Origin of the sequence: Klebsiella sp. 141153 (assembly GCF_032601995.1) — a bacterium.
Classification (GTDB): Bacteria; Pseudomonadota; Gammaproteobacteria; order Enterobacterales; family Enterobacteriaceae; genus Klebsiella; species Klebsiella aerogenes.
This window is the reverse complement of record NZ_JAQIRJ010000003.1, coordinates 57,672-519,044: the sequence shown is the minus strand read 5'-3', so window position 1 is coordinate 519,044 and position 461,373 is coordinate 57,672. Positions and strand designations below refer to the sequence as shown.

Below are 461,373 nucleotides of genomic sequence, written 5' to 3'. Positions count from 1 at the left end.
CGGTACACAAAGTGACGATTATCCCGCGCGGCCGTGCGCTGGGTGTGACCTTCTTCCTGCCGGAAGGCGATGCTATCAGCGCCAGCCGTCAGAAACTGGAAAGTCAGATCTCCACCCTGTACGGCGGTCGTCTGGCGGAAGAAATTATCTACGGTGCTGAACATGTTTCTACCGGCGCGTCCAACGATATTAAAGTTGCGACTAACCTGGCGCGTAACATGGTTACCCAGTGGGGCTTCTCTGACAAACTCGGTCCGCTGCTGTATGCCGAAGAAGAGGGCGAAGTGTTCCTCGGCCGTAGCGTCGCGAAAGCGAAGCATATGTCTGATGAAACCGCGCGTATCATCGACCAGGAAGTGAAATCGCTGATTGAGCGTAACTATGGTCGTGCTCGCCAGTTGCTGAACGACAACATGGATATTCTGCACGCGATGAAAGATGCGCTCATGAAATATGAGACCATCGATGCGCCGCAGATTGACGACCTGATGGCTCGTCGCGATGTTCGTCCGCCGGCGGGTTGGGAAGAACCGGGTTCTTCTAATAACTCTGGCAACAATGGCACCCCGACGGCGCCGCGTCCGGTTGATGAACCGCGTACGCCGAATCCGGGTAATACCATGTCGGAACAGCTGGGCGACAAATAAGTCTCCACGCTTTGCCAAAGCGCTCTGACTAATAAGGGCCGCAGCCTAATCCGCTGCGGCCCTTTTGTTTTATGTGCCGGTCTTCAGCGCTCCTCTTTCGGAACATAACTATAGCGATGGCATGCTATCGTCCATCGCGTAAAATGTTTTCGGGATGGAGGCGGCTGCAACACGCGCGGATGCATCGTCTGTCTGATAATATTCATTTTTTGAATATTTAAACGCCGGCGCTTCATTATTCCTTTTGAGGAATTGAATGATGTCACCGTCAGAATCTCTAAGATGGTACGGGCCGAATCCTGTCCGAACGACAACTGTACAAACCATAGCGGAAAGAAAACATGCAATTACACGCCCAGGGGTCAACGCTCGATCTCTCCCATCCGCATGTGATGGGGATCCTTAACGTTACGCCGGATTCCTTCTCCGATGGCGGCAGCCACAATTCACTGATTGAAGCGGTTAAGCATGCCAACCTGATGATTAACGCCGGGGCGACTATTATTGATATCGGCGGTGAATCAACCCGACCTGGCGCGGCGGAAGTCAGCGTCGAGGAAGAGCTGGCGCGGGTGATCCCGGTAGTTGAGGCAATTGCACAGCGTTTTGAAGTCTGGATCTCGGTTGATACCTCGAAAGCCGAGGTCATCCGCGAATCCGCGCGCGCTGGCGCGCATATCATTAACGATATCCGTTCATTAACCGAGCCTGGCGCCCTGCAGGCCGCCGCGCAAACCGGGCTACCGGTGTGCCTGATGCATATGCAGGGGCAGCCGAAAACGATGCAGGAAGCGCCGAAGTACGAAGATGTTTTTGCCGATGTTGACCGTTTTTTTGCTGAACACATTGTGCGCTGCGAACAGGCGGGGATCGCAAAAGAAAAATTGTTGCTCGACCCGGGATTCGGATTCGGTAAAAATCTTTCCCATAACTATGAACTGCTTGCCCGACTAGGGGAGTTCCATCATTTTGGCCTCCCGCTGCTGGTTGGGATGTCGCGTAAGTCGATGGTGGGTCAGCTGTTGAACGTAGGGCCGTCGGAACGGCTGAGCGGCAGCTTGTCCTGCGCAGTCATTGCTGCAATGCAGGGCGCGCAGATAATTCGCGTCCATGATGTCAAAGAAACGGTAGAAGCGCTGCGCGTGGTGGAAGCCACCCTGGCCGCTAAGGAAAATAAACGTTATGAGTAACCGCAAATATTTTGGCACCGATGGTATTCGTGGCCGCGTTGGCGACGCACCTATTACGCCTGAGTTCGTGCTGAAACTGGGTTGGGCGGCCGGCAAAGTGCTGGCGCGCCATGGTTCACGTAAAATCATTATCGGCAAAGACACGCGAATTTCCGGCTATATGCTGGAATCCGCGCTGGAAGCTGGCCTGGCGGCTGCGGGTTTGTCCGCCTCGTTTACCGGCCCTATGCCGACGCCGGCAATCGCTTATCTGACCCGCGCCTTCCGCGCTGAAGCGGGAATCGTCATCTCTGCCTCTCATAACCCTTTCTACGACAACGGTATTAAATTCTTCTCCATCGAAGGCACTAAGCTTCCAGATGACGTCGAAGAAGCGATTGAAGCAGAGATGGAAAAAGAGCTGACCTGCGTTGATTCCGCTGAGCTTGGGAAAGCCAGCCGTATTGTCGATGCCGCCGGCCGCTATATTGAGTTCTGCAAAGGCACTTTCCCGAATGAGCTGAGCCTCGGTTCGCTGAAGGTAGTGGTGGATTGCGCCCACGGCGCGACTTACCACATTGCGCCGAATGTATTCCGTGAACTGGGCGCACAGGTTATCGCGATGGGCTGTGAGCCTGATGGGCTAAATATTAACGAAGAGGTCGGCGCAACCGACGTCCGCGCGCTGCAGGCACGCGTGCTGGCGGAAAAAGCCGATCTGGGTATTGCTTACGACGGCGATGGCGATCGCGTCATCATGGTTGATCATGAAGGTAATAAAGTCGATGGCGATCAGATCCTCTATATTATCGCCCGTGAAGGTCTGCGTCAGGGCCAGCTGCGCGGTGGCGCAGTCGGCACGCTGATGAGCAACATGGGTCTTGAGCTGGCGCTGAAGCAACTTGGCATTCCGTTTACCCGTGCGAAAGTGGGTGACCGCTACGTGCTGGAAAAACTCCAGGAAAAAGGCTGGCGTATCGGCGCGGAAAACTCCGGACACGTGATTCTGCTGGACAAAACCACCACCGGCGATGGCATTGTCGCCAGCCTGCAGGTAGTGGCGGCGATGGTGCGTAATCATATGAGCCTGCACGATCTGTGCAGCGGTATGAAAATGTTCCCGCAGATTCTGGTCAACGTACGCTTTACCGAAGGCAGCGGCAACCCGCTGGAACATGACAGCGTAAAAGCGGTCACTGCCGAAGTAGAGGCTGCGCTGGGGAACCGTGGACGCGTGCTGCTGCGTAAATCCGGCACAGAGCCGCTGATTCGCGTGATGGTTGAAGGCGAGCATGAAGCGCAGGTGAAGGAATTTGCCCACCGTATCGCCGATGCGGTCAAAAGCGTATAACTATCGCGTCTAAGTGATTAAAAAGGCGGCTGTTGCTGCCTTTTTAAGCATATAAAAACGCTTTTTGCTGTTTTTTTCCGCAGTTGATACAATACGCCAAAATTGCCCTTGCGAAGGTTATTCGCTTTGGTTAGTATTCACACCCGCTTCAGTGGGAAATATTAAAACGTCCCGCTTTATTGGTGAAGCACTTGGTATGCGGCGAATCCGCAAGGAACAGGTTGATTATGTACGAAGCTCTTTTAGTAATTTTCCTTATTGTAGCGATTGCCCTTGTTGGCCTGATCATGCTGCAGCAAGGTAAAGGCGCTGACATGGGAGCCTCCTTCGGAGCAGGCGCTTCTGGCACGTTGTTTGGTTCTAGCGGTTCTGGTAACTTCATGACCCGTATGACCGGCATCCTGGCCGCGCTGTTCTTCATCATCAGTCTGGCGCTGGGTAATATCAACAGCAACAAGACCAATAAAGGAAGTGAGTGGGATAATCTGAGTGCGCCGAAATCTGAGCAGACTCAGCCAACCGCACCGGCTCAGCCGGCCAGCGATATCCCGCACTAAGTATTCTGTACCGAGGTGGTGGAATTGGTAGACACGCTACCTTGAGGTGGTAGTGCCCTAACGGGCTTGTGGGTTCGAGTCCCATCCTCGGTACCAATATTCCAGAGAAAAGACGCTGAAAAGCGTCTTTTTTTGTTTTTGTCCCTCTCTATTCGTTGTTTATTTATAAACAACACTCCGCTGGTTTTGATCCCCGTGAAATCGCTAAAGTCGCCCTCATCAATTTTGACGAGGTTCAGTGACGCCATGCGTACTTTAAAAGTAGTTATCATTGCCGGTATGTTGGGCCTGGCCGGATGCAGCAGCAATTCTTCGCCAGAAACAGTAGACACGTTGAATACCCTGCAGGTGCCGGTTATTAATAATTCCGTGCCTGCGCCGGAATCATCAACGGTCGTTAACTGTTTTCAGGATAACAACCTGCTCATCAGCAAGTTAAGCCAGTCGCTTAAAAGCAACTATTTACAGGATGTGGATAAACGGGATGTCTTTGATAAGCATAGCGAGGCGTTTCAGGTCTACGGTGCGTTAACCAAACTTGAGCAAATGGCTTCGATGAACGACGTCTACCGTAAAGAGAACAATATTGCGGGCTTGCAGGAAATTAATAAGCTGCTGAAAACCATACCATCTGTCGCATAAAAAAAGGGATTGCCGACAGGCAATCCCTTTTGCCGCGCTTAGAAACGGAAATTGAAACCCGCATAGGCGCCATCCGCCAGGACGTTATCGCGGTGGTCATGTTTACCCGCCATATCGATATAGCGATAGCCCGCTTCGATGCTCATGGATTTGATGATATTCACGCGTAAGCCGGCATTGGCTTCAAGGTATTCATCAACGCCGCTGGACATTGAATCCGGGGAATAATAAGCCTCACCGAACAAGGTAAAGAAATCGCCAAGCGGTAGTTGAGCGCCGCCGCCGAGGGCAATCGCATAGCCTTCATCGCCATCGTTCGGATTCAGGTATACCGCTTTACCACCGGCCGTCAGCAGGAACGGACCGAGGTCAAAGTTATAGCCCATGCCCAATCCCACCGTATCGCCATCGTTATCGCTATGCGCCCAGTTCCCGTTAAAGGTCATTCCGGGAGCCTGTGGATTAAAGCTGGCTGATAAGTTGGTGAATTCTGAACCGGCCTCACCGTGAAGACTAACGGAAGCGAAGGCGGCGCTGCTGGCGCTCAGGGCGGCGATAAGCAGGATGGATTTCAATCTGAACATGCTCATTATTCGTATTCCTTCGGGTAAAAAAATGCCCGATACGAGCGCTCGGGCAAAATTAACGGGTTTCTGGTTTAATAGTTATGTGCAGAATAAAAGCATTTATCGCCCACCGTTACCGTTTATATGTTTATTTTTAAATAATGGTCGTGAGGCGATAAGTGGGACTGCAGTGCGTTAAAACTTCTCAGGCAGGGAGGTGATACTCTGTAAATAACCACCGCGGGCAAACTCGATATAGCCACCTTTTTTCAATGCGGAAAGCACATTCAGAATGCTGCTGCGCGACAAATGCGTGCGGTCCTGAATATATTCCAGCATGGATACCCGCGAACGGGTCTCTTCAGGAAGCAACAACATTTCCATTAAGTGATTGCGAATGACCGAATAAGTCCGCTGTTGTAATACTAAATCGTCGCGATACACCAAATAAGAGGTGTGGTAAGCCAGTAGCCGGGTGACCTCTTCCCACATGTCATGCTCACTGAAAAGTTGCATGGCTTTGTCGCTGTCAATCCGCAGGATCTCCGTATCGACTTCCGCGCGAAGGCCGTGGCTACGGCTGGGCTGCAGCATCTCGGCTACGCCAAAAAGGTGTGGTTCATAGACGGTGACCATGAGTAATCTGTCCGATGAGCGAAAAATGGATAACTCACCTTTCTTAAACAGATAGAGCTGGATTTTGCCTTTATATTCCCAGCTAAGCCTTTTCCTTGCGACCATATTTATTGGCGTGGCATGCGGTTCCAGCATTGCCATCAGACGGTTGATCGCGTCTTGCGGCCGAACGGGAGGTTTAATATTCATTGCGATCCTCTCGGTATAAGAGTACAGGTATTCGATAAATTATAGATGGTGATTATTAAAAATAGTGATGCCATAAACTATAACGATAAAGTAGGGTTGTCATTTAGGATTTATTGCGGAAATAAAAAAGCCGGCGGGTTAGCGCCGGCTGGAGAGTTTGGCTTCTCGGTTTATTTATCGCGATTTTCCAGGTTTTCAACCTGTGGCAGACCGGTGGCGGAAGACGCGCTGAGTAGCCCGGATTGGGCATAGCCGAATAGCTTCTCACGAGTATCGGTAATGTCCAGGTTACGCATGGTCAGCTGGCCGATACGATCTTCAGCGGTAAACATGGAATCGCCTTTTTCCATGGTCAGACGCTCTGCTTTATAGGTCAGGTTGTCTGACACGGTATTCAGGATCGAGTAGTCGTTGCCGCGACGCAGTTCAAGGGTGACTTCGCCAGTGATCTGGCTGGCTACCCAACGCTGCAGCGAATCGCGCAGCATCAGCGCCTGGGAATCGAACCAGCGTCCCTGATACAGCAGACGACCCAACTGGCGGCCATGAGCATGATATTGCTCGATAGTATCTTCGTTATGGATACCGGTCAGCAGGCGCTCGTAGGCGATATGCAATAGCGCCATCCCCGGAGCTTCATAGATGCCGCGGCTTTTCGCTTCAATGATGCGGTTTTCAATCTGATCGCTCATGCCCAGACCGTGGCGACCACCGATGCGGTTAGCTTCCAGCATCAGTTCGACGTCATCGCTGAACGTTTTACCATTCAGCGCAACCGGGTGGCCCTGTTCAAAACGCACGGTCACTTCTTCAGCGGCGATTTTTACGCTTTCATCCCAGAACTTCACACCCATGATCGGGTTGACGATTTTCACGCTGGAATTGAGAAATTCGAGATCTTTCGCTTCGTGCGTCGCACCCAGCATGTTGGAGTCGGTGGAATAGGCTTTTTCGACAGACATTTTGTAGTCGAAGCCGCAGGCTATCATAAACTCGGACATTTCATGACGACCGCCCAGTTCATCAATGAAGTCGCTATCCAGCCACGGTTTGTAAATCTGCAGTTCCGCATTGGTCAGCAGACCGTAGCGATAAAAGCGCTCGATATCGTTGCCTTTATAGGTGCTACCGTCGCCCCAGATGTTGACGCCATCTTCTTTCATCGCGGCAACCAGCATGGTGCCGGTCACGGCGCGGCCCAGCGGCGTGGTATTGAAATAAGTTAAGCCGCCGGTGGTGTTATGGAATGCGCCGCACTGAATCGCCGCTATACCTTCCGCCACCAGTTGTTTGCGGCAATCAATCAGACGAGCGCCTTCAGCGCCATACTCTTTCGCACGACGCGGAATGGCTTCGTAGTCGTCTTCGTCAGGCTGGCCCAGATTCGCGGTATATGCATAAGGAACCGCGCCTTTTTTACGCATCCACAGCAGGGCGGCGCTGGTATCCAGTCCACCAGAGAAAGCAATACCAATACGTTGACCAACCGGGAGATGCTTAAGAATCGTCGTCATAAAATAAAACCCTGCTAGATAGACTGTGGTGAGTTCGACTCAACAACAAATTTGCATTTTTATGCACTAATTGTGAGTTTTCATTTAATCATCTTTTGCTGGCGACAGGAAGAGCCTGATGGTGATTTTGCTAAAAAAGCCTGAAATGCCAGCATAAACGGCAAGCGGGTGGTGTAAAATGGATGTTGACAAAATATATGATTTATCGATACAATTCACCACGATTTTATGTCCCGTCCTCGGTACCAAATCCCAGCAGTATTTGCGTCTTTTGCTCAGAAAGAGTAAAATATGTCACGTTTCAGGCGCGGGGTGGAGCAGCCTGGTAGCTCGTCGGGCTCATAACCCGAAGGTCGTCGGTTCAAATCCGGCCCCCGCAACCACTTTCCCATTAAGTACTTTTTCAAATATACTGTGAGGACTAGGTCCTTCGTAGCCGGATTTGAAAGAATTCTTCTGGAAGGTGTTCCAGATCGCAATTGCGGTCTCAGGGTTCAGTTATCTAAAGCCCCGATTTATCGGGGTTTTTTGTTATCTGACTTCAGAATAACTGGGCTATACGCCCTTTTTTTATGTCTTGGGGGTGGGTTTGTCCACATTAGAGCAAAAATTAACAGAGATGCTCACTGCGCCAGTTGAAGCGCTTGGCTTTGAGCTGGTCGGCATCGAATTTATTCGCGGTCGCACATCCACACTGCGCATCTATATTGATAGTGAAGATGGCATCAATGTTGATGATTGTGCTGATGTGAGCCACCAGGTCAGTGCTGTCATGGATGTCGAAGATCCGATCACCGTCGCTTACAACCTGGAAGTCTCTTCGCCTGGTCTCGACCGTCCGATGTTTACTGCTGAACACTATCAACGCTTCACCGGTGAAGAAGTTTCGCTGGTGCTGCGCATGGCGGTACAGAACCGTCGTAAATGGCAGGGCATTATCAAAGCGGTAGACGGTGAGATGATCACGGTAACCGTCGAAGGCAAAGATGAAGTGTTCGCGCTGAGTAACATCCAGAAGGCGAACCTGGTTCCCCACTTTTAACAGTCTGGATTGAGGTGAAAGGCCCCGATGAACAAAGAAATTTTGGCTGTTGTTGAAGCCGTTTCCAACGAAAAAGCGCTGCCGCGCGAGAAGATTTTCGAAGCGTTGGAAAGCGCTCTGGCAACGGCGACCAAGAAAAAATACGAACAAGAGATCGACGTTCGCGTAGAAATCGACCGTAAAAGCGGCGATTTCGACACCTTCCGTCGCTGGCTGGTGGTTGAAGAGGTGACTCAACCTACCCGCGAGATCACGCTGGAAGCTGCGCGTTACGAAGATGAAAGCATGAACGTCGGCGACTACGTTGAAGATCAGATTGAATCTGTCACCTTCGACCGTATCACTACGCAGACCGCTAAACAGGTTATCGTACAGAAAGTACGTGAAGCTGAGCGCGCGATGGTTGTCGATCAGTTCCGCGAGCACGAAGGTGAGATCATCACCGGCGTGGTGAAAAAAGTGAACCGCGACAACATCACTCTGGATCTGGGCAGCAATGCTGAAGCCGTGATCCTGCGTGAAGATATGCTGCCGCGTGAAAACTTCCGTCCGGGCGACCGTATTCGCGGCGTGCTGTACGCCGTTCGTCCGGAAGCACGCGGCGCGCAGCTGTTCGTGACTCGCTCCAAACCAGAGATGCTGGTCGAACTGTTCCGCATTGAAGTGCCGGAAATTGGCGAAGAAGTGCTGGAAATCAAAGCCGCAGCCCGCGATCCGGGTTCTCGTGCGAAAATCGCCGTGAAAACCAATGACAAGCGTATCGACCCGGTTGGCGCTTGTGTCGGTATGCGCGGCGCGCGCGTTCAGGCGGTTTCTACCGAGCTTGGCGGCGAGCGCATCGATATCGTCCTGTGGGATGATAACCCGGCGCAGTTCGTGATTAACGCTATGGCGCCGGCTGACGTCGCGTCCATCGTGGTGGATGAAGATAAACACACCATGGACATCGCGGTAGAAGCAGGCAACCTGGCGCAGGCGATCGGCCGTAACGGTCAGAACGTCCGCTTGGCATCGCAGCTCAGCGGCTGGGAACTCAACGTCATGACCGTTGATGACCTGCAGGCTAAGCACCAGGCTGAAGCCCATGCCGCTATCGATACCTTCACCAAATATCTCGATATTGATGAAGATTTCGCAACCGTACTGGTTGAAGAGGGCTTCTCCTCGCTGGAAGAACTGGCCTATGTGCCGATGAAAGAACTGCTGGAAATCGACGGCCTTGACGAAGCGACCGTTGAAGCACTTCGTGAGCGTGCGAAAAACGCACTGACTACACTGGCGCTGGCTCAGGAAGAAAGCCTGGGAGACAACAAACCTGCCGACGATTTACTGAATCTGGAAGGTTTGGACCGTGCTCTGGCGTTTAAGCTGGCTGCCCGTGGTGTTTGTACGCTGGAAGATCTCGCCGAACAGGGCGTTGATGACCTGGCTGATATCGAAGGTATGACCGACGAGAAAGCTGGTGAACTCATCATGGCTGCTCGCAACATTTGTTGGTTCGGCGACGAAGCGTAATAAACTGTAGCAGGAAGGAACAGCATGACAGATGTGACTATTAAAGCGCTGGCCTCAGAAATTCAGACCTCTGTGGATCGCCTGATACAGCAATTTGCTGATGCAGGCATTCGCAAATCGGCTGATGATTCTGTGACCGCGCAAGAGAAGCAAACCTTGTTAACGCACCTGAACCGTGAACACGGCTCGGCGCCTGACAAGCTGACGTTGCAGCGTAAAACGCGCAGCACGTTAAATATTCCAGGTACCGGTGGAAAGAGTAAATCGGTACAAATCGAAGTCCGCAAGAAACGCACCTTTGTGAAACGCGATCCGCAAGAGGCTGAACGCCTGGCCGCGGAAGAGCAGGCGCAGCGTGAAGCGGAAGAGCAGGCCCGTCGTGAAGCTGAAGAAGCAGCTAAACGCGAGGCGCAATTAAAAGCTGAACGTGAGGCCGCAGAACAAGCTAAACGTGAAGTCGCTGATAAAGCGAAACGTGAAGCCGCGGAAAAAGACAAAGTGAGCAATCAACATACCGACGAAATGACCAAGACCGCCCAGGCTGAAAAGATCCGCCGTGAGAACGAAGCAGCGGAGCTGAAGCGCAAATCGGAAGAAGAAGCACGCCGCAAACTTGAAGAAGAAGCGCGCCGTGTAGCGGAAGAAGCACGCCGTATGGCTGAAGAAAATGAAAAAAACTGGAGTGAAACTCCGGAAACCCCAGAAGAAACGACCGACTACCACGTAACCACCTCTCAGCATGCGCGTCAGGCTGAAGATGATAACGATCGTGAAGTTGAAGGCGGTCGCGGCCGTGGCCGTAACAGCAAAGCTGCGCGTCCGGCGAAGAAAGGCAACAAACACGCTGAATCCAAAGCTGACCGTGAAGAAGCCCGTGCGGCCGTTCGCGGCGGTAAAGGCGGCAAACATCGTAAAGGTTCTTCTCTGCAGCAGGGCTTCCAGAAGCCGGCTCAGGCCGTTAACCGTGATGTTGTGATCGGCGAAACCATCACCGTTGGCGAGCTGGCCAACAAGATGGCGGTCAAAGGCTCTCAGGTCATCAAAGCGATGATGAAACTGGGCGCGATGGCGACCATCAACCAGGTCATCGACCAGGAAACCGCACAGCTGGTTGCCGAAGAGATGGGCCACAAAGTTATCCTGCGTCGTGAAAACGAGCTGGAAGAAGCAGTAATGAGCGACCGTGACACCGGCGCTGCGGCTGAACCGCGCGCACCGGTAGTGACCATCATGGGTCACGTTGACCACGGTAAAACCTCTCTGCTGGACTACATTCGTTCTACTAAGGTTGCCTCCGGCGAAGCGGGTGGTATTACCCAGCACATCGGCGCGTACCACGTAGAAACCGACAACGGCATGATCACCTTCCTGGATACCCCGGGCCACGCCGCGTTTACCTCTATGCGTGCTCGTGGCGCGCAGGCGACGGATATCGTGGTTCTGGTGGTGGCGGCAGACGACGGCGTGATGCCGCAGACTGTGGAAGCTATCCAGCACGCCAAAGCGGCGCAGGTGCCGGTAGTGGTTGCAGTGAACAAGATCGATAAGCCGGAAGCGGATATGGATCGCGTGAAGAACGAACTCTCCCAGTACGGCGTGATGCCGGAAGAGTGGGGCGGTGAAGCGCAGTTCATCCCAGTATCAGCGAAAGTCGGTACCGGTATCGACGACCTGCTGAACGCAATCCTGCTGCAGGCTGAAGTTCTCGAACTGAAAGCGGTACGTAACGGTATGGCGAGCGGCGCGGTCATCGAATCCTTCCTGGATAAAGGTCGCGGTCCGGTAGCTACCGTTCTGGTTCGCGAAGGTACTCTGCATAAGGGCGATATCGTACTGTGTGGCTTTGAATATGGCCGCGTACGTGCGATGCGTGACGAACTGGGTCGCGAAGTGCTGGAAGCGGGTCCGTCCATTCCGGTGGAAATCCTCGGTCTGTCCGGCGTTCCGGCGGCGGGTGATGAAGTTACCGTTGTTCGTGACGAGAAAAAAGCGCGTGAAGTTGCGCTGTATCGTCAGGGTAAATTCCGTGAAGTTAAACTGGCTCGCCAGCAGAAATCTAAACTGGAAAACATGTTCGCTAACATGACCGAAGGCGAAGTTCACGAAGTGAACATCGTGCTGAAAGCGGACGTGCAGGGCTCTGTCGAAGCGATTTCCGATTCCTTACTGAAACTGTCTACCGACGAAGTTAAAGTGAAGATCATCGGTTCCGGCGTAGGTGGTATCACCGAAACCGACGCGACCCTGGCTGCCGCTTCCAACGCGATTCTGGTTGGCTTCAACGTTCGTGCCGATGCTTCCGCACGTAAAGTTATCGAGTCAGAAAGCCTGGATCTGCGTTACTACTCCGTCATCTATAACCTGATCGACGAAGTGAAAGCAGCGATGAGCGGCATGCTGTCTCCGGAACTGAAACAGCAGATCATCGGTCTGGCTGAAGTGCGTGATGTCTTCAAATCGCCGAAATTCGGCGCCATCGCGGGCTGTATGGTTACCGAAGGTACGATTAAACGTCACAACCCAATCCGCGTCCTGCGCGACAACGTGGTTATCTATGAAGGCGAGCTGGAATCCCTGCGCCGCTTCAAAGATGACGTTAACGAAGTCCGTAACGGCATGGAATGTGGTATCGGCGTGAAGAACTACAACGACGTTCGCGTTGGCGATATGATCGAAGTGTTCGAAATCATCGAAATCCAGCGTAGCATCGATTAATCGTCAGATAGCTATGCGAAGGCCGGGTAAGCGAAGCGCCACCCGGCAATAATTTTAAAAAGGGGCTTTTGGCCCCTTTTTTGTCTTTATTCTGGAGAATTTATTATGGCGAAAGAATTTGGTCGCCCGCAGCGCGTGGCCCAGGAGATGCAAAAAGAAATTGCCATCATCCTGCAGCGTGAAATCAAAGACCCGCGTCTGGGCATGATGACCACCGTTTCCGGCGTGGAAATGTCCCGTGACCTGGCCTATGCCAAAGTGTATGTCACCTTCCTCAACGACAAAGATGAAGCCGCGGTGAAAGCGGGCATCAAAGCGCTGCAGGAAGCCTCTGGCTTTATCCGCTCTCTGCTGGGCAAAGCGATGCGCCTGCGCATCGTGCCGGAACTGACTTTCTTCTACGACAACTCGCTGGTCGAAGGGATGCGCATGTCCAACCTGGTTACCAGCGTGGTGAAACACGACGATGAGCGTCGTGTTAACCCGGACGACAGCAAGGAGGACTAATGAGTCGTCCTCGTCGTCGCGGCCGCGACGTGCACGGCGTATTGCTGCTGGATAAGCCTCAGGGCGCCTCCAGCAACGATGTGCTGCAGAAAGTAAAACGTATTTATAACGCCAACCGCGCTGGGCATACCGGCGCGCTGGATCCGCTGGCGACCGGTATGCTGCCGGTTTGCCTTGGCGAAGCGACTAAGTTTTCCCAGTATCTGCTGGACTCCGATAAGCGTTATCGCGTGATCGCCAAACTTGGCCAGCGTACGGATACCTCCGACGCCGATGGTCAGGTGGTGGAAGAACGCCCGCTAACCTTTAGCGAAGAACAACTGGCGGCGGCGCTGGATAGCTTCCGCGGCGAGACTCAGCAGGTGCCGTCGATGTACTCGGCGCTGAAGTATCAGGGTAAAAAACTGTACGAATACGCTCGTCAGGGCATTGAGGTTCCGCGTGAAGCCCGGCCGATTACGGTCTATGAGCTGCTGTTTATTCGCCATGAAGGCGATGAACTGGAGCTTGAGATCCACTGCTCGAAAGGCACCTACATCCGTACGATTATCGATGATTTGGGTGAGAAACTTGGCTGCGGCGCGCACGTGATTTTCCTGCGTCGCCTGGCGGTGAGCAAATACCCGGTCGAGCGGATGGTGACCCTGGAGCAGCTGCAGGCGCTGGTCGAACAGGCGGCGGCGCAGGATATTCCTGCCGCGCAACTGCTTGATCCGCTGCTGATGCCGATGGACAGCCCGGCTTCGGATTACCCGCTGGTTCATATTCCAGAAACTTCCGCGGTCTACTTTAAGAACGGTAATCCGGTTCGTCAGTCAGGCGCGCCGCTTAACGGGCTGGTGCGGGTGATGGAAAGCGAGTCCGGCAAGTTCCTCGGCATGGGCGAAATCGACGATGAAGGCCGCGTCGCGCCCCGTCGTCTGGTGGTGGAATACCCGCAGTGAGCGCTTTTGTTGCGATAAAAGCCTGCTACGAGTAGAATATCGCCGCTTAACGTCCGCTAAAGTGTTTTAACATTTTCGGGCGTTGCATCAGGGGTTGCTGAATTAGAGATCGGCACCCTTTCTTTACTTATAATTTTGGAGTTTGAAAATGTCTCTAAGCGTTGAAGCTAAAGCACAAATCGTTTCTGAGTTCGGTCGTGGCGCAAACGACAGCGGTTCTACTGAAGTTCAGGTTGCACTGCTGACTGCACAGATCAACCACCTGCAGGGTCACTTTGCAGAGCACAAAAAAGATCACCACAGCCGTCGTGGTCTGCTGCGCATGGTTTCTCAGCGTCGTAAACTGCTCGACTACCTGAAACGTAAAGATGTTGCACGTTACTCCGCGCTGATCGAGCGTCTGGGTCTGCGTCGCTAATTCTGCGAGTTTCAGAAAAAGGGGCCTCACGGCCCCTTTTTTCGACCGGGCGGCAGCAATTCATTAAAAACTCATGTATTGTTGCTATTAATGATCTTCATGCAGAGGTTCGCGCGGCTAATGAGAGGCTTCATCCGCAGGGGCGGGTAAAGGTTGTCATTAGTCGCGAGGATGCAGAGGATCGGGTCATCAGGCGCGATATCGTGGATATGGCGTCATTTTTAGATAAAAGGATAGAATTTTGCTTAATCCGATCGTTCGTAAATTCCAGTACGGCCAGCACACCGTAACCCTGGAAACCGGCATGATGGCGCGCCAGGCAACGGCCGCTGTGATGGTTAGCATGGATGACACCGCGGTATTCGTTACCGTTGTGGGTCAGAAAAAAGCGAAACCGGGCCAGGACTTCTTCCCGCTGACTGTTAACTACCAGGAGCGTACTTACGCTGCCGGTAAAATCCCGGGTGGCTTCTTCCGTCGTGAAGGCCGTCCAAGCGAAGGCGAAACCCTGATCGCGCGTCTGATTGACCGCCCGGTTCGTCCGCTGTTCCCGGAAGGCTTCGTTAACGAAGTTCAGGTTATCGCGACCGTTGTTTCCGTTAACCCGCAGGTTAACCCGGATATCGTCGCGATGATCGGCGCATCCGCAGCGCTGTCTCTGTCCGGTATTCCGTTCAATGGCCCAATCGGCGCCGCTCGCGTGGGTTACATCAACGACCAGTACGTACTGAACCCAACCCAGGAAGAGCTGAAATCCAGCAAACTGGATCTGGTGGTTGCCGGTACCGAAGCGGCCGTACTGATGGTTGAATCCGAAGCTGAACTGCTGAGCGAAGACCAGATGCTGGGCGCGGTGGTCTTTGGCCACGAGCAGCAGCAGGTTGTAATTCAGAACATCAACGACCTGGTGAAAGAAGCCGGTAAACCACGTTGGGACTGGCAGCCGGAAGCGGTCAACGAAGCGCTGAACGCGCGCGTTGCTGCGCTGGCTGAATCCCGCCTGAGCGATGCTTACCGTATCACCGACAAACAAGAGCGTTACGCTCAGGTTGACGTGATCAAATCTGAAACCATCGCTACGCTGGTTGCTGAAGATGAAACCCTGGACGCCAACGAACTGGGTGAAATCCTGCACGCCATCGAGAAAAACGTTGTTCGTAGCCGCGTACTGGCAGGCGAGCCGCGTATCGATGGCCGCGAAAAAGACATGATCCGTGGTCTGGACGTTCGTACCGGCGTACTGCCGCGTACTCACGGTTCCGCACTGTTTACCCGCGGCGAAACTCAGGCGCTGGTTACCGCGACTCTGGGTACCGCACGCGACGCGCAGAACATCGACGAACTGATGGGCGAGCGCACGGACTCCTTCCTGTTCCACTACAACTTCCCTCCGTACTCCGTAGGCGAAACTGGCATGGTGGGTTCTCCGAAGCGTCGTGAAATCGGTCACGGTCGTCTGGCTAAGCGCGGCGTTCTGGCCGTAATGCCGACAATCGACGAATTCCCGTACACCGTTCGCGTGGTATCTGAGATCACCGAATCCAACGGTTCTTCTTCCATGGCTTCCGTCTGTGGCGCATCTCTGGCGCTGATGGACGCTGGCGTGCCGGTGAAAGCCGCCGTTGCGGGTATCGCAATGGGTCTGGTGAAAGAAGGCGACAACTTCGTCGTACTGTCCGACATTCTGGGTGACGAAGACCACCTTGGCGATATGGACTTCAAAGTTGCGGGTTCTCGCGACGGTATCTCTGCGCTGCAGATGGATATCAAAATTGAAGGTATCACCAAAGAAATCATGCAGGTTGCTCTGAACCAGGCTAAAGGTGCGCGTCTGCACATCCTGGGCGTGATGGAACAGGCGATTAACGCGCCGCGCGGCGACATCTCCGAATTCGCACCGCGTATCCACACCATCAAGATCAACCCGGACAAGATCAAAGACGTTATCGGTAAAGGCGGTTCTGTTATCCGTGCTCTGACCGAAGAAACCGGCACCACCATCGAAATCGAAGATGACGGTACCGTGAAGATCGCAGCGACCGACGGCGACAAAGCGCAGCATGCTATCCGCCGTATCGAAGAGATCACCGCTGAGATCGAAGTTGGCCGTATCTACAATGGTAAAGTGACCCGCATCGTTGACTTTGGCGCATTCGTTGCCATCGGCGGCGGTAAAGAAGGTCTGGTTCACATCTCTCAGATCGCTGACAAGCGCGTTGAGAAAGTGACTGATTACCTGCAGATGGGTCAGGAAGTACCGGTTAAGGTTCTGGAAGTTGACCGTCAGGGCCGCGTACGTCTGAGCATTAAAGAAGCAACTGAGCAGACTCAGCCAGCTAACGCGCCGGAAGCTCCGGCCGCAGAGCAGGGCGAGTAAGGTTGCCGATTGCCCTCCGCTTCGGCGGAGGGTCTATTCCGGGCAGGATGCCTTTTTGCAGCCGGGGAACTGGACGTTCATCCAATCGTTGTCTTCGGGAGTGGGAAATGAAGCCTTTTCTGCGCTGGTGTTTCGTGGCGACAGCTCTCACGCTGGCAGGATGCAGCAACTCTGCCTGGCGTAAGGACGCCGTCCTCGCGGTACCATTGCAACCGACTTTGCAGCAAGAAGTGATTCTGGCGCGCATGGAACAAATTCTTGCCAGTCGGGCTTTAACCGATGACGAACGCGCACAGCTTTTATATGAGCGCGGAGTGTTGTATGATAGTCTCGGTCTGAGGGCATTAGCGCGAAATGATTTTTCACAAGCGCTGGCAATCCGACCCGATATGCCTGAAGTATTCAATTACTTAGGCATTTATTTAACGCAGGCAGGCAATTTTGATGCTGCCTATGAAGCGTTTGATTCTGTACTTGAGCTTGATCCAACTTACAACTACGCGCACTTAAACCGCGGCATCGCTCTGTATTACGGTGGCCGTGCTAAGTTAGCGCAAGATGATCTGCTGGCGTTTTATCAAGACGATCCCAATGATCCTTTCCGCAGTCTGTGGTTATACCTCGCCGAGCGTAAGCTTGATGAGAAGCAGGCGCTTGAAGCACTGAAACAGCGCTTCAACAAGTCGGATAAAGAGCAATGGGGATGGAACATTGTCGAGTTCTACCTTGGCGACATTAGCGAAAAAGAGCTGATGACCCGTCTGAAGGCAGACGCAACGGATAACACCTCGCTCGCTGAGCATCTCAGTGAAACCAACTTCTATTTAGGTAAGTACTACCTAAGTCTGGGGGACAAGGACAGCGCTACGGCACTGTTCAAACTGGCGGTCGCTAACAACGTTCATAACTACGTTGAGCACCGATACGCATTGTTGGAATTATCGCTCTTGGGCCAGGAGCAAGATGACCTGGCAGAATCGGACCAGCAATAGCTGACGAACACACATCAGCCCATTTTTTGATTGCCATCACCTTCGCGGGTGAGGGCGTTGTTGTTCGTTAATACACCTACTTTGAGCCGGTTCACACTTTTCAATGAAAATTACTCTAAATTTTCACGATGAGTTATGTAGACTGGCCGCCATTAATTTTGAGGCACACGTACTACATGGCTGAATTCGAAACCACTTTTGCAGATCTGGGCCTGAAGGCTCCTATCCTTGAAGCGCTTAACGATCTGGGTTACGAAAAACCATCTCCGATCCAGGCTGAGTGCATTCCGCATCTGCTGGACGGCCGCGACGTTCTGGGTATGGCCCAGACCGGTAGCGGTAAGACCGCAGCGTTCTCTTTACCGCTGCTGAACAACATCGATCCTGAGCTGAGAGCACCACAGATTCTGGTGCTGGCGCCGACCCGCGAACTGGCGGTACAGGTTGCAGAAGCAATGACGGAATTCTCTAAACATATGCGCGGCGTAAACGTGGTTGCCCTGTACGGCGGCCAGCGTTATGACGTGCAGCTGCGCGCCCTGCGTCAGGGGCCGCAGATCGTTGTCGGTACCCCGGGTCGTCTGCTGGACCACCTGAAGCGCGGTACGCTGGATCTCTCTAAACTGAGCGGCCTGGTACTGGACGAAGCAGATGAAATGCTGCGCATGGGCTTTATCGAAGACGTAGAAACCATTATGGCGCAGATCCCGGAAGGTCATCAGACCGCTCTGTTCTCCGCCACTATGCCGGAAGCGATTCGTCGCATTACCCGCCGCTTCATGAAAGAGCCGCAGGAAGTGCGCATTCAGTCCAGCGTCACCACGCGCCCGGACATCAGCCAGAGCTACTGGACTGCTTACGGCATGCGTAAAAACGAAGCGCTGGTGCGTTTCCTGGAAGCGGAAGACTTTGATGCGGCGATTATCTTCGTGCGTACCAAAAACGCGACCCTGGAAGTGGCAGAAGCGCTGGAGCGTAGCGGTTATAACAGCGCCGCGCTTAACGGCGATATGAACCAGGCGCTGCGTGAGCAGACCCTGGAGCGCCTGAAAGACGGTCGTCTGGACATCCTGATCGCCACCGACGTTGCGGCCCGCGGCCTGGACGTTGAGCGCATCAGCCTGGTTGTTAACTATGACATCCCGATGGATTCCGAATCTTACGTTCACCGTATCGGTCGTACCGGTCGTGCGGGTCGTGCGGGTCGCGCGCTGCTGTTCGTTGAGAACCGTGAGCGTCGCCTGCTGCGTAACATCGAACGTACGATGAAGCTGACGATCCCTGAAGTAGAACTGCCGAACGCAGAACTGCTGGGCAAACGTCGCCTGGAGAAATTCGCCGCTAAAGTTCAGCAGCAGCTGGAAAGCAGCGATCTGGACCAGTACCGTGCGCTGCTGGCGAAAATCCAGCCGACCGCGGAAGGCGAAGAGCTGGACGTAGAAACGCTGGCCGCTGCGCTGCTGAAAATGGCCCAGGGCGAACGTTCTCTGATCGTTCCGCCGGATGCGCCGATGCGTCCGCGTCGTGAATTCCGCGATCGTGATGACCGTTTCGAACGCCGTGGCGACCGTAATGACCGCGGTCCGCGTGGCGATCGTGAAGATCGTCCGAAGCGTGAGCGCCGTGACGTGGGTGAGATGGAACTGTACCGCATTGAAGTGGGCCGTGATGACGGCGTTGAAGTTCGTCATATCGTTGGCGCGATCGCTAACGAAGGCGACATCAGCAGCCGTTACATCGGTAACATCAAGCTGTTCGGTTCTCACTCCACCATCGAACTGCCGAAAGGTATGCCGGGCGAAGTGCTGCAGCACTTTACTCGTACCCGCATCCTGAACAAGCCGATGAACATGCAGCTGCTGGGCGATGCGCAGCCGCGCACCGAACGTCGTGGCGGCGGCGAGCGTCGTGAAGGCGGTCGTGGCTTCGGCGGCGAGCGTCGTGAAGGCGGTCGTAGCTTCGGTGGCGAACGTCGTGAAGGCGGTCGTGGTGAAGGTCGTCGTTTCAGCGGCGAACGTCGTGAAGGCGGCCGCGCGCCGCGTCGTGACGATGCTTCCGCGCCGCGCCGTGATGATTCCGCGGGTCGTCGTCGTTTCGGTGGCGATGCGTAATAAGCGCAATCCGCTAGCGTAAAGTAAATAATACAGCCCCGATCGTCATGATTGGGGCTTTTTTTATTTCTTTTGTACTCGTGTACTGGTACAGTGCGTCATGCTCAACGTGAGCGAAGTATTTTCGACTGGAGATTTCGGCAAATGGCGACACTAACCACTACGGCCACCCGACCGTCTTTATTTGGCGGCGTGGTGATTATCGGCGGCACAATTATTGGCGCGGGCATGTTCTCGCTGCCGGTGGTTATGTCCGGCGCGTGGTTCTTCTGGTCGCTGGCGGCGCTGGTTTTTACCTGGTTCTGCATGCTGCACTCCGGTTTGATGATTCTGGAAGCCAACCTTAACTACCGGATTGGCTCCAGCTTCGACACCATTACCAAAGACCTGCTCGGCAAAGGCTGGAACCTGGTAAACGGCGTGTCGATCGCCTTTGTGCTGTATATCCTGACCTACGCCTATATTTCGGCGAGCGGTTCGATCCTGCACCACACCTTCAGTGAAATGTCGCTGAACGTACCCGCGCGCGCTGCGGGCTTCGGCTTCGCGCTGCTGGTGGCCTTTATCGTTTGGATGAGCACGAAAGCGGTAAGCCGCATGACGGCTATCGTACTGGGCGCTAAGGTGATTACCTTCTTTCTGACCTTCGGCAGCCTGCTGGGGCACGTCGAGCCGACGACGCTGTTTAACGTCGTGGAGAAGAATGCCTCCTATGCGCCATATCTGCTGATGACGCTGCCGTTCTGTCTGGCCTCGTTTGGCTATCACGGTAACGTGCCGAGCCTGATGAAATATTATGGTAAGGATCCGCGTACCATTACCCGCTGTCTGATTTACGGTACGCTGCTGGCGCTGGGTCTGTATGTGGTCTGGCTGCTGGTGACGATGGGTAATATCCCTCGTCCGCAGTTTATCGGTATCGCCCAGAAGGGCGGCAACATTGATGTGCTGGTGCAGGCGCTGAGCGGCGTGCTGAATAGCCGCGGTCTGGATCTGCTGCTGGTGGTGTTCTCCAACTTTGCCGTCGCCAGTTCCTTCCTCGGCGTGACGCTGGGGCTGTTCGATTATCTCGCGGATCTGTTTGGCTTTGACGATAGCGCGATGGGACGCTTTAAAACCGCGCTGTTGACCTTTATCCCGCCGATGATCGGCGGGCTGGTGAAACCAGATGGCTTCCTTTACGCCATCGGCTATGCCGGTCTGGCGGCGACGGTATGGGCGGCGATTGTGCCGGCGCTGCTGGCCCGCGCTTCGCGTAAACGCTTCGGTAGCCCGCAGTTCCGCGTTTGGGGCGGAAAACCGATGATTACGCTGATCCTGCTGTTCGGGCTCGGCAACGCGGTGGTGCATTTCCTGTCGAGCTTTAATCTGCTGCCGGTTTATCAATAACCGCATCGCCCGGTGGCGTGACGCGCACCGGGCTTACCGCGTCACTAACCTAACAACTCCTCTTTCACCTGCATCGCTAAATCAAAGGAATGCAGGCGCGCCTGGTGGTCGAAGATCTGGCCGTTAACCATGATTTCGTCCGCTTCCGTTTCGCGAAGAATCGACGCTAACCCGTGGCGAACTTTGGTTTTATCGCCAACCAGCGACATGCTTAATGCCTGCTGCACACCATACTGCTCGGACGCTGACCACAGCTGATGCATATTTTCCACCGGCGGCGGCAACTGCCCGGTTTCGCCGCGGCGCAGCTTAACGAAGGCCTGCTGCATCGAAGTAAAGAGGAACTCCGCGTCGCGATTGCTATCGGCGGCGATAATATTGATGCATACCATCGCGTACGGTTTTTCGAGCCGCGCCGAAGGTTTGAAATTGCTGCGATACAGATGCAGCGCCTGGAATAACATGTCCGGCGCGAAGTGAGAGGCGAAAGCAAACGGCAGACCAAGCTGCGCCGCCAGCTGCGCGCTGTACAGGCTTGAGCCCAGTAGCCACACCGGAATTCGTTCGCCATAGCCGGGAACCGGGCGCACCTGCGGATGAGCATCGCGGGCGTCAAACCAGTCCACCAGCTCCGCCACATCGCGCGGGAAATTATCGACATCGCCGCTCATATGGCGACGCAGCGCGCGCATGGTCGGCTGATCGCTGCCCGGCGCGCGGCCAAGGCCGAGATCGATACGTCCGGGATACAGCGTATTCAGGGTGCCGAACTGTTCGGCGATCACCAGCGGCGAATGGTTTGGCAACATCACGCCTCCGGAGCCCAGATGCAGGGTGGTGGTATTGGCGGCAAGATAGCCAATCAACACCGAAGTCGCCGCGCTGGCAATGCCCACCATATTATGGTGCTCAGCCAGCCAGTAACGGTGGTAGCCGCGGGATTCCGCCAGCCGGGCGAGAGCGAGAGAGTGGGAAAAGGCTTCTTTAGCCGAAGATCCCTGCGGGATCGGCGCCAGATCGAGCACCGAGAACGGAATGGTTTTATCAGTCATAAAGGCTCACTTTTCTAGCTGCTAATCATTTAATACTGCATTAAAGAATAGTGAATGGTGTTAACAAAGTGAGCTTTATAAAGCGAGAAGCGGAAAGAAGATGCTTTTGATGGGGCTACGTGTATCGGGCCTACAGTAGATACGGTTATGGATTTGCCACTTTCTCCGCTATGGAAAAGTATCTCATGTTACTTTAGAGCATATTGCGCTCCGGCTCTTTCTCCAGCGTTATATCTCTCATGACGCAGGGAGCGCACAGGGGGCGGCCAGTCGCCGCCGCCCCCTGTACCCCCGGGCTCTGGCCGCCAAAATCGCCACTCCGTGGTTCCTTCGACTTATCCCTACAGGCTTCGGGTCGGGCCGAGGCAGCGTCCTTGCAAATCACGGCCCTCAGCCCGCATCCATGCGGGCTGCCCCGGCCTTCCGGGAACGTCTCAGCGATTTTGAGGCCACCAACACCGGTAGTTTCAGCCGGAAAAGTGGATAAATTAACGACCGGCCACGCGGATTGTAGGCCGGATAAGGCATTTATGCCGCCATCCGGCAGATGTATCAGACCTGCAGCTCCAGCCCGGCCAGCTGTTTCCAGTAGCCGTTGCAATCGCTGTTGGCGGTGAGATCCAGCGGCGCAGCGCCATTTTCGTTGGCGCGGAAGGCGTCGAGCATGGCGAAGGTCTCGCTGCCCATCGGCGACAGGCGCACCATATCCACCAGACCGTGCATCGAGGTTAACTCGTTGCCAAGGTTATAGACGTAGCCGCTCATCGTCTGAATGCCGTTAAGCACAAACACCTGCTGGTTCTCCTGCGACAGCATGCTGCGCCCGGTTGGGTACTTGATGCAGCAGGTTTCGCATTCGTCTTTTGGCCGGTCTTCCGAGCGGGCGGTAAAGCAGCGCGCGGAATAAGCCAGCGGCAGATGGCCGTAGCTCAGCACTTCGACTTCAAACTGGTTGCGAATGCCTAGTTCTTCGCACTGGGTCAGCAAATTAGCCAGCCAGTCGCGGGAAAGCTCCACTGGCATGCACCAGCGCGTCATGCCCTGCTTCAGCAGGAGGCGCAAAGTGACGGCGTTGTAGCAGTTCAGCGCATGACCGGCGACGAAGGGCAGCTTGCGTTCGGCGCAGAGGTTGACCACGCCGAGGTCACTGGCTTCAATCAGGAATTCGCCGTTCTCGACATAGCGCTTCAGCTCGCCCAGTTCGGAGGAGGCCTGCACCAGCGCGAGGGTGGAGAGCACCACCTGCTTGCCGCTACCGGCCAGCGCTTTCGCCATTTCGATCCAATCGCCGACTTTAGTGGCGCGGCGCTTGCTGCACACCGCCTCGCCCAGATAAATGGTGTCAGCGCTACTGTTTGCCGCCTGCTGGTAAAAATCTTCCAGCGTCTCTTTTGGCCAGTAGTACAGCACCGGCCCTAATGAATATTTCATGTTTCTCACTGCCATTTACGGTGATAGGCGCCAAGGGTGGTTTGCGTTCCTTCGGACATCGAACCAAGGGTTTCCATCCATGCGGATTGCGGCACGAAATTCTGCGGATCGGCTTTACAGCGGTCGATCGCCTGACGCCAGACTTTCGCTACCTGGGTGACGTATGCCGGGCTGCGCTGACGGCCTTCGATTTTTACCGAGGCGATATTGGCGGCCATCAGTTCTGGCAACAGCTCCAGGGTATTGAGGCTGGTGGGTTCTTCCAGCGCGTGGTAGCGCTCGCCGTCGACCAGGTAGCGGCCTTTGCACAGCGTCGGATAACCGGCATTCTCGCCATCCTGATAGCGATCGATCAGCACTTCGTTAAGGCGTGACTCCAGCCCCTGCGGCGTTTGCTGCCAGCGGACGAAGCGCGCGGGCGAACAGGCGCCGACGGTATTTGGCGATTCGCCGGTGAGATACGACGAGAGATAGCAGCGGCCTTCCGCCATGATGCATAAGCTACCGAAGGCGAAGACTTCCAGCGGTACCGGCGTGGCGCGGGCTAACTGTTTCACCTGGTGAATGGATAACACCCGCGGCAGTACGACGCGGGCAACGTCAAAGTTGCGGTGATAAAAACGCACCGCCTCTTCGTTAGTGGCGGACGCCTGCACTGAAACGTGACGTTCAATGTGCGGATAGCGTTCCGCGGCGTACTCCAGCATGGCGATATCGGCGAGGATAAGCGCGTCGGCGCCCAATTGCGCGGCCATATCCACAGCACGCTGCCAGCGGGCATAACCGTCGGGATGGGCGAAGGTGTTAATCGCGATATGTAGCTTACGGCGATGCTGGTGCACAAAGCTGACGGCTTCCTGCAATTTCTTTTCGGTGAAATTAAGGCCGGCAAAGTGGCGGGCATTGGTGTCATCTTTCAGCCCGATATACACGGCATCGGCGCCGTTTTCGATGGCCGCCTTAAGTGCCGGGAGGTTACCGGCGGGGCAGAGCAGCTCCATAATTTTTCCTGAAAAACGCGGCCGGTCAGGGACGCAAAATGGTTAACGAGCTGGGATTTTAGTTAACCTTCTGGTGACAATTTTTGATTTGAGGCAGTTAAAAGCGTATTGGTGGGCTCAATAGCTGGCGACCATCATCGCGATTTTGTTGATTTACGCCGCTATGTCGTTTATTTGATATGGCACAATAGCGAAACTATTGCATGCATGGAGTGAAGCTTGTGTTGGATGAACTGCGTTCCCGGCTGGTCCGTTTTGGCCCGTCTTTAATGAGCGTGCCGGTTAAGCTGGCGCCTTTTGCCCTCAAGCGCCAGGTGCTGGAACAAGTATTGAGCTGGCAATTTCGCCAGGCGCTGGCGGATGGAGAACTGGAGTTTCTCGAAGGTCGCTGGTTAAGTATTAATGTGCGCGATATTGGCCTGCTGTGGTATACCTCGGTAGTCGACGGTCGCCTGGTGGTCAGCCAGCAGGCTGACGCCGACGTCAGCTTTAGCGCCGATGCCAGCGATCTGCTGATGATTGCCGCGCGTAAACAGGATCCGGATACGCTATTCTTCCAGCGTCGTCTGGTGATTGAAGGTGATACTGAGCTGGGTCTATACGTGAAGAACCTGATGGATGCCATCGAGCTGGAGCAGATGCCGAAAGCACTGCGGGTCATGCTGCTGCAGATGGCGGATTTTGTCGAAGCAGGCCTGAAGAGCCCGCAGAAACCTGAACAGACATCGGTAGGTGAGGCATGCTGATTCGAGTGGAAATTGGGATTGATGCGCCGGGTATCGACGCGCTGCTGCGCCGTACGTTCGGCAGCGACGCGGAAGCGAAGCTGGTGCACGATCTGCGTGAAGATGGTTTGATCACGCTGGGCTTAGTCGCCACTGACGATGAAGGCCAGGTGGTGGGCTACGTTGCCTTTAGCCCGGTCACCGTCGAAGGCGAAGAGCTGCAGTGGGTAGGTCTGGCGCCATTGGCGGTAGATGAAAGCTATCGCGGCCAGGGTATTGGCCGACAGCTGGTCTACGAAGGGCTGGATTCATTAAATGAATTTGGCTACGCCGCGGTGGTTACGCTGGGCGAACCGGCGCTGTATGGCCGTTTAGGCTTTGAACCCGCCGCCGCGTTCGATTTACGCTGCCGCTGGCCGGACACCGCGGAAGCCTTCCAGGTGCACCGTCTGGCGGATGACGCGCTGCAGGGCGTACACGGTCTGGTCGAGTACAGCGATCATTTCAATCGCTTCTGAGCCCCTCCAGCAGGGTCTCGAACGAACCATCCCCGGCAACGAGGCGCTCTTTCTGGCGCTTCGTTAGCTGCTTGATGCGATACTCCAGCCGCAGAGCGAGTGAGTGGTCACCAACTTTCTGACTAAACGCCAGCGCCAGTTCGCCTTTGCCGCGCAGCGCTTTCGCTCCTTTGCCTTCCTGATGCTGAAGAAAGCGGCGCGGAACATCGGTGGTAATGCCGGTATACAGGCGGTTATCAGCGGTTCGAATAAGATAGAGAAACCAGCACACGGTAATAACGTCAGTCTGTTAGGGTGTGTGCACCATAGCATAATGGAGAATAAAGATGGATACGCTTGCCGCGATTAGCCGCTGGCTGGGTAAACAACACGTCATCACCTGGTGCGTCGCACGTGATGACGAGCTGTGGTGCGCCAATGCGTTTTACGTTTACGATCCGGATAACGTCGTTTTTTATCTGCTGAGCGACGAAAAAACCCGTCACGGCCAGATGACCGGCGAACGCGCGAAGGTCGCCGGGACGGTCAACGGCCAGCCAAAGACCGTTGCCTTAATCCGCGGCGTGCAGTTTAAGGGGGAGATCCGCCGCCTTCACGGTGACGAAGAGGCTGAGATGCGAAAACGCTACGTTAAACGCTTTCCGGTCGCCCGCATGTTGTCGGCGCCGGTGTGGGAGATCCGTCCCGACGAGCTTAAATTTACCGACAACACGCTGGGTTTTGGCAAAAAGCTATATTGGCTGCGCGACTCAAGCTCCGAGCAGGCGTAGCGCCTCGCGATTGAACGCCGGAAGATCGTCCGGGGTTCTGCTGGTGACTAACTGATCGTTATCAAGCACCACTTCCTGATCGTAAAACTCACCGCCGGCGTTTTTCACGTCGACCACGATGGGTTTAACCGCCGTGAGCTTACGCCCGCGAATGACGTCTGCGCTGATGAGTAACTGCGGGCCGTGACAAATGGCAAAGACCGGTTTACCGCTATTCACGAAGTCGCGAGTAAAAGTGACGAAGCGCTCATCACCCCGCAACTGGTCCGGTGAATAGCCGCCAGGCAGCAACAGGGCGTCAAACTGCGCCGGCGTCACGTCATCAATCGCTTTGTCGATCGCCACTTCAGCCTCGCCTTGCTTCCCTTTTACCGTTTTTCCTGCCTGTTTCTCAATTGTCACGACCTGATGCCCGGCAAGTTTAAAAGCCTCGGCAGGTGAGGTGAATTCAGAATCTTCGAAGTCGTCGGTGATTAGTACGGCAATCTTTTTACTCATTCTTCCTCCGATCTTTTGGCAGTGAATGAGGCATTTCCATGATGATGGTGGATACTTACCTCGTAAGCTATTAAGCCTGGAACATGTGGGGCAAAGTGCAAGGCAGACAATTCTGCAAAGGAGATTTGATGAGTCAGGTATTATTAACCGGCGCGACTGGCTTAGTTGGTGGGCACTTACTTCGGCTGCTACAGAGTGAGCCGCGTATTAGCGCGATTGCTGCGCCAACGCGCCGTCCGCTTGCTCCGGCGGAGGGGATATTCAATCCACACGATCCGCAGTTGACCGATGCACTGGCGCAGGTGGTTGATCCTGTCGATATCGTATTCTGCTGCCTGGGCACCACGCGACGGGAAGCGGGGAGTAAAGAAGCGTTTGTGCATGCTGACTATACGCTGGTGGTGGATACGGCGCTGGTCGGGAAGCGCCTCGGGGCGCAACATATGCTGGTGGTCAGCGCGATGGGCGCCAATTCGCATTCGCCCTTCTTCTATAACCGCGTGAAAGGAGAAATGGAAGAGGCGCTGATTGCGCAGGAGTGGCCGCGGCTGACTATTGCCCGTCCTTCGATGTTGCTGGGCGATCGGGAGCATAAACGCGCCAATGAAACGCTCTTTGCACCGCTATTTCGTTTTCTGCCTGGAGACTGGAAAGCCATTCAGGCCCGCGATGTGGCGACGGCTCTGCTGGCCGAGGCGCTGGCGCCGAGCCATGAAGGCGTCCAGATCCTGACCTCGTCTCAGCTACGGGAACGCGCCGCCAGGCAGGCGGATTAATCATTTTCAAATTTGGACGGCAGGCGTAGTATTCACCTCCTTATTTATTATCTCTTCTCCTTGGGGAATGCTATGGCTGGTCAGTCTTCATCTCAGGCGGCATCACCATTTCAATGGTGGAAACCCGCGCTGTTCTTTCTCGTCGTTATCGTTGGCCTGTGGTACGTCAAATGGCAGCCGTATTACGGTAAAGCCTTTACGGCCGCGGAAACCCACAGTATCGGTAAATCTATTCTCGCCCAGGCTGATGTAAACCCGCTGCAGGCGGCATGGGATTACGCGATGGTTTACTTCCTCGCGGTCTGGAAAGCGGCGGCGCTCGGCGTGCTGCTCGGTTCGCTTATTCAGGTGCTGATCCCCCGCGACTGGCTGCTGCGCACGCTTGGGCAATCTCGTTTTCAGGGCACGCTGCTGGGAGCGATTTTTTCGCTACCGGGGATGATGTGTACCTGCTGCGCCGCGCCGGTTGCCGCCGGAATGCGTAAACAGCAGGTGTCGATGGGCGGGGCGCTGGCGTTCTGGATGGGCAACCCGCTGCTGAACCCGGCGACGCTGGTTTTTATGGGTTTCGTGCTTGGCTGGCAGTTTGCTCTGATCCGGCTGGTAGCCGGGCTGGCGACGGTGCTGGTGGTGGCGACGCTGGTGCAAAAATGGGTAAAAGAGGCGGCGACGCAGCCGGTAGCGGCGGAAGACGTTAGCCAACTGAAGAATGATGAGGGCAGTTTTATCAACCGCTGGCTGCGCGCGCTGTGGTCGCTGTTCTGGAGTACGATCCCGGTTTACATCCTCGCGGTGCTGGTACTGGGCGCGGCGCGGGTCTGGTTGTTCCCGCACGCCGAGGGCGCGGTCGATAACACGCTGTTCTGGGTGATCGCAATGGCGATAGCCGGTTGTCTGTTCGTTATCCCGACGGCGGCGGAAATCCCGATTGTGCAGACGATGATGCTGGCTGGAATGGGCACCGCGCCGGCGCTGGCGCTGCTGATTACCTTGCCTGCGGTGAGCGTACCGTCGCTGGTTATGTTGCGTAAGGCGTTTCCGGCTAAAGCGCTGTGGCTAACCGGCGGGCTGGTGGCGTTGTGCGGGGCGATCGTCGGCGCGCTGGCGCTGGTGTAATTTATCCGGCGCGGGGCGCCGGATTTTGTGCCGGGTGGCGGCTGCGCCTTACCCGGCCTACGGTCCGTGCGGCCTGCCTTTAATTTATACTGCCGGTGTTGGTGGCCTCAAAATCCCGGTGGCGCGGGGCTACAGCATAATGCTATTTGGTAGCCCGGCTTAGCGAAGCGCCAGCCGGGTTAGATAACGTTTATTTAAGATAGGTAAAGGCGGTGGTGACGCGGCTCACGCCGCTTACCCGGCTGGCGATATCTGCCGCCGCGCGGCCTTCACGGTCGGTGACCAGGCCCATCAGGAACACTTCGCTATTTTCGGTCGTCACTTTCACGTTGGAAGACTTCACCTGATCGCTGCCCAGCAGTTGGGAACGAACTTTGGTGGTGATCCAGGTATCCGACGACGCGGTACCTAAGCCAATCGGCTGGCCTTGACGCACTTCATTGAAGACTTCGGTAGTCCCTTCAACTCCCATCGCGATTTGTTTGGCGCGAGAGGAGAGATCGGCGGTCGGCGACTGACCGGTCAGCAGGACCTTACCCTGATAAGCGGTGACGTTAATACGCGCTTCTTTCTTAATCTGTTCATCTTTCCCTAAGGCGCTGTTAACGCGTAGCTCCAGGGTGCTGTCATCAACCTGCGTACCCACCGTACGCGGGTCCGTTGCCGCTTTGGTGCCGACGGCTGCCGTACCGACTACCGCTGCGGCGACGCAGCCCTGTAGCAGTAGCGCAGAAAGCAGGATGGCGAGGGGCGAGAGAGCCTTCATGTGTTCTCCTTATTCGTCCTGGTGTGGAAAAAGCGTGTTATCAATCAAATCGCACAGACAATTGACGGTAAGCATGTGCATTTCCTGGATCCGCGCGCTGCGGTGCGAAGGAATGCGGATTTCAACGTCCTGCTGACCTAACAGGCCAGCCAGCTCGCCGCCGTCGTAACCGGTTAACGCCACGATAGTCATATCGCGGGTGACCGCCGCTTCCACGGCTTTCACGATATCCCGACTATTGCCTCGCGTAGAAATCGCCAACAGTACGTCGCCGGCGTGACCCAGCGCGCGCACCTGTTTAGCGTAGATTTCATCATGCAGGCGATCGTTGGCGATTGCGGTTAAGACCACATTATCGGTATTTAGTGCAATGGCGGGTAAACCAGGGCGCTCTGTTTCGAAACGATTGATCATGCTGGCAGCAAAATGCTGTGCGTTGGCGGCGGAGGTGCCATTACCACAACAGAGGATTTTGTTGCCGTTAAGCAGCGACTGAACGAGCGTCATAGCCGCGCGCGAGATGGCGTCCGGGAGCGCTTCCGCGGCGGCGATTTGGGTTTGAATGCTTTCGGTAAAGCAGGCTTTAATTCTGTCGAGCACGGGATCCCTTAAATCTGATAATACGCTATTCGCCAAAGGCGTTTTTCAGCCATTGGATGTCGTTGCCGGTGAAGGCTACCACATCGAAACGGCAATCCACAGTATCAAAACTCCCATTCTGCCGGGAGAGCCACAGACGAGCAGCCTTGAGAAGACGTTGTTGCTTTTGCGGCGTGACGCTGGCGGCGGCATCGCCGTAGCTGGCGCTGCGCCGGTAGCGCACTTCGACGAACACGATAACCGCGCCGTCGCGCATAATAAGATCGATCTCGCCGCCGCGCTCGCGGGCGTTGGCGGCGATAAAACGCAGTCCATGCCGTTCTAACCACCGACGCGCCTGGCTTTCCCAGGCGTCGCCGGTCTGTTTGCTTAGTTGGCTGCGACGATTTGTCCCTGCTGGTACTTGAGCCATGATAACTTCCTGTTGATCACGCAGTCCGGCGTGGCCGTCAGATCGCCCGTATTGCCGTTCAGCTCGTAACCTGGGCTCTGGCGCATTTGCGCGAAATGATTCGCCAGCGACCAGGCGTCGGCGCCCATCGCATACAGACGCGCCAGCGAGTAGTCGTTACGCACGGCGGAGAGCGCCTGCTGCATCAGCGCCGGGTTACTGCCAGCCAGCATCGGGATTTCGCTATATTGCAGGCCTTCCATCTCCAGACGGAAATCCGGGCCGGAGGTGCCCTGGGCGCTGCGGGAGCTGGCGTACAGGGTGACGTTGCTCTGGCTGCCGTTGCGCATGGCGATCAGCGGCTTGATATAGCCAATTTGTTCCGGGGTAGCGACGATATAGGCGGCATCGATGCTGCCGCCGCTGCTGACCGGAACGTCGCCTGGGCTGCCGAGCGAGCTATCCACAGATGACGGCAGCGTCGATACCGGGCTGCCGGTCAGCGAGATGCCGCCGCCGTTGACGCCGGATTTCAGCTCCGCTGTCGATCCCAGACGTTGCTGCAGCACCGTACCGCCGCCCAGTTTCAGCCACTCGTCGGCGAACGCGCTGACCACGCGGTCGCCAAGCGCGCCGCGCGGCACCAGTAGTAACGGCGTTTGCTTGCCCTGATCGTGAATATGACGCGCCGCGTCGCGGGCTTCATCTTCCGGGGAGAGCGCGAAGTAGCACAGATTCGGACGGTTCTCGACTTTGCCCGGCTGATTAAGGGCGAGCACGTTCAGCGAGGTGTTGCTTTTCATCACCTCTTCGACGTTTTCTTTCAGCAGCGGGCCGACCACGAGGGTGGCGCCGTCCTGCTGTACCTGCGCCAGCAGCTGGCTCATCGGCTGGCTGGTGGTATCGTAAATCTTCAGTTCAGCGGCAGGATTGGCGGTGGTCGCCACCGCGGGCTGCGGCTGCGCGGCTGGCGCGCTCACCGGTTGTGCTACCGGTTGTGCTGCCGGCGTTGCGGTAACTGGGGCGGATAGCGGAGCGGCTGCTGGTTTTGCGGCAGGCGCGGCCTGCGTCTCCGCTGTCGCCTGCACCGGCGCGGCCTGGCTGCCGGTGGCGGTGAGATCGCCGACTTCCGCCTGCGAAGGGCTCACCACATCGTTATTGCCGGCAACATTCGCCGCCTGGGCGACCTGCGCCGGCACTGCGCTGCCCTGGACCGCTGGGGCGCCATTCTTCGCCGCTTCAAAACCCTGCTGGATAGTGCGGCCGAAAATCGCCGCCTGGCCGTTCAGAGGCAGCAGCAGGGCGATTTTATTGGTCGAGGCCGGTTTATAGTTTTGCATATTCACCAGCGCAGTGGGCAGCATCTGCGCCCCCGGGTTCTGCGGATAACGGATTTGCCAGTCTTTGACGCCCGCTTTCAGCATTGCCGGATCGTTGCGGTTGTCGAACCACATCCGCTGCAGATCGAGCCAGCCCTGCAGCACGTTTTCGTCGGCATTGATTACCAGCGCGTTGGCCTGCTGTGGGGTCATCGCCGTTAGCGCTTTCCATGTGGCGTCGATGTTTTGTTGTTTTTGCTTCGTCTGGTTTAGCAGGGGCTGCTGGGCAATCAGCGCACGCAGCAATGCCAGAGACGGCTGTCCCTGGCTGGCGTCAATTTGCGCCTGCCAGTAGCGCGGCTGCTGATTTTTCTCAAAACTGAGAGGATCGAGTTTGCTCAGCAATGCCTTCGCGCCCTGGTAATCGCCTTGCGCCAGTTTGACTTCCACCGCCAGCAGCGACTGTTCGCGGGCCTGCGTGCTGTTCAGGTTCGACGGCAGTTGGTTGTACAGGTCGATAGCCTGCTGCTTCTTACCTTCCTGCAGCAGTGCACGAATGGCGAGTAATTGCCAGTTGGTCTTGCTATCATTCGTGCTTTGCTGCATCTGCTGTAGGTAGAAACTGGAGTTGGCCTGCGACGTACCCTGCATAAACGCCGTGCTTTGATCCTGCGTGTGGGTGCCGCAGCCAGCAAAAAGAAGAGTAGCCAGCAATACGGGCAGACAGCGCGCGGGCTTAGAACGAAGAAATGTTGACGGTACCATATGTATCCAGTGATATTTTTTTGGCTCAATGCTCAATATTAAATCGGCAATACGGACGAGACAATGAAACAACACGAATCAGCGGATAATTCTCAGGGGCAACTGTACATTGTGCCCACTCCGATAGGGAATCTGTCTGATATCACGCAGCGCGCACTGGAAGTGTTGCAAGCTGTTGATTTAATTGCTGCGGAGGATACCCGCCATACCGGTTTGCTGCTGCAGCATTTTGCGATTAACGCCCGTTTATTTGCCCTTCACGACCATAACGAGCAGCAAAAGGCCGAAACACTTTTAGCGAAATTAAAAGAGGGGCAAAACATCGCGCTGGTGTCCGATGCCGGCACGCCGCTGATTAACGATCCCGGCTACCATCTGGTGCGTACCTGCCGTGAAGCCAATATTCGCGTCGTGCCGCTACCGGGCCCTTGTGCAGCGATTGCCGCTCTGAGCGCCGCCGGTTTGCCGTCCGATCGTTTCTGCTATGAAGGTTTCCTGCCGGCGAAATCGAAAGGCCGCCGCGATACCCTGAAGGCGCTGGAAGAAGAGCCGCGCACTATTATCTTTTATGAGTCAACGCACCGTCTGGTGGAGAGCCTGGAGGATATCTGCGCGGTTCTGGGCGAATCCCGTTACGTAGTGTTGGCACGCGAGCTGACCAAAACCTGGGAGTCTATCCACGGCGCGCCGATTGGCGAGCTGGTGGCGTGGGTGAAGGAAGACGAAAATCGCCGCAAAGGCGAGATGGTGCTGATCGTCGAAGGTTTTAAGGCCCAGGAAGAGGCGCTGCCGGCAGCCGCGCTGCGGACTCTGGCGCTGCTACAGGCGGAACTGCCGTTGAAGAAAGCCGCCGCGCTGGCCGCGGAAATTCACGGCGTGAAGAAGAACGCTCTGTATAAATACGCGCTGGAGCAGCAGGGATAACCACTGCGCCCGGGGTTAACCGGGCGCGGCTGACTATTTTACCGGCGTCGCTTCGAAAACCAGCGTTTGTAAGGGTTGTAGCGTAACAATAACCGCTTGCTGGTAATCAGCTGGGAAGGTCGTGTTACTACCGTAAACGCTTTTTAACGTAAACCGCGATGTCTCTCCCTGCGGTATCTCGAACGCTTTTGCGAGATCCAGGAAATACTGTTGCGGTTTATCTGATGGGTTACGTAGGCCTAATATCGCCTTATCTTTCTTCCATGAAGCCCAGCCGTAAACTTCCAGCGCGGTAGGATCGCCGCCGACCCAATGGGTATCCACCAGCACATCCGCATTTGCCCTCGACCATTTTGCCGCCTGCGCCAGGGTATCCCACTTCGCTTTGTTAAGCATCGATGGTGTGATGTATAGCTCCTGTAATTGCGTACCCGTCGCGAAATAGCTCCAGACCTGATCGGCGAAATCGCCATCGGTTTGCGGTTTTTCCAGCCCGTAATAGGCATTTTCAGCACTGACAATACCATGATACATCAGTGAGTTAAGCGGGAAGAGCGGTCCTTTACGCACAATTGAGCGATAAGTCTCGGCATCCCGATAGGTCATCCATTGCTGTACTGGCGTTCCAGGGCCATAAAGATTGATATCGTCTCCCTGGCGCCAGATAGCGTCAGCATAAAAGAGCCAGGAAGGACTGGCGTTGGTCCCGGTGGTTAAATTAATAAATTGATTAGGATTGGCGCTGCGCATGTTATGCAATAAAGCGATAGATGCATCAAAATCGGAAGCAAACTGACTACCCGCAATATGCGAATTTGCGTTGCCCATACCATCAAGCTTAAAAGAGGTAATATGCTCGTCTTTAATCAGCTTAATAATTTGTTGATTGAAGTTGTTGAAATAGTGCGGTCCGGATAGCGCGAATTTGCCATCGACCGTTTCAAAGCCATACTCTTTGGCGTGGGAGACGCGAATATCTCTGGGCTTGTTATAACCTCCCCAAGGGGAAAGCCACAGCCCTACAGAACTATGCATGCTGGCCGCTTTTTCTCGTACTTTGCTGAATCCCTGGCTGAAGGCGGGGCCAAAGAGCCATCTGCCGGTACGATCGTCCCAACCGTCATCCAGAAGAAAGGCATCTAATGTGACGCCGCGACCGGAAATAAACTCTTTATTCCATTCATCCATCCGGCTTAGCACATCCTGTTCGCTATAGGTGGTAAAGAAACCAATATCCATCCAGCTGTTATAGTGTAGATAGGGTTTATAGGGGCGTGGACGCACGGCATCAATAAAGATATTCACGCTGCGACGAAGTTGATTGGTTTCCGGAAAAGTGCCGAAGTAGGTCGTATAGCTGAGTGGTGCGGCGGGGTCGATGGCTGTTTTTAATTCTACATTCAGATTCGTGGTCGCCTCATATGCCCAGGTATTTACGATAGGTTTATCGGGCAATATAAAAAAGGTATCAGCCACAATCGGTGAACTATTGATTGCGCCATCGACATACGGTGCTTGCGATTGTTTTTTAGTCGGGAAAAAAGTTATTTTTGCCACGTCTCGCGATTGACCTACCGCCGCGATGGTGTAATCAATACTCGCGTAGTTTCCCTTTATCAGGTTCATCTTTACCGTGACGTTAAAATCGGGGCGGGTATAATCGATAATAATAGAGTCGCTATTTTTCTCGACATTCTTTACTTTAAAATCAGCGGTGTGGATGATGGTTTCATCTGGTAGCGTGAGAAAAAACAGTTCTTGCGGTGAAAGTTGATGGGCCGATTTTTCATCTTTTACCATTGTTGCTGAGTTCGCATCGTTAAATGAAAGCGCCATCGATGCGTTATTTAATGTGTATTCAGCGGCCGCCGCGCTTTGCGAAACCAGTAGGGCCAGTAACGAAACAGTGAGCACTTTTTTCATTAGAAAGATCCTTGCTGTCGTTATATCAGAGGTTAATAACGTTAGCCCTCTCGGGCTAACGTTTTGTCATTGTATGGTGTTCAAGCTTCTGCGGCCTGTAATAGTCGGTTAGCGGAACCGCACACGCTAATTTTACTTTTTACAACTTCTTTCATCGCATCCATGCCGACACGCATGTAATAACGTGGGTCGTTACCTTGCGGATTGTCAGCAAACCATTTTTTCACCGCGGCGGCGAAGGCGATTTTGAGTTCTGTGGCGACATTGACCTTGCAAATTCCCAACGTGATAGCACGACGGACGTAGTCATCCGGTACATCGCTTGCGCCATGCAGCACCAGAGGGATATCGACCACTTCCCTGATTTCCGCCAGCCGTTGGAAATCAATCTTAGGCGTTTTTTGATATAGCCCATGAGCGGTACCGATCGCCACGGCGAGACTGTCGATACCGGTCAATTCGACAAAGCGTTTAGCCTCTTGCGGGTCGGTGAGAAAGGCGCTTTCCGCGTCAACGTTAAGATCGTCCTCCATTCCGCCAAGCCGTCCCAATTCCGCCTCGACGCTACAATCCAGCGCGTGGCAAAAATCGACGACTGATTTCACCAGCTTCACATTCTCATCAAACGGAAAATGGCTGCCATCAATCATTGCGCTGCGGACCCCGGCATTGACCTTACGACGAATATCCGCCAGCGACTCATGATGGTCGAGATGTAGCGCAATTGGCATCGCGTAGGTGGCGGAGTAGGCGTGGCAGAGCGCGTAAATTTCCTCCAGCGCGATATGCTTAAAGGTTCCCGGCGTGCCGGCAAGGATCACCGGCGATCGCATTTCACTGCATGCTTCCAGGATCGCCTGGATCGTCTCGGCGTTATGAATGTTAAATGCAGGAACCGCATAACCTTTAGTCTGGGCATCCTGCAGAAGATATTTGGTGGAAATAATGCTCATGGCGCGCTCCTTTTAAGCCTGCCAGGGATGAATAACGACACCTTGTACGACGCGGTTAACGGTACCGCTGGCGGAAGGCGTATCCGGGGTGTTGCCCACGGCGAGAGATTGGTTAAGCGCGAAAATCTGGGCGTACATCAGGAAGCTGAATGCCAGTTCGACATCGTTGAAGTGTCGTGATGGCGGGAGAATGATATGCGGGCCTGCTTCAATAACAGGATCGGAACCTGCGGCGATGGCTACTATCCGCATAGCCTGGCGATCGCGACGCAACTCAGCGAGAAGATCCAGATCGTACTGGCGGGTATAGTGATGGTTGGAGACAAACATCACCACCAGCGTTTCGTTATTCACCAGTGACTTAGGCCCGTGACGGAAGCCGGTAGGCGAGTCATAAAACGCGGCCAGCTTACCTGCCGTGAGCTCAAGCACTTTCAGGGCGGATTCGCGCGCGGCGCCCTGCAACCCGCCGCTACCGAGGTAAACGATCCGTTTCCACGCTCCGTTGCCGAAAACCCCAGCGTTAATATCGCTCAACGAGTTAAGAATCGTCTGGCAGCAGTCAGCGACATCGCTGAATGTCTGGCTATTAATGAGGTTGGGTGCGAACACTGCAAGGCAACTGGCCATCATCGTGGTAATACTACTGGTCATCGCAAAGCCGCGATCGTGGGTTTCTGGCGGCATCAACAGCGGCAGAGCATTGTCGCTATCCAGCGCGGTTTGATACAGGCTGCCTGCTTCGTTGCAGGTAATGGGTAGGTGATAACACTCTGTAACAAACTGGTTCGCTAGTTCCACTGCGGCCACGCTCTCCGGGCTATTGCCTGAACGGGCAAACGAAACCAGCAGTAGTGGATGTGCGGGATCCAGATAATCCATCGGGTTGGTTACAAGGTCGGTGGTTGGAACGGCGCTAAAGTTTTTACCACTATGGCGGGACAGCCAGGGCGCGATTATCTCGCCGATAAATGCAGAAGTGCCGGCGCCGGTCAGGACGATACGGAGATCGTTTTTTCGTAGCAACGGCGTGAGAAAACCATCAATCTCCGATCGCAAACAATCGATATTCTTTAAAGATTGTATCCAACTGCCTGGTTGCTGGCGGATCTCTTCTTCGGTCCAGGTACCAGTGGTTGATGGCGCGGGGGTATATCTTTCTGACATAACGCAATCCTTATGGTGATGATTTCCGCTTTCGGTGTGGGCTAATGCAGTTCTTTCGTTTCGTTTCACTTTGACTTGCTTTTAATGTATTAAAATTTACATGAAAGAAATCGAAAGCTCAATAATATGATTGACAATAAAACGAAAATAGCCGCGTTCTGGGATTATTTTTTACATAACAAATTGAAATAATATGGTTTTTATTTGAACCGATTGCGAATCCAAAAAGAAAGGAAAAGAAAGGTCTGCAGGCAGGCTGCAGACCTGAGGAGAGAAGTGGGCTTAAAGCGAAAACGTTTCACCGCGGATCCAGATATTTTCCAGTCGCAGTTCGTTATCTACTGCAATGATGTCGGCCATTTTTCCCGGTTGTAACGATCCTAATTGTCGATCCAGCCCTAATAGCCGCGCCGGGTGAAGAGAAGCCATATGAATAGCCTGTTCAGCCGTCATACCGGGTAATGAACTGACGGCACGCACGGCGGAATCGAGTGAAAGGGTACTTCCCGCCAGACTTCCATTTAGCGTACGGACGATACCATCACGCATTTCTACTGTTTCGCCACATAGGGTGTAATTGCCGTCAGGCATACCCGCCGCCTGCATCGCGTCGGTTATCAGTATGATGCGATCTCCGGCGCAACGGCAACATAGCTGCATTGCCGCGGGATGTACGTGATGGCCGTCGGCAATGAGTTCAAGCCAGGCGCGGTTATCGGTTAATCCTGCGCCGACCATTCCTGGTTCGCGATGATGCAATCCACTCATACCGTTGTAGCAATGTACCAGGCCATCCGCGCCGGCATCAAAGGCGGCACAGGTTTGTTGCCAGGTTGCCGCGCTATGGCCCAACATGACCCGCACGCCTTGCCGTTTAAGATGACGGATTGCCTGTAGCGCCCCCTCTTTTTCCGGGGCAAGGGCGACGACGCGTAGCGTCTCGCGAGAAACCGCAATCAACCGATCGAATTCGGCAAGATCCAGTTCCCTGAACCACTGTTCCGGATGGGCGCCTTTGTGCGGCGGCGTAAAGTAAGGGCCTTCAAGATAGCTGCCAAGAATTTGCGCCCCTGGACCGCCTGCGTGAACGCGCCGCGCAATACGTTCCAGCGCCGCATGGATTGCCGCTAACGGCGCGGTGACGGTGGTCGGCAACCAGCTGGCGACCCCCTCACGCGCTTTGTGTTTCGCCAGCAGATCTAACGTATCCGGCGCGTCATCCATGACATCTACGCCTGCGCCGCCGTGGACATGAATATCGATATAAGCAGGACACAGCAGCTCGGCATCGCGAGTGAGGACACCCGCGGGAATCGGCTCCAGCGCCACGATAACGTCATTTTCAATCCGTAGCTGATGGTCATCAAGCCATCCTTGCTCTGTGAGTAAGCGCCTGGCGCGCAGTATGCGGCTCATATGCCTTCCTCAACAGCATGATCTTCCCGACAGCGTCCCAGTTCGTCGACCAGACACGTTAACCCGCGGTGACCGCATTCCAGCGCCTGAAGACGAAATGCTTCGCTGGTTAATCCTTCGCGTTCCAGCACCATCTCCAACAATAGCTGCAGGTTAGTGCCGGTAATCACTTCCCGGCCGCGTTTTTGCATCGCCAGCGTGGAGGCGATGCGAAACGGCGTGCCGCCGAGTAAGTCAGTCAGAAAAACAATGTCTTCTTCACCGTCCAGTTCATTGACCGCCTGTTCCAGCTGTGCGGTTAGCAGGGCGGTGGTGGATGATTCAGGGAAATCTATCGCAATGAATTGCGACTGTTCGCCCAGAATCTGTTTCATTGCCTTTTCCATCCCGCTGGCAAACCCGCCATGGCCGGTCAAAATGATTCCTAACATCGAAAACCTCTTAGCGTTACAGGAAGTGACAGAATTTACCTACGATACCCAGCGCGACCGTGATGCCGATAAGACGGAGAGGGCTCCAGCCGCGGCGTACCAGCCAGTACATCGCCAGGGTATAAACCAGCGGTAAAAAGGCGGGCATCAGCTTATCGATGACATCGGTTTGCAGTTTAACCACGGCGTCGCCGGCAGTGATTTCAAGCGTGGTGCTTAGACGAACATAGGTCGCTACCAGCGCGCCAATCACCGTCATCCCGACGATGGAAGCGGCATGACCGACTTTTTTGGTATTGGCTTTGATGAGCGGGATCGCCGCTACCCCCATCCGGTAAGCGTAATGCGCCAGGCCGAAACGCAGGCCGAGATGGACCACATTAAACAGGACGATAAAAACGACGGCCCCGAGAATCGAACCCTGAAGCGCCAGGCTGGCGCCAATGCCGCCGCAAATCGGCAGTAACGTTAGCCAGAACATGGCATCGCCGATACCGCCGAGCGGCGCGCCAACGGCGATTTTGGTGTTCTGGATGCTGTTAACATCCTGCTTCGAGCGCTCCATCGCCAGGATGATGCCGATGACAAAGGTCACGAGGAAAGGATGAGTGTTAAAAAACCCCATATGTCCTTTCATCGCCCGCGCCAGATCGCGCGGATTGGTGTGGATTTTCTTCAATGCCGGCAGCAGTCCATATAACCAGCCGGAAGCTTGCATACGTTCATAGTTAAATGATGCCTGTAAAAGCATCGAGCGCCAGGCCACCCGGTTAATGTCTTTTCGCGTCAGGTCGGCCCCAATGCTTTGATCTTCATAAACGTTTTCGTTGACGCCTGTGAGTAACGTTGTTTCACTTTCTGCCACATTGGGCAGCGTATGTTGATTAGATGCCATCTTCGAATTCCTCTTTAGGCGCCGCAGATTGAGTCGGTTCGGGAGATTTACGTAGCAGGTCGATAAGCGCCATAGCCAGCGCGGCGGCGGCAATGGCTAGCACGGGGAGCTTGAGCCAGGCCGCAGCAACGAACCCGATGATGAAATAGGGGATGTAGACATTTTTCATCATGATTTTGAGCAGTACGGCAAAACCGATTGCTGGCATGATGCCGCCCGCGACGCCCAAACCATCGATCAAGCGCTCAGGGAGTACATCGATCGCGGTTTTGGCGTGCTCTGCGCCAAAGTAGATGGGCAGAAAGGCACAGAGAAAATAAAAAGCGCCTAACGCCAGCAACGCCAGGTAATTCACGCGCTCAATGCCGCGGGTATCGGCATTTGCCGCCATGCGATCGCAGCGCGACATAACACCGGACATTACCGAGAAAAGGAATGTTATCCCCATCTGAACCGCGACGGCGAAGGGAACCGCAACGCCGACGGCGACATCGGGTTTAACGCCGGTGGTAATGGCAAAGGTGGTACCGACGATGGTCCCAATAATCACGTTTGGAGGTTGCGCGCCGGCCAGCGGCGCCAGCCCCATCCACACCAGCTCCAGCGTGCCGCCGGTTAATATACCGGTATGAAGATCGCCGAGGATCAGACCCACCAGAGGGCCAAGCACCACCGGACGATGCATATGGGTTAATCCGTTGAACATATCCAGGCCGGCGATAAAGGCAAGGATACCCAATGCAATGGCTTGAAAAAGCGAAATTTCCATGGCGAGCCCCTTAGAGCAGTTTATAAAGATCCATTGCCGGTTCTGTCGGAACTCCTTGAATGAAGCACTCAACGCCGGCGGATTTCAGACCGTTAAAGGCAGCAATATCATTGCCGTCGACAGAGACGGTTTTGGCAATTTGTCGTTTCCCGTCGGCGTAGTGCATATTGCCGACGTTGATGCGCGATACCGGCACCCCGCCGGAAACCAGCGTCAGAAAATCGGCGGGCGATTTACATACCAGCAATATTTTTTGCCGATCGGCGGCGCGATGAATGTTGTCGATGACTTTCTGCAGCGACCAGAAGCGCACGGCAATTCCCTCTGCCAATACCATTTCCATTAAATTCTGTTGCACAGGGTCTTCAGCCACCTCGTCATTGGCAACCAGAACCAGATTCGCGCCTGCAAACCCGACCCACTGCACGCCAACCTGGCCGTGGATTAAGCGTTCATCAATACGACTTAAAACAATATTTGGCATCGCCGTTTCCTCTTCGTTGTTATCCGTTATGAGATGTCATGCCCTGACAGGCGTCATGGTATTGCTGCAATATGTCCTGGACGTGGCTAATGATGAGTTCATGCGGCGTAGCGCTGAGCGCCCCCTCGCGAACTTTTACATACTGTAAAGGCAGATACTGGCTAATGAGCGGAAGCGGAATGGCCTCATCGGCCAGATTGCGCACCAGATGCGCTAAAGCGGTGTCTATCTGGCTGTCCGGCCAGTAGTAGCGAACGCGATCGGAATAGCTGTAGCCGCGTGCTAACCGCTGCGCGTGGCCATCGCCGTGGTAGTGGCTTTGCCAGTATTCCGGGCGATCGAGCATGACGTTTTCCAGTACCTGGCGTAGCCCTGAACAGGCTTTTGCCGGCACGATTTCTTCTTCAATCGCTGCTAAAGCGAACAGCGCTTCACGTAACGCGAAAGTCAACGCCGGGCCGACTTTCAAAATCGCAAAATGATCGACCACCAGTTGGCGTAGCGCATGCGGCGTCTGATAATCCGTGGAATGCGCCTCGAAGAGCAGCGTGGCGTAATCCTCTACCATTGCGCTAAGAGGTTTTGAGTTTTTTGATTTATAATCAATAACTTGTGTGTGATCGAATTCAACGCCAGGCTGTACTACGAGTGCAATAATTCGCGGCCAGAGATCTTCAAGCCCTTGTCTGGCAAAGGCTCTTTTGTGTGCGTCGAGAGTCGCTCGTGCGGCATTGGGGGTCGTGACCTGCAATGTGTTTAACGTTTCATGCGCGCCGCCCGGAACCGGAACCTCAGTGCCTATCACGTAGACAAGATCGGAGTCGCCTCCCCGGGCAATGCAGCTTTCTTCCGCGATTTTCGCCAACCTTGCGGCGCGTTCAGCAACGATGTCATCGGTTAAGGGAATAGGATCGTCTTTACAGGACATGCTGCAATCGAGGTGGATTTTTTTAAATCCGGCGGTGACATAGCTTTTGATCAGGTCGTCGGCATGGGCCATGGCTTGTGCTGCCGGTAGATGTTGCCAGCGGTTTGGCCCCAGGTGATCGCCGCCGAGGATGAGATCGTCGCGGGGGAAACCCAGTGAATCGGCAAGATGATAGATAAAGCCGCAGAAATCGGCGGGGGTCATACCGGTATAACCGCCAAACTGATCAACCTGATTGGAAGTCGCTTCAACGAGCAGCGGCGTGTGGTTTGCCTGAGCAAACCGAATGGCGGATTGCAGCACCAGCGGATGCGCGGAGCACACCGCGTAGATCCCGTTAGCCTCACCCTGTTTGTGTCGCACCACCAATTGTGTAAGATGTTTCACTTTCCTCTCCGGGTCAGATGTTGACGATTTTAATCTTTCGTTTTGTTTCGCTTTATAGTGCTTCAGCGTGCTTTAAAAATAAAACGAAAGATAATAGTTTTCCGATCTGTTTCACAAAAGAAACATAATGAAAGCTTTCAGCGCGGTGAGAACCTCTGTTTCCTGACCCGATAGCGCTTGCATTCTGCTAAAAGAAAGGCGTTAATAGTCAAAACGAAATGAAACGAAAGATTCAACCAAGGATATAGTTATGAACAGCAGCGAGTCATCTGCCGAAAAGCGCATTTCCGGGACAAGTGAAAGGCGTGAGCAGATCATCCAGCGGTTGCGACAGCAGGGAAGCGTTCAGGTTAATGACCTGGCGGAGGCGTATGGTGTATCGACGGTCACAATACGCAACGATCTGGCGTTTCTGGAAAAGCAGGGTATTGCGGTGCGAGCTTATGGCGGTGCGCTGATTTGCGATAGCCATACACCTGGCATCGAACCGTCAGTGGAAGACAAAAGCGCGCTGAATACAGCCATCAAACGCCAAATCGCCAGCGCCGCCGTTGAAATGATAAAACCGGGGCACCGTATTATTCTCGACTCGGGCACGACTACCTGTGAAATCGCTCGTCAGCTAAGACAACATCAGGATGTCATCGCGATGACCAATGGAATAAATGTCGCCAACGCGTTGTTAGAAGCAGAAGGGGTGGAGTTACTGATGACGGGAGGGCATCTACGCCGTCAGTCGCAGTCTTTTTATGGCGATCAGGCTGAGCAATCCCTGCAGAATTACCACTTTGATATGCTTTTTCTGGGGGTGGATGCGATGGATCTGGAGCGCGGGATCAGCACCCATAATGAGGACGAAGCCCGCCTGAACCGTAAAATGTGCGAGGTCGCAGAGCGCATTATCGTTGTGACAGATTCCAGTAAATTCAATCGCTCCAGTTTGCATAAGATTATCGATACGCAGCGTATTGATACCATTATTGTCGATGATGCGATCCCGCAAGAGAGTCTCGAGGGGCTACGTAAGGGTGGGATTGAAGTTATCCTGGTCAAATCATAACTCTCTTCCCAGCCGGGATATTCTGTATAACCCGGCTGGTGATACGCGCTCTGTTCGGGATCACGTCACCGGCGCCGGGTTAAATACCGCCAGCTGGTTATGCAGACCCCATTGATCGGAGAAGGTTTTCTTACGCCCGCTGGCGACGTCAAGAATGAACTCAAACAGCTTCTGCCCGACTTCCTCAATCGTCTCCTCGCCGGTCGCGATGGTACCGGCATTGATATCCATTAAGTCGTACCAGCGGTTGGCAAGCTCGGTACGGGTCGCCATTTTAATCACCGGCACCGCCATCAGGCCGTAAGGGGTGCCGCGCCCGGTGGTGAACACCTGAACGGTAATGCCGGAAGCCACCTGTTGAGTGCCGCAGACAAAATCGCTGGCCGGCGTCGCGGCATAGATAAGCCCGCGTTTCGTCGGGCGCTGACCCGGAGAAAGGACTTCGACGATGGCGCTTTTGCCAGATTTGGCAATCGAACCCAGCGCTTTTTCCACCACGTTCGCCAGACCGCCTTTCTTATTACCCGGCGACGGATTGGCGCTGCGGTCGGTTTTTCCCAACTCCAGATAGTTATCGTACCAGGCCATCTCTTCCAGCAGTCGTTTGCCAACTTCTTCGTTGATAGCGCGCGGGGTTAACAGATGGATAGCATCACGCACTTCGGTGACTTCCGAGAACATCACCGTCGCGCCGCAGCGCACCAGCAGGTCGGACGCATAACCCACCGCCGGGTTGGCGGTCACGCCGGAGAAGGCGTCACTGCCGCCGCACTGCATACCGACCACTAATTCCGAAGCCGGGCAGGTCTCACGTTGGCGGGCGTTCAGCTTCGCCAGGTGGCGCTCGGCAACCTGCAGGATATCATCGACCATCGATTTAAAACCGACATGCTGTTCATCCTGCAAACGCACCACGCTGGCGTTATCTACGGCGATCGGCTGCACGTCTTCGGTGCCATGCAGCAGACGTTCCGGCTGCAGCTTTTCACAGCCAAGGCCAATCACCATTACCTCGCCGCCAAAGTTAGGGTTCAGCGCGATATTGTGGATGGTACGAATCGGCACGATGGCCGCCGGGGCGTTAATCGCCACGCCGCAGCCGTAGAGGTGGTTTAATCCCACTACGCCGTCGACGTTGGGATATTTGGGCAGCAGGTCGCGTTCAATGATCTTGACCACATAATCCACCACGCCGGCGACGCAGTGCACGCTGGTGCTGATCCCCAGCAAATTTTTGGTGCCCACGCTGCCGTCGGCATTACGATAGCCTTCAAAGGTGTATCCTTCCAGCGGCGGCAGCGGCGCGGGGACTTTAGTCGCCAGCGGTAAGGTATTGAGAGGCGGCGCGGTTGGCAGTTCGACCAGCGACTCATCAATCCAGCTTCCCTTTGGGATATCGCGAACGGCGAAGCCAATCACTTCGCCGTAGCGGATGATTTCACCATGGGCAGGGATATCGACAAGGGCGACTTTATGGCCTTGCGGGATATGTTCAACGAGGGTCAGGCCATCCGGAAAACGCGTTCCGGCGGTTAAACCGCGATCGTTAACAATAATCGCCACATTATCGGTAGGGTGTACTTTTATATAAAAAGCCGTCGGTGACTGTTGTCGAATTTCAATGTCAGCCATTGTCCAGTGATCTCCAAACCGGTGCTAATAATAAAATAATTCGTTAATTAAATTACTGCTTAACAAAATGATGAAATAAAGAATGTCAGGAGTTATAGCGTTAGGTTGTGATCTACGTCACTCCTTGCCGCGACGACCGTTGCACATAGATGGGTAATCCTGAGAAGTGTGGATTAGCGCCCACGTTCTCTGGCATTTGCATAACGAAAATGATTATTGAGGCGTTTATATTGTGATTGTGCATAGTGTCTGGCAACGGTGGGATGATTATACTGAGCCATGTTTTGCGGTGTTCGATATGCGAATAAATAGCTCGCTTAAAAAATAATAAAGGACATTCGGTGTCAGAAAAATATCTAAATGATCCTGGATAAGAGAAAATAGGTAGCGGTTCGCTTTTTAATTCTGCTGTTTATATTTGTGATTGACGATATTAAACGGATTGAATGACAGCAGTAAGCAATGATTAACCCAAGGTAAAAATCATGGATAACGCAATTTTCCCGAACAAATTCAAAGCCGCGTTGGCGGCCCACCAGGTACAAATCGGCTGCTGGTGCGCCCTGGCGAATCCGATTAGCACCGAGGTATTAGGGCTTGCTGGTTTCGATTGGCTGGTGCTCGACGCGGAGCATGCGCCCAATGATGTGACCACGCTTATCCCGCAATTAATGGCGCTGAAGGGCAGCCACAGCGCGCCGGTCGTGCGCGTGCCGACCAACGAACCGATTATCATCAAGCGTATGCTGGACATCGGTTTCTACAACTTCCTGGTGCCGTTTGTCGAAACCGCTGAACAGGCGGCTCAGGCGGTGGCATCAACCCGCTATCCGCCGCAAGGGATCCGCGGTGTTTCGGTTTCACATCGCGGCAATATGTTCGGCACCGTAGCGGACTACTTCACTCAGTCTAATAACAACATCGCCATTCTGGTGCAGATTGAGAGTCAAACCGGAGTGGACAACGTCGACGCGATCGCTGCGACCGATGGCGTTGATGGCCTGTTCGTCGGTCCGAGCGATCTTGCCGCGGCGTTGGGCCATCTGGGCAATGCCGCCCATCCTGAGGTTCAGCGTGCTATCCAGCATATTTTCTCCAGCGCCAGGAAACACGGTAAGCCGAGCGGCATTCTTGCACCGGTAGAAGCCGATGCGCGTCGCTATCTGGAGTGGGGCGCGACCTTCGTCGCCGTCGGTAGCGATTTAGGCGTCTTCCGTTCAGCAACCCAGAAACTTGCTGATTCTTTTAAATAATAATCACCAGGATTAAGAGAGAAGATTATGACTATCAAAGTGGGTTTTATTGGTCTTGGCATCATGGGCAAGCCGATGAGCAAAAATTTGCTGAAGGCGGGTTATTCGCTGGTGGTATCCGACCGTAACCCTGAAGCCATTGCTGATGTGATTGCCGCGGGCGCAGAAACCGCGAGCACAGCGAAATCCATTGCTGAGCAGTGCGATGTAATTATCACCATGCTGCCAAACTCTCCGCACGTGAAAGACGTTGCGTTGGGGGAAAACGGCATTATCGAAGGTGCGAAACCGGGCACCGTGGTAATCGATATGAGCTCTATCGCGCCGCTGGCGAGCCGTGAAATTAGCGAAGCGTTGAAGGCCAAAGGCATCGATATGCTGGATGCGCCGGTAAGCGGCGGCGAACCTAAAGCGATCGATGGTACCCTGTCGGTGATGGTTGGCGGTGACAAGGCGATTTTCGATAAATACTACGACCTGATGAAAGCGATGGCGGGATCCGTGGTTCATACCGGCGATATTGGCGCAGGTAACGTCACCAAATTGGCCAACCAGGTGATTGTGGCGCTGAACATCGCGGCCATGTCGGAAGCGTTAACTCTGGCCACCAAAGCCGGCGTTAACCCGGACCTGGTGTATCAGGCGATTCGCGGCGGCCTGGCGGGCAGCACCGTGCTTGATGCTAAAGCGCCGATGGTTATGGATCGCAACTTCAAGCCGGGTTTCCGCATCGATCTGCATATCAAAGATCTGGCCAATGCGCTGGATACATCTCACGGCGTCGGCGCCCAGCTACCGCTGACGGCGGCGGTAATGGAGATGATGCAGGCGCTGCGCGCGGATGGTCTGGGTACCGCGGACCATAGCGCTCTGGCGTGTTACTACGAAAAACTGGCGAAAGTGGAAGTGACTCGCTAACAAGATGGGCGTGTGCCTGCGCCCTGTTATGTTTACTTTTCGCAGCGCCGTCAGGCTACATCACCATGAACATTTTTTCGTCCCTGGCTCTGATAAACAAAGCCTTTCTGCCGGCGAGGGGAGGGTGAAAGCCATGATTGCCGCGACGCTTGCGAGCGGAATGCGCTGTGCGGGGTGACAAAGGCGCGCGAACCCTCTATACTTCGCGCCGAAGCTGACCAGACAGTCGCCGCTTCGTCGTCGTCCTCTTAGGGGGAGACGGGCGGAGGGGAGGAAAGTCCGGGCTCCATAGGGCAAGGTGCCAGGTAACGCCTGGGGGGTGTCACAGCCCACGACCAGTGCAACAGAGAGCAAACCGCCGATGGCCCGCGCAAGCGGGATCAGGTAAGGGTGAAAGGGTGCGGTAAGAGCGCACCGCGCGGCTGGTAACAGTCCGCGGCACGGTAAACTCCACCCGGAGCAAGGCCAAATAGGGGTTCATAAGGTACGGCCCGTACTGAACCCGGGTAGGCTGCTTGAGCCAGTGAGCGATTGCTGGCCTAGATGAATGACTGTCCACGACAGAACCCGGCTTATCGGTCAGTTTCACCTCTTTACGTAAAAACCCCGCTTCGGCGGGGTTTTTGCTATCCGGAGGGTGGAACAAAGATGAATGACTGTCCATTTTTAAACAGCTTTCTGGCTGCATTGCAGGCCGCGCGCATTGATACTGTCACGCTTCGAAATTGTATCTTCTATCCATTAATCTCAATCCCTCATTTGCAGCGGTCTTCATTCAGCTTAATGGATAGCAGGTTTTACGTGTTATCCAGACAGGAGCGGTTGTCGTGAAAAATGTAGTTTTATTCCCCCAAATTAAAGCGGCGCTCGCCTGGCTTGTCGGCCATGGCGATACAATTATGCAGTTTGCGTGGAATATCGCGGCAGCGCTGATCATTTTGTTTGTTGGTAAGCTGATTTCGAAACTACTCGGCAAAACTCTCGAGAAAATTCTGCTGCGACGCAACGTAGATGCGACAATCGTCCACTTCTTCGCCGCGTTGGTGCGCTATATCACCATGGCTTTTGCGATTATCGCCGCGTTAGGCCGGGTAGGGATTGAAACCTCATCCATTATCGCCGTCCTTGGCGCGGCAGGTCTGGCCATTGGCCTGGCGCTGCAGGGCTCGCTGTCAAATTTTGCCGCAGGCGTATTGCTGGTGACGTTACGTCCCTTCCGCGCGGGTAACTTTGTGCAGGTGGGGGCGGTAGCCGGGCTGGTACAATCGGTACATGTTTTTTCTACGACGTTGCTGACTGTAGATAATAAAGAAGTCATTATCCCGAACGGTAAAATTATAGCCGATAGCATCGTTAACTATTCCCGCCATCCCTATCGCCGCATCGATCTCACGCTTGGGGTAGCATGTCATAGCCAGATATCGCACGTTAAACAGGTGATCCAGACGCTCATCGATGATGAAAAGCGCATCGATCACTCTCGCGGTACCACGGTTCGCCTGATCGAGTTGGCTCCCGGCTCGCTTAATTTTACCATTCGCGTATGGGTGAAAAATGCGGAGTATTGGGATACCTATTTTGATTTTCTGGAAAATATCAAAAATGCGCTCGATGAAAATAACATTATGCTAGCCGCGCCGCGCATGGATATTAATTTAACATCACCGGACTTAGCGCGCATTCAATAATCAATGTGAATTTTATTTTTTTATGAAATTCATTTGGTGAATATATTATCTGAATGTTTACACTGGTGAACATGCTTTTTTACACATCGTCATTATTGTTCAGGGAATAATAGGGCGTCTTATCACTACGTACTTATTCAGGATAACAAAATGAACAAACTTTCTCGGATGGTATTAATGACGACTGCAGCCGCAGGATTCTCCATGGCGGCACAGGCCGCTGAGGTTGCCGCCGCGCCGGCGCCGGCTCAGGATCCTATCGTTCAGCATTTAAAATTGAGCCAGGATCAGGTCGCTAAAATTAAGAGCCTGCATCAGGAAATGGAAAAGAACGTCCAACAGGTTTCGCAGAAAGATATTAAAGATGGCGTGTTATTTGACGTGATCGATTCCGGGAAATGGAATGAAAAAGCGGTGAAAGATCAGCTTGCGGCTTTCAGCAAGGTTGAGCAGCAGGTGCGCTATTATCGTGTGAAGTACTATTTCGGTGTTAATCAGGTACTGACGCCGGAACAGCGTACTCAGGTGAAAAAAGATCTCTCTCAGGCGCTGAGCGAGTAATAAAGTCGGCCCCGTTATGGGGCCGATTTCTTCAGGCGGCGTTATCTTCGTCCTGCAACCGCGTTTGCGCATCTTCCACGATGGCTTCCAGTTCACTCAGCATCTCTTCATAGCCAAAGCTGATTGGGCTCATGGCTTCCGGAGTAACTGGCAGGTCTAACGGTTTCGCTTTTTTGCTCTTCTTCTTGCTCACTCACAAACTCCCGGCTTCCTTGTTACACCGGTAAATCTATCAGCAAAGCGCGCAGCGGCGTATCGGCGACGAGGGTAATGTTAGCTTCGTCACGAATAAAAGCGCCATCGCCGCAGGTTAATGCCTGTTTCTCTTCCTTTTTTGCCACGGCATGTACCGTACCGTGAATCGACTGCAGATAGGCGCGCGGGCCGTGCAGTTGAACGTTGATCTCTTCGCCCTTCGCCAGTTGCAGGTGATGGATCCACACCTGCTGGCGCAGCTGTAAGCTGTCGCCGCTGCCGTCCGGAGAGGCTAATAGCTGAATCGGCGAATCGCCAACCGTCATTTTCTGTACCAGCGGGTTTTCGCGCTCAGGGCAGGCATCCAGCCACAGCTGCATGCGCGTCAATGACTGCTCTTTACTGAGATTATGCTCGCTGTAGCTGACCCCCGGTTGAGTGGAGAGCAGCAGAGCTTCGCCAGCCTTTGCCTGTACATGGTTGCCGTCGCTATCGCGGTATTCCGCTTCACCTTCCAGAATCAGATTCAGGATATCGACCTTTGGGTAGGTACGCGGCTGAAATGACGCGCCTGGCACCAGCACTTCTTGATTGAGTACGCGCAGCGAGGCGTAACCCAGCAATTTAGGGTCGAAGTAGTGGCCAAAGGAAAAGGTGTAGCGGGCCTGCAGCCAGCCGAAGTCTGCTTGACCGCATTGTTTGGCTGTTCGGGTTGTAATCATTTTCTTGACCTCTCTTTACACTAAATCAATGGTAAAGGTATGGACGCTGTATTGTTAGCCAGATATTCTGCCCGGTATGTTCAAAATTCCTGAATGAGAGCGAAATGGCGAAAGAGAGAGCATTAACGCTGGAAGCGTTACGCGTAATGGATGCGATAGACCGACGCGGGAGCTTTGCCGCTGCGGCTGACGAGCTGGGTCGCGTGCCTTCGGCCCTAAGCTACACCATGCAAAAACTGGAAGAAGAACTGGATGTGGTGCTGTTTGACCGTTCCGGCCATCGCACAAAATTTACGAACGTTGGCCGCATGCTGCTGGAACGCGGGCGCGTGCTGCTGGAAGCGGCGGACAAGCTGACCACCGACGCCGAAGCGCTGTCGCGCGGCTGGGAAACTCACCTGACCATTGTTACCGAAGCCTTGGTTCCGACCACCGATCTGTTTCCGCTGATTGAGAAGCTGGCGACCAAATCTAATACCCAGCTGTCGATTATTACCGAAGTGCTGGCCGGCGCCTGGGAAAGGCTGGAGCAGGGGCGTGCTGATATTGTCGTCGCGCCGGATATGCATTTTCGTTCATCGTCAGAAATTAACTCGCGTAAGCTCTATTCGGTGTTAAGCGTTTACGTTGCCGCGCCGGATCACCCGATTCATCAGGAGCCAGAACCGCTTTCCGAGGTGACTCGAGTGAAATATCGCGGCGTCGCGGTGGCGGATACCGCGCGCGAGCGTCCGGTACTGACGGTGCAACTGCTGGATAAGCAGCCGCGCCTAACCGTCAGCACTATTGAAGATAAACGCCAGGCGCTGCTGGCGGGACTTGGCGTGGCGACCATGCCGTATCCGTTGGTTGAGAAAGATATTGCTGAAGGGCGCCTGCGGGTTGTGAGTCCTGAATACACCAACGAAATTGATATTATTATGGCCTGGCGCCGCGACAGCATGGGCGAAGCCAAATCCTGGTGTCTTCGGGAGATCCCGAAACTGTTTGCCGGCAGATAACGGGAAGATGCGCTCCTCGGCCCGAGGAGCGCGTAAATCAGTAGGAGTAGGGTTTTGGATTTGGCCCAAAGCGATTATTGCCGGGCGTGCCGTTCTGGCAATTGAAAATCAAAATCACCAGCCAGCCGATGACCGGGATCAGCAGCAGCAGTAGCCACCACGCCGAGCGATCGGTGTCATGCAGGCGACGAAACTGCACCGCCCACCAGGGTAAAAAAACCAGCACGCCGTAAATGGTCGTCAGGATGCCTTCACCCCCTGCACGTTGCCAGCCGAGCATCTTATCGATGATGCTGAGCACTGCGGTGAGAATGATGTTGACCAGAATAAACATCCAGTACTCTTTGCGCCGGGCGCGACCGCCAAAGCCAATATAGTTTCGTAATACTTTTAGATACCAGTCCATTTTCTCACGCCTTAGTTAATCATTAATCACTTGTTTTCAAAGCGATCAAAATAATCATAGGCATGAATATCAAACTGGTAAATATCCGTAATCTGAATAAAAGGCGCCCGTAGGCGCCTTATCGATCAGCGGGAAAAGCGATCCCGCCCGTGCGGCTCGTTGAGATCCTGCTGCGGACCAACGGAGATGATCCCCGTCGGGTTGATGGTTTTGTGGCTGCGATAATAGTGATTGCGGATATGCGGGAAATTCACCGTTTCCGCAATCCCCGGCATCTGGTAGATATCGCGCAGGAAACCGTACAGGTTGAGATAGTCGCTGATGCGGCGCTTATCGCATTTAAAGTGGGTGACATACACCGGGTCAAAACGAACCAGCGTTGTCCACAGGCGGATATCCGCTTCCGTTAACTGGTTTCCGGTCAGATAGCGGTGCTGACCGAGGATCTGCTCAAGGCGTTCGAGCGAGGTAAACAGCGCGTCGACGGCTTCATCATAGGCCTGCTGGCTGGTGGCGAAACCGGCTTTATACACCCCGTTGTTAACGTTGTCGTAGATCCAGCTATTCAGATCGTCGATTTTGTCCCGCAACGCCGGCGGATAATAGTCGCCTGCGCGCGCGCCCAGGCCATCAAACGCGGTATTGAACATGCGGATAATTTCAGCCGACTCATTGCTGACGATGGTCTGTTGTTTTTTATCCCACAGCACCGGAACGGTCACCCGGCCGGTGTAATGCGGATCGGCCTGCAGATAAAGTTGATAGAGGAACTGATGATGATAGAGCTGGTCGCCGGTAGCATCCGGGAAATCGGCGGCGAAGGTCCAGCCGTTTTCCAGCATCAGCGGATGAACAACCGAGACGGATATAAAGGGCTCTAATCCTTTCAGCTTGCGCAAAATCAGGGTGCGATGCGCCCACGGGCAGGCCAGTGAAACGTACAGGTGATAGCGGTCTTTCTCTGCGGCGAAGCCGCCTTCGCCCGCGGGACCCGGCGCGCCATCGGCGGTGAGCCAGTTGCGGAAGGCTGAAACGGAACGCTTGAACCGTCCTCCGGTGGATTTGGTGTCATACCAGGTATCTTGCCAGACGCCGTCGACTAATTGTCCCATTACTTCCTCCTTCAGATAGCAAAAGCGAGGAGATAGCCCCTCGCTTTTTTAGATTTTTACTTAGTATAGTGCGCTTACCACTTTTTATTCAGCACGCGGTCGATGCTGAATGCGCCCGGACCCGTCACGGCCAGCAGCAGATAACCACCAGCGATGGTCAGGTTTTTCATGAACATCAGCGAGTTCACGCCTTCAGCAAAGTTGCTGTGGAACAGGAACGCGGTCAGCAGGGTGAAGCCTGCGGTGAACAGCGCGGTAGTGCGAGTCAGGAAACCGAACAGAATCGCCAGACCGCCGCCAAACTCAAGCAGAATAGTCAGCGGCAGCAGCGCTCCCGGAACACCCATCGCTTCCATATACTGCTGCGTACCTGCATACCCGGTGATTTTTCCCCAACCAGCGGTAATGAACAGAATCGGCATCAGAATACGCGCTACCAGAACACCAACATCTTCTAATTTTTTCATTTCTTACTCCAGAAAACCCAAAGGGCGGCGATTTCGTTTTTTAGTGCAATCCTGCGTGGTTACGCGGGCTTGCTGTCGATGGAGAGGATATTAGCGAGCTTGAGAGGGGATTGTTAGCAAGGAAAACTGTAGTTCTTTTTCAAACTTTCTGAGCAATTGGTGCGATCGGCGAAAATATTTTCCGAGGCGCCTCGCAGCGTGCGTGGCTATTGATTGTTTTATCACCAGAGGCATCTTATCCTTGCCCGTTCCGGCCATTTGACCAGCCCTGGCAGATTTTTTCGTCAACTGGCGCAGGGAATGCCTGAACATAAGGAGCAACTGATGACATTAGCAGAATGGTTTGAAGAGCGGGGGCGCACAAAGGGAAGAAAACAGGGGCGTGAAGAAGGTAGAGAAGAAGGCGAACGTCAGGCGACGCGTAAAATAGCCCTCGCGATGCTTCATAACGGCGTTGATAGCGCGCTGGTCAGTAAAACCACCGGTAAGCGAGCAAGAGCTCAGCGCGCTGGCGCACTGAGCGCGTAATTAACGCGATGCTGACTGGCGCAGGATCCCTTTGACCATCCGCCAGGTGCTCCAGATGCCGAGGCCGCGTTTGCCCCAGCGGATTAAAAAGCGCGGATGGCGCACCGACCAGATAGCCATTACCCCGCTGCCGACCATCGCCCATGAACGCAGATGTTTCAGCGTTTGCCAGCCGCGATCGATAGGTGAGGTGGCTTCCAGCCAGTGACGATGGCTGGCGGCCAAATCCAGCCGCTGTTGCTGGATTTGGCGTAGCAGCAGCGCTTTTCGCTGGTCGCGTTCCTGTTGGCCGCTCATCGACGATCGTCCTCAAGCAGCGCGCGATCGTTCGCCAGCTCGTCGCGGGTATGGCGTAAAAACGTTGAACGGCGAGCTTTCCTGAGGGTCCAGATTCCCCCTATCAGCGAGGCGAGCAGCAGGACGCTGGTGGTCGCGATCATCACATGCAGGCGGTACTGTGGATCGACGGCCCAGATGATCAGCACCAGCAGGCTCATCAGCCCAAAAGCGGCGAATAACAGCGTTAGCCCGAGCATCAGCAACAGCTGGAAGAGGTTCGCTTTCTCCTCTTCCAGCTCCACGACGACCAGGCGCAAGCGCGTTTCCACCATTTCGACCAGCAGCGTGATAATCCGCTGGCCGATGCCGAATACGCTCTGTCCCGGGCCCTGCGTGTGTTGAGAGTTTGCCATAATTAACGGCGCGACAGCAGTACGCCGACAACCAGCCCGACGGCTGCGCCAATGCCCACTCCGGTCCATGGATTTTCGCGAACGTACTCATCGGCGCGAGCGGCGGTTTCACGCGTCTGCTTGACGATGGCATCGCTGGTGTCGCTGAGACGCACACGGCTGTCTTTCAGTACGCTTTCCGCTTTGCTACGCAGTTTGCCGAGCTCTTCTTTCGATTTGTCGGTGGAGGAGTTCAGAACTTCTTCCAGCGTGTCAGCCAGATTTTTCAGCTCAGCGCGTAGATCTTCTGCAACGTTATCTTTAGCCATCTTGTTCTCCTGTAGCGTTTACCAATTAATAATCGCGTGACTCAAGCGCTTTCAGTTCCTGCTGCGCTTCATCCAGTTTACGTTCCCGTTTGCTAATTTTGTCCGCATCGCCTTTCTGCTTCGCCTCGCTCAGATCGCGCTGACGTTCGGCAACTTCGGCCTTCTGTTTGGCGATTTTCTGCTGATGTTCAGCCCTGACCTTGCTGTCGCTGCAGTTAGCGCGAACTTCCTGCAGCGCTTTGTTCAGGCCGTCAATGCGATGCTGATTATGGTGTTTTTCGGCATAGCTGATCTCCCGTTGGATACTTTGTTCTTTTTCCTGACAAGGAGAGGCTGCGAAGGCGCTGGCGCTAAGTGAGGTCAGAGCCAGTAATAGTGCGATGCGGTAATTCATGGATTCTACCTTCCATTGTGTGAGGGTATATCGGCGATACACCCAATCCAGTCAACAATACGAGCCAGGCGGTTCCCGCAGTTTTAATAATAGACACGAAAGCGGGACTTCACCAAACCGTGCGAAAAGATTCGGAATTTTTGACGCGTTATCCAAAACGGCGCGGAGCATCGCGCAGGCGGGATAACCAGGCGGTGGCCGAATTTTCTTCATCCACCAGAGCAATAATATAACCGTGAGGCAGAGCTCGGCCCAATACTTCTTTTGCCGCGGCGCCCTGAGCGTTGGAGTCGAATTTGATCAGCAGGCCGTCTTTTTGCGGCGTGATGCTCTTAAAACGGATGCCGTTGGCGTCAAGATGATGCCAGACGGAAAAACCGTCCGGCATGGCGACGCCCTGGCTGACGGGACGGATGGCCAGAGTGGATTCATGCTGACTGACGGTCAGCCACAGCCAGACGATGGCGCAAAGCAGCAGTGAGCCGCCCAGCATCCACCGCATCTGGCGCCAGGAAGGACGTTTGATGACCATGCTTAGCTCCGACTACTGTGTTTTTTCTTCCACAGTACAACCAGGGAGCCGATCAGACCAAAGACCAGCAGCGCAACCGGTAGCAGCATCAGACATGACATCAGCTGATCTTCATACTTCAGGAACACCGGTGTTTTACCCAGCAGATAGCCGAGAGAGGTAAGAATCAGCACCCACAGCAGGCCGCTCATCCAGTTAAAGAACTGGAAACGCGCGTTATTCAGACCGGAGATACCGGCAATTGTTGGCAGCAGCGTACGTACGAAGGCGATAAAGCGGCCAATCAGCAGCGCTGACAACCCGTGCTTGTGGAACAGGTGATGGGCTCGCTGGTGATAATGCGAGGGTAAATGCGAGAGCCAGTTTTGCACGATCCGCGTATTGCCCAGCCATCGGCCCTGGATATAGCTTACCCAGCAACCAAGGCTCGCCGCCGCCGTCAGCAGCAGTAAGGTTTCCGGGAAGCCCATCGCCCCTTTGGCGATCAAAACGCCGACCAGCACCAGCAGGCTGTCGCCTGGTAAAAACGCCGCCGGCAGTAAACCGTTCTCAAGGAACAAAATCATAAATAAGACAAAATAGAGCATGCCAATCATGGAGGGATTAGCGAGGGTTTCGTAATCCTGGGCCCATAAGGCATTCAGTAATTGGGTTAGTAGTTCCATTCACGATTCCTGGTACATCGGTTAACGGTACGTCTGAACGCGGTGTATTCATTAGCCATCGGGTATAGCGACTAAATTATTATGAGAGTATGGCCGCTGTTAATACGTTCTGATCGAATCCTTGATTAAACAGTAAGTAAACACTTACCTGCAGAACGGTAAAATGCATCTAATTGTAACAAACTAGCTGACTTCACGTCATAGAAATTGCAGTTTGTTGCTGATTGATTTTGCGGGTTGCAGGGGCGAGTAGCGAGAGGATTTACACAGGCTGACACTATATATGCTTTGCTTACCCTGTCGGGTCTGCGGGCAGAAAAAGAGGTTCTGCCCGTGAAAGGGATAATACGTTATTTTGCCCCGTTCGCCGCGGTATCGAGATGAACCACCGGATTTTCGGCAAACAGATAGCGATCGGCATTGAATTCAAAGTCATCGCTGGTTTCGTTAAACAGCATCAGCTTGGTATTTTCCAGATGCTGCCACATTGCCAGCTTCGCCGCGTGAGGGTCTTTACGAATGAGCGCTTTGAGGATTTGGTCATGATCGTCGCACCAGTTGTCGACGGTGCGCAGGTCGATATGATCGTGTAGTTTTTTCCAGTATGGGTTATGCACACGCTGGGTCCACATCTTCTCAACGATGGCGGCAAGGGCGGTATTCTGGGTGGCCAGCGCGACCTGGACATGGAACTGCAGGTCCCATTCGGAATCGCGGAAACACTTCTCGTTGCGGGCTTTCTCCTGAATTTCCATTAGCTTCATGATGTCCTGTTTGGTCACCTGAGTCGCGGCGAATTCAGCGATATTGCTCTCAATTAACTGACGGGCCTGGAGTAATTCAAACGGACCATAGTTGGCGAACTCCAGCGATTCATCCACCACCTGTTGGTATTTCGGGTGGTTGGAAATAACGTGGATGCCGGAGCCTTTGCGGACTTCAACATAGCCTTCGACTTCCAGCATGATGATGGCTTCGCGAACCACGGTGCGGCTGACGCTTTTTTCATCGGCGATAAAGCGCTCTGCGGGCAGCTTATCCCCTACAAGGTAGACGCCTTGTTCGATACGCGTCTTTAGCTCAGCGGCAAGCTGCTGATAGAGACGGCGCGGTTCACTGATTTCCATATTCGCTCCCGGAAGATGGCGACAATATTCGATTTGTTATACCACTTTTACGCGCTTTCCACCACTGGAAGGCATAAAAAAAGCCGCCTCAAAAAGGCGGCTTAGTCAGTGCAAAATCATCTGGCAGTCTAGCTTTGCGTCACCGGTTTCGTGGTATTGAGCGGCGTCGAGTCATCGTCGGCCGATTTGTTTTTCAGTACCGTCCAGATAACCAGCGCGCCGAGTAAGTCGAAGACCGCCAGCACCGCGAACAGCGGGCTGAAGCCGATGGTATCCGCCAGCGCGCCGACGACCAGCGCGAACATGGTGCTGGCCAGCCACGCCGCCATCCCGGTCAGGCCGTTGGCGGTGGCCACTTCGTTACGACCAAAGACGTCGGAAGAGAGAGTGATCAGCGCGCCGGACAAGGCCTGGTGAGCAAAACCGCCGACGCACAGCAGCGCAATCGCCACATACGGACTGGTGAACAGGCCAATCATGCCAGGACCAATCATCAGCAGGGCGCCCATCGTCACGACCATTTTACGTGAGACAATAAGATTCACGCCAAACCAGCGCTGGAACAGCGGCGGCAGGTAGCCGCCGACGATGCAGCCGAGGTCGGCGAACAGCATCGGCATCCAGGCGAACATAGCGATCTCTTTCAGGTTAAAGCCGTAAACTTTAAACATGAACAGCGGGATCCAGGCGTTGAAGGTACCCCAGGCTGGTTCTGCGAGGAAGCGCGGCAGCGCAATACCCCAGAACTGACGGTTACGCAGGATCTGCCACGGCGACATTTTCTTCGCGTTATTGGTCTGATGCTGAGATTCCTGGCCGCCGATGATGTAGTCACGTTCTTCATCGGTGAGTTTTTTCTGATCGCGCGGGTGTTTGTAGAAAATCAGCCAGGCCATCGCCCAGGCGAAGCTCAGAACCCCGGAAATAATAAATGCCATCTGCCAGCTATGCATGACAATCGCCCATACCACCAGCGGCGGAGCAATCATCGCGCCGATAGAAGAGCCGACGTTGAAGTAGCCGACAGCGATGGAACGCTCTTTCGCCGGGAACCATTCGGAGCTGGCTTTCAGACCGGCAGGGATCATCGCCGCTTCCGCTGCGCCGACCGCGCCGCGGGCCAGCGCCAGGCCGCCCCAGCTACCTGCCAGCGCCGTTGAACCGCAGAACACCGCCCAGGCGATAGCAAAGAAGGCGTAGCCAATTTTGGTGCCGAGCACATCAAGCACATAGCCGGCAACCGGCTGCATAACGGTATATGCAGCGGAGTAGGCGGCGATGATATAAGAATATTGTTGGGTTGAAATGTGCAACTCTTCCATCAGCGTCGGCGCAGCCGCCGCTACGGTGTTACGAGTCAGGTAACCCAGCACGGTGCCCAGCGTCACCAGTGCGATCATATACCAACGTAACCCTTTAATTTTACGCATGTAAAACCTCATCGTTGTTGTCTCTCCGCAGCGTCTGCGGCCATCTTTCATCCCGCCAGGGGAGGAGGATGGGGAAACGGAGGGTTCAGGACGTGAACTGAACCTTGCCATCAGTGGTTAAAGTGAAACCGGCATCCCTACCGTTTAATCCGATGTCATTCACATCGGTAATGCATTCCGTCGGTTTATATGTTGCGACGGCAGAAAGATAACTTGTCATACAACTTTAAAAGTTGAGTACTGTCACAAAAGTGGGAAAGTTTGTAGGGACATTAATCGCGTCAATTAAAGCCAGGGCTGGCGCGGCTTGCAGCGATGTTTACTCCTTTGGTGGTGCTTTTTTTGTCGACGTTTATTGATCTAACTCACGAAAAATACTTCGGCCTGTAGAAATTGGTGTGATAACTTTGTCAGCATTAGAGTCAATCATCTGATGGGCTCCTTGATGGGGCGAAGAGGACACGACAATGACACCGTTTATGACCGAAGATTTTCTGCTTGATACCGAGTTTGCCCGCCGTCTGTACCACGATTACGCCAAAGATCAGCCGATTTTCGACTACCACTGCCACCTTCCGCCGCAGCAGGTTGCCGAAAATTACCGTTTTAAAAATCTGTATGACATCTGGCTGAAAGGCGACCATTACAAATGGCGCGCGATGCGCACCAACGGCGTGGCGGAGCGCTTGTGTACCGGCGATGCTTCCGATCGCGAGAAATTTGACGCCTGGGCGGCGACCGTACCTCATACCATCGGTAACCCGCTATATCACTGGACGCATTTAGAGCTGCGCCGTCCTTTTGGTATTACAGGTAAGTTGTTGTCGCCAGCCACGGCGGATGAAATCTGGGACCAGTGTAATGAGTTGCTGGCTCAGGAATCCTTCTCAGCCCGTGGAATTATGAAGCAGATGAATGTGAAGATGGTGGGGACGACCGACGATCCGATAGATTCACTGGAGCATCATGCGACGGTCGCCAAAGACAGTACCTTTGATATCAAAGTGTTGCCGAGCTGGCGTCCGGATAAAGCGTTCAACATCGAGCAGGCCACTTTTAACGATTATATGAACAAGCTTGGCGAAGTCTCCGATACCGAGATTCGCCGCTTCGCCGACCTGCAAAGCGCGCTGACTAAGCGTCTGGATCACTTTGCCGCTCACGGCTGTAAAGTTTCCGACCACGCGCTGGACGTGGTGCTGTTCGCTGAAGCTAGCGATAACGAACTGGATAGCATTCTCGCGCGCCGCCTGGCGGGCGAAACGCTCAGCGAGCATGAAGTCGCGCAGTTCAAAACGGCGGTGCTGGTATTCCTCGGCGCGGAATACGCGCGCCGCGGCTGGGTACAGCAGTACCACATCGGCGCGCTGCGTAATAACAACCTGCGTCAGTTCAAACTGTTAGGGCCGGATGTGGGGTTCGATTCCATCAACGACCGTCCGATGGCCGAAGAACTGTCAAAGCTGCTGAGCAAACAGAACGAAGAAAACCTGCTGCCGAAAACTATTCTGTACTGCCTGAACCCACGCGATAACGAAGTGCTGGGCACCATGATCGGTAACTTCCAGGGCGAAGGCATGCCAGGCAAGATGCAGTTCGGTTCCGGCTGGTGGTTCAACGATCAGAAAGACGGCATGGAACGTCAGATGACCCAGCTGGCGCAGCTTGGCCTGCTGAGCCGTTTTGTCGGCATGCTGACCGACAGCCGCAGCTTCCTCTCCTACACTCGCCACGAGTACTTCCGCCGTATTCTCTGCCAGATGATCGGCCGCTGGGTGGCTGCTGGCGAAGCGCCTGCGGATATCGCTCTGCTGGGCGAGATGGTGAAAAACATCTGCTTTAACAATGCGCGTGATTACTTCGCCATTGAATTGAACTAAGGCCTGAGGTCGGTTGATATGCAATACATTAAAATCCATTCGCAGGATAACGTCGCGGTGGCGCTGGCGGATATGGCGTCAGGCAGCGTGGTGACGATAGATAACGATACCGTCACCCTCAGCCAGGATGTTGTCCGCGGTCATAAGTTCGCGCTGCGGGCCATTGCGAAAGGTGAAAACGTCATTAAGTACGGGTTGCCGATTGGTCATGCGCTGGCGGATATCGCGCCGGGCGAGCATGTTCATGCGCATAATACGCGTACCAATCTGAGCGATCTCGACGCGTATCGCTATCAACCTGACCTGGTTGAACAACCGGCGCAGCCTGCGGATCGCGACGTTGAGATTTATCGTCGCGCCAGCGGTGAAGTCGGCGTGCGTAACGAGTTGTGGATCCTGCCGACCGTGGGCTGCGTCAACGGTATCGCCCGGCAGATCCAGAACCGTTTCCTGAAAGAGACCAACGACGCGGAGGGCACCGACGGCGTCTTCCTTTTCAGCCACACCTACGGCTGCTCGCAGTTGGGAGATGACCACATCAACACCCGTACCATGCTGCAAAACATGGTCCGTCACCCGAATGCCGGGGCGGTGCTGGTGATTGGCCTCGGATGCGAGAACAACCAGGTGGATGCCTTCCGTGAAACGCTGGGGGATTTTGACCCGGAACGCGTACACTTCATGATTTGCCAGCATCAGGAAGATGAAGTGGAAGCAGGAATTGAGCATCTTCACCAGCTCTATGAAGTGATGCGCCATGATAAACGCGAAGCGGGTAAACTGAGCGAACTGAAGTTTGGCCTTGAGTGCGGCGGCTCGGACGGCCTGTCCGGCATTACCGCTAACCCAATGCTGGGGCGTTTTTCTGACTACCTGATTGCGAACGGCGGCACCACGGTGTTGACCGAAGTGCCGGAAATGTTCGGCGCCGAGCAGCTGCTGATGAGCCACTGTCGCGACGAAGAGACCTTCGGCAAACTGGTCACTATGGTCAATGATTTTAAACAGTATTTTATCGCCCACGACCAGCCTATCTACGAGAACCCGTCGCCGGGTAACAAAGCGGGCGGTATCACGACGCTGGAAGATAAGTCGCTTGGCTGCACGCAGAAAGCCGGTTCCAGCCAGGTGGTGGACGTTCTGCGCTACGGTGAACGGTTGAAAGTCCACGGGTTGAATTTGTTGAGCGCGCCGGGTAACGATGCGGTGGCGACCAGCGCGCTGGCGGGCGCCGGCTGCCATATGGTGCTGTTCAGTACCGGTCGCGGCACCCCTTATGGCGGTTTCGTACCGACGGTAAAAATCGCTACCAACAGCGAGCTGGCGGCGAAGAAAAAGCACTGGATTGATTTCGATGCCGGGCAGTTGATTCACGGGAAAGCGATGCCGCAGGTGCTGGAGGAGTTTGTCGATCTGATCGTCGATATCGCCAACGGCAAGCAGACCTGCAACGAACGCAATGATTTCCGCGAACTGGCAATCTTTAAAAGCGGCGTCACGCTGTAACGACAGTGGCTACCGCTGTGTTTGAAAGGTCGGATAAGCGCAGCGCCATCCGACAAAATAACGGCGCCGCCATTGAACGCTCCCCGGTCGCGCTTACGCTTACCGGGGCTACCAACGAATACCGGACCGTAGGTCGGATAAGCGTAGCGCCATCCGACAAAATAACGGCGCGGCCATTGAACTCTCCCCGGTTGCGCTTACGCTTACCGGGGCTACCAACGAATACCGGTCCGTAGGTCGGATAAGCGTAGCGCCATCCGACAAACTAACGGCGCGGCCATTGAACGCTCCCCGGTCGCGCTTACGCTGACCGGGGCTACCAACAGAATAGGTCCGTAGGCCTGATAAGCGTAGCGCCATCAGGCAATATTTAACTACGCAGGGCGTTCTTCGCCAGCTGTTCGTCTTCAGCCATACAGGCCGCGGCGGTGAACAGCGCATCGGTGGACGAGTTGAGCGCCGTTTCGCAGGAGTCCTGCAGCACGCCGATAATAAAGCCGACGGCGACAACCTGCATGGCGACATCGTTCGGAATACCGAACATATTACAGGCCAGCGGGATCAGCAGCAGCGAACCACCCGCCACTCCGGAAGCGCCGCAGGCGCACAGCGAGGCCACTACGCTCAGCAGCAGCGCCGTCGGCAGATCCACCGGAATATTCAACGTATGCACCGCCGCCAGCGTCAGCACGGTGATAGTAATCGCCGCGCCTGCCATATTGATGGTCGCCCCCAGCGGAATAGATACCGAATAGGTATCGCGATCCAGATTCAGCTTCTCGCACAGCGCCATATTCACCGGAATGTTGGCGGCGGAGCTGCGGGTAAAGAAGGCGTAGACGCCGCTTTCACGCAGGCAGGTCAGCACCAGCGGATACGGGTTACGGCGGATTTTCCAGAATACCAGCAGCGGGTTAATCACCAGCGCCACCAGCAGCATGCAGCCGACCAGCACCAGCAGCAGCTGGGCGTAGCCCCACAGGGTATCGAAACCGGTCGTCGCCAGCGTCGAGGAGACCAGGCCAAAAATACCCAGCGGCGCAAAGCGGATCACCAGCTTGACGATAAAGGTCACCGCGTGCGAGACGTCGTTAATCAGGTTTTTGGTGCTGTCGTTACCGTGGCGCAGCGCGAAGCCCAGTCCCACCGCCCACACCAGAATCCCGATATAGTTGGCGTTCAGCAGCGCGTCGATAGGGTTCGCCACCATGCTCATCAGCAGTCCGCGCAGCACCTCTACAATCCCCGACGGCGGGGTGATGCTGTCCGCCGCGCTGGTCAGATGCAGCGTAGAAGGGAAAACAAAACTAAACAGCACCGCGGTGAGTGCCGCGCTGAAGGTGCCCAGCAGATAAAGAAACAGAATCGGGCGGATACTGGTTTTTTGTCCGTGCTGATGGTTTGCGATCGACGCCATCACCAGCATTAATACCAGCACCGGCGCGACGGCTTTCAGCGCGCCGACGAACAGCGTTCCCAGCAATCCCACGGCGATGGCCGCCGGTTTTGAGACCAGCGCCAGTACCACGCCAAGTACCAGTCCCAACAGGATTTGTTTCACCAGACTGCCCTGCGCCAGGCGCTGCAGCAGCCCCGACGGGCGGGTTTGTGTTGTCATAAATCATTCCTTCCAGTGATGTAGCAGTCCATCCCGGCGACGTATTATTTGTTACGTTTATGTCCGGATGTAAATGAATGTTTGCATGGTCGAGTATACGGAAAGAACGCGAGGGAGGAAGCGTATTCTACTGTTTCTTGCACGCCGATCTTGTTTTTTAACTATATATTAACGTTTTTGTGACATGCATAGAGATTATGCGCGGGAAACCTAAAGCCGTGCGGCGTATCCCGGCCAGATACGCGATATCTGGCCGGGGGGAGGGGGTTTATTGCAGCTGTTTCTTCTTATCGTTCTGTCTGTTCACCCAGGCGTTAATCAGCAGCGTCGCCGCCAGAATACCGCCCACCACGCCGAGGGAAACGGCGATCGGAATGTGGTAGAAATCGACGATCAGCATCTTGATACCGATAAACACCAGGATCACCGACAGACCATATTTCAGCATCGAGAAGCGTTCCGCCACGCCTGCCAGCAGGAAGTACATTGCACGCAGGCCGAGAATCGCAAACAGGTTAGAGGTCAGCACGATAAACGGGTCGGTGGTCACCGCGAAAATCGCCGGGATGCTATCAACGGCGAAAATCACGTCGCTCAGCTCAACCAGGATCAGCACCAGCAGCAGCGGCGTGGCGAACAGTACGCCATTTTTACGGGTGAAGAAGCGCTCGCTCTCGATTTTATCCGTCATGCGCAGATGGCTGCGGATCCAGCGCACCAGCGGCTTATCGCCGATCCCGGAATCATCTTCTTTCGCCAGCGCCATTTTCACCCCGGTAAACAGCAGGAAGGCGCCGAACACGTACAGTAGCCATTCGAACTGCGAAATCAGCCAGCTGCCGGTGAAAATCATAATGGTACGCAGAACAATCGCCCCGAGGACGCCATACACCAGTACCCGGCGCTGTAGCGCAGGCGGCACGGCAAAGTAGCTAAAGAGCATTAACCAGACGAAGACGTTATCGACCGCCAGTGATTTTTCGATCAGATAACCGGTGAGGAAGGCTAACGCCTGCGGATCGGCGACGGCGCGGCCCTGCGTTTGCACCAAATACCACCAGAAAGCGGCGTTAAACAGCAGGGAGAGGGTGACCCACAGGATGGACCAACCGGCGGCCTGCTTCATGGTCATGGTATGCGCACCGCGCCTTCCCTGAAGCAGTAAATCGATCGCCAGCATGATGACCACGACTACAGCGAATCCGCCCCATAACAACGGCGTGCCGACACTATTCATTGCGTTATTCCTTACATAAAAACAAAACGGCTGTCGTCGGAAGACGGCAGCCGCTGCGCTTTTATGCATAGACCTCGCCTTCCGGCAAGGTCTCACTTACAACAAGAGCGGACATGGATCCTTGATCTTGTTGCCCGGCGACCGGATGCGGTTTTGCACGCATCGTAATGACGATCGACCGGCCAGGAAGTTACTCCCCTTTGCACGTAACAAAGTATTACAAGTTATAAAGGGCGTCAATGGAGGTCGAGGGCCCATTTACACTCCTTTACGCCACAGGCTGAGTATCCGCCGGGAAGATCACGCCGGTTTGGCGACGGATTTCGCTAAGCAGTTTTGCCGTAATGCGGCTGACTTCAAGCCCTGGATGAGCGACGTCGTTGGTTTCCACCAGCCGCGCGAACGCTTCCGCTTCATACAGCATAGTATTGATGTGCTGAGGCTGGGTGAGATCCTGCGCTTTGCCGCCGCGTGGAATAAAGGCTACCTTCTGGCATTCGGAGATTTTCTCAATCACCAGCGCGCCTTCTTCGCCCTGGATTTCGCTGGGGATAGTGGAGTCGCTGACCTTCGAGTGGTGCAGGGTGACATCGAAATCGCCGTAGCTCAGCACCACCGTGCCCTGGCCATCAACGCCGCTCGCCAGCAGGCTGGCGCTGGCATGGACCGCTTGCGGTTCGCCCCACAGCGCGACCGCCGAGGCGAGGCAGTAAAAACCGATATCCATAATCGAGCCATTGGAAAAGGCCGGGTTGAAAGTATTCGGGTTTTCGCCGTCGAGATAGCGCTGGTAGCGCGATGAGTACTGACAGTAGTTGATGAAGGCTTTGCGCAGTTTGCCCACTTTATCGAGCGCTTCGCGCAGCAGCAGGAAGTTTGGCAGGCTGGCGGTTTTGAAGGCTTCAAACAGCACCACGTTGTTTTCTTTAGCCACGGCAATCGCCGCTTCAACCTCTTGCAGGTTCGATGCCAGCGGCTTTTCGCAAATCACGTGTTTTTTATGGCTCAGGAACAGGCGGGTTTGCGGGAAGTGTAGCGAGTTCGGGCTGGCAATATAGACCGCGTCAACGTCAGGGCTCTGCGCCAGTTCATCGAGCGAGGTAAACAGATGCTCGACCGGGTAGTCATTAGCGAAAGCTTGCGCCTGTTCAAGGCTGCGGGAATAAATCGCGGTGAGTTTAAATTTACCGGTTTCATGGGCGGCATCGACAAACTGCTTAGTAATCCAGTTTGTGCCAACAACTGCGAAACGTATCATAAACGTTGACGAACTCCGTTAAAGGGGACCTTTCGTCACTCTAGCACGCCATGATGACAAAACGAGTGCGCTATCACGCAGAACGGTTTAACGAAAGGTGCGTCAGCCACAGGCGGGTATCAAACTCTAACTGGTGATACTGCGGCTCCATATGACAGCACAGCTGATAGAAGGCTTTGTTGTGATCCTTCTCTTTTAAATGCGCCAGTTCATGAACCACGATCATACGCAGAAACGCTTCCGGCGCGTCGCGAAACACCGTCGCTACGCGAATTTCCGCTTTAGCTTTCAGTTTGCCGCCCTGAACGCGGGAAATGGCGGTATGCAGGCCAAGCGCATTCTTCAGAACGTGGATCTTACTGTCGTACATCACCTTATTGATCGGCGCCGCCCCGCGCAGATAGCGGGCCTTCAGATCCTGGGTGAATTGATATAATGCCTTATCGCTGTTGACATCATGCCCCTGCGGATAGCGCTTTTGCAGCACCTCGCCGAGGCGACCTTGCTCGATTAAGGTCGTCACCTGCGACAGCAGCGATTCGGGGTAGCCCTGAAGGTAAGGTAGCGTGTTCATGGTGAAAAAAGTTTACTTCTCCGGAGAATTGAGCGATAACACGCGCGAATTTTAGCATTTCGGAGGGGCGATGAGCCAGGTAGAGTTAAACGGTGAGTTATTCACATTAGAGCGGTTCCCACCTAACGCTGAAGAAGAAGCGCTTCAGGCATGGGAAGCGGCGGATGAATATCTGCTGCAACAGGTGAATGACGTCGACGGCCTGACGCTCATCTTCAACGACGGCTTCGGCGCGCTCTCCTGCGCGCTGGCGGAGCGCAACCCGGTCAGCATCAACGACTCCTTTATTTCCGAGCTGGCGACCCGCCACAACCTGCGGATGAACGGTATCGATGAAGAGAGCGTGCGCTTTCAGGATAGCCTGAGCCCGCTGCCGGCCGCGCCGGCGCTGGTGCTGATTAAGGTGCCAAAACAGCTGGCCCTGCTGGAACAGCAGCTGCGCGCGCTGCGCGAAGTGGTGACGCCGGAAACCCGAATTATCGCCGCGGCGAAAGCCCGTGACGTACACAACTCGACGCTGGCGCTGTTTGAAAAAATCCTCGGTACCACCACCACCTCGCTGGCGTGGAAAAAAGCGCGTCTGATCCACTGCGTTTTCACCGCCCCTAAGCTTGCCGATGCGCCGCAAACCTACAGCTGGAAGCTGGACGGCACGCCGTGGATCATCCATAACCACGCCAACGTTTTTGCCCGCAGCGGACTGGATATCGGCGCGCGTTTCTTCCTGCAGCATTTACCGTCTGATTTAGAAGGCGAGATCGCCGATCTTGGCTGCGGCAATGGGGTGATTGGCCTGCAGGCGCTGGCGCAAAACCCAAACGCCAGCGTGATGTTCACCGATGAGTCGCACATGGCGGTGGCTTCCAGCCGTTTGAACGTCGAGCGCAACCTGCCGGACGATATCGAACGCTGTGAATTCATGGTCAACAATTCGCTTTCCGGCATAGAGCCCGACCGCTTTACGGCGATTCTGTGTAATCCGCCGTTCCATCAGCAGCACGCCATTACCGACCATATTGCCTGGCAGATGTTTAACGATGCCCGCCGCAGCCTGAAATACGGCGGCGAGCTATACGTCGTCGGCAACCGCCACCTCGATTACTTCCGTAAACTGAAGCGCGCTTTTGGTAATTGCACGACGATTGCGACGAACAATAAGTTTGTCATTTTGAAAGCAACGAAGGTGCGTAAACAGCGCTGATTCTTGTCGCTGTTTCCCCCGGCTTGCGGCTGTCGCCTTAGCCGGGCTACCGACTGTCGCCTTAGCCGGGCTACCTTTCGGGATTATCGTGGTAGCCCGGGGAAGGCGCATCGCGCCGCCCCCGGGACACGGCTAAATCGCCAGCGCCAGTTTTGTGCCCTGGGCAATCGCCCGGCGCGCATCCAGCTCCGCCGCTACGTCGCAACCGCCGATGAGATGCACCGTTTTCCCCGCCGCGCGCAACGGATCCGCCAGCTCGCGGCGCGGTTCCTGACCGGCGCAGATAATTACCTGATCGACCGCCAACAGCTGGCGCTCGCCGCCGATAGTGACGTGTAATCCTTCATCATCGATCTTTTCATAACTCACCGCCGGGATCATTTTCACGCCGCGCGCCAGCAGCGTCGCGCGGTGGATCCAACCGGTGGTTTTGCCGAGCCCTTCGCCCGGTTTGCTGGCTTTGCGCTGCAGCATCACAATCTGTCGCGGGCTTTTACTCAACTGCGGGCCTTCAGGACTCAGCCCTCCCGCCGATTGCAGGCTGGTATCGATACCCCATTCGCGGCAGAACTCGCCGATATCCTGGCTGGTGGCCACGCCCGACTGGCTTAAATACATCGCGGTATCGAAGCCGATGCCGCCGCAGCCGATAATCGCCACCTTCGCGCCAACCGGCGCTTTATCGCGCAAGACATCCAGATAGCTCAGCACCTTGGGATGATCGATCCCGGCGATCGCCGGCAGGCGCGGGGCGATACCGGTGGCGAGGATCGTCTCATCGAACGTTAGCAGATCGTCTGCCGTGACGCGGGTATTCAGGCGTAGATCGACACCATGAAGATCGAGCATGGTGCGGTAGTAACGCAGCGTCTCGTGAAACTCCTCTTTGCCGGGGATCTGTTTGGCGATATTAAACTGGCCGCCGATCTCCGGGAGCGCATCGAACAGCGTGACCTGATGGCCGCGGGCGGCGGCGTTAACGGAGAAGGCCAGACCGGCAGGCCCGGCGCCGACTACCGCCAGCCGTTTAGGCGCGTTGGCAGGCAGGACCGGCATCAGGGTTTCATGGCAGGCGCGCGGGTTGACCAGACAGGAGGTGACTTTGCCGACGAAGATCCGATCGAGACACGCCTGGTTGCAACCGATGCAGGTGTTGATCTGATCGGCACGATCGTTCTGCGCTTTCGACATAAATTCGGCGTCGGCGAGGAACGGGCGGGCCATCGATACCATATCGGCATCGCCGCGGGCGAGAATATCCTCCGCGACCTGCGGATCGTTGATGCGGTTGGTGGTAATCAGCGGGATCGACACCGCGCCTTTCAGCTTGCGGGTGACCCAGCTGAAAGCCCCTCGCGGTACCGGCGTGGCGATGGTCGGAATGCGCGCTTCGTGCCAGCCGATGCCGGTATTAATGATTGTCGCCCCTGCCGCTTCGATGGCTTGGGCCAGTTCGGTGACCTCCGCCAGCGTGCTGCCGTCGTTGACCAGATCGAGCATCGACAGACGGTAGATGATAATGAAATCGTGACCGGCGCGCTGGCGCACCGCCTTAACCACTTCAATGGAGAAACGCATGCGCCTGGCATAATCGCCGCCCCACTGGTCGTCGCGCTGGTTGGTGCGCGCGGCGAGAAATTCGTTAATCAGATAGCCTTCAGAGCCCATCACTTCGACGCCGTCATAGCCCGCTTCGCGCGCCAGCTGGGCGCAGTGGGCAAAATCATCGATAAGCGTAAGAATCTCATCGTGGCTCAGTTCATGGGGCGTAAAACGGTTGATCGGCGCCTGTAGCGCCGAGGGGGCGACCAGCGCGGGCTGATAGCTGTAGCGCCCGGTGTGCAGGATCTGCAGGGCGATTTTGCCGCCTTCCTGGTGTACCGCGTCGGTAATATGGCGATGGTGCGCCAGATGGCTGGCATCATTGAGTACCGCGCCGCCGGCCATGGTGACGCCAGAGGGCGCCGGGGCGATGCCGCCGGTGACGATCAGCGCCACGCCGTGGCGGGCGCGCTCGGCGTAAAAGGCCGCCAGCCGCTGCGCGCCATCCGGCAGCTCTTCCAGCCCGGTGTGCATTGAGCCCATCAACACGCGGTTTTTGAGCGTTGTGAAGCCCAGCTCAAGCGGGGCGAAAAGCGACGGATAGCGGCTCATAGTGGCTTCCAATGTAAAATTATTGTTATGTGGTCGGATGAGTTACTAATTTAGCCGTCGCGGAGAAAAAGGGAAAAGGGGAGTGCGGTGATTGTGATGGGATTCAAAGAACGGAACACGTTGTCCCTCACCCCGACCCTCTCCCAAAGGGAGAGGGAGAAAGGCGGACCGGCACCGGTATTCAAGGCCTGCGCCGAACGGTTCCCTCTCCCAAAGGGCGAGGGGGAAAGGCGGATCGGCATCGGTATTCAAGGCTAGTGCCGAACGGTTCCCTCTCCCAAAGGGCGAGGGGGAAAGGCGGACCGGCACCGGTATTCAACGCTAGTGCCGAACGGTTCCCTCTCCCAAAGGGAGAGGGAGAAAGGCGGACCGGCACCGATATTCAACGCTAGTGCCGAACGGTGCCCTCACCCAAAGGGCGAGGGGGAAAGGCGGACCGGCACCGGTATTCAAGGCTAGTGCCGAACGGTTCCCTCACCCAAAGAGCGAGGGGGAAAGGCGGATCGGCATCGGTATTCAAGGCCTGCGCCGAACGGTTCCCTCTCCCAAAGGGCGAGGGGGAAAGGCGGATCGGCATCGGTATTCAAGGCCTGCGCCGAACGGTTCCCTCACCCAAAGGGCAAGGGGAAAGGCGGACCGGCACCGGTATTCAAGGCCTGCGCCGAACGGTTCCCTCTCCCACCGGGAGAGGGTTAGGGTGAGGGGACTACGCGCTGGCGGCGCTCCAGACCCGGCGCTTGCCACATCGACGTTGTCAGCCCGCTATCCACCAGACCCAACTGATCGGCGTACACCGTTTGCCACTTGCTCATCATCTCCTGATACAGCTCGCGATGCTGCGGATTAGGGGTGAACTCGCGATGCCAGCTCACTAACCGCTCTCCGGTACTGGCCATATCGCCATACAGTCCGGCGCCGGTTCCGGCGGCGATGGCGCAGCCCAGAGCGGTGGCTTCGCGGACCACCGGCACCCGCACCGGCAGGCCGGTGACGTCGCTGAGGATCTGGCTCCACAGCGCGCCTTTAGAGCCGCCGCCGGCAAACACCAGGCTCTCGAATGTCACGCCGGAGAACTGCGAAATCTGCGCCAGGTTGCAGGCGGAGACAATCGCCGCGTTCTCCTCCAGCGCGCGGAACAGGGTCGCTTTGTTGCACTTCTCCGGATCGATGGAGAGGTTAATAAACGACGGCGCGGCGTGGTACCACTGCTTAAAGTGCATAGCGTCGGAAAAAATAGGCATCACGCCGTGGGATCCGGCGGGCACGCGGCTGGCCATCTCCTCCAGCAGCGAATAGGCATCAACGCCGAGCCGCTCGGCAATCAGTTTTTCTTCAGCGCAGAAGGCGTCGCGGAACCAGCGCATGGTCAGCCCGGTAAAGAAGCTGATCGATTCCGCCTGCGCCATGCCGGGAATGACATGAGGATTAACGCGAATATTCATCTGCGGATCGGTACGCACCTGCGGCAGGTTGACCACCTGCTGCCAGAAGGTGCCGCCGAGTACTGCGGTTTGCCCGGCACGCACCACCCCAAGGCCCAGGCAGCCGAGCTGGACGTCGCCGCCGCCCATCACCACCGGTGTCCCGGCGCGGAGGCCGCTCTGCTGCGCCGCCGCTTCGGTGATGGCGCCCAGCAGGGTACCGGTCTCTTTGACCGGCGACAGCATATCGGCGCGCAGTCCGGCCATATCCAGCAGCGCCGGACGCCAGTCGCGGCTAAACAGATCGAGCATGCCGGTGGTGCCGGCGTTTGACGGGTCAACCGCCAGCTCGCCGGAAAGCTTCGCCGCCAGCCAGTCGCTAATCATGGTGATGGTTGCCGCTTTGCGGTAGATATCGGGGCGGTGGTGCGCCAGCCACAGCAGGCGCGGCATGGCGCTTAGCGCCAGGGTTTGTCCCGAGACCTCGTACACCTCGGATTCAAAACGATAGTCGTGGATCTCCTTAAGCTCCGCCACTTCGCGGCTGGCGCGGGCATCAACGTTGGCGCAGGCCCAGATGGCCTCGCCGTCGCGGTCATAGAGGACGATCCCTTCGCGCATCGAACAGCAGGCGACGGACTGAATATCGGCGGCAGAGAGCCGGGCGGCGTCGAGCGCCTGGCGAATGCACTGGCAGGCCAGCTGCCAGTTGGTGGTAAGGTCGAACTCCATCGAGCCGGGGACGTTATCAACGCTCAGGTGTTTCCATTCGGCCTGGCCTACCGCCAGCTGGCGGCCATTAAGATCGAAAATGACCGCCCGAATGCTGCCGGTCCCGGCATCTAACGCTAACAGGTAACTCATGACATGCGCCTCGCTGTTGTCGCGCGGCGCCAGGCCGTCAGGAGGCCAGTGCGAGCACCGCGCGTGCTGTTGTCTCTTCCGTTACCAGGCCATTAATGCGCTTGCCAATCAGAGCGGCATGAATCGCCTGCGCTTTTTGTTCTCCCCCGGCGACGCCGACGATGGTGGGCAGCTGCGCCAGCTCATCAAGGGTTACGCCGAGGAGTTCCCGATGGATCTCCAGTCCTTCTACCGGCCGGCCGTCGGCCTGCAGGAAATAACCTAAAATGTCGCCGACCGCGCCTTTGCGCGCGTACATCAGCTGTTCGCCCTCGCTGATATAGCCGGAGCGTAAAATGGTGGCGTCGCGCCGCTGATCGATGGCGCCAATGCCAACCACCGCCGCGTCCGCCGCCATCGCCGCCAGCATCACGTCGCGCACGCTCGACTCGCGGCGCAGGATCTCGGCGACCTCCGCCGAAGAGACCCGCAGCGGCGCCGGAATAATGCTGACGCTGCAGGCGGCATCAAGCTGGCCGATGCCGGTCATATAAGGGCCGACGCCGCCGGAGAGGGTCACCAGCCGCACCTGCTGCGAGCCAATAAATCCGCTGAGATGCTGCAGGCAGCTCATGGTGGCTTCGCCGAACCCGACCGCCAGTAGTTGACCCGGTTGCAGAATGCCCATCAGCGACTGCGCCGCGCCGATCCCCAGCCGGGTATTCATCGGCGGGGTATTGAGCGCCGGCAGCACGCGGGCAAGCTTGAGGCCAAAACGCTGCTGGAGTTCGCTTTCCAGCGCCAGGCAGCCCTCATAGCGCGAGTTGATCTGCACGCGGATCACTCCGGACTGGCGGCCTTTCTCCAGCAGGCGGGAAATTTTCAGCCGTGGCAGCCCCAAACGCTCGCCGATGTCATTTTGCGTCAGGCCGTCGTGGTAGTAACACCACGCCACCCGCGCCACCAGCTCTTCCTCGGCTAACGCCAGCCCGGCGTAGCGGTTCTCTTCCGTAATGCGTTTTTCGCTCATAAATTGAACTCTTATAAAAATTTAGATCATATGTTCGCTATTGCGCGGTCGGAAAGTGTGAGCCGACTGGCAAAACGGATCTTTCATCGCTGGCGCATTTATTCCTGACGATCTAAAGCACTAAAGTGTGATCTTCGCACGGTTGTAAATATAGTTCACCGTCTACGCTTTTGAACATTATTAAATTTAAAAATCATTTGTTCAATTGGGGCGTGATGATGAAGCCACTGTTTGAAGCTCGTCAGATTTGCAAACAGTTCTCCGGCGTTGCGGTGCTGAAGGGCATCGATTTCACGCTATGCGCGGGCCAGGTGCATGCGCTGATGGGCGGCAACGGCGCGGGTAAATCAACGCTGATGAAGATCATCGCTGGCGTTGAAACGCCGGACAGCGGTGAACTGACGCTCGGCGACCGCGCGTTTGCGCGTCTCAATCCGGCGCTGGCGCACCAGCTGGGCATCTATCTGGTGCCGCAGGAGCCGATGCTGTTTCCCAACCTCAGCGTGCGCGAGAACATTCTCTTCCGCCTGCCGAAGCGGGCGGATACCGCCGCGCGGTTGCAGGACAAACTGCAGCAGTTGAACTGCCAGATCAACCTCGACGCCAGCGCCAGCACGCTCGAGGTAGCCGATCAACAGATGGTCGAGATCCTGCGCGGGCTGATGCGCGAGGCCAGGATCCTGATCCTGGATGAACCCACCGCCTCTTTAACGCCGGGTGAAACCGAGAGACTGTTTAGCCAGATCCGCGCGTTACAGGCGCTGGACGTTGGGATCGTCTTTATCTCACACAAATTGCCCGAAATCCGCCAGCTTGCCAGCCATATTTCGGTGATGCGCGATGGCGCGGTGGTGCTGAGCGGCGAGACCGCGGCTTATCGCGATGAGCAACTGATTAACGCTATGACGCCGGCCAGCCGCGACCATGCGCTGAGCGACACGCAAAAGCTGTGGCTGGCGCTACCGGGCAACCGGCGTACTCAACCGCAGGACTTTCCCGTGCTACGGGTGGAGGATCTCACCGGAGAAGGTTTTATCGATCTCAATCTGGAGATCCGCGCCGGAGAGATCGTCGGTCTGGCCGGGCTGGTAGGATCCGGGCGCACCGAATTTGCCGAAACCCTATACGGCCTGCGTCCACCGCGCGCCGGGCGGATCTGGCTGGAGAACCGCGAGATTAGCCGCGACAGCACCCGCGCCAGGCTAGCCAGCGGGCTGGTCTATCTGCCGGAAGACCGCCAGGTCTCGGGGCTGTTTCTCGATGCGCCGGTGCGCTGGAACACGGTGATGTTCAATCAGCCGTCGTGGTGGCAGCAGGGGAAACGGGAGGCGGCGGTGGTTGAGCGCTATCACCGTGCGCTGGGGATCAAGCTGGCCGATGGCGATCAGCCGGTGCGCACTCTCTCTGGCGGTAACCAGCAGAAGGTACTGCTGGCGCGCTGTCTGGAAGCCAATCCGTTACTGCTGATTGTCGATGAGCCGACGCGCGGCGTGGATGTCTCCGCCCGCGCCGATATCTATCAACTGCTAAAAAGCGTTGCCGCGCAAAACGTGGCGGTGTTGATGATCTCCAGCGATCTGGATGAGTTCGTTGGCCTGGCCGACCGGGTGCTGGTGATGCATCAGGGCCGCTACAGTGGCGAATTGGCGCGGCAGGCGGTGACCGTCGATCGCATGATGACCCTGGCCTTCGGAGGGCAGGCATGAAAACGTTACTGAAGAATCGCGAACTGAGCGCCTTCTTTGCCATCGTGGCGCTCTTTGTTGTGCTGGTGGCGCTCAATCCAGCCTATTTCAGCCTGCAGACCCTGGCGATGATTTTCGCCAGCTCGCAGATCCTCTGCCTGCTGGCATTAGGCGCGACGCTGGTGATGCTGACCCGCAATATTGATGTGTCGGTAGGCTCGACCGTTGGGCTGTGCGCCATCGCCGTCGGCGTGGCGCTGAACAACGGTTACGGGCTGGCGACGGCTATCGCCTTCGCGTTGGCGATTGGCGCGCTGGCCGGGGCTTTTAACGGCCTGCTGGTCGTGGGACTGCGCATTCCGGCGATTGTCGCGACGCTCGGTACGCTGGGGTTGTATCGCGGAGTGATGCTGCTGTGGACCGGCGGGAAATGGATCGAGGGCTTGCCCGACAGCCTGAAATCGCTCTCGGAGCCCGCGTTTATTGGCGTGTCGCCGCTGGGCTGGCTGGTGCTGGCGCTGCTGCTGGCGGGCGGCTGGCTGCTGTCGCGCACCGCCTTTGGTCGTGATTTTTACGCCGTTGGCGATAATCTCGCCGCCGCGCGTCAGCTGGGCGTGGCGGTCAACCGCACGCGGATGCTGGCCTTTACCCTCAACGGCATGCTGGCGGCCTGCGCCGGGATCGTCTTCGCCGCGCAAATTGGTTTTGTGCCTAATCAGACCGGCAGCGGGCTGGAGATGAAAGCCATCGCCGCCTGCGTACTGGGCGGGATCTCGTTGCTCGGCGGTACCGGTACGCTGCTCGGCGCGTTTCTCGGCGCCTTTTTCCTCACCCAAATCGACACCGTGCTGGTGCTGTTCCGCCTTCCCGCCTGGTGGAATGACTTTATCGCCGGCCTGGTGCTGCTCGGCGTGCTGGTGCTCGATGGCCGCCTGCGCCAGGCGCTGGCCCGCCATCAGCGGGCGCTAAAGTACAGCCGTTTCCAGCCCGGTAATAAAGGGGGCAAACAGGTTGTCCGCTTTCCCGAACGCAAAAGCAAAGAGGTGGCTTAAATGAAGCTGAAGCTTAACTGGGAAAGCGCGCTGCTGGCGTTGCTGATCGCGGAAATCCTGCTATTCGGCGCGTTGAATCCGCGCATGCTGGATCTCAATATGCTGCTCTTTAGCACCAGCGACTTTATCTGCATCGGCATCGTCGCGCTGCCGCTGACGCTGGTGATCATCAGCGGCGGGATCGATATTTCGCTGGGCTCGACCATCGGCCTGTGCGCTATCGCCCTTGGCGTAATGACCCAGGCGGGCTGGCCGCTGTGGCTGGCGGTATCGCTGACGTTGCTATTGGGGCTGCTGTGCGGGTTATTTAACGCCGCGCTGATTCACTACACCGGCATCAGCCCGCTGGTGATCACCCTCGGGACGCTGTATCTGTACAGTGGCGGCGCGCTGCTGCTTTCCGGGATGGCCGGCGCGACCGGTTACGAGGGGATTGGCGGTTTTCCCGATAGCTTCACCGCCTTCGCCAATTTAACCCTCGCAGGACTGCCGCTGCCGCTGGTGCTGTTCGCGATTATCACCTTTTTCTTCTGGCTGCTGGCCCATCGCGGGCGCTTTGGCCGCCACCTCTTTTTACTCGGGCAAAACCCGCGCGCCGCGCGCTATGCCGCGCTGTCGGTGAACGGCATCCCGTACGTGCTGTATGGCCTGGTTGGCGTCGCATCGGCGGTCGCAGCGCTGGTGATGGTCTCCTATTTCGGCTCGGCGCGTTCGGATTTAGGTCGCGACCTGCTGATGCCGGCGCTGACCGCGGCGGTGCTTGGCGGGGCCAATATTTACGGCGGCTCGGGATCGATACTGGGTACCGCGCTGGCGGCGTTGCTGGTGGGGTATCTGCAACAGGGTTTACAGATGGTCGGCATCCCCAACCAGGTGTCGAGCGCGCTGTCAGGGGCGCTGTTGGTTGTGGTGGTGATGGGGCGTTCGCTGAGCCTGCACCGTGAATGGGTGCGCGCAACCTGGCGGCGTCTTTTCTCGCATAAAACAATCGGAGCATAAAATGAAATTAAAACTGATCGTGCTGGCGCTGACGATGAGCGTGGTTACCGCGCAGGCGGCGGACCGCATCGCCTTTATTCCGAAGCTGGTTGGCGTCGGCTTCTTTACCAGCGGCGGCAACGGCGCGAAAGAGGCGGGGAAAGCGCTGGGCGTTGATGTCACCTATGACGGCCCGACCGAGCCCAGCGTCTCCGGGCAGGTGCAGCTTATCAACAACTTCGTCAACCAGGGCTACAACGCGATTATCGTCTCCGCCGTCTCGCCGGACGGCCTGTGCCCGGCGCTGAAGCGGGCGATGCAGCGCGGGGTGAAAGTCCTGACCTGGGATTCCGATACCAAACCGGAGTGCCGCAGCATCTATATCAACCAGGGCACGCCGCAGCAGCTCGGCGGCCTGCTGGTGGCGATGGCGGAAAAGCAGCTCAGCAAACCTGCCGCCAAAGTGGCGTTTTTCTACTCCAGCCCGACGGTGACCGACCAGAACCAGTGGGTGAAGGAAGCCAAAGCCAAAATCGAAAAAGAGCATCCGCAGTGGCAAATCGTCACCACCCAGTTTGGCTATAACGATGCCACCAAATCGCTGCAAACCGCCGAGGGGATCTTAAAAGCCTATCCGGATCTCGACGCCATTATCGCGCCGGATGCCAATGCGCTGCCGGCGGCGGCGCAGGCGGCGGAGAACCTCAAGCGTCAGGGCGTGGCGATTGTCGGCTTTAGTACTCCGAACGTGATGCGCCCGTACGTTGAGCGCGGCACGGTGAAAGCGTTCGGCCTGTGGGATGTGGTTCAGCAGGGCAAAATTGCGGTTAACGTCGCCGATCGATTGCTGAAAAAGGGCGATCTTAACGTAGGCGATAGCGTTGAGGTGAAAGATATCGGCTCGCTGAAGGTCGAACCGAATAGCGTGCAGGGCTACCAGTATGAAGCGAAGGGCAACGGTATCGTGCTGCTGCCGGAGCGCGTGGTGTTCAGCAAAGAGAATATCAACAACTACGACTTCTGACGGAGGATGAGATGGCTGATTTAGACGACATCAAAGAGGGTAAGGACTTCGGTATCGACCGCCCGCAGCAGAACACGCTGTATACCCTGAAAGGCTGCGGCTCGCTGGATTGGGGCATGCAGTCGCGGCTGGCGCGCATCTTTAATCCGCACAGCAACCGCACGGTGATGCTGGCCTTCGATCACGGCTACTTCCAGGGGCCAACGACCGGGCTTGAGCGTATCGACCTGTCGATTGCGCCGCTGTTTGCCGACACCGATGTGCTGATGTGCACCCGCGGCGTACTGCGCAGCCAGGTACCGGCGGCCACCAATAAGCCGGTGGTGCTGCGCGCCTCCGGCGGTAATTCGATTTTGAGCGAACTCTCTAACGAATGCGTGGCGGTGGCGATGGAAGACGCGCTGCGTCTCAACGTTTGCGCGGTGGCGGCGCAGGTCTATATCGGCAGCGAATACGAACATCAGTCGATCAATAACATCATCAAACTGGTGGATGCCGGCAATCGCTACGGTATGCCGGTACTGGCGGTTACCGGCGTCGGCAAAGAGATGGCCCGCGATGCGCGCTACTTCTCGCTGGCCAGCCGGATTGCCGCCGAAATGGGGGCGCAGTTTGTGAAGACCTATTTCGTTGAGGAAGGCTTTGAAAAAGTGACCGCCAGCTGTCCGGTGCCGATCGTCATCGCCGGCGGTAAAAAACTGCCGGAGCATGAGGCGCTGGAGATGTGCTGGCGGGCAATCGACCAGGGGGCGTCCGGGGTGGATATGGGGCGCAATATCTTCCAGTCCAGCGCCCCGCGCGCGATGCTGAAGGCGGTGAAAAAGGTGGTGCATGAGAATCTGAACGCGCGCGAAGCGTATCAGTTCTGGCAGGAAGAAAAACAGGGAGAGCTGAAATGAACGTAACGCTGGTGGAGATCAATATTAAACCCGAGCGGGTGGATGAGTTTCTCGAGGTGTTTCGCGCCAACCACGAAGGCGCGCTGCGGGAACCGGGCAACCTGCGCTTTGATGTCCTGCAGGATCCAGAGGTGAAAACCCGCTTTTTTATCTACGAAGCCTATAAAGACGATGAGGCGGTGCTGGCGCATAAGAAGACGCCGCACTATTTAGCCTGCGTCGAAAAGCTGGAGGAGATGATGTCGCAGCCGCGGCAGAAGCGCAGCTTTATCGGCCTATTGCCGGCGGTGTGAGACGAGCCCTCACCCCGACCCTCTCCCGAGGGGAGAGGGAGAAAAGCGGGCCGGAGCAGTGAATAAAAACGGCATCGAACGGTTCCCTCTCTCCAGTGGGAGAGGGAGAAAAGCGGGCCGGGGCAGTGAATAAAAACGGCATCGGACGGTTCCCTCTCCCCTGTGGGGAGAGGGTTAGGGTGAGGGGAATTACGGCTTACGGAAAAACTCGTTATACAACATATATAAATGCGCCGCGCTCCACGAGAAGTTGGGCGCCCCCTGCTGGGCGCCGGTCAGCGGATTGTAGTTCTCCTGAATAGGGCCATCGGCGGTTAAGCCTTTGGCGTGCTGGAAGAAGGCGTCCGCCAGCTTCAGCGCCTCATCGCGATGACCGTAGCGCTCCATTCCCTTCAGGCCGAACCAGAACTGATCCACCCACACTCGTCCGCGCCAGTAAATATCGGCGCCAAAGGCCGGGTTGGTCAGCGCGGCGGTACCCAGCGGCACAAAGGTGTTGAACTCTTTCGGGTCGAGCATCACCGAAACCACATCGTCAGCATGTTGCTGCGTCGCCGCGCCGTTAAACAGCGGCGACCAGCCTTCCGGCCCTTTGCCGCGCTCGACGATCGGTTTACCGGCGCAGCCGTTGGCCAGCGGTTGTTCCTCGATACGAATGTCGTAATAGAAGCGGGTCTGCGGGTCGAACATGCAGGTATTGATATAATCCGCCAGCTTCGCCGCCAGCGCCTGATAGCGCTTTGCCTCTTCCGCTTTGCCAAGAATGGTCGCCATCTGCGCCAGATAGTGGTTATCGCTGTACATATAGCTGGCCTGATCGACCGACTCCTGAAGCAGCGAATATCCCAGCAGGTTGCCGTTGCGGTCGCGGTTTTCGGCGAATTTCACCGTCCAGTCGCTGCGTTTGCCGCCGTTGGCGACGTATTTATCCAGCTGTTCTTTATCGATAAAACCAAATACCGCCGCATCGTCGCGCCCGGATTCCCACGATGCCGCTACCTGCGCCGGGATTTCGAGGTTGTCGTAATCGCCTTTGGCCGTCACCTGCTCGTAGGCGCTAAGGCCGGAAAGCGTCTGCTCGGTTTGCCCTTTTTTCACCGTGAACAGCATGGCGCCGTCGGCGGTGTTGTGCGCCTTATCGCGGGTCGCGCCATATTCCGGCACGCCGTTACCGTTATGGTCGCGGTTGCGTAGCCACCAGTCGTGATAGGCCACCAGCTTCGGATACATCTCTTCCAGCCATGCTTTATCTTTGGTGACGTTATACACCTCCATCACCGACCAGGCCGCGAGGCTTGGCTTGGTGTTGCGTTCGTTCCAGTTGCTGCCGTCGCCGCCGCGCTCGGGGCTCAGGTTCCAGGCAATCAGATCGGGCACAAATCCGGCATCCTGCGGGCGCACCTTATCATTGGCTTTAATCTGCCAGGAGAAGACGGCGCGGATATTCTCTTTGGCGATATCCGGGTTGAAGTGGGCCATGGCGTAGGCCTGTTTCCAGGTATCCCACGGCCAGGTCTGGTTGCCGGAGAACCAGCGGCCGGTCACGGATGGGGTGACGGTGTGGTAATGCACCGCGCCGCCCGGCGCGCGCCAGTTGCCGTTGAGCGTCTCAATGGCTTTCACCGCCACGCGGGTCTGTTCAGCGGTAGCGTCTGGATTGCTGAGCCCTTTTTGCAGATAGCCGTCCCAGCGCTGTTCGGAGGCGGTGAGATAGTAAGCCGGGCGCGCCAGAATATCGCGGATCTGCGCTTTTTCCCGTCGCGCTTGCTCCGCGGTGAGCAGGTGCGAATAAGTGGTGTAGAGGGTGGTGGAGCCGCGGATCTCCGCGCTGCTGGTGAAGCGGTGACCGTCGATACGGGTCTCGGTTGCCAGCGAACGGTGGATCTGATACTGCGATTCGCCGGAAGTCATCAGGTCAGAGGCGGCGCGAACCTTGCCAAAGCTGACCGTCAGGCCGTCGGGCGTGGCGCTCAGACGGCGCTGATAGTCCGGGAAAGCTTGATCAATGGTTTTGCCCGACAGCGCTTTACCCTCTTTGGCGGCCAGTTTTTCCAGCAGTTCGCCATCCCACACCAGCTTCAGTGGAGTGTTGCTGGTGATTTTGGTCTCCACTAGCGAGGTATGGGCGCTGGCGAAGCGCAGCGTCATCTCCACCTTCACGCCGGGCGCGGTCAGCGTTTGTTTCAGCGCGCCGGGCAGGCTCCAGGCCTGCAGGGTGAAATCGACCTTTTTGCCGTTCTGATACACCGTCAGGCGATCGAAGTTGGTGGCCATAAAGTTGATGTACTCTTCGGTCAGCAGCGCCGGGCCGGGGAAACCGCCCATGGTCGCCGGGCCGTCGGGCAGCAGGTGGCCGTGCCACGCCCCGAGGTCGAAAAAGGGGTTGAAGCGCTGGTGGTCATCGGCGTCGAAATCCTGCATATACTGCGGCGCGCCGCTACGATCGATGACGTTTTTAAACGCCTGCGCGGTGACGGCGTGGGCGGAAAAACTCAGCATCAGCGCGCAGGCCAGCGGCGTCAGCGTAGTGGTGAGGTTCATGGTATCTCGGCTCCTTGTTACCAGTAGAAGTATTGCATCAGGAAAATTTTGTCGCTCGGGTCGCCGCTGGCGTTGCTGGTATAGAAACGGCTGTCGGCGGCGGTGGCGAAACGCCCGCCGCCGTATTCGTACCAGATGCCAAATTGCATAAACGCGGTGGTTTCATCAGCGGCGTGGTCCGGGTGGTGTTTGGCGTAGCTGTATGCGGTGGAGAAGTAGAGCCCGCTTAATGCTTCATACATGGCGCTGGCCATAAAGCCGGTTTCACTGCCGGGAACATCCAGCCCTTTGGCGCGGCCGGTATGGTGCCAGGCGCGGAAGGCCAGATTGGGCGACAGAACGCCGGTCAGGAATAGCTGTCCGGTGCCGTCGGTCACTTCAAGGCCGTTCATCCAGGTGACATCTTTGACGATGTCGTACTGCACGTAGCCGTTGACCATTGCCGGATAGGTGTACTTATCGTCATAGCGATCATATTTGCCGAAGTGCAGCCAGGCCTTGCTTTCATCGTGATGACCGGCCGGCGTGGCGGTGACGCTATAGCGGAAATCGCCGCTGCGGTTTTGTACCTTCAGCGCGTACATGATGTCGCGGGTATTGGGGATCACATAACCCAGATCGGGGGTAAAGTCGCCCCACCACTGCAGGTCGTCCAGCGACGAGTCCTGGCGCAGGCTGAGCATGATCTCGGTGTTGTTATCGGTTTTATAGCCGCCATAGAGGCGGTTAAGGCCGCCTTCCACGCCGCCCCAGCTGTGGCCGGGCGTCCAGGCATTGCCCTGGCTATCGGCCTGTACCGTCCAGGCTTCGCCGTAAATCAGCCCGAACCAGTGGCCGTTTTTGACCTCCAGCCCGCCCTCGATATAGGTGCCATCGCTGTATTTATGTTTGTCCTCGCCTTCTAAATCCATGTATCCGCCAACCCCCAATTCGCCGTAAAAGCGATAGGAGGTGGTGGTTAATTCCGGCGTTTTGGTATCGTCGTGCTCGGCCGGATGGACAGTCTCAGCGGCCGCCGCAGGGGCGCAAAAAGCCAGGGCAACGAGTGCCCCGTATAAGTAAGTGTGAGTTTTCATTTTTTTAAGGTATTTAAGAGGTATGGGAAGCCGGAGCCGCTTCTATTTGTTGTTGTTCCTGGGTTAATCCTTTGACGTATCTGCTGTATTTCCACCACGCGAAGCCAAGGAAAATCACGATCCCGCCAACGTTGTAGAAAATAATGGTCAGGATGTTGCCGCCGGTTGGGAAGGTTGAGGCGACGAAGCCGATGGCGAAAATCACAATCAGCATGGATACCACCACGATGCCGGTGGTACGCGAGCCCATGCGGAAATCGCGCGGCAGATGGTCGAGTTTGCGGCGCAGGTTGAGGTAGGCCAGCATGATGAACAGCGGCGGCAGCATGGAAGCGGCGGCGGTCATGTTGATGATGGTGTTCATCAGATCCTGCACGGTGTTGGATCCCAGCGTCGGGATAATCATCAGCGGAATGACGATCAGATACTGGATCCAGGCCGCGCGCGCCGGGACGCCGTTCTCATTGAGCTCGACGGTTTTTTTACCAAAGATGCCGGAGGGAATTTCCGAGAAGAAAATTTTTACCGGGGTGGCGGTCCACATCAGCAGCGAGCCAAACATCGCGGTAAACGAAACGAGGCCGACGAAGCGGTTCATCAGCATTTCCGGCAGGCCAAAGTAAGCCGCCAGGCCGTGGAACACCTGCACCGATCCGCCGGTAAACTTCAGCTCTTTACTGCTGACGAAGACGTTGATCAGCACGGAGGAGATCGAGTAAAGCACGCCGATGAAGATCCCGGCGAGGATGATCACTTTGACGAAGGATTTCGAGCCGCCTTTCACATCGTTGACGTATACCGCCACCGATTCCGCGCCGCCCGCCGCCATAAAGATCCACGTGGTAATACCAAGGAACGCCCAGTTGAAGTTAGGGATCATCGCCTCGACGGTGATCGGATCCGCTGGCTGCACGCCGCCTACCAGCGCGGTACCGGCCAGCAAAATATAGGAGAGCGTTAGCAGCAGCATCAGCGATGAGGTGACGGAGGTGATAGGCCCCAGCATTTTCGCGCCGTTGGTGGAGATCCAGGTGGAGAAAGCGAACAGCGCCATGCTCAACACGGTAGTGGCGAACGGCGTCAGAATGTATTCGTAGCCGAGGAAGGCGTAAGAGGCATAGGCGATCACGCGCGGCAGCAGCGAGGTGAAGAAAAACAGATTTACGAACCAGTAGGTATAGGCGGTGATAAACGCCCAACGGCCGCCGAGCGAACTCTTCACCCAGGCGTAAACCCCGGCCTCGGAGTTTTTATTCAGTGACACGAACTCGGCGATAATCAGGCAAAACGGAATGAAGTAGAACAGGGTGGCGAGGAAGAACATCGGCGCCGACGCCAGCCCCAGTTCGATATTGTTGTTGATGACGTTATTGAAACTGTAAACGGCGGCAAAGGTCAGCGATAGCAGGCCGAACTTGCCGATGGTATTACGTTTAGTATCAGACATAACACATCTCCACACATTGTCCTTCAGAGGGTCGCTGAAGGGGGTTGTGTTGTTTGTAGGGTAGAGGTAGTTAAGAATTAATGTCGATTTTAGTAAAAGTTTTAGTAAATAGAAGTAAGGAAACCGAATAGCTTTAACTCGATCACGAAAAAGGTTGAGTAATACGTAATCAGGTGAGGGATAAAAAAATCCCGCCAGCCGACGAGGGGCTGACGGGACGACAGGAACGTTACTTACCGGCGGCGGCAGCGTTAACCGGCGCCGCGGCGCGCAGACGTTGCTGCTTTTTTTCAAAGCGGGTGATCCACCACCACGCCAGGCCGGAGAAGACCGCGGTCATAAAGACGTTGATAAAGAAAGCGTTAACCAGATCGACACCCGGCGGGAAAGCCGAAGCAGTCATGCTGATGACGAAAATAACCATCAACATGGTGACCACGCTCATGCCCACTTTCCTTGAGCCCATACGGAAATCGCGCGGCGTGTCATCGTGTTTCCAGCGGAAGACGAAGTAGGCGGCCATGATGAACAGCGGCGGCAGCATGGCGGTGCCGGCGGTGAGATTAATGGCGGTGTTCATCATCTGCTGCACGCTGGCGGAGCCGAAGCCGTTAACAATCAACATCAGGAAAACGAACAGGAACTGCCACCAGGCGGCGCGTACCGGCACGCCGTGGGCGTTCAACTCGGTGGTTTTCTGGCCGTAGATACCTTTCGGGATTTCCGAGAAGTGGATTTTGACCGGCGCGGCGGTCCACATCATCATGCTGCCGAAGATGGCGATAAACAGAATGATGCCGACGAAGCGGCCCATCAGCGCTTCAGAAATGTGGAAGTAGGCGCCGAGACCGGTAAAGATTTCCACCATTCCGCCGGCGTAGGTCAGGTTTTCACGGGCGACAAAGACGTTAACCAGCAGCGAACCTAAGGCATACATACCGCCAATCAGCACCCCGGCGGTGATGATGACTTTAATAAAGGATTTCTGCCCGCCCTTAGTGTCGTTGAGGTAGGCGGCAACGGTTTCCGCGCCGCCCGCGGCCTGGAAAATCCAGCACATGATACCGAGCGTCGCCCAGTTGATGGTCGGCTCCATCGCCGCCAGGGTAATCGGCTGCGCCGGGACGTGACCGGAACCCAGCGCGGTCAGCGCGCCGACGACGTAAATCGCGAACAAAGCGAACACGCCGTAGGCCACACATTCGGAAATTTTACCCAGCCAGGTCGCCCCTTTGGTGGATATATGGGTGGCCATGGCGAACAGCACGATGGAGATAAGCGAGGTCACCATCGGCGAGAAGGGGATCGCGTACCCGGTGATCGCGTATGAGGCGTAGGCCACTACGTTCGGCAACAGCGAGAGGAAAAAGAACAGGTTCACAAACCAGTAGAGGAAGGAACCAAGATAGGCGGCGCGGGTACCCAGCGGCTGCTTCAGCCACGCGTACATCCCAGATTCAGAGTGTTTGTTGGCCGAGACAAATTCGGCGATGATAAACACGAACGGGATAAAGTAAACGATAGTGGCGAATAAGAAGATAGGCGCGGAACTGAGACCTAACTCGATGTTATTATTGACGATATTTCGCACGTTAAAGACGGCGGTAAAGGCCATCGATAGCAGCGCGAACTTGCCGATTTTGGCACGTACAGACTCGGACATACGTCCTCCAATCATTCATCTACCCGCCTTAGCGGGCTGGAACCGAAAGGCCAACGGGTGTACCCGTTGACCTCCCTTGTCGCTTAACGCGGGTTTACTTATTGAGGAAGTATCCGTCTTCAACCGTGACTCGCAGCACCACTTTTTTTACCGGCGCATCGCAGATAAAGCGGTAGGCTTCGTCGATATCGCAAATCACCATCTGCCCTTCGTGAACCTTCACCGTTTCACCGATCCCTTTCAGGTATTCGCGATCGGTTTCGTCGCGGTAGCAGGCGACGGTTTGCAGATTTTCTTTGGCGGCAAACTCGATTTTCTGCTGCCCCTGCAGGTAATAGTGCACCTCAAAGTAGCGGCGGTTGCCGACAAATAGCGCATCGGTCGTACTATCGGTTTCCACCCGATAGGAGAGCGAATCGCCAATGGAATGCGCCACGCCCGGGCGGATGTTGTCGATGTTATTGATGGCTTCCACGCAGCGCTGCCATTTGCGGCCGCTATGATAAACCTGCTTAAACTGTTCTAAATTATCGAGAATTCTCATTATTCAGCCTCGCTGTGTGCAACGGGGGAAAAGAAACCGGCGCCGAAGCTATGGTTCGCCAGTACCTGCGAGGTGCCGCATCCGCCCTCCAGCGGCAGCAGCGTAAAGCCATAGTTGAAGGTGTTGAGCCAGACGCGCCAGCTATCCAGCACTTCGCTGCCCCAGGAGTTGGAGCCGAGGCCGAGCAGTTGCGCATCGATATTCAGGGTGATGTCATCGCTGCGCTGCAGTTCGTTGCAGTGCTGGGCGGCGTGCAGGTTTTCTGCCGTAAAGTGCCACGCGCTGACGTTGAGCGGATTGCGCGGAACGACCAGCAGACCGCTGCCGTGGCGGTCGCTGAACGATGCCCAGCGCACGTGCTGACGATTAGCGTTGTTCTGCGGGAATGGATAATTGACGAACATATCGTCGACGGTGGTATGCCAGATATCAATGATGTTGCTTTGCTGGCTGTCGGCGTAGTTCTCGCCCGGCCCGCGGCCATAGTAGTTCACCTGGTCGAACTCACCGTTAATGCCCAGCATAAAGCCGATGCACGGGACAATGTGTGGATAGTCGCCGTAGCGCTCGCCGGCCAACTCAACGTTGATGTGGCCCTGCGGGGTAATCTGCCAGCGATAGGTACAGCGCATACCGAAGTCGAACACCGGCGGCGCAATCACGCTACGGGTGGTGATCACCACCGTTTCGCCCTCTATTTCAGCGCTGAATTCGCGCAGATGCTCCTGCATTATCTGCAGGTGGGCCGGCTGCCACAGTCCTTCGTATTCCTGTTTATGGTTATCAATCATGGGCTTGAAGAAATTGATCTTCGGTTCGCGGGTTACCTGGTCGACGCCGTTGACCTGCCATTCGCTCAGTTTGCCGCTGACCTTGCTGAACACCACGCGGAAGTTATGGCCGCAGATGGTGTAGCTGAGGCGTTCATCGACAATCTGCAGCGGCGTGGCGCTGGCGTTTAACAGCGGCGTTCGCGCGGCGGTTCGCGCTTTAAGCGGGAACTGATAGACGGCGATATCGTGATTGGCTTCGCTATACGGGGTGCGCGAATCTTTGGTCACCATGATGTTGACGAAAGCTTCACGTTCGTCGAGCTGCGGGAGGGCGATTTGCAGGTCGCGGCCGCTGTTCGGCGCCAGGTCTTTCACTTTCAGCAACTGACTGGAGAGCGTTTCGCCTTCGGCGCGCACTTCAACGCGCAGGGTGTAGTCATCGAGAGTGGAGAACCACAGTTTGTTTTCCACCCGCAGTTCGCCGCGGCAGATATCCCGCGCCTGCACTTTTACCGGCGCGATGACCTGTTTGTATTCGCGCAGGCCCGGCCCCGGCGTCTGGTCGGAGAAAATCAGGCCATCAAGACAGAAGTTGTAGTTGTTCGGGTAGTCACCATAATCGCCGCCGAATTTGTACCACACCGCGCCGTTTTCGTCGCTGGCCTGAATACCGTGGTCGCACCATTCCCACACGTAGTGGCCCTGGATACAGTCGTGCTGGTAAAAAACGTTCTGATATTCAGTTAGTCCGCCGGGACCGTTGCCCATCGCATGGGCGTATTCGCAAATAATGCGTGGTTTTTCATGTGGGTGCTCGCCGAATTCGTTCATCAGCGGTACGCGGGTATACATCGTGGAGATGATATCCACCACCTCGGCGTCGCGATCCTCTTCGTAGTGCACCAGCCGGGTATCATCCAGCGCTTTGGTGGCGTGGTACATGGCGCGGATGTTGCAGCCATAACCGGATTCGTTACCCAGCGACCAGATGACGATCGACGGATGGTTTTTCTGCGCGTGCACGTGGCGCACGATGCGCTCAACGTAGATGTGTTCCCAGGCCGGGTCGTCGGTGATGGCGCTGAGGTTGCCGACGTTGGCGAAACCGTGGGACTCCACGTCGGTTTCCGCCATCACGAACAGTCCGTAGATATCGCACATTTCATAGAAACGCGGGTCGTTCGGGTAGTGGGCGGTGCGCACCGAGTTGATGTTGTGCTGCTTCATCAGCAGCAGATCTTTTTCCACGCGATCCATGCCGACCGCGCGGCCTTTCAGATGATCGTTATCGTGGCGGTTTACGCCGTGCAGCATCACGTAGCGGTTATTGATATAGAACAGGCCGTCGCGCACTTTGATATCGCGGAAACCGACGCGCTGCGGGATGATTTCCAGCACCTCGCCGGCGGCGTTCTTTAACGTCAGCACCAGATGATAAAGATACGGGCTTTCCGCCGACCACTGCTGCGGCGCGCTCACATCAATCGTGAAGCCAGTGTTCAGCTGCTGGCTGACCTGCAGTTGACCGACGTTGCCCGAATAAAGCGCCTTTTCGCCGTCGAACAGGGTATATTCCAGCGTCGCCGCCGCCGTCTGCGGAGCCAGGTTTTCCAGCGTCAGCTGGCAGGAGAGGGTCGCGTCGATGTAGTCATCGTTAAAATCGGTGCGCACGGTGAAATCCTGCACGTGCAGCGGATTTTTCCCCACCAGATAGACGTCGCGGAAAATGCCCGCCGACCACCACATGTCCTGATCTTCAATATAGGTGGAGTCCGCCCACTGCATCACGCGCACGCACAGCAGGTTGTCGCCGGTTTTCACCGCCGCGCTGATATCGAACTCGGCGGTCAGGCGGCTGCCTTTGCTAAAGCCGATGTACTGGCCGTTAACGTAGACTTCGAAATAGGTTTCGACGCCATCGAATTTAATGATGGTTTGTTTGCCCTGCCAGCCGTCGCCGAGGGTGAACAGGCGCTGGTAGGCGCCGGTCGGGTTATCGGTCGGGACATAGGGCACGTCGATGGGGAAGGGGAAACCTTCGTCGGTGTACTGCAGCTGACCGTAGCCTTCCATCTGCCACATACCCGGTACGGTAATTGGCCCCCACTCGTTCTGATAGCATGAGGTAAAGCTCTCCGGTACCAGCAGCGGGTTGGTGAAGAAGCGGAAGTTCCACTGCCCGCTGAGGGACAGGAAGCGGCTGCTGGTTTCGCGGGCGAAGGTCCGCGCCTGGGCCAGTGAGTCGTAAGAGAAGAAATACGCCCGCGGCGGCAGCCTGTTTTCATGAGTGAGTTGAAGGTTTTCCCAGCGATTCATATCGCCTCCCTGAACGGCTTAATAAGATAAAACTCATTTTAGTAAAACTTTTACTAAATAAAATCGTCAGGGATGATTTACTTTAACTTGATCACAAAATGAGCCGCTTTATGCCGGGTGGCGGCTTTGCCTTACCCGGCCTACAGAATGGCGTTCCGGCCAGGACCGGTAACCCGGCCAGGCGAAGCGCCGCCGGGGAACTGGATGGGGGATGAAGCCGCTTTATGCCGGGTGGCGGCTGCGCCTTATCCGGCCTACAGAATGGCGTTCCGGCCAGGACCGGTAGCCCGGCTAAGCGAAGCGCCGCCGGGGAACTGGATGGGGGATGAAGCCGCTTTGTGCCGGGTGGCGGCTGCGCCTTACCCGGCCTACAGAATGGCGTTCCGGCCAGGACCGGTAGCCCGGCCAGGCGAAGTGCCGCCGGGGAACTGGATGGGGGATGAAGCCACTTTATGCCGGGTGGCGGCTGCGCCTTACCCGGCCTACAGAATGGCGTTCCGGCCAGGACCGGTAGCCCGGGCAGGCGAAGCGCCGCCGGGGAACTGGATGGGGGATTAAGCCGCTTTGTGCCGGGTGGCGGCTTTGCCTTACCCGGCCTACAGAATAGCGTTGCGGCCAGGACCGGTAGCCCGGCTAAACGGAGCGCCGCCGGGGAACTGGATGGGGATTAAGCCGCTTTATGCCGGGTGGCGGCTGCGCCTTACCCGGCCTACAGAATGGCGTTCTGGCCAGGACAGGTAGCCCGGCCAGGCGAAGCGCCGCCGGGGAACTGGATGGGGGATGAAGCCGCTTTGTGCCGGGTGGCGGCTGCGCCTAACCCGGCCTACAGAATGGCGTTCTGGCCAGGACCGGTAGCCCGGCTAAGCGAAGCGCCGCCGGGATGGGGTTGGATTAACGGGTGGTGCCGCGCAGCTTCAACACGCTGGGAACAAAAACGTTAAGCGGCAGGGCGCGGCCATCGCGGGCCTTCTCGATCAGCAGGTTCACCCCCTGACTACCCATCATTTCGGAGTGGATCCGCACCGTCGACAGCGGCGGGAAGGTAAAGCGCGCGGTGGGGATATCATTGACGCTAATCAGCGAAATATCTTCCGGGATCGCCAGCCCGCGTTCGTGAATGGCGCGCAGCACGCCAATGGCGATGGAGTCCGAGGCGACAAACAGCGCCCGCGGAAATTCCGCTTGCGCCAGCATCTGCTTCGCCAGCTCATAACCGGACGAGCTGGAAAAACCGCCGCGCCAGATATCATCGGCTGAAACCACGCCCTTCAACTGGCCGTACTCCACAAACGCCACTTCGCGAATATCGGCCTTGCCGGGCTGGTCCTGGCCGCCGATAAATCCAATACGCGACGCGCCCTGCTGGATAAAGAAGTCGACCACCTCTTTAGCGATACGTACCAGGTCGATATCCACCGCATCGTACGGGCTGCCGGCTTCGTGGAAATCAATAAAGCAGATATTGTCGGTCAGCGCGCTGGCGGTTTCGCGCAGCTCGCGCGTCGGCTGGCCGATAATCAATACGCCGGTGACCTTTTTCAGCTCGGGCAGGGTGTTATTGAGATAGCAGTTGGTGAGCTCGATGGCGAGCTTTTCGCACTGGGTTTCAATACCGTGGCGAATGGCGAGATAGTAAGGGTCGTTAATTTCCAGCTCTTGCTGGTAGCTGTACAGCGCCAGGATATGATGGTGGCCGACGGGTAGGACCTGCGTTTTACGCGCGCTGCTGCTTTTATATTCAAGCTTCTCCGCAATCTCGAGAATGCGATGCTTGGTCTCTTCTTTCACGTTCAGGGTGGGATCGTCGTTTAACACCCGGGAAACCGTCGCCAGCGAAACACCCGCTTCGGTCGCAATGTCTTTTAGCGTTGCCATCTTTTTCCTTTATCGGACGTTGCCCATGTTTGCTCATCCATTGTAAAGCAAGCGTCGCGTCCTGCACCTTATTTCAGTAAAAAACGCCTGCGCGCGAGGGCTGTTTTCCCCGGCGATAGCGTGACAGAAGTAGCATTATTCTCAGCATTATGCAGACGAACGGCAAAAACTTGCTATCTTTTAGTAAAAATTTACTGGAGGTGAGAGATGGATACCGTAGCTTACGCTGATTTTGCCAAACTGGAGATGCGCGTCGGCAAGATTGTCGAGGTGAAGCGCCATGACAATGCCGACAAACTGTACATTGCGCGGATTGATGTCGGCGACCGCACGCTGCAGACGGTCACCAGCCTGGTGCCCTACTACAGCGAAGAAGAGCTGCTGGGGAAAACGGTGGTGGTGCTGTGTAATCTGGCGAAAGCCAAAATGCGTGGTGAAACTTCTGAGTGCATGCTGTTATGCGCGGAAACCGAGGATGAAAGCGAAAGCGTGCTGTTGACGCCGGAGCGCGTCATGCCGGCAGGCGTGCGGGTGGTATAACGCGAAAATACCCTCTCCCAGCGGGAGAGGGTCGGGTGTGAATTATGTCTCTTCGACCGAAACGCGCAGTGCCGCCAGCGCCTTGCGCGCCGCCTTCAGCACCTGTTCGCACTGTTCGAGGGTGAGCGTCAGCGGCGGTTCAACGCGGATCGTCTTGGCGTTGTTTAACGTCCCGGCGACCAGCACCCGCTGTCTGAACATCTCGCTGGCAAAGTTATAGCCAATCTCGTTATCGACAAACTCAATGGCCATCAGCATGCCTTTCCCACGGACTTCATTCACCAGATCCGGATATTCGCGCGCCAGTTGACGGAAGCCGTCCAGCAACAGATCGCCTTTTTGCTCCGCCTGCGCCGGCAGGTTCTGCGAGAGCAAGACGTTGATCGTCGCCAGCGCCGCCGCGCAGGCCAGCGGGTTGCCGCCGAAGGTGGTGGTGTGCAGGAATGGGTTATCGAACAGCACCGAGAAGACCTCTTCCGTCGCTACCGTCGCGCCGATCGGCATTACGCCGCCACCGAGCGCTTTAGCCAGACACAGAATATCCGGCTGCACGTTTTCATGCTCGCAGGCGAACATCTTGCCGGTGCGGCCCATGCCGGTCTGTACTTCGTCGAGGATCAGCAACGCGCCAAACTCGTCGCACAGTTTACGGACCGCCGGTAAGTAACCCGCCGGCGGCAGGATCACGCCGCCTTCGCCCTGGATAGGCTCAAGGATCACCGCCGCGACGTCATCACCGGTTTTCTTGCATTCGCTCAGAATGGAACGCATGGCGTTAATATCGCCGAACGGCACGTGACGGAAGCCCGGCAGCAGCGGCATAAACGGTTTGCGGAAGGTCGATTTCGCGGTGGCCGACAGCGCGCCGAGCGATTTACCGTGAAATGCGCCGCTGGTGGCGACGAAGGTAAACTTGCCGCGCGGAGACTGATAGGCTTTTGCCAGCTTCAGCGCCGCTTCCACCGATTCCGTGCCGCTATTGCAGAAGAAACTGTATTTGAGCTTGCCGGGCGTTAAGGCCGCCAGCGTTTTCGCCAGCATGGCCCGCAGCGGGTCCAGTAGCTCCTGGCTGTGAAGCGGTTGTTTCGCGAGTTGATTTTCGACGGCGGATACCACAACTGGATTACGGTGCCCTACATTGAAGATGCCAAACCCACCAAGGCAGTCGATAAACTCCTGTCCCTGGGTGTCGACAAGCGTATTTAACCCTCCCGCTTGCCACTCTACGGCTCCGTAATCCCCGCCGGCTGTGACCGATTTTCTATACTCCAGAAACCCCGGGTTCACATGTTCTTTAAAGTATTCTCTCACCTCCTGGTTCAGTGCTTTCATTTCGTCATGGGAGAGCGATTGCTTCTCGATGAGATTCAGTGCGTGCGCGCTGCAGGCCAGAGCCGATGCGCTGGAAGGTAACCTGTTCAAAATGTGCTCCTGGGGGGGGCGTATCACATGATACTGAATTAAGTATTGCAGGGATTACGCCAGCCTGGCAGCGACGATGAAAATCGGGATAAACGCAAAGTTAAGGCGCAAATGTGCAAAATTTAATCTCATAACTTAATTATTGGCACGTTTTATTCCTGAGGCTGCAAGATAAACTGCCGTTGGGGTGTGAAGCGGTATGAATTGGGGTGGTGCAGGCTGCCGCGTGATGGAGCAGCCTGGGAACTATTGTGGTGCGAGAGGTTAATCGAGCTGGGAGATTTCCATCGCCGCGCGGTCAATCACGCCGATGATCTGTTTCAATTGAGCGTCGCTGATGCTCTGCTGGTTGACCTTCAGGTCCAGCACCGCTTTAAAGTTTTCCAGCGCGCGTTTCATCTGCGGATTTTTGCGCAATTCGCAGCCGACCATGCGTTCCTGCAGGCGCGTCTGAATTTGGCTTAACAGCTCGCCGCTTTCGGCGCGCAGGCGGCGTCCCTCTTCAGTGATAGCGATTTTTTTACGCCCATTCTCCTCTTCTACGCTAATCAATCCCTGATCCTGCAGCAGGTCGAGCGTCGGATAGATAACGCCGGGGCTGGGGCTGTAATTGCCCTGCGTCAGCGCCTCAATCTCTTTAATCAGCTCATAGCCGTGGCTGGCGTTGCGCGAAAGGATATCGAGGATCACCAGGCGCAATTCGCCGTGGCCAAAGAAACGCTGGCGGCGTCCACCGCCGCGACGGCCCTGTTCGCCGTGGCCCTCTTCGTGATGATGTCGCATCGATGTCTCCTGTATTTTTGATATATCTAATTTATATCTAAAAAATAATAAATGACAATGGTTTATTTTTAATTTATTGATAATAAATAATTTATTTTTGCTTTTGGCTTTATTGTGTCTTTCTCTCGCTTTATATCAAAAAAAACTTGCCATTTTCACTAATGGCAATCATTATCATTTGCACTGAGTTTAGATATATCTATTTACCCTTCAACAAGGCGACGACGGATGACCACAATTAAACAAGCAAAATATCCGCAGCGCGTGCGTAACGAACTACGTTTTCGCGAATTAACCGTGCTGCGCGTTGAGCGTATCGGCCAGGCGTTCCAGCGGATTGTGCTGGGCGGCGAGGCGCTGGATGGCTTTGTTTCCCAAGGTTTTGACGACCACACTAAACTGTTTTTCCCGCAGGCGGGCAGCGTATTTACGCCGCCGGAAGTGACCGACGAAGGCATTAACTGGGGCGAGGGCGTGCGCCCGGCGACCCGCGACTACACGCCGCTGTACGATGCCGAACGCCACGAGCTGGCTTACGATTTTTATATCCACGATGGCGGTATTGCCAGCCGCTGGGCGCTGGAAGCCAACGTCGGCGATAAGCTGGTGATCGGCGGGCCGCGCGGTTCGCTGGTGGTGCCGGAAGATTACGCCTGGCAGCTTTATGTCTGTGACGAGTCGGGAATGCCGGCGCTGCGCCGCCGCCTGCTGGGATTGCGCCAGCTGCCGGTGACGCCGCAGGTGACGGCCATCGTCTCTATTGCGGATGCTTCGTATAAAGATTATCTGGCGGATCTCGACGGCTTTAATATCGAATGGGTGGTAGGCCACAACCCGGCGTTCGTCGCCGAGCGCCTGGCGCAGGTTAAGGTGCCGTCAGAAGATTATTTCATCTGGCTGACCGGTGAAGGCGCGGTGGTGAAATCGCTGCTGGCGCGCTTTGAGGATCCGAGTATCGATCAGCAGCTGGTGCGTTCACAGGCGTACTGGCATAGCAAATAATAGATAGAGCGGTAAACCCGGATGGCGGCGCGTTGCGCCTTATCCGGGCTTTTATTCGGCGGTGTTACGTCGCTCCGGTAAGCGCAGCGCCACCGGGGGAGGCTTAGCGCTCAGCCAGCGCCTTAAACACCATCGCTACCGCGTGGGCGCCGGGGTCCATATTGCCGAGCAGGCTCTCGCTGTTGAGATAGGAGGCGCGTCCGGCGCCGGCTTTGCTCGACTGGCAGGTGCGATCCGCGCCGGCCTGCGCCGCGGCAAAAGCGGCCTGCAGATTATCCGGTTCGGCCAACAGCGCCGCCAGCGCCGGCTGTAGAGCATCAATCATCGTCCGGTCGCCCTCATCGGCGCCGCCGTAAAATTTCATCTGCCCCAGACCGGCATTCAGCGCTTCCGCCATGCTGGCGCCTTGCTCCAGCTTCTGCCCGGCGGCGGTGAAGAAAATCGACATCAAGACGCCGCTGGAGCCGCCCATTACCACCGTCAGGCGTTCGCCAATCAGCGCGAACAGCGTGGGTAAATCATTGAGCGGCAGTTGCTGGCGTTGCAGCAGAGCGGCAATCTCGCGCGCGCCGGCGGCGAAAGTGGAGCCGGTATCGCCGTCGCCCACTTTGGCGTCCAGCGCGTTGAGATGGGCTTCGAGGCCGGAGAGGGTGCTGGTCACCTGCGCCACGTAATCGCCCACCTGCGGGTTGGCCGATGGCGTAAAGGCGACGCGTGCGCTGGCGAGCGCGGACGGCATGATATTAACGGCCCGCGGCTGCACCGGCTTCTGCCAACTGGCGGTTTCGACATCCGACAGCAGCGCCTTTTCAATGCTCTCTTCCAACACGATAGTGGTCAGCGAGAAGCCTTTCATATCCAGCGCCGTTACCAGCGAAGCGGGGCCAATCAACCAGTCAACGCGCGTAAGGAGTGGGGTGTTGGCCAGTTCGCGGGTCAGGATCGCCATCTCGGCCACCGACACGCCGCCGAGATTATTGAGCATCACCGCCAGGCGGCCGGTTTCAGGTAGGGCGGCGGTCAGCTTCTCTACCATAATCTGCATGATTTCCGCGCTGTTATGGGTCGCGATCGTCGAAGCTCCCGGCTCGCCGTGGATGCCCATCCCCAGCTCGGCGTGGCCAGGCTGATGGCGCGGCGCGCTTTCCGCTTCCTGCGGCAGGTGACAGCTGGCCAGCGCCACCCCGATGCTGGCGGTGTGGTTGGCGGCGTATTGCGCTTCGCGCAGGACGGTGGCGAGGTTGAAGCCGCGCTCGGCGAAATAGCCCGCCACTTTATGCACCAGAATGGTCCCGGCGATACCGCGCGGCTGTTTGTTATCCGGCAGCGAAATATCGTCGCCGACGATCAGCATCTCCACGTTGTAGCCAAGACGGCGCGCTTTCTCCGCCGCGAGGCCGAAGTTAAGCCGATCGCCGGTGTAGTTTTTAACGATCAGCAGACAGCCCGCCTCGCCGGTCACCGCCTGAATCGCGGTGAGTACCGCATCGACGCTCGGCGAGGCGAACAGATCGCCGCAGACCGCGGCGGTCAGCATGCCTTTACCAATAAAGCCGACGTGCGCCGGTTCATGGCCGGAGCCGCCGCCGGAAATCACCGCCACGTTGTTTTTATTCAGATCGCGGCGCACCACCACGCGGATCGCCGGGTCGCTCTCCAGCCTGGCGAGGTTGTTCCACGGGCTGGCAATAATGGTTCCCTCGATCACGTCGTTAACGAGGCTGGCGCGCTGGTTAAAAAAGAATTGAGACATAGTGGTTCCTGAACAGTAAGCGAAAACTCACCCTCCGGAGGCGGGCCTCCGGAGTGGTAACGGTCAAAGTGGATTTAGCGACGAATAAGACGTTGCTGAAGCATATCGAGCGTGATGGCTTCGCCAGGCTGAATATCATTCAGCGCGTTGCCCTGCTGGCATAGCCAGGCGATCCCCGCCGCGCGGGCGATAATCGCGCCGTGGGCCTGTTCGCTGCCGTCGCGCAGGCACAGGCCGGTGACCTTGCTGGCATCCAGTTGGAGTACGGTCGAGGGATAAATATTGTCGGCGATAATAATCGTCGGCTCACTGGCGAATGGCAGCGTCTCCTTAATACCCTGCAGATGGCGTAGCGTGCGCTGCAGAATATCTTCGATATCGATATAGCGCGCCTGCAGGTAGGCGTCATCCAGCTGGCGATACTGTTGGCTGAGCTCCATCAGCACCTGATGCCACGCCCATTCCGCCGAGCACTGTTCGGTGAGCAGACGATCGTTGGCGGCATCAAACAGATCTTCATCGTCGAGTAAAGTGTGATGACCGGCGAAGATCGCCGCGATATCGGCGTTAAATTTGTTTTCCGCCAGCTCGGTGAGCGCATTGAGATCGGCCAGCGTCTGGTCGATCGCCTGGCGCAGGCGCTGCTGCTCGCGGGCGATGTCGGCGGCGGCGGGGAGCGCCGGTTGGATCGGCGCCAGCGGATAAAGCAGCGCCGCGCCTTCAACACGCGCAGGTATGGCGGGTTCCGCAGTCGGCTGCGCCTCCGGCGACTCGCCGAAGTTATCGGCGGCTAGCGCCTGAAACGCCGCCAGCGCCGCATCGGCGTCCGGACCGCGGGCCAGCAGGCGCAGCTTATCGTGGCGGCGCACCTGCAGCAGAGCGATTTGATTCAGACTGTCCGGGGTAACGCATTTGCCGTTTTTCTCCAGCACCAGGTCGGCGTTAAAACCCGCCAGCGCGGCGACCAGCTTCGATGCCGGACGCACGTGCAGGCCGTTGTGATTGTTAATAATGACTGAAACCGATTTAGCGTCGCCGTCGTCAGCAAGCGTTGGGGCGGCGGCGTCAGGCGTGTGCGAGGGTAAACCCAGCTGAACCCGCTTGGCTTCCAGGGCGTTCATGGCATCGGCGATAACCTTGTCGATCCCGGCGCCGGAGGCGGCGCTGACGGTGGCCGCCAGCGTCCCTTCGACCAGCGGCGCGGCGCACAGCCGCACCTTTGCCGCAATCGCCGGATCGAGCAGATCGAGGGCGGTTTCGGCGCTGAGCAGGGCGCTGCCGATATCCATCATCACCAGTACATGGTCGGTATCGGCGACGGATTCAATCGCCTCCATGACTTTAATCGGATCGGTGCCGATCGGGCAGTCGGGATCGTCGATCCCGGCGGCGATCGCCAGCTTACAGCCATCGTTCATTAACATCTGCCGGGCCAGTTCTCCGACACCTTCGCCCAGCCGGGCGCTATGAGAAACAATAACCAGGTTTACCATCGCGATTTCCTTACTCTTTGGCGGCGGCAGCCAGCATCTGAACCATAAACAGCACCGAGGTCGCGCCGGGATCCTGATGCCCGATACTGCGCTCGCCGAGATAGCTGGCGCGGCCTTTACGCGCCTGCATGGTGATGGTGGCGTGGGCGGCGCGCTCGGCCACTTCGCAGGCGGCATCCAGCGCGGCGGGGATAGACAAATGCTGCTCGCTGGAATGACGCAGGGATTCCACTACCGGCAGCCAGACGTCGCACATCGTCTTATCGCCCGGCTCCGCTTTACCGCGGTTGACGACGCCGTCCGCGCCTTCGCGGATCATCTGATAAAGCTCGTCGAGGGTCAGGCTCTGATGCGCCTGGGTGACCTGGGCGGCGCGGATAAAGAAGGTGCCGAACAGCGGGCCGCTGGCGCCGCCGACGTTGGAAAGCAGCGTCATCCCGGTATTCTTGAGAATAAAACCGATGTCTTTATCGGCGATCGACGGCAGCTTTTCGACGACTTTGCTGAAGCCGCGATGCATATTGAGGCCGTGGTCGGCGTCGCCGATCTCTTTATCAAGGCCGGTGAGAAAATCGCTCTGTTTGGTGAAAATGTCGCCGCAGCGGTACAGCCAGTCGACGATTTGCGTTCTGTTCAGTGACATGTCGTGCTCCTTATTTTCCCCAGTTCAGCGCCGGGGTATGGACCGGGGCGTCCCATAACGCCAGCGTGTCATCATCCGCTTTCAGCAGGGTGATGGAGAAACCTGCCATATCCAGCGAGGTGCAGTAGCTGCCGATGAGGTTGCGTTCAATCACAATGCCGGAGGCTTCGCAGCGCTGGGCAAGGCGGTTGTAAACGCCATACAGTTCGGAAAGCGGCGTGGCGCCGAGGTTATTGACCAGCGCGATAACCCGATCGCCGTTTTGCAGCGCGGTTTTGCTCTGTTTCACTTCCTGCCACGCCCCCTTGACGTTATCCCACTGGCGCAGCGTGCGGCTGTATGCGCCGTTTTCCAGCAGGGTATCGAACATCTCATCGACGGTTTGGTCGAGCGAGCTGAAGCGGCGGCGGTCGATACCCGGCTCGCCATGGATGCCGACGCCGAACTCCATCTCATCATCTTTCAGGGTAAAGGAGGGCTGTCCGGCGGCCGGTACGGTGCAGGCGCCCAGCGCGATGCCAATCGAGTGGCCAAGGTTATTTAAACGGCGGCCCAGTTCGGCGCAGGCTTCCAGCGAGTCGCCGCGTTCGGCGGCGGCGCCGACCAGTTTTTCAATCAGCACGGTATTGGCGACGCCGCGGCGTCCGGCGGTGTAGAGGCTATCTTTTACCGCCACGTCGTCATCCACCACGACGGTGGTGACCTTAACGCCGCTTTCGTGCAGCAGCTCGGTGGCGGTCTCAAAATTCAGGATGTCGCCGGTATAGTTTTTGATAATCAGCAGGACGCCTTCGCCGCCGTCAATCTGCATCGCGCATTCGAACATTTTGTCCGGCGTCGGCGAGGTGAAAATTTCCCCCGGGCAGGCGCCGGAGAGCATGCCCTGGCCGATGTAGCCGCAGTGCATCGGTTCGTGTCCGCTGCCGCCGCCGGAGAGCAGCGCCACTTTGCCGGCGACCGGCGCATCGGCGCGGGTGACATAGACCGGGTCCTGGTGCAGCGTCAGTTCAGGATGCGCTTTCGCCAGGCCGACGAGTTGTTCGCTGAGTACATCTTCCACACGGTTAATCAGTTTTTTCATTGTTTATGCTCCGTAGGGTAGGGGAGGTCGCCTGTCTATAAGGGTAGCCCGGCGATGTAATGATTCTGGCTGAGCGGGCGCAAAATAAAACGCTGTCAAAATGAGTTCCATAACGGAACGTAGAAAATGATTTTTGTTCCTTTATGGAACGTTATTCGCCGATAAACAGGAAAATTGCGAGCCAGCGCTAATAATGTGGCCGTTTTTTTCTGCTATCAGAGATGAGGCTATGATGATTTTTTTCGCCATTGTGCCGCATTGAGGCGATTTTCTGCGTTAAAGAGGAGGGACGATAGCGGCTTTTTTGCCAAAATGAGCCGATCGCGATCGCAATCCCATCGCTTTCTCAGTCATGTCGTTTCAATGTGAAACGCATTATTTTTTTATCTGTTTCAGAACAGAACAAAAAAGGGAAAAATTTTTTTCGCTTTTGCTCGCCCTACAGTGGATGCATCGCTCCGGCAGCGTGGCTGTAGGCGCCATTGATACCAGGCGCCGCGGCATGACGGCCAGGGCTCACGTGTCAACATATGCACTTATTTGAGGGTGAAAGGAATGCTAAAAGTTATTCAATCTCCAGCCAAATATCTCCAGGGACCTGATGCCGCCATGCTGTTCGGCGAATACGCTAAAAACCTGGCCGACAGCTTTTTTGTTATCGCCGATGACTTCGTGATGAAGCTGGCGGGCGACAAAGTATTGAACGGCCTGCATAGCCACAATATTAGCTGCCATGCGGAACGGTTTAACGGCGAGTGCAGCCATGCGGAAATCAACCGCCTGATCGCTATTCTTAAGCAGCACGGCTGCCGCGGCGTGGTGGGTATCGGCGGCGGGAAAACCCTCGATACCGCTAAGGCTATCGGCTATTACCAGAAGCTGCCGGTGGTGGTGATCCCGACAATTGCCTCAACCGATGCGCCGACCAGCGCGCTGTCGGTTATCTACACCGAGGCGGGCGAATTTGAAGAGTATCTGATCTACCCGAAAAACCCGGATATGGTGGTGATGGACACGGCGATTATCGCCAAAGCGCCGGTACGCTTGCTGGTGGCCGGGATGGGCGATGCGCTCTCCACCTGGTTTGAAGCCAAGGCCTGCTTCGATGCGCGAGCCACCAGCATGGCGGGCGGGCAGTCCACGGCGGCGGCCTTGAGCCTGGCGCGCCTGTGCTATGATACGCTGCTGGCGGAAGGCGAAAAAGCACGCCTGGCGGCTCAGGCTGGAGTGGTGACCGATGCGCTGGAGCGCATTGTCGAAGCCAACACCTATCTGAGCGGTATTGGCTTTGAGAGCAGCGGCCTGGCCGGCGCGCACGCGATTCACAACGGTTTCACCATTCTTGAAGAGTGCCACCATCTGTATCACGGCGAAAAAGTCGCTTTCGGCACCCTGGCGCAGCTGGTGCTGCAAAACAGCCCGCTGGAAGAGATCGAAACCGTGATGGGCTTCTGTGAAAAAGTCGGCCTGCCGATCACCCTTGCGCAGATGGGCGTGAAAGAGGGTATTGAAAGCAAAATCCACGCGGTCGCGAAAGCCACCTGCGCAGAAGGCGAAACCATCCACAATATGCCGTTCCCGGTCACCGCGGATAGCGTCTACGCCGCCATCCTTACCGCGGACCTGCTTGGGCAGCAGTGGCTGGCGCGTTAATTCGTTTTCGCCTGACCGAGACGCCGCAGCATAATGCGGCATGAACTTTCCCCTCCGGCAGCCGCTGCCGGAGGGTTTTGTCGTTTTAACTGTGTTAACTACAGCGGAAAAGGGATATGACAGCTCAGACTCAGGGCGCGGAAAATGAAGTTTCAGCCGTTATCAGCCAGTCGTGGCATCGCTGCAGCAAATTTATGCAGCGGGAAACCTGGCAGGCGCCGCATCAGGCGCAGGGGCTGACCTTTGAATCGATCTGCCGTCGCAAAACCGCGCTGCTGACCATCGGTCAGGCGGCGCTGGAAGATGCGTGGGAGTTTATGGCCAACCGCCCCTGCGCACTGTTCATCCTTGATGAGTCGGCCTGCATTCTGAGCCGCTGTGGTAACCCGCAGACACTGGAACAGCTGGCGGAACTGGGATTTCGCGACGGCAGCTACTGCGCGGAGAGCATTATCGGCACCTGCGCGCTGTCGCTGGCTTCGATGCTTGGACAGCCGGTCAACACCGCGGGCGACGAGCACTTTAAGCAGGCTCTGCGGCGCTGGTCGTTCAGTTCGACGCCGGTGTTCGATAACCATGGCCGCCTGTTTGGATCGATTTCGCTATGCTGTCTGCGCGAAGAGTGGGCTCCGGCGGATCTGTCGCTGACCTTGGCCATCGCCCGCGAAGTGGGTAACTCGCTGCTTACCGACAGCCTGCTGGCGGAATCTAACCGTCACCTTAATCAAATGTATGGCCTGCTGGAAAGTATGGACGACGGGGTGATGGCGTGGAACGAGCAGGGAGTGCTGCAGTTTCTCAACGTGCAGGCGGCCACGCTGCTGCATCTCGATACCCAGGCCAGCCAGGGGCGAAATATCAACGAACTGCTGACCCTGCCGGCGTTGCTGCGCCGCGCGATTAAACAGGCCCGCGGCCTTAATCATGTGGAAGTGACCTTCGAGAGCCAGCATCAGTTTATCGACGCGGTGATCACCCTGAAGCCTATCGTGGAGGAGCAGGGCAATAGCTTCATTTTACTGCTCCACCCGGTGGAGCAGATGCGTCAATTAATGACCAGCCAATTAGGCAAAGTGAGTCATACCTTCGAACAGATGTCGGCGGATGACCCGGAAACCCGCAGGCTGATCCACTTTGGCCGCCAGGCGGCGCGCGGCGCTTTCCCGGTGCTGCTGTGCGGCGAGGAAGGGGTGGGTAAAGAATTACTGAGCCAGGCTATCCATAACGAAAGCGAGCGGGCGCCGGGCCCGTATATTTCGGTTAACTGCCAGCTGTACGCCGACAGCGTACTGGGACAGGATTTTATGGGCAGCGCGCCAACCGACGATGAAAATGGCCGCCTCAGCCGACTCGAACTGGCTAACGGCGGCACGCTGTTCCTGGAAAAAATAGAGTATCTGGCCCCCGAACTGCAGTCGGCGCTGCTGCAGGTGATAAAACAGGGCGTGCTGACGCGTCTTGATGCCCGACGGCTGATTCCGGTAGATGTGAAAGTGATCGCCACCACCACCGTCGACCTCGCCAACCTGGTGGAGCAGAACCGCTTTAGCCGCCAGCTGTACTATGCGCTGCATTCGTTTGAGATAGTCATTCCGCCGCTGCGGGCGCGGCGCGGCAGCATTCCTTCGCTGGTGCATAGCCGTCTGCGTCGGCTGGAGAAACGCTTTTCATCGCGGCTGAAGGTCGATGACGACGCGCTGGCCCAACTGACCGCCTACCCGTGGCCGGGCAATGATTTTGAGCTTAATAGCATTATTGAGAATATCGCGATGAGCAGCGATAACGGGCATATCCGCTTAAGCAATCTCCCCGAACATCTCTTCTCTACCCGGCCTGGTAGCGAAACGGCCTCATCGCTACTGCCGTCGAGCCTGTCTTTCCGCGCCATCGAGAAAGAGGCGATTATCCAGGCGGCGCGAGTGACCAACGGCCGGGTACAGGAGATGTCGCAGTTGCTGAATATTGGCCGTACCACGCTGTGGCGCAAGATGAAGCAGTACGATATCGACGCCGGGCAGTTTAAGCGCCGGGGGCAGGATAAGGGTTAAGCCAGCGGCGTTAATATTTTTCCGGCAGCTCGTTGACAATATCGACGAGCTCGCCGTTTTTCATCGTGATATAGCCGCCATTTTTCAGATCGGAAAGTACCTGAAACAGATAGCTACGCGACATTTTCGTGCGTCGCAGGATAAAGTTTGCCAGGCTCGGGTCGTGTAATACGCCCTCATTTTTCTGCTTGAGATAGCGATAAATCATGGAGCGAATGACAAAATAGCGGGTGCCAATAGCTCTTTCGTCATGCGCATCGAGCAAAAACGCCAGCGTGATGGCCATCATGTTCATCAGGAAGGTGAATTTATCGGGCTGAGTAAAATGTTTCTCAAAGTATTCGAGATTACAGCTGAACACTTTGACATTTTTTTTGGCGGTATAGTGCAACTGAATGCCCGGACCATAATTCTCGACAATACCAAAAAACATCCCTTTGATGCCTTTGCCGATCTGAAACAACTTTTTCGGTTGGGTTTTCGCTTTTCCAGAGGTGAGAATAAAGTTGTGCTCCTGCATCTCAACGGCAATGACGCCTTCAAGAACAATAATAATCTCGCCTGTACTCAGGGTGAAAGGCGTATCATCAGCAATTTGGCGTATATTATTGCTGTGAGTTAACGAGTCTATCGCCTTTATATTCTTTGAAATCATCTTATTATATTCATCGATGATGTGGGAATAGGGCGTTTGAATACGACTCATTTTCTCTCCGGACTTAACTCTACCGCTTTATTACTCTTTGCTATTTTGCAGTGGCGATACTTTATATTTTAACGGCGCGGAATTACGCCTGATACAAAATATCTAAATTTAAAAGCTAGCGCCAGATAGCAAGCATCACTTTTGCAGTCCGTTAACGGACTGATCTATCGCTCTTTTTAAAACACTCACTTAGACTGTTTTAGTGGGGTAGTTGGGCTTCTTTTTTTAGTAACTAAGAATCCACTTAAATATTGAATGATAATATTGCTTTTGCCGCGGTTTTATTTAGTGAAACGGTGATGGTGATTGGCTTTGCATAAATGAAAAAATAAAATTGTACGTGTGGATTTTTATTGCTTTCTCTACTTCACTTAAGCGGAATCGCCTCAGTAGCGACAAGGTTTTCGCTGATGTCGCTCATCTCATGTTGAGACTTATCTAATCTGACAACGCCTGCCTGACATTAGCCAAATCGTAAGTGAAATCAGGCGCATTCTGAGCAATGAGGTTTGAAGATGAATAAAAAATATAAGGGTATCGGCGTGCTGGCATTTGCCGCCGGCTCGCTCTTACCCGGCGCGACGGTCAATGCCGCCGATCAAAATGCGGTCGCTCCCAGCGATGGGGCGGCAAAGAAGCCCAATATTATCCTGATCGTCTCTGACGATACCGGCTATGGCGACCTCGGCGTCTACGGCGGCGGCGAAGGCCGCGGTATGCCGACGCCAAACCTCGACAAAATGGCCGATGAGGGGATGATCTTTTTCGACTTCTATGGCCAGCCAAGCAGTACGCCGGGCCGCGCGGCGATGCAGACCGGGCGCATTCCCAACCGTAGCGGTATGACCACCGTGGCCTTCCAGGGGCAGGGCGGCGGTTTACCGAAAGAAGAGTGGACGCTGGCCTCGGTGCTGAAAACCGGCGGCTATAAAACCTTCTTCACCGGTAAATGGCACCTCGGTGAAGCCGATTACGCGTTACCTAACGCGCAGGGCTACGACGAAATGAAATACGTCGGCCTCTACCACCTGAACGCCTATACCTATGCCGATCCGACCTGGTTCCCGGATATGGATCCGCAACTGCGTGAAATGTTTGCTCGCGTCACCCGCGGCGCGCTCTCCGGCAAGGCAGGCGAAGCGCCGAAGGAAGAGTTCAAAATCAACGGCCAGTATGTGAATACCCCGGTCGTTGATGGCAAAGAGGGCGTGGTCGGCATCCCATTCTTCGACCGCTACGTCGAGAAGGCTTCGCTGGACTATCTTGAAGCAAACGCAAAATCTTCCGAACCCTTCTTCATGAGCATCAATTTTATGAAGAACCACCAGCCGAACATGCCGGATCCGGATTACGTCGGCAAGTCGATGTCGAAGAGCAAATACGCCGACTCGATGGTGGAAATGGATGCCCGCGTAGGCCATATCATGGATAAGCTGCGTGAGTTGGGGATCGATAAAAACACCCTTGTGGTATGGACCACCGATAACGGCGCCTGGCAGGACGTTTATCCGGATGCCGGCTATACGCCATTCCGCGGTACCAAAGGCACTGACCGCGAGGGCGGCAGCCGCGTTCCGGCTATTGCCTGGTGGCCAGGCAAGATTAAAGAGCACAGTCGTAACCACGATATCGTTGGCGGCCTCGATCTGATGGCGACCTTTGCTTCAGTGGCCGGGATTAAGTTACCGACCAAAGACCGCGCTGGGCAGCCGATTATCTTCGATAGCTACGATATTTCGCCGGTACTGTTCGGCACGGGCAAAGATCCGCGTACTTCCTGGTTCTACTTCACCGAAAACGAGTTGACCCCGGGGGCGGCGCGCGTCGGCCACTATAAGGCGGTGTTTAACCTGCGCGGCGATAACGGCGCGAAAACCGGCGGCCTGGCGGTGGATTCCAACCTCGGCTGGAAAGGGCCGGAGTCGTATGTCGCGACGGTACCGCAGATTTTCGACCTCTGGCAGGATCCGCAGGAACGCTACGATATCTTTATGAACAACTATACCGAGCATACCTGGACGCTGGTGACCTTCAACGAAGCCATCACTAAGTTGATGAAAACCTACGTCGAGTATCCGCCGCGTAAGCCACAGAGCGAAGCCTACAGTGGGCCGATTACCCTGTCGCAGTACCAACGCTTTAGCAATATTCGTGAACAGTTAAAACAAGAAGGGTTCCAGTTGGCGATGCCGACCGGCAACTAAAATGACGTTGGCCCGGGCGAAATGTCCGGGCCTTTTGCTGTTGTGAGCATTCTCCGAAATGGGTTCTGGTCGATGAAAAAAAGCACCACCATTCCATTAACGCCTTTGCAGAACCAGGGGCGCTATCTGCCCGCCTATAAACGTCGCTATCACATGATGGCGAAGCCTAGCGGCTCCACCTGCAACCTGGACTGTCAATACTGTTTTTATCTGCATAAAGAGCAGCTTCTGCATCAGCCGCACGACAAAGGAATGAGCGATGAGGTACTGGAGAATTTCATTCGTCAGTACATTCAAAGCCAGGATGGCGAAGAGATTATTTTCTCCTGGCAGGGCGGCGAGCCAACCCTGATGGGGCTGGAGTTTTTCGAAAAGGTCGTTGCGCTGCAAAAGAAATATCAGCCGAAACACCAGCGCATTGAGAACGATCTGCAGACCAATGGCGTGCTGATTAACGATAAGTGGGCCGCCTTTCTTAAGCAGCACAATTTTCTGGTCGGCGTGTCTATCGATGGCCCGCGTGAGATCCACGATCGCTTTCGCGTGACGCGCAGCGGCAAACCGACCTTCGACAAGGTCATGGAAGGGATCGCGGCGCTGAAGCGTCACGGCGTGCCTTTTAACGCCCTTGCGGTCGTCAACCGGGTCAATGCCCGTTTCCCGCGCGAGGTATATCGTTTTCTTACCCGCGAACTGGGCGCTACCTATATCCAGTTCACGCCCTGCGTAGAGGCCGCCGAGTTTAAAACTACCGCGCCGCAATTCTGGCGCGAAGAGACGATCCCCATCACCGGCAGCCGCCGGGCGAAACCGGGGGATCTGGATTCGATCGTCACCGACTGGTCGGTGGATCCCGACGATTGGGGACATTTTCTGACCGAAGCTTTTGATGAATGGGTGACCTGTGATCTGGGCCGCGTGCAGGTCAATTTGTTTGAAACCGCCGTGGTGCAAACCATGGGACTCCCATCCCAGTTATGCATTACCGCGCCGTTTTGCGGTAAGGCGCTGGCGATTGAGAAAAACGGCGACGTCTACTCCTGCGATCACTACGTCTATCCGGAATATAAGCTTGGCAATATTAAGGCGCACAAGCTGGCGCATATGGTCTTTTCCGAGCGGCAGAAAGTGTTTGGGATGGGCAAGAAAGAGACGCTGCCGGCCTACTGCAAAAGCTGTCCGCATCTGAATTTATGCTGGGGCGAATGCCCGAAAAACCGCATCGTGCGCGCCCCGGACGGCGAAGAAGGACTCAATTATTTATGTCCTGGCTTTCGCCATTTTTACGCGACGGTTAAACCGACGCTTGAGAAAATTGCCGCCATGCTGAATTAGGTCTGGCTTTCGGCGGTGGAATAAGAAGGATAAACAATGAAAAAAACAGTATTGCTCAGCATGCTGCTATTGAGCTTCACCAGCGCGGCAGCCACCGATATGCTGCCGGCATGGAAAGATACCCCTGCTAAACAGGCAATTGAGCAATGGGTGCAGGGGGCGACGCGTGAAGGCGGAGCGGACTTTATTCCGTTAGATAAGCGCTACGTGGTTTTTGATAATGACGGCACCCTGTGGCCGGAAGCGCCGCTGACTTTCCAACTGCAGTTCGCAGTGGATGAAGTGAAAAGACTGGCGCCGGAACATCCGCAATGGCAAAAAGATCCGCTGGTGGCGGCGGTACTGAACAACGATTTGAAAACAGTAGCGGCGGGCGGTGAAAAAGGGCTACTCAAGTTGCTGGCGTTAACCCATAGCGGCATGACCACCGAAGAGTTTAGTCAGCGAGTCAGCGCATGGTTTGACAGCCATCAGGATAAACGTACTGGTTGTCGCTATGACCAGTTGGGATATCAGCCGATGCGCCAACTGCTGGACTATCTGCGCGCCAATGGCTTTAAAACGTGGATCGTTTCCGGCGGCGGAATTGACTTCATGCGCGTGGTGTCGGAGAAAATGTACGGTATTCCGCCGGAGCAGGTTATCGGTTCGTTCGCGCTCAGCGAGTTTAGCCTGACGGATAATGGTACCGAGCTGCGCAAAACGATGAAAGGCGCATTCAATGATGACGCCGCGGCCAAACCGGTGGCGATCCACCTGTTTATGGGCCAGCGCCCGGTTGCGGCTTTTGGTAACAGCGACGGCGATTTGGCGATGCTGCAATACACCGCAGCCAACCCGAACTATAAAACCTTTGAGCTGCTGGTCCACCATACCGATGCGGCGCGAGAGTATGCCTACGACAGCCATCCTTCCGCCAGCGGCAAGCTGGTGAAAGGATTGACCGAGGCGAAACAAAAGGGTTGGACAGTCGTCGATATGCAGCAGGACTGGAAGACGGTATACGACCCGGCGCAGTGTAAGGCGAAATAAAAAACGCCCCATGTTGGTCCGGGCAATGGCGGTGAGTTCGGATCCGTATTTTTGCCGGATGGCGGCTGCGCCTTATCCGGCCTACGGTCCGTGTGCCTGGCTGAAACTGTCGGTGTTGATCGCCTCAAAATCCCCGGTGGCGCTACCGCTTACCGGGGCTACAGTACTGTGCGGTCTGGTAGCCCGGATAAGGCGCAACGCGCCGCCTCCGGGAAAATCCCTGGTGGCGACGGGCCGCCCTCTGTGCGCTCCCTGCGCCACGGATAATTGTCTAAGGGGCCAGCGGCGGCAACGGCTGCGGCTGCCAAAATCGCCGCCAGCGCCGGTTGATGCCGAGAAGCGTTCGATAACTCCAGCGGCGGCCAAACCATCCGCCTCCGACCGCCGCGGCGGCAATGAATACCCACATCAGACTTTGCCAGGAGACCATTCCCGTTGTTCCGCGCAGCGCTTGCTCCGCGCCGCCCTGTCGCGCCGCGGCGACGTTCAACGTTTCTCCCGCCAGCTTCGCCGTTCGCCATTGATGATTAACGGTATCCCACCAGCGCAGGCTAATCGGCGGTAGTACCAGCGTACCGCTATGACTGGGTAAATAGCGCAGTCGTTCCACCCGGTGGGCGCCGATGACATCGCCGCGCTCGCTTTTTAATGCCTCACTGACCGGCGCCAGACGCTGGCTCTCGCTACCGCTAATGGCGTACAGCAGCGGTGGAATTTGCCCCGGTAGCGCATCCCGCGCCTCGACGGTCACGATACGGTCAACGACATCACCGACCCGCAGCGTGGCGTCTTTTCCTGCGTGATACTGTTGAATTTGCTGGTTGAGCGTCAACTGGCTGGCCGGTAAAAAATGGTCTGCCTGAGTGGTATTGGCAGGCCAATTAACCGGGCGTTCCAGTGCCGGAAGATGCACCGTGACCGGCGCCTGATTGGCGGATGACGCGGTGATATCGAGCGCCGGCAGGCGCAGCACGCCCTGCTGCCAGGCGCTGACCTGACGTTCAAGGCGAATGCCGCTCCAGACGATCCCGTTCTTTTTGCGCGTCACCAGCTGTGAAGGCAACGCGGTAGGCAGGAGTTCGCCGTTTTTGACCGCAAACTCGGGCCACTGCGGCGGCGGGTTAAACCAGCTATCCGTCCACCAGGTGACGGCCACCCGAACCGGCTGGCCGGGGACGATCTGCGTCGGCGCTTCCAGTTCACGGGTGATGTCCATCGCCGCATGCGCCGGCAGGGTGGCGGCCAGCAGAAAAAGTAGCGCTTTGTTCATGGCGTGGTATCTCCCGAGCCGTTGCGATACAGGCTTTTCAGTAGCCCCGTTGGCGAAACATCCAGTGCATCAAACCATTGATTAACCTGCGGACTCTCCCCGGCGATGGCGCCGATTTGCTGCTGATCGATGCCCTGGTTTTTCTGCAGGTCGTGGACCAGCTTATCCGGGCCGTCGTCCATCGCATCGCCCTGCGCCTGTTGGCGCTCGCGCTCTTGTTGGCGAATGCCCATCACAATCTGCGAGATTTTATCGCGATTTTGCAGCGCCATGGGCCAGTCAGGATGTAGGTAGAGGGCGCGATCGTAGCTGTCGAGCGCCTGCTGCCACTGCTTTTGCTGAGCATAGCTGTTGCCCAGCCACAGCAAGGTTTCCGCGGTTGGCGGCGCGGCGCGAAACGCGCCGGTGGCGGCAGGAAAGTTGCCCGCCCGATACCAGGCGATACCTTGCCATAAAGGGTCGTGATAATGCCCGGCGGCAGCGGCGTAGTCGCCGCGGTTGAAGGCGTGCTGCCCCTGGATATCCGGGCGAACCCAGGCATCGAGCCAGGCGGCATCGCTGTGCGGCGACCACAGCAGCGCGGGAAATAGTAGCGCTACCATCAGTAACTGGCGTCGCCAGAACAGCAGCAGGAACAGCATCGGCACGATCAGCAGGTAGCCGCTGTTTTTCCAGTGCAGATCCTGGCGGGCGTTATTTTGCTGAGTCACCGATTGTTGAATGTGGCTGGCGATGACGCGCAGATCGTCGCCATCATCGCTGACCAATGTCACCGGGATCCCGGCGTCGCGCAGCTGGCGGAAACGATCGACGTTTAGTCGGGTATCGATGCCGAGGCTGGCGTACTTATCCGGCAGCGTTCCACCCGCGGCGGTGCCGGGGACCCAAATTTGCAGCGGTAGATGTTGCCCTTTCAGCCAGGCGACATCGGCAGGCGATAGGGTATCGGCAACGAGGATCAGGCTACGCGGGCTGTCTTTGGCTGTGGGCAGGTTTTTTAACGCCAGTGCGACGGCCTGCGGCAGGGCGGAACCGCTACCTTCCGGCAGCAAAGAGGGCGACTGGGCGTTGAGAAATAGCTGATAAAACTGCGGATCCTGGGTTAACGGCGTGGTGAGAAAGGCCTGGCTACTGTAGACCACCAGACCGAAATGCGACCCGGGCTGCTGTTGCATCAGCGCGGCGATTTTATGCTGCATGCGCTGATGACGCGAGGGGGGAAGATCCTGGGCATACATCGCCAGATCCTGCTGCAGGATCACCATCACGTTGCTCTGCGGGGTGAGCGCCGCCGGGAGTTCGCGCTGCCAGCTTGGGCCCGCCAGTGCGATGACACCGAGGGCCAGTAGCCACGGCAGCAGCCGGGTTAACCTGCGACGGCGCTGAATAATCAACGCGCGAAAAGGTTTATCCATTAGCGTTGACCAGGCGCAGGCGCCGTAGCCTGGAAGCCAGGCCACCAGCACACACAACAGCAGCGCGGTTAAGCGCCACGGATAGAGGAAGTGAAAATCGCTCATGCCATTTTCTCCCTGAGGACACGCCCGCAGGCGGCCAGCAGTAACAGTAACAGCGCAGAGGCGAGCGGCCATGGATAGAGCGCCTGATGCCATGACCAACCGAGGCTTTTAACCTGCGCCGGGGTGAGGGCGTCGATTTGTTGCCAGACGCTATCCAGCGCGCTGCCGGAATGCGCGGCGGTCCAGCTCTGGCCGCCGGTGGTTTTCGCGATGCGCTGCAGTAGCGGCAAATCGACTTTGTCTTTGCTGGTATCGCTGAGGTCGCCGAAGGCGATGGTATGAACCTGGACATGGTGGTCGGCGGCAAGCTTTGCCGCCAGTTCAGGCGACAGCTGCGAAGCGGTATCGTTGCCGTCGGTGAGTAAAATCGCCAGCTTATCGGCCTGCTTATCAGGGCCATTATCCAGTACCTTAACCGCCACGCCCAGCGCGTCGCCGATAGCGGTTTGCTGGCCAATCATGCCCGGCGCCAGTTGATTAATGCGCGTTTGCAGCGCCTGTTTATCTTCGCTTATCGGCGCGAATGGCCAGGCTTTGCTGGCGAAGATTACCATGCCGATGCGGTCGGATTGCCGGGCGGCGACAAACTTGCGCACCGATTGCTGTACCGCCTGCAGGCGCGTATTACCGCCCTGGATGTCATTTTTGGCCATTGAACCGGAGACATCGAGGATCAGCACGATGTCGCGCATCGGCCTGCTGATGTACTGCGGCGGCGTCAGGTATTCCGGCCGCGCCAGCGCGCAGACCAGCAGCGACCAGATAAGCCAGAACAGCACGGCGCTGGCCCCGCCACCGCGTTTCGGCCGGGTATCGAGCTGTAACGCGTCAATTAGCGAGGGTAAAAACGGTACCCGCACGCGCTCGTCGGTGGAAGTTGCCGGGAGCGGGAGAAAACGAGTGAGCAGCGGCAGCGCCAGCAGTAGCGCGGCCCAGGGCCAGGCGAAATCAATGTGGGCGAGCCATTCAGACATGTGGAAGCTCCTTTAGCCACTGCGCTAACTGAGCGCGAAGCCGCGCCGTCTGCTGGTCGTTCAGGGCGTTGTCTGCCCGGCAGTAACGGGAGATGAGCTGGTCGCGCAGGTCGGTATCCAGCGTCAAAGACGCCAGCACGGCTTCCGGCGCCAGCGTTTGGCTAACCGTGCGACGTGGCTGGTGGACCAGTTGTACGCGTTTAATCAACTGCATCCAGCTATCGGCGGTATGCTGATGATTGAGCGCCAGCAGCGCTTCCCGCCGCCAGCGATTGCGACGCCAGCGGGCGTAGCGGATAAGCAGGAGCAGCGCTGCCAGGCTTGCGGCAATCGCAAGCAGAATCAGCCAGCCGATTGGTAGCGGAAACCCACTGGGGGCGGAGGGGAGCGCGGGCGTTAGTAGATCCGGCACCGCATAACCTTTCTCAAACATTTAAAGCCCTTTTTGTAACTGACGCAGCAGGTCCTGAGTTACCGTCAGATGATTAACCCGAATACCTAACTGGTTGAGTTGCTGCTGCTGACGCGCCAGCCGACCGATGATGTGTTGGCGAATATCGGCGCTGAGCGCAGAGGTGAGAGTGACGCTGGCGCTGCGCCCGCCGTAGCAGGCGGCCAGCGTGCCGGAGCGCGGCAGGCGAAGATGAAGGTCGTCGAACAGCACAAATGCGCTGACTTCGCAGCGTCGGCGCAGATGCGCCAGCATGGCCTGCGCTGGGGCGTCGAGGTCATGAAAATCGCTCAGGATCGCGACCCAGGCGCCGCGTGGAATCGCGCTGACGGCGCGCTGCAACGCCTGCGCCAGCGTCTGCGCGCGCTGAGGCTCATGAGGATATTGTTGGGCCAACAGCTGATTATAATGCGTCAGATTATCCAGCAGCTCGGGTAGCGCGCGCCGTGGGGCGCTACATGGTTGCAGCGCCAGCGTGGTATCGTTAAACACCAGGCTGCCGAGGCGATCGCCATCATGATGGCTGCGCCAGGCCAGCAGCGCGGCGGTTTTTGCCGCCGCCGCTGATTTCGTTTGTCCGCGGGTGGCGAAGTACATATCTAATCGTTGGTCGACCAGCAAAAAGACCGGGCGTTCTCGCTCTTCATTGTACTGGCGCACCCACGGCGTACGTAGACGGGCGGTTGTCTGCCAGTCGATCATTCGAACATCGTCGCCGGGTTGATAACGACGCAGGCTATCGAAGTTGAGCCCACGGCCCTGCTGGCGGGAGGCGCGTTCGCCGGACAGCGCACCTGGCGGGATCTGCCCGGGCGGGTTTGCAATCAACCGCGACTGTGGCGCGAGGTCGAGCAGAATCTGGCGATTAACGCAGAGATCGCTCATTAGATCACCACGGCGTTCAGCAGCATGGTAATCACATCGTCGGCGCTGCAACCATCGGCGCTGGCCTGATAGCTCAGCATCAACCGGTGGCGCATCACCGCTGGCGCGATAAAACGCACGTCTTCCGGACGAACCGCGTCACGTCCCGCGAGCCAGGCCTGCGCGCGGGCGCAGCGCTCCAGCGCTAAGGTACCACGCGGGCTCAGGCCGTAGGCCAGATAGCTGGCTAACTGCTCGCTGATGCGCTGCGGCTGGCGGGTGGCGTTGACCAGTTCGACTATCCAGGTTTCGATAATCGGCGCGACGTGGATTGCGCTTATTTCCTGCCAGCAGGAGGCGATCTCCTGTTGGCTGAATTGCAGAGATTCCACTTCCGGCGCAGGGGCGGTTTTTGTCGCCGCGCTGTATTTCGCCTGCTGCTCGGTGCGAACCAGTTGCATCACCTGCTGTTCATGCTCTTTCGACGGATAGTCGACCTGCACTTTCATCAGAAAACGGTCAAGCTGGGCTTCCGGCAGCGGCCAGGTTCCTTCCTGGTCGACGGGGTTCTGCGTCGCCAGCACCATAAAGACACCCGGCAGCGGCCAGCTTTTGCCCGCTACGGTGACGTGGCGCTCTTCCATCGCTTCCAGCAGCGCTGATTGTACGCGGGCCGAAGCGCGGTTGATTTCGTCCGCCAGAATCACGTTACCGAATACCGGCCCCGGGCGAAAACGAAATTGTTCTTCTTCGCGGCCGGCGTTTTGCTGATAAATTTCGCTGCCGGTGATATCCGAGGGCAGTAGATCCGGAGTGAATTGGATACGGCGGAATTCACCGGCAATATGCCGCGCCAGCTCGCGGACGGCGCGGGTCTTCGCCAGCCCCGGCAGTCCTTCCAACAGGATATGCCCATCGCAGAGCAGGGCGATGAGCAGCATTCGAACGACGTTTTCCTGACCGAGCACCTGCGTGTTCATGCGCTGCTCCAGCTGTAGCATTTTTTCGCGAAGGCTCATCGATTGACTCCTTTAAAATCGCGTTTCACCAGGGTAACAATGCCCGCCAGAATCGGCTCGGCATAGTTGAAAAAGGCCTTAATGCCCGGGCAGAGATAGTTCAAGCCGGCTTCGCCGTCGGCGGTGAGCACCAGACGGTTTTTCGGGCATTCGCCGTGGCAGAGCTTCAGGTAAGGGCACTGCTTGCACTGCTGCGGTAGCGTGTCGCATTTACCCATACCGAAAGCCTGCTGACGTTCGGAGAAAGCCATCCGCGCCAGGCTGTTATCGGCAATATTGCCGATTTGATATTCGGGATAGACGTAGTGATCGCAGGAGAAAACATCGCCGTTTTTCTCGACCGCGAGGCCTTTGCCGCAAAATTCCGCGGTGGTGCAAATTTGCGCCGGCATGCCCATCATTTGGGCCACGGCGGTTTCGAACAGATTGACCTGTACGCGGCCAAGATCGTTGTTCACCCACTCTTCGAAAGTCGCGATCAGGAAGCGTCCCCACTCGTCCGGGTCGACCGACCAGTCGGTGACGATAGCGTCTAAATCGCCGGGGCGCGCGCGGCGGCTGCCGACGGTGGGGATGCTGTCATCACGCCAGAAATGAGGCGCGGTCTGGGTAAAGTCCACCGGTTCGACGCAGGGGTTAAATTGCACGTAGGTCGCCCCCAGTTCGCGGGTAACAAAGCGGTAAACCTCTAATGGGAAACGGGCGTTGGTACGGTTGACGGTGACCAGCGCATTGAATGGTACGCCGTGGCGTTTCAGGGCGTCGACGCCGGCCATCACTTTATCAAATGTCGGTTTGCCGCTACGGGTGATGCGATAGCGGTCGTGCAACTCTCGCGGGCCGTCGATCGACAGGCCAACAAGGAAATGATTTGCTTTGAGGAATTCAGCCCAGGCATCGTTAATCAGGATACCGTTGGTTTGCAGATCGTTTTCGATCCGCTGGCCGGGCTTTTTATACTGCTGTTGGAATTTCAGCACTTTGTGGAAAAACTCCAGTCCCATCAGGGTCGGTTCGCCGCCCTGCCAGGAGAAGACCACCTGTTCGCCATCCTGTCCATCGATGTACTGGCGGATAAAGTTTTCCAGCGTTTCATCGCTCATGTAGCTGCGCTTTTCCTGCTGGAGTAAGTGTTCTTTGTGCAGGTAAAAGCAGTAGCTACAATCGAGATTACAGGCGGAGCCGCTGGGTTTCGCCATCACATGAAAGCGACGTTGGTAGGCGGGGCCGTTACCCGCGTACTTTTCTGCCGAAGGTAATGCGTTAACAGGCACGGTGGTGCTGTGTTTCATAAATAACTCCCGGATTAGTCAGGTCGAGGGTAAGGCGAGGAGAAAAACAGGGCGGCGAACCGCCCTGGGAGATGGATTACCGTTACTTGCCGGTTTTCGCGCTCTGGTCAAGCATTGCGCTGACATCGGAGACGGTAAAGGAACCCGGCTTCTGACGCGGCGGGAATTCTTTAAACGTCGCCAGCATATCTTTTGCCGACTTCTGCGCGCCGCCCAGCAGGAACAGACGATCGTAGAACCAGGTGTCGTAGCCCATGCCGTCGGAACCTTTCTCCAGCGGATCGACTTTCAGATCGAAGATCAGCGGAGTGCGCAGTTTGGTGAACGGATAGCGCCACAGATCGAGGCCGGTGTGCTCCTGGATCATAAAGTGGATCTTCCAGCGGCCCTGACGCATCGCCAGCAGATCGCCGTCATCGCTCCAGTAGAAGAATTCGTTACGCTGGTCTTTCCCTTTGCCCTGCAGGAAGTCGAGCTGGTTATAGCCATCAAGGTGAACCTTGTAGGTAATTGACGGCGTTTTATAACCTTTCAGCATTTCCTGTTTAATGTTGCTGTCGCCGGCAGCGGCAACCAGCGTCGGGAACCAGTCGTAACTGGCGAACATATCGTTCACCACGGTGCCTGGTTTGATGTGGCCCGGCCATTTGATCATCGCCGGAACGCGGAAGCCGCCTTCCCAGCCGGTGTTTTTCTCCCCGCGGAACGGGGTTTCGCCTGCGTCTGGCCAGGTGGCGGTCATCGGACCGTTGTCGGTGGTGTAGATAACGATGGTGTTATCTTCGATACCAAGATCTTTAATTTTCTGCAGCACCTGGCCGACGATTTTATCGTGCTCAACCATGCCGTCGGCATAGGTTCCTAACCCGGTGACGCCGACGCTATCGTCTTTGAGGTGGGTTTTGTTGTGCATACGGGTGGTGTTGAACCAGGTAAAGAATGGTTTACCGGCTTTCACCTGACGCGCCATAAAGTCGTTGTTGGCGGCCAGCGTCTCTTCATCTACGGTGCCCATACGCTTCACGGTCAGCGGACCGGTATCTTCGATCTTGCCGTCAGCGGTGCTCTTGATCACGCCGCGCGGGCCAAACTGTTTACGGAAGTTCGGATCTTTCGGGTAATCCGGGTTTTCCGGCTCTTCTTCGGCATTCAGATGATAGAGGTTGCCGAGGAATTCATCGAAACCGTGCGCGGTCGGCAGGAATTCATCACGGTCGCCCAGGTGGTTTTTACCGAACTGCCCAGTCGCGTAACCCAACTGCTTGAGGACGTTGGCGATGGTCGGATCTTCTTTCTGCAGACCCTGCGGCGCTCCCGGCATACCGACTTTACTCATCCCGGTACGGAATGGCATCTGGCCGGTAATGAAGGCGGAACGACCTGCGGTGGAGCTCTGCTCGGCGTAGTAGGAGGTAAACTTCGCGCCCTGCGCGGCGATGCTGTCAATGTTTGGCGTCTGGTAGCCCATCAAACCCTGATTGTAGGTGCTCAGGTTCAGGTAGCCGATATCATCGCCAAAGATAACTACGATGTTAGGCTTTTTAGCATCCTGCTTCGGCGCTGCCGCGTCGGCTGCGTGAGCAACGGTCACTGCGCCGGAAGCTAATGTCAGCATACTGGCTAACATTGTTCTCTTAAAGGGAATGTTTTTAAACATAGCTCGCTATCCTTTTATTTTTCCGGATTTTTAAATGATCTGGAAAAATAGGTTGTTAACGAAGCGTCTAATTTATTTTTAAATTAGCAAGGATGTTTTCGGTTAAAAATAAATTAGACGCTTCAATGGGCGAAACCGTGTTACGGTTCTCGTCGGTGTTGGCATTTTATTTAGACGTATCGGTCGATACGAGAGTGGAGTCTCTAAACGGACTGAAATAAATGGCAGGATGAACTAAAAATGCTATCTTTAATTGACAGGGTTAACTTTGCCAGATTATTTTTATGCATATTTAAATAAATAGGTATTAATGGGGCAACATGAAAACGACTTATTCCGATGTTATTGATCAATATAACCATGTTGTCGCCAGCGATCTTGAGTTGATTCAACCGTTGATCTCGGCAAATCAGCCACGAATCATCAAAGATAACGGTGTGTTTAAAATAGAACCCGGCGAAGTGGTTATTGTTGTTGAAGGCATAATTGCGATAGAAGTGGAATACAATGCGGGTTTTGGTTCCGCGAGTAAACGCGGCGCGCGGAGTAAAACGCTGGACATGCTACAGATCGGTAAAGGAATCCGCGGTATGATTTTCGGGCTTATTGAAAGCTATGGTCCGGCGCTATCGCTAAAATATACGGCGAAGAAAAATGTCAAAATTGTGACTTGCAGTAAAGAAGCGTTTGAACACTATTTTATTCAGCGTGAGCGCTTTGTTTATCTGATGGAAGTCATGGCCTTTCAGTTATCGCTGATTATTGATGCGCATCACGAAAAGAATTTACCTTCACGCTACGATACGATTAAATCGATGATTTATCGTTACAAAAAACAGCAGGATGCGGGAGTATTGCATGATGAAAGCCTGGCAAGCTTTATTCTAAAAAGAACCAAGATGTCGCGCAGCTACCTTTTTAAAATTCTTGCTGAGCTAAAAGAGGGGGGATATATCAAAATGGAGAACGGTGAACTGGTCGATATTGTGCACGAGCTGCCGGAGAAATTTTAAACTGCTGTTGTTGCGCTAAGGTCATTTCAGACGCGCGGAGGTCAGCTAACAGAACCAGGGATTACTTTACTCTTCATTACGCTTGCCCGCAGGGGGGCGATATGTTTCGCCGAAGCCAGTTATCGTGCGGGATCTTGCCCGTCGTGTTTCTTCTACCGCGATGAGAATGCGGTGATAGTTGCCCTGCACTGGCAGTTTATGGGTTTGATTTTGTCTGTGCATGGCACTAAAATTCAGTCAATTATTCTGTTATAAATTCATACTACTAGTGAAATAAACCATTGTTTTTTCGTTTTAAGGGATACGATTTTGCTGAGAAGGGAGGCTTCTTTGTGTTCAATGGTGCAGCGCACTCTGACGTAAACAATTTCGTTAATATAGAAAAGGGGAGGCGCGGTAGAAAGAGTCAACCGTTTATCTCTTTCTCCAAAAACGGGGGGCATGTCAGGATCGCGGCTTTCATCGCTCGTCACGGTGAACATGTTGATATTCAAATAGATTATTCCACAATAACCATCCGGGTTAAGAAGGTTGAGCACCACGGCGTGCGTATTAACGTCGGCGGCGTCTTTACCCGTAAGGTGCTGGTGAAACAGTTTCTGTTTGGCGAGAAGAAGACTATCCGCGTTGATCTCACCAAACAGGACGATGGCTGGTTTTATGGCGACTTGCCGGTAGAGTTTACGGCCAATTGCGCATAGTGCGTTATTGCCTGAATTAGCCATTATTCAGCTATGTCGATATGGAGATAGCTGAAGATGGCTTTTTTATATCAATGGGATATAAATACGAGTCATTATAGTTTCGTATTAAAAATTTATTTTTAAGTAAATAAGTGCCATTAAACTCTATTAAATAATAGTTATTTCCAATGATATCTTTGCAATAATTAAGGGAAAATAGAGACGCAAAAAAGGAAACGATAATTAATGGAAAATTTACTCAGACACTGTGAACAGGTTGCTGCTGGCCCCTATAGCCGCGACGCCCGCGCGCTGGCGCATGAAGTGATCGATACCATCTCGGCGGGCGTCCCGCCGGAGCAGCTGATTCTCCCGTGGATGTCCGTTAAAGAGGGGCTGCCCGACGCCAATAGCGGGCGCTACGTGTGCGCATATACGCCAGCACAATCTCAGGACCGCCGCTATCAGCTGGTCTCCGCCGCCATGTTCCGCGCCGTTTGTCGGGACGCCACCCACTGGTTTTATATGTGGGAAGCGCTGTGAGTGGGGAAGATAGGATGCTGTTCTACTGGCTATTTTTTAACAATAATGTTGTCGTAAAAATAAAGAGTATGGAGTCAGTATCGGGGCATGGCAAATGGATGTTTTATGCCGCCTAAGGTGTCCCTGAGCGAACACCTAAGGCGAGTATTATTAATTAACAGCGTCCTGCGGCTTTTGATAATGCATCACATGTTTTACTAGTAGAACTTGCTACACCGCCAGCGCAAATAGCATCAGAAACCATACTGCTTCCCCCTATTGATATCAGTCCATAAAGTTTTGGTTCTGCAGCTTTAGTGACATAACAACGGTGTGCTTTCTTACCTATTGTCGCCACAAAATTGGTTTTAACGCCATTTTGCTGAACATCTGAAATTGTCACGTCAGAAGCATTGACATTTAATGTAAACGCTGCGGCATCTCGCATTTCGTTTTCTGTCGCGATCGGTGGTTTTGATACGCATCCGATTAATAAAATGGCGGGAAGTATGCATGTCGTTAATTTAAAAATTTCCATTTTGTTATCCATTATATAATTATGCGAAATGTATATATAGATTACAGGTTGATACATTTCTTTGATTTTGGACATCATTTTATATGTGCAATGAGAGTTGTGTTAATGCCAATGGGTTAATGATAATTTGGAAAAAGAAATTTGAGGTTAGTATTCATTTTGGTGATGTTGTAGATGTTTGATTGAAGGGCTTTATTTAATTAAACTATTGAGTTTGTGAATACTTTTGTTTTTAAAAATTAACTCCTTCCATTTTTTCATCAAAATAATCATTTATGTCTGTTATATTTATGGCGTAAGGTAAGATAGTTATTAATACATTTAAATAGCAATCTCCCTTTACGCATTCGCCATTTATTCGGGCTCGCCGAATTTAGTGAGACAGCGATGCCGGTGACCGGATAGTGCGACTGACGATCACAAATCCGCGATTCTTAATCGATGCCGGGTAAAAAATGGCTTATCGTGCCGTGGTGCGCGAAGCCGTTTGGGCAGCGTCAATGGCTACACTGAATACTGCATATTATTCGCCAGTCGCGGCGGTTTTCATTTTTACGCCGAGTGGCGCGCGGTGTCATAAAGGATGAGAGATGAGTAAATCAGATAATCAGACAGAGCGCGATGCAGGATATCGCCGCGTGCGGCTGGAGGATATCGCTACCCGTTGTCGTACCTCGCTCAGTACCGTGTCGCGGGCGCTATCGGGCGAAAAAGGGGTCAGCCACGAACTGCGCACGCGTATTCAGGAAGTGGCGCGGGCCATGCGATATACGCCGGCTCAGGAGCTGGGCGGCGCGCGAATTGTGCTGGCTATTTCACAAGTGGCGATGCTGGATTACAACCGCTATCAGTTTAGCTGGTACGTCCTGCAAGGGCTAAAAGAGCGAGCGAAGGTGCTGGGCGTTGATCTCATTACTCATCAGCTCAGCGATAATGACAATGGCGCCCTGCAGGCGCTGCTGGAAGAAGCGGACGTAGGCGGCGTGCTGGCGCTGACGGTGGACGACAGCGGTTTTCTGAATACGGTGGCGAACCTGAAAAAACCGGCGGTGTTGGTGAATACTGACGATCCGTTAATGCGCTTGTCCAGCGTGCTGCCCTGTAACCGTTCGGCCACGCGCATGGCCTGTGAATATTTGCTCGAGCGCGGCCACCGCGACATTCTTTTTTTAACCCACCCAGGCAGGCGAACCATTGAACAGCGTGAAGATGGTTGGCGGGAAGCGATGCGCGCTCGCCAGCTGTTGTGCGACGATTCGCGGATCCTGACGGTAACCGACTGGCTGCCGGAGCTGGCGGAGCAGGCGGTGATTGCGCGTTTCCGTGATACTCCGCGCGAGTGTACGGCGATACTGTGCGCCAATGATTCGCTGGCGATCGGTGCGATCAACGGCGTGCGGGCCTTAGGACTGCGCGTGCCGGAAGATATCTCGGTAGTCGGTATGAATAACCTGCCGCAGGCGGAGTTTGCCACACCGCCGTTGACTACCGTTCACCTTCCGGTACACGAAATCGGCACGCTGGCGCTGGAGCTACTGCAGGATATGATTGCGGGTAGTGTCGAAATTCCAAGACGGGTTGAGCTGGCGTGCGCCATCGTCGAACGTCAATCGGTGGCCCGTATCGCCTGATACGCGCCACCGGTAAAGAGAGCGGGTTAGTCGAATTTAGCCCGCTCCATCTTCGGCACTAACAGCAGATACATAATCGCCCATGCCAGCAGATAAGCCACAGAGCTGATGGCGAACAGCGCCCAATAGTTACCAGAGGTTTCAAGTACGGCGCCAATCACCGTAGAGAAGATCACGCTGCCGATCATCCCGAAGGTACTGCCAATCCCCACGACCGAACCGACGGCTGCGCTCGGGAACAGATCGGATACCGAGGTCAGAATGTTGGCAGACCACCCCTGGTGCGCCGCCGCAGCTAACCCGACCAGCGCGACGGCGGCCCACAGATTTTCGACCTGGGTGGCGGCGAAAATCGGCAGGACCAGGCAGGCGCAGATCAGCATCGTGAGTTTACGTGCGCTGGCGGTGCTAAATCCTTTACTCATCAATTTGCCGGGTAACCAGCCTGCGCCGAGGCTGCCGACGATGGCGAAGAGATAAATAACGATCAGCGGCAGTCCCAGACCTTCCATGTTGATACCGCGGGATTCGTTGAGCCATTTTGGCAGCCAGAAGAGGAAGAACCACCAGATTGGGTCGGTCAACATTTTGCCTAACGCCACGGCCCACAGTTGGCGATAGCCCAGCAGATGCGTCCATTTAATGGCCGAAACGCTGACGGCTTCTTCTTTATCCTGAGCAATCCACGCCTGCTCTTCGGCGCTGGCCTTCGCTTTCACCGGACCAAAGGCAATGAACCAGGGAATCAGCCACAGTAAGCCAATGGCGCCGAGAATTAAAAAAGCGCCGTGCCAGCCGTAATGCACTGCGATAAGCGGGATCAGCGCAGGCGAGATAACTACGCCGATATTGACCGCGACGCCAAGAATGCCGGTCGCCAGCGTGCGTTCCTTTTTAGGATGCCACTCGGCAATCACCTTCATCGCCGCCGGGAAGTTAGCGGACTCGCCTAGCCCAAGCAGGACGCGAACCAGCGCAAACCCCGCCACCGAACCGACGACCGCATGCGCCATCGCCGCGACGCTCCAGACGACCATCGCCGCCGCATAGCTGATTTTGGTTCCCAGTTTGTCGATAATTCGCCCGCATACCAGCGTGCCGACGCCATACGCGACGGTAAACGCATTGACCAGCCAGCTATATTCCATTTGCGTCCAGCCGATATCTTTTTGCAGCATCGGTGCCAGCAAGCCGAGGATCTGGCGATCCATATAGTTAACCGTCGTGGCAAACACCAGCATGGAGCAGATGACCCAGCGATAGTTGCTTTTCGGTTTAGCCATTTCGCGAGCGGGATTGTGCAGCGTATTCGGATTAACATCATCAGCGGCCTGCCCGGAGGGCACAGCCTGTTTGTCGATTTGCGTATCCATTATTATTTTCCTTGCCCGGTCTCTGCCGGGCGTTGGTTACAGAGGAAGTTCACGGCTGCTGCCCACGACGCTCCACTGCTGTGGGTCCAGCGTGCGGTTCTCGGCGCTCACTCGTCCATCGGCCAGGAAGCGCACCGTTCCGTACTGCGGATCGTTCACTTCAATACTGCCGTCGTCGTGCTGCATCATGGTCAGGTCGCTGAAACATGCGCTGAAGGTCTCGAGGGAGCTATCGACTCGATCGTTGATGCGAACCAGCCAGCGGGTTTGTTGCCCGTTAAGGCGTATTTCACAGCCGCGGGTTGGCCCCGTATTCACCGTTTCAAACGGCTGATTACCCACCAGCAGCGCCATACCGTCACCGCTGCGTACCGCCGCGCGCTGGCCGCTAATAACGACCTCATCAAACTGGCTTTGCGGCAGCCAGGCGTGAGTAAAGTCAGGCTGATCGGCGTGCAGATTGAAAGTCAGCACCGCCAGTCCGCGATATTGCTGCACGCGCGGCAGCGTGCCGCAGCCGCCCCAGTAGGAGGGGCGACCGAACCCGCCGTGCAGGGTCTCGCCTGGATGGTTGATCCAGATCTGCGCTTCGGGTTGGTTGCCAAGACGTAAATGGAACGGCGTCTCCTGATAGCCCCACTCTCCCCAGCGATAGCCGGCGATGGACCCCATCGCCGCATGGCGGTTTTTGTAGTGATAGAGTTTGGCGATCCGGTTAGCGCCCTGGGCAAAACACCACTCGATGGCGCTCTCTTTTTGCCAGGCGGCAACTTCTGCTAGTTCCGCCGGAAGGGTGAGCAGGCCATCACGCAGTAGCAGGGCTAATTGCGGCAGCGTATGGAAACGACAGCCATAGTTACCTTTGCCCCACAGCAGACGCGAAATCGCCGCCAGTTCCAGAGAGCGGCCGGCGCGTAGGGTGTGTTCGTAAGAACGTCCCTGCGAGGCGGTCAGAAAACCCTGGTGGGCGGAGCGGGCAATCTGCGCCAGCAAGCGCGTGATTGCCGCGATGGCGCGCTGGCTTATTTGCGCGTCGCCGGACAGCGCCGCCAGCGCGGTGAGACCTTTTAAATCAATGGGGAAGTAGGGCGCGGAGTTCCATTCGGCCATTTCACACTGCTCGAAATGGTCCAGCCAACTGATGACCCGCGCTTTACCCGCTACCGCCTGCTCGCGCCCGCTGCGCCCGGAACGGGTGAAAGTCGCGTCCGGGAAGAGATTGCCCGCCAGCAGCGCCGCAGTGTGGAACAACAGGGCATGGTTCTCAGAGAAGTACCACTGTACATCGTTGCCGGGTTCGTCCATCCAGTAGCGAAAACGCAGTATGGCGTCATCGATGCGCCCGCGAACCGCAGGATCGATCTTGTCGCCCCATACCGTCCGGCACCACAGCAACGGCACAAGGGTAAAGTCGGCGCAATCGTGACAGTCGAGCACCGACGCCAGGACCCCATCCAGCATCTGCTGGGTTTGCTCATCGTTCAGGCCGCAGGCCAGGCGCGCCAGCGCTTTGACGCTGCTGTATTCACCTTCATGAGCGACCACCTCCAGCGCTTCCGCGATCCGCGCTTCCAGCGTTGTCGGGATTGCCGTCTGGCGGTCGGCGTGGCAGATTTCGACGCCCAGCGTGCGGCTTATCTTGAACCCTTCACGCTGCAGCGTAATGTGGAAATTGCGGAAGTCTGCCGGGATAGCTTCGCTTTCGGCAATGGCGACCAGCGACTCGCCGGCGGAGAGTCGGCTATCGAGCGTGACCGGTTCATCCAGCGAGATAAAATCCCCCAGCACGTTGACGTGCAGGCAGTAGTCCGTCGACGCGGGTTGAGGAAATACGAGCCGAATGGTGCCGCGGTTATATACCGGATGCTCGAAGGAAACGCCGTCCAGTAACTGCTCCATCTCTTTGACCTGTGCGTCGGTCAGCGGCGTTGCCAGCGTAATACGCAGCGGCTCGCCGTCAAGGTAGTCGAGTTGGAAAAAGAAGCGAATATCGCGTTCGGCTAAGTCATCAAACCACAGCTCCAGCTCGTTTTTCCCCGCCTGTAGCGACAGGCTGAATTCACGCTGGTTTTCGAGGTTACGCTGATAATCAGCCATCCAGAGTACTTCTTCGCCGTTAAGCTTCAGCAGCGCGCCGCCGCAGGTGGCGAGGCGAAAACGATACTCGCCCGCCTGTGGGCAATCGAGCAGCGTTCTGGCCCAGGCGCCGACGCGGGTTGGGCGAAACCAAAAGCCGGAGAGATCGACCCTGTCGGAAGCAAAAGGGAACCACCAGCGAGAGTAGTTTGTGCTGGCGAAAGGCTGCGGTTTTTTTTCAGCAAAGTGCTGGCGAAAATCGTCGCGGCACGGGTAGGTATGAGGAATGAAGTTTTTATGTTTACTTAAAAAGAAAAACGGATCCATTTCGCCAGCCATCGGCGTGTCCGCTGTGTCATAGCGTAAACTGGTAATATCGGATAGCTGCCAGTAGCGCACGGCATTACCCGCCGTTAAATTAAAATTACTATATTCGATAGCCATTATTATTTTCTCCAAAAGAGAAGGGCGGTATTTTATTTTTTATCAGCGAGGCGCACACCTTCGCTCAGGCATAATATTGCTAATGCCTGTCCATAGCCGGTAGGTTGTAATGGAATATCTTTATAAAATTGCAGGGTGCGCCCCATTCGCGTGCCATAAGAAACATTGTGTACCGTTCCTGCGGCATCAATATTATCCTGAACAATCTCCAGCGCTTTCATACCCGCCTGTAGCCATCGTTCATCGCCAATGCCAATACGCGCGCCTTTTAATAAGCCATAGCCAAAACCGGCAGTCGCGGAAATTTCGATGTAAGAGTCAGGATGGTCGAGCAGGGTGTGCCAGGCGCCATTAGCGGTCTGCAGGTCGATTAAGGTATTAACCTGCTTTTTCAGGCACTCTATCAGGTACTCCCGAACGCCCGCGCCTACGTCGGCTAGTTCCAGTAATTCGAGTATACCGACGGTAATCCACGCATTACCGCGCGCCCAGCGGGCTTTAGCGAAGTTGCTGTTCTCGACAAAGCTCCAGCCGTGGTACCACAGCCCGGTTTGCGGATCGTTGAGATAGCGCGCATGCAGCAGGAACTGCCGAACGGCTTCATCTACCAGCTCCTGGCGCCCGGAAACCGTACCGTAGTGCGCGAGGAACAGTACTACCATGAACAGCGTATCGTCCCAGATCTCCATGTCGTTAATGCCGTCGGAAACTACATGCTGGAAGCCTTGTTCCGGCGTACGCGGCAGTTCCGTCATCACGCGATTTGCCCAGTTATCCAGCACCTGCTGGTAGTGCGGCTGCCGGTTATGGGACCAGAAAAGCGAGAGGGGAAGCATCGGCGCGGTGGTATTGACGTTGAGGCCTGGGAGACCTTTTTCGATATTTCCCTGAAACCACTGGTCAATAATTTGATATAGCTCATCAGACTTCGTGTTTTCCCATAAACGTACCAAACCAAATAGCCCTACGCCCTGCGGCCATTCCCAACTGGAAAATGAAATATAATCCCCGGCGCTACCGTCAAGATTGGGTTCATTAAACCGTCCGTTATCTTTTAATTCAGTAAATCCGCGCAGCAGTAAATCAATATTTTTATTCAGTGAACGCTTTTCCATTTTTTATTCTCATTCTCGCTCTAAGGATGATTTGGCTATAAGAATTAAATCACTACGCATTTCGTATGCGCAATACGAAAAAATTTTGCGTTTATATTTTGTGAGCCTTGCCGATATTTTATTGCCCTGCGCGGGCGTCGTTTTTTGCGAAAAAGGGACAGGAACTGTTGATAAAACAAGAGGTTGTTGGAACGCTGTTTCATTTTTGATTTTGGAAGCGCTAAAATTTTTTGCGTAAACAGCAAAATGGCTGGAGACTATCGAACCATCATTACTGATTCCAGAAAAAAGCCACTCTGTGGAGTGGCTTAATTGCATGATTTTGTTACTTATATTTTCTTATCAGTCCACACGGCGAGGCCTGTTTTATTAAAGTTTGAGGGTCACCTGGTTTCCGATAACCCATGCATCTTTAATCTCCTCTATTCCTCCCGGATGGGCGAGTAGCTGGAGATTAGGCCGCAAGGTCAGCCATGGCGTAACGTGAAAGCTATAATGCAGCTCTGCGGCATACTCGCTTCTGCGGACCGGGACATACAAGGGATCAGCATAATCATCGATCCCTCGCATCTGGTTCTGGAGCTGCGCTCGACGAGCGACTTTGGCGTTGGCATGCATTTTACTTACGCCGAAGCTGATAAAGTCCTGCGGGCGGCTGGCGAAAGGGCCCTTATAAATGATGCCGGCCTGGATCTGATAGTCCATTGTCGCCGTATTTTTATCATTTATGGCCAGATGCCCGAAAATGTTGAGGCCATTTTGTCGCTGGCTGCCCGAGTGGGTCAGCTGCTGGCTGACATAGAGATAACCTCCGTAACGGCCGCCGTGTCGCCGGGCAGCTTGCCGCGTGAGGACATAGGGATCGCCATTGTCGTCATCCAGTACATCATTGGCGTCCGCTGTGTTGTACCAGCCGCCGATTTTCCAGGTGTCCGGCAGGAATGTGGCGCCTGGAGTGGGCCTATGCCCTAGTTCAAGAATGTACATGTACCCCAAATGCCCGGTGCCATCGAGCTCGAAACTGCCGTGGCGGGTAGCGTAGTTAGGGTTGTATTGAAATCCGCCAGCCTGGATATAAAGCGCCGAACTAAGAGCGTATTTAATGCGGCCACCCCACTGGCCTATGGGAGTGTTATACCAGACGCCGCTACCGTGCCCGGCTAACGAACCGCACAACGACAGGTTTTGAAAAAAACAGCCGCTATTATCAAAGTCCTCTCCTGGCGGCATGAGACCGACCTTGAGATCCCACTTTTTATCCTGCCAGGTTTTTTTGAACCAGAACTGCGTCGCGTGCCATGTTTGTCCCCGACCGTAGTTACTCTGAACACCCGAGCCGATTACCGGAGCACGCGGATCCTGGAGACGATCCTGAGTCAAATCTCTCCCGTTACGATCGTTTAGCGACGCTTTAAATTCTCCGTCGTGAATGCCGAAAATCTTCTCCAGATCCATATCGATGCCGAGAATATACTGATCGCTGTAGCGCAGGGTTTTATCGCGATCGTAGCCGCCGGAAATATTCGTGGCGGTCATCGAACTATATTCCAGCGTAAAGTCATAACCACGATGGCGCAGATCCGTGCGCACGCCGCCCCACTCTCCGGTCATGTTTTTTGCTGTGGGAGAAAAAAACGTATCGTTGGCCAACGCCAGGAAAGGGTGTAGTAAAGCCAGCAGCATCGTGCCGCTTTGAATCAGTTTGTTCATATTTTTCACCGCCTGTTGATGATCCAGGTCTAGGAGTTTTCCCGATAAGACGCAGTTGAATCAGCCTGGTGCGTCGTTTTATTGCCAGAGGCGGCCCCGCATCTCCCGGAGCCACGGAGCGTTTATGGAGACAGCTCTTCTAACGATTTCCCTTTGGTTTCAATGGCAAAGAGCCAGGTAATTAAGCCGCCAATCAGAGCAATGACCGCGAAAGTGATGAACACAAAACGGATCCCGAAGCCTCCGACGATAAAACCCACCATCAGTGGGCCAATGGATGACCCTGCGCGCAGCCATGCGCTGGAATATGCGGTGCCAATGGCGCGTAGTCGGGTGGGATATAGTTCTGCCGCGTATAGATAAAGCGAGAAAGCGATGGTTTGCAGAATGGCGTAGGTCAGGCTTCCCAGAATCAGAATTTCCACGGCGGATTTGGCGCCGAGAATCGAAAGCGTAATCAGCGGAACGATGGCCAGTAAAAAAGCCCATGTGTACCAGCGCTTACGCCCGACACGGTCGATCAGCAGGGCGCAAATCACTGAAGCCACGACGCCGCAGGAAGAGGTGATCCAACCGTAGGCCAGACTGGTATCGAGAGAGAGGTTAAACCAGGTTTTATAAAGGGTTGGAAACCAGGTGATCATGCCGTTGTTGACGCTATAAACCGTCAGCCACAGTCCCCACAGCATAAAGGTTCGGGATTTATAGATCCCGCCAAATAGGGCTTTTACGCCTTCCGGAGCCGCTTTTTGCACCGTAGGGGCTTTCATTTCCGGCTCGGGTAATGTCATCCCGCGCCTGATGACCTCTGATTCCAGCGTAGATACGATATTATCCGCTTCCTTTAGTCTACCTTTTGCGGCCAACCAGCGGGGTGATTCCGGCATTAACCAGCGCAGAGGGACGGTCAATGCGGAAGGGACTAAGCCAATTAAAAACATGACTTTCCATCCATAGATGGGCACCAGAAAATACCCCACTAACCCGGCAAACATCATGCCGATGGGGAAAATCACCTCATACAACAAAAAGAACCGCCCCCGCCTTTTTGCCCCGACAAATTCATTGATATAGGCGCTGGCAACGGGAACCTCCGCGCCGATTCCCACTCCCTGTAAAAAGCGAATAATCAGAATTGACCAACCGTTCCATGCAAAAAGACAGGCCGCATCCATCAGTACAAACAGAATGATGGTGATACGTAATACGCCGATACGACCTATTTTTTCCGCCAGCGAGCCAAAAAATAGCGCGCCGCATAGTTGGCCCACATAACTGGCCGCAATAATAAGACCGACAAACGTCGGCGTTAAACCCCACTCCTGGGTAAGCTGCGGGAGCGCAAAAGCGATAGCGATAATGGTATAGGCATCGAAAAAGGTCGATAAGCCGACGATAACGCGGATAGCCTTCAGCCGTCGGGTGATAGGGAGGCGTTCCAGCCTTGCCAGCAGCGCGTCTGGTGTTGACGTCGTTCCGCTGGCAACGGCGTAATCTGAAGCAATGGCCTGAGTTGACATAGTATTACCCTGTTAAACGTTGTCTGGGGCATACACGTAAGGTTCTGAATAACCACAGGGCAACGAACCCTTATTCATAGACGTGCTGCATATAATGCTGTCTTGATTAGTTTGTGGTAACGTTACTGCAATCGATTTCACGCTCAGCTAATCCTTTGCTGGATTTGGCGCTAAGTCAATTACGCTCGTTGTATAAATGTCGAACAGTTCACAATCTAAATAAACTAACGCGCAAAAAAGCGAAGTGACGAATACAGGTTAAAACGAATAAGAAATGTGAATTAACGGCCCGTCGAATGAACCCGGCAAAGTTAAGTACCATTCCTTTTGTCCGGGCGAGGTTTGACGTAAGATCCTTTCACCCCACGGTTTGCACGATGGTATCCCATGCACGGGCAACACGGATTTTTACCCGCATTGATGAGTTGGAGCAGCAGATGGATCAAGAAAGTGAACTGAACGATTTGCCGGAAAAAAAACTGGTGACAATGCGGGACGTTGCTCGCGCTGCGGGCGTGAGCGTCTCGACCGTTTCGCGCGTACTCGATGAAAGATTACCCACCTCGCGCAGCGCCTCGGCAGATAAAATTCGCCAGGTGGCCCGAGAGCTGGGCTACCGTCGGGACTATGTTGCTTCCAGCCTGCGCCGTGGCGATACCGGAACGCTTGGCGTCCTGGTTCCGAGGCTGACCGATGCCGTCACGGCGATGCTTTTCGAAGAGATAGCCAGGGCTGCGGCGAGGAGAGGGTATTTCGCGATCGTGGCGACCTGCGGAGATAGCAAGGAGCAGGAGAGGAACGCCGTTGAATCGCTGCTGGATCGTCGTGTGGATGGGTTGATTATGTCAACCTGCCGGCTGGACGATCCTTTGCCGCAAGCCCTGCGTGAACGGGATGTGCCCCATGTTCTGGCGCTGCGCACCGATGGGTTTAGTCCTTCATCGGTCGGGGACGATGAGCTTGGCGGCTATCTGGCAACCCGACACCTGATAGATTTAGGCCACCGTGATATTGGCCTGATCGGCGGTCCCGATTTTGCCTCCAATGCGCTTAACCGGCGTAAGGGCTTTGAGCGGGCAATGCAGGAGGCCGGGCTCAGGATCGAAGCGGAATGGTGCTGCCATTCTGATTTTAATATCGCCTCTGGAGAGCAGCAGGGAATGAAAATTCTCAGCCAGCCTCATCGCCCGAGCGCGCTGTTTGCCGTCAATGACGAGTTGGCGATTGGCGTGCTCGCGGCCGCGCATCAGCTAGGACTGGTGATTGGCGGGGATCTGTCTCTGGTGGGATACAATGATATTCCTCTGGTGAGTAGGCTGCCCGTAGCCCTGACTTCGGTTAGAACGCCACTGGAGCATATCGCCAGTAATGCGGTAGATATGTTATTGAATCCAGAGGTAAATAATAATATGCGGATTACCACGCCTTCCCTTATTCCTCGTAAGTCTACCTCGTCCCCACGTCACTAATCCGTCGGCGATCCTCCTGGCTTTCCTGGTGAAAGCGGGGAGGAATGAATTTTGTATAACGGATCTCATCGCGGATGCGGAATGCTGTTTAGTTTGTGATCTGCGTTGCATTTTTAACCAATTCGGCGTTGACGGTTTTATTTTTGCGGTTCAATGTCAACTACGTGAAAACGATTGCAGAAACGATTTCATATCCGTTTCAAACGATTGCTAACCTGCAAATATACGCTTACTCATCAAGGGGATACTTATGATTAACATCGATCTCAGAGGTTTGACTCCGGCTCCGGTTACACCCTTCACTCGCGAGGGGCGCGTAGATTATGATGCCATCCAGCGCCTCGGTAGCTGGCTGGGCAGCATTGACGGCGTAAAAGGTCTGGTGGTTCTGGGGCACGCAGGGGAAGGGACTTTTCTAACTCAGGAAGAGCAGGCGAATGTGATCCGCGCATTTGTGAAGTCTGTAGATGGCAAGCTTCCAATTATTGCTGGTATCACCGGAGAAGGGACGGAAGTCGCTGCGCTGGAGGCCAGGCGTGCTGTTGCCGCCGGCGCATCCGCTGGTTTGCTGTATCCTTCTCACGGCTGGTTGCGTTTTGGCTATCAGGATGGCGCGCCTCAGGATCGTTACCGCGTGGTTTATGAAGAAAGCGGCCTGCCGCTGATTCTTTTCCAGTATCCGGATGTCACTAAAGCCACTTACAATCTGCAAACGTTATTGGATATTTCCGCACAGCCTGGCGTATTCGCCATGAAGAATGGCGTGCGTAATATGCGCCGCTGGGATACTGAAATTCCGGTTATTCGCCGCGAGCGTCCGGATCTGCAAATTTTAAGCTGCCACGATGAATATCTGCTGCACACCGCGTTTGATGTCGATGGCTTCCTGGTTGGCTACGGTAATATCGCGCCTGAACCATTAATTGAAATGATTAAGGCGGGTAAAGCGGGTGATTATGTGAAAGCGCGTGAGCTGCACGATCGACTGCTGCCGGTGACCAAAAGCGTATACCACCGCGGTTCTCATATGGAAGGTACCGTGGCGCTGAAACATGCGTTAGTCGCGCGTGGGATCCTTGAGCATGCCACCGTCCGCTCCCCGCTTTTGCCGCTCGAAAAAGGGGCTGAAAAAGAGATCCACGACGCCATGCGCGCTGCTGAGCTGGGCCTCGTTCGTTAATTTATGCTGAGTCTGTTGTTAATCCGCAATGCAGAAAGATCTCTTGCTGTATTGCGGATATCGGCGCGTTCAGCGCGAGCTCTCCGGGAGATGTCATCCTGATCGACACACCCGGCTACCAGAACTAGCAGGTCATTTCAGTATGTAAAGGGTTAATGCCGGACAGGGAGCCGTGGAGGCAAATTATGGTATTAGTTCAGTTTCTGGTCGTGCTGTTGTTTCTTTATATCGGCATGCGGGTTGGCGGTATCGGCGTAGGTTTTGCCGGCGGCGCTGGCGTGATTGTCCTCAGCGCGCTCGGCGCCACGCCGGGGGATATGCCGATGCTGGTTATCGTGTTTATCATGGTGGTGATTGTGGCGATTGCGGCCATGCAGGAGGCCGGCGGTATCGAATATCTGGTTGACCTCACCGAGCGCCTGCTGCGCCGCTATCCGCGATTGTTAGTCATCACCGCTCCGCTTTCCACCTGGCTATTAACCATGATGGCCAGCACCGGACAGGTCTCTTTTGCCTGTATGCCGGTGATTGTCGGCGTGGCGAAAGAGAACAATATAAAACCTACCCGGGCGCTCGCTCTCTCCGTCAGCGCCTCTTTGCTTGGCATTGTGGCATCGCCCATTTCCGCGGCGGTGATTTTCTTCTCGGGGATTCTGGAAAAGAGCCATTCTGGCTGGGGCTATATTGAGCTTATTGCGGTATCCATCCCTTCCACCTTTCTTGCGTTACTGGTCACCTCCGTGTTTTACCTGTGCTGGGACAGAATTCGCCGGCAGGATAGGCTCTATGACAATCCGGTGCAGGTGAAGGTTCGGACTGAGCGGGAGATCCCGCCTTATGCCGCTCGTTCGGTGCTGATCTTTATCGTCGGGCTGGTGGTGGTGCTGTGCTATGCGATTGTCACCAGCCCCAAATTAGGGCTGATTATCGATCCGGTCATGAGCAGCGGGCAGGCGCGGGTAGGGGTGATGTTGGGCGTTGCGCTGCTGATTCTGGTGAGTTGCCGGGTTAACGTACAAAAGGTCCCGTCCGGCTCGGTATTTAAAACCGGGATGACCTCCTGTATCTGTATACTCGGCGTCGCCTGGCTGGGGTCAACCTTTATGGACAGCAATCAGCAGTGGTTGCAAAGTACGCTCTCGTCACACTTCCTGGAGTCACCCATTATGCTGGCCATTATTATTATGGCGGCGTCATGTTTCCTGTATTCTCAGGCGGCTTCAACAAAAATTTTATTTCCCGCCGCGCTGAGTATGGGCGTTGCCCCCGGTATTCTGGTGGCCTGCTTCCCGGCTACCGCTTCGCTTTTTATTTTACCGAACTATCCGACGTTACTGGCGGCGGTGGAACTGGATGTTACCGGCTCGACTAAACTGGGGCGGCATATTATCGATCATCCTTTTCTGCTGCCTGGCCTGGCATCGGTGCTGCTTTCTATTCTTTTCGCAGCCGGGCTGGCTTTTTTGATTCAGTGAATGATATGAGCAGTGGCAAAGTGATACAGGCAGACGACTGAGCAAAAAGGATGTCGGGTTTATGGCGCTGGCTTACGTAGTAGCCTCAGAAGGGCATCGCCAGCAATGTATATCCAGAATCACGCTTTGCATAATGTTAACTACCGTGCTGATTGCCCGGCAGAAAAATATAGCCATTTGTACATAGCTCACATTTGAACAATTAAATGGATAAACCTTTTGATATTTAAGCAAAATATAGTCCATATTAAAGCCTTGTACCGAACGTGGATATTTTAAGGATAAGAATATGTCAGCAGTAATTGATAAAGCACTGGATTTTATTAATGGCATGAACACGTCATCTTCAGCACCGCACACCATGGATGAAAGTACGGCTAAAGGCATTTTCAAGTATCTTAATGAGTTAGGCGCTCCGGCCAGCGCGGCTGATGTGTATGCCCGGGGCACTCAAGAGGGCTGGGATCCCGAATTTACTAAAACGTTAGCTGGATGGGCGGAACGAATTGAGTCCGGCGAGCGTATAGTTATTAAGAATCCTGAGTACTTTTCTTCATACATGCGCGAGGAGCTGCGGGCTCTGGTATAAGCTGAACTCAGCTCAACCGTGAGCGGATTGGTTCGCTATATTGCAAGCTTCTAACCCAGCGCGTTTGTACTCCGCAGTACTTGCCTGCCGTATTCTGTAGGTATCCTGGAAAAGACTAAGGGCTTACGAGTAATCGTAAGCCCTTGATATTTGGTGGCCCCTGTTGGGTTTGAACCAACGACCAAGCGATTATGAGTCCCAATATGATGCTAGAAAAATCAGTAAGTTAATGTTTTTTGAAGCTTTAAGTAAGACGTATAGTGATGAAAAGTGGCAGATAGCGTTGCGCTCTGCTGCCACTTTGCTGCCAATCATCAGCTAGAATGAACCGCTCATCCTAGAGTGCTTTAATAAGTAAGCTGAACGTAATTATATAATATCGGAAGTTATGCGCTCTTAATTAAATAAGAATTGCTTAATTCAATTATATCTCTTATTTTAACGTCAATATATTTTAGGAAGATGATGATCTCTTGCGACTCAAGGTTCTTTTGGTTTGTAGTTATACTCATTGGCGTAGCATGAAGTAGTTTGCTTGTGAATGAATAGATGAAGTCATATTCATCTTCCATATTGACTGATTTTGCCATTTCGAACCAATTCCATTTTTTAGGTATTAGGCTTTTTATCTGAGGTGGAATTGATGAATTGAATTCTAGTTGGTTTTGCTGTAATTCAGAAATGTTTTTTGTGATTGAAGTTAATTGATTTCTCTCAACTAAACTAGCCTGAAAACCATATCCATTATGTTTGGCTTGTTCTGCGTGAATGGAAAAGTATCTTGCTGCATTAGAGTCAATTGTATTTTGTACCTTTGTGCTTAATGAACTTGCTGCTTCAAGCATCTCTTTTTCATCAGTGATAGATGAAAGTGCTATTATCTCTTTATCTAATAGTTGCTTTTCTTCTTTTTCGGTTTTTTTTAGGAAGGTAATTTCTCTTTCCATCTGATTTTTGAATCTTTCCCAATATTGTATGTTGCCTTTAATTAGCTGATCATAATAAACAAGCCCGTAGCGAGAGTCTTGCATAAAAAGATTTAGCCAGATGCTAAGTTCTAATATATATCTGGTTGTTGAGACTAAACTGAGAGTCTCTATTACAATGAAGTTGTTCTCAGTAATCAGCCTCAGCTTAATCAAACTATCCCCATAGACAGAGTTGCACCAATCATCACAGTTTGATTTATCAAAGCTGGCTATTTTTGATTGTGTTCTAAAAGGAATTGCCGTGCTCTCAAGGTTTTGACGATGTTCTCTTATATTGTGAACTAATTTATCAATTTCGCTTACGTTCATGAATCATCCTTTTGGTTTGTTGTTATCGCGTTTACGTATAATTATCATGACAAGATGTCGTTAAGATATATGTCATCATGATTACAGACGTTCAAGTGGGTTTAGTAACTTAGCTTCAGCCAAATGGTCAGGAGCAAAGTGTGCATACCGCATCGTAACTTTGATATCCGTATGCCCTAATATCCGCTGAAGCACGAGAATATTACCCCCGTTCATCATGAAATGAGATGCGAAGGTGTGTCGCAAGACGTGTGTTAACTGTCCAGCAGGTGTCTCGATGCCTGCACGTTGAATAGCCTTTCTAAATGCGGAGTAACAAGGTTTAAAGAGCAATTGCGCTTTCCTGCTTGATGGCAGTTCAGCCTGCAACTTTTCAGTTATCGGCACCGCTCGGTTTTTCTTGCCTTTAGTTTTTACATAGATGATCTGGCCTTCTCGGATTTGGTTTCCCTTCAACCCTTCCGCTTCACTCCACCGTGCTTCAGTTGCTAGGCAGATTTTTACAATGGTAGTTAGGTCTTTGGAGCGGCTGTTCTCGCATTCAGAGAGGAGGGTTCTTATTTCCTCAATGGTGAGATATGCCATCTCCAATTCACTGATTTTAAACTCTCGAACATTCTCTAGCGGATTGGGTGCAGTCCATTCATCCAATCGGCGCAGCTCATTAAACATCGCCCGGAAGTAAGCCAATTCTAAATTCACCGTACGTGGTGTTACCGCCTTAACTCGACTTGAACGAGTGATTTTGCCACTTAGCCGCTGCTCACGGTATGACGCGAAAATCTTCGCGTTGAATTCGGTAGCAAGTGGATTTCCCATTGCCTCACAGGCGAAAGCCATAGTGGTTCGTCGCTTTTGGCCATCCGCCAACGTGATGCCATGCGTGTTAAACCATAATTCAACCAGCTCAATTACACGACGTTTATCTGTTTTCTCTCCCAGCCACGGTTTGGCGTGAGCCTGATCTCTCACAAATTTCTCATAAGACTGTGCTTCGCCTTTGGTGGCAAATTGACGGCGTATTCTTTTGCCGTCACGGCCACTAGGGAAAATCTGTACCTGCCACTTTCCGTTTGGTAACTTGCTTATCGCCATAATATTACTTAAAAATCCAGATCTTCTGTTATAAATTCCAAATCAGGAGATTCTTTTTCAAAGAAAGTAAGTTTGTTTTTATTTTTAAAAACGTGACACAGTTTTCCTGATGGGTCTTTATCCATCCCTACATAATCACCTAGAAATTCCCCCGCTTTGAAGTATGAGTTTTTATAGTATGCATCTCGCTTATAAGTATTGATTTGATACAAGAAAGACTCCCCCGTTTTTGTTGGGCCATCCATCAGTTTTATTATTTTTTGTGGTGAGAGTTGTTTATCTGATAGACTATTAAAACGACTGTTTAAATCGTTGATTGCATCTAAGATAAGTGTGTCAGTTGAACTTAAAATTGTCTTTTCACCAACTTGTGCTGGTTGTATTTTCAGTAGTTGAACAATTGAATTTACATCACTTTCATCAGCAGCCGAAGTAGATCTTAACGCCTTTTCGATTGATGATATGTTATTAAATGCATTATCGATTCTAAGACTAATGTCATATTCACAATATCTAAAGGCCTGAACATCAAAAGGGCTTATAGTTTTGTCATCTTTAATTAAAACTGTTTTCTTATTGAAAGCCTGCCTTAGCCCAAGTTCATACATAACGTTAGGGTTTCTTCCGCTTAAATCACAGATGGCAATATCACATTCAACAATTCTTCTCAAAATATCAAGTACGATTAAATTTGAACTACTAACCTCATCAGCCCTAATGGGAGAGAACCCTGCTTTTTCACAGGCAGGTTTGATGATATGGCTATAGACTCTATCAAAGTGGCGTGTCTCATAACCATTCATATCCGCGATTGGCATTATTACGAAACATGTCTTAAGAGATTCTGGACTCGTGTTTTCAGCAACAACTGAGGCGGATATCACTTCATTTCTTTCAACGTTACTGTCCATTCTAGATTCCTTTATAAAAACTCAGTCTTGGCAACAACCTTTCCAAGAACTTTAATATCATCTGCTTTGCATTCAAATGATGCTTTGCCATTCTCTACACGAATGCGTCCGCCGGGAAAACGGTACAACTCTTTAACGCTAATGAGCTTATCAATCTCGATAAGCCACAGCCCATCAGTGATCTCAGCGGTAGTCATATCTACTAGGTAGTTTTGCTTCTCGAAATGTACTAACAGAGGTGCTTTTACATCACTTGGTAAGAGCTGAGCGTCATAGTCAACCCAATCCGATGATGAAAACTTTCCATTTGTGATTTTTTTTAGTTCGATTTTGGTTGGTGTTTCATCTTGCTTTGTGATGTTCGAATCACCGCGACCATACGTCAGCCACTCTAATGAAGTGCCTGTTTCCATCGAACAAATCAGAATCCAATCAGCAGGAAAATTCCCACGCATTATGCGGTTAGCCATCGTGCTCTGTGACACATCTAAATGGCGGCACAGCGCTTGTCGGGATGAAAAGCCATATGCTTGAACGATACGTTCAATGGGTTCTTTTCCACCCTCTGGTAAAGCTGGTGCTTTACGATTCGTAAAATTTTTCGCTGACCTTTCCAATTTGTGATCCTAATATTCACTTGTCGTATCAAGATGTGTTTAATAGTGATAAATAGAGTTGGCTAGAACTCAACAGAGGATAGTGCATCATGACCCGTAAACTTTCAATGCGTCCATCAATCAATCTCGTAATTTCTGAACCGTACATCACTGTCGAAGAGTTTTGCCGCCGTACGGGTTATAAAGAAGGCACTGTTCGCCAGATGTACCGTGAAAATCGGTTACCGGCGTAATTGCCAGTTGGCTGCATACCCGCGAACCTAAGAAAAGAGAAACAACGAAAGTTAAGCGCCGTCGGAAGACAACCACCACACCTAAAGAGGCGGAATCAAAACAGGGTGATTATCTGGTGGGAACGGATGAAAACGTGCTGGTACTAAATCGCAACTATGCAAACCGCAGTAATGCTGAGCGTGCGGCAAAAATGCAGTGGGAGCGTTTGCAGTGTGGTGTTGCGTCATTCTCCCTGCAGCTTGCAGAGGACCGGGCAGATCTCTATACAGAAATGCCAGTAAAGGTGAGCGGTTTTAAGCAGCCTATCGACGGGGCCGAATGGACCATTACAACTTTGACGCATACGGTCAGCCCGGATAATGGCTTTACTACCAGTCTGGAGCTTGAAGTAAAAATTGATGATTTAGAAATGGAATAATTTTGTTCACAAAATGGATGGTTTGTATATCATTATGTGATTGCGAGAAATCGGTGGGGAGAGACAGATATGATGAATTGTCCGAAATGCGGACATGCTGCACATACTCGTAGTAGCTTTCGGGTGTCTGATAACACTAAAGAACGCTACTGCCAGTGCCAGAACATTAATTGTGGCAGCACATTTGTCACCCATGAAACCGTCGTGCGCTACATTGTTACTCCTGGACTTGTGGATCATGCACCGCCACACCCATTAAATAGTGGTCAGGGACACATGAATTTTTAACAAACTAACCCGCTTCGGCGGGTTTTTTGTTGATAGTAGCTGAAATCCTGCTGCCATTTTGCTGCCAATGGATATTCAAGCAACAAAAAAGCCACTCTTTCGAGTGGCTTAATTATATGATTTTAAAGCTAAAATTTGGTGGCCCCTGTTGGGTTTGAACCAACGACCAAGCGATTATGAGTCGCCTGCTCTAACCACTGAGCTAAGGGGCCGTGGCGAGGGATTATAATGTAACTGCACGCTGCAATCCAGCGTAAAGCGCGCGCCTGCTGTTTTTATAAACAATGCATTTTCAATCCTTTATAATCAGCTTTTTAGTCATTCAGCCGGAGAAATTATGATTAGCGATATCCTGGCGCCGGGGCTGCGGGTGGTCTTTTGCGGCATCAATCCGGGGAAGTCCTCCGCGCATACGGGGTTTCATTTTGCCCATCCCGGCAATCGATTCTGGAAGGTTATTCACCAGGCGGGGTTCACCGAGCGGCAGCTGAAGCCGGAAGAGGAGCAGCATCTGTTGGATACCGGCTGCGGTATCACCATGCTGGTTGAGCGGCCGACGGTACAGGCCAGCGAAGTCGCTCTGCTGGAGCTGCGTAATGGCGCGCAGGAGCTAATAAGCAAAATTCAGGACTATCAGCCGCAGGCGCTGGCGGTGCTCGGCAAGCAGGCCTTTGAGCAGGCGTTCAGGGTGCGTGGCGCGAAGTGGGGACGCCAGGAAGCGACCATCGGTGAAACCGAAATCTGGGTGCTGCCCAATCCCAGCGGTTTAAACCGGGCGTCGCTGGACAAGCTGGTTGAAGCCTATCGCGAACTGGATGAGGCGCTGGCGGGGCGAGGGCGGTGATGGCGCCCGAATCGCAGGCATAAAAAAAGCTCCCCGCGGGGAGCTTTTTACTCTCTTTGCAGCGCGACGATTAATCGTCGAGGAAGCTACGCAGCACTTCAGAGCGGCTTGGGTGGCGCAGTTTACGCAGCGCCTTCGCTTCGATCTGACGAATACGTTCGCGGGTAACGTCGAACTGTTTACCCACTTCTTCCAGCGTGTGGTCGGTGTTCATGTCGATACCGAAACGCATACGCAGCACTTTCGCTTCACGAGCGGTGAGGCCCGCCAGCACGTCATGCGTTGCCGCACGCAGGCTCTCGGTGGTCGCAGAATCCAGCGGCAGCTCGAGGGTGGTATCCTCGATGAAGTCACCCAGATGCGAATCTTCATCGTCGCCGATCGGCGTTTCCATGGAGATTGGTTCTTTGGCGATTTTCAGCACCTTACGGATTTTGTCTTCCGGCATCAGCATGCGCTCAGCCAGTTCTTCCGGCGTCGGCTCGCGACCCATTTCCTGCAGCATCTGGCGGGAGATACGGTTGAGCTTGTTGATAGTCTCAATCATATGCACCGGAATACGGATGGTGCGCGCCTGATCCGCGATGGAACGGGTGATCGCCTGACGGATCCACCAGGTGGCGTAGGTGGAGAACTTGTAACCACGACGGTATTCAAACTTATCTACCGCTTTCATCAGGCCGATGTTGCCTTCCTGAATCAGGTCGAGGAACTGCAGACCGCGGTTGGTGTATTTCTTGGCGATAGAAATAACCAGACGTAAGTTCGCTTCAACCATCTCTTTCTTCGCACGACGGGCTTTCGCTTCGCCGATGGACATGCGACGGTTGATATCTTTAACCTGCTCGATGGTCAGGCCGGTTTCTTCTTCAATCTGCTGCAGTTTCTGCAGGCCGCGCTGAACGTCTTCTTTAACGTCATGCAGCTTCTCGGACCACGGCTTGTTCATCGCCACGGCGGCGTTGAACCAGGTTTCGCTGGTTTCGTTGCCGGTGAACAGGGTGATGAAGTTTTTCTTCGGCATTTTGCACTGTTCAACGCACAGCTTCATGATGATACGTTCTTGAGTACGAACGCGATCCATCATGCTGCGCATGCTGTTGACCAGGTAATCGAACTGTTTCGGCACCAGGCGGAACTGTTTGAAAACCTCGGACAGCTTGAGGATCTCTTCCTGCGCGGCGGCGTGGCTGCGGCCTTTCGCTTTGATGGTGTCGCGAGTCAGCTCGTATTGGGTGCGCAGCTCGGCGAATTTCTCGCGGGCCAGCTCCGGATCGATGCTGTTATCGTCATCGCTGTTGTCGTCGTCGTCATCTTCTTCTTCATCTTCGTCGTCGTCCATCTCTTCCTGAGACAGCTCTGAACCGACGTGAGTGGCGGTCGGCGCCATATCTTCTTCAGCGTTCGGATCGACGAAGCCGGTGATCAGGTCAGACAGGCGAGCTTCTTCAGCTTCAACGCGGTCGTACTGCTCCAGCAGATAGGTGATGGCTTCCGGATATTCCGCAACGGAGCACTGGACCTGGTTGATCCCGTCTTCGATGCGTTTAGCGATGTCAATTTCGCCTTCGCGGGTCAGCAGTTCAACGGTACCCATTTCGCGCATGTACATGCGCACCGGGTCGGTCGTACGGCCAATTTCAGATTCAACGCTCGACAGCACCTGGGCTGCCGCTTCTTCTGCGTCTTCATCGGTATTATTGGAGGTTTCAGCAAGCAGCAGATCATCGGCATCCGGTGCTTCTTCCATCACCTGAATACCCATGTCGTTGATCATTTGGATGATGTCTTCGATCTGATCGGAGTCGACGATATCTTCCGGCAGATGGTCATTGACCTCGGCATAGGTCAGATAGCCTTGCTCCTTACCACGTTGGACAAGAAGCTTCAGCTGTGACTGCGGGTTTTGCTCCATAAGACGGTATCCACACTTAATTCGTTTGATTGGTGCAGGCAGACGAACTGCCAACATTTAAAGCGAGGGCGTACTTATATTATTGCCGCTGCGCCTCAGCGCGGCTGTCGGGGGCTTCCCGATCGATATTCGGCACTTAAGCCGTTAAATTCATTTTTTGGCCAGTTCCTGGCTGATAGTCCAGAGTTCCCGGCGCTCCTCACTGCTTAAACCATGTGTGCGATCGCGAGCTATCAACTCTTCTTGTCGCAGTTCCAGCAGTGAGTCAAACATATGGTTGAGCGAGTCGGTGAAGGTTTGTTCAGCGATATCCTTATCTGCTATATCGTCCCACATCGACAGTTTTTCAAGGGTTGCCGCTTCATTTGTCCCGCGATACTGCTCTAAAAGTTGCCCGGTGGTCAGACCTGGCTGCGCCAGACACGTATTGACCAGTTCGCTGAATAAACCAAGCCCTGGCATCTTCTGCTGATCCAGACCGGCTAAGGGCGGAACCAGCGGCGCCAGATCGGGGTTCTGCACCAGTAACCCTATAAGTATACGCATGGTCGTGCGTTTTAGCTGCGGCGCCGGGCGCGGAGCGCTATTTTCCGCCTGTTTCGGCATTAAACGTTCAAGCTGGGCGTCATCCAGAATGCCCAGTTTGTTGCCCAGCTCCTGACGCAAATAGATGCGCAGCGTTTCGCCCGGCACCTGGGTAATCAGCGGCAGCGCCAGCGTGCTCAGCTGCGCGCGCCCATCCGGGGTGCTCAGGTCGACCTGCGGCATCAGACTATTGAATAAAAACGTGGAGAGCGGCTGTGCCTGCTCCATCCGCGCTTCAAACGCCTCTTTGCCCTCTTTACGCACCAGCGTATCCGGGTCTTCGCCGTCAGGTAAAAACATAAAACGCAGCTGGCGGCCATCGGTCATATACGGCAGCGCCGTTTCCAGCGCTCGCCATGCCGCGTCGCGGCCAGCCCGGTCGCCGTCGTAACAGCAGATGACCTGATTGGTCGCCCGGAACAACAGCTGAATGTGGTCGGCGGTCGTCGAGGTGCCCAGCGAGGCCACGGCATAATTAATGCCGTACTGCGCCAGCGCAACGACGTCCATATAGCCTTCGACCACCAGCAGACGCTGAGGTTCGGCGTTATCCTGCTGGGCTTCATACAGGCCGTACAGCTGGCGGCCTTTATGGAAAATATCGGTCTCCGGGGAGTTCAGGTATTTTGGCAGCGCATCGCCCAGCACGCGCCCGCCAAAACCAATCACCCGGCCTCGCTTATCGCGAATCGGGAACATCACCCGTTCGCGGAAGCGGTCGTAACTGCGCCCCTGATCGTTGGTGACCAGCATGCCCGCATCAATAAGCGACTGGCGGTTTTCCTGATTGCCGCCAAAACGTTTTAAAACGTTATCCCAGCCAGGGGGAGCGAAGCCTATTGCGAAGCGGGTAATCACCTCGCTGCTTAAGCCGCGTTTTGCCAGATACTGGCGCGCGGGTTCGGCGGCGGGTTGGTTCAGAGACTGTTGGTAAAACGTGTTCAGACCGTCCAGCAGTTGATAAAGATTCTGCCGCTGATGCCGTTCTATCTGGCTCGGTCCATTACCTGCTTCATAGGGCACTTCAAGGTTGTGCATGGCGGCCAGCTCTTCGACGGTTTCGACGAACTCGAGCTTGTCGTAGTTCATCAGGAAGTCGATGGCGTTGCCGTGCGCACCGCAGCCGAAGCAATGGTAAAACTGCTTTTCACCGTTGACGGTGAAGGAGGGGGTTTTTTCGTTATGGAATGGACAACACGCGTGATAATTCTTGCCCTGCTTTTTCAGCTTCACCCGAGCATCGATCAGATCGATGATGTCGGTGCGCGCCAGCAGGTCATTGATAAATACGCGTGGGATTCGTCCAGCCATATGCCCCGTAATCTATACACTGCATCCTGCAAACGGCCTCGATATGTCGCCTGAAGACAGTTTGAACGATCTCGTGTATCTGCTAATGCATAAACGAAAATAAGCCGCGCATTCCTTTCGGAAGCACGGCCTTACAACTACAACTCGGTCTGAATTGAGAGCTTCGCTCTCAACAGATTAGTACAGACGAGTGCGGCGTGCGTTTTCGCGAGCCAGTTTCTTCGCGTGACGTTTCACTGCAGAAGCTTTAGCGCGCTTACGTTCGGTAGTCGGTTTTTCATAGAACTCACGACGACGAACTTCCGCCAGAACACCTGCTTTTTCGCAGGAACGCTTGAAGCGACGCAGAGCTACGTCGAACGGCTCGTTTTCACGTACTTTAATTACCGGCATGTGCCTCTCACCTTTGATTAATTCGGTTTGCCGCTGGCCGCAATGCCAGCTTATTTCAAAATGGTGCGGAATTTTACTGCAACTACTGCTGCTTTGTAAAGCACCGGCGCCTTTTTTGAAAGGGGACTTTTATAAGGGTGAGGAGTATACACGAAGAGAACACCAGGGGTGAGCAAAGTTTTACATCGCCGGTCATTGGTCCTACACTGCGCGGTATTGAAACGAGGTAAAACAACTCATGCGTGTACTGGGAATTGAAACATCCTGCGATGAAACCGGCATCGCTATTTACGACGATAAACAAGGTCTGTTAGCCAACCAGCTGTATAGTCAGGTGAAATTACATGCTGACTACGGCGGCGTGGTGCCTGAACTGGCGTCGCGCGACCACGTGCGTAAAACCGTTCCGCTGATCCAGGCGGCGCTCAAAGAAGCGGGCCTGACGGCGAAAGATATTGATGCCGTTGCTTATACGGCAGGCCCTGGCCTGGTGGGCGCGCTGCTGGTCGGCGCGACCGTTGGCCGCTCGCTGGCGTTCGCCTGGAACGTGCCGGCGATCCCGGTACACCATATGGAAGGGCACCTGCTGGCGCCGATGCTGGAAGATAATCCGCCGGCGTTCCCGTTCGTCGCTCTGCTGGTTTCCGGCGGTCACACCCAGCTGATTAGCGTCACCGGCATTGGTCAGTATGAACTGCTGGGCGAGTCAATCGACGATGCCGCTGGCGAAGCCTTTGATAAGACAGCGAAACTGTTGGGGCTGGATTATCCCGGCGGGCCGATGCTATCGAAAATGGCGTCTCAGGGCACCGAAGGCCGCTTCGTCTTCCCGCGGCCGATGACCGATCGTCCGGGGCTCGATTTCAGCTTCTCCGGCCTGAAAACCTTCGCCGCCAATACCATTCGTAACAACGGCGACGATGAGCAAACCCGTGCCGATATCGCCCGCGCATTTGAAGACGCGGTTGTCGATACGCTGATGATTAAATGCCGCCGCGCGCTGGAGCAAACCGGCTTTAAGCGTCTGGTGATGGCGGGGGGCGTAAGCGCTAACCGTACGCTGCGCGCGAAGCTGGCGGAAATGATGAGCAAACGCGGCGGCGAAGTGTTTTATGCCCGTCCTGAGTTCTGTACCGATAACGGCGCGATGATCGCTTACGCCGGGATGGTCCGCCTGCAGGGCGGCGCCAATGCCGGACTCGGCGTTACCGTGCGGCCGCGCTGGCCGTTGGCGGAACTGCCGGCCGCCTGATAACCACAAAGAAGGAAAAACCACGCTTTTTCCTTCTTTGTCAGCAGTCTGAAGCCGCCCATCGAGGCGGCTTTTTTACGCGTGGATTAAGGCTGCTGATAATCCTCGGCGTCGATGTCGTAGCCCGACGGCTCCCAGCGTATCGCCAGCAGCGACAACAGCCCAATCAGCGGCGCCGCGGCGATGATCCAGAAAACGCGGGTATCCAGCGCGGCGACCAGCAGCGGGAAGAGGAATAAAGAAAGCGTCGAGCTGCCGCGCATAAGCGTCTGGTTGAGTCCGACGCCAACGCCGCGCAGCGATGTCGGATAGCTTAACGAGGCGAAGGTCATAGTGTGCGCGCCGGGGCCGAATCCCTGGCCGAAAAGGAACAGCGCCAGCATCGCCACGGCAGCGACGCCTTCGCCTGCGCCATCAGGGCGGCCAATCAGCGCCAGGCCGAGCAGCGCCGTCAACTGGCTGCCATAACCCGCCAGCGACATCCGCCAGGCCCCGAAGCGCGGTACCAGCCGTACCGCCAGCATTCCTCCCACGAAAGCGAACAGCAAATTCAGCGCCAGCGAAATCAAAATCGTCGTCAGCATCGACTGTACGAAGAAGCTGGAGATGATCACCGGCAGACCAAACGCGACGGCGTTATAGGCAAACGAGGAAACCACCGACAGCAGAGTGGCGAGCGTCGTGCGGCGCAGGTAGACGCCGCGGAACAGGCGCAGATAGTTACTCCATTGGGCGCTACGGACTTTGGGCGCCGGTTTTTCCAGCGCGTCCTGGGCAACGTGTGCATTGATGTTGTAAGCCTGGCGTAGGATGGAGGCCGCTTCACGCAGGTTACCCTGGTTGGCGGCCCACACCGGCGATTCGCTCATGTAGCGGCTGCGGATAGCGATAATCACCAGCGCCGGGATCGCGCCGAAGCCAAGGATGATTCTCCATAGCCAGTCGCTGTGGCTTTCTGGCAAAACGGCATAAAAAAAGAGTACCAGCAGATAGGAAATGCTAATTGCCGCGTACCACGTCGGGCACCACATCGCCACGCTGGCCGCTTTGTTGCCGGGGCCTTTGAGCCTCGCGAATTCGCTGAGGAACGCCATCGCCACCGGCAGGTCGATCCCGACGCCGAGACCCATCACGAAGCGCGCGCCGGTAAGAACGTATTCATTCGGCGCCAGCGCGCAGGCGATTGCCGCTACCACGAAGAACAGCATATCCGCCATAAACACGCGATAGCGGCCAATTTTGTCCGTCAAGTAACCGCCGAGCAACGCGCCAACGATAGCGCCGAAGGTGATGGCTGAGGCGACCATCCCGGTACCGGCAGGCGTCAGGTTGAATTCCCGGGTGATATCTTTCAGCCCGAAGGCCAGTGAGCCGAGATCGTAGGCATCAAGAAAAATACCGCCGAGGGCGATACCCATGACGATACGCGCGTTATTGCGCCCGCTGCTGCCTTCATTAATGAGGCGCGAGACGTCCGCCGCGCTGCCGATCCATTTTACTTCCCCGCCGGGCGACGCAGAGCTTGCCGCGGGCGTCGCGTTAATTACATCAGTCATGGTGTTGTGCTTTTTTCTCTTATAAAGAGCTTCAGAGTAAACAGCGACGCGGGGACGAAAAAATCACTTTTGGTTATAACTCATAACTAAGTCATTGTAGTGAAAGGATTATCTTTGGTTTTCTCTTTTGCCGCTATGATTGGCTAAAAAAGTGGGAAATAGAATGTGTTTGTGGGGGCAAAGAAGCCCGGCACAGGCGGCCGGGCGCGGAGATTATTTCTGCTCTGGCGTTTTTTTCTTCTTTTTGAATCGTGACCAGATTTTCGTTTCCTGACGGCGCCACAGGCGCTGGATGTTGTCGTGATGGCGCAGCAGGATCAGGCAGGAGAGCATCGAGACCGGAAAGGTGTACTGCGGCTTGAACCACCAGACGTAGAAAGGGGCTACCAGCGCGCTGACGATAGCGCCCAGCGATGAATACCCGCTGAGCAGAATAGTTAGCAGCCAGGTGCCGGCCATCACGCCGGTGAGATCCCAGCCGATGGGAGCGATAGCGCCAAATGCGGTTGCCACGCCTTTGCCGCCGCGGAAATTAAAGAACACCGGCCAGATATGGCCTACGCAGGCGGCGATCGCCACCAGCCCGAGCCAGAACGGCGTCAGACCGAGAGCCCAGGCGCCCCATACCGGCAGCATCCCTTTCAGGACATCAAAAATTAATACCGTTACGGCTGCTCCCTTGCCGCCAATTCGGAGTACGTTCGTCGCCCCTGGGTTGCCGGAACCGCTATCGCGAGGGTCGGGCAAACCAGCAAGACGGCATACCAGAATGGCGCTGGAAATTGAGCCGCAGAGGTAGGCGAGGATAACCAGTCCAGGCGCGATTGCACTCATCAGCTGTTCCATTTTGAAAACGTCGTTAGGACCCCACCCATTTTCGTGTTAACAGCTTGTTGGCTTTCTTTGCGCGATAGGTTACATAGTGATGCTGCTATGTTCCCGAAATCTTGCTGCGTCGCCGCTGTCAGGGCACGTGAATTCTTTAGGGGATGTCTTTGCATCTGTGGATAATACGCATAATTCGCCGGAAGTGGTATCCGGTTTAGCCAAAAAGCAGGCAGGTCGTGATGGATATTGTATTTATAGAGCAACTTTCGGTAATCACCACTATCGGTGTTTACGACTGGGAACAGACCATCGAACAGAAGTTAGTGTTCGATATCGAAATGGCGTGGGATAACCGCAAAGCGGCAGCCAGCGACGATGTCAGCGATTGTCTGAGCTATGCTGATATCAGCGAACTGGTTATTAAACACGTCGAGGGCGGGCGTTTTGCGCTGGTCGAAAGGGTGGCCGAAGAGATAGCCGAGCTGCTGCTGCAAAAATTCAATTCTCCGTGGGTGCGGATTAAAGTCAGCAAGCCTGGCGCGGTGGCCCGTGCGGCCAACGTCGGCGTAATCATTGAACGTGGCAGTAATCTGAAACAAAACGTTTCTCGTCATAATGTTTAAACAAATTTGTTTTATACCGGTCTTAGTGCCTGGATTTTAATTTTACTTTTTATTTTAAGGGTTTATTGAATGGGCGATTTACACTCGCTGCTGATAGCGGCAATTTTGGGTGTGGTTGAAGGGTTGACGGAGTTTTTACCGGTTTCCAGTACGGGACATATGATTATCGTTGGCCATCTCCTTGGTTTTGAAGGGGATACCGCCAATACTTTTGAAGTCGTGATTCAACTGGGTTCTATACTCGCCGTCGTCGTGGTGTTCTGGCGTCGACTGTTTGGCCTGATCGGCATTCATTTTGGCCGTCCTCTGCAGCATGAGGGCGTAAGCCAGGGGCGCTTGTCGCTGATTCATATCCTGTTAGGCATGATCCCGGCGGTGGCGCTGGGGCTGGTGTTTCATGACCTGATTAAATCGCTGTTTAACCCGGTTAACGTGATGTACGCGCTGATTGTCGGCGGCTTCCTGCTGATCGCGGCGGAGCTATTCAAACCGAAAGAGCCGCGCGCGTTGGGTCTTGACGACATGACCTATGGTCAGGCGTTTGCCATCGGTTGCTTCCAGTGTCTGGCGCTGTGGCCTGGCTTCTCACGCTCCGGGGCGACTATTTCCGGCGGCATGCTGATGGGCGTTAGCCGCTATGCGGCATCCGAGTTCTCATTCCTGCTGGCGGTACCGATGATGATGGGCGCCACCGTGCTGGACGTTTACAAGAGCATCGGCTTTCTCAACTCCAGCGATATCCCGATGTTTGCCGTCGGTTTTATCATGGCGTTCATCGTGGCGCTGATCGCGATTAAAACCTTCCTGCAGCTGATTAAACGTATTTCGTTTATCCCATTTGCAATCTACCGCTTTATCGTCGCGGCAGCCGTCTACGTGGTCTTCTTCTAAGGCCCTGGCCCTCAGCCTTGCGGCTGGGGGCACCGTTGTTCTTTCCACCGCGTCACGGCAATAATTCTGCGCCGCGTCAGCTCTTCGCGAATCTCCGGTCCTTTGAAACCTTCCGCTACCACTTCTTTAGTGGAAACCGACTGCGCCACTTCCCAGGCTTCAAGCAGCAGGCGCCCCTGCGGATAATCGCAGGATTCAAAACCGGTGCGTCCGCGCACGTCTGCCTCGCTGGTGAGGGCGATTTGCTGCACGCGCTGCGGCTTGCGCCAGGCATCGATGCTATCAAACAGCTTCACGATAGTTTTTGGCTGCAGGATCGGCAGGGTGTGGATCAGATCGTGGAATTCGGCGACCAGTCTGGCCAGATCGCGGATATCGTTCGGTACCCGCAGGCGCTGGCAAATCTGTTCCACCAGCTTCACCCCCGCCGGGCCGTGGCCGTGGTGGCGCGGCCAGAACTCTTTGGGCGTTAAGCCTTTGCCAAGATCGTGGCACAGGGTGGCGAAGCGGACGTCGATGGCCGGCGATAGCATCGCCGCCATGGTGAGCGTCATCAGGGTGTGAACACCGGTATCGATTTCCGGATGCCATTTGGCGGGCGCGGGGACGCCATACAGGGCGTCGATTTCCGGGAACAGCACCTTCAGCGCGTGGCAGTCGCGCAGGGTCTGGAAAAAGACCTGTGGATTACGCGTGCCAAGCGCGTTTTCCGTCTCTTTCCATACCCGCTCCGCCGTCAGATGCGCCAGTTCGCCGGCGTCGGCCATCGTACGCATCAGCGCCATGGTTTCATCGGCAATGCGAAAACCGAGATGGGCATAGCGCGCGGCAAAACGCGCGACGCGCAGTACGCGTAGCGGATCTTCGCTAAAAGCCGGGGAGACGTGGCGCAGCAGGCGCTGACGCAAATCGGCCAGGCCGCCGTAGGGGTCGTAAATCTGACCGTCAGAGTCCTGAGCCAGCGCGTTGATGGTGAGATCGCGGCGCAGTAGATCTTGCTCAAGGGTGACGTCAGCGGCGGCATAACAGGTGAAACCGGTATAGCCGGAGCCGGATTTACGTTCGGTACGCGCGAGCGCATACTCTTCACGGCTTTGCGGGTGAAGGAACACGGGAAAATCGCGGCCTACCTGCTGGTAGCCCGCGTCGAGCAACTGCTGGGGCGTGGCGCCAACCACCACCCAGTCTCTGTCTTTGACCGGTAGTCCTAATAACGCATCTCGTACTGCACCACCGACCAAATAAATCTTCACGCCTCTTTCTCCCGCATCGACTTTTCGCAAGATGATACGTAAGTCTGGCAGAGAAGACGAATTAGTTCATCCACCGGTCTTTACGTTTGCGGCTCGGTACCAGATGCGGCAGCACCAGACCAAGGATCAGACCGACGCCAAGCACGCCGCCGCCGTACATAAACCACTGCATGATAATGGTGCGCTGTTTATCATCAAGCTGCAGATTCGCCGCGTTCACCTTCTTCTGAGCGACAACCAGCTCGTTTTTCAGCTTTTGGTTCTCTTCTTTCAGGGCGTTGATCGCGCCATCGCTACCGGCGACTTTTTTCTGCATGTCGGCGGTACGCTGATTCCAGGTGGCGTCAATGTTGTTCAGCTTGTCGGTCAGGGTTTTGACCTGATTTTCTAGATCCGGCACGCGAATGCGCAGGCTGGGCTCGTTGCTCAGCTCTTTCAGCGGGATCCAGGCGGTACGGCCGTTGCTATCGCGTACCTGTGCGTAATTCGTGCTGTCGTTGGTTTGCAGAACGTCGACGGCCTCGCCGGCGTTAATGGTGCCGACCAGACGATAGTTATCGCCAGGACCGCTGCGAACCCAGGTGCTCAGCTCATCGGAAACGTAGCGCTTTTCTTCTGCGTGAACCGCCGTAGCGGCGCTAAGCGCTAGCAATGTAAAGGTAATAAGGCGTAATTTTGGCATCAGGTCATCGTTTGGTCATAAAAAGTTGAACGATAGTAGTGGCATCGCCAGAGCGACGCAAAGTTTTCCGCCACAATCGGAATCATCCAAATGCAGCTGGCAAATGCGCATTGCATGGCGATTCGCCGCAAAATACTATTTACTGACAAAAAATATCGTCATTAGTTCGCCGCATTTTCCCGGCGACGCTTATCAGGTGGAAGAATTCAGCCATGGCTCAAGAAATCGAACTGAAGTTTATCGTTGCCCTCGACGGCGTTGAGGCGCTGCGCCAGCATCTCAATTCGCTGGATGCGCAGCACACGCCGGCAGGCCAACTGCTGAATATTTACTACGAAACCGCCGATAACTGGCTGCGCCGGCACGACATGGGGCTGCGGATCCGCGGCGATCGGGAGCGCTATGAAATGACGCTGAAAATTGCCGGTCGGGTGGTGGGCGGCCTGCATCAGCGTCCGGAATACAATATCCCGCTGGAAAAAGCAGAGCTGGCGCTGGATAAACTGCCGGCTGAAATCTGGCCGCAGGGGCAGTTGCCGGCAGAACTGGCGCAAAATGTGCAGCCGCTGTTCAGCACTGATTTCCTCCGTGAAAAATGGGTGGTGAAAGAGGGCGACAGTCAGATTGAGATAGCCCTCGACCTTGGCGACGTCAAAGCCGGTGAGCATCAGGAAGCCATTTGCGAACTGGAGCTTGAGCTGTTGAGCGGCGATACCGCGGACATTCTGGCGCTGGCGCATCGTTTACTGGCAACCGGCGTGCTGCGCCAGGGCAGCCTGAGCAAAGCGGCGCGCGGCTATCAGCTGGCGCAGGGCAACGAAGCGCGCCCGGTTAAACCGTTAACGGTCGTGCGCGTGGCGGCGAAAGCCAGCGTCGAGCAGGGGCTGGAAGCGGCGCTGGAAAGCGCGCTGGCGCACTGGCTCTATCATGATGAAGTCTGGAACCGGGGCAACGCGGCCGCTAAAGGTGAAATCCAGCGGGCGATGGCCCGCGTGCGCCATGCGCTGGTGCTGTTTGGCGGCATTGTGCCGCGAAAAGCCACCGTGCAGTTACGTGAATTGCTCACTGAGGCCGAAGCGGCGCTGGACGGAGCGGAAAAAGCCGAAGCGGCGTTGTTCAACCGCGCCACGGTTGGCGCCAAACTGCTGCTGACCGAGTGGCTGGTTACCCGCGGTTGGCGTTCGTTCCTCAACGACGCGGGGCAAAAGAAAATCGCCGGTTCGTTCAAACGCTTTGCCGATATCCAGCTGTCGCGAGCGGCGGCGGAGCTGAAAAGCAACTTCCAGCAGACGCAGGACGACTATAGCGATCGGCTCACGCGTCTGGCGCGCGAGATCGACACCGTTCAATTGCTATCCAGCGCCTATGCCGAGGTCGCCGAGAGCTGGCTGGAAAACTGGCAAGAGGTGCGCCGCGCTATCGAGAACAATGACCGCAGCGTCATCGAATATTTCCGTCGTCAGGCGCTGGCCGCGGAACCATTCTGGCTGCATAGTGGAAAACGATAATTTCAGGCCAGGGAGACCCCTATAATGGCGCTTTCTTCGCAGTTACAGCAGCACTGGCAGACGGTTGTAAACCGGCTTCCGGCAGATTTTCCCCTGCAAACGTTAAGTTCGCAGGCGCAGTCGGTGATGACATTCAGCGAGTTCGTTGAACAGAGTCTGGTCGCTCAGCCGCAGTGGCTGGCTGAACTGGAAAGCGCGCCGCCGCAGGCCGACGAATGGCGCCATTACGACGACTGGCTGGCGGAACAGTTACAAGAGGTGACTGACGAGGCCGCGCTGATGCGCGAGCTACGCCAGTTCCGCCGCCGGATAATGGTGCGTATCGCCTGGGCGCAGGCGCTGCTGCTGGTGAGCGAAGAGAGCAGTTTGCAGCAGCTCAGCGCCCTGGCGGAGACTTTAATCGTCGCCGCCCGCGACTGGCTGTACGCCGCCTGCTGCCGGGAGTGGGGGACGCCGTGCAATGCGCAGGGCGAAGCGCAGCCGCTATTGATTCTGGGCATGGGGAAACTGGGCGGCGGCGAACTTAACTTCTCTTCCGATATCGATCTCATTTTCGCCTGGCCGGAACACGGCGCCACCCAGGGCGGACGCCGCGAGCTGGATAACGGTCAGTTCTTTACCCGTCTGGGCCAGCGGTTAATCAAAGTACTCGATCAGCCGACGCAGGATGGTTTCGTCTATCGCGTGGATATGCGTCTGCGTCCGTTTGGCGACAGCGGCCCGCTGGTGTTGAGCTTTGCGGCGCTGGAAGACTATTACCAGGAGCAGGGGCGCGACTGGGAGCGCTACGCGATGGTGAAAGCGAGGATCATGGGCGATAACGACGGCGTGTACGCCAACGAACTGCGCGCCATGCTGCGCCCGTTCGTCTTCCGCCGCTACATCGATTTCAGCGTCATTCAGTCCCAGCGTAACATGAAAGGGATGATCGCCCGTGAAGTGCGCCGCCGCGGCCTGACAGACAATATCAAGCTTGGCGCGGGCGGCATTCGCGAAATAGAGTTTATCGTTCAGGTTTTCCAGCTGATCCGTGGCGGTCGCGAACCGGCCTTGCAGCAGCGTGCGCTGTTGCCGACGCTGGCGGCGATTGACGAGCTGCATTTGTTGCCGGAAGGCGATGCCGCCCAGCTGCGTGAAGCCTACCTGTTCCTGCGTCGTCTCGAAAACCTGCTGCAGAGCATTAACGACGAGCAAACCCAAACCCTGCCGCAGGATGAACTCAACCGCGCGCGTCTGGCGTGGGGGATGCGCGTCGCCGACTGGCAGACGCTCAGCGCACAGCTGGAAGAGCAGATGCGCCGCGTGCGTCGCGTCTTTAACGAACTGATTGGCGATGATGAAGCGCAATCGCCGGATGAACAGCTGGAAGAGTACTGGCGCGAACTGTGGCAGGACGCGCTGGAAGAAGACGACACAACGCCGGCGCTGGCGCACCTCGACGACAACGACCGGCGCAGCGTGCTGGCGCTGATCGCCGATTTTCGCAAAGAGCTCGACCGGCGCACCATCGGCCCGCGCGGGCGGCAGGTGCTCGACCAGCTGATGCCGCATTTGCTTAGCGAGGTCTGCTCACGGGCGGATGCGCCGCTACCGCTGGCGCGGATCACCCCGCTGCTGACCGGTATCGTCACCCGTACCACCTATCTGGAGCTGCTCAGCGAATTCCCCGGCGCGCTAAAACACCTGATTAGCCTGTGCGCCGCTTCGCCGATGGTCGCCAGCCAGCTGGCGCGCCACCCGCTGCTGCTGGACGAACTGCTGGATCCGAACACGCTTTATCAACCGACGGCGACCGATGCGTACCGCGACGAGCTGCGCCAGTATTTGCTGCGCGTGCCGGAAGAAGACGAAGAACAGCAGCTGGAAGCGCTACGCCAGTTTAAACAGGCGCAATTGCTGCACATCGCCGCCGCCGATATTGCCGGTACGCTACCGGTGATGAAAGTGAGCGATCACTTAACCTGGCTGGCGGAGGCGATGATCGACGCGGTGGTACAGCAGGCGTGGCTACAGATGGTCGCCCGCTACGGCCAGCCGACTCATCTGCGCGACCGTCAGGGACGCGGTTTTGCGGTAGTGGGTTACGGTAAACTTGGCGGTTGGGAGCTGGGTTATAGTTCCGATCTCGATCTGGTCTTCCTCCACGACTGTCCGATGGAGGTGATGACCGACGGCGAGCGGGAAATCGATGGTCGCCAGTTTTATCTGCGCCTTGCACAGCGGATCATGCATCTTTTCAGCACCCGCACCTCGTCGGGCATCTTGTATGAAGTGGACGCTCGCTTACGTCCATCCGGCGCGGCGGGCATGCTGGTGACTACCGCCGACGCCTTCGCCGATTATCAGCGCAATGAAGCCTGGACCTGGGAGCATCAGGCGCTGGTTCGCGCCCGGGTGGTGTATGGCGACCCGGCGCTGCAGGCGCGCTTCGATGCGATCCGCCGCGATATCCTGACCACTCCGCGTGAAGGCGCGACGCTGCAAACCGAAGTACGTGAGATGCGGGAAAAGATGCGCGCCCATCTCGGCAATAAGCAGCGCGATCGCTTTGATATCAAAGCCGATGCCGGCGGTATCACCGATATTGAATTTATTACCCAATATCTGGTGCTGCGCTATGCGCATGAAAAGCCAAAGCTGACGCGCTGGTCCGATAATGTGCGTATTCTGGAACTGCTGGCGCAGAACGACATCATGGATGAAGAAGAGGCGCGGGCGCTTACCCATGCTTACACCACGCTACGCGATGCGTTGCACCACCTGGCGCTGCAGGAGCAGCCGGGCAACGTTGCGCTGGATGCTTTCGACGGCGAACGCCAGCAGGTGAGCGCCAGCTGGCAGAAGTGGTTGATGGCTTAACTAACAAAGCGGGTGTGCTATTATCGCGCGCAAAGTTTGCATCTCGCAGGAGAGAGTAATGAAAGTAACGCTGCCAGAGTTTGAACGTGCAGGAGTGTTGGTGGTAGGCGATGTGATGCTGGACCGCTACTGGTATGGCCCTACCAGCCGTATTTCCCCGGAAGCCCCGGTGCCGGTGGTGAAGGTGGAAAATATCGAAGAACGTCCTGGCGGCGCGGCTAACGTGGCGATGAACATTGCTTCGCTCGGCGCGACTTCTCGTCTGGTCGGCCTGACCGGTATCGACGATGCCGCACGCGCGCTGAGCAAAGCGTTGGCTGACGTAAAAGTGAAATGTGATTTCGTGTCGGTACCGACGCATCCGACCATCACCAAGCTGCGCGTACTGTCGCGCAACCAGCAGCTGATCCGCCTCGATTTTGAAGAGGGCTTCTCCGGGGTCGATCCGCAGCCGATGCATGAACGTATTCAGCAGGCGCTGGGTTCGATCGGCGCGCTGGTGCTGTCTGACTACGCGAAAGGCGCGCTGGCCAGCGTGCAGACCATGATCAAGCTGGCGCGGGATGCCGGCGTGCCGGTGCTGATTGACCCGAAAGGCACCGATTTTGAACGCTACCGCGGGGCGACGCTGCTGACGCCGAACCTGTCTGAATTCGAAGCCGTCGCCGGAAAGTGTAAGGATGAAGCGGAAATCGTCGAACGCGGGATGAAAATCATCGCTGACTTCGAGCTTTCCGCACTGCTGGTGACGCGCTCCGAGCAGGGAATGACGCTGCTGCAGCCGGGTCGTCCGCCGCTGCATATGCCGACCCAGGCGCAGGAAGTGTATGACGTCACCGGCGCAGGCGATACGGTTATTGGCGTGCTGGCGGCGACGCTGGCGGCGGGCAACACGCTGGAAGAGGCCTGCTATTTCGCTAACGCCGCGGCCGGTGTCGTGGTTGGCAAGCTGGGGACGTCCACCGTTTCGCCAATCGAGCTGGAAAACGCGGTGCGCGGGCGTGCTGATACCGGTTTTGGCGTGATGAACGAAGAAGAGCTGAAACAGGCGGTTGCCGCGGCGCGTAAGCGCGGCGAAAAAGTGGTGATGACCAACGGCGTCTTCGATATTCTGCACGCGGGTCACGTCTCGTATCTGGCTAATGCGCGCAAGCTGGGCGATCGTCTGATCGTCGCCGTCAACAGCGATGCCTCAACCAAACGTCTGAAAGGCGAAACCCGCCCGGTGAACCCGCTGGAACAGCGGATGATCGTGCTGGGCGCGCTGGAAGCTGTCGACTGGGTGGTGTCGTTTGAAGAAGATACTCCGCAGCGGCTGATTGCCGGGATCCTGCCGGATCTGCTGGTGAAAGGCGGCGATTATAAGCCGGAGCAGATCGCCGGCAGCGAAGAGGTATGGGCCAACGGCGGCGAAGTGCTGGTGCTCAACTTTGAAGATGGCTGCTCGACTACCAATATTATCAAGAAAATACAGAAATATAGCGATAAGTAATCAATACGCTTTACCGCTCTGAACGGGGTGGTCTACAACGGCCTGCGGGGATACCTTCGCGGGCCGTTTTTATTTAATCATGCGGAAAATGATTTAGCGCAATAAATAACCCGGTTAAGCGCATTTTTCGTACAAAGTGCGTTAAGGTAAGCGTAAATACTGAAGTTAGTAAAAGGCATATGACCAATCAGAACACCAACGGCTGAAGGAGTATGCGGATGAACCATAACGATATGTATTCTATGAAGAACTTCGATTTTCTGGCACGTAGTTTCGCCAGGATGCACGCGCAAGGCCATTCAGTCGATCTTCAGGCTATTGTCGGCAATATGGATGAGGAACATCGTGAATGGTTTTGCCAACGCTATGAGCTTTATTGTCGCCAGGTGAATAGCGCGGTCGAGTTAGAGCACTAAAGCAAAATGAAAACGGGCCATCAGGCCCGTCAGACTGCTGACAAGGAAGGAAAAAGCGTGGTTTTTCCTTCCTTGCGGTTATCAGCCGAAAATCAATAAATTGATTTTCCATATTTTTTACCTGGTGCAATCTGTAAGCGCAAAGGTTGTATGAGCTTTGCCATCAATCTCAAACGGGCCATCAGGCCCGTTTTTTTATTGCTGTTCTTCGCTCTTCGGCGTGGCTGAGCGGCTTTCCAGATCGCTAATACGCTGCTCCAGTAAAGCCAGCTTTTCGCGGGTGCGCAGTAAAACCTGAGTTTGCACGTCGAACTCTTCGCGGCTAACCAGATCCAGGCGAGTTAACTGCGATTGCAGCACCTGGCGGATTTTCTTTTCTACGTCATCTCCAAGATCGCGAAGGCCTTTCGGCATCGATTCATGGACCTGGCGGGCGATTTGTTCAATTTTTTTCGGGTCAATCATGGTGGATTCCTGCACTGATCTAGTTACCGTTCATTGTAGTGCGAACGGGAGCGCCTATAAACCACAAATGTAAGATGTATAGCGAGTAGCCATTGATGAAGATAGTTAATGGCGTTATAGTTATCTCGCTTATTCTCAGGGCGGGGCGAAATTCCCCACCGGCGGTAAATCAACCTACGCGTTGAAAGCCCGCGAGCGCTTCCTGTGAAAACGGGAAGGTCAGCAGATCCGGTGTAATTCCGGGGCCGACGGTTAAAGTCCGGATGGGAGAGAGTAACGGCTCAGTCGGATTACGATCCGCTTGCGTTGACTTTTGCCGCTAAACCGGCACTCCTAAGACTGCCCTGATTCTGGTAACCATAATTTTAATGAGGTTTTTTTACCATGAATCAGACGCTCCTTTCTTCTTTTGGTACCGCTTTTGAACGTGTGGAACACGCTTTAGACGCACTGCGCGAAGGCCGCGGTGTGATGGTGCTTGATGATGAAGACCGTGAAAACGAAGGCGATATGATTTTCGCCGCCGAAACCATGACCGTTGAGCAAATGGCGCTGACCATTCGTCACGGCAGCGGTATTGTCTGCCTGTGCCTGACCGAAGATCGCCGCAAGCAGCTTGACCTGCCAATGATGGTTGAGAACAACACCAGCGCCTACGGCACCGGCTTTACCGTCACCATTGAAGCGGCAGAAGGCGTGACCACCGGCGTATCCGCCGCTGACCGCATCACGACCGTGCGCGCCGCCATTGCCGATGGCGCGAAACCCTCCGATCTCAATCGTCCGGGCCACGTCTTCCCGCTGCGCGCGCAGCCTGGCGGCGTAATGACCCGCGGCGGTCACACAGAAGCGACCATTGACCTGGTGACCCTTGCGGGCTTCAAACCGGCAGGCGTGCTCTGTGAACTGACTAACGACGATGGCACTATGGCGCGCGCGCCGGAGTGCATCAAGTTCGCTCAGCAGCACAACATGGCCGTGGTTACCATTGAAGATCTGGTGGCTTACCGCCGCGAGCACGATCGCAAAGCCAGCTAAGATGCCGCTGTTCTGATGACAAGCCCACTTTACGGTGGGCTTTGTTGTTTCTGGGCCGAGCCAATAGGTTTTCTCCGCAGGTAAAAAGGGAGAGAGTTTTCACATTCAAATTTTCTGATGATGATCATCACGCTTATCTGAGTTTATCTGCGGTTAAAAACGCGTAATGTGAAGGAATCAAATACTCCCTACTGAAGGATACCATCATGTCCCGTACCCGTATGCCAGCGTTGTTTTTAGGCCATGGTAGCCCGATGAACGTGCTGGAAGATAATATCTATACCCGCGCCTGGCGCCATCTCGGTGAAACACTGCCGCGCCCGAAAGCTATCGTGGTTATCTCCGCGCACTGGTTTACCCGCGGCACGGGCGTGACGGCGATGGAAGCGCCGAAAACCATTCATGACTTCGGCGGTTTTCCGCAAGCTTTGTACGATACGCACTACCCGGCGCCGGGATCGCCGGAGCTGGCGCAGCATCTGGTTGAGCTACTGGCGCCGGTGCCCGTCGCCCTCGATAAAGAGGCGTGGGGGTTTGACCACGGTTCGTGGGGGGTGCTGATCAAAATGTATCCTGATGCCGATATTCCCATGGTTCAGTTAAGTATCGATAGCACAAAGCCCGCGGCGTGGCATCTGGAGATGGGGCGTAAGCTGGCGTCGCTGCGTGATGAAGGTATTATGCTGGTGGCGAGCGGCAACGTGGTGCATAACCTGCGTACCGCGCGCTGGCATGGCGAAAGTACGCCGTATCCGTGGGCCGAGTCGTTCAACGACTATGTGAAAGCGAATTTAACCTGGAAAGGGCCGGTCGACGAGCATCCGCTGGTGAACTACCTGAGCCATGAAGGCGGATCGCTCTCTAACCCGACGGCTGAGCACTTCCTGCCGCTGCTCTATATTCTGGGGGCGTGGGATGGCGAAGAGCCGATAACAATCCCGGTCGAAGGGATGGAGATGGGATCGCTGAGTATGCTATCGGTGGTAGTGGGCGCCGCGTAACGGCAGCTATCGCACATGAAAAAACCCCGGCCACGCAGGTTGCCGGGGTTTTGCCGTTATTCGACGAAAATGTGCGGATAGAAACGCGAAAGATCCTGGGTGATCAGCGCCCGATCTTCACGAATGCCGATCCCGGCAGGCTGGTCGTTAATAAGCCAGCTGCCAATCAGCGTATAGCTATCGCCAAATTTCGGCAGCGAATAAAACTCCTGCACGATGGTGCCTTCTTCCCCATATGGGCCTTCCACTGCTTCCACCACTTTGCCATTTTCAACGATTGACACGTTAGCGCCTTCGCGGGAGAAAATCGGCTTAATGACGTACTTCTCAAGCTGCGGATGGTTATCTTCGCTAAAGTAAGCCGCCAACAGGTTAGGGTGGTTGGGGAACATTTCCCACAGCATCGGCAGCAGCGCCTTGTTGGAGATAATGCTCTTCCACGCTGGCTCCAGCCAGCGTACGCCGGCGTCTTCCAGCTTGGTGGAGAACATCTCGCGCAGCATAAATTCCCACGGATAAAGCTTGAACAGATTGCCGATGACCTGATCCTGCAAATCGGTGAACTGGCCTTTCTCGCCAAGACCGATATCTTCGATATACAGGAACTCGGTGGCGACGCCCGCTTCTGCCGCGCAGTCCTGCAGGTACTGCACGGTGCCGCGGTCTTCAACGGTATCGCGGCAGCAGGCCATATGCAGCAGCTGGAAGCCAAACTGTTCACGCAGCTCGCCGAAGCGTTCAATCAGTTTTTCCTGCAGGCTGTTGAACTGATCGCTGTCGGCAGGCAGATTACCGGCGTTAAGCTGATCTTCCAGCCAGATCCACTGAAAGAACGCTGCTTCATATAGTGAGGTTGGCGTATCCGCGTTGTTCTCCAGCAGCTTCGGCTCGCCCACGCCATCCCAGGCCAGATCCAGACGCGAGTAAAGCGACGGCTGGTTGGTTTTCCACGACTGACGCACAAAGCCCCAGGTGTGTTTAGGGATGCGGAATTTGGTCATCAGCTCGTCGCTGGCGATCACTTTCTCAACGACCTGCAGGCACATTTGATGCAGCTCGGCGGTGACCGCTTCGAGCTTTTCAACCTGCGCCAGCGTCAGCTTGTAGTAGGCCTCTTCACTCCAGTACGGCTCGCCGTACATGGTGTGAAAATTGAAGCCATACTCGGTCGCTTTCTCGCGCCAGTCCGGGCGCTCGGTAATGCTGATTCTTTCCATGCCGCTTAACCGCCCATCGAGCGTGAAGAGGAGCTGGAGCCCGCGGCGCTACGCTGCATCGTCGATTGCTTAGCAACAGATTCGCCAAAACCGCCGCGGGTGACGGTTGTGGTGGTTGCCGGTTTCGGCGCCATCGCGGTTTTCGGTACGTTCATGGTACGGCCCGGTTGCGCCGCGCCATAGCTCTTACCGCTGGCATCGGTGTACTGGCCGTAGGCCGGGCTGGCCGGGTTTTTCGAGCTAAACAGCGGCTGCTGCGCGGCCATGCCGCCGCCCATCAGGCGGCCCATCATGTAACCGGCCATCAGCGGCATCCAGAAGCTGCCGCTGCTTTGCGCCTGCGCCTGGTTTTCCGGGGCGACGCCCGCCTGAGCCGGCGCCTGCTGGCATTGGCCTTCGCCGAACTCGGCGACGCAGTCTTCGCGGGTGGCGTATTTCGGCGCGGTGCGCGCGGCTTCTTTCACCGCGTTGTTGTAGGCGGTGGTGCACTCTGCGGCTTTGCTTGGGTTAGCCGCGGAGCAGTCATCGGCGTTCTGATACAGAGAAACCGTCTCGTCAGTTTTTTCGCAACCGGCGAGCATAAAGACGGCGGTGACGGCAAAGGCGACCGGCGTCAGGTGGCGAGCGCTCCAGCTTTTGCGGAACGACGCATGATTAATATTTTTTGTCCGTTTCATATTTGTCTTCCAGGACCCAGTGGTAGTGCGTTTGTCAACGCTCAGGATAGAGTATGAGTGGTGGAAATTGAAGCGAAAGAGGGGAAAAGCGGGGGTCTTTACGTTGTCTTACGTTTTACGCCCGCCTGACCCGAAGGCCAGACGAGGCGTAATCGCATTCAACGATTAGTGACTAAACGGATTGGAACCGCTGGTCTTCGTCGTACGGGCGGCAGCCGGCTGTGCGGAGGCGGTGTTCGCATAACCGTCAGCGGCTGCGTCCTGCTGCGGGTTTTCCGGCGCGACGCTGTCTGGTGAAGTCGGGATCGCTTTACCCAGCGTGTTGTTCAGCGCAATCAGATCCTGCTCGTTTAGCGTGCCGAGAGCGGACTTGATGTTCAGCTCGTTGATCAGGTAGTTATAACGGGCGTTGGAGAGCTGCTGCTTGGCGTTGTACAGCGTGGTGGTCGCATCCAACACGTCAACGATGGTACGTGTACCCACCGAATAACCCGCTTCCATCGCATCCAGGGAGCTCTGCGCAGAGACCACCGCCTGTTTGTAAGCGTTGATGCTGCTGATGGAGGCATTCACGTTGTTAAACGACGAACGCACGGTCTGCACCACGCTGCGGTGCGCGCTTTCCAGCTGCTCGCTGGCGCCGACGAAGTTGTACTGCGCCTGTTTCACCTGCGAGTTAACCATCCCGCCCTGATACAGCGGCAGGGAGAAGCTCAGGCCGACTTTGTTTTGCCCGACATCGGCGTCCTGGGTAATGTTTTTGGAACCGCTGTAACGGTTATTAGAGACACCGGTAGAAGCATTCAAATCAAGGGTAGGCAAATGACCATCCTGCGCCTGGCGAATCTGCTCACGAGCCAGATCCTGGTTCAGACGCGCCTGCAGCAGCGACAGGTTACGGTTTTCCGCTTCCTTCAGCAGCGCGTTCACCGCCTGCGGCTTGTTGGTTTTGAAACCGTTAACGTTCAGCGACGCCAGCTCCGGATAGTAGTTGCCGGTGACCTGACGCAGCTCTTCCACGGCGTTGTCGAGGTCGTTACGCGCGGTCACTTCATTTGCCAGCACGGCGTCGTATTGTGAACGGGCGTTCTGCACGTCGGTGATGGCAACCAGGCCCACGTTAAAGCGCTGGGTGGTTTGGTCCAACTGGCGGTAGATGGCCTGTTTCTGCGCTTCGGTATAGGAGAGCGTATCGATTGCGGCCAGAACTTTAAAGTAAGCCGTCGCGGTATTCAGGATCAGCGTTTGCTGGTCGGTTTGATAGGTGACATCCTGAATGCCCGCCGCTTTTTCCTGCAGGGTCAGCGCGCGCCATTTCGACATATCGAACAGGGTTTGCGTTAACTGCAGTGAACCGCTGGTGACGTTGGAGTTCTGGTTTTTGTAATCACGGAACCCGCTGGTATAGGTATAATCCGCGCCCAGACCGAGTTGCGGCAGTAATGGGCTACGCGCTTCGTTGATTTTTTCGAATGCAGCATCGCGATCGGCTGCCGATTTACGCAGATCAGGGTTGCTAATACGCGCCTGCTGATAAACCTGCAACAGGTTCTCTGCCTGGCTCATGGCGCTGAAGCCAGTCAGGCCCAGGCCGATAAGGATGGGAAAAAGTTTCTTCATTTGCATTCCTTGTTGTGAAGCATTTAGCGCTACTCAAATTCTAAAAATAATCGCTGATTGTATCGACTCTGTCGCCGTAAAAAGTTGGCGTTACGTGCCATAGGGCGGTAATTTGCACCAATCTAACATACAGGCTGTAAAACGGTAGCCAAACGGCCTATAAATCCCTACTTTCGGATGAGCAGGACACAGACAATGAGCAAACCCAATCAGCAGGGAATTACCTTCTCTAAAAACGATGTAGAAATTATTGCACGCGAAACGCTTTATCGCGGTTTTTTTTCACTCGATTTGTATCGTTTTCGCCATCGCCTGTTTAACGGCGGGATGAGCGGCGAGGTGACCCGCGAAATTTTTGAGCGCGGGCACGCCGCGGTCTTGCTACCCTTTGACCCGGTACGTGATGAAGTTGTGCTGGTCGAGCAGATCCGCATTGCCGCCTATGATACCAGCGAGAGCCCGTGGCTGCTGGAAATGGTCGCCGGGATGATAGAAGAAGGCGAAACGGTAGAGGATGTCGCCCGCCGCGAAGCGCTGGAAGAGGCCGGGCTTGAAGTTGGGCGTACCAAACCAATATTAAGCTATCTGGCAAGCCCAGGCGGCACCAGCGAACGATTATCGATCCTGGTGGGCGAAGTTGATGCATCGACGGCAAAAGGCATTCACGGCCTGGCCGAAGAAAACGAGGATATTCGGGTGCATGTGGTGAGCCGGGAACAGGCTTACCAGTGGGTAGAAGAGGGGAAAATCGACAACGCGGCTTCTGTCATCGCCCTGCAATGGCTGCAGCTGCATTATCATAGCTTACGAAACGAGTGGAAATAATATGAAGCGTTATACACCTGACTTCCCGGAAATGATGCGCCTGTGCGAAACCAATTTCGCCCAGCTGCGCCGCCTGTTGCCTCGCACTGAGGCGGTCGGCGATATGGCGAACTATCAGGTGGGTGCGGCGCAATACCGATTAACGGTGGTCGAATCGACCCGCTACACTACATTGGTGACAATAGAACAGACCCAGCCTGCGGTGAGTTACTGGAGCCTGCCGTCAATGACGGTGCGCCTGTACCACGACGCGATGGTGGCTGAAGTGTGTTCAAGTCAGCAGATTTTTCGCTTCAAAGCGAGATATGATTATCCTAATAAAAAGTTGCATCAACGCGACGAAAAGCATCAAATTAATCAGTTTCTGGCCGACTGGCTGCGTTACTGTTTAGCACATGGAGCGATGGCGATTCCGGTTTGTTAGCGTCGTGAAACCTAAGGACACCATTTGGAAAGCCTGTTAAACCTACCTCTGGCTGGTGAGGCCAGAGTCAGGATATTACAAATTACTGATACTCACCTGTTTGCTGAAAAACATGAAACGCTGTTGGGTATCAATACCTGGGAAAGTTATCAGGCTGTATTGGATGCGATACATGCCTCACAGCGTGAATGCGACCTGATTGTAGCAACAGGCGATCTGGCGCAAGACCACTCCGCCGCGGCCTATCAGCATTTCGCTGAAGGCATCGCGAGCTTTGCCGCACCCTGCGTCTGGCTGCCGGGAAACCATGATTTCCAACCGGCGATGTACAGCACGCTGCACGATGCCGGCATCTCCCCCGCCAAACGCGTCCTGTTGGGCGACCATTGGCAAATCCTGCTGCTCGACAGCCAGGTCTTCGGGGTGCCCCACGGCGAGCTGAGCGATTTCCAACTGGAGTGGCTTGAGCATCAATTGAATGCTGAACCTGAGCGCTACACGCTGCTGTTACTCCATCATCATCCGCTGCCGGCGGGTTGCAGCTGGCTCGATCAGCATAGCCTGCGCAATGCCGGGGCGTTAGACCAAATCCTGAGCAACTATCCGCGGGTTAAGCACCTGCTATGCGGCCATATTCACCAGGAGCTGGATCTCGACTGGAACGGGCGGCGGATGATGGCGACGCCATCGACCTGCGTGCAGTTTAAGCCGCACTGCGCTAATTTCACCCTCGATACCGTCTCTCCAGGCTGGCGCTGGCTGGAGCTGCATCCCGATGGCGCGTTGACGACTGAAGTCTGTCGTCTCAGCGGCGCCGAGTTTCACCCGGATATCGCTTCAGAAGGATACTGATGTCTACTCTTCTTTATCTGCACGGATTTAACAGCTCGCCGCGCTCGGCAAAAGCGACGGCGCTGAAAACGTGGCTGGCGCAGCACCACCCGGAAATTAACATGGTGGTGCCGGAACTGCCTGCTTTCCCGGCGCAGGCGGCAGAGATGCTGGAAGCTATCGTGCTGGAGCACGGCGGCGAGCCGTTAGGCGTGGTGGGGTCGTCGCTGGGTGGCTACTACGCCACCTGGCTGTCGCAATGTTTTATGCTGCCGGCGGTGGTGGTTAACCCGGCGGTGCGGCCATTTGAACTGCTGAACAATTTTCTTGGCCCCAATGAGAATCCGTACACCGGGCAGCAATATGTGCTAGAGTCTCGCCATATTTACGATCTTAAAGTCATGCATATCGACCCGCTGGAAGCGCCTGACCTCATCTGGTTATTGCAGCAAACGGGCGATGAAGTGCTTGATTACCGCCAGGCTGTTGACTACTTCGCCTCCTGCCGTCAAACGGTCGAGGAGGGCGGTAATCACGCATTTGTTGGCTTTGAAGATCATTTCACCCAGATTATCGATTTTCTGGGCCTGCGCTAAGCGGTTCAGAACGACCTACGAATACACACCATGACGCAATCTTCATATAACGCTGATGCCATTGAGGTACTCACCGGGCTTGAGCCGGTTCGCCGCCGCCCGGGAATGTACACCGACACAACCCGTCCTAACCATCTTGGTCAGGAAGTTATTGATAACAGTGTGGATGAAGCACTGGCCGGTCACGCCAAACGCGTGGAGGTCATCCTTCATGCCGATCAATCGTTGGAAGTCATTGACGACGGACGCGGGATGCCGGTTGATATCCACCCGGAAGAAGGGGTTCCGGCGGTTGAGCTGATCCTTTGTCGGCTGCACGCGGGCGGTAAGTTTTCCAACAAAAACTACCAGTTCTCCGGCGGCCTCCATGGGGTAGGGATCTCGGTCGTCAACGCCTTGTCTAAACGCGTGGAAGTCAACGTGCGCCGCGACGGCCAGGTCTACAGCATCGCCTTTGAGAACGGGGAAAAAGTTGAAGACCTGCGCGTCACCGGCACCTGCGGTAAACGCAACACCGGGACCAGCGTCCATTTCTGGCCGGATGAAAGCTTCTTCGATAGCCCGCGTTTCTCCGTCTCGCGGCTAACTCACCTGCTAAAAGCGAAAGCGGTGCTGTGCCCGGGCGTGGAAATTGTTTTCCGCGACCAGGTGAACAACAGCGAACAGCGCTGGTGCTATGCGGACGGCCTTAATGATTATTTGTGCGAGGCGGTCAACGGCCTGCCGCTGCTGCCGGAAAAACCGTTTGTCGGTAACTTCTCCGGCGAAACGGAAGCGGTGGATTGGGCGCTGCTGTGGCTGCCGGAAGGCGGCGAACTGCTGACCGAAAGCTACGTCAACCTGATCCCGACCATGCAGGGCGGTACCCACGTTAACGGTCTGCGTCAGGGTCTGCTCGACGCGATGCGCGAGTTCTGCGAATACCGCAATATCCTGCCGCGCGGCGTGAAGCTGTCGGCGGAAGATATCTGGGATCGCTGCGCGTACGTACTGTCGGTGAAGATGCAGGATCCGCAGTTCGCCGGGCAGACGAAAGAACGTCTGTCGTCGCGTCAGTGCGCGGCATTCGTCTCCGGGGTGGTTAAAGACGCCTTCAGCCTGTGGCTGAATCAGAACGTACAGGCGGCGGAGCTGCTGGCGGAAATGGCCATTTCCAGCGCCCAGCGCCGCCTGCGCGCCGCCAAGAAAGTAGTGCGCAAAAAGCTCACCAGCGGCCCGGCGCTGCCGGGTAAGCTGGCGGACTGCACCGCGCAGGACCTGAACCGCACCGAACTGTTCCTCGTCGAAGGGGACTCGGCGGGCGGTTCGGCGAAACAGGCGCGCGACCGTGAATATCAGGCGATCATGCCGCTTAAAGGCAAGATCCTGAATACCTGGGAAGTTTCTTCCGATGAAGTTCTTGCTTCGCAAGAGGTGCACGACATTTCGGTGGCGATTGGTATCGACCCGGATAGCGATGATTTAAGCCAGCTGCGTTACGGTAAAATCTGTATTCTCGCCGATGCCGACTCGGATGGTCTGCACATTGCTACCCTGCTGTGCGCGCTGTTCGTGAAGCATTTCCGTACCCTGGTGAAAGAGGGGCACGTGTACGTCGCGCTGCCGCCGCTGTATCGTATCGACCTGGGTAAAGAGGTTTACTACGCGCTGACGGAAGAAGAAAAAGCCGGCGTGCTGGAGCAGTTGAAGCGTAAGAAAGGCAAGCCGAACGTACAGCGCTTTAAAGGGCTGGGCGAGATGAACCCGATGCAGCTACGTGAAACCACGCTCGACCCGAATACCCGCCGCCTGGTGCAGCTCATCATCACCGATGAAGACGAGCAACAAACGACCGCGGTGATGGATATGCTGTTGGCCAAGAAGCGTTCGGAAGACCGCCGCAACTGGCTGCAGGAAAAAGGCGATATGGCGGATCTCGAAGCCTGAGCCGACGTCAGCCGCCAGATACGAAAAAGGGAGCCCCAGGCTCCCTTTTTTGCTTTTGCCGGGCTTATACGCCAGCCTGCAAAATGCGGATGCTGGTTTCCAGCACGTCGCCTTTTACCGCTTCGGCGTAAGCCTTCATGTGCGGCGTTTGCAGATGCGCTTCGAGATGCGCGACGCTTTCCCACTGCTCGACCATGACGATCGAATCCGGGGCGGAGGTCTGGAAACTCACGCCGGCGGCGTGGTCAACCAGCGGCGCGTAGCCGTGGCAACCCTCTTCCTGCAGTACCACAGGGACAATTTTAGCGAACTGATCCAGTACCGCCTGACGGTGGTGCTGGCCCGGACGGGTACGAATTTCGGCAATCACTGTTAACATGGTTAACTCAACTCCTTCTGTGTGTAAACTCGCCATACTTCAAGGTTAGTGACTTGAATAACAGCGAGTGTAGACATCTAGTTAACCAAAAATCTCGGCCAGATGCTTGCGATATTCTGCGATGACGTGTGGAACGTCAGGCATTTTAATCACGTCGTTGGCGATAAAGGTCGGCATCGCGCTCATGCCAAGGAACTGATTGGCTTTGTGGAACGGCAGGTAAACGCCATCAACGCCGACGCCGTGGAAGAACTGATCTTTATCGGTGAAAGCTTCCATCGGCGCGTTCCAGGTCAACGACAGCATATACTGTTTGCCCTGAATCAACCCGCCGGAGCCATATTTTTTGCTGTCATCGGAGCGGGTACGGCCATCGCTGGCGTACAGAGAACCATGGCCTTCGGTGAAGACGTCATCCATGTACTTTTTCACGGTCCACGGCGCGCCCATCCACCAGCCCGGCATCTGCCAGATAACCACATCGGCCCACAGGAAATTCTGCACTTCTTCTTTTACATCGTACTCGCTTTCCGCGCGGACGATTTTAACATCATGCCCGACGTCGCGCAGATAACCATCCGCGACCTCGGTCAGGGTGTCGTTTAATTGGCCATTAGAGTGAGCGAATTTTTTCGCCCCGTTGATAATCAGGATGTTGCTCATTTTTTGCCCTCAATCTATTAAATTTGTCGGCAATTTTACCCCGCGAAGCGGGGCAGTAAAATGAGCAAAATGTGCAAAGTCTTTTGCATTTTTGGCAATAATGAGGCTACCAGTAAACGCGTGCCTCGAAGCCGCCGTCCGGCGCGTTAGCAAAATCAACCCGCATACCGTGCAGCGAGGCGATGCGGCGAACGATCGATAAGCCTAATCCGCTGCCGGGGGCGTCCTGGCCCGGCGGGCGATAAAAACGCTCGCCAATGCGCGCCAGGGCTTGCGGACTAATGCCTGGACCATTGTCGCGAACCCGGAACTCGCGGGCGGAAAGCGTGATATCCACCCGGCTACCGCGCGGGCTATAGCGCACGGCATTATCCAGCAGATTGCGTACCAGCAGGCTGAGCAGCAGCGGCTGGCCGGTACGGACGATATTGCTGGCATTCAGATGCAGGCGTAGCTCAATGGCGGACTGCTGGGCGTGGTGATACATCTCCATCACCGCCGACTGCAGCAGGTCGTCGATGGCGACCGGCTGCACGTCATCCAGTTGGGCAAGGGAATCCAGACGCGACAGCGTAAGTAATTGATCGACCAGCCGAGTGGCGCGGTCGATGCCCTGATGTAATTGCGCCAACGCTTTATCCCGGCCTTCGGGATCGTCCATCGAAAGCTGGGCGACTTCGGTTTGCACCTTCAGCGCGGCCAGCGGGCTGCGCAACTCGTGGGCGGCATCAGAGGTAAAACGGCGCTCGCGCAGCATGGTTTCGTGGGTACGGCTGAATAGCTGATTCAGGGCATCGACCAGCGGGCGAACTTCCGAAGGGATTTTGTCGTCCGACAGACGTTCCGCCGAGTCCGGCGCGCGCTGGCGCAGGGTTCGAGCCAGTTTCTTCAACGGCGCCAGCTCGCGGCTTAATAGCACAATGAGTAACAGGAACATCAGCGGCAGCGCGACCAGCCACGGCGTGAGCTGCGAGGTGACGATATCCACCGCCATCTCCCGGCGATAATCCCACTCCTGACCGACGGCGATACGATGTCGGCCATCGGCGGTGGTCAACCACAAGAAGCGCCATTCGTCGTCATCGCCGCGCAGATAGCCGTCACTGAAGCCTTCGCGTTGCGATCCCCATTGAATATCTTCGCCGTTTTCACCATCGTTGAGCACCATTTTCCCGTCGCGGGTGAAGATAGCGAAGGCCAGCGCGTCATCATCAAGATGGCCGTGTTTTACTTTTTTCTTTTCGCGGATTTGCGTCGGTCGCGCCTGTAGCTCATCGACATTCATCGCGCTCAGGCGGCGGGCGAAGAGCAGTTGTTGGGTATCAAACAGCTTATCCAGCTTTTCGCTGGTCTGCTGCCAGGCGATCACGCAGGCGATCCCCCAGGCGGCGCTGGTCAACAGGACAAACAGCAGCGTCAATCGCAGGCGCAGGCTTAAACGGGCGAGTCGTTTCATGCGTCACCCAGGGTATAGCCGATGCCGTGCACGGTGCGGATAAAACCGCTGCCGAGTTTGCGGCGCAGATGATGAACGTGTACTTCCACGGCGTTGCTGGAGACCTCGTCGTCCCAGTTATAGAGCTTTTCCTCGATAAGCTTACGCGGCAATACGCGCCCGGCGTTGCGCATAAGCAGTTCCAGCAGGGCGAACTCCTTCGGCTTCAGCGCCAGGCTTTCGCCGTCGAGGCTGGCGGTTAAGCGGTTTGGATCGAGGCTCACCTTGCCGTGGCGTAGCTCGCTGCTGCTCTGGCCGTGAGCGCGGCGGATCAGCGCTTCGAGACGCGCCGCCACCTCAATCAGGGCGAAGGGTTTACACAGATAGTCATCGGCGCCGAGCTGTAGCCCTTCAACCCGCTGGCTCAGCGCGTCGCGGGCGGTGAGGATCAGCACGGGTTCATTACGGCCTTTATCGCGCCATTCGCGCAGAATATCGAGGCCGTCAATGCCGGGGAGGGTAAGGTCAAGTATCGCGGCGTCGTAAGGGGCGCTATATAAGGCATTTTTACCCTCCTGGCCTGCGGTGAACCAGTCGATGCTGAAGCCCATTTTGCTCAGCCCGGCTTTGATGCCGTCGCCGATCAGTTTGTCATCTTCTACCAATAATATGCGCATGTTTCCCTCCGCCGATCCCGTTTCTTTGCGCAGTAAACCGCGTTGAAGCAGGGGATGTACAGCATTAAAATTTCTTTTTTCCGCTTAAGAAGTCGTTAAGTTTTGTCAGGCGTAATAGGAGCCATACCAACACAAAAGGGAGAATATAAGATGAAAAAAATTGCTGCGATGACCGCGATTATTGCTTTGGTTTCCATGCCGGTACTGGCCGCCGGGCAGGGTGGCTTCACCGGGCCGTCGACTACCACCACCACGCAGGCCGGCGGCTTCACCGGGCCGAGCGGCGCGGTGACCACCGTGGCGAACGCCAAGTCGCTGCGTGATGACACCTTGGTGACCCTACGCGGTAAAATCGTCGAGCGCATCTCTGATGACCTGTATAAATTCCAGGATGCCTCCGGCGTGGTGAACGTCGATATCGACCACAAGCGCTGGAACGGCGTGACCGTCGGCCCGCAGGATACGGTAGAAATTCAGGGTGAAGTCGATAAAGACTGGAACTCGGTCGAGATCGACGTGAAGCAGATCCGTAAAATCACGCCATAACGCCCGCGCCAGAATGCGCAAGATCGGTCAGGAATCGCTATCCTCGCTCTGGCAGAGTGTGTCGCGTGGAGGAGACGATGAACGATATTAAGGCCAGCCCGGCGTACGTCGGGCGTTTTCAGCGAGTCTGTTTGTACATTGAGAACCATCTTGATGAGCCGCTAACGCTGGAGGCGCTGAGCGCGATTGCGTATAGCTCGCCTTACCATTTTCACCGGCAATTTAGCGCGTATACCGGCGTTCCGCTGTACCGGTATATTCAGTGGTTACGCCTGCGGCGCGCCTGTTGGCGCCTGGCCTTCAACCCGCAGGATAAAATCATCGATATTGCCTTTGATGCCGGATTTCAAAATTCGGAGTCGTTCAGTCGCGCCTTCCGTACCGCGTTTGATCAAAGCCCGACTCAGTTCCGTCAGCGACCGGATTGGGGCGAGTGGCATCGGCGCGTACCGAAACATACGCTACAGGAGCAAACTTCGATGGACGTCAACATTATTCAATTTCCAGCCACAAGGATCGCTGTATTGCAACATCGCGGGAGCCCGGACCTGGTCAACGCCACCGCCGCGCGTTTTATCGCATGGCGCAAAACGAGCGGGCTGTCGCCAGTCGCCACCAGCGAAACCTGGGGCATTGCCTGGGACGATCCGCAAACAACGCCAGGCGACGCGTTTCGTTTTGATATCTGCGGCACCGTTGAGCGACCGATTCGCGAAAACGCGTTTGGCGTGATTAACGGCGAGATCCCGGCAGGCCGTTGCGCAGTGGCCCGCCATCACGGTTCGCTGGACACGCTGGCGCAAAGCGTCTGGTTTCTCTATCGCGACTGGCTGCCCGCCTCCGGGGAGACGCTAAGGGATTTTCCGGTGTACTTCCGCTACCTCAATTTTGTGCATGAAGTTGGCGAGCATGAACTCCGCACCGATATTTATTTGCCGCTAGCCTGATTGATATCCTCATCCTCTTTAACCGATCTCACTTCCTGTGACTCAGGGCGTGAGATCGGGTATTATCGCGGGTAGTTTTGCCGCCGCAATGGCCGCGTCCCAGATTGAGGATCCACGATTAATGAGCGATATGGCAGAGCGCCTCGCGCTACATGAATTCACGGAAAATGCCTACCTGAACTACTCCATGTACGTCATCATGGACAGGGCATTGCCGTTTATTGGCGATGGCTTAAAGCCGGTTCAGCGCCGCATTGTCTATGCAATGTCCGAGCTGGGCCTGAACGCCAGCGCCAAGTTCAAAAAATCCGCCCGCACCGTCGGCGACGTACTGGGTAAATACCACCCGCACGGCGACAGCGCCTGCTATGAAGCGATGGTGCTGATGGCGCAACCTTTCTCTTACCGCTATCCGCTGGTGGACGGGCAGGGGAACTGGGGGGCGCCGGACGATCCGAAATCCTTCGCGGCGATGCGTTACACCGAATCCCGTCTGTCGAAATACGCCGAGCTGCTGCTCAGCGAGCTCGGCCAGGGCACCGTCGATTGGGTACCGAACTTTGACGGTACGCTGCAGGAGCCGAAAATGCTGCCTGCGCGTCTGCCGAACATTCTGCTGAACGGCACCACCGGCATCGCCGTTGGTATGGCGACCGATATCCCGCCGCACAACCTGCGTGAAGTGGCGCAGGCGGCGATTACGCTGCTGGAAAAACCGAAAACCACCCTCGATGAGCTGCTGGATATCGTGCAGGGGCCGGACTACCCGACCGAAGCGGAAATCATTACCCCGCGCGCGGAAATTCGCAAAATCTACCAGAACGGCCGCGGTTCGGTGCGCATGCGCGCCGTGTGGGCGAAAGAAGACGGCGCGGTGGTGATTAGCGCGCTGCCGCATCAGGTGTCCGGCGCGCGCGTGCTGGAGCAGATCGCCGCGCAGATGCGTAACAAAAAGCTGCCGATGGTTGATGACCTGCGTGATGAGTCGGATCATGAAAACCCGACCCGTCTGGTGATCGTGCCGCGTTCCAACCGCGTGGATATGGAGCAGGTGATGAACCACCTGTTCGCCACCACCGATCTGGAAAAGAGCTACCGCATCAACCTCAACATGATCGGCCTGGACAACCGTCCGGCGGTGAAAAACCTGCTTGAAATCCTGACGGAGTGGTTGACCTTCCGTCGTGATACCGTGCGTAACCGCCTGAACTACCGTCTGGAAAAAGTCCTCAAGCGCCTGCACATTCTCGAAGGTTTGCTGGTCGCGTTCCTCAACATTGATGAAGTGATTGAGATAATCCGCCACGAAGATGAACCAAAGCCGGCGCTGATTGCCCGCTTCGGCATCAGCGAAACCCAGGCGGAAGCGATTCTGGAATTAAAACTGCGTCATCTCGCCAGGCTGGAAGAGATGAAGATCCGCGGCGAGCAGAGCGAGCTGGAAAAAGAGCGCGCTCAGCTGCAGGCGATTCTGGCGTCTGAGCGCAAGATGAATAACCTGCTGAAGAAAGAGCTGCAGGCCGATGCCGATACCTTCGGCGACGATCGCCGTTCGCCGCTGCGCGAGCGCGAAGAAGCGAGGGCGATGAGCGAGCACGATATGCTGCCGTCCGAGCCGGTCACTATCGTTCTGTCGCAGATGGGCTGGGTGCGTAGCGCCAAAGGTCACGATATCGATGCGCAGGGGCTGAGCTACAAAGCCGGCGATGGCTGGAAAGCGTCGGTGAAAGGCAAGAGCAACCAGCCGGTGGTATTCATTGATACCACCGGGCGCAGCTATGCCATTGACCCGATTACGCTGCCTTCCGCCCGCGGCCAGGGCGAACCGGTCACCGGTAAAGTGACGCTGCCGCCGGGCGCGAGCGTAGAACATATGCTGATGGAGGCAGACGATCAGAAGCTGCTGATGGCTTCCGATGCCGGCTACGGTTTCGTCTGTACCTTCAACGACCTGGTGGCGCGCAACCGCGCCGGTAAAGCGCTGATTACGCTGCCGGAGAACGCGCATGTCATGCCGCCGCTGGTCATTGAAGACGATGCCGATATGCTGTTGGCGATCACCAACGCCGGGCGCATGCTGATGTTCCCGGTGAGCGACCTGCCGCAGCTGTCGAAAGGCAAAGGCAACAAGATTATCAACATTCCATCTGCGGAAGCTGCCTCCGGCCAGGATGGTCTGGCGCATCTGTTTGTCCTGCCGCCGCAGAGCACGCTGACTATCCACGTCGGCAAGCGTAAGATCAAACTGCGTCCGGAAGAGCTGCAAAAAGTCACCGGCGAGCGCGGTCGTCGCGGTTCGCTGATGCGCGGCCTGCAAAAAATCGACCGCGTGGAGATCGACTCCCCGCGCCGCGCCTCGGCTGGCGACAGCGAAGAGTAAGACCCGCATCCTTCACCTGGCTGGAGGATGCGAAAATTTGCCGCAAAATCGTTGTTTATTCAGGCATTGCGATTAACATGTCCTCCAGGGGCGGAGATTTTCCGCCCCGCGTTGAGAGGGCTGCGGTGTCCTGAACCTGTTATTCTACAGGGATAACGCTAAGCGGTTTGGGTTTCAGAGGAAGCTATGTTATTTATTTTTCGACTAATTTTTGTTGTCATTTATTGCATCGTGGTGTGCATATTTGGCAGTCTTTACTGCTTGTTCAGCCCGCGCAACCCTAAGCACGTCGCGACGTTTGGTCATCTGTTTGGCCGTCTGTCCCCTGTATTCGGCCTGAAAGTCGAGCTGCGTAAGCCTGCGGACGCGGAAAGCTACGGCAATGCGATCTACATCGCTAACCACCAGAACAACTATGATATGGTGACAGCGTCGAACATCGTGCAGCCGCCGACGGTTACCGTGGGTAAAAAAAGCCTGTTGTGGATCCCGTTCTTTGGCCAGCTTTACTGGCTGACGGGCAACCTGCTGATTGATCGCAATAACCGAACCAAAGCGCACGGCACTATTGCTGAAGTGGTGAATGCGTTTAAAAAGCGTAAAATTTCGTTCTGGATGTTCCCGGAAGGAACCCGCAGCCGCGGCCGCGGTCTGCTGCCCTTTAAAACCGGCGCGTTCCACGCGGCCATCGCCGCTGGCGTGCCGATTATTCCAGTATGCGTGTCGAATACATCGAACAAAATTAAACTCAATCGCTGGAACAACGGTCTGGTGATTGTCGAGATGCTGCCGCCGGTCGATACCAGCCAGTTTGGTAAAGATAACGTGCGCGCGCTGGCGACACACTGCCGCGAGCTGATGTCCGCTAAAATCGCCGAGCTGGATAAAGAAGTGGCCGAGCGCGAAGCGGCTGGAAAGAAATAATACAGGAAACGCCGCGAACGCGAGCGTATTGCTGGCGGGAAACGAATTCCCTTTTTGCATTGTCAGTATTTCATGGAGTTAATATGTCACTCAGTCGGCGTCAGTTTATTAAGGCTTCAGGTGTAGCGCTGTGCGCGGGCGCCGCGCCGCTGAAGGCTCATGCCGCCGGCCAGCAGCCGGCGCTCCCCATACCGCCTCTGCTGGAATCCCGTCGCGGTCAGCCGCTGTTTCTGACCCTGCAACGTTCCCACTGGTCATTCACCCAGGGCACGCGCGCGCCGGTATGGGGCATCAATGGCCGCTACCTCGGGCCGACCATTCGCGTCTGGAATGGCGATGACGTCAAACTTATCTACAGTAACCGCCTGACCGAAAACGTCGCCATGACGATTCGCGGCCTGCAGGTGCCGGGGCCGCTGATTGGCGGCGCGGCGCGCATGATGTCGCCGAATGCGGATTGGGCGCCGGTGCTGCCGATCCGCCAGGGCGCGGCCACGCTGTGGTATCAGGCGAATACCCCGAACCGGATGGCGAAACAGGTTTACAACGGTCTGGCGGGAATGTGGCTGGTGGAAGACGAGGTCAGCAAAAACCTGCCGATCCCAAACCACTACGGCGTTGATGACTTCCCGGTGATTATTCAGGATAAGCGGCTGGATAACTTCGGCACCCCGGAATATAGCGAACCGGGCAGCGGCGGCTTCGTTGGCGATACCCTGTTGGTCAACGGCGCGCAGGGGCCGTATGTCGAAGTCTCTCGCGGCTGGGTACGACTGCGTTTGATGAATGCGTCTAACTCGCGCCGCTATCAGTTGCAGATGAGCGATGGTCGTCTGCTGCACGTTATCTCAGGCGATCAGGGCTTCCTGCCGGCGCCGGTCTCACTTAAGCAATTGTCGCTGGCCCCCGGCGAGCGGCGAGAAATTCTGGTGGATATGACCAACGGCGATGAAGTGTCGATTACCTGCGGCGAAGCGGCGAGCATCGTCGACCGTATCCGCGGTTTCTTCGAGCCGTCGAGCATTTTGATCTCCACGCTGGTGCTGACGCTGCGTCCGACCGGCCTGCTGCCGCTGGTTACCGATAGCCTGCCGGTGCGGCTGCTGCCGACCGAGCTGCTCTCCGGCACGCCGCTGCGCAGCCGCGATATTACGCTCGGCGACGACCCCGGCATCAATGGCCAACTGTGGGATCCGCAGCGTATTGATATCACCGCCCAGCAGGGAACGTGGGAGCGCTGGACCGTTCGCGCCGACCGCCCGCAGTCGTTCCATATTGAAGGCGTGATGTTCCAGATCCGTAACGTTAATGGAACGATGCCGTTCCCGGAAGACCGAGGCTGGAAAGATACCGTATGGATCGACGGGCAGGTAGAACTGCTGGTGTATTACAATCAGCCTTCCTGGCCGCACTTCCCGTTCCAGTACCTGAGCCAGACGCTGGAACTCGCCGACCGCGGCTCGATTGGCCAGATTCTGGTGAATCCGGCGCCGTAATATCCGCAACCCTGGCCGCAACACGGTCAGGGTTTGAGAAAATCCTCCTTCATTTCCACTATCATTCCGGCTTATAATCCACGCCCTTTTGGTTATTTTTTTATCATTTTCCCCGGAAGCAATATGAGCGCAATATCCCTGATCCAGCCGGATCGTGACCTATTTTCCTGGCCGCAATACTGGGCTGCCTGTTTTGGCCCTGCGCCATTTTTACCAATGTCGCGTGAAGAGATGGATCAACTTGGCTGGGATAGCTGCGACATTATTCTGGTGACCGGCGACGCCTACGTCGACCATCCAAGCTTCGGCATGGCTATCTGCGGCCGTATGCTGGAAGCGCAGGGCTTCCGCGTAGGGATCATCTCCCAGCCGGACTGGAACAGCAAAGAAGACTTCATGCGCCTGGGTAAGCCGAATCTGTTCTTCGGCGTGACCGCGGGCAATATGGACTCAATGATCAACCGCTATACCGCCGACCGTAAGTTGCGCCATGACGACGCCTATACCGCCGGCAACGTCGCGGGTAAGCGCCCGGACCGCGCGACGCTGGTTTATACCCAGCGCTGTAAAGAGGCATGGAAAGACGTGCCGGTGATCCTCGGCGGTATTGAGGCCAGCCTGCGCCGTACCGCGCACTACGATTATTGGTCCGATACCGTGCGCCGCTCGGTGCTGGTGGATTCGAAAGCCGATATGCTGATGTTCGGCAACGGCGAGCGCCCGCTGGTTGAAGTGGCGCATCGTCTGGCGATGGGCGAGGACATCGGCGATATTCGCGATGTGCGTAATACCGCGATCATGGTAAAAGAGGCGCTGCCGGGCTGGAGCGGCGTTGACTCCACGCGCCTGGATACGCCGGGCAAAATCGACCCGATTCCGCATCCGTACGGTGAAGACCTGCCGTGCGCAGACAACAAACCGGTGGCGCCGAAAAAAGCCGAGGCCAAAGCCGTTGTCGTGCAGCCGCCGCGGCCAAAACCGTGGGAAAAAACCTACGTGTTGCTGCCTTCCTTTGAGAAGGTCAAAGGCGACAAAGTGCTGTACGCTCACGCGTCGCGCATTCTGCACCATGAAACCAACCCAGGCTGCGCCCGCGCGCTGATGCAAAAGCACGGCGAGCGTTATATCTGGGTTAACCCGCCGGCGATCCCGCTGTCGACTGAAGAGATGGACAGCGTCTTTGCGCTGCCGTACAAGCGTGTGCCGCATCCTTCTTATGGCGATGCGCGTATCCCGGCCTACGAGATGATTCGCTTCTCCATTAACATCATGCGCGGTTGTTTCGGCGGCTGTTCTTTCTGCTCGATCACCGAACACGAAGGGCGCATCATCCAGAGCCGCTCTGAGGATTCGATCATTAATGAAATCGAAGCGATTCGCGACACGGTTCCCGGCTTTACCGGCATTATTTCCGATCTTGGCGGCCCAACCGCCAATATGTATATGCTGCGCTGTAAATCGCCGCGCGCCGAGCAGACCTGCCGTCGTCTGTCGTGCGTCTATCCGGATATCTGCCCGCACATGGACACCAACCATGAGCCGACGATCAATCTGTACCGTCGCGCCCGCGACCTGAAAGGCATCAAGAAAATCCTTATCGCATCGGGTGTGCGTTACGACATCGCCGTAGAGGATCCGCGCTATATCAAAGAACTGGCGACCCACCACGTCGGCGGCTACCTGAAGATCGCTCCGGAGCATACCGAAGAGGGGCCGCTGTCGAAGATGATGAAGCCGGGCATGGGCAGCTACGACCGCTTTAAAGAGCTGTTTGATACCTATTCGAAGCAGGCGGGTAAAGAACAGTACCTTATCCCGTACTTTATTTCCGCCCACCCCGGGACGCGCGATGAAGATATGGTGAACCTGGCGCTGTGGCTGAAGCGTCATCGCTTCCGTCTCGACCAGGTACAGAACTTCTATCCGTCGCCGTTGGCGAACTCAACCACCATGTATTACACCGGCAAGAACCCGCTGGGTAAAATCGGCTATAAGAGCGAGGACGTGGTGGTGCCGAAGGGCGATAAACAGCGCCGTCTGCATAAAGCGCTGCTGCGCTATCACGATCCGGCAAACTGGCCGCTGATCCGTCAGGCGCTGGAGGCGATGGGTAAAAAGCATCTGATTGGTTCACGCCGTGACTGCCTGGTACCGGCGCCGACGCTGGACGAGATGCGTGAAGCGCGTCGCCAGAACCGTCATACCCGCCCGGCGCTGACGAAGCATACGCCGGTTGCGCATCAGCGCCAGACGCCGGCCGCTCCGGGGGCGAAAAAGCGTATTAAGCCGAAGACAGCGTCCCGCTAAGACGCTTCCCCGGCGGTTGCGATCGCCGGGGGAAAACCTGTCATATAAGGAGAGAGAACGATAATGACGCCGGTAATCCTGTCGCGACAGCAGCTGGAAATGTTGTGGGAGATAGATCGCAGTGAAATTATCGACACCCTTTATAAGCTCGATAATGGCCGGCTTCAGGCGTACCCGCAATATTATGATGTGCGAGGTTGGGATCCTCACGATCGCCAGATTTATACGCCTATTCACGAGGCCTGCTACGATCGCGGCGGTATTTTTTTCGCCTTTTTCGAGCAGGATAAAATCATTGCCGCGGCGGCGATTGATACCTTGCCACGGGGTAAAAATGGCGATCTACGCCAACTGCTATTCTTTTATGTGGGCGCGGCGCAGCGCGGCCAGGGATGGGGACGGCGTCTGTTTGATTATGCGCTGCAACAGCTTCCTGCCCTTGACGCATCCGGCCTGTATATTTCGTCCATCCCTAACAAAAGTACCGTTGATTTTTATCTTTCCCAGGGCTGTCGTTTAATTGATGAGCCCGACCCGGAGCTATTTGCGCTGGAGCCTGAGGATATCCATTTAATTTGCGAAAGCCTTTAGCGCCGCGCGGCGCTAAAGGCAAAAGTGAAGGGGATTACCCGCCGAACTGATCCGGGTCGGGGCCGAGACGTTTCCCCTGGTCCAGCTTAGCGATTTCACTGAGCTCGTCTTTATCAAGGCGGAAGTCCCAGACGTCAAAGTTTTCCGCAATACGCGATGGCGTGACGGATTTCGGGATCACCACCAGTCCGCTGTCGAGATGCCAGCGAATGACGATTTGCGCCGGCGTTTTGCCATATTTATCCGCCAGATGGTGAATAATCTTTTGATCGAAAACTCCCTTGCCGCCCTGCGCTAATGGGCTCCAGGATTCGGTCTGGATTTTGTGCGTGGCGTTCCAGGCGTGCAGCTGGCGCTGCTGCATTAACGGGTGCAGCTCAATCTGGTTGATCACCGGAGCGACGCCGGTTTCATCGATCAGCTTTTGCAGATGCGGCACCTGGAAATTACACACCCCGATGCTTTTTGCCAGCCCCTGCTGCTGCAGTTCGATCAGCGCTTGCCAGGCTTCGACGTAATGGCCTATCGCTGGCACCGGCCAGTGGATTAAATAGAGATCCACATAGTCCAGTTTCAGCTTGCTGAGGCTCTCTTTTAGCGCTTCATGCGGCCGTTTTTGATCGTCATTCCACAGTTTGGTGGTGATGAAGAGCTCATCGCGATTGACGCCCGCGCTGCTTAACGCGTTGCCGACGCCAGCCTCATTTTGGTACGCGGCGGCGGTGTCAAAAGAACGATAACCGACTTCCAGCGCCTTATGAATGGCGGAGACGACTTCCTCGTTGCCTGCTTTCCACACGCCGAGACCCAGCTGCGGCATCAGGTTGCCGTCGTGTAGTTTAATAACGGTTGGATGTGTCATGCCTTCCTCCTGTTAATGAACTCAGCGTGAAAAATCCGCCGAGGGGTAGCATTAAGTCTGGACGAAATAGCTAAAAACGGTAGTAAAAACACCTCTCCCGGACGTTTGTTTAACGTAAGGAGAGGTGAATCAGGCGGGAATAACTTAGCGGGCAGCCTCGTAAATACGGCGGCTGACGTCCAGAGTGATATCCTGATTTTCGCCAAGCTTAGTCATGCCGTGTTCTTCCAGTTTCGCCAGCAGCGCCGGGATGGAGCTACCGTCAAGACCGTAATCGGAAAGGCGAGTCGGCACGCCCATCTGCTCGAAGAAACGACGGGTTGCGGCGATAGCGGCATCGATACGTTGTTCTTCGGAACCTTCGGTAATATTCCACACGCGCTCGGCGTACTGCAGCAGCTTAGCGCGCTTGGTATCGCGTTTCTCATTCCACAGCGCCGGCAGCACGATAGCCAGCGTCTGAGCGTGATCCAGGCCGTGCATCGCCGTCAGTTCATGGCCGAGCATGTGGGTCGCCCAGTCCTGAGGGACGCCTGCGCCGATGAGACCGTTCAATGCCTGCGTCGCCGCCCACATAATGTTGGCGCGCACGTCGTAGTTCTCCGGCTCCTGCAGCGCTTTCGGGCCATCTTCCACCAGCGTCAGCAGAATGCCTTCGGCGAAACGGTCCTGAATTTTGCCGTTTACCGGATAGGTCACGTACTGCTCAACGGTATGGACGAAAGCGTCAACGACGCCGTTAGCGACCTGGCGCGGCGGCAGGGTGTAGGTGTAAACCGGATCGAGGATTGCGAAGACCGGCTGAACGTGTTCGGACATAAACGCGCGTTTATCGCCGGTGGTTTTACGCGAGATAACCGCGCCTTTGTTTGATTCGGAACCGGTCGCCGGCAGGGTCAATACCGAGCCCATCGGAATGGCGCGAGTAATCTTGCTGCCGTAGGTTTCCAGAATTTCCCACGGATCGATATTCGCGTCATAGTGCGCGGCCGCGGCGATAAACTTGGTGCCATCAAGCACCGAACCGCCGCCAACCGCCAGCAGGAAGGTCACTTTCTCTTCGCGGGCGAGTTTTACCGCGTTCATCAGCGTTTCGTAAGACGGGTTTGGCTCAATCCCGCCGAATTCCAGCACGTCAAAGCCAGCCAGCGCGCTCAGTACCTGATCCAGTACGCCGGTTTTCTTCACGCTACCGCCGCCGTAAGTCACCAGCACGCGAGCGCCGGCTGGGATTTGTTCGCGCAGGTCGGCGATGGCGCCTTTGCCGAACAGAATGCGGGTTGGGGTATGTAAATTGAAGTTATTCATGGCTGGTGCCCTCATAAAGATGAAACTCCCGGCAGAAAGGACGACTCTCTGCCCGATGGCGGCTATTGTGTTCCTGCGCCCGTTTCCTCTCAATGCACATTCCTGCCATTGTCTTGCCCATTTCTCCATTTGGCTGGAGAAAAGGAAGGAAACTACGCACAATAAGGACGTAGAAAAATCGTCGGAGAAGCAGCGAAAATGAACCGTGCCGAGATATGCCAGCTATTAACAGACAAGGTTAACAAACTGAAAGATAAGCAAGAAATGCTAAGTGATCTGCTGCCGGATATCCGTCTGCTGTACGGGACACAGCCGGGCACCCGTACGCCGGTGATGTACCAGCCGGGGATCGTTTTTCTCTTTTCCGGCCATAAAATTGGCTATATCAATGAACGAACCTTCCGTTATGACACCAACGAATACTTACTGTTAACCGTCCCGCTACCGTTCGAATGCGAAACCTTCGCGACTCCGGAAGTGCCGCTGGCGGGAATGCGGTTGAATGTCGATATTTTGCAGTTGCAGGAGCTGCTGATGGATATCGGCGAAGATGAGCTTTTTCAGCCGTCGGTCGCTTCCAGCGGGATCAACTCGGCGGTGCTATCAGAAGAGATCCTCTGTGCGGCGGAACGCCTGTTAGACGTGATGGAGCGACCGCTGGACGCGCGCATTCTCGGCAAACAGATTATCCGCGAGATCCTTTATCACGTCCTGATTGGCCCCTGCGGCGGGGCGCTGCTGGCGCTGGTGAGCCGGCAGACGCACTTTAGCCTGATTAGCCGCGTCCTGAAGCGCATTGAAAGCCAGTACACCGAAAACCTCAGCGTCGACCAGCTGGCGGCGGAAGCGAATATGAGCGTCTCGGCGTTTCACCATAACTTTAAATCGGTTACCAGCACCTCGCCGCTGCAGTATTTGAAGACCTATCGCCTGCATAAGGCCAGAATGCTGATGATTCATGACGGCATGAAAGCCAGCGCGGCGGCGATGCGCGTCGGCTATGAAAGCGCCTCGCAGTTTAGCCGTGAGTTTAAACGCTATTTTGGTATTACACCGGGTGAAGATGCCGCGCGTATTCGCACGATGCAGGGGATATGATAAGGATGCGGCGCCTGTAGCCCCGGTAAGCGCCAGCGCTACCGGGGATTTTGAGACCATCCGGCGCGAGTGAATCAGGCGCTGCAGTATTTCTTCTTGATAACGACGATAACCGTACCAACGAGGCCGGTTACCAGCAGGGCGATCGGTAAAATCATCAGGCAGGTCATGACCTGGTCTTCGTGGTTTTTCACGAATGGGATCATGCTCAGCGCATAGCCGAGACCGGTGACGACGCCAACCCACAGCAGACCGCTGAGCCAGTTAAAGAACTGGAAACGACGATTCGGCAGGCCGGAAATACCCGCCATGGTTGGCAGCAGGGTGCGGACAAACGCCAGAAAACGTCCGGCCAGCAGCGCCAGCAGGCCGTGTTTATCAAACATGTTAGTAGCGCGCTGGTGATATTTGTGCGGCAGATGCGACAGCCAGCCTTTAACCACAGTGGTATTACCCAGCCAGCGCCCCTGTAAATAGCTCAGCCAGCAGCCGAGGCTGGCGGCGGCGGTCAGAATGGCGAGAGTGGGGACAAAATCCATGACGCCTTTAGCGATTAACGCGCCGGCGAGCAGCAACAGGCTATCGCCCGGTAAAAATGAAGCCGGCAGCAGCCCGTTTTCCAGAAACAGGGTCGCGAACATGACCAGATATACAAAACCCACAACGTGAGGGTTTGCCAATGCGGCAAAATCATGTTGCCACAGCGCGGCGACAATCTCTTGAATGACAACCATGGACTTTCCTAAGTGGTACCGTTTTTCGACTAGTGTACTCCTGAAGCGGCCCGAGCACCTTGATCCCGGGCGCAACAAAAGCGGCCGCTTTTCTGAAAGCGTCCGCTTTTGTTGCCACTTCCTGTCACTTTACACGATACGCGCGAAACCTGCCGCTAAATCCGCCAGCAGATCGTCAACATTTTCTAAACCTATGTGCAGTCGAATAAGAGTGCCGCTGAAATCCACTTCCGCCCCGGGGCGGATGGCCGCGATATGTTCCGGCTGGTTGGCGAGGATCAGTGATTCGAACCCGCCCCACGAGTAGGCCATGCTGAACAGGCTGAAGTTGTCCAGATAGGCTGACAGTTCGGCGTCGGTCAGACGTTTATTAAGGACGAAAGAGAACAGACCGCTGCTGCCACTGAAGTCGCGCTTCCAGAACTCGTGGCCCTTGCTGCCCGGCAGCGCCGGATGATTGACTCGCGCCACCTGAGGGTGCTGCGCCAGCCATTCGGCGACGCGTAGACTGCTTTCATGATGCTGACGCAGGCGGACGCCAAGCGTACGCAAGCCGCGGCTGGTCATGTAGGCGGTGTCGGCATCGACCATCTGGCCCATCAGATAGGCATTTTCACATAATTGCTCCCAGCAGCGGGCGTTGGCCACCGCGGTGCCGATCATCCCGTCGGAGTGGCCAATTAAATATTTCGTTGCCGCCTGAATAGAGATATCGATACCAAAATCGAGCGCTTTAAACAGTACCCCTGCCGCCCAGGTGTTATCGATCATGATAATGGCTTCCGGCGCGACGCGGCGCACGGCGGCGACGATGGCCGGCACATCATGCACTTCCATGGTGATCGAACCGGGGGATTCAAGAAACACGACTTTAGTATTGGGTTGAATCAGGTTGGCGATATCCGCGCCGATGAGCGGATCGAACCAGCCGGTCGTCACCCCGAGCTTCGCAAGGATCTTCGTGCAGAAGTCCTGGCTGGGTTCATAGGCGGTGTTGGTCATTAACACGTGGTCGCCCTGTTCGACGAAGGCCAGAATCGTGTTGGCGACCGCGGCCGCGCCGCAGGGGAAGAGGGCGCAGCCAGCGCCGCCTTCCAGTTCGCACATGGCTTCCTGCAGCGAAAAGTGGGTCAGCGTGCCGCGGCGGCCATAAAACAGCTCGCCTTTGGCGCGGTTACGGGTGGCGTGTTTTTTAGCCTCGACGGTATCAAACACCAGCGATGAGGCGCGTTGGATAACGCTATTCACCGAACCCTGAGTATATTTTTTGCGGCGCCCGGCGTTGACCAGCGCGGTATCAAGATGTTTATCAGCCATGTTATAGAAACCTGTTTTTATACGTCTGGACGTCTAAACTACCATGAATACCGGTTTGTGTACCGGGCCGGAAACGATACAGGCAAAAATTTTCCCGAAACCGGCGTCAGCCGCTTTTTTACTGCGTAAGCGCAAAGAAAATAAACGTGATTTGCTGCACAGTGTAAATACTAATGAGAACCACTATCAATTCGATGTCGTTTTGATATTATTATGCTCAGTTTTTGTGATTGACGTCCTGGAGAAACAGTGTGGGTAATAATTTGATGCAGGCGGATCTCTCCGTTTGGGGTATGTATCATCACGCCGATATTGTCGTTAAGGTTGTGATGATTGGCTTGATTCTGGCTTCGGTAGTCACCTGGGCTATCTTCTTCGGCAAGGGCGCCGAAATGTTGTCCAGCAAGCGTCGCCTCAAGCGTGAGCAGCAGCAGCTCAGCGAAGCGCGTTCTCTCGATCAGGCTAACACTATCGCGAATGGATTCCATGCCAAAAGCCTGACCACTCAGCTGATTAACGAAGCCAATAATGAGCTGGAACTGTCGGCAGGCGTGGATGACAACGAAGGCATTAAAGAACGTACCGGTTTCCGCCTTGAGCGCCGCGTGGCGCAGGTTGGCCGCTATATGGGCCGCGGCAACGGTTATCTGGCGACTATCGGCGCCATCTCTCCGTTCGTCGGCCTGTTCGGTACCGTCTGGGGCATCATGAACAGCTTTATCGGTATCGCGCAAACGCAGACCACTAACCTCGCGGTTGTCGCGCCGGGTATCGCTGAAGCGCTGCTGGCAACGGCGATTGGTCTGTTTGCCGCGATTCCGGCGGTGGTTATCTACAACGTTTTCGCCCGCATGATTGCCAGCTACAAAGCCTCCCTCGGCGATGTGGCCGCGCAGATTATGCTGCTGCAAAGCCGTGACCTTGACCTGAACGCCAGTGGTTCTCAGCCGCTGCGTCCGGCGCAGAAATTACGGGTAGGTTGATCCGCTATGGCGATGCATTTTAATGAAAACCTCGATGATAACGGCGAAATGCACGACATTAACGTGACGCCGTTTATCGACGTCATGTTGGTGCTGTTGATTATCTTCATGGTGGCGGCGCCGCTGGCCACCGTGGACGTCAAAGTCAATCTGCCTGCCTCATCCAGTCAGCCGCAGCCGCGTCCGGAAAAACCGATTTACCTGTCGGTGAAAGCCGACAAATCGATGTTCCTCGGCAACGATCCGGTGACCGAAGAGAGCGTGATTGCCTCGCTGGACGCGCTGACTCAGGGTAAGAAAGACACCACCGTGTTCTTCCGCGCCGACAAAACCGTCGACTACGAGACGATGATGAAAGTGATGGATACGCTGCATCAGGCCGGTTACCTGAAAATTGGTCTGGTGGGCGAAGAGACCGTCAAAGCGAAGTAATTTCCCCCAGGATATCTCCCGAAAGGCCAACACTGCGTTGGCCTTTTTTATTTCCCCGCCGCCTGCACACCGTTTTGATATGGACCAGCTGCGATATAATGGCCGCCATTTTTACAAACTGACAGGACCTTATGGAACGCTTTCTGGAAAACGCTATTTATGCTTCGCGCTGGCTGCTGGCGCCGGTTTATTTCGGCCTCTCGCTGGGGCTTATCGCGCTATCGATAAAATTTTTTCAGGAGATATTCCACATCCTGCCGCATATCTTCAGCGTCGGCGAGTCGGATCTCATTCTGACGCTGCTTTCGCTGGTCGATATGACGCTGGTGGGCGGGCTGCTGGTGATGGTGATGTTTTCTGGTTATGAAAACTTCGTCTCGACGCTGGATATTAACGAAGGTAAAGAGAAGCTCAACTGGCTTGGCAAAATGGATGCGACATCGCTGAAAAACAAGGTGGCGGCGTCGATTGTGGCTATCTCTTCCATTCATCTGCTGCGGGTGTTTATGGATGCGAAGAACGTGCCGGATAACAAGCTGATGTGGTACGTCATTATCCATCTCACATTTGTGCTGTCAGCCTTTGTGATGGGCTATCTCGATCGCCTGACCAAGGTAAAACACTGATGTGACAACTTACCCGGCAGCTCCGCGCCGCCGGGTAAGGGCATCACGCCTGGCGCTTGTCTTCGGTCTGCGTGTCGAAATCGCGGGCGTCGTGGCGCTCGTGCAACTGCTCGTCGAGCGGGCCATTGGTGCGGTTAACCATCCGTCCGCGCTTCACCGCCGGGCGATTGCCCACATCCTGCGCCCAGCGCAGCACGTTAACGTAACTGCCGGCATCGAGGAATTCCGCGGCGTTATAGACGTTGCCCAGCACCACGTTGCCGTACCACGGCCAGATCGCCATATCGGCGATGGTGTACTCTTCCCCCGCCACAAAGCGGCCGCGCGCCAGCTGCTTATCCAGCACGTCGAGCTGACGTTTCGCTTCCATGGTAAAGCGGTCGATGGCGTACTCGATTTTCACCGGCGCATAGTTATAGAAGTGGCCAAAGCCGCCGCCGAGGAACGGCGCTGCGCCCTGTAGCCAGAACAGCCAGTTCAGCGTTTCGGTGCGCCCGGCCGGGTCTTTCGGCAGGAAGAAACCAAATTTTTCCGCCAGATAGAGCAGGATGCTGCCGGATTCAAATACCCGGGTCGGCGGAGTCGTGGAGTGGTCGCTCAGCGCCGGGATCTTCGAGTTTGGGTTCACTTCGACAAAGCCGCTGGAGAACTGATCGCCTTCGCCGATACGAATCAGCCAGGCGTCATACTCAGCGCCAGCCACGCCCAGCGCCAGCAGCTCTTCCAGCATGATAGTCACTTTCTGCCCGTTCGGCGTGCCCAGCGAATAGAGCTGCAGCGGGTGATTGCCAACGGGCAGCACTTTTTCATGCGTCGCGCCGGAAACCGGACGGTTGATATTGGCGAACGCGCCGCCGTTATTCTGTTTCCATTCCCATACTTTCGGTGGTTGGTATTGATTGTCGGACATACTGACCTGCCTCTTTAGTAAGGTGTACAAAAAAGTCTAGCAGCTAATCTCAGGCCATAATCCGCGCGGCCCACACGCTGACGTCATCGCCGCTGCCGAGATCGGGCTGCACCAGGCCGTTGACCATAAACGTCGGCGACACATGGATGCCGTTCTGGCGGGCGTATTTACTGTGCCATTTGATTTCGTTTTGCAGCTCAGGGCGGGCAAATGCCGCCGCCAGCGACACGTGGCTATAGCGCTCAAGGCGCTCGATAATTTGCTGCGGAGTGGTATTCATATTCGGCCCGCTGCAGTGGTCGGTGAATTCAAACTCTTCACGATGATCGGCGACCGCCTGCAGGACTTTGTGCGCCTGCTCTCTGCCGTGCGGCAGGGTGGAGGCGGCCAGCACGCAGCGCACGATTACCCCGGAAAACAGATGCCACGGCTGGGACTGCAGGCGAATCTTAATCGTGACGTTCTCGGCGCCGACTTCATCCAGCAATTCATCGAGTTTGTTGAAGGCGCGAACGGAAAACGGACAGGTTGGTTCGAGGAATACTTCAAAAGTCCGTGGGCCATGTCCCCAGACCAGCGGCTGGGCATTGAGATGCGAAGGTGCGCTCATTGTCGACTCCTGATGTAGTGATGTTTTTTTGTTATGTGTTGGCTAACAATATCACTTTTGCCAATGGACGCCGGGTTATTTTCTATAAGGGCACGTTTAGCGAATCGAATGAGTGGTATCATCATTTCACCTCTGTCTGGTAAGTGCCTGCGGCAGGATAAGAAGAGGGAGTTTTGTTCCGCCAACTGCCCGGGCTGCATTAATTTGAGGTCAGGCTAAATGAGTAAAGGATCGACCAGTATTGACGCCCCTTTCGGCACGCTTTTAGGCTACGCGCCGGGCGGCGTGGCAATTTATTCTTCGAATTACAGTAGCTTAAATCCACAAGATTATCCGGATGACGCCGCTTTCCGCAGCTATATCGGCAATGAGTATATGGGGCATAAATGGCAGTGCGTGGAGTTCGCGCGGCGCTTTTTATTCCTCACCTACGGCTTTGTCTTTACCGATGTCGGTATGGCTTACGAAATCTTCTCGCTGCGCTTTCTGCGCGAAGTGGTCAATGACAACATTCTTCCCCTGCAGGCCTTCGCCAACGGCTCGCGCCGTCCGCCGATCGCCGGCTCGCTGCTGATCTGGCAGAAGGGCGGCGAGTTTAAACATACCGGACACGTGGCGGTGATTACGCAACTGGTAGGGAATAAGGTCCGTATCGCCGAGCAGAACGTCATCCACGCGCCGCTGCCGCAGGGCCAGCAGTGGACCCGCGAGCTAACGCTGGAAGTGAAAGACGGCGTCTACACCATCAAAGATACCTTTGCCGATACCGAAATTTTAGGCTGGATGATCCAGACCGCCGATACCGAGCACAGCCTGCCGCAGCCGGTGCTGCCGGGCGAGGAGATGAAAATCAGCGGCGCGCGGCTGCCGAATAAAGGCCAGTTCCGCGGTAACTGGCTCAATGAGAAAGACGCGCTGCAAAAGGCCTATGTTGAAGCCAACGGTCATTTCATCAATCAGGATCCCTACCAGTACTTCACCATCAGCGAGAGCGCCGAACAGGAGCTGATTAAAGCGACCAATGAACTGCATCTGATGTATCTGCACGCCACTGATAAGGTGATGAAGGATGACAACCTGCTGGCGCTGTTCGATATTCCGAAAATTCTCTGGCCTCGTCTGCGCCTCTCGTGGCAGCGCCGCCGTCATCATATGATTACCGGGCGCATGGATTTCTGCATGGATGAGCGCGGGCTGAAGGTGTACGAATACAACGCCGACTCTGCCTCTTGCCATACGGAAGGCGGATTGATTCTCGAACAGTGGCTGAAACAGGGCTATCGCGGTACCGGCCATAATCCGGCGGAAAATCTGCTTGAGGAGCTGGCGGGGGCGTGGAAGCACAGCCGCGCGCGGCCGTTCGTGCATATCATGCAGGATAAGGATCTCGAAGAGAACTACCATGCCCAGTTTATTCAGCGTTCGCTAACCGAGGCGGGCTTTGAGAGCAAAATTCTCTTTGGCCTTGATGAACTGCGCTGGGATGCTGCCGGGCAGCTTATCGACGGCGATGGCCGCTTGGTTAACTGCGTGTGGAAGACCTGGGCGTGGGAAACCGCCATCGAGCAGGTGCGCGAAGTCAGCGCCGATGAGTATGCGGCAGTGCCGATTCGTACCGGTCATCCGCAAAATGAGGTGCGCCTGATTGACGTCCTGCTGCGCCCTGAAGTATTGGTATTCGAACCGCTGTGGACGGTTATCCCCGGCAACAAGGCGATTCTGCCGGTGCTGTGGTCGCTGTTCCCGCATCATCGCTATCTGCTGGATACCGATTTTGTGGTCAATGACGAGCTGGCGAAAACCGGCTATGCGGTCAAACCGATCTCCGGGCGCTGCGGTAATAACATCGATCTGATAAGCCCGCACGATGAGGTATTGGATCAGACCAGCGGGCAATTTGTCGATCGCAAAAATATTTACCAGCAGCTGTGGTGTCTGCCGAAGGTTGACGGCAAGTACATTCAGGTGTGCACCTTCACGGTGGGCGGTAACTATGGCGGTACCTGCCTGCGCGGCGATGATTCGCTGGTGGTGAAAAAAGAGAGCGATATTGAGCCATTAGTCGTGCTGAAAGACGACGAGTAACGGCCGCAAACCGGGCAGCGGCTAGTATCGCTGCCCGGCACCTGCAAAGCTACAACGAACAACTAACACAACAACAAGATAGAAAAGGAAAAGCATATGCACGATCGGCGCCTCGCCGCCCGCGCGGGTGAACTTAAGCCCTCCGCCGTCCGCGAACTTCTCAAACACAGTAAACTGCCTGGCGTCATTTCGCTTGGCGGCGGTATTCCGGCTCCGGAACTGTTTGATACCGAAGGTCTCAACCTCGCGGTGCAAAAGGTGATGAGTGAACGTTTTAATGATGCGTTCCAGTACGGCCTTACCGAAGGATATCCGCCGCTGCGCCAGGCGGTGAGCGAAATCTGCCAGTCACGCGGCGTGGCCTGCTCGGCAAGCCAGGTGTATATCACCTCCGGTTCGCAGCAATCGCTGGATATCGTCGCCCGCACGCTGCTCGATCCGGGCGATGCGGTCGTCGTTGAACGTCCGACCTACCTTGCCGCGCTGCAGGTATTCCAGCTGGCGCAGGCGAATATCCTGAGCGTTGATACCGACGATAACGGCATGCTGGTTGAACAACTGGCCGATCTGCTGGAAACCACTAAGGTTAAAGCGGTCTATCTGGTGCCGACATTTGGCAACCCCGGCGGTAAAACCCTCAGCGACGATCGCCGCCAGCGGCTGGTGGCGCTAGCGAAGCAACATGATTTTGTGATCATCGAAGACGATCCCTACGGCGAAATCAGCTTCACCGATAAAGTGCGTCGTCCGCTGTATCAACATGCGATCGAACAAGGCTGTGAAGAACGGGTGGTGTACACCTCCACGTTCTCCAAGATCCTTGCGCCGGGAATGCGTATCGGCTGGATCGTGATGCCGGAGTGGCTGGCGCATCAGGCGGTGATCGTGAAGCAGGCGGCGGATCTGCATACTAATATGCTCTCTCAGGTTATCACTGCTGAGTATCTGGAAATGAATCGCCTGAACGATCAGATCGCTCTGATCCGCGAAGACTACCGCAAGAAGTGCGTGGCGCTGGCTGATGCGCTGGAAAGTCGTCTTGGCGAGCATCTTGAGTTTAGCCGCCCGGAAGGGGGAATGTTCCTGTGGGCCCGTTTCCGCTATCCGTTCGATACCATGGCGTGGCTGGAGAAGACGCTGGAAAACGGCGTGGTTTACGTACCTGGTGAAGCGTTCTACAACGATAATCCGGATACCCGCACGCTGCGTCTTTCCTACTCGACGGTTTCTGAAGCCGGTCTGCTGACCGCCGTCGAACGTCTGGCGAAATCGCTGTAATCTTTTGTCTCCGCACCGATGACCGGTGCGGAGAGCTTTAAATCGGGGGAGGGTTTACTCCTGCTCGGCGATGCGATCGTCAAGCCAGATGAGCATCAGGGAAGAGAGAAAAGCGACAGCAATAGTGCCAATAAACAACAACATAAAGATTTCCTCAGGGGTTTTATTATTTTTCTAATGTAACCGGTGAGTGGCTATTTTTGTTTGCAATGGTGATTTTGGTGTCATGCTGCGCTGTTGCAAGGGTGAAAAAATCATCAGCGTCAACATCGAAATTCAGTACTATTTCCCGGTACTTTCTGGCGTTAACTAATTCTTTAGCTTCTTTCATACTACTGGCGATAATAGTAGGCATCAGTTTCATCTCAGTTTGAAAACTAGCAGCAAAATAAAAGCTTGTTCGTATCAGATCAACATTTTTTTGCCGACGCTCTAAAAGCGCATCTCATGACGGTCTGCTGATACCCGGAATCCTGCTAAGTGGAATGCAGGTAAAAACGGAGGCCGAAGGCCTCCGCTAAAAGATAATCAAAAGCAGTAAGTAATTGACTTATAGCAGGCCAATCTCTTTAGCGGTGCGGTCAACGGCGCGCTTGGTTTTTTCAACCAGTTCATCGAGTTCGTTATGCCCGGCAATCAGCGCCGGCGCCATGATCATGCGCCCCAGCGTCGAGCGGATGATCACGCCTTCTTCAAAGCCGATGGTGCGACAGCGCCAGGCCAGTTCGTTCTCGTTGGCAAAACGTTTGCGGGTCACTTTATCTTCGGCAAACTGCAGGGCGGCCACCAGTCCGGCGCCCTGTACCTCGCCAATGAGTGGATGGTTTTCAAACACCTCGCGCAGCGTTTTTTGCAGATAGGGGCCGCTATCGGTGCGAACCCGGGTGACATGATTCTCATCGCGTAAGGCTTTCAGGTTGGCAATCGCCACCGCGGCCGCCACCGGGTGGCCGGAATAGGTCAGGCCGTGTGGGAAAACGCCGCCTTTTTCTACCAGCACGTCGGCCATGCGCTTGCTCAGTACCAGCCCGCCCATCGGTACGTAACCGGAGGTTAGCCCCTTGGCAATCGACAGCGTATCCGGTTCAAAGCCGAAGTACTGATGCGCAAACCACTCGCCGGTACGGCCAAAGCCGCCAATCACCTCATCGGCGCACAGCAGCACGTCATATTGCCGGCAGATACGCTGGATCTCCGGCCAGTAGCTTTCCGGCGGGAAGATCATGCCGCCCGCCCCCTGGAACGGTTCGGCGATAAAGCCGGCGACGTTTTCCGCGCCCAGTTCCAGGATCTTCTCTTCCAGTTGGCGGGCGCAGCGCAGGCCGAACTCCTGCGGCGTCAGGTCGCCGCCGTGCATAAACCAGTAGGGTTCATCGATATGAGCCACGTCCGGGATCACCCCGCCCATTTCATGCATGAACTTCATGCCGCCGAGCCCGCTTGCCGCCAGCGTGGAGCCGTGATAGCCGTTCCAGCGGCCAATCATCACCTTTTTCTCCGGCTTGCCGAGGATCTGCCAGTAGCGGCGAACGGTGCGAATCAGCACTTCATTCGATTCCGAACCGGAGTTGGTGTAGATAGCGTGGCTGTAGTGCGGTGGCAGCAGGCTGAACAGCAGCTCGGAAAGCTCGATAACCGCCGGGTGGGTCGTGTGGAAGAACATGTTGTAATAGGGCAGTTTGGCAAACTGCGCCGCGGCGGCGTCCGCCAGATCCTGGCGGCTGTAGCCCAACTGGGTACACCACAGGCCGGACATCCCATCGAGGTATTTATTCCCGTCATTGTCCCACAGGTATAGTCCTTCGCCGCGTACCATCACGCGCGCCCCTTCGGCGTTCAGGGCTTTTTGATCCAGGAAGGCGTGAATATGGTGAGCCGCATCTGAATGTTGGTAATCGGACGTCGAACGGTTCTGATTGCTTGGATTAGTCATTTCGTCTCTCCTGTCTGCTGGAACTGAAAAAGTGGTGCAGGCTGCGGCCTACTCGCGAAACTGAAACCAGGTGGTTTTGAGGCTGGTGAATTTATCAAAGGCATGTAGAGACAGATCGCGGCCAAAGCCCGACTGCTTGTTGCCGCCAAAGGGAACGGTGACGTCCAGCGCGTCGACGGTATTTACCGAGATTGTTCCGGCGGTCAGCTGCGCGGCGACGCGATGGGCGCGGTGCAGATTGTCGGTCCACAGCGAGGCGGCCAGCGCATAGATATGGTTATTCGCCAGATGAACCGCCTCCTTCTCGCTATCGAAGGCGCAAACCGCCAGCACCGGACCAAAAATCTCCTCTTTCCACAGCGCCATCTCTTCGTTTACGTCGGCCAGAAGCGTCGGCTGAACGTAGTTGGCGACGCCGTCTATTTCCACCGTACGGCCGCCGGTAAGCAGCGTTGCGCCCTCGTCTTGCGCACGGCGGATAGCCGCCATCACTTTTTCGGCATGGGCGGCGCTGACCATGGCCCCCATGCGGGCATCCGCATCGAACGGATGCGCCGGAGCCCAGGCCTGCATTTTTTCCTGTAGTTTGGCGATGAAGGCCGCGTAAATCGGGCGCTCAACCAGCAGGCGGGAGTTTGCCGAGCAGACTTCGCCCTGGTTAAAACAGATGCCGAAGGCTGCTTTTTCAGCGGCCAGATCGAGATCCTGGCTGTCGGCGAAAATGATATTGGCGCTCTTGCCGCCGCACTCCAGCCATACCTGTTTCAGATTGGACTGGGCCGAATAGGCCATAAAGGCTTTGCCGACGGCGGTTGAGCCGGTGAAGGCGATGACATCGATATCGTGATGCAGTCCCAGCGCGCTCCCGGTTTCGGTGCCCAGCCCGGTCACCACGTTAAGCACGCCTGGCGGAATACCGGCCTCCAGCGCCAGCTCGCCCAGACGCAGGGCGCTAAACGGCGAGTTTTCCGAGGGCTTGAGGATCACGCTATTGCCGGCGGCCAGCGCCGGACCCAACTTCCAGGAGGCGAGGTCGAGCGGGAAGTTCCACGGTACGATGGCGGCAACCACGCCGATGGGCTGGCGGGTGATGGTCGCCAGCGCGCCGGGTCTGGCGGGAGCCACTTCATCGTAGAGTTTATCTACGCTTTCGGCATACCAGCTGAGGATGTGCGCGGCGCCGGGGACATCAATATTCAGCGCATCGTTGACCGGTTTCCCCATGCTGACGCTCTCCAGCAGCGCCAGCTCTTCGCGATGCTGAAGGATCAGCGCCGACAGGCGCAGCAACGCGCGTTTACGTTCCTGTGGCGCCAGACCTGACCAAACGCCGGAGGTAAAAGCGCGACGCGCGGAGGCGACGGCGATATCGATATCTTCCGTCTGCAGCGAGGTGACTTCCGCCAGCAGCGTATTGCTGGCTGGGTTAATGGCGGGACAGGTTTTACGGCTTTTCGCGACGTACGGTCGACCATCGATAATGGCGTGGCTGATAAAGCGCTGCTCCTGCAGCCTGCGCTGCCAAAAGTTTCTATCAGACATGAACCTTCTCCTTCGCATGTTGCGCAATTGTTATTTATTTGTTTCTTTGAGTTCATGATGCAGGAGGGCAATGCGGCGAGAAAGGACTAAAAATCTAGGCAACCTCTATAAAAATCGTTGTTAGCCAGGATTGGCGATTTTCTGTGATCCAGGGCGGGAGGTCGTGCGCTGTGATGGCGCTCAAATAACGGGGACGTGCGATTTTTCAATAAGCTGTAATTCAAAGAGTTTTTGTTTTCCGCTAATTTTCGGCGTCGGCGAGCTGAACATGTCGTTAGCAACATTTAATATTCTTAGATTTAATTATTGATAATAAAAACAATACTCATGACAAAATGAATCACGGTGAGACGGGCAAGCCCGTTAGCGCGTTTCTGTGAATTAAAGCGAGATTAATGTCTTGTAATATAAGGTAGTTATATGCCTTGTTTTTTCTCATCCTGCTTATACTGGCCGAAGTATTATCCTCCGGCGCTCGCAATTTTCTCGCCAGGTATCTGTTAATTTTCTGTAAAAATCTGATCGCTGTCGGATTGTTGATCTTTTTCACGGCAGAGGGTTGCAGGCCAGGGTGTTCATCGTTTAAAGCTAACCAGCCTGCCTCCTTGATGATAAAAAAATAAGGTATCACATGCCCCATTTCACCCTGAAACAGCTCAAATACTTTGTTGCCGTCGTCGAGGCGGAAAGTATTGCTGAAGCCTCACGCCAGCTGCATATCGCGCAGCCGTCGATTTCCATCGCCGTGAAGACGCTGGAAGATATGTTTGAACAGCAGTTTTTTATTCGCCACCACGCCCAGGGGGTATCAATGACCCCGAGCGGACAGCGTTTTTATGAAAAAGCCAAAGAACTGCTGCGGCTCTCTTATCAATTTGAACAAAACTCGAAGGCCGATAATGAGCTGGTCTCCGGGATTATTTCCATCGGCTGTTTCGAGACCGCCGCGCCGCTGTATATGCCGTCGTTGATGGCCGGATTTAAGAAAATTTATCCGGAAATCACCATTAAAATTTACGACGGCGAGCAGCATGAGATTGCACACGGCCTGCACCGCGGGCGTTTTGACCTGGCTTTTCTCTATGATCTCGAACTGGATACCTCGATTTATACCGAGAGCCTCAACGCGCCGCAGAAGCCCTATGCGCTGTTACCGGCGGATCATCCCCTGGCCCAGCGGCACGCCGTGCGGCTGTCCGAGCTGAGCAATCTGCCAATGATCCTGTTGGATGTGGTACCGAGCAAAAACTACTTCATCAGCATTTTCAAAGATAAGGGCTACAACCCGCAGGTGGCCTACAGTTCGCCGTCGATTGAGATGGTGCGCTGCATGGTTGGCCAGGGGCTGGGCTTCTCGGTGCTGGTGACGCGTCCGGTGAACGACATGACCTATGACGGCCAGCAGGTACGCTGTGTGGAGATTCAGGATGAAATGGCGAATTCCGCGCTGGTGATGGCCCATCTGCGCAGTAGCGAACCGACCAAACCGACCAAACTGTTTATGGAGTATTGCCGCAACGCGGTATTAAGCCCGCCGCAGCAAGAAGTGAAAGTCGCCTGAATGAGCAAATTTACCCGCCATTAGCGCGGGTAAATATATTCATGTGGTATTTTCTGCGTTTTATTGCCTATAAAAAAACGAAGCTCTGACGATATTTTTATGAGCCTCGAAAGTCATGGTTGTTTTTCCTTTCAAAATCTCATGCCTGAAAAATAAATACTGCGTATTAGTGTGGCGGAAATGGCCTGGCGGCGGGGCGAATCCGCTGCATCATTATTTTATTCTCAGGTGCTAAATTTATAATAATTTACCTGCGCATAACGGTTTATTAACCTCGGTCATGAGCAGAACATCACCGAAGGACATATTTATGACCGTAGAAAAAATACAAATCGAGACGCTGGTTGTTGGTGGGGGGCAGGCCGGTATCGCCATGAGCGAGCACCTGAGCAAACAGGGTATTTCGCATCTGGTCGTGGAAAAGAATCGCATTGCCGAAGCCTGGCGTACCGGCCGCTGGGATTCGCTGGTGGCGAACGGCCCGGCGTGGCATGACCGTTTTCCGGGCATGGAGTTTAAAGGCGGCGACCCCGATGCCTTTATTGCCAAGGATGATGTTGCGCAATACTTTGTCGATTATGTGCGCGAGTTTAATCTTCCGGTCCGTACCGGCGTGGAAGTCAAAAGTGCGGTGCGTAACCACGGGCGTCCGGGGTTTACCATTGAAACCACCGACGGCGTGATTGAAGCGCTGAATATTGTCGCGGCGACCGGGCCGTTCCAGAAGCCGGTTATCCCGCCGATCGCTCCGCGCGACAGCGCCATCCATCAAATTCATTCGGCGAAATATTACAACCCGCAGCAACTGCCGGAAGGCGCGGTGCTGGTGGTGGGCGCGGGCTCGTCCGGCGTGCAAATCGCCGATGAACTGCAGCGCGCGGGCCGCAAGGTTTATCTGTCGGTCGGCGCCCATGACCGCCCGCCGCGCGCCTATCGTAACCGGGATTTCTGCTGGTGGCTGGGGGTATTAGGCCTGTGGGATGCCCCGGCCAGCGAACCCGGTAAAGAGCACGTCACCATCGCGGTTAGCGGCGCGCACGGCGGCCACACGGTTGATTTCCGCGAGCTGGCGCATCGTGGTATCACGCTGGTTGGTCTCACCGAATCCTTCGCCGGGGGAACCGTCTCCTTTAAAAATAATCTCGTCGAAAACATTCGCCTCGGCGATGAAAACTATCTGGCGCTGCTGGACGCCGCCGATGCTTACATCGCCGCCAATGGCCTGGATTTACCGGAAGAGTCCGCCGCACGGCAATTCTTAGCGGACCCGGACTGCATGACGTCGCCGATCCTGTCGCTCGATCTGGCGCAGGCGGGGATTAACACCATTATCTGGGCTACCGGCTATGCGGTGGACTACAGCTGGCTCAACGTCAACGCTTTCAACGAACAGGGTCGCCCTCAGCATCAGCGCGGCGTCTCCAGCGAGCCGGGCGTCTACTTCCTTGGCCTGCCGTGGTTATCGCGCCGGGGATCAACCTTTATCTGGGGCGTCTGGCACGACGCGAAGCATATCGCCGACCATATCGCCACCCGCCGTAAATATAGCCAGTACAAAGACGCCAGCCAGCGTTAATCATGACTTACTGAACAGGATAACCCTTATGCCGACCCATACTCGTATTCGGATGTTCAATACCAAAGAGACATACCCTAATCAGACGCTGGACAATGACTTATGTCAGGCGGTACGCGCCGGTAATACCGTCTACGTTCGCGGCCAGGTCGGGACGGATTTTGAAGGTAATCTGGTGGGCCTTGGCGACCCGAGAGCGCAGGCGGAACAGGCGATGAAAAACGTCAAACAGCTGCTGGAAGAGGCGGGGAGCGACCTGTCGCATATCGTGAAAACGACCACCTATATTATCGACCCGCGCTATCGCGAACCGGTCTATCAGGAGGTAGGCAAGTGGTTAAAAGGCGTGTTCCCGATCTCCACCGGGCTGGTGATTTCCGCGCTGGCGCAGCCGCAGTGGCTAATGGAGATCGATGTAATCGCCGTCATCCCTGATGACGCGGCGAAATAAGGAGGCAGAATGACATTTTCGATTGCCGCACGCTGCCCGGAAAGCGGGCAGTTTGGTATCGCGATCAGCTCTTCAAGCATTGCCGTCGGCGCCCGCTGTCCGTGGCTGCAGGCGGGGGTAGGGGCGGTATCGAGCCAGAACATTACCTTACCGGCGCTGGGGCAACTCACTCTGGCGCAGATGGAGCAGGGGCTGACGGCGGAGAAAGCGATGCGTCGGGCGCTGGCGGAAGACGACTTTAGCCGCTATCGGCAGATTATCGCCATCGACGCCAGCGGCCAGACCGCGTGGTTCAGCGGCGATAAAACGCTGGGGACCTGGCATGTTGTGCAGGGCGATAACTGTATCGCCGGCGGTAATATGCTGGCGTCGGAAGCGGTGATTGCCGCGATGGCGGCAACGTTTTCGCAAACCGAAGGCGAGCTGGCGACGCGGCTGGTTGCCGCGCTACAGGCTGGCGTCGCTCAGGGCGGCGAGGCCGGTCCGGTCCATTCGGCTGCGGTGAAAGTGGTAGATGATTACTCCTGGCCGCTGGTGGATCTGCGCGTCGACTGGAGTGAAACGGACCCGATTGGCGAGCTGGCGGCGCTGTGGCAGGCCTATGAACCGCAAATGCAGGCTTACGTGACGCGCGCCCTCGACCCGCGGGAGGCTCCCAGTTACGGAGTACCCGGCGATGAATAGTCGATTACAGGATATTCTGGCGCGGCTGCTGGCGTTTGACACCACCAGCCGCGAATCGAACCTGGCGATGATCGACGATATTGCCGATTATCTCCACGGCTTCGCAATCGAAACGCAGCGCTTTTATGATGCGCAAGGGAGAAAAGCTAATCTCTATGCACGACTGGGCCCTGCGGGGCCCGGCGGCGTTATGCTCTCCGGCCATACCGATGTGGTGCCGGTTGACGGCCAGCCATGGACGGTTCCCCCTTTTGCCCTCACGCAACGCGATGGCCGCTGCTACGGCCGCGGTAGTGCCGATATGAAAGGCTTCCTCGCCTGCGTACTGGCCACCATTCCTGAATTTCTCGCCCAACCGCTACGCATGCCGCTGCACCTGGCTTTTTCCTACGATGAAGAGGTGGGATGTCTTGGCGTACGCAGCCTGGTCGCCCATCTGCAGGCGTCGGCAGAGAAACCGGCGATGTGCATTATCGGCGAGCCGACGGAGATGCGCCCGGTATATGGTCACAAGGGGAAGCTGGCGATGCGCTGCGATGTTCACGGCCACGCTTGCCACTCCGCTTACGCGCCCGATGGCGTGAATGCGATTGCCTGGGCGGCAAAGCTGATTGGCCGCCTGGAGGAGCTGGGCGAGCAGCTTGCGCTTCGCCAGGATACGCGTTTCGATCCGCCTTTCAGCACCCTGCAGGTGGGGGTAATTAAGGGCGGCGCGGCGTTGAATATTGTACCGCAGCACTGTCAGTTCGATTTTGAAATTCGCCATTTACCGGATGTGTCGGTCGATGATGCGCTGGCCTCGCTGCAGGCGTATGCCGAAGGCGAGCTGTTGCCAAAAATGCGCGCGACGGCGGCGGAATCGGCTATTACCTTTCAACCGCTCAGCCAGTATCCCGGCCTGCTGAGCGACCCGCAGTCGGCGTTCGCCGGCTGGCTGGCGCAGTGGGCCGAATGCGAGGATTTTTCAACGGTCGCTTTTGGCACCGAAGGCGGATTGTTTGATGAGGCCGGCGTGGCCACGCTTGTTTGTGGCCCGGGGAGCATGGAGCAGGGGCATAAGGCGGATGAGTTTGTTAGCGAGGCGCAGTTGGAAAAGTGCGAGCAGATGTTGAAAAATCTCTGCCGCTGGATGTCAGCTTAAACGCCGGCGCGCCGCGAAGGCGGCGCGCTTTCTTGTAGGCCTTAAACCTTCTCTTTTGCAAAAGCCATGCTTTTAACACTCTTCGCTTTCGAGAAATAATAATAGACCGGCGAGACCACCAATAAACCCACAATCCAGGAGAGATCCGCGCCGCCGAAGGAGAGGGCGATTGGCCCGGTATAAATTGAGGTCGACATAAACGGTACTTCTACCAGAATACCGAGGATATAGCAGGATATCGCCGTTGCATTAAAGTAACCGTAAATACCGCCGTCGCGTTTAAAGAACGATTCAACGTGATATTCGCCGTGGGCCACTAAATAATAATCGACCAGATTAATCGCCGTCCACGGCACCAGCACATACAACAGCACGGTAATAAAGTTGGTGTAGATTAGCAGGAAATTTTCCTGGCCATAGATAGCGAGGAATATCTCCAGCAGCATGGTCAAAATAGCGGTGATAATGCGTGCCCGCGCCATCGGCGACCAGCCATCGATAAAAGTCTGGCCGAGCGTCAGGGTACAGAGTACGCCGCAGTACAGCATCATCGAGTTGGTGGCGGCGATCCCCAGCGCCAGTACGATAATCACTATCGCCCCCATGCTGCCGGTCAGATCCATAATCCCTTGAATGATATCGTCATTACCGATACAAATCGCCACCAGCACCCCGAGCACCATCGGCAGATAGGAGCCGAGAATGCAGCCAAAATAGCTGGCGTAAAAGATGCTTTTATCGTTGGTGCTGTAGGGCATATAGCGGGAATAGTCAGAGACATACGGCGCATAGGCCAGCTGCCAGAGCGCGGCGATAGAGACGGCGCCGAGAAAGCCGACGATGTTGAAGCCGCCGCGGTCGACAAAGTCGCCCGGCAGGCCATGGATGAAGACTATCCACACGAAGGTTGCCGCCAGTACGATGCCGGAAATCCACGACATGATCCGCGCGTAGGAGTGGATGATCTTATAGCCAAAGATGGTGGCGAACAGGCTTAGCGCGCCGACCACGATAATCCCGATGTCCGAGTTCATCGGCTGATAAATCGCGTGCATCGACTGCCCGCCGAGCACCAGACTGGAGGCGGTAAAGCCGATATACATCAGTACGACGATGGAGACCACCAGTACCGAACCATAGGAGCCAAATTGCCCCTTGGTCTGGACCATTTGCGGTACCCCGAGTTTTGGCCCCTGCGCCGAATGCAGCGCCATAAAGAGCCCGCCGACCAGGCTGCCGATAAATAGCGCAATCACTGACCATAAAAAGGAAAGGTGGAAAATCGTCACCGACATCGCGCCGGTGATGACCGTTAACAGCATAATGTTGGAGCCAAACCAAATGGTAAAAAGATCGCCTGGTTTGCCGTGGCGCATATTTAAGGGGATAGGTCTGATGGTATTACTTTCAAGATTCTCGACATTAACAGATTGATGTTTTGTCATGGTGCTCTCTCATTATTTTGGTCTTCATCAGCGTAAGAGTGATATTTCAATGAGGAGTACAGCTAATCTACTCATCACAACATTTCATTCACCATTTTTACAACTCCGTATCATTTGCGAAATGACAAAAAATATCGGTGCTGGATATAAAAAAAATGCTTTACCCGGCGCTGGAAAAACGCTGCATCTGTGCGTTGCGCTATTTTTAGAGTTTTATGCTTTGTGCTTAATTTTTTACTGGCAAACCCGCTGATGGTTTTTTATCGGGCAGATAAAACTCTGCCATATTGCGAGGAGATTAGAATGATGAACCGTAGAGAGAAATAACAATTCCCTGTTTTTATTATGGTCTAATGAGATAGGAGCTTGGCCCGATAAAATAATGGGGAAATAAAATAATTAGCTGATACATCATGACATTAGTATTATCGTGTGGTGTATCCTAAAGGCGCACAAATAACAGGGTGAAGTGCGTTATGCGAGGCGCTTCACAATAACCAACAGATATTTAATATAAGGGCAGGAATACGACATCCTGCCCGAAAATAATTAATAACCGACTTTATAAACCCGCCCGCTTTGGATCCCTTCGACGCTGCGGCGATAGGCCTGCGCCACCGCTGCGGCCGGTACGCTGGCGAAACCGGGGAAGAAACCATCATAGGTCTCGACAGACTCACTGAGCACGGTGGGGCTTATCAGGTTAATGCGGATCCCGCGCGGTAATTCGCAGGCGGCGGAGCGAACGAAACCCGCCAGTCCGGCATTGACGGTGGTGGCATTCACCCCTTGAGCGATCGGTTCATCGGCGACGATGCCGCTGATAAGGGTGATGGAGCCGCCATCGTTAAGATAATGCTGGCCGGTGAGGGCGAGGCGAATCTGCCCCAACAGTTTATCCTGCAGTCCCTGGTCAAAATCGCGGTCGGTCATCGTGCTTAGCGGGCCAAAGTATAAGCTGCCGGCTGCTGAGACAATGGCATCGACCGGGCCAATTTTCTCGAACAGCGCCTGCACGCTGTGCTGCGAGGTGATATCAACCTGCTCGTCGCCGTGGGTGCGGCCAACGCGGATAACTTCATGCTGGCGGCTCAGTTCTTCCGCAACCGCGCGGCCAACGGTACCGCTGGCGCCAATAACGATAATTTTCATCGCAAACTCCTCAGTGAAGTGAGCCTCTATTCTTTAATTAATCGATTGTCGGATAAACTGGCTAAAAGTTAGATGATTACTAACCAGAGGTTTGTAATATGGACAAGCTGCGTGGAATGGAAACGTTTGTCGCGGTGGTAGAGTGCGGCAGTTTTACCGGCGCGGCGACGCGCCTTGAGATGTCGGCGGTGATGGTCGGCAAATATATCGCCTTAATTGAAGGCCAGCTCGGCACCCGCCTGCTGGAGCGAAATACCCGTCGGCAAAGCCTGACCGATGCAGGGCGAGTCTATTTTGATGAGGCGCGGCGGGTACTGGAGCAGGTGGCGAATGCCGAGCGTTCGGTTGAACGGTTACGGCTGGCCCCTGCCGGTACGCTACGGGTGAGCGCGCCGGTTTCTTTCGGCGCCAGCATTATCGCGCCGCTGACCGCCTCCTTTCTGCAGGCCTGGCCGGAGGTACGCGTCGAGCTTGATTTGACAAACCGCATGGTGGACCTGGTGGATGAGGGAATCGATCTGGCGATTCGTATCGGCGACATCCAGCGTACCGATCTGGTGGCGAAGTATCTCGCCCCCTATCGCATGGCGATCTGCGCGGCGCCGGATTATCTGGCGCGCCACGGCACGCCGCAGACGCCCGCTGATTTAGCCGGACATCAGTGTCTTTCGCATACGGTGTGGACCGCGCGCAACGAGTGGCGGCTGCCGGGCGCTGCGGAAGAGGTACGCTGGAAGCGCGACGCGGTGCTGCGCTGCAACGATGGCTACGCGCTGCGTATGGCGGCGGTGGCCGGCGCCGGGCTGTTATTGCAGCCGGAAGTGCTGCTGGCGGAAGATTTAGCCAATGGCCGACTGGTGCGTATTTTGCAAAATTACACCCCGGAACCGAGGCCGATACACCTGCTGTGGCGCCAGGATCTGCGCCCCTTACCGAAACTTACCCGCTTCGTCGAGCATTTGTTAAAGGAAGTGAACGGTATTTATAAGCTATGATTATCGTGTCTGATGAAAGCATTCATCGTGAAACAGTAATGGAGGTATGGATAGATGGGATTATTAAGTTTTGTGAAAGAAGCGGGCGAGAAGATCTGGGATGCCGTGTCCGGCTCCAGCAAGGAAGATCAGGCCGACAAGCTGAAAAAACATATTGATAGTCTTAACCTGCCTGGTGCCGAAAAGGTCAATATTGCCGTAGCGGACGATGGTACCGCGACGGTAACAGGCGATGTCGGTTCACAGGAAGATAAGGAAAAAATTCTGGTGGCGGTAGGTAACGTAACCGGGATTGGCCAGGTCAACGATAGCGTTACTGTAACGCAGAGCGGGGCGGAAAGCCGTTACTATACGGTTAAATCCGGTGATACCCTCAGCGCCATCTCGAAAGCGATGTATGGCTCCGCCAATGACTATCAGCGTATTTTTGAAGCCAATAAACCGATGCTGAAGCATCCCGATAAGATCTATCCGGGGCAGGTGCTGATTATCCCGGCGAAGTAAGCCGTGAATCAGGGATTAATAGCAACGTTTTGATGGAGATTGTAATGGGATTATTAGATCAAATCGGCGGCGTGCTTGGCGGGCAGGCTGGCAAAGCTGAACAACTTCAGGCGATCATGACCTGGATTGAACAGCAGGGCGGTATCCAGGGAATCCTGGAAAAATTCCGCAGCGGCGGCTTAGGTGAAATCGTCGAGTCGTGGCTTAGCCAGCAGAGTAATATGTCGGTGAACAGCGATCAGATTACCTCGGTATTCGGCTCGCCTGCCCTGCAGGAACTCGGCGCCAAACTGGGCGTTGATTCGCAAACCGCCTCATCGCTGATTGCGGAATACCTGCCAAAAATCGTCGATGGCCTGTCGCCGCAGGGCGAAGCGCCGGCCCAGGGCGACCCGGTCTCCGCAGGACTTAATCTACTGAAAGGTAAGTTTTTTAGTTAAGCGCTAGCCGTTTGAGTTTTAACTTATCACATAATACGGGCCTGAATAGCGGCCCGTATTTTATTATCAGCCATAAATTCATCTCATCACGATTATTTATTCTGTATTCCTAATTGACAATTTACCGCTGCGTTGAAAATATCATTATTTTATCTTACCGGAACGGTTATGATAAAATTTTATGATATTTATCGGCGTACTGCCGGGCTAATTAGTTTTTTTATTTTCTGTAGCCATAAACAAAGTAATTTACCCTTTCGCTAAATAATGCGCATTATCTCCAAAACATAAAAACACCTGCACATCACAACCATTATTAATGGTTCCTGACTTTGGAGAATGCTATGCCGACCAAAGAATCATCGCCGCCGCTTATTGAGAAGCACACTATTGGCTATATTCCGCCAGAAGATCGCCACGGTAAAACCCGCGATCTCTTTACCCTGTGGTTTGGCGGCAACATCGCGCCGCTGCCGATCGTCACAGGCGCCCTGGGGGTACAGATCTTTCACCTGAATCTGCTGTGGGGGATCGCTGCGATTTTAGTCGGCCATCTGGTTGGCGGGGCGCTGATGGCGCTGCACTCGGCGCAAGGGCCGCAGATGGGGATCCCGCAGATGATCCAGAGCCGCGCGCAGTTTGGATCTTTTGGTTCGCTGCTGGTGGTGGCGATCGCCGGGGTGATGTACGTCGGTTTCTTTGCCTCGAACATCGTGCTGGCCGGGCAGTCGCTGCACGGCATCGCTCCCGCGGTTCCGCTACCGGTGGGGATTGCGATCGGCGCGGTGGGATCCTGCGTGATTGGCATCATCGGCTACCGATGTATTCATATTCTCAACCGGATCGGCACCTGGGTGCTGGGCATCGGCATTATGGTCGGCTTTGGCTACATCTTCACTCATCTGCATACCGCCGATTTCTTAACTCGCGGCGGTTTTTCCTTCTCGGGCTGGCTGGCCACCGTGTCGCTGGCGGCGCTGTGGCAGATTGCCTTCGCCCCGTATGTTTCTGATTATTCGCGCTACCTGCCGGCGGATGTGCCCGTCGCCGCGACGTTCTGGACCACCTACCTTGGCTCGACGCTCGGTTCCAGTCTGTCGTTTATTTTTGGCGCGGTAGCGGTGCTGGCAACGCCGGTGGGGCTGGAAACCATGGATGCGGTAAAGCTGGCGACCGGCGCGATAGGCCCGTTGATGCTGGTGCTGTTCCTGCTGAGTGTCATCAGCCATAACGCGCTTAATCTGTATGGCGCGGTGATGTCGGTGATAACCCTGGTGCAGACCTTCCTGTGGCGCTGGATCCCCGGCAGTCGTAGCCGCGCCCTGCTGTCGGTCATCGTGCTTATTTGCTGCGTGGCGGCGGCGATCTTCGCCTCGGCGGACTTTATCAGCCACTTTATCGATCTGGTTCTGGCCCTGCTGGTGGTGCTGGTGCCGTGGACCGCGATTAACCTGATCGACTTCTACGCCATTCACAAAGGCAACTACGATATTAACTCGATATTTCAGGTGGATGGCGGTATCTATGGCCGTTACAACCCGCACGCGCTGCTGGCCTACGCCATCGGCATCCTGGTGCAGATCCCATTTATGAATACCCCGCTGTACGTTGGCCCGGTCTCGGCGTGGTTTAACGGCGCCGATCTCTCCTGGCTGGTCGGCCTGCTGGTGACCTCGCCGCTGTACTACTGGCTGGCGAGCCGCGATAGCGCCTGGCGTCGCCGTCAGGTTGGCCTCAAGCAGGCGATGGATTAAGTTATAAAGCGGAGTGCCGCTGGCTGGCCTTACGGTACTGCAGCGGCGTCTGGCGCATCATCTTTTTAAAACAGGTAATGAAGTAGGTCACCTCGCCAAATCCCACCGCCACTGCGATGGCATCAATGCTTTCATCGCTATTACGTAGCAGATCGCAACTGCGTTTTATTCGCCGGGTGAGCAAATATTCATGGATATTGCCGCCGGTCTGCTGACGAAAAACCCGCGAGGTGTAGCTGCGCGAAAGTCCGAGGTCGCAAGCCAGCTGGTCAAGGGAAAACTTGCTGGCATAGTGGGCTTCGATCCAGTTCATAATCCGCGAGGCGACGGTCTGCTGGCGCGGCGGGTAGCGTTGCGGCTGCTCGGGTAGAAACGTCATTAGCTGCATCATCAAAAACGCCACCTCGCAGGCGGTGGTCTGCTCGTTATCCTCCAGACGCTGAAACTGTTCAAGGATCCTTTCGATAAATGCCGCGTGCTCGCTGAGGTCGTAAATTTGCGCCGGCAGATTACTGGCGGCCAGCGCCGCGAACTGGGCCTGATGGCGCGGGAAAGCGCTGAGCGCGCTCTCGACGACCGACTGCTCAATGTGCATGGTGGTGCGGTGATAAGGATTTTTATCGCTATGATCGACCTGCACTTTGTGCAAACGGAAGGGCGGAAAGATAAATAATCGCCCCGGACGGGCGGTGTAGTGCTGGTTATCCACCACCACGATGCCGTAGCCGCTGGATATATAAAGCAATTCAACGCATTGATGCCAGTGGTAGTAAAGCACGCTGGTGGTATACATGCGATTAAACGAAATGGCCTGCCGATCGAGCGTAATACGTTCCAGCAGTTGCGCTTCGCCCATTTTGCCTCCAGGACAACAGATTTAAATTTTTACGCCATCATTTGCAATTTATCCTCCGCGCGGTCGACAAAATCCAGCAAAAATGAAATGGCGGTTTAATTTTGTGAGTCTGCTCACTCAGCGCCGGGAATAAAAGCGGTTACTCTTCATCCAGACGTCGCACACGTGGCTTGATAAAAGCTTAATAACAATAACTTACCTCTACCCTCGTGTTATACGGGAGGACCCTGTGCAACCTGAAAATATTCATCTGGATAACCCACTGACAAGCCGGGAAGAGGTGCTACGGCTGGTCAATGAAATGCTGAATGCGGTAGCGCCTTATTTTAAAAACGACGCCAGCCGCATTGATTTAGCGAACTTCACCGCTCACTACGGCCAGCAGGTCGCGAGCATGGAAACCTTTTCCCGTCTGCTGTGGGGCGTAACGCCGCTGTTGGCTGGCGGCAGCGAGCCGCAGCATTTCTCCTTCTATTTACAGGCGATAAAAAACGGCACCAATCCGCAGCATGCCGATTACTGGGGCGAAGTCGCGCCTTACGATCAACGCATTGTCGAGATGGCGGCTTACGGATTATTGCTGGCGCTGGCGGGCGAAACCGTACTGGCGCACTTCACTGCTGCGGAAAAAGAGAACTTATGGCGCTGGTTAAAGCAGTGCGAGACCCAGGATATCCCGGATAATAACTGGCACTTCTTTCCGATTCTGGTACAGGTTGGCTTTCATTATTGCGGAATGCCGACCAATCCGCAGGCGCTGGAAGATCATTTTGCCGCCATGGAACGTTATTACCTCGGCGATGGCTGGTATTCGGATGGTCCGGGCCGCCCGCGCGACTATTACATCTCGATGGGCTTCCATTTCTATGGCCTGATTTACGCGAAGCTGATGGCCGATGTCGATCCGCAGCGCTGTGCGAAACTGCGTCAGCGGGCCGCGCGTTTCTCCTCTGACTTCATCCATTTCTTTGCCGATGACGGCGCGGCGATCCCGTTCGGCCGTAGTCTGACCTATCGCTTTGCTGAAGCGGCGTTCTGGAGCGCGGCGGCCTTCGCCGGGCTGGAGGTATTTTCGCCGGGCGTGATTAAAGGCATCGTATTGCGCCACCTGCGCTGGTGGCTGAAGCAGCCGATGTTCGATCGCGACGGCGTACTGAGCGTCGGCTACAGCTACCCGAACCTGGCGATGGCGGAAGATTACAACGCGCCGGGTTCACCGTACTGGGGGCTGAAAACCATGCTGGTGCTGGCGTTAGGCGAGGGCGACGCCTTCTGGCAGGCGGCTGAACTGCCGCTGCCGCCGCTGCCCGCGCAGCACACGATAGCCCATGCGGATCAGGTGCTGGTACATCAGGCCGATCACCTGTGGATGCTGACTTCCGGCCAGCTGGAGCTGAACAACTTCGTTAATACCGAAGCGAAATACTGCAAATTTGCCTACTCCACCCGCTTTGGTTTCACCATTGAACGGGGGCGCTACGGGTTGAACCATGCCGCTCCCGATTCGATGCTGCTGCTGGCCGAAAAGGATAACTACTGGCGCGGTCGCCGCGAATGCCAGCAGGTGGTTACCGCTGATGGCACTATTTACAGCCGCTGGCTGCCGTGGCGCGACGTGGTGATTGATAGCTGGCTACTGGCGCTGGGCGACTGGCAACTGCGCGTCCACCGCATAGCTACCCAGCGCGCGCTGGATTGCGCGGAAGGCGGCTTTAGCCTGGCGAATCGTCCGCTGCCGCAGGCGCAAGAGAGTGACGGCGCCTGCTGCTTACGCAACGCCCGCGATATCTCGGCGATTTTCTGTTTACATCCGCACGCCCGCCGCGGCGAGACGGTGCTGACGCCGCCGAACAGCAATCTGTTGTTCGCCGAACGCGCGGCGGTGCCGGTGCTGCGCGGCGAGCTCGATGCGGGGACGCATTGCCTGGTAAGCGCGGTATGGGCGGGGAATGCCGCCGACTTCGAACCGCAACACTGCCCACAGGCCTTCATTAGCGATGACGCGGTACGCTTCGTGACGGCACGACAAGAAACGACGCTCGTTCTGGCCCTGGAGGCATCGCTATGAGCACATCATCATCCGTACGCGCCGCGCAGTACAAAATGAGTACCTTTATTTTTCTCTACTTCTTCACCTGGTCATCCAGTTTTGGCCTGTACGCGCTGTGGCTGAGCCAGAAGGTAGGCCTCGATAGCATTACCATCGGCAGCGTGTTCGCCATTAATGGCGTTTTCGCGGTGGTCCTGAAACCGGTGTACGGCTACATCATGGACAAAATCGGCATGAGCAAGTGGCTGCTCTATTTTGTCTGCGCCATTTCCGCGCTGATGGCGCCGTTCTTCGCGCTGGTGTACCAGCCGCTGCTGCAAAGCCACGCGACACTGGGGATTATCATCGGCGCGCTGTATTTGAGCCTCGGCTGGTACGCCGGGGTGGCGGCTTCCGAATCTTACGCCGACCGCTTTAGCCGCCTGTACGGGCTGGAGTTCGGCCGCATCAGAATGTGGGGTTCGCTGGGCTGGGCGATGGCGGCTTCGGTCTCTGGACTGCTGTTTAACTTCACGCCGCTGGCTAACTTTTTGCTCAGCAGCGGCACCTCGGTACTGATGCTGCTGGTGCTGATTAGCCTCAAAATCGGTGATGAACAACTGCGCAATAACAACGTCATTTCCGCGAATAAGATAGTCTTTGCCGATGTGCTGATGCTGCTGAAAAATCGCAAATTCTGGATGTTCAGCCTCTACGTCGCCGGAGTGGCGTGGATGATGTTCATCGCCGAGCAGCAGTTCCCGCGCTATTTCGTCTCGTTCTTTGCCACCAAAGAGCAGGGCAACGCCTGGTACGGCTATCTGAGTACCGTCCAGTCGGGGATGGAGTTCGTAATGATGATGTTTATCCCATGGCTGGTGAACCATTATGGCGCCAAGCGCGGCCTGCTGTTCTGCGGCTGCGTAGTGGGGGCGCGGCTGATTGCCTCCGGCCTGACCAACGACCCGATTGTCATCTCCATCATCAAACCGTTTTACGGCGTTGAGATCGCGCTGCTGCTGATTTCGGTCTTCAAATACATCGCCGAACACTTCCATCGTCGGGTTAACGCCACGATGTACCTGCTGGGTTACCAGGCGATGATTTATGTCGGATCGATTGTGGTCGCGCCGCCGGCGGGTTACCTGTACGACAAAATCGGCTTTGAGCATACCTATCTGTTGATGGGCTGCTGCGCCCTGACGTTTACGCTGATTTCCGCTTTTACGCTATCGCGCTGCCAATCGAAGCGCGATGCCTCACGACCCTTTACTCCGGCTTTAGATACCGCCTCGGTTGAACCGGCCAAACATTAATTCAGGAGTTGTTATGACCAAATCTGTTATCACCGAAGCGCTGCGGCCGATAGAACTGCATCAGGTCGACCGCCTGGCGTTGAGCCAGAAGCTGGAAGACGCGCTGGCTCGCGTAACGCGCAAGCTCGACAAAAATATCGTTGCCTTCGGCGATAAGTTCCCCGGCGAAGCCTGTGAAAACGGCATCTGGCCGCGTACCGATAACGTAGAGTGGACCACCAGTTTTTGGCCGGGCCAGCTGTGGCTGGCGTGGGAGATGACCGGCAAAGCGCGCTACCGCGAAGCTGCCGAGCGCTATTTACCGTCGTTCGCCCGGCGTATTGAGCAGCGTATCGACACCGCGACCCACGACCTCGGCTTCCTTTATTCGCTCTCCTGTATCAGCGCCTGGCGGCTCACCGGCAATGAGGCCGCTCGCCAGTCGGCGCTGCTGGCTGCCGAGCGCCTGATGGAGCGTTTTAACCCGACGGCCAAAATTATCCAGGCGTGGGGCGACTTAAACGATCCGGAACAGCAGGGGCGAATGATCATCGACTGCAATATGAATCTGCCGCTGCTGTACTGGGCCAGCGAGCAGACCGGCGACCCGCGCTACGCGCAGGCGGCAACGGCGCATGCCGGACAGGCGGCGAATTATATCGTGCGTGAAGATGCCTCGACTTATCACACCTACTATATGAATGTGCAGACCGGCGAACCGCGCTTTGGCAACACCCATCAGGGCTACAGCGATACCTCATGCTGGTCGCGCGGCCAGGCGTGGGGCATTTACGGTTTCCTCCTGAGCTATCAGCACACCGGCGATAAGCAGATGGTTGAGCTGTCGCGCAGCCTGGCGCACTACTTTCTCAACCGCCTGCCGGAAGATGATGTTTGCCATTGGGATCTGGCGCTGCTCGGCACCGATGCCGTGCGCGACAGTTCGGCGGCGGCGATTGCCGCCTGCGGCCTGCTGGAGCTGGTCAAGGCGCTGCCAACGCTCGACGCCAACCGCGCGTATTACGAAGAGATGGCGCTACGCATTGCGCTATCGCTGACCGACAACTACCTGGCCCACGACGATGACCCTACCGAAGGGCTGCTGCAGCACTCGGTTTATCATATGGGCAGCGGAAAGGGCGTCGATCAGTGCTGTAGCTGGGGTGACTATTTCTATCTTGAGCTGCTGGCGCGGCTGCGACAGATTTGGTACCCGTACTGGTAATCCTCAAGGAATGGAGAACGAGATGAAAAACGTAGCCGTGTTATTAGCCCCCGGGTTTGAAGAGGGGGAAGCGATAGTCACTATCGATATCCTGCGCCGTCTGAATATTGCGGTGCAGACGATTGCCTGCGGCGAGAGTCGCGAAGTGGTGAGCTACCACGCTATCCCGATGCTAGCGGATAGCACCCTGAAGGCCAGCTTCGATCAAACCTTTGATGCCGTGGTGTTGCCGGGCGGCCCGGAAGGCAGTGTTAATCTGGCGAAAAGCGCGGAGGTTATTGCCTTCGTTCGCCGCCACGATGAAGCGGGTAAATATATCTGCCCGATTTGCTCCGCCGCCGCCCGCGTGTTGGGCGGCAATGGGCTGCTGAAGGGGCGTCGCTATGTCTGTTCCGGCGATCTTTGGCAGCAGGTGAGCGATGGCGTGTACGTGGATGCCGACGTCGTGGAAGACGGCAATCTGCTCAGCGGCCGGGGGTTGGGCAAGGTGTTTGATTTCGCTTTTACCCTGGCGGCGCGATTACAGGGCGATGAAGCGCCGGCGAGCGAACAGGCGGAACATATTTATTATCCGTGGCCCTAGCCGCACGGCATGCTGTTGAAGGTTTCACTGCCCGTGTCATGCGGGCAGTGGCTGGATTAGTGGCAGTCTGGTACGCGTTCAGCTTTTTCACGGCTGATATCTAGCAGCGCGCTGCGGAAAGAGGCATTAAACATCGGTCCATGGCCCAGGCCCGGGAAATCCCAAACAGCGGCATCTACCTCTTTCTCTTTCAGCGTAGTCATCGCGGTATTCACTTTTGTTAGCACGTGATCAGCGTTCGAATCCCGCTTATCGCCCGGCGTCGCTGACCCTTCCATAATGACCAGACTTTTGCCGCAGTACGACGCAGGTTCGGCCGTCGTCATACGGCTAAGTAGCGCAAAGTTATCCCGGCTAAGCGATGGACTGGCGCTGTAATAAGCGTGGAAGTACGAGGACGACAGCCAGGAGTCGAGCACAAACAGGCCGCCGTAGGAGTGGCCCCACAGGCCGCGGCGCTGCGGGTTGATATGCAGACCTTGCTCCGCTTTGGCGGCGATACGTGTTTCCAGCAACTGACGGAAGTCATGACTCCCCCCGTTTTTACGACCAGTCGGCGTTGCGCCCTTGCTGTTGTCAACAGGCGTATAGTCAAAGGACCGGCCCTTCAGATCGAAAGGTAGGTTGGTCTGATAGCCGACCGCAACGATCACCGGCGGCGATTGCGCCGTGAGCTGTTTGAGCAGCTCGTCAGAAAGTCGGTCCATTACCGCATTACCGTCAAGCATGTATAACACCGGGTAGCCGGTGGGCGGCGCGGCTTTGTTCGGCACTGCCGTCCACACCCGATAGTGGCGTGCGCCGTCGGCGGAATCGAACTGATGGACGCTGAAGTGGTAAAAGGCCGAACCCTTTTCGGCGATATTGGGCCCCAGCGGCTGCATATCGGGTTTTGCTAAGACAGGAGCGCTGTAACTGAGCGTAAGGCAAGAGAAAATGGCAAAAAGCGTCCTGCGCGGGGGCGTGGAGCGAGACTCGCGGGCATACATCTGATGATTTTTCCTTTTCCGCCGGTGAATTTTAATTTTAGCCTGCACATACCGTTGGGGGTACCGTGCCAGACAGGGTGTTAACAAAAACAATAATAAGAATAATTACCAATTTCATTTAAGGATTGCAATGATTAATAGGAATCGAATGAAAGCGGAAAGGCGTATAGGGCAAATCTCAGTTGTAGGGAATGGAGGGAATATCAGATCGGAGCAGTAAGCGCTCGGAAAGTAAGGATAAAAAGGAATGAGCGGGGACACGGTAGGTGATAGATATGGACTGATGTCTGCAATCAGTCACGCCATGCGACGTGTTTTGATGTTTATTATTATTAAAGGTTGGTATGTAAATAGAGAGATGTAAACGTTCGTGGTTAATACTGTGGTGGTAGGAATGTTTATTATGATGTTTTTTTAAAGATGGATTTCTATTTTATCCAAATGGCGGATTTCTTATTTCACCATAATTTCCCGGTATATTGTTCTTGGTAAATATAGTTGTATGGAGCATTTTTATAAAGTGTATTAACGCGGCAGGGGTCTTGCAAGCGGGAGAGAATATTATAAGGAGGGAAATATTATATCCCTCCACCGGAAAGTGAGGGAATGCTATAGGATAATGTGGCCACGGAACGTCCCGCATTTTTCTGGAAAGATGATAAGAAGTGCTTACGCTTTCCATTGATTTCAATTGTTTTTCTTTTTTGCAATCATGGAATTATACCCTCGCCATAATGACACTATCAACATTCCAGGCGCCGGACGTCGTTCGTCCGAAGGAACCCCCTCAGCGGCGTCCAGTCGCATTAGAGAATCGCCGTAACCCTTTCATACTACAGCTATAACCGGAGCCACTTCTGGTTATCGTTTTTCTTGCGGCTCTCTCCGGCCAGCGAGCCTGTTGATGGGCAGAGCATCGTCAAAAAAACGCCGTTTTTTTTATATCTTAAGTACGTGGTAATTTGTTTTTTTATCAATGAGTTATTGTGTTTTGCTAAGGTAAGTAAAGATAACTTTAGGGGTTGGGTAGATGTTGATAAGAATAATGAAGCTAACTTCATTTTAAATTAAGCGCAAAGCTTACTATCTTGGCATTTAATTCAATCTATTACTTTCTTTACCCTCAGCAGGAAAGAGGTTGTAGACGCTGGTGGTTTATTCATCGGCGCTGTGATAGCGCGTTTGAGTTGGCCGTAACCATCCCCGGTAATCAGGGGAAGCACATTGATTTTTCGGGGGGAGAGAGGGCGGTCTTCTCCTGAAACACTATTCATCCCGCCAGAGAAAACATTATGGAAACTAAAGAGTTTGTTCTGAACGACAAAAAATTCATGTTGGTAAAATTACAAGCGTGGAATCGCCTGATGTTTGTTGCGGATTTACAGAAAGATATTCTTACGCCGCTTCTGGATAACCTGGGCGAAAAATCTCTGGAAGGTGTTTTTTCAGCTGTATCCGAGCAGGGCGCTAAGCCAGATGTAATGAAGTTATTAAAATCACTGTCTGGTGTAATCGATAGTCGTAATTTAGAGAAATGGGTAAAAAGAGTACTCTCTGAGGGAATGATTGTTTCTATCAAAGAGGATGAACAAAAAGTAAAACTATCTTTCCACGAGCTTACAAAACTATTCTCGGCTCCGCAAGATATTATCATGCTGATGAAGGAAGCCATTGTATTTAATCTCGATGGCATTCTTGACATTATTAAGGGTATGGGAGGGAAAAAGGCTGATACACCGCAAATAAGCTAAAGAGGAGCTCAGGAGAATAGCTCTTCAAACTATAAGAAAATACATTGAATCAGAAATGGAATAGGGATGTTCCTGGTGGTTTTGAGCTTATCACCGTGTGTTTTCTTTTTTATTAATAAATATGGACTGAATTTATATGAATGGAACAATAGATTTTTTCTCGCCAACAGGCGAAAAACTCGCAAGCACGGCAGAAATGACAGGGGCTGCCCCGGTCGAAAGCGGAGCGATCCGTTTACCTGTATCTGCGAGGGATGTCACGGGCGTACAAAAGGATAAGAACGCCCTTAATATCTTAATGAAAGATAATCAAAAAATCGTCATCGAAGACTTTTTTGGCGACACAAAAAAGAAGCTGGTTTTTGACGATGGTAAGGAGATTTTTGAGGCTGATTATCTCGACAAAGAACAATTCAATGGTCTGCAATTTAAACCATTACAGAGCTTTGAAGAGGTGTTTACCGCGGCTGAACCAGCCGCGAACGATAGCGATGTTTATGTATGGGTCGTGCCATTAATCGCCGCGGTTGCGATCGGTGGTCTCGCCATTGCCGCCGTTAATGATAACGACGACGGCGGTGATAATAGCCAGGATAAGGCCAAAGCCAAACTCAAGGAAGCGAAAGACGGCGCCAATCAGGCGATCGACACTATGGCGTACCTTAGCAGCGAACAGAAAGAAGCTGCTCACCAGGCCGTTGAAAATGCGACCACCGTAGATGAGGTGCAGAAAGCGCTGTCCGGCGCCACGGCGAAAAATCTTGAAGAAGCCAAAGCCGATGCCAATCAGGCGATCGACGGTATGACGCATCTGAGCGATGAGCAGAGAGGGGCGGCTCAACAGGCGGTGAACGTTGCGACCGGCGTTGTGGGCGTAGAGGAAGCGCTTGCTGACGCGGTGGCGAAAAACCTTGAGGAAGGCAAAGCCGACGCCAGTGAGGCAATCAACGCCATGGCGTACCTGAGCGACGAACAGAAGGCTGAAGCTCAGAAAGCCGTTGATAATGCGACCAGCGTCGACGAGGTGCAGAAAGCGCTGGCCGATGCCGTAGCGAAAAACCTTGAGGAAGGTAAAGCCGACGCCAATGAAGCGATCGACAATATGGCGTACCTGAGCAACGAGCAGAAGGCCGAGGCACACCAGGCGATCAATGGCGCGACTGACATTGCGCAGGTGGAAAAAACCGAGGCCGATGCCGCGGCGACAAACCTTGAGGCAGGCAAAGCCGACGCCAACAAGGCGATCGACGATATGGCGTACCTGAGCAACGAGCAGAAAGCCGAGGCGCAGCAAGCGGTGAACGACGCGACCGACATTGCGGGCGTGGAAAAAGCGGTGGCCGATACCGCGGCGAAAAACCTTGAGGAAGGTAAAGCCGACGCCTATCAGGCGATCGACGATATGGCCTATCTGAGCGATGAGCAGAAAGAAGCGGCCCGCCAGGCGGTGAAAGACGCGACGGACCCGGCGGGCGTAGAGAAAGCGCTGACTGATGCCGTGGCGACAAACCTTGAGGAAGGCAAAGCCGACGCCAATAAGGCGATCGACGACATGACCTATCTCAGCGACGAGCAGAAAGAAGCGGCTCACCAGGCAGTGAACGACGCCACCGACATTGCGGGCCTGGAGAAAGCCGAAGCCGCCGCTGCCGCGAAAAACCTTGAGGAAGGCAAAGCCGACGCCAACAAGGCGATCGACGACATGACCTACCTGAGCGACGAGCAGAAAGAAGCGGCTCACCAGGCGGTGAACGACGCGACAGGCGTGGCGGGCCTGGAGCAAGCGCTGGCCGATGCTACCAGCAATAACCTTGATGGCGCGAAAGATAGCGCCAACAAGGCGATCGACGCTATGGATAACCTGAGCAAGGATGAAAAGGACGCAGCCCATCAGGCGGTAAACGACGCCACTGATATTGCGGGAGTGGAGAAAGCTCAATCCGACGCCGCCACCCTCAATGCTGAAAACGAACCGTCATTCCTGGAAGATATTCTCAGCGGCATCTGGAATGCGATTATTGCCATTCCGAAAGGATTGTTAGAAGCACTTAAATCGGTTATTCCGATGTTAAGTGATTACCACTTTTTGCTCGAATCCGCGCCTGCGGCACTGACCGGCGTCGCCCTGGTCGCCTGGGAAGCACTCGTTGAAGTTATTCACGTGCCATTAAGCTTTATTTCCAATATGGTTCAGTGGGTTACAGGATTTATCACCGGTATTCTGGGAGGGATATGGGGACCATTAGGAACCATTCCACATATCTTTAATGGTATACTGATTCTCGTAGATGGCCTGGGTAACGGCTTAAAAATTATTGTAGAGAGTATCGGTGTTGGTCTTATTAGCCTGCCTGCGATCGTTACCGGCGCCATCGGCTGGGTGATAACGCTGGTTAAAGGATTTACCGCCTTACTAAACGGTGATTCCTCCGCGATGGAGGATTTCGTCGCTGATTTCTCGCAATCGCTATTGCAAAACCCACTGATTCCATTAGTACTGGGCGATTTGTTCGTCGCAGTTATGGCTATTCCTAAGCTAGGCGTTGAAGTTATAAGCGTCATTGCCGAATGGATTCTGGGAATTATTACAGGATTCCTGCAGTTTATACCGGGATTAATACCGATTGCCAGTGTGGTTTCAGATTTCACGCTGGCTATTGACGGCGTTCTTATTGCTATTCATTATGGCTTAAGTAATGTTGTCAACCTGGTCACGAAACTGGGCATGGCGCTGATCATGGGTCTCCCGATCGCCATGAGTGCTGGGACATCGGCGGTAACCATAATCGAAGCCTTTATAAAAGGCATGCTGGGTTTAAACTCGGATTCCGATACTCCAGATACGCCGATCAATAATTTCATTGACTCCATTATTGACTTTATTTCTTCGCCGGTCGAAGGCCTCAAGAATATTTTTTCTTCTATTTCCAATAGCATTCAGGATTTCTTTAAAGATCCACTAGGCTTTATTGGGAATATGATCCAGAGTGCTATTGATGTTATTCTTGCGCCATGCAAGTTTATTATTGATACAGTAGGTTCTATTATTGATTTTATTGCCGCGCCGTTTGAGGCTATCGGCAAAGTTATTGGTAATCTCATAGAATGCATTGGTAACTTCCTCAGCGATCCGTTTGGCGCTATTGGTAACATATTCCAGGATATCATAGATATTATTCTTGCGCCGTGTAAGTTCTTTATTGACACGGCTAGCTCCATCTTTAATTTTATTACTAATCCGATTGATTCGATATTAAAACTGCTCGGCGATCCTCTAACATTGATGGTCAAATTTATTAGCGACCCAGTCGGAACGGTTACAGATATTATTAACTCGGTCATTGATGCCATCTTGAGTCCATTTAAGGGAATCATTGATTTTATCTCCGAAGTTATTTATGGCATCACTCATCCGCTGGAAACGATCTCTAATATCATTAACGATATTGTCGCGAAAATTTTTGGCGGCTCCTCCAATGACAATGTGGCCGCCAATGCGCTCAATACTTTAGCTGATTCCGTTGAAACTGCTGCCGAGGCGGCGAAACCAGCGGCTGAAACCCTTGATAAACTGCTCGTTAGCGCAGAAAAAACGGTTGATAATCTTCTGGAAAAATCTGTGGGTGAAGGCAGCGAGAAAAGTTTGTCTACTGATGATTTGGCCACCATGACCAATACGCTTAATGAGTTAGCCACTTACTCTGATAGCAACGTAACTTCGCTTAACGAAATGGTTGATTCGCAGACTTCTCAGGCTTCACAGGCTTCTAAGGAAGCAGTAAACGAAGAGTTGACTGATGAACAGCTCGCTTCGCTGACGGAGGAAAATAATGCCAACGATATCAATTTGGATTCTCTGGTAGGTGAAGAAAACAATTCCGTCGTGGCAGAAAACAAAGTTACTGAACAGCAACAAGGTGCTGAAGATTCTGGAGAATATAACGCACTGAATCAAATCGTCAATCAGCTACAGCTAAATGAAGAAAGTTATCAGTATGCTGCTGCTTAATTCTAAGTAATACCTTTCCCGGCTGCTACATCGGTTAGCCGCCGGGATTGGTCAGCCACATAGCTTTACAGTATGTGGTTCTCAACGGTGTCATGAGATGTACCTTCATGCACGATACCAGATATACATCATCATGGAATGATAACGCGTTGTATTTATAATTCAGGGAGCTATCCAGTGGGACTTACTCATAAAGCACGACTCTATTTATCCGTTGCCATAGGAAATCTGTTAATGATTGCTAGTGCTTCCTGTGAGCTTATCACTTTTCCCGTTTCATTTGTTAATGAGGATAAATCATCAACGTCACCAGAAACTCCACAACCAAATAAGCCACTGTCCAATGATGCCCCAGTTGTATATGCTAAACCGGTTGAAAAAACTCAACTTGCAAAACAACTGCCACCTGCTGCACCTGCAGATACGGTTATAAAAAATATTATTTCTTCAAAAGAAAAATATAATCTGCACAGCGCAATGCTGATGGCCGTTAGCTGGCACCCGGAAATTAAACGGGCAATAGCTGAATCGGAAAGACTAAAATCGATGATAGATGAGGTTAAATCTGCATATTATCCTAATGTGCAAATGGGCCTTAATTCCGGTATCGCCAAAGATGATTATAGTGATGATAATAATAAAACCAATCAACTCAACTTATCAGTTGAGCAGATGATTTATGATTTTGGTAGCACCAGTGACCGGGTTGAGCTCTCTCAACTGAATGTCGCCAGCGCCAGCTACGAAATAGAAAAAGAGATTAATGATATTCTTTATCAGACGATTGGCGCCTATTTGCAAATAGTCCGCTATCATCAACTCAGCGCTGCGGCAAAGGAACGTATTGACGGTTTTTCTAAGATCAAAGATTTAACGAAAAAACGCGTTGCGCTGGGGGCCAGCGCTGAATCTGATTACTCTCAGGCAAACCTCAGAGTAGCCGAAGCACTCTCAAACTATAATGATTATATATCACAATATAAAAAATGGCTGGCAACTCTGGATCATCTATTAAATAAAAAAATATCAGCCAGTATTATCATGGAGTTCCCTAATGAAATCGAAGAACTCTATAATAATATCTTACGTGATAATCCAGTTAATACTGACTCACCGGCAATCAGGATTGCCAGAGCTAAAATTGATATCGCCAAAAAACAAATCGATGTCCAAAAGAATGAATATTATCCGACAATAACGTTGGCGCCTTACTATGAACATGATTTGACTGAACAATCGACTAACAATGGCACCACCAAAAACCGCGACCGTTATGGCGCATTTATTAATGTAAAAGTCCCGCTTTATCAGGGCGGATCTGTATCTTCTAAGGTACAGCAAGCACAAGAAGCGCTCAATACTGCGCAATTTAACTTAGATGCTGAAAAGAATAATGCCGATCAGAGGATAATGGAATATTCGAGCCAAATGCGAAACACCAAAATTAGCCTGGAAAACAAACGCGAAAGGGAGCAGAGCGCTATAAGAACGCGTAATCTTTATATGTCACAGTATCTGGAGTTGGGGGCTCGTTCGGTTTCCGATTTAACCAGCGCTGAAGCCGAGATCCATCAGACCAAAGCCGACATCATTAATAGTCATTATACCGTGTCGAACCTTGCCATGGAAAGTCTGTACTATGCTGGCAAATTAATTAATTTAATGAAAAATAAAGGATGATATAGTGCAAGATATGGATTTCTTTTCCTCTATGGAAAATGACAGTGGCGCCAAAGAGTACTATCTGGAGCAGTGGAAAAGCGCGTTAGTGACTATCGCGCACCATTATCGTCTCAATGTTTCAGAACAGAATATCCTGATAACATCTTTATGGCATGATAAAGATTCAAGCAGTAAAGTTGTAGAGATTATGAGTCGCCGGGCAGGGCTTTCTTTTAAGGAAGACGCTGTTGCGGGTTATCGCTTTAATTCGTGGTTGTTTCCTCAAGTGCTGGAAATGAAAGATGGCCGTCTGGCCATTATCAAGAGTATTGATGAAGATAAAAATTTTGTTGTCTCGTTTATTGAAGATAATGAGCTGATCTCACTATTACAAGAAGATGAGGTCCGCGCTGAAGGTCGTAGAATTATCACGCTGCGCCCGGCCAAAAATGTCTCCGACCCTCGCATTGATGATTACATCAAGCCGGCTGAAAAGTACTGGGTCTGGAAAATTATTTTTGCCGACATGAAACCATACTATCTGGTCATACTGGGGTCTCTGTTTGTCAATGTGCTTGGTCTGGCCGGTATTACTTACTCTATGCAGACCTACGACCGTGTCATTCCAGCACAGTCACATCCTACAATGTGGGTGCTTTTCATTGGTGTGATCCTGGCGCTTATTTTTGATTTCACCTTGCGCTTAATTCGCTATAGCGTAACTGATATCCTCGGCAAGCGTGCAGACTTGATTATTTCAGACAGGGTCTTTGGTCGTGCCTTGAGGATTAAAAACCCTTATCGCCCGAAATCAACAGGGTCGTTTATTTCTCAGCTAAAGGAACTGGAACAGGTTCGTGAAATGATGACTTCGTCAACCGTCGTTGCCATCACGGATTTACCGTTCTTCTTTATGTTCCTGGTAATTATCTATTTTTTGGGGGGAATTGTCTTCCTCGTACCTTTAGCTGGGGCCATTCTTATGGTGCTTCCTGGTCTATTAAGTCAAAAGAAACTGTTCAGGTTAGCCAACACGGCTACGCGAGAATCCAGTCTGCGTAACGCCATGCTGGTCGAAACGGTTCAAGGGCTGGACGACATCAAATTTTTGCAAGCCGAGCATCGCTTTCAACAGCAATGGCTGCACTACATTAAGACGACGGCAGAAAACAGTCTGGAATTAAAGCATCTGACGCATACCTTAACAACCTGGTCATATTTCGTCCAGAGTTCGGTGTTTGTATGCCTGGTACTGGTAGGAACTCCCTTTGTTATGTCCGGCGATCTGTCAACCGGGGCATTAGTGGCCTCATCCATTCTGAGCTCAAGAATGATGGCGCCTATTGCGCAAATAGCGAGCATCATAACTCGTTGGCAACAAACCAAAGTCGCGATGACTGGTCTCGACTCGATAATGCAATTACCCATCGATCAACCGGAACATCAGCGGTTGATTCACAAGAAATTTATCGAAGGCCAGTATTCGATTACCAACGCGGCTTTTACGCATCAGGTAGACGGTCAGAAAATCGCGGTGAGTATTGATTCGCTGGAGATCAAAGCGGGTGAGCGTATTGCCATTCTTGGGCGCAATGGTTCGGGTAAGTCATCGCTGTTAAACGCGCTTTCAGGGATGATGCATCAGAAGTCCGGCGAAGTAATTCTGGATGGTATCAATATTAATGATATCGATCCCGCCGATCTGCGTCGTGATGTTGGATACCTGAGCCAAAACTCTCGACTATTTTTCGGTTCGCTTCGTGAAAATATTACACTGGGATCCCCCTTGGCCCAGGATGAAGATATTATTGAAGCCATTAAGATAACCGGTGCCATTAATTTCATCAACCAGCTACCATCGGGTTTAGATTATATTATCCAGGAGGGTGGGCACGGTCTTTCTGGCGGACAGCAGCAGACTATTCTGTTGGCTCGACTGGTATTGCGTAATCCTAATATTGTTATTATGGATGAACCCACTTCCTCACTGGATGATGTGACAGAAGATGAGTTCGTCAAAAAAATGAGCAACTGGATTTCCGGTAAAACAGTTATTATTGCTACCCATCGTAAGAAAATATTGGATCTTGTTAATCGAACTATCGTGGTGTCTGGCGGTAGGGTGGTGTTAGATAAACGCAAAGATGAAATTATTGATGATATGTAATTAATATATTGCCACTAATTATATCATTATATTTTGCCCAGCTATTTTAAATGATGGTTTTTAATGAAAAATATACCAGGAAAAGTAAAAAAGAATTTTATACTTACAAAGGACTTTTGTAAGAATGTTTTTTTTACAACGGATAAGGATGCGACTCATAGGGTACGAGAGACTGACGAGTTTACGCTTGCCGACACGCATGGCGGCGTTAAGACTAGCCGGGCATTGTATATATTGCTCAGCGTTATCTTTTTTCTCAGCGTATTTTTGCTGTGGGCTTCTATGTTTAGTATTGATGAAGTCTCGAAAGGCGATGGGAGGGTTATCCCCAGCTCGAAAGAGAAGATCATTCAATCTCTTGATGGTGGGATTCTCGATAGAATCAACGTTACTGAAGGACAGATAGTTCAGGTGGGGGATATTATTGCTAATCTGGATACGATAAGAACCCAGGCTGCAGTGATGGAATCTGAATCCAAATATCGGGCGCTATTGGCCAGCAAAGTTAGACTTTTGGCGGAGATTAGCAATCGTCCTTTAGTTTTTCCTGATGAATTACATGATTTTGCAGAAATCACCGATAGAGAAATGGTGCTTTATACTTCGCGGAAAAATAATTATATCGCGTCGATGAAAGATATTCAGGCGTCAAGAGTATTATTGAATAACGAACTCGCGATTAACACTCGACTTATGGCCCAAGGGGCGTCAAGTAAAGTTGATGTTATCAGACTCAGGAAGCAGCTCGTCGATCTGAATATGAAAGAATCAGAGCTAAACTACAACTATCAGGTAAAATCTGGAGAGGAACTATCGAGAATTTCCGGAGAAGTTGATTCGTTATATCAGAAGATCATCGGTCAGCGCGATCTACTGAAAAAATCGACCATCACTTCTCCAGTCAGGGGCATTGTGAAAAATATTGAAGTTAACACTATTGGTGGCGTCATTCCCCCAAATGGAACTATCATGAACATCGTTCCCCTTGATGACCGATTACTTATCGAGGCTAAAATATTGCCACGTGATATCGCTTTTATTCATCCAGGACAGCGTGCGATCGTCAAAATCACCGCCTATGACTACTCAATCTATGGGGGACTGGATGGTGAGGTGGTAACAATTTCACCTGACACGATTTCCGATCCTCAAAAACCGGAAGTTGTTTTTTATCGTGTTTATATCAGAACCACGAAGGACCATTTGCAAACTAAAGATAATAAACAGCACTTTATTTCTCCTGGGATGGTGGCGAGTGTAGATATCAAGACCGGCAAAAAGACAATCCTTCAGTACCTGATTAAACCATTTAACAAGGTTGGTGAAGCGCTTAGGGAAAGATAGCCAGATGGGGCTTATGCTGGCGAATCACCGTATGTCAAAACTAAAACGGGTTTCTGTCACCAGGGGGGCGTCATACCAGATGCGTCCCCCTGGACCGGGAGAGGAAAAGCAACCGGAGGTAATAGAAGGCGTCCGGTTTATTATCATTAATATCCGCGTGGCGTCTCAACGATCTCACGACGACGTCGCGGAATCGACTCCCACAATTGCTGACTGGTGACCAGTAAAATATATCTTGTTGATAATACATTAACCTGATTGATTACAATAAAAAACAGGCATGCGATGCACGAAAATTATCGGGATATTGAAGCCATCCCGCTTGAGTTGTATGGTAAGGTCTTTTCCTGTCTGATAAAAAAATTCGGGGAGATGAATATTTACATTTCCTTTTTCACTGTTATCTCCGTAAAACTTCTCTACTCTTTTACTGTGAAAAGTATAAATATCATCCATTCTTGTATAGGTAAAACTAATCACTCTCCTGATATTTATCCGAACACCATTGTCTACCGCATAACCATACATTGTTAACTCGCCTTTATTACCGCCAAAAATAAAACCATAACTTGCATCTAATTTAAAATCATTGTTAATGAGAGTATGGCGGCTATGGCATGAAATAGCACTGTCGGTATTAAATGGAGAAGGTAAATAAAAATATACCCCTGAAAAAGCGCCTAAACATGCAAGTGAGCATAAAATGGATTTATATCTCATGGTGTTTCCTCTAATTCTCTCGCTATGGTAACGGAGCGACAGTCTTGTTGTTTTTTATTATATGTAGCGCAGTTGATTATGTTTATTTTTGATTGCATCGGAGATACGGTAAAAAAAACGTTCTCTTTATTAAAGCAGGGTAACCCGACACTTTTCATTATGTTTTTAATTTCATTTTCAGAATATTGATCACCTATAGTGTAGATGAAGCAGTTCGTGGATGAGAGTTGGTTATAAGATTTGAATATATTATCATTAGTGAAGCTTATGTATATGAATCCCAATACGGTTATCAGTATTAATAATATAGCTCCGGTGAATAAAACGTAGCGGGTTTTTATTTGTAATCTATTCTTTTTCGCAACCTGAATCGTTGACGTGAGGACCATATCAGAACCAAATTCGGGAGGAAGCGATACAGGTATCTCCTCGGTGAAGTGTTTTTTGCCGATTTCAACGGACGGCACTGGTTCTATATCCTTTTCCGCTGTGCCTTCTGGTGTTTGATTACTCTCATTGAGTTGAAACGCCGGGGGGGTATCCTGCGTAATTAATACACTGACACTATTGTTAAAAATAATACCATGACGTGGGACGGTTTCAATAACATCACATAATTCCAGCTGTGCCAGTTTTCTGCGTAGATGTAGTATGCACTGATAAAAAGTATTAGAACTCACCGTGGACTCTCGCTTCAAGCCCCAGGCGTACAGGATTAGCTCATCCTGAGAAACAAGACGTCCTTGGTTTTTTAATAATCTATCCAGACAAAGGCTTGCTGGAACATTAAGTTTAAGTTTTGTTCCAGTATTCATGTCCTCTATTGTTCTGCGAAATGGAATAAATTTAACACGACCATTAATTATAAAGTAATGATTATTTTTTGAGCCGCTTTCTTTTTCTTCGATCATTAAAAAATCCTTTTATATTAATGGTTTATTTCTTCCGCGCTAAGACGAGTAGGATAACTTAATATGAAATAAAATCTCTAAATTAAGGCATAACTAAAGTGAATAAGAATAAGAAATGACTTTTCAGTGTAAACCAATCAGAAAACTATCTATTCTTCACAATAGAAAGCGAAGCGCTTTATTAGTTTGCTTTGTAATAAAAAAAGAATCAACAACAACAATGAATTTCAGAATGATTAAAATTGATGATGACTTATCTGTTATACATTGTGCTTTGACGATGGAATATCATTTTTATGTCAAGAATCAATATGTAAAATTGGGTCTTGATACGATGTATGATGAGCTTGGACTGGGTGAAAAAAGTAAAATATATATACTTGAGGAGCTTGGTTTCCTTAGTGTCTATACTTTATTATATATGATTCATTTGATTTATGAACGCAGGGATGCCTCAATCATCATACTGAGCGATAGAATCGTTCAGGGAGATGCGTCTTTGTTCTTTGTATCAAAACGTTCATCAATAGATGAGTGGCGTAAAATATTACTGGTTGATAATTCAAAACAAATTAAAGTATTAATTTCGTATTACTATTCAATTTGCAACGGGGAAGGGTTAACCCAACAGGCGCATGCTGTTTTACTGATGACCCGGGGAATTAAAACCATTGGCTCTATATGCAATACTTTGAATCTTAACCGGAAACAAGTTTCATATTATCACTCAAAACTCAAAGAGAAACTTGGTTTGAATGACCCGATGTTATTTTATAACTATCTCAACTGGTTATAACCGCGCGCTGGCCCCGAAGGGGTGAGCCGCGTTGCGGCGAATAATCGAACGCAGTTCGATGGAGAGTCCGGCCGTAGAAAAGCAAAAACCCGCCTTTTGGGCGGGTTCTCTGAATAAGTGGTGCCCGGACTCGGACTAACGCCGCAGGCGTTGAACAGCGCGCTTGTCGCGCTGGCCCCGAAGGGGTGAGCCGAGTTGCGGCGAATAATCGAACGCAGTTCGATGAAGAGTCCGGCCGTAGAAAAGCAAAAACCCGCCTTTTGGGCGGGTTCTTTAAATAGTGGTGCCCGGACTCGGAATCGAACCAAGGACACGGGGATTTTCAATCCCCTGCTCTACCGACTGAGCTATCCGGGCAACGGGGCGCATTAAACCTGATTCACCGCGCCTCGTCAACGAAATTTATAAATTTCGCAGCAGACTGCACAATCTATCACCACTTTGCCGTAAAAGCACGCGTCGTCAGGCAAAAAAGGCCGTCCACGCGACCGAAATCGGCATTGCCAGCAGTAGGGCGGGGAGCATATTGACCACCGCGAACATCTTAATCCCGCAGATACGCAGGCCGGTCGCCACCAGCAGCATACCGCCGACGGCGCTGAAGTCTGCCATCATCATCGGCGTGGTCAGCGGCATGATAAGCGAGGCGCAGGCCGCCAGACTGAGCTGAATCAGCAGCATCGGCACACAGATTGCCGACACCGCCAGCCCCAGGGTACAGGCGAAAATCGTGGCGGTGAAAAAGTCGAGAAACGCTTTGGCGATAAGGATGCTGGCGTCGCCGGTCATTCCTTCGCGCATGGCGCCAAAAACGCCGGTACCGCTGGCGCAAAACAACACAATGATCGCCACGTAGCTCTGAATATAAGACTCGTGGGCCGAGGCCTTTTTCCTGCCCTTTGGCGACAATAGTTGCTGGAGTTTGCTCACCAGGGTATTGATGCCTTTCTCCATATTACACACTTCGCCGAGTAGCGCGCCGACCAGCGTCGCCAGCACCATCACCGGCAGGTTGGCGCACTTGATGACCAGTAAAATACCAATCCCCAGTGATGCCAGCCCGAAAATCGAGGTCATCGAGGTGCGGATCCGTTCCGGCAATCGTTGGCTCAGTAGCGCGCCCAATACGCCGCCGGCAAGCACCGCGCTGGCGTTAATAAATGGCCCTATAACCAAAGTAAACTCCTGTTAATTATTCCTGATGTCCGCATTATTATGACCATGTTTTGCCGCGAAGGCTTGCGGATACGTGGGGAGAATGCATATGGATTTCATCTTGCGCCACTTTCGGAAAGGTGCCATGATTGCGCGGATTTTCACCTCTTTACCCTGAGGCCGCCGGGATGACGACATCGCCATTACATCGCCGTTGCCGCTGCGTACTGCTGCGTGGTTTGCCTCGTTCCTCACTCTCCCTGTTCACCATGCGGTGAAGGCCACGTATGCTCACTGTAGGACAACAGTAAGATCGGACGCGTCTGCTTTTACTGATGTCCGGCGGTCGGAGCTGAATTCCGTCAGACCCGGACACATCGTTGGGCAAGGCTCCACCTTTGCCTGAGATTTTTACACTCCCGATACGGGCATTTGCGCTTATGAAATCTATGCACATTGCCGCCAGCTGCGAGCTGGTCTCCCGTCTGTCCACCCATCGCCAGGTTGTGGCGCTGGACAGCACTGATTTTACCGATGCGGCAGCGGTCGTCATCACCGCGGCGGATAGCCGCAGCGGTATCCTGGCCCTGCTCAAGCGCAGCGGATTCAATCTGCCGGTCTATCTGTTTAGCGAAACGCAAACGGATAAACCGGAAGGAGTCGTCGCGGTGATTAGCGGCAAAGAGCAGGAGTGGCTGGAGCTGGAAGCGGCCGCCTGCGGCTATGAAGAGAAACTGCTGCCGCCGTTTTTCAACACGCTTAGCCAGTACGTTGAGATGGACAACAGCACCTTCGCCTGTCCCGGCCATCAGCATGGCGCGTTCTTTAAAAAGCATCCGGCGGGCCGCCAGTTCTACGAGTTTTTCGGCGAGAACGTTTTTCGCGCCGACATGTGCAACGCCGACGTCAAGCTCGGCGATCTGTTGATCCATGAAGGTTCTGCGAAGCACGCGCAGAAATTTGCGGCAAAAGTCTTCAATGCCGATAAAACCTACTTCGTGCTTAACGGCACTTCCGCGGCGAACAAGGTCGTGACCAATGCGCTGCTGACCCGCGGCGATCTGGTACTGTTCGATCGCAACAACCATAAATCAAATCATCATGGCGCGCTGATCCAGGCCGGGGCGACGCCGGTCTATCTGGAAGCCGCGCGCAACCCGTTCGGCTTTATCGGCGGCATCGACGACCACTGCTTTGATGAAACCTACCTGCGCGAGCTGATCCGCGAGGCGGCGCCGGAAAAAGCCGACGCGCCGCGCCCGTTCCGCCTGGCGGTGATCCAGCTGGGCACCTATGACGGCACGGTGTATAACGCGCGCCAGGTGGTGGATAAAATCGGCCATCTCTGCGATTACATCCTGTTTGACTCGGCGTGGGTCGGTTACGAGCAGTTTATCCCGATGATGGCTGACTGCTCGCCGCTGCTGTTGGATCTCAATGAAAACGATCCGGGCATTTTTGTGACGCAATCGGTGCATAAGCAGCAGGCCGGTTTTTCGCAGACCTCGCAAATTCACAAGAAAGATAACCATCTGCGCGGCCAGGCGCGTTTCTGCCCGCATAAGCGGCTGAATAATGCCTTTATGTTGCATGCTTCCACCAGTCCGTTTTATCCGCTGTTCGCCTCGCTCGATGTGAATGCCAAAATCCACGAAGGAGAGAGCGGTCGGCGGCTGTGGGCGGAGTGCGTTGAGCTGGGTATTGAAGCGCGTAAAGCGATACTAGCGCAGTGTAAATTATTGCGGCCGTTTGTGCCGCCGCTGGTTGGCGGGAAACCGTGGCAGGAGCATTCGACGGCGACTATCGCCAGCGAACGGCGCTTCTTTAGCTTCGAACCGGGCGCGAGCTGGCACGGCTTTAGCGGTTATGCTGACAATCAATACTTTGTCGATCCGTGTAAGCTGCTGCTGACCACGCCGGGTATCGATGCCGATAGCGGCGACTATACCGAGTTTGGCATCCCGGCGACCATCCTGGCGCACTACCTGCGCGAAAACGGCATCGTGCCGGAGAAGTGCGATCTCAACTCTATTTTGTTCCTGCTGACGCCGGCGGAAAGCGCGGAGAAACTGGCGCGACTGGTGGCGATGCTGGCCCAGTTCGAACAGCATATCGAAGCGGATTCGCCGCTTGCTGAGGTATTGCCGACGATTTACAACAAATACCCGGTTCGCTACCGCGATTACACCATTCGCCAGCTGTGTCAGGAAATGCACGATCTGTACGTCAGTTTTGATGTTAAAGACCTGCAAAAGGCGATGTTCCGCAAGCAGAGTTTCCCGCCGGTGGTAATGAACCCGCAGGACGCCAACCGCGAATTTATCCGCGGCAACGTTGAGCTGGTGCGCCTGTGCGAGGCCGAAGGCCGCATCGCGGCGGAAGGGGCGCTACCGTATCCGCCGGGCGTGCTGTGCGTGGTGCCGGGCGAGATCTGGGGAGGCGCGGTGCTGCGCTACTTCCTTGCGCTGGAAGAGGGAGTCAATATGCTGCCGGGCTTTTCGCCGGAGCTGCAGGGGGTTTATAGCGAAACGGATGCCGATGGTATTAAGCGGTTGTATGGGTATGTGTTGAAAGCCTAAGCCGGGACCAGGCATTGTGCGCGTATTTTGCCGGATGACGGCTGGCGCCTTATCCGGCCTACGGTCCGTGCGGCCTGCCTTTAATCTAATCATCGTGCTGGCTGAAACTGCCGGTACCAATGGCCTCAAACCCCCGGTGGCGCTGCCGCTTACCGGGGCTACAGTGCTGTGCGATTTGGTAGCCCGGAGAAGGCGCAACGCGCCGCCTCCGGGAAAACCCCTGTGCGACAAAACCGTTGCCAACCGATAACAGTATCTACAAATTCTGTAGGCCCGGTAAGGCGTCAGCCGTCACCGGGCAATGACAATCAGGCGTTCTGGCGCGCGGCGGCAGGCTGTCTGACGTGTTGATACTTGAACAGCGCCACGAAAGCGAAGGCCAGCACCAGCGAGTAGGCGGCGAAAATCAGCCACACGCTTTGCCAGTTAGTGATCCCCTCAACGGTAAAGTGCTCGACAACTTTGCCGCTCACCATCCCACCAAGGATGCAGCCGAAGCCGTTGGTCATCATCAGGAACATACCCTGGGCGCTGGCGCGGATTTCCGGACGCACCTCTTTCTCAACGAACACTGAACCGGAGATGTTGAAAAAGTCGAAGGCACAGCCGTAGACGATCATCGACAGAACCAGCAGGACGGTACCGAACGGCGTCGGGTCGCCGAAGGCGAACAGGCCGAAGCGCAGCATCCACGCCACGATACTAATCAGCATCACGTTCTTAATGCCGTAGCGGCTAAGGAAGAACGGGATAGTCAGAATAAACAGCGTTTCGGAGATCTGCGAAATCGACATCAATACCGATGCGTGCTCGACGATAAAGCTACCGGAGAACAGCGGGTCTTTATCGAAGCTGTGCAGGAAGGTGTTGCCAAACATATTGGTGATCTGCAGTTCGGCGCCGAGCATCATGGAGAAGATAAAGAAGATTGCCATACGCTTGTTTTTAAACAGCGCAAAGGCGTTCAGGCCGAGCATCTCGGTCCAGCTCTGGTTGCGCTGGGCGTTGGCGACCGGAATATGCGGCAGCGTCAGGGTGAACAGCGCCAGCAAGACCGACAGCGTCGCGCCGATATAAAGCTGCATATGGCTAAGTTCGAAGCCAGAGAAGCTGACGCCCCACATGGCGAGGATAAAGCCGATGGTGCCCCAGATACGAATTGGCGGGAAATCGGTCACGATATCCAGCCCCGCCGACTGCAGGCGGTAGTAGGAGATGGTGTTGATCAAGCCAAGCGTCGGCATATAGGCCAGCGAGTTAAGCAAGATCACGAGGAACATCTCGCCTGGCGTAGTGACCTGCGCCGCGAGGTACAGCGTTAACGCGCCGACCAGGTGGCAGATGGCATACACCCATTTGGCGCTGATCCATTTATCGGCGACGATCCCGAGCAGCGTTGGCATCAGAACGGCGGCGATACCGAGCGAGCTATACACCGCGCCGATGGCCGCGCCGTCAAACTTCAGGGTGACGAACATGTACGAGCCGAGCGTGGTTAGCCAACTCCCCCAAAGGCAGAACTGCAGGAACGACAGTATTTTTAACTGCAGCTTAAGATTCATGTATTTATCCTCACGAATGTGGGCTTGTTATGTGTTTTAAATAACATAACCAACGTTATTTTGATGTAATTCTATCATTTAGCGATTGCAAGCTTCTGTTAACTGCCGCAGAAAATCGAAAGATATTACCAAGTATGTCATAAAAAAAGAGAGGCCCGGTGCGATGCCCGGGCCTGTGGGGGAGAAGCGTTACTTACGGCGATAACTTTTTTGCGCGGTGTTAACTTTATACAGATAACGGCGCGATTCGGCAGATGGATGGCGGGTGGTGAGCGTCTGGTAGACGTCGCCTGGCGCCATACTGTTAATGATGTTCGCCGCCTGGACTTTATCGCTGGAGAAGACGCGCAGTACGCTGCCAGCGCCGCCGTTATAGGCGGTGATCACCGCGTAGCGACGCGAGGTGGGGTTATCGATGCCGGCGAGATAAACGTTGTTCAGCATCGCCAGATAGGCGGTACCGGTATCGATGTTATTCGCCGGGTCAAACAGATAGCTGCGGCTCGGCAGGCCGGATTTGCCCTGCGAACGGAAGACGTCTTTCCCCGCGCTGTGCTGAACGACCTGCATCAGCCCCATGGCATCCGCGTGGCTCACCGCATAGGGGTTAAACGACGACTCTGTCTGCATTATCGCAAGGATCAGCGACTCATCTACGCCGTATTTACGCGAGGCCTGGCGCACCATACCGAGATATTTATGCGCACGTTTATCGAGGTGGTTAGGCACCAGATTAATGGTGATGCTATAAATCATGCGCAGGCCGTTGTTACGGCTCTTCAGGCGGGTTTGCAGCAGATAATCGGCATAGCGCGCGGCGCGCCACTCCCAGCGGATGGATTCACCGGTGTTATCGACGACCTGGCCGTAGAGGAACGGTTCTTTGGAAATCTGAATATCATCGACGTCGGAATAGAGGTCGATAGAGTTGGGGTCATCGCCCATCAACAGGGTTTTGATAATCGCCTGGCGTAACCTTCCTTGCGGATCGGTTCCGGCGATGGTCTCGACGGTAATCGTACCGGCATCAAAGTTGATGTGGCTACGGGTTTGATATTGATCGGTATATTTTACGTAGTCCTTCGGCCCGGCGAGCAGAACTTCGTTATACCCCCAAATGTTCTCGATGTTATGGGCAAACTGGCCCATCAGGATATCGAATCCGTTAGTGTCCTTGACCCAGGCCTCGTTATATTCGGCGCCTTTTTTATTGGAACTGGAACAGGACACGAGCAGTGGCGCAATCAGCGCGAGCGCTAAGTATTTTTTCATCATTCCGGGAGTGCGTGTTGTGTTTGTTTGGTAAAGGCCGTGAGGCCCTTACTGTTGTTCCGGCGGCGTGTAGCCTTCGATGTGAACGTCTTTCCCTTCAAACAGGAACTGCACCATCTCCTGTTCCAGCAGCTTGCGGTGCTCCGGGTTCATCATGCTGAGTTTTTTCTCGTTGATCAGCATGGTCTGCTTATGCTGCCACTGCGCCCAGGCCTCTTTGGAGATTTCGTTGTAAATGCGCTTACCGAGCTCGCCCGGATACAGCTGGAAATCCTGGCCGTCCGCTTCACGCTGCAGGAAAGTACAAAAAATCGTTCTGCTCATAATCAATCCTCTTTTATAGCCGAAAAAACTAGACCGGCGTTCCGGCTTTCAACTGTTGCAACAAGCGCTCCACGGGGGCCGCCAGTCCGACCGATGGCGGCTGCGCTAAGTTATACCAGAGTGCGTTACCTTCATCCATGCATGCGCCAGATGAGTGCACTGTAAGCCACATCGGCACAATATCCAGGTGGAAATGGCTGAAAGTGTGGCGGAAGGCGGTTAATTGCGTCAGATTATCGGCCTTTATCTGACGCTGCGCTAGCCACTCGCGTAGCCCGGCTTCATCCTCAAACTGCGGAAAACAGAACAATCCGCCCCATAAACCTACCGGCGGACGTTGGGAGAGGTACACCTCGTCGCCGTGCTGCATCAGCAGGAAGTAGCCGGTGCGCTCCGGGATGGTCTGCTTCGGTTTTTTCCCCGGATATTCCGCCCATGAATGGTTAGCGTAGGCCACGCAGCCTTTACTCAGCGGGCACAGTTCGCACTTCGGTTTCGAGCGGGTGCAAACCATCGCGCCGAGATCCATCATCGCCTGGTTGAAGCGCTCTACGCCCTGCGCCGGCGTCACCTCTTCGCTTATTTCCCACAGCCGTTTTTCCACCTCTTTTTTCCCCGGCCAGCCGCTCACAGCATAGCAGCGGGCGAGTACCCGCTTCACGTTGCCGTCGAGAATCGGATAATGCTGACCGAGCGAAAGGGATAAAATCGCCCCCGCCGTCGAGCGCCCGACGCCGGGAAGCGCGGCCACCTCTTCAAAGGTTTGCGGGAACTCGCCGCCGTGCAGCGTGGCGACCTGCTGCGCGGCTTTATGTAAATTGCGCGCTCGCGCGTAGTAGCCAAGGCCGGTCCACAGATGCAGCACTTCATCGAGCGGCGCGTTGGCTAAATCAACAACCGTTGGGAAACGCGCCATAAAGCGTTCAAAATAGGGAATAACCGTGGTGACCTGGGTTTGTTGCAACATCACTTCGGAGAGCCATACTTTGTAAGGCGTCTTGGCGATTTGCCAGGGCAGGGTTTTACGGCCGTATTTGTCGTACCAGTCCAGGACCTGGGCTGAAAATTGCGCGGCGAGAAAAGTCAAAGCTACGGCTCCGGAATCGCGATTACAGGGTGGCAGATTGCAGCACAAGGGCGAGTGGCTGTAAACCCTTGCATCCGCCGGGTAACTTTGGATAATGCCCGTTTTCCGAACACATTCACAAGCAGACTTAACTTTTATGAAAAACGACGTCATTTCTCCGGAATTCGATGAAAACGGTCGCCCGCTGCGCCGTATTCGTAGCTTTGTCCGTCGCCAGGGCCGCCTGACGAAAGGGCAGCAGCATGCGCTGGATAACATTTGGCCGGTGATGGGCGTTGAATTCAACGATGCGCCGCTCGATTTCGCCGCCCTGTTTGGCCGCGAAGCGCCGGTCACCTTAGAAATTGGTTTCGGCATGGGCGCCTCGCTGGTGGCGATGGCGAAAGCTAAACCGGAGCAAAACTTCCTCGGTATTGAAGTGCACTCGCCGGGCGTCGGCGCATGCCTGGCGTCCGCGGAAGAAGAAGGCGTACAAAATCTGCGCGTAATGTGTCACGATGCGGTCGAAGTGCTGCACACGATGATCCCGGATAACTCGCTGAATATGGTGCAGCTGTTTTTCCCTGACCCGTGGCATAAAGCGCGTCATAATAAACGTCGTATCGTGCAGCCGCCTTTCGCCGAGCTGGTAAAAAGCAAGCTGAAGCTGGGCGGCGTCTTCCATATGGCGACCGACTGGGAAGCCTATGCCGAGCATATGCTGGAAGTGATGTCTTCGCTGGAAGGCTATCGTAACCTGTCGGAAAGTAACGATTACGTACCGCGCCCGGAATCGCGCCCGGTAACCAAATTTGAACAACGTGGCCATCGTCTTGGCCACGGCGTATGGGACTTAATGTTCGAGAGGGTGAAATAATGGCCAAGAATCGTAGCCGTCGTCTGCGTAAAAAAATGCATATCGACGAGTTTCAGGAGTTAGGTTTCTCCGTAGCCTGGCGTTTCCCGGAAGGGACCAGCGAAGAGCAGATCGACCAGACGGTCAACGATCTGATCGAAGAGGTCATTGAGCCGAACAAACTGGCCTTTGACGGCAGCGGCTATCTCTCGTGGGAAGGGCTCATCTGCATGCAGGAAATCGGTAAATGTACTGAAGAGCATCAGGCCATCGTTCGTAAGTGGCTGGAAGATCGTAAATTAGCGGATGTGCGCACCAGCGAACTTTTTGACGTCTGGTGGGACTAAGTTTGACAAGGGTCGGCAATTGCCGGCCCGATTTGTCTTAAGGGAGTAAAAAGATGCGCAAAACGCTGCTGGCGGTGGCGCTTTCCGTCACCGCTTTGTCTGCCCACGCGGACTACCAGTGTAGCGTCACGCCGCGTGACGATGTGATCCTCAGCCCGCAGCAGGTGCAGGTGAAGGGGGAAAACGGCGATCTGGTGATTAAGCCGGACGGCAATCTGACTTTTAACGGTAAAGCCTATGCCCTTAGCGCCGCCCAGCGCGAACAGGCGCAAGATTATCAGGCCGGTCTGCGCAGCAGCCTGCCGTGGATTGACGACGGCGCGCGCTCGCGCGTCGAGAAGGGCCGCAAGGCGCTGGATAAAATCATCACCGAGCAGGTCGGCGCCAGCAGCAGTATGCATAGCCGCCTGACCAAGCTGGACGCGCAGCTGAAAGAACAGATGAACCGCATTATCGAACGTCGCAGCGATGGCCTGACTTTCCACTATAAAGCTATCGACCAGGTTCGCGCCGATGGCCAACAGCTGGTGAATCAGGCGATGGGCGGCATTCTGCAGGACAGCATTAACGAGATGGGCGCCAAAGCGGTGCTCAAAGGCGGCGGCAACCCGCTGCAGGGCATTCTCGGCAGTCTTGGCGGCCTGCAAACCGCAATCCAGGATGAGTGGAAAAACCAGGAAGCGGATTTCCAGCAGTTTGGCAAAGATGTCTGCAGCCGGGTGGTCTCGCTGGAAGAGAGCCGCAAAGCGCTGGTTGGCTCGTTAAAATAATCAAGATTTCGCGGCCCGCATAGCTTTGGGCCGCGCTCTTCTCCACTCAGGCCCGGCCGTGCGACACGCGTGAACGGCGAGCCAGAGAATCAATGATAACCGCAATCGCCAGTACCGCGCCGGTAATGATATAGCGCAGCGATGACGGCAGGTTCAACAGCGTCAGCCCATTTGAAATCGACTGAATCACGATGATCCCCAATAGCGCGGACCAGGCGCTGCCGCGTCCGCCGAACAGGCTGGTGCCGCCGATCACCGCTGCGGCGATGGCGTTGAGGTTGACGTCGCCGGTGCCGGCCTGCTGGCTGGCGGAGGCCAGTCGTGACGCCGCGAGAATGCCGCCGAAGGTCGCAAGCGTGGTACACAGGACGAAAGCGCTCACATAAATCGCCCGTACGTTAATCCCCGAACGGCGCGCCGCTTCACGGTTGCCGCCGACCGCGAACATTGAGCGGCCCCATTTTGTCCGTTTCAGCGCGTAGTTGAGGATCATCACGCAGGCGACGAAGAGACCGAAAATCCACGGAATACCGCGCCCCTGATTGAGGTAAAGCACCGCGGCCTCGAAGATAATCGTCAGCGCGATCGCGCGCGCCAGTAGCGAGCTGACTCCCTCGGCGGAAAGATTGGCCGCCAGGCGCCGCGAGCGTTTTTTCAGGCCAAAGACAATAATCGCCAGCCCCGGCAGCAGCGCCATCAGGTGTGAGAACCAGCCGGGCATCACCAGCAGTTGGCCAAAGCGTACCAGCGGCGACGTGTAGGGCAGGTTAATGCTGCCGCTCGGCCCGAGGATATACAGCTGCATGCCCAGCAGCGCCAGCAGGCCGGCGAGGGTGGCGACGAAACTCGGCATCCCGACGCGGTTATACAGCAGCGCGTAGACCAGCCCGACGGCCACGCCGCAGGCCAGCGCCACGGCGATGGCTCCCGCCAGCGGCCATCCTGCGTTCACCCACAGCACGCCGACGATAGCCGATGCCAGGCCGCTCATCGAGCCGACCGACAGGTCTATCTCGCCAAGCATCAAAACGCAGACGATGCCGAGCGAGATAAACCCGACCGTCGCGCAATCAAACAGCAGGTTCACCAGGTTATTCGGCGCGATATAGACCGGATTGAGGAAGGTGAAGACCAGGGAAATCACAATCAGCCCGGCGATCACCGGCGCGGTGCCGAGATCGCCGGTTTTGATGCGGGTTATCTGCGCGCGCAGGGCGCCGAACAGGCCCTCGTCGTGACGAACGCGCTCATCGCTGCGGTCCAGCGCGGTGTGGGATGCGGTCTTACTGTTCATAAAATTACATCGCTCCGGAAGTCGTGGGCTGTGATTTACGTTCAACCCGGCGCGAGACGGCGTTTTCCGTCGCGCCGGTGATCGCGGCGACCAGATCCTGATTAGAAGCATCGGGCGTGAAGAGCCCTTTGTTGCGCCCGAGACGCAGCACCACGATACGGTCGGCGACGGCGCGAACGTCTTCCATGTTGTGACTGATGATGATGACACCAAGCCCGCGATCGCGAACGCGCTCAATCAGGTTGAGCACTTCCGCGGTCTGCGCGACGCCCAGCGCCGCGGTAGGCTCATCGAGCATGATGATTTTAGGATTCAGCAGCAGCGAACGGGCGATGGCGACGGTCTGCCGCTGGCCGCCGGAAAGCGATGCCACCGGTTCGCGTACTGATGGAATTCGTGCCGCCAGCTCCTGCAGTAGCGTCCAGGCTTTCACTTCCATCGCTACTTCATCAAGCTGGAACGGCGAAATTTCATGGCCCAGAAACAGGTTTGCCACCACATCAAGGTTTTCGCACAGCGCCAGATCCTGAAACACCGTGGCAATACCGTATTCCAGCGCTTTGCCGGGGCTATCGAGGGTGACAGGGTTGCCGTCAAACTCAATGGTGCCGGAGGTCGGCTGGTGGACGCCGGCGAGGATCTTCACCAGCGTGGATTTGCCCGCGCCGTTGTCGCCGACCAGCGCGACCACCTCGCCGGCGTGGACTTCTAATTCGATATCCGTCAGCGCCGACACCGCGCCAAAATGTTTAGAGACGTTGCGCAGTTGCAGTATTGGCCGCCCGGCGGCGGAGTTGTGTTGTTGTTGCGGCATACAAAACGACCTCAATAATGGCGAAATCACGCCCGCCGCAGCGGGCGCAGGGTCACAGGTTACTTGCTGATGCCTAACTTCTGGCAGGCGGCGGCGTATTCGCCGCTACACACCTGATCCCAGGTCTGGATTTTTTTATCGAAGATTTCCGCTTTGATGTTTTTGGCGGTCACCACTTCCGGGGTAAATAGCTGGGAAGGGGTGTTGTACAGGGTGGTGCTGGCCTGCGGTTTTTTGCCCTGAATAAAATCAACCGCCACTTTGGCCGCCGCTGCGGCAACGATCTCCGATGGCTTGGAGATGGTGTTGTACTGGTCGCCGGCGATGATCAGCTGCAGCGCGGCGATAGTGGCGTCATTGCCGGTGACCGGCGGCAGCGGCTGGACGCCGGCAGCTTTAAAGGCGGCAATCGCCCCGCCGCCGGTACCGTCGTTCGCCGCGACCACGCCCTTAATTTTGTCGCCAAAGCGGGTAACCTGCCCGGCGGTCCACTCCTGGGCTTTCGGCGGCGCCCACTCCGGGGTGTCGAATTCGGCCAGCGTTTTGTAACCGGACTCTTTCAATCCGCGATGGATACCGTCGCGGATCAGCCCTGCGGCGGCATCGGTTGGCGAACCGTTAATTTGCAGCACCCCGGCGTCCTGCGGCACGCCGCTCGCTTTCAGGTGGTCGGTGAGGGATTTCGCGATGGCGTAGCCAATGCCCTCGTTATCAAACGAAACATAAAAATCGGCCGGTTTGTTTGGCACCGGGCGGTCATAGGCAATGACCTTGACCCCCTGCGCCTGGGCGTTTTCGACCAGCGCGGCGGCGGCGGAAGAGTCAACCGGATCCAGGACGATCACTTTCGCCCCCTGGGCGATTACCGAGTTGAACTGCTGCTGCTGGAGCGACGCGTTGGCGTTGGCATTCTGATAGATGACCTTACATTCCGCGCAAAGCTTGCTCATTTCCGCCTTAAAACCGGGGAAGTCGTGCTGCTCATAGCGGGTAGAGGCCTGATCGGGCATTAAAAAGGCCACGGTGGCGGACTCTGCAGACCAGGCTGAAGCCGTGACGGTGCCGGTTAGTGCGGCGAGTGTGATAAAAATATTACGGTAATTCATTGTGTTACCCTCTTTCTTATAGGCTTAAGCCCGCCGGGTTGCGCCGACGTTACAGAGACTTTTTTAATCAGAGTTACCAATAATTCACATGTAGGATACGTCGGTTTTACATTTGCTCAACCGATGAAGCAGGATTACCACTGCGCAAAAAATGAGTCAAGAAAAGGAAAAAAGTCGATCGGATTTTGTGATTCGCAGCAAATAAGCGAACAAAAAAACGCCAGTCGATTTGACCGTAGCGGGAGAGGATGTAGGGGGAAGATACGGGCGACGATGCGCCGCCCGCAGGGGTTACTCTTCGCTGAGGAACAGCTCCAGCAGCGAATTTAAAAACAGCTTACCGTGCTCGGTAATCTGCCAGTTTTGCGCATCTTCCAGCAGATAGCCTTCGGCGATGGCGGCATCGATTTGCGGACGGATAACCTGCTCATCAAGTCCGGTATACAAGCTGAACTCCGCGCGCGGCGCGGCCTCCAGCAGGCGGAAGCGGTTCATAAAGAACTCGAACGGTTTATCCGCCGCCTCCACGTCGTGCTGACGCTCCAGGTAACGGCCTTCCATGTAGCCGCGCGGGTGACGGGTTTTCGCCGTACGCAGAATGCGGCCATCGGGGAAGGTCACTTTGCCGTGCGCGCCGCAGCCGATACCGAGGTAGTCGCCAAAGCGCCAGTAGTTGAGATTGTGCTGGCACTGATAGCCTGGTTTGGCGTAAGCGGAGGTCTCGTACTGCTGATAACCTGCGGCGCTCAGCAATTGATGTCCCTGTTCGAAAATATCCCACAGCGCATCGTCATCCGGTAACACCGGCGGGCGCGAACCAAACAGCGTGTTCGGCTCAATAGTCAACTGATACCACGACAGATGCGGCGGATTCAGCGCGATCGCCTGGCGCAAATCATCCAGCGCCTCATCCAGCGACTGGTCCGGTAGGCCATGCATTAAATCGAGGTTAAAGCTACGCAGCCCGAGGCCGCTCGCCAGCCGCGCCGCGCGTTTTGCCTCTTCCGGGCCGTGAATACGTCCCAGACGCTGCAATTTGGGCTCGCTAAAGCTCTGCACGCCGATGGAGATACGGTTGACGCCGGCACGCTGATAGTCAACGAAGCGATCGGCCTCCACGGTCCCCGGATTGGCTTCCATGGTGATCTCCGCATCCGCCGACAGCGGCAGGCAGGCGCGCACGCCATCAAGCAGGGTTTGCATCGCCGGGCCGGAAAGCAGGCTCGGCGTACCGCCGCCGATAAAAATAGTCTTAATTTCACGTCCCTGTGCGTATGGTGCATCGTGGCGTAGATCGGCAAGCAGGTGCTGGACGTAGTCGTCGTGCGGCACTTCGCCCTTCAACGCATGCGAATTGAAATCGCAGTACGGGCATTTCTGCACGCACCACGGGATATGAATATAAAGACTCAGAGGCGGCAAATTAGCCATTACGTAATGCTTCCAGTAACAGTTTCAGCGCCTGCCCGCGGTGGGAAATGGCGCTTTTCTCTTCACGGCTCAGCTCCGCCGCGGTTTTACCCTCGGACGGCACAAAGAAAATTGGGTCATAGCCAAAGCCGCCGTTACCCGCCGCCTGACGAGTAATCACGCCCGGCCAGCTGCCATGGCATACCAGCGGCGTCGGGTCTTCGGCATGACGCAGATACACCAGCACGCAGTGGAACTGGGCCTGACGTTGCTCATCGGGCACATCCTGCAGAGCATCCAGCAGCTTTTCCAGATTCTGCTGGTCGCTGGCGTTTTCGCCCGAGTAGCGGGCGGAGTAAATTCCCGGCGCGCCGCTCAGCGCATCCACCGCCAGGCCCGAATCGTCGGCGATGGCCGGCAGGCCGGTGACCTGCGCGGCGTGACGCGCTTTGAGGATCGCGTTTTCGATAAAGGTCAGGCCGGTTTCTTCGGCGGAATCGACCCCAAGCTCGGTCTGGGCGACGACGTCGAGACCAAAATCTTCCAGCAGCGAGGCCAGCTCGCGAACTTTACCGGCGTTGCCGGTAGCGAGTACAACTTTTTGCATATTCAATCCTGTTTAGTCAGTCAGCGCCGCGACGGCGGGCGGGATCTGCTGCGGGTGAATGATTTTTACCTGTTTATGACGGCCCAGTTCGCCTTTTTCGATAAGCACCTGGCTTTTCGCGACGCGGAACTGTTTAGCGAGATATTTTACCAGATGGGCATTTGCCTGGCCGTCGACGGGTGGGGCGGTGATGGCGACTTTGAGCTCGTCGCCATGCAGACCAACAAGGCTATCGCGGCTGGCCTTTGGCTGAATATACAGCCTGAGCACCAGCCCGTCAGCACAGACTTCAACGGCACTCATAGCGCCATCCACAGCCCCGGAAGCAGGACATTGCCGGTAGCTTGCAGCAGCTCGGCGATCCCCATATTAATCACGTACAGCAGCAGCACCAGCACCATCGGCGAAAAGTCGATGCCGCCCATGGATGGCAGAAGGTTGCGAATCGGGCGCAGCAGCGGGTCGGCCAACTGCATCAGCACGTATTCCACCGGGCTGCGACCCTGACTTACCCAGCTCATAATAGCCATCAGCAGCAGCACCCAGAAAATCAGCGAACCGATGGTTTTCAGCAGGATCAGCACCGCGGCAATCCAGATAATCGGCTGGAAGGTGACTACCATAAACAGCACGATCGCCTTGATAACGCAGAGCACGAAGGCGACCAGCAGGGAGGCGCTATCCAGCGGCCCCATTGCCGGGATAATCCGGCGCAGTGGCCCGACGATAGGCTGGGTGGCTTTCACCACGAACTGCGAAAACGGATTGTAAAAGTCGCAGCGCGCCCACTGCATCCAGACGCGTAACAACATGACCATTGTGTAGAGTTCAATGACCGTGGAGAGCAGGAAGGTCAACGTCTTCATGGCGTTCCTCAGATTCCTTATTTTTTGCTGTAGTCGCGCGCGCCGAAGATTGCGGTCCCGATGCGCACCATAGTGCTTCCCGCCGCGATAGCGGCTTCCATGTCATCCGACATGCCCAGAGAGAGCGTATCAACCGAAGGGTAGAGCGTTTTCAGTTGCGCGAATGCTACCGCCATTTGTTGGGCGACGGCAAACTGCCTTTCATACTCTGACTCTGGCGCCGGAATGGCCATTAACCCGCGAAGCTGGAGGTTCGGTAAGGCGGCGACACCGGCGGCTAAAGCGTCAAGCTCCGCCAGCGGGATCCCGGATTTACTCTGTTCATCGCTGATGTTGATTTGAATCAGCACGTTCAGCGGCGCTAGATCCGCCGGACGTTGCTCGCTCAGGCGGCTGGCGATTTTCAACCGGTCGACGGTGTGGCACCAGTCAAAATGTTCGGCCACCAGCCGGCTTTTGTTGGACTGCAGCGGGCCGATGAAGTGCCATTGCAGACCGCTGACGCCCGCCTGCTGGAAATAGCGGATTTTATCCACCCCTTCCTGGACGTAGTTTTCGCCGAATGCCCGCTGTCCTGCGGCCATTGCTTCTTCGATAGCGCTCGCAGGTTTGGTTTTGCTCACTGCAAGCAACGTAACTTCTTCTGGAGCGCGGCCGCAGCGGGCGGCAGCGCCTGAGATTTTATCCCGGACCTGTGCCAGGTTATGCGCAATATCGTTCATATTCCGAGGATCAGTTATGGAGCTGGAAGAAATCGTGGCCCTTAGTGTAAAGCATAATGTCTCCGATCTACACCTGTGCAGCGCGTATCCGCCGCGCTGGCGTCGTTTGGGAAAGCTTGAGCCTGCGCCCTTTACTTCGCCGGATGTTGAGAAAATCCTCACTCGCTGGCTTAACGACCCACAGCTGGCGCAGTGGCGTGCCGATGGTCAGGTTGACTTCGCTTTGGCCCTCCCGAACGGGCCTCGGCTGCGCGCCAGCGCTTTTGCCCACGCGCGCGGCCTGTCGCTGGCTTTGCGTCTGTTGCCGCAGCAATGCCCGCAGTTGGTTGATTTGGGCGCGCCCGCCGCGCTTAGCGAACTGCTAAATGAAGAGAGTGGTTTGATCCTGATTACCGGCGCTACCGGTAGCGGCAAATCGACCACCCTGGCGGCGATGGTGGACTACCTCAATCAACATCGCCATGGTCATATTTTAACCCTTGAGGATCCCGTAGAGTTTATTCACGCCAGCAGAAACTGCCTGATCCAGCAGCGCGAAATCGGCCGCCATTGCTCCTCTTTCGCGGCGGCGCTACGCGTGGCACTGCGTCAGGACCCGGACGTCATCTTATTAGGCGAGCTGCGCGATAGCGAAACCATCCGCCTGGCGCTGACCGCAGCCGAAACCGGGCACCTGGTGATGGCGACGCTGCATACCCGCAGCGCGGCGCAGGCCATCGAGCGGCTGGTGGATGTGTTTCCAGCGGAAGAAAAAGAGCCGGTTCGTAGCCAGCTGGCAGGGAGTTTATGCGCCGTGGCGGCGCAAAAATTGTTGCCAAATGCTTCTGGCGGCCGGGTTGCGCTATACGAACTTTTAGTGAACACGCCGGCGGTGGCAAATTTGATCCGCGAAGGAAAAACGCATCAACTACCCGGCGTGATGCAAACCAGCCAGCAGGCTGGGATGCAAACCTTTGCGCAGAGTTTTCAACAACGTGCAGCGGCAGGTGAGTTATCCCCCTCGTAGTGATGAAACTAAGATGGTATTCATTAAATTGTTAATTCAGTGTTCAATTAATGTTTTGATAAATGTTTTTATAATACAAATAAGTGGTACGACCTAAGCCTAAATAATGAATGTTATGACAGCGGGCTTACATTTACCGCGCTTAACCAGGAAAAAAGTGGGATTACCTTTTGACACTTTTGCGGGGTTCGATTTATGCTGTTTACGGGAATAGGAAGATTCTCATGAAATGATGTTTCAATAACCAAAATGTATTTGAAAATATAAATACATTATTGAACGTTTAATTTTCAGTTAATTTAACCGCTAAGATGGCGGGGTACTGCTAAGGAGAGTTTCAAGTGATTAATTTATCGGAGAATTTACTGCATTCGCGTCAGGTGACTTTCATTACTCATCCGTCCATTCAGAGTAATGCATTTGCGACGTGGTTGACTGAGAAGCTATCCGTAAACGTAACTCTGCATAATATCAACAAACCGCTAACTCAACGCCTGGCAAAAGATTCCGTAATATTGTTTGATATTGCTGTTTCCAATAAGAAATTGAATGGCGTGTGGCGAGATATTATTCGCGTACAGGCAGATAATCCGCGTTTATTGATTATCAATAGCGCGCAAAAGTATGAGTTGTACGAAATGGCGCAATGGCCTGCGTTATATGGCGTATTCCGTCATGACGATGACCAATCGCGCTTAATTGAGGGCGTCAAAGCCGTATTGAATGGCGAACAGACGGCTGAATTGAGCGTGATGCACCCGGCGCTGTATTCTGCGGATCAGGTCACGGCGCCGACGGAGAACTCACCGTTGACCGAGCGTGAATGTGAGATCCTCAACGAGCTGCGCTGCGGCGCAACAAATATGGATATCGCTCGCGCGCTGTTTATCAGCGAAAACACCGTACGTACTCATCTGTACAATGTGTTCCGTAAGCTGAGCGTGAAGAACCGTACCCAGGCGGTAAGCTGGGCGAATGAACATCTGCGTCACTGATTGCCCGGCGGCGCTACGCTTGCGCGGGCCAACGGGTTATGCCAGCGAGGGGTTGTAGGCCGGGTAAGGCGAAGCCGCCACCCGGCGCGAAAGCGGCTCCGCGTCCGCTGCCATGATTGCCCGGCGGCGCTACGCTTGCGCGGGCCTACGGGTGATGCCAGCGAGGGGTTGTAGGCCGGGTAAGGCGAAGCCGCCACCCGGCGCGAAAGCGGCTCCGCGTCCGTTGCCATTATTGCCCGGCGGCGCTACGCTTGCGCGGGCCTACGGGTGATGCCAGCGAAGGGGTTGTAGGCCGGGTAAGGCGAAGCCGCCACCCGGCGCAAAAGCGAATCTATGCTTCGCTTTCATCCTAGAGCTACCGATCAGTATCCTTGTTCGAAATAGCTTTCGAGGATAACCACGGCAGAGGCGGAATCAACGCTGCCTTTATTGAGCGCGCGAAAACCACCGTGTTCGAACAGCCCGGCGCGGGCTTCGACGGTGCTTAAACGCTCGTCGTGGAGAGTGATTTTTACGCCGAAGCGGCCATGAATTTTATTGGCGAAGTTACGTGCGCGCGCGGTTAGCGGTTGTTCAGTGCCGTCCATGTTCAGCGGCAGGCCGACAATCACCGCTTCCGGCTGCCACTCTTTCAGCAGTTTTTCGATGATGTTCCAGTCCGGCTTGCCGTCCTGCGCCTTCAGCGCCGGGAGCGGACGCGCCGTGCCGGTAATGCGCTGCCCAACGGCGACGCCGATGCTTTTGGTGCCAAAATCAAAACTCAGAAAGGTACCGCTCATTATGCATGCCCCGCGTCGGCAGGCATCGTCACGATATCGATACCGATAAGTTTGGCCGCTTCGCGCCAGCGATCGGCAATCGGCGTTTTAAATAAAATATTCTGATCGGCCGGTGCGGTAAGCCAGGCGTTATCGAGAATTTCCTGCTCCAGTTGCCCTTTTTCCCACGACGCGTAGCCCAACGCGACCAGCACGTTGCTCGGTTGTTTATCGGTACCGAGAGTTTCCAGCACGTCGCGTGAGGTGGTAATCACCGTGTTGTCGGAGATACGGATGCTGGAGGAAAAATCAGACGGCGGCGTATGCAGGATAAAACCGCGATCCTCCGCCAGCGGGCCGCCGACCATCACCGGTTTATCCAGGCGAATTTCCGGGTTGCGCGCCACCGGCGCGATTTTCAGTTTTTCCAGGATCCCTTCCACCTGCAAATTTTCCAGCGGCTTATTGATGATAATGCCCATGGCGCCATCGTCGTTGTACTCGCAGATATAGACGACGGAGCGACGGAAAAGAGGGTCCTGTAGCGCAGGCATGGCAATCAGAAAGTGATGCTGTAAATTCATTGTCAGAGGTTCTGTTCCTGGTTTAAAAAAACAACACCCAGTATGCGGGTAAAGTAGAAACGTGTCGATGCACTTTATTTTACCGGCGCCGGAAGACGCCTGGCGGGCGGGCGTTTGCCCGCCCCAGTACTTATTTATTGATACGTTTTTCGATAGCGTCCATTAGCATGCCGGTAATCGACACGTCCGGGAAAGCGGCTTCGATTTCGCGCACGCAGGTCGGGCTGGTAACGTTAATTTCGGTCAGGCGATCGCCGATGATATCCAGGCCGACGAAGATAAGGCCTTTGGCTTTTAGCGTCGGGCCGACGCGGCGGGCAATTTCCCAATCGCTTTCGGTCAGCGGACGCGCTTCGCCACGGCCGCCGGCGGCCAGGTTGCCGCGCGTTTCACCGCCCTGCGGGATACGCGCCAGGCAGTATGGCACTGGTTCGCCGTCCACAACCAGCACACGTTTGTCGCCGTCTTTGATGGCAGGCAGGTAATTCTGCGCCATGCAGTAGCGGCTACCCAGTTCGGTCAGGGTTTCGGAAATGACGCCGAGGTTCGGATCGCCCGCTTTCACGCGGAAGATTGAGGCGCCGCCCATACCGTCCAGCGGTTTGAGAATGATATCGCCGTGTTTCTCCCAGAACGCTTTCAACTGGGCTTTATTACGGGTCACCAGCGTTTCCGGGGTGAGTTCGGAGAACCAGGCGGTAAACAGCTTTTCGTTACAGTCGCGCAGGCTCTGCGGCTTGTTGACGATAAGCGTACCTTTTTCTTCGGCGCGCTCGAGAATGTAGGTGGCGTAGATAAACTCGGTATCGAACGGCGGGTCTTTACGCATCAGGATAACGTCGAGATCCGCCAGCGGAAGATCCTGTTCGCCGGTGAACGCGTACCATTTGTCGTAATTCTGCTCGACGCTCAGCGTGCGCGTACGGGCGCGGGATTCGCCGTTGATGAGGTACAGGTCGTTCATCTCCATATAATGGAGTTCATAGCCGCGACGCTGCGCTTCCAGCAACATCGCGAAGCTGGTGTCTTTTTTAATGTTGATGGATGCGATAGGGTCCATCACGATGCCGAGCTTGATCATTGTTCTCTCCATTAGCGCTGTCGTGTTTGCGGAACGTTGCGCCAGATTTTAGCCCAGATCGCCAAAACGCACCTGCAGCGCGGTGATGGCGGTGAGCGCGGTAGTCTCAGTACGCAGAACGCGCGGTCCCAACAGGATATCAGTAAACTGGTAGCGAGCGGTCATCGCTATCTCTTCCGCCGACAGGCCGCCTTCCGGGCCAATCAGCAGGCGAACACGTTCAACCGGCAGCGGCAGCGTATTGATACTGGCGCTGGCGCGCGGGTGCAGGTTGAGCTTGAGGCCGTTTTCTTCCTCGGCGCACCAGGCTTCCAGCTGCATCGCCGGGCGTATTTCCGGCACGATGTTACGGCCGCTCTGTTCGCAGGCGGCAATAGCGATTTTCTGCCATTGCTGAATCTTCTTCTGCAAGCGTTCGGCATCCAGTTTAACGCCGCAGCGCTCGGAAAACAGTGGCGTTATGAGGCTTACGCCAAGTTCGATCGATTTCTGGATGGTGAATTCCATTTTTTCGCCACGTGACATCACCTGGCCGAGATGGATATGCAGCGGAGATTCACGATCGTCGATCTGGCCGCGGATAACCTCGACCATGACGTTTTTCTTGCCCGCTTCGGTGATGACCGCGTCGAAAACCTGATTGCTGCCATCAAATAGCTGTATTTCCTGGCCTTTGCTCATGCGCAGGACGCGGCCAACGTGGTTGGCTGCGTCTTCGCTGAGGGCGATGTGGCTGCCGGGGGTAATGCGTTCCGGGTGGTGGATGCGGGGGATGCGCATGCTTGATATTCCGTTCTTCGCGCAGATTGCGCCTTCCCCTCGGCGGAGAAGGCGGCGGCTGCAAATTAACAATTGCCGCTAGTGTAGGTTAGCTCTTTTGCGCCTGGCAAGCCTGCTGGACGTAAGGATTATGGTTGCCCTGAACTTTGGCGATTCGCTCATCGCGCTCGCATTCCCAGGAGGTCACCGGATACTGCTTATCCCAGGCGGTAAATAGCTGGGTTTGCTGGCGGGAAAGATTTAGCTGATAGCGGTCACGCATATAGAAGTAGGTGCGGGCGATCGAGCCGCGGGCGCGTACTGGCGGTTCGGCGACTTTATCTTTGAAATCGACCTTCATGGCGCATTGACCATACTGTCCATCGCCGCCGTTCCACTGGCTATACATAAAGTTGCCGCGATCGCCATTGACCTCGCCGACCGCAGGCTGCAGGTTATGCATATCGCTTTCCATTTTGCGGTATTCCGGATCTTTGGCGCAGTTTTTACGCCCGCCATCCTGCCAGCACTGGCGCTGGTGGCCGAACTGCCATGCCGGGACCACATGTTCCCATTCGACCCGGCTGGCGCGGTTCTCATTTTTACGCACTTTGTAGCCGCAAGATTCCAGATCGATAACGCCTTTTTTACCCTGCCAGTCGATTTTACAGCCGCAATAAAAGTCGCCGGGGACGTCGGCATTCACTTTTACGCCAGCGGCTTTCGCCTGGGAAAAACTATTAATACCAGCGGCCGCAAGCTGGCCGCTGGCTGCCACGCTGAATAACGCGACGGCGAAAACATACATACGGGACATCGTAAACTCCGTGTCAAAACGAGCCCGCAACGTAGCGAATGAGGGTGTCAGATGCAATCAGTCAGATCAGAAAGTTTCTAATTAATTCCAGTGGTTACTTTTCGGCCACCAGCAGATCGCCGCAGCGAACGCAGCGGTAAGTGGCTTCACCGCGCACCACGCGGTTATGGCGACGGACGGTGAGCTGATGCTGCTGGCACTGGCAGCGATAGGGGAAGGTGTTCTGGCGGACTGAATCGAGCTCAAAGCGATGGGTGCGGCGGGCGGGGACGCCCAGCACGGCCTCCATCATCCATTTCCACTCTTTGCCGTGCGGCGCGACGCGGCCAAAGTGCTTCCACACCAGTAGATGCGCCAGTTCGTGCGGCACCACTTCATCGATAAACGCCTGCTGATTTTCCAGCAATAGCACTGGATTGAGGCGGATCTCGTTTTTCTCCAGCCACGCGGTGCCGGCGGAGGTGCCGCGCTGCTGATAAACCAGCGTCGGTTCCGCATAGCGGCGTTCCAGCTTGAGATTGGCGGTGGCGAGATGCTCCCGTAGGCTACGCATGACGGCCTGCTGGATAGCGATGGGAATTCGGGGTGTTTTCATAGCGCCAGAGGATAGTGCGCCGCGCGGGGGAGAGCAAGAAGAAGCTTCCTCCCGGATGGGGAGGAAGCACAGAGGGGATTAATCGCGGGCGCCGATTTCGCGCAGCGGACGTCCCTGCATCAGGTTGCGTTCGATATGTTCCAACGAGACGTTTTTGGTTTCCGGAATCAGCCAGATAGTCAGCAGGATAAACAGCACGTTCAGACCGCCGTAGACCCAGAAGGTATTGGCGCTGCCGAGAGAGTTCAGCATGGTCAGGAAGGTGGCGCCGACGATCATATTGGCAATCCAGTTGGTCGCGGTGGAGCAGGTGATGCCGAAATCACGGCCTTTCAACGGCTGGATTTCAGAACACAGTACCCAAATCAGCGGGCCGGCGCTCATCGCGAAGCCGACGATAAACATCAGCAGCATCAGTACCGCGAAGTACTGCGCGGTAGCAGAATGAATACCGATATGCATCATGCTGCCCAGCACGCCCATACCGGCGGCCATCACGATAAAGCCGAGGATCAGCGTCGGTTTACGGCCCCAGCGATCGACCAGGCCGATGGCGATAAAGGTGGCCAGTACGTTGGTCAGGCCGACGATCACCGTGCCCCACATTTGCTCAGTGGTATTGGCATAGCCCGCCAGTTCAAAAATCTTCGGCGCATAGTACATGATGACGTTCATCCCGGTGAACTGTTGCATGATCTGCAGCAGTACGCCGAGGAACACCGCGCGGCGGAAGTTGCTGTTCTCTTTGAACAGCGCCCAGCCGGACTGTTTGACTTTCAGGCTTTCGCGGATTTCATCGAGCTCGCGTTTGGCTTCCGCGCTGGTATCGCGCAGGCGCAGCAGGACGCGCTCGGCATCGACGAAACGGCGTTTAGCGGCAAACCAGCGCGGGCTATCCGGCAGGAAGATTACGCCGATCAGCAGCAGGATTGCCGGGATGATAATCACGCCGAGCATCCAGCGCCACGCGCCGCTGTAGCTGAAGGCGGTGTCAGAGAGGTAGGCGCCGAGGATGCCGATGGTGATCATCAACTGGTACATCGAAATCATACTGCCGCGGATTTTCTCCGGGGCGATTTCCGACAAGTACAGCGGCGCGGTATAAGAAGCGACGCCAACCGCCAGCCCCAGCAATACGCGGGAAATCAGCAGAATTTCGACGTTCGGCGCGGCGGCGGAAAAGAGTGAACCGGCCACAAACAGGATCGCGCCGATCATCAGGCTTTTTTTACGCCCAAGTTTGAAAGAGAGCCAGCCGCTGCCCACTGCGCCGACGGCGGCGCCGAACATCATGGAGCTGACCACCCACTCCTGGGTGTGTGCGCTGATCTGGAATTCATTAGCAATGAACGGTAAGGCGCCGGCAATAACGCCGATATCAAGGCCGAACAATAAGCCGGCCAGCGCGGCGAGGAAACAGACAAAGAACGTCATCGTCTTGTTTGAACGCCCTTGTTTTTTGTTGTCAGGCATAACGCCCTCCAGTTGAGTGATTGATTCTGTCGCTGCTAAGAGTAGGGCAGTGCCGGACAAAAAAACGTGATTACAATCACGACTGTGTAATCGGTTACACTAAGGTAAAGATATGTAATCAGTAAAAATATATTCAAATCATAGATATAAAAATCAAACCTCGCCAATAAGATTGCGCTGAAACGGCAATATTCGACATGTTATGTAACATTGTGAAAAGAGTTCGTGCCTACTGGCAGCTAAAACAATCCCGCCCTTGCGGCATATATGTAATCGCTTTCATCACGTGGAGGAGGGAAATGGATCAACGATGGTCAAACGTCGGGGAGAGAGATTCAGGGCAACAAAAAGGCCAGCGCGGGGCTGGCCTTAAGCAGTCAAGCGGGGTGGCTTATTTCAGGCCAGCCGCTTCGCGCAGCAGGGCTGCTTTGTCGGTTTTTTCCCATGGGAAATGTTCGCGACCAAAGTGACCGTAAGCCGCGGTCTCTTTGTAGATCGGGTGCAGCAGATCCAGCATCTGAATCAGGCCGTACGGACGCAGGTCGAAGAACTCGCGTACCAGCAGGGTCAGCTGTTCAGAAGGCACTTTTTCGGTGCCGAAGGTTTCGACCATGATTGAAGTCGGTTCAGCGACGCCGATAGCGTAGGAAACCTGAATCTCACAACGGTCAGCAAGGCCTGCGGCAACGATGTTTTTCGCCACATAGCGCGCCGCGTAGGCTGCGGAACGGTCAACTTTAGATGGATCTTTACCGGAGAACGCGCCGCCGCCGTGACGAGCCATGCCGCCGTAGGTATCAACGATGATCTTACGACCGGTCAGACCGCAGTCGCCCATCGGGCCGCCGATGACGAAACGTCCGGTCGGGTTGATGAAGAACTTGGTGGAAGCGTTCAGCCATTCGGTCGGCAGAATCGGCTTGATGATCTCTTCCATCACTGCTTCCTGCAGGGATTTCTGATCGATATCTTCAGCGTGCTGAGTGGAAAGCACAACCGCATCGATGCCGACGATTTTGCCGTCGTCATACTGGAAAGTGACCTGGCTTTTCGCATCCGGACGCAGCCACGGCAGGGTACCGTTTTTGCGAACTTCAGCCTGGCGCTGTACCAGACGGTGCGCGTAAGTCACCGGCGCCGGCATCAGCACGTCAGTTTCGTTAGTGGCATAGCCAAACATCAGGCCCTGGTCGCCCGCGCCCTGTTCCAGCGGGTCGGCACGGTCAACGCCCTGGTTGATATCCGGGGACTGTTTACCAATGGCGCTCAGGACGGCGCAAGAGTTGGCGTCAAAGCCCATATCGGAATGCACGTAGCCAATTTCACGCACCGTGTTACGGGTGATCTCTTCGATATCAACCCATGCGCTGGTGGTGATTTCACCGCCAACCAGAACCATGCCGGTTTTGACATAGGTTTCGCACGCTACGCGCGCTTTCGGATCCTGCTCGAGGATCGCGTCCAGCACGGCATCGGAGATTTGGTCAGCAATTTTGTCTGGATGCCCTTCTGATACAGACTCGGACGTAAAGAGGTGTTTTGCCATGTTTTATTTTACCTGTGAGTATTCGTGTAGCTCATACTGTTGTGTAGAGAGGCTTTGATAGATGACCCTACCAAAGCTTGCAGGTAGTGACACGAGCAGTCTGAGTGTTAATCAGTATAGATGGATTAACTTCTGGATGGCTATTTTAGGTCAGAACTTCATCGCATTTCCACATTTTTTTGACATCGCCCGCATTAATGGAAAAAGCGTGGTGGAAATTTTTCCTGACAACCCCGGCAAGGCGCGTATTTTTATTTTGCATTTTACCCCGCTTCTCGGTATAAAACGCCGCGCGCGGCTCATTAAAAAAGCGCACGAAGCTCCATCTCGTGACGCCACTTCCAGCCGGGTTAAGCACTCTGTTACACAGCGGCGGTTTCGCCGGCTGTTCGATATGTATAGCTTTGGCTTGTCGCTGGCCTTTTTCGGGGCAGTGTGGAGGTGATACCAGATAATGAACCAACGTTTTTTGCCTGATTCGTCGCGTCGTTCTGTCGCGCAATTCTATCCCGCAATCTGCATCTCTTTCGTGCAAACCTGCCGATGTTCTACCCATCTCGGCGCTTCTCAGGATTCCAGGGCCTCCAGGCTTTTTGAAAACTGAACAAGGGCGCTCTTGCGTGAGCAAGGGTTTTCTCGTGGTTTCTCCGGGCTGTCATACCAGCTTCGGGTACGTGTTTTACTATATATGAATAAGAAACCGGTCGCGCAGCTGCAGTGCCAGCACTATCTGCTGGGATTAAAGGCTGTTCATGGGTTGTTATCGCGTCTGTCGACTGCGATAGTAGTTAATATTACAAGTTGAGGTTCGCTATGTCTGACGACATGTCTTTGGGTTCGCTTTCGTCAGCAGGCGAACACGGTGTACTACGTTCCATGCAGGAGGTTGCGATGAGCTCCCAGGAAGCCAGCAAAATGCTACGTACCTACAATATTGCCTGGTGGGGTAATAACTATTACGACGTTAACGAACTGGGCCATATCAGCGTTTGCCCGGATCCTGACGTCCCGGAAGCGCGCGTCGATCTGGCCGAGCTGGTCAAAGCGCGCGAAGCCCAGGGACAACGCCTGCCGGCGCTGTTCTGCTTCCCGCAGATCCTGCAACACCGTCTGCGCTCGATTAACGCCGCCTTCAAGCGCGCGCGTGAATCCTACGGTTACAACGGCGACTATTTCCTTGTCTACCCGATCAAGGTCAACCAGCACCGTCGCGTCATTGAATCCTTGATCCACTCCGGCGAACCGCTGGGGCTGGAGGCCGGTTCGAAGGCTGAACTGATGGCGGTGCTGGCGCACGCGGGCATGACCCGTAGCGTGATCGTCTGCAACGGTTATAAGGATCGAGAATACATCCGTCTGGCGCTGGTGGGCGAGAAGATGGGCCATAAGGTCTATCTGGTCATCGAGAAAATGTCGGAAATCGCCATCGTGCTGGAAGAGGCCGCCCGTCTGAACGTGGTGCCGCGCCTTGGCGTGCGTGCGCGTCTGGCTTCGCAGGGATCCGGTAAATGGCAGTCCTCCGGCGGCGAGAAATCAAAATTTGGCCTCGCGGCGACGCAGGTGCTGCAACTGGTCGAGATTCTGCGCGAGGCAGGTCATCTTGAGAGCCTGCAACTGCTGCACTTCCACCTCGGCTCGCAGATGGCCAACATTCGCGATATCGCCACCGGCGTGCGCGAATCGGCGCGTTTCTACGTCGAGCTGCATAAGCTGGGCGTCAATATTCAGTGCTTCGACGTCGGCGGCGGTCTGGGTGTCGATTACGAAGGAACCCGCTCGCAGTCCGACTGCTCGGTGAACTACGGCCTGAATGAGTACGCCAACAATATCATCTGGGCTATCGGCGATGCCTGTGAAGAGAACGGCCTGCCGCACCCGACGGTGATTACGGAATCCGGCCGCGCGGTGACCGCGCACCACACAGTATTGGTTTCCAATATCATCGGCGTTGAACGCAACGAATACACCGAGGCGACCCCGCCGGCGGAAGACGCCGCGCGTCCGCTGCAGAGCATGTGGGAAACCTGGCTGGAGATGCACGAAACCGGCAACCGCCGCTCGCTGCGTGAATGGCTGCATGACAGCCAAATGGATCTGCACGATATCCATATTGGCTACTCCTCCGGCACCTTCAATCTGCAGGAGCGCGCGTGGGCGGAACAGCTGTATCTGAACATGTGCCATGAGGTGCAAAAACAGCTTGATCCGAGCAACCGCGCCCATCGCCCGATCATCGATGAGCTGCAGGAACGTATGGCGGATAAAATCTACGTCAACTTCTCGCTGTTCCAGTCGATGCCGGATGCCTGGGGTATCGATCAGCTGTTCCCGGTAATGCCGCTGGAAGGGCTGAACAAGTCTCCGGAACGCCGCGCGGTGCTGCTGGATATTACCTGTGACTCCGATGGCGCCATCGATCATTACGTTGACGGCGACGGGATCGCCACCACCATGCCGATGCCGGAATACGACCCGGAGAACCCGCCGATGCTGGGCTTCTTCATGGTTGGCGCCTATCAGGAGATCCTCGGCAACATGCACAACCTGTTTGGTGATACCGAAGCGGTAGACGTTTTCGTCTTCCCTGATGGTAGCGTTGAGGTTGAGCTCTCCGATGAGGGCGATACGGTGGCTGATATGCTGCAGTACGTCCAGCTGGATCCGAATACGTTGCTGACCCAGTTCCGCGATCAGGTGAAAAATACCGGTCTCGACGCCGAGCTGCAGCAGCAGTTCCTTGAAGAGTTCGAAGCGGGGCTATACGGATATACTTATCTTGAAGATGAGTAATTAAGAGCCCTCTGCGGAAAGGCCGGTTTAGATTCATAAACCGGCCTTTTTTATAAATGAAATCTGAAACATCATATTGCATGCTTTTTAAAACCGTAAAGGCCCGTACACTGCCGCAAGGAAATTACAGCAGTGGGACAGGGATGGTATATGAAAAGCATGCCGTATTACGGTTTTATTATCGGTGTATTACTATTAAGCGGCTGTTCGCGCCCAATAGCAAACAATAGTTGCGCGGCGCGCCCCTCTGTGGCCGGCCCTCATGAAGAGAACGACCTGCGCTCAACGATTAAACACAGGTCCGCGGAACGCATGGGTCGTTACCCTGACGAAATGGTATCGATTGATTATTCCGGCCCGTATCAAACTGGTTTTGATCAACAGTATAATATTCATCCAGGTGACCTGGAATATACGGTACGTGATGCTAATTATAATTTTCTTCCTATCACTCGTAGTTATAATCATGATACGGGCGAATGGCAATATGCCATTGAGGCGCATAATGGTACGCAGTATCAATTATACGTCCGCAATTATAGCCGCAGCATGGATTATGAAATTGTCGCCACGGTAGATGGTCTTGATGTGCTGAGCGGTAAGGCCGCTTCGCTCAATAATAGCGGCTATATTGTGCCGGCTGGCGGCTCGCTGGCGATCAAAGGTTTTCGTAAAAACAGCCGCGTTGAAACGGCATTTGAGTTTTCAAACGTCTCAGCGTCTTACGCTGTCCAATCTGCCCAGGAGATTGGTCGCAACGTCGGGGCAATCGGTTTTGCCGCTTTTGCCTTACGCGGAAAAGCGCCGGCGCCTTGTCAAAAATAAACGTCCCGCTTGCCGCCGGGCGGTTTTCAGGCGATAATTTGTCCTTATAAGCAGTAACCCAATTCAAACCCTTCCTCGTCGGGCCTAACGACGCGGAGGGGTTTTTTTATACTTATTTTTTACGTTCCACGACTGCGAAAAGAGGTCATATCCATGAGCACTTTAGGTCATCAATACGATAACTCCCTGGTATCCAACGCCTTTGGTTTCCTGCGTCTGCCGATGAACTTTATGCCGTATGAAAGCGATGCGGATTGGGTCATCACCGGCGTGCCGTTTGATATGGCGACCTCCGGGCGTGCGGGCGGCCGCCATGGCCCGGCGGCGATCCGTCAGGTGTCAACTAACCTCGCCTGGGAGCATAACCGTTTCCCATGGAACTTCGACATGCGCGAACGCCTGAACGTCGTGGACTGCGGCGATCTGGTCTACGCCTTCGGCGACGCCCGCGAAATGAGCGAGAAACTGCAGGCGCACGCGGAGAAACTGCTGGCGGCCGGTAAACGCATGCTCTCCTTCGGCGGCGACCATTTCGTCACCCTGCCGCTGCTGCGCGCCCACGCCAAGCATTTCGGTAAAATGGCGCTGGTACACTTCGATGCCCACACCGATACCTACGCCAACGGCTGTGAATTCGACCACGGTACCATGTTCTACACCGCGCCGAACGAAGGGCTTATCGATCCGAACCACTCCGTGCAGATCGGTATTCGTACCGAATTTGATAAAGATAACGGTTTCACCGTGCTGGATGCGGGCCAGGTTAACGACCGCAGCGTCGATGACATCATCGCTCAGGTGAAGCAGATCGTCGGCGATATGCCGGTGTACCTGACCTTCGATATCGACTGCCTGGATCCGGCATTTGCGCCAGGTACCGGTACGCCGGTGATCGGTGGACTCACTTCTGACCGCGCGATCAAACTGGTACGTGGCCTGAAGGATCTGAACATCGTCGGAATGGACGTGGTTGAAGTCGCCCCGGCCTATGACCAGTCTGAAATTACCGCCCTGGCGGCGGCGACTCTGGCGCTGGAGATGCTTTATATTCAGGCGGCGAAAAAAGGCGACTAATTTTTAAGCGTTTACTGCTGCTGCGCGACGCATGCGCAGCAGCAGTACGCCGCCGGCGCACAGCGTGATCAGCTGCGAGGCCACCAGAACGGAAAAACCTGAACTTACCGATCCCACCGATTTCATCACCACTCCCATTAGCAGCGGAATAAACGCCGCGCAGATGTTGCCAATGCCGTTAATGATCCCATAGGCGCTGCCCACCGCTTCGCGCGGGGCGTGATGCTGCACCACCGCCGGGATCGCCGCCCCCTGTAATCCCCAGAAAACGTTAGCCGCCAGCATAAACAACGCCAGCATCGCCGGCTGCTGGCTGAGCATCAGCGCCAGCACGGAACCGGCGGTGAGTAGGCCGCCGATAATAAACAGCAGCGGCGCCTGCTCCGGGCGCATTTTGTCGAGGAGCACGCCGCCAACAAACTTTGAGCCCAGGCTTAACAGAAAGGGGACTGCCGCCAGCAGCCCGGTGGCCTGTAGTGAGAAGTGGTGCTCATCGCGCAGCCAGGCGGGCAACCAGGCGCTGCTCCCCCATAGATAGCTGAGCGTGGCGATTTCCACCAGCAGGATCCAGCCAAGTAGCGGCGTACGCCAGGCGAGGGCAAAAGTTTGGCTGAAGCCCGGCTTCGCGCGCTGTGCGGTCACTTGCGGCGCGGGGAGAAACCGCCAGATTAATCCACCGCCGAGCAGCAAATTCAGCAGCGCCAGCGCGTAGAACGTGCCGATCCAGCCAACGTGCGCCATCAGCCAGGTGACCAGCGGGAAGCCTACCGCCAGCCCCAACGATACGCCAAGGGCGGTCAGCGCATTCGGCTTGCCTATTTCATCGGCGGCGAAGTTGTCGTTGATAAAGCGCGTTTTCAGAGAGAACAGCGGCCCCTCCGCCACGCCAAGAACGATGCGCGCGATCAACATTCCCAGCAGTGAGCCGAGTAGCGGGGAAATGGCGCACACCAGCGCCCATATCGCAATGCTGCTTAACAGTCCCTGACGATAATGCCATCTACTTTCTATAACTGGTGTTAATAATAATGCCGAAAACCCATAACCCAGAAGAAAGCATGTCATTAGCATTCCTTGTAACATTCTGTTTTCATTTAACTGAAAATGGGCAGCGAATTCCGGGTTAAGGATCATCACCGAGATATTTACCCGATCGACGTAGGAAATAATTATTAACAAAAGTAGTGCTATTACCCCTTGCCATCTTGCCGCCATTCGTTATCTCCACGCTTAATTTAATGATTGCCGGTTATTATTTTTTAACGCCAGAAATAGTCACATAAGTAAAATGATTCACCAGTGAAACTCATTGTTTTTTAACGATTAAATAAAGTGTGTTTCATGGGTGAAACATCATGTTTTCCGCTATTGCACATTTTTAATGATCGTCTGGAAAAGAAGTCAATAGCCGCATGTGAAATTTAAATCGGCATTTTTATTTATAATGGATCACCTCTTTAAATATCATTATTTCATCTGAATGCAGTTTTTCGTGATCAATTGCACACTTAGCTAATTTAAAAGCCTTTCATTAACAACTTCGTCACATTAACGCTTGACGAAACATTCACCGCTTTTATATTGACCGTATTAAATAAGAAACAGAGTTTCATATATGAAACAAAAGCCTGGAGGATTGCGATGAGCTGGATAGGCGTATGTGACGCGGAGCAAGTACAGGAAGATTTTCCCTATAGCGGCAATATCGACGGTAAGGAAATCGGTATTTATCTGATTGATGGCGAATATTACGCGCTGGAAGACGTTTGCCCTCATGCCTATGCGCTCCTGAGCCAGGGCTTTGTCGAAGATGGCAAGGTGGAATGCCCGCTGCATGAGGCGGTATTCGACGTCAAAACCGGCCAGTGCCTGCATGGCCCCGGCGGCCGCAACCTTAATCGTTACCCGGTGCGGGTATACGACAATCAGATCCAGATTACTTTTATCGAGGAGAACGTGGCATGAGCGAATCCCTGGACTTCAACCCGGCGCTACCGGAAAGCCGCCAGTTTACGCCACCGGCGGAAGGCGGAAACGGCAATATCCATAAGCCTGGCGACTATCACAATCTGATTTGGCAAACCCGCAGCCGGGTGCCGGAAACCTGGGAGCTTCAGCTTATCGCGACCCTGGAAACGCTGTTCGAACAGGGCGCGGAAAGCCTCGGTGAGCTGGTGAACGGTCTCAATGGTGTCAGGATGCATGACCAGCAGGGCGAACCGTGGAGTGAAAGCAGCTTCCAGGCATTTTTACAGGTCAACGGCTACTGAGGACACAGTAATGACGACAACGGTACAAAACTATCTTGATAAAGGGTTGCGCGGCCTGTGGTATCCGGTGCTGGCGAGCTGGGAGGTGCAGTCTGCGCCGGTGGGCATTACCCGTCTCGGCGAGCAGATCGTGGTCTGGCGGAATAAAGACGGTCAGGTGCAGGCGCTGGAAGACCGCTGCCCGCATCGCGGCGCGCGCCTGTCAATGGGCTGGAACTTAGGCGATCGTATCGCCTGCTGGTATCACGGCGTGGAAGTCGCCGGCAACGGCGAAGTCAAAGACGTCCCGGCGGTTGACCGCTGCCCGCTGGTCGGCCAGCAGTGCGTGCGCAGCTACAACGTGCAGGAAGCGCATGGGGCAATCTTCCTGTGGTTCGGCGTCACCGCCGACCAGCAGCCGGATGAACTGAGCTTCCCGGAGGAACTGGCCAACCACGAAAAATACAGTAACTTCCTGTGCACCGCGGCGTGGAAATGCAACTACCAGTACGCGCTGGAAAACGTGATGGACCCGATGCACGGCACCTATCTGCACTCATCATCGCATTCGATGGCGGAAGGCGATCGCAAAGCCGATATGGTGCTGCAGCCGACGAAAACCGGCTTTATCTTCGAGAAAAAAGGGCAGAGCGGCGTCAACTTTGACTGGGTTGAACTGGGCAACAGCGGCGCCTACTGGATGCGCCTGTCTATTCCGTACAAAAAGCGTTTCGGGCCGGGCGGCCACTTCTGGATCGTCGGCATGGTGGTTCCGGAAGATAACGACAACTGCCGCGTCTTCTTCTGGCGCATCCGCGGCGTACAGGGCTGGCAGCGCGATCTGTGGCGCTTTATGTACCGCAACCGTCTGGAAAAACTGCACTGGGAAGTACTGGAACAGGATCGCGTGGTGCTGGAGAGCCTGGCGCCGAACGCCCGCGATCATGAATATCTCTATCAACATGATGTCGGTCTGTCCCGACTGCGCCGTATGATGCAGAAAGCGGCGAAGGAGCAGCTAGCGCTCCGCGAAGCGCAGCAGGGTGCCGCCTGATGAACGGCCTGCTGAACGGTAAACGCATTGTCGTCACCGGCGCGGCGCGTGGCCTGGGTTACCACTTTGCCGAAGCCTGCGCCGCGCAGGGCGCGACGGTGGTGATGTGCGACATCCTGCAGGGGGAGCTGGCGGAAAGCGCTCATCGCCTGCAGCAGAAGGGCTATCAGGTCGAGTCCCACGCCATCGATCTTGCCAGTCAAACGTCGATCGAGCAGGTTTTTAGCGCCATCGGCGCGCAGGGGCCTATCGATGGCTTAGTCAATAACGCGGCGATGGCGACCGGCGTCGGCGGTAAAAATATGATCGATTACGATCCGGATCTGTGGGATCGGGTGATGACGGTCAACGTTAAAGGCACCTGGCTGGTGACCCGCGCTGCGGTACCGCTGCTGCGGGAAGGCGCGGCGATCGTCAACGTCGCCTCGGACACCGCGCTGTGGGGCGCGCCGCGGCTGATGGCCTATGTCGCCAGCAAGGGCGCGGTAATTGCGATGACCCGTTCCATGGCCCGCGAGCTGGGTGAAAAGCGGATCCGTATCAACGCCATTGCGCCGGGGCTGACTCGCGTCGAGGCCACGGAATATGTTCCCGCCGAGCGTCATCAGCTGTATGAGAACGGCCGCGCGCTCAGCGGCGCGCAGCAGCCGGAAGATGTCACCGGCAGCGTGGTCTGGCTGCTGAGCGATCTTTCGCGCTTTATCACCGGCCAGCTGATCCCGGTCAACGGCGGTTTTGTCTTTAACTAACAAGTGAGGCGGTATGGCGAACGATCAGGAAGTGAAGTACCTGGTACCGGGGCTTGAGCGCGGTTTACAACTGCTGCTGGCGTTTGGCGAGCAGCATCGCGATCTGACCTTTGCCGAGCTGCATCGGCTGGTGGATATGCCGAAAGCGACCGCCTATCGCGTGGTGCAGACGCTGGAATATATGGGCTTTCTCGAGCGTAACGCCCGCACCAATACCTTTTCGCTGGGCATGAACGTACTGCGTCTGGGCTTTGAATATATCGCCTCACTGGATGTCGCCCAGGTGGGTCAGCCAGTCATCGAGCAACTGCGCGATATCAGCCAGTGCAGCAGCCATCTGGCGATCCGCGATGGCCGCGACATCATTTACATCGCCCGCGTTAGCGCCGCCGGCTCGCGTATCAACCAGGTCAGCGTCGGAACGCGGCTACCGGTGCACTGCACCTCGCTTGGCCGCATGCTGCTGACCGATGTTTCCCGCAGCGAGTTTGAGCAATTGTTCCCGGATGAACGTCTGCCGGGCAATACGCCGGGCCAGCTGTACGACCGCGAAGCGCTGTGGCAGATGGTGCAGCAGGATAAAGCTCGCGGCTATGTGATTGGCGAATCGTTCTATCGCCACGGTATCTCATCGATTGTCTATCCGGTCTTTGACCGCAGCGGCCGGGTGGCGGCGGTCGTTAGCATTCTGGTGCCGTCGGACGAGATCCCGCAAAGCGATCGCGAGCGGTTGCAGAACGAGGTCAGTATGGCGGCGGACAAAATTTCCGGTTTCCTCGGATATTTGTCACAGGCAAGTTAAATCAACAACTTAACGGCAGGCGCTTGATTGCGTCGGGCATGTTTTACGCCCAAATTCGGGCGACTGAACGGTAAAGAGGCGACGAAGAATGAGTATTACCGGAATTGAAAAGCTGGAATTTGGCGTAGACGACCTGAACCACAGCGCGAAATTCATGCGCGATTTTGGCCTGACCGGCGACGCCAGCGGCCGCGCGTTTACCACCCTCAGCGGCGCGCGGGTCGAACTTAACCCGACCGATAGCGCCGACCTGCCGCCAGCCTTTGAGGCGGGCAACACCCTGCGTCGCATGACCTGGGGCGTGGCGGATCGGGCGGCGCTGGATGCGCTGCGCCCGAAGCTGGAACGTCAGCCCGCTTTCCGTGAAATCGACGGCGCGCTGGAGTGCCGCGACCCTAACGGTATGACGCTGCGGGTGCAGGTAAGCCAGCAAACGGCGGTGGAACTGAACGTCGAGCCGATCAACCAGTGGGGCGATGTACGTCGCATCGACACCCCGAGCCCGGTGTACGACCGCGCGCAGCCGATTAACGTCGGCCACGTGGTGTTCTTCGTGGAAGAACTGGCGGCGGTAGAAAGTTTCTATCGCGAAGTGCTCGGCTTCCAGGTGTCAGACCGCTATATCAATCGCGCAGTGTTCCTGCGCTGCGGCGTGCGCGGCGGCCACCACAACCTCTTTTTATTGCAGTTGCCCAACCGCAAACGTGGACTTAACCACGTCGCGTTTACCGTACGTGATATTCACGAAGTGATCGGCGGCGGCATTGCGATGAATAAAAACGCCTGGAGCACGTTTATCGGCCCCGGCCGCCATCCGGTCTCCTCGGCCTACTTCTGGTATGTCAACAGCCCGACCGGCGGCGCTTTTGAGTACTACACCAACGATGACTATCTGACGGAAAACTGGCAGCCGCGCGAGCTGGAGCATTCACTCGTGTCCTTTACCGAATGGGCGGTGGAAGGCGGTATCGATCACGATACCCGTCGCCAGCAGAAAAAACCGGAGGCGGTATGACGGCGCGGATAGTCATTATCGGCGGCGGCCAGGCTGGCGGCTGGGCGGCGAAAACGCTGCGTGATGAAGGGTTTAGCGGCGAGATTTGCGTGGTTGCCGAAGAGCAATGGGATTTTTACGAGCGCCCGCCGCTGTCGAAAGCGGCATTGCTGGAGGCCGAACCGGCGCTGCCGCGATTATTCAGCGCCGAGGCGCAACAGGCGCTGGATCTGCGCTGGTACCGCCCGCTGCGCGCGGAATCGATCGACCGGCAAAATAAAACCCTGGCGCTGAGCAACGGCGAAACGCTGGCGTACGATCAACTGCTGATCGCCACCGGCGGCCGCGCGCGCCTGCCGTCCGAGGCCTGGGCGCAGCATCCGCAGGTCTATACCCTGCGCCACTGGCAGGACGCGCAGCGTCTGAAGCAGCGGCTGGCATCGGCAACGCGGCTGGCGATCGTCGGCGGCGGCTGGATTGGTCTCGAAATCGCCGCCTCGGCGCGCAAAAGCGGCGTAGACGTAACCCTTTATGAACAGCAGCCAGCGCTGTGCATGCGCTCGGTCAGTATGGAGGTCTCGCTGGCGCTGGATGAGTTGCATCGCCGGCAGGGCGTTGATATTCGCCGCGGCTGCGGCGCGCTGGAGCTGGAAGATGATAACGGCCTGCCGACGCTGCACTGCGACGGCCAGCGGGAAACCTTCGATGCGGTGGTGGTGGGGATCGGCGTCGATCTCAATCTGGAACTGGCGCGCGATGCCGGGCTCGCTGTCGAGCGCGGGATTGTCGTCGATGCCCAGGGACGCAGCAGCGATCCGGCGATTTTCGCCGCCGGCGATGTCGCTCAGCATCATCAGTATGGCCTGTGCATTCAGTCGTGGGCCTTTGCGCAAAATCAGGCCATCGCGACGGCGAAAGCGATGCTCGATCCGCAGGCCAGCGGCTACGACGAGGCGCCGTGGCTGTGGTCGGATCAATACGATCGCAATATCCAGATCCTGGGGATCCCGCAGGCGGGCAGCCGTACCATCGTGCGTGACGAGCCGCAGGGCGCGCTCTATTTCTCGCTCAATGCCGATGGACGTTTAACGCAGCTGGTGGCCTTCAATAATGCACGTACCGTGAAGCTGGCGAAGCGCTGGATGGCGGCGGGGAGGGATCTCTCTGACGTCCCGCTCGCTGACCCGACTTTCTCGCTGATGTCATTGCGATAATTAACGCGAACCCTTAAGGGGGAGAAATGACCACATTAGAGACTAACGCCGCGCCTGCTGAGGCGAGTGGCGAGGGCGTCCGCACGCCTGAAAAAGCGGTGCGTTGGGCCATTCCGCTGTCGCTGTTGGCCTGCGTACTGCTGGCGTTTTTCGACAAAATCAGTATCGCCGCGCTGTTTTCCGATAGCCACTTCCAGCAGGCGATGGGGATCGATTTCGATACCACCCGGCTGGGTATTTTGATGAGCGCCTTTCTGCTGAGCTACGGCTTCTCGTCAGTGTTATTAAGCGGTCTTGGCGACCGGATTGCGCCGCTGCGCTTGCTAACTGGAATGATGGTGGTGTGGTGCATCATGATGGTGATCATGGGCTTCACCCACAACTACGCGCTGATGGTGACGCTGCGCATCCTGTTGGGCATCGCCGAAGGGCCGCTGTTCCCGCTGGCGTTCGCCGTGGTGCGCCACACCTTCCCGCAGCGGCTGCAGGCCCGCGCCACCATGCTGTGGCTGCTCGGCACGCCGGTTGGCGCGGCGCTGGGTTTCCCGCTGTCAATTTGGCTACTCAATACCTTCGGCTGGCAGAGCACCTTTTTCGTGATGGCGATGCTGACGGTGCCGGTGCTGATTTTTGTGCGCATCGGGCTGCGCGGCGTGCAGCTGGAGGCGAAAGTCGGCAGCGATAAAACGTCGCAGGAAGCGCGCCGCAGCGCGCGGCGCGAGCTCTTCGTTAGCCCGCATTTCTGGATGATCTGCATCTTCAATATCGCCTTTCTCGCCTATCTGTGGGGGATCAACGGCTGGCTGCCGGGCTACCTGATTAAAGGCAAAGGCATTCATCTGGAACACGCCGGCTGGCTGTCGTCGATGCCGTTTATCGCCATGCTGCTGGGCGAAATTATCGGCGCCTGGCTGTCCGACCGCGTCGATAAGCGCGCCGCCGCCTGCTTTATTTCCCTGGCGGGCGCCGGAATCGGTTTGGCGGCGGTGATGCATTTTAGCGCGCCGTTACCGGTGATTGCGGCGATGAGCTTTAGCACCTTTATGTGGGGCACCGGCGCGCCAAACATTTTCGCGCTGCTGGCTAAAGCGACCCATCCACGGGTCAGCGCCACGGCGGGCGGGATTTTCAACGGGCTGGGAAACTTTGCCGGGGCCTTATCGCCGGCGGTGATGGGCGCGCTTATCGCCTTCACCCATAGCATGGATTCCGGGCTGATTTTTCTGGCGGTGATGGCGGCGGTGGGCTGCGCCCTGTTACTGCCGCTGCTGAGACGTTACTGAGGATAAAACGATGACTGATTCAACCGTAACTGCAAAACAGAGTCTGAAACCTGACCATCTGACGATGGAAGAGTGGGTGGAGTCGCGTATCGCGCGCTTTGAAGGCCGTAAATACGACTGGAATGCGCTGAAATTCCAGGCCGATTTCGACCCGAAATATCGCCGCGCGCAGATGCGCTACATCGGCACCGGCGCCACCGGCGTCGCCAGTGATACCAACACCGTTCCGGCCGAGCACTTCACCTTCTCCACCATGGTGTTGCCGTCCAAATGTGAAGGCCCGCTGCACCTGCATGATGACGTAGAAGAGGTGTTCTTCATGCTCAAAGGGCAGATCACCCTGATGATTCAGGACGGCGACAACTATACCGAAACCGTGCTGCGCGAACGCGATCTGATCTCGGTGCCGCCCGGAATTTACCGCGGTTTGTTTAACCACGGCGAAGAAGAGGCGCTGATGTGCGTGATGCTCGGCACCCATAAGCCGCATATTCCGACCTACCCGGAAGATCATCCGCTGGCAAAAGTAAAACGTAACTAAGGGGCGATGATGACGGGTTTTCGTGAACAAGGAAGCGGTATTCCGCTGACGCTGCTGCACGGCATCAGTTCCGGCGCGGCCTCCTGGCATAAACAGATGGCGCTGCCCGGCTACCGCGTGCTGGCCTGGGATATGCCCGGTTATGGCGAAAGCCCGATGCTGGCGGCGGTGCCGGCGGATGCCGGTGATTACGCCGACGCGCTGGCGCGAATGCTGGACCGCGCTGGAGTAGAGCAAACCGTACTGGTCGGCCATTCGCTGGGCGCGCTGGTGGCGGCCGCCTTCGCCGCGAAATACCCGCAGCGGGTGCTTTACCTGGTGCTCGCCGACGTCGCGCAGGGCTACGGCCAGGCGGAAGCCGCACAGCGGGAAAAAGTCTGGCAGGGACGTCAACAGCAGATAGCGCTGGGCGGCGAGGCGATGGCGCAGGGGCGGGCGGCAAAACTGCTGCGCCCCGGCGCGCGCGAAGCCGATGTGGCGACGGTGGCGGCAGGTATGCGCAGGCTGCGTAGCGAAGGCTACCTCGCCGCCGCCTGGATGCTGGCGCATGACGACATCCACCGCTGGCTTGCCGACTATCGCGGTCGTCTCTCGGTGTGGTGCGGCGAGCAGGATGCCATTACCCAACCGGAGCTGGTGCAGGGAGTGGCGCTGCGTTACGGCGCCCCTTACATCGCCATCCCGCAGGCTGGACATGCCAGCTATCTCGATAACGAAACCTTTTTTAATCAACAGCTTTTACGCATAGGGGAAGAGGTGCGCGATGAATGCACAAATTGAAGGACGCGTCGCGGTAGTCACCGGCGGCTCGTCAGGGATCGGCTTTGAAACGCTGCGCCTGCTGCTGGGCGAAGGGGCGAAGGTCGCCTTTTGCGGCCGCAACCCGGATCGGCTGGCCAGCGCCCATGCGGCGTTGCAAAACGAATATCCAGAAGGCGAGGTGTTCTCCTGGCGCTGCGACGTACTGAACGAAGCGGAAGTGGAAGCGTTCGCCGATGCGGTCGCCGCGCGCTTCGGCGGCGCCGACATGCTGATTAATAACGCCGGGCAGGGCTATGTCGCCCACTTCCCCGATACCCCGCGCGAGGCCTGGCTGCACGAAGCCGAGCTGAAACTGTTCGGCGTGATTAACCCGGTAAAGGCCTTCCAGCCGCAGCTTGAGCAGTCGGATATCGCCTCGATTACCTGCGTGAACTCGCTGCTGGCGCTGCAGCCGGAAGAGCACATGATTGCCACCTCAGCCGCCCGCGCCGCGCTGCTCAATATGACGCTGACTTTGTCTAAAGAGCTGGTCGGCAAAGGCATCCGCGTGAATTCCATCCTGCTGGGAATGGTCGAATCCGGGCAGTGGCAGCGCCGTTTCGAAAACCGCAGCGATAAGAGCCAGAGCTGGCCGCAGTGGACCGCCGAAATCGCCCGCAAACGCGGGATCCCGATGGCGCGCCTCGGAAAACCGCAGGAACCGGCACAGGCGTTGCTATTCCTCGCTTCGCCGCTGGCCTCCTTTACCACCGGCGCGGCGCTGGACGTTTCCGGCGGTTTCTGCCGCCATCTGTAAGGAAAGATGATGAAAAAGGTCATGTTAATCGGCTATGGCGCGATGGCGCAGGCGGTGATTGAACGCCTGCCGCCGCAGGTGACGTTGGGTTGGATCGTCGCCCGCGAATCGCATCATGCGGCGATCCGCCAGCAGTTCGGCCACGCGGTGACGCCGCTTACCGATCCGCTGCAGTGCGAAGAGACACCGGATCTGGTGCTGGAATGCGCCAGCCAGCAGGCGGTCGCGCAGTACGGCGAAGCGGTGCTGGCGCGCGGCTGGCATCTGGCGGTGATCTCGACCGGCGCGCTGGCGGACAGCGAACTGGAACAGCGTTTACGCCAGGCGGGCGGAAGGCTGACGCTGCTGGCTGGCGCAGTAGCCGGGATTGACGGCCTGGCGGCGGCGAAAGAGGGCGGTCTTGAACGAGTGACCTATCAGTCGCGTAAAAGCCCGGCCAGCTGGCGCGGCAGCTATGCCGAACAGCTTATCGACCTCAGCGCGGTCAATGAAGCGCAAATTTTCTTCGAAGGCAGCGCCCGCGAGGCGGCGCGGCTATTCCCGGCAAATGCCAACGTGGCGGCAACCATCGCGCTGGGCGGTATCGGCCTTGACGCGACCCGAGTACAGCTGATGGTCGATCCGGCGACGCAACGCAACACCCATACGCTACACGCCGAAGGATTGTTCGGCGAGTTTCACCTGGAGCTGAGCGGTCTGCCGCTCGCCAGCAATCCGAAAACATCGACCCTCGCGGCACTGAGCGCGGTACGCGCCTGCCGTGAACTGGCATAACGCAGAGAGGCTGAGATGGACGAATTAGACATTTTTATCGGCGGCCAGTGGCGTCGCGGCGGCGGCAATTTAATGCACAGCCTGTTTCCGGCGGATGGCGCTATTAACGCGGCGCTGCATGCGGCAAGCCTCGATGATTTGCAGGAGGCGATCGACTGCGCCGACCGCGCCTGGCGGGAGCCAACGTGGCGGGCGATGCTGCCGCATCAGCGGGCGAAGATCCTGCATAAGGTTGCCGATCTGATAGAAGCACAGGTTGATGAGCTCACCCAAAAGCAGAGCCGCGATAACGGTAAACCGCTGGCGGAAGCGCGAGGGCTGGTGATGAGCGCCGCCGGTACCGCACGCTATTTTGCCGCCGCCTGCGAGTTGCTGGAGGGCGAGCTGCCGACGCCGCGGCAGGCGGATCTATTGACCCTGAGCCGCTATGAGCCGTTGGGCGTGGTGGCGGCGATCACGCCGTGGAACTCGCCGATCGCCAGTGAAATGCAGAAGGTGGCCCCGGCGATCGCCGCCGGGAACGCGGTGATCCTCAAACCGGCGGAAGCCACGCCGCTCATGGCGCTGGAGCTGGCGAAGATCTTCGAGCAGGCCGGTTTACCCGCCGGACTGCTGAGCGTGCTGCCGGGTAAAGGATCGATTATCGGCGATGCGCTGGCCCGCCATCCTAAGGTACGCAAAATTTCCTTTACCGGCGGCACCAGCACCGGGCGTCACCTGGCGCACGTAGCGGCGGAAAAGCTGATCCCGGCGTCGCTGGAGCTGGGCGGTAAATCGCCGACCATCGTGCTGGAAGATGCCGATATCGAACAGGCGGCGCGGGGCATCTGCTACGGCATTTTCAGCTCCGGCGGCCAGGCCTGCATTGCCGGCTCGCGGCTGTTTGTCCATGAAAAAGTGTATCCGCAATTAATGGCCCGCCTGCTGGAGTTAACCCAAGGACTGCGGGTTGGTCATCCGTTCAGCGCTGGCACCCACGTCGGGCCGCTGATCAACGATAAACACCGCCAGAGCGTGCTGGAGTACGTCGAGCTGGCGAAACGCGAAGGCGGCAGCGTGCTATGCGGCGGCGAGATCCCGGCGGATCCGGCGCTGGCGGCGGGGAGCTACTTCCTGCCGACCATTATTGAAGGGCTGAACAATCAGGCCCGCGTTTGCCAGGAAGAGATCTTCGGGCCGGTGCTGGTGGCGATGCGTTTTCGCGATGAAGCGGCGCTGATCCGCGAGGCCAATGATTCGGTCTTCGGACTGGCGGCGGGGATCTGGACGCGCGATACCGGCCGCGCGCTGCGTCTGAGCGAACAACTGGAAGCCGGTACGGTGTGGATCAACACCTACAAAGTTTTCTCCATTTCGACCCCGTTCGGGGGCTTTAAAGAGAGCGGTCTGGGCCGCGAAAAAGGGATCCAGGGGCTGAAAGCCTGGATGCAACAAAAGAGCATTTATCTGGCGACGGGTAATAGCGTCAACCACTGGTGCGACTGAGAAAGGGTGAGCAATGAGCGAAATGATAACCGTCGGCGATGCCATCGCCAGAACGCTGGAGCAGTATCACGTTGAAGCCATTTATGGCGTCATTTCTATCCATAACCTGCCGATCGCCGACGCCGTTGGCCAGCGGGAAAAAATCCGCTTTGTTCCGGCGCGCGGCGAAGCGGGCTCGGTGACCATGGCCGATGCCCATGGCCGTTTTTCCGGGCTCGGCGTGGCGCTGACCAGCACCGGCGCGGGCGCGGGTAATGCGGTCGGCGCGCTGGTTGAGGCGATGAACGCCGGTACGCCGCTGCTGCACCTGACCGGACAGGTCGAAAAAGCCTGGCTGGACGCCGATACCGGTTTTATTCATGAAACCCGCGATCAGTTGACCTTCCTGAAAGCCAGTTCGAAGCGCGCTTACCGCATTAGCAACGCCAACCAGGCGGTGGCTATCCTGCATAAGGCGATTCAGGAGGCGCAGACGCCGCCGTGCGGCCCGGTCTCGGTGGAGATCCCAATCGACATTCAGAGCGCCAAAATTCCGCTTTCGCTGCTGACCGCGCCGTTGAAACGCGCTCCGGCGATTGAGCCGGAGGCGTCGATGGTCGATGCGCTGTGGGCGCAGCTTAAGCAGGCGAAGCAGCCGCTGCTGTGGCTTGGCGGCGGCGCGTTAGAGAGCGTTGAGGCGGTGAAGACGCTGGCGGATGCCGGGGTGACGGTGATTTCCAGTACCCACGGCCGCGGCATTTTGGCGGACAGCCATCGCGCCAGCCTGCGCGCGTTTCATAATTCTCCCTCGGTTGAAGCGCTGATTTCACAATGTGATTTCACACTTGTGGCCGGTTCCCGGCTGCGCAGCAACGAAACGCGCTCGTGGACGCTGGAACTGCCAACGCCGAGGGTGCAGATTGATATCGATCCGGCGGCGGCTAGTCGTAACTACCTGATGGACAACACGCTGGTGGCGGACTGCCGGGCGCTATTAGCGGCGCTGGCAGCGCGGGTACAGGGCCGGATGTGGGGCGATGCGCGTTGGGATAGCCAGCTTAAAGCGGCGGTAGAGGCGGCGGAGCAGGGGCTGCGCGACCAGTGCGGCGCTTACGCTAAATTGAATGACGCGATTGCGCAGGCGCTGCCCGATGACGGCATTCTGGTGCGCGATATTACCGTTTCCGGCAGCCTGTGGGGCAGCCGCCTGTTCCGCGCTCACGGCCCGCTGATGAATATCCATTCTCTGGCCGGAGCCATCGGTATGGGGCTACCGATGGCGGTGGGTACCGCGATTGCCAATCCGCAACGGAAAGTGGTCGGCCTGGTCGGCGACGGTGGCCTGAGCCTCAACCTTGGCGAGCTGGCGACCCTGGCGCAGGAGAAGGCCAACGTGACGCTGTTGATTATGAACGATGGCGGCTACGGCGTGATGCGCGGTATTCAGGATAAATACTTTGGCGGCCGCCAGTATTACAACGAGCTGCACACGCCGGACTTTACCCTGCTGGCGCAGGCGATTGGTCTGCAGGCGTGGAGCGTGGAACGCGCTGAGGATTTCCAGGCGGTGATGACCGAAGCGCTGGCGATGCCTGGGCCATCGGTGGTGGAAGTGAAAATGGGCCAGATTGGCGCGCTGCGCTTTGCCGGCCCGCCGCAGAAAACGCTGTATTAATGATAACCCAGTGACCCCAACCCTCTCCCTTCCGGGGAGAGGGTACCGCACGGCACAGGGGGTTAATCAAGGCGCCGGACGGTTGCTCCTGCGCGCCGGGAGAGGGCCGGCCCGCAGGAGAGGGTTCATTACACGGTTAAAACACGTTAAACGGATATTCGACGTAGAACCGCACTTCATTACCGCTGACGTTATAGTCGCTGGCGTTGCTGGAAACGCGCAGCACCGAATAGCGGAGTCTCAATTTCAAATCTTTCGCCATACCGTTTTGCACCTGGTACTGCACCTGGTTGAACCATTCGTGTTCTTTACCGTTGCTGGTCTCGGCGGTTTTAATGTTATCGCCGCGAACGTAGGCGGTAGTCCAGCTCAGGCCCGGTACGCCCAGTCCGGCAAAATCCAGGCCATAGGAGGCCTGCCAGGAACGCTCATCCTCGCCGTTAAAATCTGACCAGTAGGAGTTAGCCAGCCAGATGGTGTTGCCGCCATCGCCGACGCCGCCCTGATTCTGATACCCGCCGTAGTGGTAGCCGGTGCTGCCGCTGCTTTGCTGGTACGCGACTTTAAAGGTATGAATATCCCAGATATAGCTGGCGGCCAGGCTCCAGATGCTGTTGCTGCGCCCGGTGTCATTGGCGTCGGCATATTCTTGATCTAAGCGCGAGTTATAGCCGTTGAAGTCAACAATCAGCTGCTGGTCGGCGGCGAACGGCTGCTTGTAGTTCAGGCCGAGATACTGCTTATTCAGCACGTCCTCGACGTGAGAAGCGTATAGCGCGCCGCTGAGCTGGTCGTTGAATTGATAGCTGGCGCCGCCAAAGGTCAGGCTCTTCAGGCCGCTGTTGTGGCTATCGTCGCTTTTGCGCTGCTGATCGGTGAGATAACCGGCGTTAATTTCCAGACCGTCGATTTCTCTTGAGGTCAGCATGGTACCGGTATAGCTCTCGTACAGCAGCCGCGAGTCATCGGCGTAGACGATAGGCAGCATCGGGCGCTGGCTGCCGTAGCTGAGTACGGTATTCGAGAAGCGCATTTTAGCGGTAGCGCCGAATTTGGCTAAATCGGACTTCGCGCGGCCATCATCATCCTGGGCGAAAAAGTCGATACCGCCCGCGCCGCTGCGGCCGCGACCGCCGTCGAGGCGCACGGCGTACTGCGCAATGCCGTCAACGCCGAAGCCGACCGGTCCCTGGGTGAAGCCGGATTCGAAGGTAGCGATAATACCCTGACCCCATTCGGCTTTATCCGGCAATCCATCGCGATAATCGCGTTTGATATAAGCGTTACGTAAAAAGAGATCCAGGTGGCTGTCTTCAATAAAGCCCTGACTGGTAGATTGTTGGCTGGCGAAAGCCGGCGCGGCGGCAATAATGCCAAGTGCGATTAATGGTAATTCTTTTTTCACTGAGGGCACTTCTCTGTCTGTCGATATATTCATGGGAATCACTGCCAGTCAGATATTCTCCTGAAATAATGTCGAAAGCAATCATTGTGTGAGCAGTTATTGCAGCCGGAAACAGGCTGTATGGCGCGTGAGCCGTGCGCCAGGCAGTAAGGGGTGGACTATTTATTATTCGGGTAAAGACGATTCTGAAAGCCAGATAATGTGCGACCTTTTTAATTTACCAAATAATATATTTCTGAATCGCCGGGTATAAAATAATTGGCTGTGATGCGCTGTGATAATAATTAACGGTTTGTGCGCTTAAATTATCAATTGATGCGGCTAAATATTTTTACGGGTATATAAAAAAGGGAGGCGATAATGCCTCCCGCTGTCGTTTATTTAATGCCGTCGGCCTTCATGCGATCGCGAATATGCTGCGCGCGGGCTTCCGACGCCGGGTGATCGTCAAACATGGAGCTCTGACGGCCGGCTTCCAGCTTGGCCAGTTTTTCGAAGCTGGTGGCCAGCCCCGATGGATTGATTCCGCGTTTACGCAGCAGGTCGTAAGAGTAGTCGTCCGCTTCCGACTCCTGGCGCTGGGAGAACTGCGAGTTCACCAGTTTTTCGCCGAGATCGCCCAGCTGCGACTGCGACAGGCTGCCGACGATGCCGCCAGCGGAGGCCGCCGCCGCGCGCACAGCGTTAGTGCCCAGCGCGACCTGCATGCCTTTCTTCACGTGACCCAACGCAACGTGGCCCATTTCGTGGCCGATAACCGCTTCTACTTCGTTATCGTTCATCAGGTCCATCAGGCCGCTGTAAACACGGATGCAGCCGTTGGCCATCGCGAAGGCGTTGACGTCTTTCGTTTCATAGACCTTGTAGTTGACCGGCTGGCCGTTGATGTTATCGCCCAGCGCGGCGGCAATCTTGCTCAGGCGTTTGCTGTACTCGCTGCTGGCCGGGGAAATAGTGGCTTTGGCGTCCATCTCTTTACACGCCTGGTCGCTTAAGGTTTTTACCTGTTCGTCGCTAAGAGAGTAGGCCTGGAATGCTTCCGCGCCGGAGCTCAGCAGGGCGTTGGAATCCATGTTCTGACATCCGGTTAATGTTGCTGCGATCCCGAAGGCAAGAAGGGTTGAGCGAATTTTCATTTTTATCTTCCACAATCTTATGGTTTTTTATCTGAATAATGGGCGACGACGGACCCGCCTCGTCCTGTGCAAAGTATAAATAGTATCTCATGATCCGGGCGAGTGGATTCCGCGGCAGCACAACGTGTTCCAGAGATTTCTTAATGGGCAAAAGGATGCTCCATGTACATGCTTTGTCGCTTGGGTTACATTGTTCACACTTTTTTCCGGCGTAGCCCAAAACGCGCTCTCGTCAAGTCGTTAAGGGCATGGCCTTATAACATCCGAACTGGAGTCAAAATGTCCTCACGTAAAGAGCTTGCCAACGCTATTCGTGCGCTGAGCATGGACGCTGTACAGAAAGCCAAATCCGGCCACCCTGGCGCCCCGATGGGCATGGCTGACATTGCCGAAGTCCTGTGGCGTGATTTCCTGAACCATAACCCGCAGAACCCGTCCTGGGCCGATCGCGACCGCTTCGTGCTGTCCAACGGTCACGGTTCCATGCTGATTTACAGCCTGCTGCACCTCACCGGTTATGATCTGCCGATTGAAGAACTGAAAAACTTCCGTCAGCTGCACTCTAAGACTCCGGGCCACCCGGAAGTCGGCTACACCGCAGGCGTGGAAACCACCACCGGCCCGCTGGGTCAGGGTATCGCTAACGCAGTCGGTATGGCTATCGCGGAAAAAACGCTGGCGGCGCAGTTTAACCGTCCAGGGCACGACATCGTCGATCACTTCACCTACGCCTTCATGGGCGACGGCTGCATGATGGAAGGCATTTCTCACGAAGTGTGCTCCCTGGCCGGTACCCTGAAACTGGGTAAACTGGTGGCGTTCTATGATGACAACGGCATCTCCATTGATGGTCACGTTGAAGGCTGGTTCACCGACGATACCGCGAAACGCTTTGAAGCCTACGGCTGGCACGTGGTGCGCGGCGTTGACGGTCACGACGCTGACGCCATCAAACGCGCGGTAGAAGAAGCGCGCGCGGTCACCGACAAACCGTCCCTGCTGATGTGCAAAACCATCATCGGCTTCGGTTCGCCGAACAAAGCAGGCACCCATGATTCCCACGGCGCGCCGCTGGGCGACGCTGAAATCGCGCTGACCCGCGAAGCGCTGGGCTGGAAATACGCTCCGTTTGAAATCCCGTCTGACATCTATGCGCAGTGGGATGCGAAAGAAGCCGGCCAGGCGAAAGAAGCCGCGTGGAACGAGAAGTTTGCCGCCTACGCCAAAGCCTTCCCGCAGGAAGCTGCCGAATTCACCCGCCGTATGAAAGGCGAAATGCCGTCTGACTTCGACGCGAAAGCTAACGAGTTCATCGCTAAGCTGCAGGCGAATCCGGCGAAGATCGCCAGCCGTAAAGCATCGCAGAACGCCATCGAAGCGTTTGGCCCGCTGCTGCCGGAATTCCTCGGCGGTTCTGCCGACCTGGCGCCGTCCAACCTGACCCTGTGGTCCGGTTCTAAGCCGATCAACGAAGACACCGCCGGTAACTACATCCATTACGGCGTACGTGAATTCGGTATGACCGCGATTGCCAACGGTATCGCGCTGCACGGCGGTTTCCTGCCGTACACCTCCACCTTCCTGATGTTCGTCGAGTATGCGCGTAACGCGGTACGTATGGCGGCGCTGATGAAACAGCGTCAGGTGATGGTCTACACCCACGACTCCATCGGTCTGGGCGAAGATGGCCCGACTCACCAGCCGGTAGAGCAGGTCGCTTCCCTGCGCGTCACGCCGAACATGTCCACCTGGCGTCCGTGTGACCAGGTTGAATCCGCAATTGCGTGGAAATATGGCGTAGAGCGTCAGGACGGCCCGACCGCGCTGATCCTCTCCCGTCAGAACCTGGCGCAGCAGGAGCGTACCGCAGAGCAGCTGGCAAACGTGGCCCGCGGCGGTTATGTGCTGAAAGATTGCGCCGGCCAGCCGGAACTGATCTTCATCGCTACCGGTTCAGAAGTGGAACTGGCGGTTGCCGCGTGGGACAAACTGACCGCCGAAGGCGTGAAGGCGCGCGTGGTCTCCATGCCGTCCACCGACGCATTCGACAAGCAGGATGCGGCCTATCGTGAATCCGTACTGCCGAAAGCCGTTTCTGCCCGCGTGGCGGTAGAAGCCGGTATCGCGGACTACTGGTTCAAATACGTGGGCCTGAACGGCGCCATCGTTGGCATGACCACCTTCGGTGAGTCTGCGCCGGCTGAGCAGCTGTTCGAAGAGTTCGGCTTCACCGTTGACAACGTTGTCGCTAAAGCGAAAGCGCTGCTGTAATCGCTGGTACGGTGCGGGCTGATGCCCTCACCCCAACCCTCTCCCACAGGAGAGGGTGCGAACACCAAAAACGGTAACCCCTGGGTTACCGTTTTGCTTTATCTCGCCACCCGGTTTTTTTGTAGGCACTATTCCTCGAACATGTAACTACCCTGTAAATTATTCCAAAGAAAATGTGACGCAAGTCATATAGCTGGTTTATTGCTCTGGACAAACATTCCTTTTATTCCGACTTTGGCTTATTCTAGCTGAAGCGTTTCAGTCGTATAAATGTTCGACAATTAATCAATCAGTCGCAGTTTGCGACAGGTAAGGTTCCCCTAAAGGCGTTGCTGGATTACTCTGTCAGCCACCTCAAATCAGGGATAACCTTGCAGGAGACCTATGACCATACGCATCGCGATTAATGGCTTCGGTCGCATAGGACGCAACGTGGTTCGCGCTTTGTATGAATCCGGGCGTCGTGCGGAAATCACCGTGGTGGCGATCAATGAACTGGCGGATGCCGCAGGCATCGCGCATTTATTGAAGTACGACACCAGCCATGGCCGTTTTTCCTGGGATGTTCGCCAGGAGCGGGAACAGCTGTATGTCGGCGATGACGTCATTCGTCTACTGCATGAGCCTTCTATCGCCGCGCTGCCCTGGCAGGAGCTGGCGGTGGATGTGGTGCTGGACTGTACCGGCGTATACGGTAGCCGTGAACATGGCGAAGCCCATCTTCAGGCTGGCGCGAAGAAAGTGCTCTTTTCACATCCTGGCGGCAACGATCTCGACGCAACGGTAGTCTTCGGCGTCAACCATGATGAACTGCGCGCGGAGCACCGCATTGTCTCCAACGCCTCCTGCACTACCAACTGCATTATTCCGGTCATTAAACTGCTAGATGATGCCTACGGCATTGAGTCAGGAACGGTCACGACAATCCACTCCGCGATGCACGACCAGCAGGTGATCGATGCCTATCATCCGGATCTGCGGCGCACCCGTGCGGCCAGCCAGTCAATTATTCCGGTTGATACTAAACTTGCGGCGGGGATCACCCGTATTTTCCCGCAGTTTAACGACCGTTTTGAGGCGATCGCGGTACGTGTACCGACGATTAACGTCACCGCAATAGACCTGAGCGTGACGGTGAAAAAACCGGTAAAGGCCTGTGAAGTCAACCAGTTGCTGCAAAAAGCAGCACAGGGAGCATTTCATGGTATAGTTGACTATACGGAATTACCGTTGGTCTCGACAGATTTTAACCACGACCCGCACAGCGCCATCGTCGATGGCACGCAAACCCGGGTCAGTGGCGCGCATCTGATCAAAACGTTGGTCTGGTGCGATAACGAATGGGGCTTTGCTAACCGAATGCTCGACACGACGTTAGCGATGGCCGCGCAAGGTTTCAGGTAAGGCGCTGCGGCGCTTGCAAAACTTTATCAAGAATCAACGAGAGGATTCACCATGTCTGTAATTAAGATGACCGATTTGGATCTGGCTGGTAAACGCGTTTTCATCCGTGCTGATCTGAACGTACCGGTTAAAGATGGCAAAGTGACCAGCGACGCGCGTATCCGCGCCTCCCTGCCGACCATCGAACTGGCGCTGAAACAGGGTGCTAAAGTAATGGTTACTTCTCACCTGGGTCGTCCGACCGAAGGCGAGTACAACGAAGAATTCTCTCTGTTGCCGGTTGTTAATTACCTGAAAGACAAACTGTCTTACCCGGTTCGCCTGGTTAAAGATTACCTGGATGGCGTTGACGTTGCTGCCGGTGAACTGGTGGTTCTGGAAAACGTTCGCTTCAACAAAGGCGAGAAAAAAGACGACGAAGAGCTGTCTAAGAAATACGCTGCGCTGTGCGACGTATTCGTCATGGACGCTTTCGGTACCGCGCACCGCGCACAGGCTTCCACCCACGGTATCGGTAAATTCGCCGATGTCGCTTGTGCAGGCCCGCTGCTGGCCGCTGAACTCGACGCGCTGGGTAAAGCGCTGAAAGAGCCAGCTCGTCCGATGGTTGCTATCGTTGGCGGTTCTAAAGTTTCCACCAAACTGACCGTTCTCGACTCTCTGTCCAAAATCGCTGACCAGCTGATCGTCGGCGGCGGTATCGCTAACACCTTCGTTGCCGCTCAAGGCCACAACGTCGGTAAATCCCTGTACGAAGCGGACCTGGTTGACGAAGCTAAGCGCCTGCTGAGCACCTGCGATATCCCGGTTCCGACTGACGTTCGCGTCGCTACCGAGTTCTCTGAAACCGCCACCGCGACCCTGAAATCCGTTAACGACATCAAAGATGACGAGCAGATTCTGGACCTCGGCGACGTTTCCGCACAGAAACTGGCTGAAATCCTGAAAAACGCCAAAACCATCCTGTGGAATGGCCCGGTTGGCGTATTCGAATTCCCGAACTTCCGTAAAGGTACTGAAATCGTCGCTAATGCTATCGCAGACAGCGAAGGTTTCTCTATCGCAGGCGGCGGTGACACCCTGGCGGCGATTGACCTGTTCGGCATCGCTGACAAAATCTCCTACATCTCCACTGGCGGCGGCGCATTCCTCGAATTCGTGGAAGGCAAAGTTCTGCCGGCAGTAGCAATGCTCGAAGAGCGCGCTAAGCAGTAATTTAGTTCAGGCGGGGAAACCCGCCTGTTTTTCAGCGCGCTAACGTACAATTTTGTACAGCTCGCGAACCTTCTTCAACGGTCGAAGATACAGATACAGGACTAAGTAACATGTCTAAAATTTTTGATTTCGTAAAACCGGGCGTCATCACTGGCGACGACGTTCAGAAAGTGTTCCAGGTAGCTAAAGAAAACAACTTTGCTTTGCCAGCGGTAAACTGCGTGGGGACTGACTCCATCAACGCCGTTCTGGAAGCTGCTGCGAAAGTTCGTTCTCCGGTTATCGTTCAGTTCTCTAACGGCGGCGCTGCGTTCATCGCGGGCAAAGGCGTGAAAACTGACGTTCCGCAGGGCGCTGCTATCCTCGGCGCTATCTCTGGCGCGCATCACGTGCACCAGATGGCTGAACACTACGGCGTGCCGGTTATCCTGCACACTGACCACTGCGCGAAGAAACTGCTGCCGTGGATCGACGGCCTGCTGGACGCGGGTGAAAAACACTTCGCTGCCACCGGCAAACCGCTGTTCTCTTCCCACATGATCGACCTGTCTGAAGAGTCCCTGCACGAAAACATCGAGATCTGCTCTAAGTACCTGGCTCGCATGGCCAAAATGGGCATGACTCTGGAAATCGAACTGGGCTGCACCGGCGGTGAAGAAGACGGCGTGGACAACAGCCACATGGACGCTTCCGCACTGTACACCCAGCCGGAAGACGTTGATTACGCGTACACCGAGCTGAGCAAAATCAGCCCGCGCTTCACCATCGCCGCTTCCTTCGGTAACGTACACGGCGTTTACAAGCCGGGTAACGTGGTTCTGACTCCGACTATCCTGCGCGACTCTCAGGAATATGTTTCTAAGAAACACAACCTGCCGCACAACAGCCTGAACTTCGTCTTCCACGGCGGTTCCGGTTCTTCCGCTCAGGAAATCAAAGACTCCGTCAGCTACGGCGTTGTCAAAATGAACATCGATACCGACACCCAATGGGCGACCTGGGACGGTATCCTGCAGTACTACAAAGCGAACGAAGCTTACCTGCAGGGCCAGCTGGGCAACCCGAAAGGCGAAGACCAGCCGAACAAGAAATACTACGATCCGCGCGTATGGCTGCGTGCCGCTCAGACCTCTATGGTGACTCGTCTGGAGCAGGCATTCAAAGAGCTGAACGCGATCGACGTTCTGTAAGAAAATTCTCTTTCTTACCTGAAAGCCCGCATAATGCGGGCTTTTTTATTTATCTTCCCAGACTAAATCTCGTCAACAAACTGTGATCGGTTTGGCAAAATCCGCACTTATTGTTTACCCTATAACCTGATTGTCATTTTTCTGGTTTGGTTTTTTTATTACCCGTACGGGGATTCATAAGGAATGTTAAATGGAAGATTTGAACGTTGTCGATAGCATCAACCATGCCGGGACCTGGCTGGCGCGCAACCAGGAGTTGCTGCTGAGCTATGCCGTCAACATCGTTGCCGCTATCGTTATCCTGATCATCGGGATGATCGTGGCGCGCATCGTTTCTAACACCGTCAACCGCCTGATGCTGGCGCGTAAGATCGACGCGACTGTCGCCGATTTTCTCTCCGCGCTGGTGCGCTATGCGATTATCGCCTTTACGCTGATTGCCGCCCTGGGCCGCGTTGGCGTACAGACCGCCTCAGTGATTGCCGTGCTGGGCGCCGCCGGTTTGGCCGTGGGTCTGGCGCTGCAGGGGTCGTTGTCGAACCTTGCCGCAGGCGTGCTGCTGGTGATGTTCCGCCCGTTCCGCGCCGGTGAATATGTCGATCTCGGCGGTATCGCGGGCACCGTGCAGAACGTGCAGATTTTCTCCACTACTCTGCGTACCGTCGATGGCAAAATCGTGGTGGTGCCGAACGGCAAAATCATCGCTGGCAATATCATTAACTTCTCCCGTGAGCCGGCGCGCCGTAATGAGTTTATTATCGGCGTCTCCTACGATGCCGATATCGATAAGGTGAAACAACTGCTGACCGCGATTATCGAATCCGACGACCGCATTCTGCGCGATCGCGAAATGACCGTTCGTCTTAACGAACTGGGCGCCTCTTCGGTAAACTTCGTGGTTCGCGTATGGAGCAAAAGCAGCGACCTGCAAAACGTCTACTGGGACGTGCTGGAGCGCATTAAGCGTGATTTCGACGCCAATGGCATCAGCTTCCCGTATCCGCAGATGGACGTACATATGGTGAATCAGCAGGAAAAAGCGCAGTAATTTTTTCCAGCAATGGCACAAGACCGGCATCGCCGGTCTTTTTTTTGCCTGTAGCTATTAGCTTCACTTATTAATGATTAAAATTATCAATTTCCGCTAATGTTGACGGCGCGCTATATTCTCCGGCATTAACGATGAAACCGGAAAATTAAACGATGCTATCTTATTACTTTCAAGGGCTTGCGCTGGGCGCGGCGATGATCCTGCCGCTCGGGCCGCAAAACGCTTTCGTGATGAATCAGGGTATCCGCCGCCAGTATCATTTAATGATTGCGCTGTTGTGCGCGCTTAGCGATCTGGCGTTGATCTGCGCCGGAATTTTCGGCGGTAGCGCGCTGCTGATGCAGTCGCCGTGGCTGCTGGCGCTGGTCACCTGGGGCGGCGTCGCTTTCCTGTTATGGTACGGCTTCGGCGCGCTGAAGACGGCGATGAGCAATAATCTCGAGCTGGCCAGCGCCGAGGTCATGAAGCAGGGGCGCTGGAAAATCATTGTTACCATGCTGGCGGTGACCTGGCTTAACCCTCATGTGTATCTCGATACCTTTGTGGTGCTCGGAAGCCTCGGCGGACAGCTGGCGGTTGAGCCCAAACGCTGGTTCGCGCTGGGAACGATTAGCGCGTCATTCTTATGGTTCTTCGGCCTGGCGCTGCTGGCCGCGTGGCTGGCGCCGCGTTTACGCACCGCGCGGGCGCAGCGAATCATCAACGTGCTTGTCGGGCTGGTGATGTGGTTTATCGCCCTGCAGTTGGCAAAAGATGGCCTGCAACATATACAGATGCTCATCAACCAGGCTTAGTCCGATGGACTTTCCGCGCGTAAGCGCTAAGCTAGCTGGCATGCGTCCTTAAAATGGGCGACCTAAGCAAGATGGAGAAACGACAGTGAAGTTAAAAGTCTTAGCCCTGGCGGCAGCACTCGGATTCAGTACTATGGCGGCGCAGGCAAGTGAATTGCCGGATGGCCCGCATATTGTGACTTCAGGCACAGCAAGCGTTGCAGCGGTTCCGGATATCGCCACTCTGGCGATTGAAGTTAACGTCGCGGCAAAAGATGCGGCATCGGCAAAAAAACAGGCTGACGATCGCGTTGCGCAATATCTCTCTTTCCTTGAAAAGAGCGGCATTGCCAAAAAGGATATCAGCTCGGCGAACCTGCGTACCCAACCTGATTACGACTATCAGAACGGGAAAAGTATCCTTAAAGGCTATCGCGCGGTGCGTACCGTCGAAGTTACCCTGCGTCAGCTCGATAAGCTGAATGGCCTGCTGGACGGCGCGCTGAAAGCGGGGCTGAACGAAATTCGTTCCGTATCGCTCGGTGTTGCGCAACCGGATGCCTACAAAGATAAAGCGCGTAAAGCGGCTATCGATGATGCGGTGCATCAGGCGCAGGAGCTGGCTGCTGGCTTCCACAGCAAGCTGGGTCCGGTCTATAGCGTGCGTTACCATGTTTCCAACTATCAGCCGAGCCCGATGGTTCGCATGATGAAGGCGGCTGACGCCGCGCCGGTCTCCGCGCAGGAAACCTACGAGCAGGCGACCATCCAGTTTGATGATCAGGTTGACGTGGTCTTCGAACTGCAGCCAGCACAGGCCGCCGCGCCTGCCGCGCCGGCGAAACCAGCTGAAGCGCCGAAACCGGCTCAGTAAGCCGCAGCGACAAAAAAGCCACTTCAGTGAAGTGGCTTTTTTTATGCCCGCCGTTTAATCCTGGCGCAGCACCTTGTGGCCGTAATCAATAAGCGCATCGGTCACCCGGCGCATCATGCGGCTTTCCGGTGCAAAGCGGTGCCAGTAGAGCATCCGGCGCTGGAACAGCCCCGGCGTCAGGTCGATAAGCTCGCCGCTCTTCAGCTCTTTCTCGATCTGCAGATGCGGGATCATACAACAGGTGGTGCCCTGACGCGCCAGCTGCACGAAGGCCTCCGACGAGTTGACGATATGGCAGGGCACGCTGCCCGGCGGCAGGTCGAAGTTTTGCTGCAGGAACGCCTGGTGCATATCGTCGAGATGATCGAAGGCGACCACCGGCGCTTTCAGCAGCGCAGAACGCGTTACCCCGTTAGGGAAGTAGCGTTGCGCAAACTCCTTCGAGGCGACGAACAGGTAATCGAGCGCGCCGAGTTGATCGACCAGGCAGCTTGGCAGCGCCTGCGGCTGAATACTCACCGCGCCGACCACTTCCCCACGGCGCAGGCGCTCCTGGGTGCGGGTTTCATCTTCAACCTGCAGATTGAGGCGAATAGGAGAGTCGGATAGCACGTTGGCCAGCGCCGGCAGCAGCCAGGTCGCCAGACTGTCGGCGTTGACCGCCAACGACAGCAGCAGCGGCGTGGAGCCGGTCTGCTCATCGCCAAGCCACTCTTCTTCCAGCAGCTCAACCTGGCGCAGCAGAGCCAACAGTTTTTGCCCCTGCTCGGTCGGGCGCGGCGGTACGGTACGCACCAGCAGCGGTTGGCCAAACATGTTTTCCAGCTGTTTGATACGCTGTGAGACGGCGGACTGTGTAATGCATAGCTTCTGCGCGGCGCGCTCAAACCCACGTTCCCTAATCACCGCATCCAGCGCTTGTAATGTTCTGTAGTCCGGTCGTTTCATTATTCTGGCGTACCCCCATAACTTTTCGTTAACCCGCACTATGACATAAATTTGTTTTTGATAAAGACGAAAATGGTCTGCTCAGATGTGTGATCGCCATCGCAGGGACATTTCATCCGTCGATGTTCTATAATGCGCGGTAAGTATTCACATCTCGGACGATAATCATGACGCAGGATGAACTGAAAAAAGCAGTCGGCTGGGCAGCGCTGCAATATGTACAACCGGGCACCATTGTGGGTGTCGGCACCGGCTCCACGGCGGCGCATTTTATTGATGCGCTGGGGACCATGAAAGGGCAGATTGAAGGCGCGGTATCCAGCTCCGACGCCTCTACCGAGAAGCTAAAAAGCCTCGGTATCCCGGTATTCGACCTTAACTCCGTCGACCGCCTGGGCATCTACGTTGACGGCGCGGATGAAATTAACGGCCACATGCAGATGATCAAAGGCGGCGGTGCGGCGCTGACCCGCGAAAAAATCATCGCCTCGGTTGCCGATAAGTTTATCTGCATCGCCGACGCCTCCAAGCAGGTTGATATCCTCGGCAACTTCCCGCTGCCGGTGGAAGTGATCCCGATGGCGCGCAGCGCCGTCGCGCGTCAGCTGGTGAAGCTGGGCGGCCGCCCGGAATATCGTCAGGGCGTGGTGACGGATAACGGCAACGTGATCCTCGATGTACACGGCCTCGAAATCCTGGACGCTATCGCGCTGGAAAACGCCATTAACGGTATCCCGGGCGTGGTGACCGTCGGCTTGTTCGCCAACCGCGGCGCCGACGTGGCGCTGATCGGTACCGCCGACGGCGTGAAGACCATCGTCAGTAAATAAGACGATCGGGGGGAAGTTTCGCGCTTCCCCCTAAATTTTTTTCTATGGCCTTAATTTGGTGACTTGTGTCACATTTACGTAACCTTTCTGAGTAACAATCTGCCATCTATTCTCTTTCTGGTGTTTTGTCCTGTCTTTTGCTTCAACGTGATATTTCTTCAGGTCGGCGAGGCAAACGTTCATATTGCCGCGATAGTTTTTTTTGATATGTTGCTGGAAGAGTTTTTGTTCAGCACGACATCAGTACCAATAAAAACAGGACGGGGAAATGGCTAAGGTATCACTGGAAAAAGACAAGATTAAATTTCTGCTAGTTGAAGGCGTGCATCAGAAAGCAATCGATAACCTTCGTGCGGCAGGTTACACCAACATCGAATTTCACAAAGGCGCGCTGGATACTGAAGAGCTGAAAGCGTCGATCCGTGATGCCCATTTTATCGGCCTGCGTTCCCGTACTCATCTGACTGAAGAGATCTTCGCCGCGGCGGAAAAACTGGTGGCGGTGGGCTGCTTCTGTATCGGCACCAACCAGGTCGATCTGGATGCGGCGGCGAAGCGCGGTATCCCGGTATTTAACGCCCCGTTCTCGAACACCCGTTCGGTGGCTGAGCTGGTCATCGGCGAGCTACTGCTGATGCTGCGCGGCGTGCCGGAAGCTAACGCCAAGGCGCATCGCGGCGTGTGGAATAAGCAGGCGGTAGGCAGCTTTGAAGCGCGCGGCAAAAAACTGGGGATTATCGGTTACGGCCATATCGGCACCCAGCTCGGCATTCTGGCGGAATCGCTGGGGATGCACGTCTATTTTTATGATATCGAAAACAAACTGCCGCTGGGCAACGCCACGCAGGTTCAGCACCTCTCCGACCTGCTGAACATGAGCGATGTCGTTAGTCTGCACGTGCCGGAAAACGCCTCCACCAAAAACATGATGGGGCCGGAAGAGCTGGCGCTGATGAAGCCGGGCGCGCTGCTGATCAACGCCTCTCGCGGCACGGTGGTGGATATCCCGGCGCTGTGCGATGCGCTGTCGCGTAAGCACCTGGCCGGCGCGGCCATTGACGTCTTCCCGACGGAGCCGGCGACCAACAGCGATCCGTTTAACTCTCCGCTATGCGAATTCGATAACGTGATCCTGACGCCGCATATCGGCGGCTCAACTCAGGAAGCGCAGGAAAACATTGGTCTGGAAGTGGCTGGCAAGCTGGCGAAGTATTCCGACAACGGTTCTACGCTGTCGGCGGTGAACTTCCCGGAGGTTTCTCTGCCGCTGCACGGCGGACGCCGTCTGCTGCATATTCATGAAAACCGCCCTGGCATCCTGACGGCGCTTAACCAGATTTTCGCCGCGCAGAACATCAACATCGCCGCCCAGTATCTGCAGACCACCCCGCAGATGGGTTACGTGGTGATTGATATCGAAGCCGACGGCGACGTCGCGCAGCAGGCGCTGCTGGCGATGAAAGCGATCCCGGGCACCATCCGCGCCCGTCTGCTGTACTAATTTGTTGTTGCCTCACGGGCAGGTCGCATACCTGCCCGTATTTTTTTAACGCCTTCCTGGCGTAATTCTCGAACCCGCACAACACTCTACCAGCGCCAGGTTTTGCCTGGCGTAATCACCGCCGGCAGCGGGACATCCCACTGTTCGCTCGGCAGGGTATCCACCTGCTGGCAGTCGTGGGCGTAGCCTACCGGCTGCAGGCGATACTGCCGCCAGTTCTGTAAGGTACGATCGTAGAAGCCGCCGCCCATCCCCAGACGTTGACCGCTGGCATCGAAGGCGACCAGCGGGGTAATCAGCACATCGAGCTCGGCAAGCGGCAGGACGTCGCGCACGTCGAGCTTTGGTTCATAAATCTTCAGGCGATTGAAAATCAGCTGGCTTTGCGGATGATAATGCAAAAACAGCAGATTACTGGGGCTAAACGGATGCAGTACCGGCAGATAAACCCGCTTGCCCGCCCGCCACAATTGCTCGATCAGCGGTTGGGTATCCAGCTCGCCGTCGAAGGAGAGGAACAGCGCCACGGTATGAGCGAGTACGACGGGCGGATACGCCATCATTCGCTCAGCGGCCTGCAGGGCGAAGCGCTGCTGCTGTTCAGCGCTAAGCGCGCGTCTACGCTCGCGGATCTGTTGGCGAATTTGCTGTCTGGAGAGCGGGATATCGGGCTGTATAGTCATGCTGGTCTCATTACGAGCAGGCGAAACGATACGGGAAAGTGTAATACAGGGCGGCACAGGCCGAAAACAACGTTGAGGGGATAATGCGAACTTAAGAAGGGAATCTCCGAGATGCCGCCGCAGGCTGTAACCCTTGAACCCTTGGTTCAAGGTGAATGCGTCGTCACAGTTTTAAGGCTTCTCGGGCGAACCGAGCATGCTCACCAACCGTGGAGCGCCACATTCTTGTGGTATGAAATATCGGCTCAGGGGACTGGCCCGCTTGCAAACATCTCAGAGAAATTTTGTTCTTGCGATTACTCTAACACAGTTAACGACAAAGTGTTATTCAAACTTCGACCCCGGTCTTTCGCTTATGCGACCTTGCTCAAGCAATGCCTGTTCGATGGTCTGCTGAAGCATGCGAATGCGCTGTTCCATACTGGAGGCGTAGTCGCGGGTCTTCGCTTTTTCCTGAGTCAACTCATAGCTGATGTTCAACGCGGCGATGAAGACCAGCTGCTCAGTATTTGTGACTCTAGTGCGTTCTTTTAAATCTTGCAACCGCTGATTAAGGTCTTCAGCTGCCTGATTCAGGGCATCCCTTTGTTCAGGCGGGCAATTCACTCGCAGTGAACGGCCAAAAATTTGGAGATCTACGGGTTGTGCAGACATGCCACCTTCCTGCTGATTGACTGCGCTGCCTTCACATCCGAGCCCGGTTCTGCGAAGGGGCGACACTATAGCTACCCTGGTGCGGGGACACAAGCCCTTTTCTGGTTCACCAGGGTCCAAAGTGGTAGCATATCATGAATATTCCTCCCAACGATGACGAATGCGCATGTCTATACAGAACGAAATGCCTGGTTACAACGATGTAGACCAGTTACTGAACCAACAAGGGGTGGGATTAACCCCGGCCGAAATGCACGGTTTGATAAGCGGCATCCTCTGCGGCGGCAACACCGACAGCAGCTGGCAGCCGCTGGTGCATGACCTGACCAACGAAGGCCTTGCCTTTGGTCATGAACTGGCCCAGGCGCTGCGTAGCATGCATTCCGCCACCAGCGACTCGCTGGAAGATGACGGTTTTCTGTTCCAGCTGTATATGCCGGAAGGCGACAACGTCAGCGTTTTCGACCGCGCCGACGCGCTGGCGGGCTGGGTTAACCATTTCCTGCTCGGCCTTGGCGTGACCCAGCCGAAGCTGGATAAAGTGAAGGATGAGACCGGCGAAGCCATCGACGATCTGCGTAACATTGCGCAACTCGGCTACGACGAAGATGAAGACCAGGAAGAGCTGGAGATGTCTCTCGAAGAGATTATCGAGTACGTACGCGTCGCCGCGTTACTGTGCCACGATACCTTCGCGCGCCAACAGCCAACCGCACCGGAAGTACGCAAGCCAACGTTACACTAAATAAAAACGACATTCAGGGGGCGTCATGACACAGCAGGAGTTTCTTTCTCGTCGCCAGGCATTATTGGCGCAGATGCAGCCGGGCAGCGCGGCGCTGATTTTTGCCGCGCCGGAAGCGGTACGCAGCGCAGATTCGGAATATCCCTACCGGCAGAACAGCGATTTTTGGTACTTCACCGGCTTCAATGAACCGGAAGCGCTGCTGGTGCTGATCAAAAGCGATGAAACGCACAACCATAGCGTGCTGTTTAACCGCGTTCGCGATCTGACGGCGGAAATCTGGTTTGGCCGCCGTCTGGGGCAGGATGCCGCGCCGGGCAAACTCGGCGTCGATCGCGCGCTGGCGTTTAGCGAAATCAACCAGCAGCTGTATCAACTGCTCAACGGCCTGGACGCTATCTATTTTGCCCAGGGCGAATATGCCTATGCCGATGAAATTGTGTTTAACGCCCTCGAAAAACTGCGTAAAGGTTCACGTCAGAACCTGCAGGCGCCGAACTCCGTCATCGACTGGCGGCCTGTAGTGCATGAAATGCGCCTGTTTAAATCCGCGGAAGAGCTGGAAGTAATGCGCCGGGCCGGCGAAATTTCCGCCCTTGCCCATACCCGGGCGATGGAAAAATGCCGCCCGGGGATGTTCGAATATCAGCTGGAAGGCGAAATTCTCCACGAATTCAACCGCCACGGCGCGCGTTTCCCGTCTTATAACACCATCGTTGGCGGCGGCGAAAACGCCTGCATCCTGCACTACACCGAAAACGAATCCGAACTGCGTGATGGCGATTTAGTGCTGATTGACGCCGGCTGTGAATACCGCGGCTATGCGGGCGATATCACCCGTACCTTCCCGGTTAACGGTAAATTCAGCAAACCGCAGCGTGAAATCTACGACATTGTGCTGGAATCGCTGGAAACCGCGCTGGAGCTGTATCGTCCGGGTACCTCCATTTATGAGGTTAATCAGGAAGTGGTGCGCACTATGATTACCGGCCTGGTGCGGCTGGGGATCCTGAAAGGCGAGATTGACGAGCTTATCGCCAACAACGCCCACCGCCCGTACTTTATGCATGGCCTGAGCCACTGGTTGGGTCTGGATGTGCACGATGTCGGTAATTACGACACCGACCGTTCGCGCGTGCTGGAACCGGGAATGGTGCTGACCGTCGAGCCGGGGCTGTATATCGCCGCCGACGCCGACGTACCGGCGCAGTATCGCGGCATCGGCATTCGTATTGAAGATGACATCGTGATTACCGAAGATGGCAACGAAAATCTCACCGCCAGCGTGGTGAAGAAGGCGGATGAGATCGAGGCGCTGATGGCGGCGGCGCGCCAGTCATGAGCGTGCTGATTGTCGGCGGCGGGATGACCGGTGCGACGCTCGCGCTGGCCATCTCCCGTTTGACCGGCGGTGCGCTGCCGGTTCATCTGATTGAAGCGCAGGATCCGGCGTCGTCACGCCACCCAGGTTTTGACGATCGGGCGATTGCCCTGGCTGCTGGCACCTGCCAGCAGCTGGCGCGCATCGGTATCTGGCAGAACCTTGCTAAACGAGCGACGCCTATCCAGCGGGTACACGTCAGCGACCGCGGCCATGCCGGTTTTGTAAACCTGGCGGCGGCCGATTACGGCCTGTCGGCGCTGGGGCAGGTGGTTGAACTCCACGATGTCGGCCAGCGGCTGTTTAGCCTGCTGCGCGAGGCGCCGGGCGTCACCCTGCACTGTCCGGCGAAAGTGGAAGCGGTCAACCGCAGCCAGGACAGCGTCAGCCTCACCCTTGATAGCGGCGAAACCATCAACGGTAAGCTGCTGGTGGCGGCAGATGGTTCGCGTTCGTCGCTGGGCGCGCGCTGCGGCATTAGCTGGCAGCAGCAGCCCTATGAGCAACTGGCGATTATCGCCAACGTTAGCACCGCGTTGCCGCACGAAGGCCGCGCCTTCGAGCGCTTTACCGAGCATGGTCCGCTGGCGATGCTGCCGATGTCGCAAGGGCGCTGTTCGCTGGTGTGGTGCCATCCGCAGTCGCGGCGCGACGAGGTGCTGAGCTGGTCTGACGAACGTTTTTGCCAGCAATTACAGCAGGCGTTCGGCTGGCGGCTGGGGCGCATTACCCATGCCGGTAAGCGTAGCGTCTATCCGCTGGCGTTAACTACCGCTATCCGTTCGGTGTCGCACCGTCTGGCGCTGGTCGGCAATGCGGCGCAGACATTGCACCCGATCGCCGGGCAGGGCTTTAATCTCGGCCTGCGCGACGTGATGAGCCTGGCTGAACTGCTTGCCGACGCCCACGCGGTCGGCGAGGATGTGGGCAATTATTCTCTGCTGTGTCGCTACCAGGCGCGGCGAGCGGATGATAAAGCCGCCACCATCGGCGTGACCGATGGGCTGGTGCATCTCTTTGCCAACCGTTGGGCGCCGCTGGTGGCGGGGCGCAACGTCGGGCTGATGGCGATGGAATTATTTACCCCGGCGCGCGATGCGCTGGCGCAGCGTACCCTCGGTTGGGTTCCCCGTTAAGGAGTAGAACGTGCAAAGTGTTGATGTTGCCATTGTTGGCGGCGGAATGGTGGGACTGGCGGTGGCCTGTGGTTTACAGGGCTGCGGCCTGCGCGTCGCGGTGCTGGAACAAGCGGCGCCGCAGCCTCTTGACGCCGATGCGCCGCCGGCGCTGCGCGTTTCGGCAATCAATGCCGCCAGCGAAAAGCTGCTGACTAAACTGGATGTCTGGAGTGAGATCATCTCCCAGCGCGCCAGCTGTTATCACGGCATGGAAGTGTGGGACAAAGATAGCTTTGGCCGCATTAGCTTCGATGACCAGAGCATGGGCTTTAGCCATCTGGGCCATATTATTGAAAATGCCGTGGTGCATCACGCGCTGTGGCAAAAAGCGCAGCGCTGCGCTGACGTCACCCTGCTGGCGCCTGCGCAGCTGCAGCAGGTGGCGTGGGGCGAAAACGAAGCCTTCCTGAGCCTGCAGGACGGCAGCATGTTGACCGCGCGGCTGGTGGTCGGCGCCGATGGCGCCAATTCGTGGCTGCGCAATAAAGCCGATATTCCGCTGACCTTCTGGGACTATCGCCATCATGCGCTGGTGGCGACGATACGTACCTCCGAGCCGCATCAGGCGGTGGCGCGTCAGGCGTTCCACGGTGAAGGCATTCTGGCCTTCCTGCCGCTTAGCGATCCGCATCTGTGCTCGATCGTCTGGTCGCTGTCGCCGGAAGAGGCGCAGCGGATGCAGCAGGCCGATGCAGCCGCGTTTAATCAGGCGCTGAACATCGCTTTTGATAATCGCCTTGGCCTTTGCCAGCTTGAAAGCGAACGGCAGGTTTTCCCGCTGACCGGACGCTACGCGCGTCAGTTCGCCGCCCATCGTCTGGCGCTGGTTGGCGATGCCGCCCACACTATTCATCCGCTGGCCGGGCAGGGGGTGAACCTTGGCTTTATGGACGCCGCCGAGCTTATCGACGAGCTGAAGCGCCTGCACGCGCAGGGTAAAGATATCGGTCAGCATTTGTACCTGCGCCGCTATGAGCGCAGCCGCAAGCATAGCGCCGCGCTGATGCTGGCGGGTATGCAGGGATTCCGCGAAATGTTCTCCGGCAGCCATCCGGCGAAGAAATTCCTCCGCGACATGGGGCTCAAACTGGCCGATTCGCTGCCTGGCGTAAAACCGCAGCTGATTCGTCAGGCGATGGGCCTCAACGATCTCCCCGCCTGGTTACGTTAACCCCGTCACACTTCTTTTACCCGGCCTGCGCGCCGGGTTTTCTCCCTCATTTGAAATATTCTAATTTCACCTCTTTTTTCGCATTAGTTTTATTAATGCGCTCTTTTTTTTGTTAAAGAAATTAGGCCCATAAAATCGCATAAAACACCATCATCACCTGACTGGTTTGCTCATTATGTTAATTTTATGTGGCATAAATCGCTTTTTTCCAGTCAATAACTCTGTAGGCTTTTCGGCGCGCTTTGGTCATAAGCTAATGTGATGTCCTGATTTACCTTATGGTTTAGCACCGGGTTCGGTGGTAAGTTCAGGCAAAAGAGAACGTTTGCGTCGGCGTCCGTAAGTGATGCCGTCGCCGGATTTCGTGGCGCAAAATCGCCGACAATATCGTGGCTGGTTCCGTTTTATTCGATGAGGAAAAGATGGCTCAACAGACTCCGTTGTATGAACAACACACGCTGTGCGGCGCTCGCATGGTGGATTTCCATGGCTGGATGATGCCGCTGCATTACGGGTCCCAGATTGATGAGCACCACGCGGTGCGCGGCGATGCAGGGATGTTCGATGTGTCGCATATGACCATCGTCGATTTCCACGGCAGCCGGATCAGAGAGTTCTTGCGCTATTTGCTGGCAAACGATGTGGCGAAGCTTACCACGCCAGGCAAAGCCCTCTACACCGGCATGCTAACCGCTTCCGCTGGCGTCATCGATGACCTGATTGTTTATTTCCTTTCTGAAGATTATTTCCGCCTCGTTGTTAACTCCGCCACTCGTGAAAAAGACCTCGCCTGGATTTCCGAACAAGCCGAACCTTACGGTCTTGAAATGACCGTTCGCGACGATCTGTCGCTGATCGCGGTGCAGGGTCCGCAGGCGAAAGCGAAGGCGGCGACGCTGTTCACCGACGCTCAGCGCCAGGCCGTGGAAGGCATGAAGCCGTTCTTCGGCGTACAGGCCGGTGACCTGTTTATCGCCACCACCGGTTATACCGGCGAAGCGGGTTATGAAATCGCTATGCCGAACGAGCAGGCGGCGGATTTCTGGCGCGGTCTGCTGGACGCCGGCGTTAAGCCGTGTGGTCTTGGCGCGCGCGACACCCTGCGCCTGGAAGCCGGGATGAACCTGTACGGCCAGGAGATGGACGAAGGCGTCTCGCCGCTGGCGGCGAACATGGGCTGGACTATCGCCTGGGAGCCCGCCGATCGTAACTTCATCGGCCGCGAAGCGCTGGAAATGCAGCGCGAAAAAGGCACCGAGCAGTTGGTTGGCCTGGTGATGACCGAGAAAGGCGTCCTGCGCGGCGGCCTGCCGGTACGTTTTACCGATAGCGACGGTAATCAAAAAGAAGGCATTATCACCAGCGGCACCTTCTCGCCGACGCTGGGCTACAGCATCGCGCTGGCTCGCGTGCCGGCCGGGATTGGCGACACCGCGGTGGTGCAAATTCGTAACCGTGAAATGCCGGTAAAAGTGACTAAACCTGGTTTTGTACGCAATGGCAAAGCCATTGTGTGATTTCCCTTTTTTGGAGATGAATTGATGAGCAACGTACCAGCAGAACTGAAATACAGCAAAGAACACGAGTGGCTGCGTAAAGAAGCGGACGGCACCTATACCGTTGGGATCACCGAGCACGCGCAGGAGCTGCTTGGCGACATGGTTTTCGTTGACCTGCCGGAAGTGGGCGCCACCGTTGAAGCGGGCGCCGATTGCGCCGTTGCCGAATCCGTGAAAGCGGCTTCCGATATCTACGCGCCGATTAGCGGTGAAATCGTTGCCGTCAACGAAGAGCTGAACGACTCTCCGGAACTGGTCAACAGCGACCCGTATACCGACGGCTGGATCTTCAAAATCAAAGCCAGCGACGAAGCGCAGGTTGCCGCGCTGCTGGATGCGACCGCCTATGAAGCTCTGTTAGAAGACGAGTAAGCCTTTACCCTCTCCCCTGTGGGAGAGGGAAGGGTGAGGGGAACCGATAATACCCTCACCCCAGCCCTCTCCCAAAAGGAGAGGGAGAAAACACATTCACCGCACGTTTCAGGAACCATCGCTCATGACTCAGACTTTAAGTCAGCTTGAAAACCGCGACGCCTTTATTGAACGTCACATTGGCTCGGACGCTCAGCAGCAGCAAGAGATGCTGAAGACCGTCGGCGCGGATTCGCTTAACGCCCTGATTGGCCAGATTGTGCCGCAGGATATCCAGCTGGCGACCCCACCGCAGGTGGGCGACGCGACTACCGAATTCGCCGCGCTGGCGGAGCTGAAGGCGATCGCCGGTCGCAACAAGCGCTTCAAGTCTTACATCGGCATGGGCTACACCGCCGTGCAGCTGCCGCCGGTCATTCAGCGCAACATGCTGGAAAACCCGGGTTGGTATACCGCCTACACCCCTTACCAGCCGGAAGTATCCCAGGGCCGTCTGGAATCGCTGCTCAACTTCCAGCAGGTCACTCTGGATCTGACCGGGTTGGATATCGCTTCCGCTTCGCTGCTTGATGAAGCCACCGCCGCCGCCGAAGCAATGGCGATGGCCAAACGCGTGAGCAAACTGAAGAACGCCAACCGCTTCTTCGTTGCCGCCGACGTCCATCCGCAAACCCTGGACGTGGTTCGCACCCGCGCGGAAACTTTCGGCTTCGACGTGATTGTCGATGACGCCGACAAAGTGCTCGATCACCAGGATGTCTTTGGCGTGCTGCTGCAGCAGGTTGGCACCACCGGTGAAATCCACGATTACAGTAAACTTATCGCCGAGCTGAAAGCGCGCAAAGTGATTGTCAGCGTCGCCGCTGACTTTATGGCGCTGGTGCTGCTGACGGCGCCGGGCAAGCAGGGCGCCGATATTGTCTTCGGTTCCGCGCAACGTTTCGGCGTGCCGATGGGCTATGGCGGCCCGCACGCGGCCTTCTTCGCGGCGAAAGATGAATTCAAACGCTCCATGCCGGGCCGTATTATCGGCGTATCGAAAGATGCGGCGGGTAATACCGCGCTGCGCATGGCGATGCAGACTCGCGAGCAGCACATCCGCCGCGAGAAAGCGAACTCCAACATTTGTACCTCGCAGGTCCTGCTGGCCAACATCGCCAGCCTGTACGCGGTTTTCCACGGCCCGGCGGGCCTGAAACGTATCGCTGGCCGCATTCATCGCCTGACCGACATTCTGGCCGACGGCCTGCAGAAGAAAGGGCTGAAGCTGCGCCATGCGCACTACTTCGACACCCTTTGCGTCGAAGTGGCGGATAAAGCCGCGGTGCTGGCGCGTGCCGAAGCGCTGCAGATTAACCTGCGTAGCGATATTCACGGCGCGGTTGGCATTACGCTCGATGAAGCGACCACCCGCGAAGATGTGCTGAATCTGTTCCGCGCCATCGTTGGCGACGATCACGGTCTGGATATCGATACCCTGGATAAAGACGTGGCGCTGGATAGCCGTTCGATCCCGGCGGCGATGCTGCGCGACGATGCGATCCTCACCCATCCGGTGTTTAACCGCTACCATAGCGAAACCGAGATGATGCGCTACATGCACGCGCTGGAGCGTAAAGATCTGGCGCTGAACCAGGCAATGATCCCGCTGGGATCCTGCACCATGAAACTGAACGCCGCGGCGGAGATGATCCCGATCACCTGGCCGGAATTTGCCGAGCTGCACCCGTTCTGCCCGGTTGAGCAGGCGGAAGGTTATCATCAGATGATCGCCCAGCTTTCTGACTGGCTGGTGAAACTGACCGGCTATGACGCCGTCTGTATGCAGCCGAACTCCGGCGCGCAGGGCGAGTATGCTGGCCTGCTGGCGATTCGCCACTATCACGAGAGCCGCAACGAAGGCCATCGCGATATCTGCCTGATCCCAAGCTCCGCGCACGGCACCAACCCGGCATCCGCGCAGATGGCGGGTATGCAGGTGGTGGTGGTTGCCTGCGATAAAAACGGCAACATCGATCTTGCCGATCTGCGTGAAAAAGCAGAGCAGGCAGGGGTGAATCTCTCCTGCATCATGGTCACCTATCCGTCGACCCACGGCGTGTATGAAGAGACCATCCGTGAAGTATGCGAGATAGTGCATCAGTTCGGCGGCCAGGTTTACCTCGACGGCGCCAACATGAACGCCCAGGTCGGGATCACTTCTCCGGGCTTTATCGGCGCAGACGTTTCGCACCTTAACCTGCATAAAACCTTCTGCATTCCGCACGGCGGCGGCGGCCCGGGTATGGGTCCTATCGGTGTGAAAGCGCACCTGGCGCCGTTTGTACCGGGCCACAGCGTGGTACAGATTGAAGGCATGCTGACCCGTCAGGGCGCGGTTTCCGCCGCGCCGTTCGGCAGCGCTTCCATCCTGCCGATCAGCTGGATGTATATCCGCATGATGGGCGCGGAAGGACTGAAACAGGCGAGCCAGAACGCGATTCTCAACGCCAACTATATCGCTACTCGTCTGAAAGATGCTTATCCGGTGCTGTATACCGGCCGAGACGGTCGCGTGGCGCACGAATGTATTCTCGATATTCGTCCGCTGAAAGAAGAGACCGGCATTAGCGAGCTGGATATTGCTAAACGCCTGATCGACTTTGGTTTCCATGCGCCGACCATGTCCTTCCCGGTTGCCGGGACGCTGATGGTTGAGCCGACAGAATCGGAAAGCAAGGTAGAGCTGGACCGCTTTATTGACGCCATGCTGGCGATCCGCGCGGAAATCGATCGCGTTAAAGCCGGTGAATGGCCGCTGGAAGATAACCCGCTGGTGAACGCGCCGCACACCCAGGGCGAGCTGGTAAGCGAGTGGAACCATCCGTACAGCCGCGAGCTGGCGGTATTCCCGGCTGGGTTGCACAACAAGTACTGGCCAACGGTGAAACGCCTGGATGACGTGTACGGCGACCGTAACCTGTTCTGCTCCTGCGTCCCGATGAGCGAATACCAGTAAGTGGTGAATTAGCTAAACTTTTAAAGGCGCTGCGGCGCCTTTATTTTTTGGAGGGAAGGTATGGCGATAGCTCTGATTAGCGGCGCGAGCCGCGGCATAGGCCGGGCGACGGCGCTGCTGCTGGCGCAGGAAGGGTATACCGTCGCGGTTAATTATCATCACAACATTAAAGCCGCCACCGAAGTGGTCAATACCATTGTTGAATCTGGCGGCAAAGCCACGGCGCTGCGGGCCGATATCAGCGATGAAGCGCAGGTGATGGCGATGTTTGAGGCGGTTGACCGCATGGGCGAACCGCTGGCGGCGTTGGTCAACAATGCCGGGATCCTGTTTACCCAATGTACGGTAGAGAGCCTGAGCGCCGAGCGTATTAACCGCGTGCTGGCCACCAACGTCACCGGATACTTTCTTTGCTGTCGCGAGGCGGTAAAGCGCATGTCGCATCGACATGGCGGCAAGGGCGGGGCGAGAGTTAACGTTTCGTCGGCGGCGTCGCGCCTTGGCGCGCCGGGCGAGTACGTTGACTATGCCGCGTCGAAAGGGGCGGTAGATACCCTGACCACCGGGCTGGCGCTGGAGGTGGCGGCGCAGGGGATTCGGGTAAACGGCGTGCGTCCGGGGCTGATTTATACCGAGATGCACGCCTCCGGCGGCGAACCGGGACGCGTGGACCGGGTGAAAAGTTCGCTACCGATGCAGCGCGGCGGCCAGCCGGAAGAGGTCGCTCAGGCCATTGCCTGGCTGCTGAGCGACAAAGCGTCGTATGTGACGGGCAGTTTCCTCGAACTGGCGGGCGGTAAATAACCCGTAGATGTCTATTGCCCGGCGGCGCTTCGCTTGCCGGGTAACCTTCCCGGATGGCGGCTACGCCTTATCCGGGCTACCTAACGATGCGTACCCGTAGCCCGACGGTCTACCAGGAGGCCAGCCACAGCCTCAGGCGCATTCCCCAACTGCTGGTCCAGCCGGTGGTGACCGACTTCACCTCGCCTTGAGAAATGAACACCAGCGTTGGCGTCACCTGCACGCCCCACTGCCGCGCCAGCTGGCCGCTCGGATCATTCACCGTCGGCAGCGCCATTTTCTTCCTGGTCAGCCACTTCTCCAGCGTGGCGTTATCGCCGGAACGCAGGGCTACCGTCAGCACATTGCCGCCGTCGGCGGCAAGCGATGCCACCGACGGCGTGGTATAGCGACAAACTCCGCACCAGGTCGCCCAGACGTACAGCAGCAGCGGCTTTTGCTGGCTCATAGCGTCCAGATCCAGCGTCCTGTCGTCGAGTGTCTGCAGCGATGTGGCGCTGAAGTTTTGCGGTAGTGCGGGCTGGCGAAAATAATCCACCGCCAGGCTCACCGCCGCGCCAATCAGCAGCCACACCGCCAGCTCGCGCAGCCAGCGCCTGATTTTACTGGCCACGGGCTTTCGCCAGCTGTTCTTTCACCAGCCCCTCCAGCTCATCAGCAGGGATTGCGCCGGCCACCATCTGATCGCCGATGATGGTCGCCGGGGTGCCCTGAATATTCAGCACCTGCGACAAAATCAGGTTCATTTTCAGCGAATCCATGGTCTTGTCATCAATATTCACGCTATCGGTGGCGGTTTTCTTCTGCGCGGCGGCGATGCTGGCGTCATCGTGATAGCCTTTTTTCGCCATCAGCCGCTGATGCAGCGCCCAGAACTTATCTGGCTGTTGACGCCAGGTGGAGAGCGCGGCTTTAGCGGCATTCACTGAACTTTGTCCTTTAAACGGCAGCAGCTTAACGATGAGCTGGATGTCCGGATTATCGTGGACGATTTTTTCCAGCATCGGATCAAACTGTTTGCAGTAAGGGCAGTTGTAATCGGTAAACGAGACGATCGTGAGCTTCGGCGCTTTCGCGCCGGTGCGCGGGCTGTTCGGATCGTTAAACAGCAGTTGGGCTAACTGGTCATTACCGTTCGATTGCGGTTCTTGCTCCGGGGCGGCGAAGCTGAAGGCCGATACGCACAGCAGCAATAAGGCGGTGATAGCTCTCATGTTATTTTCCTTTAGCGGCGGACAGGGTGGCGAGAAGTTGTTCGCGGTCTAACAGCGCAGGCAGAATCTGTCCCTGCGGCAATCCCGGTCCGTAAATCTGGTTAAACGGCACCGCGGCGCTGCCGCGAGCGGTTAAAAACTGACTAATGTCGGCGGAGGGGCGGCTCCAGTCGCCGCGTAAGGCGACCACATCTGGCGTTGATAGCGCCTGCTGGACGTCATCGCGCAGCAGCACGTTGTATTTATTGGCTTTACAGGTCACGCACCAGTCGGCGGTGACATCAATAAACACCCGCTTATGCTCTGCAAGGGCGCTGGCGATAGCCTGCTCGCTGAGCGGCTGCCAGTTAACCCGGTCGCGGCGCGGGCCCTGGCCGTCCTGTTGGGCGACAAAGACGACGGCGCCCGCCGCTACGATGGCCAGAGCGCCCGCGCGCAGCGCCGTACGCCAGCGGTAGCGCCAGGCGGTGGCCAGGAGCAGGACGATGGCCAGAATCACCAGCAGGGTAAGCACCGGCGTACGGCCGATGTGGATCGTCAGCAGGCTGGCCAGCCATAGCGCTGAGCCAAGCATCATCAACCCCAGCACCACCCGCAGATGATTCATCCAGCGACCCGGGCGAGGTAGACGTTGCGCCAGACCCGGCCAGGCGACGATAAGCAGCCACGGCAGGCTCATGCCGATCCCCATGGCGAAGAAAATACCCCACAGCAGCGGCAGCGGCGCCACCAGCGCCACTGAAACGGCGGTGCCGAGGAACGGCGCGGTACAGGGCGTCGCCAGCAGAGTGGCGAAGGCGCCCTGCCAGAAATGGCCCATTAAGCCGTTGCCGCCGCGGGTGGCGAGGAAGGTACTGGCGTTGGAGGAGAGACGGATTTCGAACAGCCCTAATAAACTGGCGCTGAACAGCACCATCACCAGCGCCATCGCGCCGATAAACCACGGGTTCTGGAACTGGATCCCCCAGCCGAGCGCCTGATTGCCTAAGCGTAGCGCGGTCATCATCAGCGCCAGCGCCAGGAAAGAGACAACGATCCCGCATACCGAGGCGAGGAACTGCCGCCGTACCGCGCCGCGTTCGCGACCTTCGGTTTGCACCAGCGAGCCGAGTTTCATCGCCAGCACCGGCAGCACGCACGGCATGACGTTGAGGATTAGCCCGCCGGCCAGCGCCATCAGCAGCACCCAGCCTAACGCCAGCCCCGGCGCGGCGCTGCCGGCGGCGATGGCGATATGGCTTTCCTGCGCCTGGCCGCTATCGGCCAGCACCAGCGACAGCGTTTTGCCGCTCAGGTCCGGCGCCGCTTCGCCCCAGCTATCGGTGACCGGTACGGTGGCGGTCAACGTATCGCCGTGGCTGGTAAAACTCGGCTTACCGAAATCGACATCCTCCATGCTGTCGATAAACAGCGCTGGCTGCTGCCAGCCGGCATCGCGGCGGGCGGTTACCGTCAGCTTACCGCTGACGTAGCTGGCGCTAAGCTCCGAGGTGAGACCGTCGCGCAGGGGCAGCGTGCCCATCGCGCGGGTGAAATCGTAATTAAAACGCTCCCCCGCCGGAGCCGTCATATCCAGCGAAAAGGGGTAGTCAGTGAGAATGCAGACATTGCTGCAGGTAGAGAGCGTCAGTACGCCGCTAAGCGTCGGCGGTATTTTGCCGCGCAGGGTCATCGGGAAGCTGACGTCGCCGTGATACCCCTGAGTGGAAATACCCGCGACGTCGAAGCGTTGCGGCGTCGGCCAACGCCAGTTAACCTCCAGCGGCGTGTGCCAGGCGATAGCCGGCGCGATGCCGCCTTCGCCCGGCGAACGCCAGTAGGTTTTCCAGCCCTTTTCCAGCGCTACGTCTAAAAGCAGGCGGGTGTCGCCATTGCTTTCGCTTTGCGCCCGCAGGCGCACGCTGGCGTGTTGATTGTCGGCGACGCGGAGCCAGCCGCTATCGGCAGCCTGGCTGACGGGCAGCCATAGCCAAAGCAGGCAGACCAGCAGTCGCCTGAATACCATAAACATAAATTTTCTCCGTAAGTAATAAATTAACCTGAGCTGTCAGGAGAATTAATCACTCACGGAAGACGCATAATCGTAGATGCACCCGCAATCGGGGGGGAGAAATGACGCGGGGAGGCCAGATACGCTCGATACGCGGCGGGATCGCCGCCAGCACCGCCAGCAGCAGGGCGATAGCGAGTAGCGCCCCTTCAAACAGCATCGGCGGAACGGCCATCAGCGACTTGGCGCTGAGTTCGCAGGGGGAGACCGGCGCCTCGGCATTATCCGGGCCAGGTTGGGCGGATTGGCTGGCGGCCGTGACGTTCATCACCAACGCATGCATCCCCGCCATTCTCTGGGCGGTGCAGATCAGCACCACCAGGCAGGCAAGGAGTACAAGAAGAATGGCTTTGCGTTGTCGCTTAATCATGGTCGCCTCAAATATTCACGAGGCCTATCTTATCGGGCGAACGCGTTTTAGCAATGGTAAAGCTGTAAAGAAGTGTCTGGCGGATAAGTGATTTGCCCCCTCCCGGCCGGGAGAGGGCGGTCAATTACAGATTCTCGCCGTTACTGGCGATGACTTCTTTGTACCAGTTAAAGCTCTTCTTGCGCGAGCGGGACATATCGCCGGTGCCGTCATCGTGTTTATTGACGTAGATGAAGCCGTAGCGTTTGCTGTACTGGCCGGTAGTGAAGGAGACGCAGTCGATGCAGCCCCAGGGGGTATAGCCCATCAGATCGACGCCGTCATAAGTCACCGCTTTAATCATCTCTTCGACGTGGGCGCGGAGATAATCGATGCGGTAGTCATCGTTGATGCTGCCGTCGGCTTCTACTTTATCGTAGGCGCCAAAGCCGTTTTCCACGATAAACAGCGGCTTCTGGTAGCGCTCATACAGTTCGCACAGGGCGTAACGCAGGCCAACCGGGTCAATCTGCCAGCCCCAGTCGGAGGCTTTCACGTGCGGGTTCGGCACGCTGCCTTCGAAGCCGGAAATGGCATCGCCGGTGCCGCCTTCGGCTTTCACCGCGTTGGTCATGTAGTAGCTGAAGCCGAGATAGGCGCAGGTGCCTTCACGCAGGATCTGCGCGTCGCCGTCTTCCATCTTGATGTTGAAGCCGCGGCGCTCCCATTCATTCAACACATAGCTCGGGTAGTAACCGCGTAGCTGGACATCGGTAAAGACATAGCGTTCGCGCATCGATTCCTGGGCGAACATGACATCTTCCGGTTTGCAGGAGTAAGGGTAGAGGGCGACCATCGCCAGCATGCAGCCGACCTGCATTTCCGGGTTGATACGACGCGCCGCTTTCACCGCCAGCGCGCTGGCGACGAACTGGTGATGCAGCACCTGGTACATGGTCTCTTCCGGGTTTTCATGCTCGGTATAGACCACGCCGGAGCAACAGTAGCCGAACAGCGGCGCGCGCCAGTTACGCTGGTTATTGATCTCGTTAAAGGTCATCCAGTATTTCACTTTGTGCTTATAGCGCTCAAAGACCACTTCGGCGAAGCGCACAAAGAAATCGACCACTTTGCGGTTGGTCCAACCGCCGTACTGCTGGACCAGATGCAGCGGCATTTCAAAGTGGGAAAGGGTGATTACCGGCTCGATGTTGTACTTCAGCAGTTCATCGAACATGTCATCGTAGAATTTCAGCCCTTCTTCATTCGGCTGAGTTTCGTCGCCCTGCGGGAAGATGCGGGTCCAGGCAATAGAGGTGCGGAAGCATTTGAAACCCATCTCGGCGAACAGTTTGATGTCTTCTTTGTAGTGGCCGTAAAAATCAACCGCTTCATGGTTAGGGTAATATTTACCCGCCTCGACCTGTTGGGTGATTTCGCGCGGCACGCCGTGCGCCCCGCCGGTCAACACATCGCAGATGCTGGGGCCTTTGCCGCCTTTATTCCAGCCGCCTTCAACCTGATGCGCGGCGACCGCGCCGCCCCACAAAAAGTCTTTGGGAAGAGTCAATTTTTTCATCTTTGCTAATCTCTATGAATCACTATTGCGATTGAGTCTAGCAAAGCGAAATTGAATGTCACGATATAACAAATCCCGCTAAAGGTAATATGTTACATCAAAAAAACAGGCTGTTACTTTTAGCCGATTTTGCGCGCTAATTTACGCCCCAGGGTTTCGAGAATATATATCACCGGGATCTGCGTTGTAATATCGTAAACGCCGCCGATGCGCGTTTGCGGCACGTGCCACGAGAGATTGAAATCAGCCAGTTTCGCCAGCCGCGAATGCTCATGGCTGGTAATCGACATCACCTTGCAGTGATGCAGGCTGAACTGGCTGGCAAAGCGAAGAATTTCTTCGGTTTCGCCGGAGACGGAAAGCACAATCGCCAGCGCGTTGCGGGCCATATCATTGGTGACCGGAAAATAAGGGTCGTCAATATGGTTGCTGAATTTCCCGACATTAGAAAAGAAGCGAGCGCCATATTTCGCCAGTGCGCCAGAGGTACCGGCGCCGACGAAAATAATACGCTCGGAGGAGAGAATAATATCGACGGCCTGTTCGAGCAATTCATCGAACTCGTCATTATTGACGCTTTTAAAAAAGCTCATTATTTCGCTGGCGCCGATATTTGCCTGTTGAGGCTCATTCTGCTCAAGATATAATTTAAAACGTACGCGAAATTCAGAGTAGCCCTCGCACTGCAGTTTGCGGCAGAAGCGCAACACGGTAGTGGTGGAGACCCCGGCGGCCTCGGCCAGTTCGCGAATAGTCATGTACATCACTTTGTCACGATTCTTAATGACGTAGTGGTAGACCATCATCTCAAGATTATTGAGACTGGCGACAGCGGCGTGGGAGAACATACTCACAGTGGCGAACTCACAATTCATAAAGACCAGGACGGAATTATACCATGCAGGCTAATGACATTACCTTTTTTCAGCGTTTTCAGGACGACATCCTCGCCGGGCGCAAAACGATCACCATTCGCGATGCGGCGGAGTCGCACTTTAAGCCCGGTGATGTGCTGCGCGTCGGACGTTATGAAGATGACGGCTACTTTTGCACTATCGCCGTTACCGCGACCTCGACGGTGACGCTCGACACGCTAACTGAACAGCATGCTCAACAAGAGAATATGACCCTCGAACAGCTGCGGCAGGTCATCAGGGAAATCTATCCTGCGGAAGATCGGTTTTATGTTATTGAATTCAAAAGCCTTTAAATAAAACCAGCACAGCTGTTAGTTGAAATATTCTTGTAACATTATGATTTTAATGTATTTACAAATATACATCGTTTTATTTTAGCTAACAGGTGTTCACTGGAATCATTCTCAGTTAACCTAAGTGGGCAATGAAAGCGTTCTTGTTTTCACGGAGTCAAAATATGGTTCGCAAACCATTAATCACTCAGGGATATTCTCTGGCAGAGGAAGTTGCCAACAGCATCAGTCACGGGATCGGGCTGGTGTTCGGTATTGTCGGCCTCGTGTTGCTGCTGGTGCAGGCGGTAGACACGAACGCCAGCGCGACGGCGATCACCAGCTACAGCCTGTACGGCGGCAGCATGATTATGCTGTTCCTCGCTTCCACGCTCTATCACGCTATCCCGCATCAGCGGGCGAAACAGTGGCTGAAGAAATTCGACCACTGCGCCATCTACTTGCTGATTGCCGGAACCTACACGCCATTTTTGCTGGTGGGATTGAATTCGCCGCTGGCAAAGGGGCTGATGATTGTTATCTGGAGCCTGGCCCTACTGGGGATCCTGTTTAAACTGACAATCGCGCACCGCTTTAAAATTTTGTCGCTGGTGACCTATCTGACGATGGGCTGGCTGTCGCTTATCGTGGTCTATCAACTGGCGGTGAAGCTGGCGGTGGGCGGGGTAACGCTGCTGGCGGTTGGCGGGGTGGTGTACTCGCTGGGGGTCATCTTCTACGTCTGCAAACGTATTCCTTATAACCATGCTATCTGGCACGGCTTCGTGCTCGGCGGCAGCGTGTGTCACTTCCTGGCGATTTATCTTTACGTCGGCCAGTCCTGATTTAACTTCCACGGTGGCGCTGCGCTTACCGTGGCGACGATATTCTGCGGCCTGGAAATTCCACGGTGGCGCTGCGCTTACCGTGGCTACGATATTCTGCAGGCTGGTAGCCCGGCTAAGGCGCAAGCGCCGCAAGCCGGGAACTGTTCTTAATCTTCTTCCAGCGAATACGGCAATGGTTTGATGCTCAGGCTGCCGGCATCGTCACGTACGCGGAACACGCTGTCCGGTTCCATATCGTTATTCATCACCACCTGGACCATCAGGCTTCCGTCATCCAACTGTACGGCTGCCAGCACCGTACCGGTGCGGCGCCAGTTGTCGCCCATTTTCAGCTCCAGATCTTCCCCGGCTTCCGGCACCCGGCTGGCAGTACCCGCCAGCGTCCACAGCGCGCGTTTATTGGCGCCGCGGAATTTCGCCCGGGCGACCATTTCCTGGCCGGTGTAGCAGCCTTTCTTAAAGCTGATTCCGCCCAGCGCCTGCAGGTTGGTCGCCTGCGGAATGAACTGCGCGCTGTTTACGCTGTCGATAACCGGCAGACCGGCCTCGATGTTCAGCGCCAGCCACTGCTGGCTGTTGTTAAGCTGCGCTTCGCCGCGCAGCGCGTCTGTCACCCGGTTGGCGGTGTCGGCATCGGTCACCAGTAGGAAGCGTTCGGCAGGATGTTCAAACCACAGCAGGCTGGTCACGCCTTCGGTGACCACCGGTTTACCAGCGTCCGGCAGCGCGGCGAACAATGGAGCCAGCGCGGCGCGCGCCTGGAAACCGGCCACGCCCAGCAGGACCAGATCGTCGTTTGCGGCGATGGTGACTTTGGAGAAGACGGCATATTTTTTCAGTTCGGTCAGCTGCGCTTCGCGCAGGCTGCGGCGCTCAATCCACGCGAAACCGCCGTCGCGGTGGAAGACGCGCAGGTTGCTCCACATTTTGCCTTTGGCATCACAGTGCGCGGCAAGCAGATGCTGATCGGCGGTTAAATGGCTGACATCGGCGGTGATCTGCCCCTGCAGATACTTCTCGCCATCCGGACCGGTAATCGTCGCCAGCGCCCAATCATCCAGCGTCATCAGCGTTAACGGCAGACGAGCGGAAGAAGAGGGCTGACGCGGAGGAAAAGGTGTAAAAGCCATAGTCATATCCTGAATAGCTTAACGCAGAGTGAATGACTAATGGTAAAAGAGCTATGGTGCAATGCAAGCGCTTTCGGCAAGCCATTTGTGCCCTCAGGATGCGGTGAATAGCCAACCGGATTTTGGGCTTTTATGGAATGCTGCTCGCACAAGGCGATATTACTGTAAAGTAAGTGCCTAAAAAGGGTTAAACTAAGCTATATCTTGATGCTGGAAGGACAACATGGACATTAACAACAAAGCTCGCATCCACTGGGCATGCCGCCGCGGTATGCGCGAACTCGATATCTCCATCATGCCGTTTTTCGAGTATGAGTACGACACGCTCAGCGATGACGACAAGCGCCTGTTCATCCGTTTGCTGGAGAACGATGATCCGGATCTGTTTAACTGGCTGATGAATCACGGCAAGCCGGCTGATGCGCAACTTCAACGGATGATAAATTTAATCCAGACTCGGAATCGGGAACGTGGTCCTGTGGCAATCTGATTTACGTATTTCCTGGCGTTCGCAGTGGTTCTCGCTGCTGCTGCACGGGGTGGTGGCGGCGATAGTGCTGCTCATGCCCTGGCCGTTAAGCTACACCCCGATTTGGCTCCTGTTGCTATCGCTGGTGGTGTTTGACTGCGTGCGCAGCCAGCGGCGGATCCACGCCTGCCAGGGAGAAATTAAGCTGTTAATCGACTCCCGTTTACGGTGGCAAAAAACGGAATGGGATATCGTCGGGACGCCATGGGTTATCAGCAGCGGGATGCTGCTGCGCCTGAAGCATGCGGAAACCGGCCGTAGCCAGCATTTGTGGGTGGCGGCGGATAGCATGGATGCGGGGGAATGGCGGGATTTGCGCCGGCTGGTGCTGCAAAAGCCGGCGCACGACTAACTCAGGATCAGGCGAAGTGCTCCGCCATTTCGCCGAGGATCTGCTCGCACCAGTTCTGGATGCGCTCATCGCTCAGGTCGTATTGATTGGTTTCATCCAGCGCCAGGCCGACGAACAATTGGCCATCGGCGATAACCGGTTTCGGGCTGGTGAACTCATAGCCCTCGGTTGGCCAGTAGCCGACAAACTTCACGCCTTTGGTCGCCAGCTTATCGTGCAGCATCCCCAGCGCGTCAAGGAACCATTCGCCGTAACCAAGCTGATCGCCCATGCCGTACAGCGCGACGATTTTGCCATTCAGATCTAAGGCGTCGAGCTGTTCCCAGACCGCTTCCCAGTCTTCCTGAATTTCGCCGAAATCCCAGGTCGGGATGCCGAGGATCAGCACGTCGTACTGGCTCATCAGCGCGGGGGAGTCATCTTTCAGATTATGCAGCGTCACCAGCTCGGGGCCGATGATATCGCGGATTTTTTCCGCGGCCATTTCGGTGTAGCAGGTACTGGAGCCGTAAAAAAGACCTATATTCATCGCGTAAACGTCTCAATTCTTGCCGTGAATTGCGCCCAGTGTACCAGAAAGGCGGCCTCTTAAGGCATAATGAGGGCGTATAACGAACAAAGAGGCCGATGTGAAACAGGATCTGGCACAAATTGAACAGTTTCTCGATGCCCTTTGGCTGGAGCGTAATCTGGCGGAGAACACGCTCAGCGCCTATCGTCGCGATTTGACGATGCTAGTGGAGTGGCTGCATCATCGCGGGCTGACTCTGGCAAGCGTCGGCAGCGACGATTTACAGGCGCTGCTGGCCGAGCGGCAAACCGGCGGCTACAAAGCGACCAGTACCGCACGGCTGCTTAGCGCCGTGCGCCGCTTCTTCCAGCATTTGTACCGGGAGAAAGTCCGCCCGGACGATCCCAGCGCGCTGCTGGCTTCGCCGAAGCTGCCGCAGCGGCTGCCGAAAGATCTCAGCGAGGCGCAGGTTGAGCGTCTGCTGCAGGCGCCGCTGGTGGAACAGCCGCTGGAGTTGCGCGATAAGGCGATGCTGGAAGTGCTGTATGCCACCGGCCTACGCGTATCCGAACTGGTTGGCCTGACGATGAGCGATATCAGCCTGCGACAGGGCGTACTGCGGGTTATTGGTAAAGGCAACAAAGAGCGGCTGGTGCCGCTGGGCGAAGAGGCGGTGTCATGGGTTGAAAATTACCTTGAATACGGCCGCCCGTGGCTGTTGAACGGCGTGGCTTCGGACGTGCTTTTCCCCAGCCAGCGCGCGCAGCAGATGACGCGACAGACCTTCTGGCACCGCATTAAACACTATGCCGTACTGGCGGGGATCGACAGCGCGAAGCTCTCCCCGCACGTGTTGCGTCATGCGTTCGCCACGCATTTGCTCAATCACGGCGCCGATTTACGCGTGGTACAGATGCTGTTAGGACACAGCGATCTTTCCACCACGCAGATCTACACCCACGTGGCGACCGAACGTTTACGACAACTTCATCAACAGCATCACCCGCGGGCGTGAGTGCTGAATAAAAGGACTGAGTATGAAAAAAGGTTTATTGATGTTCACCCTGCTGGCGGCCTCGCTCTCCGGCGCGGCGCATGCCGATAGCGCGGCGATCAAACAGTCGCTGGCGAAACTGGGTGTGCAGAGCACCGATATCCAACCGTCGCCGGTTTCCGGGATGAGCACGGTGCTTACCGACAGCGGCGTGCTGTACGTCACTGACGATGGTAAACACATTATTCAGGGACCGATGTACGACGTCAGCGGCGCGCAGCCGGTTAACGTCACCAACCAGTTGCTGGTCGGCAAGCTGAACGCCTTATCCAAAGAGATGATTGTCTATAAAGCGCCGAAGGAGCAGCATGTCATTACCGTCTTTACCGACATCACCTGCGGCTACTGCCACAAGCTGCACGAGCAGATGAGCGACTATAACGCGCTGGGGATCACCGTGCGCTATCTGGCCTTCCCGCGTCAGGGGCTGCAAAGCCAGGCCGAGCAGGACATGAAAGCGATCTGGTGTGCGAAAGATCGCAACAAAGCGCTGGATGACGCCATGAACGGTAAGGGCGTACAGCCGGCGAGCTGCAATGTGGATATCGCTAAACATTACACGCTTGGCGTACAGATGGGCGTCAACGGTACCCCGGCGATGGTACTTAGCAATGGTATGGTGCTGCCAGGCTATCAGGGGCCGAAAGAGCTTAAAGCTTTCCTCGACGAGCATCAAAAACAGACAAGCGGTAACTGATTCGCGTGAAACAACAGATACAACTACGCCGCCGCGAGGCGGTTGATGGCGTCGACCTTCCCGCCGACCTGCCGCCGCTGCTGCAGCGGCTGTATGCCAGCCGCGGCGTGCGCAGCGCGCAGGAGCTGGAGCGCGGCGTCAAAGGCATGTTGCCATGGACGCAACTCACCGGCGTTGAAAAAGCCGTTGAAATGCTGCATGACGCTTTCCAGAAAGGGTTACATATTGTGGTGGTCGGCGATTTTGACGCCGATGGCGCCACCAGTACCGCCCTTAGCGTGCTGGCGCTGCGCGCGCTGGGCTACGGCAACGTCTCTTATCTGGTGCCGAACCGTTTTGAAGACGGCTATGGTTTAAGCCCGGAAGTGGTCGATCAGGCGCACGCGCGCGGCGCGCAGATGATCATGACCGTCGATAACGGTATTTCATCGCATAGCGGCGTCGATCATGCCCATGCGCTGGGTATCCCGGTGCTGGTGACCGATCACCACCTGCCGGGCGATACGCTGCCGGCGGCGGAAGCTATCGTTAACCCTAACCTGCGCGATTGCGACTTCCCGTCAAAATCGCTGGCCGGGGTTGGGGTGGCGTTTTATCTGATGCTGGCGCTGCGCACTTTCCTGCGAGATAACGGCTGGTTCGAGGCCCGCGGTATTGCCGCGCCAAACCTTGCCGAGCTGCTGGATTTAGTGGCGCTGGGCACCGTTGCGGACGTCGTGCCGCTGGATGCCAACAACCGCATCCTGACCTGGCAGGGGTTAAGCCGCATTCGCGCCGGAAAATGTCGGCCAGGCATTAAAGCGCTGCTGGAAATTTCTAACCGCGATCCGCAAAAGCTTGCCGCCAGCGACCTCGGTTTCGCCCTCGGGCCGCGCCTGAACGCTGCGGGGCGGCTGGATGATATGTCCGTCGGCGTCGCGCTGCTGCTGTGCGATAACATCGGCGAAGCGCGGGTGCTGGCCAGTGAGCTCGATGCGCTTAACCAGACGCGCAAAGAGATCGAACAGGGGATGCAGGCCGAAGCGCTGACCCTGTGTCAGCAACTGGAACGCAGTAGCGAAACCCTGCCCGGCGGGCTGGCGATGTACCATCCGCAATGGCATCAGGGGGTGGTCGGCATTCTGGCATCCCGGATTAAAGAGCGCTTCCATCGCCCGGTTATCGCTTTTGCGCCTACCGGCGACGGCACGCTCAAAGGTTCTGGCCGCTCTATTCAGGGGCTGCATATGCGCGATGCGCTGGAGCGCCTTGATACGCTTTATCCTGGGCTAATCCTGAAGTTCGGCGGCCACGCGATGGCGGCGGGCTTATCGCTGGAAGAGGCGCGTTTTGAGGAGTTTCAACAGCGCTTCGGCGAGCTGGTGACCGAGTGGCTGGATCCCGCATTATTGCAGGGCGAGGTGGTTTCCGACGGCCCGCTGGCGGCGGCGGAGATGAGCATGGAAGTGGCGCAGATGCTGCGCGATGCCGGGCCATGGGGGCAGATGTTCCCGGAACCGCTGTTTGATGGCCGTTTCCGCCTGCTGCAGCAGCGGCTGGTGGGCGAGCGTCACCTGAAGGTGATGGTCGAACCGGTTGACGGCGGGCCGCTGCTGGACGGTATTGCCTTCAACATCGATACTTCCATTTGGCCGGATAACGGCGTGCGTGAAGTACAGTTAGCCTACAAGCTCGACATCAACGAGTTCCGCGGCAACCGTAGCCTGCAGCTGATCATCGATCACCTCTGGCCAAATTGACAACAGTGTATTAATAAGGGCGCGAATCCGGTAGAATTCCGCTCTTATCACCGCATTTTGACAAATCCATTAAAAGAAACCGACCATGTTTGAAATAAATCCGGTAAAAAACCGCATTCAGGACCTCACGGAGCGCTCCGACGTTCTTAGGGGGTATCTTTGACTACGATGCGAAGAAAGAGCGTCTCGAAGAAGTAAACGCCGAGCTGGAACAGCCGGACGTCTGGAACGAACCTGAGCGCGCACAGGCGCTGGGTAAAGAACGTTCTTCTCTGGAAGCTATCGTCGAAACGCTGGATCAGATGACCCAGGGTCTGGAAGATGTCGCCGGACTGCTGGAGCTGGCGGTAGAAGCCGAAGACGAAGAGACCTTCAACGAAGCGGTTGCCGAGCTGGACGGGCTGGAAGAGAAGCTGGCGCAGCTTGAGTTCCGCCGCATGTTCTCCGGCGAGTATGACAGCGCCGATTGCTATCTTGATATTCAGGCCGGTTCCGGCGGCACCGAAGCCCAGGACTGGGCCAGCATGCTGATGCGCATGTACCTGCGTTGGGCGGAAGCGCGCGGCTTTAAGACCGAAATCATCGAAGAATCCGAAGGTGAAGTCGCGGGCATTAAATCCGTGACCATCAAAATCATGGGCGATTACGCCTACGGCTGGCTGCGTACTGAAACCGGCGTTCACCGTCTGGTACGTAAGAGCCCGTTCGACTCCGGCGGCCGCCGTCATACCTCCTTTAGCTCGGCGTTCGTTTACCCGGAAGTTGATGACGATATCGATATCGAAATTAACCCAGCCGACCTGCGTATCGACGTATACCGCGCGTCCGGCGCCGGTGGTCAGCACGTTAACCGTACGGAATCCGCGGTGCGTATTACCCACATCCCGACCGGGTTGGTGACGCAGTGTCAGAACGACCGTTCGCAGCACAAGAACAAAGACCAGGCCATGAAGCAGATGAAAGCGAAGCTTTATGAGCTGGAAATGCAGAAGAAAAATGCCGAGAAGCAGGTGATGGAAGATAACAAATCCGACATCGGCTGGGGCAGCCAGATCCGCTCTTACGTGCTGGACGACTCGCGTATTAAAGATCTGCGCACCGGGGTGGAAACCCGCAACACTCAGGCGGTGCTCGATGGCAGCCTGGACCAATTTATCGAAGCAAGTTTGAAAGCAGGGTTATGAGGAACCAACATGTCTGAACAACAAGCACAGGGCGCTGACGCGGCAATTGACCTTAATAATGAACTGAAAACCCGTCGTGAGAAGCTGGCTGCGCTGCGTGAGCAGGGCGTCGCATTCCCGAACGATTTCCGTCGTGACCATACCTCTGACCAACTGCACGCTGACTTCGATGCCAAAGAAAACGAAGAGCTGGAAGCGCTGAATGTCGAAGTGGCCGTTGCTGGCCGCATGATGACCCGTCGTATCATGGGTAAAGCGTCTTTCGTTACCCTGCAGGATGTCGGCGGCCGCATTCAGCTGTACGTCGCGCGCGATGACCTGGCAGAAGGCGTCTACAACGATCAGTTCAAAAAATGGGATCTCGGCGACATCATCGCCGCCCGCGGTAAGCTGTTCAAAACCAAAACCGGCGAGCTGTCCATCCACTGCACCGAGCTGCGTCTGCTGACTAAAGCCCTGCGCCCGCTGCCGGACAAATTCCACGGCCTGCAGGATCAGGAAGCGCGTTACCGTCAGCGTTACCTCGATTTGATCTCTAACGACGAATCCCGTAACACCTTCAAAGTACGTTCGCAGATCCTGGCTGGCATCCGTCAGTTCATGGTTGGCCGCGGCTTTATGGAAGTGGAAACCCCGATGATGCAGGTGATCCCAGGCGGCGCTTCCGCGCGTCCGTTCATCACCCATCATAATGCGCTGGATCTGGACATGTACCTGCGTATCGCGCCGGAACTGTATCTGAAACGTCTGGTGGTTGGCGGCTTCGAACGCGTCTTCGAAATCAACCGTAACTTCCGTAACGAAGGGATCTCCGTTCGCCACAACCCAGAGTTCACCATGATGGAACTCTATATGGCGTATGCGGATTATAAAGACCTGATTGAGCTGACCGAATCCCTGTTCCGCACCCTGGCGCAGGACATCCTCGGTAATACCGCGGTGCCTTATGGCGATCAGACTTTCGATTTCGGCAAGCCGTTCGAAAAACTGACCATGCGTGAAGCGATTAAGAAATACCGTCCGGAAACCGAAATGGCGGATCTGGATAACTTCGATTCCGCGAAAGCGATCGCTGAGTCTATCGGCATCAAAGTTGAGAAGAGCTGGGGTCTGGGCCGTATCGTGACCGAGATCTTCGAAGAAGTGGCGGAAGCGCATCTGATCCAGCCGACCTTCATCACCGAATACCCGGCAGAAGTTTCTCCGCTGGCCCGTCGTAACGACGTGAACCCGGAAATCACCGACCGCTTTGAATTCTTCATCGGCGGCCGCGAAATCGGTAACGGCTTTAGCGAGCTGAACGATGCGGAAGACCAGGCGCAGCGCTTCCAGGATCAGGTTGATGCGAAAGCCGCCGGCGACGACGAAGCGATGTTCTACGACGAAGACTACGTCACCGCGCTGGAACACGGCCTGCCGCCGACCGCCGGTCTGGGCATCGGTATCGACCGTATGGTGATGCTGTTCACTAACAGCCACACCATCCGCGACGTTATTCTGTTCCCGGCGATGCGTCCGCAGAAATAATCGCTTTTCGCGAAAAGCAAAAAACCCGGCTTGCCGGGTTTTTTTATGTCTGATGTCAAGCTTCGTCTCTGGCGTAGCCCGGCATCTTTAATGCTCGTTACTCGCGGTTACGCACGTACACGCGCGACAAAGTCTATCAACGCCTGACGCGCGTTTTTGTTTTTGGCTTCCAGCACCATCCACGGGCTAAAGGCCCACGGGGTAGCAGCCAGCGCGCTTAACATTTCCGGCAGCTCAACCCACTGATAATCCATGACTTCATCATCATTCGGTTGCAGTTCGCTGACCACGCGTGCGGCAAAAACCGGGCACACTTCGTTTTCGACGATGCCATTCGGGGCAACCGCCCGATAGCGGAAAGCCGGGTGGACGGGGGCAATATCAGCGATCTCGACGCCCAGTTCGAAGCGGCAGCGCCGGGTGACGGCCTGTTCGAAGGTCTCGCCCTGTTGCGGATGTCCGCACACCGAGTTAGTCCACACGCCGGGCCAGGCTTTTTTGCTAAGCGAACGGCGCGTGACCAGGAACTGGCCTTGCTCATTGAACAACCAGCAGGAAAACGCGAGATGCAAAGGGGTATCGAGCGTGTGGGCGGCATACTTCTCCAGCATACCTGTGGGTTTATCTTGCTCATCCAGCAAAATGACGTGTTCCCCGGCCATGACGACTCCTGAAAAAAATAAATGACCCGGCACAAACCCGCCGGGTCATGTACTCAGGCCACTAGGGTAGCCCATAAATGGGAGAAAGGCATTACCAAAACAAGCCCTGCAGGTATTCGTCGGGCGAGAACAATAGTAGAAAAAGCCCAGGACATTGGGGATCGTCCATCGGGCTGGTATGATATTCGCCCATGACGCCGAGATGAGAAACCGTTGAGTGCAGGACGCCTGATGAAAACACGCTTTTATATCGCGATGATGCTGCTTGGTAGCCTGGTGTTAGCCGGCTGTTCCAGCACATCGGATTCTGGTTCCACCTATACCGTGAAGCGCGGCGATACGCTGTATGCGATCTCCCGTAGCACCGGCACCAGCGTACGCGATCTGGCGCGCCTGAATAACATCTCTCCGCCATACACTATTGAAGTCGGGCAGAAACTGAAACTTAACGGCGGTTCGAAAGCAAAAAGCAGCACCGCTGGGAAAAAATCCTCCAGTACCCGCACAGCCGCAGTAACGCCATCATCGGCGGTGCCGCAGTCCTCATGGCCGCCGGTGGGGCAGCGCTGCTGGCGCTGGCCGACCAGCGGTAAGGTGGTGATGCCGTACTCCACCCGCGATGGTGGCAATAAAGGTATTGATATCGCCGGTACCCGCGGCCAGCCGGTTTACGCCGCCGGCGCCGGTAAGGTGGTTTACGTCGGCAACCAGCTGCGCGGTTACGGCAACCTGATCATGATTAAGCATAACGAGGATTACATCACCGCATATGCGCATAACGATAAGATGATGGTTAACAACGGCCAGAGCGTGAAGATTGGCCAGCAGATTGCGACCATGGGTAGTACGGACGCCGATTCCGTACGGCTGCATTTCCAGATTCGCTATCGCGCCACGGCCATCGACCCGCTGCGTTATCTGCCGCCGCAAGGCAGTAAGCCTAAGTGCTAAAAGGTTATTTTATCAGCAGTTAGCCCAATCCGGGCTTGCCACAGGGTGCGTAAGGTCTATAATGCTTTTCGCACCTCTTCGCGGGCGTAGTTCAATGGTAGAACGAGAGCTTCCCAAGCTCTATACGAGGGTTCGATTCCCTTCGCCCGCTCCAAACCCTCTTAATAATCAATAAGTTAGATTATTCAGTCAGTTACGTTGCCCTGCTTTACAGGTACAACTTAAACTACCCATTGTACTACGCCCGCATGATTGGTCTGTGGTACAGGGGAGCATATCTTCACACTGGCAGTCGTTCCATCGTTCATACCGCGACAGTACAACAACGAACAAAAAGCCGCATACCAGGCATAACTCCCGAACAGATTGATCACACGCATTTAAGCCCGATGTGTGGCCTTGTGGCTGCGTAAACAGGTGAATAGTGGTAAACGTACCTGCACACCATATGCAGGTTCTGCCAGCGCTTCGCTCACGCTCCGAAAGGTACACGAGCACCCTGATAAGGTGTGATCCTTCTGACAATCTGATTTAGTCACTGATGACTTTCGCTAAGCTAAACCAACCAGGTTGGCCTGATGAAGTCGCTACGCTTGTTGCTTGTACCACTAACGGGGCGTTATGGCTTCTATTGTCTGAAATCTGATACATTGCATAAACATCATGTGGATTGCTGGAAAGTTCATCACTATGATTATGTGTGCCATTGCCAGTTAAGAAATGCGGAGAGGACAATATGGATGTTACTGATGAGGCTTTGTTGCGTTCTGGCTTTACACCATCGGATTTGAAGAAGATAAAGAACAACGTTGAAAGCTATGGTGGAACGTTGGGGAATGCAATCAGGGACCTGGCCAGGCGATTTATTCTTGCCGTGTGGGTTGTATCCGGTTGCCTTGCTGTATTCATTTTTCTTGTGATGTTCGCATCTGAGCAGAGTGTTTTCTCTGGTGCTATTGGCCTTTCTTGTGGCGCAGCGGTTGCAATTTTTATACAACCGCCTGTACTTGCTTATAAATCTTGGCGATTCTGTAGAGTGAACAAATCTTAATTAGTACTGTTATCAGTAGCCAGAAGATCAAAAATGACTTTCGCTTTGACACCATATCCAGCGATTTTCATCGTTAGCTTAGGCTTGCTCATTGTGTCAACTTTTCGGTAGTAATCACGCGGCAGCCAACGGAATAATCGCCAAGCTCCGGGTTTCCTTGCTAAGCCGAAGATACTATAGACACTCGCCCCTAGAGTCACCGTATTATAAAGAGCTAATCCACTTTTTGGGCTAAACCCCATAAATTGTGCGGTCTCCATTGCGCCATCAGCAAAAATTCCTTCCGATTTTGATTGTTCACCATAGCGAAGATGGCTTGCTTCTTTTGTTATACCGTTAATACCATCAACAAATAAAACTGCTCCTGCAAGAACTCCAATAGGGGTCATAGTGGACATCATAACCATCCCACCAAATAATGCTGCTCCAGATACCACTATATGGATTGCCGAAATCACGTATCCGACGATTTTATTGTTTTCCCTGACAAACTCGACCTTTGCATAAAGTTGGGCGGCTCTGGTTCTTAACAGGCGTTCTTGTTCTTGCAAATTATCTGTTTCAGCACGAAGATTTTTGATGCATACAATACATTCTTCATCGGTTTTAGCTCGTCGTGCTGTTTCAAATTCTTTATCTACAACCTGTTTTATCTCTTCGACAAACTTGATTCGTGTAAGACCATCTTGCAAATAGAATGCTGACAGCCGGTTTGCTGTTTCGACGAGTTTCCGGGCTTCAAGATTCACCATGGTATCTGACCATGTTCTGTTCCAGCCCCTGTTGAGCAGCGCAATATCCATTAAAGACTCCTTCCCAAAATGTGTCTGGTCATATTACGTGCAGTAAGGTCGAAGACAACAGGAAATGCTTTCCTAACGTCTGATTTTAGCGGAACGAACACATAATCAAACTCGGAGACTCCACATGGTAATTCTCTATTTTTCATTGTCCGACGTTTCAAACGTCCTGGAGTACGGGCAGGACTGCGAGCGCGTCCCAGCGTAATAAGCAATGTCCCATCAAGCGGAAGCTAGTACAGGCTGCGTTTAATACGCAGACCGAAGAGTTTTACTTTAACGCTGACGATTCTGTTATGTCGTTCCGTGAAGGGAAAGAGGCGAACGGAATTGGCCGTAAGACCCACACCTGCCGCGAGTTCCTGATTTGTGATGATTCCACCCTGAAAAGAATCTGCCGGGGCATGGGCCAACTGGAAGCGATGCGCCATGCTGGCTTTGCCAGACTGGGTGACAGCCCGGAATTTCGCCAGTTGTGGTGCGGGGAGCCTAAGTCTGTTGATGACAATTTCAACACGAAGAATCTGCTAAAGCTTGGTGCTGGCTCTATGACCGATCATCCGTGGCGATTCAGAGAGATACATCAGGTCATCCTTAACCCGACGCATATCCAGAAGGTGATTAATCCGCGAAGTGATTCATTACGCAGGCAAAGCGGGGTGAAAAGTTATCGCCAATAAGAACCGTTTCCTCATTTAGCCGCTTTAACATATACAGCTTGTCGGCACGTTCGTAAGCGTCGAAGAAGAGATAATCGACAGCGTCCGTTGCTTCATCATCGGGGGATTTTTCGCGTCCCTCGGGAGTGAGCATGAAAACGCCGGCAGTATGTCCAAGCGGACGAGCATACCGAAAGAACAATTTTCGGTTTACAGCAAACTCGCCGTCATCGCTTTTGAGCTTTCCTTGCACTGATAATGAAAGGTGCCCGGAGTTGTAGCTGGTAATCAGCATGATTCCGTGGAGTTCCTTTTTGGTATTCTGGATGTCGAGTATCGACGTGAATTCCGAGGAGCAGGAAAAACTGATTTCTTGTTTTTTAGCATTCCCAGTGATAATCAAATAAGCGATAGCGGCCAGCCCAATAATGACAATTACGACTGACCAGAGTAAAAAAGAGTGATCGCTTTCCTGCTTCATATCATTCCTCATGATGGCGATACTGGCTGATGCAATGGTAATAGCCGAGGTTGAGGCCGCATTCAGCGGCAAACGACCAATCAACCAGGTTATGGTTGCTCGCCCAGGTATTAAGATACAGGTCTTTAGGGTGCGAGCAGTTGGGGCTAATCCCCACGGACTTGAAAATATCCAGCGCCTTCTTTTCGGTTATCGTGTCTGTGAGGGCATTTCCTAATATATGTACACGGCATTGCTCGTAGTCGATGGTTCGCAAGATAGCCGCGTCCGTCATGGCTATATGATTGGGTATCCATGTTAACCACGCTGTTGCCAGCACGGCGATGCTGGTAATTAACGCTGTGATAGCGACAGGCCACCGGTTTGGTTTCTTTCTCCTCGGCGTCGATGCAACATAGGCAACTCTGGCGGCCGTTTGCGCTTCTTCCATTTGCTGAATATTGATATTGACGTCGCCCATCCGAAATCCAATACGAGGAATGGTAACGATGAGTTCTGCAGGATGACCTGTTGACGTAATGGCTTTGCGCAAAAATGAAATGTGCTGGTTAAGATTCGCATCCGTCGCTCTGGCGCCATTCTGCTGAAAAACATTCAGCAGAATTTCATCGCGCGAAGATATCTCTTTACCATTTTGCAACAAATAGAGCAGTAATTGTGTGGCCACATTATTCAATGTGGCTATTTCACCAGATGCCACGTCTTTTAGGGTATTTTTAAGTGGTCTGAAAACTAAACCATCACCAATAATTACGGATTTAATTTTGTTTATTGGTATATGAGAAATCACTGATGTCTCCTTTAAAGCAGGATATCTCGCATTCGAGTGGGGGAAGCAACAGCATAACATAATTCATTTATAAAAAGAGGTTGTGCCATAGAACGCTTTATTATCATTTACATAACAATATTTTAATATTCTTTATGTAATCATTCATTCTCCTTCCTTTCTTTCACTATCTTATTGTCAGCACTCACTTTTGGTATCTCTTTCAACTTTTAAAAATATTTTATAAATATATTTTGCCAGTTATCTGTTCTAAATTAAAAAATAGTTGATAGTTAAAAACTCTATAAAAACCATAAATAATAGATATTAAAACTGTTAGGTGCGTGTTTTTTGGCTGATTTTTAGGTAAAAGATCGATCTGCAGACGGGAAAGCAACACGATTTCCTGAGTTTGATTGATTCCGTATTTTGGCATTGTGTCAATTTTTCGTCGACTTAATATAAGCCCCGAAACAGCGTAAACGACTGTGGACGGTATTTCTGATGGAATACCAATGAACTTCAAAATACGGTGCGGTTTAAGATGGATTGTTTGCAAGGATATGCACTGCCGCTACCGCGAGATCGGGTTTTCCCGGGCAGGAATTGTCTGCGGAAATAGATCGTCGGAATAACCAAAAAACAGATATAAGGTTAAGTAGTAATATGAAAATGAAAAACGTGGCTGTGGCCTGTGCGCTGATGGCGGGAATGACTTTTACTGCATCTTCTGCTTTCGCTGCAAAAAATGTTGAACCGACTAACGGTAAAATCCACTTCACCGGCTCTCTTGTTAATTCCGCATGTGGTCTGGCGCCAGAATCCAGCCCGGTGCAGGTGAATTTTGGCGAGATCCCAACTTCTCAGTTAAAAGACAACCAACGTGCTGGCGTTAAACATGCCAAAATTGTTCTGCAGGGTTGCGATACGACTGTCGCAAAAACCGCTACTGTGACTTATACCCCGGCAACGATTGATGCCGACAACAACGCGCTAGCCGCCTTCACCTCTGGTACCGCCAAGGGCGCAGGCATCGGTATGGTTGACAGCGGCAACCAGGATGTTGAGTGGGGTAAAGCTGCCTCTCAGGTCAACATTACCGATGGCGAAACCGACATTGATTTCGTCGCTTACCTGCAGGCAAACAACGCATCTGCAGCGGTAACTCCGGGTGATTTTGAATCTACCGTTAATTTCCAGATCGATTATCAGTAACGATCTGCAGCGGGCGCATTAACGCGCCTGCTTAACCCTTCCTGCGAATAACTGAAAGGAAATGCGGTTATGCCTGGATGGCGTATTTTACTGCTTTTTATCTTTATATCGCCTGCATGGGTTTTGGCTGACACCAACCGTCTTGTCAGTACGCCCGGAAAAATGCGTATGCGGGGAAATATTATTGAAGCTGCTTGTTATGTCGATCCGCGCGACCGGTCGCTACTGGTTGAATTTGATGACCTCTCAGCCAGAGATATTTCCGGAAAACCTGAAAAAGTATCTGCGCATGATTTCAGCATTCATTTGCTGGGATGCTCACTAGGGGATTCTCAACATCCCGGTAATGTGTTTCAACGCGCCAATATTACCTTTTCCGGCGCAGCCGATAGCGACAATCCAGATTATTTGAGCGTGCAATCGGAAACTGAAAATTTAGCGATAGAAATATACGACAGCAAAGGACAGCAAATTCACCTGGGCGAACCATCACCGGACTATGTACTTAACCCAGGAAAAAATACGCTCAAATTTACGGCTTATTTGATCTCCCGCGATGGAAGAATGACATCTGGCGAATTTACTGCGGTCACGCATTTTGTTGTGAATTATCTCTGAGCTGCACTGCAATTCGGGTATCTGAAGGTTGCGAACGAAAATGATCACGCTGAAAACAGATAAAAAACGTCTGGCGCTTTTTATTGCTCTGGTCTGCGCCGCTTCATGGGCTGAAGCGGATGAGGCCATTGAATTTAATACCGACGTACTGGATGCCAGCGACAGGCACAATGTCGATTTACAGCGTTTTTCCGAAGGCAACTTTGTGGCTCCCGGAGAATATCTGCTGGATGTTCGTATTAACAGCCAGGAGATTCCTCAACAGTCAATCCGTTATATCGCAGATCCGGCCAATTCACATAAATCTATGGCGTGTCTGACGCTGCAACAACTCGAATTACTGGCGCTCAAAGAAGAGGCGCTGACCCATATTCATCCGCTTAACGCAAACTGCTATGACATTTCCCGCCTGCCGGGTGTGGCGCTGAATAATAGCGCAGGCGTACTGGACATTACCGTGCCTCAGGCATGGATGAAATATACCGACCCAGACTGGACGCCGCCGGAGCGCTGGGATAACGGCGTCGCCGGGCTGATTTTTGACTACAGCATCTCAGGGCAGGCCACGCATTACGAACAGGGCGGCGATCATTATCGCTCGCTGTCCGGCTATGGGCAGACAGGTTTTAACCTCGGCGCATGGCGTTTTCGTGGCCAGTATCAGGCCAATTACGCTTCAGATGGTAATCATGGGCGTATCGACTGGGATCAGATCTATGCTTACCGCCCGTTACCGATGCAGGCTGCAAAACTGACGGTCGGCGAAATCTATCTGAATTCTCAGGTTTTTGATTCGGTGCGCTTCACCGGGGTCAACCTTGCCAGCGACGAGCGTATGCTGCCGCCAAATTTACAGGGCTACGCGCCTGAAGTGCACGGCATCGCCCGTAGTAATGCGAAGGTTACCGTCAGTCAGCAGGGCCGTGTTATCTATCAAACCACCGTTCCTGCGGGGCCGTTTAATATTCAGGATCTGCACGGCTCGGTACGCGGTACGTTGGATGTGCGGGTCGAAGAGCAGGATGGCAGCGTACAAACTTTTCAGGTCAATACGGCTGATATTCCTTACCTGACGCGCCCGGGCTATGTTCGCTACAACGCCGCGGTCGGCAAGCCATCGCGTTATAACCACGACGTTCAGGGCCCTGCGTTTTATAGCGGCGATTTTTCCTGGGGGGTGAGCAATGCATGGTCACTTTACGGCGGCGCGTTGCTCACCGGCGAGCGCTACAACGCCTGGTCGATGGGGATTGGACGGGATTTAAGCTGGCTGGGAGCGCTGTCGGCCGATGCGACGCAATCCGTGAGTCGGGTGAAGCATCAGGCTGAACAAAAAGGCATGTCCTTTAAGCTCAGCTATGCCAAAACCTTTGATGAGTACAACAGCGCGATTACCTTTGCCGGATACCGCTTTTCACAGCGTAACTTCCGCACCTTCTCGCAGTTTCTCGACGAGCAGTATGAAAGTAACAACAGCGCCGGCAACGAAAAAGAGATGTACACCGTTACCGGCAACAAAACCTTTTTTGCTGACGATCCACATTTAGCGACCACGCTCTACCTCACCTATACCCACCAGAACTATTGGGATCGCGGTTCCCAGGATCGTTACGGGTTATCGATGGGACACAGTTTTTCCTTCGCGGGTATCCAGGGGATCAGCGCCAACCTTGCGGCTTATCGCTCTGAGTATCAGGGCAAACGGGACGACAGTCTCTCGCTTTCAATTTCAGTGCCATGGGGCGATGGCCGCTCTATGGATTATGAATTACAGAACAGCGGTAACCAGACCAGCCAAATGGTTTCGTATTCCGATAACCGCGATCGTAACAATCCGTGGCGCTTGCGCGCAGGGGTTTCCGGGGAAGGTCATACGGCATTTGATGGTTATTACCAGCACCGCAGCATGATGGCGGAACTGGAATCCAACGTCAGCTGGCAGCAATCACGCTATTTCTCCGTTGGCGGCACAGTACGCGGCGGTTTTACGGCGACGCGTCACGGCGCGGCGCTACATAACAGCCAGGCGTCAATGAATACCGCCAGAGTGATGGTTGATACCGATGGCGTTGCCAATGTGCCGCTTAACGGCGAACAGGCGCACTCAAATCGCTTCGGTATTGCCGTCGTACCGGATGTCGTCAGCTATCACAGCTTTGATACGCGTATCGATGTGGACGCCATGGACGAGGACATTTCCGCGACCAAAGCGATCGTGACTAACACCCTGACGGAAGGCGCCATTGGCTACCAGCGCTTTGCCGTCGCGCAGGGGCAAAAAATGATGGCGCTGCTGCGCCTGAAGGATGGCTCGATGCCGCCGTTTGGCGCCGAAGTGTTTAACGCCAACGGCGTCAGCGTCGCCATGGTGATGGAAAACGGCATGGCCTGGATTGCTGGGGTGAATCCTTCCGAGCGTCTTTCCGTTGCCTGGGCTGGCCGCGCGCAGTGTCATCTGCAGGTGCCGCAACAAATCAACCCGGAAGGCAACGTACTGTTGCCTTGTGAATAATTTCAATAACCTGAATGAATTTTGTCATGAATAATCAAGCTTTTAATTTCGCCCAGCGTTGGCTTAAACCCGTGGCCTGTGGCCTGTTTTTTATTGCCCAGATCAATGCTTCATGGGCGGGTATTGCGCTCGACCGTACCCGCATGATCATCACCGGCGATGCGCGCTCGGTAAGTGCGAACTTAACCAACACCAGCCCGAGCATTCCCTTTCTGGCTCAGTCGTGGGTAGAAGACGCCCACGGCACAAAAATTACCTCGCCATTAATGGTCTTACCGCCGCTGCAACGGATTAACGGTGGGCAGAAAGGAATCGCCCGCGTGACGAAAACCAGCGGAATTAACGCGTTGCCGCAGGATCGCGAGAGTCTCTTCTATCTGAACGTGCGTGAAATTCCGCCAAAACCGGATAAGCCGAACGTGCTGCAGCTGGCGATGCAGTCGCGAATCAAATTGTTCTATCGGCCGACAGCTATCGTGCCGGAAACGCCGGGGGCCGTGTGGCAAAACCAACTGATCTTTCACAAGCAGGGTCAGCGCTGGACCGTGGATAACCCAACGCCATACTTCGTGACCTTAATCGGCTTAAGCCGCAAACCTGAAGCCCAGGGCGGCGGCAGACTGACTGATTTTCCGGGGATTATGATCTCGCCGAAATCCTCTCTCGATTTCAAGGTTTCGGACGCCAGCGTCAGCCAGTTCAGCATGATGTACGTGAACGATTTTGGCGGTCACCCTGAATTGAAATTCAGCTGCACAGGCAATGTGTGTAAAGCATTGCCGATGGAGCAACAGCCCCGGTAAAGGACTCGTAAATGAAAAAGATGCTTTGCGCTCTGCTGATGGCAGGCATGGCCTGCACGGTTCAGGCCACAAGCGGCCGCCATGATATGAGCAACGTTTCCGGCGAGTATGGCAACGTCCGCTTTCATGGCCGGGTTTTCGTTTCGCCGTGCGTGCTGGATATGGCTTCACGCGATCAGACCATCGATCTCGGCGATATTTCCGCCAGCCGCTTTCGCCAGAGCGGCGATCGCAGCGATCCGGTATTGGTGACGCTGCACCTGAATGGCTGCTTAAAAGGCTCCGGGCACACGTTAAAGGACTTCCCTGGGCAGACCAGCGAGCTCCCTGAGCTGTCGCACAGTACGGTGGAGCGTGGCGTTTCAATGACGCTGATGGCCGAAGGCGCGCCGGAAAACAGCGATCTTGGGCGGATTCGCGGCGATGTGCGCGGCGCGGGCATTCGGCTACTGACCGAACGCAACCAGTTGATCCACCTGAATCAACCGCAACGTATGTGGATCCTCAAACCGGGCGATAACGCGATTCACTTTCTTGCCGCGCTGGAATCTTTTGGGCAGGAGGTGACCGCTGGCGAATTTAACGGTCTGGTCAGACTTAAGCTGGAGTATCTATGAGCGTATTGCACAAAGCACTGCTGTGGGTCGCCCTGGCGGGCTGTCCGCTGGCCGGGCAGGCATTTACCCTCGGTGAGGGAGAACCACAGGGCGGTTCGCCGCATCAGTACGATATTGAACTGAGCTCGCTGGATGTCAGCAAAAACCACGAGGGCGGCAGAACGGATCCGTTCACCTGGAATTTGGGCAGTTGGTATGTCGTGGATTTTCATTGTGAGCAGGCCGACATCTCGCGACAGCCGATTTACTACTCCACCACGACCACCATGCCGCCTTCTAATCAGGGAGCGAACCGTTTTCGTCTGAATGAGTACCTGGATGTGGAAGTCCAGGTATGGGTCGCCGGGCGGTATAACAACTATGTTCAGGCGCCGTTCACCAACTTTTCGAATCGCTACAACGACCACAGCTGCAAAAAGCGCAAGGGCTACGAGCGAGCCACTAACATTGAAAGTGGCTCTAAAGGAAAAGTGACGTTTATTGTCACTAAACCCATTATTAACGGCATCAATATCACCTCTCAGTCGCTGGTGGAGGTTGCTGGACGTCTGGGTAGCGCTGGCCCTACGCCGACAACGCCAATTTCACGTGTGGTCATTAAATCCGGGCTCATTACCGTGCCGGATAAATGCACCTTCAATCGCGGGGACAAAATCAGCATTGAATTTGGCGATTTGCCAGGCTCCGCCGCCCGGCTCAACGGCACCAACTACAGCAAGTCGATCCCCATTCATGTGGTCTGCGAGGGGGGAAGCTTCGATCAGGGCGCGTTGAACATTAATCTTGGCGTACAAACTACCACGGCGTCAGGCACGGCGGGGTTTAACGATCATCTCCTCGGCACGCTGAGCGGCGGACAAAAGCGCGACGACCTTGGCATCGTGATTAAAGACGCGAGCGGCGGCACCGTCGTGCCCAATCAATTCTACAACGTGAAGGGGTTTTACCAGAACCAGGGCGACTGGAATCTTACCGCCGCGCCGGTGGCAAAACCGGGTGTGGGCAGCGTGAAAGAAGGTGAGTTTGAAGCCTCTGCCACCGTTGTCGCGCAGTTTCAGTAGGGGGATGCCATGAGATTTACGGCGTTAATCGCGACCAGCGCGCTACTGCTTGGCGGCATGGCGCAGGCCGATACTAAACTGGTCGGCGGCGATATGTACTTTCACGGCACCATTCGAGCGCTGGCCTGCAGTCTTGCGCCAGGAGGCGATAAAATCGAGGTCGATTTCGGGCAAATCGCGACGCAGGATCTCTATCTCTCGGGGCGCAGTAAGCCAAAAAAATTCAGCATTGAGTTACGCGACTGCAACCCGGAGGTTTTTCGCGGGATCTCGGTCACTTTCAGCGGCAGTGAAGATGCGGAGCTGGCGGATCATCTGGCGCTGGATAGCAGTGAACAAGGCGCCTCCGGAATCGGCATTGGAATGAGCGAAGAGGATGGTACGGCAATCCGCCTTGATGAAAGCACGTCAGTCAAAGAGATTACTGAAGGCTCGATGACGCTGAACTTTTTGGCATGGGTCGCGGCGGAACCGTCGGCGATAAAAAATCAGACTCTCGAATACGGCCCCTTCAGCGCCAGCGGGACCTGGACGCTGAACTACCAGTAGCATGATGAACGCATTGCATCGTATTGCGCCGCTGCCGGCGCAGAGAGTATTGCTCGTTGTCAGTCTGCTGTTCTGGGGCGGGGCAATGCATCTCTACTGGCCGAATAACGGCGGCAGCGGTTTGTCGTTGCCGCTAAATATTACGGCCTGGATTTATGCCGTTGTGCTGGCAGCTAGCGCATCGATGCTGGTACCTCTTCAACGCTGGCGGATAACTATACCCGCCGCGGGGTTTACGATGGGCGCGCTCATTCTGACGCTGCTTTGTCTATTGACGCCTGAGATTTGGCGGTCCGAGGCGCTGCTGGTGGCGGGGGCGTTGTCAGGAGGCGTGCTCGTCTATTTGGCGACGTTGCAAATTCCGCTTACGACAAACACGCTGACACTACTGTTGGCTCTGCTCTGGGGCGCGTGCGTCCTCGAATGTCTGGCGTTTACCTATCAATACTGGCATTGGCCGGGAGTGAATTACTGGGAGTTTGCCTGGCGGCGCGGTACGCGCCCCTACGGTATTTTTCAGCAGGTTAATCTGATGGCCAGCTTCACGGCGTGTGGCGTGCTGCTGTCAGCATTGCTCTATTTACGGCTACGTGGCGGATATCGAATTATCATCGCGATTGCTCTGGTGATAATGGGATTTGTTCTGCATGAGTCTCAGTCGCAAACCGGTTACCTGTCTGTGGCGGTAGGCGAGGCCTTGCTGCTGGCTGTTTTTCCTGCGCAGCGCCGTACGCTGCTGTTACTCCTGCTGCCGCTGGCGATAGGCATGATTGCTGGCGCGCTTGCCCGCCATTTCTTGTCGGTGGTGACGGTTAATCACCTGACAACCTCCCAGGTGCGCTGGACGGTGTTGAAAGCATCGCTGGCATTATTTGCCGAACGTCCGTGGACAGGATGGGGCGTGGGCAGTTTCGCCGCCGTGTTTCTTGAACGCGCGGGGCCGTTGGGGCTGAGCAGCATCTCGCATCCGCATAACGAACTGGCGCTGTGGCTGGTGGAGGGAGGGCTGGTTGGGCTGGTAGGAGCGCTTTGTTTTATGGCAAGTGGTTTATGGCTCTGGCTATACGGCAATCGCTGGCATCGCGCCTGCCTGGTGGCGGCGCTACCCGTGGTTATCCATATGTTGACGGAATACCCCGTCAGGCAGTCAACGCCACACTGGTTACTGCTGATTTTGTTGCTTCGTTGCGCAGACTGCCGGCGAAAAGGGGCCCGGCTGCCGTTCACCCTGGCGTCGCTGTTGCGTGCCGTGGCATCGATCGCGGTTGCTGTCATCACTCCATTGTTGTTTCTCACGCTGCAGACACAACAGCAACTGACGCTGGCGGAGCGACAATCGACGCAGTGGCGTCTGGCCGAACCTCTTCCTGTAGGAGGCTGGCTGCTTGCCACCCGCTACCGGTTTGATGTCCAGATGGGGTATCTACAACGATATCAACATACCCGCGATGAGCGTTGGCTGGCAGCCGTTCGCCGCTGGGCGCCTGACTATGTGCGTGTTCAACCGGACCCGAATGTCTCCTTCACGCAGATCTTGCTGGCGTTGCAGCAGAGGGACCTGGCCGAGGCGCATCGTCTGGCGACGCGCTTTTGTCTGTTATACCCGAACGATAGGCGTATTCCATGGCTGCAGGATGCACGACGTCCTTTTAATCAAATAATGGAGTGAGATAAGCAAATCCTCTTATCGACCAGCGTCCATCACTGAGACAGAACGACCTGCGCGAGCCGATCGGTGATGTTATCAAGCGTGCAAATCTTAAAACGATGGTCCCGTGAATCAGAGAGGATGATCGTTTCTCCGTCGCCTTCGATTTCAAGGATAAATCTTGCCCCCAGACGTCTGGAATTTTTATAGCGAGTGCTGATTCGTTGGGGGGAGCAGTCGTTGATGATGCTTAAATAGGGAAATTGCTGACGCAGGCTACGTCCGAGCAGCATTGCCTTAGCAGCCACACGGGGCTGGCCTGCAATAATCACAATGTCGGTCGGCGGATGTGCTCTGGCGGGTTGGGGACGATAACCGAGCAGAGTGACAATCGGCTCCATCATGAATGCAAAACCGCAGGCGGAAACCGGTTTTTCAGCAATACGGCTGGCGCAGGCGTCGTATCGGCCGCCGCGGCTGATGATTAACTCGCGCTCCATGGCGATGCTGCGCCATTCAAAGACCAGCTGACAATAGTCATTGGCGGGAAACAGCGCAGGATCGTACTGCCAGGCAATACCGGCTTGGGTCAGGGCATGCTGAAGGCGCTGGAACCGATGACGGGAGTCGACGGTAATAAAATCCGCCAGACAGGGCGCCGCAGGAGCAAGACGCTGAAGAAGGATATCCTCATGATGGATCAACCACTCCGGATGTTTCTCCAGCCACTGCTGCTGCTCCGGGTTCAGCAAACGCGCGATGGGCTGATAGTAATCGCGCAATGCCCGGCGGAAAGCCGCCAGCGAGGCCTCGTCACCCAGCATATTAATATGCAGTTCCGCCATTTCACCGAGGCCAATACGCCTGAAGAAAACCGCCTGCATGACCAGATGCTCAAGTTCGATATCAACGCCGGGCATGCCGAATGCTTCGACGCCAATTTGATGATTTTGCCGGATATCTCCATCCAGGGAGCGTTGACGGAACATGGCGCCTGAATACCAAATCCGGCTCATTACCGTGGTATGAGGATTGTCTGCCATCAGGCGTAGACATCCGGTTGTCCCATCGCCACGTAATTTTCCCTTGTCGGCCATCACCGGGCCGCCTGGCGCAAATAGCGATGTATGTTCAAGTAAGGGTAACCTGATTTGTTGATAGCCATGCTGGCGCAGAAACTGTTCAGCCTGAAGCTCCAGCCAGGTCCACTGTTCTGACGGGGAGGATTCATATTTGCGCGGACGGCCGCAATGTCGTGCCCGTAGCGGCCTTTCCATCTGGGCTTCAAGTTGCTGGCTCAACGCTTGCGAGGCGAGCAGGCAATTTTGCGTCAGTGCATGACGGATCCTGGTCACCAGCGCCCGATTTACCGGTTGCCGGCAGAACTCCTGGAAGTGGGCCTGTCGCTGTGGCTCATTCTCACCGAGCTTGAGCCAGGCAGGATGGGGGACTATCAAACCTGAAGGCAAATTACCGTGACTATGGCATCCCGGGCTCCCGTCCTCGTCACATTCAATAAAGCGTTTCACGGCCAGGAAATAGGTTTCTGGTTCCAGGGGGCTGCATAAGTAGCGGCTGTCCCACAATGCGCCATGCCGCTGGTAACGACGATTGTAATAAGGCACATAGCTGCGTCCGATATGCTGAATAAAACGGCTTAGCGCCTGTTTATCCGGAGCGCTGACCAGCAGCAGGATACGTGGGACGGCAAGTGACCAACTATGAATAGACACGGCGTAACGTTGCGCCGCGTCTTGCATACACCGTTCGAAGGCAGAGTAATCCTCCTCGTGGCGGAATAACGCTTCGCCATTATGCCCGCGAAGCTGCGCCAGATGCGGCATCCCCGGAATAAATAATCTGTTTTTTCTCGGCATGTCCACGATTCTCTGGTTAAGGCTCTATTTGTTTGTCAGGGTGAAATGCTGAAGGCGGGATAAGCGCCGCGACGAGTACCGTCCTGCCGCACGGTACCCAATCTGGACGTGTTTACTGGCAGTGCTGTTGCAGCCAGTCAATGAGCGCTTTCTCTTCGAGCGACATTTGACGGGAGCTGGCGAGGTCCCACAGCCGTATCTCATTGTCGGTATTCAGCGTGATAATCGCGCGACACTGACTTTGCAGGGCGGTCTGATGCTGGCGTTTAAGTTTGTTGCCGCTGCAATCCACCATCACGCTTAACTTTTCAATACGTTGGCGCAGAAGCTCCGCCAGCATCTGGGCCCGCAGGCCATCATCCTGACATTCACTGGTAATGACCACGTCAGGGTGAAAATGCCACAACGGATTATCTTTCTGGCTGACGGTCTGAATCAGTAACAGCAGGCGTTCGATACCGATGGCAAAACCGCAGGCTGGCAACGCCTTCGGATTAAATAACTCCGCCAGGCCGTCGTAGCGGCCGCCGCCGCAGACGGTGCCCTGCGAGCCCAGTTCATCAGTCACCCACTCAAACACGGTGCGGGTGTAGTAATCCAGCCCACGCACCAGACGCGGATTGATGGTATAGGGGATGTCGGCCTTATCGAGCAGTTCGCAGAGCAGCGAAAAATGGTGACGGGAGTCTTCGAACAGGTAATCCAGCAATCGCGGCGCCTGTTCCAGCATGGGCTGCATGGTCGGGTTTTTGCTGTCGAGAATACGTAATGGATTGGTTTCCAGCCGTTTCAGGCTATCTTCATCCAGTTGCTCACGATGAGCATTAAACCAGTCAACAAGGGCGGCCTTATGGGCCCGCCGCTCATCCGGCGTGCCCAGGGAGTTAATTTCCAGCCTGACATGCGGGGTCAGGCCCAGCTCCTGGAACAAATCCCGGACCATAAAAATCATTTCAGCATCGACGTCCGGCCCGGCCATGCCGAAGGCTTCAGCACCAAACTGCGTGAACTGACGCAGTCGTCCCTTCTGCGGGCGTTCATAGCGAAACATCGGGCCCTGATACCACAGGCGCTGGGTTTTGTTGTAACACAGATTATTTTCCAGCACCGCACGCATACAGCCGCTGGTCCCCTCGGGACGCAGCGTAATCTGTTCACCGCTTTTATCCGTAAAGTTGTACATTTCTTTGGCAACGATATCTGTGGCTTCGCCAACAGCACGTTCGAATAAGGCGACCGGTTCCAGCAGGGGTAAGCGGATCTCCTGGTAGCCATAACGGTAGGTCAGACGGCGGAATTTATTTTCAAGCCATTGCCAGATTGGCGTTTCGGCGGGCAGTACGTCGCGCATACCACGTATGGCTTTTAACTTTGCACTCATCGTTTATGACTCCTGATGCGAAATTCCCATATACTGTGCAGGTCTGGCGGGTTCCGGTTGGCGCTGCAACCCACCAGATTGTCCAGCGGGCAGCGGCAGGTTGCCGCTGCTCACTCTTATGCCGCCCGTTGTGCCAGGTCGGCAATTACGTCATCGATCAGCGCATCAATCCGGGAACTGTCCAGGTGGTGAGCGGTGGTGATCAGATGGGCCACGTTGCCGGACGTTGCCAGGCAGTGTTTCTTCCATACCCATTCAGAAGGCTTCGGAAAGACCACCGTGATGGAATTTTTGTGGCACAGCGCGTCAATACCTGCTGCTTTAAAGCGATCCACGGCATATTTCGCCATGTTGAGGCTGTGACCAATGCGGCGATGCCATTCGGCATCGGTATGGCTGCGAACGGCGGCCCACATCATCAAAGGGGTATGACCGTTGCGTGACCCTGAAATCGTTTTATCGTGGGCGGAGATGTAGTCGATCTCTACGCTGATACGGTCGACGTTGGCTTTCTTGGCTACCACAATGCCGCATGGAATCGGGGAGCCGATCATTTTGTGTCCGGAAACGCCAATCGAATCGATACCATCGGCGAAGGTAAACGGCTGTGGGTCCTCCACGAAAGGCAAGATCATGCCGCTTAGCGCGGCATCAGCGTGCAGATAATAATCTTCACGTGGGATCCCCAGCGCAGCGATACGCTTCTGTATCTCAGCGATATTATCAACAGCCCCGCGTACCGTTGTGCCAATATTGGCGAAAATGATAGGATGGCGTTCGCCTGAGGTCCTGATTTTATTGATTAAATCATCATAATCCATTTCTCCGTCTGGTTGAGATTCCACCAGTTGCGATTTGATACGCAGCAGTTTGACGATTTTGGCTACGGAATAGTGAGTATCTTTTGAATAGTAGAGCGTGCCTTCCGGGAACAGCTCTCTTCCCAGATAGCAACCAAACATATTACTTTCTGTGCCGCCGTTGGTGACATAACCCCAGCTTTCCGCAAAGGGAATTTTGAATATGCCGGAGAAATACTCCATGACTTCTTTTTCAAAGTCGAAAGAGTTGAGTAAATAGTTACAGTACTCCCCCCAGTCACCACAGTTATTAATTGAGAAACGCAGAAAACGCTCCAGCATGGTGTAATCAAAATCAGCAGATTCAGGGTAGCCAATATTAAAGTAGCGATTTTTTACACAGTATGACCAAAATGCATCAAGTTTATTTTGATCGGCAATAGATAAAGACATATGAATCTCCATATTTATGTTGGTGAATAAAATATTATTTTTGAAGGTAAAGAATATCCTGGCCTTTTTTATTACGTCCGGCCGCGACAAAAGAAAACAGAGGAATAGTTACCATCATCATAATTGTGCCCCAGAAAATGGAATCAGTACCCGAACCGAGTAGGGCGAATATACTGTAAATCATACCGATGACAGTCAGGACGCAATAAAACATAAAGCCACGTCCACGGTTGAGCTTTTTAGAAACCATGATGATAGGTAGCGCGATAATGGCATACATATAAGGCAGCAGGGAGGCAAATACCGACATCAGAATCACCACCTGGAACTGTTTGGCGAGATCGGGGGAAGCCGTCAGTAACAGCACCAGACTCATCAGCACGCCAGAAATAATCAGACCTTTCATCGGGACATCATTTTTATTGGTCTCGGCGAAAATCTGCGGAAATAACCCCTGTTTCGCCCCTGCGCGCGGGCCTTCTGACTGCAGGATCAACCAGCCGGAAATGGAGCCAAAACAGGCGATAATACTTAGCGCGGAGGCGATGTTGCCGGCCATATCGCCAAACATATAGCGTGCCGCATCGGCGAATGGGGCGGCAGATTTGACCAGTTCAGCGTGGGGAACCAGGCCCATGATAACGGTACAGCTACCGACGTAACATACGGAGGCAATCAGCAGACCATATACGGTCGCGCGAGGCACCGTGCGTTCAGGGTTTTCCACCTGTCCGCTGGAGACCACGGCGGATTCCACCCCTAAGAAACCCCACAGCGCAATGGAGGCCGCGGAGACGATGGCTGAGCTGTCGCTGTTGCCCGTCCCGTTGTAGACTTCAGAGAACATTTTCGGGTCAAACCAGAACCAGCCGACAATGCCCACACCCAGCACCACGACCAGCATGCAGCTGGCGGTGAAGGACTGCGCGCGCCCGGCCGTTTTAGCCCCCAGGCTGCCTAAGGCAATAAATGCCCACAGAATAGCGATAGCGGTGATACAACCGTAAACCGGATTATGCAGCGCCGGGAAGAAGTAACTCAGATAGCCGACCCCGGCGACGAGGAGCGCGACGTTGCCAATCCAGGCGCTGATCCAGTAGCAAACCGTCGTCTGAAAACCGATGAAAGGGCCAAACGCATCGCTGGCATAGGCCACGATCCCTCCCGCGCGAGGGGTAATAAGACTGGTTTTAGCGAAAACCAACGCCAACGCAATTACGCCAATAATAGTAAACAACCATCCCCATAGTGAAATATATCCCACTCCGGCGAGATTGGTCGGCAACATAAAAACACCGGAACCCATCATATTTGATGCGGTCACAAGGGTTAGTGCCGTTAACCCCATTTTTTGCGCAGTACCCGCGCTGACGCTTCCCATATATATCCCCTCTGTATTAAGTAAATGCTTACTTGGTTATTAAGCGCATTTTTTCACAGGGCAGGTGCGGGAATATGATCTACATCATTTTTTGAAAATGATATGCGCGAATATATATTAATTTCTGTGTGTTTTTTAAACAGTGATTGGGTAATTCACTCCGTCCCCTTTTTTATTTAATCATCAACGCTATTGGTGATTGCGCAATAAATAACGGACGGGCTAATTTTTATAGGTGAGCGCTATAGTGAGTGGCTGCAGTGTTTTCGAATGCAAAAAATAAGGGGCCGAAGCCCCTTATTTTTACTTCAACGAACCTTGTTATTAAATTTCACCGCTTTACAGGTGGTTCACTGGACCGGCTAGCGCTTTTTGCCATGCTGGCAAACACGCCGTCGCGGAATATCCATGCGTGCACTAATGCCGCCGAGAGATGTAGCAACACCACCGCAAAGAGCAGTTTAGCTAACAGGCGATGGGCGTCGTGAAACCAGGCAAAAAGCGCCGGGCTGGTCGGGGTAATGGCCGGAAGGTTAAGTCCTTCAAACATAACAATCGGAACGCCCGCTGCCGACAGTTGCGCCCAGCCAAGCAAAGGCATTGCCAGCATCAGCGCGTACAGCGCCCAGTGTGACGCTTTTGCCGCCAGTACCTGCCAGCGTGAGAGCTCCGCAGGAAGAGGTGGCTGCCGGCTATAAAAGCGGTTGGCCAGGCGGATGAGCGCCAGCAGCAAAATAGCGATCCCCAATGGCCGATGTACATCCACCAACCAAATGCGGTGGTGTAATGAAGTCATCATGGCGGCGCCGATGAACAGCATGGCCAGGATCATGATTGCCATCAGCCAATGTAGATATCTCGCCAGAGGGTTGAAATGCTGCGGCGCGCGCTCTTGGTCAGGTTTATTCGAAATCATTTAACCTCCTGTTTTTGCACGGCTTCGGTTGCTTTGCCGTAGCCAATTTCCCGTTCGCGACGGCTCCAGGAATGCGAATAGGCGCCAGAGCGCGCATTTAAGACGGGGTCGTTAGAGACCTCTACTCCAGCAGGCACGATGGAGGGATCAAAGTTAACGTCACGGCAGGCCCCTTCGGCTTGGGCAACGAGTTGGGTGACTTTGAGCGTACCGGCGACGACCTGCTGACGATCGTTTGGCCATGGCTGAGAAGGGTCATCCACCGCGTCGCCAGGTTGGGCGAGTTGCAATACCAAATCCCAGTAAATGGGATGCTGAGAAAGCCGCTGCTGTAATTGTTCGAACAGGAAGTTATGGTCGGCTCTCTGTCGTTGTTCATCAGGGATAGAGACAAATGGATCGTGCGGCCGCATCATCCAGCGTACGGGCTGGCGCTGGCGGTCGGCGTTCACGAGATAGAAAGCGTTAATACTATAAAATGTCGCCCCGGCAAAGCCGCCTGGCGCTGGCTTTTGCGCCGCCCACTGCAAATATTTACCGGCTTCCGGGTAGTCCTGTAAAAATGCGGCGAGGCGCTGCGGATCGGGCTTACCGGTGGTCGGGTCGACGGCGGTGGCCTTTTTCATGGCAAGAAAGCCCTCCGGGTTTCGCGTGGCGAAGTAGGGCTCGTTGTTCATTGCCATGCGCCATTGCTGTTTATCGTCCGTTTTCAGTAGCAGCGCCATGCTCAGGGTTTTCGTTGAATTATCAGCCGCGTGCGGATTACCTGCGCCAATGGAGAATCGCCCGACAACGAGGGTCTCCGACTGTGAAAAGAGCCGCGTGGTGGAATAAGCAACGGCTGGACCGGCTGGCTCGAACGTCCCGGTAAAACAGATCCCTTTACCGTGCGCCCGGCGGAACCCGGCAGGAAACGGCTTGTCTGGATCGGGGACTAATGACTGGCTGGTGGTTCGCGAGCCCAGCCAGCCTGAGGTCCAGGCGAATGCCGCCGCCGTTGCCCCGACGATGACCGCGATGGACGCCAGCGCGCGCCAGGTATTTTTGGATCGGAAATCCAGTTTTGACATAGACGTTTCCATCGTTAAGTTTTATTTCACGTCACGCGCAAGATATCGCGCGGAACACGTTTAATATCGTGAAGATATAGGGTTGTTATTAATATCTAACCGTTAACGTTATTATATTTAAGTTCTTATAACATAATGTTTATGAAATAAATTTCATAATAAAATTATTATAATTTAGTTGGTTACGTTTTTTCTTTAACCGCGCTTTTATTTCTTTATGAAGAATCATGATAATTATTATAATTGGTGCGCGAACGAAAGAAACAATATCACGAAAAGTTTATACTTCTGTTCAGTTAACGTGATAATAAAAAATGTCATTATCTGCGCCGGTTGACCGGCATCACCGACCCGATTCAGGGTATAGTGAAAGCCAAAGTGTTCTCGGGACACATAGCCTTCAGCGTGACGAGGGTAATGTGTTGAGCGATACATCTATGCCTGATGGATTTCACTGAAAAATCAAAGTGATGAACGATAAAAAATGGATTAAAGCAGAAGACGTGGCGAAGCTTGCCGGCGTTTCCCGTTCAGCCGTCTCCCGCGCTTTCACGCCCGGGGCCTCGGTGTCGCCGAAAACCCGCGCCAAAGTGCAGGCCGCCGCGGAAGCTCTGGGCTACCAGGTCAATATCATCGCCCGTACGATGAACACCGGCAGCAGCAACTTTATCGGCATCATCACTTCAGGGTTCGATAACCCTTTTCGCAGTAAGCTGCTGGCGCCGCTCATCCACCAGCTGGCGCTGCATGGATTTATGCCATTGTTGATGAACGCCGATGATCCGCAGCAGTTAGCTCCTTCGCTAAAACATCTTCTCAGCTATCACGTCGCTGGCGTCATTATCACCTCCGGCGCGCCGCCGCTGGAGCTGGCTGAGGAGTATCTTGCGCGAAAAATCCCCGTTACGCTTATCAACCGTCACGCTGAACTTCCCGGCTGCGACCGCGTCAGCAGCGATAACGCGCTCGGCGGGAAACTGGCCGCTGAGCTGTTGCACGCAGGCCAGTGCCGGGACGTCGGTTTTATTGGCGAAAATCGCGACAATTTCAGCACCCGGCAGCGCTACGAGGGATTTATCCGCCATGCCAGCGGGCTGGCTGTTACGCCGCATTTCTGCGAAACGGGCGGTTATCAGTCCGGTTTTGCGGCCGCTCGCCGGCTCGCCGCGGAAAGGCCAGGATTGCAGGCGCTGTTTTGCGCCACGGATATGCTGGCGATTGGGGCGATGGATGGGCTACGAGCGGATAATCCAGCAGCCGTCCTGCCGGCAATTATTGGCTTCGACGATATTCCCCAGGCGGAGTGGCAGCCTTATCAACTTACCACTATCCAGCAGGATACCACGCAGTTGGCTTATCACGCGGTGGAGATGCTGGTCAGCCGGATCGCCAAATTCAATCAACCTTCACGTCACCGTGAAGTTGCTGTGAAATTAATAATTCGTAATAGCGCTAAATGAAAAATTCATTTTATGATGAATCGATCACAGAATTATCGCTAAAATCCATCCACACTCACTGCGCTCTTCGGGGCTTTTTTAAATAAAATTGCACACGTGTGCAAAAGGAGTAAATGATGACATCACTGGATTCCTCTGCGCTACAGGCCCGCTATCGCCTGGCCTGTGAGCTGGCGAAAGCGGGTGCCGAGCTGGCTTTCGAATACTATCAGCAGCGCGAGGCGCTGGCGGTAGAGCATAAGGGCAATGACCTACAGGACGTGGTGAGCGTGGCCGATAAACGCGTAGAAGCCTTTGTTAAGCAGCGCATTACTGACGCGTTTGCGGAGGATGGTTTTCTCGGCGAAGAGAGCGGTACGCAGATGCCGGACGCCAGGGTGCTATGGGTGGTTGATCCCATTGATGGCACCAGCTGTTTTTTGAATGGGCTGCATACCTGGTGCTTGTCGCTGGCGATCGTTGTTGACGGCGAGCCGGTAGTTGGCGTCGTCTACGATCCCAATCATCGAGAACTGTTCCACGCGCTACGGGGCCATGGCGCCTGGCTCAATGAGACGCCAATTCGCCCACATCCCGCAGCAACGGTCAAAGAAGGGGTGATGGGCGTCGGAACGTCGCATCGGGTGACGCCGGCGGAATTCCTGCCTTTTCTTGACGCGCTGCTCAGCGATGGCGGCATGTTCATCCGCAATGGCTCCGGCGCGTTGATGAGCGCATGGGCGGCCGCCGGGCGACTGATTGGCTACTATGAACCGCACATGAATCCGTGGGATGCCTTACCCGGTCTGGTTTTGATGCGCGAAGCCGGAGGCGTTGCCAACGACTTTCTGGCGCAAGAGGGGATTCGTCACGGCAACCCTCTGCTGCTGGCCAGCCAAACGCTGTATCCCCAACTACAAAAGATGATCCTTCAACCATTACATTAACCCTTACAGGTTCGGGCTGTTTCTGATTATGTACCCTACACAGTAACGATAACGACCCTCACGGACGAAGCACATCAATCAGTCAAGCCTCCGACCGTCGGAGAAACTATATGTCTGGAATTATTCATTTTTTCCGGGCGTCGCCGCCGCAAGCGGGCGCCGCGTTTGATGAAAAACGTTTTCGCCGGGTACGTTGGCAAACGTTTATTGCCATGACCCTGGCCTACGTGACGTTCTACGTCTGCCGCTTATCGTTCACCGTGGCGAAAAGCGCGCTGGTGGAATTAGGCATTACCCCAACGGAGTTGGGGATGATTGGCTCGACGCTATTCTTTAGCTACGCCATCGGCAAACTGGTCAACGGTTTTATCGCCGATCATGCCAACGTGGTGCGCTACATGAGCCTTGGGCTATTGCTCAGCGCCGGGATGAACCTGCTGATGGGCATGACCACCAACGCCATGCTGCTGGCTATCTTTTGGGGGATCAACGGCTGGGCGCAGTCGATGGGCGTTGGCCCTTGTGCGGTTTCGCTGGCGCGCTGGTACGGCTTTAAAGAGCGGGGAACGTTTTACGCCATCTGGTCGACGGCGCATAACATCGGCGAGGCCATGACCTACATGGTGATCGCCGCGGTGATCGCGGGTTTTGGCTGGCAAATGGGCTACCTCTCCACGGCTGCGCTCGGCGCCGCTGGCGTGGTGCTGTTGCTGCTGTTTATGCGCGATTCGCCACAGAGCTGCGGCTTTCCCTCCATTAACGTGATTCGTGATGAACCGCAGGAAGAGACTGAAGCGCGGGGATCGGTGTTCAAAAACCAACTGCTGGCGTTGCGTAACCCGGCGCTGTGGACGCTGGCGCTGGCATCGGCATTTATGTATATCGACCGTTATGCGGTGAACTCGTGGGGGATCTTCTTTCTGGAGCAGGATAAAGCCTATTCCACCCTTGAGGCCTCAGGCATCATCGGCGTTAACGCGATCGCCGGTATCGCCGGGACCATCATCGCCGGCATGCTCTCTGACCGATTTTTCCCGCGCAATCGCAGCGTCATGGCCGGATTTATCAGCCTGCTGAACACCGCGGGGTTCGCCTTAATGCTCTGGTCGCCGCATAATTACTACACCGACATCCTGGCGATGATCGTCTTCGGCGCGACCATCGGCGCGTTAACCTGTTTCCTCGGAGGATTGATCGCCGTCGATATCTCTTCACGCAAAGCGGCGGGGGCGGCGCTGGGAACCATTGGCATCGCCAGCTATGCCGGAGCGGGGTTGGGTGAATTTCTGACCGGGATCATTATCGATAAAACCGCGATCCTCGAAAACGGGAAAACGATTTATGATTTCAGCACGCTGGCGTTGTTCTGGATAGGCACCGGATTGGGTTCCGCGTTACTCTGTTTTACCACCGCCGCCATCGTCGCCCGACGCCATGCCGTCGAACGGCAGACTTCATTCTCCTCATAACCTATTAATCGATAAGGAAGATTTTATGATGCCTGCAAGACATCAGGGCTTTTTACGCCTGTTTATCGCCTGTGCGCTGCCGCTGTTGGCGATGCAATCCGCCGTCGCGGCGAACTGGCAACTGGAAAAAGTGGTGGAGTTAAGCCGCCACGGCATTCGTCCGCCAACGCCCGGCAATCGTGAAGCTATTGAAGCCGCGACCCAGCGTCCATGGACCGAATGGACCACCCACGATGGGGAGCTGACCGGACATGGCTATGCGGCGGTCGCCAATAAAGGGCGCGCGGAAGGGCAGCATTATCGCCAGCTTGGCCTGCTGCAGGGGCAGTGTCCGAGCGCGGAGGATATTTATGTTCGCGCCAGCCCTCTACAGCGTACCCGGGCAACCGCACAGGCGCTGGTGGATGGAGCATTTCCCGGCTGCGGCGTGGCGATTCATTATGTCAGCGGTGATGCCGACCCACTGTTCCAGACCGATAAATTTACGGCTACGCAAACCGATCCCGCCCGCCAGCTGGCGGAAGTGAAGGCGAAAGCCGGCGATCTGGCGAAGCGTCGGCAGGCGCTGGCGCCGACGATCCAGTTATTAAAAGCCGCGGTTTGCCAACAGGATAAACCGTGCCCCATTTTTGATAAGCCCTGGCAGGTGGAGCAAAACCAAAGCGGTAAAACCACCATTAGCGGGCTGAGCGTGATGGCCAATATGGTTGAAACGCTGCGTCTGGGCTGGAGTGAAAACCTGCCCTTAAGCCAGTTGGCGTGGGGGAAGATTACCCGCGCCAGCCAGATCACAGCCATTCTGCCGCTGTTAACGGAAAACTACGATCTCAGTAATGACGTGCTGTACACCGCGCAAAAGCGCGGCTCGGTGCTGCTCAACGCGATGCTGGACGGCGTAAAAGCGGACGCCACGCCGAACGTACGCTGGCTGCTGCTGGTGGCTCATGACACCAATATCGCGATGGTGCGCACGCTGATGAATTTTAGCTGGCAGCTGCCCGGTTACAGCCGGGGCAATATTCCGCCGGGCAGCAGTCTGGTGATAGAGCGCTGGCGCAACAGCAAAAATGGCGAACGTTATCTGCGCGTCTATTTCCAGGCGCAAAGCCTGGACGACCTGCGACGCCTGCAGATGCCGGATCGTCAGCACCCGATGCTGCAACAGGAGTGGCGTCAGCCTGATTGCCAGCAGACCAGCGTGGGCACGTTATGCCCGTATCAGTCCGCGCTGGAGGCCTTAGGTAAACAGATCGATAAAAGCGCGGTACCGCCGGTGAATATGGTTCTTTAATCAGCGCAAACGCCATAATCCTTAGCGGAAATAGAAGGAGTATGGCGTATTGCTTAAAAGCGTTAGTGATTCGAGTAATTACAATAAACTCGAATGATATTTTAATCCTATTGATTGTAAATAGTCCATAAAACAGTCGCATTCTACTTGCTACGTCGTGTTTTCCGCCAATAAACATTAGTCAGGCAGCCACTCACCTCACCTGATAAAATTTAAATTTAGGTAATTCTGAATATTTTAAGTCTTTATGTAACGTGTTTATTAAGTCGCTTTTGGGTTTTTTAGGAAAATATTTAGAGGGCAGGGATTGTTCATCATCTATATGTTGGTTACCATTATTAAAAATCAATCCTTTGGTGATAAGGATAAAATAACACTACTATAAACACTCACAGTACAGATGTTAGTTGATTCAGTAAATGAACAGTGTAGTGGTTTGTTTTATATTACTAATGTAAGCATTGATGCTGAGGGTTTTATTTATCCTTTGTTATAGTGTCTATTAAATAATATCATTAATTTATAACGGCTGCGCTTGATATCTTCTTCATTGAGAACATGAAGTGCGTATCTCTTTAGTGAATTGAAATAAGGAACCCCTTGCATGGCATCAATACCTGTGGCTGGGCCAGGAATTGGAGTGGTGAGAAATAATATGAAGGATGCACGGAATTATGGGCAGTCAAGAGGAATGGCACTTCCTAAAACTTATTACTGGTTCTATCAAAAAGTTAGAAATAAAGGGCCTTGGGATTATAAACAGTTTGACCCATATTGGGCAGAATTTGGCAATTTTAACTTTGGTGCAGCAGGGTATGCAGCTGGTATCCTTTCCGGAATACTCTTGGTTGGTGCAGGATGGGCACAAAAGCGCGCAGGAACTTCCAGACCTGAATGGGGAATATGGTATAAAGATGCACCTTATGGTGATGATCCTACTGATCAATACTGGATAAGAGAGGGCATTAAATATGCGATTGAGAACGGCTATTAAATGGTTACATGGTCTGCTCACGACCATACTCCTGATGATGGTTATCGGTTTCATGACATCAACTCCCGGAAGCGAACAGCGTTCTGAGGATAAAGTTATTACATCACAACAATTGGATAGCCATACCTGGCTTTATGTCACCGGTTTTAGCGGTGGTGGGGCAACAGTAGCAGATACTTATCGCTACTACCTTACCGGTAAGATTGAAGGTAATGCTGCGACCGATCTGGCAAAACGGATTCCGTTCCTTATTGCTGCGGGTAGTGGCGCAAACGTCAGCGTAGAGGGAGAGGTAATAAATATCAGCTATAGCGGACGCGTTTTTTCATTCAGTAATTCGATTGTTTATGAATATAAGGGAAAAACATTCAGGCCGCAGGTGAGTTTTCAGGCCCGAAATTAGGAAGGCAACGATCTCATTAAAAGGAGCCCTCCTGGCCCGTTATTTATCCACATCATTCCCTTTCCTTCAGCTACTCACCTTCATCGCCATAATAGAGCTTGCCGATCTTAATTAGCGGACGGCCCTGGGATTTTCGGTGCAGATTACTGTCGCGCAGCGAGTAGACGCAGCCGCAGTACTCCTGCTGGTAAAAGCGCTCGCGCTTGCTGATATCGATCATCCGCGAGGATCCGCCCTGTTTGCGCCAGTTGTAATCCCAGTAGACCATGTCTGGATAATGTCCGGCGGCGCGCTCGCCGCAGTCGTTGATTTGCTGCATGTTCTTCCAGCGTGAAATTCCCAGCGAACTGCTGATAACGCTGAAGCCGTGCTCGTAGGCATAAAGCGCGGTGCGTTCGAAGCGCATATCAAAGCACATCGTGCAGCGCACGCCGCGCTCGGGTTCCCATTCCATCCCCCTGGCCCGCGCGAACCAGTTATCGGTGTCATAATCGGCATCGATAAACGGCACACCGTGTTTGTGCGCAAAACGAATATTCTCTTCCTTGCGGATTTCATACTCTTTCTGCGGGTGAATGTTGGGGTTATAGAAGAAAATGGTGTAGTCGATACCGGAAGCCTGAATCGCCTCCATCACTTCCCCGGAGCAGGGGGCGCAGCAGGAGTGGAGCAGCAGTTTATCGGCTCCGTTGGGCAACGTCAGCTGTGGGCGCTGGAACTCGGACATCAAGTCATTCCTGAAGTAAATACATCCAGCGGCAACTGTAGCACGTTGAATGGCTGCTATCCTTCCCCAGAAATGTCAGGCCGCGCAACCTCACGCGGCGCTGAATTCATCTCAAATTAACCTCTCACGCCGAGATAGCCGTGGATCGCCATATAGATCCCCACCGCGCCGATTAGCACGCTGGAAAAGTAGGGGGCCCGGCGGGCGAGCGTGTTAAAACCACTCCAGCGTTTAGCCACCTGGCGAACGCTTACCGCCGCGCCAACGCCGACGGTGACCAGCGTCAACGCCAGGCCGATGCTGAAAGAGAGGACCAGCGTCGCACCTAAGGTCAGGGCTTTGAGCTGGATGCAGATAAGCAGTACGGTGATCGCCGCCGGGCAGGGGATCAATCCGCCGGTCAGGCCGAACAGTAAGATCTGCCAGTTAGTGACCTCCCGGCCCTCGAAGCGACGTTGAATATCGTTCGCATGGGCCCGCTCGTGGGCGTCCTGATAGGCCTGACTTCCTTCCTCAAGGCCGTCCAGTTCATGATGATGATGTTCATGAAACGCCAGATCATAATCGTGGGTATGGCGCTGGTGGCCGAGCGTCAGGCGGACGTTAAAGTCATGCGGTTCCGGGATGGTCTGCGCGGATTCTAAATAATCCCCTCTATCAACAAAGGAGAACATCTGCGCGAAGCTGCTCCCGCTGCGCCGTGTCGCCAGTGAGACATCGCCAGCGGCCCATCGGTTGCCACTTAGCGTGCGTATGCGCCAGCGCGGCGGTTGTTCTTCTTCGAAGATAGAAAGCGCGATTTGACCGTGGCCGGTGTCGACGATCTGCGTTTCATCATCATGATGATGCGTATCCCGATCCTGCATGGCCTGCAGCCAGTTACGTTCACCGCGCCAGGTGCGCCAGAACATCCATATTGCGGTACCGAGAATGATGAATGCGGAAACCAGCTGCAACCAGGGTTCAGCCGCTTCGGCGGTGAATTTCTGGCTAAAATACATGCCGCCAAAGGCGATCAGCCAGACGATGGCGGTATGCGAAAGGGTCGCGGCGAGGCCCAGCATTACCGCCTGACGAACCGTGCCTTTAATGGCGATGATGAATGCCGCCATCATGGTCTTTGAATGGCCTGGCTCCAGGCCGTGTAGCGCGCCTAACAGAATGGCGCTGGGAATGAAAAACCAGGCATTGCCCTGCTGAAGTAAAGGTAAGAATTCGTTCATAAGAAGAGAGTAGGTTGTCGTTGGTGAACGGGATTCTACTCCCCCCCAGTATAAGATACTACCCCCCAGTAGATTACAAACCTATAATTGAGGCATTGAGTTCGCTAGTGAGGTTAACGTGTCGCATACGATTCGGGATAAAAAGAAGCTGCAGGCCAGAGCCAGCAAGATTGAAGGGCAGGTGAGCGCGCTGAAAAAGATGCTGGATGAGCCGCACGAATGCGCCGCCGTGCTGCAGCAAATTGCCGCTATTCGCGGAGCGGTAAACGGACTAATGCGTGAAGTGATCAAGGGCCATCTGACGGAACATATCGTTCATGAAGGCGATGAAGTGAAACGTGAAGAAGATTTGGATGTGGTGCTGAAGGTGCTGGATTCCTATATCAAATAGCGGCCACGAAGAGTACCGGCGGCGACAGACGCGCCGCCGGCTTCAGCATTAGCTGTGTTTGTTCTTCATCTCAAAACGCGGTGATACCAGGCCGTACAGCGTCCAGCCCATAAAGGTCACAATCGCGCCGTAGAGCATCGCCTCTTCGCCGGAGGAGTACAGGGCATAGAAACTGTACACCGCGCCGATAAAGGCTATCACGTTGGTGGAACGCGCTTTGCCGGGATCGACCTTGGCCATTTTCTGGATAATCGCCAGCGCGGCCATCGACAGAATGTACGGGATGATGTTAGTCACCACCGCCAGGTTAACCAGCACGTTGAACTGATTGCTCAACGACGGGCTAATGGTCATCAGTGACAAGCCGGTTTGCAGGATAACGATGGTTAACATCCCCTGAATCGGCGCGCCGGAAGCCGAGACGCGGGAGAAGATTTTCGGGAAGTAGCCTTCGTCAGACGATGATTTAAAGACCTGCGCGATGGTGAACTGCCAGCCGAGCAGCGAACCGCAGCAGGACATCACCATCAGCCCCATAATCACTTTCCCTACGCCAGGCGTGAACATCTGGGCAAACGCCAGGCCAAACGGCGCCGTGGAGTTAGCCAGATCCATGTTCGGCACGATCCCGGCGATGACGTTGGTCGAAACGATATAGATAACCGCCGCGCCGAGGGTACCGCCGAGTACGGCGATCGGCACGTTACGTTCCGGGTTTTCGACCACATCGGTGTTGGCGCAAGCGGATTCCAGACCGAGGAAGGCCCACAGCGTCATGGCGATTGACGAACCAACGGCGCCGAAGAACGGTACGTGGTGCGGGTTCCAGGACTCGACGTACATCGTCGGGCTAAACCAGAACCAGCCGATAACGCACAGGCCGACAACCGGAATGATGACCCCCCATACGGTGATGCTACTGATCTGGCCGGTAATGCGTGCGCCGCCGAAGTTGGCTACGGTACAGATCCACAGCACCCCGATAGTCGCCAGGCCAATCTGCACCGGCGACAGGGTGGCGCCGAACAGCTCGGTGCCGTAACCCACCGCGGAGATAGCGATGGCGACGTTGGCGATAAGCAGCGAGACGCCATAGGTATAGTTGGCCATAAAGTTGCCAGACTTGCCGAACGCGTACTCGGCGTAACCGCCCATCCCGCCTGATTTACGGCTAAACATCCCGCATTTGGCGAAGGCCCACGCCAGCGCCATCGATCCTACCGCCGTCACCAGCCAGGAGATGATGGAGATAGTTCCCACCTCCGCCAGCTTGGTGGGCAGCATGATGATACCGGAGCCCATCATGTTGACCATGGTTAAGATGGTGAGCTGTACCACTCCCATCTTGTTACTGGATTTGCTCATACAGTTTCCCCTTTCAGCAGCGCGCTTTGTTTCTCGCTTTCCGCGATGACATAGCACCAGACCTGTTTACGGCCATCGTGCTCCTGGATATAAACCCCCTGCAGTTCCGGCGCGAAGCCCGGCAGCAGGTTGATCCCTTCTTCCAGAGCGGTGAAGTACTGCAGCACCGCGCCGCCCCAGACTTCTCCCGGGACTACGCACAGCACTCCCGGCGGGTAAGGCAGGGCGCCTTCCGCGGCCACGCGGCCTTCGGCTTGCGGCAACGGCACCAGATCGACCTGGCCGCGCAGATAGGCGTAGTTAGCCTCTTGCGGGTTCATCACCACGCGCGGGAAGTGATCTTTACGGAACATCTCTTTTTGCAGCTGTTTGACGTTGTGGCGGGCATACAGGTCATGCATTTCCTGGCACAGCTGGCGCAGGGTATAACCGGCATAACGCTCTTTGTGCTGGCTGTAGATAGACGGCAGAACCTCCTGTAGCGGTGCATCGGCGTCGAGCAGCTTATCGAAGCGCGCCAGCAGGGCGACCAGCTGCTGCAGTTTGGCCATATCTTCCGCCGGGGTCAGCAGGAACAGAATGGAGTTAAGGTCGCATTTTTCCGGTACCACGCCGTTTTCACGCAGGAAGTTGGCGAGAATGGTGGCCGGTACGCCGAAGGCGTCATATTCGCCGCTGGCGGTATTGATACCCGGCGTGGTCAGCAGGAGTTTGCACGGATCGACGAAGTACTGATGCTCGGCATAACCGTCAAAGGCATGCCAGCGTTCGCCTGGACCAAACTCGAAGAAGCGCAGGTCAACGGCGATTTGCGCGGTTTCATATGACTGCCACGGTTTGCCATCGACCATTTTGGGTACGAACGGACGGATGTGTTTGCAGCTTTCAAGGATCAGCTTACGCGCCTTGATACCGTTCATGACACAGTCCATCCACATGTTGCGGCCGCTCTCGCCTTCATGCATTTTGGCGTTGATATCCAGCGCGGCAAACAGCGGATAGAACGGGCTGGTGGAGGCGTGCATCATAAAGGCGTTATTCAGACGCTTGTGCGGAACATAGCGCTGTTGACCTTTGATATGGCTGTCTTTTTTATGGATTTGCGAGGTCTGGGAGAAACCGGCCTGCTGTTTGTGCACCGACTGGGTCACCAGAATGCCCGGATCGTTTTCATTCAGCTCCAGCAGCAGCGGCGAACAATCAGCCATCATCGGAATGAACTGTTCATAGCCGACCCACGCGGAGTCAAACAGGATGTAATCGCACAGATGACCAATTTTATCGACTACCTGACGAGCGTTATAAATGGTGCCGTCGTAGGTACCTAACTGGATCACCGCCAGGCGGAACGGACGGGCATCCTGTTTCCGATTCGGCGCCACTTCCCCAACCAGCTCGCGCAGATAGCGTTCTTCGAAACAGTGGGCGTCGATACCGCCGATAAAACCATACGGGTTACGCGCGGTTTCCAGATAGACCGGTGTCGCCCCGGCCTGCAGCAGCGCGCCGTGGTGGTTGGATTTATGGTTGTTACGGTCGAACAGTACCAGGTCGCCCGGGGTCAGCAGCGCGTTGAGCACCACTTTGTTAGAAGAGGAGGTGCCGTTGAGCACGAAGTAGGTCTTATCGGCATTAAAGACTTTTGCCGCATGCTGCTGGGCAATGCATGGCGCCCCTTCGTGGATCAGCAGGTCGCCCATGGCGACGTCGGCGTTGCACAGGTCGGAGCGGAACAGCGTCTCGCCAAAATACTCGACGAACTGATTACCGGCCGGGTGACGACGGAAGAATTCGCCGCCCTGATGCCCCGGACAGTCAAAAGCGCTGTTGCCCTGTTTGACGTAATCGACCAGCGCGCTAAAAAATGGCGGACGCAGCTCGGTTTCATATTTATGAGCAGCGGCTTCCAGCTGGCGGCCGTAGAAGTCGTTGCGGGTTTCGTCGTGTTCAAATACCCCCTGCACCGAAGCCATATATTCGGCCGGGACAACCTCTTCTTTATTAATAGCGATAAATACCGGGATGTTATAGCCAGTGGCCTTTAACTCATCGAGTTTACCGCATTCGATATCTTCCAGGGTTAATACTACCGCGGCCACATCAATAAAGTTGGTTTCGCTAGTATTGACAATATTACGCTGGGTAGAAAAACAGTTTGGACATGTACGGCTAACGGCAATTTTTAAATCAGTCATTGTTATCTCTTTATTTTCAGATAATAGCAGGCCCTCAATTTCTCGAATGAGAAATTGATTACGCCGGACAAAAGGTAATAGTCTGCCGCTGATATAATAAATATCAGTAGAGTACCTTTTGAGATGCAATAAACCCTACCAGTCCGGTGGCTGGTAAATAGCAGGATTTATTAGGGCGAGCGCGGTTAGCTACAGGCGAGTGCCTGTATTAACAACAAAAGATGCAGGAAGACCTGTATGCTGAAGCGCCCGTAGTCGGAAGACTACCGGGCATTAAAGAAATGAAAATCGAAGCTGTTACGGTGAGCAAACATCATAATATGCGTTGTCCGCCTTATGTGTGGCATCATCCTGTTATTGTTTTCCATGATATACACCTTTCAAATGATTGACTGAAGGTATGGCATATTCTATATCCGGCTTAGACTTAATCTGTGACGCCGATCACTAATAGCCTCTCATTATGATATCAATGGCTGGTATTTTGATCTTATCCAACATTATTCACTGGTTTGTTGCTTTTGTGTAAATATATTGTGTTGCAATGTGGTTAAAAAGAATAATGACCGGTTAATCATTGCGTTATTTCAGCCATATGACGGAATTATGTCGTATACTCGGGACTTTCTGACTTCTATCCTCTTAACATTATGTTTATTAAGGATTAAGAGGTTCCTGTAGTACGAAAAAATGCTGTCAATCATTATCCCTTTGTTGCCAACATAAAATCTGGGAAAAGAGAGCCTGGTCGAGTTTTCATCTAAAAGATATCGCCCAGGGGCTAGACAAAACCACCATCTGGTTATCAAATGGTTAAATAAAATTAACGCCTGTGTGAACTATAGGCAGGTAGAAAAAATGGTCAATACGCTTTTCGGCATGACTAAGCGCTAAGATCGCCTTATTGGGAGAAGTTATGCATTCCTCTGTTAACAAAAATGAAAGCCGGACCTTCTTTGGTCACCCATACCCTCTGGGATCGCTGTTCTTCACCGAAATGTGGGAGCGATTCTCGTTTTATGGCATTCGCCCGTTATTAATCCTGTTCATGGCGGCCACCGTCTATGACGGCGGTATGGGCTTAGCCCGTGAGAACGCGTCGGCCATCGTCGGCATCTTCGCGGGCGCCATGTACCTGGCGGCGCTGCCGGGCGGCTGGTTGGCGGACAACTGGCTCGGCCAGCAGAAAGCGGTGTGGTACGGCTCGATTCTGATCGCGCTGGGCCATCTGTCGATTGCGCTGTCAGCGTTTATGGGCAACAACCTGTTCTTTATCGGGCTGATGTTTATCGTGCTCGGTTCCGGCCTGTTTAAAACCTGTATCTCGGTGATGGTCGGTACGCTGTATAAGAAAGGCGATAGCCGTCGCGATGGCGGTTTCTCGCTGTTCTATATGGGTATCAATATGGGATCGTTTATCGCGCCGCTGATTTCCGGCTGGCTGATTAAATCCCACGGCTGGCACTGGGGCTTCGGCATCGGTGGTATCGGTATGCTGGTGGCGCTGGTGATTTTCCGCCTTTTCGCGGTCCCGGCGATGAAACGCTACGACAGCGAAGTGGGTCTCGACTCTACCTGGAATAGTCCTGTCGCGAAGAAAAACGGCGTTGGCGCCTGGCTGCTGGCGCTGGCGGTCGGCGTGGCGGTGGTGATTACGCTGATTGCTCAAGGGGTGATAGTCATTAACCCGGTGGCGGTCGCTAGCATGCTGGTGTACGTGATTGCCGCGTCGGTGGTGCTCTATTTCATCTACCTGTTTGTTTTTGCGGGTCTCAACCGTAAAGAGCGCGCGCGTCTGCTGGTCTGCTTTATTCTGCTGGTTTCCGCCGCCTTCTTCTGGTCAGCCTTCGAGCAGAAACCGACTTCGTTTAACCTGTTTGCTAACGACTACACTAACCGCATGATCGGCGATTTCGAAATCCCGGCGGTGTGGTTCCAGTCGATTAATGCCCTGTTTATCATCCTGCTGGCGCCGGTATTTAGCTGGGCGTGGCCGGCAATGGCGCGTAAAAACGTGCGTCCGAGCAGCATCACCAAGTTTGTTATCGGGATTCTGTGCGCGGCGGCGGGCTTCGGCCTGATGATGCTGGCGGCGCAGAACGTGCTGAGCAACGGCGGCGCCGGCGTATCGCCGCTGTGGCTGGTGGGCAGCATTCTGATGCTGACGCTGGGCGAACTGTGTCTGAGCCCAATCGGCCTGGCGACCATGACTCTGCTGGCGCCGGAAAGAATGCGCGGCCAGATGATGGGGCTGTGGTTCTGCGCCAGCGCGCTGGGTAACCTGGCGGCGGGCCTGATTGGCGGTCACGTGAAGGCCGACCAGCTGGATATGCTGCCGGATCTGTTTGCCCGCTGCTCGACGGCGCTGCTGATCTGCGCCGCGGTATTGTGCGTGCTGATTGTGCCGGTGCGCCGTATGCTGGAGAACAGCAAATCCGCAGAGCAAAAACCGGCGACCAATGCCTGATTGCGCAAGCGGTCAATGAAAAGCCGGCGCTGAGCGCCGGCTTTTTTATTGGCCAATCCCCAGGTAAGCCGAGGATGAAAACGGTAGATAATGTTATCGGTTTACAACTTTTTCGCTTGAGAAAAATGTTTATCGCGTGTCGCTTCAGAGGACATTGCGCTCCCGGTTGATTCTTTATGTAATATGTTTTCCGTGGCGCAGGGAGCGCACAAAGGGCGGCCAGTCGCCGCCGCCCTCTGTACTCCCGGGCTCTGGCCGCCAAAATCGCCACTTCGTGGTTCCTTCGACTTATCCCTGCAGGCTTCGGGTCGGGCCAAGGCAGCGTCCTTGCAAAACACGGCCCTCAGCCCGCATCCATGCGGGCTGCCCCGGCCTGCCGGGAACGTCTCAGCGATTTTGAGGCCACCAACACCGGCAGTTTCAGCCAGCGTGGTGAATAAATTAAAGGCAGGCCGCACAGACCGTAGGCCGGATAAGGCGCAGCCGCCATCCGGCGCAAAAGCGGCACCTAATCCGTGGATATTGCCCGGCGGCGCTGCGCTTGCGTGGGCCTATGGACCGGGTCCGTTGGCAAATTTATTGTCGCATGTAGCCCCGGTAAGCGGTAGCGCCACCGGGGATTTCCCTGCTTGCGCTACGCTTAGCAGGGCTACGGTTCTACGGAATCCACCGCCGGGCCGCGGTAATCGCCGCCGAGGGCTTTAATCAACGTGATATCGGTGCTAAGACGCTGGGCCTGGATATCCAGCAATAACAGCTGCTGGGCGATGGCCGGTCGCCGCGCTTCTTGTGCGGCATAGCGGCTTAACAGGCCGCGCTGGTGATGGGCGCTGGCGCTGCGGGTGGTGGCCATCGCCGCCGTCACCTTCAGCTCCTGCAGCGCCACCTGCTGGTTGAGATCGTTAAGCTGACTGGAGCTTATCGCCACATCCCGCACCGCATCCAGCACCGCCTGGTTGTACTGCTTAATCAGGATATTGCTCGCCGTACGTACCGACTTCAGATTGGCGTTCAGGCGTCCACCATCGAATATCGGCAGATACAGCCCCGGCAGCAGGTTAATCTGCTGGAAGGACGACTTAAACAGATCGCCGACGCTCAGCGCGTTATATCCCCAGAAGGCTTTAATATCAAAATGCGGATAAAAGGCCGCTTTCGCCGCATCTACCTGGCTCATTGAGGCGGTCACATAACCGCGCAGGGCCTGCAGATCCGGGCGACGCGCCAGCAATTCGAAGGAGAGTGAATCCGGCAGCGTTTCCTGCAACGCCGGCAGGGCGACCGGGTGGATCTCCGGCATACTCTGCGCGTCGGCGCCAATCAGCGCCCGCAACGTTTCGCGGTACTGGGTTAGCGTGCCGCGGGCGGTAATCACCTGCTGCTGCGCGCCCAGCAGTTCCGCCTGCGCATTGGCGATATCGACGCTATCCTCCACGCCGCGCTGGGTGCGGTGTTCATGCGCCTGCACCGACAACCGGGCAATTTCTTCTAGCTGCTGCAGCAGAACTATCTTCTGGAAGGTGGCCTGCATGGCGAAGTACAGCTGCGCCACGCTGCTGGCAAGGTCCAGTTCGATACCGGCGGTTTCCGCCTGGCGAGCGTTCTTTTCGCCAATAGCTGCCGCGACGCGGGCCCGGTCGGCGCCCCATAAATCGATATTCAGCGTCGCGCCGACACCCACGGTATTGAGCGTGTACCACGGGCCGTTTTTATCCACCGGCAGAGAATAGGAGTAGGGCCAGCTAAAGGATTTATCGGTTATACGCATCCGGTTCTGCGCCGCCACGGCGGTCGCCTGCACGCCCATTGCCGACTGCGCCAGCTCGACGGTGGATTGTGACTGTGAGATGCGCAGCCGCGCCGCCTGCATGGTCGGCGAATTTTGCAGCGCGCGGTTTACCAGCATGTTGAGCTGGGGATCGTGATACCCCTCCCACCAGCGGGCCGCCGGCCAGCCGCTATTCGCCAGGTGGATCACCTGTGCCAGCTGCGCCTGTTGCGGATTAACGATCGGCACTTCGCCAGGATCGTCCTGAATCAGCGCGCATCCCGTTAACAGGCTGATGGCGAAGGCCAGCGGTGAGTAGCGCAGAAAACGTGCTGCGGCGTCCATTTTTATCATGACGGTTCTGCCTGTCGCGTAAATTCAGAAGGTTTGTCTGACCAGTCCGGCAGGGTGGTCAGTAAAGCCGCCAGCGGTTCGCCGAACGGATTAGCCGGATCGACAACCAGCGGCGCAACGGGTGTCGTCGGCTGTTGACGTTCAATATCATCGGCATACGTCTGTAACTGTTCGGCGCAGCGGCTTAAGAAGGGGTCTCCCGGCGCGGCATATAGCCGATAGCCCTCGCTCAGGCGTACTATCTCCTGCGCCTGCTGCCAGGTGGCTTTGCTCGGCCAGGATTTCGCCTGCGGCCACGGATGCGCAAAAGTGCCCAGCGGCTCGGCGGCGACCCGATGCATCAGCGTTTCGCTGGTGGTCAGCGCCTGGAACAGCGGCACCATCTGCGGCTTATCATCTTTCGCGCGCAGGAAATCGGCTATCTGGCGATAAAGTTGCGCCAGCCGCGATTTCAGCTGCGGCGCTTCGCTATCCGGCCACAGGTAAAGATGGACGATCGATGAGACCAGTACGCCGAGCAAAATACCGATGACCCGGTCGCGCAGTTCGGTCAGGTTGGTCAGTGGACCAAACCAACTGAGGAATGCCAGCGAGAAGGTAAAGCCGATTTGGATCCCGGCGTAGGCAATACGCTCTGACCCGGCGGCAATCCACGCCGAGAGCGCCATTACCGGCAGAACCATCGCCAGCAGGCCGACGATAGACTCGGTCCACGGTTGTACAAAGACGATCAACAATAGCGCCAGCAGCGTAGCGAGCAGCGCGCCGCCGATACGCAGCCAGGTTTTTTGCATCGTCGCTCCCAGCCCCGGCTGGGCGACAATCACGCAGCTCAGCATAATGGTGTGGATGCCCTGCCAGTCGGCGGCGGTATAGAAGACGTAGCACAGCAGCGTCGCCAGCAGGGTTTTCAGGGCGAAATGCAGATAAGCGGGATTGCGCCAGGCATCCGGCAGCAGCAGCGGCGACTTCTCGGCTTCGCCCTGCGGCAGGTCGATGCTTTCACCGCGCGCCAGCTTCGCCAGCACATCCACCATCTCTTGTAAAATCAGCGTATTGGCGCCGCGATCATCAATGACCGGCGCGGAGAATGAAAACGGCGTACCCTCGTTCATCGACGGTGCCAGCGCCTGTAGCGCGGCGGCGATCTGCTGGCGCGACGCGGCGTGGTCATCGCCCGGTTGCAGCAGCGCCGCGAGGTGATAGCAGCGCAGGGTGGCCGCCATCAGCGCCTGCCAGCGCGGCGGATCGGCGGCAATTTCCGGCGCCGCAAAGCGCGCCTGCTTAAACAATCCTTGCAACTGATTAAAACGCCCGGCGATCTCTTTGAAGGTCGGCGGCGCGGCGTTCTGCGTCAGTACGTCGGCGACCTGCCGCTGCATCACCACCAGCTGAGCGCGGAATTGATAGCCGGGAAAGGCCTGGCGAAAGCAGGCGTTGACCAGGAGCGTGACCAGCGTTGCGGTATTGATCGCCACCCAAAGCCACAGCAGCAGGCGCACCAGAACTTCACTTTGGCTGGTCATCGACGGGAAGGTCTGGGCATAAATCACCGCCAGCGCCACCACGAAAAACGCCAGCCCGAGTTTGCCCAGCACGCGCATCAGATACATCGCGCCAAAGAACAGGCATACCGAAGCGACCAGGCGAATCAGCGGGAAATCATAGGTCCACTTGATGATCAGCAGCACCAGACCCAGCGCCACGCTGATGGTGACAAAAAACAGGACGCTGCCCAGCTTAATCATCAGGATGTTCGGCTGACTGACGTAAAACACCACGATCAGCGCCACGGCGAGAAACGGGATCTGCAGGGTCATAAACAGGGTGATCAGCACCGCGCAGCTCAGCGTCAGGCGCAGGGTATAGTTGGCCCGCCCCGGCGCGTCGGCGAGCTCCCGTTGCAGAAACAACCAGAAATTATGCATGCCGGACCCTTATTTCGCCTGCAGCACGGCGCTGGCGGAGGCGCCCATCCGGAACAGTTCCGGGTCGGGATTTTTCACCGCGATTTTGACCGGGAAGCGCTGCGACACATGTACCCAGTTGATGCTCTTCTGAATTACCGGCAGCCCGCCAATGACGCTACCGCCCTCCGGCAGTACGCCTGAACCAACGGAATCGACGACGCCGTCAAAGGGGCGGCTGTGGTTAGTCATCACCGTCACGGTTGCCGGCACGCCCGGCCGAACGTTTTGCAGATCGGTTTCGCGGAAGTTCGCAATCACATACCAGTGGTCGTTATCCAGCAGCGTGAAGACCGGTTTCAGAGCGGAAGCATATTGTCCGACGGTGGTTTTCAGGGCGATGACTACGCCGTTAAACGGCGCACGGACTTCGGTGAACTCCAGGTGCAGTTCCGCCAGGGCGATTTGCGCGACGATCCCGGCGCGCTGCGCGACCATCGCATCGACGCCGGTGACCGCGGCATCAGCCTGTTTGGCCTGCAGCAGCGTGGCTTCCAGTTCGGCGCGGGCGGCTTTTTCCGCTGTGCGCGCCTGATCGAGATCCTCCTGCGCGGCGAATCCCTGCGGCACCAGCGGTTCCAGGCGGATACGGGTCGAGGTGGTCTGTTTCACCAGCGCCTTCGCCCGCTCTACCGCGGCGCTCACCGACTGAGCGTTATACTGCTGGGCTTTAATGGTGCGCTGGGTCAGCATAATCTGCGCATCAAGCGCCGCCAGCCGTGATTTTGCATCCTCCAGCATCGCCTGATAGGGGCGCGGATCGATGCGGAACAGCAGATCGCCTTTCTGCACCCGCTGATTATCACGGATCGGCATCTCAACGATTCGCCCGCTGACTTCCGGCACTACGTCGATGGTGTCGGCGTAGACGTAGGCGTCGTTGGTTTCCGGCGAAGTCTGTAACTGCCAGATAACTACGATCAGCGCCACAATGGCGGCGAGGACGAGAGCCAACAAGGGCCATTTTTTCCGTAAAACGCTTGGGCTGGATTGAGTCATAGGTATTTAATGTGCGAAAAGAAGAAACCACAGAATAGTGGCAAATAGAAACATTAACGCCAGGTAACTTAATACCAGCGGGGAAAAGCGCGCCTGCCAGCCTTTACGGGCAATCAGGATATGGCAAGGGATCAGCAGTAATGCGCCGCCTAAAAAGCAGAAGAACCAGCCGGGGAATGCTGCGCCTAATACCGGTATGGCGGGGGATAAAGAGCAACCGGAGACCGCCAAAAGAAGTAATAACAATGCCGGGCGCGCCCGTTTTACAATTTGCTTCAAAGGAAGATACCTGAATGTTCATGCCATTGAACAATTGAGTTTATTCGTTGCAAATCAAATAAACCCTCAATACACCGCCTAAATTATAGCGCTGATGGTTTGCTTAGCCGAGTTATGGTTATCCTCTGATAATAGTTTAATTTCGCGTAGGTATTAAAAAGTCGCTTTATCATTAGCGAAATAATTGAAATAGGGCGTTTCTCATTTCTCCATAGTCAGCGGCTATGCCGCGAGCTATTCTTAGGTAAGTACAATAAAAATACTGAGGCAATGTCATGGATAAGGAACTACTGGAAGCGGGCTACCGGGCCTATACCGGCGAGAAGATAGATGTCTATTTCAATACCGATATCTGTCAGCACTCGGGTAACTGCGTGCGCGGCAGCGCGAAGCTGTTCAATCTGAAACGTAAACCGTGGATCATCCCCGATCAGGTGGATGTGGCGACGGTGGTAAAAGTGATCGATACCTGTCCCAGCGGCGCATTGAAGTATCGCCACAAATAAGCGAGGAAATGATGGAAATTCTGGAAGGTCACAACAAGTTCTACGTTAATGACGCCGAGGGAAACCAGGTGGCGGAAATTGTCTTTGTTCCAACCGGTGAACATCTGAGCATTATTGAGCATACCGATGTCGATCCCAGCCTGAAAGGCCAGGGCGTCGGTAAACAGCTGGTCGCGAAAGTGGTCGAGAAAATGCGCCAGGAACAGCGCAAAATCATTCCGCTGTGCCCGTTTGCCAAACACGAATTCGATAACACCCGCGAGTACGACGATATTCGCGCCTGAAATACGGCGCCAGCTGTGGCTGGCGCTGCTCCGCGATTTACCCGGCTAACCGGCAGGTGGCATGATCCGGTAAAAATCGCTGAATGATCTCTCCCAGATGTTCGCGAGTGACCGGCGGTGAGAACAGATACCCCTGGAAACGATCGACCCCCAGCGCTTTTAGCTGATTAAATTTCTCCAGACTATCCACTCCCTCGGCGATACAGCGGCTCTGCGTCAGCTGGCAGTAGTAGACCAGGCTTTTAATCAGCACCAGCGCGTGCGGGTCGCGCTGAAAATCATTGACGATACTCATATCCAGCTTATAGCCGCTAAAACGCGCCGTGCGCACAGGGAACATGACGCTGCTGTGCGAGAAGCAGTCGTCGAGAAAGATGCGAAAGCCCTGCTGCTGAATATTGCTCATATTCGCCACCGCTTTTCCTTGCTGCTGTAAATCAACGGTTTCAGCAAATTCCAGCACCAGTCGGTCGGCCCACAGTGGGTTCTGTAGCTGTTGCCAGGCGGTTTCCATCATGCGGGCAAGATTATCGTGATGGGCAATGCAGGGAGGGATATTGACCGAAAAATAGAACTCGCCCTGATAGCGATTGATATTCTGCACCGCTTCCTGCAGGACAAAGGCGGTCAGTAATAGCCAGGCGTATTCGGAGCGGATATGCGGGAGAAACTCGCCCGGCGGCAATACCACGCCATCTTTGCGCCAGCGCGATAATATCTCGATGCCCTGCAGGCGTAAGCGGTCATCAACAATCGGCTGAAAGACCGGAAAGATCTGCCGGCTGTGAATGGCGTGGATAAACTCACGTTCGAAGGGGGTCAGCGCGGTCATGCCCTGACCAGCTACGCGTTTGCTTCGGCTGCCCGGAAACCGGCTCGCCAGATGCGGATGATACTCCACCATCTTGTTTAGTCCTGAGGTTCTTTGGTTGTAGAGCGTTTTCTGACTGACGCCGCGGATCTGCGCCTGACTGGTGATGCTGTGGCCATACAGCAGGGCGAGGGTGGCGTTAAGTTCGATTTTGCTTAAGCCCGACGGCGGTTTGCCGCGCGCCAGCGCCTCGATGGCCGAAAGCTGTTGCAGGCCGGGGTAGCCGACCAGGCCGCCTTTCAACAATGCCGCCAGACGGCGGCACGGTAGATCGGAGGAGATTGCCTGCACGGCGGCCAGCAGGCGGCGGTCGCCAACCTGGTGCAGTAAGGTTTGCCACAGCCACGGCGCCGGACTGCGGCTTAAGATCACCATGGGCAAAGGTCGTTTGGCCTGGGTGAGTAACCAGGCGGCTTCGCGCAGGACGAACAGTAGCCACCAGGGATCGTCGGGCAGAAAAACCACAATTTGCCGGACGTCGGCTGGCGCAGATATCGACAGCATGCTCTGCACCCGCGGCTGTAGCCACACCGGATGGCGGCAACCGTCGTCGACCATTCGGGCTAATCCCGCCGCCGCCATGGCGCAGGGCGACAGGATGTAATCCGTTGTCGCCTGCGGGGTATCGGCTTTACTGGTAGACAAACGTCACCCCAATAATCGACTGGACGTTACCCGCCGTCACCTGACCGCTGGTGCGCGCATAGGTAGCGGTCAGACCGAGATTAACCGGTGAAGTGCCGACCGTTCCCAATGAAACATTGCTGTTGGCCGGAACGACGCTACCGTTGCGCGTCATCTGGACGCCAATACCCTGCGCCGGCGAAGCGGAAGCGGTATTGGTGAAAATGGAGTTGGCGCTATCGGCGGTGGTGCCGGAAAGGTAATAGCCAAGATTCTGGTTCTGCGCGCAGTGGACGGTGACCGGCACCGCCATCGAGCCCGGATAATCGGGTAACGTCACGGTCACATCGCGGGCGGAGACATCGCAACCGCCGGTCGGCACAACGACGTCGTTATTGGCGTAAATATTCCACACGAACTGGAAGGAGTCGCTGTTGTAGTTGTTGGTTTGATGCAGGATCAACACGGCAATCAGCGATCCGGCGGTAATCGCCACCCCGCCCGCAGTGCTGACCGGAGTCAGATAGAGTACGGTCGGCCAGGGTTTATCGGTAGTCGAATCGTAGATCACCCGCGAAGTTTCCGTGGTGGTCGGGAACGGATAAGAGGTACCGTTATATTTTACGGTACCGGAAAAGCTCGACAGCACGCCGCCGTAGGCGGATCCGCGCTGTAGCGTCACATAGTCGGTAATGGTTTGCGGATAGTCGTTATGGCAGAAAATCTGCGTCGACAGGTCGACCACCAGGTTTTGCCCTACGTTAACGGCCGGGGTCAGATTGACGTATACGTTGGCCGAGCCGCCGCCGATGGGGATAGTTGCGCCGGTGGCGGTTTTACAGGCGAAGGACCAGGCGTTAATCGACCAGCCCATTAGCAGCAGGGTGGTAAACAGAGCGATGACTTTTTTCATAAACAAACTCTCCTGACTCAGGCGTAGGTATAGGTGACGCTAATCACCGCCTGAATGGTTCCCTGGGTGGCGCCGCCGTTAACCGACAGGGCCCGGACCTGCAGCGGAAAACGCGCCGACTGTGAGCTATCGTCGACCTGAACCGACTTTTGCGCCCCGTTATTGAGCGTGGTGCCGCTGTCGTCCTGTAGTTCGAGCTGGATGTTGCCCGCGGTACCCTGATTCTTGTAATAACCGGTGCTGTCCGCGGTGCCGCTAAAGGTGGCGACGACGCGCGATGTCCCGACCGGACAATTGCTTAAATCCAGCGCGGTGCTGTGCCACGCTGAAGCGGAACCTGCCGACACCAGGCTGAAGGTATATAGATCGCCGAGGTCAACATTGGCGTTGGTGGTGGAGACCGTACACGGCTTGGCCACCACTTTGCCGTTCACCGTGATGGTGATGTCGGCGGCCTGTAGCGGGGTAATGTTTAACGCCAGCGCGCCTGCCAGAAGCCATCCTGCGTAGTGTGCTTTCATCTCAGCCTCCGGTTACTGGAATTCAAGGGTAAAGGTGGCGGTGGCATAGACGTGGCCGGCGGTCACCGGTACGCGGGTTGCCATCAGCCGGGCGTAAAAACCGAGGGTGTTGGTCTGCCCCGGCGTTAAGGTGGTCCAGGCGAGCGACGAAGAGGGCGCGTTGACCGGCAGCATCGTCTGCTGGCCGTTGAGGATCTGCACCGCCATGCCCGCCGCCGCGGAGGCGCCGCCGTCGATTTTTAACAGGTCGTTATTGTCGCTATCCGGGGTGCCGTTAAAGCCGACTTTTACCGCCGTCACCGAGCTGCCGCAGGGCGACAGCACGATGCGAAACGGCACCAGCGGCGTGGTTGCGCCGACGGCGTTAAACTGCTTCGCGGCGTTATCCATCAGATCGACGGTAAACTCTTTCGATTCGGTGGCGACCGCGCAGGCGTTGTCGCGCACGTAGCCGCTGATGGTGATGGTGCTATCGGCCGCAAAGGCGTTGGCGCAGACCAGCGTCAGGACGGCGCCGAACAGGTTAAGTGGTTTTTTCATCATCATGCGTTCCTTAACGGCACTCTGCCGATAGCTGGCTCAGCGCCTGTCGCTGACTCTCTTCCGGCAGGCGATAGCTGGCCACGCAGCTGGCGTTCGCGCCTTCGCCCCATTTCACCTGCACGCTGCCGGCGAGCGGCATCCCGCTCAGGTAGACCTGGCCGTTATCGGCCACGATACTGCCGCTCTGATTGCTGCCCGAGGTGACCATCGCGCCAAACGGCACCGGTTTGCCGTTATGAGTCAGCGTCATCAGTAACTTGACCCCGACGTGGGCTTTGAAGTCCGCCCGCACGATAGCGCCGTGAGTAGGGACGACGCTCACCACCGCGTCATCGAGATCGACGTTATCGGCAAGCGTATTGGTATCCAGCGCGACACGATTTTCGCGATATTCGGTGGCGTAAGGCAGTACCGCATAGCCGCGCCAGTCGGTACGCACCCCGGTCTGGTTTTCCACTTTTACGTTGTCGGCGCCCGGCGCTTTCACCAGCACCACCGTGTCATTCAGCGGCTGGCTCAGGGTCACGCCGTTGGCATGGGCCAATACGCCGCCGCTGACGCCGTAGTACAGCTGTTTAAAGCCGTCGCTGCGGCTGTAGCCGACGTTGGCGTTGCCGTAGCCGCCGCGGTAGTTCAGCGCCGCGTAGCCGGTACCGCTGCTATCTCCTTCGCCGCCGCTGGCATAGCCGGTCTGCACGCTATAGCTCAGGTTATTGTCTTCCAGCAGGGTGCCGTAAAGTCCCGCCAGATTGGTCATCCGGCCATTAAGATCGTGCGACATGCTGTAGCTGGCGCTGGCGTGCCGCCATACCGATTTGCTGTCGGAACGCAGCCAGTGGCTGAACGGAATATTGACGTTGACCGCCAGCATCTGGTCGCGGCCCTGCTGCCAGGCGTTTTTGGTCAGGCTGTAGCTCAGCGTCCAGTTGATGTCGTCCACGGCCGCGTTGAGCCCGGCCTGCAGTTGCTGGTCCGCCTTGCCGGTCGACCAGTAGGTCTGATGGCTGCCGCTCAGATAGAGCGTGGCGGTACGCCCCAACTGTTGGGTCACGCTCAGTTGCACTTTGCCGCGCTTGTTATAGGCGAGGTTGTAGTAATCGGTGAATTTCGGCTTCACCTGGATCACGCCATCCTGGGTCTGTACGTCGTAACCGCTCATCCGGCGGTAGGTAGTATCGGCAAAGCTGTAATAACCTTTAGTGGAGTAGCGATAGCCCACCAGTTGGATATTGGTGCCGACATCGCTCAGCGACTTGTTATAGAGGAAGCGAATCGACTGCCCCTGGTGATCGCTGTCGTCGGGCAGGGTGGCGTTAGCCTGGGTGACATCCAGCGAGACGGCGCCGAAATCGCCCATGTTTTTCCCCACGCCGAGATTAAAGGCGCGGTAGCGGTCGGCGAGCTGAGTGCCGCCATATAGGGTCCAGCCCGCAGGCAGGCCGTGTAACACGGTACTCTGAAAGAACTTCGGCTCTTCCTGCTGATCGTTGCCGCTGCGGTATTCTCCGGCGGTCAGCGCGTACCGGGTATGCCCTTCGCGCTGCAGTACCGGCACCGTTGACCACGGCACGCTAAAGACCTGGCTGGTGCCGTCGTTTTCTTTAATCGTCACCTGCAGATCGCCGCCGTTGCCTGCGGCATACAGATCGTTAATGGTGAACGGGCCCGGCGGTACCGTGCTCTGGTAAATCTCATAACCGTTTTGTTTGATCGACACCTGCGCGGTGCCGCGGGCGATACCGTGGATCACCGGCGCAAAGCCCTTCTGGCTATCCGGCAGCATGTTGTCATCGCTCGCCAACTGGGCGCCGCGGAAGTTAATGCCGTCGAAAACATCGCCGTTGGTGTAGCTGTCGCCGAGGGTCAGGCGCGAGCGCAGCGGCGTGATGTCGCGCTCAAGCCAGGTATTAACATGCTGCCATTTATTCTCATTGCTGGAACTGCTGCCGCCGCTGCTGTAGCTCCACGTGGTGTTATCACGTAGTCGCCAGGCGCCGAGATTAAGGCCGCTTTGTAGGTTTAAATAGGCGTAATTGCTGCTGCCGCCGGTATCGTTATGGACGTTGTTGCCGGTGAAGTTATAGTTCAGCAGCCCGGCGTTGATGCCGTCATCCCACATTTCAGGCGGAATGTAGCCGCGCGCGCGGTTGCCCATAAAGGCCTGCGGCACGGTGAGGTACAGGCGCTGCTGGCCGACATCGAAGCGCGTCGTGGCATCGGTGATAAGTTCGGTCAGCGGCACGCAGGCGTCGGCGGCGAGGGCGTTCATCCCGGTCACCGCCGCGGTGTTGACCCCCATGCCCGCCAGCTGGCCGCGGGTCAGGCACGGGCTTAACCCATGGCCTTTTTCGCCGCGGTTAAATGTGACATCGCGAGTGGTCATAAAGCCGTCATTAAGGTAAATATCGACGCGGTAGGTGCCGGGCGGCACCTCTTGCCCGTTTTCAAAACCGGAAAGATCGGCCACCGCCGCAGGATCGTCAGCCAAAAAACGCGGGTTAAAATAGAGTTCAGCCTGCGCGTGACCCGCCTGCAGGACAAAACAGAGCGCCACGGGAAATTTCGCCATGGTCAAAATAGCGCGCGGGCGGAGCCAGGCGCTGCGGGAACCAAAACGGTCCTGTCCATATTTGAGATGTGACATAGTCCCTCCGGTCTGAATTCGCCCGGCTGTCAGTTCTTATTGTTATGCGCGGCATGGCCCGCCCGGCGGGCCAAACCTGTATTAGCGCAGCACGCCGTTCATTTTTGGGGTCAGCGCGCCGTAATCATTAATCGTGCGATAAGTAATGTTGCTACCGGCATCCGGCGGCAGCTTGACGGAGGTTTTGCCCATTGGCGGCACCAGCGCGTTTTCCAGCACCCGGGTGCCGGCGTTAAGTTCGGTGACGGTCAGGTAATAAGGAGTGGGGTTAGTCAGTGTTAACGACGAACCGCTGCGGCTAAAGCTCAGCTTTTCCGCCGCCTGATCCGGCGGCAGCGCCAGTTTCGCCGGGCGATAGTAGAGCTTGATGCGGCTGATAATCGCCAGCTGCAGGGTATTTTCGCTCAGTTTGGATTTATCCATCGATGGGATGGCTTTCACGTTAATCCAGAACAGACTTTCGCGATCCTGCGGCAGTTGTTTATTAGTGGCGTCAATGATGCGTAGGGTATTCTCTTTTTTACCCTGCATGGCGAACAGCGGCGGCGTAATCACGAAACGGCCGTCTTTGCCGCCGTCGGCGTTTTCCACCCACGACTGAATCAGATAGGTGCTGCTGTCGTCATTATTGGTCACCCCTAACTGAACCTGTTTTTGCCCGGCCGGATAGATAACCCGCGTGGCGCCGAGCGCAACGCCGGCCTGAGCCCAGGCGGAGTAACCGCTTGCGGCTATCATCAATAATCCCGCCAGTAGTCCGCGCGTCATCCCCAGTCTCTTTTTCACGTTTACCCCTTTTGTACTCACCGTTGTTTCCTGTTTCCGGATGTCTGCTGGTTAATTACTGATAGGTCAGAGAGAACCAAACTTGCGCGTTTGCCGCTCCCCCGGTGACCTGATTGCCGGTCGCCCGATATTTGGCTACGAAATGTAGCGTGGTGGGGCCGGTATACAGCCGCCGCCAGGCGCCCGGCGGGCTATTCAGCGGAATCAATTGATCTTCTTTATCAAATAACGCGATGCCTACGCCGGTGGCGATACCCGGTCCTTCGCCAACCGAGAGCACATCTGGATTTTTGCCATCAGCCACGCCGCGAAACGACACGCCGACATGCTGGCTGACCGCGGTGCTGCAATCCTGAAGGTGAATATCGAATGGCACGGGGTTGGCATCTTCCCCGGCTGAATGAAAGCGATTACTGCTGATCTGCCCCATATTGACGGTCATCTGCTGGTCGCCGGCTTCAACGCGGCAGGACTCGGCGATGATGACGCCCTGAAAACGCATGTTTCCCCCGGCGACCGTGACGTTCCAGTGGTTGCCGGCCAGCGCCAGCGGCGAAAGCAGAAACATCAGCAGACCTGTCTTCACTCCTTGCATCGTTATCACCCCAATCCCGTAGTGGATAACGGGCCATCCTGGCCCGGAATGCTTCCCTGTCTGATGTTTGAATTACTCGTATTGCACTTTGAAGGTGGCGTCTGCGTTAGCAGTACCGGCAGTAGCCGCGCCAGTGGCGTAGTAACGCGCCTGGAAAGGAATGATGTTGGTGCCGTCGTTCAGCGTGGTGGCCGCGCTGAAGGTTGCGCCATCCAGACCCAGCGGAGTGCCTGTTTTGTCGAGGATCTGTACGCCGACGTTGGTCGCGCCGCCAGCAGCGGAGCTCTGCAGAGCCAGAACGCTGGTGTTGGTGCTATCAACCGCGGTACCAGAGAAAGCCACAGAGGCTTTAGTGGCAACAGTGGTATCACAGTCGTCTAACTGAATGTTGAAGCCTACAGCGGAGCTGGTGCTGCCCGCGGTAGCCAGTTTTGCTGAACGAACCTGGCCTAACTGAACGGTCTGATCGATAGAACCGGCATCGACTGCACAGGCTGCGTTGACGATTTCTCCTTTAAAATGCACTGTACCGCCATTTACCGTGGTGGTATCGGCCAAGGCCGCCGCGGAGCTCAGGGACAGAGCTGACAGAACAACGATTGCCAGTGTTTTGATTTTCATGCTGTTTTCCTTTAAACAAAATCGATATTACGAACCAAAATTGGCAGCCGTTTTGCCTTCCAGGCATTCCATAAATCAGCCGAATGGTGCGACTGCCGGTTCTGCACAGTTTTCGCCCCACTGATGAGTCAATTGGGGCCATTTTGACTCATCGGGATTTATGGCTTTTATTTTGTTAATGCTGATATATTTTTGGATTTATATACTGATAACTATTTATTTTATGGATTTAATAACTGCTTATCTGCCGAGCATGGAAAAACGGCTTGTTTGAGTTCAATGTTGAGAAGCGGGCGTATGGGAGAGAGTCTGACGAGGATAAGTAAAGAAAGGTCGTTGGAGAATTTAATGAAAATCAATTAGATAAAATTTTTTTTGATGAAATATGCACTTGTCAGTTGCAAAAGATTACAAAACATTTTTATGATATAGACAGTTTGGCCCCAATTGACTTGTTCAATATTAAAAATTTTCCTTTTTATCAATTGGTTATCTTATTTCTTCCGCGCTTGTAAATTTTCCTCCAAAAGGTTGTTTCTTTCCCAAATCCCGGCAAAACGTGCTGCATTACTTGCGGTGTAACGGACAGTGTGGCGAATATTACGATGTCCGAGATAATCTTGTATCAAACGGGTATCAGCCCCTCTTTCAGCTAGCTCATAGCCGCAGGCGTGACGCAGCATATGCGGATGCGTATGGGTGACGGTACCGGCTTCTTCTCCGGCAGCGCGGATAATGCGATAGGCCTGTTGCCGAGAAAGCGGCGTACCGCGGCGCGAGATAAATAGCGCGTCGCTTTTGCCTGCGGCCTTCCAACTGGCCCGTTGTTGCGTCCAGCGCTCTATCGCTTCGCGCTCATCAAAACGCAGCGGGTGCACGGTAGAGAAACCGTTCTTTAAACGCCGTACATTGATGCGCCCTTCGTTGAGATCGAGATCGCGATAGTGCAGATCGAGTAGTTCACTGATACGCATCCCGTGGCGAAACGCCAACAGGATCAGACAGTAATCCCGTTCACCGGTTGGGCCGTGCTGGGCCGCCTGCATCATTGCCTGTACTTCTTTGGCGGTGAGAAAACGACGTCGGTTCACAATTTTGAGCTCCTGAATTTACGTTTACTTATAAGGGATATCCTGAGAAAAAGATCCCAGGATGGATAAAAAATAATCTGAATGCAAAGGCCGTATTATTTGAAGGGGCTAATGACAAAACAGGTATCACATTACATTTACACATGCATATCCGTCATACTTCAAGCTGCAGGTGTGTTGGCTGCGCGCGTTCACCCCAGTCACATAGTTATCTATGCTCCTGGGGATTCACGCTCTTGCCGCCTTCCTGCAACTTGAATTATTTAGGATATATAAATTATCGCCACGCGATAATTCTTATTTTTATCTATTTTATTCTTTACCACAATAGAGCCGCGCCAGGTCGCTGGCAGGTGCATAAAATAGCAAGGAAAAAAGTTAATGCCAGCTATTTATTGAACGGAAAACATGTGCTGAAAGGATTAATTTAACAATAAATAACGAACTTATATCCTGATAAATTACAGGTGCATAGAAACGTTTTTTTTCATGTTCTAAATAAGAACTTTTAAGAACAATAAACATATTTAACGTATGGTTAATTTTTATTAATGTTTTGCAAGAAAAAATCTATATATGAGGTAAGCTGCTTTTTATCGCAGCCTAAACAGAGCAAATTTGCAACAGTCTTGCCGGGGATAGCGGGCAGGGGCTGGCAGTAGTAGGGGGAACCGATAACGAAACGCCATCCGTGGCGTAAGGTTACCTTACTGGAAAAGCGACGTTCTCTGCTTCTCACGGGATTTATCCCAAATCCCGTAAAAGCGTCCGGCGTTGCTGGCCGTGTACCAGACGGTATGGCGAATGTTACGGTGACCGAGGTAATCCTGGATAAGGCGCGTATCGATACCCATATTGGCCAGCGCAAAGCCGCAGGAGTGACGCAACATGTGCGGATGAATTTCCAGCGGTAATCCTGCCTGATCGCCGGAGGCGGAAATAATCTGGTAAAACTGTTGGCGTGAAAGTGGATTACCTTTGCGTGATAAAAATAACCACTCGCTGGTGGATTGCGGATATTCATCACGAATATCCAGCCAGCGCTTTAGCGCCTGGATCTCTTTATTAAGCAACGGATGAGTGGTTGAGAACCCTTTTTTTAAACGGTGGATATAAATACATTTTGAGCGTAAATCAATATCTGAAATTCGCAGTCGGCAAATTTCACTGGCACGAAATCCATGAATAAAACAAAGCAATGTCAGGCAATAATTACGAGCAGCATGTGGTCCACTATTGGCAGCGTTAAGTAGTGACTCGATTTCATTCTGAGTCAGGAAGTTCCTTTTTTTTATTTCGCTATTATTCTTCATTATGTTCCCTTTCTATTGCAGGCGTACATTACTATCCCATAGGCTCTGGTTGGCCTATTACAGGATCCGAAGATAGGTTTCGCATTTTATGAGTAAGCATGATGCGGATCGTTTTTAATATCCCTCAAGTTACAAGGACTGTATCGCGGCAACGCTGCGCGAAATCCAGTGGGTATAATGAAGTCTCCCCGCCGCCGGGGTGAAGTGCGCTGGCGAATTTTTGATGCGATGCGCTCAGGCATTTGATGTATATCGCTTTTCCTGGTGGTTTACACGTCCTGTTCATCCTTTCTCCTCTTGAGTATGCGCGCTTACAGCAAGGTCATTGACTACCAGCTGATAAACTGAGTCCTGGCTGGATAACGTTGTGACCGTTATCCATGAGGATAATTGCCTCAATAAACAGGTTGGTATTGCGTAAATGTTTTACCGTAGGCAAACAGCGTCAGGCGCTTGTTAGCATTCACTGCAACACGACAACAGCGATTAAACCATACTGCAAAAATCGTAGAGAGAATAGCGTTAATAAATGTGCAGACGTTTCAAAGAGAGATTTTACTTATTATCGAGCAGTCGGAATTTTCCGCTCGAGTAATCAGTTAATGGATGACTAAATCGGAGTTTTTCAGCAGTTTTAGGAAGTTATCGATGTTGGCCATTCAGCCGTAACCACTTATGATACATAGATAATTCATCTTCAGGAGCTCAGGGAAATAGATGAGCCAGCTTCCGTGGTTTAGCAACTTAATAGCTACCTGTGACCCACGATTATATTTGTTGGTAAGGCCATGCGGCGCTAAAGAAGTTACCCTATAAGCGCCGCTGCTTACGAATTATCTTAACTGCTGGTAGAACAGGATAATAGCGATGGCAATCATAATCACCCCAGAAACCATGCTTACTCCCTTAGCCGCCTGCGGGCGGGCTGCCAGTACCGCGCGCGAACCGTAGCCGACCAACAGATAAATTAGCGTACAGGTCATCAGGTGCATCGCGCCCAGCGCCGACATCTGCAGCGCCAGCGGCCAACTGCCGTGCGGATCGGTAAACTGCGGTAGCAGGGCGAGGAACAACAGAAAGACTTTTGGATTAAGGCCGCTAATACATAATCCTTTCATCGCCCACGCATTCCAGCTGCCAGCCGATTGTTGCGCCGCGCCTGGCGCCGCCGGATGGCGTAATATCGTAACCCCGAGCCACAGTAAATAGGCCGCGCCCGCCAGCGTGATCGCCGATAGCGCTAGCGGATGACCGGCGATTAACACCCCGACGCCAGCGACGACGATAATGGTCGCCAGTAAATGGCCTGACATCAGTCCCATCACCGCCGGAACGACGCGACGACCGTTGATACCGGCGCTAATGGCATAGGCCCAGTCGGCGCCAGGGGTAATAATCAATAGAAACGAAACTATCCAGAAGCTGGCGATCAGGCTCATTTCCATCAGCAACGCTCCGCAACGATATTAGACATCACACACTCGCAAAATTAGGTTATCGTGTGAGAAAGAATATCGACATAGAAGCGAAATGAGCTTTCAATGTTATGTTGAAAACCGACGATTAAAGAGAAAATCTTCCAAATGGATAGCATAGACCGAAAAATTCTTGCTGAGCTGCAGGCGGATGGGCGTCTGTCGATAACCGAACTGGCGGAGCGGGTGAATTTGAGCCTTTCTCCTTGCCACCGACGTCTACGCGCACTGGAGCAAGAGGGGGTAATCACCGGCTATCGCGCCAATCTCGATCCGGGAAAAATGGGGTTCAATTTTCTGGCTATCGTGTTCGCCACGTTAAAAGAGGGCGATAAGAAAGCGGTCAGCGCTTTTGAGGAGGCGGTGGCGGAGATCCCGCAGGTTGTGCTGGCGCAACGCTTGTTTGGCGATCCGGACTACCTGATGCACGTCGTCACCCGGGATCTTCCTGCCTTTCAGAAACTCTATGATGACAAACTATCGGCGATGCCGGGCGTGCAGCATTTACGCTCAACGTTGGTGATGAAGACGGTGGTGCAGGATCGTCCTTTCCCACTGGAGACGTTAAACGCTTCCCGCTAATGCCCTGTGGCAGGGCATTAGCGCTCGTATGGCGAATCACCATTTCTCATCACGCGCGTTCTGGCGACCCTCACGGCGGTTGTCGCGTTTATCTACGCGACAGCTCATGTTGCTCTGTTGATCGTTTCTCACACAGTCGTGTTTTTCTTCGCGTCCACTCTGGCGCGCATCCTGACGGATATCACGGGCATCCTGGCGTTTTTCCGCGCGGTAGGTGGCGTGCGCGGTGAGCGTCGGCAGCAGCAGGGCGGCGGTAAGCAGAGGCAGGATCATTTTTTTCATTGTCGGAACCTTAAATATAAAAATAAATCACGGAAGGTTATAATTGTGGTTCGTAATCTTATGTAAATCGACACAAAATGTGCTGAACTCTCCTTTTTTTAGTTTATTATTAAACAAGCTTGGTAAATTCTCATTTTATTATTCTCGTTGCTACGTATTTTGGCTTATTACGCTAAAGAGATTACGAATATGGCATCAGGGCTCATTCGCTTTAAGTATTTGCATTGATTTTTATCAACGATCCTTATTCATCCTATTGTGGCGGATATTTAGCCATGCGATGCTCGCGGCATGAGATTTTTCTCAGTCCCCGCAAAGTTAAATGGAATTGTTAATAAAAGGAATATTATATGAAACGTTCAGTTATTGCTGCTGCAGTATTTTCAACCGTGCTGATGAGTGTTAATGCTTTTGCCGCGGCGCCAAATGAAGAGCAGGGTGAGTTAGTTATTATTGGTAATGTTATTAATTCTTCTTGTCGTTTTGAAACCGATTATAGCAGTACAATTCAATTGGCTGATGTTGATGCCACCCGTTTTGCCGGCATGTCGGCCGGTGAAGTCTTATCCGGTAATTTCGCCACCAGTAGCGATCCATTAACTATTGTTTGCCCGGAAGGTACGGTATTGAAATCGATTGATATTAGCGGCGGGACCTATACTGCCGGCGGCGTACTTAATCCTATCGCGACTACAACCTCTGCTAACGGGGTCGGTTTTAAATTAAAACTGGGTGAATCGGAGATTAATGAAAATACCATGTATGACGTCAATAATTTGCCGGGGGCGGTGACTTCTATGGGCAATGGCGTCTATCAAATGAACTTCTCTGCGCAATACGCCCGAATTAATGCCGCCACTCCGGTGACCGCCGGTGAAGTCCGCTCGGTGTTAACGATTGCCGTCTCTGCGGAGTAAGGACCTGTGCCGGCGCTTCGCCGGCAATTATTGTGCTAAGGGTGTGGTGCTATGAAACGGATTTTATTAGCAGGTTTATTTATCGCTATGCAGCCCGCGCATGCCGGAGTGGTGATTTTCGGTACCCGGGTGGTTTATCCGGCTGAGAAACAAGAAGTGGTCGTACAGTTGATGAATCATGGCGCCCGCTCTTCACTGGTGCAGTCGTGGATTGACGATGGCAATACCTCGTTGCCGCCGGAAAAAATCAACGTGCCGTTCCTGCTGTCGCCGCCGGTGGCGCGCATTGCGGGTAACTCCGGACAGCAGCTGCGAATAAAAAAATTAGCCAACAAACTTCCGCCAAACAAGGAGTCGCTGTTTTATCTCAACGTACTCGATATTCCTCCGAATACGCCAGGAAGTGAGGGGGCGAATACGCTGCGGTTTGCCATGCAAAACCGTATTAAGCTTTTTTATCGTCCTAAAGGCATTGCGGCGGTAAATAAAGATACGTTTAAAAATATTTCGCTGTCTTCCCGAAAAAACGCTCTGCATATCGCCAATGGTACCGCAAATTGGCTGACAATTACTGAAGTTAAAGTAAGTGGCGTTAAAGTCAATGAACGCAGCGTGATGATTGCGCCGTTATCCAGCCAGGATATGGTTTTAAAAAATAACCTTGCCCGCCAGTATTCGCTAACGATGATTGATGATAATGGAAACTTTATTAGCGACAGGCTCAATGTAAAATAATAAATAATGGAGTTGGCCATGTTAAGGATGACGCCGCTTTCCTCAATGATATTGTTGGTTTTATTATCCGGTCAGTTGCAGGCCGCTGAAGAGACTTTTGATACCAATTTCATGATCGGCGGAATGAAAGGTGAAAAATCATCAAGCTTTCGCTTTGCGGATAATCAACCACTTCCCGGTGAATATGAATTGGATATTTACGTCAATAAGCAATGGCGTGGTAAATATCCAATCGTAGTCGCCAGTAATCCGGATGATACCTGCCTGTCATCAGCATTATTAAATCAGTTGGGAATCAAAGCGGATAGCGCGCAGATGGTAAAGGATAACCAGTGCATGACGCTAAAATCCGCGGTGCGCAGCGGTAGTTATACCTTTAATATCAATATTTTTCAGCTTGATTTAGAAATTCCGCAGGCCTACGTGGAGGATCTTGAGCGCGGCTACGTCGCGCCGGAAAGTTGGGACCGCGGCGTTAACGCGCTGTATACCTCTTATTATCTGAGCCAGTATTACAGTGACTATAAAAATAACGGCAATAACAAAAGTACCTACGCCCGCTTCAATAGTGGGCTGAACCTGTTGAGCTGGCAGTTGCACTCTGATGCCACTTACAGCAAAGCCGATAGCGGCAGCGGCGACTGGAAAAGCAATACCCTGTATCTGGAACGCGGCTTTGCGTCGATTTTAGGGACCTTGCGCGCAGGCGACATGTATACCTCTGCGGATATGTTCGATGCGGTACGCTTTCGTGGGGTTCGTCTGTTCCGCGACATGCAAATGTTGCCAAACTCAAAACAGAACTTCACGCCGATCGTGCAGGGGATTGCCCAGAGCAACGCGCTGGTAACCATTGAGCAGAACGGCTTCACCGTCTATCAGAAAGAGGTCCCGCCAGGGCCTTTCGCGATTGCTGATTTACAACTCGCCGGCGGCGGGGCGGATCTCGATGTCACTATCCGTGAAGCCGACGGCTCGGTAACCACCTACCTGGTGCCTTATTCCTCGGTACCCAATATGTTGCAGCAGGGGGTATCTAAATATGACATTGCCGCCGGGCGCAGCCATATCGAAGGCGCCAGCAATCAGGAAGACTTTATGCAGGCCAGCTATCAATATGGCCTGAACAACCTGCTGACCCTGTATGGCGGCACCATGCTAGGCACCGATTATCAGGCTTTCACTATGGGAACCGGATGGAATACCCATCTCGGCGCGATATCCGTTGACGGCACCTGGGCGCGTAGCGATCAGGATAACGGTACTTTTGAAGGACAAAGCTATCAGATTGCCTACAACAAATACCTCACCCAGACTAAAACGCGTTTCGGAATGGCGGCTTATCGCTATTCAACCAGCGACTATCGTACTTTTAACGATCATGTTTGGGCGAAGAACCGTAATAGTTATCACCATGATGATAATGATGTTTACAACATTGATGACTATTATCGCTATGATTTTGGACGTAAAAATAGTTTCTCCGCCAACATCAGCCAGTCGTTGCCGGAAGGGTTGGGGTCTTTTTCACTGAGTGCCTTATGGCGTGACTACTGGGGAAAAAGCGGCAGCAATAAAGATTATCAGCTGAGCTACTCTAATAACTGGCAGCGGGTTTCCTGGACCATTTCGGCCAGCCAGACCTATGATGAAGATCATCATGAAGATAAGCGCTTTAACCTCTTCATTTCGATTCCGCTTATCTGGGGAGAGAGCGACAGCGTACTGGCGCGTCGTTTGACGCTGTCGAATTCGACGACCTTCGATAATGACGGTTTTGCCTCCAATAACACCGGCATCAGCGGCACAGGCGGCCAGCGCGACCAGTTTGACTATGGCGTGAACTTTAGCCGTCAGCAGCAAAACCATGAAACCACCGCCGGCGGCAACCTTACCTGGAACGCGCCGCTGGCGACGCTGAGCGGCAGCTACAGTCAGTCGTCGAAATATACCCAGGCCAGCGGCAGCCTGTCAGGCGGGGTGGTGGCCTGGTCCGGCGGCGTCAATTTCGCTAACCAGCTTTCGGAAACCTTCGCCATTATTCAGGCGCCGGGCCTGGAAAATGCTTACGTCAATGGTCAGAAATATCGCACCACCAACGGTCAGGGAACGGTCATTTTCGATCACGTATTGCCTTACCGTGAAAGTTCGCTGCTGCTGAATACCGCCAATACGCAGAGCAAAACCGAGTTGATTGGCAACCGTAAAGCGGTCGCTCCGTACCGCGGGGCGGTGGTGCTGGCGCGGTTTGATACCGATCAGCGTCAACCCTGGCTTATTCACGCCGAACGCCCGGACGGTACGCCGCTGAAATTTGGCTATGAAATTGAAGATAACGATGGACAGAATGTCGGCGTCGTCGGCCAGGGCAGCATGCTGTATATCCGCACTGATAACGTTCCGCCGTCGATTACCATCGCGGTCGATAAGCAGCAGGGCCATTACTGCACCATTACATTTAAACATACCATTGATGAAGGTAAGACCTATGTCTGCCGCTAAAAGGACGATTTTCATGAAATGGATAATTTTGCTGGTATTAAGCTTATGCTCTTTTTTAGCGCGGGCGGGGAACTGCGATGTCACCCCGGATGTTAAATCGCTGACGGTGGATGCTAGCGGTAATTACACATTTAAACCGCTGGCGGCCAGCGGTGAATTGAATGTCCAGAACAGTGATATTCAGGCCGACGGATTTCACTTTATCTGCCAAAGTCCGCAAAACGTCAGCGTCTCGGTAACCTCGACGCCCCCTGAAAATAAAGACTTCTACGTGGTGGTTGGCAGTAAAACCTATGTGATGGAGTTTTCTCTCGATCCTGCAAAACTCAACGCGCTTGCGAGTGGCAACATCCGCAAAAATCAGAGTTATAACTTAGCGGATATCTTCAACAGCGTGATCGGCATTCGCTATGCGATTAAAGAAGGTACCCCTACCGGGACGCAGGTCAGGCCAGGAGAATCATTTCCGCTGCTTTACTCGATGCGTTTTGAATACTGTAAAGGCGATAAAGAATGCCATGTGATAACCATCAATTACACCTTTAACGTCACCCTGCAGATTAATATTATGACCTGCGGTTTTAATGTCCCGAACCGTCTCATCAATATGGGCGATTACAGCTACTTCGACATTAAAGAAGACAAAGCGCAATATCGCATGGAAAGCGTTGATATCGACTGTAGCCAGGACGAGTCGGCGGTATTCGAACTGACACCGGGCAAAATTGATTATTACTTTGTCGCCGCCTCCGGCTTTGCCGGTACCAGCAAAATATTGAAGAATGACGATCAGGATGCCGCCACCGGCGCCGGCGAAGTCGGTTTTCATCTGCGCGATAGCCAGGGCGGGGAACTCCAGTACGGCAGCGGTTTCCTTTATCACTCCGACGAGGAGGCCCGGCATGGCAGCAACAACCCGATCTATCTGCAAATCAAGCCGATGAAATATGGCGAGAATATCCGCGGCGGTACGATTAAAAGCCGGGTCATTATCGTGGTGAACAATAACTAGCCCTCTGCACCGCGCGCCTTCCTTTGCGCGCGGTGTACGCGGTTTACGTGGTCGCGACCGGTTCAGGTCGCAACTGCTGCTGGCGAATACTCATTAGCGCCACCAGCGCCAGTAGCGCGAAGGCCAGCAGCATCAGCGCAATGGGGATATAGCTATCCCACATCATGAGAAAAGCCACCGCCAGCATCGGACTAATACCGCCGGAAATCACCGCCCCAATCTCATGTCCCAGCGCTAGCCCGGTGTAGCGTACCTCCACCGGAAACAGATCCACCATCAGACACGGCTGCGCGGCAATCATCGCGCCATGGCACAATGGCAACGCCAACAGCATGGCGAGCAGCATCGCCGGGAAGGTGTGCATATTCAGCAGCCAGAAGAAGGGGAAGGCGACCAGCGCCATACCTATCACGCCGATATAGTAAAGCCGCTTACGGCCAATGCGATCGGAAAGCCATCCCCAGCCGAGAATCGTGGCGATCTCCACCGTCATGGCGATGGTGACCGCCGCGATCAGGTCGCGGGTGTCGATGCCAATATGTTTGCAATAGACCACTGAAAACGTGAAGAAGATATACACCGCGCCGTTTTCCGCCAGCCGCAGGCCGATAGCCTGTAATATCGCTCGTGGATGATTTTTAAAGGCGCTGAGCACCGGTAAATGATGGGCCTCATTTTTGCTGTCGTTTTCTGCTTTGCGCGCCACGAATTCCGCGTTCTCCTGGATATTACGGCGGATATAGACGCCCACCAGAAAGATAAACAGGCTGAGCAAAAACGGAATACGCCACGCCCAGGACATCACCTCTTCCTGCGGTAGCAGCTGCACCAGATAGAATGCCAGCGAAGAAAGAACAAACCCGCCGCAGACGCCCACCTGGCTCCAGGCGGTGTAGTACCCTTTTTGGCTTTCCGGCGCGTTTTCGCTCAGCATTAATACGCCGCCACCCCATTCACCGCCGGAAGCCACGCCCTGTACAAAGCGCAGCGTAATCAAGGCGATTGGCGCCAGCACGCCGATGTGAGCGTAGGTTGGCAGCAGGCCAATTAAGAACGTACTGGCGCCCATCAGCGTCAGGGTGATGATCAGCGTCATTTTACGGCTGTAGCGATCGCCGAGATGGCCGAATATCACGCCGCCGAGCGGACGGGCGATAAAGCCGATGGCGAAACCGGAAAAGGCTAAAAATGATCCGAGCAGCGGGTCATTACTGGCGGGGAAAAACAGCGGCCCGAAGACCAGCGCCGCCGCGGTGCCATACAGGAAAAAATCGTACCATTCCAGCGAGTTGCCGAGAAAAGACCCGATGATTAATTTGCGCATAGGTTGCGCCGGGGGGACCGTTGTACCGCTCACAGCTCCAGACATAAGGTTAACTCCAGTGCAGGTGAATCAGGCGGCGCCTGCTGGCGCCGGGCGATGGGTCGGCAGGGTTTTTATGGTTATGATGAAACTTAACGGCACGACGCCATGCTAAGGGTGTGGAACTGGCGATTAAACCAGACCAGCCCGTCGCTGGGGTTGCCGAAGCGGATCTGTTTGACCTCGCAGTAAAATACGCTGTGGCTGCCCACTTCATGGCTGTCGGCAATGACGCAGTCGCAGTTCGCCACGGCGGAAGCCAGCGCCGGCGAACCGGTCTCCAGCGCCAGCCATTCGTCGTGCAGGAAGCGTTCTTCAGAGCGGATTTGGCCGTTGGCGAAAATCCCGGACAATTGCTGATGCTGTCCGGAGAGCACGTTAACGCACAGCACGCCATTGTGCTGGAATTTGCCGTGCGCGAAGGACGAGCGGTTCATACATACCAGCAGCGTCGGCGGCGAATCCGTCACGCTACACACCGCCGAAGCGGTAAAGCCGAAGCGGCCCGCCGGGCCATCGGTGGTAATGATGGTGATCGCGCTGCCCAGCTGCGCCATGGCATTACGAAAATCAGATGTCAGGTTCATAGTAATACCCGTTATTTCAGTTTGACGTATTCGAAGCCTTCAATAACCAGCCGCGGGGTTTTAGCCCGCGAACAGCACAGCAGGATCTGGTCGTTATCTTCGCGTTCTTCTTCGGTTAAATACTCGTCGCGGTGGTCAGGTACGCCGCTACAAACGTTGGCGAGGCAGGTGCCGCAGACGCCCTGTTGGCAGGAGACTTTCACTTTGATGCCGGCCTTTTGCAGCGCGGCGACGATGGTCTCGTTTTCGCCGACGGTAACGCTAAGGTTGAGTTCCGGAACCTCAACCTCAAAACTGCCGCCGCTGGTTTCTACCTCGCGGTTGAAATACTCCTGATGCAGCCGCTCCGCGCTGAAACCGCACCCCTGAGCCGTTTCATTAATCCACGCCATAAAACCCTCCGGACCGCAAACGTACAGGTGGCCGGCGGCGGCGTGAGGCGTCAGGAGTTCCTGAGGGCGGATCCTGCCGTTTTCATCGCTGATATGTAGCTGAACCTGGGCGCTAAAGTGGCAATCCGCCAGCTCGGCCAGAAACGCCATTCCCTCACGGCTGTGGCCGCAGTAATGCACTTCGAAGGATTTCCCGGCGCGAAATAGCGTATCGGCCATCGCCAGCATCGGCGTGATGCCAATGCCGCCGCCGATCAGAATGGTATGAGGCGCCGACATCTCCAGCGCGAACAGGTTGCGCGGGGGGCTAATTTGCACCTCGTCGCCGGGCTGTAAAGCGTGCGCCGCCAGCGAACCGCCGCGCGAGGCGCGATCTTTGAGGATCCCCAACCGATAGCGCTGCGGGTGATGGGCGCTGCCGCACAGCGAATACTGGCGCACGATGCCATCGCCAAGATGCAGATCGATATGCGCCCCGGCGCTAAACGAGGGCAGGGGAGCGCCGTCCGGCGAGGCCAGCGTCAGGACTACCACCTCGGCTCCCTGAATTTCGCGTTCTGTGACGCGTACCGTCAATGTTTCAGCCATAGTTTTTCTCCACCCGCGAAGGGCTTAACGCATATAAATGCCGCCGTTGATGTCCCAGGTCGCGCCGGTGATAAAGGTGGCGGAGGGCGCCGCCAGCAGTTCTACCGCGCGGGCGACCAGCAGCGGATCGCCAAGCCGCTTCATCGGGATCATCTCCAGCAGCGCCGGCATTTTCTCTTCCGGCACCGCGGCGCGAACGGAAGGAAGATCCAGCGGCCCCGGCGCAATCGCGTTGACGCTCACCCCGGAGTTGCTCAGGGCGCGGGCGAAGACTTTGGTCAGCGTAATAATGCCGCCCTTGGAGGCTGCATAGTGGGCGCCGGAGGCGGTGCCGCCGTTTTGCCCGGCCAGCGACGCGAGGTTAATAATGCTGCCCCGCTGGCGCTGGCTGAAATAGCGGCCGATGGTCTGGCAGCCGACGAAGGTACCACGCAGATTGGTGCTGGTGACGCGATCGAACTCCTCCACGTCGATCTCCATGATCGGCGTGGTCAGGGTTAAGGCGGCGTTGTTGACCAGCACGTCGAGTTCGCCGAAGCGCGCGCGGATCTGCGCCAGCGCGTCGCTGAACTGTTGCGGCTGGCGAATATCCAGCGCCAGCGGCAGCAGCCGCTGCTGGCTGGGATCGATCTCCTGGGCGCTACGGGTGACCGTATCGAGGTTGAGATCCGCCATCGCCACCTGATAGCCCTGTTGCCAGAGATGGCGGCTAATAACCAGCCCGAGGCCGTTGGCCGCGCCGGTAATAAGTACGCTACGTGTCATAAAGTCCTCACAGGATGTAGCCAATGCTATGCAGGTAATCGTCGCCGTTAATCAGGCGCACGACCTTTTGCAGGATGCGGAAACTGTCGCCCTCCGGCGCCAGCGTCCAGGTGACGTCAGCGGCGTAGTGCTGTTCATTGCCCTTGCGGTACTCGTAAAGGAATTGGGCGCAGCGTACTTCGACGACCTCATCGCTGGCGCTGAGCAGGCGATAACGGCCGCTCATGCGGATAGTGCGCGCGCGCGGGGTGGTGGAGATCGACTCGCCGCTGTATAAACGCTGCACGCGTTTTTCCCGCATCTCGTGGTTGTCGTAGGCGTAGTTGAGCACGTTGGCGAAATCGGTGGTCTGCTGGTCGATGGGAATGATGTACATTCCCTCGGTGCGCCACAGCGCCAGCCATTCACGAAATTCGCCTTGATCGAGCAGGTCCGCTTCCAGGTTAATAAACTGAATGGCGGCGTTGAGGATAGGTGATGTGTTCATTATTGCCCCCGATTGTCAGCGGTCATGTACTTTTTCCATTGTTGGTAAGCGGCGCGCATGCCTGTTTCGGCGCTGACGTCGCTGCGCAGGCCGTCGGCGGTGCGGACTTCGCCGGGCAGGCCGCGATTGAGCATGATCCACAGATCGTCGCCCGCGCCGCCGCCGCGCTGCACCCGCTCCCAGGCCTCTGAATCATCGGGGGTACCGAAGCCCATCGGCCCCTGGAAGTGTTCGTGCAGCCGCAGGCGCGCCTGGTTGGCGATCGCCGGGCCATCTTTCATGGTCAGCACCATGTGATGAATTTCCGTCTCTTTTACCGATATCGGCTGCAGCACGCGGAAGAAGGCCATTGAACAGGCGACATTGGGAAACAGGTTAAGATTAAAACCGCTGCCACCCACCGCGCGTACGATGCGCCGCACCTGCTGCTCGTCGTGGCCTTCCTCGCGCAGGGCCTGGGCCAGCTCGCTAAAGCGCTCCGGGATTGGCGCATCGAGATTGGCTTCCAGATCGATAAGCTCGGGGATCATCACCATCACGCTGTGGCCGTTGCCGAGATCTTCCACGAAGCCTTTGCCGTCGACGAAGTTGAGCATCTCTTCGGTCTGTTTATCGACCGAGCTTAAAAACGACTTATGGACGATAGGGAAGTGATAGCCGTCGGTGGTATTTTCCAGCTGGATTTTCCAGTTGCCGGGAAAGCGAAAACGGTGCGCGGTGGTAGCCTGCAGCGCGTAGCCAGCCCCCTGTTTCATGAACAAATCCATCCATTTCATCGCCGGGCCGAGGAAGTCGGTCAACGGTTCAATGTCGTGGTTGAAGCTGGCGAAAATCATTCCGGCGTAGCATTCAACGCGCAGGCGCACCATGCCGAGCTCAGATTTGTTCAGCGTATCGCCGTAGCTCTCTGGATGCGGTACCCCGCGCAGCGCGCCGTCGAGGCCATAGCCCCAGCCGTGATACGGGCAGGTAAACCCGTTCGTTTTCCCGCTGCGATGTTCGCAAACGGTGGCGGCGCGGTGGCGGCAGCGGTTGAGCAGCACGTTGATATTGCCTTTGCGATCGCGTACGACGATTACCGGCTGGGTACCCACCATCGAGGATTTATAGCTGCCGGCGTCAGGGATTTCGCTCTCGTGGGCGACCCACACCCAGGTACGGTTAAAAATGTTGTCGATCTCGAGGTCGAAAATTTCCTCGGAAGTATAGAGACAGGTATGGACCCGGTCGCTTTGCACCAGTGCCGCCAGCGTTTCGGCGGTATGGCGGGTATCGATATTTTTTACCGGAATACATTCAGACATTGTCACTCTCCACATATCTCTTTTAATGACCATCAGGCACCGGTAAATCGGCGAGCGAATGCCAGTCAGCTACCGGGCGGCTAAATAAATTACGGGTGGTAAAATGATGAATTAACCACTGTTGATCTTGTTTAATAAATTCAATGACGAGCTCCGCGCTATTTAAATGCGAGCCGCCGCGGCGAAACGTCGAAGCCTGCAGCATTTTCCAGCGGCCAACCGCGCGGTTATTTTCGCCAACACAAATATGCTCGGCCGTTAAATAATGTACGTTAATGGCGAAGTGTGACGGTTCGCTAATATAAGCGTTCATCATTCCGACGATCGCCGCTCTGCCGCAATGGCGCCCGAGCTTTTGTTGATATAATTCGCCAATACCTTCCCAAATAGCCGTTTCGCTAAATAGCGCGCCAATTTGCCGGGCGGTATCCGGATGCGTCAGGTCATCACAGAGATGCATATACTGGCTGATGGCGTTTCGGATCTGCACTACGGCTTCCAGCTTCTCCAGGCGTTGCAGCATTTCTTCATTCATTGCCGGCTCCGTGTTGACTTATAAATAGCCGGGCTGCGGCGAGTGGCCGAAGAACATATTGCCGGCGTTGATGTAGGTCAGCTCGCCCATAAAGGCGTGCTGGGTGATGACCATGGAGTCGCGGGCATAGCGCTGCAGCGGGCTACGCATTGAAATACCCGGCATCCCGGCCAGTTTCAGCGCGCGGGTGGTAACCGACGCAGAAACTCGGGTAATGTGGGTGGAAGAGAGGCGCATGGCGTTAATCCGCTCTTCTCCCGGTTCATCGCCGCGCAGAATCGCCTGCCAGACGTCGTCGATGGCGTCATAGAACCAGCAGCGCGCCGAACGCAGTTCCGCTTCACAGTGGGCGATTTCCATCTGCGCGAATTGACGATCCGCCAGGCATGGCGCGCCGGTGACCGAGCTCTGGCGTTCGGCAATGGCGTAAATTTCCGATAACGCCGCGCGGGCGATACCCAGCGCCACCACCGACAGTACCTGAGTGGCCAGCGACAGTACCGGGTAGCGATACAAAGGGCCTTCGAGGTTAAGTTCGCCGCCGCGAATAAAGGTCCACTCCTGCGGCACGAAGGCATTATTCAGCACTACGTCATGGCTGCCGGTACCGGAGAGGCCGACCGTATTCCAGACTGGATCGATGGTGAACTCCCCGGCGGGTAGCACCGCGATGCGCGGCAGCGGACGATCGCTGCCGTCATCGGTCAGAATGCCCACGCCGATAAGTTCAGCGCCGCTGCAGCCGCTGGCGAAGCTCCAGCGCCCGCTGACGCGGTAGCCGCCATCCTGAGTCGTCGCCTTTTGCGGCGGGAAGATCCCGCCGGCAAAGACGATATCCGGTCCGTGGCGGTAAAGCTCATCGAGACTGCTCGGCGGCAGGCCGCCAAGATAAAACGGATTCATGCCGAAACTCGCCACCCAGCCGGCGGATCCGTCAGCCGTTGAGAGCGTTTCAATTAACTGACAAAATTCCGCCGGCGAGATTTCATCGCCGCCGTAGCGTTTTGGCACCAGCGCGCGATAAACACCAATCTTTTTAAAGCGGGAAATAATATCCGCCGGGATATATTTCTGCTGCTCGAATTCCTCGCTGCGCTTTTTAATATCCGCGAGTAATTCGGCAAACTCTATTGTCGTGGCGTGCAGGGTCTTTTCCGCACGCGAAGTTGCAGAGGGGTTTAACATGCGATTTAGCCTCTTCCAGTTAATGAAAGTACGGTTTTATTATTTTAATTTTTCCAGCAAATACTCAGCGTAATTAAGTAAATCGAACTCTTTATTTTTATTGGCGACTAATTGCAGCGCCACCGGGCGATGATTAATTTCGCCAAGCGGCAGGCTCAGGGCCGGATGGCCGCTTAAATTAAATGGGCGCACCAGACGAGTCAGGTTGACCACCTTGAGCGGATCCGCCGCTTCTTCCAGCGTTGGCGGACATTCCGGCAGGGTCGGCAGCAGAATCAGCGGTGTTTTCGCCAACTGGGCGTCCACCGCGGCGCTAAATTGTTGACGCACGCTTTCCGCAGCCTGCCGCTGCTGAGGGCCGATTTCCGCGCCGGCGCGGATCCGCTGGGCGACGTCCGGCGCCAGATTCGGCGCGTTGATGATGCTGTGAAACGCCAGCCAGTTTTCCTGGCTTATCACCGTAAGCCCGGCCTGATGCGCTTCGTTGAATCCCGGCAGTTCAGCGCGAGTCCATGCCAGGCCCGCTTGCTGCAGACGTGAGACGATCAGTTGCTCAATTTCCGGCGTTGCCGTGCCTGCCAGGTAACTCAGTGCGGGCGCTTCCCGGCGCGCAGGAGGAGCCGGTTCCCTCAGCGCTTTTGCCAGCGCCTGGCGCAATGTGGCGATATCGCGGGCGAACAGGCCGACGCAGTCTAGTGAACTTTCCGTCGGAATGACGCCTGCGCGGCTCAGACGGCCAAAGCTCGGCTTCAGGCCAGCCACGCCGCAGCAGGCCGCGGGCATCCGCACCGAGCCGCCGGTATCGGTGCCGACGGCGAAGTCGACTTCACCGGCCGCGACCACGGCGGCAGAGCCGCTGGACGAACCGCCGGGGATTAACTGCGGATAATGCGGATTGCGTGGCGTACCGCTATGCGGGTTGATGCCGGTGACGCCAAAGGCCAGCTCGTGCAGGGTGGTTTTTCCGCGCAGCTGACAGCCGTTATCCAGCAGCGCCTCGACTACGGCGGCATGGCGGACGGCGGGCGGCGCATCCTGCAATACCGGGCTGCCGGCGCGGGTCGGAAAACCGGCAATATCGAGACTGTCTTTAACCGCGAACGTCAGCTCGCCGTCGCCAAGGGTAAAGCGCGAGATAAACCCGGATTGTGCGTTTTCTGTCTCTGTACGATGTTCAGTAACCATGTTTCACATCTCCGTGAGGGTGATAATTACCGCGCGAAATGACTAAAAAACGACCCGCTGGCGTTTGAGGTAATCTTGTCAGTAAAACTTGAAATTTCAAGTAAATTGTTGCCCGTTTTTTACATCGTAATTGAGGATAAGATGATGCTATGAAGGAGGGGATGTTTTTTAACTGATTGATTTAAATCATTAAAATGTGATGTATAAATTTTAATCTCTTGAAGGGCGTCACAAAAATAAATGAAAAATATAAGTTAAAAAAATGATAAAAAAGTGTGCGAAAAACGCAGGGAGGGCAAAACAAAAGCAATAACCATTTATGGAAAATGGTTATTGGTGCAGGGGATTAGTCATCGAGGTTGTGCAGAATGAGCGCCAGCACCTGGTTCATCTTTTTTTCTTGCGCCGGGGTGATGCCCTTGAAGGCTTTAGTAAACACGGTTTCCGCTAACGCCCGGGCTTCGGCTACCTTGGCTTCACCGGCGGCGGTGAGTTCCGCTTCGGTGACCCGGCCATCGCTGACGCTAACGTGGGTCGTCAGCAGGCCGTCATCGCGCAGGCGGCCAACAATTTTGGTCACCGTCGGCATCTTGCTAACGGCATATTCGGTGATCCGCGAAATACTGGCGCGGTGGTATTGGTGCACCAGCATCAGTACGCGGAAACGGGAAAGGTCGATGTCGATTTTTTTGAGCTCGATTTCCATTAATTGGGTATAACGGGCGTAAACGTTAACCACCCAAAAAAAGGGGAACTCTTCTTTATGAAAGCGGCTTTCGTGGCTCTCTGGCGGGGTCGAAGAGTGAGTCTTATCCACAAGCATCTCCTTGCCTGACGACGATAGAATGTGCAGATGGTATGCGTATTTGCCGGTTATTGCAAAACGCAATACGCCAGCAACATAGCCTTGCGATTCAGTGGCGACGACTCTCAGTGAGTCGCAGGTAAGTCATCGTAATAAGACCTAATCGTCGGCTAGTGCTCATCCTCAAGCTGGCGCATAAACACCCGTAGCGCTTCGTCTAACTGCTGAAGTTGGGTCTCTGAAAGCCCTGCCAGCAGTTGTCGCTCATTCGCCACGTGGGTGGCAACCGCCTCATCGATCAGCGCTCGTCCCGCTGGCGTCAACGCCACCAGCATGCTGCGGGCATCCTGCGGATTCGCTAAACGAGCGATCAACCCCCGTTTTTCCAGCGCCTTAAGGCGATGGGTCATCGTGCCGGAAGTAATCATCAGCGTCGAAAAGAGCTGGGTCGGCGACAGCACGAATGGCTCGCCGGCGCGGCGCAGCGTCGCCAGCATGTCGAACTCCCAACGTACCAGCCCATGTTTAACAAACGCCGCCTCCACCTGCGGCTCCAGCAGCATGGCGCAGCGCTTGAGGCGGCCAATTGGCCCCATTGGGCTGCAATCCAGATCCGGGCGCTCGCGCTGCCATTGGGCGAGAATGCGGTCAACGGCATCCGTTGGCGGTAATTTGTCCATGCGTGCTCACTTATCTTGATATCAAGATATTTATCGATACATACTTGTTACACAATTTAACTTGATATGAAGATAAAATCATGGCCTTTTTTACTCGTCATCTGGCGGTCGATCTGCTGCTGACCGCACTGGCTCCCGCTATCTGGGGGACCACCTATATCGTTACTTCGCAGTTCCTACCGCCGGACCGTCCTTTTATCGCCGCGCTGCTGCGGGTGTTGCCCGCCGGGATTGCGTTGTTACTGTGGAGCCGTCAGTTTCCGCAGCGCGGTGAGTGGTGGAAGCTGGTCATTACCGGAATATTAAATATCGGCGCCTTTCAGGCGCTGCTGTTTATCGCCGCTTACCGGCTGCCCGGCGGGCTGGCGGCGGTGATCGGCGCGATTCAGCCGCTGCTGGTGATGCTGCTTGCCTGGTGCGTGGATCGTCAGCGTTCGCCGTGGCTGGCGGTGGTATCCGCCTGCGCCGGGATCATCGGTATGGCGATGTTGCTGCTTTCTCCGCTCACGGTGCTGGATTCGTTAGGTATTGGCGCCGCTTTTCTTGGCGCCGTCAGTATGGCGCTGGGCACCTGGCTGTCGCGGCGCTGGGCGTTATCGCTGCCGGTCGTGGCGATGACCGGCTGGCAATTGTTGATTGGCGGGATCGTGTTACTGCCCATCGCGCTGCTGGTGGATCCGCCGTTGTACAACATCACTCTATTACAGGCGGCAGGTTATGTCTGGCTGTGTGTGGCCGGGGCGATGCTGGCGTATGGTTTATGGTTTCGCGGTATCAGCAGATTGTCGCCGGTGGCGGTATCGGCAATGAGCCTGCTTAGCCCGGTGACGGCGGTGCTGTTGGGGTGGATATTTCTCGGGCAGAAAATTGAGGGGATGGCGCTGGCGGGCCTTATTGTGGTGCTGGCGAGTGTGCTCTCTATTCAGCGCGCGCTGGCGAAACGTTGACGTAAAAAAGCCCCATAAAGGGGCTCGACATTGCCGTGTTTTGTTACGTGGCGGGAGCCAGACCAGCCGTCCTGAGACGACCTGTCCGGCAGCTCCCTCTGCGACCATTCGGTTATTTAGACAGTTCCGCCGTCATGTGTACCTGATTACCGGTATAGGCTTCGGTAATGTGGTAAGAGGCGCCCTGATCTTTAGCGATAGCAGCGATTTTTGCTTCTGCGTTGTCCAGGGTATCAGAGGTCACGCTCACCGGATGAGCCGCGAAGCTTGCGAAAGAAACCAGAGACAGCATACCAGCAGCAGCAAGTAATTTTACGTTTTTCATGGTGTTTATCCTTTTAACTTTTATGGTGGAAAGCGTTGTGCTTTCGATGGGTTTATAATAAGTCTGCTAACTATAACGTATGTTGCAAAAAGTGCGATTTAGATCACATTTTTATGACGGCTGGATGACCAATGATTGACGTTTTATTAAAAATATAATTAAAAACAATTAGTTATAATTCATTGCTGATACTAATGGTTTCCTTCGCTTCGCGTTTTATCCTCGCCAAATTTGGGTTTGATATTGATTGCGTGAATGGTTTGGTCGTTTTCTGGCCTGTCACGCCGGCGATACTTCGCCCGCTGGCGAAGCATTGATTGCGAACGACGCGCTACAGTGCGGCTTTATTCGTTACTGGAGGAAAAAACCATGATTGCGGTACTCTTTGAAGCACAGGTCACGCCAGCGCAGCAGGAACGATATCTCGCGCTGGCGGCGCAATTGAAACCGCTGCTGGAGACCATCGACGGCTTTATCGCCATCGAGCGTTTTCAAAGCCTCAGTGCGCCGGGAAAGATATTGTCGCTGTCGTGGTGGCGGGACGAACAGGCGGTGACGGCCTGGAAGCGCAATATTTGTCATCAGGCGGCGCAGCGGGAAGGGCGGGAGTCTATCTTTGCTGATTATCAGATTCGCGTGGCACAGGTACTGCGTGAATACCAGATGCAGAGTTCACGTTCTGCGTAACCAATATTAAGCGGAGGCACTATGTTGCACCCTGCGGTTGTCATTGATGATGACGAAGCGCTGGCCGTCGCGATGGCGGCGGTTGCCTCGGCGATGGCTGATCCTTCACGAGTGAAAATACTCTGCGCGCTAATGGATGGCCGGGCATGGACGGCGACTGAGCTCTCCGTCGCGGCGGATATTTCGCCGTCGACTGCCAGCGCGCATCTTAGCCGGTTAGTCAGCAGTCGTTTACTGATCTGCCTGGCGCAAGGGCGGCATCGCTACTATCGCCTGGCGGGCGGCGATGTCGCCGGATTGCTGGAAAATATGATGACCATGGCCGGAAAAAGCGCTGTGCCGTTGACTACGCGTACGCCGGGAACGCTGCGTATGGCGCGTACCTGCTACGATCATCTGGCGGGCGAGGTAGCCGTCGCCATCTATGATTTTCTGCAACAGCAAGCCTGGCTTACGGCAAATGGCGCAGCGCTTACTGCGGCGGGGAAGGCGAATTTCGCCCGCTTAGGCATAGCGTGTGATAACGGATCCCGCCGCAAAGCCTGCTGCGCCTGCCTCGACTGGAGCGAGCGCCGTTTTCATCTGGGTGGTGCCGCGGGCGCTGCCTTGTTGCAGTGGGGCGTGCAAAAAGGTTGGTTCACGCTGGTGCCCGGCTACCGCGAAGTGACAATTAGCGAACCCGGTAAGCGAGCGCTGCGTCAACATTTTGCTCTGGCGTTGTAGGCCCGGCGACGGTATGCCCGTTCAGCAGTGATTCATATTGACGATTTGCTTATGCATCACCTGCGAGCTATTCATTCCCAACTTTTTCATGATGTGAATGCGATGGCTGTGCACCGTCTTATGGTCGATATTGAGCAGCGAGGCAATTCGCTTATTGTTATTGCAGGCGATAATAAGTTCCAGTACCTGCAGCTCTCTGGCCGTCAGCTTTCGCTGCGTGCGCAAATACCGGGACTGCGGGTTTTCATCCTGCGTTCTGGTAATTGCCGAAAATGCGTCTAAGGAAGATTTTTCCGTCAGGATTAACAGGTTTTCCAGATCTATTAATTCCCGGCACAGATTGGCGATATCGCTTTTTACCATCAATACCAACAATGTACAGCGCGAGAAATGAAAGCGCAGTTTGTTGAGTAATACGACCGTATCGGCAGCGGATATATCCTTGTGGATCATATTGAGGATCACCGTCTCAGCCAGGGGCGCGACGCCCCCTTGTACGATGTCCTGATAACTGGCCTGGGTGATATCCTGGTGAATATCGCTCAGATAATCGTGAATAGATTGGCCAATGATATTGTCGTCGGTGTACAGCAAGATATTGTTCAAGGGCATTAAACTCTCTTCTTCCGCTTGGCTTCCAGAATCAAATCGATCAGCGTTTTTTCTATTTTCTTCCTGTCGTCGCTGCGGCGGAACTTAAACTGACAGGAAATCTGATAGTAGTTTTCCTGATTCTTCTCTTCGCTATCCAGCGTGACCATCGCCACGTTCTTGATAACCAGATCAACGGTGATTTCGCCATATTCCGCCAGAGACAGAATGGCGTTTTTCAACGTTGAGTTGTTGGCCAGGAATTTCAGGTTTGGACTTTGCGCAATCAGCGCGCAGCCGCCATCAGAAATATCTTTGATATCAAAAGCATAGTTTTCGCCATTTTTATGGCGGCCATGACAAAAGAAATCATTCTCATCGCGCAAACGAAATCTGGGATCTCGTCGTCTTTGTACAACCTGGATGCATTCTGGTAACGCAAATGCCACCTTATTGCTATTCTCCGCGCCGCCAGCGGAATTCTTCTGCCGCTGGGAGGTGAACTCGATCTTTCCTGAATCGCTATGCAGAATAAATTTGAATTTATTCCCCGCCGGGATTTTGCTCTCGCTGCGGATATGGAATTCAGCAAAATCGACACGCGCAATCTGAGTACTGATGCTTTTGTTATTAAAGAAAATTTCTATCTCTGTTTGCTTTCTCTGTTCCTCTCTGAAAATAGCAATGATTTCATACTTACTGGTTTTTATCGTTCCCTCTATCATGGGTAATCCTTGTTGAATCGTTACTGTGCATAGTTAATTTTTTTTACAGCAATAGCGACATACTGATTATGTTAACCAGATGTTTTTGTGAACGTTCGATGATATTGACTATCTTTGTGGCCAAATTGATTTGTATAAACGTCGAAGCCGATATTGTTTTTTCCTGTAATCAAGAGTGTTAACAAAAACCATAGAACAATACAAACGACAACAGCCTCCCAATTAGGAGGCCTAAGAAATAACGTAACTCAATGCAATTTATAAGGTTATTGCCCGGATAAGGAATCAGCAAAACCCGATTTGTAGGATATATAGTGCCAGCAGAGATGGCCTAATTCCAGCTTAATATTAAGGGGATAACCCTTTACGACAAACGCCGTAAAGGAGGGAGTTGACGCCATCAGCCAGTGATGTTATCCAGCGTCGCCAGCGCCTCGGCGGGCAGAGAAAGCGTCGCGGCGGCGAGATTTTCCCGTAAATGCGCCACCGATGAGGTGCCCGGAATCAGCAAAATATTCGGCGAGCGCTGTAGTAGCCACGCCAGCGCCACCTGCATCGGCGTGGCGTTGAGCCCGGCGGCAACCTCGTTAAGTTCCCGCGCCTGTAGCGGCGTAAAACCACCCAGCGGGAAGAACGGCACGTAGGCGATGTTTTGCTGCGCCAGCGCGTCGATTAACGCGTCGTCACCGCGGTTAGCGATGTTGTATTGGTTTTGCACGCAGACGATGGGGGTCAGCTTCTGCGCATCGGCGACCTGTCTGGCGGTGACGTTACTCAGACCGATGTGGCGAATCAGACCGCGGGCTTTTAGTTCCAGTAAGGTCGTTAGCGGTTCTTCCAGCGAGCCTTCCACCGGGCCGTGGGTGCCGAGCATACTGCGCAAATTCACTACCTCCAGCCTTTCCAGGCCGAGGTTACGCAGGTTATCTTCGACGGCCTGGGTGAGTTCCGCCGGCGACATCGCCGGTAGCCAGTTGCCTTTCTCATCGCGGCGGGCGCTGACTTTGGTAACGATACACAGATCATCGCCATAGGGATGCAGCGCCTGACGAATCAGCTGATTGGTGATGTGCGGACCGTAGAAATCGGAGGTATCGATATGATTCACCCCGGCGGCGACGGCTTCTTGCAGAACGCGAATGGCGGCGTCAGGATCTTTTGGCGGGCCAAATACGCCGGGGCCGGCGAGCTGCATGGCGCCGTATCCAAGCCGGTAAACCTGACGGTCGCCTAAGGTCGCGACCCCGGATAATGTTACGTTGGACATAATGACTCCCTCCGATGATAGGCAAGGAGTAAGTGTAATCCCGTCAGGGAGAGGTAATGGGCGAGAATGTTGGCAGAACGTGCGGCGACGCTGAGGGCGTCGCCGCAGGAGAGATTTAACTGAAGAACATCACCGAGACGCAGAGCAGGCCGACGATCAAGGTAATGAGATTACCCAGTGAACGATAGGGCTTGAGCGCCGGGATAATGTAGGTCGACAGCGTCGGCATGATGAACAGAATCATGGCGATAAGCGGGCCGCTGATGGCGTAAATCATCGAGATGGCGTTCGGATTGATAAAGCAGACGATGAAAGTCAGCGCCGAGACCAGCATAATCGACATGGCGCGGTTAAAGGCGCGGCTCTTGCGAATACCGAGCTGGCCGAGAGACGTTTTAACGATCTCGCTGGCGCCTTCGATCACCCCAAAATAGGTGCCGAGGAACGATTTCGACATTGCGACCACCGCGACGATAATGCCGGTCACCGCCAGCCAGCCCGGCGCGCCCGGCGCCATGGAGAGCGCAGAGAGAATCGTCACCCCTTCATTACGCGCGGCTTCGATGTACGGTAGCGGAATGGACAGCAGGCAACTGAAGACAAAAAACAGCACGCTGGCGCAGATGATGGTGTAGGCCACCTTCATGATTTTTTTGCATTTACCCATGGCCAGCTCACCATATTTCTCCTGCTGATCGATAGCGAAGGTCGAAATAATCGGCGTATGGCTAAAAGCGAAAACCATCACGGGAATTGAGATCCAGATTTGGTGCCAGGTCTTTGCGTTCAACTGCATCTGGCTGGTGAGATGTTCCGGTTGCCAACTGCCAATCAGGTAGATGGAGAGGAACAGGAAACAGCCAATCAGCGGGAAGACGAGGAATCCCATCACTTTGATGGTCATATGGCGCCCCATCAGGAAGATCAGATTCAGTACCAGCACCACGGCAAGGCTCAGCAGGGCGCGTACCCCAGGGGTCATCGCCACGTGTCTCGCCAGTTGTTCCGCCAGCGAATTAGTGATCGCCACGGCGTAGATCAGGATCACCACGAAGAAGGCGAGAAAGTACAGGCTGGTGATCAGATTGCCGACTTTTTTGCCGTAGTAATGATTGACCGCGCCGGTGATCCCTTCACCGGCAGCCACTTTGGCCGACAGGATGAATTGACACAGTGCTTTGTGCGGCCAGTAGGTTAACGGCCAGGCAACCAGAGCGGTGAGGAACAGCACGATGGCGCCGGCCGAACCGAGTTGAATCGGCAGGAATAGGGTGCCGGCGCCTACGGCAGTGCCATATAGAGCAAAACTCCATAGAGTTTCTTCTTTAGACCAAATTTTAGACATTATGCGAATTTATCAACCGTATAACCCAAAAAAAGGAGTGCAATTTACCACATTTATGAATCGTTTGCGGTGATAGTTTTCGGTGATAAATAAACCCGCGGATCGCCAAAGGGTTAGACGATCCGCGCGATCGAGAACGTTAATTATTCGGCAGACTCTGCGGCTGGCGATACTTCAGGACGCGCACGCGCAGCGTATCCCACGCCCAGTTAAAGAACATGGTGTAGGGCAGGAAGAACAGCATAAAGCCGATTTCCAGCATAAATGCCTGCACCAGCGACACGCCGAGTACCAGCGCGACAACGGTGACGCCGATGATGATAAAGCCGCACTCAAAGCCGATGGCGTGCAGCGCGCGCACCCGCAACGTACGCGCCAGGCGTGAAACCGGCCACAGACGGTCGAAGGCGGCGTTATAGATCAGGTTCCAGACCATCGCCATGGTGGCGAGCAAAATGGCCAAGCCTCCCATTTCGACCACCGATCGCTGCATTAACCAGGCCGCGGTCGGGGCCAGAATTAACGTGGCGAGGCCTTCAAAGCTCACCGCGTGGAGTACGCGTTCCAGTAGCGTCTTATGTTGCAGGTTATTGGTTTTCATTTTGGGATACCTCTTGTTAGTTCTGTCATCCAGATTTACCCGGCATTTTATGGAAAAATGTGATAAACAAAAGATAGATTCCATCGATAAAGTAGATAGGTTATGCACTATTCTCCCGAAGCTCTCACCGCCTTTGTAGAAGCCGCCGCCAGCGGTTCGTTCTCCGCCGCCGCCCGGCGGATGCGTAAAAGCCAATCCACCGTCAGTACCGCGATTTCGAATCTTGAAACCGACCTGGGGTTAACTCTGTTCGATCGTTCCACTCGCCAGCCGACGCTAACCGCGCAGGGCGAGCAGGTGCTGGGCTATGTGAAAGCAATACTGGCCGCCAGTTCGCGGCTGGATGAGCTCGCCAGTTCGTTATCGGGTAATACCGAACCGCGGTTGACCTTCGTCTTGTCGGATACCCTGCACCCGGATGTACTGGAGGATTTGCTGGAACAGTTCGATCGGCGTTTTCCGCATACCGAGTTTGAATGCCTGATTGGCGAAGACGAAGATGTGGTGGATCTACTGCAAAAGGAGCGTGCGCAGGTGGGGCTTATCGAAGCCAGGGACAGTTATCCGATGGAGATCGGCAGCATGCGCTTACCGTTGCAAACGGCGATGGGGATTTATGTTGCGCCGGGGCATCCGCTGGCCGGTCAGGGGCGGGTTTTCTGGGATGATCTGCACGGCTGGCGTGAACTGCGGCTTAGCACTTATCTTGAGAGCGCGCCGGATCCCTCGCGCGGCCAGGTATGGTCGGCGCCCAACTATTTGCTGCTGCTGAGTATGGCGGTGCAGGGCTTTGGCTGGTGTATTTTGCCCTGCGCGCTGGTGGAAGAGTTCGCCGGTAGCGGCAAGCTTAAAGCGTTGAATATCGCCGGCTGGCCGCGGTCGATCTCGGTGGATCTGTTATGGAACAAGCGTACGCCGCTGGGGGAAGCGGGCAGCTGGCTGCGCCAACATCTTGAAGGGCAAGGCCGCGAGTCGTGACGGCGAACTTTGTGAACCGCCTCACTTTTTTTAAACAATTGCGAAATTTTTTGATAACAATTCTCTACTATAACGGCATCTATTGATGGTTCTTTGCGCAGAAGGTAAAGGATGAAAGATGTCGTGATCGTCGGCGCGTTGCGTACGCCCATCGGCTGTTTTCAGGGAACGCTGGCGCGTCACTCGGCGGTGGAATTGGGCAGCGTGGTGGTGAAGGCGTTAGTCGAGCGGAGCGGAATCGATCCGCAGTGCATTGATGAAGTGATCCTCGGTCAGGTGCTGACCGCGGGTACCGGGCAGAATCCGGCGCGCCAGTCGGCGATCCGCGGCGGGCTGCCGAATACCGTCTCGGCGATCACCATCAACGACGTTTGCGGTTCCGGGCTGAAAGCGCTGCACCTGGCGACCCAGGCCATCCAGTGCGGCGAAGCGGATGTAGTGATCGCCGGCGGCCAGGAAAACATGAGCCGTGCGCCGCATGTGCTTACCGACAGCCGAACCGGCGCGCAGCTGGGCAATAGCCAGCTTATCGACAGCCTGGTGCATGATGGTCTGTGGGACGCTTTCAATGATTACCATATGGGCGTAACGGCGGAAAATCTGGCGCGGGAGTATGGGATCAGCCGCGAACTACAGGACGCCTGGGCGCTTAGCTCGCAGCAAAAAGCGCGGCGGGCAATAGACTCCGGGCGGTTCCGCGATGAGATCGTGCCGGTCGCCACCGAGCATAACGGCAGTAAACGGCTGGTGGATACCGACGAGCAGCCGCGGATGGACGCCAGCGCTGAGGGATTAGCCAGCCTGATGCCCACCTTCGACCAGTTAGGGTCGGTGACCGCGGGTAATGCATCGAGTATTAACGATGGCGCGGCGGCGGTGATGATGATGAGCGAGTCAAAGGCCCAGGAGCTGGGGCTGCCGATTCTGGCGCGCATTCGCGCCTTCGCCAGCGTCGGCGTCGATCCGGCGCTAATGGGTATCGCGCCGGTACATGCCACCCGGCGCTGCCTTGAGCGCGCGGGCTGGCGGCTGGATGAGGTTGACTTAATCGAAGCCAATGAAGCTTTTGCCGCCCAGGCGATTTCCGTTGGCAGAGTGCTGGAATGGGATGAACGCCGGGTTAACGTCAACGGTGGGGCTATCGCCCTGGGCCATCCGATTGGCGCGTCCGGCTGCCGGATTCTGGTGTCGCTGGTACATGAAATGATTAAGCGCGATGCGCGTAAAGGGCTCGCGACGTTGTGTATCGGCGGCGGTCAGGGCGTTGCGCTGGCGGTGGAGCGCGCATAATAGGGTTTCGCGCCGTCTCCGGTGCGAGGCCCATCATCCCCGTCGATCTTCCATTCTTCATTTTTTTACCTGATTTTCTTTCTTCGCGGTTATTTTTTAAAGATAACCTAACTCACTGTATTTATAGCTTTTGTATAGGTCACCAGCTTCTGGCTATGTGATCCGTTTTGCGTTTTTATCATTTTTAATCACAAAAAATGAAACGTTGTTTTAATTGTCGTTGAAAATGATTTTTCAGCGGTCTACTATGTGACCATTAGCAAAACGGAACTCTGTTTTATTTTTATGATGGGGACGCCCCAGGAGTTCTTCTTAGCCTCAGAACCTTGCCTGTGGTGAGCAGGCCGTGAAAGAAAGGAACCAGATATGATTCTTGATGCATTCTCTCTTCAGGGGAAAGTCGCGGTAGTGACCGGCTGCGACACCGGTTTAGGCCAGGGCATGGCGGTTGGGCTGGCGGAAGCGGGCTGCGATATCGTCGGTATTAACATCGTTGAACCGACGGAAACCATTGAGCGCGTTAGCGCGCTGGGGCGTCGTTTTTTGAGCCTCACCGCCGACCTGCGACAGATTGATGGTATTCCGCAGTTGCTTGAGCGTGCGGTGGCGGAATTTGGCCACATCGATATTCTGGTCAATAACGCGGGGCTTATCCGCCGTCAGGATGCTATCGAATTCAGCGAGAAAGACTGGGATGACGTCATGAATCTGAACATCAAAAGCGTCTTTTTCATGTCCCAGGCCGCGGCGAAGCACTTCATCGCCCAGGGTAACGGCGGCAAGATCATCAATATCGCCTCCATGCTGTCGTTCCAGGGCGGGATCCGCGTGCCGTCCTATACCGCCTCGAAAAGCGGCGTTATGGGCGTGACGCGCCTGCTGGCCAACGAATGGGCGAAGCATAATATCAATGTTAACGCCATTGCCCCCGGCTACATGGCAACCAACAATACCCAGCAGCTGCGCGCCGATGAACAGCGCAGCGCGGAAATTCTCGACCGTATCCCGGCCGGCCGCTGGGGCTTGCCGAGCGATTTAATGGGGCCGGTGGTGTTTCTCGCCTCCCGCGCATCCGATTACATTAACGGCTATACCGTGGCGGTAGATGGCGGTTGGCTGGCGCGCTAACAGACATAAGTCGAACAACCCGCCGACCGGCGGGTTGTTTTCCGAACAATAATCGTCCATATCATGAGGTTTAAATAATCCATACTCGTTAGTAATGGAAAATAAAATACTCGCCATACATCAGGGTTGTTTTGACGATCGGACAGCATTTTTTGCATAAGATAAAGTTTAATGTCCATCACAAAAACAATGCTACCAGCCGTTTTATCCATATCTTCGCCATCTCCCGCCTGACACCTTAGCCCTGCGATCCCGTACTTTCACTGCACGCATACTCTGTTGAGGCAGGAAAAAAATGACTTCATTGACCACCGATCCGGGTTTACTCCCCAATGCGCAGCGCAACACCCGGCGCATGAACCAGTTTGTCTCCATTGCCGCCGCGGTGGCGGGTTTGTTATTCGGCCTTGATATTGGCGTGATTGCCGGGGCGCTCCCCTTCATTACCGATCATTTCGTGTTATCCAGCCGTCTGCAGGAGTGGGTAGTCAGCAGTATGATGCTGGGCGCGGCGATTGGCGCGCTGTTCAACGGCTGGCTCTCTTTCCGTCTTGGCCGTAAATACAGCCTGATGGTCGGCGCAGTGCTATTTGTGGCGGGCTCTATCGGCTCGGCATTCGCCACCAGCGTCGAGATGCTGCTGGCGGCGCGCATTGTCCTTGGCGTCGCTGTCGGTATCGCCTCCTATACCGCGCCGCTCTATCTTTCTGAAATGGCGAGTGAAAACGTTCGCGGCAAGATGATCAGCATGTATCAGTTGATGGTCACGCTTGGCATCGTGCTGGCGTTCTTATCTGATACCGCTTTCAGCTACAGCGGCAACTGGCGGGCGATGCTTGGCGTGCTGGCGCTGCCGGCGGTATTGCTGATTATCCTGGTGGTGTTCCTGCCTAACAGCCCGCGCTGGCTGGCGGAAAAAGGCCGCCATATCGAGGCCGAAGAAGTGCTGCGCATGCTGCGCGATACCTCGGAAAAGGCGCGCGATGAGCTGAATGAAATCCGCGAAAGCCTGAAGTTGAAGCAGGGCGGTTGGGCGCTGTTCAAAGTGAACCGCAACGTGCGTCGGGCGGTGTTCCTCGGCATGTTATTGCAGGCGATGCAGCAGTTTACCGGCATGAATATCATCATGTATTACGCGCCGCGGATCTTCAAAATGGCCGGTTTTACCACCACCGAGCAGCAGATGATCGCCACGCTGGTGGTCGGCCTGACCTTTATGTTCGCGACCTTTATCGCGGTGTTTACCGTCGATAAGGCCGGACGTAAACCGGCGTTGAAAATCGGCTTTAGCGTGATGGCGTTGGGCACCCTGGTGCTGGGCTACTGCCTGATGCAGTTTGATAACGGTACCGCCGGTAGCGGCCTCTCCTGGCTGTCGGTGGGGATGACCATGATGTGCATAGCCGGGTACGCGATGAGCGCCGCGCCGGTGGTGTGGATCCTCTGCTCCGAGATCCAGCCGCTGAAATGCCGCGACTTCGGGATCACCTGTTCGACCACCACCAACTGGGTATCGAACATGATTATTGGCGCGACCTTCCTGACGCTGCTGGACGCGATTGGCGCGGCAGGCACGTTCTGGCTCTATACCGCGCTGAACGTGGCCTTTATCGGCGTGACCTTCTGGCTGATCCCGGAAACTAAAAACGTGACGCTGGAGCACATCGAACGCAAGCTGATGTCCGGCGAAAAGCTGCGTAACATCGGCAACTGATCACATTGATTCGCGCGGCAGCCACGGGCTGGGAACCTTAACGGTATCCCGATGGCTGTCGCCGTTAATGATATGCAGGGCGCTCAGGCGGCCAATTTCATAATGCGGTAACTGCACCGTCGACAGCGGCGGCAGGAACAGATCGCCAATCCCCACCATGTTGTCATAACCCACCACCGCCACATCTTCAGGAATTCGCAGGCCCTGCGCCAGCAGCGTCTGGTAGACCATAAAAGCGATGCGATCGTTGCCGCACACCACGGAATCAAACCGCGGTTTACCTTGCTCAATATGGGCCAGCAGCTGGCCGGGAATATCGCGATAGTGTTCGTCACCGTAGGTCATATAGCCGTGATCGAGCGTATCCGGATCAACCTGCGCCTCACGGCAGGCGCGTTCCAGCCCCTGTCGGCGGCGTATCGTCGCCAGATGCCTTGCCGGAAGATGCAAACAGAGCGGGCGGCGATAGCCGGCGGCCAGTAGCGCTTTCACCGCGTCGTACTGGCCCTGCTCATCATCCGGAATATAGCTGGCGACGTTCTCGTTCAGGCTTTCGCAGTTGGCCAGCACGCAGGGCAGCGTCAACAATTTGGCCGGCAGCGGGACCTGGCGCAGCCCCATGGTGGTATAGATAATGCCGTCCGGGCGATGGGAAAGCAGCAGGTCGAGTATGGCATCAGGGTTGTCGTCCGAGAACATGTTGACCACAAAGCTGTTCCAGCCGTGGGCCCGCGCCGTCTCTTCGATAGAGAGCGTTATCTCTACCGAGAATGGGGTGGTCACCGTGTCCAGCGCCAGCACGCCGATGGTGCTTGGGGTTGCCCGGGCGCCGCGAATTTTCTTTGCCGACAGATCGGGCACGTAATTGGTCTGTTCAATCGCCGCCTGTACGCGGGCGAGCGTATCCGCCTTCAGGCGCTCCGGGCTGTTCAGCGCGCGGGATACCGTCATCAGTGAGACATTGGCTAGCTTCGCTACATCTTTCAGAGATGCCATGGTGATTACTCCGGTATACAACTAAGTCGCTGATGTAAAAGGATCATACGATAGTCTATCCCAGCCCGATGGTGAAGCATGGCGATGAATAGTTGATCGCGATCGCATCTCCATTATGTTAACGTTAACTTTTGTGATTAACATCATGAATCGTCACAAAACCAGATGAGAGTTGTTTTTTGTTAACGTTACCATTCGCGCATTACTCCAACACGAGAATGTCATGATGAAGACGCATCACTCTCACAGCTACCCCTTACTCAGTGCCTTACTGTTTTTCTTTTTTGTTACCTGGTCTTCTTCCGGCTCGCTGCTTTCCATCTGGCTACATCAGGAAGTGGGGCTGAAAGCCGGGGATACCGGCATTATCTACGCGGTGCTGTCGGTCTCGGCGCTATTCGCCCAGATTTGCTACGGTTTTATCCAGGATAAACTGGGGCTGCGCAAAAATTTACTCTGGTATATCACGGTCTTACTGATCCTTTCCGGGCCGGCCTATCTGCTGTTTGGCTATCTGCTCAAAATCAACGTGCTACTCGGCAGTATTTTTGGCGGCATCTACATCGGCCTGACCTTTAACGGCGGCATTGGCGTGCTGGAGTCCTATACCGAGCGCGTGGCGCGGCAAAGCCAGTTTGAATTCGGCAAAGCGCGGATGTGGGGATCGCTGGGCTGGGCGGTGGCGACCTTTTTCGCCGGGCTGCTGTTTAACATAAACCCACAGCTGAACTTCGCCGTCGCCAGCTGTTCCGGTCTGGTTTTCTTCATGCTGCTGGCGCGGCTTAAGGTCTCTTCAGCGCCGCATGCCATGCAGGAGGCGGTCAGTGGCGGTAAAGTCACGCTGGAAGACGCGCTGCGCCTGCTGACGCTGCCGCGTTTCTGGGCGCTGGTATTTTTCGTCGTCGGCACCTGTATTTACGGCGTTTACGACCAGCAGTTCCCGGTCTACTTCTCTTCGCAGTTCGCCACGCTGCATGAAGGGAACGCCATGTATGGCTATCTCAACTCCTTCCAGGTGTTCCTCGAAGCGGCGGGGATGTTCTGCGCCCCGTGGCTGGTCAACCGCATCGGCGCGAAAAACGGCCTGATCTTCGCCGGCATGGTGATGGCGATGCGCATGGTGGCCTCCGGACTGGTGGAAGGTCCGGTTCTGATCTCGATTACGAAACTGCTGCACGCCGTGGAATTGCCGGTGCTGCTGGTTTCTATCTTCAAATACAACAGCCTGAACTTTGATAAACGCCTTTCATCCACCCTGTATCTGGTGGGTTTCGCCTGCACCAGTTCGGTTATCGCCACCGTCCTGTCGCCGCTGGCGGGCTATAGCTATGAAAAATACGGCTTCGCCGACTCCTATCTGATCATGGGACTGCTGGTGTTCTGCACCACCTTCATCTCCATCTTCCTGCTGCGATCCAATAAGGCCTCTTCGGATTCGCTCATGTCGCAGCCATCCACTATCTGACTGAAAAGAGAAATGAATATGATGTATTCCATTAGTAACGCGGAGCGGGAACTGCAGGCGAAAAGCGTGGATCTCAACCCGCGCTGGTATCCGCGTTATCACCTGGCTGCCCGTGCCGGCTGGATCAACGACCCCAACGGGTTGGTATGGTTCGACGGCTGGTACCACGCGTTTTATCAGCACCACCCGTATTCAAACCAGTGGGGGCCGATGCACTGGGGCCACGCGCGCAGCAAGGACCTTGTGCATTGGGAACACCTGCCGGTGGCGCTGGCGCCGGAAGGGCCGGAAGATAAAGACGGCTGTTTCTCCGGCTCGGCGGTGGTTGATGGCGATACGCTGGCGCTTATCTACACCGGCCATAAATTTCATGGCGATCCCGCTGATGAAAATAATCTGTACCAGGTCCAGTGTCTGGCGACCAGCCGCGACGGCATCCATTTTGAGCGCCAGGGGATGGTCATTGATACCCCGCCGGGGATGCACCATTTTCGCGACCCGAAAGTATGGCGTGAAGGTGAAAGCTGGTACATGGTGGTCGGCGCGCGGGTAGACGACGTCGGTCAGGTGCGGTTGTACCGTTCTGACGACCTGCGCCACTGGCAGGATGCCGGTATTCTTGCCCAGGCCGAAACGGGGATGGGCTACATGTGGGAGTGCCCGGATTTCTTTGAACTCGATGGCAAGCGGGTTCTGATGTTCTCGCCGCAGGGGATGGCCGCGGACGGCTTTGCCCGGCGCAATTTATTCCAGAGCGGCTATCTGCTGGGGGACTGGCAGCCGGGGCAACCTTTCGTCCGCGAAGAGGCGTTTGTCGAACTCGACAGCGGCCACGATTTCTATGCGCCGCAAAGCTTCCTCACCCCTGATGGCCGACGGATTGTTATCGGCTGGCTGGACATGTGGGAGTCGCCGCTGCCGGAGCAGCAGGACGGTTGGGCCGGTATGCTCTCGCTGCCGCGCGAGTTAAGCCTCGGCGCGAATAATCGGTTACTGATGCGTCCGGCAAAAGAGGTGGAAGGCCTGCGCCGCGACTGGTTCCCGTGGCCGGTCAGTTCGTTGAAGAATCAGCAGCTGACGATGGTAGAGCGCTGCGAAACCATGGAGGTCAACCTGCATTGGGATACGGCCAATAGCTGCGCCGAGCAGTACGGTTTGAGCTTTGGCGAAGGGTTGAAGGTATATGTCGACAATCAGATGCAGCGGCTGGTACTGGAGCGTCGCTATCCGCAATATGGTTTATGCGGCACCCGCAGCGTTCCGTTACCCACCGGTTCGGCGCTGAAGCTGCGGTTATTTTTCGATAGCTCATCCGTTGAGGTTTTCGTCAATGACGGCGAAGCCTGCCTCAGCAGCCGTATTTATCCTGACGCGCAGCACAGAGAATTAGTTTTATTTTCCTGGAGCGGTAGCGCGGCATTAATTGATGGCGGAGCATGGGAGCTCTAATTAAATAGTAATTAACCAGAATAACCCGTTAGCAATCGCCGGCGGGTTTTCAATATTTACCGAAAAAATAAAACAATACCTTTAATATATAATAAGCAGGGTCTAACGATGAATAAAATCTGGGTTGGATGTCTTATCTCGTCTTTATTTATTCCCGCCGCCGGCGCGCAACCAACGCTTTCGCTTGAGGAGCGCCTGGCGCAGATGGAGCAGCGCTTAAAAGCCACCGAGCAGCGGGCGCAAAACGCCGAGGCGGAAATCCGCGAACTGAAGCAGCAGGAGCGCACGACGGCTAAAAGCAGCGCGCCAGCGCCCGCGACGGTTGCCGCGCCCGCGCTGGCGGTGAATAAAGATGTCGATTTAAAATTTTACGGTGATGTTGAATTTAATATGGATGGCGCCAGCCGAACCGGCAGCCTGACCTCGGTAAAAACCAGCGCGAATAAGAACTGGGCGCCGGGGGATAAAGAACGCTGGGATATCAATGGGCGTATTTTGTTAGGGTTCGATGGCTTACGTAAAGGCGCGAATGGTAAATATTCCGGCTTTAGCGTACAGCCGCTGGCGGATATGACCGGGAAAATGAATCTTGATGATGCCGTATTTTTCTTTGGTCAGGAAAATGACTGGAAAATAAAAGTGGGGCGCTTTGAAGCCTACGATATGTTCCCGCTGAATCAGGATACGTTTATTGAATATTCTGGTAATACCGCCAACGATCTCTATAGCGACGGTTACGGTTATATCTACATGATGAAAGAGGGGCGCGGGCGTAGCAGCAGCGGCGGTAATTTCCTGCTGAGCAAATATCTCGATAACTGGTACTTTGAGCTCAACACGCTGGTGGAAGACGGCAGCTCGTTATTCGTCGATCAAAACTATCACGGCAACGCGCTCGAAAATCATAAAAACGTGGTCTATGTGCGGCCGGTGGCGGCCTGGCAATCCGGCCCGTGGTCAGTGGCGGCGGCGGTTGAGAGCAACCTGGTGAACAATGCCTATGGCTATCAAAACCAGCATGGACGCTGGGTCGATCAGTCCAACCGTACCGGCTACGGACTGACCATGAGCTGGAATACGCTGAAAACCGATGCCGAGGATGGCATGGTGGTGAACCTCAGCACCGCTTATCTGGATGCGGCGGATGAAGAGGATTTCAGCGCCGGTATCAACGCGCTGTGGCATCGCGTCGAGTTGGGATATATCTACGCGCACAACAAAATCGACCAGTTTAATATGGCGGGCGTCAGCGGCGAGTGCGATGGCGACTGCGCGATTCTGACGCCGGGCCGCTATGACATCCACACGATCCATGCCTCCTGGCAACTGCCGAATATCATGGATATGCCGAACTTTAATATTTATCTCGGCGCCTATGCCTCATGGCTGGATTCGTCGGCCCAGCAGAGCGGGAACGACGACGAACGCTACGGCGCGCGCGTGCGCTTTAAATATTTCTTCTGATGTGGGCGCCGCCCAACAGCAACAGTGGAAAGTTATCGGCAGGTTTGCTTCACTGGAGCAAACCATAAAGGAGCAGATAATGAAAACCATCGGCCTGCTGGGCGGCATGAGCTGGGAATCCACCATTCCTTATTACCGGTTAATTAATGAAGGCATTAAAGCGCGGCTCGGCGGCCTGCATTCCGCCAGCCTGTTGCTTCATAGCGTTGATTTTCATGAGATTGAAGCCTGCCAGTCGGCAGGGGAGTGGGAGCGCGCCGGCGAGATCCTCGCCGCGGCGGCGCTGGGGCTACAGCAGGCCGGCGCCGAGGGCATCGTGCTGTGCACCAACACCATGCATAAAGTGGCTGAGGCGATTGAAGCCCGCTGCGAAGTGCCGTTCCTGCATATCGCCGACGCCACCGGGCGGGCGATCAGCGCTAAAGGCCAGCGTCGGGTCGCGTTATTGGGCACCCGCTACACCATGGAGCAGGATTTTTATCGCGGCCGTCTGCAGCAGCGGTTTGCCATTGAGACGCTGATCCCGCAGGCCGACGATCGGGCGCGCATCAATCAGATTATCTTTGATGAGCTGTGCCTCGGCACCTTTAGCGACGCCTCGCGCGACTATTATCTGCAGGTCATCGAGGCGCTGGCGGCGCAGGGGGCGGAAGGCGTTATCTTCGGCTGCACCGAAATCGGCCTGCTGGTTCCGCAAGAAAGCAGCCCGCTGCCGGTATTTGATACCGCGGCGATCCATGCCGCCGACGCGGTGGAATTTATGCTCTCTTAAGTACCGCCGCCAGCGGCTGTTCGATACGCAGCAGGCTGGTTTGCAGATGCTGGACAAAGGCGTCGACCAGCGCGGAACCGGGGCGATGTAGCGGGCGGATTAGGCTGACGGTAAAGGGCACATCGACGCTGAAGCGCCGCACCACCACGCCGCTCTCAGCGTAGTCGAGGGCGGTGAGTGGGTTAACCACCGAAATGCCCGCACCAGCGCGCACCAGCGCGCAGATCGACGCCGCGCTGTGGGTTTCAACCACCATCCGTCGTTTCACCTGGTGCTCCATAAACAGCGCATCAAGCAGCTGACGATAGCTGTCGGTGCGCGACAGGCTGATATAGTTTTCGCCGTGGAAATCGGCGGGGGTGAGTTCGGTTTTCGCGGCCAGCGGGTGATCCAGCGGCAGGACGCAGACCTCATTTAAGGTCAGCAGCGGCGTGCGCTCGGTGCCGGCCGGCGTATGCAGCGTTTCCGTTAACCCTAAATCGTGGCGCTGGGCGGACAGCCACTCCTCCAGCAGCGGCGACTCCTGCGGCACGATCTGCAGGCTGACGTCCGGATAGCGCGCGAGGAACGGCTGCAGCAACAGCGGCAGAAATGACTGCGAAAAGACCGGCAGACAGGCTACCGACAGCTCCCCCTGGCGGAATTCGCGCAGGCTTTCCGCGGCGCTAACGATGCGATCCAGCCCGTACCATGAACGCTGTACTTCTTCAAACAGTCGCAGCCCTTGCACCGTCGGCTGCAGACGGCCGCGGGCACGCTCAAACAGCTTTAAGCCGAGTACTTTCTCAAAACGCGCCAGCTCACGGCTGACCGTCGGCTGCGAGGTGTGCAGCATCCGCGCCGCTTCGGTCAGGTTGCCGGTGGTCATCACCGCGTGGAAAATCTCGATATGGCGTAAGTTGACGGCTGGCATGGGCGGCTCCCGGTTAGCATCAGATAGCCATATCATTTTTGCATAGACTCGCGACAAAACGATATTTTTTATTCTCTTCACGCTGTGGCGTAATCGAAAAAAACATCGACAAACACACGCACGCACCGGAGTCCTTATGCCACGCTCGCTGAACGCCACCGATACCGATCTGACCGCCGACAATCTACTGCGCCTGCCCGCTGAGTTTGGCTGCCCGGTATGGGTCTATGACGCGCAGATTATCCGCCGCCAGATTGCCCAACTTAGCCAGTTTGACGTGGTGCGTTTTGCGCAGAAGGCCTGCTCCAATATTCATATTCTGCGTCTGATGCGCGAGCAGGGCGTGAAGGTGGATTCGGTGTCGCTTGGCGAGATCGAACGCGCGCTGGCGGCAGGCTACGACCCCGTGCAGCATCCGGACGATATCGTCTTTACCGCCGATCTGATCGATCGCGCGACTCTTGAGCGAGTGAAAGCGTTACAGATCCCGGTAAATGCCGGATCCGTGGATATGCTTAGCCAACTGGGCGAAGTCTCGCCGGGCCACCGCGTCTGGCTACGGGTCAACCCGGGATTTGGTCATGGCCACAGCCAGAAGACCAATACCGGCGGCGAAAACAGCAAACACGGTATCTGGTACAGCCAACTGCCGCAGGCGCTGGAGGTGATTCGCCGCCATTCGCTGCAGCTGGTCGGCATCCATATGCATATTGGCTCCGGCGTTGATTACGGCCATCTTGAGCAAGTATGCGGCGCGATGGTGCGCCAGGTGGTGGAGTTTGGCCAGGATCTACAGGCGATCTCCGCCGGCGGCGGTTTATCGATCCCCTATCACGAAGGCGAAGAGGCGATCGATACCGATCACTACTTTGGCCTGTGGAATGCCGCGCGCGAGCAGATCGCCAAACATCTGGGGCATCCGGTAAAGCTGGAGATCGAACCGGGGCGTTTCCTGGTGGCGGAGTCCGGCGTGCTGGTATCGCAGGTGCGTAGCGTGAAAGAGATGGGTAGCCGCCACTTCGTGCTGATCGATGCCGGCTTTAACGATCTGATGCGCCCGGCCATGTACGGCAGCTATCATCATATTACCGCGCTGGCGGCGGACGGGCGCGACCTGAGCGGCGAACCTCAGCTGGAAACCGTGGTCGCGGGGCCGCTGTGCGAATCCGGCGACGTCTTTACCCAGCAGGAGGGCGGTAAAGTGGAAACTCGCCTGCTGCCGGCGGTGGCGCCGGGGGATTACCTGGTACTGCACGACACCGGCGCCTACGGCGCATCGATGTCTTCAAACTACAACAGCCGCCCGTTGCTGCCGGAAGTGCTGTTTGATAACGGCAGCGCGCGCCTGATTCGCCGCCGCCAGACCATTGAAGAACTGCTGGCGCTGGAGCTTATTTAAAGAACGGCCCCGTCGTCACCGATTCACGCAGCACCAGCGTGCCGGTGAACGGCGGGATGGTTTCGATCGGCTGTTCGTTGGCAAGCTTAATCGCCTGGTCGATGGCGGTGGTGATCATATTGTCGATCGGCAGGTAGACCGTCGATAATCCCGGCTCCAGCCATTTTGCGCTGGGTGCGTCGTCAAAGCCGAAGAGCGACACGTCCTGCGGAATGCGTAACCCCGCCTGATGCAGCGCTTTCGAGGCCCCCAACGCCATATCATCGTTACAGGAGAACAGCGCGCTAAACGGCGTTTTCTCTTCTAATAATTCCCGACATAGCTCATAACCGCGGGTCATCGTCGAATCGCCGTACTTGACCCGCGCCGGTTCCCACGCAATTCCGTGCTTTTCCAGCGCGCTGCGGTAGCCCGCCAGGCGCGCTTTACCCGTTGGGGTGTGCATTGGCACGGTCAGGCAGGCAATATCGCGGTGCCCCTGGGAGATCAGATAGTCGACGGCCTGAAACGCCGCTTCCTGCTGTTCGAAGAACACGCAGCGTTCCCGCGCCTGGCTGACATCGCGGTTAATCACCACCAGCGGCGTTTCGATGGACTCGATAAGCGACATGATTTTTTGTTCGCTCATATGGCGGGTGTAGAGCACGATGGCGTCGCACTGGCGGTCGGCCAACATTTGCACCGCTTCTTCTTCCCGCTCGGGCGCATCGTGGCCATCGGTGACGATAAGCTGCTTGCCCCAGGCTTCCGTTTGACGCGACGCCTGTTGCAGCAAGCGGCCAAAATAGAAACCGTCGAATGTCGATACCACCAGGCCAATGCTATTGCTGGTGCGATTCGCCAGCGAGCGGGCAAGAAAATTGGGCCGGTAGCCCAACTCTTCCATCGCTTTGAAGACCTGTTGGCGGGTACTCTCTTTTACCTGACCTGTGCCGTTCAACACGCGGGAAACCGTCGCTTTCGAGACGCCTGCGCGTATTGAGACATCCAGCATTGTTGCCATTCGTCGATTCCTGATAACCCGTGATAGGGCGCAGTTTACCACAGTCATTCAGAGGGATATGAGCCTGACGACGGCAAAGACTATCGCGATCACGCTTTTTGCGGAAATCCTGGTGAAGGCATTTTCCGACCCATGATGCGCGGGCGGGCGCGGCGCGCTAGAATTCATCGATTCACAGGGGGTAAAAATGCAGATTCAACCGTTGTACGCCGCGCCGCAGCATGCGCCACAGGTGGCGGAGTGGCTATGGCAGGCTTTTGCCGACGATGCCTTACCGCAGGCGTTTTTTAGCAGTATTGTTGAACATAGCCAAACGCCGGGGGCGCTGCCGCTGACCTTTATTGCCACCGATGGCGAGGCGCTATTGGGGACCGTAGGGCTGTGGCGTTGCGATTTGATAAGCCGTCAGGATCTGTTCCCCTGGATGGCGGCGCTGTTTGTCGCCGAAACGGCGCGCGGGCAGGGGTTGGCCGGTAAGCTGCAGCAGCACGTTATCGACTATGCCCGCCAGTGCGGTTATTCACAGCTTTATCTCTATTCCGCCTGCCGCGACTTTTACGAACGCTTTGGCTGGCGCTATATCGGCGAGGGGCTGGATTACCCGGCCACCGCCGTGAACCTCTACCGCTACGACTTGTCACTTTCCGCGGGCGTTATCACCGAGTGACGGCGCACCAGCGTCGGGCTGAAGAGGTGGGTGATTTCCGGCGCCGGGCGCTGTTCCGCCAATGCCAGGGCCAGCTCCGCCGCCTGGGTCGCCATGGTGACGATCGGATAACGCACGGTGGTCAGGCGGGGGCGCACGTAGCGCGAGATCAGTACGTCATCGAAGCCAATCAGCGAAATTTCCTGCGGCACCTCGATACCATTGTCGTTGAGCACCCCCATTGCGCCGGCGGCCATTGAATCGTTGTAACAGGCGACGGCGGTAAAGTTTCTGCCGCGGCCTAATAGCTCGGTCATCGCCAGCTCGCCGCCGCTTTCGTCAGGCTCGGCGAAGGTGACCAGCCGGTCATTGACGGGCAGGCCGCTCTCTTTCAGGGCATCGTAATAACCTTGCAACCGGTCTTCGGCATCGGAAATCGCGTGGTTGGAGCAAATATAGCCAATGCGGCTGTGGCCCTGCTGAATCAGATGGCGGGTCGCCAGCCAGGCGCCGTAGCGGTCGTCAAGCGCCACGCTGCGCTGCTCGAAACCGGGAACGATGCGGTTGATCAACACCATGCCGGGGATCTGTTTCATCAGCCCTGCCAGCTCGTCGTCGGGGATCATTTTAGCGTGTACCACCAGCGCCGCGCAGCGGTGGCGAATGAGTTGTTCAATCGCCTGACGTTCCTTTTGCACGTTGTGGTAGCCGTTGCCGATAAGCAGAAAATTACCGGTGCCGTAGGCCACCTGTTCGACGGCTTTGACCATCGCGCCGAAGAAGGGATCGGAAACGTCGCCCACCACCAGGCCGATGGTTTCCGTCGACTGCTGCGCCAGCGCGCGGGCGTTGGCGTTGGGGTGGTAGTTCAGCGTTTCCATCGCCGCCGTTACCGACTGACGAGAGGCTTCACTCGCCTTTGGCGAGTTGTTGATAACGCGTGAGACGGTAGCGACGGACACTCCAGCGAGTCGGGCTACATCCTTAATTGTCGCCATACCGGACCTTTTTTAGGGTAAGCGTTTACATAATAGTTATGTTACGGGAAAGCGCAGCAGATTCAAGGCTACAGCTATTCTGGTTGATACAAATGTGACGCAGACAGAGATTAGCGGTGACAAAGTTACACAGCACAATGCGTGGGATGCAACGGTGAAAAGAGAATTCTCATCTTTGCTTACACTTTGCGATTAGCTGTTGCGAATGTTCGCTGGTTTCGTTGAGTGATGCATTGATACTCTGGCTATCCCAGAGGTATTGATAGGTGGAGTCAACTTCAGGTTGACCACTTAATTACACCAACCTGCGCAGATGCGCAGGTTTTTTTTTGCCTGTCATTCAGCCTGTTACAGACAGCGAAAATCGCAATACCTGGTTGCACTTAGGCTCATTCCCTTGCGTTTTCGCGCTGGCGCGGTCGTGGGTAAAAACGCGACAATCAGGGTCCCAGAGGTATTGATTGGTGAGTTTCTTAAGTACGCACTTCGTACTGATTATCTTGCACCGACCTGCGCGGATGCGCAGGTTTTTTTTATTCTGAATTTTCTTCCCCCACACTGCTTTTCCCCGCCTTCTCATGTAACCTGCTCGGAATACTAAATCAGCCACGCGGAGTCGTTATGCTGTTGGGATTTTTTCGATTACTGTTCAAAGGATTGTACCGGGTACGATTGACCGGAGACACTCAGGCGCTTTATCAGGAAAAAGTATTAATTACGCCAAATCATGTCTCATTTCTCGACGGTATTTTACTGGCGCTCTTTCTGCCCGTTCGGCCGGTGTTTGCGGTCTATACCTCGATTAGCCAGCGCTGGTTTATGCGGGCGCTGACGCCGCTTATCGACTTTGTGCCGCTGGACCCCACCAAACCGATGTCAATTAAGCATCTGGTGCGCCTGATTGAGCAGGGGCGTCCGGTCGTTATCTTCCCGGAAGGGCGTATTTCGGTGAGCGGTTCGCTGATGAAAATCTATGACGGCGCGGCGTTTGTGGCGGCGAAGTCGAAAGCGACTATTGTGCCGCTGCGAATTGAAGGCGCCGAACTTACGCCGTTCAGCCGCCTGAAGGGGCTGGTAAAACGCCGCCTGTTCCCACGTATTCAGCTCCATTTACTGCCGCCGACGCATCTGCCGATGCCGGAAGCGCCGCGCGCCCGCGATCGGCGAAAAATCGCCGGCGAAATGCTGCACCAGATTATGATGGAAGCGCGCATGGCCGTGCGTCCGCGTGAAACGTTGTATGAGTCGCTACTGGCGGCGCAGGACCGCTTTGGCGCGCGCAAAAACTGCGTGGAAGATATTAATTTCCAGCCGGATACCTACCGTAAACTGTTGACCAAAACGCTGTTCGTCGCGCGTATTCTGGAAAAATACAGCGCGCAGGGCGAGAAAATCGGCCTGATGCTGCCTAACGCCGGTATTAGCGCGGCGGTGATTTTCGGCGCGATTGCCCGCGGGCGTATCCCGGCAATGATGAACTATACCGCCGGCGTCAAAGGGCTCACTAGCGCGATTACCGCCGCGGAAATCAAAACCATTTTTACTTCCCGTACCTTCCTCGATAAGGGCAAGCTCTGGCACCTGCCGGAGCAGCTGACTCAGGTGCGCTGGGTGTTTCTGGAAGATCTGAAAGGCGATGTCACTACCGCCGACAAACTGTGGATTTTTAGCCATCTGCTGGCGCCGCGTCTGGCGCAGGTCAAGCAGCAGCCGGAAGATGCGGCGATGATCCTCTTTACCTCCGGCTCGGAGGGGAATCCAAAAGGGGTGGTGCATAGCCATAAAAGCCTGCTGGCTAACGTGGAACAGATTAAAACCATCGCCGACTTTACCGCCAACGATCGCTTTATGTCGGCACTGCCGCTGTTCCACTCCTTCGGCCTGACGGTCGGCCTGCTGACGCCGCTGTTTACCGGCGCGGAAGTGTTCCTCTATCCAAGCCCGCTGCACTATCGGGTGGTGCCGGAGCTGGTCTACGATCGTAACTGTACCGTGTTGTTCGGCACCTCAACCTTCCTCGCCAACTATGCCCGCTTTGCCAACCCGTATGATTTTTATCGTCTGCGCTATGTGGTGGCAGGGGCGGAAAAACTGCAGGACAGTACCAAACAGCTGTGGCAGGACAAATTCGGCCTGCGCATCCTTGAAGGCTACGGCGTGACCGAATGCGCGCCGGTGGTCTCCATCAACGTTCCGATGGCGGCGAAAGTCGGCACCGTCGGACGCATTCTTCCGGGGATGGATGCCCGATTGCTGGCGATGCCCGGCATCGAACAGGGAGGCCGACTGCAGTTAAAAGGGCCTAACATCATGAAAGGCTATTTGCGGGTAGAAAACCCCGGCGTGCTGGAAGCGCCGACGGCGGAAAACCAGTACGGTGAAGTGGAGAGCGGCTGGTACGACACCGGCGATATCGTCGTCTTTGACGAGCAGGGATACGTGCGTATCCAGGGCCGCGCCAAACGCTTCGCCAAAATCGCCGGCGAAATGGTCTCGCTGGAGATGGTCGAGCAGGTCGCTTTGGCGGTCTCGCCGGACAAAATGCACGCCACGGCCATTAAGCAGGACGCCAGCAAAGGCGAGGCGCTGGTGCTGTTTACCACCGATAATGAACTCAATCGCGAAAAGCTGCTGCGCTACGCACGTGAACATGGCGTACCGGAACTGGCGGTGCCGCGCGATATTCGTTGGCTGAAACAGCTGCCGGTGCTGGGTAGCGGCAAGCCAGACTTTGTCACCCTGAAAGGTATGGTAGAAGAGGCGGAACATTCAAATGAGTGAGTCAGTGCACACTAACGCTTCACTGTACTCGAAAGGGATGATGGCGGTGATCTGCGCCCAGTTCCTGTCGGCCTTCGGCGATAACGCGCTGCTGTTCGCCACCCTGGCGCTGATGAAGCAGCTCTACTATCCGGAGTGGAGCCAGCCGGTATTGCAGATGCTGTTTGTGGGCGCTTACATTCTCTTTGCGCCGTTTGTCGGGCAGTTTGCCGACAGCTTCGCCAAAGGCCGGGTAATGATGGTCGCTAACGGACTGAAGCTGCTCGGCGCCGGGTGCATTTGCTTTGGCGTCAATCCGTTTATCGGCTATACGCTGGTGGGGATCGGCGCGGCGGCCTATTCGCCGGCGAAATACGGTATTCTCGGCGAACTGACCACCGGCGATAAGTTAGTGAAGGCTAACGGGCTGATGGAGTCGTCGACCATTGCGGCGATCCTGCTGGGGTCGATGGCGGGCGGCATTCTTGCGGACTGGCACGTGCTGGCGGCGCTTATCGTTTGTGCGCTGGTTTATGGCGGCGCAGTGGTCGCTAACCTGTGGATCCCGAAGCTACCGGCCGCTCGTCCTGGACAGTCGTGGCGTTTCCGGCCGATGACCCAAAGCTTTTTCAGCGCCTGTAAAACGCTGTGGCGTAATAGCGAAACGCGTTTCTCGTTGATGGGCACCAGCTTGTTCTGGGGGGCGGGGGTGACGCTGCGCTTCCTGCTGGTGATTTGGGTGCCGGTGGCGCTTGGGATCACCAGCAACGCAATGCCGACCTACCTCAATGCGATGGTCGCCGTCGGGATTGTAGTTGGCGCAGGCGCAGCGGCGAAGCTGGTAACGCTGGAAACCGTCTCGCGCTGTATGCCTGCCGGGATATTGATTGGCGTCGCGGTGATAGTCTTCGCGGTGCAGCAGTCGCTACTGCCAGCATTTGGCCTACTGCTGCTGCTCGGTGTATGCGGCGGCTTCTTTATCGTGCCGCTGAACGCGCTGCTGCAGGAGCGAGGGAAACATACCGTTGGCGCAGGCAACGCCATTGCGGTGCAGAACCTCGGTGAAAACGTGGCGATGCTGCTAATGCTGGGGTTGTACTCGCTGGCGGTCAGCGTTGGGATCCCGCCGGTTGGCGTGGGGATAGGGTTTGGCGCGGTCTTTGCGCTAGCCATCGCCGCGTTGTGGTGGTGGGGACGGCGTAAATAATCCCCGGCTTGCGCTACGCTTAGCCGGGCTGCCGAACTACCGAAGGTCGCGGGTTGTGTAGCCCGGATAAGGCGCCAGCCGCTACCCGGGACACCCCCCGGCTTGCGCTACGCTTAGCCGGGCTACTGCACTACCGAATGTCGCGGGTTGTGTAGCCCGGATAAGGCGCCAGCCGCTATCCGGGACACCCCGCGCTTGCGCTACGCTTAGCCGGGCTACCGAACTACCGAATGTCGCTGGTGGTGTAGCCCGGATAAGGCGCCAGCCGCTATCCGGGGCTTTACTCCCTTACGGCGCCGGGTAGGTATACACCTTATGCGCCGCTTCAATCTCCGCTAACACCTCTTCGCTCAGCTCAAGATGCAAACTCTCGACGTTGGTCTTGAGCTGCTCCATGGTCGTGGCTCCGAGCAGGGTGCTGGCGACAAACGGCTGACGACGCACAAAGGCCAGCGCCATTTGCGCCGGATCGAGATTGTGGCGTTTGGCAATGTCCACATAAGCGGCCACCGCTTTCTGCGCCTGCTCGCCGCTGTAGCGGGTAAAGCGGCTAAATAGCGTATTGCGTGCGCTGGCCGGCTGCGCGCCGTTGAGGTACTTACCGGTGAGCGTACCGAACGCCAGGCATGAATACGCCAGCAGCTCAACGCCCTCATACTGGCTCACTTCCGCCAGCCCCACTTCGTAGCTGCGGTTAAGCAGGCTGTACGGGTTTTGAATCGTGACGATGCGTGGCAGGTCGTGCTTATCGGCCAGATGCAGATAGCGCATGACGCCAAAGGCGGTTTCGTTAGAGACGCCGATATAGCGAATTTTACCGGCGCGCTGGAATTCGGTGAGCGCTTCCAGCGTATCGAGAAGGGTGACCACCGGCGCGGAGTCGCTCCAGGTATAGCCCAGCTTGCCGAAACAGTTGGTCTGGCGCTGCGGCCAGTGGACCTGATAGAGGTCGAGATAATCGGTTTGCAGACGCTTGAGGCTGTCGTGCAGCGCGTCGCGAATATTTTTGCGATCCAGCGCGTGGTTCGGGCGAATGCTGCTGTCGTTATTGCGCGCCGGGCCGCTGACTTTAGAGGCGATAACCAGCTTTTCGCGGTTGCCGCGTTTCGCCAGCCAGTTGCCGACGTAGGTTTCGGTCAGCCCCTGGGTTTCCGGGCGCGGCGGGACAGGATACATTTCGGCGACATCAATCAGGTTGATTCCCTGACTTACGGCGTAGTCGAGCTGTTCATGAGCGTCGGCCTCGCTATTTTGCTCACCAAAGGTCATTGTGCCCAGCCCCAGCGTGCTGATTTCAAGAGAACTGTGTGGGATACGGTGATACTGCATAGCCGGCTTCCTTATTTTTATCAACAAGGTCAGGAGTTTCCCGACAAAACTATCTCCCCACAAACTTCAAAGCGCTTGCAGGCTGATGGGAATAACAACATGGCAGAGGGAGAGAAAAAGAGAAAGGGAAAATATCAAAAAAGCCGGGTCTGGAGATCCTGAAGGGGGCTGCCCTGGGGATATAGCAGGGGGATCCCGACTCTTTTCTGTGGCTGTGGTTGTCGGTAATTATGCTGTTAACCGACGAAAAAGCTTAACGCTTAATAATTTGTGACACGTCGTCGCGGTTGATCTGCATTTTATTGCCTTGCTGATCTTCGTAGCTTATCAAACCGGTGTCATCGTCAACCGCCGGTTTACCGTCGGTAAGAATCATACGTCCGTCTTTTGTCGCCATGACATAATCGCTGCTGCAACCGGAAACCGAGAACGCCAGTCCTACGGCGGAAATCAATACTGCCCATTTTTTCATCGTCATTACCTCTCTTATGGCCGCACCTCGTACCAGTATATTAATAGCCTGATTTGTGAGACATAAAAAGCAGTAAAGTCTTAAAAAGGATTGCAGCCCGCTTCCGGACTGCAATTTTGTGGCTTACAGCGGGTTTTTCTTATTGCGCATCAGGTTGAGGGTTTCGACCGCAATAGAGAAGAACATCGCGAAGTAGATGTAGCCTTTTGGTACATGCACATCGAAGCTCTCCAGCATCAGCGTGAAGCCGACCAGGATCAGAAACGACAACGCCAACATTTTGACCGACGGATGACGGTCAACGAAGTCGCCGATCGGACGTGCGGCAAACATCATCACCCCAACCGCAATCACCACCGCGGCCATCATAATAAACAGATGATCGGAGAGGCCGACGGCGGTAATGACTGAATCAAGGCTGAAGATGATATCCAGCAGCATGATCTGCACGATGGCGCCAAAGAAGGAGTGGACGTTGGTTTTAAGACCTTCTTCCTCGCCTTCAATCGATTCGTGGATCTCTTTACTCGCTTTCCAGATCAGGAACAGGCCGCCGAGCAGCAGGATCAGGTCGCGAAACGAGATCTCCTGACCAAATACGGTGAAGAGCGGGTTGGTGAGCTTAACGACCCAGGCGATAGACGCCAGCAGGCCGAGACGCATCAGCATGGCTCCCATTAACCCGATGCGCCGCGCATGGGCGCGTTGGGCGGTGGGAAGCTTAGCAACAACCAGAGAGAGAAAAATAATATTATCGATCCCGAGAACGATCTCCAGCAGCGTCAGCGTGCCGAGCGCCAGCCAGGCGTTAGGATCGGTTATCCATGCAAATAACATTGTTCAAAGTCCTGCAAAAAATAAAGTGGTAATTATATGCAGGCGTTATGGCAGAACAAAAAATTATTCATGACCTAATAGAAAATGACGCGCCAGCAGCGCGGCGGTGAAGTTCTTTTTCAGATAAAAGCCGCGCGGCAGGGTGAGGATCGGCTCGCCGTGGGCGCCGATCGCTTCCGTTAGCGCCTTGCTGTTGGCCGCCTTTGGGCGTAGTTGCAGCACCTCGCCGTGGCGGGCGGTGATTCGTTCAACCTGGCCAAGCACGATAAGATCCATCAACTCTTCCCAATCCATGCGTAGCTGGCGATCTTCTTCCTCGTCTGGCGTCCACAATAGCGGCGCGCCGACGCGGCGTTCCGCGAGCGGGATCTCGCGTTCGCCTTCTACCGGGATCCACAGCACGCGCTGTAGCTTATGCCGCACGTGGCTGCTTTCCCAGGTCACGCCGCTATTGCCGGTTAGCGGCGCCACGCAAACAAACGTGGTCTCCAGCGGACGCCCCTGGCGGTCGATGGGGATAGTTTTCAGCTCCACGCCTAAGGCGGCGAAATCCTGCTCGGGTTTGCTTCCGGCGCTGGCGCCCAGCCAAATCTCCAGCAGGATGCCAATCCAGCCTTTGTCGCGTTTCAAATCGCGGGGAATGGGGATCCCCGCCAGCGCCGCCAGTTCACCCAGTGAATAACCCGCCAGCCGCTGGGCCTGAGCAAGAAGTTGCTCCTGACTTTGCGGCGGAGCGGTAAGCGGAGCGATGGCTGACATGATGGAAAACCTCTGGTTAAAAAGTGAGCGCTATTTTTTTGCGTTGTGGATAGAGTTTACCTTTTTATGGGTAACTATACCAATGTGATGATTTATATATGTTTTTTGTCCCATTTTTCCGCTTGTGAAAACAGTGAAAACGGGTTTTCCAGAACTGGTCACTGACAATGAACAGGATCTTACACCATGTTATCCACAGAAAAATGGGATAACTGGGGAAAAGCCTCACTACTGGTTCGATTTACAGCCTTGACGTGCGACGAAAATCGAATTTTTAGACAAAATGTGCCCGACGAGTGTGCTTTATCTGTGGATAAAAGCGGCATTGTTCGATCTTTCATCAGTTGCCGGATCGCATATGTGATGATCATCACGTTATGCTGTAATTTGTTGGCGTGAACTATGATAACTTAATGAATAATATGTCATTATTAAAAAGCCCTATCTCTACGTCGTTCGGACTACTCTGGGTTTTCCCTGGTTAATTCCGTACTTCTTCACAACTCTATCCACAGAAAAAGTGAATAAAATGGCCCGGGGATGGCGTTCACTGTTTATAACTCGGGTGATTACTGTGAGTTATTCAAATGTTATTCGTTATCACGCCACACAGAGAGTGGTTTACCGTTTCCAACGAGTGTGAAACAATCATTCACATTGAAGCTTATTTTGAGGTAGTCCGGTGATTGATGACGATGGCTACCGCCCAAATGTCGGCATTGTAATCTGTAACCGCCAGGGCCAGGTGATGTGGGCCCGGCGCTATGGTCAGCACTCGTGGCAGTTCCCGCAAGGGGGCATTAATCCAGGCGAGTCCGCCGAGCAGGCAATGTATCGGGAATTGTTCGAAGAGGTTGGGTTAAGCCGCAAAGATGTGCGGATCCTGGCCTCAACCCGTAACTGGCTGCGTTACAAGCTGCCTAAACGTTTGGTGCGTTGGGACACAAAGCCGGTTTGTATCGGTCAGAAGCAGAAGTGGTTTCTTCTACAACTGGTCGGCAGCGATACGGCTATTAATATGCAAACCAGCAGTACACCTGAGTTTGATGGCTGGCGATGGGTAAGTTACTGGTACCCGGTTCGTCAGGTGGTGTCGTTTAAGCGCGACGTTTACCGCCGGGTGATGAAAGAGTTCGCGGGCGTCACCATGTCGCTTGCTGAAACCACACCAAAGCCGCAAAGCGCGCCTGCTTATCGACGTAAAAGAGGTTAAGCCACGCACATTATGCTCACTCGGTTGCGAGAAATAGTCGAGAAGGTCGCCAGCGCGCCGCGTTTAAACGAGGCGCTGGATATCCTGGTGACGGATGTCTGTAAAGCGATGGAAACGGAAGTTTGTTCGGTTTATCTGGCTGACAACGATCGACGCTGCTATTACCTGATGGCCACGCGCGGGCTGAAAAAACCTCGCGGACGTACGGTCGCACTCGCATTTGATGAAGGTCTGGTGGGTCTGGTGGGGCGACTGGCCGAGCCGATCAACCTGGCCGATGCGCAAAAGCATCCCAGCTTTAAATACATCCCGGCTGTGAAGGAGGAGCGTTTCCGCGCCTTCCTTGGCGTGCCGATCATCCAGCGGCGTCAGCTGCTGGGTGTGCTGGTAGTCCAGCAGCGTGAGCTGCGCCAGTTCGATGAAAGCGAAGAGTCCTTCCTTGTCACCCTCGCCACCCAGATGGCGGCGATTCTCTCCCAATCGCAGCTGAATGCGCTGTTTGGGCAGTATCGACAGACCCGCATCCGCGCGCTGCCGGCATCATCCGGGGTAGCGATTGCCGAAGGCTGGATGGATGCCAGCCTGCCATTGATGGAGCAGGTCTACGAGGCCTCGACGCTGGATACCGCTTCCGAGCGCGAACGTCTCACCGGCGCGCTGGAAGAAGCGGCGAATGAGTTTCGTCGCTACAGCAAACGCTACGCCGCCGGGGCGCAAAAAGAGACGGCGGCTATTTTTGACCTCTATTCGCACCTGCTATCCGATGCGCGCCTGCGCCGTGAGCTATTCGATGAAGTCGACAAAGGCTCCGTCGCCGAATGGGCGGTGAAAAAGGTCATTGAAAAATTTGCCGAGCAGTTTGCCGCGCTCAGCGATGGCTATCTGAAAGAGAGGGCGGGGGATTTACGTACTCTCGGGCAGCGGCTGTTGTTCCATCTCGACGACACCACCCAGGGGCCGAATACCTGGCCTGAGCGCATTATCCTGGTGGCTGACGAACTGTCGGCTACCACGCTTGCGGAAGTGCCGCAGGACCGCTTAGTCGGGGTGGTGGTGCGCGACGGCGCGGCCAACTCCCACGCGGCGATCATGGTTCGCGCGCTGGGCATCCCGACGGTGATGGGCGCCGATATTCAGCCGTCGCTGCTGCATGGCCATATGCTGATCGTTGATGGTTATCGCGGCGATCTATTGGTCGATCCCGAACCCGTGCTGCTACAGGAGTATCAGCGGTTAATCAGCGAAGAGAACGAGCTGAGCCGGCTGGCGGAAGACGATCTCGAACGCGCTTCCGAGCTGAAAAGCGGCGAGCGGGTAAAAGTGATGCTCAACGCCGGTCTGAGCCCGGAGCATGAAGAGAAGCTCGGCAGCTTTATCGATGGTATCGGGCTTTACCGCACCGAAATTCCGTTTATGTTACAGAGCGGCTTCCCCTCCGAAGAGGAGCAGGTCGCCCAGTATCAGGGCATGCTACAGATGTTTAACAGCAAGCCCGTGACCCTGCGTACGCTGGATATCGGCGCCGATAAGCAACTGCCGTATATGCCGATTAGCGAAGAGAACCCGTGCCTTGGCTGGCGCGGGATCCGTATTACGCTCGATCAGCCGGAGATCTTCTTGATCCAGGTGCGCGCCATGCTGCGTGCCAATGCCGCCACCGGCAACCTCAGCATACTGCTGCCGATGGTCACCAGCCTCGAAGAAGTTGACGAAGCCCGCCGCCTGATTGAGCGCGCCAGCCGTGAAGTCGAAGAGATGATTGGCTATGCGATTCCCCGCCCGCGCCTTGGGGTGATGCTGGAAGTGCCGTCTATGGTCTTTATGCTGCCGCAGTTGGCGAACCGCATCGACTTCATCTCGGTCGGCACCAACGACCTGACGCAATACATCCTCGCGGTCGACCGCAACAATACCCGCGTCGCCAATATGTACGACTGTCTGCATCCTGCTGTATTGCGGGCGCTGGCGATGATCGCCCATGATGCCGAGCGTTTTGGTATCGATCTGCGCCTGTGCGGTGAAATGGCCGGCGACCCGATGTGCGTCACCATCCTGGTGGGCCTCGGTTATCGCCATTTGTCGATGAACGGTCGTTCGGTAGCGCGCGTGAAATATCTGCTACGCCGTATCGATATCGAAGAAGCGCAGGAGCTGTCGCGGCGCAGTCTGGAAGCGCAGATGACCACCGAAGTGCGCCACCAGGTGGCGGCGTTTATGGAGCGCCGCGGTCTCGGCGGCCTGATCCGCGGCGGACGGTAACGTAGATACTGTTATCGGTTTGCAACTTTTTAATGGTTTTTCCCGGACGAGGCGCGTTGCGCCTTCTCCGGGCTACCAAATCGTATCGTGCTGTAGCCCCGGTAAGCGGCAGCGCCACCGGGGGATTTTGAGGCCACCAACACCGGCAGTTTCAGTAGCCATGGGGACAAGGTAGAGATCTTAAGCTCGCAATGGCACGGACCGTAGGTCGGGTAAGGCGTAAGCCGCCACCCGACAAAAAAACGGCACCGCGAGTAGTGAGCCCGGGAAAAACCGCACTCTGTTAGCATCCGTATACATATCTTTTACACGTTCGGCGCGGATCGCACTACATGCTTATGCTATCATTCGCCTCCTTCGGAGTGCCCGTTTTATGCGGGCACGGATCATCACCGCTGTCCACTTTCGGCGGAATAACAAGTCTTTATGGTGACAGATGAATAGTGGCTACCTGCATTTTCCGGAGTTCGATCCGGTAATATTTTCCATTGGACCGGTCTCTCTCCACTGGTACGGCTTAATGTACCTGGTTGGTTTCGTCTTTGCGATGTGGCTGGCCACCCGTCGGGCTAATCGTCCGGGCAGCGGCTGGACGAAAAATGAAGTGGAAAACCTGCTCTACGCGGGCTTCCTCGGCGTATTCCTCGGCGGCCGTATCGGCTATGTGATGTTCTACAACCTGCCGGTCTTCCTTAGCGACCCGCTATATCTGTTCCGCGTCTGGGATGGCGGCATGTCGTTCCACGGCGGCCTGATCGGCGTGATTCTGGTGATGATTATCTTCGCCAAACGCACCAAGCGCACCTTCTTCCAGGTTTCCGACTTCATCGCGCCGCTGATCCCGTTTGGCCTCGGCGCCGGGCGTCTGGGCAACTTTATCAACGGCGAGCTGTGGGGCCGCGTTGACCCGAACTTCCACTACGCGATGATTTTCCCGGGCTCGCGCGCTGAGGACCTGGCGCTGCTGCCGTCGCATCCGGAATGGCAATCATTATTCGATACCTACGGCGCGCTGCCGCGTCATGCCTCGCAGCTTTATGAGCTGGCGCTGGAAGGCGTGGTGCTGTTCCTGATCCTGAATCTGTTTATCCGTAAACCGCGCCCGACCGGTTCCGTTTCCGGCCTGTTCCTGATTGGCTACGGCCTGTTCCGCATTATCGTGGAATTCTTCCGCCAGCCGGACGCGCAGTTTACCGGCGGCTGGGTGCAGTACATCAGCATGGGGCAGATTCTTTCGATCCCGATGGTGCTTGCGGGTATCATTATGATGGTTTGGGCTTATCGTCACCGTCCGCAGCAACAAAACTCTTGAGGAACCATGAAACAGTATCTTGATTTGATGCAGAAAGTGCTCGCCGAGGGCACGCCAAAAAATGACCGCACCGGTACTGGCACGATCTCTATCTTCGGCCATCAGATGCGTTTTAACCTGCAGGAAGGCTTCCCGCTGGTGACCACCAAGCGCTGTCATTTACGCTCCATCATCCATGAACTGCTGTGGTTCCTGCAGGGCGACACCAACATTGCCTATCTGCACGAAAATAACGTCACCATCTGGGACGAGTGGGCGGATGAGAATGGCGATCTGGGGCCGGTTTACGGCAAACAGTGGCGTTCCTGGCCTGCGCCGGACGGCCGCCATATCGACCAGATCGGCACGGTCATGGAACAGCTGAAAAATGACCCGGATTCCCGCCGCATCATCGTGTCGGCGTGGAACGTCGGCGAGCTGGATAAAATGGCGCTGGCGCCGTGCCATGCGTTCTTCCAGTTCTACGTCGCCGACGGCAAGCTCTCCTGCCAGCTGTATCAGCGCTCCTGCGACGTGTTCCTCGGCCTGCCGTTCAACATCGCCAGCTATGCGCTGCTGGTGCATATGGTGGCGCAGCAGTGCGATCTGCAAGTGGGCGACTTTGTCTGGACCGGCGGCGACACTCACCTGTACAGCAATCACCTGGAGCAGACTAACCTGCAGCTGAGCCGCGAACCGCGTCCGCTGCCGAAGCTGGTCATAAAACGCAAACCGGCGTCGATTTTCGACTACCGCTTTGAAGACTTCGAAATCGAAGGCTATGACCCGCATCCGGGAATTAAAGCGCCTGTGGCGATTTAACCTCTCTGTAGTGATGACAAACCGGCGCCACCAGCGCCGGTTTTTTTTGCCCTCCGCAAAATTTTGCGAGCCGGATTCCTGCCGTCGTTCAACATCCTGCAACCGCCAAATATTTTCCCGAGCCGCGACGCGAACCGTAGATTTACCATTCGAATTGACACTCAGAGCAACGCATACTCGGCGCCATGAACAGACAGCATGGCTACACCCTAATTGAAATGCTGGTCACCATGATGCTGGTGGTCATCCTCAGCGCCAGCGGTATGTACGGCTGGCAGCGCTGGCAACAGCAACAGCGCCTGTGGCAGGTCGCCTGTCAGGTGCGCGATTATCTCGTGCTGCTGCGCGATGACGCTAACTGGCACAACCGCGATCGCATCATTAACGTCGGACATTCGCCCGCAGGCTGGTGTCTGGGCGTAAGCGGCGTGGAAGCGGACTGTCACGCGAAAACGCCTTTTACCCTGCAGCCGCTGTGGCCGGGAATTACGCTGCAACATTTGACGGCAGGCATCGGTTTTTACGGCCTGCGCAACAGCGCCTGGGCCGGGCATATCCTGCTGCAAAGCGAGGTCGGGTCGTGGCGGATCGTTGTCTCTAACTGGGGGCGCATACGCCTGTGCCGGGAAGGAGAGGAATTATGCCAGTAGCAGTGCGCGGCTTTTCGCTCATTGAAACGCTAATCGCTATGGCGATAGGCTCTGTGTTACTGCTGGGGGCCGCTCGTTTCCTTCCGGCGCTACAGCGCCAGATTCTTCGCCAAACGCAGCAGCAGGCGCTGGAAAACGAACTATGGCAGCGGGTCTATGCGTTAGCCAAACACCTGCAGCGAGCCGGATATTGCGCGGGTCACTGTAATGGTCAGGCGCTGGCGATAGCCGACGGCGGACAGTGCGTCATCGTTCGCTGGGATGGTAACAGTAACGGCACTTGGGATTTGGCGCCGGAGGCCGATGCCGATTCTACCGGTTTTCGCCTGCGCGACGGAGCGCTGGAAACGCGGCGCGGCGTTACTGACTGCGGCGGAAAAAATTGGGAGAAAATGACTAATCCCGCCGCTATCACGGTCACGCGCTTTCACGTTGAGCGGCAGGCGGTAAGCGGGTTTTCTCCTGAACTTATCGTTACCCTGGGGGAGCAGGCGCAATCGGACTCGCGTATTTCCGCCGAGGCGCAATATCAGGTAACGGGGTTCAACCTGTGAAACGCCAGCGCGGAGTTTCATCACTGCTGATGGTGCTGCTGCTACTGGCGCTGGGCAGCCTGTTATTGCAGGGGATGAATCAGCAGCAGCGATCGCTGCTGGCGCAGGTGAGCGCCGAAACCCAGGCAATTCGCGATACGGCCGCCGCGCAGTCGGCGCTGCAATGGGGCAAAGGGGTGAACTGGCCGCTGCAGAGCGCAGTTGCGTGTCAACAGGAAAACAGCCAACGCTGGCGCGCGTGTCTGCGGCTTTTTAATGATGGCCGCGCGCTACTTATCGCCGGCAGCGGCACGATACAGCTGTGGCAGTCAGCGTCGATTGAGCAGGGCAAGCTGCGGTATTTAGCGCATGGCTGGAGCGACTTTTGCCCGTTGAAGGAGAGTGCGTTATGCCTGATGCCGTAGCGCGCCAGCGCGGTTTTAGTCTGGCGGAGACATTATTAGCGATGGCGCTGTTAATCACGACCATCACGGCGCTTGGCGGCTATCATCGCGGGCTGGCCAGCGGCGCCGCTCAATTGAACGCCTATCGCCAGCAGTGGCGCGACGCGTGGCGCTTGAGCCTGCTTGTTCCTTCGGCGCAGCCCTATAAAGGACAAATAAGCCGCGTGCAGACATCGAGGCAAAGTTGTGTCAGCATCACGGTAACGATCACCATGCCCGCCGCTAAGCGGGTGCAGATGACCCGGCTACATTGCCCGGTAAATCAGTAGTCAGGAGCGAATATGTTAAGGGTGTACCACTCAAACCGTCTGGATGTGCTTGAAGCGCTGATGGAGTTTATCGTCGAGCGCCAGCGGCTGGATGACCCTTTCATGCCGGAAATGGTGCTGGTGCAAAGTACCGGTATGGCGCAATGGTTGCAGATGACGCTGGCGAAGCGCTTCGGCATTGCGGCGAATATCGAGTTTCCGCTGCCTGCCAGCTTTATCTGGGACATGTTCGTTCGCGTGCTTGACGATATTCCCGGCGAGAGCGCCTTCAGTAAACAGAGCATGAGCTGGAAGCTGATGACCCTGCTGCCGCAGTATCTCGACGATGAAGCCTTCGCGCTGTTGCGCCACTATCTGAGCGATGATAGCGACAAACGTAAGCTGTTCCAGCTGGCCGCGCGGGTAGCCGATCTGTATGACCAGTATCTGGTCTATCGCCCGGAGTGGCTGATGCGCTGGGAGGCCGATGAACGGGTTGAGGGGCTGGGCGACGCCCAGCAGTGGCAGGCGCCGCTGTGGAAAGCGTTAGTCGAATACACCGCGGAGCTGGGGCAACCGCTGTGGCACCGCGCCAATCTGTACCAGCGCTTTATCAGCGCGCTGGAAAACGCTGACCAACCGCCAGCCGGGCTGCCGTCGCGGGTCTTTATCTGCGGCATTTCGGCGCTGCCGCCGGTGTATTTGCAGGCCCTGCAGGCGCTGGGCAAGCATGTCGATGTCTATGTACTCTTCACTAACCCCTGTCGCTACTACTGGGGCGATATTAAAGATCCGGCGTTTCTTGCCAAACTGATGTCGCGCCAGCGCCGCCGCCACCGCGAGGCGCGCGAGCTGCCGCTGTTCCGCGACACTGAACAGGCGCCGGGATTGTTTAATGATGATGGCGAGCAGGATGTCGGAAATCCGCTGCTGGCCTCGTGGGGCAAGCTCGGGCGCGATTATATCTATCTGCTAGCCGGGCTGGAGCGTTATGAAGAGCTGGACGCCTTTGTCGATATCGCCCCCGATAACCTGCTGCATAACCTCCAGGCCGATATTCTTGAGCTGCGCAACGCCGCGGTGGCGGGGCGTACCGCGAAAGAGTTCGCCAGCAGTAAGAGCAAGCGCCCGCTGGCGATTGAAGACCGCAGCCTGGCTATCCACGTCTGCCATAGCCCGCAACGTGAAGTGGAAGTGCTGCACGACCGACTGCTGGCGATGCTGGAAGAAGACCCGGCGCTGACGCCGCGCGATATTATCGTGATGGTCGCCGATATCGACAGCTACAGTCCCTATATTCAGGCGGTCTTCGGCGCAGCGCGCGGCGAACGCTGGCTGCCGTGGGCGATTTCCGACCGTCGGGCGCGGGAATCGCACCCGGCGCTACAGGCGTTTATCACGTTGCTTTCTCTGCCGGACAGCCGCTTCGCCAGTGAAGATGTGCTGGCGCTGCTGGATGTGCCGGTACTGGCGGCGCGCTTCAATATTAATGAAGAGGGGTTGCGCTACCTGCGCCAGTGGGTCAATGAATCCGGCGTACGTTGGGGCATGGATGACGACAACGTGCGCGAAATGGATCTTCCGGCGACCGGCCAGCACACCTGGCGTTTTGGGTTAACGCGTATGCTGCTGGGGTATGCGATGGACAGCAGCCAGGGCGAGTGGCAGTCGGTGCTGCCCTATGATGAATCCAGCGGGCTGATTGCCGAACTGGTAGGGAATCTCGCGTCGTTACTGATGCAACTTAATCTGTGGCGCCGGGGTCTGGCGCAGGATCGCCCACTGGCAGAGTGGCTGCCGGTGTGCCGCGATTTGCTCACGGATTTCTTCCTGCCGGATAGCGACACCGAAGCGGCGCTGGCGCTGATTGAACAGCAATGGCAAGCCATCATCGATGGCGGTCTGGATGCGCAGTACGGGGCTGCCGTGCCGCTATCGCTGCTGCGCGATGAGCTGGCGCAGCGCCTCGATCAGCAGCGGATCAGCCAGCGTTTCCTGGCCGGGCCGGTGAATATCTGCACCCTGATGCCGATGCGCTCTATCCCTTTCAAGGTCGTCTGCCTGCTGGGGATGAACGATGGCGTCTACCCGCGTACACTCGCGCCGCTGGGCTTCGATTTAATGAGCCAAAAACCGCAGCGCGGCGACCGTAGCCGTCGCGATGATGACCGTTATCTGTTCCTGGAAGCGCTGATGTCGGCCGAACAGAAGCTATACATCAGCTACATCGGGCGCTCAATCCAGGATAACAGCGAGCGCTATCCTTCGGTGCTGGTACAGGAACTGGCGGACTATATCGGTCAGAGCCACTGCCTTGAAGGCGATGAAGCGCTGGACTGCGATGCCAGCGAACGCCGCGTTAAGGAGCACATTACCCATCTGCATACGCGTATGCCATTCGATGCCGCCAATTATCTGCCGGATGAAGATCAGAGCTATGCAAAAGAGTGGCTGGCCGCCGCCAGCCAGCAGGGAGAGGCGCATAGTGAATTTATCCAGCCGCTTGCGCCGCTCGATATCGACACGCTGCCGTTCGAACAGCTGTTACGCTTTTGGCAGCATCCGGTGCGCGCTTTCTTCCAGCAGCGTCTGCGGGTGAATTTCCGCTCTGAAGAGAGCGAGATCCCCGAAGATGAGCCTTTCGTGCTTGAAGGGCTAAGCCGTTACCAGTTGAACCAACAGTTGCTGAATACGCTGATCGAACAACAGGATGCGTCAGCGATGTATCGTCGTTTCCGTGCGGCGGGTGAGCTGCCCTTTGGCGCGTTTGGCGAACTGGCGTGGGAGGCGCAGCGTCAGGAAATGCAGAACCTGGCTGAGCGGGTTATCGCCAGTCGTCAACCCGCGCAAAGTATGGAGATCGACCTACAGTGCAACGGTATCAATCTCACTGGCTGGCTACAGCAGGTACAGCCGGATGGGCTATTACGCTGGCGACCGTCGCTGCTGAGCGTCTCTCAGGGCGTGCAACTTTGGCTGGAACATCTTGTCTATTGTGCTAGCGGCGGTCTCGGCGAAAGTCGCTTGTTCGTGCGCAAGGAAGGCGAATGGCGTTTCCCGCCGCTGGCGGCGGAGCAGGCGCAGACGTATCTGAATGAGCTGGTAGAAGGCTACCTGCAGGGGATGTCAAAACCGCTACTGCTGTTGCCGGAAAGCGGCGGCGCGTGGCTAAAAGCCTGTTACGACGCGGAAAAGGATGTCATGTTAATGGATGACGATACGCAACAAAAAGCCCGCAGTAAGTTCCTTCAGGCCTACGAAGGTAATATGGTGGTGAGCGGCGAAGGTGCCGATATCTGGTACCAGCGCCTGTGGCGCACTCTGGAGCCTGCGTACTATGAAGAGATTATCGCGCAGGCGCAGCGTTATCTGTTGCCGATATTTCGTTTCCATCAGTCCGAATAAAATTGTAATAGTATAAAAATTGCGCAGAAGAAGGTTGTTCATTTATTATGCGCATCGAATCACGGACTGATGTTGTAAATACCTTGAAGATGGCGTTTTGCCTGATGATGGGTATCCACGCTGATGCTATGCAGCGCGAAGTTTGTTAATGATGAGGTCCGTGAATGCCCCGCAGTTTATGGTTCAAAGTTCTTGTTGTAGTGGTCGCCCTTTGGGCGCCGTTAAGTCAGGCAGACACCGGATGGCAACCGATTCAGGAAACCATTCGTAAAAGCGAAAAAGATCCCCGTCAATATCAGGCCATTCGCCTGCAAAACGGCATGGTCGTGCTGCTGGTATCCGATCCGCAGGCGGTGAAATCGCTGTCGGCGCTGGTGGTGCCGGTGGGTTCATTACAGGATCCGGCCGATCATCAAGGGCTGGCGCACTATCTCGAGCATATGACCTTAATGGGCTCGCAGAAGTACCCGCAGCCTGACAGCCTTGCTGAATTTCTCAAAATGCACGGCGGCAGCCATAATGCCAGCACCGCGCCGTATCGCACCGCGTTCTACCTTGAAGTGGAAAATGACGCGCTCAACGGCGCCGTCGATCGGCTGGCTGATGCCATTGCCGCGCCGCTGCTGGATAAAAAATATGCCGAACGCGAACGTAACGCGGTCAACGCCGAATTGACCATGGCGCGCACCCGGGACGGGATGCGCATGGCGCAGGTGAGCGCTGAAACCATCAACCCTGCGCACCCGGCTTCACAATTTTCCGGCGGTAACCTCGATACGCTAAGCGATAAGCCTGGTAGCCCGGTGCTTGATGCGCTGCACGCTTTCCGCGACCGCTGGTACTCGGCAAACCTGATGAAGGCGGTCATCTACAGTAATAAGCCACTGCCTGAGTTGGCAAGCATTGCCGCCGCGACCTACGGGCGGGTGCCAAACCACGACATCAGCAAGCCGGAAATTACCGTACCGGTTGTGACCGATGCGCAGAAGGGCATTGTGATTCACTACGTGCCGGCGATGCCGCGCAAAGTTCTGCGCGTTGAGTTCCGCATTGATAACAACAGCGCTCAGTTCCGCAGCAAGACCGATGAGCTGGTGACCTATATGATCGGCAACCGCAGCCCCGGCACCTTATCCGACTGGCTGCAGAAGCAGGGGCTAGCGGAAGGGATTCGCGCGGATTCCGATCCGGCCGTCAACGGCAATAGCGGCGTGCTGGCCATCTCCGCTACTCTCACCGATAAAGGCCTGGCGCACCGCGATGAAGTTACCGCGGCAATCTTCAGCTACCTGAATTTGTTGCGTACTCAGGGTATTGATAAGCGCTACTTTGATGAGTTAGCCCACGTGCTGGAGCTCGATTTCCGCTATCCGTCGATTAACCGCGATATGGATTATGTGGAGTGGCTGGCCGATACCATGATTCGCGTGCCGGTAGAGCACGTACTGGACGTGGTTAATATCGCCGACCGCTATGATGCCCAGGCGATTAAAGACCGTCTGGCGATGATGACCCCGCAAAATGCGCGTATCTGGTACATCAGCCCGAATGAGCCGCACAACAAAACCGCTTATTTCGTCAATGCGCCTTACCAGGTTGATAAAATTAGCCCCCAGACCTTCGCCGACTGGCAGCAAAAATCTGCGGCCATCAAGCTGCAGCTGCCGGCGCTGAACCCGTATATTCCGGATGATTTCACGCTGATTAAGAGCGATAAGGCGTACCCGCATCCGGAGCTTATCGTCGATGAGCCGACGCTGCGTGTGGTGTATGCCCCCAGCCAGTACTTTGCCAGCGAACCGAAGGCCGACGTCTCTCTGGTGCTGCGTAACCCGCAGGCGATGGACAGCGCGCGCCGGCAGGTGATGTTCGCGCTGAATGATTATCTGGCCGGCATTGCGCTTGACCAGCTCAGCAACCAGGCCGCGGTAGGTGGAATCAGCTTCTCGACCGGCGCCAACAACGGTCTGATGGTTAACGCCAACGGCTATACCCAGCGCCTGCCGCAGCTCTTTACCGCGCTGCTGGACGGCTACTTTAGCTATACGCCGACCGAAGAGCAGCTTGAGCAGGCGAAGTCCTGGTATGCCCAGATGATGGATTCGGCGGACAAAGGCAAAGCCTATGACCAGGCGATTATGCCGATTCAGATGCTGTCGCAGGTACCCTATTTTGAGCGCAAAACGCGCCGCGCGCTGCTGCCGTCCATCACTCTGAAAGAGGTGATTAACTATCGCGATAACCTGAAAGCCAGGGGGCGGCCGGAGCTGCTGGTCATCGGTAACATGAGCGCCCGGCAGTCCACCGATCTGGCCCGCCAGATCCAAAAACAGCTTGGCGCCGATGGTAACGAGTGGTGTCGCAACAAAGACGTGCTGATCGACAGCAAGCAGCTGGCAATGTTTGAAAAAGCAGGCAGCAGCACCGACTCCGCGCTGGCGGCGGTTTTCGCGCCGCCAAACGTCGATGAATACAGCAGCATGGCCGCCAGTTCACTGTTGGGGCAGATTATTCAGCCCTGGTTCTACAACCAGTTACGTACTGAAGAACAACTCGGCTATGCGGTATTTGCCTTCTCAATGAATGTTGGCCGCCAGTGGGGGATGGGCTTCCTGCTACAGAGTAGCGATAAACAGCCTGCTTTCCTCTGGCAGCGCTTCCAGGCTTTCTTCCCGACGGCGGAAGCCAAACTGCGGGCGATGAAGCCGGAAGAGTTTGCCCAGATCCAGCAGGCGGCGATTAGCCAGATGCTGCAGGCGCCGCAAACGTTGAGCGAAGAAGCGTCAAAGCTGAGCAAAGATTTCGATCGCGGTAATATGCGCTTCGATTCACGTGATAAAGTAGTGGCTCAGATTAAACTGCTGACGCCGCAAAAACTTGCCGACTTCTTCCATCAGACGGTGGTGGATCCGCAAGGCATGGCACTGTTATCCCAGGTTTCCGGCAGCCAGAACGGCAAGGCGGAATACGCCGCCCCTGAAGGCGGCAAGGTATGGGAAAGCGTCAGCGCATTGCAGAAATCCTTACCCCTGATGCGAGAGAATGAATGACCGAAACCGCTGAGTCTCTTGACCCACTCCGCTTGCCCCTGACGGGCGAGCGGCTGATAGAAGCCTCCGCGGGCACCGGAAAAACTTTTACCATCGCCGCGCTATATCTCCGGCTGCTGCTGGGGCTGGGGGGCGAATCCGCTTTCCCCCGGCCGGTCAGCGTGGAAGAGCTGCTGGTGGTGACCTTTACCGAAGCGGCGACGGAAGAGCTGCGCGGGCGTATCCGTAGTAATATCCACGAGCTGCGGATTGCCTGCCTGCGCGAAAGCGCCAGCGATCCGCTCTACGTTTCTCTGCTTGCGGAAATTGCCGATAAAAACCAGGCGGCGCAAACGTTGTTGCTGGCGGAACGGCAAATGGACGAGGCCGCGGTCTTTACCATCCATGGTTTCTGTCAGCGAATGCTGAGCCTCAACGCCTTCGAGTCCGGCATGCTGTTTGAACAGCAACTGATCGAAGACGAATCCCGCCTGCGTTATCAGGCCTGCGCCGACTTCTGGCGTCGCCACTGCTATCCGCTGCCGCGCGATATCGCCGCCGTGATCCATGAACAATGGAAAGGGCCGCGCGATCTGCTCAAGGCTATAGACCGCTGGCTGCAGGGCGAAGCGCCGCAGCTAAAATCGCCGCCGCCCGCGGAAGAGACGCTGGCAAGCCGCCATCAGCAAATCCTGGAACGTATTAATGCGCTGAAGCAGCAGTGGCGGGAGCAGGTGGGTGAAATTGAAAACGTGCTGGAAAGCTCAGGGCTCGATCGCCGCAAGTTCAACCGCGGTAACCAGGGCAAGTGGCTCGAAAAGGTAAGCGCCTGGGCGCAGGAAGAAACGCTAAGTTATCAGCTGCCTGATGCGCTGGAAAAATTCTCGCAACCGTTCCTCATTGAGCGCACCAAAGACGGCGGCGAACCGCCGCTGCATCCGCTATTCAGCGCGGTAGAGGCGCTGCTTGCCTCACCGCTGACCTTAAACGATCTGGTTATCGCCAGGGCGATGGTCGAGATCCGCGAAGCGGTCGCCCGCGAAAAGCGGCGTCGAGGCGAACTGGGCTTTGACGACATGCTAAGCCGTCTTGACGACGCGCTACGCGGCGACAGCGGCGAAGCGTTGGCCAGCGCCATCCGCCAGCGTTTCCCGGTGGCGATGATCGATGAGTTCCAGGATACCGATCCGCAGCAGTATCGTATCTTCCGCCGCATCTGGCGTCGCCAGCCGGATACGGCTTTGCTGTTAATTGGCGACCCGAAACAGGCGATTTACGCCTTCCGCGGCGCCGATATTTTTACCTATATGAAAGCGCGCGGCGACGTTGCCGCCCACTATACGCTGGATACCAACTGGCGTTCGGCGCCGGGCATGGTACAGAGCGTTAATCGTCTGTTCGGCCTGAGTGATAATCCATTCATGTTCCGCGAGATCCCATTCTTGCCGGTGAAGCCAGCCGCTAAAAATCAGACGTTGCGCTTTACCATTGATGAGAAGCCGATCCCGGCGATGAACATGTGGTTAATGCCTGGCGAAGCCGTCGGTTCTGGCGATTATCAGTCCTTTATGGCGCAATTATGCGCGACGCAGATCCGCGACTGGCTCAGCGCCGGCCAGCAGGGACGCGCGCTGCTGTGGCGTGGCGAAAACGCTGAGCCGGTGCGCGCCTCCGATATCACCGTGCTGGTGCGTAACCGTCTCGAAGCGGCGCTTATTCGCGATGCGCTGCAGCTCTTGTCAATCCCGTCGGTCTATCTCTCAAACCGCGACAGCGTTTTTGAAACCCCGGAAGCGCAGGAATTACTGTGGGTTCTACAGGCGGTACTGGCGCCAGAGCGTGAAAACACGCTACGCAGCGCGCTGGCAACGTCGATGTTTGGCCTTAACGCGCAGGATATCGAAAACCTCAATCAGGATGAACGTGCCTGGGATGCGCTGGTAGAGGAGTTCAGTGAATACCGGCAGATCTGGCGCCAGCGCGGCGTAATGCCGATGCTGCGCGCGCTGATGGGGGCGCGTCATATTGCCGAAAACCTGCTGGCGACCCACGGCGGCGAACGCCGTTTGACCGATATTTTGCATATCAGCGAATTATTGCAAGAAGCAGCTAATCAGCTCGAAAGCGAGCACGCGCTGGTGCGCTGGCTGACGCAACATATCGCCGAACCGGACAGCAATGCTTCCAGCCAGCAGATGCGTCTGGAGAGCGATAAGCATCTGGTGCAAATCGTCACTATCCACAAATCAAAAGGACTGGAATATTCGCTGGTCTGGCTGCCATTTATCGCGCGCTTTCGTAAACAGGATCAGGCGTTTTATCACGACCGTGATTCCTTTGCCGCGGTACTCGACCTTGGAGAAGGGGAGAATAGCCTTGAGCTGGCGGAAGCCGAGCGCCTGGCGGAGGATTTACGCCTGTTGTACGTCGCCCTGACCCGCGCGGTGTGGCACTGCAGTCTCGGGGTTGCGCCGTTAAGTACCCGCCGTAGCGATAAACCTGGCAACAGCGATTTTCATCATAGCGCCCTCGGCCGTCTGCTGCAGGACGGCGAGCCGATGGACGCGGCGGGATTAACCGCGCGACTACAGGCATTGTGCAGTGATGATATTGCGCTATGCCTTCCCGATAGCATGGACCAGACGCCGTGGCAGGCGCCGGAAAACGCGCTGCCGCCGCTTTCGGCGCGGACCCTTGAACGCCAGGTTATGGACGACTGGCGGGTGACCAGCTATTCCGGCCTGCAGCAGCATGGTTCCAGCGCAGGTCAGGATCTGCTGCCGCGTCTTGATATCGACGCCGCGGGCGTGGGCGAGGTGGCGGAAGAGCCGCAGCTCACGCCTCATCAGTTCCCGCGCGGCGCGTCGCCGGGGACATTTCTGCATAGCCTATTTGAGGATCTCGATTTCAGTCAGCCGGTACCGGTTGACTGGATGGCGCAAAAACTACAGTTGCACGGTTTTGGCGAAGAGTGGGCGCCGGTGTTGAGCGAATGGCTGGACGGCGTGCTGCGAACACGCCTGCCGGGGGCAGAAATCGCCCTGAATCAGCTGGGCGCCCGGGATAAACAGGTGGAAATGGCCTTCTATCTACCGATTGAACAACCGCTGGATCCGCTGCAGTTGGACGCGCTGATCCGCCGCTATGATCCGCTCTCGGCTGATACCCCGGCGCTCGATTTCCGCCAGGTCCGCGGCATGCTGAAAGGGTTTATCGATCTGGTATTTCGTCACGATGGCCGCTATTACCTGCTGGATTACAAATCTAACTGGCTGGGAGAAGACCGCGAAGCTTACACCCAACAGGCGATGACCCAGGCGATGCGCCTGCATCGTTATGACCTGCAGTACCAGCTGTATAGCCTGGCGCTGCATCGCTATCTGCGTCACCGTATTGCCGATTATCACTACGAACGGCACTTTGGCGGCGTCATTTATCTCTTTTTACGCGGTATGGACGGGCAGGAAGGCGGGCAGGGGATCTTCACCACCCGCCCGGCGCAGCCGCTGATTGACGGCCTCGATGCGTTATTTGCCGGTGTTACTCAGGAGGTGGGCTCATGACCATGGATGAACTGCTGCTGGCCGCCGCCGAGCAGCGTCTGCTGCGGCCGCTGGACGTACAGTTTGCGCTGATGGTGGCGCAGGATGCCCCTCCGGCAGTGAAGCTGGCCGCCGCGCTGCTGAGCCGGGATGCCGGCGAGGGGCATGTCTGTCTGCCGCTGTCGCGCCTCAACGCTGAAGAAGCGCTAAGCGGCAAGGCCGGCGAGATCCGCGACCAGTTGCTGGCGATGGCCGGCGCGCCCCAGGACTGGCCTCAATTGTTGCTTTCTTCGTCAGCGGTGAGCCGCGGCGACGAACCGACGCCGATGATTTTATGCGGCGACAGGTTGTACCTGAACCGCATGTGGCGTAATGAACTCACCGTCGCCCGCTTCTTTAATGAGACGAACCGGGTGCTGGAGGTCGATGAAGGGCGGCTAACGGCAACCCTGAATGAACTCTTTCCGGCAACCGACGATATCGACTGGCAAAAAGTTGCCGCGGCGGTGGCGCTGACCCGGCGCATTTCGGTGATTTCCGGCGGCCCCGGCACCGGCAAGACCACCACCGTCGCGAAGCTGCTGGCGGCGCTGATTCAGATTAACGACACGCCGCGCTGTCGAATTCGGTTGGCGGCACCGACCGGTAAAGCGGCAGCGCGCCTGACAGAATCTCTGGGATCGGCGTTAAGAAAACTTCCGCTTAGCGAGGAGCAAAAAGCGCTGATTCCCGCCGATGCCAGTACCCTGCATCGCCTGCTGGGGGCGCAGCCCGGTAGTCAGCGCATGCGCTACCACGCTGGTAATCCGCTGCATCTGGATGTGCTGGTGGTCGATGAAGCGTCCATGATCGACCTACCGATGATGTCGCGCCTGATTGATGCTTTGCCGGAGCACGGGCGAGTGATCTTTCTTGGCGATCGCGATCAGCTTGCCTCCGTGGAAGCCGGGGCGGTGCTTGGCGATATCTGTGCCTGGGCGACATCCGGCTATACCGCGGCGCGAGCGCAAGAGCTGTCGCGGCTGACTGGCGCAACGGTGCCGGCGGGCGAGGGGCAGATGGCCGGAGCGCTGCGCGATAGTCTATGTCTGCTGCAAAAAAGCTACCGCTTTGGCAGTCACTCCGGCATTGGCAGCCTGGCGCGGGCGGTCAACGCCGGTGCGCGTGCGGACGTGAAAGCGACGTTACGCCAGCCGTTTGACGATATCGTTCTGCGGCCGCTCAGCACTACCGAGGAGTATGAAGCGATGCTGATGGCGGCACAGGAGGGCTACGGCCGTTATCTGCAACTGCGCCGCGAGCAGGCCGCGCCGGAACAGATGATTGCCGCCTTCGGCGAGTTTCAGCTGCTGTGCGCGCTGCGTGAAGGGCCTTATGGGGTAAGCGGCGTGAATGAACAGCTGGAGCAGATGCTCCACCGTAAGCGGGCGATAACGCTACCGCGCCATTCACGCTGGTACGATGGCCGTCCGGTGATGATTTCCCGGAACGATAGCGCGCTGGGGCTGTTTAACGGCGATATCGGCATTGCGCTGGAACGGGACGGCGACCTACGCGTATGGTTCCCGATGCCGGACGGCAGCATTAAATCGGTGCAGCCAAGCCGCCTGCCGGAACACGATACCGCATGGGCAATGACGGTGCATAAGTCGCAAGGGTCGGAGTTCGATCATGCGGCGCTGATCTTACCTTCTCGTAGCGTACCGCTAGTAACCCGCGAGCTGGTTTATACTGCGATAACCCGCGCCAAACGGCGCCTGTCGCTTTATGCCGACGAGCAGGTACTGGCGCAGGCCATCGTGACGCGGACCGAGCGGCGCAGCGGCCTGGCGGAGATTTTCGCTGCTCAGTGAAACCTGAATCTGCCGGGTTCAGTACCCGGCAGCTGATAGGCGGTAATTAAAGGCATAATCCACCGCGGTAGTATGGAACAGGTGGCAAAGATGTTTTGATTCGCGCAAAGAAAGGGGGATGGTTATCCTCATTAAATGAAATATAAAAGTAAACCTATCCAAACGACAGAAACGGAATTGATGGCAAAGAAACGTCCCATGGCGTTTTGTGCAACTGAGGGTGAAAATATATATGTGAAGGTTATGAAAATAATTGAAATGATAAGGTTAAACACAGAGAGCATGAAAGCAAAAATAGCCACCTCGAAAGCTGGTACAAACACGGTTCCTTTGTACGTACCATTCAGGTGCAGAATGAATAGCAGCAGCCAGGGATATATAGAGAGCGTAATAACAATGATGCTGGTATTACGGGTAAACCAGTTGACAGAATTATCCATAAATAGTCTATTTCCTTTTGTGGTCAGGCTGAATTGCCCATTAAATTGACCGTGCGGGAAAGAATCTAAGTATATCGAATGGGAGCATCGTATCCATCCTGGAAAGTGTGCGCTTCGGTCGCCAATCAATACCTACAGGTGTAAAGCCGTACTCCTGGCTCCAGTGAATGCAGCGGGTGGTCAGCACAAACGGCTTATTGAGTCCCATATGCTACGCCTGAGAGCTGTCTGGCGGAAATCTTCGCCGGACTCGGGCTGGGCTGAATACGCTCTTTACCTCTGATTAATAAGCAAATAAAAGTAGCAGCCAGAGCAGAGAAATAGAGTTCATGGCCAAAAAATAGGTTACATAGCTTTTTGGAGTCTGTGAGGTTGATATATCAGCAATAACAATAATTACTACTGAAATAATAAGGTTGACGATAGATAAAATAACAAATAAAAAGACCGTCATAAGGCCTGCGGCAAAGGCAGCATAGGCTGGTCCACTGCTCATCATGGTTAAAAGCAGTAAGACCCAAGGGTAAATCGAAATCACGGTAGTAATTTTCTTGATGTTTTTAGTAATTGCGTTGGTTTTCTTTTTCATTGTTAACCTTTATTTTTCGGACGGCTCTCTAATAGAATTGACTATGGCGTTCTACCCGGGTTTATTTAATGTGCTATTGAATCTATGCAAAATAAATATATGTCGTAATTTGCTGTTAAATATAAAGGTATAGCCAGAGTGGTGACATGGTATTCATTGCGCAGAAATAGATTTTTAGCTTTCTTGGTTTTAGCAATGTAAAAACGCTCATGCATCCAATAGTGATAAGCGAAAGCGCAAGGTTAATAATAGATAATACGGTGATGGGAACCAGTAGATGTAATCCATCTTCCGTAAAATTGTAGGGCACGAGGCTGTGTTTAATATGTGTAATCAATATTATTAACCATGGGTATATAGCAATGATGGAAACAACCGTCTGAGATCTATTAATAATCCAGCTATCAGATTTATGCATTATTCATCATGCTTATCAATAATGTGTTGTTTTTTTATTCTTTAGGAAGGAGCATAGCGTTGATGCAGTGATAAAGATATACCTCGGCATTAAACCAGGAATAAAGCCCGGATGCTGAATATTTGTCACTGATGCGGCGGTGATAGAACAAAATTACTATCCTGAAGGCGTGGGATATGCCTATTTGCAATCGGGTGCCCGGATAAGGTGCAAGCCGCTATCCGGGAATCCTCCCCCGGTGGCGCTTACGCTTACCGGGGCTACCAACCGACTACCGAACTGTAGCCCGGATAAGGCGTAAGCCGCTATCCGGGAATCCTCCCCCGGTGGCGCTTACGCTTACCGGGGCTACCAACCGACTACCGAACCGTAGCCCGGATAAGGCGCAAGCCGCTATCCGGGGGATCCGTCAGCCCAGGTCTGCCATCAATACCTTCGAACGGCGCTGATAGTTGTACATCTGTTTTTTACTCTCCGGCAGCAAATCAATATCCACCGGGGTGAAGCCGCGTTCCTGGAACCAGTGAATACTACGGGTGGTCAATACAAATAGCTTGCTGAGCCCCATCAGCTTCGCCTGGGCGGCGATCCGGCTCAGCAGTACCTCGCCGCGTGACGAACTACGGTAATCCGGATGCACCGCTACGCAGGCCATTTCGCCAATTTTCTCTTCCGGGAATGGATAGAGCGCGGCGCAGGCGATGGTGGTGTTATCGCGCTGGATGATGGTGAATTTATCTATCTCCATTTCCAGTTGTTCGCGCGAGCGGCGCACCAGAATGCCTTGCTGCTCCAGCGGGCTGATAAGATCGAGGATGCCGCCGATATCGTTAATGGTTGCCCGGCGGATCTGCTCGGCGCTTTCCATGACGATCTGCGTACCGATACCGTCACGTGAGAACAGTTCCTGCAGCAGCGCGCCATCTTCCTGATAGCTAATTAAATGGCAGCGACGCACCCCGCTGCGGCAGGCTTTCACCGCCCCGCGCAGGAAGCGTACGGTACCGGAATTATAGTCTTCTTCCGCTTCCAGCTCCTCTACCCGCGCCTGCGCCTCGTTAGGGAACAGTTCGGAAACGATCTCGCCATGCTGGTCGTAGACCCCCTGCGACGAGCAGAAGCCGATCATCTTTTCAGCTTTCAGCTTTACCGCCAGCTGGGTGGCTATCTCTTCAGAAGTGAGGTTGAAGCTCTCGCCGGTGACGGATACCGCGACCGGGCCCATGAGCACGATTGCGCCGCTGTCCAGTTGGCGATGAATGGCTTCTTCGTCGATGCGGCGAATACGGCCGCTGTGGCAGTAATCCACGCCATCATCGACCCCAAGAGGTTGAGCGATAATAAAATTGCCGCTCACCACGTTGATATGCGCCCCCTGCAGGGGCGTATTGCCGAGGCTCATCGACAGGCGGGCGGTAATTTCTAACTGCAGCATACCGGCGGCCTGCTTCACCAGCTCAAGGGTTTTGGCGTCGGTGACGCGGGTTTGCTTGTGGTAAACCGGCTCGTGGTGGTGTTCCGCGAGATTAGCGTCAATTTGCGGGCGCGCGCCATAAACCACTACCAGGCGAATACCGAGGCTATGCAATAAGCCAATGTCATTGACTATGCTGGAAAAGTTATCATGCTCGATGGCTTCTCCGCCCAGCATGATGACAAACGTTTTTCCCCGGTGCGCGTTTATATAGGGAACAGAATGGCGGAATCCCTCGACCAGTTCAGTGCGACGCTCCTTCACCATGACAAACCCTCAATGCATGATTATTCGTAATAAGTGTATTTTTATTCTGTTTTGCTTCGTGGCGCAACCCCTAATTTGTCACTAATTTGCGAAAACATTGTGACAAAACCTTGGGTGTCAAAGTTTGTTTACCCTTTTATAGATGACAGGTTATGCGGCTTTGGTTAAAGTTTCCGGTCAATCTGTTCATTTTGGCTTCAAACGCGTTTTTTTGCTTGGGAGTGGCATGTCGGGATACAAGTCGGGATTAAGCCGCCGTCGTTTTTTACAAGGGGCGGGCGCCATGTGGTTAATGAGTGTGAGTCCGGTCGGTTTGGCCGCCGCCGCGCAGGTTGTCGCGGTGCGTATCTGGCCGTCGTCGACCTACACCCGCGTCACGGTGGAATCCAATCATGTACTGAAATATCGGCAGTTTGCGTTAAGCAATCCTGAGCGAGTGGTGGTTGATATTGAAGGCGTTAACCTGAACTCGGTCCTGAAAGGGATGGGCGGGCAGATTCGCGACGACGACCCGTATATTAAATCCGCGCGCGTGGGCCAGTTCGACCCGCAAACCGTGCGGATGGTGTTTGAACTGAAACAAAACGTCAAGCCGCAGCTGTTTGCGCTGGCGCCGGTCGCCGGTTTTAAAGAGCGTCTGGTGATGGATCTTTATCCCTCTACGGCCACCGATGTGCAGGATCCGCTGCTGGCGCTGCTGGAAGATTACAACAAAGGCGATCTGGAACGTCAGGTACCGCCGGCAGAGAGCGGGCCGCAGCCGGGGAAAGCCGGGCGCGATCGTCCTATCGTTATCATGCTCGATCCCGGCCATGGCGGTGAAGACTCCGGCGCGATTGGTAAATACCGTACCCGTGAGAAAGACGTGGTGCTGCAGATTGCCCGTCGATTGCGCGCGCTCATTGAGCGTGAAGGCAATATGAAGGTCTTTATGACCCGTAACGAAGACGTGTTTATTCCCTTGAAGGTGCGCGTCGCCAAGGCGCAGAAGCAGCGTGCCGACCTGTTCGTTTCGATTCACGCCGACGCCTTTACCAGCCGTCAGCCGAGCGGCTCTTCGGTGTTCGCGCTCTCGACCAAGGGCGCTACCAGTACCGCCGCAAAATACCTCGCGCAAACGCAGAACGCCTCGGACTTAATCGGCGGGGTCAGCAAGAGCGGCGATCGTTACGTTGACCACACCATGTTCGATATGGTGCAGTCCCTGACCATCGCCGACAGCCTGAAATTTGGTAAAGCGGTGCTGCAAAAAATGGGCAATATTAATAAGCTGCATAAAAATCAGGTGGAGCAGGCGGGCTTTGCGGTACTGAAAGCGCCGGATATTCCTTCGATTCTGGTCGAAACGGCCTTTATCAGTAACGTTGAAGAAGAGCGTAAACTGAAGACCGCGAAATTCCAGCAGGAAGTGGCGGAGTCGATTCTGGCGGGGATCAAAGCCTACTTTGCCGATGGGGCGACGTTGGCCAGACGCGGATAAAAAAATAGCGCCTTCGGGCGCTTTTTTTGTAGCGGTATCTACGGACGACAGAAACAAAAAAACACCCTTGAGGGTGTTCATTGTGTTGGTTGCGGGGGCCGGATTTGAACCGACGACCTTCGGGTTATGAGCCCGACGAGCTACCAGGCTGCTCCACCCCGCGTCCGTATTTACTCTTCCATCGAGTAAATTTGCTTCTGATTGTAATTGGTTGCGGGGGCCGGATTTGAACCGACGACCTTCGGGTTATGAGCCCGACGAGCTACCAGGCTGCTCCACCCCGCGTCCGCGTCTACTCTTCCATCAAGTAGATTTACTTCAGATTTTAATTGGTTGCGGGGGCCGGATTTGAACCGACGACCTTCGGGTTATGAGCCCGACGAGCTACCAGGCTGCTCCACCCCGCGTCCGTGGAAGCGCACTATACTCCGCTAGCGTTCTGATGCAACCTTTTTTCGTAGAAATCGTCAATTTTGTAAAAAATGGCGACTAAGTAGACAGCGATGGGCGGATTTTTACACAATTTTGGCTGCAGCTCGCTTTCGCGCATTTCATTAGCCGCATGGGTTTGTTATCTTCATCACGCACTAAGGCTTAGCAGCAATAAAGAAGAGATACCATGAAAGGACGTTGGGCAAAATATGTAGCGACGGGGGCGATGTTGGCGATGCTCGCCGCCTGTTCCTCGAAACCGACCGATCGCGGTCAGCAATATAGTGATGGCAAGTTTACCCAGCCGTTTTCATTGGTAAACCAACCTGATGCGGTAGGCGCGCCGATTAACGCCGGCGACTTCTCCCAGCAGGTTGGTCAGATTCGTAGCGCCTCTCCGCGTCTCTATAACAGCCAGAGCAGCGTTTATAACGCGATTCAGGAGTGGCTGCGTTCCGGCGGCGATACCCGCACGTTACGCCAGTTTGGTATTGATGCCTGGCAGATGCAGGGGGCTGATAACTACGGCAACGTGCAGTTTACCGGCTACTACACCCCGGTCGTACAGGCCCGCCACACTCGCCAGGGCGAGTTCCAGTATCCTATTTACCGTATGCCGCCGAAAAACGGCAAGCTGCCTTCCCGCGCCAGCATCTATGCCGGAGCGCTCAGCGATAACTACGTGCTGGCGTACAGCAACTCGCTGATGGATAACTTCATCATGGACGTTCAGGGCAGCGGCTATATCGATTTCGGCGACGGTTCGCCGCTTAACTTCTTCAGCTACGCCGGGAAAAACGGCTGGCCTTACCGTAGTATCGGTAAAGTGCTTATCGACCGCGGCGAAGTGAAGCGGGAAGATATGTCGATGCAGGCGATCCGTGAATGGGGCGAAAAGCATAGCGAAGCGGAAGTCCGCGAGCTGCTGGAACAGAACCCATCTTTCGTCTTCTTTAAACCGCAGTCCTACGCGCCGGTGAAAGGGGCCAGCGCGGTACCGTTGATTGGCCGCGCGTCGGTCGCCTCTGACCGTTCGATTATTCCGCCGGGAACCACCTTGCTGGCCGAGGTGCCTCTGCTGGATAATAACGGTAAGTTTAACGGTCAGTACGAGCTACGCCTGATGGTGGCGCTGGATGTCGGCGGGGCGATTAAAGGCCAGCACTTCGATATCTACCAGGGCATTGGCCCGGATGCCGGTCATCGCGCCGGTTGGTATAACCACTATGGCCGCGTGTGGGTGCTGAAAAACGCGCCAGGCGCCGGTAGCGTCTTTAGCGGTTAACGTTTAAACGTCCGTATGTTTCTAACCCGGATCCGCGTAACGCGCCGGATCCGGGGTCTCTACTTTATTCTGAGGTTTTATGTCTGTAGTAATCAGCGATGCCTGGCGCCAGCGGTTTGGCGGCACGGCGCGTTTATATGGCGAAAAGGCGCTGCAGTGTTTTGCCGAGGCGCATGTCTGCGTGGTCGGCATCGGCGGCGTCGGTTCATGGGCGGCGGAAGCGCTGGCGCGAACCGGGATTGGCGCGATTACGCTGATTGATATGGATGATGTTTGCGTCACCAATACCAATCGCCAAATCCACGCCCTTGGCGGTAACGTTGGGCTGGCGAAAGCGGAAGTGATGGCCGAGCGTATACGTCTGATTAACCCGGAGTGCCGGGTTACGGTGATAGATGATTTCATCACGCCGGAGAACGTGGCGGAATACCTGGGAGCGGGCTTTAGCTATGTTATCGACGCTATCGATAGCGTCAGGCCAAAAGCGGCGCTGATCGCCTGGTGCCGTCGTTATAAAGTGCCGTTGGTGACGACCGGCGGAGCCGGCGGTCAAATCGATCCGACGCAGATCCAGGTGGCTGATTTGGCGAAAACTATTCAGGATCCGCTGGCGGCGAAACTGCGTGAACGGCTGAAAAGCCAGTTCGGCGTAGTGAAGAATAGTAAAGGAAAGCTGGGCATCGATTGCGTCTTCTCGACCGAAGCGTTGGTCTACCCGCAGGCGGATGGCAGCGTCTGCGCAATGAAAAGCACGGCGGAAGGGCCGAAGCGGATGGATTGCGCCTCCGGTTTTGGCGCGGCGACCATGGTGACGGCGACTTTTGGTTTTGTCGCCGTATCCCATGCGTTGAAGAAGATGTTGGCGAAAGCGCAGCGTCAAGGGGGATAGCCTGAGGGACTTTTTCCGGACGGCGCAGAAACGTAGCCCGGCTCAGCGTAGCGCAAGCCGGGAAGACGGCGTTTGAATTAGCCCTCGCGGGCGGCGGCGAGCACCGCGTCGCTTAGCGCCTGCAGCCCCTGGCTGCGCGAAGCGCTAAGCTGCCCGCGCAAACCCAGCTCATCGAATAGCGCCAACGGATCTTTCGCTAAAATCTCAGCGGCGCTTTTTCCTTCGCAGGCGGCTAACAGCACCGCCAGCAGGCCGCGCACAATACGCCCTTCGCTATCGCCAAAGAAGTGCATCTTGCCCTCGGCATCAACCTGATACCCGAGCCAGACGCGGTTTTCGCAGCCGGCAATCTCTTTCGCCTGCGTCCGCTGGGCGTCCGTTAATGGCGGCAGTTTCTTACCCACTAAAATCAACTGGCGGTACTTATCTTCCCACTGGGTCAGCGGGGCGAAGGTCTGGCGCAGCGTCGCTTCGTTGAGCGCGGCGCTTAAAGGTTGCGAGGTCATCATTAATCCACCAGTATTTCCAGCGCGCGGTCGATAGCGTGCATCAGCGCATAAACATCATCTTGCGTATTGTACGGCGCGAATGAGGCGCGCAGCGTACCGCTGACGCCTAATGCCGCCAGCAGCGGTTGCGCGCAATGCTGCCCGGCGCGCAGCGCAATGCCGGACTCCGCCAGCAGCGTAACCATATCGCTATGGTGTACGCCCTTGAAATCAAAGGCCAGCAGGCTCGAATCTTGACAGCGGAACGAACGAAAACCGGGCCGCTTTGCCAGCTCGTCTTCCGCAAGCGTCGCCAGGCTACGGCTCCAGTTTTCCGCCTGTGCAAGATCGATTTCCTGCAGCCATTCCAGCGCGGCGCTGAGGCCGATAACGCCGGCGACGTTGGGCGTCCCGGCTTCAAGCCGCCAGGGGGCGGGCTGGGTTTTAAAACCATCGAATGAGACTTCAGTAATCATTTTGCCGCCGCCGAGCCATGGCGACATTTCCGCCAGCAGGTCGCTTTTGCCGTATAGCGCGCCAATACCCGTTGGTCCATACAGCTTGTGGGCGGAGAAGGCATAAAAATCGATATCCAGCGCCTGCACGTCGGCCGGGAAGTGCACCGCGCCCTGCGCGCCGTCAACCATCACTATCATTCCCGCCTGATGGGCGAGAGCAATGGCACGCTGCAGGTCGGGGCAGCCGCCGGTGACGTTAGACATCTGGCCAATCGCCAGCACCCGGCTGCGTGAAGAGATAAGCGAAGGGAGTTGCGCGATATCCGGCAGACGATCGGCGCCCAGCGGCAGCTTGACCACCCGCGCGCCGGTTTGTTCGGCAACCATCAGCCACGGTACCAGGTTGGCGTGGTGTTCGGCTTCGCTGACGATTATTTCATCACCAGGATGCAGGCGCGGGCGCACGTAGCTCTGCGCGACCATATTGATAGCTTCGGTGGTGCCGCGGGTCCAGACGATATCTTTGCCGGAAGGGGCGTTAAGCCAGCCTGCGACGCGTTCGCGCGCCGCCTCGTAGCGCTCGGTAAGACGCTGGGCGGCGGCAAACTGGCTGCGGTGGACGTTGCCGGCGCTCAGGCGATAAAACTGGTCGCTGGCATCGATTACGGCCAGCGGTTTTAGCGCCGTCGCCGCGCTATCCAGATAGACGCCGGCATCCGCCAGGGCTGGAAACTGGGCGCGGAAGTGGGCGGGATTGAATGCGTTCATGGAATTCCTCATATCGATATCACGATCGTCGCGCAAATTCCCCATTAGGGCAAGGCTGGTGATAGCGAGGAGGCGGGGAGAACGGTGATTTTTCGGCAAAAAAAAGCACCGCGCATTGCGGTGCTACATTAAATCACTATGGACAGACAGGGTAAATGTACAGGAAGTGAAAAGGTAGCCTTGCTACCATGGTCTGCAAACCCAGACCAATTGCAAACACAACAACACAACATCACAACCGTAAGCCAAAAGCTTGTTGGAACACGCATTCCAAAAAAAGCTTTTCGTTCCGGCTCAGGAAGTGCCGCCACTATAGGTATTTGCTGGTAGAACCTCAACGGACAATTTATAATGGCTCAGATAAAAAAAACTAATAGGTTAACTGTTGTTTCCTATTTGTTAAAACCCGTTAACATCTCAGTCAGAATAACCATGTCGAAGCGATTACCACCTCTGAATGCATTACGTGTTTTTGATGCAGCCGCACGTCATCTGAGCTTCACTCGCGCAGCCGATGAGCTTTTTGTGACGCAGGCCGCAGTAAGTCACCAAATCAAGTCACTAGAGGACTTTCTGGGCCTGAAGCTGTTTCGTCGACGCAATCGCTCTCTGCTGTTAACGGAAGAGGGGCAAAGCTATTTTCAGGATATTAAAGAGATTTTTTCGCAGCTCACCGAAGCGACGCGTAAACTGCAGGCGCGCAGCGCGAAAGGGGCGCTAACTGTTAGTTTATTGCCCAGTTTCGCCATTCAGTGGCTGGTGCCGCGACTCTCAAGCTTTAACTCAGCTTATCCGGGGATCGACGTGCGGATCCAGGCGGTGGACCGTCAGGAAGATAAACTGGCCGACGACGTCGACGTGGCGATTTTCTATGGCCGCGGCAATTGGCCGGGGTTGCGTGTTGAAAAACTGTACGCCGAATATTTACTGCCGGTTTGTTCGCCATTGCTGTTAACCGGCGACAAAGCGTTGAAAACGCCTGCCGATCTGGCGCAACATACGCTGTTACATGATGCCTCTCGCCGCGACTGGCAAACTTATACCCGGCAACTGGGTCTAAATCATATCAATGTGCAACAGGGACCGATATTCAGCCACAGCGCGATGGTGCTGCAGGCGGCAATCCATGGACAAGGCGTCGCACTGGCCAATAACGTTATGGCCCAGTCCGAAATTGAAGCAGGCCGTTTGGTCTGCCCGTTTAATGATGTTCTGGTCAGTAAGAACGCGTTTTACCTTGTTTGTCATGACAGTCAGGCTGAACTGGGTAAAATAGCCGCTTTCCGCCAGTGGATTTTAGCGAAGGCGGCGAGCGAACAAGAAAAATTCCGCTTTCGTTACGAACAATAACGGCCTGATGACCAGGCGTTAACTGACTTTGTAGGGTATCAACATGACCAGCCGTTTTATGCTGATTTTTGCCGCCATCAGCGGCTTTATCTTTGTGGCTCTGGGCGCCTTTGGCGCACACGTATTAAGTAAATCGCTGGGTGCGGCCGAAATGGCCTGGATCCACACCGGCCTTGAGTATCAGGCGTTTCATACGCTGGCGATTTTAGGCCTGTCTGTCGCCATGCAGCGGCGGATAAGCATCTGGTTTTACTGGAGCAGCGTGTTTTTGGCGCTGGGAACCGTGTTGTTCAGCGGCAGCTTATATTGCCTGGCGCTGTCGCATTTACGCCTGTGGGCGTTCGTTACCCCGGTAGGCGGCGTCTGCTTCCTTGCCGGTTGGGTATTAATGTTAATTGGTGCAATTCGTCTGAAACGTAAGGGCGTTGTTCATGAATAAGGTTGTCCTCTATTGTCGCCCCGGGTTTGAGAAAGAGTGCGCAGCAGAAATTACCGATAAGGCAGCCCGCCTTGAGGTATTCGGTTTTGCCCGGGTCAAAGACGACTCCGGCTATGTGATTTTTGAGTGCTATCAACAGGGCGACGGCGAGAAGCTGGTGCGCGATCTGCCGTTTAGCTCGCTGATTTTCGCGCGTCAGATGTTCGTCGTTGGCGAACTGCTGCGCGACCTGCCGCCGGAAGACCGCATCACGCCGATCGTCGGCATGCTGCAGGGCGTGGTGGAAAAGGGCGGCGATCTGCGCGTTGAGGTCGCGGATACCAACGAAAGCAAAGAGCTGATGAAGTTCTGCCGCAAGTTCACGGTGCCGCTGCGCGCGGCGCTGCGTGAAGCTGGCGTGCTGACTAACTATGAAACGCCTAAGCGTCCGGTGGTGCACGTGTTCTTTATCGCACCCGGCTGTTGCTATACCGGCTACTCCTTTAGCAATAACAACTCGCCGTTTTATATGGGGATCCCGCGCCTGAAGTTCCCTTCCGATGCGCCGAGCCGTTCGACGCTGAAGCTGGAAGAGGCATTTCACGTCTTCATTCCGGCGGATGAGTGGGACGAGCGTCTGGCGAATGGCATGTACGCGGTGGATCTCGGCGCCTGCCCGGGCGGCTGGACCTATCAGCTGGTGAAGCGCAACATGTGGGTCTCTTCGGTCGATAACGGCCCGATGGCGCAGAGCCTGATGGATACCGGACAGGTGACCTGGCTACGTGAAGATGGCTTCCGCTATCGTCCGAACCGCAACAACATCTCGTGGATGGTGTGCGACATGGTTGAGAAACCGGCGAAAGTGGCGGCGTTAATGGCCCAGTGGCTGGTGAACGGCTGGTGCCGTGAGACCATTTTTAATCTCAAGCTGCCGATGAAAAAGCGCTATGAAGAGGTGTCGCAAAACCTGGCCTATATCCAGGCGCAGCTTGATGAGCACGGTATTAACGCGCAGATTCAGGCCCGTCAGCTGTATCACGATCGTGAAGAAGTGACCGTGCACGTGCGTCGCCTGTGGGCGGCGGTCGGCGGCCGCCGCGACGAGCGCTAATCAGCGCTCAGCAGCCCCGGTCACGCATCAGCACGGCCGGGATCACGCGGATGGCAACCTAAGCTGTTGCAGGTTGCCATCGAGCTGTAAGTCCGTTTGCAGGCGGGCGATTTCCCGGCAGGTAAACGCCATCTCTTTATGCTCTTCAAGCTTCTTACGCCACTTCTCCGGCACATCCGCAAGCCGCGCGTAGATGCCTTCTAAATCCTGATAATCCGTTAACAGCTGCGCCGCGCTTTTCGGCCCAATTCCGGCAACGCCCGGTACTTTCGAACTGCTAATCCCCGCCAGACCCCAGTAGTCCGGCAGTTGCTCCGGCGTCACGCCGAATTCATTGGCGATAAACGGCGCATCCAGCCAGCGTTTCTGGAAATAATCGCGGATGCGAATGGTCGGCGACAGCAGCTGACAGTAGCCTTTATCGGTCGAGACAATGGTAGCCTGATGCCCGGCCTGGGCAACTTTAACGGCGAGCGTGGCCGCCAGATCGTCCGCTTCGCTGCCGGGCAGCGCCCAGCAGCGTATTCCGCGCTGTTCAAAAGCCGCCCGCAGCGCCGGCATTTCCGCTTCCAGCGTTTCCGGCATCGGCGCGCGCCCGGCTTTATATTCCGGCAGCCGCTGGTGGCGCCAGCCGTGAGCGCGGTCTTCATCGTCGAACACCGCCACGGCATGCGTCGGCAGGCTGTGGACGATAAGCTGTTCAAGGGCGTGCAGGCAGGTATCCGCGCAGGGGGAACCCTGCACCGCATGAATACGGCGGATCAGGTTGAGCGCGTCGACAATTAACAGATGAACAGCCACAAGATATCTCCCTTTGTTCTCAGGCTATAAGGGTAACATCGGTGGCAATACGAGGCTATTGGTAGAGCGAAGTTCGGGAAGCAGGCTCGCAGAATGAGCCAGGGCTGGAGGAGAGTTGGCCCGACATGCCGAAGCGTGCCGGGCCAGAGGCGTTAATCGCAGGCGACGATTTTCATCGCCAGGCCGCCGCGAGAGGTTTCGCGGTACTTGGCGTTCATATCTTTGCCCGTTTCATACATGGTCTCGATAACCTTATCGAGGCACACGCGCGGTTCGCTGGTACGGCGCAGGGCCATACGCGCGGCGTTAACCGCTTTGACCGCCGCGATAGCGTTACGCTCGATGCACGGTACCTGCACCTGGCCGGCAACCGGGTCGCAGGTCAGGCCGAGGTTATGTTCCATACCGATTTCCGCGGCGATGCACACCTGGGCCGGGCTAGCGCCCAGCAGCTCCGCCAGACCGGCCGCCGCCATCGAGCAGGCCACGCCGACTTCGCCCTGGCAGCCAACTTCGGCGCCGGAGATAGAGGCGTTCATCTTATACAGCGAACCAATGGCGCTGGCGACCAGCATATAGCGGGCCAGAGAGTTAGCGTTCACCTTGCGGATAAACTTGTCGTAGTAGGCCAGTACCGCCGGAACGATACCGCAGGCGCCGTTAGTTGGCGCGGTGACGACACGCCCGCCGGCGGCGTTCTCTTCGTTTACCGCCAGCGCGAACATGTTGATCCAGTCCACTACCGCCATTGGGTCGCTGTTGGTATTGTCCTGGCTCACCAGCATACGGCGCAGGGCGGCGGCGCGGCGCGGAACGCGCAGTTTGCCCGGGAGCACGCCTTCAGTGGTGATACCGCGCTCAATACCGGCGCTCATCACTTCCCATACCGCGGCGAAGTGCTGTTCCAGCTCTTCTTTGCTGTGCAGCGCCAGCTCGTTCTGCATCATCAGCCCGGAGAGCGACAGGCCGGTTTCATTGCAGTGTTTCTGCAGATCGGCGGCGTTTTTGTACGGATAAGGTACAGCAACCGGCGCTTCGGTGGTCAGGCCGAAGTGCTCTTCATCGACGATAAAGCCGCCGCCGATGGAGTAGTAGGTCTGGCTGTAGAGCACCTTGTCGCCGCCCAGCGCGGTAATGCGCATGCCGTTCTCATGCAGAGACAGGTTGTCGGCATGGAAATTCATGCACTGGTCGACAGGGAACTCGACTTCGTGCTGGCCGTTCGCCAGCAGCAGGCGGCCGTGGGTATTAACGTCCTGGATAAAGCCCGGGATCGCGTCGATGTCGACGGTATCCGGCAGATTGCCGGCCAGCCCCATGATAATGGCGATATCGGTATGGTGGCCTTTACCGGTCAGGGAGAGAGAGCCGTAAACGTCAACGACGACTTTGCTGACGTCAGCCAGCAGGCCGCGCGCAATCAGGTCGTCAGTGAATTGTTTGCCCGCTTTCATCGGTCCAACGGTATGGGAGCTGGATGGGCCAATGCCGATTTTGAAAATATCGAATACGCTGATCATGATGTATTCCAGTACTGTCGGAAAGCGCGCCGCCGTTAAGCGGCGCGAGGGGAGGTCTTAAAAGAATTAGCTGAACAGAGAGTAGAAAATCGCGGAGATGGCAATCAGGCCCATAATCACAACGAAGACGTTGCTGATGTGGCCGCTGTATTTGCGCATGGCCGGAACTTTCTGGATTGCGTACATCGGCATCAGGAACAGGATCATCGCGATAATCGGACCGCCCAGGGTCTCAATCATGCCGAGGATGCTCGGGTTCAGCGTTGCCACAATCCAGGTGGTGACCAGCATAAACAGCGCGGTCAGCTTGTTCAGTTTGTTGATTTCGATGGTTTTGCCTTTGCCGCGCAGAGACTTAATCACCATGCCGTTGAAACCTTCACGAGCGCCCAGGTAGTGGCCGAGGAAGGATTTGGTGATAGCGATCATCGCGATGATCGGCGCCATCCAGGCGATAACCGGTGCGTTAAAGTGGTTCGCCAGGTAAGACAGAATCGAGATGTTCTGCTCTTTCGCCGCCGCCAGGTCTGCCGGAGACAGGCTCAGTACGCAGCTGAAGACGAAGAACATAACGGTCAGCACCATCATGATGTGAGCGCGCGCCAGGATGCTGGAGCATTTCTTCTCTGCGCCTTCGCCGTATTCTTCACGCTTCGCTACCGCGAAGGAGGAGATGATCGGCGAGTGGTTAAAGGAGAAGACCATCACCGGGATCGCCAGCCACAGGGTCATCAGCAGACCGTTACCGGTTGTTGACGCGCTGCTCAGCGACAGGGTTTCCAGCGCCGCGCCGTTCCACTGCGGGATCAGGTACAGAGCCAGGATCATCAGCGCGATAACGAACGGGAACACCAGGATGCTCATTGCCTTAACGATCATCTGCTCGCCGAAACGAACGATGGTCATCATGCCGACAATCAGGATCAGCGACAGAATGGCGCGCGGCGGCGGCGTTATGTGCAGCTGGTGCGCCATGAAGCTTTCGACGGTGTTGGTGATCGCCACGCTATAAACCAGCAGGATCGGGTAGATTGCGAAGAAGTAGAGCAGAGTAATCAGTTTACCTGCGCCCACGCCAAAGTGTTCTTCAACGACTTCAGTGATGTCTTCGCCCGGGTTTTTACCGGAAAGCACGAAGCGGGTCATACCGCGGTGTGCGAAGAAGGTCATCGGGAAGGCCAGAATCGCCATGATAATCAGTGGGATCATACCGCCGACGCCGGCGTTGATTGGCAGGAACAAAACGCCCGCGCCGATCGCCGTGCCGTACAGGCCCAGCATCCACATGGTATCCGTTTTGCGCCATCCGCTGCGGGTTTCACCCGAAACGATAGTGCTGGTTTGTGTGGTTTCCATCTGTATCTCCTGGAGGAATCAACAAAATCTAGTAAATAAAAACGATTAAATAATATGAAATTCGCTGCTTTACGGTTTTTTAGAAATTTTCTCCGTAACAATTGGGCGGCAAGATACATTTATATGGAAAATACATCAGTGATCGGGATCCCAAATGCAATAATCCACTTTAAACCTGAACGTTTTTAGCCCAACAGTCTGTTTATGGTGATCAGCCAGATAAATGTGGCGCGAAGGCTATCATTTGCAGCACATGAGATAAAAGCTCTGTTACCAAATAACGAGGTTTTTGCTGCAAAAAAGTGATGTAAACGACGTTTTTTCGCCATAATGTTATTTTTATGGTGAATTTTATTGCTCTTTTTGGAAACGCAAACGATTGGCTATGTGGAAACTCTACGAATCATTAATTAGAAAAATTAATTAACTGGAAATTACGGGCGGGAGTGCCCGGGCAGGGGATCGACCGCCGCCCGGGAGAGGTATTACATTATCAGGAGCAGATTTCGTAGCACGGAATGTAGGCGCTGCCGCCCGGAAGCTTCATGCGGTGCTGGGCAACGAAGCCCTGCAGCAGATCGTCCATGCGGCGCATCATTTCCGGATCGCCATGCAGCTTGTAAGGGCCATATTTCTCGATAGCCTGAATACCGACTTCTTTCACGTTGCCGGCGACAATACCGGAGAAGGCGCGGCGCAGGTCGGCGGCCAGTACTTCCACCGGTTGGTCCGGATAAAGTTTGAGATTGGCCATATTGTCGTGCGTTGGCTCAAACGGCATCTGCAGGTCCGGCGAGATACGAATCGACCAGTTGAAGCTATAGGCGTCGTCGGTTTCGCGGCGGCTCTCTTTGACCAATGGCATCGCTTTTTTCATCTGGCGCGCCACTTCAGCGGCATCGTCGATAATAATGCGGTAGTGGCGGCGAGCCGATTCGCCGAGGGTATGAACGATGAACTCATCCAGCACGCGGAAGTAGTCGGCGCTCTCTTTCGGCCCGGTGAGGATAAGCGGCAGCACCTGCGACTTGTTATCCGGATGCATCAGGATGCCCAGCAGATAAAGCAGCTCTTCCGCAGTACCCACGCCGCCCGGGAAGATGATAATACCGTGGGCGATGCGTACGAACGCTTCGAGACGCTTTTCGATATCCGGCATGATGATCAGTTCGTTGACCAGCGGGTTTGGCGGCTCAGCGGCGATAATGGAAGGTTCGGTCATGCCGATAAAGCGGCTGTCTTTATAGCGCTGCTGGGCGTGGCCGACGGCGGCGCCTTTCATTGGCGCTTCCATGGCGCCTGGCCCGCAGCCGGTGCAGATATTCAGTTCGCGCAGGCCAAGCTGGGTTCCGACGCGGCGCGCGTACAGGTACTCATTTTCATTAATAGAGTGGCCGCCCCAGCAGACAATCATATTCGGCGCTTCGCCGACGTGTAGCGCGCGGGCGTTACGCAGAATCGAGAACACCAGGTTGGTGATGTGAATTGAGCTTTCGAGATCGAGATTCGGAAAGCGGACGGTGTTGTGGATCTGCCCGTAGACGAACAGGATATCGCGCAGCACGGCAAACAGGTTGGCCTGCAGGGAACGGATAATACGGCCATCGACGAAAGCGTCTTCCGGCGGGTTGATCAGTTCCAGCTTCACGCCGCGTTCGCGGCGCAGCACGTTAATATCGAAGTTTTCAAAACGAGACAGTAGCTCCTTGCTGTTATCGGTCAGGCTCCCCGAGTTGAGCACAGCAAGCGAGCAGTTGCGAAAGAGTTGATACAGGTCACTACTGGCGGTGCGTTTAAGCATATCCACTTCCAGCTGTGACAGCATATCCATTGAACCAAGCGGGCTAACGTGTGTAATCAAGTGAACTCCTTACAGGACGATTATCGTCTTCCTGTGATTACAATAGCCCTGGCCGTAGTCTTTCCACAACCTTGCGTACGCGTTAACGCACGCAAAGTGTGAAAAATTTCGCTTATTGCCGCGCCAGACGGCCGGTTGCCGGCACGAATTCACCGTTGCTGCGCCACGGATTAATATCCAGGCCGCCGCGGCGGGTGTAGCGAGCGTACACGGAAAGCGATTCCGGACGGCAGAAACGCAGCACATCATTAAAGATGCGTTCGACGCACTGTTCGTGGAACTCATTGTGATGGCGGAACGACACCAGATAGCGCAGCAGTTTTTCGCGATCGATTTTCGGCCCGCGATACTGAATCTGTACCGAGCCCCAGTCTGGCTGGTGGGTGATCAGACAATTTGATTTCAGCAGATGGCTGACCAGCGTCTCTTCGACGACTTTGCCGCTGGCCGCGTCCTGCAGGTAGTCGGCGCTGAACTGATAGTTATCAATCTCGATATCCTGATCGTCGATGCAGGCGCCGTGCAGATGAGCGATCGGTTGCCCTTCCAGCTCATCCAGGCGGTACAGCGAAACCTTGACCTCGCCCTGGGCGCAGGCGCTGAGATCGCGGGTCAGCGTGGCCTGGACTTCCTGCCAGTCGGCGAAGCGGGTCTGGTTGAAGCTGTTCAGGTACAGTTTGAAGCTTTTCGATTCCACCAGATTGACGGTGGTATCGCTCAGCTCCACGTAGCCGACGGCGACCTGCGGCAGGCCTTTGCCATTCAGCCACGACAGCTCGTACAGCGTCCAGATATCGGCGCCGTGGAACGGCAGATTATCGGCATGCAGGCCAAGCGGGTCGCGGTTCAGGCTGCGCGGCACGCCCTGCAGCAACGAAGCGTCATAGGTATCACGGTAATCCGTTGATTTACCGAGCGTCAGGCCGGCCAGCGCCTGATGATTATCGTAAGAAGACATGTTTCACCATAGTAAAGCGGGTACACTATATGCCAAGTGTATCCTGTCTAACGTGAAGAGAGAAACCGGTGGATCATCAGACCATAGAAGCGCTGCAATCATTTACCCAACGTTACTGCGATGCGTGGCAGCAGCGTTATGCCAGCCTGCCGCGTAGCGAAGACCTTTATGGCATCCCATCTCCCTGTATCAGCGCCAGTGAAAACGATGCCGTTTTCTGGCAGCCGCAGCCGTTTACGTTAGCACGCCATCTCGATGGAGTTGAACGAGCGCTGGATATTGTGGTACAACAGCCAATTCATAGTTATTATACCACTCAGTTCGCTGGCGATATGCACGCCCGCTTTGCGGCGCAGGACCTTACTTTATTGCAGGCCTGGAGCCCGGATGACTTCCAGCGAGTGCAGGAAAACCTTATTGGTCACCTGGTGTTGCAAAAACGCCTCAAGCTATCGCCGACGCTGTTTATCGCCACGCTGGATAGCGAACTGGAGGTTATTTCGGTCTGCAATCTGAGCGGCGAAGTCATTAAAGAGACGCTCGGAACCCGAAAAAGAGAGACCCTTTCTCACTCACTTGCGAGTTTCCTGAATCAGCTTGAGCCCCTTCTGTAATCCATTTACCCTGGTTGTTTGTGAGAGATCTCTTACAAGACCTGTAAGAGATCGTCATCATTTTCAGCAATTTTAAACATAAGGATTACATCTAACTTATTGTTATAAAATGATTTGATAATTATATGGTCTTTTAGTCTGGCCACTAATCTTAAGAGATTGTCGTAGTAAGTCTTGTAAGAAGAGGCGGAATCAGTGATCCTATGTACGTCGACAGGGAGTCGCGAAATGAAGAGAACATCAGGATGATGGCTCTTCTGCAGGACCCGCCGGGATGGCGTTGCAAGGACAGGCTTCAGGATGAAGCAAGGATAACGCAGGATTGCGTAATGGACACCTCCAGGATGGAGAACGAGAGCCGCTCAGGATGAACGGTGGATCAGGAAGATCTGGACACACTTAGGGATAAGTTATTTCACATCGGGGTGGTGTGAAAGCAGGATGCGCTAGTTTAAGGATGAACTTGGTCAGGAGACCTCAGGAAAAGTTTTCAAGGACGAGCAGGGAGCACCAATGTAGCTGGAATGCTGCAAAACGAACCGGGAGCACTGTTTATACAGTGCTCCCTTTTTTTATTTCTCTCGCGGATTTGCTATCCTGCGCCCGGTTTACAATTCATCGAGGTTTCCCCATGACCCTTCACGCTAGCGTGCGCGATCGCCTGCACGCCATTGAAGCGCTGCTGCGCGAAACAAACCACTGGCAGGAACAGGCGCCGGATAGCAGCGCTTTCGCCAGCGAACAGCCGTTTTGCCTGGACACGCTTGAACCGCTGGAATGGCTGCAGTGGGTGCTGATCCCGCGTCTGCATCAACTGATCGCCAGCGGTATGCCGCTGCCGCAGAACTTCGCCGTCGCGCCTTATTACGAGATGGCGCTGGATAAAGCTCATCCGGCGCGCGAAGCTATCGTGGCTGAACTACTGCTGCTGGATGCGTTATTCGCGGATGAAGACGCCTGATGCTGGAGATCATTTACCAGGACGAGTGGCTGGTGGCGGTGAATAAGCCTTCCGGCTGGCTGGTGCACCGCAGCTGGCTGGACCGCGATGAGAAAGTGGTGGTGATGCAGACCGTGCGCGATCAAATCGGCCAGCACGTCTTCACCGCTCATCGTCTGGACCGGCCGACTTCCGGCGTGCTGCTGATGGGATTATCGAGCGAGGCGGGCAGGCTGCTGGCGCAGCAGTTTGAGCAACACCAGATGCAAAAACGTTATCACGCCATCGTTCGCGGCTGGCTGACTGAAGAGGATGTGCTGGATTACCCGCTGGTGGAAGAGCTGGACAAAATCGCCGATAAGTTCGCTCGTGAGGATAAAGGCCCGCAGCCGGCGGTGACCCACTATCGCGGCCTGGCAACGGTAGAAATGCCGGTCGCCACCGGCCGTTACCCGACCACCCGCTACGGGCTGGTGGAGCTGGAGCCGAAAACCGGACGTAAACATCAGCTGCGTCGTCATTTGGCCCATCTGCGCCATCCGATCCTCGGCGACAGCAAACATGGCGATCTACGGCAAAACCGCAGCGCCGCTGAACATTTCGGCTGCAATCGTCTGATGCTGCACGCCAGCCAGCTGTCATTAACGCATCCCTTTACCGGCGAGCCGCTAACGATTCGCGCGGGTCTGGATGACGTCTGGATGCGCGCGCTGTCGCAGTTTGGCTGGCGCGGGCTTCTCCCGTTAAATGAAAGGGTTGAGTTTGCCGACGACAGCGGTCAGGATGAGAGTATCGCGGATAATCCAGGGAGATAATCACTATGGCAGAAGTCGGAATTTTTGTCGGCACAATGTACGGAAACTCGCTGTTGGTCGCCGAGGAGGCGGAAGCCATTCTGAGCGGGCTGGGGCATAAAGCGACGGTATTTGAGGACCCGGAAGTGAAAGACTGGGAATCCTATACCGGCAAGTACGTGCTGGTCGTGACGTCGACCACCGGGCAGGGCGATCTGCCGGACAGTATCGTTCCGCTGTATGAAGGCATTAAAGATATGTATCAGCCGCATCTGCGCTACGGCATTATCGCGCTTGGCGATAGCACCTACGCCAATTTCTGCGGCGGCGGTAAAACTTTTGATGCGCTGCTGCAGGAACAGGGCGCGCGACGTATCGGCGAGATGCTCACCATCGACGCCAGCGAAGACCCGGAACCGGAAAGCGTTTCCAATCCTTGGGTAGAAGCGTGGGCGAAACTGCTCGACTAATCCTATTAAGAACGCCCTCTCCCTACGTAGAGGGCGCGCTTAAGCTGCCAGTGGCCGGATAAACGGTCAGGCTTATCTTAACGTTCTCCATTCCTCCCGGCTTCGGGCATGTGCCTGATAACCACGCCATCGCTATGGCTTTTTTCTTTGCGTTTCCCCGGCGTCAAGAGAGGCGATTCACACTCTGAAGGTTATATTGCCCATCTTCCTCTAAGCAGGCGACGGTTTTCCATTTCCGTGAACTACTCCCCACAACCTTAGGCATGCGCCACAAACTAACGCAGTTCCGCCCGCTAAAGCTGTGTATATGCACGGTGAGCCCGTCGAGGCCTCTTTTTATACTTTTCCTGCCAGTGACAAAAGCAGTACGCCAGATATAACGAAAAAAAACACTAACACGTCA

General features: G+C 55.4%; 426 protein-coding genes, 8 tRNA genes, 2 other RNA genes, 3 pseudogenes and 1 riboswitch (1 of these 440 cut by a window edge). Of the genes and pseudogenes, 223 read left to right on the top strand and 216 right to left on the bottom strand.

The window, feature by feature from the left end:
- From ftsH to PGS10_RS08295, 6 genes are all read left to right on the top strand, one after another.
- Positions 1-647 carry the end of an ATP-dependent zinc metalloprotease FtsH gene (ftsH, locus tag PGS10_RS08320; protein ID WP_015369514.1) on the top strand. Its footprint begins 1,288 nt before the window's first position, so the window shows 647 of its 1,935 coding nt (coding positions 1,289-1,935); its start codon lies off the left edge, out of view; its stop codon occupies positions 645-647.
- 341 nt (positions 648-988) lie between these two features.
- Positions 989-1,837 carry a dihydropteroate synthase gene (gene folP, locus PGS10_RS08315; RefSeq protein ID WP_045394950.1) on the top strand — a complete coding sequence of 283 codons (849 nt, stop codon included), beginning with the start codon at positions 989-991 and terminating at the stop codon, positions 1,835-1,837.
- On the top strand, positions 1,830-3,167 hold the full coding sequence (glmM, locus tag PGS10_RS08310; protein ID WP_015369516.1) for a phosphoglucosamine mutase: 1,338 nt from the start codon (positions 1,830-1,832) through the stop codon (positions 3,165-3,167). The genes folP and glmM overlap by 8 nt, the downstream gene beginning before the upstream one ends.
- A 227-nt stretch (positions 3,168-3,394) precedes the next feature.
- Entirely contained in the window at positions 3,395-3,724 is a 330-nt protein-coding gene (gene secG / locus PGS10_RS08305; RefSeq protein WP_015369517.1) for a preprotein translocase subunit SecG, read from the top strand.
- A 9-nt stretch (positions 3,725-3,733) separates the two neighbouring features.
- Positions 3,734-3,820: transfer RNA gene (locus PGS10_RS08300), tRNA-Leu, on the top strand.
- 183 nt (positions 3,821-4,003) lie between these two features.
- Positions 4,004-4,366, top strand: coding sequence for a hypothetical protein (locus PGS10_RS08295; RefSeq protein WP_380379404.1), 363 nt, complete (start codon positions 4,004-4,006; stop codon positions 4,364-4,366).
- A 38-nt stretch (positions 4,367-4,404) separates the two neighbouring features.
- Here PGS10_RS08295 and PGS10_RS08290 read toward each other — a convergent pair whose 3' ends face one another.
- From PGS10_RS08290 to argG, 3 genes are all read right to left on the bottom strand, one after another.
- Positions 4,405-4,956 carry a YfaZ family outer membrane protein gene (locus tag PGS10_RS08290; RefSeq protein ID WP_045394946.1) on the bottom strand — a complete coding sequence of 184 codons (552 nt, stop codon included), beginning with the start codon at positions 4,954-4,956 and terminating at the stop codon, positions 4,405-4,407.
- Positions 4,957-5,127: 171 nt separating this feature from the next.
- On the bottom strand, positions 5,128-5,757 hold the full coding sequence (locus tag PGS10_RS08285) for a winged helix-turn-helix transcriptional regulator (RefSeq protein ID WP_047044720.1): 630 nt from the start codon (positions 5,755-5,757) through the stop codon (positions 5,128-5,130).
- Between the two features lie 170 nt (positions 5,758-5,927).
- Positions 5,928-7,271, bottom strand: a complete 1,344-nt coding sequence (argG, locus tag PGS10_RS08280) for an argininosuccinate synthase (protein ID WP_015369521.1) — start codon at positions 7,269-7,271, stop codon at positions 5,928-5,930.
- 306 nt (positions 7,272-7,577) lie between these two features.
- Here argG and PGS10_RS08275 point away from each other — a divergent pair.
- The 12 genes from PGS10_RS08275 (at position 7,578) to mtr (ending at position 21,281) form a co-directional block, all read left to right on the top strand.
- A tRNA-Met gene (locus PGS10_RS08275) sits at positions 7,578-7,654 on the top strand.
- 206 nt (positions 7,655-7,860) lie between these two features.
- Positions 7,861-8,313, top strand: a complete 453-nt coding sequence (rimP, locus tag PGS10_RS08270; protein ID WP_015703598.1) for a ribosome maturation factor RimP — start codon at positions 7,861-7,863, stop codon at positions 8,311-8,313.
- 27 nt (positions 8,314-8,340) lie between these two features.
- Positions 8,341-9,828 carry a transcription termination factor NusA gene (gene nusA / locus PGS10_RS08265; RefSeq protein WP_015369524.1) on the top strand — a complete coding sequence of 496 codons (1,488 nt, stop codon included), beginning with the start codon at positions 8,341-8,343 and terminating at the stop codon, positions 9,826-9,828.
- A 24-nt stretch (positions 9,829-9,852) separates the two neighbouring features.
- Entirely contained in the window at positions 9,853-12,543 is a 2,691-nt protein-coding gene (infB, locus tag PGS10_RS08260; protein WP_015703597.1) for a translation initiation factor IF-2, read from the top strand.
- 105 nt (positions 12,544-12,648) lie between these two features.
- Complete coding sequence (gene rbfA / locus PGS10_RS08255) at positions 12,649-13,050, top strand: 30S ribosome-binding factor RbfA (RefSeq protein WP_002918248.1); 402 nt, start codon at positions 12,649-12,651, stop codon at positions 13,048-13,050.
- Positions 13,050-13,994 (top strand): tRNA pseudouridine(55) synthase TruB, encoded by a 945-nt coding sequence (gene truB, locus PGS10_RS08250; RefSeq protein ID WP_045394942.1) that lies wholly within the window; start codon positions 13,050-13,052, stop codon positions 13,992-13,994. The genes rbfA and truB overlap by 1 nt, the downstream gene beginning before the upstream one ends.
- Before the next feature lie 148 nt (positions 13,995-14,142).
- On the top strand, positions 14,143-14,412 hold the full coding sequence (rpsO, locus tag PGS10_RS08245) for a 30S ribosomal protein S15 (RefSeq protein ID WP_045394940.1): 270 nt from the start codon (positions 14,143-14,145) through the stop codon (positions 14,410-14,412).
- A 241-nt stretch (positions 14,413-14,653) separates the two neighbouring features.
- Positions 14,654-16,789, top strand: a complete 2,136-nt coding sequence (gene pnp / locus PGS10_RS08240; protein ID WP_047038750.1) for a polyribonucleotide nucleotidyltransferase — start codon at positions 14,654-14,656, stop codon at positions 16,787-16,789.
- A 107-nt stretch (positions 16,790-16,896) separates the two neighbouring features.
- A complete protein-coding gene (gene nlpI, locus PGS10_RS08235) occupies positions 16,897-17,781 on the top strand; it encodes a lipoprotein NlpI (protein ID WP_020077841.1) in 885 nt (294 codons plus the stop codon).
- 103 nt (positions 17,782-17,884) lie between these two features.
- Positions 17,885-17,965: a protein YrbN gene (yrbN, locus tag PGS10_RS08230; protein WP_086538083.1), complete on the top strand. Its 81-nt coding sequence runs from the start codon at positions 17,885-17,887 to the stop codon at positions 17,963-17,965.
- Complete coding sequence (locus tag PGS10_RS08225) at positions 17,958-19,892, top strand: DEAD/DEAH family ATP-dependent RNA helicase (protein WP_015369531.1); 1,935 nt, start codon at positions 17,958-17,960, stop codon at positions 19,890-19,892. The genes yrbN and PGS10_RS08225 overlap by 8 nt, the downstream gene beginning before the upstream one ends.
- 144 nt (positions 19,893-20,036) lie before the next feature.
- Positions 20,037-21,281, top strand: coding sequence for a tryptophan permease (gene mtr / locus PGS10_RS08220; RefSeq protein WP_045394937.1), 1,245 nt, complete (start codon positions 20,037-20,039; stop codon positions 21,279-21,281).
- A gap of 44 nt (positions 21,282-21,325) precedes the next feature.
- Here mtr and PGS10_RS08215 read toward each other — a convergent pair whose 3' ends face one another.
- The 3 genes from PGS10_RS08215 to ubiU form a co-directional block, all read right to left on the bottom strand.
- Positions 21,326-22,333, bottom strand: coding sequence for a luciferase-like monooxygenase (locus PGS10_RS08215; protein ID WP_045394935.1), 1,008 nt, complete (start codon positions 22,331-22,333; stop codon positions 21,326-21,328).
- A gap of 552 nt (positions 22,334-22,885) precedes the next feature.
- Positions 22,886-23,764, bottom strand: coding sequence for a U32 family peptidase (locus tag PGS10_RS08210; protein WP_047077790.1), 879 nt, complete (start codon positions 23,762-23,764; stop codon positions 22,886-22,888).
- Between the two features lie 5 nt (positions 23,765-23,769).
- Positions 23,770-24,765 carry a ubiquinone anaerobic biosynthesis protein UbiU gene (gene ubiU / locus PGS10_RS08205; RefSeq protein ID WP_045377933.1) on the bottom strand — a complete coding sequence of 332 codons (996 nt, stop codon included), beginning with the start codon at positions 24,763-24,765 and terminating at the stop codon, positions 23,770-23,772.
- A 221-nt stretch (positions 24,766-24,986) separates the two neighbouring features.
- Between ubiU and ubiT the strand changes: the two genes are divergently transcribed.
- A complete protein-coding gene (ubiT, locus tag PGS10_RS08200) occupies positions 24,987-25,511 on the top strand; it encodes a ubiquinone anaerobic biosynthesis accessory factor UbiT (RefSeq protein ID WP_015369536.1) in 525 nt (174 codons plus the stop codon).
- Complete coding sequence (locus PGS10_RS08195) at positions 25,505-26,008, top strand: GNAT family N-acetyltransferase (protein WP_015703593.1); 504 nt, start codon at positions 25,505-25,507, stop codon at positions 26,006-26,008. Before ubiT ends, PGS10_RS08195 begins: the two co-directional genes overlap by 7 nt.
- Here the strand turns inward: PGS10_RS08195 and PGS10_RS08190 are convergent.
- Positions 25,995-26,285 carry a GIY-YIG nuclease family protein gene (locus PGS10_RS08190; RefSeq protein WP_026612209.1) on the bottom strand — a complete coding sequence of 97 codons (291 nt, stop codon included), beginning with the start codon at positions 26,283-26,285 and terminating at the stop codon, positions 25,995-25,997. The two genes, PGS10_RS08195 and PGS10_RS08190, sit on opposite strands and share 14 nt — an antisense overlap.
- A gap of 49 nt (positions 26,286-26,334) precedes the next feature.
- Here PGS10_RS08190 and PGS10_RS08185 point away from each other — a divergent pair, with 49 nt between their 5' ends.
- Positions 26,335-26,778 (top strand): YhbP family protein, encoded by a 444-nt coding sequence (locus PGS10_RS08185; RefSeq protein ID WP_047044733.1) that lies wholly within the window; start codon positions 26,335-26,337, stop codon positions 26,776-26,778.
- Here PGS10_RS08185 and PGS10_RS08180 read toward each other — a convergent pair.
- A complete protein-coding gene (locus tag PGS10_RS08180) occupies positions 26,758-27,276 on the bottom strand; it encodes a type 1 glutamine amidotransferase domain-containing protein (protein ID WP_015703592.1) in 519 nt (172 codons plus the stop codon). The genes PGS10_RS08185 and PGS10_RS08180 overlap by 21 nt on opposite strands.
- A 128-nt stretch (positions 27,277-27,404) precedes the next feature.
- On the opposite strand from PGS10_RS08180, the gene PGS10_RS08175 reads away from it, so the two are divergent.
- Together PGS10_RS08175 and PGS10_RS08170 are read left to right on the top strand one after the other, a co-directional pair.
- Positions 27,405-28,052: an NAD(P)H-binding protein gene (locus PGS10_RS08175; protein WP_045394931.1), complete on the top strand. Its 648-nt coding sequence runs from the start codon at positions 27,405-27,407 to the stop codon at positions 28,050-28,052.
- A 72-nt stretch (positions 28,053-28,124) separates the two neighbouring features.
- Positions 28,125-29,168, top strand: coding sequence for a permease (locus PGS10_RS08170; RefSeq protein WP_045394930.1), 1,044 nt, complete (start codon positions 28,125-28,127; stop codon positions 29,166-29,168).
- Positions 29,169-29,358: 190 nt separating this feature from the next.
- Here the strand turns inward: PGS10_RS08170 and dolP are convergent, their stop codons facing one another.
- Genes dolP through PGS10_RS08150 form a run of 4 tightly spaced genes read right to left on the bottom strand, consistent with a single transcriptional unit; the run spans position 29,359 to position 33,009 of the window.
- Positions 29,359-29,934, bottom strand: a complete 576-nt coding sequence (gene dolP, locus PGS10_RS08165) for a division/outer membrane stress-associated lipid-binding lipoprotein (RefSeq protein ID WP_045394929.1) — start codon at positions 29,932-29,934, stop codon at positions 29,359-29,361.
- 9 nt (positions 29,935-29,943) lie between these two features.
- Entirely contained in the window at positions 29,944-30,534 is a 591-nt protein-coding gene (gene diaA / locus PGS10_RS08160) for a DnaA initiator-associating protein DiaA (protein ID WP_015369544.1), read from the bottom strand.
- A 25-nt stretch (positions 30,535-30,559) separates the two neighbouring features.
- Positions 30,560-30,946, bottom strand: coding sequence for a YraN family protein (locus PGS10_RS08155; RefSeq protein ID WP_047077792.1), 387 nt, complete (start codon positions 30,944-30,946; stop codon positions 30,560-30,562).
- Entirely contained in the window at positions 30,904-33,009 is a 2,106-nt protein-coding gene (locus tag PGS10_RS08150; RefSeq protein WP_047077793.1) for a penicillin-binding protein activator, read from the bottom strand. Before PGS10_RS08150 ends, PGS10_RS08155 begins: the two co-directional genes overlap by 43 nt.
- A gap of 63 nt (positions 33,010-33,072) precedes the next feature.
- Between PGS10_RS08150 and rsmI the strand changes: the two genes are divergently transcribed.
- Positions 33,073-33,933, top strand: coding sequence for a 16S rRNA (cytidine(1402)-2'-O)-methyltransferase (gene rsmI / locus PGS10_RS08145; RefSeq protein WP_045394926.1), 861 nt, complete (start codon positions 33,073-33,075; stop codon positions 33,931-33,933).
- 33 nt (positions 33,934-33,966) lie between these two features.
- On the opposite strand, the gene PGS10_RS08140 is transcribed toward rsmI, so the two are convergent.
- The 9 genes from PGS10_RS08140 to kbaZ form a co-directional block, all read right to left on the bottom strand.
- The gene (locus PGS10_RS08140; protein ID WP_047077794.1) at positions 33,967-35,856 is read right to left on the bottom strand and encodes an enterotoxin; all 1,890 of its coding nucleotides are present in this window, start codon (positions 35,854-35,856) and stop codon (positions 33,967-33,969) included.
- Between the two features lie 80 nt (positions 35,857-35,936).
- A complete protein-coding gene (kbaY, locus tag PGS10_RS08135) occupies positions 35,937-36,809 on the bottom strand; it encodes a tagatose-bisphosphate aldolase subunit KbaY (RefSeq protein ID WP_316422711.1) in 873 nt (290 codons plus the stop codon).
- A gap of 12 nt (positions 36,810-36,821) precedes the next feature.
- Complete coding sequence (locus PGS10_RS08130; RefSeq protein WP_315711591.1) at positions 36,822-37,976, bottom strand: SIS domain-containing protein; 1,155 nt, start codon at positions 37,974-37,976, stop codon at positions 36,822-36,824.
- Positions 37,977-38,258: 282 nt separating this feature from the next.
- Positions 38,259-39,392: an N-acetylglucosamine-6-phosphate deacetylase gene (gene nagA, locus PGS10_RS08125; protein WP_045394921.1), complete on the bottom strand. Its 1,134-nt coding sequence runs from the start codon at positions 39,390-39,392 to the stop codon at positions 38,259-38,261.
- Positions 39,389-39,823: a PTS galactosamine/N-acetylgalactosamine transporter subunit IIA gene (gene agaF / locus PGS10_RS08120; RefSeq protein ID WP_045394920.1), complete on the bottom strand. Its 435-nt coding sequence runs from the start codon at positions 39,821-39,823 to the stop codon at positions 39,389-39,391. The genes nagA and agaF overlap by 4 nt, the downstream gene beginning before the upstream one ends.
- A gap of 16 nt (positions 39,824-39,839) precedes the next feature.
- Positions 39,840-40,718 carry a PTS N-acetylgalactosamine transporter subunit IID gene (gene agaE / locus PGS10_RS08115; protein ID WP_045394919.1) on the bottom strand — a complete coding sequence of 293 codons (879 nt, stop codon included), beginning with the start codon at positions 40,716-40,718 and terminating at the stop codon, positions 39,840-39,842.
- Positions 40,708-41,487 (bottom strand): PTS N-acetylgalactosamine transporter subunit IIC, encoded by a 780-nt coding sequence (gene agaW, locus PGS10_RS08110; protein ID WP_045394918.1) that lies wholly within the window; start codon positions 41,485-41,487, stop codon positions 40,708-40,710. The genes agaE and agaW overlap by 11 nt, the downstream gene beginning before the upstream one ends.
- A gap of 10 nt (positions 41,488-41,497) precedes the next feature.
- Positions 41,498-41,971 (bottom strand): PTS N-acetylgalactosamine transporter subunit IIB, encoded by a 474-nt coding sequence (gene agaV / locus PGS10_RS08105; RefSeq protein ID WP_015369555.1) that lies wholly within the window; start codon positions 41,969-41,971, stop codon positions 41,498-41,500.
- A 19-nt stretch (positions 41,972-41,990) separates the two neighbouring features.
- Entirely contained in the window at positions 41,991-43,286 is a 1,296-nt protein-coding gene (gene kbaZ / locus PGS10_RS08100; protein WP_045394917.1) for a tagatose-bisphosphate aldolase subunit KbaZ, read from the bottom strand.
- Positions 43,287-43,536: 250 nt separating this feature from the next.
- Between kbaZ and PGS10_RS08095 the strand changes: the two genes are divergently transcribed.
- The gene (locus PGS10_RS08095; RefSeq protein WP_045394916.1) at positions 43,537-44,346 is read left to right on the top strand and encodes a DeoR family transcriptional regulator; all 810 of its coding nucleotides are present in this window, start codon (positions 43,537-43,539) and stop codon (positions 44,344-44,346) included.
- Between the two features lie 60 nt (positions 44,347-44,406).
- On the opposite strand, the gene garD is transcribed toward PGS10_RS08095, so the two are convergent.
- Positions 44,407-45,978 (bottom strand): galactarate dehydratase, encoded by a 1,572-nt coding sequence (garD, locus tag PGS10_RS08090; protein WP_047077796.1) that lies wholly within the window; start codon positions 45,976-45,978, stop codon positions 44,407-44,409.
- 485 nt (positions 45,979-46,463) lie between these two features.
- On the opposite strand from garD, the gene garL reads away from it, so the two are divergent.
- The 5 genes from garL to PGS10_RS08065 all read left to right on the top strand — a co-directional run bounded on the left by garL (position 46,464) and on the right by PGS10_RS08065 (position 50,398).
- Positions 46,464-47,231 carry a 2-dehydro-3-deoxyglucarate aldolase gene (gene garL, locus PGS10_RS08085; RefSeq protein ID WP_047077797.1) on the top strand — a complete coding sequence of 256 codons (768 nt, stop codon included), beginning with the start codon at positions 46,464-46,466 and terminating at the stop codon, positions 47,229-47,231.
- Positions 47,232-47,258: 27 nt separating this feature from the next.
- Positions 47,259-48,149, top strand: a complete 891-nt coding sequence (gene garR, locus PGS10_RS08080; RefSeq protein WP_047077798.1) for a 2-hydroxy-3-oxopropionate reductase — start codon at positions 47,259-47,261, stop codon at positions 48,147-48,149.
- 210 nt (positions 48,150-48,359) lie between these two features.
- Positions 48,360-48,740, top strand: an RNA gene (gene rnpB, locus PGS10_RS08075) — RNase P RNA component class A.
- A 236-nt stretch (positions 48,741-48,976) separates the two neighbouring features.
- A complete protein-coding gene (locus tag PGS10_RS08070) occupies positions 48,977-49,837 on the top strand; it encodes a mechanosensitive ion channel domain-containing protein (RefSeq protein WP_045394912.1) in 861 nt (286 codons plus the stop codon).
- 150 nt (positions 49,838-49,987) lie between these two features.
- Complete coding sequence (locus tag PGS10_RS08065) at positions 49,988-50,398, top strand: Spy/CpxP family protein refolding chaperone (RefSeq protein WP_047077799.1); 411 nt, start codon at positions 49,988-49,990, stop codon at positions 50,396-50,398.
- A 31-nt stretch (positions 50,399-50,429) separates the two neighbouring features.
- Here PGS10_RS08065 and PGS10_RS08060 read toward each other — a convergent pair whose 3' ends face one another.
- Both PGS10_RS08060 and PGS10_RS08055 read right to left on the bottom strand, forming a co-directional pair.
- Positions 50,430-50,591, bottom strand: coding sequence for a hypothetical protein (locus tag PGS10_RS08060; protein WP_080957207.1), 162 nt, complete (start codon positions 50,589-50,591; stop codon positions 50,430-50,432).
- Between the two features lie 22 nt (positions 50,592-50,613).
- The gene (locus PGS10_RS08055) at positions 50,614-51,315 is read right to left on the bottom strand and encodes a pirin family protein (protein WP_047077800.1); all 702 of its coding nucleotides are present in this window, start codon (positions 51,313-51,315) and stop codon (positions 50,614-50,616) included.
- Between the two features lie 104 nt (positions 51,316-51,419).
- On the opposite strand from PGS10_RS08055, the gene PGS10_RS08050 reads away from it, so the two are divergent.
- On the top strand, positions 51,420-52,316 hold the full coding sequence (locus PGS10_RS08050; protein WP_045377888.1) for a LysR family transcriptional regulator: 897 nt from the start codon (positions 51,420-51,422) through the stop codon (positions 52,314-52,316).
- 37 nt (positions 52,317-52,353) lie between these two features.
- Here PGS10_RS08050 and PGS10_RS08045 read toward each other — a convergent pair whose 3' ends face one another.
- The 3 genes from PGS10_RS08045 to PGS10_RS08035 all read right to left on the bottom strand — a co-directional run bounded on the left by PGS10_RS08045 (position 52,354) and on the right by PGS10_RS08035 (position 54,301).
- A complete protein-coding gene (locus PGS10_RS08045) occupies positions 52,354-52,722 on the bottom strand; it encodes a DUF805 domain-containing protein (RefSeq protein ID WP_015369567.1) in 369 nt (122 codons plus the stop codon).
- Positions 52,723-52,847: 125 nt separating this feature from the next.
- Entirely contained in the window at positions 52,848-53,834 is a 987-nt protein-coding gene (locus PGS10_RS08040; protein ID WP_045394910.1) for a glutathione S-transferase family protein, read from the bottom strand.
- Positions 53,835-53,908: 74 nt separating this feature from the next.
- Entirely contained in the window at positions 53,909-54,301 is a 393-nt protein-coding gene (locus tag PGS10_RS08035; RefSeq protein ID WP_015703571.1) for a DoxX family protein, read from the bottom strand.
- Positions 54,302-54,625: 324 nt separating this feature from the next.
- Between PGS10_RS08035 and PGS10_RS08030 the strand changes: the two genes are divergently transcribed.
- Positions 54,626-54,829, top strand: a complete 204-nt coding sequence (locus PGS10_RS08030; protein ID WP_047044794.1) for a hypothetical protein — start codon at positions 54,626-54,628, stop codon at positions 54,827-54,829.
- Here PGS10_RS08030 and PGS10_RS08025 read toward each other — a convergent pair whose 3' ends face one another.
- The 8 genes from PGS10_RS08025 to PGS10_RS07990 form a co-directional block, all read right to left on the bottom strand.
- Positions 54,830-55,126: a YqjK-like family protein gene (locus PGS10_RS08025; RefSeq protein WP_015703570.1), complete on the bottom strand. Its 297-nt coding sequence runs from the start codon at positions 55,124-55,126 to the stop codon at positions 54,830-54,832. It lies immediately after the preceding gene.
- Positions 55,123-55,521 carry a phage holin family protein gene (locus tag PGS10_RS08020; protein WP_015369572.1) on the bottom strand — a complete coding sequence of 133 codons (399 nt, stop codon included), beginning with the start codon at positions 55,519-55,521 and terminating at the stop codon, positions 55,123-55,125. The genes PGS10_RS08025 and PGS10_RS08020 overlap by 4 nt, the downstream gene beginning before the upstream one ends.
- A gap of 2 nt (positions 55,522-55,523) precedes the next feature.
- Positions 55,524-55,829 carry a DUF883 family protein gene (locus tag PGS10_RS08015; RefSeq protein WP_015369573.1) on the bottom strand — a complete coding sequence of 102 codons (306 nt, stop codon included), beginning with the start codon at positions 55,827-55,829 and terminating at the stop codon, positions 55,524-55,526.
- Positions 55,830-55,854: 25 nt separating this feature from the next.
- Positions 55,855-56,223 (bottom strand): DUF1090 domain-containing protein, encoded by a 369-nt coding sequence (locus tag PGS10_RS08010; RefSeq protein WP_047044796.1) that lies wholly within the window; start codon positions 56,221-56,223, stop codon positions 55,855-55,857.
- A 148-nt stretch (positions 56,224-56,371) separates the two neighbouring features.
- A complete protein-coding gene (gene mzrA, locus PGS10_RS08005) occupies positions 56,372-56,749 on the bottom strand; it encodes an EnvZ/OmpR regulon moderator MzrA (protein WP_161801919.1) in 378 nt (125 codons plus the stop codon).
- Positions 56,750-56,757: 8 nt separating this feature from the next.
- Positions 56,758-57,420 carry a DedA family general envelope maintenance protein YqjA gene (gene yqjA / locus PGS10_RS08000; protein WP_015369576.1) on the bottom strand — a complete coding sequence of 221 codons (663 nt, stop codon included), beginning with the start codon at positions 57,418-57,420 and terminating at the stop codon, positions 56,758-56,760.
- A gap of 350 nt (positions 57,421-57,770) precedes the next feature.
- Complete coding sequence (exuR, locus tag PGS10_RS07995; RefSeq protein WP_015369577.1) at positions 57,771-58,547, bottom strand: transcriptional regulator ExuR; 777 nt, start codon at positions 58,545-58,547, stop codon at positions 57,771-57,773.
- Between the two features lie 128 nt (positions 58,548-58,675).
- Positions 58,676-59,977, bottom strand: coding sequence for an MFS transporter (locus tag PGS10_RS07990; protein WP_045394906.1), 1,302 nt, complete (start codon positions 59,975-59,977; stop codon positions 58,676-58,678).
- Positions 59,978-60,444: 467 nt separating this feature from the next.
- Between PGS10_RS07990 and uxaC the strand changes: the two genes are divergently transcribed.
- Positions 60,445-61,857 (top strand): glucuronate isomerase, encoded by a 1,413-nt coding sequence (gene uxaC / locus PGS10_RS07985; RefSeq protein WP_045394905.1) that lies wholly within the window; start codon positions 60,445-60,447, stop codon positions 61,855-61,857.
- 18 nt (positions 61,858-61,875) lie between these two features.
- The gene (locus tag PGS10_RS07980) at positions 61,876-63,363 is read left to right on the top strand and encodes a UxaA family hydrolase (RefSeq protein WP_047077802.1); all 1,488 of its coding nucleotides are present in this window, start codon (positions 61,876-61,878) and stop codon (positions 63,361-63,363) included.
- A gap of 370 nt (positions 63,364-63,733) precedes the next feature.
- On the opposite strand, the gene sstT is transcribed toward PGS10_RS07980, so the two are convergent.
- The 4 genes from sstT to PGS10_RS07960 form a co-directional block, all read right to left on the bottom strand.
- Positions 63,734-64,981 carry a serine/threonine transporter SstT gene (gene sstT, locus PGS10_RS07975; RefSeq protein ID WP_015369581.1) on the bottom strand — a complete coding sequence of 416 codons (1,248 nt, stop codon included), beginning with the start codon at positions 64,979-64,981 and terminating at the stop codon, positions 63,734-63,736.
- Positions 64,982-65,249: 268 nt separating this feature from the next.
- Positions 65,250-66,218 carry a TerC family protein gene (locus PGS10_RS07970; RefSeq protein WP_045394902.1) on the bottom strand — a complete coding sequence of 323 codons (969 nt, stop codon included), beginning with the start codon at positions 66,216-66,218 and terminating at the stop codon, positions 65,250-65,252.
- A 268-nt stretch (positions 66,219-66,486) separates the two neighbouring features.
- Positions 66,487-67,476 carry a Gfo/Idh/MocA family protein gene (locus PGS10_RS07965; RefSeq protein ID WP_047077803.1) on the bottom strand — a complete coding sequence of 330 codons (990 nt, stop codon included), beginning with the start codon at positions 67,474-67,476 and terminating at the stop codon, positions 66,487-66,489.
- Positions 67,477-67,549: 73 nt separating this feature from the next.
- Positions 67,550-68,050 carry a M48 metallopeptidase family protein gene (locus tag PGS10_RS07960; RefSeq protein ID WP_047044807.1) on the bottom strand — a complete coding sequence of 167 codons (501 nt, stop codon included), beginning with the start codon at positions 68,048-68,050 and terminating at the stop codon, positions 67,550-67,552.
- A 70-nt stretch (positions 68,051-68,120) separates the two neighbouring features.
- On the opposite strand from PGS10_RS07960, the gene rlmG reads away from it, so the two are divergent.
- Positions 68,121-69,251 carry a 23S rRNA (guanine(1835)-N(2))-methyltransferase RlmG gene (gene rlmG / locus PGS10_RS07955; RefSeq protein WP_316422709.1) on the top strand — a complete coding sequence of 377 codons (1,131 nt, stop codon included), beginning with the start codon at positions 68,121-68,123 and terminating at the stop codon, positions 69,249-69,251.
- A 132-nt stretch (positions 69,252-69,383) separates the two neighbouring features.
- On the opposite strand, the gene PGS10_RS07950 is transcribed toward rlmG, so the two are convergent.
- From PGS10_RS07950 to lsrR, 3 genes are all read right to left on the bottom strand, one after another.
- Positions 69,384-71,405, bottom strand: a complete 2,022-nt coding sequence (locus tag PGS10_RS07950) for an NADPH-dependent 2,4-dienoyl-CoA reductase (protein WP_316422708.1) — start codon at positions 71,403-71,405, stop codon at positions 69,384-69,386.
- A 692-nt stretch (positions 71,406-72,097) separates the two neighbouring features.
- Positions 72,098-73,690 carry an autoinducer-2 kinase gene (lsrK, locus tag PGS10_RS07945; protein ID WP_047044815.1) on the bottom strand — a complete coding sequence of 531 codons (1,593 nt, stop codon included), beginning with the start codon at positions 73,688-73,690 and terminating at the stop codon, positions 72,098-72,100.
- A 37-nt stretch (positions 73,691-73,727) separates the two neighbouring features.
- A complete protein-coding gene (gene lsrR, locus PGS10_RS07940; RefSeq protein ID WP_045392282.1) occupies positions 73,728-74,699 on the bottom strand; it encodes a transcriptional regulator LsrR in 972 nt (323 codons plus the stop codon).
- A gap of 218 nt (positions 74,700-74,917) precedes the next feature.
- Between lsrR and lsrA the strand changes: the two genes are divergently transcribed.
- The 6 genes from lsrA to lsrG are packed head-to-tail and all read left to right on the top strand — an operon-like array spanning position 74,918 to position 80,630.
- Positions 74,918-76,405 (top strand): autoinducer 2 ABC transporter ATP-binding protein LsrA, encoded by a 1,488-nt coding sequence (gene lsrA, locus PGS10_RS07935; RefSeq protein WP_213797123.1) that lies wholly within the window; start codon positions 74,918-74,920, stop codon positions 76,403-76,405.
- Positions 76,402-77,436, top strand: a complete 1,035-nt coding sequence (gene lsrC / locus PGS10_RS07930) for an autoinducer 2 ABC transporter permease LsrC (RefSeq protein ID WP_047077809.1) — start codon at positions 76,402-76,404, stop codon at positions 77,434-77,436. Before lsrA ends, lsrC begins: the two co-directional genes overlap by 4 nt.
- Entirely contained in the window at positions 77,437-78,435 is a 999-nt protein-coding gene (gene lsrD / locus PGS10_RS07925; protein ID WP_316422707.1) for an autoinducer 2 ABC transporter permease LsrD, read from the top strand.
- Between the two features lies 1 nt (position 78,436).
- Positions 78,437-79,438 carry an autoinducer 2 ABC transporter substrate-binding protein LsrB gene (gene lsrB / locus PGS10_RS07920; RefSeq protein WP_316422706.1) on the top strand — a complete coding sequence of 334 codons (1,002 nt, stop codon included), beginning with the start codon at positions 78,437-78,439 and terminating at the stop codon, positions 79,436-79,438.
- Between the two features lie 11 nt (positions 79,439-79,449).
- Entirely contained in the window at positions 79,450-80,337 is an 888-nt protein-coding gene (lsrF, locus tag PGS10_RS07915; protein WP_032733837.1) for a 3-hydroxy-5-phosphonooxypentane-2,4-dione thiolase, read from the top strand.
- Positions 80,334-80,630: a (4S)-4-hydroxy-5-phosphonooxypentane-2,3-dione isomerase gene (gene lsrG / locus PGS10_RS07910; RefSeq protein WP_045392277.1), complete on the top strand. Its 297-nt coding sequence runs from the start codon at positions 80,334-80,336 to the stop codon at positions 80,628-80,630. Before lsrF ends, lsrG begins: the two co-directional genes overlap by 4 nt.
- A 189-nt stretch (positions 80,631-80,819) precedes the next feature.
- Here lsrG and ygjK read toward each other — a convergent pair whose 3' ends face one another.
- The 6 genes from ygjK to ebgA all read right to left on the bottom strand — a co-directional run bounded on the left by ygjK (position 80,820) and on the right by ebgA (position 90,990).
- Positions 80,820-83,171 (bottom strand): alpha-glucosidase, encoded by a 2,352-nt coding sequence (gene ygjK / locus PGS10_RS07905; RefSeq protein ID WP_316422705.1) that lies wholly within the window; start codon positions 83,169-83,171, stop codon positions 80,820-80,822.
- 17 nt (positions 83,172-83,188) lie between these two features.
- On the bottom strand, positions 83,189-84,247 hold the full coding sequence (gene ygjJ, locus PGS10_RS07900) for a protein YgjJ (protein ID WP_316422704.1): 1,059 nt from the start codon (positions 84,245-84,247) through the stop codon (positions 83,189-83,191).
- Between the two features lie 13 nt (positions 84,248-84,260).
- Positions 84,261-85,694: an amino acid permease gene (locus PGS10_RS07895; protein ID WP_047065572.1), complete on the bottom strand. Its 1,434-nt coding sequence runs from the start codon at positions 85,692-85,694 to the stop codon at positions 84,261-84,263.
- Positions 85,695-85,923: 229 nt separating this feature from the next.
- Positions 85,924-87,357, bottom strand: coding sequence for an amino acid permease (locus tag PGS10_RS07890; protein WP_047043183.1), 1,434 nt, complete (start codon positions 87,355-87,357; stop codon positions 85,924-85,926).
- Between the two features lie 94 nt (positions 87,358-87,451).
- Positions 87,452-87,901, bottom strand: a complete 450-nt coding sequence (locus tag PGS10_RS07885) for a beta-galactosidase subunit beta (protein WP_004900777.1) — start codon at positions 87,899-87,901, stop codon at positions 87,452-87,454.
- Positions 87,901-90,990: a beta-galactosidase subunit alpha gene (ebgA, locus tag PGS10_RS07880; RefSeq protein WP_316422703.1), complete on the bottom strand. Its 3,090-nt coding sequence runs from the start codon at positions 90,988-90,990 to the stop codon at positions 87,901-87,903. Before ebgA ends, PGS10_RS07885 begins: the two co-directional genes overlap by 1 nt.
- A 147-nt stretch (positions 90,991-91,137) precedes the next feature.
- Between ebgA and PGS10_RS07875 the strand changes: the two genes are divergently transcribed.
- The gene (locus PGS10_RS07875; protein ID WP_316422702.1) at positions 91,138-91,548 is read left to right on the top strand and encodes a hypothetical protein; all 411 of its coding nucleotides are present in this window, start codon (positions 91,138-91,140) and stop codon (positions 91,546-91,548) included.
- 333 nt (positions 91,549-91,881) lie between these two features.
- Here the strand turns inward: PGS10_RS07875 and ebgR are convergent, their stop codons facing one another.
- On the bottom strand, positions 91,882-92,865 hold the full coding sequence (ebgR, locus tag PGS10_RS07870; protein WP_009485173.1) for a transcriptional regulator EbgR: 984 nt from the start codon (positions 92,863-92,865) through the stop codon (positions 91,882-91,884).
- A 207-nt stretch (positions 92,866-93,072) separates the two neighbouring features.
- On the opposite strand from ebgR, the gene PGS10_RS07865 reads away from it, so the two are divergent.
- Positions 93,073-93,405 (top strand): tRNA-binding protein, encoded by a 333-nt coding sequence (locus tag PGS10_RS07865; RefSeq protein WP_015369597.1) that lies wholly within the window; start codon positions 93,073-93,075, stop codon positions 93,403-93,405.
- A 42-nt stretch (positions 93,406-93,447) separates the two neighbouring features.
- Here PGS10_RS07865 and ygjG read toward each other — a convergent pair whose 3' ends face one another.
- Together ygjG and PGS10_RS07855 are read right to left on the bottom strand one after the other, a co-directional pair.
- Positions 93,448-94,827: a putrescine aminotransferase gene (gene ygjG, locus PGS10_RS07860; protein WP_047043175.1), complete on the bottom strand. Its 1,380-nt coding sequence runs from the start codon at positions 94,825-94,827 to the stop codon at positions 93,448-93,450.
- A 264-nt stretch (positions 94,828-95,091) separates the two neighbouring features.
- Positions 95,092-95,610, bottom strand: a complete 519-nt coding sequence (locus PGS10_RS07855) for a PadR family transcriptional regulator (protein WP_015369599.1) — start codon at positions 95,608-95,610, stop codon at positions 95,092-95,094.
- A 228-nt stretch (positions 95,611-95,838) separates the two neighbouring features.
- Between PGS10_RS07855 and PGS10_RS07850 the strand changes: the two genes are divergently transcribed.
- Positions 95,839-96,612: a siderophore-interacting protein gene (locus PGS10_RS07850; RefSeq protein ID WP_316422701.1), complete on the top strand. Its 774-nt coding sequence runs from the start codon at positions 95,839-95,841 to the stop codon at positions 96,610-96,612.
- 103 nt (positions 96,613-96,715) lie between these two features.
- On the opposite strand, the gene PGS10_RS07845 is transcribed toward PGS10_RS07850, so the two are convergent.
- The 4 genes from PGS10_RS07845 to dhaK form a co-directional block, all read right to left on the bottom strand.
- Positions 96,716-98,365, bottom strand: a complete 1,650-nt coding sequence (locus PGS10_RS07845; RefSeq protein WP_316422700.1) for a glycerone kinase — start codon at positions 98,363-98,365, stop codon at positions 96,716-96,718.
- Between the two features lie 74 nt (positions 98,366-98,439).
- The gene (gene dhaM / locus PGS10_RS07840) at positions 98,440-99,858 is read right to left on the bottom strand and encodes a dihydroxyacetone kinase phosphoryl donor subunit DhaM (protein ID WP_316422699.1); all 1,419 of its coding nucleotides are present in this window, start codon (positions 99,856-99,858) and stop codon (positions 98,440-98,442) included.
- 10 nt (positions 99,859-99,868) lie between these two features.
- Positions 99,869-100,501, bottom strand: coding sequence for a dihydroxyacetone kinase subunit DhaL (dhaL, locus tag PGS10_RS07835; RefSeq protein WP_007372179.1), 633 nt, complete (start codon positions 100,499-100,501; stop codon positions 99,869-99,871).
- 10 nt (positions 100,502-100,511) lie between these two features.
- The gene (dhaK, locus tag PGS10_RS07830) at positions 100,512-101,582 is read right to left on the bottom strand and encodes a dihydroxyacetone kinase subunit DhaK (RefSeq protein ID WP_047039461.1); all 1,071 of its coding nucleotides are present in this window, start codon (positions 101,580-101,582) and stop codon (positions 100,512-100,514) included.
- Positions 101,583-102,137: 555 nt separating this feature from the next.
- Between dhaK and PGS10_RS07825 the strand changes: the two genes are divergently transcribed.
- Both PGS10_RS07825 and dhaR read left to right on the top strand, forming a co-directional pair.
- Positions 102,138-103,235, top strand: a complete 1,098-nt coding sequence (locus tag PGS10_RS07825; RefSeq protein ID WP_007372182.1) for a glycerol dehydrogenase — start codon at positions 102,138-102,140, stop codon at positions 103,233-103,235.
- Positions 103,236-103,351: 116 nt separating this feature from the next.
- Positions 103,352-105,283, top strand: a complete 1,932-nt coding sequence (gene dhaR, locus PGS10_RS07820; protein ID WP_316422698.1) for a dihydroxyacetone kinase operon transcriptional regulator DhaR — start codon at positions 103,352-103,354, stop codon at positions 105,281-105,283.
- Between the two features lie 10 nt (positions 105,284-105,293).
- Here dhaR and PGS10_RS07815 read toward each other — a convergent pair whose 3' ends face one another.
- Positions 105,294-105,989 (bottom strand): helix-turn-helix domain-containing protein, encoded by a 696-nt coding sequence (locus PGS10_RS07815; RefSeq protein ID WP_047043142.1) that lies wholly within the window; start codon positions 105,987-105,989, stop codon positions 105,294-105,296.
- 515 nt (positions 105,990-106,504) lie between these two features.
- On the opposite strand from PGS10_RS07815, the gene PGS10_RS07810 reads away from it, so the two are divergent.
- The 3 genes from PGS10_RS07810 to PGS10_RS07800 all read left to right on the top strand — a co-directional run bounded on the left by PGS10_RS07810 (position 106,505) and on the right by PGS10_RS07800 (position 110,560).
- On the top strand, positions 106,505-108,193 hold the full coding sequence (locus PGS10_RS07810; RefSeq protein ID WP_316422697.1) for an arylsulfatase: 1,689 nt from the start codon (positions 106,505-106,507) through the stop codon (positions 108,191-108,193).
- Positions 108,194-108,265: 72 nt separating this feature from the next.
- On the top strand, positions 108,266-109,528 hold the full coding sequence (locus PGS10_RS07805; protein WP_316422695.1) for an anaerobic sulfatase maturase: 1,263 nt from the start codon (positions 108,266-108,268) through the stop codon (positions 109,526-109,528).
- Between the two features lie 36 nt (positions 109,529-109,564).
- Positions 109,565-110,560 carry an HAD family hydrolase gene (locus tag PGS10_RS07800; protein WP_047043132.1) on the top strand — a complete coding sequence of 332 codons (996 nt, stop codon included), beginning with the start codon at positions 109,565-109,567 and terminating at the stop codon, positions 110,558-110,560.
- Positions 110,561-110,831: 271 nt separating this feature from the next.
- Here PGS10_RS07800 and PGS10_RS07795 read toward each other — a convergent pair whose 3' ends face one another.
- The 8 genes from PGS10_RS07795 to PGS10_RS07760 form a co-directional block, all read right to left on the bottom strand.
- Positions 110,832-111,830 carry an oxygen tolerance domain protein gene (locus tag PGS10_RS07795; protein ID WP_316422693.1) on the bottom strand — a complete coding sequence of 333 codons (999 nt, stop codon included), beginning with the start codon at positions 111,828-111,830 and terminating at the stop codon, positions 110,832-110,834.
- Positions 111,827-113,350: a VWA domain-containing protein gene (locus PGS10_RS07790; protein WP_316422692.1), complete on the bottom strand. Its 1,524-nt coding sequence runs from the start codon at positions 113,348-113,350 to the stop codon at positions 111,827-111,829. The genes PGS10_RS07795 and PGS10_RS07790 overlap by 4 nt, the downstream gene beginning before the upstream one ends.
- Entirely contained in the window at positions 113,347-114,324 is a 978-nt protein-coding gene (locus PGS10_RS07785) for a VWA domain-containing protein (protein WP_289576033.1), read from the bottom strand. The genes PGS10_RS07790 and PGS10_RS07785 overlap by 4 nt, the downstream gene beginning before the upstream one ends.
- Entirely contained in the window at positions 114,317-114,757 is a 441-nt protein-coding gene (locus PGS10_RS07780; RefSeq protein WP_316422690.1) for a DUF4381 family protein, read from the bottom strand. The genes PGS10_RS07785 and PGS10_RS07780 overlap by 8 nt, the downstream gene beginning before the upstream one ends.
- Entirely contained in the window at positions 114,758-115,660 is a 903-nt protein-coding gene (locus PGS10_RS07775) for a DUF58 domain-containing protein (protein ID WP_047043117.1), read from the bottom strand.
- Positions 115,660-116,658, bottom strand: coding sequence for an AAA family ATPase (locus PGS10_RS07770; protein ID WP_316422689.1), 999 nt, complete (start codon positions 116,656-116,658; stop codon positions 115,660-115,662). Before PGS10_RS07770 ends, PGS10_RS07775 begins: the two co-directional genes overlap by 1 nt.
- Positions 116,655-117,950: an anaerobic sulfatase maturase gene (locus PGS10_RS07765; RefSeq protein ID WP_316422688.1), complete on the bottom strand. Its 1,296-nt coding sequence runs from the start codon at positions 117,948-117,950 to the stop codon at positions 116,655-116,657. Before PGS10_RS07765 ends, PGS10_RS07770 begins: the two co-directional genes overlap by 4 nt.
- Before the next feature lie 82 nt (positions 117,951-118,032).
- The gene (locus PGS10_RS07760; RefSeq protein ID WP_045377786.1) at positions 118,033-119,607 is read right to left on the bottom strand and encodes an arylsulfatase; all 1,575 of its coding nucleotides are present in this window, start codon (positions 119,605-119,607) and stop codon (positions 118,033-118,035) included.
- Positions 119,608-119,927: 320 nt separating this feature from the next.
- Between PGS10_RS07760 and PGS10_RS07755 the strand changes: the two genes are divergently transcribed.
- Positions 119,928-120,620, top strand: a complete 693-nt coding sequence (locus tag PGS10_RS07755; RefSeq protein ID WP_047078337.1) for a helix-turn-helix domain-containing protein — start codon at positions 119,928-119,930, stop codon at positions 120,618-120,620.
- A gap of 257 nt (positions 120,621-120,877) precedes the next feature.
- Here the strand turns inward: PGS10_RS07755 and PGS10_RS07750 are convergent, their stop codons facing one another.
- On the bottom strand, positions 120,878-121,345 hold the full coding sequence (locus PGS10_RS07750; protein ID WP_316422686.1) for a hypothetical protein: 468 nt from the start codon (positions 121,343-121,345) through the stop codon (positions 120,878-120,880).
- Between the two features lie 204 nt (positions 121,346-121,549).
- On the opposite strand from PGS10_RS07750, the gene PGS10_RS07745 reads away from it, so the two are divergent.
- Complete coding sequence (locus PGS10_RS07745) at positions 121,550-121,846, top strand: hypothetical protein (RefSeq protein WP_045392246.1); 297 nt, start codon at positions 121,550-121,552, stop codon at positions 121,844-121,846.
- A gap of 154 nt (positions 121,847-122,000) precedes the next feature.
- Here the strand turns inward: PGS10_RS07745 and PGS10_RS07740 are convergent, their stop codons facing one another.
- Positions 122,001-122,273: a hypothetical protein gene (locus PGS10_RS07740; RefSeq protein WP_072056468.1), complete on the bottom strand. Its 273-nt coding sequence runs from the start codon at positions 122,271-122,273 to the stop codon at positions 122,001-122,003.
- Positions 122,274-122,953: 680 nt separating this feature from the next.
- On the opposite strand from PGS10_RS07740, the gene PGS10_RS07735 reads away from it, so the two are divergent.
- The gene (locus PGS10_RS07735) at positions 122,954-123,994 is read left to right on the top strand and encodes a LacI family DNA-binding transcriptional regulator (RefSeq protein WP_045392243.1); all 1,041 of its coding nucleotides are present in this window, start codon (positions 122,954-122,956) and stop codon (positions 123,992-123,994) included.
- 26 nt (positions 123,995-124,020) lie between these two features.
- On the opposite strand, the gene PGS10_RS07730 is transcribed toward PGS10_RS07735, so the two are convergent.
- The 6 genes from PGS10_RS07730 to PGS10_RS07705 form a co-directional block, all read right to left on the bottom strand.
- Entirely contained in the window at positions 124,021-125,367 is a 1,347-nt protein-coding gene (locus PGS10_RS07730; protein WP_316422685.1) for an MFS transporter, read from the bottom strand.
- Positions 125,368-125,403: 36 nt separating this feature from the next.
- A complete protein-coding gene (locus PGS10_RS07725) occupies positions 125,404-127,887 on the bottom strand; it encodes a hypothetical protein (protein ID WP_316422683.1) in 2,484 nt (827 codons plus the stop codon).
- 32 nt (positions 127,888-127,919) lie between these two features.
- Entirely contained in the window at positions 127,920-129,002 is a 1,083-nt protein-coding gene (locus PGS10_RS07720; RefSeq protein WP_316422682.1) for a glycoside hydrolase family 88/105 protein, read from the bottom strand.
- Positions 129,003-129,011: 9 nt separating this feature from the next.
- Complete coding sequence (locus PGS10_RS07715; RefSeq protein ID WP_131631707.1) at positions 129,012-129,320, bottom strand: hypothetical protein; 309 nt, start codon at positions 129,318-129,320, stop codon at positions 129,012-129,014.
- Positions 129,321-129,371: 51 nt separating this feature from the next.
- Complete coding sequence (locus PGS10_RS07710; protein WP_316422681.1) at positions 129,372-130,712, bottom strand: carbohydrate porin; 1,341 nt, start codon at positions 130,710-130,712, stop codon at positions 129,372-129,374.
- A gap of 122 nt (positions 130,713-130,834) precedes the next feature.
- Positions 130,835-132,232 (bottom strand): MFS transporter, encoded by a 1,398-nt coding sequence (locus tag PGS10_RS07705; protein ID WP_045392233.1) that lies wholly within the window; start codon positions 132,230-132,232, stop codon positions 130,835-130,837.
- A 437-nt stretch (positions 132,233-132,669) separates the two neighbouring features.
- On the opposite strand from PGS10_RS07705, the gene PGS10_RS07700 reads away from it, so the two are divergent.
- The 4 genes from PGS10_RS07700 to PGS10_RS07685 all read left to right on the top strand — a co-directional run bounded on the left by PGS10_RS07700 (position 132,670) and on the right by PGS10_RS07685 (position 136,945).
- On the top strand, positions 132,670-133,701 hold the full coding sequence (locus PGS10_RS07700; protein ID WP_316422678.1) for a LacI family DNA-binding transcriptional regulator: 1,032 nt from the start codon (positions 132,670-132,672) through the stop codon (positions 133,699-133,701).
- A gap of 250 nt (positions 133,702-133,951) precedes the next feature.
- On the top strand, positions 133,952-134,881 hold the full coding sequence (locus PGS10_RS07695) for a dihydrodipicolinate synthase family protein (RefSeq protein ID WP_047078342.1): 930 nt from the start codon (positions 133,952-133,954) through the stop codon (positions 134,879-134,881).
- Between the two features lie 185 nt (positions 134,882-135,066).
- On the top strand, positions 135,067-136,356 hold the full coding sequence (locus tag PGS10_RS07690) for an anaerobic C4-dicarboxylate transporter family protein (RefSeq protein WP_047078343.1): 1,290 nt from the start codon (positions 135,067-135,069) through the stop codon (positions 136,354-136,356).
- A gap of 289 nt (positions 136,357-136,645) precedes the next feature.
- Entirely contained in the window at positions 136,646-136,945 is a 300-nt protein-coding gene (locus PGS10_RS07685) for a DUF1889 family protein (RefSeq protein ID WP_015369626.1), read from the top strand.
- Positions 136,946-137,331: 386 nt separating this feature from the next.
- Here the strand turns inward: PGS10_RS07685 and PGS10_RS07680 are convergent, their stop codons facing one another.
- The 4 genes from PGS10_RS07680 to PGS10_RS07665 all read right to left on the bottom strand — a co-directional run bounded on the left by PGS10_RS07680 (position 137,332) and on the right by PGS10_RS07665 (position 140,866).
- Entirely contained in the window at positions 137,332-138,243 is a 912-nt protein-coding gene (locus PGS10_RS07680) for a DUF5677 domain-containing protein (RefSeq protein WP_047078344.1), read from the bottom strand.
- Positions 138,244-138,324: 81 nt separating this feature from the next.
- On the bottom strand, positions 138,325-139,338 hold the full coding sequence (locus PGS10_RS07675) for a phage integrase (RefSeq protein ID WP_047078345.1): 1,014 nt from the start codon (positions 139,336-139,338) through the stop codon (positions 138,325-138,327).
- Between the two features lie 8 nt (positions 139,339-139,346).
- Positions 139,347-140,249: a hypothetical protein gene (locus tag PGS10_RS07670; RefSeq protein WP_316422677.1), complete on the bottom strand. Its 903-nt coding sequence runs from the start codon at positions 140,247-140,249 to the stop codon at positions 139,347-139,349.
- Between the two features lie 11 nt (positions 140,250-140,260).
- Positions 140,261-140,866 (bottom strand): phage repressor protein CI, encoded by a 606-nt coding sequence (locus tag PGS10_RS07665; RefSeq protein ID WP_316422676.1) that lies wholly within the window; start codon positions 140,864-140,866, stop codon positions 140,261-140,263.
- A gap of 89 nt (positions 140,867-140,955) precedes the next feature.
- Here PGS10_RS07665 and PGS10_RS07660 point away from each other — a divergent pair.
- From PGS10_RS07660 to PGS10_RS07650, 3 genes and pseudogenes are all read left to right on the top strand, one after another.
- Positions 140,956-141,093, top strand: a pseudogene (locus PGS10_RS07660) (regulator); the annotation flags it as partial.
- Positions 141,090-141,518 (top strand): annotated as a pseudogene (locus PGS10_RS07655) (phage late control D family protein); the annotation flags it as partial. The pseudogenes PGS10_RS07660 and PGS10_RS07655, both read left to right, overlap by 4 nt.
- 69 nt (positions 141,519-141,587) lie before the next feature.
- The gene (locus tag PGS10_RS07650) at positions 141,588-141,806 is read left to right on the top strand and encodes a DNA-binding transcriptional regulator (protein WP_071993490.1); all 219 of its coding nucleotides are present in this window, start codon (positions 141,588-141,590) and stop codon (positions 141,804-141,806) included.
- 136 nt (positions 141,807-141,942) lie between these two features.
- Here PGS10_RS07650 and PGS10_RS07645 read toward each other — a convergent pair.
- Positions 141,943-142,018: transfer RNA gene (locus PGS10_RS07645), tRNA-Ile, on the bottom strand.
- A 125-nt stretch (positions 142,019-142,143) separates the two neighbouring features.
- Between PGS10_RS07645 and mug the strand changes: the two genes are divergently transcribed.
- Complete coding sequence (mug, locus tag PGS10_RS07640) at positions 142,144-142,650, top strand: G/U mismatch-specific DNA glycosylase (protein WP_047043068.1); 507 nt, start codon at positions 142,144-142,146, stop codon at positions 142,648-142,650.
- A gap of 70 nt (positions 142,651-142,720) precedes the next feature.
- Here the strand turns inward: mug and rpoD are convergent, their stop codons facing one another.
- The 3 genes from rpoD to rpsU form a co-directional block, all read right to left on the bottom strand.
- Positions 142,721-144,565, bottom strand: coding sequence for an RNA polymerase sigma factor RpoD (gene rpoD / locus PGS10_RS07635; protein WP_015369628.1), 1,845 nt, complete (start codon positions 144,563-144,565; stop codon positions 142,721-142,723).
- 150 nt (positions 144,566-144,715) lie between these two features.
- Positions 144,716-146,461, bottom strand: coding sequence for a DNA primase (gene dnaG / locus PGS10_RS07630; protein ID WP_045392225.1), 1,746 nt, complete (start codon positions 146,459-146,461; stop codon positions 144,716-144,718).
- Between the two features lie 177 nt (positions 146,462-146,638).
- Positions 146,639-146,854 carry a 30S ribosomal protein S21 gene (gene rpsU, locus PGS10_RS07625; RefSeq protein WP_001144069.1) on the bottom strand — a complete coding sequence of 72 codons (216 nt, stop codon included), beginning with the start codon at positions 146,852-146,854 and terminating at the stop codon, positions 146,639-146,641.
- 238 nt (positions 146,855-147,092) lie between these two features.
- On the opposite strand from rpsU, the gene tsaD reads away from it, so the two are divergent.
- Positions 147,093-148,106 carry a tRNA (adenosine(37)-N6)-threonylcarbamoyltransferase complex transferase subunit TsaD gene (gene tsaD / locus PGS10_RS07620; RefSeq protein ID WP_032712539.1) on the top strand — a complete coding sequence of 338 codons (1,014 nt, stop codon included), beginning with the start codon at positions 147,093-147,095 and terminating at the stop codon, positions 148,104-148,106.
- Positions 148,107-148,192: 86 nt separating this feature from the next.
- On the opposite strand, the gene PGS10_RS07615 is transcribed toward tsaD, so the two are convergent.
- Positions 148,193-149,662: an MFS transporter gene (locus tag PGS10_RS07615; RefSeq protein WP_047043064.1), complete on the bottom strand. Its 1,470-nt coding sequence runs from the start codon at positions 149,660-149,662 to the stop codon at positions 148,193-148,195.
- A gap of 213 nt (positions 149,663-149,875) precedes the next feature.
- Positions 149,876-150,496 carry a glycerol-3-phosphate 1-O-acyltransferase PlsY gene (gene plsY, locus PGS10_RS07610; RefSeq protein ID WP_015703522.1) on the bottom strand — a complete coding sequence of 207 codons (621 nt, stop codon included), beginning with the start codon at positions 150,494-150,496 and terminating at the stop codon, positions 149,876-149,878.
- Between the two features lie 233 nt (positions 150,497-150,729).
- On the opposite strand from plsY, the gene folB reads away from it, so the two are divergent.
- Both folB and bacA read left to right on the top strand, forming a co-directional pair.
- On the top strand, positions 150,730-151,113 hold the full coding sequence (gene folB / locus PGS10_RS07605; RefSeq protein ID WP_047043062.1) for a bifunctional dihydroneopterin aldolase/7,8-dihydroneopterin epimerase: 384 nt from the start codon (positions 150,730-150,732) through the stop codon (positions 151,111-151,113).
- A 69-nt stretch (positions 151,114-151,182) separates the two neighbouring features.
- Complete coding sequence (bacA, locus tag PGS10_RS07600; protein WP_045392213.1) at positions 151,183-152,004, top strand: undecaprenyl-diphosphate phosphatase; 822 nt, start codon at positions 151,183-151,185, stop codon at positions 152,002-152,004.
- Between the two features lie 11 nt (positions 152,005-152,015).
- On the opposite strand, the gene PGS10_RS07595 is transcribed toward bacA, so the two are convergent.
- Both PGS10_RS07595 and PGS10_RS07590 read right to left on the bottom strand, forming a co-directional pair.
- Positions 152,016-153,257, bottom strand: coding sequence for a multifunctional CCA addition/repair protein (locus tag PGS10_RS07595; protein ID WP_047043059.1), 1,242 nt, complete (start codon positions 153,255-153,257; stop codon positions 152,016-152,018).
- 61 nt (positions 153,258-153,318) lie between these two features.
- Entirely contained in the window at positions 153,319-153,939 is a 621-nt protein-coding gene (locus PGS10_RS07590; protein WP_015369636.1) for a TIGR04211 family SH3 domain-containing protein, read from the bottom strand.
- A 212-nt stretch (positions 153,940-154,151) separates the two neighbouring features.
- Here PGS10_RS07590 and PGS10_RS07585 point away from each other — a divergent pair, with 212 nt between their 5' ends.
- Genes PGS10_RS07585 through hldE form a run of 3 tightly spaced genes read left to right on the top strand, consistent with a single transcriptional unit; the run spans position 154,152 to position 159,798 of the window.
- Complete coding sequence (locus PGS10_RS07585; protein ID WP_316422674.1) at positions 154,152-155,447, top strand: inorganic triphosphatase; 1,296 nt, start codon at positions 154,152-154,154, stop codon at positions 155,445-155,447.
- A gap of 21 nt (positions 155,448-155,468) precedes the next feature.
- Entirely contained in the window at positions 155,469-158,306 is a 2,838-nt protein-coding gene (gene glnE, locus PGS10_RS07580; RefSeq protein WP_316422726.1) for a bifunctional [glutamate--ammonia ligase]-adenylyl-L-tyrosine phosphorylase/[glutamate--ammonia-ligase] adenylyltransferase, read from the top strand.
- A gap of 58 nt (positions 158,307-158,364) precedes the next feature.
- The gene (hldE, locus tag PGS10_RS07575) at positions 158,365-159,798 is read left to right on the top strand and encodes a bifunctional D-glycero-beta-D-manno-heptose-7-phosphate kinase/D-glycero-beta-D-manno-heptose 1-phosphate adenylyltransferase HldE (RefSeq protein WP_047043052.1); all 1,434 of its coding nucleotides are present in this window, start codon (positions 158,365-158,367) and stop codon (positions 159,796-159,798) included.
- Between the two features lie 77 nt (positions 159,799-159,875).
- Here the strand turns inward: hldE and PGS10_RS07570 are convergent, their stop codons facing one another.
- On the bottom strand, positions 159,876-160,025 hold the full coding sequence (locus PGS10_RS07570) for a hypothetical protein (RefSeq protein WP_165430588.1): 150 nt from the start codon (positions 160,023-160,025) through the stop codon (positions 159,876-159,878).
- On the opposite strand from PGS10_RS07570, the gene glgS reads away from it, so the two are divergent.
- On the top strand, positions 160,017-160,214 hold the full coding sequence (glgS, locus tag PGS10_RS07565) for a cell surface composition regulator GlgS (protein ID WP_045392198.1): 198 nt from the start codon (positions 160,017-160,019) through the stop codon (positions 160,212-160,214). The genes PGS10_RS07570 and glgS overlap by 9 nt on opposite strands.
- A gap of 195 nt (positions 160,215-160,409) precedes the next feature.
- Here the strand turns inward: glgS and ubiK are convergent, their stop codons facing one another.
- The gene (gene ubiK / locus PGS10_RS07560; RefSeq protein WP_045392195.1) at positions 160,410-160,679 is read right to left on the bottom strand and encodes a ubiquinone biosynthesis accessory factor UbiK; all 270 of its coding nucleotides are present in this window, start codon (positions 160,677-160,679) and stop codon (positions 160,410-160,412) included.
- 127 nt (positions 160,680-160,806) lie between these two features.
- Positions 160,807-160,958, top strand: a riboswitch (FMN riboswitch).
- A gap of 105 nt (positions 160,959-161,063) precedes the next feature.
- Here ubiK and ribB point away from each other — a divergent pair.
- On the top strand, positions 161,064-161,717 hold the full coding sequence (gene ribB, locus PGS10_RS07555; RefSeq protein ID WP_015703517.1) for a 3,4-dihydroxy-2-butanone-4-phosphate synthase: 654 nt from the start codon (positions 161,064-161,066) through the stop codon (positions 161,715-161,717).
- A 206-nt stretch (positions 161,718-161,923) separates the two neighbouring features.
- Positions 161,924-162,718 (top strand): 4,5-DOPA dioxygenase extradiol, encoded by a 795-nt coding sequence (gene ygiD / locus PGS10_RS07550; protein WP_045392192.1) that lies wholly within the window; start codon positions 161,924-161,926, stop codon positions 162,716-162,718.
- 56 nt (positions 162,719-162,774) lie between these two features.
- On the opposite strand, the gene PGS10_RS07545 is transcribed toward ygiD, so the two are convergent.
- The 3 genes from PGS10_RS07545 to tolC form a co-directional block, all read right to left on the bottom strand.
- Positions 162,775-163,935, bottom strand: coding sequence for a glutathionylspermidine synthase family protein (locus PGS10_RS07545; RefSeq protein WP_045392189.1), 1,161 nt, complete (start codon positions 163,933-163,935; stop codon positions 162,775-162,777).
- A gap of 5 nt (positions 163,936-163,940) precedes the next feature.
- Positions 163,941-164,612: a DUF1190 family protein gene (locus PGS10_RS07540; protein WP_047043048.1), complete on the bottom strand. Its 672-nt coding sequence runs from the start codon at positions 164,610-164,612 to the stop codon at positions 163,941-163,943.
- Between the two features lie 165 nt (positions 164,613-164,777).
- A complete protein-coding gene (gene tolC / locus PGS10_RS07535) occupies positions 164,778-166,232 on the bottom strand; it encodes an outer membrane channel protein TolC (protein WP_047043046.1) in 1,455 nt (484 codons plus the stop codon).
- 195 nt (positions 166,233-166,427) lie between these two features.
- Between tolC and nudF the strand changes: the two genes are divergently transcribed.
- Genes nudF through parE form a run of 5 tightly spaced genes read left to right on the top strand, consistent with a single transcriptional unit; the run spans position 166,428 to position 170,834 of the window.
- The gene (nudF, locus tag PGS10_RS07530; RefSeq protein WP_015369649.1) at positions 166,428-167,057 is read left to right on the top strand and encodes an ADP-ribose diphosphatase; all 630 of its coding nucleotides are present in this window, start codon (positions 166,428-166,430) and stop codon (positions 167,055-167,057) included.
- A 1-nt stretch (position 167,058) separates the two neighbouring features.
- Positions 167,059-167,481, top strand: a complete 423-nt coding sequence (locus tag PGS10_RS07525) for a DUF1249 family protein (protein WP_045392180.1) — start codon at positions 167,059-167,061, stop codon at positions 167,479-167,481.
- A 24-nt stretch (positions 167,482-167,505) separates the two neighbouring features.
- Complete coding sequence (gene cpdA, locus PGS10_RS07520) at positions 167,506-168,333, top strand: 3',5'-cyclic-AMP phosphodiesterase (RefSeq protein ID WP_045392177.1); 828 nt, start codon at positions 167,506-167,508, stop codon at positions 168,331-168,333.
- Positions 168,333-168,908, top strand: coding sequence for an esterase YqiA (gene yqiA, locus PGS10_RS07515; protein ID WP_045392174.1), 576 nt, complete (start codon positions 168,333-168,335; stop codon positions 168,906-168,908). The genes cpdA and yqiA overlap by 1 nt, the downstream gene beginning before the upstream one ends.
- 30 nt (positions 168,909-168,938) lie before the next feature.
- Positions 168,939-170,834: a DNA topoisomerase IV subunit B gene (parE, locus tag PGS10_RS07510; RefSeq protein ID WP_015369653.1), complete on the top strand. Its 1,896-nt coding sequence runs from the start codon at positions 168,939-168,941 to the stop codon at positions 170,832-170,834.
- A 64-nt stretch (positions 170,835-170,898) separates the two neighbouring features.
- Here parE and PGS10_RS07505 read toward each other — a convergent pair whose 3' ends face one another.
- The 4 genes from PGS10_RS07505 to qseB form a co-directional block, all read right to left on the bottom strand.
- The gene (locus tag PGS10_RS07505) at positions 170,899-171,213 is read right to left on the bottom strand and encodes a putative quinol monooxygenase (RefSeq protein WP_015369654.1); all 315 of its coding nucleotides are present in this window, start codon (positions 171,211-171,213) and stop codon (positions 170,899-170,901) included.
- 81 nt (positions 171,214-171,294) lie between these two features.
- Positions 171,295-171,876 (bottom strand): NAD(P)H-dependent oxidoreductase, encoded by a 582-nt coding sequence (locus tag PGS10_RS07500; protein WP_020077910.1) that lies wholly within the window; start codon positions 171,874-171,876, stop codon positions 171,295-171,297.
- A 106-nt stretch (positions 171,877-171,982) separates the two neighbouring features.
- Positions 171,983-173,332: a quorum sensing histidine kinase QseC gene (qseC, locus tag PGS10_RS07495; RefSeq protein WP_045392171.1), complete on the bottom strand. Its 1,350-nt coding sequence runs from the start codon at positions 173,330-173,332 to the stop codon at positions 171,983-171,985.
- The gene (qseB, locus tag PGS10_RS07490) at positions 173,329-173,988 is read right to left on the bottom strand and encodes a quorum sensing response regulator transcription factor QseB (protein WP_032712534.1); all 660 of its coding nucleotides are present in this window, start codon (positions 173,986-173,988) and stop codon (positions 173,329-173,331) included. The genes qseC and qseB overlap by 4 nt, the downstream gene beginning before the upstream one ends.
- 150 nt (positions 173,989-174,138) lie before the next feature.
- Here qseB and PGS10_RS07485 point away from each other — a divergent pair, with 150 nt between their 5' ends.
- From PGS10_RS07485 to PGS10_RS07455, 7 genes and pseudogenes are all read left to right on the top strand, one after another.
- Complete coding sequence (locus PGS10_RS07485) at positions 174,139-174,534, top strand: YgiW/YdeI family stress tolerance OB fold protein (RefSeq protein WP_316422671.1); 396 nt, start codon at positions 174,139-174,141, stop codon at positions 174,532-174,534.
- Between the two features lie 77 nt (positions 174,535-174,611).
- Positions 174,612-175,481 (top strand): AraC family transcriptional regulator, encoded by an 870-nt coding sequence (locus tag PGS10_RS07480; protein WP_213192503.1) that lies wholly within the window; start codon positions 174,612-174,614, stop codon positions 175,479-175,481.
- 121 nt (positions 175,482-175,602) lie between these two features.
- Positions 175,603-177,861 carry a DNA topoisomerase IV subunit A gene (gene parC / locus PGS10_RS07475; protein ID WP_316422670.1) on the top strand — a complete coding sequence of 753 codons (2,259 nt, stop codon included), beginning with the start codon at positions 175,603-175,605 and terminating at the stop codon, positions 177,859-177,861.
- Between the two features lie 186 nt (positions 177,862-178,047).
- Entirely contained in the window at positions 178,048-178,785 is a 738-nt protein-coding gene (gene plsC, locus PGS10_RS07470; RefSeq protein ID WP_045377717.1) for a 1-acylglycerol-3-phosphate O-acyltransferase, read from the top strand.
- Positions 178,786-178,868: 83 nt separating this feature from the next.
- A complete protein-coding gene (gene ftsP, locus PGS10_RS07465; RefSeq protein ID WP_316422669.1) occupies positions 178,869-180,281 on the top strand; it encodes a cell division protein FtsP in 1,413 nt (470 codons plus the stop codon).
- A 33-nt stretch (positions 180,282-180,314) separates the two neighbouring features.
- Positions 180,315-182,652, top strand: a pseudogene (locus PGS10_RS07460) (YgiQ family radical SAM protein).
- Positions 182,652-183,179: a GNAT family N-acetyltransferase gene (locus tag PGS10_RS07455; RefSeq protein ID WP_047043031.1), complete on the top strand. Its 528-nt coding sequence runs from the start codon at positions 182,652-182,654 to the stop codon at positions 183,177-183,179. The pseudogene PGS10_RS07460 and the gene PGS10_RS07455 overlap by 1 nt, the downstream one beginning before the upstream one ends.
- Before the next feature lie 34 nt (positions 183,180-183,213).
- Here the strand turns inward: PGS10_RS07455 and dkgA are convergent, their stop codons facing one another.
- Together dkgA and yqhD are read right to left on the bottom strand one after the other, a co-directional pair.
- Positions 183,214-184,041 carry a 2,5-didehydrogluconate reductase DkgA gene (gene dkgA, locus PGS10_RS07450; protein ID WP_015369664.1) on the bottom strand — a complete coding sequence of 276 codons (828 nt, stop codon included), beginning with the start codon at positions 184,039-184,041 and terminating at the stop codon, positions 183,214-183,216.
- A 144-nt stretch (positions 184,042-184,185) separates the two neighbouring features.
- Positions 184,186-185,349, bottom strand: coding sequence for an alcohol dehydrogenase (yqhD, locus tag PGS10_RS07445; protein WP_047043028.1), 1,164 nt, complete (start codon positions 185,347-185,349; stop codon positions 184,186-184,188).
- A gap of 198 nt (positions 185,350-185,547) precedes the next feature.
- On the opposite strand from yqhD, the gene PGS10_RS07440 reads away from it, so the two are divergent.
- Complete coding sequence (locus PGS10_RS07440; RefSeq protein WP_045392143.1) at positions 185,548-186,447, top strand: AraC family transcriptional regulator; 900 nt, start codon at positions 185,548-185,550, stop codon at positions 186,445-186,447.
- Positions 186,448-186,521: 74 nt separating this feature from the next.
- Here PGS10_RS07440 and yghB read toward each other — a convergent pair whose 3' ends face one another.
- Positions 186,522-187,181, bottom strand: a complete 660-nt coding sequence (gene yghB / locus PGS10_RS07435) for a DedA family general envelope maintenance protein YghB (protein WP_047043022.1) — start codon at positions 187,179-187,181, stop codon at positions 186,522-186,524.
- 129 nt (positions 187,182-187,310) lie between these two features.
- A complete protein-coding gene (gene metC / locus PGS10_RS07430) occupies positions 187,311-188,498 on the bottom strand; it encodes a cystathionine beta-lyase (RefSeq protein WP_047043019.1) in 1,188 nt (395 codons plus the stop codon).
- A gap of 251 nt (positions 188,499-188,749) precedes the next feature.
- Between metC and exbB the strand changes: the two genes are divergently transcribed.
- From exbB to PGS10_RS07415, 3 genes are all read left to right on the top strand, one after another.
- On the top strand, positions 188,750-189,481 hold the full coding sequence (exbB, locus tag PGS10_RS07425; RefSeq protein ID WP_015369670.1) for a tol-pal system-associated acyl-CoA thioesterase: 732 nt from the start codon (positions 188,750-188,752) through the stop codon (positions 189,479-189,481).
- Between the two features lie 6 nt (positions 189,482-189,487).
- On the top strand, positions 189,488-189,913 hold the full coding sequence (gene exbD, locus PGS10_RS07420; RefSeq protein ID WP_015369671.1) for a TonB system transport protein ExbD: 426 nt from the start codon (positions 189,488-189,490) through the stop codon (positions 189,911-189,913).
- 131 nt (positions 189,914-190,044) lie between these two features.
- Positions 190,045-190,539 carry a TIGR00645 family protein gene (locus tag PGS10_RS07415; protein ID WP_032712529.1) on the top strand — a complete coding sequence of 165 codons (495 nt, stop codon included), beginning with the start codon at positions 190,045-190,047 and terminating at the stop codon, positions 190,537-190,539.
- A 43-nt stretch (positions 190,540-190,582) separates the two neighbouring features.
- Here PGS10_RS07415 and yghU read toward each other — a convergent pair whose 3' ends face one another.
- Entirely contained in the window at positions 190,583-191,449 is an 867-nt protein-coding gene (gene yghU / locus PGS10_RS07410; protein ID WP_015703499.1) for a glutathione-dependent disulfide-bond oxidoreductase, read from the bottom strand.
- Positions 191,450-191,498: 49 nt separating this feature from the next.
- Positions 191,499-192,059, bottom strand: a complete 561-nt coding sequence (locus tag PGS10_RS07405) for a DsbA family protein (RefSeq protein ID WP_015703498.1) — start codon at positions 192,057-192,059, stop codon at positions 191,499-191,501.
- A 20-nt stretch (positions 192,060-192,079) separates the two neighbouring features.
- Here PGS10_RS07405 and PGS10_RS07400 point away from each other — a divergent pair, with 20 nt between their 5' ends.
- The 3 genes from PGS10_RS07400 to PGS10_RS07390 all read left to right on the top strand — a co-directional run bounded on the left by PGS10_RS07400 (position 192,080) and on the right by PGS10_RS07390 (position 195,422).
- Positions 192,080-192,202 carry a hypothetical protein gene (locus PGS10_RS07400; protein WP_306463112.1) on the top strand — a complete coding sequence of 41 codons (123 nt, stop codon included), beginning with the start codon at positions 192,080-192,082 and terminating at the stop codon, positions 192,200-192,202.
- 76 nt (positions 192,203-192,278) lie between these two features.
- Positions 192,279-194,144 (top strand): bifunctional glutathionylspermidine amidase/synthase, encoded by a 1,866-nt coding sequence (gene gss / locus PGS10_RS07395; protein ID WP_032712528.1) that lies wholly within the window; start codon positions 192,279-192,281, stop codon positions 194,142-194,144.
- Positions 194,145-194,240: 96 nt separating this feature from the next.
- The gene (locus PGS10_RS07390) at positions 194,241-195,422 is read left to right on the top strand and encodes a PLP-dependent aminotransferase family protein (RefSeq protein WP_015703496.1); all 1,182 of its coding nucleotides are present in this window, start codon (positions 194,241-194,243) and stop codon (positions 195,420-195,422) included.
- 166 nt (positions 195,423-195,588) lie between these two features.
- Here PGS10_RS07390 and PGS10_RS07385 read toward each other — a convergent pair whose 3' ends face one another.
- The 3 genes from PGS10_RS07385 to PGS10_RS07375 form a co-directional block, all read right to left on the bottom strand.
- Positions 195,589-195,777, bottom strand: coding sequence for a hypothetical protein (locus PGS10_RS07385; protein WP_047078357.1), 189 nt, complete (start codon positions 195,775-195,777; stop codon positions 195,589-195,591).
- A gap of 195 nt (positions 195,778-195,972) precedes the next feature.
- Positions 195,973-197,355, bottom strand: a complete 1,383-nt coding sequence (locus tag PGS10_RS07380; protein WP_316422668.1) for an aspartate aminotransferase family protein — start codon at positions 197,353-197,355, stop codon at positions 195,973-195,975.
- Between the two features lie 48 nt (positions 197,356-197,403).
- Positions 197,404-198,897: an aldehyde dehydrogenase gene (locus tag PGS10_RS07375; RefSeq protein WP_063416529.1), complete on the bottom strand. Its 1,494-nt coding sequence runs from the start codon at positions 198,895-198,897 to the stop codon at positions 197,404-197,406.
- Positions 198,898-199,528: 631 nt separating this feature from the next.
- Here PGS10_RS07375 and PGS10_RS07370 point away from each other — a divergent pair.
- The 5 genes from PGS10_RS07370 (at position 199,529) to argE (ending at position 204,310) form a co-directional block, all read left to right on the top strand.
- Positions 199,529-200,458 carry a LysR substrate-binding domain-containing protein gene (locus tag PGS10_RS07370; RefSeq protein WP_015703484.1) on the top strand — a complete coding sequence of 310 codons (930 nt, stop codon included), beginning with the start codon at positions 199,529-199,531 and terminating at the stop codon, positions 200,456-200,458.
- Positions 200,459-200,768: 310 nt separating this feature from the next.
- Positions 200,769-202,034 (top strand): flavin-containing monooxygenase, encoded by a 1,266-nt coding sequence (locus PGS10_RS07365; protein WP_316422667.1) that lies wholly within the window; start codon positions 200,769-200,771, stop codon positions 202,032-202,034.
- Between the two features lie 28 nt (positions 202,035-202,062).
- Entirely contained in the window at positions 202,063-202,485 is a 423-nt protein-coding gene (locus PGS10_RS07360) for a RidA family protein (protein ID WP_047042999.1), read from the top strand.
- 9 nt (positions 202,486-202,494) lie between these two features.
- Positions 202,495-203,169, top strand: coding sequence for a DUF1028 domain-containing protein (locus tag PGS10_RS07355; RefSeq protein WP_047065646.1), 675 nt, complete (start codon positions 202,495-202,497; stop codon positions 203,167-203,169).
- Positions 203,162-204,310, top strand: coding sequence for an acetylornithine deacetylase (gene argE, locus PGS10_RS07350; protein ID WP_316422666.1), 1,149 nt, complete (start codon positions 203,162-203,164; stop codon positions 204,308-204,310). The genes PGS10_RS07355 and argE overlap by 8 nt, the downstream gene beginning before the upstream one ends.
- Before the next feature lie 41 nt (positions 204,311-204,351).
- Here the strand turns inward: argE and PGS10_RS07345 are convergent, their stop codons facing one another.
- Both PGS10_RS07345 and PGS10_RS07340 read right to left on the bottom strand, forming a co-directional pair.
- Complete coding sequence (locus tag PGS10_RS07345) at positions 204,352-205,755, bottom strand: purine-cytosine permease family protein (RefSeq protein ID WP_316422665.1); 1,404 nt, start codon at positions 205,753-205,755, stop codon at positions 204,352-204,354.
- A gap of 549 nt (positions 205,756-206,304) precedes the next feature.
- A complete protein-coding gene (locus PGS10_RS07340) occupies positions 206,305-206,907 on the bottom strand; it encodes a short chain dehydrogenase (RefSeq protein ID WP_316422664.1) in 603 nt (200 codons plus the stop codon).
- Positions 206,908-207,005: 98 nt separating this feature from the next.
- Here PGS10_RS07340 and PGS10_RS07335 point away from each other — a divergent pair, with 98 nt between their 5' ends.
- From PGS10_RS07335 to PGS10_RS07320, 4 genes are all read left to right on the top strand, one after another.
- On the top strand, positions 207,006-207,902 hold the full coding sequence (locus PGS10_RS07335; RefSeq protein WP_032712524.1) for a LysR family transcriptional regulator: 897 nt from the start codon (positions 207,006-207,008) through the stop codon (positions 207,900-207,902).
- 54 nt (positions 207,903-207,956) lie between these two features.
- Positions 207,957-208,406: a peptidoglycan-binding protein LysM gene (gene lysM, locus PGS10_RS07330; protein WP_015369692.1), complete on the top strand. Its 450-nt coding sequence runs from the start codon at positions 207,957-207,959 to the stop codon at positions 208,404-208,406.
- A 14-nt stretch (positions 208,407-208,420) separates the two neighbouring features.
- Complete coding sequence (locus PGS10_RS07325) at positions 208,421-208,846, top strand: YidB family protein (protein ID WP_410477087.1); 426 nt, start codon at positions 208,421-208,423, stop codon at positions 208,844-208,846.
- A 344-nt stretch (positions 208,847-209,190) separates the two neighbouring features.
- On the top strand, positions 209,191-210,600 hold the full coding sequence (locus PGS10_RS07320) for a purine-cytosine permease family protein (RefSeq protein WP_047042982.1): 1,410 nt from the start codon (positions 209,191-209,193) through the stop codon (positions 210,598-210,600).
- 1 nt (position 210,601) lies between these two features.
- On the opposite strand, the gene PGS10_RS07315 is transcribed toward PGS10_RS07320, so the two are convergent.
- Positions 210,602-211,456 (bottom strand): AraC family transcriptional regulator, encoded by an 855-nt coding sequence (locus tag PGS10_RS07315; RefSeq protein WP_316422662.1) that lies wholly within the window; start codon positions 211,454-211,456, stop codon positions 210,602-210,604.
- Between the two features lie 229 nt (positions 211,457-211,685).
- On the opposite strand from PGS10_RS07315, the gene PGS10_RS07310 reads away from it, so the two are divergent.
- The 4 genes from PGS10_RS07310 to PGS10_RS07295 are packed head-to-tail and all read left to right on the top strand — an operon-like array spanning position 211,686 to position 216,588.
- Positions 211,686-213,524 carry a DUF2264 domain-containing protein gene (locus PGS10_RS07310; protein ID WP_316422661.1) on the top strand — a complete coding sequence of 613 codons (1,839 nt, stop codon included), beginning with the start codon at positions 211,686-211,688 and terminating at the stop codon, positions 213,522-213,524.
- Positions 213,521-214,801 (top strand): oligosaccharide MFS transporter, encoded by a 1,281-nt coding sequence (locus PGS10_RS07305; RefSeq protein WP_015369698.1) that lies wholly within the window; start codon positions 213,521-213,523, stop codon positions 214,799-214,801. Before PGS10_RS07310 ends, PGS10_RS07305 begins: the two co-directional genes overlap by 4 nt.
- Before the next feature lie 13 nt (positions 214,802-214,814).
- Positions 214,815-216,005 carry a glycoside hydrolase family 88 protein gene (locus PGS10_RS07300; RefSeq protein ID WP_316422660.1) on the top strand — a complete coding sequence of 397 codons (1,191 nt, stop codon included), beginning with the start codon at positions 214,815-214,817 and terminating at the stop codon, positions 216,003-216,005.
- A gap of 22 nt (positions 216,006-216,027) precedes the next feature.
- Positions 216,028-216,588 carry a DJ-1/PfpI family protein gene (locus PGS10_RS07295; RefSeq protein ID WP_316422659.1) on the top strand — a complete coding sequence of 187 codons (561 nt, stop codon included), beginning with the start codon at positions 216,028-216,030 and terminating at the stop codon, positions 216,586-216,588.
- Positions 216,589-216,644: 56 nt separating this feature from the next.
- Here the strand turns inward: PGS10_RS07295 and PGS10_RS07290 are convergent, their stop codons facing one another.
- A complete protein-coding gene (locus PGS10_RS07290; RefSeq protein ID WP_316422658.1) occupies positions 216,645-217,577 on the bottom strand; it encodes an alpha/beta hydrolase in 933 nt (310 codons plus the stop codon).
- A gap of 1,292 nt (positions 217,578-218,869) precedes the next feature.
- Between PGS10_RS07290 and PGS10_RS07285 the strand changes: the two genes are divergently transcribed.
- The 5 genes from PGS10_RS07285 to PGS10_RS07265 all read left to right on the top strand — a co-directional run bounded on the left by PGS10_RS07285 (position 218,870) and on the right by PGS10_RS07265 (position 228,510).
- Complete coding sequence (locus PGS10_RS07285) at positions 218,870-219,328, top strand: phage tail assembly chaperone (protein WP_047078369.1); 459 nt, start codon at positions 218,870-218,872, stop codon at positions 219,326-219,328.
- Positions 219,329-219,464: 136 nt separating this feature from the next.
- A complete protein-coding gene (locus PGS10_RS07280; protein WP_316422657.1) occupies positions 219,465-223,337 on the top strand; it encodes a BapA/Bap/LapF family prefix-like domain-containing protein in 3,873 nt (1,290 codons plus the stop codon).
- A 234-nt stretch (positions 223,338-223,571) separates the two neighbouring features.
- Positions 223,572-225,017, top strand: a complete 1,446-nt coding sequence (locus PGS10_RS07275; RefSeq protein ID WP_165430587.1) for a TolC family protein — start codon at positions 223,572-223,574, stop codon at positions 225,015-225,017.
- Between the two features lie 13 nt (positions 225,018-225,030).
- Positions 225,031-227,166: a type I secretion system permease/ATPase gene (locus PGS10_RS07270; RefSeq protein ID WP_063416570.1), complete on the top strand. Its 2,136-nt coding sequence runs from the start codon at positions 225,031-225,033 to the stop codon at positions 227,164-227,166.
- A gap of 63 nt (positions 227,167-227,229) precedes the next feature.
- Positions 227,230-228,510: an HlyD family efflux transporter periplasmic adaptor subunit gene (locus tag PGS10_RS07265; RefSeq protein WP_047042957.1), complete on the top strand. Its 1,281-nt coding sequence runs from the start codon at positions 227,230-227,232 to the stop codon at positions 228,508-228,510.
- Between the two features lie 249 nt (positions 228,511-228,759).
- Here PGS10_RS07265 and PGS10_RS07260 read toward each other — a convergent pair whose 3' ends face one another.
- A complete protein-coding gene (locus tag PGS10_RS07260; RefSeq protein WP_316422656.1) occupies positions 228,760-229,230 on the bottom strand; it encodes a hypothetical protein in 471 nt (156 codons plus the stop codon).
- Positions 229,227-230,141, bottom strand: coding sequence for a winged helix-turn-helix domain-containing protein (locus PGS10_RS07255; protein WP_316422655.1), 915 nt, complete (start codon positions 230,139-230,141; stop codon positions 229,227-229,229). Before PGS10_RS07255 ends, PGS10_RS07260 begins: the two co-directional genes overlap by 4 nt.
- A 232-nt stretch (positions 230,142-230,373) precedes the next feature.
- Here PGS10_RS07255 and PGS10_RS07250 point away from each other — a divergent pair, with 232 nt between their 5' ends.
- A complete protein-coding gene (locus PGS10_RS07250) occupies positions 230,374-230,937 on the top strand; it encodes a hypothetical protein (protein WP_047042948.1) in 564 nt (187 codons plus the stop codon).
- Positions 230,938-231,218: 281 nt separating this feature from the next.
- Here PGS10_RS07250 and PGS10_RS07245 read toward each other — a convergent pair.
- Positions 231,219-231,294, bottom strand: a tRNA-Phe gene (locus PGS10_RS07245).
- 105 nt (positions 231,295-231,399) lie between these two features.
- Entirely contained in the window at positions 231,400-232,113 is a 714-nt protein-coding gene (locus tag PGS10_RS07240; protein ID WP_047042944.1) for a DUF554 domain-containing protein, read from the bottom strand.
- Between the two features lie 419 nt (positions 232,114-232,532).
- Here PGS10_RS07240 and PGS10_RS07235 point away from each other — a divergent pair, with 419 nt between their 5' ends.
- A complete protein-coding gene (locus PGS10_RS07235) occupies positions 232,533-234,671 on the top strand; it encodes an ornithine decarboxylase (RefSeq protein WP_063447593.1) in 2,139 nt (712 codons plus the stop codon).
- A 308-nt stretch (positions 234,672-234,979) separates the two neighbouring features.
- Here the strand turns inward: PGS10_RS07235 and PGS10_RS07230 are convergent, their stop codons facing one another.
- The 4 genes from PGS10_RS07230 to mutY form a co-directional block, all read right to left on the bottom strand.
- On the bottom strand, positions 234,980-236,233 hold the full coding sequence (locus PGS10_RS07230) for a nucleoside permease (protein ID WP_045387267.1): 1,254 nt from the start codon (positions 236,231-236,233) through the stop codon (positions 234,980-234,982).
- Positions 236,234-236,422: 189 nt separating this feature from the next.
- On the bottom strand, positions 236,423-237,505 hold the full coding sequence (mltC, locus tag PGS10_RS07225) for a membrane-bound lytic murein transglycosylase MltC (protein WP_045392092.1): 1,083 nt from the start codon (positions 237,503-237,505) through the stop codon (positions 236,423-236,425).
- 48 nt (positions 237,506-237,553) lie between these two features.
- Positions 237,554-237,829 (bottom strand): oxidative damage protection protein, encoded by a 276-nt coding sequence (locus PGS10_RS07220; protein ID WP_045392090.1) that lies wholly within the window; start codon positions 237,827-237,829, stop codon positions 237,554-237,556.
- A 28-nt stretch (positions 237,830-237,857) separates the two neighbouring features.
- Positions 237,858-238,916 (bottom strand): A/G-specific adenine glycosylase, encoded by a 1,059-nt coding sequence (mutY, locus tag PGS10_RS07215; RefSeq protein ID WP_316422654.1) that lies wholly within the window; start codon positions 238,914-238,916, stop codon positions 237,858-237,860.
- Between the two features lie 136 nt (positions 238,917-239,052).
- On the opposite strand from mutY, the gene trmB reads away from it, so the two are divergent.
- Genes trmB through PGS10_RS07200 form a run of 3 tightly spaced genes read left to right on the top strand, consistent with a single transcriptional unit; the run spans position 239,053 to position 240,868 of the window.
- Entirely contained in the window at positions 239,053-239,772 is a 720-nt protein-coding gene (trmB, locus tag PGS10_RS07210; RefSeq protein WP_045392086.1) for a tRNA (guanosine(46)-N7)-methyltransferase TrmB, read from the top strand.
- On the top strand, positions 239,772-240,098 hold the full coding sequence (locus PGS10_RS07205) for a YggL family protein (protein ID WP_015369722.1): 327 nt from the start codon (positions 239,772-239,774) through the stop codon (positions 240,096-240,098). Before trmB ends, PGS10_RS07205 begins: the two co-directional genes overlap by 1 nt.
- 53 nt (positions 240,099-240,151) lie before the next feature.
- Positions 240,152-240,868, top strand: a complete 717-nt coding sequence (locus tag PGS10_RS07200; RefSeq protein ID WP_015369723.1) for a DUF2884 domain-containing protein — start codon at positions 240,152-240,154, stop codon at positions 240,866-240,868.
- A gap of 46 nt (positions 240,869-240,914) precedes the next feature.
- On the opposite strand, the gene PGS10_RS07195 is transcribed toward PGS10_RS07200, so the two are convergent.
- From PGS10_RS07195 to PGS10_RS07160, 8 genes are all read right to left on the bottom strand, one after another.
- Positions 240,915-242,162, bottom strand: coding sequence for a sugar ABC transporter permease (locus PGS10_RS07195; RefSeq protein ID WP_047044097.1), 1,248 nt, complete (start codon positions 242,160-242,162; stop codon positions 240,915-240,917).
- A gap of 4 nt (positions 242,163-242,166) precedes the next feature.
- A complete protein-coding gene (locus PGS10_RS07190; protein ID WP_316422652.1) occupies positions 242,167-242,976 on the bottom strand; it encodes an ATP-binding cassette domain-containing protein in 810 nt (269 codons plus the stop codon).
- Between the two features lie 59 nt (positions 242,977-243,035).
- Positions 243,036-244,082 (bottom strand): ABC transporter substrate-binding protein, encoded by a 1,047-nt coding sequence (locus PGS10_RS07185; RefSeq protein WP_045392084.1) that lies wholly within the window; start codon positions 244,080-244,082, stop codon positions 243,036-243,038.
- 291 nt (positions 244,083-244,373) lie between these two features.
- Entirely contained in the window at positions 244,374-245,513 is a 1,140-nt protein-coding gene (gene hemW, locus PGS10_RS07180) for a radical SAM family heme chaperone HemW (RefSeq protein WP_316422651.1), read from the bottom strand.
- Positions 245,506-246,099 (bottom strand): XTP/dITP diphosphatase, encoded by a 594-nt coding sequence (locus tag PGS10_RS07175; RefSeq protein ID WP_316422649.1) that lies wholly within the window; start codon positions 246,097-246,099, stop codon positions 245,506-245,508. Before PGS10_RS07175 ends, hemW begins: the two co-directional genes overlap by 8 nt.
- 12 nt (positions 246,100-246,111) lie before the next feature.
- A complete protein-coding gene (gene yggU, locus PGS10_RS07170) occupies positions 246,112-246,402 on the bottom strand; it encodes a DUF167 family protein YggU (RefSeq protein ID WP_015369728.1) in 291 nt (96 codons plus the stop codon).
- Positions 246,399-246,965, bottom strand: a complete 567-nt coding sequence (locus PGS10_RS07165; RefSeq protein WP_015369729.1) for a YggT family protein — start codon at positions 246,963-246,965, stop codon at positions 246,399-246,401. Before PGS10_RS07165 ends, yggU begins: the two co-directional genes overlap by 4 nt.
- 17 nt (positions 246,966-246,982) lie before the next feature.
- Positions 246,983-247,687 carry a YggS family pyridoxal phosphate-dependent enzyme gene (locus tag PGS10_RS07160; RefSeq protein WP_063416375.1) on the bottom strand — a complete coding sequence of 235 codons (705 nt, stop codon included), beginning with the start codon at positions 247,685-247,687 and terminating at the stop codon, positions 246,983-246,985.
- A gap of 16 nt (positions 247,688-247,703) precedes the next feature.
- Between PGS10_RS07160 and PGS10_RS07155 the strand changes: the two genes are divergently transcribed.
- Both PGS10_RS07155 and PGS10_RS07150 read left to right on the top strand, forming a co-directional pair.
- Positions 247,704-248,693: a type IV pilus twitching motility protein PilT gene (locus tag PGS10_RS07155; RefSeq protein ID WP_289575937.1), complete on the top strand. Its 990-nt coding sequence runs from the start codon at positions 247,704-247,706 to the stop codon at positions 248,691-248,693.
- A 341-nt stretch (positions 248,694-249,034) separates the two neighbouring features.
- Entirely contained in the window at positions 249,035-249,688 is a 654-nt protein-coding gene (locus tag PGS10_RS07150) for a LuxR C-terminal-related transcriptional regulator (RefSeq protein ID WP_015369732.1), read from the top strand.
- Here the strand turns inward: PGS10_RS07150 and PGS10_RS07145 are convergent.
- From PGS10_RS07145 to metK, 9 genes are all read right to left on the bottom strand, one after another.
- The gene (locus PGS10_RS07145) at positions 249,682-249,918 is read right to left on the bottom strand and encodes a hypothetical protein (RefSeq protein ID WP_316422647.1); all 237 of its coding nucleotides are present in this window, start codon (positions 249,916-249,918) and stop codon (positions 249,682-249,684) included. The two genes, PGS10_RS07150 and PGS10_RS07145, sit on opposite strands and share 7 nt — an antisense overlap.
- A gap of 132 nt (positions 249,919-250,050) precedes the next feature.
- Positions 250,051-250,467: a Holliday junction resolvase RuvX gene (gene ruvX / locus PGS10_RS07140; protein ID WP_015369733.1), complete on the bottom strand. Its 417-nt coding sequence runs from the start codon at positions 250,465-250,467 to the stop codon at positions 250,051-250,053.
- Positions 250,467-251,030, bottom strand: coding sequence for a YqgE/AlgH family protein (locus PGS10_RS07135; protein ID WP_045392076.1), 564 nt, complete (start codon positions 251,028-251,030; stop codon positions 250,467-250,469). Before PGS10_RS07135 ends, ruvX begins: the two co-directional genes overlap by 1 nt.
- 130 nt (positions 251,031-251,160) lie before the next feature.
- Entirely contained in the window at positions 251,161-252,111 is a 951-nt protein-coding gene (gshB, locus tag PGS10_RS07130) for a glutathione synthase (RefSeq protein WP_045392071.1), read from the bottom strand.
- A gap of 48 nt (positions 252,112-252,159) precedes the next feature.
- A complete protein-coding gene (gene rsmE, locus PGS10_RS07125) occupies positions 252,160-252,891 on the bottom strand; it encodes a 16S rRNA (uracil(1498)-N(3))-methyltransferase (RefSeq protein ID WP_015369736.1) in 732 nt (243 codons plus the stop codon).
- A gap of 88 nt (positions 252,892-252,979) precedes the next feature.
- On the bottom strand, positions 252,980-253,687 hold the full coding sequence (gene endA, locus PGS10_RS07120; protein ID WP_045392065.1) for a deoxyribonuclease I: 708 nt from the start codon (positions 253,685-253,687) through the stop codon (positions 252,980-252,982).
- A 94-nt stretch (positions 253,688-253,781) separates the two neighbouring features.
- Positions 253,782-254,282, bottom strand: coding sequence for a SprT family zinc-dependent metalloprotease (locus PGS10_RS07115; RefSeq protein WP_020077952.1), 501 nt, complete (start codon positions 254,280-254,282; stop codon positions 253,782-253,784).
- Between the two features lie 78 nt (positions 254,283-254,360).
- A complete protein-coding gene (locus PGS10_RS07110) occupies positions 254,361-255,755 on the bottom strand; it encodes a sugar porter family MFS transporter (protein ID WP_045379571.1) in 1,395 nt (464 codons plus the stop codon).
- 391 nt (positions 255,756-256,146) lie between these two features.
- Positions 256,147-257,301: a methionine adenosyltransferase gene (metK, locus tag PGS10_RS07105; protein WP_004149807.1), complete on the bottom strand. Its 1,155-nt coding sequence runs from the start codon at positions 257,299-257,301 to the stop codon at positions 256,147-256,149.
- 136 nt (positions 257,302-257,437) lie between these two features.
- Between metK and PGS10_RS07100 the strand changes: the two genes are divergently transcribed.
- The 6 genes from PGS10_RS07100 (at position 257,438) to speB (ending at position 261,990) form a co-directional block, all read left to right on the top strand.
- Complete coding sequence (locus PGS10_RS07100; RefSeq protein ID WP_316422646.1) at positions 257,438-257,746, top strand: hypothetical protein; 309 nt, start codon at positions 257,438-257,440, stop codon at positions 257,744-257,746.
- Between the two features lie 9 nt (positions 257,747-257,755).
- On the top strand, positions 257,756-257,905 hold the full coding sequence (locus tag PGS10_RS25185) for a hypothetical protein (RefSeq protein WP_431193890.1): 150 nt from the start codon (positions 257,756-257,758) through the stop codon (positions 257,903-257,905).
- An 84-nt stretch (positions 257,906-257,989) separates the two neighbouring features.
- Entirely contained in the window at positions 257,990-258,106 is a 117-nt protein-coding gene (gene yqgB / locus PGS10_RS07095; protein ID WP_015369741.1) for an acid stress response protein YqgB, read from the top strand.
- A gap of 8 nt (positions 258,107-258,114) precedes the next feature.
- The gene (gene speA, locus PGS10_RS07090; RefSeq protein ID WP_020077953.1) at positions 258,115-260,091 is read left to right on the top strand and encodes a biosynthetic arginine decarboxylase; all 1,977 of its coding nucleotides are present in this window, start codon (positions 258,115-258,117) and stop codon (positions 260,089-260,091) included.
- A 150-nt stretch (positions 260,092-260,241) separates the two neighbouring features.
- Positions 260,242-260,916 (top strand): hypothetical protein, encoded by a 675-nt coding sequence (locus PGS10_RS07085; protein ID WP_047044077.1) that lies wholly within the window; start codon positions 260,242-260,244, stop codon positions 260,914-260,916.
- A 153-nt stretch (positions 260,917-261,069) separates the two neighbouring features.
- Complete coding sequence (gene speB, locus PGS10_RS07080; protein ID WP_015369744.1) at positions 261,070-261,990, top strand: agmatinase; 921 nt, start codon at positions 261,070-261,072, stop codon at positions 261,988-261,990.
- A gap of 3 nt (positions 261,991-261,993) precedes the next feature.
- Here speB and PGS10_RS07075 read toward each other — a convergent pair whose 3' ends face one another.
- Positions 261,994-263,205, bottom strand: a complete 1,212-nt coding sequence (locus tag PGS10_RS07075; protein ID WP_316422645.1) for an MFS transporter — start codon at positions 263,203-263,205, stop codon at positions 261,994-261,996.
- 426 nt (positions 263,206-263,631) lie between these two features.
- Between PGS10_RS07075 and PGS10_RS07070 the strand changes: the two genes are divergently transcribed.
- From PGS10_RS07070 to PGS10_RS07005, 14 genes are all read left to right on the top strand, one after another.
- On the top strand, positions 263,632-263,955 hold the full coding sequence (locus PGS10_RS07070) for a Rieske (2Fe-2S) protein (protein ID WP_004151769.1): 324 nt from the start codon (positions 263,632-263,634) through the stop codon (positions 263,953-263,955).
- Positions 263,952-264,260, top strand: coding sequence for a recombinase-like helix-turn-helix domain-containing protein (locus PGS10_RS07065; protein ID WP_063415645.1), 309 nt, complete (start codon positions 263,952-263,954; stop codon positions 264,258-264,260). The genes PGS10_RS07070 and PGS10_RS07065 overlap by 4 nt, the downstream gene beginning before the upstream one ends.
- Positions 264,261-264,270: 10 nt before the next feature.
- Positions 264,271-265,293 (top strand): aromatic ring-hydroxylating oxygenase subunit alpha, encoded by a 1,023-nt coding sequence (locus tag PGS10_RS07060; protein ID WP_015369746.1) that lies wholly within the window; start codon positions 264,271-264,273, stop codon positions 265,291-265,293.
- A complete protein-coding gene (locus PGS10_RS07055; RefSeq protein ID WP_122542284.1) occupies positions 265,293-266,042 on the top strand; it encodes an SDR family oxidoreductase in 750 nt (249 codons plus the stop codon). The genes PGS10_RS07060 and PGS10_RS07055 overlap by 1 nt, the downstream gene beginning before the upstream one ends.
- Before the next feature lie 13 nt (positions 266,043-266,055).
- Positions 266,056-266,844, top strand: a complete 789-nt coding sequence (locus PGS10_RS07050; RefSeq protein ID WP_045392053.1) for an IclR family transcriptional regulator — start codon at positions 266,056-266,058, stop codon at positions 266,842-266,844.
- An 88-nt stretch (positions 266,845-266,932) separates the two neighbouring features.
- Positions 266,933-267,859 carry a VOC family protein gene (locus PGS10_RS07045; protein ID WP_045379551.1) on the top strand — a complete coding sequence of 309 codons (927 nt, stop codon included), beginning with the start codon at positions 266,933-266,935 and terminating at the stop codon, positions 267,857-267,859.
- Positions 267,856-269,052: an NAD(P)/FAD-dependent oxidoreductase gene (locus tag PGS10_RS07040; RefSeq protein ID WP_316422644.1), complete on the top strand. Its 1,197-nt coding sequence runs from the start codon at positions 267,856-267,858 to the stop codon at positions 269,050-269,052. Before PGS10_RS07045 ends, PGS10_RS07040 begins: the two co-directional genes overlap by 4 nt.
- A gap of 26 nt (positions 269,053-269,078) precedes the next feature.
- Positions 269,079-270,335 carry an MFS transporter gene (locus PGS10_RS07035; RefSeq protein WP_316422642.1) on the top strand — a complete coding sequence of 419 codons (1,257 nt, stop codon included), beginning with the start codon at positions 269,079-269,081 and terminating at the stop codon, positions 270,333-270,335.
- A gap of 10 nt (positions 270,336-270,345) precedes the next feature.
- Positions 270,346-270,876, top strand: coding sequence for a cupin domain-containing protein (locus PGS10_RS07030; RefSeq protein WP_004152888.1), 531 nt, complete (start codon positions 270,346-270,348; stop codon positions 270,874-270,876).
- A gap of 9 nt (positions 270,877-270,885) precedes the next feature.
- Positions 270,886-271,656 carry an alpha/beta fold hydrolase gene (locus PGS10_RS07025; protein WP_032709123.1) on the top strand — a complete coding sequence of 257 codons (771 nt, stop codon included), beginning with the start codon at positions 270,886-270,888 and terminating at the stop codon, positions 271,654-271,656.
- On the top strand, positions 271,640-272,434 hold the full coding sequence (locus tag PGS10_RS07020; protein WP_316422641.1) for an SDR family oxidoreductase: 795 nt from the start codon (positions 271,640-271,642) through the stop codon (positions 272,432-272,434). Before PGS10_RS07025 ends, PGS10_RS07020 begins: the two co-directional genes overlap by 17 nt.
- Positions 272,435-272,443: 9 nt before the next feature.
- Complete coding sequence (locus PGS10_RS07015) at positions 272,444-273,208, top strand: aspartate dehydrogenase (protein ID WP_045392036.1); 765 nt, start codon at positions 272,444-272,446, stop codon at positions 273,206-273,208.
- A gap of 15 nt (positions 273,209-273,223) precedes the next feature.
- A complete protein-coding gene (locus tag PGS10_RS07010; protein WP_316422639.1) occupies positions 273,224-274,693 on the top strand; it encodes an aldehyde dehydrogenase in 1,470 nt (489 codons plus the stop codon).
- A gap of 13 nt (positions 274,694-274,706) precedes the next feature.
- Positions 274,707-276,347, top strand: a complete 1,641-nt coding sequence (locus tag PGS10_RS07005; RefSeq protein WP_315711415.1) for a thiamine pyrophosphate-binding protein — start codon at positions 274,707-274,709, stop codon at positions 276,345-276,347.
- Positions 276,348-276,483: 136 nt separating this feature from the next.
- Here the strand turns inward: PGS10_RS07005 and PGS10_RS07000 are convergent, their stop codons facing one another.
- Positions 276,484-277,752, bottom strand: a complete 1,269-nt coding sequence (locus PGS10_RS07000; RefSeq protein ID WP_015958965.1) for an OprD family outer membrane porin — start codon at positions 277,750-277,752, stop codon at positions 276,484-276,486.
- Positions 277,753-278,129: 377 nt separating this feature from the next.
- Positions 278,130-278,888 (bottom strand): M48 family metallopeptidase, encoded by a 759-nt coding sequence (locus tag PGS10_RS06995; protein WP_015703437.1) that lies wholly within the window; start codon positions 278,886-278,888, stop codon positions 278,130-278,132.
- Positions 278,889-279,167: 279 nt separating this feature from the next.
- On the opposite strand from PGS10_RS06995, the gene tkt reads away from it, so the two are divergent.
- From tkt to PGS10_RS06960, 7 genes are all read left to right on the top strand, one after another.
- Positions 279,168-281,159 carry a transketolase gene (tkt, locus tag PGS10_RS06990; RefSeq protein WP_045392025.1) on the top strand — a complete coding sequence of 664 codons (1,992 nt, stop codon included), beginning with the start codon at positions 279,168-279,170 and terminating at the stop codon, positions 281,157-281,159.
- A 384-nt stretch (positions 281,160-281,543) separates the two neighbouring features.
- On the top strand, positions 281,544-282,563 hold the full coding sequence (gene epd / locus PGS10_RS06985; RefSeq protein WP_015369761.1) for an erythrose-4-phosphate dehydrogenase: 1,020 nt from the start codon (positions 281,544-281,546) through the stop codon (positions 282,561-282,563).
- A 51-nt stretch (positions 282,564-282,614) separates the two neighbouring features.
- Positions 282,615-283,778 carry a phosphoglycerate kinase gene (gene pgk, locus PGS10_RS06980; RefSeq protein ID WP_316422635.1) on the top strand — a complete coding sequence of 388 codons (1,164 nt, stop codon included), beginning with the start codon at positions 282,615-282,617 and terminating at the stop codon, positions 283,776-283,778.
- A 110-nt stretch (positions 283,779-283,888) separates the two neighbouring features.
- The gene (fbaA, locus tag PGS10_RS06975; protein WP_004144748.1) at positions 283,889-284,968 is read left to right on the top strand and encodes a class II fructose-bisphosphate aldolase; all 1,080 of its coding nucleotides are present in this window, start codon (positions 283,889-283,891) and stop codon (positions 284,966-284,968) included.
- Between the two features lie 190 nt (positions 284,969-285,158).
- The gene (locus PGS10_RS06970; RefSeq protein ID WP_015369769.1) at positions 285,159-286,016 is read left to right on the top strand and encodes a small-conductance mechanosensitive channel MscS; all 858 of its coding nucleotides are present in this window, start codon (positions 285,159-285,161) and stop codon (positions 286,014-286,016) included.
- 155 nt (positions 286,017-286,171) lie between these two features.
- Complete coding sequence (gene argO, locus PGS10_RS06965) at positions 286,172-286,813, top strand: arginine exporter ArgO (RefSeq protein ID WP_015703435.1); 642 nt, start codon at positions 286,172-286,174, stop codon at positions 286,811-286,813.
- Positions 286,814-286,898: 85 nt separating this feature from the next.
- Entirely contained in the window at positions 286,899-287,666 is a 768-nt protein-coding gene (locus PGS10_RS06960) for an oxidative stress defense protein (RefSeq protein WP_015369771.1), read from the top strand.
- Positions 287,667-287,720: 54 nt separating this feature from the next.
- Here the strand turns inward: PGS10_RS06960 and argP are convergent, their stop codons facing one another.
- Positions 287,721-288,614, bottom strand: coding sequence for a DNA-binding transcriptional regulator ArgP (argP, locus tag PGS10_RS06955; protein ID WP_008806448.1), 894 nt, complete (start codon positions 288,612-288,614; stop codon positions 287,721-287,723).
- A 167-nt stretch (positions 288,615-288,781) separates the two neighbouring features.
- Here argP and rpiA point away from each other — a divergent pair, with 167 nt between their 5' ends.
- Complete coding sequence (gene rpiA / locus PGS10_RS06950) at positions 288,782-289,444, top strand: ribose-5-phosphate isomerase RpiA (RefSeq protein ID WP_045392023.1); 663 nt, start codon at positions 288,782-288,784, stop codon at positions 289,442-289,444.
- A gap of 268 nt (positions 289,445-289,712) precedes the next feature.
- Positions 289,713-290,945, top strand: coding sequence for a phosphoglycerate dehydrogenase (serA, locus tag PGS10_RS06945; RefSeq protein ID WP_015369774.1), 1,233 nt, complete (start codon positions 289,713-289,715; stop codon positions 290,943-290,945).
- A gap of 86 nt (positions 290,946-291,031) precedes the next feature.
- Here the strand turns inward: serA and PGS10_RS06940 are convergent, their stop codons facing one another.
- From PGS10_RS06940 to zapA, 3 genes are all read right to left on the bottom strand, one after another.
- On the bottom strand, positions 291,032-291,628 hold the full coding sequence (locus PGS10_RS06940; protein WP_316422633.1) for a 5-formyltetrahydrofolate cyclo-ligase: 597 nt from the start codon (positions 291,626-291,628) through the stop codon (positions 291,032-291,034).
- Positions 291,629-291,727: 99 nt separating this feature from the next.
- A non-coding RNA gene (ssrS, locus tag PGS10_RS06935) (6S RNA) lies at positions 291,728-291,911 on the bottom strand.
- A gap of 41 nt (positions 291,912-291,952) precedes the next feature.
- Positions 291,953-292,282 (bottom strand): cell division protein ZapA, encoded by a 330-nt coding sequence (zapA, locus tag PGS10_RS06930; protein WP_004205298.1) that lies wholly within the window; start codon positions 292,280-292,282, stop codon positions 291,953-291,955.
- 166 nt (positions 292,283-292,448) lie between these two features.
- On the opposite strand from zapA, the gene PGS10_RS06925 reads away from it, so the two are divergent.
- The 8 genes from PGS10_RS06925 to PGS10_RS06890 all read left to right on the top strand — a co-directional run bounded on the left by PGS10_RS06925 (position 292,449) and on the right by PGS10_RS06890 (position 302,490).
- Positions 292,449-293,027 (top strand): YecA family protein, encoded by a 579-nt coding sequence (locus PGS10_RS06925; protein WP_015703432.1) that lies wholly within the window; start codon positions 292,449-292,451, stop codon positions 293,025-293,027.
- 25 nt (positions 293,028-293,052) lie between these two features.
- Complete coding sequence (gene pepP, locus PGS10_RS06920) at positions 293,053-294,369, top strand: Xaa-Pro aminopeptidase (RefSeq protein WP_316422632.1); 1,317 nt, start codon at positions 293,053-293,055, stop codon at positions 294,367-294,369.
- Positions 294,366-295,544, top strand: a complete 1,179-nt coding sequence (gene ubiH, locus PGS10_RS06915) for a 2-octaprenyl-6-methoxyphenyl hydroxylase (protein ID WP_045392014.1) — start codon at positions 294,366-294,368, stop codon at positions 295,542-295,544. Before pepP ends, ubiH begins: the two co-directional genes overlap by 4 nt.
- Positions 295,545-295,554: 10 nt before the next feature.
- Entirely contained in the window at positions 295,555-296,757 is a 1,203-nt protein-coding gene (gene ubiI, locus PGS10_RS06910) for an FAD-dependent 2-octaprenylphenol hydroxylase (RefSeq protein WP_316422630.1), read from the top strand.
- 422 nt (positions 296,758-297,179) lie between these two features.
- A complete protein-coding gene (gene gcvT, locus PGS10_RS06905; RefSeq protein WP_316422629.1) occupies positions 297,180-298,274 on the top strand; it encodes a glycine cleavage system aminomethyltransferase GcvT in 1,095 nt (364 codons plus the stop codon).
- Positions 298,275-298,298: 24 nt separating this feature from the next.
- Complete coding sequence (gcvH, locus tag PGS10_RS06900) at positions 298,299-298,688, top strand: glycine cleavage system protein GcvH (RefSeq protein WP_023290979.1); 390 nt, start codon at positions 298,299-298,301, stop codon at positions 298,686-298,688.
- Between the two features lie 124 nt (positions 298,689-298,812).
- Positions 298,813-301,686 carry an aminomethyl-transferring glycine dehydrogenase gene (gene gcvP, locus PGS10_RS06895; RefSeq protein WP_316422627.1) on the top strand — a complete coding sequence of 958 codons (2,874 nt, stop codon included), beginning with the start codon at positions 298,813-298,815 and terminating at the stop codon, positions 301,684-301,686.
- A 60-nt stretch (positions 301,687-301,746) separates the two neighbouring features.
- The gene (locus PGS10_RS06890) at positions 301,747-302,490 is read left to right on the top strand and encodes an SDR family oxidoreductase (protein WP_316422626.1); all 744 of its coding nucleotides are present in this window, start codon (positions 301,747-301,749) and stop codon (positions 302,488-302,490) included.
- A gap of 109 nt (positions 302,491-302,599) precedes the next feature.
- On the opposite strand, the gene PGS10_RS06885 is transcribed toward PGS10_RS06890, so the two are convergent.
- The 6 genes from PGS10_RS06885 to PGS10_RS06860 form a co-directional block, all read right to left on the bottom strand.
- The gene (locus PGS10_RS06885; protein ID WP_316422624.1) at positions 302,600-303,103 is read right to left on the bottom strand and encodes a protein disulfide oxidoreductase; all 504 of its coding nucleotides are present in this window, start codon (positions 303,101-303,103) and stop codon (positions 302,600-302,602) included.
- Entirely contained in the window at positions 303,093-303,704 is a 612-nt protein-coding gene (locus PGS10_RS06880) for a DsbA family protein (RefSeq protein WP_045392001.1), read from the bottom strand. The genes PGS10_RS06885 and PGS10_RS06880 overlap by 11 nt, the downstream gene beginning before the upstream one ends.
- 1 nt (position 303,705) lies before the next feature.
- Complete coding sequence (locus PGS10_RS06875; RefSeq protein ID WP_316422622.1) at positions 303,706-305,715, bottom strand: protein-disulfide reductase DsbD family protein; 2,010 nt, start codon at positions 305,713-305,715, stop codon at positions 303,706-303,708.
- A 49-nt stretch (positions 305,716-305,764) separates the two neighbouring features.
- Positions 305,765-306,124 (bottom strand): copper resistance protein, encoded by a 360-nt coding sequence (locus PGS10_RS06870; protein ID WP_015369786.1) that lies wholly within the window; start codon positions 306,122-306,124, stop codon positions 305,765-305,767.
- A gap of 124 nt (positions 306,125-306,248) precedes the next feature.
- A complete protein-coding gene (bglA, locus tag PGS10_RS06865) occupies positions 306,249-307,682 on the bottom strand; it encodes a 6-phospho-beta-glucosidase BglA (RefSeq protein WP_032712496.1) in 1,434 nt (477 codons plus the stop codon).
- A gap of 119 nt (positions 307,683-307,801) precedes the next feature.
- Positions 307,802-308,530, bottom strand: a complete 729-nt coding sequence (locus PGS10_RS06860; RefSeq protein WP_213316681.1) for a MurR/RpiR family transcriptional regulator — start codon at positions 308,528-308,530, stop codon at positions 307,802-307,804.
- A gap of 50 nt (positions 308,531-308,580) precedes the next feature.
- Between PGS10_RS06860 and yqfB the strand changes: the two genes are divergently transcribed.
- Positions 308,581-308,892 carry a N(4)-acetylcytidine aminohydrolase gene (gene yqfB, locus PGS10_RS06855; RefSeq protein WP_316422620.1) on the top strand — a complete coding sequence of 104 codons (312 nt, stop codon included), beginning with the start codon at positions 308,581-308,583 and terminating at the stop codon, positions 308,890-308,892.
- A 164-nt stretch (positions 308,893-309,056) separates the two neighbouring features.
- Positions 309,057-309,716 carry a PAQR family membrane homeostasis protein TrhA gene (trhA, locus tag PGS10_RS06850; protein WP_008806429.1) on the top strand — a complete coding sequence of 220 codons (660 nt, stop codon included), beginning with the start codon at positions 309,057-309,059 and terminating at the stop codon, positions 309,714-309,716.
- Positions 309,717-309,865: 149 nt separating this feature from the next.
- Here the strand turns inward: trhA and ygfZ are convergent, their stop codons facing one another.
- On the bottom strand, positions 309,866-310,849 hold the full coding sequence (ygfZ, locus tag PGS10_RS06845; protein WP_015369790.1) for a tRNA-modifying protein YgfZ: 984 nt from the start codon (positions 310,847-310,849) through the stop codon (positions 309,866-309,868).
- A 223-nt stretch (positions 310,850-311,072) separates the two neighbouring features.
- On the opposite strand from ygfZ, the gene sdhE reads away from it, so the two are divergent.
- A complete protein-coding gene (gene sdhE / locus PGS10_RS06840) occupies positions 311,073-311,339 on the top strand; it encodes an FAD assembly factor SdhE (RefSeq protein ID WP_015369791.1) in 267 nt (88 codons plus the stop codon).
- On the top strand, positions 311,320-311,730 hold the full coding sequence (locus PGS10_RS06835) for a protein YgfX (protein WP_015369792.1): 411 nt from the start codon (positions 311,320-311,322) through the stop codon (positions 311,728-311,730). The genes sdhE and PGS10_RS06835 overlap by 20 nt, the downstream gene beginning before the upstream one ends.
- A 7-nt stretch (positions 311,731-311,737) precedes the next feature.
- Here PGS10_RS06835 and fldB read toward each other — a convergent pair whose 3' ends face one another.
- Positions 311,738-312,259: a flavodoxin FldB gene (fldB, locus tag PGS10_RS06830; protein ID WP_015369793.1), complete on the bottom strand. Its 522-nt coding sequence runs from the start codon at positions 312,257-312,259 to the stop codon at positions 311,738-311,740.
- 100 nt (positions 312,260-312,359) lie between these two features.
- Here fldB and xerD point away from each other — a divergent pair, with 100 nt between their 5' ends.
- The 5 genes from xerD to lysS all read left to right on the top strand — a co-directional run bounded on the left by xerD (position 312,360) and on the right by lysS (position 318,442).
- Positions 312,360-313,256 carry a site-specific tyrosine recombinase XerD gene (gene xerD / locus PGS10_RS06825; RefSeq protein ID WP_032715787.1) on the top strand — a complete coding sequence of 299 codons (897 nt, stop codon included), beginning with the start codon at positions 312,360-312,362 and terminating at the stop codon, positions 313,254-313,256.
- A 22-nt stretch (positions 313,257-313,278) separates the two neighbouring features.
- Positions 313,279-313,992, top strand: a complete 714-nt coding sequence (dsbC, locus tag PGS10_RS06820; protein WP_045374003.1) for a bifunctional protein-disulfide isomerase/oxidoreductase DsbC — start codon at positions 313,279-313,281, stop codon at positions 313,990-313,992.
- Positions 313,993-313,997: 5 nt separating this feature from the next.
- A complete protein-coding gene (recJ, locus tag PGS10_RS06815; RefSeq protein ID WP_047065373.1) occupies positions 313,998-315,731 on the top strand; it encodes a single-stranded-DNA-specific exonuclease RecJ in 1,734 nt (577 codons plus the stop codon).
- 85 nt (positions 315,732-315,816) lie between these two features.
- Positions 315,817-316,915, top strand: a protein-coding gene (gene prfB / locus PGS10_RS06810; RefSeq protein WP_108418699.1) for a peptide chain release factor 2 whose coding sequence is annotated in 2 segments (ribosomal slippage) — positions 315,817-315,891 and positions 315,893-316,915 — 1,098 coding nt in all. Because the reading frame shifts where the segments join, the coding sequence is not laid out codon by codon here.
- A gap of 9 nt (positions 316,916-316,924) precedes the next feature.
- Positions 316,925-318,442 (top strand): lysine--tRNA ligase, encoded by a 1,518-nt coding sequence (gene lysS, locus PGS10_RS06805; protein ID WP_015369798.1) that lies wholly within the window; start codon positions 316,925-316,927, stop codon positions 318,440-318,442.
- 107 nt (positions 318,443-318,549) lie between these two features.
- On the opposite strand, the gene idi is transcribed toward lysS, so the two are convergent.
- On the bottom strand, positions 318,550-319,104 hold the full coding sequence (gene idi / locus PGS10_RS06800) for an isopentenyl-diphosphate Delta-isomerase (protein ID WP_047044019.1): 555 nt from the start codon (positions 319,102-319,104) through the stop codon (positions 318,550-318,552).
- 231 nt (positions 319,105-319,335) lie between these two features.
- Between idi and actS the strand changes: the two genes are divergently transcribed.
- From actS to PGS10_RS06785, 3 genes are all read left to right on the top strand, one after another.
- Positions 319,336-320,055, top strand: coding sequence for an amidase activator ActS (actS, locus tag PGS10_RS06795; protein WP_045391979.1), 720 nt, complete (start codon positions 319,336-319,338; stop codon positions 320,053-320,055).
- Between the two features lie 80 nt (positions 320,056-320,135).
- Positions 320,136-320,209: transfer RNA gene (locus PGS10_RS06790), tRNA-Gly, on the top strand.
- A 582-nt stretch (positions 320,210-320,791) separates the two neighbouring features.
- Positions 320,792-321,106, top strand: coding sequence for a hypothetical protein (locus PGS10_RS06785; RefSeq protein ID WP_289575881.1), 315 nt, complete (start codon positions 320,792-320,794; stop codon positions 321,104-321,106).
- Here PGS10_RS06785 and PGS10_RS06780 read toward each other — a convergent pair.
- On the bottom strand, positions 321,103-321,909 hold the full coding sequence (locus PGS10_RS06780) for a DUF4225 domain-containing protein (RefSeq protein ID WP_047044010.1): 807 nt from the start codon (positions 321,907-321,909) through the stop codon (positions 321,103-321,105). The genes PGS10_RS06785 and PGS10_RS06780 overlap by 4 nt on opposite strands.
- Positions 321,910-322,202: 293 nt before the next feature.
- On the opposite strand from PGS10_RS06780, the gene PGS10_RS06775 reads away from it, so the two are divergent.
- Positions 322,203-322,586 (top strand): hypothetical protein, encoded by a 384-nt coding sequence (locus tag PGS10_RS06775; RefSeq protein ID WP_141097045.1) that lies wholly within the window; start codon positions 322,203-322,205, stop codon positions 322,584-322,586.
- Here PGS10_RS06775 and PGS10_RS06770 read toward each other — a convergent pair.
- The gene (locus PGS10_RS06770; RefSeq protein ID WP_045391971.1) at positions 322,528-323,046 is read right to left on the bottom strand and encodes a hypothetical protein; all 519 of its coding nucleotides are present in this window, start codon (positions 323,044-323,046) and stop codon (positions 322,528-322,530) included. The two genes, PGS10_RS06775 and PGS10_RS06770, sit on opposite strands and share 59 nt — an antisense overlap.
- A 1-nt stretch (position 323,047) precedes the next feature.
- A complete protein-coding gene (locus PGS10_RS06765) occupies positions 323,048-323,836 on the bottom strand; it encodes a winged helix-turn-helix domain-containing protein (RefSeq protein WP_045391968.1) in 789 nt (262 codons plus the stop codon).
- Positions 323,837-324,481: 645 nt separating this feature from the next.
- Here PGS10_RS06765 and PGS10_RS06760 point away from each other — a divergent pair.
- The 8 genes from PGS10_RS06760 to PGS10_RS06725 all read left to right on the top strand — a co-directional run bounded on the left by PGS10_RS06760 (position 324,482) and on the right by PGS10_RS06725 (position 332,859).
- Complete coding sequence (locus tag PGS10_RS06760; protein WP_015369827.1) at positions 324,482-325,030, top strand: fimbrial protein; 549 nt, start codon at positions 324,482-324,484, stop codon at positions 325,028-325,030.
- A gap of 69 nt (positions 325,031-325,099) precedes the next feature.
- Entirely contained in the window at positions 325,100-325,648 is a 549-nt protein-coding gene (locus tag PGS10_RS06755; RefSeq protein ID WP_045391965.1) for a fimbrial protein, read from the top strand.
- Between the two features lie 40 nt (positions 325,649-325,688).
- Positions 325,689-328,160, top strand: a complete 2,472-nt coding sequence (locus PGS10_RS06750) for a fimbria/pilus outer membrane usher protein (protein WP_316422618.1) — start codon at positions 325,689-325,691, stop codon at positions 328,158-328,160.
- 26 nt (positions 328,161-328,186) lie between these two features.
- Positions 328,187-328,963, top strand: a complete 777-nt coding sequence (locus PGS10_RS06745) for a fimbrial biogenesis chaperone (protein ID WP_045391961.1) — start codon at positions 328,187-328,189, stop codon at positions 328,961-328,963.
- 11 nt (positions 328,964-328,974) lie between these two features.
- Positions 328,975-329,580 (top strand): fimbrial protein, encoded by a 606-nt coding sequence (locus tag PGS10_RS06740; RefSeq protein ID WP_045391958.1) that lies wholly within the window; start codon positions 328,975-328,977, stop codon positions 329,578-329,580.
- Positions 329,577-330,641: a fimbrial protein gene (locus PGS10_RS06735; RefSeq protein WP_316422616.1), complete on the top strand. Its 1,065-nt coding sequence runs from the start codon at positions 329,577-329,579 to the stop codon at positions 330,639-330,641. Before PGS10_RS06740 ends, PGS10_RS06735 begins: the two co-directional genes overlap by 4 nt.
- Positions 330,642-330,650: 9 nt before the next feature.
- Complete coding sequence (locus tag PGS10_RS06730; protein ID WP_049056550.1) at positions 330,651-331,190, top strand: fimbrial protein; 540 nt, start codon at positions 330,651-330,653, stop codon at positions 331,188-331,190.
- A gap of 1 nt (position 331,191) precedes the next feature.
- Positions 331,192-332,859 (top strand): O-antigen ligase family protein, encoded by a 1,668-nt coding sequence (locus PGS10_RS06725; protein ID WP_316422615.1) that lies wholly within the window; start codon positions 331,192-331,194, stop codon positions 332,857-332,859.
- A 32-nt stretch (positions 332,860-332,891) separates the two neighbouring features.
- On the opposite strand, the gene PGS10_RS06720 is transcribed toward PGS10_RS06725, so the two are convergent.
- The 6 genes from PGS10_RS06720 to PGS10_RS06695 form a co-directional block, all read right to left on the bottom strand.
- Positions 332,892-334,682, bottom strand: coding sequence for an ATP phosphoribosyltransferase regulatory subunit (locus PGS10_RS06720; RefSeq protein ID WP_223683769.1), 1,791 nt, complete (start codon positions 334,680-334,682; stop codon positions 332,892-332,894).
- A gap of 145 nt (positions 334,683-334,827) precedes the next feature.
- Positions 334,828-336,096, bottom strand: coding sequence for a histidine--tRNA ligase (gene hisS, locus PGS10_RS06715; RefSeq protein WP_045373961.1), 1,269 nt, complete (start codon positions 336,094-336,096; stop codon positions 334,828-334,830).
- Between the two features lie 116 nt (positions 336,097-336,212).
- Entirely contained in the window at positions 336,213-337,349 is a 1,137-nt protein-coding gene (locus tag PGS10_RS06710; RefSeq protein ID WP_015369839.1) for a histidine decarboxylase, read from the bottom strand.
- Positions 337,350-337,383: 34 nt separating this feature from the next.
- On the bottom strand, positions 337,384-338,730 hold the full coding sequence (gene hdcC, locus PGS10_RS06705; protein WP_045373958.1) for a histidine-histamine antiporter: 1,347 nt from the start codon (positions 338,728-338,730) through the stop codon (positions 337,384-337,386).
- Between the two features lie 331 nt (positions 338,731-339,061).
- Positions 339,062-339,646, bottom strand: a complete 585-nt coding sequence (locus tag PGS10_RS06700) for a cytochrome b (RefSeq protein WP_045391946.1) — start codon at positions 339,644-339,646, stop codon at positions 339,062-339,064.
- Positions 339,643-340,716 carry a catalase family peroxidase gene (locus PGS10_RS06695; RefSeq protein WP_316422614.1) on the bottom strand — a complete coding sequence of 358 codons (1,074 nt, stop codon included), beginning with the start codon at positions 340,714-340,716 and terminating at the stop codon, positions 339,643-339,645. Before PGS10_RS06695 ends, PGS10_RS06700 begins: the two co-directional genes overlap by 4 nt.
- Before the next feature lie 503 nt (positions 340,717-341,219).
- Between PGS10_RS06695 and PGS10_RS06690 the strand changes: the two genes are divergently transcribed.
- The 6 genes from PGS10_RS06690 (at position 341,220) to PGS10_RS06665 (ending at position 347,259) form a co-directional block, all read left to right on the top strand.
- Positions 341,220-342,176: a LacI family DNA-binding transcriptional regulator gene (locus PGS10_RS06690; protein WP_161801926.1), complete on the top strand. Its 957-nt coding sequence runs from the start codon at positions 341,220-341,222 to the stop codon at positions 342,174-342,176.
- 116 nt (positions 342,177-342,292) lie between these two features.
- Positions 342,293-343,102, top strand: a complete 810-nt coding sequence (locus tag PGS10_RS06685; protein WP_047078939.1) for an inositol monophosphatase family protein — start codon at positions 342,293-342,295, stop codon at positions 343,100-343,102.
- Between the two features lie 110 nt (positions 343,103-343,212).
- On the top strand, positions 343,213-344,571 hold the full coding sequence (locus PGS10_RS06680; RefSeq protein WP_047065333.1) for an MFS transporter: 1,359 nt from the start codon (positions 343,213-343,215) through the stop codon (positions 344,569-344,571).
- Positions 344,572-344,596: 25 nt separating this feature from the next.
- Positions 344,597-345,862 carry a histidine phosphatase family protein gene (locus PGS10_RS06675; protein WP_047044140.1) on the top strand — a complete coding sequence of 422 codons (1,266 nt, stop codon included), beginning with the start codon at positions 344,597-344,599 and terminating at the stop codon, positions 345,860-345,862.
- Between the two features lie 604 nt (positions 345,863-346,466).
- Positions 346,467-346,856 carry a polymorphic toxin type 44 domain-containing protein gene (locus PGS10_RS06670; protein ID WP_072047968.1) on the top strand — a complete coding sequence of 130 codons (390 nt, stop codon included), beginning with the start codon at positions 346,467-346,469 and terminating at the stop codon, positions 346,854-346,856.
- A 34-nt stretch (positions 346,857-346,890) separates the two neighbouring features.
- The gene (locus tag PGS10_RS06665) at positions 346,891-347,259 is read left to right on the top strand and encodes a hypothetical protein (protein WP_131631703.1); all 369 of its coding nucleotides are present in this window, start codon (positions 346,891-346,893) and stop codon (positions 347,257-347,259) included.
- Between the two features lie 70 nt (positions 347,260-347,329).
- Here PGS10_RS06665 and PGS10_RS06660 read toward each other — a convergent pair whose 3' ends face one another.
- Positions 347,330-347,986, bottom strand: coding sequence for an epoxyqueuosine reductase QueH (locus tag PGS10_RS06660; protein ID WP_045391931.1), 657 nt, complete (start codon positions 347,984-347,986; stop codon positions 347,330-347,332).
- Between the two features lie 116 nt (positions 347,987-348,102).
- Positions 348,103-349,209 (bottom strand): nickel/cobalt efflux protein RcnA, encoded by a 1,107-nt coding sequence (locus PGS10_RS06655; protein WP_316422612.1) that lies wholly within the window; start codon positions 349,207-349,209, stop codon positions 348,103-348,105.
- Between the two features lie 118 nt (positions 349,210-349,327).
- Here PGS10_RS06655 and rcnR point away from each other — a divergent pair, with 118 nt between their 5' ends.
- Positions 349,328-349,600 (top strand): Ni(II)/Co(II)-binding transcriptional repressor RcnR, encoded by a 273-nt coding sequence (gene rcnR, locus PGS10_RS06650; RefSeq protein WP_015369853.1) that lies wholly within the window; start codon positions 349,328-349,330, stop codon positions 349,598-349,600.
- A gap of 48 nt (positions 349,601-349,648) precedes the next feature.
- Here the strand turns inward: rcnR and potE are convergent, their stop codons facing one another.
- The 3 genes from potE to speFL form a co-directional block, all read right to left on the bottom strand.
- Positions 349,649-350,965 (bottom strand): putrescine-ornithine antiporter, encoded by a 1,317-nt coding sequence (gene potE, locus PGS10_RS06645; protein ID WP_045391927.1) that lies wholly within the window; start codon positions 350,963-350,965, stop codon positions 349,649-349,651.
- Positions 350,962-353,160, bottom strand: coding sequence for an ornithine decarboxylase SpeF (gene speF, locus PGS10_RS06640; RefSeq protein ID WP_015369855.1), 2,199 nt, complete (start codon positions 353,158-353,160; stop codon positions 350,962-350,964). Before speF ends, potE begins: the two co-directional genes overlap by 4 nt.
- Positions 353,161-353,423: 263 nt before the next feature.
- Complete coding sequence (gene speFL / locus PGS10_RS06635) at positions 353,424-353,528, bottom strand: leader peptide SpeFL (protein WP_006819052.1); 105 nt, start codon at positions 353,526-353,528, stop codon at positions 353,424-353,426.
- 548 nt (positions 353,529-354,076) lie between these two features.
- Between speFL and PGS10_RS06630 the strand changes: the two genes are divergently transcribed.
- Positions 354,077-355,627: a peptide MFS transporter gene (locus PGS10_RS06630; RefSeq protein ID WP_045391925.1), complete on the top strand. Its 1,551-nt coding sequence runs from the start codon at positions 354,077-354,079 to the stop codon at positions 355,625-355,627.
- A gap of 649 nt (positions 355,628-356,276) precedes the next feature.
- Here the strand turns inward: PGS10_RS06630 and PGS10_RS06625 are convergent.
- The 4 genes from PGS10_RS06625 to PGS10_RS06610 are packed head-to-tail and all read right to left on the bottom strand — an operon-like array spanning position 356,277 to position 360,994.
- Positions 356,277-357,740: an MdtP family multidrug efflux transporter outer membrane subunit gene (locus PGS10_RS06625; RefSeq protein WP_396280088.1), complete on the bottom strand. Its 1,464-nt coding sequence runs from the start codon at positions 357,738-357,740 to the stop codon at positions 356,277-356,279.
- A 5-nt stretch (positions 357,741-357,745) separates the two neighbouring features.
- The gene (locus PGS10_RS06620) at positions 357,746-359,677 is read right to left on the bottom strand and encodes an FUSC family protein (protein WP_316422608.1); all 1,932 of its coding nucleotides are present in this window, start codon (positions 359,675-359,677) and stop codon (positions 357,746-357,748) included.
- 9 nt (positions 359,678-359,686) lie between these two features.
- Positions 359,687-360,715 carry a multidrug transporter subunit MdtN gene (gene mdtN, locus PGS10_RS06615; protein WP_047078946.1) on the bottom strand — a complete coding sequence of 343 codons (1,029 nt, stop codon included), beginning with the start codon at positions 360,713-360,715 and terminating at the stop codon, positions 359,687-359,689.
- A gap of 6 nt (positions 360,716-360,721) precedes the next feature.
- On the bottom strand, positions 360,722-360,994 hold the full coding sequence (locus PGS10_RS06610) for a YtcA family lipoprotein (RefSeq protein WP_015369860.1): 273 nt from the start codon (positions 360,992-360,994) through the stop codon (positions 360,722-360,724).
- Between the two features lie 275 nt (positions 360,995-361,269).
- On the opposite strand from PGS10_RS06610, the gene yjdI reads away from it, so the two are divergent.
- Together yjdI and PGS10_RS06600 are read left to right on the top strand one after the other, a co-directional pair.
- Complete coding sequence (yjdI, locus tag PGS10_RS06605; protein WP_015369861.1) at positions 361,270-361,500, top strand: 4Fe-4S mono-cluster protein YjdI; 231 nt, start codon at positions 361,270-361,272, stop codon at positions 361,498-361,500.
- A gap of 11 nt (positions 361,501-361,511) precedes the next feature.
- Complete coding sequence (locus tag PGS10_RS06600) at positions 361,512-361,784, top strand: GNAT family N-acetyltransferase (RefSeq protein ID WP_015369862.1); 273 nt, start codon at positions 361,512-361,514, stop codon at positions 361,782-361,784.
- Between the two features lie 37 nt (positions 361,785-361,821).
- Here PGS10_RS06600 and PGS10_RS06595 read toward each other — a convergent pair whose 3' ends face one another.
- The 11 genes from PGS10_RS06595 to PGS10_RS06545 form a co-directional block, all read right to left on the bottom strand.
- On the bottom strand, positions 361,822-363,300 hold the full coding sequence (locus tag PGS10_RS06595; protein WP_047065316.1) for an EAL domain-containing protein: 1,479 nt from the start codon (positions 363,298-363,300) through the stop codon (positions 361,822-361,824).
- A complete protein-coding gene (locus PGS10_RS06590; protein WP_047044154.1) occupies positions 363,287-364,192 on the bottom strand; it encodes a fimbrial protein in 906 nt (301 codons plus the stop codon). Before PGS10_RS06590 ends, PGS10_RS06595 begins: the two co-directional genes overlap by 14 nt.
- 17 nt (positions 364,193-364,209) lie before the next feature.
- Positions 364,210-364,713: a fimbrial protein gene (locus PGS10_RS06585; RefSeq protein WP_045396563.1), complete on the bottom strand. Its 504-nt coding sequence runs from the start codon at positions 364,711-364,713 to the stop codon at positions 364,210-364,212.
- Between the two features lie 12 nt (positions 364,714-364,725).
- Positions 364,726-365,256, bottom strand: a complete 531-nt coding sequence (locus PGS10_RS06580; protein WP_045396567.1) for a fimbrial protein — start codon at positions 365,254-365,256, stop codon at positions 364,726-364,728.
- Positions 365,257-365,266: 10 nt separating this feature from the next.
- Positions 365,267-367,900, bottom strand: coding sequence for a fimbrial biogenesis usher protein (locus PGS10_RS06575; protein ID WP_045396570.1), 2,634 nt, complete (start codon positions 367,898-367,900; stop codon positions 365,267-365,269).
- An 81-nt stretch (positions 367,901-367,981) separates the two neighbouring features.
- Positions 367,982-368,668, bottom strand: coding sequence for a fimbria/pilus periplasmic chaperone (locus PGS10_RS06570; protein ID WP_047078947.1), 687 nt, complete (start codon positions 368,666-368,668; stop codon positions 367,982-367,984).
- A gap of 73 nt (positions 368,669-368,741) precedes the next feature.
- Positions 368,742-369,281: a fimbrial protein gene (locus PGS10_RS06565; RefSeq protein WP_045396575.1), complete on the bottom strand. Its 540-nt coding sequence runs from the start codon at positions 369,279-369,281 to the stop codon at positions 368,742-368,744.
- A 72-nt stretch (positions 369,282-369,353) separates the two neighbouring features.
- Positions 369,354-369,902: a type 1 fimbrial major subunit FimA gene (fimA, locus tag PGS10_RS06560; protein WP_045373910.1), complete on the bottom strand. Its 549-nt coding sequence runs from the start codon at positions 369,900-369,902 to the stop codon at positions 369,354-369,356.
- A gap of 494 nt (positions 369,903-370,396) precedes the next feature.
- Complete coding sequence (gene fimE, locus PGS10_RS06555) at positions 370,397-370,993, bottom strand: type 1 fimbria switch DNA invertase FimE (protein WP_045373908.1); 597 nt, start codon at positions 370,991-370,993, stop codon at positions 370,397-370,399.
- Between the two features lie 707 nt (positions 370,994-371,700).
- Entirely contained in the window at positions 371,701-372,306 is a 606-nt protein-coding gene (locus PGS10_RS06550; protein WP_045396578.1) for a tyrosine-type DNA invertase, read from the bottom strand.
- A gap of 833 nt (positions 372,307-373,139) precedes the next feature.
- Positions 373,140-373,751, bottom strand: coding sequence for a LysE family translocator (locus PGS10_RS06545; RefSeq protein WP_045396582.1), 612 nt, complete (start codon positions 373,749-373,751; stop codon positions 373,140-373,142).
- Positions 373,752-373,889: 138 nt separating this feature from the next.
- Here PGS10_RS06545 and PGS10_RS06540 point away from each other — a divergent pair, with 138 nt between their 5' ends.
- Complete coding sequence (locus PGS10_RS06540; RefSeq protein WP_032706451.1) at positions 373,890-374,363, top strand: Lrp/AsnC family transcriptional regulator; 474 nt, start codon at positions 373,890-373,892, stop codon at positions 374,361-374,363.
- A 36-nt stretch (positions 374,364-374,399) separates the two neighbouring features.
- Here the strand turns inward: PGS10_RS06540 and PGS10_RS06535 are convergent, their stop codons facing one another.
- Positions 374,400-374,645, bottom strand: a complete 246-nt coding sequence (locus PGS10_RS06535) for a hypothetical protein (protein WP_045396584.1) — start codon at positions 374,643-374,645, stop codon at positions 374,400-374,402.
- Positions 374,646-374,995: 350 nt separating this feature from the next.
- Here PGS10_RS06535 and PGS10_RS06530 point away from each other — a divergent pair, with 350 nt between their 5' ends.
- Genes PGS10_RS06530 through PGS10_RS06515 form a run of 4 tightly spaced genes read left to right on the top strand, consistent with a single transcriptional unit; the run spans position 374,996 to position 379,811 of the window.
- Complete coding sequence (locus PGS10_RS06530) at positions 374,996-375,562, top strand: fimbrial protein (protein WP_316422606.1); 567 nt, start codon at positions 374,996-374,998, stop codon at positions 375,560-375,562.
- Positions 375,563-375,613: 51 nt separating this feature from the next.
- A complete protein-coding gene (locus tag PGS10_RS06525) occupies positions 375,614-376,297 on the top strand; it encodes a fimbria/pilus periplasmic chaperone (protein WP_316422605.1) in 684 nt (227 codons plus the stop codon).
- Positions 376,298-376,315: 18 nt separating this feature from the next.
- Entirely contained in the window at positions 376,316-378,799 is a 2,484-nt protein-coding gene (locus PGS10_RS06520) for a fimbrial biogenesis outer membrane usher protein (protein WP_316422604.1), read from the top strand.
- A 13-nt stretch (positions 378,800-378,812) separates the two neighbouring features.
- A complete protein-coding gene (locus PGS10_RS06515; RefSeq protein WP_047078950.1) occupies positions 378,813-379,811 on the top strand; it encodes a hypothetical protein in 999 nt (332 codons plus the stop codon).
- Positions 379,812-379,854: 43 nt separating this feature from the next.
- Here PGS10_RS06515 and PGS10_RS06510 read toward each other — a convergent pair whose 3' ends face one another.
- The 11 genes from PGS10_RS06510 to PGS10_RS06460 form a co-directional block, all read right to left on the bottom strand.
- Positions 379,855-381,135 (bottom strand): MFS transporter, encoded by a 1,281-nt coding sequence (locus PGS10_RS06510; protein ID WP_047044168.1) that lies wholly within the window; start codon positions 381,133-381,135, stop codon positions 379,855-379,857.
- A 131-nt stretch (positions 381,136-381,266) separates the two neighbouring features.
- A complete protein-coding gene (locus PGS10_RS06505) occupies positions 381,267-381,761 on the bottom strand; it encodes a flavin reductase (protein ID WP_015703350.1) in 495 nt (164 codons plus the stop codon).
- Positions 381,762-381,772: 11 nt separating this feature from the next.
- The gene (locus tag PGS10_RS06500) at positions 381,773-382,741 is read right to left on the bottom strand and encodes a PDR/VanB family oxidoreductase (RefSeq protein WP_045396606.1); all 969 of its coding nucleotides are present in this window, start codon (positions 382,739-382,741) and stop codon (positions 381,773-381,775) included.
- Positions 382,742-382,765: 24 nt separating this feature from the next.
- On the bottom strand, positions 382,766-383,506 hold the full coding sequence (locus PGS10_RS06495; RefSeq protein ID WP_045396610.1) for an SDR family NAD(P)-dependent oxidoreductase: 741 nt from the start codon (positions 383,504-383,506) through the stop codon (positions 382,766-382,768).
- A gap of 7 nt (positions 383,507-383,513) precedes the next feature.
- Positions 383,514-383,993, bottom strand: a complete 480-nt coding sequence (locus tag PGS10_RS06490; RefSeq protein WP_045396614.1) for an aromatic-ring-hydroxylating dioxygenase subunit beta — start codon at positions 383,991-383,993, stop codon at positions 383,514-383,516.
- Positions 383,993-385,297 carry an aromatic ring-hydroxylating oxygenase subunit alpha gene (locus tag PGS10_RS06485; RefSeq protein ID WP_316422603.1) on the bottom strand — a complete coding sequence of 435 codons (1,305 nt, stop codon included), beginning with the start codon at positions 385,295-385,297 and terminating at the stop codon, positions 383,993-383,995. Before PGS10_RS06485 ends, PGS10_RS06490 begins: the two co-directional genes overlap by 1 nt.
- Before the next feature lie 22 nt (positions 385,298-385,319).
- Positions 385,320-385,832 (bottom strand): nuclear transport factor 2 family protein, encoded by a 513-nt coding sequence (locus PGS10_RS06480; RefSeq protein WP_047044174.1) that lies wholly within the window; start codon positions 385,830-385,832, stop codon positions 385,320-385,322.
- Between the two features lie 18 nt (positions 385,833-385,850).
- Positions 385,851-387,017 (bottom strand): acyl-CoA dehydrogenase family protein, encoded by a 1,167-nt coding sequence (locus tag PGS10_RS06475; RefSeq protein ID WP_045396622.1) that lies wholly within the window; start codon positions 387,015-387,017, stop codon positions 385,851-385,853.
- Positions 387,018-387,056: 39 nt separating this feature from the next.
- Entirely contained in the window at positions 387,057-388,202 is a 1,146-nt protein-coding gene (locus PGS10_RS06470; RefSeq protein ID WP_316422601.1) for an amidase, read from the bottom strand.
- A 346-nt stretch (positions 388,203-388,548) separates the two neighbouring features.
- Positions 388,549-389,025 carry a MarR family winged helix-turn-helix transcriptional regulator gene (locus PGS10_RS06465; protein ID WP_045373865.1) on the bottom strand — a complete coding sequence of 159 codons (477 nt, stop codon included), beginning with the start codon at positions 389,023-389,025 and terminating at the stop codon, positions 388,549-388,551.
- Positions 389,026-389,177: 152 nt separating this feature from the next.
- Positions 389,178-389,687, bottom strand: a complete 510-nt coding sequence (locus PGS10_RS06460) for a MarR family winged helix-turn-helix transcriptional regulator (RefSeq protein ID WP_213797077.1) — start codon at positions 389,685-389,687, stop codon at positions 389,178-389,180.
- A gap of 80 nt (positions 389,688-389,767) precedes the next feature.
- On the opposite strand from PGS10_RS06460, the gene PGS10_RS06455 reads away from it, so the two are divergent.
- On the top strand, positions 389,768-390,634 hold the full coding sequence (locus PGS10_RS06455; protein WP_047044178.1) for an EamA family transporter: 867 nt from the start codon (positions 389,768-389,770) through the stop codon (positions 390,632-390,634).
- 112 nt (positions 390,635-390,746) lie between these two features.
- Here the strand turns inward: PGS10_RS06455 and PGS10_RS06450 are convergent, their stop codons facing one another.
- On the bottom strand, positions 390,747-390,959 hold the full coding sequence (locus tag PGS10_RS06450) for a YdgH/BhsA/McbA-like domain containing protein (protein WP_015369896.1): 213 nt from the start codon (positions 390,957-390,959) through the stop codon (positions 390,747-390,749).
- Positions 390,960-391,328: 369 nt separating this feature from the next.
- Here PGS10_RS06450 and PGS10_RS06445 point away from each other — a divergent pair, with 369 nt between their 5' ends.
- Both PGS10_RS06445 and PGS10_RS06440 read left to right on the top strand, forming a co-directional pair.
- On the top strand, positions 391,329-391,646 hold the full coding sequence (locus tag PGS10_RS06445; protein ID WP_032709056.1) for an antibiotic biosynthesis monooxygenase family protein: 318 nt from the start codon (positions 391,329-391,331) through the stop codon (positions 391,644-391,646).
- Between the two features lie 21 nt (positions 391,647-391,667).
- Positions 391,668-392,369 (top strand): ArsR/SmtB family transcription factor, encoded by a 702-nt coding sequence (locus PGS10_RS06440; RefSeq protein ID WP_047044179.1) that lies wholly within the window; start codon positions 391,668-391,670, stop codon positions 392,367-392,369.
- Positions 392,370-392,390: 21 nt separating this feature from the next.
- On the opposite strand, the gene PGS10_RS06435 is transcribed toward PGS10_RS06440, so the two are convergent.
- The 5 genes from PGS10_RS06435 to PGS10_RS06415 all read right to left on the bottom strand — a co-directional run bounded on the left by PGS10_RS06435 (position 392,391) and on the right by PGS10_RS06415 (position 396,898).
- The gene (locus PGS10_RS06435) at positions 392,391-392,975 is read right to left on the bottom strand and encodes a helix-turn-helix transcriptional regulator (protein ID WP_045396712.1); all 585 of its coding nucleotides are present in this window, start codon (positions 392,973-392,975) and stop codon (positions 392,391-392,393) included.
- Between the two features lie 5 nt (positions 392,976-392,980).
- A complete protein-coding gene (locus tag PGS10_RS06430) occupies positions 392,981-393,685 on the bottom strand; it encodes a flagellar brake protein (RefSeq protein ID WP_045396640.1) in 705 nt (234 codons plus the stop codon).
- 400 nt (positions 393,686-394,085) lie between these two features.
- Positions 394,086-394,952, bottom strand: coding sequence for an aldo/keto reductase family oxidoreductase (locus tag PGS10_RS06425; RefSeq protein ID WP_047065288.1), 867 nt, complete (start codon positions 394,950-394,952; stop codon positions 394,086-394,088).
- A gap of 115 nt (positions 394,953-395,067) precedes the next feature.
- On the bottom strand, positions 395,068-396,297 hold the full coding sequence (locus PGS10_RS06420) for an amino acid permease (protein ID WP_015369902.1): 1,230 nt from the start codon (positions 396,295-396,297) through the stop codon (positions 395,068-395,070).
- 139 nt (positions 396,298-396,436) lie between these two features.
- Entirely contained in the window at positions 396,437-396,898 is a 462-nt protein-coding gene (locus tag PGS10_RS06415; RefSeq protein ID WP_045396647.1) for a multidrug/biocide efflux PACE transporter, read from the bottom strand.
- A gap of 102 nt (positions 396,899-397,000) precedes the next feature.
- Here PGS10_RS06415 and PGS10_RS06410 point away from each other — a divergent pair, with 102 nt between their 5' ends.
- The 4 genes from PGS10_RS06410 to araE all read left to right on the top strand — a co-directional run bounded on the left by PGS10_RS06410 (position 397,001) and on the right by araE (position 402,008).
- On the top strand, positions 397,001-397,876 hold the full coding sequence (locus PGS10_RS06410; protein WP_045396649.1) for a LysR family transcriptional regulator: 876 nt from the start codon (positions 397,001-397,003) through the stop codon (positions 397,874-397,876).
- A 111-nt stretch (positions 397,877-397,987) separates the two neighbouring features.
- Positions 397,988-399,166: an acetyl-CoA C-acetyltransferase gene (locus tag PGS10_RS06405; protein ID WP_045396653.1), complete on the top strand. Its 1,179-nt coding sequence runs from the start codon at positions 397,988-397,990 to the stop codon at positions 399,164-399,166.
- Positions 399,167-399,532: 366 nt separating this feature from the next.
- Positions 399,533-400,294, top strand: a complete 762-nt coding sequence (kduD, locus tag PGS10_RS06400) for a 2-dehydro-3-deoxy-D-gluconate 5-dehydrogenase KduD (protein ID WP_047044182.1) — start codon at positions 399,533-399,535, stop codon at positions 400,292-400,294.
- A gap of 295 nt (positions 400,295-400,589) precedes the next feature.
- Complete coding sequence (gene araE / locus PGS10_RS06395; protein ID WP_015369908.1) at positions 400,590-402,008, top strand: arabinose-proton symporter AraE; 1,419 nt, start codon at positions 400,590-400,592, stop codon at positions 402,006-402,008.
- Here the strand turns inward: araE and PGS10_RS06390 are convergent, their stop codons facing one another.
- On the bottom strand, positions 402,009-403,004 hold the full coding sequence (locus PGS10_RS06390) for a LacI family DNA-binding transcriptional regulator (protein ID WP_289575816.1): 996 nt from the start codon (positions 403,002-403,004) through the stop codon (positions 402,009-402,011).
- 223 nt (positions 403,005-403,227) lie between these two features.
- On the opposite strand from PGS10_RS06390, the gene PGS10_RS06385 reads away from it, so the two are divergent.
- The 4 genes from PGS10_RS06385 to PGS10_RS06370 all read left to right on the top strand — a co-directional run bounded on the left by PGS10_RS06385 (position 403,228) and on the right by PGS10_RS06370 (position 408,154).
- Complete coding sequence (locus PGS10_RS06385) at positions 403,228-404,469, top strand: MFS transporter (RefSeq protein ID WP_045373827.1); 1,242 nt, start codon at positions 403,228-403,230, stop codon at positions 404,467-404,469.
- Positions 404,470-404,487: 18 nt separating this feature from the next.
- On the top strand, positions 404,488-405,918 hold the full coding sequence (locus PGS10_RS06380; RefSeq protein WP_213293092.1) for a glycoside hydrolase family 32 protein: 1,431 nt from the start codon (positions 404,488-404,490) through the stop codon (positions 405,916-405,918).
- A 108-nt stretch (positions 405,919-406,026) separates the two neighbouring features.
- Entirely contained in the window at positions 406,027-407,382 is a 1,356-nt protein-coding gene (locus PGS10_RS06375; protein WP_063416339.1) for a carbohydrate porin, read from the top strand.
- 79 nt (positions 407,383-407,461) lie between these two features.
- On the top strand, positions 407,462-408,154 hold the full coding sequence (locus PGS10_RS06370) for an aspartate/glutamate racemase (protein WP_316422598.1): 693 nt from the start codon (positions 407,462-407,464) through the stop codon (positions 408,152-408,154).
- Here PGS10_RS06370 and PGS10_RS06365 read toward each other — a convergent pair.
- Positions 408,141-409,067 carry a LysR family transcriptional regulator gene (locus tag PGS10_RS06365; RefSeq protein ID WP_063447854.1) on the bottom strand — a complete coding sequence of 309 codons (927 nt, stop codon included), beginning with the start codon at positions 409,065-409,067 and terminating at the stop codon, positions 408,141-408,143. The two genes, PGS10_RS06370 and PGS10_RS06365, sit on opposite strands and share 14 nt — an antisense overlap.
- Positions 409,068-409,203: 136 nt before the next feature.
- Between PGS10_RS06365 and lysA the strand changes: the two genes are divergently transcribed.
- A complete protein-coding gene (gene lysA, locus PGS10_RS06360) occupies positions 409,204-410,466 on the top strand; it encodes a diaminopimelate decarboxylase (RefSeq protein WP_316422597.1) in 1,263 nt (420 codons plus the stop codon).
- Here the strand turns inward: lysA and PGS10_RS06355 are convergent.
- The gene (locus tag PGS10_RS06355) at positions 410,459-411,460 is read right to left on the bottom strand and encodes a LacI family DNA-binding transcriptional regulator (protein ID WP_161801907.1); all 1,002 of its coding nucleotides are present in this window, start codon (positions 411,458-411,460) and stop codon (positions 410,459-410,461) included. The genes lysA and PGS10_RS06355 overlap by 8 nt on opposite strands.
- Positions 411,461-411,656: 196 nt before the next feature.
- Here PGS10_RS06355 and PGS10_RS06350 point away from each other — a divergent pair, with 196 nt between their 5' ends.
- Entirely contained in the window at positions 411,657-412,136 is a 480-nt protein-coding gene (locus PGS10_RS06350; protein ID WP_316422596.1) for a GNAT family N-acetyltransferase, read from the top strand.
- Here the strand turns inward: PGS10_RS06350 and galR are convergent.
- Positions 412,097-413,113 carry an HTH-type transcriptional regulator GalR gene (galR, locus tag PGS10_RS06345; protein ID WP_047065280.1) on the bottom strand — a complete coding sequence of 339 codons (1,017 nt, stop codon included), beginning with the start codon at positions 413,111-413,113 and terminating at the stop codon, positions 412,097-412,099. The two genes, PGS10_RS06350 and galR, sit on opposite strands and share 40 nt — an antisense overlap.
- Before the next feature lie 621 nt (positions 413,114-413,734).
- Here galR and aas point away from each other — a divergent pair.
- Positions 413,735-415,894: a bifunctional acyl-ACP--phospholipid O-acyltransferase/long-chain-fatty-acid--ACP ligase gene (gene aas / locus PGS10_RS06340; RefSeq protein WP_045396698.1), complete on the top strand. Its 2,160-nt coding sequence runs from the start codon at positions 413,735-413,737 to the stop codon at positions 415,892-415,894.
- Positions 415,887-417,080: a lysophospholipid transporter LplT gene (gene lplT / locus PGS10_RS06335; RefSeq protein ID WP_045396702.1), complete on the top strand. Its 1,194-nt coding sequence runs from the start codon at positions 415,887-415,889 to the stop codon at positions 417,078-417,080. Before aas ends, lplT begins: the two co-directional genes overlap by 8 nt.
- 288 nt (positions 417,081-417,368) lie before the next feature.
- On the opposite strand, the gene PGS10_RS06330 is transcribed toward lplT, so the two are convergent.
- The 5 genes from PGS10_RS06330 to PGS10_RS06310 all read right to left on the bottom strand — a co-directional run bounded on the left by PGS10_RS06330 (position 417,369) and on the right by PGS10_RS06310 (position 420,706).
- On the bottom strand, positions 417,369-418,409 hold the full coding sequence (locus PGS10_RS06330) for an NADP(H)-dependent aldo-keto reductase (protein WP_316422595.1): 1,041 nt from the start codon (positions 418,407-418,409) through the stop codon (positions 417,369-417,371).
- A 253-nt stretch (positions 418,410-418,662) separates the two neighbouring features.
- Positions 418,663-418,881 carry a YgdI/YgdR family lipoprotein gene (locus tag PGS10_RS06325; protein ID WP_004867116.1) on the bottom strand — a complete coding sequence of 73 codons (219 nt, stop codon included), beginning with the start codon at positions 418,879-418,881 and terminating at the stop codon, positions 418,663-418,665.
- A 123-nt stretch (positions 418,882-419,004) separates the two neighbouring features.
- Positions 419,005-419,718, bottom strand: a complete 714-nt coding sequence (locus PGS10_RS06320; protein ID WP_045396707.1) for a TerC family protein — start codon at positions 419,716-419,718, stop codon at positions 419,005-419,007.
- 63 nt (positions 419,719-419,781) lie between these two features.
- Positions 419,782-420,477, bottom strand: coding sequence for a DNA mismatch repair endonuclease MutH (mutH, locus tag PGS10_RS06315; RefSeq protein ID WP_047044200.1), 696 nt, complete (start codon positions 420,475-420,477; stop codon positions 419,782-419,784).
- Between the two features lie 64 nt (positions 420,478-420,541).
- Positions 420,542-420,706, bottom strand: coding sequence for a hypothetical protein (locus PGS10_RS06310; RefSeq protein WP_223683768.1), 165 nt, complete (start codon positions 420,704-420,706; stop codon positions 420,542-420,544).
- Positions 420,707-421,159: 453 nt separating this feature from the next.
- Here PGS10_RS06310 and rppH point away from each other — a divergent pair, with 453 nt between their 5' ends.
- From rppH to recD, 12 genes are all read left to right on the top strand, one after another.
- Positions 421,160-421,690 carry an RNA pyrophosphohydrolase gene (gene rppH, locus PGS10_RS06305; RefSeq protein WP_015703328.1) on the top strand — a complete coding sequence of 177 codons (531 nt, stop codon included), beginning with the start codon at positions 421,160-421,162 and terminating at the stop codon, positions 421,688-421,690.
- Positions 421,691-421,702: 12 nt separating this feature from the next.
- Entirely contained in the window at positions 421,703-423,949 is a 2,247-nt protein-coding gene (gene ptsP, locus PGS10_RS06300; RefSeq protein ID WP_015369927.1) for a phosphoenolpyruvate--protein phosphotransferase, read from the top strand.
- Between the two features lie 436 nt (positions 423,950-424,385).
- The gene (gene lgt, locus PGS10_RS06295) at positions 424,386-425,261 is read left to right on the top strand and encodes a prolipoprotein diacylglyceryl transferase (RefSeq protein ID WP_015369928.1); all 876 of its coding nucleotides are present in this window, start codon (positions 424,386-424,388) and stop codon (positions 425,259-425,261) included.
- A 6-nt stretch (positions 425,262-425,267) separates the two neighbouring features.
- Positions 425,268-426,062 carry a thymidylate synthase gene (gene thyA / locus PGS10_RS06290; RefSeq protein ID WP_045398131.1) on the top strand — a complete coding sequence of 265 codons (795 nt, stop codon included), beginning with the start codon at positions 425,268-425,270 and terminating at the stop codon, positions 426,060-426,062.
- Between the two features lie 185 nt (positions 426,063-426,247).
- Positions 426,248-426,712: a prepilin peptidase-dependent protein gene (locus PGS10_RS06285; RefSeq protein WP_063447528.1), complete on the top strand. Its 465-nt coding sequence runs from the start codon at positions 426,248-426,250 to the stop codon at positions 426,710-426,712.
- On the top strand, positions 426,703-427,266 hold the full coding sequence (locus PGS10_RS06280; protein WP_316422592.1) for a prepilin peptidase-dependent protein: 564 nt from the start codon (positions 426,703-426,705) through the stop codon (positions 427,264-427,266). Before PGS10_RS06285 ends, PGS10_RS06280 begins: the two co-directional genes overlap by 10 nt.
- Positions 427,263-427,670, top strand: coding sequence for a DUF2509 family protein (locus PGS10_RS06275; RefSeq protein ID WP_047065274.1), 408 nt, complete (start codon positions 427,263-427,265; stop codon positions 427,668-427,670). Before PGS10_RS06280 ends, PGS10_RS06275 begins: the two co-directional genes overlap by 4 nt.
- Positions 427,655-427,978, top strand: coding sequence for a prepilin-type N-terminal cleavage/methylation domain-containing protein (locus PGS10_RS06270; RefSeq protein WP_316422591.1), 324 nt, complete (start codon positions 427,655-427,657; stop codon positions 427,976-427,978). Before PGS10_RS06275 ends, PGS10_RS06270 begins: the two co-directional genes overlap by 16 nt.
- 12 nt (positions 427,979-427,990) lie before the next feature.
- On the top strand, positions 427,991-431,362 hold the full coding sequence (recC, locus tag PGS10_RS06265) for an exodeoxyribonuclease V subunit gamma (protein ID WP_316422590.1): 3,372 nt from the start codon (positions 427,991-427,993) through the stop codon (positions 431,360-431,362).
- A 164-nt stretch (positions 431,363-431,526) separates the two neighbouring features.
- Positions 431,527-434,412 (top strand): pitrilysin, encoded by a 2,886-nt coding sequence (gene ptrA, locus PGS10_RS06260; RefSeq protein ID WP_047065271.1) that lies wholly within the window; start codon positions 431,527-431,529, stop codon positions 434,410-434,412.
- Positions 434,409-437,954 carry an exodeoxyribonuclease V subunit beta gene (gene recB, locus PGS10_RS06255; RefSeq protein ID WP_316422588.1) on the top strand — a complete coding sequence of 1,182 codons (3,546 nt, stop codon included), beginning with the start codon at positions 434,409-434,411 and terminating at the stop codon, positions 437,952-437,954. Before ptrA ends, recB begins: the two co-directional genes overlap by 4 nt.
- Positions 437,951-439,786 carry an exodeoxyribonuclease V subunit alpha gene (recD, locus tag PGS10_RS06250; protein WP_047078968.1) on the top strand — a complete coding sequence of 612 codons (1,836 nt, stop codon included), beginning with the start codon at positions 437,951-437,953 and terminating at the stop codon, positions 439,784-439,786. Before recB ends, recD begins: the two co-directional genes overlap by 4 nt.
- Before the next feature lie 131 nt (positions 439,787-439,917).
- Here recD and PGS10_RS06245 read toward each other — a convergent pair whose 3' ends face one another.
- The 3 genes from PGS10_RS06245 to argA form a co-directional block, all read right to left on the bottom strand.
- Entirely contained in the window at positions 439,918-440,226 is a 309-nt protein-coding gene (locus PGS10_RS06245) for a hypothetical protein (protein WP_316422587.1), read from the bottom strand.
- Between the two features lie 283 nt (positions 440,227-440,509).
- Positions 440,510-440,815 carry a hypothetical protein gene (locus PGS10_RS06240; RefSeq protein ID WP_063416329.1) on the bottom strand — a complete coding sequence of 102 codons (306 nt, stop codon included), beginning with the start codon at positions 440,813-440,815 and terminating at the stop codon, positions 440,510-440,512.
- Between the two features lie 827 nt (positions 440,816-441,642).
- The gene (argA, locus tag PGS10_RS06235; protein ID WP_316422585.1) at positions 441,643-442,974 is read right to left on the bottom strand and encodes an amino-acid N-acetyltransferase; all 1,332 of its coding nucleotides are present in this window, start codon (positions 442,972-442,974) and stop codon (positions 441,643-441,645) included.
- Positions 442,975-443,200: 226 nt separating this feature from the next.
- Here argA and amiC point away from each other — a divergent pair, with 226 nt between their 5' ends.
- Positions 443,201-444,454, top strand: a complete 1,254-nt coding sequence (gene amiC, locus PGS10_RS06230) for an N-acetylmuramoyl-L-alanine amidase AmiC (RefSeq protein WP_015703319.1) — start codon at positions 443,201-443,203, stop codon at positions 444,452-444,454.
- 86 nt (positions 444,455-444,540) lie between these two features.
- Here the strand turns inward: amiC and PGS10_RS06225 are convergent.
- The 3 genes from PGS10_RS06225 to PGS10_RS06215 all read right to left on the bottom strand — a co-directional run bounded on the left by PGS10_RS06225 (position 444,541) and on the right by PGS10_RS06215 (position 444,861).
- A tRNA-Met gene (locus PGS10_RS06225) sits at positions 444,541-444,617 on the bottom strand.
- A 45-nt stretch (positions 444,618-444,662) separates the two neighbouring features.
- Positions 444,663-444,739, bottom strand: a tRNA-Met gene (locus PGS10_RS06220).
- Positions 444,740-444,784: 45 nt separating this feature from the next.
- Positions 444,785-444,861, bottom strand: a tRNA-Met gene (locus PGS10_RS06215).
- 212 nt (positions 444,862-445,073) lie between these two features.
- On the opposite strand from PGS10_RS06215, the gene mltA reads away from it, so the two are divergent.
- The gene (mltA, locus tag PGS10_RS06210) at positions 445,074-446,171 is read left to right on the top strand and encodes a murein transglycosylase A (protein WP_045377497.1); all 1,098 of its coding nucleotides are present in this window, start codon (positions 445,074-445,076) and stop codon (positions 446,169-446,171) included.
- A gap of 79 nt (positions 446,172-446,250) precedes the next feature.
- Positions 446,251-447,060 (top strand): tRNA cyclic N6-threonylcarbamoyladenosine(37) synthase TcdA, encoded by an 810-nt coding sequence (gene tcdA / locus PGS10_RS06205; RefSeq protein WP_047078971.1) that lies wholly within the window; start codon positions 446,251-446,253, stop codon positions 447,058-447,060.
- A gap of 77 nt (positions 447,061-447,137) precedes the next feature.
- Here tcdA and csdE read toward each other — a convergent pair whose 3' ends face one another.
- Complete coding sequence (gene csdE, locus PGS10_RS06200) at positions 447,138-447,569, bottom strand: cysteine desulfurase sulfur acceptor subunit CsdE (protein ID WP_045397627.1); 432 nt, start codon at positions 447,567-447,569, stop codon at positions 447,138-447,140.
- Complete coding sequence (csdA, locus tag PGS10_RS06195; protein WP_045397624.1) at positions 447,569-448,774, bottom strand: cysteine desulfurase CsdA; 1,206 nt, start codon at positions 448,772-448,774, stop codon at positions 447,569-447,571. The genes csdE and csdA overlap by 1 nt, the downstream gene beginning before the upstream one ends.
- A gap of 432 nt (positions 448,775-449,206) precedes the next feature.
- Between csdA and gcvA the strand changes: the two genes are divergently transcribed.
- The 3 genes from gcvA to rlmM are packed head-to-tail and all read left to right on the top strand — an operon-like array spanning position 449,207 to position 451,656.
- Positions 449,207-450,124 (top strand): glycine cleavage system transcriptional regulator GcvA, encoded by a 918-nt coding sequence (gene gcvA, locus PGS10_RS06190; protein WP_015369945.1) that lies wholly within the window; start codon positions 449,207-449,209, stop codon positions 450,122-450,124.
- A 43-nt stretch (positions 450,125-450,167) separates the two neighbouring features.
- Complete coding sequence (locus tag PGS10_RS06185; RefSeq protein ID WP_015369946.1) at positions 450,168-450,563, top strand: DUF423 domain-containing protein; 396 nt, start codon at positions 450,168-450,170, stop codon at positions 450,561-450,563.
- The gene (gene rlmM, locus PGS10_RS06180) at positions 450,556-451,656 is read left to right on the top strand and encodes a 23S rRNA (cytidine(2498)-2'-O)-methyltransferase RlmM (RefSeq protein WP_015369947.1); all 1,101 of its coding nucleotides are present in this window, start codon (positions 450,556-450,558) and stop codon (positions 451,654-451,656) included. Before PGS10_RS06185 ends, rlmM begins: the two co-directional genes overlap by 8 nt.
- A gap of 42 nt (positions 451,657-451,698) precedes the next feature.
- On the opposite strand, the gene xni is transcribed toward rlmM, so the two are convergent.
- The 5 genes from xni to queF all read right to left on the bottom strand — a co-directional run bounded on the left by xni (position 451,699) and on the right by queF (position 458,152).
- Positions 451,699-452,457: a flap endonuclease Xni gene (gene xni, locus PGS10_RS06175; protein WP_316422582.1), complete on the bottom strand. Its 759-nt coding sequence runs from the start codon at positions 452,455-452,457 to the stop codon at positions 451,699-451,701.
- 152 nt (positions 452,458-452,609) lie between these two features.
- Entirely contained in the window at positions 452,610-453,977 is a 1,368-nt protein-coding gene (locus tag PGS10_RS06170; RefSeq protein WP_015369949.1) for an L-serine ammonia-lyase, read from the bottom strand.
- A 66-nt stretch (positions 453,978-454,043) separates the two neighbouring features.
- Positions 454,044-455,333: an HAAAP family serine/threonine permease gene (locus tag PGS10_RS06165; RefSeq protein ID WP_316422580.1), complete on the bottom strand. Its 1,290-nt coding sequence runs from the start codon at positions 455,331-455,333 to the stop codon at positions 454,044-454,046.
- Between the two features lie 493 nt (positions 455,334-455,826).
- Complete coding sequence (ppnN, locus tag PGS10_RS06160; protein WP_045397613.1) at positions 455,827-457,194, bottom strand: nucleotide 5'-monophosphate nucleosidase PpnN; 1,368 nt, start codon at positions 457,192-457,194, stop codon at positions 455,827-455,829.
- Positions 457,195-457,306: 112 nt separating this feature from the next.
- Positions 457,307-458,152 (bottom strand): NADPH-dependent 7-cyano-7-deazaguanine reductase QueF, encoded by an 846-nt coding sequence (queF, locus tag PGS10_RS06155; protein ID WP_047078974.1) that lies wholly within the window; start codon positions 458,150-458,152, stop codon positions 457,307-457,309.
- Positions 458,153-458,220: 68 nt separating this feature from the next.
- On the opposite strand from queF, the gene syd reads away from it, so the two are divergent.
- The 4 genes from syd to PGS10_RS06135 all read left to right on the top strand — a co-directional run bounded on the left by syd (position 458,221) and on the right by PGS10_RS06135 (position 460,970).
- The gene (gene syd, locus PGS10_RS06150; RefSeq protein WP_316422579.1) at positions 458,221-458,766 is read left to right on the top strand and encodes a SecY-interacting protein; all 546 of its coding nucleotides are present in this window, start codon (positions 458,221-458,223) and stop codon (positions 458,764-458,766) included.
- A 631-nt stretch (positions 458,767-459,397) separates the two neighbouring features.
- Positions 459,398-459,727, top strand: coding sequence for a YqcC family protein (locus PGS10_RS06145; RefSeq protein WP_047078976.1), 330 nt, complete (start codon positions 459,398-459,400; stop codon positions 459,725-459,727).
- Positions 459,727-460,521, top strand: a complete 795-nt coding sequence (gene truC, locus PGS10_RS06140) for a tRNA pseudouridine(65) synthase TruC (RefSeq protein ID WP_045397602.1) — start codon at positions 459,727-459,729, stop codon at positions 460,519-460,521. Before PGS10_RS06145 ends, truC begins: the two co-directional genes overlap by 1 nt.
- Positions 460,522-460,526: 5 nt before the next feature.
- Positions 460,527-460,970, top strand: coding sequence for a flavodoxin (locus PGS10_RS06135; RefSeq protein ID WP_015369957.1), 444 nt, complete (start codon positions 460,527-460,529; stop codon positions 460,968-460,970).
- The last annotated feature ends 403 nt before the right edge of the window (positions 460,971-461,373 follow it).

Bases quoted from the DNA above. Each gene is read 5' to 3' on its own strand.
- nudF (WP_015369649.1), top strand. From the start codon at position 166,428: ATGAGCAAACCCAATCAGCAGGGAATTACCTTCTCTAAAAACGATGTA.
- PGS10_RS06270 (WP_316422591.1), top strand. From the start codon at position 427,655: ATGCCTGATGCCGTAGCGCGCCAGCGCGGTTTTAGTCTGGCGGAGACA.
- PGS10_RS06565 (WP_045396575.1), bottom strand. From the start codon at position 369,281: ATGCAAGGAGTGAAGACAGGTCTGCTGATGTTTCTGCTTTCGCCGCTG.
- PGS10_RS06425 (WP_047065288.1), bottom strand. From the start codon at position 394,952: ATGTCCAACGTAACATTATCCGGGGTCGCGACCTTAGGCGACCGTCAG.
- PGS10_RS07825 (WP_007372182.1), top strand. From the start codon at position 102,138: ATGCTAAAAGTTATTCAATCTCCAGCCAAATATCTCCAGGGACCTGAT.
- PGS10_RS06540 (WP_032706451.1), top strand. From the start codon at position 373,890: ATGGATAGCATAGACCGAAAAATTCTTGCTGAGCTGCAGGCGGATGGG.
- PGS10_RS07250 (WP_047042948.1), top strand. From the start codon at position 230,374: ATGATTAAAATTGATGATGACTTATCTGTTATACATTGTGCTTTGACG.
- gshB (WP_045392071.1), bottom strand. From the start codon at position 252,111: ATGATCAAGCTCGGCATCGTGATGGACCCTATCGCATCCATCAACATT.
- ribB (WP_015703517.1), top strand. From the start codon at position 161,064: ATGAATCAGACGCTCCTTTCTTCTTTTGGTACCGCTTTTGAACGTGTG.
- PGS10_RS08295 (WP_380379404.1), top strand. From the start codon at position 4,004: ATGTTGGGCCTGGCCGGATGCAGCAGCAATTCTTCGCCAGAAACAGTA.
- PGS10_RS07050 (WP_045392053.1), top strand. From the start codon at position 266,056: ATGGCGAACGATCAGGAAGTGAAGTACCTGGTACCGGGGCTTGAGCGC.
- PGS10_RS07155 (WP_289575937.1), top strand. From the start codon at position 247,704: ATGGAGCTGGAAGAAATCGTGGCCCTTAGTGTAAAGCATAATGTCTCC.
- PGS10_RS07160 (WP_063416375.1), bottom strand. From the start codon at position 247,687: ATGAACGATATTGCGCATAACCTGGCACAGGTCCGGGATAAAATCTCA.
- PGS10_RS07070 (WP_004151769.1), top strand. From the start codon at position 263,632: ATGAGCTGGATAGGCGTATGTGACGCGGAGCAAGTACAGGAAGATTTT.
- PGS10_RS07775 (WP_047043117.1), bottom strand. From the start codon at position 115,660: ATGAGCGATCTCTGCGTTAATCGCCAGATTCTGCTCGACCTCGCGCCA.
- PGS10_RS07950 (WP_316422708.1), bottom strand. From the start codon at position 71,405: ATGAGCCGCTATCCGTCGCTTTTCGCCCCGCTTGAGCTGGGCTTCACA.
- recC (WP_316422590.1), top strand. From the start codon at position 427,991: ATGTTAAGGGTGTACCACTCAAACCGTCTGGATGTGCTTGAAGCGCTG.
- PGS10_RS08170 (WP_045394930.1), top strand. From the start codon at position 28,125: ATGGCTGGTCAGTCTTCATCTCAGGCGGCATCACCATTTCAATGGTGG.
- csdE (WP_045397627.1), bottom strand. From the start codon at position 447,569: ATGATGACCTCGCAACCTTTAAGCGCCGCGCTCAACGAAGCGACGCTG.
- ruvX (WP_015369733.1), bottom strand. From the start codon at position 250,467: ATGAGCGGTACCTTTCTGAGTTTTGATTTTGGCACCAAAAGCATCGGC.
- glmM (WP_015369516.1), top strand. From the start codon at position 1,830: ATGAGTAACCGCAAATATTTTGGCACCGATGGTATTCGTGGCCGCGTT.
- PGS10_RS06890 (WP_316422626.1), top strand. From the start codon at position 301,747: ATGGCGATAGCTCTGATTAGCGGCGCGAGCCGCGGCATAGGCCGGGCG.
- garL (WP_047077797.1), top strand. From the start codon at position 46,464: ATGGATAACGCAATTTTCCCGAACAAATTCAAAGCCGCGTTGGCGGCC.
- PGS10_RS06660 (WP_045391931.1), bottom strand. From the start codon at position 347,986: ATGTCCGAGTTCCAGCGCCCACAGCTGACGTTGCCCAACGGAGCCGAT.
- yqfB (WP_316422620.1), top strand. From the start codon at position 308,581: ATGCAGGCTAATGACATTACCTTTTTTCAGCGTTTTCAGGACGACATC.
- PGS10_RS06870 (WP_015369786.1), bottom strand. From the start codon at position 306,124: ATGATTAAGCGACAACGCAAAGCCATTCTTCTTGTACTCCTTGCCTGC.
- tolC (WP_047043046.1), bottom strand. From the start codon at position 166,232: ATGAAGAAACTTTTTCCCATCCTTATCGGCCTGGGCCTGACTGGCTTC.
- PGS10_RS07590 (WP_015369636.1), bottom strand. From the start codon at position 153,939: ATGCCAAAATTACGCCTTATTACCTTTACATTGCTAGCGCTTAGCGCC.
- PGS10_RS06455 (WP_047044178.1), top strand. From the start codon at position 389,768: ATGGCCTTTTTTACTCGTCATCTGGCGGTCGATCTGCTGCTGACCGCA.
- PGS10_RS07890 (WP_047043183.1), bottom strand. From the start codon at position 87,357: ATGTCCGAGTCTGTACGTGCCAAAATCGGCAAGTTCGCGCTGCTATCG.
- PGS10_RS07300 (WP_316422660.1), top strand. From the start codon at position 214,815: ATGACCAAATCTGTTATCACCGAAGCGCTGCGGCCGATAGAACTGCAT.
- PGS10_RS06680 (WP_047065333.1), top strand. From the start codon at position 343,213: ATGTCTGGAATTATTCATTTTTTCCGGGCGTCGCCGCCGCAAGCGGGC.
- PGS10_RS07005 (WP_315711415.1), top strand. From the start codon at position 274,707: ATGAGCGAAATGATAACCGTCGGCGATGCCATCGCCAGAACGCTGGAG.
- PGS10_RS07135 (WP_045392076.1), bottom strand. From the start codon at position 251,030: ATGAATTTACAGCATCACTTTCTGATTGCCATGCCTGCGCTACAGGAC.
- PGS10_RS07785 (WP_289576033.1), bottom strand. From the start codon at position 114,324: ATGTCTGAATGGCTCGCCCACATTGATTTCGCCTGGCCCTGGGCCGCG.
- hldE (WP_047043052.1), top strand. From the start codon at position 158,365: ATGAAAGTAACGCTGCCAGAGTTTGAACGTGCAGGAGTGTTGGTGGTA.
- qseB (WP_032712534.1), bottom strand. From the start codon at position 173,988: ATGCGCATATTATTGGTAGAAGATGACAAACTGATCGGCGACGGCATC.
- PGS10_RS06725 (WP_316422615.1), top strand. From the start codon at position 331,192: ATGATGAACGCATTGCATCGTATTGCGCCGCTGCCGGCGCAGAGAGTA.
- PGS10_RS07735 (WP_045392243.1), top strand. From the start codon at position 122,954: ATGAGTAAATCAGATAATCAGACAGAGCGCGATGCAGGATATCGCCGC.
- PGS10_RS07100 (WP_316422646.1), top strand. From the start codon at position 257,438: ATGGCTATTTTAGGTCAGAACTTCATCGCATTTCCACATTTTTTTGAC.
- PGS10_RS06735 (WP_316422616.1), top strand. From the start codon at position 329,577: ATGAGCGTATTGCACAAAGCACTGCTGTGGGTCGCCCTGGCGGGCTGT.
- folP (WP_045394950.1), top strand. From the start codon at position 989: ATGCAATTACACGCCCAGGGGTCAACGCTCGATCTCTCCCATCCGCAT.
- PGS10_RS07025 (WP_032709123.1), top strand. From the start codon at position 270,886: ATGACGGGTTTTCGTGAACAAGGAAGCGGTATTCCGCTGACGCTGCTG.
- tcdA (WP_047078971.1), top strand. From the start codon at position 446,251: ATGTCTGTAGTAATCAGCGATGCCTGGCGCCAGCGGTTTGGCGGCACG.
- folB (WP_047043062.1), top strand. From the start codon at position 150,730: ATGGATATTGTATTTATAGAGCAACTTTCGGTAATCACCACTATCGGT.
- speA (WP_020077953.1), top strand. From the start codon at position 258,115: ATGTCTGACGACATGTCTTTGGGTTCGCTTTCGTCAGCAGGCGAACAC.
- PGS10_RS25185 (WP_431193890.1), top strand. From the start codon at position 257,756: ATGAACCAACGTTTTTTGCCTGATTCGTCGCGTCGTTCTGTCGCGCAA.
- trmB (WP_045392086.1), top strand. From the start codon at position 239,053: ATGAAAAACGACGTCATTTCTCCGGAATTCGATGAAAACGGTCGCCCG.
- sdhE (WP_015369791.1), top strand. From the start codon at position 311,073: ATGGACATTAACAACAAAGCTCGCATCCACTGGGCATGCCGCCGCGGT.
- recB (WP_316422588.1), top strand. From the start codon at position 434,409: ATGACCGAAACCGCTGAGTCTCTTGACCCACTCCGCTTGCCCCTGACG.
- PGS10_RS06355 (WP_161801907.1), bottom strand. From the start codon at position 411,460: ATGCTGGATGTCTCAATACGCGCAGGCGTCTCGAAAGCGACGGTTTCC.
- PGS10_RS07545 (WP_045392189.1), bottom strand. From the start codon at position 163,935: ATGGAAAGAATCAGCATTACCGAGCGCCCGGACTGGCGCGAGAAAGCG.
- PGS10_RS07585 (WP_316422674.1), top strand. From the start codon at position 154,152: ATGGCTCAAGAAATCGAACTGAAGTTTATCGTTGCCCTCGACGGCGTT.
- PGS10_RS08175 (WP_045394931.1), top strand. From the start codon at position 27,405: ATGAGTCAGGTATTATTAACCGGCGCGACTGGCTTAGTTGGTGGGCAC.
- PGS10_RS06470 (WP_316422601.1), bottom strand. From the start codon at position 388,202: ATGGTTACTGAACATCGTACAGAGACAGAAAACGCACAATCCGGGTTT.
- gcvA (WP_015369945.1), top strand. From the start codon at position 449,207: ATGTCGAAGCGATTACCACCTCTGAATGCATTACGTGTTTTTGATGCA.
- recD (WP_047078968.1), top strand. From the start codon at position 437,951: ATGACCATGGATGAACTGCTGCTGGCCGCCGCCGAGCAGCGTCTGCTG.
- PGS10_RS06245 (WP_316422587.1), bottom strand. From the start codon at position 440,226: ATGGATAATTCTGTCAACTGGTTTACCCGTAATACCAGCATCATTGTT.
- PGS10_RS06740 (WP_045391958.1), top strand. From the start codon at position 328,975: ATGAAAAAGATGCTTTGCGCTCTGCTGATGGCAGGCATGGCCTGCACG.
- dkgA (WP_015369664.1), bottom strand. From the start codon at position 184,041: ATGACACATCCAACCGTTATTAAACTACACGACGGCAACCTGATGCCG.
- rlmM (WP_015369947.1), top strand. From the start codon at position 450,556: ATGAATAAGGTTGTCCTCTATTGTCGCCCCGGGTTTGAGAAAGAGTGC.
- PGS10_RS06620 (WP_316422608.1), bottom strand. From the start codon at position 359,677: ATGCATAATTTCTGGTTGTTTCTGCAACGGGAGCTCGCCGACGCGCCG.
- ygjJ (WP_316422704.1), bottom strand. From the start codon at position 84,247: ATGAAAACTCACACTTACTTATACGGGGCACTCGTTGCCCTGGCTTTT.
- pepP (WP_316422632.1), top strand. From the start codon at position 293,053: ATGACACAGCAGGAGTTTCTTTCTCGTCGCCAGGCATTATTGGCGCAG.
- PGS10_RS06390 (WP_289575816.1), bottom strand. From the start codon at position 403,004: ATGGCATCTCTGAAAGATGTAGCGAAGCTAGCCAATGTCTCACTGATG.
- PGS10_RS07455 (WP_047043031.1), top strand. From the start codon at position 182,652: ATGACGCCGGTAATCCTGTCGCGACAGCAGCTGGAAATGTTGTGGGAG.
- gcvH (WP_023290979.1), top strand. From the start codon at position 298,299: ATGAGCAACGTACCAGCAGAACTGAAATACAGCAAAGAACACGAGTGG.
- PGS10_RS08150 (WP_047077793.1), bottom strand. From the start codon at position 33,009: ATGGTACCGTCAACATTTCTTCGTTCTAAGCCCGCGCGCTGTCTGCCC.
- PGS10_RS06520 (WP_316422604.1), top strand. From the start codon at position 376,316: ATGTTAAGGATGACGCCGCTTTCCTCAATGATATTGTTGGTTTTATTA.
- PGS10_RS06775 (WP_141097045.1), top strand. From the start codon at position 322,203: ATGTCGTTCCGTGAAGGGAAAGAGGCGAACGGAATTGGCCGTAAGACC.
- PGS10_RS07690 (WP_047078343.1), top strand. From the start codon at position 135,067: ATGGTATTAGTTCAGTTTCTGGTCGTGCTGTTGTTTCTTTATATCGGC.
- PGS10_RS07275 (WP_165430587.1), top strand. From the start codon at position 223,572: ATGATTGCTAGTGCTTCCTGTGAGCTTATCACTTTTCCCGTTTCATTT.
- PGS10_RS06480 (WP_047044174.1), bottom strand. From the start codon at position 385,832: ATGAATGAAGAAATGCTGCAACGCCTGGAGAAGCTGGAAGCCGTAGTG.
- rpiA (WP_045392023.1), top strand. From the start codon at position 288,782: ATGACGCAGGATGAACTGAAAAAAGCAGTCGGCTGGGCAGCGCTGCAA.
- PGS10_RS07720 (WP_316422682.1), bottom strand. From the start codon at position 129,002: ATGGAAAAGCGTTCACTGAATAAAAATATTGATTTACTGCTGCGCGGA.
- PGS10_RS06880 (WP_045392001.1), bottom strand. From the start codon at position 303,704: ATGAGAGCTATCACCGCCTTATTGCTGCTGTGCGTATCGGCCTTCAGC.
- hisS (WP_045373961.1), bottom strand. From the start codon at position 336,096: ATGAGTGCAAAGTTAAAAGCCATACGTGGTATGCGCGACGTACTGCCC.
- tkt (WP_045392025.1), top strand. From the start codon at position 279,168: ATGTCCTCACGTAAAGAGCTTGCCAACGCTATTCGTGCGCTGAGCATG.
- PGS10_RS08015 (WP_015369573.1), bottom strand. From the start codon at position 55,829: ATGGCTAAAGATAACGTTGCAGAAGATCTACGCGCTGAGCTGAAAAAT.
- garD (WP_047077796.1), bottom strand. From the start codon at position 45,978: ATGGCTGACATTGAAATTCGACAACAGTCACCGACGGCTTTTTATATA.
- PGS10_RS06575 (WP_045396570.1), bottom strand. From the start codon at position 367,900: ATGTCACATCTCAAATATGGACAGGACCGTTTTGGTTCCCGCAGCGCC.
- PGS10_RS07795 (WP_316422693.1), bottom strand. From the start codon at position 111,830: ATGAACAAAGCGCTACTTTTTCTGCTGGCCGCCACCCTGCCGGCGCAT.
- PGS10_RS07055 (WP_122542284.1), top strand. From the start codon at position 265,293: ATGAACGGCCTGCTGAACGGTAAACGCATTGTCGTCACCGGCGCGGCG.
- dhaM (WP_316422699.1), bottom strand. From the start codon at position 99,858: ATGGTAAACCTGGTTATTGTTTCTCATAGCGCCCGGCTGGGCGAAGGT.
- lsrK (WP_047044815.1), bottom strand. From the start codon at position 73,690: ATGAGTTACCTGTTAGCGTTAGATGCCGGGACCGGCAGCATTCGGGCG.
- PGS10_RS06720 (WP_223683769.1), bottom strand. From the start codon at position 334,682: ATGCCGCATCTGGCGCAGCTTCGCGGGCATAATGGCGAAGCGTTATTC.
- PGS10_RS07315 (WP_316422662.1), bottom strand. From the start codon at position 211,456: ATGGGCGAAGCGCAACTGCTGGAACGTATTACGCTCGATCGGCAGGCC.
- lsrB (WP_316422706.1), top strand. From the start codon at position 78,437: ATGAAATTAAAACTGATCGTGCTGGCGCTGACGATGAGCGTGGTTACC.
- PGS10_RS08180 (WP_015703592.1), bottom strand. From the start codon at position 27,276: ATGAGTAAAAAGATTGCCGTACTAATCACCGACGACTTCGAAGATTCT.
- amiC (WP_015703319.1), top strand. From the start codon at position 443,201: ATGTCGGGATACAAGTCGGGATTAAGCCGCCGTCGTTTTTTACAAGGG.
- lysA (WP_316422597.1), top strand. From the start codon at position 409,204: ATGCCACGCTCGCTGAACGCCACCGATACCGATCTGACCGCCGACAAT.
- PGS10_RS06505 (WP_015703350.1), bottom strand. From the start codon at position 381,761: ATGAACCTGACATCTGATTTTCGTAATGCCATGGCGCAGCTGGGCAGC.
- ebgR (WP_009485173.1), bottom strand. From the start codon at position 92,865: ATGGCAACGCTAAAAGACATTGCGACCGAAGCGGGTGTTTCGCTGGCG.
- PGS10_RS07990 (WP_045394906.1), bottom strand. From the start codon at position 59,977: ATGCGTAAAATTAAAGGGTTACGTTGGTATATGATCGCACTGGTGACG.
- PGS10_RS07065 (WP_063415645.1), top strand. From the start codon at position 263,952: ATGAGCGAATCCCTGGACTTCAACCCGGCGCTACCGGAAAGCCGCCAG.
- ebgA (WP_316422703.1), bottom strand. From the start codon at position 90,990: ATGAATCGCTGGGAAAACCTTCAACTCACTCATGAAAACAGGCTGCCG.
- PGS10_RS07650 (WP_071993490.1), top strand. From the start codon at position 141,588: ATGATGAATTGTCCGAAATGCGGACATGCTGCACATACTCGTAGTAGC.
- truB (WP_045394942.1), top strand. From the start codon at position 13,050: ATGAGTCGTCCTCGTCGTCGCGGCCGCGACGTGCACGGCGTATTGCTG.
- PGS10_RS07360 (WP_047042999.1), top strand. From the start codon at position 202,063: ATGCCGACCCATACTCGTATTCGGATGTTCAATACCAAAGAGACATAC.
- ygjK (WP_316422705.1), bottom strand. From the start codon at position 83,171: ATGAACCTCACCACTACGCTGACGCCGCTGGCCTGCGCGCTGATGCTG.
- PGS10_RS06465 (WP_045373865.1), bottom strand. From the start codon at position 389,025: ATGCTTGTGGATAAGACTCACTCTTCGACCCCGCCAGAGAGCCACGAA.
- PGS10_RS06675 (WP_047044140.1), top strand. From the start codon at position 344,597: ATGATGCCTGCAAGACATCAGGGCTTTTTACGCCTGTTTATCGCCTGT.
- PGS10_RS06405 (WP_045396653.1), top strand. From the start codon at position 397,988: ATGAAAGATGTCGTGATCGTCGGCGCGTTGCGTACGCCCATCGGCTGT.
- PGS10_RS08065 (WP_047077799.1), top strand. From the start codon at position 49,988: ATGAACAAACTTTCTCGGATGGTATTAATGACGACTGCAGCCGCAGGA.
- hdcC (WP_045373958.1), bottom strand. From the start codon at position 338,730: ATGGGAAGCGTCAGCGCGGGTACTGCGCAAAAAATGGGGTTAACGGCA.
- infB (WP_015703597.1), top strand. From the start codon at position 9,853: ATGACAGATGTGACTATTAAAGCGCTGGCCTCAGAAATTCAGACCTCT.
- PGS10_RS06240 (WP_063416329.1), bottom strand. From the start codon at position 440,815: ATGAAAAAGAAAACCAACGCAATTACTAAAAACATCAAGAAAATTACT.
- PGS10_RS07730 (WP_316422685.1), bottom strand. From the start codon at position 125,367: ATGGATACGCAAATCGACAAACAGGCTGTGCCCTCCGGGCAGGCCGCT.
- PGS10_RS07220 (WP_045392090.1), bottom strand. From the start codon at position 237,829: ATGAGCAGAACGATTTTTTGTACTTTCCTGCAGCGTGAAGCGGACGGC.
- PGS10_RS08050 (WP_045377888.1), top strand. From the start codon at position 51,420: ATGGCGAAAGAGAGAGCATTAACGCTGGAAGCGTTACGCGTAATGGAT.
- csdA (WP_045397624.1), bottom strand. From the start codon at position 448,774: ATGAACGCATTCAATCCCGCCCACTTCCGCGCCCAGTTTCCAGCCCTG.
- PGS10_RS06330 (WP_316422595.1), bottom strand. From the start codon at position 418,409: ATGCAGTATCACCGTATCCCACACAGTTCTCTTGAAATCAGCACGCTG.
- yqhD (WP_047043028.1), bottom strand. From the start codon at position 185,349: ATGAATAACTTCAATTTACATACCCCAACCCGCATTCTGTTCGGCAAA.
- PGS10_RS07770 (WP_316422689.1), bottom strand. From the start codon at position 116,658: ATGAGCCTTCGCGAAAAAATGCTACAGCTGGAGCAGCGCATGAACACG.
- PGS10_RS08140 (WP_047077794.1), bottom strand. From the start codon at position 35,856: ATGAAAAAAGTGCTCACTGTTTCGTTACTGGCCCTACTGGTTTCGCAA.
- PGS10_RS07440 (WP_045392143.1), top strand. From the start codon at position 185,548: ATGAACCGTGCCGAGATATGCCAGCTATTAACAGACAAGGTTAACAAA.
- aas (WP_045396698.1), top strand. From the start codon at position 413,735: ATGCTGTTGGGATTTTTTCGATTACTGTTCAAAGGATTGTACCGGGTA.
- PGS10_RS08215 (WP_045394935.1), bottom strand. From the start codon at position 22,333: ATGACTGATAAAACCATTCCGTTCTCGGTGCTCGATCTGGCGCCGATC.
- speB (WP_015369744.1), top strand. From the start codon at position 261,070: ATGAGCACTTTAGGTCATCAATACGATAACTCCCTGGTATCCAACGCC.
- PGS10_RS07295 (WP_316422659.1), top strand. From the start codon at position 216,028: ATGAAAAACGTAGCCGTGTTATTAGCCCCCGGGTTTGAAGAGGGGGAA.
- PGS10_RS06445 (WP_032709056.1), top strand. From the start codon at position 391,329: ATGATTGCGGTACTCTTTGAAGCACAGGTCACGCCAGCGCAGCAGGAA.
- PGS10_RS06625 (WP_396280088.1), bottom strand. From the start codon at position 357,740: ATGGACGCCGCAGCACGTTTTCTGCGCTACTCACCGCTGGCCTTCGCC.
- PGS10_RS07165 (WP_015369729.1), bottom strand. From the start codon at position 246,965: ATGAAGACGTTGACCTTCCTGCTCTCCACGGTCATTGAACTCTACACA.
- PGS10_RS08020 (WP_015369572.1), bottom strand. From the start codon at position 55,521: ATGGCAAACTCTCAACACACGCAGGGCCCGGGACAGAGCGTATTCGGC.
- hemW (WP_316422651.1), bottom strand. From the start codon at position 245,513: ATGGCTAATTTGCCGCCTCTGAGTCTTTATATTCATATCCCGTGGTGC.
- rlmG (WP_316422709.1), top strand. From the start codon at position 68,121: ATGAGCCAGGTAGAGTTAAACGGTGAGTTATTCACATTAGAGCGGTTC.
- PGS10_RS07265 (WP_047042957.1), top strand. From the start codon at position 227,230: ATGAAAAATATACCAGGAAAAGTAAAAAAGAATTTTATACTTACAAAG.
- PGS10_RS06430 (WP_045396640.1), bottom strand. From the start codon at position 393,685: ATGATAGAGGGAACGATAAAAACCAGTAAGTATGAAATCATTGCTATT.
- rpoD (WP_015369628.1), bottom strand. From the start codon at position 144,565: ATGGAGCAAAACCCGCAGTCACAGCTGAAGCTTCTTGTCCAACGTGGT.
- parC (WP_316422670.1), top strand. From the start codon at position 175,603: ATGAGCGATATGGCAGAGCGCCTCGCGCTACATGAATTCACGGAAAAT.
- lsrD (WP_316422707.1), top strand. From the start codon at position 77,437: ATGAAGCTGAAGCTTAACTGGGAAAGCGCGCTGCTGGCGTTGCTGATC.
- PGS10_RS07230 (WP_045387267.1), bottom strand. From the start codon at position 236,233: ATGAATCTTAAGCTGCAGTTAAAAATACTGTCGTTCCTGCAGTTCTGC.
- argA (WP_316422585.1), bottom strand. From the start codon at position 442,974: ATGGTGAAGGAGCGTCGCACTGAACTGGTCGAGGGATTCCGCCATTCT.
- parE (WP_015369653.1), top strand. From the start codon at position 168,939: ATGACGCAATCTTCATATAACGCTGATGCCATTGAGGTACTCACCGGG.
- agaV (WP_015369555.1), bottom strand. From the start codon at position 41,971: ATGCCAAATATTGTTTTAAGTCGTATTGATGAACGCTTAATCCACGGC.
- PGS10_RS07060 (WP_015369746.1), top strand. From the start codon at position 264,271: ATGACGACAACGGTACAAAACTATCTTGATAAAGGGTTGCGCGGCCTG.
- PGS10_RS07855 (WP_015369599.1), bottom strand. From the start codon at position 95,610: ATGCGACATCATCACGAAGAGGGCCACGGCGAACAGGGCCGTCGCGGC.
- PGS10_RS06185 (WP_015369946.1), top strand. From the start codon at position 450,168: ATGACCAGCCGTTTTATGCTGATTTTTGCCGCCATCAGCGGCTTTATC.
- dhaL (WP_007372179.1), bottom strand. From the start codon at position 100,501: ATGTCACTGAACAGAACGCAAATCGTCGACTGGCTGTACCGCTGCGGC.
- sstT (WP_015369581.1), bottom strand. From the start codon at position 64,981: ATGACAACACAAACCCGCCCGTCGGGGCTGCTGCAGCGCCTGGCGCAG.
- PGS10_RS07280 (WP_316422657.1), top strand. From the start codon at position 219,465: ATGAATGGAACAATAGATTTTTTCTCGCCAACAGGCGAAAAACTCGCA.
- PGS10_RS07205 (WP_015369722.1), top strand. From the start codon at position 239,772: ATGGCCAAGAATCGTAGCCGTCGTCTGCGTAAAAAAATGCATATCGAC.
- exuR (WP_015369577.1), bottom strand. From the start codon at position 58,547: ATGGAAATCAGTGAACCGCGCCGTCTCTATCAGCAGCTTGCCGCTGAG.
- PGS10_RS06630 (WP_045391925.1), top strand. From the start codon at position 354,077: ATGCATTCCTCTGTTAACAAAAATGAAAGCCGGACCTTCTTTGGTCAC.
- PGS10_RS06755 (WP_045391965.1), top strand. From the start codon at position 325,100: ATGCCTGGATGGCGTATTTTACTGCTTTTTATCTTTATATCGCCTGCA.
- PGS10_RS06515 (WP_047078950.1), top strand. From the start codon at position 378,813: ATGAAATGGATAATTTTGCTGGTATTAAGCTTATGCTCTTTTTTAGCG.
- araE (WP_015369908.1), top strand. From the start codon at position 400,590: ATGACTTCATTGACCACCGATCCGGGTTTACTCCCCAATGCGCAGCGC.
- PGS10_RS06535 (WP_045396584.1), bottom strand. From the start codon at position 374,645: ATGAAAAAAATGATCCTGCCTCTGCTTACCGCCGCCCTGCTGCTGCCG.
- PGS10_RS07525 (WP_045392180.1), top strand. From the start codon at position 167,059: ATGAAGCGTTATACACCTGACTTCCCGGAAATGATGCGCCTGTGCGAA.
- rbfA (WP_002918248.1), top strand. From the start codon at position 12,649: ATGGCGAAAGAATTTGGTCGCCCGCAGCGCGTGGCCCAGGAGATGCAA.
- PGS10_RS06350 (WP_316422596.1), top strand. From the start codon at position 411,657: ATGCAGATTCAACCGTTGTACGCCGCGCCGCAGCATGCGCCACAGGTG.
- PGS10_RS07765 (WP_316422688.1), bottom strand. From the start codon at position 117,950: ATGAAACACAGCACCACCGTGCCTGTTAACGCATTACCTTCGGCAGAA.
- yqgB (WP_015369741.1), top strand. From the start codon at position 257,990: ATGAATAAGAAACCGGTCGCGCAGCTGCAGTGCCAGCACTATCTGCTG.
- PGS10_RS06710 (WP_015369839.1), bottom strand. From the start codon at position 337,349: ATGTCTTTATCTATTGCCGATCAAAATAAACTTGATGCATTTTGGTCA.
- lysS (WP_015369798.1), top strand. From the start codon at position 316,925: ATGTCTGAACAACAAGCACAGGGCGCTGACGCGGCAATTGACCTTAAT.
- glgS (WP_045392198.1), top strand. From the start codon at position 160,017: ATGAACCATAACGATATGTATTCTATGAAGAACTTCGATTTTCTGGCA.
- PGS10_RS07085 (WP_047044077.1), top strand. From the start codon at position 260,242: ATGAAAAGCATGCCGTATTACGGTTTTATTATCGGTGTATTACTATTA.
- PGS10_RS07815 (WP_047043142.1), bottom strand. From the start codon at position 105,989: ATGAGTCGTATTCAAACGCCCTATTCCCACATCATCGATGAATATAAT.
- argP (WP_008806448.1), bottom strand. From the start codon at position 288,614: ATGAAACGACCGGACTACAGAACATTACAAGCGCTGGATGCGGTGATT.
- gss (WP_032712528.1), top strand. From the start codon at position 192,279: ATGAGTAAAGGATCGACCAGTATTGACGCCCCTTTCGGCACGCTTTTA.
- argE (WP_316422666.1), top strand. From the start codon at position 203,162: ATGAATAGTCGATTACAGGATATTCTGGCGCGGCTGCTGGCGTTTGAC.
- PGS10_RS07740 (WP_072056468.1), bottom strand. From the start codon at position 122,273: ATGCGAGATGCCGCAGCGTTTACATTAAATGTCAATGCTTCTGACGTG.
- PGS10_RS08130 (WP_315711591.1), bottom strand. From the start codon at position 37,976: ATGTCAGAAAGATATACCCCCGCGCCATCAACCACTGGTACCTGGACC.
- PGS10_RS06375 (WP_063416339.1), top strand. From the start codon at position 406,027: ATGAATAAAATCTGGGTTGGATGTCTTATCTCGTCTTTATTTATTCCC.
- PGS10_RS07780 (WP_316422690.1), bottom strand. From the start codon at position 114,757: ATGTTTGAGAAAGGTTATGCGGTGCCGGATCTACTAACGCCCGCGCTC.
- PGS10_RS07285 (WP_047078369.1), top strand. From the start codon at position 218,870: ATGGAAACTAAAGAGTTTGTTCTGAACGACAAAAAATTCATGTTGGTA.
- PGS10_RS07695 (WP_047078342.1), top strand. From the start codon at position 133,952: ATGATTAACATCGATCTCAGAGGTTTGACTCCGGCTCCGGTTACACCC.
- PGS10_RS06670 (WP_072047968.1), top strand. From the start codon at position 346,467: ATGGCATCAATACCTGTGGCTGGGCCAGGAATTGGAGTGGTGAGAAAT.
- PGS10_RS08030 (WP_047044794.1), top strand. From the start codon at position 54,626: ATGACATTAGCAGAATGGTTTGAAGAGCGGGGGCGCACAAAGGGAAGA.
- PGS10_RS06325 (WP_004867116.1), bottom strand. From the start codon at position 418,881: ATGAAAAAATGGGCAGTATTGATTTCCGCCGTAGGACTGGCGTTCTCG.
- galR (WP_047065280.1), bottom strand. From the start codon at position 413,113: ATGGCGACAATTAAGGATGTAGCCCGACTCGCTGGAGTGTCCGTCGCT.
- nagA (WP_045394921.1), bottom strand. From the start codon at position 39,392: ATGAGCCGCATACTGCGCGCCAGGCGCTTACTCACAGAGCAAGGATGG.
- PGS10_RS07750 (WP_316422686.1), bottom strand. From the start codon at position 121,345: ATGGCTAATTCAGGCAATAACGCACTATGCGCAATTGGCCGTAAACTC.
- PGS10_RS06785 (WP_289575881.1), top strand. From the start codon at position 320,792: ATGGATGTTACTGATGAGGCTTTGTTGCGTTCTGGCTTTACACCATCG.
- ftsP (WP_316422669.1), top strand. From the start codon at position 178,869: ATGTCACTCAGTCGGCGTCAGTTTATTAAGGCTTCAGGTGTAGCGCTG.
- PGS10_RS08285 (WP_047044720.1), bottom strand. From the start codon at position 5,757: ATGAATATTAAACCTCCCGTTCGGCCGCAAGACGCGATCAACCGTCTG.
- bglA (WP_032712496.1), bottom strand. From the start codon at position 307,682: ATGAAAAAATTGACTCTTCCCAAAGACTTTTTGTGGGGCGGCGCGGTC.
- PGS10_RS06745 (WP_045391961.1), top strand. From the start codon at position 328,187: ATGAATAATCAAGCTTTTAATTTCGCCCAGCGTTGGCTTAAACCCGTG.
- PGS10_RS06475 (WP_045396622.1), bottom strand. From the start codon at position 387,017: ATGTTAAACCCCTCTGCAACTTCGCGTGCGGAAAAGACCCTGCACGCC.
- PGS10_RS07010 (WP_316422639.1), top strand. From the start codon at position 273,224: ATGGACGAATTAGACATTTTTATCGGCGGCCAGTGGCGTCGCGGCGGC.
- PGS10_RS07540 (WP_047043048.1), bottom strand. From the start codon at position 164,612: ATGAAACGGACAAAAAATATTAATCATGCGTCGTTCCGCAAAAGCTGG.
- PGS10_RS06450 (WP_015369896.1), bottom strand. From the start codon at position 390,959: ATGAAAAACGTAAAATTACTTGCTGCTGCTGGTATGCTGTCTCTGGTT.
- PGS10_RS06365 (WP_063447854.1), bottom strand. From the start codon at position 409,067: ATGCCAGCCGTCAACTTACGCCATATCGAGATTTTCCACGCGGTGATG.
- ubiK (WP_045392195.1), bottom strand. From the start codon at position 160,679: ATGATTGACCCGAAAAAAATTGAACAAATCGCCCGCCAGGTCCATGAA.
- PGS10_RS07340 (WP_316422664.1), bottom strand. From the start codon at position 206,907: ATGAAAATTATCGTTATTGGCGCCAGCGGTACCGTTGGCCGCGCGGTT.
- PGS10_RS06545 (WP_045396582.1), bottom strand. From the start codon at position 373,751: ATGGAAATGAGCCTGATCGCCAGCTTCTGGATAGTTTCGTTTCTATTG.
- PGS10_RS07675 (WP_047078345.1), bottom strand. From the start codon at position 139,338: ATGGCGATAAGCAAGTTACCAAACGGAAAGTGGCAGGTACAGATTTTC.
- PGS10_RS07670 (WP_316422677.1), bottom strand. From the start codon at position 140,249: ATGGACAGTAACGTTGAAAGAAATGAAGTGATATCCGCCTCAGTTGTT.
- yqiA (WP_045392174.1), top strand. From the start codon at position 168,333: ATGTCTACTCTTCTTTATCTGCACGGATTTAACAGCTCGCCGCGCTCG.
- PGS10_RS07045 (WP_045379551.1), top strand. From the start codon at position 266,933: ATGAGTATTACCGGAATTGAAAAGCTGGAATTTGGCGTAGACGACCTG.
- mug (WP_047043068.1), top strand. From the start codon at position 142,144: ATGATTAGCGATATCCTGGCGCCGGGGCTGCGGGTGGTCTTTTGCGGC.
- PGS10_RS06285 (WP_063447528.1), top strand. From the start codon at position 426,248: ATGAACAGACAGCATGGCTACACCCTAATTGAAATGCTGGTCACCATG.
- PGS10_RS06530 (WP_316422606.1), top strand. From the start codon at position 374,996: ATGAAACGTTCAGTTATTGCTGCTGCAGTATTTTCAACCGTGCTGATG.
- PGS10_RS07700 (WP_316422678.1), top strand. From the start codon at position 132,670: ATGGATCAAGAAAGTGAACTGAACGATTTGCCGGAAAAAAAACTGGTG.
- PGS10_RS08035 (WP_015703571.1), bottom strand. From the start codon at position 54,301: ATGAAAAAATTAGAAGATGTTGGTGTTCTGGTAGCGCGTATTCTGATG.
- dsbC (WP_045374003.1), top strand. From the start codon at position 313,279: ATGAAAAAAGGTTTATTGATGTTCACCCTGCTGGCGGCCTCGCTCTCC.
- PGS10_RS07810 (WP_316422697.1), top strand. From the start codon at position 106,505: ATGAATAAAAAATATAAGGGTATCGGCGTGCTGGCATTTGCCGCCGGC.
- PGS10_RS08225 (WP_015369531.1), top strand. From the start codon at position 17,958: ATGGCTGAATTCGAAACCACTTTTGCAGATCTGGGCCTGAAGGCTCCT.
- secG (WP_015369517.1), top strand. From the start codon at position 3,395: ATGTACGAAGCTCTTTTAGTAATTTTCCTTATTGTAGCGATTGCCCTT.
- PGS10_RS06460 (WP_213797077.1), bottom strand. From the start codon at position 389,687: ATGGACAAATTACCGCCAACGGATGCCGTTGACCGCATTCTCGCCCAA.
- PGS10_RS07380 (WP_316422668.1), bottom strand. From the start codon at position 197,355: ATGACTAATCCAAGCAATCAGAACCGTTCGACGTCCGATTACCAACAT.
- lgt (WP_015369928.1), top strand. From the start codon at position 424,386: ATGAATAGTGGCTACCTGCATTTTCCGGAGTTCGATCCGGTAATATTT.
- rsmI (WP_045394926.1), top strand. From the start codon at position 33,073: ATGAAACAACACGAATCAGCGGATAATTCTCAGGGGCAACTGTACATT.
- dnaG (WP_045392225.1), bottom strand. From the start codon at position 146,461: ATGGCTGGACGAATCCCACGCGTATTTATCAATGACCTGCTGGCGCGC.
- PGS10_RS07615 (WP_047043064.1), bottom strand. From the start codon at position 149,662: ATGACTGATGTAATTAACGCGACGCCCGCGGCAAGCTCTGCGTCGCCC.
- PGS10_RS07960 (WP_047044807.1), bottom strand. From the start codon at position 68,050: ATGAACACGCTACCTTACCTTCAGGGCTACCCCGAATCGCTGCTGTCG.
- PGS10_RS07725 (WP_316422683.1), bottom strand. From the start codon at position 127,887: ATGGCTATCGAATATAGTAATTTTAATTTAACGGCGGGTAATGCCGTG.
- PGS10_RS06490 (WP_045396614.1), bottom strand. From the start codon at position 383,993: ATGAACACATCACCTATCCTCAACGCCGCCATTCAGTTTATTAACCTG.
- PGS10_RS06585 (WP_045396563.1), bottom strand. From the start codon at position 364,713: ATGAAAGCACACTACGCAGGATGGCTTCTGGCAGGCGCGCTGGCGTTA.
- PGS10_RS07015 (WP_045392036.1), top strand. From the start codon at position 272,444: ATGAAAAAGGTCATGTTAATCGGCTATGGCGCGATGGCGCAGGCGGTG.
- PGS10_RS07385 (WP_047078357.1), bottom strand. From the start codon at position 195,777: ATGCCTACTATTATCGCCAGTAGTATGAAAGAAGCTAAAGAATTAGTT.
- agaF (WP_045394920.1), bottom strand. From the start codon at position 39,823: ATGTTAGGAATCATTTTGACCGGCCATGGCGGGTTTGCCAGCGGGATG.
- PGS10_RS06410 (WP_045396649.1), top strand. From the start codon at position 397,001: ATGCACTATTCTCCCGAAGCTCTCACCGCCTTTGTAGAAGCCGCCGCC.
- dolP (WP_045394929.1), bottom strand. From the start codon at position 29,934: ATGAAGGCTCTCTCGCCCCTCGCCATCCTGCTTTCTGCGCTACTGCTA.
- PGS10_RS08185 (WP_047044733.1), top strand. From the start codon at position 26,335: ATGGATACGCTTGCCGCGATTAGCCGCTGGCTGGGTAAACAACACGTC.
- ptsP (WP_015369927.1), top strand. From the start codon at position 421,703: ATGCTCACTCGGTTGCGAGAAATAGTCGAGAAGGTCGCCAGCGCGCCG.
- PGS10_RS07685 (WP_015369626.1), top strand. From the start codon at position 136,646: ATGTCAGCAGTAATTGATAAAGCACTGGATTTTATTAATGGCATGAAC.
- truC (WP_045397602.1), top strand. From the start codon at position 459,727: ATGCTGGAGATCATTTACCAGGACGAGTGGCTGGTGGCGGTGAATAAG.
- PGS10_RS06760 (WP_015369827.1), top strand. From the start codon at position 324,482: ATGAAAATGAAAAACGTGGCTGTGGCCTGTGCGCTGATGGCGGGAATG.
- PGS10_RS06580 (WP_045396567.1), bottom strand. From the start codon at position 365,256: ATGATGAAAAAACCACTTAACCTGTTCGGCGCCGTCCTGACGCTGGTC.
- PGS10_RS06165 (WP_316422580.1), bottom strand. From the start codon at position 455,333: ATGGAAACCACACAAACCAGCACTATCGTTTCGGGTGAAACCCGCAGC.
- yghB (WP_047043022.1), bottom strand. From the start codon at position 187,181: ATGGTTGTCATTCAAGAGATTGTCGCCGCGCTGTGGCAACATGATTTT.
- lsrC (WP_047077809.1), top strand. From the start codon at position 76,402: ATGAAAACGTTACTGAAGAATCGCGAACTGAGCGCCTTCTTTGCCATC.
- PGS10_RS08195 (WP_015703593.1), top strand. From the start codon at position 25,505: ATGCTGATTCGAGTGGAAATTGGGATTGATGCGCCGGGTATCGACGCG.
- PGS10_RS07390 (WP_015703496.1), top strand. From the start codon at position 194,241: ATGCACGATCGGCGCCTCGCCGCCCGCGCGGGTGAACTTAAGCCCTCC.
- ygfZ (WP_015369790.1), bottom strand. From the start codon at position 310,849: ATGGCTTTTACACCTTTTCCTCCGCGTCAGCCCTCTTCTTCCGCTCGT.
- PGS10_RS08290 (WP_045394946.1), bottom strand. From the start codon at position 4,956: ATGAGCATGTTCAGATTGAAATCCATCCTGCTTATCGCCGCCCTGAGC.
- PGS10_RS06700 (WP_045391946.1), bottom strand. From the start codon at position 339,646: ATGATTTCGAATAAACCTGACCAAGAGCGCGCGCCGCAGCATTTCAAC.
- PGS10_RS07175 (WP_316422649.1), bottom strand. From the start codon at position 246,099: ATGCAAAAAGTTGTACTCGCTACCGGCAACGCCGGTAAAGTTCGCGAG.
- PGS10_RS07345 (WP_316422665.1), bottom strand. From the start codon at position 205,755: ATGACAAAACATCAATCTGTTAATGTCGAGAATCTTGAAAGTAATACC.
- fldB (WP_015369793.1), bottom strand. From the start codon at position 312,259: ATGAATATAGGTCTTTTTTACGGCTCCAGTACCTGCTACACCGAAATG.
- PGS10_RS06770 (WP_045391971.1), bottom strand. From the start codon at position 323,046: ATGAAGCAGGAAAGCGATCACTCTTTTTTACTCTGGTCAGTCGTAATT.
- PGS10_RS06780 (WP_047044010.1), bottom strand. From the start codon at position 321,909: ATGGATATTGCGCTGCTCAACAGGGGCTGGAACAGAACATGGTCAGAT.
- PGS10_RS07710 (WP_316422681.1), bottom strand. From the start codon at position 130,712: ATGAACAAACTGATTCAAAGCGGCACGATGCTGCTGGCTTTACTACAC.
- mtr (WP_045394937.1), top strand. From the start codon at position 20,037: ATGGCGACACTAACCACTACGGCCACCCGACCGTCTTTATTTGGCGGC.
- yggU (WP_015369728.1), bottom strand. From the start codon at position 246,402: ATGAGTGCCGTTGAAGTCTGTGCTGACGGGCTGGTGCTCAGGCTGTAT.
- mdtN (WP_047078946.1), bottom strand. From the start codon at position 360,715: ATGACTCAATCCAGCCCAAGCGTTTTACGGAAAAAATGGCCCTTGTTG.
- PGS10_RS06940 (WP_316422633.1), bottom strand. From the start codon at position 291,628: ATGACTATACAGCCCGATATCCCGCTCTCCAGACAGCAAATTCGCCAA.
- gcvP (WP_316422627.1), top strand. From the start codon at position 298,813: ATGACTCAGACTTTAAGTCAGCTTGAAAACCGCGACGCCTTTATTGAA.
- ptrA (WP_047065271.1), top strand. From the start codon at position 431,527: ATGCCCCGCAGTTTATGGTTCAAAGTTCTTGTTGTAGTGGTCGCCCTT.
- PGS10_RS06970 (WP_015369769.1), top strand. From the start codon at position 285,159: ATGGAAGATTTGAACGTTGTCGATAGCATCAACCATGCCGGGACCTGG.
- PGS10_RS07760 (WP_045377786.1), bottom strand. From the start codon at position 119,607: ATGTTTAAAAACATTCCCTTTAAGAGAACAATGTTAGCCAGTATGCTG.
- PGS10_RS07365 (WP_316422667.1), top strand. From the start codon at position 200,769: ATGACCGTAGAAAAAATACAAATCGAGACGCTGGTTGTTGGTGGGGGG.
- endA (WP_045392065.1), bottom strand. From the start codon at position 253,687: ATGTCCCGTATGTATGTTTTCGCCGTCGCGTTATTCAGCGTGGCAGCC.
- rpsU (WP_001144069.1), bottom strand. From the start codon at position 146,854: ATGCCGGTAATTAAAGTACGTGAAAACGAGCCGTTCGACGTAGCTCTG.
- pgk (WP_316422635.1), top strand. From the start codon at position 282,615: ATGTCTGTAATTAAGATGACCGATTTGGATCTGGCTGGTAAACGCGTT.
- ubiU (WP_045377933.1), bottom strand. From the start codon at position 24,765: ATGGAGCTGCTCTGCCCCGCCGGTAACCTCCCGGCACTTAAGGCGGCC.
- PGS10_RS07875 (WP_316422702.1), top strand. From the start codon at position 91,138: ATGGCGTTCCGGCCAGGACCGGTAACCCGGCCAGGCGAAGCGCCGCCG.
- PGS10_RS07040 (WP_316422644.1), top strand. From the start codon at position 267,856: ATGACGGCGCGGATAGTCATTATCGGCGGCGGCCAGGCTGGCGGCTGG.
- PGS10_RS07115 (WP_020077952.1), bottom strand. From the start codon at position 254,282: ATGAAAACACCCCGAATTCCCATCGCTATCCAGCAGGCCGTCATGCGT.
- PGS10_RS06875 (WP_316422622.1), bottom strand. From the start codon at position 305,715: ATGTTTATGGTATTCAGGCGACTGCTGGTCTGCCTGCTTTGGCTATGG.
- PGS10_RS07715 (WP_131631707.1), bottom strand. From the start codon at position 129,320: ATGCAATTAAGCCACTCCACAGAGTGGCTTTTTTCTGGAATCAGTAAT.
- nusA (WP_015369524.1), top strand. From the start codon at position 8,341: ATGAACAAAGAAATTTTGGCTGTTGTTGAAGCCGTTTCCAACGAAAAA.
- mltC (WP_045392092.1), bottom strand. From the start codon at position 237,505: ATGAAAAAATACTTAGCGCTCGCGCTGATTGCGCCACTGCTCGTGTCC.
- PGS10_RS06510 (WP_047044168.1), bottom strand. From the start codon at position 381,135: ATGCGCAAATTAATCATCGGGTCTTTTCTCGGCAACTCGCTGGAATGG.
- PGS10_RS06135 (WP_015369957.1), top strand. From the start codon at position 460,527: ATGGCAGAAGTCGGAATTTTTGTCGGCACAATGTACGGAAACTCGCTG.
- PGS10_RS06925 (WP_015703432.1), top strand. From the start codon at position 292,449: ATGTCTATACAGAACGAAATGCCTGGTTACAACGATGTAGACCAGTTA.
- PGS10_RS08055 (WP_047077800.1), bottom strand. From the start codon at position 51,315: ATGATTACAACCCGAACAGCCAAACAATGCGGTCAAGCAGACTTCGGC.
- PGS10_RS06170 (WP_015369949.1), bottom strand. From the start codon at position 453,977: ATGATCAGCGTATTCGATATTTTCAAAATCGGCATTGGCCCATCCAGC.
- PGS10_RS06420 (WP_015369902.1), bottom strand. From the start codon at position 396,297: ATGTCTAAAATTTGGTCTAAAGAAGAAACTCTATGGAGTTTTGCTCTA.
- PGS10_RS07800 (WP_047043132.1), top strand. From the start codon at position 109,565: ATGAAAAAAACAGTATTGCTCAGCATGCTGCTATTGAGCTTCACCAGC.
- potE (WP_045391927.1), bottom strand. From the start codon at position 350,965: ATGAGCAAATCCAGTAACAAGATGGGAGTGGTACAGCTCACCATCTTA.
- PGS10_RS06415 (WP_045396647.1), bottom strand. From the start codon at position 396,898: ATGAAAACCAATAACCTGCAACATAAGACGCTACTGGAACGCGTACTC.
- PGS10_RS06440 (WP_047044179.1), top strand. From the start codon at position 391,668: ATGTTGCACCCTGCGGTTGTCATTGATGATGACGAAGCGCTGGCCGTC.
- plsY (WP_015703522.1), bottom strand. From the start codon at position 150,496: ATGAGTGCAATCGCGCCTGGACTGGTTATCCTCGCCTACCTCTGCGGC.
- agaW (WP_045394918.1), bottom strand. From the start codon at position 41,487: ATGGAAATTTCGCTTTTTCAAGCCATTGCATTGGGTATCCTTGCCTTT.
- ubiH (WP_045392014.1), top strand. From the start codon at position 294,366: ATGAGCGTGCTGATTGTCGGCGGCGGGATGACCGGTGCGACGCTCGCG.
- PGS10_RS06385 (WP_045373827.1), top strand. From the start codon at position 403,228: ATGATGAAGACGCATCACTCTCACAGCTACCCCTTACTCAGTGCCTTA.
- argO (WP_015703435.1), top strand. From the start codon at position 286,172: ATGCTATCTTATTACTTTCAAGGGCTTGCGCTGGGCGCGGCGATGATC.
- thyA (WP_045398131.1), top strand. From the start codon at position 425,268: ATGAAACAGTATCTTGATTTGATGCAGAAAGTGCTCGCCGAGGGCACG.
- rsmE (WP_015369736.1), bottom strand. From the start codon at position 252,891: ATGCGCATCCCCCGCATCCACCACCCGGAACGCATTACCCCCGGCAGC.
- PGS10_RS07885 (WP_004900777.1), bottom strand. From the start codon at position 87,901: ATGAGAATTCTCGATAATTTAGAACAGTTTAAGCAGGTTTATCATAGC.
- fimA (WP_045373910.1), bottom strand. From the start codon at position 369,902: ATGAAAATCAAAACACTGGCAATCGTTGTTCTGTCAGCTCTGTCCCTG.
- zapA (WP_004205298.1), bottom strand. From the start codon at position 292,282: ATGTCTGCACAACCCGTAGATCTCCAAATTTTTGGCCGTTCACTGCGA.
- PGS10_RS06685 (WP_047078939.1), top strand. From the start codon at position 342,293: ATGACATCACTGGATTCCTCTGCGCTACAGGCCCGCTATCGCCTGGCC.
- lsrG (WP_045392277.1), top strand. From the start codon at position 80,334: ATGAACGTAACGCTGGTGGAGATCAATATTAAACCCGAGCGGGTGGAT.
- PGS10_RS06370 (WP_316422598.1), top strand. From the start codon at position 407,462: ATGAAAACCATCGGCCTGCTGGGCGGCATGAGCTGGGAATCCACCATT.
- PGS10_RS08010 (WP_047044796.1), bottom strand. From the start codon at position 56,223: ATGAATTACCGCATCGCACTATTACTGGCTCTGACCTCACTTAGCGCC.
- PGS10_RS07405 (WP_015703498.1), bottom strand. From the start codon at position 192,059: ATGAGCGCACCTTCGCATCTCAATGCCCAGCCGCTGGTCTGGGGACAT.
- queF (WP_047078974.1), bottom strand. From the start codon at position 458,152: ATGTCTTCTTACGATAATCATCAGGCGCTGGCCGGCCTGACGCTCGGT.
- lsrA (WP_213797123.1), top strand. From the start codon at position 74,918: ATGAAGCCACTGTTTGAAGCTCGTCAGATTTGCAAACAGTTCTCCGGC.
- gcvT (WP_316422629.1), top strand. From the start codon at position 297,180: ATGGCTCAACAGACTCCGTTGTATGAACAACACACGCTGTGCGGCGCT.
- PGS10_RS06695 (WP_316422614.1), bottom strand. From the start codon at position 340,716: ATGTCAAAACTGGATTTCCGATCCAAAAATACCTGGCGCGCGCTGGCG.
- PGS10_RS07375 (WP_063416529.1), bottom strand. From the start codon at position 198,897: ATGTCTGATAGAAACTTTTGGCAGCGCAGGCTGCAGGAGCAGCGCTTT.
- speFL (WP_006819052.1), bottom strand. From the start codon at position 353,528: ATGGAAAACAATAACAGGATGATGCCACACATAAGGCGGACAACGCAT.
- PGS10_RS07110 (WP_045379571.1), bottom strand. From the start codon at position 255,755: ATGCCTGACAACAAAAAACAAGGGCGTTCAAACAAGACGATGACGTTC.
- kduD (WP_047044182.1), top strand. From the start codon at position 399,533: ATGATTCTTGATGCATTCTCTCTTCAGGGGAAAGTCGCGGTAGTGACC.
- mltA (WP_045377497.1), top strand. From the start codon at position 445,074: ATGAAAGGACGTTGGGCAAAATATGTAGCGACGGGGGCGATGTTGGCG.
- PGS10_RS07235 (WP_063447593.1), top strand. From the start codon at position 232,533: ATGAAATCTATGCACATTGCCGCCAGCTGCGAGCTGGTCTCCCGTCTG.
- PGS10_RS06145 (WP_047078976.1), top strand. From the start codon at position 459,398: ATGACCCTTCACGCTAGCGTGCGCGATCGCCTGCACGCCATTGAAGCG.
- kbaY (WP_316422711.1), bottom strand. From the start codon at position 36,809: ATGAGCATTATTTCCACCAAATATCTTCTGCAGGATGCCCAGACTAAA.
- qseC (WP_045392171.1), bottom strand. From the start codon at position 173,332: ATGAAACGACTCGCCCGTTTAAGCCTGCGCCTGCGATTGACGCTGCTG.
- dhaK (WP_047039461.1), bottom strand. From the start codon at position 101,582: ATGAAAAAACTGATTAACCGTGTGGAAGATGTACTCAGCGAACAACTC.
- PGS10_RS07485 (WP_316422671.1), top strand. From the start codon at position 174,139: ATGAAAAAAATTGCTGCGATGACCGCGATTATTGCTTTGGTTTCCATG.
- PGS10_RS07190 (WP_316422652.1), bottom strand. From the start codon at position 242,976: ATGCCGCAACAACAACACAACTCCGCCGCCGGGCGGCCAATACTGCAA.
- yqjA (WP_015369576.1), bottom strand. From the start codon at position 57,420: ATGGAACTACTAACCCAATTACTGAATGCCTTATGGGCCCAGGATTAC.
- PGS10_RS07145 (WP_316422647.1), bottom strand. From the start codon at position 249,918: ATGGCAACGGACGCGGAGCCGCTTTCGCGCCGGGTGGCGGCTTCGCCT.
- bacA (WP_045392213.1), top strand. From the start codon at position 151,183: ATGGGCGATTTACACTCGCTGCTGATAGCGGCAATTTTGGGTGTGGTT.
- PGS10_RS06570 (WP_047078947.1), bottom strand. From the start codon at position 368,668: ATGACGCGCGGACTACTGGCGGGATTATTGATGATAGCCGCAAGCGGT.
- PGS10_RS07400 (WP_306463112.1), top strand. From the start codon at position 192,080: ATGTTTTTTTGTTATGTGTTGGCTAACAATATCACTTTTGCCAATGGA.
- PGS10_RS06600 (WP_015369862.1), top strand. From the start codon at position 361,512: ATGGAAATTCTGGAAGGTCACAACAAGTTCTACGTTAATGACGCCGAG.
- PGS10_RS07755 (WP_047078337.1), top strand. From the start codon at position 119,928: ATGAAAACGACTTATTCCGATGTTATTGATCAATATAACCATGTTGTC.
- PGS10_RS07255 (WP_316422655.1), bottom strand. From the start codon at position 230,141: ATGATCGAAGAAAAAGAAAGCGGCTCAAAAAATAATCATTACTTTATA.
- PGS10_RS07865 (WP_015369597.1), top strand. From the start codon at position 93,073: ATGGATACCGTAGCTTACGCTGATTTTGCCAAACTGGAGATGCGCGTC.
- PGS10_RS07355 (WP_047065646.1), top strand. From the start codon at position 202,495: ATGACATTTTCGATTGCCGCACGCTGCCCGGAAAGCGGGCAGTTTGGT.
- metC (WP_047043019.1), bottom strand. From the start codon at position 188,498: ATGGCTGATAAACATCTTGATACCGCGCTGGTCAACGCCGGGCGCCGC.
- PGS10_RS07185 (WP_045392084.1), bottom strand. From the start codon at position 244,082: ATGAATTACCGTAATATTTTTATCACACTCGCCGCACTAACCGGCACC.
- PGS10_RS07980 (WP_047077802.1), top strand. From the start codon at position 61,876: ATGCAATACATTAAAATCCATTCGCAGGATAACGTCGCGGTGGCGCTG.
- PGS10_RS07030 (WP_004152888.1), top strand. From the start codon at position 270,346: ATGACTGATTCAACCGTAACTGCAAAACAGAGTCTGAAACCTGACCAT.
- PGS10_RS06550 (WP_045396578.1), bottom strand. From the start codon at position 372,306: ATGAAGAATAATAGCGAAATAAAAAAAAGGAACTTCCTGACTCAGAAT.
- PGS10_RS07480 (WP_213192503.1), top strand. From the start codon at position 174,612: ATGAACGATATTAAGGCCAGCCCGGCGTACGTCGGGCGTTTTCAGCGA.
- mutH (WP_047044200.1), bottom strand. From the start codon at position 420,477: ATGTCAGCCATCGCTCCGCTTACCGCTCCGCCGCAAAGTCAGGAGCAA.
- lplT (WP_045396702.1), top strand. From the start codon at position 415,887: ATGAGTGAGTCAGTGCACACTAACGCTTCACTGTACTCGAAAGGGATG.
- metK (WP_004149807.1), bottom strand. From the start codon at position 257,301: ATGGCAAAACACCTCTTTACGTCCGAGTCTGTATCAGAAGGGCATCCA.
- PGS10_RS06495 (WP_045396610.1), bottom strand. From the start codon at position 383,506: ATGACACGTAGCGTACTTATTACCGGCGCGGCCAACGGCCTCGGGCTG.
- PGS10_RS07500 (WP_020077910.1), bottom strand. From the start codon at position 171,876: ATGAGCAACATCCTGATTATCAACGGGGCGAAAAAATTCGCTCACTCT.
- epd (WP_015369761.1), top strand. From the start codon at position 281,544: ATGACCATACGCATCGCGATTAATGGCTTCGGTCGCATAGGACGCAAC.
- uxaC (WP_045394905.1), top strand. From the start codon at position 60,445: ATGACACCGTTTATGACCGAAGATTTTCTGCTTGATACCGAGTTTGCC.
- argG (WP_015369521.1), bottom strand. From the start codon at position 7,271: ATGACGACGATTCTTAAGCATCTCCCGGTTGGTCAACGTATTGGTATT.
- yrbN (WP_086538083.1), top strand. From the start codon at position 17,885: ATGAAAATTACTCTAAATTTTCACGATGAGTTATGTAGACTGGCCGCC.
- PGS10_RS07415 (WP_032712529.1), top strand. From the start codon at position 190,045: ATGGAACGCTTTCTGGAAAACGCTATTTATGCTTCGCGCTGGCTGCTG.
- PGS10_RS07505 (WP_015369654.1), bottom strand. From the start codon at position 171,213: ATGTTAACAGTGATTGCCGAAATTCGTACCCGTCCGGGCCAGCACCAC.
- idi (WP_047044019.1), bottom strand. From the start codon at position 319,104: ATGGCCGGGGAACACGTCATTTTGCTGGATGAGCAAGATAAACCCACA.
- PGS10_RS07075 (WP_316422645.1), bottom strand. From the start codon at position 263,205: ATGGCGGCAAGATGGCAAGGGGTAATAGCACTACTTTTGTTAATAATT.
- garR (WP_047077798.1), top strand. From the start codon at position 47,259: ATGACTATCAAAGTGGGTTTTATTGGTCTTGGCATCATGGGCAAGCCG.
- PGS10_RS06750 (WP_316422618.1), top strand. From the start codon at position 325,689: ATGATCACGCTGAAAACAGATAAAAAACGTCTGGCGCTTTTTATTGCT.
- PGS10_RS06380 (WP_213293092.1), top strand. From the start codon at position 404,488: ATGATGTATTCCATTAGTAACGCGGAGCGGGAACTGCAGGCGAAAAGC.
- PGS10_RS07805 (WP_316422695.1), top strand. From the start codon at position 108,266: ATGAAAAAAAGCACCACCATTCCATTAACGCCTTTGCAGAACCAGGGG.
- ygiD (WP_045392192.1), top strand. From the start codon at position 161,924: ATGTCCCGTACCCGTATGCCAGCGTTGTTTTTAGGCCATGGTAGCCCG.
- PGS10_RS07680 (WP_047078344.1), bottom strand. From the start codon at position 138,243: ATGAACGTAAGCGAAATTGATAAATTAGTTCACAATATAAGAGAACAT.
- exbD (WP_015369671.1), top strand. From the start codon at position 189,488: ATGGCGATGCATTTTAATGAAAACCTCGATGATAACGGCGAAATGCAC.
- yghU (WP_015703499.1), bottom strand. From the start codon at position 191,449: ATGTCCGACAATCAATACCAACCACCGAAAGTATGGGAATGGAAACAG.
- PGS10_RS07335 (WP_032712524.1), top strand. From the start codon at position 207,006: ATGGACAAGCTGCGTGGAATGGAAACGTTTGTCGCGGTGGTAGAGTGC.
- PGS10_RS08045 (WP_015369567.1), bottom strand. From the start codon at position 52,722: ATGGACTGGTATCTAAAAGTATTACGAAACTATATTGGCTTTGGCGGT.
- yjdI (WP_015369861.1), top strand. From the start codon at position 361,270: ATGGATAAGGAACTACTGGAAGCGGGCTACCGGGCCTATACCGGCGAG.
- PGS10_RS08155 (WP_047077792.1), bottom strand. From the start codon at position 30,946: ATGGCTCAAGTACCAGCAGGGACAAATCGTCGCAGCCAACTAAGCAAA.
- PGS10_RS06860 (WP_213316681.1), bottom strand. From the start codon at position 308,530: ATGTTCTCCCACGCCGCTGTCGCCAGTCTCAATAATCTTGAGATGATG.
- trhA (WP_008806429.1), top strand. From the start codon at position 309,057: ATGGTTCGCAAACCATTAATCACTCAGGGATATTCTCTGGCAGAGGAA.
- lsrR (WP_045392282.1), bottom strand. From the start codon at position 74,699: ATGAGCGAAAAACGCATTACGGAAGAGAACCGCTACGCCGGGCTGGCG.
- PGS10_RS07970 (WP_045394902.1), bottom strand. From the start codon at position 66,218: ATGAATAGTGTCGGCACGCCGTTGTTATGGGGCGGATTCGCTGTAGTC.
- PGS10_RS07035 (WP_316422642.1), top strand. From the start codon at position 269,079: ATGACCACATTAGAGACTAACGCCGCGCCTGCTGAGGCGAGTGGCGAG.
- speF (WP_015369855.1), bottom strand. From the start codon at position 353,160: ATGACTGATTTAAAAATTGCCGTTAGCCGTACATGTCCAAACTGTTTT.
- PGS10_RS06665 (WP_131631703.1), top strand. From the start codon at position 346,891: ATGATGGTTATCGGTTTCATGACATCAACTCCCGGAAGCGAACAGCGT.
- dhaR (WP_316422698.1), top strand. From the start codon at position 103,352: ATGACAGCTCAGACTCAGGGCGCGGAAAATGAAGTTTCAGCCGTTATC.
- PGS10_RS07370 (WP_015703484.1), top strand. From the start codon at position 199,529: ATGCCCCATTTCACCCTGAAACAGCTCAAATACTTTGTTGCCGTCGTC.
- nlpI (WP_020077841.1), top strand. From the start codon at position 16,897: ATGAAGCCTTTTCTGCGCTGGTGTTTCGTGGCGACAGCTCTCACGCTG.
- PGS10_RS07790 (WP_316422692.1), bottom strand. From the start codon at position 113,350: ATGAGCGATTTTCACTTCCTCTATCCGTGGCGCTTAACCGCGCTGCTG.
- actS (WP_045391979.1), top strand. From the start codon at position 319,336: ATGAAAACACGCTTTTATATCGCGATGATGCTGCTTGGTAGCCTGGTG.
- PGS10_RS06525 (WP_316422605.1), top strand. From the start codon at position 375,614: ATGAAACGGATTTTATTAGCAGGTTTATTTATCGCTATGCAGCCCGCG.
- PGS10_RS07895 (WP_047065572.1), bottom strand. From the start codon at position 85,694: ATGTCTGATACTAAACGTAATACCATCGGCAAGTTCGGCCTGCTATCG.
- PGS10_RS06730 (WP_049056550.1), top strand. From the start codon at position 330,651: ATGAGATTTACGGCGTTAATCGCGACCAGCGCGCTACTGCTTGGCGGC.
- serA (WP_015369774.1), top strand. From the start codon at position 289,713: ATGGCTAAGGTATCACTGGAAAAAGACAAGATTAAATTTCTGCTAGTT.
- PGS10_RS06280 (WP_316422592.1), top strand. From the start codon at position 426,703: ATGCCAGTAGCAGTGCGCGGCTTTTCGCTCATTGAAACGCTAATCGCT.
- PGS10_RS08040 (WP_045394910.1), bottom strand. From the start codon at position 53,834: ATGGGACAATTAGTCGACGGCGTCTGGCAAGATACCTGGTATGACACC.
- PGS10_RS07745 (WP_045392246.1), top strand. From the start codon at position 121,550: ATGGAAAATTTACTCAGACACTGTGAACAGGTTGCTGCTGGCCCCTAT.
- PGS10_RS07965 (WP_047077803.1), bottom strand. From the start codon at position 67,476: ATGATACGTTTCGCAGTTGTTGGCACAAACTGGATTACTAAGCAGTTT.
- PGS10_RS07195 (WP_047044097.1), bottom strand. From the start codon at position 242,162: ATGAACAGTAAGACCGCATCCCACACCGCGCTGGACCGCAGCGATGAG.
- PGS10_RS07705 (WP_045392233.1), bottom strand. From the start codon at position 132,232: ATGTCAACTCAGGCCATTGCTTCAGATTACGCCGTTGCCAGCGGAACG.
- PGS10_RS07020 (WP_316422641.1), top strand. From the start codon at position 271,640: ATGAATGCACAAATTGAAGGACGCGTCGCGGTAGTCACCGGCGGCTCG.
- plsC (WP_045377717.1), top strand. From the start codon at position 178,048: ATGTTATTTATTTTTCGACTAATTTTTGTTGTCATTTATTGCATCGTG.
- rpsO (WP_045394940.1), top strand. From the start codon at position 14,143: ATGTCTCTAAGCGTTGAAGCTAAAGCACAAATCGTTTCTGAGTTCGGT.
- PGS10_RS07305 (WP_015369698.1), top strand. From the start codon at position 213,521: ATGAGCACATCATCATCCGTACGCGCCGCGCAGTACAAAATGAGTACC.
- PGS10_RS06485 (WP_316422603.1), bottom strand. From the start codon at position 385,297: ATGTCTGAATGTATTCCGGTAAAAAATATCGATACCCGCCATACCGCC.
- PGS10_RS07845 (WP_316422700.1), bottom strand. From the start codon at position 98,365: ATGTCTCAATTCTTTTTTAACCAGCGCGCCAGCCTCGTTAACGACGTG.
- PGS10_RS07320 (WP_047042982.1), top strand. From the start codon at position 209,191: ATGCCGACCAAAGAATCATCGCCGCCGCTTATTGAGAAGCACACTATT.
- fbaA (WP_004144748.1), top strand. From the start codon at position 283,889: ATGTCTAAAATTTTTGATTTCGTAAAACCGGGCGTCATCACTGGCGAC.
- PGS10_RS08025 (WP_015703570.1), bottom strand. From the start codon at position 55,126: ATGAGCGGCCAACAGGAACGCGACCAGCGAAAAGCGCTGCTGCTACGC.
- PGS10_RS07200 (WP_015369723.1), top strand. From the start codon at position 240,152: ATGCGCAAAACGCTGCTGGCGGTGGCGCTTTCCGTCACCGCTTTGTCT.
- tsaD (WP_032712539.1), top strand. From the start codon at position 147,093: ATGCGTGTACTGGGAATTGAAACATCCTGCGATGAAACCGGCATCGCT.
- agaE (WP_045394919.1), bottom strand. From the start codon at position 40,718: ATGGCATCTAATCAACATACGCTGCCCAATGTGGCAGAAAGTGAAACA.
- PGS10_RS07260 (WP_316422656.1), bottom strand. From the start codon at position 229,230: ATGAGATATAAATCCATTTTATGCTCACTTGCATGTTTAGGCGCTTTT.
- PGS10_RS07270 (WP_063416570.1), top strand. From the start codon at position 225,031: ATGGATTTCTTTTCCTCTATGGAAAATGACAGTGGCGCCAAAGAGTAC.
- PGS10_RS07290 (WP_316422658.1), bottom strand. From the start codon at position 217,577: ATGTATGCCCGCGAGTCTCGCTCCACGCCCCCGCGCAGGACGCTTTTT.
- PGS10_RS06995 (WP_015703437.1), bottom strand. From the start codon at position 278,888: ATGAAAATTCGCTCAACCCTTCTTGCCTTCGGGATCGCAGCAACATTA.
- PGS10_RS08210 (WP_047077790.1), bottom strand. From the start codon at position 23,764: ATGAAATATTCATTAGGGCCGGTGCTGTACTACTGGCCAAAAGAGACG.
- PGS10_RS08095 (WP_045394916.1), top strand. From the start codon at position 43,537: ATGAACAGCAGCGAGTCATCTGCCGAAAAGCGCATTTCCGGGACAAGT.
- PGS10_RS06320 (WP_045396707.1), bottom strand. From the start codon at position 419,718: ATGTTATTTGCATGGATAACCGATCCTAACGCCTGGCTGGCGCTCGGC.
- PGS10_RS06655 (WP_316422612.1), bottom strand. From the start codon at position 349,209: ATGAACGAATTCTTACCTTTACTTCAGCAGGGCAATGCCTGGTTTTTC.
- PGS10_RS07570 (WP_165430588.1), bottom strand. From the start codon at position 160,025: ATGGTTCATCCGCATACTCCTTCAGCCGTTGGTGTTCTGATTGGTCAT.
- lysM (WP_015369692.1), top strand. From the start codon at position 207,957: ATGGGATTATTAAGTTTTGTGAAAGAAGCGGGCGAGAAGATCTGGGAT.
- PGS10_RS07850 (WP_316422701.1), top strand. From the start codon at position 95,839: ATGACCACAATTAAACAAGCAAAATATCCGCAGCGCGTGCGTAACGAA.
- lsrF (WP_032733837.1), top strand. From the start codon at position 79,450: ATGGCTGATTTAGACGACATCAAAGAGGGTAAGGACTTCGGTATCGAC.
- PGS10_RS06500 (WP_045396606.1), bottom strand. From the start codon at position 382,741: ATGGCTGAAACATTGACGGTACGCGTCACAGAACGCGAAATTCAGGGA.
- PGS10_RS06590 (WP_047044154.1), bottom strand. From the start codon at position 364,192: ATGAAAAAAGTCATCGCTCTGTTTACCACCCTGCTGCTAATGGGCTGG.